Raw genomic sequence first — 362,033 nt, forward strand, 5'->3', positions numbered from 1 at the left:
ATAGGGTGGTCAGTTTACTCCGGAACTGGTGGTCAATTTGCACTGGAATTGGGTGGTCAATTTGACCGGTTTTTCCAATCATACAACAACTCAACTGTGGCACCGTCAGCAACCGATTCTTTGATGGTATACACATCAATATAATCGCCACCATAAAATTCTCCCAGAGTTGATTTATCTTCTTTGGATATTGGTGTTCCTGTAAAGGCTATAAACTTAGCATTAGGCAAAACGGTACGCATAAATGAAGCTAGAAAACCATAATGACTTCTATGTGCTTCGTCTACCAGAATGTAAAGGTTTTCTTTTTTGGATAGTTCCTCTAAATCAATTTCTACACGGTCAATTTCTACCCATTTACCCTTTTGGAGCTCTTTGGTAATCTTGATAAGCGTTTTGTCTTTTATCTGTTTTTCAATCAACAAATTGCCTCGCTCTTCTAGTTCCGTTTGGTCAGCAGATTCCGTTGCTTCTTTATCTGTTTCTTGAAACTTTTGGATGGTAGTTGTAATTATTCCGCCATAATCGTTACGTAATAATTTATCTAAATGTACCACTGAGGAAGCTTGGTTTACATTTTTGAAACCTACGTTTTGAAGCGTAGTTGTGATTTGTCTGTCCAAATCCTTTCTATCGGTCATTATCATCACCGTAGGATTGTTAAAACCAAATTCTGGGGCTTGCCGTTTACGAGTGACATACGCCATCGTTAATGATTTTCCAGAGCCTTGTGTATGCCAAACCACGCCACCTTCTCCCGCTTGTAGGCGTTCTATGGTTTTGTTGGTGGCTCTTATTTGTTGGTATCTCGGCAGTTTTTTAATGGTAATGCCTTCGTCTAATTCAAACAAAACGAAATGACGAATAATATCCAACACTCGCTCTTTCTTGAAAAGGGCAATGAGCAGTTTGTCTTGTTCTGTTTTGGCTTGAGCCAATATGTCTTTGTCCTCTTTATTAGTTTTAAAAAGGGAGTAAAATTGTTGGGGTGCGTTAATCGCGCCGTACTTCCCCTTCTCTTGCCAGATACCCACACATATTTGATTGAAGTGAAATAACTTCTCTGAGTTTTCTTGATAATACTCTAAATCGCTATAAGCCGAATCCCAAGCGTTTGGTGCTTTGGGGGATTTACATTCTATAACCGCTATAGGTAAACCATTGATGTAAACGACCAAATCTGGGATAGAGTGACGAAATCTTCCATGGAATTTCATTTGATTGACCACCAAGAAATCATTGTTGGCAATGGTTTCATAATCTATAAAATGTACTGAATGAAATCCTTCTTCACCATCAATAACTTGTTTTACAGTATACGTTCCACCTCTGATATGTTCCCAAATCTTTTGGTTAATCTCCATTAAAGAAGCACCAGCAACCGATGTAATTAAAGTATATGCTTTGTTAAGATTATTATCATTTATCCAAGGATTGATACGCTTAATAGCTTCCAGCAATCGTTCTTTGAGAATCACCTCGGTTATATCATTGCGTTCTTGATGTTGCTCCCCATTATAATAGTGGTAGCCCATTTCTTGGAACAACGCTATGGCTGGTAACTCGCTATAAATATATTCTGGTGATTGACCCATGTTATCTTTTTAAAATAATTGTTCCATCTACAAATGATTCGTATCGTTCGGTTGACTCATTAGTAAATTCAATGTTAGGAATTATCTGATATTCTTGATTAATTAATTTTTTAATAATTTTATCACTGATTCCAATATTTCCACCAAAACCCATCGAAAAGAAAATGTCTTCCATTATGTAAAAAGGCATGTCAAAATTTAATTGCTTTCTCATATGTTTCGGAAATCTTCTTAAAATCCAATAATTCTCATTATTAACTAAAATTTGACGAAAATTATTTTCATCGAAAATTATTTTTTCTCCATTAACAAGTCTTTTTGCATTTTCAAAATCACCAATCAAATAAAACCATGATGCATAATGAAACCTCATTGGTGCTGAATTTGTATCTTGCTGACGAATCTCTTTTTCTGGGTCAACAAAATGGAATATTGAGTCATTTGGATTGTTTTCAGCAGACCATTCAGCACAAAAACCTAAATATTTAACAACATTGTATTTACCACTGGTATTAATGATGTTTTCTCCACTTACACATTGATTAATCGCTTTAGCAAGTTTTGCTTTTATACTACCTGTTGAAATAGTTTCCTTTCCTTTTGATTCAACTAAGCATATTTGATTAGTTAGGCTTTTATCTTGACAAACAAAATCAGGAGTTGATGCTTTGTATGGAATGGCAATTTGGCTATTATTGCAGAAAAAATGAAAATCATTTATATATGGAAAGCCTGTATTTTGCATATATAGATAAACCAAGCCTTGAGAAACTTCTCCAATTCTGTTTGTTCTTGAAAAATCTCTTAAAGAGGAAATCCTACTCGATTTAATTCGAACATTCGGCTGATGTGAATCTATCAAATTAGACAAACTCAATAAACTAGAAATATGGTCAAACTAATATTCAGGCTGAGTAAGATGTCTACCACACAATGTCATAGCTACTCCCTGAGCTAATCTCCATCCGTTAAATTGAAAATCACCATGAATTCCTGCCGATGCTAATCGAACATGACTTGTAGTAACTGAACCATGAGTATATTCTTCTACATTAATTGTTCTATTGCTTGTAAATAACATACTATCCTTTTTTATATTTGAATTTATCGCTCCGATTTTCTGGTGATTGGCTCATTATTCTAAATTAACAATTTAATGCTTTCCGTAATAATATAATATCAATTCTATATCTCTTAATGTAATCTTATTGTTTTCTATACCAATAGTAGCTTTCCATTCGTGCATTTTTTCGATAAAAAACAATATCTTTTCTATATCTCCTTTTTTAGACTTTAGCGTAAGTTCTGAATCATTTTTAAATAATTTCTCCCACGCTTTTATTACTCTGCTATCATATATTGGAATAATATCTGGAGCGATAAAGTGTAAGGTTTTTGATGTGCCAACTACACTGTTATTTATAACTGGAGTTAATGTTGTAATCAACCAATTTATATTGCCTTTTCCTTGTTGCAATTTTTTAAGTTCTTCCAACAATTGGGGCTCCTTTCCTTCAATTTTTTCATAGTGAATGGTTGGAATAGTTGGCATCCAAGAATACGAGAAAGCAACCGTTTTCCAAAAATCATCAATACTTACTAATTTATGACTTGTGAATAAATTGTATGAGTACTTATACCATTGCTGGCTATTATGAGCGGTTAAATCATTCTTAACCTCTTCTTTTATTTTTTCATACAATTCTAAATTCAGCATAGTTGTGTTTTATATAGTAACCCTAATTCTCCCCGTTAACAATTGTTGCATCAAGCCTTGTTTGAGTTCTTGATAGTGAGTTTTCTTTTCTAACAATACTTCTAATTTATTGTCAACTGTTCTTAAAATTGATGCTATTTTCTCTTGTTCTTCCTTAGGGGGTTTTGGTATTATAAATTCCTTAATTCTTGTTAAAGCTAATTTAGGTTGAGCATTATTAGTTTGTTCCTTTTGAACTAAATCTTGGATAAATGGTGATAAAAGTAATTGTAATAGAAAAGATTTATTTACCTTAATATTAGTTAGTTTATCAGCATTTTCAGTTAAGTTGGCTCCGTCTAGTTCAAAGGGTACTTCACCAACGATTCCAAGTGTACCTGCGACAGATATAAACAAATCATCTTTACTAATTGTATATCTAGAAATCACTGGAAATATGTTGTCTGGTACATATAATATTTTTTCTAATGAAACACCTCCCATAAACATGTCAGTAACTCTAATATAAGGATGTTCAGTTTTATTCTCAATCAATGCTTCCCCTTTAGGCAATCTTTTTCCTCCCTTAACCTCTGCTATTTCATTTATCGTAACAACCTCCCAACTCTTAGGAATCATCCCCAAAGGAGAATCTTTAAACTCAGTATGACCAATTCCTTTGGTAAGCAAGCGTTGCATCAAGCCTTTTTTGAGTGCTTGTGTTTCTATAATTTGTTGGTCTATAACCTCAATTTTATCATCTACGGCACTTAATATTTTTGCGATTTTTTGTTGTTCTGGAAGCGAGTTTGGAACAGCTAAACATATTTGTTTCAACTCATTTAATCCTATTCTTGCTCTTGTCGTACCTGTACTTTTTGACTCAGCTTCGTCTCTGAAATATTTTGAATTCAATGCTTGAAAAACAAAATCGTTATCATATTTATTAGTATCAACCGAGAGACGAATACCGTCAGAACACATTACATATCTTTCATCTGTTGATGGAACTTTACAACATCTAGCAACAGGAGCCATTTTAGCTAATATTATTTCGTCAGGATATATGTTACAAGAAATAAGTTCGTTTGCTTTTTCTTCTGAAGTGTAAACAATACCCTTGTCAATAAATTTTCCTTCGCCAATATTTTGAAGTTGTAAAATCTTAACTCCTGACTGAGTGTAGTGTTCTGACTTTAAATCAGAACCAAAAGGACCGCCTGTAAATCCATATCGGTCATTTTTATTTCTGAATTCATATAAAGGAATTCTACTCCAAGTATCAGGAATGTCATTTTGAGATAAATTATTATTTAAATTACTCATACTCCCAACTCCTTTAAAAATTCAGCCAATTTCGCATCAATTTCGGTTTCTCTTTTTTCTAACTCAGAAAGTTTTTTATGCACCGCTTTAATATCTACTTCCACCTCTGCTTCTGAGGTGTCAATAAAACGAGAAATATTTAGGTTGTAATCGTTTTCGGCTAATTCCCCAATAGAAACAATACGCATGTATTTGTCTACATCGGTAGCGCCATCATAAGCTTTTACAATTTTGGCAAGGTGTTCTGGTAATAGTTCGTTTTGGTTTTTGCCTTCTTTGTAATCATTACTGGCATCAATAATGGTTACTTTGCCTTTTTGGGCTTCGGTTTTGTTTTTATTAATAATCCAAATTGAGGCGGGTATTCCTGTGTTGTAAAACAAGGCACTTGGCAAACCAACAATACCTTCTACTAAATCAGCTTCTAATAATCCTTGTCTAATCGTTCCTTCGCTTCCGCTTCTAAACAAGGTACCATGAGGCAAAACAACTCCCGCTTTTCCGTCTTGTTTCAAGACCGCTACCATGTGTTGCAAAAAAGCCAAATCGGCATAGCCTCTTGGTGGTATTCCGTACTGGAAACGTCCGTAAGGGTCACTTACTACTTTGGCATAATTGGGTGTTACTTTCTTTTCTTTACCGTCCTTATCTAGCTTTACTTCAATCGAGTTTTCGGCTGGTGTCCACCATCCATCCATCGAGAACGGAGGATTGGCAATCACACGGTCAAATAAATCCAGTTCGTTATTTTCGTTTTTGTGTTGGGGCGTAATTAAAGTATCTCCTTTGCGAATATCGGCATCCATAAAGTTATGAAGCAACATATTCAGTTTCCCAATTGCCCATGTTCCAAGGTTCTTTTCTTGACCAAAAAGTGATACGTTGATATTGTTTCCTACTTTTCCGTTGGGTTGTTCGGCAATGTAACGAGCTGATTCAATCAACATACCACCCGAACCACAAGTTGGGTCGTATATTTTTTGTTTGGGTTCTGGTTTTATCAGTTGTACAATCAATTGCACCACGCCACGAGGCGTATAGAATTCGCCTCCTTTTTTACCCGCATCATCGGCAAACATTTTTATCAAATACTCATAGGCATCACCCAATAAGTCATTCGATTCTAAGTGAGAATTGCGTAAGGAATGTTGGTTAAAGTGTCTTAAAAGTCTTTGTAATAATTCGTCAGATAGTTTTTCTTTGTCACCAAACTTGGTAGCGGTCATCACGCCTTCAAGCGAAGTGTTTTCACGCTCAATACCAGCAAAAGCTTTGTCTAGTGCAATACCAATGTTTTCGGTTTCTTTCTTGATGGTTTCCCAGCGAGATTCCATCGGCATTTGGAAATAGGTTTCGTCCTCAGCCACTTCCCGAGAAACGCCATCACGATTCATTATGTTTTCTACTTCTTCTTCAAAGACATCGTTGGAGCGTTTTAAGAACAATAATCCAAAGATATAGTTCTTGAAATCAGAGGAATCAATGCTTCCTCTTAATATGTTTGCTGAATCCCAAAGCCAGCTTTCTAGGGTATCTAATGCTAATTTTTTATCGGACATTATTTTTGTTGTACTATTTTAATGAGTTTTAAACTCAAGTTATAATTGAATATTAAGGGTTAAAAATAGGGTAAATTTTTTCATTAAACTCCACTTCAGATAAAAACCATTGTTTAATTAGTTCAAGTATTAGCTTGCCTTATTGATTGTGTTGCTATTAAGAGTTATACCTTGAGTTTTCCTTCTTTGTACGTTTCTTTATTAACGGTTTTGTTGGTCTCGATATCTATGTATGATGTTTTACCATGACGTAAACCATCCTTTATTTTTCTTTCTTCTTTGATGTTATTCTCGGTGTCAACATATTCAAATTCCCCTGAAAAAGGAGTGTCATCGAGTTTAAGGTACAATTCATCTACAACTGCATTGTCAATAAATTTCTTTTCTATTTTTACATTTTGGTCATAATAGTAATAGGTCCATTTATCAACCCTTGATTCTTTATACAACCTACCAGTAATAATAGGTTCGTTATTTAAGGTCGTAATAAGGAGTTCACCATCAGTATATCCTAATCTCTCGTCGGATTCGTCATTAGCAAAAAAATCGAGTTCAAAATAACCATCACGTTCAGTGTCATTTTTCAGCCAATAAACTTTTGAAAGTATACGGTCCTTAAAGTATTGTGTTCGCTTGACTTTTAAATAAGCTGCTGTTCGTTCAATGATATCGTATTTATAATTTTTACCTATTCCTAAACTATCATTTACTACTAGTTGTTTTAAATTTCCAAATTCGAACTGTTTCACTAGTATAGGAATGCTGGCATTATTATACTCGATATCTTCACCATGAAGTTTGTCATTTTTATAATTAGACTCCGTTTTAATTTGATTTCCTTCTTTATAGCCAGACCATTTTCCTTCTTTTAAATTATCTTCATATTGTCCTTTCGAAACCAATTGATTTATAGAGTCCCTTAGTTCATAAAGGCCAGTTAACTCATCATTTTTATAATACGAGGTTTCAAATATTTTGTAGATTCTAAATTTAGAACAGCTGTCTACTTTAACTCCGGTGTCGTTAACTTCGTCACACGGATATTTGATTTCTTCTCTATAATAAAACCGTTGTGCTTTTCCGTTTAATTTTCCGTTTAAATAAATCCTTTTTAATGCAAGCTTATTAGCAAAGGGTTCAGACTCCCCATTTTCTTTCACATAATTTGGAAAATAAAAGTTCCATTCTCCGTTTTCTAAATCTTCGCTGTAATTTCCATCGGCACTTAGACTACCTGAATTGTTGTAGTTTTTCCAATAGCCCGTTTTTTTTCCGTTATTGTATTGCCCCTCCTCAATTAATTTGAGTTCAGAAATGTTTGTATTGATTGTTCCTCCAAAAAGATTTTTGTGCGCGTCTAAATAGACTTTGTAACTGCCGTTAAGTTCATCATTTTTATAATTACCAACAATAAGACTGTCTCCTTTTACGTCCTGAAACGGACCTTCTTTGATGTCTTTTAAATAATTGGTATAGGTTATAGTTCTTTCCGTTTTACCATCAATAAAGACGTATTTCCAATTGCCATTTTTTTCATCATTTACATAAGGACCAATTTCCTTTAAATAAAGCGCAGCAGTAGTTTCGTCATAATATAGGCCAGTATATAAGCCATTTGCCAAGTCATCTTTATAATTAGTGGTATAAGAGATTTTATTGTCTTCAAAGGATGTTAATAAGCCATTTCTTTTCCCATCTTTCATGATATATTCCAAAGACTTACTTCCGTCTACATCATATTCAATTGTTTTACCGTTTAAAAAACCATTGCTATAAGTGCCACTTTTTTTAATGTTTCCTTTTTCATCATAAAAATTAAATGGTCCGTTTAAATGCCCGTTTAACAAACTGTACTCAAATTTAACGGTATAATCATCGTAATAGTCTGTTTTCTTTCCGTTGTCATTATCGTAGATTCCTGATTTTTTTATCAATGTTATATTATAAGAAGTCATACTTCTATCCGACCAATCATCGTCACTTCTTTTTGCATTTGTAACCATTAAAGTATAGCCCGAACTGCCATATGTAGAGATTACTTTCTCATCTTCAATCGCACTGTCAACTAATTTGAAGCCGTTAGCGGTTAAGGAATTTTGTATCAATAAATAAGAACCTTTGTTAAAAATAGAATAGGATATTTTATTAGGATAGTCATCATAAGTATAAAGATAGAACCATGCTTGGGCTTTATCACTATAATCCTCTTTATTGTAGGACCAAGTAATAGTGCTATAATTGTCAGTATCTCCCTTTTCGGAGTTATAATAGGTCCATCCTTTTATTAACATAAATTGATTTACATCTTGCCAATTCTTCTTGTTGCATAAATTAGTTAAATCTGTTAGGCTAAGTTTTTGCCCAAAGAGAGTTGAACTAATAATTAATGTTAATAGGATAAGGGTAATTCTTTTTTTCATAACGTTTGTTTTTGGTGGCGTATTAACTACAACTCAACCAGAGTGTTGTTATAGGGTATTTGATACCTAAGTTTGTTTTTCTTTTTGGTTTAAATTTTACTTTACAATAGTAAAAAATCTGACACTTAAATCTTTACGGTTTTCCACATTTCAGAGCATTTTTTTAATTTGTGTGTAATTATGGAAATAGGAACAAAACCAAAATTAGGGTTAATTTATCGGGAAGCCTATACCTGTTTTTAGTGATATTCTAAGTCACTATTGAATTGTTATTTTTTATAAGTTTTAAAAATTTGTGTGATTTTAATGTCCGTTTTTATTTTTAATTTATATATTTGAATATCATTACGAACTACTATTTAGTAGTAGCAACCTGCTTAGACAAGCGAAGGTGCTAAAACAATGAGCCTAAACTAAGGAAAAATATGTTTAAAATACCTCAATTTATTTCCAAATTCAAGATTGCTTTAAAAACAAAAAAGGCTAAAAAAAATCTGTTTAAGATTTATTTAGACCTCGATTTCCAGTTTTATAGTGTCGCTTTTGACGAACTTCAAGAAGTCAATTACATATATAAAGAGAAGGAGCTATACGACCAAAGTATTGCTGGTATTACCACTTTTTTAAAGTTTCAAAAACCAAATGGAAGGGATTATGAGTTTTATCCTGATATCTATTACTCACAATTGAAAGCTAACCAAGAATATGCTGTTATCACGTATTCTTTCACAGGAGCTTATTCTACAAGAGCAGTTGCATTGGTTCAGACGTTACAATTAGATACAATAGAGATATTTAAACATTGTAAAGAATAATGAAAACAAAAGCAATAAAAACCTTTACAGCGGTCATCACCCTTGGACTAGAAATAGGATATAGCAAAGAGCTTTACAAGAAGGAATATTTGATTCATACCCTTGAAGAGTATCAAAAGCAAAGAATAGATGAAGCAAGGATTTATTTAAGCGCTTCAATCAGCGATTGTAGTATTGTTTTAGGCGGTCTGGAAGAAAACCATATAAGGTTAGAATTTATAAACTACCCTAAATTTCCGTTGGAAGTTGAGGTGTTTAAAAATGAAATTATAAAACTGTGTTCTCATTTGCTTAATAAGTTACAACAAAATAGAACTGTGATTGTGTTTACAGATGAAACAGTTATGCTAGAGATTGATGAAGCAATAGACCCAAGGATTTAAGAGAAAAGATTAAACTGTAAATTTATAGATATGAGAATATTGTTGTTTTTATTGCCTTATGGCACATTGGTTTTAGTTTTATTTATTCTTATGATTATGTTTTCTTCGGAAGTGTATCACGTGATGGGAACTCAGCTACCTATTGTATTATTGGGAATATTACCAATATTTCCCAGTATCAAGATTTCTTCATTACTTAATAAAAAAGTTCAAAAGTCAAACATTTATAAGTTAACCAACCTTCAAGTGTTAACTGGGACTTTTGAACTAATAATTCCAGTTTGTCTTTCTTTTTTTCTATTTGAGTATGTTGACAAAAAGGAATCTTATGGTTATGGAAGTAACCATGAGATATCAGATAACATTCCATATTTTCTTCCAGCGCTATTTTTTGTGATTTTATGTCTTGAGTGGATAAGGAGGTATAATTCTGAAAAAGATAAGTTTGTAGCTTTTAGATATATTTATATCATAGTAATGGTAATTGCGTTTATACTTAGTCTAAAATATATTGGACTTATGTTTGAACCTAATGCAAAAAGATAATGCAATAACCATTAATCATTGAACAGAAGTGCCAACTTTATTGTTGTGAAATTTCTCTGCTAATTTCTGACTATAAATTTTTGTTTCGTTTTGATTGTCAGTATGCATGATGTCTGACGCGATAGCTTGACCAATTTCGGTCAAAACAGCATCTATCTTACCTTGAAGTCTCTCTTTATTTTTTCAACTGCTTTTTTCCAAACAAAACTGTATTTATGTGCATTGGCTTCTATTTTGGTTCCATCGATAAATTGTTTCTCAAGACTAATAAGTTCCAAATCAACCATCATCTCAACGAGTTGATTGAAAAGCTTTTCGACGTTCCCTTTTAATTTTTGTCCTCTGAAATCATTTATAGTTCTAAAATCAGGCTGTAAACCACCTGAAAGCCACATAAAGTAAATGTTTTCCTTAACTGCTTTAGCTATTTTTCGACAAGAATAAGTATTGTTTAAATACCCGTAAAACAGTACTTTAAGAAGCATTTTAGAATGATAGCTAGAAGAACCACCACCTTTATACTGTGAAATAATATCAGGTATTTCTAATCTTTCAACAACAGAGTCTATTAATCTAGCGGAATGATTTTCTGAAATTAAAGCATTTAAATTCAAGGGAAAAAGTTCTTGCTGATGAACTAAATGATGCTTAAAAATGGGCTCCATAAATGTTGTTTTGAGTACTTAAACATACTTAAATTCAGCATAATAACAAAAAAACTGTCTGAAAATTACTTTTCGGACAGCCTCTTTCACTAAGTTTAAACACTTCATTATTTAGTACCCATCATTCTGGATTAAATTCTTGTTGACATCCATTTCTCTTAAAGGGATCGGTAAAACGAGATTATTAGCATTGTAAGGCAAAGAACCTATGTTTTGTTTTAACCTTTTGGCATCAAATAATGCAAATCCTTCAAAGGACAATTCTCTTTTTCTTTCCATCAATATAGCTGCCAAATTTACCGTAGTGAATAATGTAGCATTTGAACGAAACCTTAACATATTAATATCATCCAAAGGAGATAGTCCCAAAACAGTTCCTTCTCTTAAATTAGCCTCTGCACGTATCAAATACATTTCGCCTAAGCGTAAAAACGGGATGTTTGCATACTGGCTTTTCCATTTTGTGGTACACCAATAATCAGCCTCATAAAAGAAACCAGCACGTTCATCATTTGCATCATCATAAATATCCCAATGCTGATCTTCAATATCAACATCTGGATTTCCAGAACGACCTCCAAAATCAGATCCTGCCCAAAAAAGATTAAAATCGTTTATACTATCATCTTGACTATTAACCTGCCATGCAAACAAATCCTCGGTTGAATTTTCCGAATTATTAAACGCTTTAGCAAAAGTAGCCGTTAATGTTGCACCACTATCATTGATTACAATATTAGCCATATTTCGTGCATTTGTATAATCTCCTTTTTGCAAATAGACACGTGCTAAAAGTGCTGCTGCACTATATTTTGTAGCATATACACCATTTGTTTCTGGCAATAAAGCATACGCATCAGTTAAATCAAGAATTACTTGGGCATACACTTCTTCAAGAGTATTCCTTGATGGAAAAGTAATTTTATCAGGGTCTAAAACTGGATCCAATACTATAGGAACTCCAAGTTGACTGTTGACAGAACCCGTTGTATAAGGTTTAGAAAATAATCTTCCTAAGTCAAAATAAACTAATCCTCTAAGAAATTTTGCTTCCCCCTCCGCAACATCTTTTTCGGATGTGCTTGTGAAAACAGTTAAATTAGCCAATATTATATTGGACTGATTGCTTATTTTATAACCATTAAGCCAGATCTCTCTCACATAGCTATTATCTTTTAGGATAGCTTTCTCATTATATTCACCTGGTTGACTATAGGTTCCATTCCAATAAATATCACCGTCATTCGCTATTAACTCTGATGCCAGTGCAATATCTCCACCATAACTAACACTTGATCTTGCATCTGCATAAGCATTATTTAAAATTTTACGAAGATTTGCTGATGTGCTTATGGCAACATCAGTTGTTATATCCTGCTCTGGTGTAATATCTAGATTATCATCACATGCTACAAAAGAAAGTGCAAGAAATGATATTAAAATTATTTTATATTTATACTTTTTCATATCTAATTTCATTAAAGGTCAATATTAAATCCAATAATTATTGTTTTTGCTGGAGGTGCGGAATAAAATGCAATCCCCTTTCTAATATTTGAATCTCCGTTATTATCGTAAGAAGATTCTGGGTCATATCCTGTATAGTTTGTAAAAGTCAAAAGGTTTACTCCAGTCATGTAAAGTCGAAGTCTATCCACTGAAATCTTTTGACTTATTTTTTTCGGCAAGGTATATCCTAATGATAAATTTCTTAAACGTACAAAATCCGATTTTTCTAGATAACGAGTTGATGCTTGTTGTCCGTTGGTACGATACATCCTCGCTTGAGGAACATTAGTAATATCACCTGGGTTTTGCCATCTGTTCAATTGATCTGTTGTTTGATTATCTTCATATCGAGCGTTACCCGATTGAAATTTACCTGCTTCATTATATAGTGAAGCTCCCCACTCTCCTTGAAAAGTAAAAGAAAAATCTAAATTTTTAAATAAGATCGTATTTGTCATTCCTGTCATAAACGTAGGATATGGACTTCCTGAAATCACTCTATTTGCTTCATTGTAATCATTTGTTTTTGTTTTATCCAAACTACCATCGGAATTCGGTGTGTTTTTATAAAACAAAGCATCTCCGTTGGCAGGATCAACACCTGCATATTGCACTAAATAAAAAGAGGAAATAGTTTCACCTACTCTTACAATATTGCGCTCATCCACAATATCTCCTCCTGGTAAATTAGTTACTTTATTGTTTAAAGTAGCCAAATTCAAAGAGGTTTTCCAACTCAAATTATTTGTTTTAACATTGGTTGTATTTAATACAAATTCAAACCCTTTATTTGTTAAAGACCCCACGTTACGGGTTAATGTGCTCCACCCAGAGGTACCAGGCAAGGGTTCATTTAACAAAAGGTCATTAGTTTTTTTAACATAGTAATCAATTTCACCCGAAACTCTATTATTTAAAAATCCGAAATCAATACCTGCATCAACTTGGTTTGTTTTTTCCCATTTCAAATCCTGATTACTTAATTGCGATGGGTTAATTGCAGATGTTTTATTGTAAGCAGATCCGTTAAAAAGACCTAAACTTGCAAAATTACCAATTCCTGCATTACCAGTAATCCCAAAGCTTCCTCTTAATTTCAACAAGCTAATTGTGTTATTGTCTTTCAAGAAATCTTCTTGTGAGATAATCCAACCTGCCGAAGCTGCTGGAAATACTCCATAACGGTTTGAAGCGCCAAATCTTGAAGATCCATCATAACGCAAACTACCTTTTAAAAGGTATTTGTCTTTGACTGAGAATGTAGCTCTACCAAAATAAGACAGGAAGTTATATTTAGTTCTGCTTGAAAGTCCTGATGTAATTTCGGAAGCACTTTCAACAGTTTGTAAATCATCAGATGGGAAACCTGTACCTGCAACATATTGTCTTTTACGTGCACTCTCTTCAAAACTCATTCCACCGACAAATTCTAAATCATAATCTTCCTTAAATGTTTTATTATAGGTGAAATAATTATTGATACTATATTTATCGGATTGAATAGCATTTGCGTCAGCATATCCGTTGGTTGAGGCTGATTGTGTTAAACTTCCCGAAAAATACTCTTCCGTTTGATTGTTGTTATCATATCCCAATTCAGTTCTAAAGCTTAATTCCGGTATAATTTTATATTCTAAATAAGAATTCATTATAGTTCTAAAAATGTTAACATCCCAGCTTCCATTAAATTCTTGCATCAAAAAATTGTAATACAACGTAGTTTCATTGTTAGGTGTAATGCCATCTGCCAAATAAGCAGGAGATAATGGTGATTGTGCCACTGCTTGCAATGGTGTTGAAAACGAATTATCTGTACCGATCCTTGTAATATGTGACTTACTCAAACTCGTATTAAGTCCTACTCTTAACTTATCCGAAACCTTATGATCTAAATTTCCTCTGTAAGAATAGCGATCCATGCTATTACCGCGAACGATACCTTGGGTATTATTATATCCTCCAGAAAGAAAGAAAACTGTTTTACTATCTCCTCCAGATATAGAAAACGTATGATCTTGAACCGAACCTTTTACCAAGGCTAAATCCTGCCAATCGGTATCAATTTGTCCGTTTCGCCAATCTAGTCCATTAGATAGTTTATCAAATGATCCGCCTGGCTCAGTTAACCACAAATCACTTGCTCCCCAAGTATTTGCCGAAGCTTCAGTAAAAAGCTCTACATATTGCGCAGCATTTAACCAGCTCATTTTATGAGTAGCTTCGCTCCAACCTGCTGAGCTATTTAATGATATTTTTGTTTTCCCAGATTTTCCTTGTTTAGTTGTAATTAAAACAACACCATTTGTCCCTCTAGCACCATAAATTGCGGCAGATGATGCATCTTTTAAAATCTCTATCGATTCTACATCATTGGGATTTAAGGAAATTAAAGGATTTATAGGTGCTGCTGATGTACTTTCGTTATCATTAATTATTGGCATTCCATCTAAAACATATAAAGGCTCTTGAGACGAAGATATACTGGATATACCCCTCACTCTTATTTTTACGCCTCCTTCAACTTTACCGTTAATTTGCGTGATTTGAACTCCTGCAGCTTTAGCAGTAAGCGCACCTTGTAAATTTGAAACAGGAATTTGATTGATTTGTTCCGCAGATATCGAGGCTATATTATCAGTTAATTTACGTTTGGACTGTTTTCCAAAACCGATAATCAAAACTTCATTTAACTCTGCTGAATCCACTTTTAAAAGGGTATTAACAACACTCTTTCCTTTAACGTTAATTTCCTGAGTTTTTAGTCCAATATAACTAAAAATTAATACAGCATTTGAACCTACATTTCTAATGGCATAAGTACCATCCATATTTGTCTGCGTGCTATTTGTTGTTCCTTTCACTAAAATAGTAGCTCCCGGAAGTGGACCATTTGAATCTGACACACTACCCGAAACATCTTGCGAATAGGTTAAACTAGTACAAAGAATCGTTAGAAACGACAAAAAGACTTTAAGTAAGGTATTTTTCATAAATCATAAGTAAATTAGTTAATACTTGTTTTATAATTTGTTTTATTACTAACAAATATAACGAATAATGTTAATAAAAACTTAAATCATTAAACATATTTCAATTGCATTTCTTAACAAAACAATAAAGATTAATCTATAATTGGTTAAAAAATAACACATTAATAAAAAACACACTACCCTACTATTAAATTCTAAAATTTCAAACTCAAAAATGTTGAAATCATAATTTTTTGTTAATAAAAAATTTACGAATTACTTCAAAAAGTGTATTTTTAATCCAATTTTGAAGATTTAAAAATTTTAATCCTCGTTATTGACAAACCAATTTTGGGTAAAAATGTATAAAAAAAGAGGTTGCCTTGTTATAAGACAACCTCTTTACTAAATTAAATTTTAAAATTATACCAACTAAATTTAGTTCACTAAAAATAAGGCATTACTAAATAATAAATTTCCGTTTTCCCAAAAACCTCTAAATAATGGATTGTCCATCATATATATCAATTTTCCATTTTCTTTGCTTTCAACAGCAAAACTTACGGTTTTGTTTAATTTCTTTTTTAAATTATTTCCAATAAAACCATAACTCTTGTAGTCCACTGGAATATAAGCTACATTAATAGCGTTTTTAACTAACGGATACTGTTTGTCATCAGTTTTTAAGCTAAAATATTTATCTCCTAACCCGAAAGACATAGGATAAGTAGTATCCAAAACATTTTCAATAATAGCGCCTGTAACTGTAGCGGAAATAGCTCTTCGCTCGGAACCTTTATAATCCAAGAAACGATCTTTTAATTCTTTATCTTTCACTTCCTTTTCAGAAGCCTTTTTATCTTCATCCGAATCATAAAGGCTAAGACTATATCCTTCCTTATCGGCAAAAACATTCAAAGCATTATTCATAGCAATTACTTTACCACCATTTTTAATCCAATCATCAATTTGTTTTTGCTGCTCTTTCGAAAAATCATAGCTGCCATCGGCCAAGATTAAGGTATTATATCCGTTTAAATTCAATAAGTCAAAATTAGTTGTCTCGATAACACTCACAGGATAACCCATAACTGAATCCAGATAATACCACACAGCACCAAATTCAGTCGAACTGACTCCTTTACCTGATAATAATGCAATTTTAGGCGCTTTCAATAGGAAAAAGTTTTCTCCGCCTAAATCTTTTCCATTTACGGTATATGCTGTATTGATAAAGTTATAGTCATTTTTAATTTTTATAATGTCGATTACTGTTTTTTCAAAATCAATTATTTTGGGATTATCCGCCTTACTCACAATTAATCCACCAGCTTCGACGGTTAGCTCACCAAAAATTGCTTTTTGAAGTGCTGCTCTCACTTTAATATTATTTTGATGCAACGATGATAAAACTTGTGCCGAAATTCGATTATTCCAAGGAACGTAAAAAGCATACACGTTTTGAGGTGTATTATGTACTATAGGCTCAATAGTAGCTTTCGTTTTTATGTTTAAATTATTTTTTAATGCATATCCTTCCACCCCATAAGCAAGCGGAAGATTCCAAGCCGTAATATCATAAGATAAACTATCATTTAATTTATTATATGGTTCAAATAACATTTGAGCCAAAACGGCTTTGGGTTGATCCACTTTTATAATTAAATCGTTTATGTCAATAGCAAAACTTTTATCTTTTTGAGTTTGATAATTAAAGCCTGAAGCGTTTTGATTTGCATCAGCGTAAGCAAATTCAATTTTATTTTTTTTCAATAAAACAGTTAATTGCTCAAGTTTTGCGTTATTTTTTAAAACATAGGTATTGTATTTCCCTTTGATGTTTTTTCTGGAATCGGTCATATACTTTCTAAAACCCTGAATTAAATGATCTGATTCAGAGGATGCTGCACCAACTGTGGTTAAAACAGACTTTGCATGATGATTGATTCGATCTTGTATCGTTAATACAGACCCATTTTCCAATAAAACAGCTCTTCCGGCTCCAATACCTCCTTGTTCAAAAGTCATTCCTACAGCTCCATTATATGTGGGATAAGTGTCTCCATAACTAGGGTAAAACATATCATAGGTTTCTCTGGTATTGTAAAGCCAATTTTCTTGATCAAATTTCTTCGAAATTTTTTCACCAACAACATTTTGAAAATCTTTTTGATATCTATCTATAAATTCATGCCAAGGTTCAGCAGACGGCGGGAAGAAATAAGGGGAGTTATACCCCATTTCATGCACATCAACATGTACTTGAGGCAACCATTCATTGTATAAAGCTAAACGTTGCTCTGATTCTATTTGAGTTTGCCAAGCCCAATCTCTATTTAAATCAAATAAATAATGATTGAATCTACCACCAGGCCATACTTCCATGTGTTCTCTATCGGATAATTCAGGATGTGTTTTTTTTCCAGAAATTTCTCTTAACCAATTGCCATATCGTGAATACCCATCTGGATTAATGCATGGATCTAAAATTACGATGGTATTTTCTAACCATTTTTGGGATTCAGGATTATTTTGATTTAATAATTGATACGCAACTGTCATTGAGCTTTCGGTTCCTGCATATTCATTTCCATGAACACTAAAACTCAACCATACAATAAGTTTATCTCCAATAGTTTTTGAACCTTTCTCAGATAATCCAATAGCAGCCAAATTATTATTTCGTATTAAATCTAAGTTAGCCAAATTCTCCGGAGTCGATATATAATATACATTTAAGTCTCTCCCCTCGGAGGTTTTCCCATAGTTCTGTTTTATGATAGAATTTGATTCTTCAGTTAAAAGTTTAAAATAGGACTCAACTTGATAGTAATAACTAATTTGTTTTCCATAATCAGGAATAAATTCAGACGGTGTTTTTAACTGAGCTTTCACAGTGATTATTGTAACAAGAAAGAGGAACAAGAAAAATAGTGTTTTTTTCATTTGGACAAAATAAATTATTAGTAAAGATATTTAGAATCGAAAAATTATAAAAAAATGCACGGCTGTTGTTAAAACAAATGAAATCAAAATACATTATAAGTTGTTATTTATAAAAAAGCCGTGATTTAAATTTAAAAAAAATCAAATACTAAGATAAATATACATACTTTTAACATAAAATTTGAAAAAACACGTAAATTTAACAATTTAAAATAATAAATCATGTACAAATACGACTTACTTACTAAATTTTGTCTTGGTATTGCCTTTGTGTTCAGCATTGGAATCTTACAAGCGCAATCACCAAAAGGAAAATTATTTATAATTGGTGGCGGGGATCGATCGGATAATTTATTGACACATTTACTTTCAATTTCAGAATTAAACACCAAAGATTACATTGCAATATTACCAATGTCTAGCGAAGAGCCTGACAGTTCCTATATCTATATTAATAATCAATTAAAGAAACTAACTTCAAATCCCGTAGTGATGCTAAATTTTGATAAAACGAAAGCATTAAATCAAAAATGGACTGATTCACTACAGAAAGCGAAACTTATATTTATCACTGGAGGAGATCAAACTCGATTTATGAATATAGTAAACAATACACCTATAAAAACTGCCATACATCATGCTTATCAAAACGGGAGCACTATTGGCGGAACCAGCGCAGGTGCAGCAGTAATGTGCGAACATATGATAACTGGAAATCAGAAATTAAATAAAGAGTACTCGGGAACTTTTGATAATATCAAATACGATAATCTTGAAACATCAGAAGGTTTAGGTTTAGTAAAAAATGTAATAATTGATCAACACTTTTTAAAAAGAAGCCGCTACAACCGATTACTTTCTGCCCTAGTCGAATTCCCTACTCATATTGGTATTGGTATTGACGAAAGTACAGCCATTATTGTCCGAAACAACGAGATCGAAGTCACCGGAGAAAGCGAAGTAATAGTAGTTAAAAATCCGAAGGGAATTAAAAAATATAAAAAAAACAATCTCATATCTATAGAAAATCTGGAAATGAGTATTTATAAAAGTGAACAGAAATTTAAAATTAAATAGTAATGCAAAATTATAAAAAACACCTCCGATTGAGCCTCATTTTTTTATTACTATGCAGTCCGATTTTTTCTCAAAAAGTAACATTAAAAGAGATTAATAGACTACAAAAAGAAGCTACACAAGTTACGATAATTAGAGACAACTGGGGTATTGCTCATGTTTATGGAAAAACAGATGCGAACGCCGTATTTGGTCTATTATATGCACAATGTGAGGATGATTTTAATCGAATAGAAATGAATTATATAGAAAAGTTGGGAAGATTATCCGAAATAAAAGGACCTTCTGTTTTATATAACGATTTAGAAATAAAATTAATTATAGATGAACAAGAAGCAAAAAACGATTATGAACAAGCTAAGCCTTGGTTAAAAAAACTATTAAACGCTTATGCAGATGGAATCAATTATTTTTTATACAAAAATCCGAAGGTAAAACCAGCCTTGTTACAACATTTTGAGCCATGGTATCCTCTACTTTGGACGGATGGTAGCATTGGTGCAATAAGCACCGGAGACCTTACTACTGGGGAGTTAAAAGCATTTTATTCGGGTAATACAGATAAGGTATCATATATCGAAAGGATAAAAGATGTTCAAACTGGATCTAACGGATTTGCATTATCGCCTTCAAAAACCGCCTCAGGAAATGCTATTTTATACATTAATCCCCACACCAGTTTTTATTTTAGACCTGAAGTACAAATCAGTAGTGAAGAAGGTTTAAATGCTTATGGTGCCGTAACATGGGGACAATTCTTTATTTACCAAGGTTTTAACGAAAACTGTGGTTGGATGCACACCTCATCAAATGCAGATGTAGCAGATATGTATGCCGAAAAAATAACAGTGAAAAATGATAAAAAATATTATGAATATGACAACCAATACATTCCGCTGAAAGAAAAAACAATAACCATTAAATATTTGCAAAACGGCAAAATCGAAAGTAAAGATTTCAATACCTATGCAACCAATCATGGTCCCATAATGGCGCAAAGAGATGGGAAATGGATTAGCTTAAAATCGTATAATCGTGCCATGAAAAGTCTTGAGCAAAGTTGGTTAAGAACCAAATCTAAAACATTTGAGGATTATAAATTAGCAATGGATTTAAAAGCAAATACCTCAAACAATACCGTTTATGCCGATTCACAAGGAAATATTGCTTATTGGCATGGGAATTTTGTACCTATTAGGGATAAAACCATAAATTGGTCCAAAGTTGTGGATGGAACAACCTCTACAACCGAATGGAAAGGATTACATGACGTATCTGAAACCGTTCATTCTTACAACCCTATAAATGGTTGGTTACAAAACTGCAATTCTACCCCTTTTTCAGTTGCAGGAGATAATAGCCCTAAAAAAGAGGATTATCCAGCTTATATGGCACCCGATGGAGAAAACTTTAGAGCTTTGAATGCTGTTCGTTTATTAAGTAAGGGAGATAAATACACTTTAGACAAAATTATTGCCGATGGTTATAATACCAAACTCACCGCTTTTGAAATCCTAATCCCAGTATTAATTTCTACTTTTGAAAAACAAATAAACACAGAAAACTCGCAATACAATCAATTAATCGAACCTATAGCCATTCTGAAAAACTGGGATTATTACTCTAGCGAGACATCTATTGCTACAACTCTAGCCATAGAATGGGCCGTAAAATTAGACCCCGCATTACAAAAAGTATATATAGATCAAGGCGAAACAGATCAAATTGAAAATACAATTAAATTTGCCCAAGACGCAACTGATGAACAACTACTCCCACAATTATTACAAGTCATAAATGAATTAAAGACAAAATTTGGTACCTGGCAAATTCCATATGGAGAAATAAATAGATATCAGAGATTATCGTGCGCTATTGATTTAAAATACGACGATAATTTAAAAAGTTTACCTATTGGTTTTGGCCCAGCGCTTTGGGGATCTTTACCTGCTTTTAGAAGTACTTATAAAGAAGGTACACACAAAAAATATGGATTTAACGGAAATAGTTTTGTTTGTGCAGTTGAATTCGGACCTAAAATAAAAGCCAAATCATTGCTTGCAGGAGGAAATAGTGGAGATCCAAAATCAAAACACTTCAATGATCAAGAGGAAATGTACCAAAAAGGAAAATTTAAAGATGTTTTATTTTATAAAGAAGACGTATTAAAAAATGTTGAACGTAATTATCATCCTGGAGAATAATTTTTAAATTTAATTGTCTCGTCCTAAACAACCGATACAGATTATTAGACAAAAATATTTAATTAAACAGGTAGTATCCCATAAAGTGTGTAAGTAAAAAAGTATTAGGGTTTGTGTAAGCACTAATACTTTTTTTGTTTTCATTTTTATATCAAGAAAAAAGTAGTAAAATCTGGCATAAAAATCTGGATTAAAAACAGTATCAAAATAGTAATATTTAATAAAAACAAAAATAACGGCGATAATCGCCGTAAATATAACATTATACAAACAAAGTAGCACACAGCATCTTTTCATCAGGAAGAATGGAATCACCTGACCCGTTCTGGATAATCTGTGATAATCCCATCAACTTTGAGTTTGATCATTTGTTTAATGTTATCTTTTTCGTTTACCGTCCATGGGATTAACCTCATCTTCTTTTGTTTTATTGAATCTACAAACGCTTTATTCTTCACCAATTTAAAATTGGGGCTATAAATCTCCGGTGTAAAATTCAACTTAGCCATGTTTTTGGCGATTCCTTCATCAGAAACTAGATACGCCAGTTCCACTTTTGGATAAATTCGGTTCATTTCATTTAAAATGTTTTCATCAAAGGATTGAATATTCATTTTATTCTCAATTCCCTTTTCCTGAATAACACCCATCACCATTTTAATAAATTTTAAAGGCTTCGGTTGCGATTTGTCATACTCCGATACGATTGATTTTATTTCAATATTATATTTTACCGATGGAATATTCTGTGATTTCACATAATTTTCAACGCTATCAATCACTTCAGAAAGTAAGGGTTTATAACTTTTTATTTTTTCTTGTTCTGGAAAGTTTTTGTTTCCTTTAGACCCAATATCAAACATCTTGATGGTGTCATAAGTCATTTCATAAAGATTAAAGTTTTTCTCTTCTGCTTTAGAAATAGATTTTCCCGCTGGTGTAAGTACATATAAGGAAGACATATAAGGCTCATGTGAAACTACAACTTTTCCATCTTTCGAAATCACTACATCCATTTCGATAACATCTACCCCTTTTTCTATGGCCTTTAAAAAAGCCGAAATACTGTTTTCAGGGGAATGTCCCCGTTGACCGCGATGGCCTTGAACTTCAATTTTTGCACCATCAGCTCTATTTTTTTTGACTACTTTTTTGTCTTCAGTAACTGATTTGCAAGATGTGCTGGCAATAATAACACAGAATAAGAATAATTTATAAAATTTCATTTTTTTGATTTTATGATTAATTTGTCAACCTGAACCTGATATAAAGTTAAACAGGCTCAGATTGACTATTAAAAAGGCTTTATTTTGCGTTTTCCAACCTATAACTACAGTTTCCGTCGAATGTTTTTCCGAACATATTCGTGGCTTTTATTTCGATACGATGTTCACCAGTTTCTAGATTAGTTGGAATTTTTCCTCTCCAAAGATGCTTGCTTGCGATAGGATTAGACGAGCGCCTTCCTGGAATTAATTCTTCAGAAAGATCCCATTCGTAAACATCAATCGCATAGGTTGGATCTATTTCTTCTACATACTCCATCACTTTCCATTCTCCCTTATCTACACGATATTTTACAGAATCATCCTTGCTTCCCATAAAGAAATTAACATAAATACCCGCTCTGGTTCCTCTATCTTTAGCTACCACCTTGGGTGCGAAAATTTCCATCTGGAATTCTTTCGGTTTCCCAGCTACTTTGTAATCAAGACTGTATTTATTTCCGTTAAAACGAATAAAAGCATAGCCTTTTGGGGTACCATCACGCATGGTTGAAACTGGAATCCCGGCTTCATTGAGTTTCCCGGAATACCAATCTCCAGAAGTTGTCCCTACATTATATTCATGATGCTGTTTTTCCCTTTGCCATCCTTCTTTTTTGTTGAAAAAATCCTGACGCTGAATGTGGGTATGTGCCGATAGCGAAAGTGTGTTTGGGAAATCTTTCAAAATTTCAAATAATCGTGCACGGTCTTCATCCCTAAAAGTATCTTCATCAGCAGGCTCTGTTAGCGGAATATGGAAAGCCAAAACAATCAGGTAATCTTTAGGAACCTTGTTAAGATCATTCTCAATAAACTTTAGTTGATCTTCCGTGAATCCACCCCAATACCCTTTTCCGTCCCGAGGATCAGGATACAGAATATCGTCTAGAATTATAAAATGAGTTTTCGCATAATTAAAAGCATAATTGGCAGGTCCAAAATGAGCCTCGAAGGTTTCATCGGCCATTTTATCATTTTTTGCATCAAAATTCAAATCGTGATTTCCAATCACATTGTACCAAGGAATCCCTATTTTTTTTACCGTTTTGATATAGGGATTAAACAAGTTTAGGTCATTTCCTACCAGATCTCCCAAGCTTAATCCGAAAGGAACATTTTTAATTCCTTCTACCTCGGCTACAATTCCTTTTGCGAAAAAAGCAACTTCCTCATCTGTATAAGGCTGAGGATCTCCGAAAACAAGTGCCGTAAACTCCTCCTTTTCTTCCTGTTTTATTAAACCAAAATCTACTGACTTTGGAAGTTTCCCAGTAGGTACAAGGCCCTTAAATTTTAATTCGGGGGAACCCTTAGGTTTATAATTGTAAAAGAATTGAGGTAAATTGTTTTCACTCACATTAATTCTATAATTCGATGGTTTTATTACCGAAATAATTTGATCGTCCGCAAGTGGTAATACATATTTACCTTTTTCATCTGTAAGAACAACCTCGACACCATTGGTAACAGCTACATTGGGAATTCCATTTTCCCTGCGGTCCTTTTTAGCATTTTGATTAGCGTCCTCAAAAACATAACCCTGAACATTTGATTGCGCCATCACCCCTATTGAAAATAGCAAGGAGCAAATTGATACTATTGATTTCTTCATTTACTTATTTTTAAAATATTAATTATCCCACCAAACTTTGGTATTAATATCGTCACTGCCGCCCAAGAGTTCCAGCGCTTTGCGATAATTTTCAGTATTATTTATTTGAACATCCGTATTATAGATAAACCTTGAAGGCATTTCACCGTTGTTTTCCATTGCCGCCGTTTTGGGAAGGACTGGAAATCCAGTTCGTCTGTATTCAAACCATTGCTGATAATCAACAAAATAAAGAGCATAATACTTCTGAAGCATTATTCTTTCTAAGGTTCCATTATACATTGCCATTGGGTTATCAAAATAATTTGCGGGGACTACCGCATCCAGTTGCTCCATCGCCGCTTTTACGCCTTTGATGTAATGCTCTTCTGGGTTTGAAATAAATCCTTTTTGAGCGACTTCTGCTTTAATAAATTCCACTTCAGAATAGGGTAAAATAACTATTGTCATTGGATTTGTGACTTGATCTATATTGAAAGTCGAAGCATCATATTTAAATTGAGATTCGGCTCCTTCATAAGCGCTAGGAATTCCTTTGTAACCAATTGGATTACTAATAAAATCACTGGCAGTAGTGGCAATAATAGGTCTTCGTGGGTCTTCTAAGAGATTGAGGTTATCAATAAAAAACTCCCCTATTTTCACACTCAACCTGAAATCCTGCGGTCTTCCCCAGGGAGATACATTTGGCGTAACACCAGTTACTTGAAGTATTGCCGATTCTTGCGTGTTTCCAAAAACAGGATATTGGGTCGGATTCTGAATCATGCTGGCAAGTTTTTGAAAAGCATTCGTTTCAGTTCTATTCGAGATTCGCAATAATAATCGTAGATGCAATGAGTTCGTGAATTTTCGCCACTTTTCAACATCGTTTTTAAAAAGAATATCATCTGCATAGACCATTGAAATCTTAGAATTATAGAGACTATTTGCTCTTTCTAAATCGGCAAGAATGGTTTGATAAATAAATTCCTGTGAATCAAATTTTGGATAAAAATTTCCTTCTTCACCATTTACCGCCTCTGTCATAGGAACAGGCCCAAATATATCAGTTAAATTGGCGTATGCCAATGCTTGCAAAGTGAGGGCAATTGCTTCATAATTAGGATCCTCAGCTTTAACAGAGGCTAATCGCATTTCCTTTATATTGTTTAACCAACGGTAATACCAGTACCAAGAGGAATTTCCAATACTTTGACTGACATCATATCTGTGTAATCCTCCTGAAACACTTGGAAAAGGCAGGGAAACTTGCATTAAATCGAAAGTAATACTGGCGCTTCTGTCGGCATTGTGAGTGGCTAATCCATAAATAATAGGGTTAAGCAAGGTGCCTGGACTTATTTGAGCAATTCTGTTTGGGTCTTCGTTGATTTCTTCGAAATCCTTAGTACAAGCAAGACTCATAAAAAGGAGCGTCAGACTAAGGAATAAAATTTTAATATTTTTCATCTTTATGTTTTTTAAAAGTTCACTTTTAAGCTCATTCCGTATGATGCAGGAGAAGGCATTTGTCCCATTTCAATACCAGGTAAAATAGTATCTCCATTTAAGGCAGCAGTTTCTGGATCATAAATGGGAAAATCTGAAATTATGGCCAAATTTGATCCGAATATAGAAATGTCCATACCCAATACTCCCGACTTTCCTAAAAACCGCTTTGGCAAACTGTATTTCACACTTACTTCTCTTAATTTAAGAAAAGACGCGGCAAACGAATTCGATTCAATATTTGCCCTTCTATAGTAACGAGTATACCAGTCGGGCGTGATCGCTGCTGTGGTATTAGGAGAATAACTTCCATCCGCATTTAGCACTACACCTTCGCCAATTATTACGCCTTCTTCACGTCCTCTTAAAGTGGAGTTCAACTTTCCTTGTTCGGTCAATTTATGATGCGTTTGAGAATATATTATCCCCCCATATTGTCCATCTATCATTACATTCAAAGTGACATTCCCTAATTTAAAACTATTTAAAAGTCCCGCTTTCCAGTCTGGACTTGCATCGCCAATCAGTTGTATTTCATCAGGATAAGCGGGTAGTCCTTTACTATCATAAACAATTTCACCCTCCGGAGACCGAACAAAACCATAGCCATAAATAGCAGTTGTTGTACCTCCCACTTTTGCAATAAGAGTTGCTGTACCTCCTGAACCAATTTCCTGTTGTCCATTAATCCCATCGGCCAATTCTAAAACTTTATTCCAGTTTTTTGACCATGTTAAAGTAGAGCTCCAGCTAAAATTATTTGCTTTAATTATTTTTCCGGTCATCGTTAATTCCACACCCTGATTTCTAACCACCCCAGAATTTAAAACCCCAGAACTGTAACCCGTCGTAATATCAAGTGGTACGGAAATAATTTGATTTTTGGTAAGAGTGCGGTATACTGTAGCATCAAAATTTACCCTGTTATTAAACAACTTTGCTTCCAAACCAGTTTCATAACTAGTGGTGATTTCTGGTTTAAAATTCGCATTATATAATGTGGTGGGCACTGTCGCAGAACTAGGAAAAGCATTTTGACTGTAGTATTTACTTGTCTTATACGGATCTGTATCATTACCAACTTGAGCATAGGAAAACCTATATTTTAGATAATTTAAGGCAGAAGGTAAATTAAGTATTTCAGAAAGAATAAAACTTGTATTTATTGACGGATAAAAGAAGGAGTTATTCTCTACTGGAAGTGTGCTCGACCAGTCATTCCTTCCTGTTAAATCTAGGAATATTTTTTTGTCAAAAGACAGGGAAAATAAACCATACAAACTGTTTACTTTTTTATTCTTGTCGTGAGTTGTAATAATAGCATTGCTTACCCCATTTGCCAATTTATAAACTCCAGGTACAACTAACCCTTCAACAGAAGCATCTGTTCGGCGATACTTATAAGTCATGGCATTTCCTCCAGCTGAAAATGACAAACCTAATCTCTTGTTTAAATCTTTATTATAAGTAAGTAAGAAATCCGAATTAACCTCAACCTTATTGATGTCTTGAGATTGATAATATCCCTTAGCATAGCGGTTGATACTATACGGTCTTTTTTGTTCTCTGTCCTGACTATACGTATTTAAAGAAGTCCTTAACATTAACTTCAGATTGGTAGAAAGATCTATATTGGCAAAAAGATTTCCAACAATTTGATCACTTAGTAATGGATTTGTTGCTTCATATGCTATCAAGTACGGATTATCGATATAAGAACTAAAAGGTGCTATTTTTTGGATGTCCTTTTGTCCGTCTAACCATATTGGGCGGTACCAATCCAAATCGATATTTGGATTTTGAAAGATCATAAAATAGGCCGCTGAACCGTTATTATATCCAGTACCAGGTAAATTATTGCTATTCCTATTGTTGTAATTAATCACTGATCCAATTTTTATTTTTTTAGAAATTTGATAGTTGGCATTAATAGAAGCAGTGATTCTTTCGAACCCAGTATTAGGCATAATCCATTCGTTTTTTTGATAGCCGATAGAAGCTCTCATAGAACCATTTTTATCACCTCCTTGTAGCGTAATATTATTGTTGGTCGTAATTCCTGTACGCCAGAAATCCTTTCTATTGTTTTTATAAGGCTGCCATAATTGTCTTTCTTTAGATTGACCTTGTAGTTCAGGATCATATTGATAGAAATATTGCCCTTCAAATTTTGGCCCCCACGCACTACTTGTACTGCCTGTATTTCCTCCGTCTGCTGAACTTCCGTAGGAATAATAAGGATCGCCATTACTGTCAAAAGATTTCCCTGTTCCTTGTCCATAATCATATTGATAATCTGGCCATCTTTGAATAACATCTAAGCTAACGCTGGAATTGTAAGTAACCCCCAACCCTTTTGTTTTCTTACCCGATTTTGTAGTGATTATCAATGCTCCATTGGCCGCACGACTTCCATAAAGAGCAGTTGCTCCAGGTCCTTTTAACACAGTAACATTTTCTATGTCATTTGCATTTATATCTGAAATACCATTCCCATAATCTATTGGAGAATCGTCCCCAGTATAAGCACTTGAAGACCCAGAAGTTGTCATTTCATTATTTATTGGAACTCCATCAATTACAATTAAAGCATTGTTTCCGTTTGGATTAAGAGAATTGTTCCCTCTTAATGTTATTTGTTGGGAATTTATTGGACCCGATCCAGAAGATATGATATTAAGTCCAGCAACTTTTCCTTTTAAACCGGAAGACCAGTTATTGGGAACCGCTTGATTCAAAATATCTGAACCAATAGTGGCTTGTGAAAAACCCAGTTTCTTTTCTTCTCTTTTAATTCCCAGAGCCGTTACAATCACTTCATCGAGTTTATTGGTGTCTTCCGTCAATGTGATTTCCTGAAATCCAGAACTATTGGCTACTACCTCTTTGTCTTCAAATCCCATAAAGGAGACAATCAATGTAGTAGATGTCCCAGAAAGCTTTAAACTAAACTTACCATCAAAATCGGTAAGAGTACCATTATTGGTTCCTTTTTCCTTTACCACTGCACCAGGCAAAGGCAATCCTTCTTGATCCAATACGACACCTCTTGAAATTTGCTGTGCTACATCCATTTTAATTACTGAAATGGTGTTGTTTAACTTTTTAAATTGAAAACCAGTTAATGCACTTATTTTGCTTAAAACAGCTGTAAGGTTCTGGTTTTTTACAATTAAAGTTAGATGCTGTTTTGAAGATGAAATTTTATCATCAAAAACAAAGGTAACGTCGGTTTTATCTTCAATCGACACAAATACTTCCGTGATCAAGACATTCTTTAGATCAAAAGAAAGGCTTGCTTCATTTGAAATCGAATAATTTACTGGCGAAGCAAATGCTCCAGAGGCTAAAAAGAAGCAGCATAATCGGAAAATAAACTTTTTTGACTTGAAGCTCAAATATTGTTGTACTTTTATATTCATTGTAATTGGCTATAAATTTTTTATTTGTAGTCTGTTTTTAAATTCGCCCATTTCTGTTCCACCAGAACTGGGCTTTTTGTTCTATAATCGGCAATTCACTTTTTTTGTTTTTCTCTTATAAGGATTTGGTTTTTAGTTAAAAAATCTATTTCAAGTTCCTTTACAATAGCAATGCTTTTAAGAACATTGCTTAATTTTTCGTCTTTAAATTTTCCAGATATTGTCATTTCCTTTAATTTCTTACTAGAAAAATTGATTTTGATATCATACCAATTTTCAAGGATTTTTGCGGCATCACCCAAACTGGTATTGTTGAGCACAATTGTGTTTCTAGTCCAGGCGTTAAAATCTTCGCTATTGTCTTTTGAAAGCACAGCTTGACTTCCTGTCATAAAGCTGAGTTGTTGGTTTTTTGTTAGAAATGTTTTTTCTGAAATTTCTTTTATATCCACTTCCACTTTACCGGTGTTCACACTTACCTTAGTTCTGCTGTTTTTATAAGCTTCAATATTAAATGAAGTTCCCAAAACCCGGGTTGTGATTTTGTCTGTTTTTACTAAAAATGGTTTCTCTGGGTTTTTTACAACCTCAAAATACGCCTCGCCAGTAAGTTGGAGTTCTCTATTGTTTTTGAAGTTTTGTAAATAACTGATACTGCTGTTCGAGTTCAGGAAAACGAGACTTCCATCAGGTAAATGAATGGTCTTCTTTTCTCCTTTGACAGCAACTACCGATATATTTTCATTTTTCAATAGACTGTTTCCTAAAAATGGAACCCCTATTAAGATGAGTACTATAGCTGCTATTTTTAAGGCTGCGGAATATAGAGGTAATAGCCTCTTTTTGGGCTTGCCGATTTTGGAGCTTATTTTTTTTAAGAGCAAATCCCTTTTTTCTTCTGTAAAAACATAAGGAATGTCTTGATCACTGTCCTGAAGTTTTTTGAAGAACTCTTCCACCGCCTCTTGCTCTCCCCAAGAACATTTGTTTTGGGCATATTTTTTTGCTAATTGTATAAACTCTTCTTTTTGCACTAGATGTCTTTTAACAGATAGTCACATTTTTTAAAGCATTTACGTAGCCTGAAACTGAGTCATAACGTTTTGGTAATATCGCAGATCTCTATTTACATTAAAGAAACATTCCCGTAATAAGAATCGCCAGATGATAGGTACCAATGGTTGCTTTTAAATGTTTTAAAGCATTACTAATATGTTTCTCCACCGTTCGGACAGAGATGTCTAATTGTTCGGCGATTTCAGCATTGGAATAATCCTCAAAACGGCTGAGTATAAAAACCTCTTGACATTTGGGAGGAAGTTTTTTTATCTCATTAAAAATATCTTTTTCAAACTCCTTGTATTCCAAGTCTTTTTCGGTCTTAAAAGTATTGGGAATATTATGAAGGATTTCTATATGCACAGGGCTGAATTTCAGATCCCTTATGTAATTTGCAATTTTATATTTCACTGACTTTATTAGGTAAGCCTCCAGATTTAGAATATTGGCCTCATTGGATTTCTCCCATAAACTGATGAAAATTTCCTGAACAATGTCCTCAGCTATTTTTTCGTCATTATATATCTTAAAAGCATAGGCAAAAAGCCTTTTCCAGTAGCGGTCAAAAATCACTTCAAAAGCTTGTTTACTACCTTCTTTTACATGTTGTTGCAGTTCACTGTCGCATAAATTTGAAAGTGTGGTTTTCATTTTTTTGTGGATTTTTACAAATAAAAACAATCATATAGAAAGAAAGGAACCATTAACTTTAAGATTTAGTTACCTAAAGATTATTAATTTAAAATGATTCTTTTTGTGATTTCGGGAATTTGGAATAGTTTCATATATATTTAAACAAAGGTTAAACTAAGTGTCCAAAAACTGTTTTGGGGCCGACTCGGTAGAGTTAGGAAAAAGAGCCAGAAAATTAAATTCTAAGTTAACAGACTGATAAAATGAACAATACGTAGCAAAATCCTAAATTCACTAATATCATTCCTTTTTCCTTTAAGTGAATAACATTCAAAAAACTATGTGCTTTCACTATACTATAAATACGGCAGTACTTTATCCTTACATAACCAACTCTATTAAAAACAATACCTAAATAGAAATATTAAAAAAATTATAGGCGATAATCACCGTTAAAAAAACATTTTACAAACAATATAATTCACATTATCTTTTCAACACACTAGAATCAGAACAAAGAGATTTCTTCTGGCAGGAAAAACAGGATTTCATATTGTCTTAGAAACATTAAACACAGAAGAAGCAAAATATCTTTGGCATTTTGATAATGATGTAAAGTCCCTTCCAAATAAATTAAACAAGTTGACATCTTTCCAAATATATTGATAAATAGACACTGTTGACACAAGGCAATCCTTTCTTTGAGCCCCCCCATTTGTTCCAGACTTAGCTCTTGATGGAGGTATTTCTTTAATCTTCTCTTTAATTTCAACGGTTAAATCATTTATTTTGAATTTCCCTTTTTGTAGTTTTTCATATTTTAGCTGAGCTAAATCAAAATCAAATTTACCACTGCGTAAATCATAATTACGTTTCAGTGAGAAGCAAGAAACAGATAAGATACATAATTTTAAGCTAAAATGGGTTACAAGCTAATGACTCCATTTTGTGAAATATTATAAAAAAACAGGCTTTTAGAGCCTGTTTTTTTATAATATTATGAATCTTCCTTTATTTAATGCTTTCCCTAATGCTTGTTCTAAAATAAAAATTCTAAAAATATTTTACATTATAAATCGATAACATTTAAAATAATGTAATAGTACCTTCCAGAATCATCTTGTAAACAAATGATATCATCTTCGTTGGAAGGGGTTTTCATAATTAGTTTGCTGCCAAATTTCAGCTACGGTCCCCCAAGAATCTAGTCCCATAAGATAATTACGTTCTACTTTATCCATTTGCATAAAAATTCCTTGAGTTAGCGTTTGTAGCTCTCCTTCTTTATCTCTTACAGTAGTTTTAACCCCGACTGAATCTGATAGAATAGTCAATAATTCAGCTCTTCTATAATGGTATTACCAGGACAATCGTTTTTGTGGTGCCACAATCAAAATCTTCGGACTCAACTTATTGCTTATTTGAATTTCTGACATTTTCAGATGCTGCAAAAATTTAGATGACAAAGATTGTGCTTGCTTTTTATCGATTAAAAAAAACTCCTCAGCGACGTGTATAATCTTGCTATACTACGGTTAAGTTTCCACTTTTTAAGAAGGAAGCAATTTATTTAAAAACGCATTCTCTAATTCTTTAGATATATTAAAACTGATAATTTTATTTTGTATATTCAATAATTGTTGCTCATCATATTAGTTTAAACTAGAAGAAAATAATTTTTAAAGTATTTTTTTTTGATCCAACATCCACTTATAAATCTCAGGATTTTCATAAACTCTCGTCCAGCTGTCATGCCACGCATCATCAAATATTTCCAGTTTTATATTTTTATTGCACTTCTGTAATCTCTTATACATCACAATAGAATAGTCAACATTAACTACATCGTCTAATAATCCATGAAACATTCGTATTGGTATGTTAGCAATTTTACATTCTTCAATCATAGGAATTCGATCAACATAACCGGCAATAGGTACCAAAGCAGCAAACAGTTCTGGATGCTTATAAGCTAAATTCCAGCACCCCCATGCTCCCATACTTAATCCTGTGAGATAAATCCGGCTAGGATCTATTTTGTTTTCACTAACAATCTTCTTTATTAATATATATAGTTGATCAGAGTCCCAATATTTATCATCAGGACATTGAGGGGCTAAAACAAAACAATCCAATTTATGTGTTTCTAAATATTTTAAAGGACCATGTGATTTTATTTTTTGTAAATCAGAACCCTTCTCGCCTGAACCATGTAGATATATGATTAAGGGCATGTTAGATTTATAATTATCCGGCTTATTTAAAATATAACTTAATTCAAAATCTGTTTTTATTTGTGATTTTAAAAATCCAGTTGTTTCATTTTGTGCTTTGCAAACAAAGGAAAACAACAACAATACGAGTATCTTTTTCATCTTATTTTAGTTATTACTGTTAATTTTACAAGTATAATTACGTATTATTCTTTTAGTCTTTCTATCAGTATTGTATACGGAATACCATCCTTGGTATTCATGTGGTGGATCGCCAATTAAATCGTCACCCTCTTTCCAAATACTCATAGGGTATCGAGGCCTTCCTTCTCCCCCCCATGCCCAAAAATTAACTCCTGCAACTTGAGGAATACTTTTGCTTGAGGAATAAATTTTCTCAAAAATACTTTTGTAAAATGAATCTCTAATTTTAGTGGATGAATTCGACTCATAACTATTCTCGTCACGGGATATACCAAACTCCTCCAAAACAATAGGCTTGTTGATTTTTTGAGCTATTTTAATATGTGCATCTATATATTCATATGCTTTGGTTATAGCAAAATTGTAAGTTTCTTTTGGTTTCATAGGATCATACCAACCCCAGTTTTGAACCCAAAGATGAAATGTATAATAATCGATATAAGGACTATCGTGATCTCTTTCAAAATTAGTTCCATTTTCAACAGAAGGAGTATTGCCTTCAGAACCGATAGAAACTAAATGATTAGTATCTAATGTCTTAATAAACTGAGCAGTTTGATGTAACCAATTACGATATTCTGTAACATTATTTCCGCCTTCGGGTTCATTGGCTAATTGCCAAGCCATTATGGTTGTATCGTTTTTATAAGCAATATTATTGATACTATTTACACGGTTAATTACCTTTTCAATATGATTTTCAAACCACTTTTTGGCATTAGTATCACTGTAAAAACGAGCAGAATATTGTTGATATGTTTTCCAATCACCATTATCAGCAGGCGGGGGGTAAGGAATAAATTCATTATTATTTGCCCAAGAAACATATTGCGCAAAACCACCTGACCATGGCCAAAAGTTATTTAAACATACAACAGCAAGCATATTTCTTTTCTTCATTTCTACTAACAAAAAGTCTAAACCTGTCCAAAGCTCATCATTGTAAACTCCAGGCTCTTTTTGCAACGTTGGTTGAACAGTCCATGGTGTAGTTACATTTCCCTCTGATCCTGCTATAACTCTAAGATTTTTAACACCTAAAACATTCAGCCTATCTAATTCCCTTATTAATCTTTCTTTATCTGAAACAGCCAAATTCATTCCGTACCAAAAATTAGTTCCTAAATAACTGTAGGTTTTTCCATCTCTTGTAAATTTCCCATTGTCAACTTTAATAAATCCTTGAGAATAAAAAAATTGAGAATACAGCATTAAAAATATAATTAATATAAATTTCTTCATTTATTTTTCATCTTTTATTGTACTTCGAAGCATACTTTTTCACTAGCTAAACTGTTGCTTCCCACCCATAAATCAAATTTTCCAGCTTCTACCTTTTTCTTCATATCAATCCCATAAAATGCAAGATCATCTATTGAAAGTTTGAGTTGGATTAATCTCTTCTCCCCTGGTTTTAAATCTACTCTTTGAAAATTTTTAAGCTCTCGTATAGGTAAAGCAACTGAAGCTGCAATATCTCTAATATAAAGTTGAACAATTTCAGTTCCTTCGTAGTTGCTAACATTCTTAAGTGTAAATGTCACTACCAGAGTTTCGCCTTTTTTTAAAACGGTATTCGATAATGTTGTTTTACCATATTCAAATGTAGAATACGACAAACCATAACCAAAAGGAAATAAAGGGTCACTACCACTATCTAAATAATAGGATTTATTACCTAAAGATGTCTGAGCAGCTTCAACAGGAATATTGTTTAATTGTAATTCACTACCATTTGCTGGGCGACCTGTTTTTAAATGATTATAGTACATGGGTATTTGACCTATGTTTTTCGGAAAAGTAATAGGTAATTTTGCACAAGGATTTGCTTTTCCAAATAATAAATTTACTATTGCAGGACCCCCCATTGTCCCAGGGTGCCAAGCATATAAAATAGCTTTTGATTGTTTTACTTCATTCTCAATAGTCAAAGGTCTTCCTGCCAAAATAATTGTAATTAAGTTCGCATTGCTTTTAGCTAATGTCGTTAAAAGCTGCGATTGAACTCCTTGTAAATTTAAGTTGGATAGACTATGTGCTTCACCCGAAAGTATAGATTCTTCTCCTATAAATAATAAAACAACATCTGCTTCTTTGGCAATCTTTCTGGCTTTATCAAATCCTGTTGAATCAACGTCTCTTGAATATTTTAGAACGGGCACATATATGATATTAATGTCATTTCCATATTTCTCCCTCAACGCTACAATAGGAGTAATGGAGTGACTTTTATCCCCATCAAAAACCCAAGTCCCCATTTGGTCGTGTGGTGCATCAGCCAACGGGCCAAATACTGCAATTGTTTTAGGTTTTTTTAAAGGTAAAATCTGTGTTTCGTTTTTTAATAAAACAACTGATTCTTCAGCTAGTTTTTCCGCTAATTCTAGATACTCTTCTTTATAAAATACGGATGCAGTATTACCTTTTACATAAGGATTTTCAAATAGACCTAATTTAAATTTTATTCTTAAAATGTTACTTACGGCATCATCAATTGTTGCTATTGAAATTTTCTTTTCTTTTAAAAGGGATTCGATATAAGCCACATAACTACCGCTGACCATTTCCATATCCACTCCAGCATTAATTGCTTTTTCAGCCGCTACTTTGTTATCAGAACCAAAACCGTGATCTACCATTTCAGTAATAGATGCCCAGTCTGAAACCACAAAACCTTTAAAACTCCATTCTTTGCGAAGTATCTGTTTTAATAAAAATTCATTACCAGATGATGGTATGCCGTCATTAGCATTGAAGGCTGTCATGATTGTTGCAAGGTTAGCTTTTTTAACCGCCTGTTCGAACGGTACTAAATACACATTTCTAAACTGACGTTCTGTAATGTTTGTTGTATTATAATCACGTCCTCCTTCTGCTGCACCATAGCCTGCAAAATGTTTTGCGCAGGCTGCAATCGAACTTGGATCAGATAAATCTTTTCCCTGAAAACCTTTAATCATGGATATTCCCATAACCGAAGTTAGATAAGGGTCTTCTCCACAGCTTTCGGCAATTCTTCCCCATCGGGGGTCACGGACGATATCAATCATAGGAGCAAATGTCCATCGAATTCCTGTTTCTGAAGCTTCTATGGCTGCAACACGTGCCGCTTTTTCAACCAAATCAGTGTTAAAACTTGCTGCCTGTCCCAACGGAATAGGAAATATCGTTTTGAAGCCGTGAATTACATCCCGTCCAAAAAGTAACGGAATTCCTAATCTAGTTTGCTCAACTGCTATTTTCTGAGCTTTATTAGCAATTTCAGGATTAGTAATACTCAAAACTGAACCTGCCATACCTTTTTGAATTTCCTTATAATTGGATTCCATATCATCTGCAGACAACTGATTCATTTGACCTATTTTTTCTTTTAAAGTCATTTTATTCAAAAGAACCTCTATTTTTTTTTCAAGAGAAACAGTAGGATTTTGAGCACTTGTATTATATCCTAAAAGCAAAAATAAAAGCACTAAATATTGAAAATTTTTCATTATTTAATTAATATTTTAATTAGTAAAACCAAGCATACATTCCAAAACAAGCCAATACCAGTAGGAGTGCTTGTAATCGGAAATTTTCGTACCAAACAACATCTTTTAAGGCGATTGTTTCTTCATCCCAAATTGCTTTAGTCCAAGTATTATCTTTTACTTTTATTTCTAGCGGAGGTGATGTTAATAAACTAACTACAGCATTAACTACTACACTTAAAACCAAAATAATTGGTGCTAACAATAAAAAGTGAAGTCCTAAATTGTAACCTAAAGCATACTTAGCAATCATGATGATGATTCCAATAAACAAACCTGACATTAATCCACTGAATGCTCCAATAGCATTTGAGCGTTTCCAAAATAACCCCATGAAGAAAGTTCCAACAACTGGAGGTGCTAAATAGGAAAGTATCTCTTGATAATAGGCAATCAACGAATCAAATTTACCAATATAAGGTGCCCACAAAATAGCAATTATAAGCGCAACTACAGCAGTTATTTTACCTACTTTTACTTTTTTCTTACTACTTGCCTTTTTATCCATTTTGCTGTAAAAATCCATTGTAAATAAGGTAGAAACTGAATTCAGTGTTGCACTCAAAGCAGAAGTAAGTGCCGAAATCATAGCAGACAAAATGATACCTATAAGTCCAACAGGAAGTACTTTATTAATTAATCTAGGGTAAACTTCATCCGTGTTGATGCCATATTTTGTTTTCAAATCGATACCACTAATCACTTCATGTGGAAGATTTTCAACATCAAAGAGGTTGATTCCTCTTGCTATTAATCCTGGAAAAATAAATATAAATAAGGTAAAAAGATATAGAAAGCCTACTAAAAGAACTCCCTTACGCCCATGATCGATTGATTTTGCAGATAATACTCTTTGAACCATTACTTGATTATTACCCCAAAAATAAAATCCTAAAATTGGAATTCCAACCCACATTCCCAACCAAGGAACGGTTGAATCATCCATTGATCTGGTTAATTTTAACCAAACTCCATCATTAAATTTTTCCATAAACATATCCCATCCACCAATACTGTTCATGGCAAAGAAAGCTAATAAAGTCGATCCAATTATTAATACAAATGCCTGAATAACCTCTGTGTTAATTACTGATGATAACCCACCAATAATAGTATAACTTCCAGCAACTAATGCCATTCCTATAATAATCAACATCATGTCAACACCAGGAAAAATCATATTAATAATTAATGCACCAGCATATAATGTAGCCGATGCATCTAAAAATATATTTCCAATGATCGTTATAAACGAAAAATAGGTTCTTGATCTGGCATCGAATCTTCTTTCTAGAAACTCAGGCATTGTGAAAATTCCTGATTTAATGTAAAAAGGCAAAAAGAAAATAGCAAAGAAAACCATAACCAATATGGATATCCAATTATAATTAAAAACTGCAATTCCGTTGATAAAGCCTTCTCCTGAATTACCCATTAAGGTTGAACTAGAAATACTAGCTGCAAAAAGAGACAAACCTACCATTGGCCATTTTAAATTCCTACCTGCCAAAAAATAATCATCTGAATTACTTGATTTGCCTTTTTTCAATCCCCACCACACTATAAATAAGATGTACAGTATGAGTACTACTAGGTCTATTATATTTAAGTTTAACATGTTTTATTTTTTGTATGAAGTATAAAGAATAACACTTTTTGCCGGAATCAGAACCGAAATGCCGTTGTCTTTTAAATTGATTTTTTCTGAAGGAACAGGATAGCCTTTTGAATTAACAGGGCGATTGTTTTCACTGTATAAATATTTAATCAGTTTCGATTTCAGTTTCATATTTTTGGTCCTAATTATAAACCTAGCTTCTTTATCACTATTGTTTACAACAGCGATTGTAAAATCTCCAGATTTAGTTACTCCAGCTGTTGCACGAACTTTTTCGAAATTTAAATCATTGATTTTTACGATTGCCATGTCACCGGAAAAATAACGTGTCATAATCGACCATGTATAAAACCAAGGGCGCAAATTTTCATCGGCAGAATTATTTGTCAATTCTGTTCCTAAACTGTTGAACATTCCCCAACGTTTTAATTGGTGTTTATCGCCTTTATCATCTTTTGTATGCATAGCATCATCTAAATCCCATGCAATTACGGCATCAAAACCACTGTTCATTGATTGAATCAATGCATCAGCCATATCAACTCCGTAATCATAATCATATACCGAAAGCTGACTATCAACACTTGTAAATTGATCTCCCAAGTGCTCTTTTGATGAAGAATCTCCTTTGATTCCTAATTCGCCTAAAATGAAAGGTTTTCTTTGTGTCGAATCCGTAAACTGAACTAAAGCTTCAAATGTCTTTTGAAATTCGCCAGATCGAATACTCTCTTTTGATGGATAATCGTGAACATCATAAGCAGAAACTAGATGTGGAATTTGAAGTGCAGTTTGTTTCACCCAATCTAATCCTTCATATTTCGATTTAGGATTATTATAAGAGGTTGCGTCTGGTCCAATAATTGAAATAGATTTATCAAGACCTGCCTTGCCAATCGCTTGATGAAGCATTTTAACTCCCTCTTTCCATTGCTGCCAATCACCATCGGTAGTTGCCCAATATCCGTTTGGTTCGTTTACTAAATTGTAATACTTAATGCAGCTGTACTTTTTAATATTAATTAAATGATTCAGATTTTTCACTATTAAATCAATCCATTTTGGATCATTTGCACCAGTAAAACTATTTTGCAAATTTAAATAAGTATCATGCACTTTATAAGGCTGTCCCCATTCTCCTAAAATCACAATAATTTTATTTTTTTCACAATAATCTAAAAGCTTGTACAAAGCTTTCATTTGCTCACTTTCAAAATCTACAATTGGATTCCCAGACACATCAAAACCTTTAAGATACCTCCAGTTAGCCTGATCCATTACCCGAGCAATTTTTGGTTTAATGAAAGAAACCCGATCAAAAACTTGCTGCCACTTTTTATCTGTCATTAATTTACCCCATTCTGAGTCATCAGTGTCAGCGTGTGGGTAAGCCGAAAACTCAATTCCGTTACCAATAAACTCACCTGAAATTATTTCGTTTGGATTAAGTGAAATCACAGGAACTGAAGTTTGGCTTTGCACTGAAAAACTAATTAATATGCAAAACAGTATAATGCTATTTTGAATTTTCATTTTAGGAATCTTTTAAAGTTTTTAGTAATTCATTGATATCGCAGGTTGCTAATCCAACATACTTATCAGCAGCACCGTAATATACATATAAAACATTATCAACAATCATGTTTCCTGTTGGAAAAACACAGCCTTTATAAAATCCTTCGATTTCATAATCATGCTCAGGTTCCATTATCCAGTGCTCTAATCTAGCAATAACTTTCGTTGGGTATTCCAAGTCAAGTAAAGCCACTCCTACTCTATAATATCCATTACCACCATTTTCTACACCGTGATAAATCAGCAACCAACCATCATCCGTGCGGAGTGGTGGTGTACTCCCTCCAATTTTTTCTTCCCAAGTCCCTGTCTTACCTGTCATCAAAAGAGTACTTTCCTCTTCCCACACCATCAAGTCATCCGAATAGCGAATCCATATAGAAGGATATTCACATCCATACGCTTCACCGATCCATTCTTTAGGACGATGCAACATAGCAAATTTACCATTTACTTTCTCTGGAAAAAGAATTACATCTCTGTCGTCCAGATTTGATGTTGTAATTCGACCTAATCTTTTAAATGTTTTAAAATCTTTTGTAACCGCTAATCCTGAGTTTGCAATATTACGTTTTAACACTGCCGGAGATTCAGAACTCGTTTCAGGAAGTTGAATTACATCGTGTCCAAATGTCCAATATCTTCCAGGAGGATGAGGACGGTATGCATAAGTAACATAATATTCTTCTCCAAACTTTACGATTCTGGGGTCTTCAACACCTCCCATATCTGGACCATCAATACTTGGCCCAAAAACAGGCTCATTTGATTGTCTTATAAAATCAACTCCATTGCTACTAGTTGCTAAACCTATACGAATATAATGGTCCACATCATCACCTGCCGCTCTATATAGCATATAAAAAATCCCATCTTCATACCATACACCTGGATTACAAACTACAAGGTTTTCCCAATAGTTATCAGGATTTGGGCTAAGGACTGGGTTCTGTGCATATTTAATTAGTTTCATTTCTATCTTTTATTTTTTTTTATAATTTTATTCAATAATTACATTTTCGGCCATTTTATACATATCTGGTAAATCTTGACTAAACAGCATATTCGAACTGTTATAAAGTAATTGAAAATTAGTAGCTGAACTGTGCCCCTCAAATGGTGCATAGTAGTGGTCCCCCGTATGTGAAGGGTCGTATTTATTGCGCCACATTACTACCATACTCACTTTTTTTCCAGTAAGAGGAACGCTTATTTCATTTGTCCAGTACATATCATAGGCTAAGGCATTTTTCTTAATTCCTTCAATTCCAGTTTCTGTCACACCACAAGGTTTTAATTTTTGTTGTGATAAGGCTGCCAGATTTCGAAGATTGCTGCTGAACGCTGCAGTATTAGTCCCATGATAACTGTCCCATCCTAAAAAATCAACGTAATTATCCCCTGGCCATCTATATAGAAAACTATCTATTGTTCCTTGTTGATCTAATTGAGGAGAAATAGCATAAATAAGACTATGTACATTTTTGTCATTTTTTAAATAATCAATAGTATATTTCCATAAACCGATAAATTCTTGTTGCGTGGTGGCACTTGACCCCCACCACGACCATGCTTGTGTATGTTCATGAAAAGGACGAAAAATTATTGGAATTAGTTTTCCGTTGCTATCCTTCAAATTATTGACCAAATTGGCCAATTTATCTAACCATGAATTAAAAATAATGTTAGTAGAACTCCCCGGTATCAATATTTGCTGAACAACCGTATTATTAGAATTATCCCAACTGTCACCACCAGTAAGTGGATTATTCAAATGGCAACATGCAGTAATTACTTCCCCTCTTTCACGCGCTTCTTTAATAACCCGAATTCTATCACTATTAAGTGTTGAAGAAGTACTTCTATTGTCCATAATTTCGGCAAAATCGACACTAAAAACTCCTGGATAATCACCACAAACCTCTTTAATATCAGATCGACCTTGCTGAGTCATCCAGTTTCTTCCATATAGCAAATCATCATGATGACCAAACATGGTTCCTTTTTCTTGGATTTTCCATAATTGTGAGTATAATGCTTTTGTTTCAGCAGTGGCATTAGCATCCGTCATTTTTAAAGTTACAGGTACGTTGGTAAAAGGTGGATTTACTGGTTCATTGTTCTCTTCTCCGGAGGAGCAAGCAATACAAAATGCCCCCAAGAAAAATAATATCAGATATAATGATTTCATATAGTTTAGTATTAATTAATATTCAAAGTTTGTTAATACAATAAGTCCCTCAGCTGGTATAGTTTCTCTAATGTCTTTTTTGAAATTCAGTTGTATGCCTTTCTTTGCTGGAAGTAGTATATGATCCCCTTCAAGAATCAATTTTCCTTTGGCATAAATAAATTTTTTCATGTTGTTGAGGATTGGTAATTCTGAAGAGGTTAAAGAAATATTTTTCTTTTTTAAAGACACATTAACCATTGCTATCATGTATTTATCTCCCTTTGTTATAGCAATAGCTTTTACTTTAGAATTTCCTGTTACAGTTACTTTATACACTTGACTTCCCGATGGCATATATTTTGTCAATAATGACCACGCATAAAACCATGGACGTACTACTTCCTCTTTTTTTTCGAAATATTCATCACCCAGAATATTCCAAAACCCCCATACTTTTAATTTGTTTTTTTGTTCTTTCGAATGCATAGCATCATCTAACATCCAAGCTATTGATCCTGAATACCCCGTATTTACCGTTTGAATAAGTGCATCAGCCATATCGGTTCCATACACATAATCATAAACAAACATCTGAGAGTCATCTACTGAAGCGTATGGTTTCGCTTTTGCTCTTTCGATATTTTCATGCATTAAAGCTTCATCTTCTTTTTCTACAAATTTGAATCCGATTTCTCCCATAACAATTGGCTTATTGACAGGAACAGCATCTCTGTAAGCTTTTAGAATTGATGAATATTCTCCAGAATTCACCGTGATTTTTGATGGATAGGTATGAATATCATAAACTCCAATTGACGGATCGAAATCTCGAACTGAGTTTGTAATCCAGTCTACTTTATCAGTTTTCCAAATGGCAATATCAGGCCCCATTAAAGAAACCTTTTTATTAAGACTTAGTACTTTTAATTGCGTTGAAAAATATTGCGTTGCATTTTTCCAAAGCTCATAATTTTCATCTGTAGCTGACCAAAAACCATTTGGCTCATTAATCATTATGTAATATTTAATGCAATTAAACCCTTTTTCGGTCACTAAAAAGTCAAGATACTCTGCAGCAAATCTTAAATTATGTTCAGAAATAGTGTTGCTTTTACTATTAACCATCTTATCTCCCCAATCTCCAAGTACAACTTTTACATTACGTGATTGACAATATTCAAGAATAGGAGCAATATCTTCATAATTTTTAGCCTTGTTTACTGAGTCGTTTTCTATTAATGAAACGGTATTGATCATTACTCTCATGAATTGTGGTTTCATAAAATCAAGGCGAGAATATAACTTTGTCCAGTCCTCTGATGAAATTTTTAATTGTTTATCGCCGTAATCCAATTGGTAGGGGTCCCATTGAACGCCGTTTCCTATGTAATTTTCATTAATAATGGTTTTGCTATCAACAGCAACAGTTGCCTCGGTCAATGCGGAGCAACTAATTACCGTGACTATCAACCAAAATAATGCGAATGTTATAAATATTGTTTTTCTCATGAAATTAATTATTACAGTTTTTATACTCACTACTGTTTAGTAACTTCAATCCAATATCTTCTTGGTTTTTTTACGAATTTATCATAATCAGAATAAATTTTATCCCAAGCATCGATTCCGTTTAAATTAAAAGCAAAAGCATTATTAGCTATGTTTTTTGTTTTTCCGTTACCTAAATCTTCCTTACCAGCATTTTCAAAAGTTCCAATAGATTTGGTTCCATCAGCGAAATTAAAAGTAATAGTTCCTGTAGTATAATCTCTAGACCAAGTTCCTTCACCTTTGGGTATTTTTCTATAAAAATTATTTACATCCGTTTGGGGAGTACCTACGTAAAGAAAGTTTGCGTATTTTCCATCAGTTCCTGCATTATTAGTTACAGTTCCATAAGTATTTCCTGTCTCAGTAATACCTGTCATTTCAAATACTAATGTATTGTCTAATTCTTTTTCAGGACCATCGTTTGAAGGCCAAATCCAAGGTTTTGATGTAAGATCTAACACTGCTGCTCCGCCATATTCAGGTCCAGTACCTCCATAAATTACTAGATTGTCAATATCGTAAGTTCCAACTAATGATTCTCTAAAAGAACTAGCAACAACCTTGTATTCTCTAGATTTACCTGTTGGCGATGTAACGGTAATCTCAGCACTGTTTTCAGCATTTTCAAAATTTAATGATTCCCCTGTTTTTACAGTTGCTTTCGCTCCGTATGACAACACCATTTCTTTTAATACAATATTGCTCAGGTTAGGAACAGCATCTACATTTATAGCAAGATTTATTATTCCAGTTTCATCATCAGTTCGAAGCACTTTAGCGTCCCCTACCTGGTTTTCAAATTTAATACTCAATATATTACGTTCATTATTCCAATTTCCATCCACGATATCTTCTAATGGATCTTTTTGGCAACCCGACTGAGTCATAACAATAACTGCTAACAGGGCATATAATATTTTTTTCATAATTAGTTTTTTTTTAAAATTATAGACCTGTATTTAAATCAATTTCAGTCTGAGGAATTGGATAGAATGCTGCTTGTTCTGCAGTAATTCCAGCTGCTTCAGGGACAACTTGTGTAACTTTGTTGAAACGACGCAAATCATACAGGCGATTTCCTTCAAAAGCTAATTCCCAAGCACGTTCATTCCATACTGCTAATCTGAAGTTTTCAATACTTAAACCTGGAGTTAAATTTCCTAAACCAGCTCTGTTTCTAATTTGATTGATTAAAGTATATGATTCAGTTGTTGGACCAGCAGCTTCAGCATACGTAAGTGCTACCTCGCTAAAACGAATCAAAAATGGTTTAGTACTCGTTTTGTCTCCAATAAAATTGGGATCAATATATTTACGTGTAAAAGGGTAAACAATTTTACTAGGATATTGTGCAGAAACCACTCCAGAAGCATCATAGGTGGTTGTAACCATTAACTCTGTTTTCCTTTTGTCTGAATTATCAAAGCTGTTATAAAAGTTTGTTTGCGTTTGGAAAACGCTCCATCCATCATGCGACTTTGTATAAGTATTATCTGGGTTTTTCAAATAGATAGTAGCACCATCTATATAAGGAATGAATAGCTTAGAAATTTTAGAATAATCTCCTTCACTAGCACCTGTTCTATCCATAGAAAGTAAAAATATATTTTCTCTACCCAGTGGTTTGTCAACATCATATATACTTACTAAATTATTCTCAAAACCATAAACACTTTGACCTGTAATAACATCACTTGCATATTTTGCTGCCAATTGATACATAGTATTCACATCTTTGTTCATATCACTATATAATGGAACATTATGTTCTTTGGCTGAGGCGATAAAAAGATATACTTTTGCTAATAAAGCTTGAGCTGCCACTTTATCGGCTCGGCCTAATGCCTGATTCACTTTCAATAATGCTACTGCTTTTTCTGCATCTGCAATTATAAAATCATAAACCTCATCTAAGTCTTTTGCCATTGGAGCTGCAGTTTGACTTACAGTTTCTACAAGAGAAGTATGCATAGGCACTTTTCCAAAAACTTTAACCAAATTAAAATAGTTCCAAGCTCTTAAAAAATAAGCTTCTCCAAGATATTTATCTTTTAAATCTTGTTCAAATTTTCCATCAGGAACATTTTTTATTACAGCATTGGCTCGGTTTATAGCGATGTATCCATATTTAAAGTACTTCGCTAACATTATGTTTGTGCTAAAACTACCTACAACCCATTTATCTAAGTTTTGATTATCAATAGATTCATCTCCTTTTGGTCCAAACTCTTCTGTTGGAAGATCACCAACAAAAAATATAGCACGAGAATATTCTAAAAATGTTAAAGCATCGTATGCATAATCTACAGCTGATTCAGCATCTGAAGCTGTTTTGTAAAAATTTTCTTCAGAGTAAAACCCATAAGGTTCTTCATTTAAGTCACAAGCAAAGACACTCATTATAAGAGCCATTGTTGCTATTTTATATCTTGTTTTCATAGTGGTTTTTTAAAAAGTTAAGTTTAATCCAAATGTCAATTTACTAAGTCTAGGATAACCACCCCAATAAATACCATCGGAGCCTACTTCAGGGTCATAACCATCAAATTTTGTAAATGTGTACACATTATTTGCATTTACATATAAGCGTAAACTTTGAATTGCACTTTTAACAGGTTTTAAAGTATAGCCTAAAGTAATATTCTGAATTCTAACAAATGAACCATCTTTAATCCACCAGTCAGAAAATTTCACGGTCCTACCATCTCTTAAGCTAGGATAATCATTAGTTGGGTTGTCAAGGGTCCAGCGAAGCGGTGCATTACTTGGTTGATTAAATGCCTGTGTATCTAATACGTCCTGTCCGAAAACTCCATTTAAAAACGCGCTGAAATCAAACTGTTTGTATTTTACACTTAGGTTAAAACTCGCCATAAAATCAGGGTTTGGGTTTCCAATTATGGTTTGATCTTTTGTATCTACAACTCCATCTCCATTAATATCAACATATTTAAATTCTCCGGCCTGTGCCAATTGTCCATCTAAACCTGTATTAATTCCTTCTTGCAAATTCTGAACAATTCCATTTACTTTGTATCCGTAGAAAACATTTACTGGTTGCCCAATGGCTAATAAATTGGGGAATTGTCTAAATTGTTCTAGGCTGTTTCCTGAATATTCGTATTGCATTCCGGTATTAGGGTCAACATTTAATCCAGACTGCGTTACAGATCCTAAGCTTACGATTTCATTTTTATTTTTAGAATAAACAACGGACGCATTAAGTGTCCAATCCTTATTTTTGAAAATTTCTCCATCCAGACTAACCTCAAAACCTTTATTGGTAAGTTCACCATCGTTTACCCAAATTCTGTCATATCCTGATGATGGAGTCAAAATTCTTTCACGCAATAAATCATTTGTATGTTTACTATAGTAATCGAAAACAATGTGTAAACGGTCTTTTAAAATTGACATATCTACTCCAAAATCACTTTGAGCTGTAGTTTCCCATTTTAAATCAGGATTCGGAATTCCTCCCCAAAGCACTTCAATACCATCTTGCCCTGTTGTACCAACCTGATATCCTGGACCAATAGCAGAAACCCAGCTACCATTATCGTAATATTGACTTACACCATAACGACTAAGTGTTTGGTAAGGACTAATTCCTTGATTACCAGAAATACCATAACTTAATCGGAATTTTAATTCGTCAAAAACGTTTAAATTTTTTATAAATTCTTCATTATGTGCTTTCCAACTTAATGCTCCAGAAGGAAAAAATGCCCACTGATTGTTCTTACCAAATTTTGAAGATCCATCAGAACGACCTGTTATAGTCATTAGGTATTTATCAGAATAAGTATAATTTATTCGGAATATTCCTGAAACTAATTTTGTTTGTGTCTTACTATTAGAAATAGTATTACGTTCAGGGTTTCCCGCACTCATATTTTCATTTCCTAATGTTTCGTTAACAAAATCAAATGCACCTAGACTTGAACTTCTAGAGACATAACTTTCATAAGTATAACCACCTGTTATTCCAAATTCATGTTTATTTATAGTCTTATTGTAGTTGGCAAAAGTTTCAGAAACAAAGTTTTCTCCTTGCCAATTATTAATATAACCTGCTCCATTATTAAAAGTTCCTGCTTCTGTATAAATATTAGGGAAATATTTATCATTTATAGACGAACCATATTTGTAATTTAATCGAGTAGTTAATTTTAAAGAAGGTATAGCTTGCCATTCTATTGCCGCGGATGTAATTATATCAGTGGTTTTAGTTTCATTTTGACGCAAATTTGTAATTGCGACTGGATGACTATAATCATTATTCCCAATTAAATAATAATCTCCATCAGCACCATAAACAGGAAAAATAGGGTTTCTCCAATACGCTAATCCACTATTATTATTCCTTGTACCTTTACTTAATATATTAGAAAACCTAATGGTTAGATTATCATACACATCGTGTTTTACACGAAGGTTATAGCCTCCTTTTGTATAGTTGTCTTCTTTATTAACCCCATTTTCTGTATAATAATTCCCCGTGAGATTAAAACTCGTTTTATCAGTCCCACTATTGATACTCATCACAGTACTATTTGATATTGGATTATTATTAAAAGCATAATCATCCCATCTAGTAGAATAAGGCCAAGCACCTGATTGCAACTCATTAATCGATGGGTAGTATACCCCATTCGCATTTTGCGCTCCTATATAAATAGGTTGTAAACCAGCATTCACTCTTCCTTCATTACTTAATTGAGCCATTAACACAGGATCTCTCCATAAATTAAGTTCTGAATTAAATTGAGACACTGTTGATTGCTGCTGAACAAAAATTTCTGTTTTCCCTTTTTTTGCAGACTTAGTGGTGACAATAATTACTCCATTTGCCCCTCTAGATCCATAAATAGCTGAAGCTGAAGCGTCTTTTAAAACATCTACCTTTTCAATGTCAGCAACATTAATTTGTTTTAAATCACCCGCATCCCCCAAAGGAAAACCATCTACAACAACTAAAGGTGAATTAGAGCCTCGTAAAGAACTTCCGCCTCTAATTCGTACTGTTGATGAAGAACCAGGATCCTGAGATGTGGTCACTTGCAAACCCGCAACCCTTCCTTGCAAGACTTGTTCGACTGAATTAGCAGGAATATCCTCTAAAGCTTTCGTCTTGATTGTGCTTACTGACCCTGTGAGATCTGCTCTTTTAACTGAGCCATATCCTATTACAACAATTTCTTTTAAATTTTCAGATAATGATTGTAAAACAACATTAATGATTGCTTTTCCTGAAACAGGAATTTTTTGAGTATCAAAACCCAAATAAGAAAAAGATAAGATTGAATTTGAAGGGACATTAATTTCGTATTTTCCATCAAAATTTGTAGAAACAGCATTTGTAGTACCAATAACAGCAATATTTGCTCCTGGTATACTTAGACCATTTTGATCTGTAACGGTACCTTTTATTATATTCTGACTATAAGTAGTTATTGTGGTAACTAACAGAATACAAAAAAGTATACTTTTTGTACATTTTTTTTTCATTTGTTTATTTGGTTAAAAATTAGTTATTAGCTTCAGTACAAATTAACTAATTCCTTTTCCTATCAATTTTGTAAATACGATTAAATACAGATACTTTAATGAATAAATGATGATATTTTAATTTTAAATAAATACCATAAATAAATAAACTGTTTTTTATAGCTCTTAAAAATAGCTATAATAAAAAAATAACTCTTATTTTTGATTAATAATACTTATATACAGCTGAATTATAAATAGTACTATTATGAATAAAAAACGAAATATATTAAGAGAGCTAGTTCCAATATCTGATAATGATTTTTTTATTATTTTAAATCACACAAATGCTAAATTTGATTTTCCATTGCATTTTCATCCAGAGATGGAATTAAATTTAGTTTTAAACTCATCAGGCAAAAGAATTGTAGGCGATTCTGTAGTAGATTATTCTGATTGTGATCTAGTTTTAGTTGGTCCTAACACCCCTCATTTATGGACCGGAATTAAAGATAATAATGAAGCACATGTTATTACAATTCAATTTCATGAAGATTTATTTCCTGAAAAAACATTAAACAGAAAATTAGCTATTCCAATAAGAGAGTTGTTTGAACGATCCAAAAGAGGTGTCGCTTTCTCAAAAGAGACAATTGAAGCATTAAAACATAAAATAGTACAGTTGTCAGATTCACAAGATTTTGATTCTTTATTGAACTTTTTGTCTATTTTACATGATCTATCCATTGCTAAAAACACAAAAATTTTAGCTTCACATTCCTATGTTGATTACTATAGTTTTCCTGAAAGTCAAAGAATAGAAAAAGTAAATGATTATATCAAAGAAAATCTCCAGAATAAAATCCAATTAAAAGATGTCGCTAATCTCGTAAATATGACCGAATCAGCTTTTAGTCATTATTTCAAAAAATGTACAAATACATCTTTTTCAGATTACATTACGGATTTGCGCTTAGGTTTCGCAGCGAGGTTATTATTTGAGTCCGAACAGTCTATAAAAGAAATTTGCTATGATAGTGGATTCAACAATATTTCGAATTTTAATAGAACTTTTAAAAGAAAAATGGGATTTACACCAAGTGAATTTAGAGATCAAAGCAAATTAATCACTAAACATTAGAAAGGATTAAAAGTGAGGAAAAAGAGTGAGGAAAATTAAAAAATACGACATAAACCAATTTATAGTAAAAAAATAATACCTAATAATCAGCACTTTACAAATTAATAAAAGTAACATTTCAATTTTCATAACCCTGAGGTCACGAGTTCAAATCTCGTTCTCGCTACACACAAACCCTTAAACATCAATTGTTTAAGGGTTTTTTATTGAAATTCATTCCTCACTTAGTGAGGAAATAGAGTGAGGAAATTAAATAAAACACTAAGTTATCACCCTAATAATGTGAACAATACGTAACCAGACCTCAGGTTCAATCACACTAGTCCTTTTTTTGTTTTCATTTTTATATCAAGAAAAAAGTAGTGAAGTAATTTAACTGAAATTACCGAGCCGTTAAATAAGAACGGATTCAAAACTTCCCAGGGAAATAGCTATCATTTAATGAGTGCCAGAAGATTATTTGACCTTTACTTATATGCACTAGTATAAAGACTATTAATAGCAAATCAATAATAATATGTATTAAAAATTTCCAAAGGAAAAACATAACACAATACTGCTGTATTGTTTTAATTCATTTATAGAAAAAGTACTATAGTTTTAAAGTAATACACTTAAACTGATGTTATCTAAAAATAAAAACACAGCTATTTTGTTATAATTTATAACAACAAATACAATAAAATTTGTTATCATCTGTACTAATTTTGTAACGTATAAAAAAGAAAAGAAGATGGAAAGAGCATTTGTACAGATGGATTTGGATACTTTTTTTGTATCCTACCATAGACAGGGGAATTCAAAACTGGACGGCATCACTTTGATTACTGGTGGCTGCAATCATTGAAAGATGTAACATAATCCATCGGCACCGCATCAACAGGAACATGAAATTAACCTGCCAAGGCATAAAATGGAGCTGGCCGCAAAAAAAAGAGCTTTTGACTCTTTTAGGGAAAGGCAGCAGCGCTTTTTTAAAATTTTGCACAAGAATAACAATACAGTTCACGTTATATAACAAATGAAAAAACAGGAATACGCAATAGTAGATATAGAAACCACAGGCGGAAATGCCAGCGGCAGTCGCATTACAGAAATTGCCATTATTATCCATAACGGAACTAACATAATCGACCGCTGGGAAACCCTCGTCAACCCAGAAAAGGAAATACCGCTTGCCATTTTTTCGCTTACAGGCATTAACAATGAAATGGTACGTGATGCACCTATTTTTGATGCTATTTCTGAAAAGGTTTTAGAAATGCTTACCGGACGCATTTTCGTTGCACATAATGTCAACTTTGATTATTCATTTGTTCGCCATCAACTCGAAGCAAGCGGATTTAAATGGACTGCGCCAAAATTGTGTACCGTTCGCGCCGCAAGAAAGATTAAATCGGGATTGGGTTCGTACAGCTTGGGAAGACTTTGCCACTCGCTAGATATCCCTTTGATAAACCAACACCGTGCCGGTGGTGATGCGGATGCCACAGCCATATTGTTTTCACGTTTGCTGGAATGGGACGTCGAAGGCGTAATCGCAAAAATGATAAAAAAGACGGCACAAGACAAGCGCTTACCACCTAACCTACCGCCTGCTGATTTTGAGCAGTTACCTGAAAAAGTAGGGGTGTATTATTTTTACGATCAAACAAGGAAAGTCATTTACGTAGGAAAGGCTATCAACGTAAAAAAACGGGTGGCCTCCCATTTCAGTGGACATAATATCACGCCACAAAGGCAAAATTTCCTGAGAGAAATACACAGTATTTCCTTTGAAATATGTGCTACCGAATTAATGGCGCTGTTGCTGGAATGTACTGAAATTAAAAAGCTCTGGCCCACCTACAACAGGGCACTCAAACGCTTTGACCCTAAATATGGACTTTATGAGTATGAAGCCCGTAATGGATATCGGTATTTAGCAATTGGAAAACTGGAAAAATTTCAGGCGGGTATTGAATCTTTCAATAGCTTGTATAAAGGCATCAATGTATTGCGCAGCCTGGCCGAACAATTTGGCATTGATAACAGATTCTGTAACTACGGCATGGACGACCACGGAGAATTCATCCCAAGACCGGATCGGGACAATTTACCCGCAGTGGAACAACACAACGAGCAAGTCGAAAATGCCATTGCTTTTTTAGTAAAAAACAGGCCAAGCTTTGCCATTATAGACAAAGGCAGAACTGCTGAAGAACGCAGTTGCATTTGGGTTGAAAACGGTCACTTTTATGGCATGGGATATATCGCTTCGGATATTGGTTTTACGGATCCCTCAGAGATAAAGGATCATGTCACTCCCTACAAAAGCAACCAATACATTGTGGATTTAATCCTTTCTTATGCTGTGAAATATCCGGGCAAAGTTTTTTTAAAACAAAACGAGAAGGAATGATAATTCATTTCAATTACATCTAAATAAATTAACTTCGTCGAATTTACTTCCTCAGGCGCTACGCTCGTGTCATTTCCCGTTGGAGCCGCGGGACTTGAGTTTTATTTTAAACCCCATCCAGAATAATACCGTCTAGCGTTCACCCGGCATTGTATGCCGTCCCATTCAATCAGGAGATGAATAAAGTTCAAAAATCAGAAATTCACAATTTTCATCAATTTGCCTTTTCGTAAATAACTTTGAATAATATTTCGCGCATCGCGATTGTTCTGCATGGGTATAAGTATGTTTTTTAGGTTTTCGATCCGGGAAATTGGGGAGTTCAAATCATAAAAAGCGTAACCCTTGTAAATCCCGTTTTCAATCAAAACTGCGCTGAGTTCACTAGTATTCCTCCCTCTGTCATGGAGTATCATACTATCCGCTTCGAAACTGCTTTTATCAATAAATTTTTGAACTCTTTCATTGTATTCTTTAGGTAAAACAGAGCCAATGCAGGCGCCATCACATTCTTTTATTTGATATTGAAAACATTCCTTTTTTGTTTGGTATAAGCCTGTAAATTTTTGGCACAAACGGTAGTGCGATGTTATGCTAAACAGCCCATTTTTGGCTTCTTGCAGGGAAGCAAAGGAGGTAATTTCTTTTTTTTGACCATCTGCTTTTTGCAATTTTAAATTCAAATAGCCATTTTCATCTTTCTCAGCGTACAGTACAAACTGAAAAATACTCTTTCTTTGCGCACGATTGTAGATGGGTTTGTTGATTTTTATCTCTTCGCTTTCTTTCAATAAAGCAATGAGTTCACTTCCGGTTTCATAATAAGTTAAGGCAAAAACGTCAGTTTGAATTTTCTTGCATTTGGTGGAATTTCCTGTAAAATGCTGCTTGATTCGTTTATTAATGTTGTTGCTTTTGCCAACATAAATCAACTTCCCTTTTTGGTTGTGCATGTAATAAACGCCCGTAGTGGAAGGCGCACTTTCTAAAATGTTCTTCAATTTGGGAGCAATTCCTTTTTGGCCTTCAAATTTGATGTGCTCTTCTACTATTTCATTATTGAGATCCGTATCCAAAAATAGTTTAAACAACTTCAGGGTGGCCAACGCATCGCCACTCGCACGGTGTCGGTCTACGATAGGAATTCCCAAAGCACGAACTAATTTACCTAAACTGTAGGAAGCTTGTTTGGGCAATAATCTTTTGGATAATTCTACCGTGCAAAGTGTTTTTTGATTAAAATCATATCCCAAACGGAGAAATTCAGTGCGAAGAATTCGATAATCAAAACTGGCATTGTGTGCTACCAAAACACAATCCTTGGTCATTTCAATAATGCGTTTAGCCACTTCAAAAAATTTTGGAGCGCTCTGTAACATCTCATTATTTATCCCGGTTAATTGTACCACAAAAGGCTGAATCGGGATTTCAGGATTGATCAAACTAATAAATTGATCCACAATTTGGTGACCATCATATTTATAAATGGCGATTTCGGTAATCCCTTCTTTATTAAATTCCCCTCCGGTAGTTTCGATGTCAAGTATTGCGTACAAAATTCAGTGTTCAATTTACGGTGTTCAATTTACAGTATTTCTGCAAGCAGTTTTCTTGCAGCAAAGATACTACTTCCTGCCTGAAAAGCCGGACGTCTCCTATTCAATTACGAGCGAATAGTCACTTGACAATAGCCGTTCGCGCGGAATTGCATTCCGTCCCCATTCCAATTAGCAACTACACGGTAGACCACTGCTCCTCAACAAGCTCGTGCACGTAACGAGAAATAATGAAGTTCCCCAAGCTCTGCGCTATGTCCTCACTTCGGAGTTTTTTTTCTAAATAAGGTGGATAGCTTGCTTAGAAAACAATGCTGCTTAATAGTGCCAGCTATCCGTAGTCTCACGACTTAGGCTTTCATATTTATAAACCCCGCTACCCTCGAATCCTTTCGTGTAGTTTATTTCCCCTAGTGACTTAAACTTACGCTCAAACCCATTAAAAACTTTGCTTATTCGTCTTCAGTTGATTAAATAGCCCTGAAACAACAATAGCTGACTTTCTATTCCTGTTTTTATCCTACAATGGAAAATGTTTTTGAACTTATATTAGAAATGGAAATTTAAATTCAGTCAATTAACTCTAGTACTGCCCCAACATATTATATAAAATAAAAAGAGGGATGAAAATTAATTTTTCATCCCTCTGATATTGAAAATTGCAATCACATTAATTACAATCTTTTAAATCCATCTTTTAACCTTATATAGCATAAGGAAAGTTTCTTGATACTTTACGCATCATACTCTCTACTATATCATCTGTCGAAGCCATAATTCCTTGATCCATCGTTTTGAAAAATCTCCATAACAATTCTCCATCTGAACCATTGTTAAGAGTCATTGTTAAAGTACCTGTTCCTGTTTTTCCTCCGAATCCTCCGAATAATATAGCAGATGCAATTGCACCAGCCTCAGACTTCGTCTGTTCTGTTTCAAAAACTCCTCCTATAATAGCATCAACACCAAGCACTTTTGCAATCTCATCATTTGTGAACTCGTCAAGTTTGTCAAGCATTCCCGCTTTCTTTAATAAAATATTAGTTTTATCCACATCCTGAAAGCTTACGTTATAATTCTTAGCCTTTCTCAACAAGAAGGTATACATACTTGACTGGATTGATTTAGACATACTTTTTTCTTGATCACGATTAGCTTCAGCGCTAAAATTTTTTGGCTGTCTCTTATATGTTATACTAGTCCTATAAGGCATAATAGCGACAACTTTATGTGTACTTATTATTGTCTTCAGCTCGGGATTCTCAAAAACTTGTTTAGACTGTGCATTTACTACAACGGATATAAAAAGGATTAGTAAGAACAAAACATTTTTAAATTTCATAATTGATCTAGATGGTGATGGTTTTTTCATTAAATTTAGTTTAGGTTAAATATTAGGTTGATATTACTAAGAATATTCTCCCAAAATAACCCAAATAAAAAAGATCTCACAATACCCACTTTTAGTGATATTTAGCAATTCTAATAAAGACGAAAACAGTAGAGGCTATTTAATAATAAAATCCCCCGTGGTACTCTTCTTCGACGAGTACCTACCTACTCACTTTTAAAAACTAACTATAGCGTTTTTAATGATGATACCTCCTAGCATAGACAATTCCATAATCAACAAACTGCATGATATTTTTTATTCTTAGATTATGCGTTTAATAGCTGTAAATAGTTTCCTATAAGTTTAAATTTGAGTAGCTAAACTACTTATTTAAATCAATTGAAACATGCACCACGAAAAAACCACAATTCTGTTTATAATAAATGCAGCAAGAACCAATCAAAGAGGACTATGTCCAGTAAATTGTAGAATAACATTAAACAAAGAACGAAAACAATTAAATACTGGGCTTCTTGTAAACCCAAAATATTGGGAAAGCAAACTTCAAAAAGTAACAATACTAGAGCCAAACCACAAATATATAAATGCTCAATTAGAGCGTATTCAAGTCAAGATGTACAATATTGTTTTGGTATTTCAACTTCAGGGAATTCCATGTAAACTAGATAATATCTTTAATGAATACAAAGGAATACCAATTAGAAAGGAAGAATATATATTGTCTTGTTACAGAAAATATGTTTCAAGAATACAGAAACTAGTTGGAATAGAAATAAAACAAAATACCTATGAAAAATTCGTTTATGTTGGCAACCATTTAGAAGCTTTTATCAAGTGGAACTTTAAAAAATCAGACTATCCTTTAAAGGAATTAAGCTTGCGGTTTATAGATGATTTTGACTACTATTTAAAGACAGAGAAGAGCATAAAGCAAATCACTATCAACAAAATTATTCAAAGGTTTAGAACACCTATCAAACAAGCTATTTCAGAAGGTTATTTAGATAGAGACCCATTTATACTATATAAATCGAAAAAGGTCCATAAAGAGGTTATTTTCCTTACTACAGAAGAACTCCAAATCATTGAAGGGTCCACATTTACTCCAGAAAGATTGAAGATAATCCGTGACTTATTCATTTTCTGTTGCTACACAGGATTAGCTTACAATGAAATGGCGCATCTTAAAATAAAAAATATCCAAATCGGTTTTGATAACATGAATTGGATCCAAATGAAACGAGAAAAAACACAACGCCAAATATCCATTCCAATACTGCCAAAAGCACAAGAGATTATCGATAAATATTTAATAGATAGTAATTCCGTATTCCCTGCTATAAGTAATCAGAAATTCAATGCTTATTTAAAAGAGATTGCATCTATAACAGAAATCGATAAAAGAATCACACACCACACAGCCAGGAAAACATTTGCTTCAACAGTTTTACTATACAATGATGTTCCCATGGAAATCGTTTCAGAACTACTAGGTCATTCAAACATGACAATCACTCAGGAAAGTTATGGAAAAGTGGTCCAAAAAAAGGTTAGTGAAGCTATCAAAAACCTTGCATTAAAATTAAAATAAGAATTCATAGCAATTGGTTCGTAGTTCTTTTTGCAATAAAACGATTCAATTACGGGAACCCGTAAAAAACGGATTCTTATTAATCGTATGTTTGGACATTAATTTTAAGAATAAAATATAATTACCCCTAGCAGCAAGATACATTTATGAGAAATATACACAAGATTATATTTTTATTCGTTCTAATAAATTTTAATTCAATCCCTTCTTATTCCATAAATAAAGCAGAGGAAAGCATAATAATAAAAACGGTTGCTGATCCTTCTGGACAAATAACAGGAAATGCAACAGTATGCCAGAATGCGGCAGCACCTTTAATAACATTTGAAGTAAAGGACGACAATAAAGAGCCGTATACATTTACTTACACCATAAATGGAGTATTGCAGACACCCATTGCAACACAAGGAAATAATAAAAGTGTGACCGTTCCGGCTCCAACAAATGTTACAGGCACTTTCACCTACGTTTTGACTGGTGTAAAAGATAAAACAGGTAATGATGTTGGTATTTCCAGCAGCAATCCAGTAACAATTACGGTAATTCCTAATTTTACTGTAAGTGCAGGTAGTGATATTTTGCTTTGCAATGGGAATACGATAAATTTAAACGCAAGTGTTTCAGGAAATGGCTCTAATGCTGTGACCTACTCTTGGTCAGGACCAAATAGTTTCACAAGCAATCAACAATCGCCTAGCATTTCAAACTCTTCAATAGTAATGTCAGGTGATTATACTGTAACAGCAAGTATTGGTAGTTGTTCTGTTCAAGATGTTGTTCATGTTGATGTTGCGGAGCCGCAAATAACGAGTGGTCAACTTCAAAATGGAATTTTAGTTAAATGTACTACATCTCCTTCTCAAACAACAGGTGTAATTAATTTTCTGCTTACTATTCCTTCCTATAGTTCAAACATTCAGAATTATACAATTGATTGGGGGTTCGGTTCTCCCTCAACTCAGGTTTTGACTTCTGTAGATTGGTCTAATACAATATTGCATACATACAATGTTGGTATGCATTTGATTAGTATCACTATTAATTTTACTAATGGTTGTTCAATAACAAAACAATTCAATGCATTTGTAGGAAGTTCACCTGCAGCCGCAACTTTGGTTTTAAATCAAAATCAAGCTAATGGATGCGCTCCGTTAACTACACAGTGGACTTTTACAGTTCCAAATAATGTTGACGGTACTACATATTCTGGCACTTGGGGTGAAATGTCAACGCAAGATAACTTTGTTTACAATCAAGGTGGATCTGTTCCACCAGCAACTTCCACTATGTCATGGTCTTCTCCTTCAATAGACCCTGGCACTTTAACAAGTACTTATATTATTACGAAAACTTATCTATCATCTTCTTGTGGGATTAATGTTGTGTTAGGTGCTACAACTTATTATAATACCTATCAGCCTATTGTAATAACTCAAAATCCATGCACTACTACGCCACAGCCATCCGGTACTGGTTTAGTTTCAGTTGGTAAAGCCCCTCTAGCTAGTTTTGCCCCAACACCATTCCCTACTAAAATTTGTATTGGTATACCATTCCAGCTTACAAACACTTCTAGTTTTGGACAAACAATTCCAACATCAAATGGAGCCACATGTTTAACTACAGGTAATTTTTATTGGACAATTACAGCATTAACTCCTGTAACTACAGGTGCTTGGATAGCTTCTGGATTAGGCTCCAATAATGGGCTAACTGAAGCTGATTTTGATTCTTGGACAAATGGTTCAATGACTCCAACAATAACCTTTAATCAACTTGGTAATTATAGAATAACTTTATTTATTGCAAATAGTTGTGGTGTCGATTCTGTTTCTAAGGATATTTGTGTACAATCACAAGTAACACCATTGTTTTCTTTAATTAATCCGCTAATTGGCTGTAAACCTTTAGTTCTGATTGCAGATTCAAGCGCAACGAATACTTCAGTTTCTTGTTCACCGGTTACTTATCAATGGAATGTTGTCTATACAAGCAATTATTGTGGAGTAGCCTCATCAGTAACTTATTTAAACGGAACCAGTGCTACTTCACAAAACCCTACCTTTCAATTTAACAATGCGGGAACATATAATGTTTCACTTACAACTACTAATTCCTGCGGTTCGGTAACATCCACTCCGCAAACCGTGACTGTAAAACAACCACCAACGGTAACCATAAATCCAATTGCATCCCTTTGTCAAACTTTGCCAACAACCACAATTAGTCCATCTGCTACTATTGTGAATTGTGGGACCCAATCTCCCTTGACGTATGAGTGGAGTTTTCCTGGCGGAACAGCGTCTACACCAGCAACATTAGCTACAGCTAATCCTGGAACTATTAGCTACAGTACTTCCGGAACCTTTTCCTATTCTTTGAAAGTAACCAATGAATGTGGAACAACCACTTCAAGCAGTTCATTTACTATTAATCCTTCGCCCACAATATCGGGTACTTTGTTTTCTTGTATTGGTACCAGCTCCCAATTAACAGGTTCACCATCTGCTGCTGCAGCTACGCCTTGGACATCGTCAGCTCAAACTGTCGCCACAGTAAATAATACAGGATTAGTAACCGGAGTTTCGGCAGGAACGACCACTATTACATATACAAATAATGCAGGTTGTAAAACAACGGCACTATTTACCGTAAACCCGTCACCGGTAGTGACTTTTTCACCGGCCAACCAGATTATTTGTTCGGGTGACACTTCGGCTTTGGTAACATTAAACAGTACCACTCCAGGAGCCACTTTTAACTGGACGGCAGTCCAACCAACAGGAATATCAGGAGTCTCAACAAGTGGAACCGATATAATACCTGCCCAAACTTTAATAAACAGCACGAATGCCAACATCGTGCTAACCTATAATGCCAAAGCAACATCGGCAAATGGTGCCAGTTGTGCCGGAGCATTATTTCCTTACACCATAACCGTAAAACCAAAACCTAATGTAGCGGCAAATATGACTGCCGCGATTTGCAGTGGTTCAGCATTCACTGTCACTCCGACTAATGGAGCTGGAAACATAATCCCCGCAGGAACCATCTATTCTTGGGGAGTTCCTACAGTAACGGCGGGAATTACCGGTGGGGTTGGGGGAACAAGCCCGACAACTATTTCTGGCACATTGACCAATCTGACCAATGTTGTCCAAACAGCAACTTATTCTGTTATTCCTTCATTTAATGGATGTTCAGGCACAGCATTTGATGTTGTTGTGTCCGTAAACCCAAAACCCGTTATTCCTGGCCAATCATCAACGATATGCAGTGGAGATGCTTTTACGGTTATCCCATCAAATGGCATTCCGACTGCAGCAACAATAGTTCCTTTAAACACCACTTATACCTGGCTAAGCCCGACAAGCAGTCCTCTTGGAGCAATCACTGGAGGCTCAGCTCAGGCAACTCCCCAAACGAGCATCAGTCAGACAGTAAACAATAGCAGCAATGCACCCGCAACCCTGACATACACCGTCACTCCAAAATCTGGCGATACTGGAAATTGTCCAGGAGCGACCTTCACAGTAACGGTAACCGTAAATCCAAAACCACTTGTAACACCGCAAAGCAAAACTATATGCAGCGGAACGGCATTTACCATCAGTCCGACGAATGGCAGCGGAAATATTGTGGCAGCAGGAACAACTTATACTTGGGCAGATCCGGTTAGTAATCCGGTAGGAGCCATAACCGGAGGAAGTCTGCAAGCTACCGACCAGCCGAATATCAGTCAGACCCTTACAAATACGACCAATTCTTCTGCAACATTAACGTATACCGTAAGCCCGAAGTCTGGTACATCGGGTAATTGTGTCGGAGCTCCATTCACGGTAACTATAACGGTCAATCCAACCCCAGCTGCATTAATGTTGTCCAATCAGGAGTTTTGTAACGGAGTAGCGACAGCGCCGATAACTTTTAGTAACCCAGTTTCAGGAACAACTTATTCCTGGTCGAACTCCCATCCTGCAATTGGTTTAGCAGCTCTCAGAACGGGAAACATACCCTCATTTACACCAACAAATACAAGCTCAAGTCCAATTATAGCAACAATAAATGTGACTCCAACCGCCAATGGATGTTCGGGTATACCCCAAACTTTTAACATTACCGTAAACCCATCACCGGTAGTCACTTTTTCACCATCTAACCAGACTATTTGTTCGGGAGACTCTTCGGCCTTGGTAACATTGAACAGCGCCAGTCCGGGAGTCACTTTTAATTGGACGGCAGCCCAACCAGCGGGAATATCAGCAATTTCAACAAGCGGAACCAATACTATACCTACCCAAACATTAGTAAACAGCACAAATACCAGTATCGTTATAACTTACAATGCAAAAGCAACATTGGCAAGTGGCGGCAGTTGTACCGGAGCATTGTTTCCTTATACTATAACCGTAAAGCCAAAACCTTATATTGCAACCAATATGACTGCCACAATTTGTAGTGGCATCTCATTTTCCGTCACTCCAGCTAATGGTGCTGGCAACATAATCCCTGCAGGAACCACTTATTCTTGGGCTGCTCCTGCAGTAACGGGTGGAGTTACTGGTGGGGTTGCCGGAACAAACTCGGCAACAATTTCTGGTCCTTTGACCAATCCGACCAATGTTGTCCAAACGGCAACTTATACCGTTATCCCGTCTGCCAATGGTTGTGCAGGTTTGCCTTTTGATATCGTTGTATCCGTAAATCCAAAACCTGACGTTAACGCAACTACAAGCGTTGCCCTTTGTGCTGGAATATCGAGTACTCTAATAGATTTTACAGGAAATGTCCCTGGCACGACTTATAATTGGTCATCAAGTACTACAAGCATTGGAATCGCTGCTTCAGGAACCAATACAATCCCTTCATTTACAGCAATAAATACAGGAGCTACGGCTGTGACTGCAACAATAACTGTAACTCCATTTGTTAATGGTTGTACGGGTTTATCGAAAACATTTGACATTACTGTCAATCCAAATCCAACGGTAAATTCAACGCCAAATCTTGTCAAATGTAATACTGCTTCGAGTGGAGTTATTAACTTTTCGGGAAATGCTTCAGGAACTACTTTTGACTGGACGAATGACACAGCATCCATCGGCTTGGCAACAGCAGGAAGCGGCAACATCGCCAGTTTTACCGCAACGAATACCGGGTTAATATCAGTTACAGCAACCATAACGGTTACCCCAAAAGCAAATGGTTGTTTTGGAACTCCAAAAACTTTTACAATCACCGTTAATCCTACGCCAACTGTGGATCTGCCTTTGAGTCAAACGGTTTGCAACGGACAGTCATCCGCCGCTATTTTATTTTCGGGAGCAATTCAAAATACAGTATACAATTGGACAAATAGTAATCCGGCTATCGGAATTGGAGCAACTGGCGTTGGAGATATCCCCTCATTTACTGCTATCAATAATGGCACTAATCCCATTGTTGCCAATTTCACGGTAACTCCAAGTTTGAATGGCTGCAATGGAGTGTCCAGAGCTTTTACAATCACGATAAACCCATCACCTGCAGTTGTATTCTCTCCAACAAATCAAATTTTATGTTCGGCTTCTTCTTCTGTTTCAGTAATTTTAAGCAGCACAATGACTGGCACTAACTTCACTTGGACGGCCTTAGAACCGGCAGGAATATCGGGAGTTATAACTAGTGGGACCAGCACTATACCGGTTCAAACATTAACCAATTCAACCAATCTGCCAATTGTGGTAACTTATTTGGCAAAAGCCGAATCGAATAGTGGTGCAAGTTGTCAGGGAGTTTCATATCCTTATACCATAACAGTCAATCCAGTGCCATCAATCACAACGGCACAAAACAAAACTATCTGTTCCAATACTTCCTTTTCAATAATTCCCTCAAACGGATCGGGAAACATCGTTCCAGCTGGAACTACTTATTCTTGGGGAGTTCCGGTCATCACGGGAGGAATTACGGGAGCTGTAGCATCGACAAATCAGACAACTATTAATGGCACCTTAGTAAATCCGACAAATGATGTTCAAACGGCCACCTACACCATAATCCCAAAATCGGGCAGCTGTATTGGCTCTTCATTTACGGCAGTGATCACGGTAAACCCTTCCCCAAAAGTTGTTTTTTCGGGAGGCAACCAAACTGTATGTTCAGGAAGTGACAGTTCACCAATATCAATAGCAAGTCCAACTACCGGAACGGTAACCTTCAATTGGACCGCAAACATTCCAGCGGGAATTTCTGGAGCAACTCCTTCGGGAACGAATACAATTCCAGCTCAAACGTTGGTGAATTTAACCACTAATCCACTAACCGTAACGTATACGGCGGCAGCCACTTTCGACAATAATGGGGTTTCTTGTTCGGGCCCGACTTTAGATTATAAAATCATTGTAAATCCTGCCATAATAACATCCAGCATCCTGTCTAATTTCAATGGTTTCAATGTGAGTTCTGTTGGAGTATCTGATGGAGCAATTAATGTTACAGTTACGGGAGGTTCGGGTGATTATACCTATTTGTGGTCGGGACCAGGCGTTTTTTCGGCCACAAGCCAGGATATTTCTAATGTTGCCGCGGGAGCGTATACGCTAACCATAAATGACAGCTTATGTAATGCTGTCATATTAAATTTTACTTTGACCTCCCCCCTGCCGTTACTCATCCAGGAAGATACCGCGGCACATATCGATGTTTTGTGTTTTGGTTATTTGACTGGTACTATTAAAGTTGCTATTACACAACAATCTGTTGGCCCTTATGATTATGTATTAACTTTGCAAGGAGGCGGAACAATAATTAGTATTATTGATTCAGCGGCTACGAATTATACTTTTACGGGTTTGGCAGCAGGGATTTATGACATAAAAGTTACGGATGGAAATGGGAGTGTAAAGACAATTCCCGGAATAGTCATTACACAGCCCAGCGGCATCACTGCTTCCATATCAGGATTAACAGATGTTAGCTGTGCAGGCAATGCAACAGGTTCGGCAACGGTAACTGCCAGCGGTGGTATTGGAAACTTAACTTATTCCTGGAATACCAGCCCGATTCAAACTTTGGCAACAGCCACAGCATTGACGGCAGGAACTTATACCGTTACGATAACTGATGCCAATAACTGTTCGATACAAAAACAAGCAGTTATTACGGAACCAAATGGAATTCTTACGTCTATCGCTTCCCAAACCAATGTATTATGTTTTGGAAACAGTACGGGCTCCGCAACGGTTCTCGCTAGCGGAGGCACGGGAGTTCTAACCTATTCCTGGAATACGGTACCGGTACAATCAATTGCAACTGCGACCGGATTAACGGCAGGAAATTATAATGTAACCGTTACAGATGCTAATGGTTGTTCAAAAGTGCAAACGGTGCTCATAACACAGCCATTAGGAGCGTTAAGTTCAATAATCTCCAACTCAAATAACGTAAGTTGTTTTGGCGGCAATGACGGAAGCGCTACCGTTTCAGTTTCTGGAGGAACTTCCCCTTATTCTTACTCGTGGAATACCAGCCCAATTCAAACCTTGTCAACAGCTACCGGATTAAAAGCAGGGATTTATAACGTAACTGTTACAGACGCAAACGGATGCGGAATTTCAAGTCCAATCACAATAACAGAACCAGCGGGAATGAGCGCAATTATAACCGCCCAAACGGATGTTTTCTGTTCAGGAAACAGTACCGGTTCAGCAACTGTAACTGCTAATGGAGGAACATCACCTTTTACCTATTCTTGGAATACAACACCAATACAAACTTCGAATGTTGCCATAAATCTGGCAATTGGAACATATACAGTTACCGTCACAGATTCGAAAGCTTGTTCGACAAGCACGCAGGCCATAATAACGGAACCCAACGGAATTGTAACCGCAATCGCTTCTCAAACCAATGTGGATTGTTTCGGGAATAATACGGGCGCAGTTTCCGTTTTAGCCAGTGGGGGAACAGGAACATTGACGTACTCCTGGGATACGGTCCCGGTACAAACTTCGTTAAATGCAACAGGCTTAATAGCGGGAACTTATCATTTGACCGTTACCGATGCTAACAATTGTGCCAAGGTTCAAACAGTAAATATTACTCAACCCGACGATATTGTTATAACCACTGATTTAGAAAAAGACATTAGTTGTTTTAATGATGCCAATGGCGAAATTAAAATCACGATTTCCGGCGGAACATTAAACTATAAATTCACCTGGACCAAAAATGGAACCCCTTATGCAACCACAAAAGACCTATCAAATTTAAGTCCTGGAGTATACGTTGTTTCGGTTTCAGATGCTAACAATTGCGGTCCAAAAACAAGGCCATTTACTATTACTGAACCGCCAATATTAGCTGTAAGCCTGATAAGCCAGACCAATATATTGTGTTTTGGAGAATCTACAGGAGCTATAAATATTTCGGCAGTTGGAGGAACACCCGCAATTTCCGGTTATAATTTTGCCTGGACAGGACCAAATGGATTTACAAGTTCCAATAAAAATCTAAGTGCTATTATTGCTGGAACTTATGATTTGGTTGTAACCGATAATTCAGGCTGTTCCAAAACATTAAGTGTTACGCTAAGCCAACCAACGAATATTGTTTTGACTGCCACAACCACGCCAATAATCTGTTATGGATCTAATGATGCTTCCATCACCCTTACCATAAATGGAGGTGTTGCTCCCTATGCAATCGTCTGGAGTAATATGGGAGGCGGCACTTTCCAGGACAATCTATCCGCTGGTGATTATCTGATTACCGTTACAGACTCCAATAATTGTACAAAAACCCTGAATGTAAATATTCCCGAAGCACCGATTTTCACAATCAACCCGGTTGTCAAAGACATCAGCTGTTTTGGTGATCATAATGGCAGTATTAATCTAAATCTAGTGGGTGGTATCGCTCCGGTAAAATTGACTTGGGATGATAATGCCACGGCAGGAAATGTCAGGAATAATTTGGGCCCGGGTTCTTACACGGTAACGATTGTTGACAGCAAGCCCTGTACAATCAAAAGAACTTTTATCATATTGGAACCTCAATTATTAGCACTTTCGGCCAATGTTACCAATGCCTTTGATTGTGATAATGCCAATAGCGGCGCGATAAACCTCCTTGTTGCAGGCGGCACGGCGCCATTTACCTATACCTGGTCTAACGGTACGACCACGGAAGATTTGTTCAATATTTCCGCAGGGAATTATTTGGTTACGGTAAAAGATGCAAACGGCTGTTCAAAACAGGCGCAATTTAGTATCAATAGGCCACCGGCTATAGTGATCGGAGTGGTTACCAAAACCGAATTTGACTGTGAAACCAAATACGTTAAACAAAGTTTTGTAGCCCAAGTTTCTGGCGGGGTTCCACCCTACCAATTAGTTTGGTCAAGCGGAACGGTTAGCGGAGCGAATAATGAAACGATGAATACCAGTCAAAACGGGACAGCTATACTATACGTAACCGATGCCATCGGCTGTAAGTCAAATTACTCCTTCAATGTTAAATTGCAGTACCTTGGAACGCCTTCTTATAATGCAAGTTCTTATGCATATTCAAGTTATGGGTCTTATTCGATAAATGACCCCATTCAGTTTACCAATACTGCCACTGGAGATTATATCAGCGTGGCCTGGGATTTTGGAGACGGCAGCGTTTCGACAGAACCTAACCCAGTGCATACCTTCATAAATCCAAAAGATTATGTTGTAACCCAAACAGTAACCTACCCTTTCGGATGCGTATATGTGCAAAAAATCACCTTTATTGTTGAAAAAGGATATTTATTGGTAGTTCCTAACGCTTTTACTCCAAATGACGATAATCTCAATGATACGTTCAGACCTGTCACTAAGGCTTTAAAAAATGTTCGATTGGACATCTACGATACCTGGGGTTCATTGATCTATTCAGAGACAGGAGAAATTTTGCGAGGTTGGGATGGTAAAATAAAAGGACAGAATGCGGAAAACGGTAATTACTACTGCAAAGTCAGCGGAGAAACTTTTTATGGAACTGTTGTCAATGTAAACCATCCTTTTGTATTAATAAAATAAGCCCACAAACCAGAATGAAACTAAAATTTGTTATATACATACTACTGACTACTATATCTATCGCAGAAATTAAGGCGCAGGACCCTGTTTTTACACAGTATTTTTTGGTTCCCGAATCACTTAATCCTGCCTTTACAGGAACATTAATAACGGGATACACTGGCCTCATACACCGCTCACAATGGCCAAATGACAACAGAAGAATCGATACGGAATATGCTTTCATTAATGGACCTGTTGGACCTGAAAGAAACATGGGCTTAGGGTTGACTATTTTAAATCAGCGGGAAGTTTTTACCAATTATAATTATATTCAAGTCAACGGAGTTTACTCCTATAACGTGAATCTAAATTATGATTGGCGACTTCGATTAGGTCTGGAAGCTGGATATGGAAGTAAAAACTTTAATTTAAGTAGTCTTTTATTCGAAGATCAAATTAATACAAATGACGGTTCAATAAATGGAGGAAGTGTCGATCCAAGTTTTTTAAACGCTACCGATAAAATCAATTTCTTAGATGTTTCCTCTGGAATACTATTGTATAGTGACAAAGCCTGGTTTGGTGCGTCATTAAAACATTTGAATAAACCAAATATTGCATTTACTAACAATGCTAAAGTTCCTTTAGAAATGTTTTTAAGCATTCATTCCGGATATTCATTCAGTTTGGATGAAACCCATTTAAATTTCTTTCCCGATCAAACAAATTTATTGCTTACTGCCAATTATATGCGACAAGCTGAATACAACAGATTAGATTTTGGGACAGCTCTCGAATTCAAACCTTTAATTCTGGGAGTCATTGCGGCAACGAATCCGGAAGGAAAAAGCAATAACAGTCACTTTTTAACGTCTGTAAATCTTTTTGGCTCCATTCAGTTAAATCGTTTTGTATTTGCCTATTCCTATGATATCAACACTTCGAAATTGGGAAACACCCAAGGCGTGCATGAGCTTTCATTGACTTGGCAAATTGGTCGCGGTTGCTCTAGTTGTGATAATTATTTAGTAAAACAACCCTGGGGCAGAAACTATTAACTTAGTTTATCTGAGAATAACACATCCCGAAATAACTAATAAATCATCGCAGAAACAAAAAGGAATCATAGTAGTGCTTTTCTATTTGATTATCTTGTAATTGATTACACACTTAATAAAAAACACTTATCGCCGGTCCCTTGAAAGCTCCCCGTAAAATGGGAAGTTCCCTCACTTTGGAGTTGTAAATTAAGGAAATAGAATCACTCTGAGTTGTCAACAACTTTTAGCAAATTCGGAAATAAGTTAAATACATTTTTATAATGAACCAACTAGGTTAAAAATCAGAAAATTCAAATTGCTAAATGAGCTTAAAAAGATTAGCAAAACATTACCTACTTACTTATTAGACTAGATATACGACCCTAGAATTGACCATTAAGACGGCTTGTTAACTTTAGTAATTCCCGCTCCTCCGGTAAAAGTTATTACTGGAATAATAGATCCATTTACACAGACCGAAGAAACACTAGCTGTCATCATTGCTCACGGCAATACCACATCAGCTACTATTTCATTTAAGTTTTCTACATCATTATCTAAATAACTGCTATTCACTTTAGCATGTAATTGACTAGCTAAAATTAACAAAAAAAACAGAATCAGGTAAAGTTATTTCATAATTATATTTTGAAGAGGAACATAATATAACAGCTATTTTCACTGTCATAAAAAAGCTAATCTACACAAATATAAACTTTTAGTGTTTAATTCTTTTATGGATTCCAATAAAGACTGTGCATTAACTCCATGGTCTATTAAATAATAGTATATACTTTTTATAAATAACCGCAATACTATTAGGTAAGCATCTTAAAAAACTAAACTGACGGAAATAACAAAAACCCGCTAAAAGTTACATTCCTAAAAAAACTGGCACTTCTGGCAGTTTACCTTAAATTAGAATTGTAAATCATAGTAGCCGTACTACTTAATTTACGAGTTAAAATCTAGTCCTCACTAAAACAAATCCGTAACCAATAATTTTTAAAAGATGTATTATTAGACTTTTATTTCTTAATTATCTACCTCACTCTTTCATCTTTTGGAAGATATCATATTAGTCGTTATGCACAAATATCAAATCACATGATAGTACTGAAAAAATTTAAATCATATACTTTTTTTCGATTACGTACATTACTTGCCTAATTATAACCAAACTAGATATTTATCAGTAATTATCACAATAAACTTACTTATCTCAAAGCTTTTGTGTTTTTTATCGATTATTTATACTTTTAAACTACTTTAAAGCTAAATTAACATACCTTTATCTTACAAAAAAGCAACCTAAAGGTCTCTATAGATTGCATTATAGAATGAATTTATATTTTAATAGTATGGAGAAAAACTACCTTATATATTTTAAACTGTTTTTAACGTTCGTAATTTTTTTTAATTGTGGTGAACTGTTTTCACAAACATATACTAACACCACCCCTGGAACATACACCATTCAAGTTCCTGCCGGAGTCACGAGTTTACAAGCCGAAGCGTGGGGGGCAGGTGGTGCTGGTGCTGGAAACAACGGTAATGCTTTAAAAAATGGTGGTGGTGGTGGTGGTGGCTACGCTCGTACTCCGAATATACCTGTAAGCGCCACGACTAGCTACACTGTTACTGTGGGAGCGGGAGGTACATCAAAGTTCAACTCTTCTAATAATTCTGTCACTCAAGTTCACGGGGGCGCATCTTCCTTTGGTACTACTGTAATTGCGACAGGAGGTAAAACTCCACAATCATGGGAAGACTTCTCCAACAGCACCTCCAATACTGGACCTACAGGAGCAACAGGCTCCACGGGATCCGTAACGTATAACGGTGGAAATGGTGGTTATGGAGCCTATCCCGGCAACAATTACTCTGCCTCTGGTGGTGGTGGTGCGGGAAGCTCAAACAACGGAAGTGCGGGAAGCAACACAAGCAATACATCAACAATAGGAGGTGCAGGCGGTTCAACCGGTGGTGGCAAAGGTGGAAACGGAAGAAATAGTAATATAGTAGGTTTATCTGGAACTAGCTCTGGTGGTGGTGGTGGTGGAGTTGCCGCAACTGGCTATAGTGGAGGCGCTGGTGCTAGTGGTAAAATACTTCTTACCTATTCTTGTCCTACCTATTCCTTATCTAATACCGCAGCGCAAACAACATCACCAAATAATAGTAGCCTCATTACAGTAACAGGGCCCACATCAACATTGCCGGTAGGAACGTATACAGTTACTTACGATTTAAGTAGTCCTAATAGTGCAACCAACAACACCGCTACGATGACCGTGAGCACGGCGGGCACAGGAACTTTTAGCACAACAACGTTAACTACCGTTAGCACCACAACTATCACTATAAAAACACTTAGTAGTGGTTCCGGAAATGCATGTTCTTCAGCATTAACTGCTAACAATACCACGAATATTCTTATAGCTAATATTCCTACAATTGTAGTCACTGGAAATAACATTACAATAGCAAACAGAGATGTTACTCCATCAACAACAGACAACACTAATTTTTCAACGGTACAAATTTCAAGTTTAGTCGTAACGAAGACATTTATCATCAAAAACACTGGTAGTACTACATTAACACTTACGAGCTCACCAACAATTTCTGGCACCAATAGTAGCAATTTCACGGTAACAACTGCTCCTTCTTTATCCGTTGCATCGGGAGGAAGCACTACTTTTCAAATTTCTTTTAGCCCAATAACCACTGGTACAAAAACAGCAACAGTAAGTATTAGCAGTAATGACACATATAATAGTCCCTATGAATTTGCACTTGAAGGTGAAGCCGTACAATACTTTTATGATAGCGATGGAGATGGTGTATTAGACGATGTAGATGTAGATGATGACAATGATGGAATTCTTGATGTTACCGAAGAGGCCAATTGCAAAGCAGTTAGCGGTTATGCGGTAAACTACAAGTTTTTAAATGAAACTTTTGGCACAGGAACTAGAGTCCAGATCAATACTACTTACGACGCTACAACAACCTATTGCTATCAAGATGCAACGACTCCCACAGTTTGTGAAGGCAGTCCTAATTCAACAGATCTTAATGATGGTAAGTATACCGTAGGTCCCACAGCACAAATTGCCAGTTGGGCAGCAGGCATATGGTGGCTTGGTGGCGATCATACTGGGGATGCTAATGGTAGAATGGCGCTTTTTAATGCTTCTTACAATCCTGGCATATTTTATACCGCAAAAATCACTGGAGCATTACCCAATATACCCGTAACTTATAGTTTTTGGGTTCTTAACTTAGACCGCATTTCGGCTTCGGGGCGACTTAAACCAAATATAAAAGTCGAATTTAAAGATCTAAACGATACTGTTTTGGCAACCATATATACAGGTGATATTACAAATGATGAAATTTGGCACCAATTTAAAGCCGATCTAAATTTGCCTGCAAACGCTTTTAAAGTAATCTTTACCAACAACAATGTAGGAGGACTGGGAAATGACTTAGCGATCGATGACATACAGATCACACAAACTTTATGTGATCGTGATGGTGATGGAATCCCTGACTTGTTCGACTTAGACTCTGATAACGATGGAATTCCAGACGTAGTTGAAGCTGGATTAGGCTATATATCTAATGGCAAAGGAAAAATAGATATCTCTTGGGTAGATACTACTCTTAATAATGGTCCCAACGGCTTACACGATGGAGCCGAATCAGCTGCTGCGCTTCCAGCTTTAGATTCTGATGGTGATGGAATACCTAATTATTTAGATTTAGACAGCGATAACGACAGTGTTTTTGATGTAGATGAATCTGGAGCAGGAAACACTAATGCCGTAGCAGGATATGTAAATGGCGATGGTGACATTAATGACGACGGTGTGGGAGATCGTCCAGAATCAGAAGCTTTTAGACTTAAAGATGTAGATGGTAACGGTGTACCAGAACTTTTTGGAGATGGAATACTTGATCTTTACGACTATGGTACAGCTGCCAACGGCAATCAATATGGGAATTTAGACCAAGGAATTTCAAATTCGAATGCTGCTACTACTTATCTTAAAGACTCTGATGGCGATGGAATACCCGATTATCTAGACCTTAAATCCAATGGAACTACCTTTGACATTGAAAACAATAAATTAATTTACCTACCTAAAATTTTTGACGATGGATATGGCAAAATAATTGGCACCGCCGATATCGACAAAGATGGAATTTTAGACGCTTTCGATACAAACACCGCACAGTTTGGTTCACCTAGAGATATGAATACTAAATTGTACCTCGATTTTGATGGTCGCAATGATTATGGACAAAGTACTGCGATTCTTGGCGGTTTGACCAATGCATCATTGATGGCTTGGATCGATTTAAATGCTGGTTATACTGGAGCTGGTGTTATCGTAGGTCAAAATAATTTTCAGCTTCGAATAACGGCTGCCAAAAACCTAGAAGCAGTTGTTAACGGTACTACATTAACATTTAACACTTTGGTGGCTCCTTTTTCATCTACAACTCTTACTACTTCGCAATGGTACCATGTCGCTGCCGTTTATGACGGAACAAATTCATTGTTAAAATTATTCTTAAACGGAAATATGGTAGCGTCAACAGACGCTCCAGGAGCTATTGCATCAGACACTTCTTTACTAACAATAGGTAGAGATCCATCAACTATGGGGCCAACTGGAAGTAAGTACTTCAAAGGAAAAATTGATGAAGTTCGCGTTTTCAATGTAGCGCTAAGTGATTCTTTTTTACAAAGAATGGTCTATCAAGAAATTCAAAACTTTAGCTCAGAGATTCGCGGAACCATTGTTCCTAAGAATATCGCTACTTCTCCATCAAGTTTGCCTTTCACTAATTTACTTCGATATTACCGAATGGACGCTTATAAAGATGATATTATTGATGACTTGACAACAACGGCAATAGATGTAACAGGCACAAAAATATACAATCATAAAAACATGTATGTGCAACAAGCGCCAATGCCGTTTTTAACAGAAAGGACTGGGACATTTGCGGTAGCGGTAAACAATACAGCCAAAGACATCAGGGGTGTTGATATAATGGAAAATGATTGGTCAATTGTCAAAGTGCAACATGACATCATCGAAACGGCTAACAATATAGATCTAGGTATGTTTGTCGATCCCTCCAAAACGATCAATATGACTAACAATACCAAGATACAAAACGATTGGTATCTAAAATTGGACGGAAAAATTGATTTGGTCGGTATGTCACAACTCTTACAAACTACAGAAAGTGATTTAGATGTGACAAGTGCAGGATCTATAGAACGCGACCAACAAGGACAGCCCAATAAATTCAATTATAATTATTGGAGTTCTCCAGTAAGTACAATAAATAAAACGGTTAACAATAACGATTATACAGTTGCTGAAATTATGAAAGACGGAACGAATAGCACGCCTGTAGACATTAAGTGGATTGGCGGCTATGATGGAAATGCTAGCTCTCCTATTAGTCTAGCTCGTTATTGGCTTTATAAATTTGACAGTTATTATAATGCGTATGCAAATTGGGTTGCAATTGGTGAAAAAGGTACTGTAAGAGTAGGTCAAGGATTTACATTAAAAGGCAGCGGAGCGACGACAGCGCTTCAGAACTATACCTTTGTAGGAAAACCTAACAATGGTTTAATTGCAACAAATAGTGTAGGTCGAAACCAACTGTTATTAGCCGGAAATCCCTATCCATCAGCATTAGATGCAGATGCTTTTATACGAGATAACTTAAATACGTTAGGCTCTAATACGAGCGACGCCACTAATGGATCATTATATTTTTGGGAACATTATAGCAGTAATAACACCCATATTCTAAGGGACTATCAAGGAGGCTATGCAGTGCGCAATTTAGTAGGAGGTATTGCACCTTCCTCCGCAAATGTTAACTTTATTAGTAAAGCCTAGAACACCTTCTAGGGGTATTCCAAATCAATATATTCCTGTTGGGCAAGGTTTTTTTATTAGTGGACGTCCAAACTCTGAAAGTAATACAGTTATTTTTAAAAACAGTCAAAGATTCTTTGTTAAAGAAGATACGATAGCATCTAATGTTTTATATAAGATTAAAGGTTCCAAAAAAGAAGTTTGGGACAATAACTATAATGATAAAATAGTAAAAGACTTTACTAAAAGAATTCGTTTGGGCTTCATCTCCCATAACGATTACCACAAACAACTGTTATTAGGTTTTATGAATGAAAAAGCAACTGATGCAATCGATTATGGCTATGACGCAACTAGTTTTGACAACTTACCTAATGACATTTACTTCTCAACTAACGGTTGGAAATTAATCATTCAGGGTGTGGGGTATTTTGATACAGCTGCGTCTTACCCTATTGGTGTAAAAACAGATGCAGCAGGAAAAGTAAAGTTCTTGATTGACGAACTCGAAAACTTTGACACTAATCAAGCTGTTTACATTTATGATAATGAGACAGACACCTATTATAATATTCGTGATAAAGCTTATGAAGTTATTCTTCCTCTAGGAGAGAACAAAACGCGCTTTTCATTGCGCTTTACCGACAAAAAATTAGCCGTAAAAGAAGATGAATTTATAAATTCAAATAATATAACAGTAAGCCATTCACAGAACAACAATAGCCTCATAATCCATAACTACTTAACCGACAATGTCGTGCAAAAAGTCGTTTTATACAATATTATTGGGCAGACAATAAGCACCTGGAATATGGAAAGTCAATCACAGCAAAATATTGAATTGCCTATCAAAAAAATAAGTTCTGGTGTATATGCAGTCAAACTACAAACTGCTAAAGGAAATATTAGTAAAAAAATAATTATTCCGTAAAGCAACGCTTTTCTTTCAAAAAAAAAAAACTGTCACTTCTGGCAGTTTTTTTTTTGAATAGTAACAGAATGCAAAAAATATTAAAATCCTTAAAATAATCTTACTACCTATGGTATAAAAAAAATATGGTCTTTAAGAGAAACTATACAATCCAAAAATCGCTGTGAAACAATTTTATTTAAAGCTAGATGAATGCTTTAACCATTTATAAAATTAGATAATATCTTCTATCCAATATCGCTTACAATTATTAAATACTCTTATAGATTCTCACTTATAAATAAAACTCATAAGTTATAATAACAATATTTAACTTACTTTTTAAATAATTTAATGTACTTTATCGATGTTTTAAGCTTTTTGTCGATAAAAAAATAAATGTTTTATACTTTTACTTTGTAAAATAGGGTTTTTAGACAATCATGCTTTTCAGATGCGAAAAGCTAAAATATCTGGAATCAAAAAAACAAACTATGGAGAACTTTACTTTTAAACATCACTCATTTTTATTGTTAATTTTAGTTATTCCATTTTTCAAATTCTATGCTCAAACCGTAACATCACCACAAGTTAATTTTACACAGAGAACTTCGACTGCAACTCCTGCTAAAAAAATATATAATGTAAAAGGAGATTTTACCATGTTAGGAAACACTAACCTAACACTTGCAACTTATGGCGATAATATTGACAATCAAAATAATTACATGAAGTTCGTCGATACTGATAACGACCCTACTACTTTCAATTCATCTAAAGCAACCCTTGAGCTTTCAAATACGGGAGAGAATAGTTCTAATCAAAATTGTTCCACCGTTCTTTTTGCAGCACTATATTGGACCGGAAAATCAGATGATGCGGATATCTTCACCACAACAAAACAGAAACAAACAGGAACAAAATCAGTTAACGCAAATTCGTCGGTAAGTCATAATCAAAATATCCAAGACTCTAATTATTCTTTAAGTATATCAAGCGGATCCAACGGCAATAGTAGGTTTCCATTTTATACATTTAGGGCAAATAATATAACATATCAGTTTGCATACTATACTGATTTTAACATCTACGTTTCGGTAAACAACGGTAATTTTACACTCATTCCATCTTCAACAACCTATAGTGGAGGTTACGCATATGGAACTCTTAACACTCCTTACGTTATTCAAGATGGAGCAGCAAATTTATCCATTAAGCAGTTAGTAAGAAAAAGTAATGGATCTCTAAACACTACAGAGATTCAAAACTCATCAACAGCATCAGTAAATATGTCTGGAACTGTTCCAATTTACACGACCGAATCAAAAACTTTTAATAAGAAAGTAATCTCCTTAAAAGGCCCTGGAGCTAGTACTTATACCTCGATCACAGCGAAAACTACGGGCACTAGCTCTAATCTACTTTTTCCTGGGACTTCAAATAGTGGGATTTTTGTAGGCTATCAAGAAGTCACAGATTACGTAAAAACGCATGGTCCAGGAGCATATACAGTCGCAGATATCGCATTATCAGAAATAGGATCAGAGTACGATTCACCCGGTTTTTCTGGTGGATGGACAATGATTGTTATTTATGAAAATCCCGTTATGAAAAGCAGAGCAGTGACCCTTTTTGATGGCTATGCTAATGTTAATAGTAATGAATATGGAAATATTTCTATATCAGGTTTTACAACCGCAGGATCTGGAAATGTAAACATGAAACTTGGAGTCATGGCAGCGGAAGGAGATATTGGCATATCTGGAGATTATTTGGCGGTACAAAAACTTAATTTACCTACAAATTCCTACCCCTCCAGCTATTCTATATTAACTCATGACGGTAATACGACTAATAACTTTTTTAATTCTTCCATTTTCCCAGTACCTGCAGCAGGTAAAAGTGACCCTATTCTAAAGAATAATTCTGGAGTTGACTTTAGTATGTTCACTATTCCTAATTCTAATAATTCAGTTATAGGAAATAATCAAACTTCAACCAATTTTAGATACGGATCATCTGGTGATGTATATACCATTTTTGGTTTTGCAATGTCTGTAGATGCTTACATTCCCGAGCCAAATGGACTTATAAGTGTAAACTCAATAAATAATAATACAAATCCAACTGTTTTAAATGCATTACCTAGACAAAAAATCAATTACTCGCTTAGCATTACAAATGAGGGAACTGAAGCCACAAATAACACCATAATCGAAATTCCAATCCCAGCAACTGCAATTTTCAATACAGCAGCAGCTATTACATACAATACTTACAATGGTTTTTCAACGGCAGAGCCTCCGCGTTTTGATTCAGCAGCAAATAAAATCATTTGGAAATTAGGGACCTTACCCATAGCTGCCGGTCATCCCGAATATGTATATGCCGATATAAGCTTTGAACTCAATGTTACAAATGATTGTAGTATTATAATAAATGCTGGCTGTAATCCAGTAGTTTCTTTAGAAACTGGTACAATATCAGGTAATGGAGCCACATCGGGCTCCCCATTTACACGGTATTTCTTTCAGGGATACGATAGTACCTCTTGTCATTTACCAATTGAAGGATCAATAAAAGTTGCAATAAACGGAACTTCTTGTGTGGCAGTGCTCGCGGGTGTTGATGCATCACCTTCATGTGGTCTGCAATCTGTTAAATTAGCTGCGACCTCAAGCACTTCAGGAAAGTGGTCAATTGTTAATGGCCCATCTGGCGGAACTTTTTCAAATCAAACAAGCACCAATTCAGAATTTTACAGCCCTAATAGTGGTGTCTACACACTACGATGGACAGTTACGACTAACAATAGCTGTCCCCCTATTACGGATGATGTACAAATTAGTATCGGACTCTGTAATAAATTGGATTTTGATGGGATTGATGATAATGTTAATTTCAACAACAACTTCAATTTAAACAGTGGATCATTTACTATAGAAACATGGATTAAACCAGGGGCAGTAAGCACAGATATTCAAACTATTTTTTCCAAAAGAAATACGCTTGTATCAAATGAGGGTTATGATTTAAGACTTGTAAATAATATAATCTCGTTTAATTGGAATAATTCAAACAACAGTAACTCAATAAAGTCGAACTATCCTGTCAGTACAGGAAGATGGCATCATGTAGCTGTTACATTTGACGGAACATCCTATAAATTATACATAGACGGTGTGAGTGTACAAAGTCCTGTTGCTGGTTCTAATCCAATTATAAATAATAATACAAATTGTATTTTGGGTGCGATGATGCAAGCTCCTACTTATCCTTATCTACCGGTTAATTTCTTTAAAGGATGGATGCAGGAACTCCGAATCTGGAAAGTAGCTTTAACCGAAGCGCAAACTCATCAAATGATGAACCAAAAAATTAAAAATAATAGCACCAATGTTTACGGAGAAGTAGTTCCATTAGCGATTCAGGGGCTAAGTTGGGAAAATTTAGATGGTTATTTCCAAATGACTCAAAGTAGTGATATCGTTGATGGTCTTCTAATGGACAAAACGAGTAATCTCCACAATGGAAGATTAATCGGTATAATTACAGCACAACCTGAAACAGCCCCTCTACCGTACACTTCGTCAATAGATGGAGCGTGGGAGGCAAACAGTTCTTGGACTTATGGTGATGTTTGGAATATCCCCAATACTTTAGGCGTTGACAACACAACTTTCATTGATTGGAATATTGTTAAAACGGTTAATAACATTACAACTATTGGTAATAAACAAGTATTAGGACTTCTCGTGGGAAGCAACACACTTGGAGCAAACAACGATAATAAAATTGAAATCTCGCATTATTTAAAATTAGATGGAAAAATAGACCTAGTCAGTAAGTCACAACTTATACAAACGGAAGGAAGTATCTTAGATATCAACAGCTCCGGTAGTATTGAAAGAGACCAGCAAGGGCAATCAAACAAATACAACTATAATTATTGGAGTTCTCCAGTAAGTACAATAAATACAACGGTTAACAATAAGGATTATACAGTTGGTGGAATTATGAAAGATGGGACAAATAGCACGCCTGTAGACATTAATTGGATTGGCGGCTATGATGGTTCCCCTACTACACCAAAGATTAGTTTAGCTCGTTATTGGTTATTTAAATTTGACAATTATAGTAATGCTTATGCGAATTGGCTTGCAATTGGCGAAACAGGTACTGTAAGAGTAGGCCAAGGATTTACATTAAAAGGGAGCGGAGCGACGACAGCGCTTCAAAACTACACTTTTGTAGGAAAACCTAATAACGGACTAATTAATAGCAATACTGTTAGTCAAAATCAATTATTACTAGCAGGAAATCCATATCCCTCCGCATTAGACTCAGAGGCATTTATAAAAGACAACCTAAGTGTCGTAAATTCTAATACAAATGATGCCATTAATGGAACACTATATCTCTGGGAACATTATAGTACTAATAATACTCATGTTCTAAAAGATTACCAAGGAGGATATGCAGTACTTAATTTAACTGGAAGCACCGCACCTTCCTCAGCAAATGTAGACTTTATTAGTAAAGCAGGAGTACCCTCCAGAGGAATTCCTAACAGGTTTATCCCTGTAGGTCAAGCTTTTTTTATAAGTGGGCGTCCAAATTCTACTAATAGTACTGTAATTTTCAAAAACAGTCAAAGAGCCTTTGTAAAAGAAAATGAAGTTAAAGATTCGAACGTTTTATATAAAATACAAGAAACTAAAAAGGTAGCCTGGAAAAATAACAATAGTGACATCATTCCTGAAAATACAATCAAAAGAATTCGTTTGGGCTTCAACTCCCATAACGATTACCACAAACAGTTGTTATTAGGTTTTATGAATGAAAAAGCAACTGATGCAATCGATTATGGCTATGACGCAACTAGTTTTGACAACTTACCCAACGACATCTACTTCTCAACTAACGGTTGGAAATTAATCATTCAGGGGGTGGGGTATTTTGATGCAGCTGCGTCCTACCCTATTGGTGTAAAAACAGATGCAGCAGGAAAAGTACAGTTCTTAATTGATGAAATCGAAAACTTTGACACTAATCAAGACATTTACATTTATGACAATGAAACAGATACCTATCATAACATTCGTGACAAACTCTATGAGGTTGTTCTTCCTCAAGGGGAGAATAAAACCCGCTTTTCATTGCGCTTTACCGACAAAAAATTAGCTGTAAAAGACGTAGACATTTTAAGTGAAACTGATATACTTATCAGTCATCAAAAAAACAATAACACATTAACAATTCACAACCGCTCATTAGACACCTATATAAATGATATAACACTTTTCAATATTCTAGGACAATCAATTACTTCCTGGAACATTGAAAACCTGAACCAAAAAGACCTCCCTCTTTCTCTTAAACGATTAAGTACTGGGGTATATATTGCTAAGATTAATACTTCCAAAGGACAATTTAGTAAAAAAATAATTATCCAATAAACGCAAACAAAGAGTAGCAACAAAAGTTATGATTTCACAATTTATCTAAATTTAAAAAGCACTTTGTTTTTTTTAATATATTTGGTCATCTAATAACAAACCTCAACAAATGAAAAAGATATTTATCCTTGCTGCATTTGCATTATTCACTATTACTACAAGTGCGCAAGAAGCAAAAGCTGCTCCTAAAAAAGAAGTGAAAGAAAAAAAATGTTGTGCTAAAGAAACCGATTCTAAAGCAATGACTGCTGCAGAAGTTGCAAAATGCAAAGCTAAATGTAAAGCCGAAGGAAAAAAATGTGATGCTACTATGGCAGGAACAGAAGAAAAAAAATGTTGTGCTAAAAAAGCATAAAGTACTTTTCACATAGCAAAAATGCCTCCATCAGGAGGCATTTTTTATTTTAAGCCGAGTTTAAAACTCATTTTATAAATCTGATTTATTTTTTTATTCTAACACTCCATTCAAAATCCATTTCAGATACCTGAACTCCTTTTTCGTCAGTTCCAATAGATTTCATCCAGAAGGTTTGTCCCTCGCCTGTTGCTACAGACTCTTGAATGGCACGTTCTATTAAATGACCGTCCTTACAGACAAATGTTATTCTACCTGTGGCTTTCTTAGTAAAATTTCCCTTATTATTTGCCACTAACATTGATATTTTCTTTCCACTTTTTTGAATTTGATACATAACCAAAGCTCCTGTTGAAAGTTCAGCTGCCATGGCTTGGACTGCAAAATACATCGAATTAAATGGATTTTGGTTAATCCAGCGGTGTTTCACTGTCGTTACACATTCCTTCTCATCAAGTTTCTTTACTCTAACCCCACACAGAAATGCAGAAGGCAATTTGAAAAACAAAAATTTATTTAGTTTAGACGCTGTAAGTTTCATTATCAGTGGTTTTTTTGCTAATGTACAAAAAAATACTATGCGTACATACAATATTACTTTGTTAAAACTATGTTAAGTTTTACTACTATGCGATACAAGATACTGTCTTTTAGATATATATTTGCATAAGAAATTACTATGTACAACTATTCAACAATCACTGAAAGTTTCAATCATCAATCAAAAATCAAAAAAAATGGAAGCAACTACCGAAAAAAACATCGCCACTTTTACTCACCTGAGTGCATTGACCCAGTATTTCATTCCTTTTGGGAATTATATTTTTCCAATAATACTTTGGACTTCAAAAAAAGACAAGTCGGAATTTGTAGATTACAGTGGGAAACAAATACTTAATTTCCAATTAAGCGTGTTACTATACACAATTGCTCTTGCACTTATTGCTATTCCTATTTTGATTGTAACCATTTTTAATAATGTCTCTTTGAACGCTATGATTCACGAGGATAGTTTTGTAATTAATAATATAAATTTTGAAAATAACGTAGCTTTAATCACGCTAGGCTTAACCACTGTATTTGTTTTTATCTGTTTAAAAGTAGCCGAGTTCTTTCTAATCATTTATGCTTCTATAAAAACATCTAATGGTGAAAAATATAAATATCCAATAACGATTCCTTTTATAAAATAGAGAGTCACTAGCCCCGAAGCAGCTCAGGACAAAAGCTAATTAGTAAAGTAATTAACTCCCAAAAAAAAAAACATCAATCAAAAAATGAATAGTTTAATCAACGAAAAAATCAAAAAAAACGAATTATGAATATTGAAAACACAAAAGCCCAGATGCGCAAAGGTGTTCTCGAGTTTTGCATCTTATCTGTTTTGAAAGAAAAAGATGCCTACACATCGGAAATATTAGACACTTTGAAAAATGCAAAATTATTAGTGGTGGAGGGAACCATTTATCCGCTGCTTACCAGACTAAAAAATGACGGATTATTAAGCTACCGTTGGGAAGAATCAACTTCGGGACCGCCTAGAAAATACTACGGTCTTACCGAAATAGGACAAACATTTTTAAACGAACTTACCACTACTTGGACTGAATTGTCTGATGCAGTAAACCTAATCACAAACCAAAAATAATAGCCATGAACAAGACTGTAAACATAAACCTAGGCGGAATGTTCTTTCATATTGATGAAGATGCATACCTAAAACTAACACGATATTTTGACGCTATAAAGCGATCATTATCTAAATCATCTGGACAGGAAGAAATCATAAAAGATATTGAAATGCGTGTTTCGGAATTATTAACCGAAAATCAAAAAACAGACAAGCATGTTGTGGGTCTAAAAGATGTAGACCAAGTAATCGCCGTAATGGGACAACCAGAAGATTATATTATAGAAGAAGACAATCACACTTCTCAAAGCTATAGCAATGCAGCAACCAGAAGAACTAAAAAACTATACAGAGACACTGACAAAGGAATGATCAGCGGAGTTTCGGCAGGACTAGGTCATTATTTTGGAATCGATGCCGTATGGGTTAGAATCATTTTTATCCTATTAGTATGGGGAGCTGGAACCGGAGTTCTTGCTTATATTATTCTATGGATCGTTGTTCCTGCTGCAGTAACAACGTCAGAGAAACTGGAAATGACTGGAGAACCAGTTAATATTTCGAACATCGAAAAAAAAGTTAGGGAAGAATTTGAAAATGTTTCTGACAAGTTTAAAAATGTTGATTACGATAAATACGGGAACCAAATAAAAACGGGAGCCGGAAAAATAGGAAGTTCTTTTGGTGATTTCATCATGACAATTTTTAAAATTTTCGCTAAATTCCTTGGAGTTATCTTGATTATGACAGGCTTAGCTACATTAATGGCCTTATTTATAGGAATGTTTACACTAGGAACTTCTTCTTTTATTGACTTTCCGTGGCAAGGATTTATAGAAGCAGGAAACTTCACTGACTATCCTATATGGGCTTTTGGACTATTGATGTTCCTTGCAGTAGGGATTCCATTCTTTTTCTTGACAGTATTAGGATTCAAACTATTGGCTCCCAATATGAAGTCTATTGGAAACATTGCTAAATACACCTTGCTAGCTTTATGGTTGATTTCAGTTGCTTTAGCCATTTCAATAGGAGTTAAACAAGCATCTGCTTTTGCCGCAGACGGGAGAATAGTTAAAAAAGAAAATATTGTGCTGCTACCAACCGATACGCTACAAATTAAATTCAAGCACAATGATTATTATACTAAGAATATTGATGATCGCGACGATTTCAAAATAGCACAAGATCCTAGCGGTGCAGAGGTATTGTATTCTAACGATGTTAGTTTAAAAATAGAAAGTACTGATGAGAAATTACCTTATATCCAAATTGAGAAAGAGGCAAAAGGAAAATCGATAGCTGAAGCAAGAAAAAGAGCGGAACAAATAAAATACAGTTATAAAATTGAAGGAAATCAATTGACATTAGACAACTACTTAATTACTGATTTAAAGAATAAATTCAGAGATCAGGAAATAGAAGTTACTTTATACTTGCCCGAAGGAACTTTGTTTAAAACAGATTCTAGTGTAAAAAACTATGATCGTTCTAATGATGATTTTTTTAATCTGCACCACAGCTCTGATAAGTATTTGTACAAAGTCTTTGATTCGAAAGTAAAATGTCTGGACTGTCCTTCTGATGAAGATGAGTACAATGATGTTTCAATGCATATTGAAGATGATCAGAACAAGACAATCAAGATCACTAAAAATGGTGTTTCTATTACTAATGACACTGTAAATATTTCAAATAGTGATCTTAAAGAGTTGAAAATAAACAAAGATGGTATAATTATAAAAACGAGATAATCATGTTAAAAGTCATCACAATAATAACGAAATTCATTCTTGTAACATTAACTGCATTATTGTTTGCGTCTTGCAACCATTCGATAAACATAAAATCTATAACGGGAAGTGGCCACGTTACTACCGAGAATAGAAATGTAAATGAGGGTTTTAAAAGTATCGAAGTTAGCAATGCTATTGATTTGATAATTGAACAATCAGACAAAACCGAGATTACAGTTGAAGCAGATGATAATTTACAAGAAAGTATCACTACAACAATTGAAAACGGCGTGCTTATTATCGCTTGTGATTATAATTCTTTTATCAACATCGAATCAAAAAAAGTCACCGTTAAAATGCCTATTATTGAGTCTTTGCGCGCTTCTAGTGCTTCCTCGATTACAAGTGTAAATACACTTAAAGCGGAGAATATTAACCTAAGGACATCTTCGGCCTCAAATATGAATCTGAATATTGAATCGGACAATATTGAATGCAAAGCCAGCAGCGGGAGTTCAATAACTGTTGACGGTATGGCACTAAGTCTAGAGGCTACGGCTTCTAGCGGAAGTGATATTGATGCAAATGATTTACTTGCAAACGAAGTAAGTGCTGTAGCATCTAGCGGGGCGACCATTAATGTTCACCCTATTGTAAGTTTAAAAGCAAAAGCTTCTAGTGGAAGCAATATTAACTACAACAAGACCCCAAAATCAATAGAAAAAAAATCAAGTTCAGGAGGAAGTATCGACAAGGTTTAACTTTTTATTTGACAATTAATAACTGAATCATCCATCAAAAGTGGATGGTTTTTTTATATTTGTAATAATCATAATAAAAGATAAAATGAAAAAATATATAGTAATCACACTACTTGTACTATCAACCACTCTTGTTTCTGCACAAAAAAAAGAAAAAATAAAAGGTTCAAAAACAGTTACGACTGAGCTAAGAGAAATTGGCTATTTTGACACCCTTGAACTAGAAGATAATCTTGAAGTTTATTTAGAAAAAGGAGAAAAACCAGGAATAAAGATTGAAGCAGATGATAATCTTCATGATATTATCTCAATGGATTTAAGAGGTAATACCCTTCGCATCTACACTTCTAAAGAAGCTATAAAATATAGAAAACTGATTGTAAAGGTGACGTATACCAATGAATTAACAAGTGTTTCTTCAAAAAATGATGCAGTTGTTAACGCTATACAAGAAATACAACTTGACTCCATCGTTTTTAAAAGTATCGATTACTCTAAATTATTTTTGAATATAAACACGAAGAATTTTGTTCTGCAAGCGGATGATAAATCAAAAATTGAACTGAATGCAAAATCTGAAAAAGTAAAAATTGTTTTGAGTAAAAATGCCGCCTTGAAATCTTTAATTACAACCCCTGAATTAGCTTGTGACATGTACCAAAAATCAGAAGCAAATATTGAAGGTAGTGCTACGAACGCTGTGATTCGTCTAGACAACAATTCTGATTTAAAAGGAGATAAGTTGACCATTAAAAATTTAGAATTACTTACTGAAAGTTACTCTAATGCTAGTGTAAATGCAGAAACATCTATTAGCATAAGTGCTGGAGAGAAATCTCAAATTGAACTTTATGGTAACCCAAAAATCGAAATAAGAAAATTTGCTGACGAAGCTAAATTACTTAAAAAGGTAAAATAAAATACCTCGGGCAAAGCCCAGGGAGCATTAAAATTCTAATTCAAAAATTTCGGAACAAATTCCAATAAAAGAAGCATAACCTCAGACTAAGAAAATCCTAAAGCGAAATAAAAAGCCCCATCTACTACTTATGTAAATGGGGCCTTTTTTATTCAAAATTTAATCTTTCGAATATTAATTTTATTTAGAAATTACTCTTTAGAAGCTAAATATCTTTCAGCATCAAGTGCTGCCATACAACCTGTACCTGCAGCCGTAATTGCTTGACGATACACGTGGTCTGCAGCATCACCAGCAACAAAAACACCTTCGACATTTGTTTTTGATGATCCAGCAGTATTCACAATATAACCAGTTTCATCTAATGTGATAAAGTCCTTAAAAATATCAGTATTTGGTTTGTGACCAATTGCAACAAAGAAACCTGTGGCTTCAATATCAAAAGTTTCACCACTTGTTTTATTCAAAGCTCTTACACCAGTTACTACTTGTTCATCACCAAGAACCTCAACTGTGTCATGATTCATTAAGATATGAATGTTCTCTGTTTTACGAACGCGCTCTTCCATGATTTTTGAAGCTCGGAATTTTTCACTTCGAACTAACATCGTTACTTTTTTACAAAGTTTAGACAAATAATGAGCTTCCTCACAAGCTGAATCTCCCGCTCCTACTATAACTACTTCTTGATTTCTATAGAAAAAACCGTCGCAAACTGCACAAGCAGAAACACCACCACCCATTTGTAAATAGTGTTGCTCTGAAGCTATTCCTAAGTATTTTGCAGTGGCACCAGTAGAAATAATTACAGTTTCACAATGCAACTCAATTGCATCATTAATCCATACTTTATGAATACCGCCAGAAAAGTCAACTTTGGTAGCCCAACCGTCGCGAACATCGGTACCAAACCGTTGTGCTTGAGCCTGTAAACCCACCATCATTTCTGGGCCTGTTATTCCTTCTGGATTACCAGGCCAGTTTTCAACTTCATTTGTAGTAGTCAATTGACCACCTGGTTGCATTCCTTGATATAAAACCGGATTCATATTTGCTCTTGCAGCATATATTGCAGCAGTATATCCTGCAGGACCAGAACCTATAATCAGGCATTTTATTTTTTCGATAGTATCAGACATAGTAAAATTTTATAATTATTTTAAACAGTACAAAAATAAGTCATATTTAGTGGAATACTGAAACGGAATAATAAGTTTTTGTTATTCTCTAATAAAAAAATCCGCAATGCAGAAACAGTACGTTTTTTCATCGTGGACGACGCATAGCACAAAACCATTCTATATCTTATAAATCATATAGTTGAACTCTAAACAACACTACTAAGAACCGGTTAAACAACTTATTTTTAATATACTTTTATTAACTGGATAAATACAAAAAACGAGTTTTAAGGGAGGAAACCGTTTAATAAAAATGGCGCAAAAGACAAAGTATACTATTTCTCTCTAGTATTAACTCTACCTCTGCGCCAATCTGATTTTTGTGCTAAAAAATTTTACTAGTTAGCTTTTAAAAGTTCAAGTTGAAAAGTTTGCAAACTTTTCCCTACTTCTAAAGGATGACCTAATTCTGATAAAGCACGTTCTAAAGCTCCTAATACAGCCAAAAGGTCATTAGGAGAAACAGAACCCATATGACCTATTCTAAAATAAGTGGTTTTTATTTCTGGCAGTAAACCTCCTGCAATTATCACATTACCATCAACCATTTTAGCGCTAAATGCCGCTCCGTCTATCCCTTCAGGATAATACACGGCGGTTAAGGTATTGGCAGTTATTGTATTTGTTTTTGGCAATATAGTTAGATTTAAAGAAGCGATTCCTGCTCTAAAAGCTTTTGCTAAACTTTGATGTCTTTTTACCCTTTTGTCCATACCTTCTTTACATATAATTTTCAAGCTCGTTTCTAACGCCACAATTAGATTAACTGCTGGTGTTCCAAAATAGGAAGGTTTCCTTTCTTCATAAGCCCTCATTATAGGCAACCAATTGTTCCAATCTGCATAATAATTAGGCACAAGCGTTTTTCTATTTTTCCAAACTTGTAATGCTTTTTCTGAGACCATTAAAAGAGCTAATCCCGGAGGTACGCCAATTGCTTTTTGAGATGCCGTCAAAACAACATCAAGCCCCCACTCATCTTGATTTAACTCTTCACCAGCTACCGAGCATACACCGTCTAAAACACTTAACGTATTATACTTTTTAGCTAATTGAGCTATAGGTTTCGGATCTACCAATATTCCCGTAGAAGTGTCTACATGAGTAATGGTTAAAGCTTTATATTGTTTGTTTTTCAGTTCTTTTTCTATAACATCAAGCCGTACATTTTCGCCTAAAGGCGCTTCTAAAAGCATTGTATTGGCACCATAGCGATCTAAAATATCTTTGAATCGTTTACCAAAATAACCCGAAGAAATAACCAATACATTATCTCCTTGTTCGATGAGATTAGCAGCAGCCATATCCATAGCTAGTGTACCTGTACCTGCGACGATAAATGGTTGCCCTTTTGGAGATTTCCACACTTCTCTCATTAGCTCAAGGCTCTTTCCGAAAATTTCAATAAAATCTGGTGCTACATGACTTGTCGTAGGTATTGCCATTGCTTGTAAAACTTCTGGTTCAAATTCGATAGGACCAGGAATCATCAGTAATTTTCTAGCTTTCATTTGGTTTTTGTTTTATTTTAATAAATTATCTTTACTTACCAATATTCCATCAGCGTCTGCATAAATGTAATATTCTGACAAAAAAGTTATCACTCCAAATTTAACTGGAATATCTATCTCTCCTATATTACGCTTCACGCTTTTAACAGGACAAGTATTTAGCGCTTTGATACCAATATTCATTGAATTTATAACTTCACTATCGCGAATACAACCATTTACAATAATACCTTCCCAGTTATTTTGCATAGCTAATTCAGCTAATTGATCACCTACTAATGCACATCGTAAAGAACCACCGCCATCAATCACGAGTACTCTACCTTTTCCGTCAGATTCTAATTGTTTTCTTACTAATGAATTGTCTTCAAATAACTTTATCGTAGTGATTTTTCCCGAAAACACCTTTTTGCTACCAAAATGTTTAAAAATAGGATCAACACAACTAAGCAATTTTTCATACTCATCCCAAAGGTCTGCAGTTGTAAACATAAATATTGTGAAATTTAAAAAAGTTATTTTAATTGATGAAATTTGAAAAGGCAACATGTGTACATGTTGCCTTTATCATTAAATAGAATAAATATTATTTTTCTAATACCAATTCTCTTTTTTGCTCATTTTTTTTACTTTCAAACTGATCACTAGTGTTTTTAGCTCCATCAGCTTTTAAGGCTTTATCACCAGCAAAGAATGTTTTATGATCATCACCAAGATTTGATCCCGCCATTCTTTGATGTTTTACACAAGAAACACCTTTACGAATTTCTTGTCTCTGAACACCTTTTACATAAGCTAACATTCCCTCTTCTCCAAAATAACCTTGAGTTAAATCATTCATATGAAGGGCTGTAGTATGATAAGTTGGTAATGTAATTAAGTGATGGAAAATTCCAGCTTCTTTTGAACTATCCATTTGGAACGTTCTAATTTTCTCATCGGCACGATGACATAATTCTGAAGAGTCATATTGTGCATCCATTAAATTGTTTCTATCATAAGCTGTCATATTATCACCTTCTGCAAGCATTTCATCATAAGCTTGATTACGGAAATTTAATGTCCAGTTAAAGGAAGGTGAGTTATTGTAAACCAGTTTTGCATTTGGCACTACTTCTCTAATTCTATTAACCATACTTGCGATTTGTTTCACATTTGGTGTTGGAGTTTCAATCCATAAAAGATCAGCACCATTTTGTAGACTCGTAATACAATCTAAAACAACTCTATCTATATTAGAACCATCTTTAAACTGATATAAGCCGTTTGACAATCTAACAGGACGCACTAATTTACCATCTCTTTTAAGTAGTACATCATCTTCTCTAGCATCAGCGATAGTTATTTCTTCTGCTTCCACAAAAGCTAAATATTGAGAAGCTAAATCTCCTGGCTCTGTGCTTACCGGTAACTTTTGAGTAAGACTTGCTCCTTCTGAATCGGTTCTTGCAACAATAACTCCGTCATCAACTCCTAATTCTAAAAATGCATAACGAATAGCATTAATTTTAGCAAGAAAATCTTCATGAGGAACCGTTACTTTTCCATCTTGATGACCACATTGCTTAGCATCCGACACTTGATTTTCAATTTGGATTGCACAAGCACCAGCTTCAATCATTTTTTTAGTCAACAAGTAAGTCGCTTCTTCATTTCCAAAACCTGCATCGATATCAGCAATAATAGGAACGATATGTGTCTCAAAATTATCGATTTGATCCTGCACATCTTCTCCTTTTTCAAGTCTTCTGAATAAATCATTTAAATCAATAGCATCTGCTTGACGTAAGAAATCATAAATTTCTTTGATTAATGCAGGAACCGTAGTTTTTTCGTGCATGGATTGATCTGGTAAAGGACCAAATTCTGAGCGTAATGCAGCAACCATCCATCCAGATAGGTATATGTATCTTTTATTCGTTGTTTTATGATGCTTCTTTACAGCAATAATATTTTGTTGGGCAACAAAACCATGCCATGAACCTAATGATTGGGTATAATTAGAACTATCCGCATCATATTCTGCCATATCTTTTCTCATAATGGCAGCTGTATATTTAGCGATGTCTAAACCTGTTTTAAAACGATTTTGAGCAACCATTCTAGCTGCGCTTTCAGGATTTATTGCATTCCAAGTAGCTCCGTACTTTGCTTTTAAATCTTTTACAGTTTGCAAAGCAGAACTATAGTTACTTTGTTCTAAATTTTTCATAATTTTGTTTTTAGTTATTAAGGTTTTCTAGATTTTGATAATTAAGTCTCGTAAACTATTGCAGTAGTTGCGAGACATTTTTTTTAAATATATTGGTATGCTGGTAGTGTTAAAAATTCTTCGAACTCTTCGGTGGTAACAAGTTTATCAAACAATTTAATTGCCAAATCAAACTTGGAATTTTTTGTTTTTTCTTCCCCAAATTCTGCGGTTAGTTTTTCTATTTCACTATCAAAAATATCTTTGTATAGAGCCATATTAAAAGTTCTTCCATCTTCTATAACAACTTCATTATGTAGCCACTGCCAAACTTGAGTTCTTGAAATTTCTGCCGTTGCAGCATCTTCCATTAAATCATAAAGGGCTACGGCACCATGACCTCTTAGCCAAGCTTCAGTATATAAAATACCAACGTTTATGTTCTTTCTAATTCCTGATTCTGTTACAGTACCTTTTGGCATTTCTACTAAATCTTGTTCCGTTATATGTACATCATCACGTGTTACATGTAATTGGTTAAGTGTTGGCATGTGTTTATCAAATTCTGCCATAGCAACCGCAACTAATGCAGGATGCGCAACCCAGGTACCATCATGTCCATTTTTCACTTCACGCTCTTTATCTTTTCTGACTTTTTCTAGAGCAGCGTTATTTGCTTTTTCATCATTTTTAATAGGAATTTGTGCAGCCATTCCGCCTATAGCAAGAATTCCTCTTTTATGACAACGTTGAATAACCAATTTTGAATACGCATCCATAAATGGTGTCGTCATGGTTACTTGATCACGATTTGGCACTACAAAATTGGGATGATTTCTAAATTTTTTGATGTACGAGAAAATATAATCCCAACGTCCACAATTTAAACCAACAATATGATCTTTAAGTTCAAAAATTATTTCGTCTAGTTGAAAACTTGCAGTAATAGTTTCCACTAAAACAGTTGCTTTAAAAGTTCCGATGGGTACTTCTAAATATTCTTCCGCAAATTCAAAAACTTTGTTCCACCAACGCGCTTCTAAATAATGCTCTAATTTGGGTAAGTAGAAATAAGGTGCTGTTCCATTTTGCATCATAGTTTTCGTATTATGGAAAACATACAAGCCAAAGTCAACCAAACTACCAGAGGCTTTTTCGTCGTTAATTATAATGTGTCTTTCATCTAAATGCAAACCTCTTGGCCTAACCAATAAAACAGCCGTTTCTTGGTTTAATGCATAGGTTTTATTACGTTTTGTATCGACTAAGGAAATTGTCTTTTCGTTAGCATCTATCAAATTTTGTTGCCCTTCAATAGTATTTTTCCAAGTAGGAGAATTACTATCTTCTAAATCGGCCATAAATGTTTTAGCCCCAGAATTTAAAGCATTAACAATCATTTTTCTATCCACAGGACCAGTAATTTCTACACGTCTATCTTGTAAATCGTGTGGAATTGTACCTGCAGTCCAATTTGCTTCTCTTATGTCTGCAGTTTCTCTTGGGAATTCAGGAAACTTTCCGCTATCAAAAATTGCTTGTTGTGCAACTCTACTTTCTAGTAGTTGCAATCTTTCTGCATTAAATTTCTCATGCAGTGCGACAATAAATGCTAATGCTTCATCAGTTAGAATTTCCGGATAGTAATTATTAACCTCTTTAGAAAAGTTAATTTTTGATTGTTTTAATAGTGCGCTTTCCATGATACTTTTAATTTAGAGTACAATACTATAAAAAAGTTTTTAATAAAACAAGCGAACGTTCGTTATTTATTTAATTTTATTAAAAAAAACATGTTCGCAAAAAAACTATTTTTACATTTTCTCAATAACTCTATACCCTACTTAACCAACAACATAGAAGACAACAAGCATTTTTACTTTTAAAAAAAATAACAAAAAACACAGAACCAACACGACCTTATTACACTCCTAAACGCAACTTAATTTTCAACTGCAGATCACAATAAACAAGCATTATACCACATCTATCAATCTTTATCTGTCAATAAAAAAGACAATTAAAACACACTTCATTTAACAAGCTTTCTTTTTACAACTACACTATTGACGCATTTCAAAACGCGATAAAAATTTTAGCGCATAAAAAAACCTCCTTGATACACAAGAAGGTTTTTTTTTATAACAGGGACAGATTTTAATCCGAAAAACGAAAATTAGAACTTGCGGTATTTTCTCGCAAATCCAAAACTAGAACTAGAACTTAAATACCGATTCTCTTACTTCATAAAAGCACAACCAAAATCGTACTTACAAATTAATCATTACTTTAAAATAGTAAAGCTCCACCTAATTTAAAGGCATAAAAAAACCTTCTTGGTTCACAAGAAGGTTTTTGTCGGGGTGGCAGGATTCGAACCTGCGGCCTCCTGCTCCCAAAGCAGGCGCGATAACCGAGCTACGCTACACCCCGTAAGCGAGTGCAAATATAAAACTATTTTTTGCTTAAACAACACTATTTGAAAAATAAGAAACAAAAAATGTTTATAAGAAAGAACGCTGACAATTTACCACTCACATCGGCTTCATCTTTTGTGCTTTAGCTACTATCTTAATAAATCTGTCATTATAAATAAAACATCTCCGTTTATAAACTCAATTATAAAATACCTTACAAATAGGCGAAACACATAACAATATGAACTATTAAAACAACCGGAAACTATAATTCACACGCTCTAATCACCGTCACCACCAAGCTGCAGCAGCAACCTAAAATCATAGAAAACCAAATCTAAAAAAGCATACCATAAAACAAAGCAATATGCCCCTAATCAAGCTTTAACAAATGTTAACAAAATAGATTTTTAGAAACCATAATAAATTGTATTTTTACGGTTCAAAATTTATAAAATAAATGGGCAAAATCATTGCGATTGCTAATCAAAAAGGAGGAGTTGGAAAGACTACAACATCTGTAAATCTTGCCGCTTCCTTAGGAGTTTTAGAAAAGAAAGTATTACTCATAGATGCTGATCCACAAGCTAATGCGAGTTCCGGCTTAGGAATAAACGTAGACGAAGTTGAAATTGGAACGTACCAAATTTTGGAACACAGCAATACACCTAGAGAGGCAATTATAAAATGTTCTGCACCAAACGTAGATGTTATTCCATCACATATTGACCTCGTTGCTATCGAAATCGAATTGGTAGACAAGGAAAACAGGGAATATATGCTTAAAAAAGCACTAGAGAGCGTAAAAGACGATTACGATTATATTATCATTGATTGCGCACCTTCTCTTGGCCTACTTACTTTGAATGCATTGACAGCAGCAGATTCAGTAATAATCCCTATTCAATGTGAATATTTTGCATTAGAAGGTTTGGGTAAATTACTAAATACAATAAAAAGCATTCAAAAAATCCATAATCCAGATTTAGATATTGAAGGATTATTATTAACCATGTTTGACTCCCGTCTTCGTTTATCGAATCAAGTTGTTGAAGAAGTGCAAAAACACTTTAACGATATGGTTTTTGACACTATCATTCAAAGAAATGTAAAATTGAGCGAAGCACCTAGTTTTGGCGAAAGCATCATCAATTATGACGCAACCAGTAAAGGGGCAGCAAATTATTTACATTTAGCTCAAGAAGTTATAAAGAAAAACAGCAAATAGTTTTATGGCAAAAGCACTAAAAAAACAAGCCTTAGGCAGAGGATTATCAGCACTATTAAAAGATCCAGAAAACGACATTAAATCAGTAAACGATAAAAATGCCGACAAAGTCGTTGGTAATATTATTGAGCTTGAAATAGATGCTATTGAGATTAATCCTTTTCAACCCCGAAGTAATTTTAATGAGGAATCATTAAGAGAACTTGCTACTTCTATAAAAGAATTAGGAGTAATACAACCTATTACTGTTAGAAAATTAGAATTCAATAAATACCAGTTGATTTCAGGAGAACGTCGTTTGCGTGCTTCTACCCTAGTTGGATTAACAACCGTTCCAGCATACATTCGTATTGCAAATGACAATGAATCCTTAATTATGGCTTTGGTTGAAAACATTCAACGCCATGATTTAGATCCGATAGAAATTGCACTTTCCTACCAAAGGTTAATTGATGAAATTCAATTGACTCAGGAACAAATGAGCGAGCGTGTAGGAAAAAAACGTTCTACTATTGCTAACTATCTACGTCTTTTAAAACTGGATCCGATTATCCAAACAGGAATCCGTGATGGTTTTATTAGCATGGGACATGGTCGTGCCATTATCAACATCGAAGATTTAGACATTCAAACTGATATTTATCAAAAAATAGTAAGTCAAAACCTTTCTGTACGCGATACTGAGGCTTTGGTAAAAAACTATCAGGAAAGTTTAAAACCGAAACCAGCAGCCAAAGCGAAATCAGCATCAGGATTTGAAATTGAAGAAACACAGAAAAAGGTTTTTACTAATTATTTCGGAACCAAAGTGGATGTAAAAGTTGCCGGAAATGGGAAAGGAAAGATTACAATTCCATTTCAATCAGAAGAAGACTTCAATAGAATCATGGAAATAATAAAAGGATAGTGAATAAAATTCTTTACATAGGAATGTTCTTTTTTATTATAGGACACACCACTCTTTTTGCTCAAGTAAAAACAGATGCTGTTCTCGTGGCTAAAGACACACTAAAATCAAATGACATAGACCCACTTACTCCTGCAAAAGCAGCTTTCTATTCTGCTGTTTTACCAGGTTTAGGACAGGCATACAATAAAAAATACTGGAAAATTCCTCTTGTGTATGGCGCTATTGGAACCAGTCTGTACTTCTACTTAGACAGTAATAAAAAATACCATCAATATAGAGATGCCTATAAACGTAGATTAGAAGGATATAGTGATGATGACTACTCCTACCTAGATGACTCCCGATTAATTACCGGACAGAAATTCTACCAACGAAATCGCGACTTATCAGCTTTGTTTGTTGTGGCATTTTATGCTTTAAACATTATTGACGCTAACGTAGATGCTGCCCTTTTGCAGTTTAATGTTGACGAAAACTTATCAGTCCGACCTGTAATTTACCCGGATGATGTAACATTGAAGGCAAATGTAGGTCTAACCTTTAATTACAATTTTTAGATCTTAAAACGAAACAATTCGTTTATCATCTATATTTTAATTTATAAATAAACACCAAATGAAAATTGCGCTTTTAGGATACGGAAAAATGGGTCAGGTAATCGAAAGAATTGCACTTGAGCGAGGACATGAGATTGTTTTAAAAAAGGATGAAAACAATACTTATGACGGACTTTCAACTGCTGATGTCGCCATAGATTTCAGCGTCCCTACAGCCGCTGTGCCTAATATTTCAAATTGTTTTCTCGCTAATGTGCCTGTCGTTTCTGGAACAACGGGTTGGCTGGAACATTACGACGAAATGGTAGCGCTTTGCACATCTAAAGATGGTGCTTTTATATCCAGTTCAAACTTTAGTTTAGGCGTTAATATTTTTTTCGAAATAAACGAATACTTAGCTAAAATGATGGCTAAACTAGATAATTATAGCATTGATATGGAGGAAATTCACCATACACAAAAACTAGACGCTCCTAGTGGGACTGCTATTTCATTAGCTAAAGGAGTAATTGAAAATAGCAATTATACAAATTGGACTCTAGATACACCAGCAGAAAATCAAATTCACATTGAAGCAAAAAGAATTGGAAACGTTCCTGGAACACATACAGTAACTTATAATTCAGCTGTTGATAGTATCGAGATAAAACACACCGCACACAATCGTGAAGGATTTGCTCTTGGTGCCGTAATTGCAGCCGAGTGGATTGTAGGTAAAAATGGCGTTTTCACAATGAAGGACGTTTTAGAATTAAAATAAATCAAATAAAATTCCGGGAAACACCCATTAAACTTCCCATCCTATAAAACTAAAAAAAACTAAGTTATGTCTATATATCAATGGTTTGTATTTTTCCTATTTGTACAAATAATACACTTTTTAGGAACTTGGAAATTATATGAAGCCGCCGGCAGAAAACGTTGGGAAGCAGGAATTCCAGTTTACAACGCTATTGTATTGATGAAAATCATCGGTCGCCCTACTTGGTGGACGCTTTTACTTTTTATTCCAATTATAAATCTTATTATGTTTCCAGTAATCTGGATCGAAACATTGAGAAGTTTTGGAAAAAAATCAAGCTTAGATACTTTTTTAGGAGTAATTACTTGTGGTTTATATATCTACTATATCAATTATACTCAAAAACTAGAATATGTTGCTGACAGAAGCATACACCCTCAAAATAAAACCGCAGATACGGTAAGCTCTTTGTTGTTTGCTATTATTGTAGCCACCTTAGTACACACTTATTTTGTACAACCTTATACTATTCCAACAGCGTCTTTAGAAAAGTCTCTATTGATTGGAGATTTTCTATTTGTCAGCAAAGTTAACTACGGTGCGAGAGTACCCATGACTGCTGTTGCATTACCAATGGTTCACGATTCAATTCCAGTTGTCAAAACAAAATCATACCTGAACTGGCCACAAATTCCGTATTTAAGATTACCCGGAATAGAAGACATAAAACGAACAGATATTGTTGTTTTTAACTGGCCTGTGGACACCGTGCATTACTTCTTTGAAGCAAAAGGAACTCCTGGTGTGATTAAACCAATCGATAAAAAATCGAACTATGTAAAAAGATGCGTAGGGATTCCCGGAGACAGTTTATCAATAAAAGATGGAATCGTTTATATTGATGGTAAAGTACTACAATTACCAGAAAGAGCAAAACCTCAATTTTCTTATACAGTTGCCTTAGACGGTAAAACGCCTATTGATTTTGAATATCTATTAAAAGATATGGACGTAACTGATGGCATTGGATACAAAGGTGCCTCAAAAGACACGTTACTGTTTAGAGCATTAACTGCTGCGGGAGCTGCAAGACTGCGAAATGTACCCGGAATAACAGCTGTAACCCAAGAAATTTCTCAAGGAACAGAAGGCGGAATATTCCCACACATCAATAAATGGAATCGTGATAATTATGGTCCAATTTATATTCCTCAAAAAGGACAAACAGTGACGTTGACTACTGAAACATTACCATTTTACAAAAGGATTATTACTGATTATGAATTAAATGATGCCGGAGACAAAAACGATCTTAAGGTTACAGGAAACGAAATCAGATTAAATGGTGAGATTGTTAAAAATTATACCTTCAAACAAAATTACTATTGGATGATGGGTGACAATCGCCACAACTCGGAAGATAGCCGTTACTGGGGATTTGTACCAGAAAATCATATTGTAGGTAAACCAGTATTCATCTGGTTGAGCTGGGATACTAATGGAAAAGGGCTAAATAAAATAAGATGGGACCGAGTTTTCACAACCGTTAGTGGCGAAGGGCAACCACAATCCTATTTTAAATATTTCTTAATTGCATTAGCAGTGTTTTTTGTTGGAGAGTATTTTTGGAAAAAAAGAAAAGATAAAAAAACCATCTAGTTTAAATGTTCAGGTTTAAAGTCACTCATACTAATTGAGACTTTAAACCTGAACAAAAAAAACAAAACTATGAATACAATCCTCCACCCTACCTACTTCCCATCAATAAGCCATTTTGTTGCCATGTCGCAATCAGACGGTATTATACTTGAAATAGAGGATAATTTCCAAAAACAAACTAATAGAAACCGTACTTACATTTATAGCCCTAATGGAATTCAGTTACTAAACATTCCTGTTAAGCACTCTAAAGCTAACCATCAAAGTACCAAAGATATTGAAGTAGATAGTGATTTTGACTGGCAGAAACAACACTACAAATCGCTAGAAACAGCATATAGAAGCTCACCATTTTTTGAATTTTTCGAAGATGACATTCGACCTTTCTATGAGAAAAAACACAAATTTCTATTAGATTTAAATTTTGAGACTTTAGAAATCATCTCTAAATGTATGCGTGAAAAGTTTGACTATATTACCACTCAAGAATATGTAAAAGAAGTAGATTCTAACCTGATTTTAGATTGCAGATCTCTTGCAGATGGAAAAAAAGACCTTTCCTCATTTGAAAAATACATTCAGGTATTTGATGACAAACATGGCTTCATTAACAACCTAAGCGTTCTTGACTTACTATTCAATGAAGGTAAATTTGCCTTAGACTATATGAAAAACCAACAATTAGTGATTAGATAAAAGTGCTGTTCTTTTATTCCAATGAAAGCTGTGCCATAATAGGATAATGATCAGAGTTCTCAAATTCAGGAAAGCTTTCGAACATTTTGACGGTCATCTTCTCATCAGCAAAAATATAGTCAATTCTAGTAGGGTAATACTTGAACTTATAAGTTGCTCCAAATCCTTTACCAGCTTCTTCAAAACTATCTTTTAGCGTTCCTTTAATACTTCTATACACATAAGAAAATGCGCTGTTATTCATATCTCCACATATGATAATAGGATATTCACATTTTTTTTCATGCTTCTTAAAAATCTCTGCTTGTTGCTGTTGTTGCTTAAAAGCTTTACTGATTCTAATAAGCATCATTTGGGATTTATTCTTATTAATCACATCTATATTCTCTGATATTTCATTAACATCAGGTGAAATTTTAATGGATTGCAAGTGCATATTATAAACCCTAATGATATCCTTTCCTTTCTTTATATCGGCATATATAACATTATTATTAGAGCTAGGAAATATAATACTTCCTTGATTTATTATGGGGAATTTAGAAAAAATGGCTTGTCCCGTTTTAATTTTGTTCCCTTCCATCAAAATATATTTATGGCGGTACACTTTTAAATCAATTACGGCAGAAGAAGAAAACTCCTGAATGCATAAAATATCAGGGTTTTTGTCATTTATAAACTCTAGAATATCCCCCGGAACATCTGCCTTATCTAACCACTTAAATAAATTAAACAAACGGACGTTGTAACTCATCACAGTGAAATTTTTTTCATCTGGCGGATATACTTTTGCTGAAAATTTATAAAATTTATTAATAAAGGTAATTCCGATTAAAAGTACCAAACCTGATAAAATCATTCGCTTTTTAAATTGGAAGCCCCAATACAAGAAAAATAAACCATTCAGAATGAAAAAAAAAGGCATAAAAAGCGTTAACACAGATAAAATTGGAAATATCTTTGGAGCCAAAAATGGTAGAATATAAGCGACAAAAGTGACGATAATAAGAACAATGTTCAAACTATACATTGCTTTATTGAACCAAGAAAGTTTTTTCATATTTTTACTTATTCCACGAATTAGATTGTCAAATTACTTACAGCTAACTATTTAATTTATTTCTAAAATATGTTATAAAGTTCCTATTTTCCAACCTTAAACAAAAATTCTTTTTCGTCTTTAGTCAAACTATCATATCCTGACTGACTAATTTTATCTAAGATTTCATCGATTTGTTGCTGCGCCTTATCTTTTGTAATAATTTTTGAAACCCTTTTTTCTACTGGTTTACTGTAATTTTTATGTACTTTTTTAAATGGCGTCGAGGCTGATTTTTTAAACAAATTAACAAAGAAAGTAATAACTCCAGTTACGATTTCGCTCAAGTCAGTTCCCTTTTGAAGTAATCGAATAAAAAGAAAACCAAAAAAAGCACCCGCAAGGTGAGAGATATGCCCACCTGTATTGTCTAAACGAAACTGCATCAGATCCAATATTAAAATCACCGCTGTGATATGCCATAACTTAATATTTCCTATCAATAACAACCTAACATTCATCAACGGCTGATAAGTCGTAACAGCTACTAAAACAGCCATAATTGCTGCTGATGCACCTACAATAGAAGCACTTAAATTCAAAATATAATACCCTAGAACAAAAGCAACACCAGCAAAAATAGCCCCTAAAATATACAGACCCAGTAATTGTTTTTGCGTAAAAAAGGTTAAAAACAACGAGCTAGCAAAATTAAAAACCATCATATTAAAAAGTAAATGCCAAAATCCGTCATGAAAAAACGAATAAGTTAAGAATGTCCAAGGCATCAGTCCAAAAACAGAAGGCTCTGTTGACAAAGCAACCCAATTAGGAAAGTAAAATGATCCCAACTTAAACTCATAGAAAAAGACCAACGAAACCAGAAAGCAGGCAACATTCCAATAGATTAATCTATGGGCTACACCACCTAACTTATACTGCATTTTTAAGTCATCTATAATATTCATTCTTTGTATTTATTTTTTTTATGAAATAATATTCTTTACAAGAAGAAAAATTAGTTCCACCTGTTGTCATTGAATTGATTCTTCTTCCAGTACCACATAATCAAAAAGCCAAATAAAGCTCCACCTACGTGAGCGAAATGCGCGATTCCACCCCCGCCGAAAATAGATTGTCCGGAAACTCCTAAATACAAATCTACTAAAACTAAACCAGGTACAAAATATTTTGCTTTTATAGGCACAGGAATAAACATCAAAGCCAATTCAGCATTAGGAAACATAAATGCAAATGCGACAATTACCCCGTAGATAGCACCAGAGGCTCCAACTACAGTTCCCATAAAAGCGCTAATAAAGTTTTTATATTGCGAAGCGGTTAATAGCTCCTGCCACTGTGTGTTTATTTTACCTTCGTTTAAAATTTGAAGAACTTCAGCCTTAGGAAAACCATTCGCAGCCAGCGTATTTATAGCATCATTGAAATAATAATAATTAATCCCCGTATGCAATAAGGCAGCACCTAAACCACAAGAAATATAAAAAAATATAAATTTTTTACTTCCCCAAAAACTTTCTAAAGCAGACCCAAAGGAATACAAAGCAAACATATTGAAAAAGATATGCATAAAACCACCATGCATGAACATATGCGTGATAGGCTGCCATATTTGGAAACCATTATTTTCAGGAAAAAACATGGCTAACATTTTATAGGCTTGATCTCCTACGACCAAAGTTCCAACAAAAAAAAGAACATTAATTATAATTAACTGTTTTACCGTTTCGGTTACATTTCTCATAGTGCAAATTTTTTATCTAAATCTTCCACACGCATAGTGATGAAAGTTGGTTTTTGAAAAGGGGAAACATTGGGATCTTTACAGGCAAAAAGACCGTTTATCAAATTCTCCTGTTCTTTTACTGTTAAAGCCGTCCCTGTTTTTACGGCTAAACTTTTGGCCATTGATTTTGCAATCGTATCATTTTGACTAAAACTACTGTCAGGAATTCCATCTTGTAAATCGCTTAATAATTGTTCTAAAACCAAAGAAACTTCGCTTTCAGTTACATTAACCGGAATCCCGGAAATAACAACATGATCTGCACTAGTTTCTTCAAAAACAAAACCGGTATTCACCAATGACAATTTTAAATCCTGGATAAGCTCCGTTTCAATAGCCGAAAAAAATAAATCCAAAGGAAATAACAATTGCTGACTAGATGCCTGGTTAACTGTCATATTAGTCAAAAACTGCTCGTACAACACTCTTTGGTGCGCCCGTTGCTGATCAACAATAACCATTCCTGATTTAATAGGAGAAACGATATATTTTTTATGAATTTGGTAGGCATTATTAACGGTTTGCTCCACTTCTTCCTCATTAAACAAAGATCCAGTCACTTCTTCGCTTTCGAATGAAAAATCAGTATTCCCGGAAATAAACTCCCCTTCTTGCTTTAATCCTACGTACAAACTTTCCCAACTAGCTGTTGGTTCCGGTTTTTTATAACTAGAACCAGAATAATGCTTATTTACTTTATCATCCGAAAAAGGATTAAAACTCCCATCGACTTGTATTGTAGGTGTAGCACCCTCTAAATCTTTATAATGGTAGGGCGTGTCCAAATTAGAATCTCTGTCGAAATCTAAAACTGGCGCCACATTAAACTGACCTAAACTATGTTTAATCGAAGCTCTTAAAATAGCATACATGGCATGCTCATCATCAAACTTAATTTCTGTTTTGGTAGGATGAATGTTAATATCAATCGTATTAGGCGGCACCGTTAAATATAAAAAATAACTGGGTTGCGCCCCATCTCTTAAAATACCATCATAAGCAGCCATAATTGCATGATGCAAATAACCACTTTTAATAAATCTATCATTCACAAAGAAAAACTGTTCTCCTCTATTTTTTTTAGCAAATTCAGGCTTACTGACAAAACCTTGAATCGTTACGATTTCAGTCTCTTCTTGAACTGGAACCAGCTTTTCATTGGTTTTACCAGAAAACACATTTACAATTCGCTGTCTCATACTTGAAGGAGGCAAATTGAACATTTCACTTCCGTTATGAAAGAAAGTAAAATAGATATTTGGGTGTGCCAAAGCAACACGTTGAAACTCATCGATAATATGACGGTATTCAACCGTATCCGACTTTAAAAAGTTACGGCGTGCAGGAATATTGAAAAACAGATTTTTAACCGCAAAAGAAGTCCCTTTAGGCAGTACTGCTACTTCTTGAGATACAAACTTACTACCTTCAACAATAATTTGCGTTCCTAACTCTTCTTGATCTTGTTTTGTTTTCATCTCTACATGAGCAATCGCAGCAATAGAAGCCAACGCTTCCCCACGAAACCCTTTTGTATGCAAAGAAAATAAATCCTCAGCTTGACGTATTTTTGAAGTAGCATGACGCTCAAAACACAATCGCGCATCGGTAACAGTCATTCCAAGTCCATTATCAATAACCTGAACTAATGCTTTCCCTGCGTCTTTTATAATTAGCTTAATATCACTTGCTTTTGCATCGACTGCATTTTCAAGCAATTCTTTGACAACAGAAGCAGGTCTTTGTACGACTTCTCCAGCAGCAATTTGGTTAGCGACATGATCAGGAAGCAATTGAATGATACTCGACATTAAAAAATATTTATTTAAAGTTTACGTTTTATTTTTAAAACCAAAGTGCACAAATTTAATGAATTTATGTTGGGTTTTAGGGTTTACCCAGTCATAAATAAAACAAAAAACCTATACTATTAACTAAAATAGTATAGGCCTTATAATAATAATTTACTGTTTTATTCTTTTAACTCTAAAGTTGTTCCCTCCTCTATTCTCAAAGGACCGGTTGACAATAAATTTTGATTTCCTTTTTGATGCGTTAATGAAGCCTGCTGACGAATAAAAGCCATTTTAATAGCCGCTATTGCAGCTTCTGTTCCTTTATTACCATGAATCCCACCACTTCGATCAATTGATTGTTGCATGGTATTATCTGTAAGAACACAAAAAATAACAGGAATATCCGTTTGAACATTCAAGTCTTTTATTCCTTGAGTGACTCCTTCACACACAAAATCAAAATGCTTAGTTTGCCCCTGAATCACACAACCTATAGCTATTACAGCATCTACGTTCTGAGTTTGCAGCATTTTTTTACATCCATAAATAAGTTCGAAACTTCCAGGAACATTCCAACGAATAATATGTTCCTTCGGAACACTATTTTCTAAAAATGCCTTTTCTGCTCCATTGTATAACCCTTCTGTTATATCTTCGTTCCATTCGGCAACAACGACTCCAAAACGAAAATTTTTCGCTTTTGGAACACTGTTTTTATCATAAACGGATAAGTTTTTATTTAAGGTCGCCATTTGATATAGTTTTTAAAATTGAATTTTTATATTTCATCAGTTAAAGATAGAATTTTGAAATCAAAAAACTGTAATCTTAATCCAGAAACTTAAACCCTTTTTTTACTATTGTGCTAAACCGATTAAAACATCAACTGAAGCAGCCTCTGGAGACGCCTCGTAATTGTCTTTAATATCAGTGAAATATTTTAATGCATCTTCTTTTTTATCTAAAGCCAAAGCTGTTTTTCCAGCTTTCAATAAAAAACGTGGTGTAGTAAAATCATTTTTATTTGTTTCAGCAGCTTTAACGTAATTTTTCAATGCGTCTTCTGGCTTATTGTTTTCTGCATAAGCATCTCCCATTGCACCAATTGCTAAACTACTCAAAATAATATCTTCTGATTTGAATTTACCTAAATAATCAATTGCTTCAGCATATTTACCTGTGTTTAGGTAAGCCATTCCAGCATAATAATTAGCCAAATTTCCAGCATCAGTACCTGAATACTCATCTGCTATTTTAATGAATCCAAATTTACCTTCAGAACCGTTTAAAGACAATTTATATAATGAATCGCTCGCAATACCGTCTGTAGCTTGTTGAAAGTTTTGTTGTGCGACAAACATTTCATCTGCAGCTTCCAGTTGTTTTGGCTCAGCAATAAATTTTTGATACACTAAATAACCAATAGTTACTAAAGCAACAGCTCCTACAACACCAATAATCCAATTCTGATTTTTAGCAACAAAATCTTCCGTTTTTGAAGCCGTTTCATCTAATGTTGAAAAAACACCAGCAGTCGTACTGTCTTTTTCATCGATGATTACATCCTCAACAGAATCATCTACTGCTCTTTCTTTTGGTGCTTTATATCCTCTTTTACTGTAAGTAGCCATTTATTTTTAATTTAGTGAACGGCAAAAATAAAATTTTTATTCAAACCCACACAAAAAAACTAGGATTTTATATTTAAATAAAAAAAATATTTTGTTTTAGGCATCTCTCATTCTGTTATAACTAAAAATAATTAGCACACAAAAGCTTTAAAACTCCTTTATATCAATAATTTTCAATAATTTGCACCCTCTTTAAAAAAGCCCTTTAAAAATAATAAACTCCTCAATACCTGTAAGCCCTAAAGATGTATTTAAAAAAGATTTCATTATTCAATTACAAGAACTTTTCAGAAGCAAATTTCGAATTTGACGGCAAGATAATTTGTTTTGTAGGTAAGAACGGCATCGGAAAAACAAATGTATTGGATGCTATCTATCATTTGTCCTATGGCAAAAGTTATTTCAATCCATTAGCGGTACAGAATATCAAACACGGCGAAGAGTTTTTTGTTATTGATGCCGAGTTTATCAAAAATGAAAGAAACGAACAGGTTGTATGCAGTTTAAAGAAAGGACAAAAAAAAGTATTGAAACGCAATGGCAAAGCCTATGACAAATTTTCAGACCATATTGGTTTTATTCCATTAGTCATCATCTCTCCGGCAGATCGCGATTTAATTGTTGAAGGCAGCGAAACCAGAAGAAAATTCATGGATAGCGTCATTTCACAGTTAGACCCGCAATACTTACAACAGCTAATTCAGTATCAAAAAGTACTAAACCAACGCAATGCTTTACTGAAATACTTCGCACTGAACCGCGTTTTCGAAAATGACACACTTTCTATATATAATGAACAACTTGATAGTTATGGAAAATCCATTTTCGAAAAAAGAAAAGAATTCGTAGCGCAATTCATTCCTATTTTTAATAGCCATCACCATGCGATAACGGGATCTCAAGAGACTGTTCAGCTTGTTTATGAAAGTCATTTATTCGAAAATAACTTACTGACACTTTTACAAGAAAACATAAATAAAGATAGAGCGTTACATTATACCAGCGTGGGCACACACAAGGATGACTTATCATTTGAAATCGACGGCCACCCTATTAAGAAATTTGGCTCCCAGGGACAACAAAAATCTTTCCTGATTGCCTTAAAGTTGGCACAATTTGAATTTCTAAAAAAACAAAGCGGCGTAAAACCCATTTTATTATTTGATGATATATTTGATAAGCTAGACGAAAGTCGGGTAGCAAAAATAATAGCAATGGTCAATAGTGACACCTTTGGACAACTGTTCATCTCCGACACACACCCTGAGCGCACCGAAGCAATTGTAAAATCGACACATCAATCTTATAAAATATTTAACTTATAGCATGCTTATTTTAAGATATAAAATGCTCCTTTGCTGATAATTTACTTATTTTAGCCTATTCAAATTTAAAAACAAATTCCAATGAAATTTCGTTCAATATTATTCTTACTAGTTTCTTTCGTTATACTATCATGTAACGGTCAAGCTTCAAAAAACATAAAAATAATTGAAGCAAAAGATTTTGCTGAAACAATTAACACAACCCAAAATCCACAAATCCTAGATGTACGTACTCCTGAGGAATTTACAGAGGGACACATTAAAAATGCAGAAAATGTAAATTGGCTTGGAGACCGTTTTGTTGCTGACGCAGAAACATTTGATAAGACAAAACCAGTTTTTGTTTATTGTAAAAGTGGTAATCGAAGTAGAAAAGCAACTGAAAAGCTTCAGGAATTAGGCTTCAAAAACATCTATGAACTAGAAGGTGGCTATACAAAATGGAGCGCTGCAGGTCTTAATAAATCAACAGACTAAATCATCGATATAAGAAGCTAATATTGCTAGTAAAAAATCATTGATTTTCTCTATGTAAACCGGTCTGCTCCTTGAAAAAGAACGACGCCCTGCCTTACAAAGATGTAAATAGAATTATTCTAACTCTAGAAGTGACGAAGATTTAAGAACATAATTACAACAGCAACAGCATGCTTTCAAAAGACTCACTACAATTCCTCGAAGATTTACGAGAAAACAATAACCGGGATTGGTTTTTAGACAATAAAAAAAGATACGAGATTTTCAAAAAAGACTACCATCAATTGGTCGCTGACTTTCTTGATATCATGAAGCCTTTGGACCCCACATTAGAACTGTTAGAAGTAAAAAACTGCACTTTTAGAATCAATCGGGACATTCGGTTTTCCAAAGATAAATCACCCTACAAATCACATATAGGAGTCTGGCTTTCGTCAGGAACAAAAGGACAAAGTCGTGCTGGCTATTATGTTCATATCGAAAAAGGAGCCAGCTTTATCGCTGGCGGATTCTATGCGCCGTTAGCAGATGACTTAAAAAAAGTTCGCAAAGAAATTGCCTATTTTCATGATGATTTAGAAGAAATTTTAAATGAAAAAGAATTTAAAAAGGTATTTGGAGATTTTGATCGAAATGAAAAAAGCACACTCAAGAACCCACCAAGAGGATACGATAAAGAACATCCAGCTATTGAACTATTAAAATTAAAAAGTTTTGAAGCCAGTGTTCCATTTGACATATCAGAAATCCTGCAAAAAGATTTTGTTTCAAAAACGAGTGAAAAACTAATCCTTTTAAAGCCTTTAAATGAATTTATCAACCGGGCATTGACCACTGATGAATTTTAATTTATTTCGATGAAAAAAAGAAAAATACTTTTTCTTGGCGAATCTTATAGAGCTGATGCTTTAACGTGGACAAATGGTCTAAAAGAATTTGGCGATTTTGAAATAATTAGTTGGGAATTAAAAACACCAAGCGATACTTTTTCCAACAGAATTCTACGGATTTTAGAATTTACCTTTGCACTGATTAAAATTAAGGAAATAATAAAATTACAACAACCAGATATGGTCATTGCCGAAAGAACAACAAGCTATGGCGTTCTTGCTGCTTTGTCTGGTAAAAAACCTGTAGCAATAGCACAACAAGGCAGAACTGATTTATGGCCTGAAAGTTCTATTTTATTACCATTCAAAAAAATAATTCAAAAACACGCCTTTAAAAAAGCGACACTCATTCATGCCTGGGGACCGGTAATGACTATTTCTATGGCTGCTGCCAATGTAGATATGAACAAAGTTATGGTCCTGCCAAAAGGAATTGACCTGACTAAATTTGTAAACAAAAATACCGCAAATCCTGAAAAAATTAGCGCAATTGTCACTCGTTCTCTATTGCCTGAATACCGTCATGATATTATTTTAAAATCATTTGGTCTTTTAAACAAAAAAGGAGTTGACTTCAGTCTTACTATTGTTGGGGATGGAAAGCAACTTTCTAACTTAAAAGACTTAGCAAAACAACTAAATATTGAAAAGAAGGTTTTCTTCAGGGGAAGAATTCAAAATACAGAATTACCTAAATTATTACAACAATCAAATTTCTACATTAGCATGCCTATTACTGAAGGGGTATCAGCATCATTGTTTGAAGCTATGGCCTCAAATTGCTATCCTATTGTTACTGATATAGCTGGGAATCAAAGTTGGATCTCCCATCGCAAAAACGGACAGTTAATCACGGTTGATGATTCAAACATGCTTGCTAACGAAATACTGTGGGCTTTTAAAAACACGACCTACAGAAAGGAATGCGTTTTAAATAACAGAAAATTTATCGAAGACCATGTTGATTACAAAATCAATATGGAAATAATCGCCAACAAATACCACGAGTTAATCAATAGTGCAGAATCTACTAGCTAGGTTTGTAATTAGATAGGATGTTTTTTTTTACTATTTGAGAGATATCAAAAAGACTACTTAAAATGACTCCTTATATAATGCCCTAATTTATGATGCATATCTAGTTAAAAAGCTATGCAAATAAATTTTAATCCTTACTTTTGACTCCTGAAATCATTTATAAAAAGCACTTTCTTTCATGGAAATACAAACTAATTTTTCTCTAAAAAATTACAATACTTTTGGTATTGAAGCTAAAGCAAAACAATTTGTAGCCGTGCACAGTATAGCCGAATTGACAACCGTTTTAAAGCAAAACAAATCAGAAAAGAAATTCATTCTTGGTGGCGGTAGCAACATGCTCTTAACGAAGGATATCGAAGCTTTAGTAATTCACATTGATTTAAAAGGAAAAAGAGTTATTGACGAAAATGAAGATTATGTTTGGGTCGAAAGTCAAGCTGGCGAAAACTGGCACGAATTCGTACTTTGGACTATCAACCAGAACTTTGGCGGACTGGAAAACATGTCGCTTATCCCAGGTAATGTAGGAACTACTCCCGTCCAAAATATAGGAGCGTACGGAACCGAGATTAAAGATACTTTTGTTTCCTGCGAAGCGCTAACCATTACAAATCAAGAAGTAAAGACATTCACAAAAGAGGAATGCCATTTCGGATATCGCGAAAGTGTCTTTAAAAACGAAGTGAAAGATCAATACATTATTACCTCGGTAGTTTTCAAATTAACAAAACGAAACCACGCTATTAATACATCTTACGGTGATATTACTAATGAATTAGCCAAAAATAATATTACAAACCCTAGTTTAAAGGAGGTAAGTAATGCTGTGATTGCCATTAGACAAAGTAAATTACCAGACCCGAAAGAACTAGGAAACAGCGGTAGTTTTTTTAAGAACCCAATACTTTTAAAAACTGATTTCGAAAAAATACACCAACAATTTCCTGAAATGAAATACTATGATGTATCAGAAACTGAAGTAAAAGTACCTGCAGGTTGGCTTATTGAACAAGCTGGTTTTAAAGGAAAACGTTTTGGCGATGCAGGAATCCATAAAAATCAAGCTTTAGTTTTAGTGAATTACGGAAAAGCTACTGGGCAAGAAATTCTTAATGTTTCAAAGCATATTCAAGAAACAATCTTCGCTATTTTTGGCATTCATATTGAAGCCGAAGTGAATGTAATTTAGATCTTAATTACCATGCAATAATTTTAATTCAGGGATTTAACTTAACTACTCTAAAACCATAAATTAAGCCATGTATATTCCAGACCTTTACAAAAATGAAAAACCGAGAAGAAATCCACGCTTTTTTACAATCAAATAGCTTTGGTATCCTCATCAACCAAACGGAAGGTGAATTAACAGCAACCCACATTCCGCTGGAACTGGACACTGACAAAGAAGGAAAAACTATTTTACATGGACATCTCTCAAAAGAAAACCCTCAATGGAAAGGTTTCTCTGAGAATGATCAAGTTCTAGCCGTTTTTTCTGGACCGCATTCCTATATTTCTTCCTCATGGTACGACCATGAAAATGTCCCTACCTGGAATTACATAGCAGTACACGTTCATGGGAGAATTAAAATTATCGAAGGCGAAGCTGTTATAGCACATCTAAAGAAATTAGTGGATAAGTATGAGAAAGCATCTGAGAATCCAGTTCGCATTGAAGATTTATCAAAAAAAACCATGATGCAAACTCGCGGAATTGTTGCTTTTGAAATTGAAATCACCGAAATTAATGCGACAAAAAAACTGTCTCAAAATCGCGACGATAATAATTATCAAAATATCATATCAGAATTAGAGAAAACCAAAGAAAATCAATCAGTTGCACTTGCAAATGCGATGAAGAAATGTCCTCGATAATTTTTTAAAAATTCAATAATTTATCATTTACAATTCACAATTCTATTCATACCTTTGCGCTTTCCCGAAAATTCGGGTTTAATAACTCATAAAACTCAGATGCTTATAATAATTCTTTACTTTTTTATTGTTGTCGTTGCCATTCAACTCTCCTATTATTTAGGTATTTTCGGGAAGTTTTCTTTTGCTAAAGAGCAAAAAACAACACCGAAAAGACTTTCTGTATCTGTTATTGTCTGCGCCAAAAACGAAGAAGAAAATGTGGTTAATTTTATTCCGCTTCTTGCTGAACAAAACTATCCTGATTTTGAAATCGTCTTAATTGATGACGCTTCAAGTGACGGTACTTTGGATATATTTGAAGACTTTGAAAAACAATATCCAAATATACGATTGGTAAAAGTCCAAAATAACGAGGCCTTTTGGGGAAATAAAAAATATGCCCTTACTTTAGGAATAAAAGCGGCTAAAAACGACTATTTATTATTCACTGATGCTGATTGTTATCCTACTTCTAAAGAATGGATTACAGCAATGAGTTCTCAATTTACTATGCAAAAAACAATTGTGCTAGGATATGGAGGATACGAAAAAATAGCCAAGTCTTTTCTTAACAAATTAATTCGTTTTGAGACTTTAGTTACAGCAATGCAATATTTTTCATGGGCAAAAGCAGGACTCCCTTACATGGGAGTAGGTAGAAACTTAGCCTATAAAAAAGAAGAGTTTTTTAATGTAAACGGATTTATAAATCACATTCAGATCCGATCTGGTGATGATGATTTGTTTATAAATGAAGCCGCTACAGCCAAAAATACAACTATTGCTTATACTCCGGAAAGCTTTACTTATTCGAAACCAAAAACCAAATATAAAGACTGGATTACTCAAAAAAGAAGACATATAGCTACAGCAAACCATTATAATATAGTAGACAAATTGCAATTAGGCCTTTTCTATTGTTCACAGTTACTCTTTATCTTACTCCCTATTATCTTATTATCCTTTCAATTTCGTTGGATTCTAGTATTGAGTTTAATTGCCGTGAGATATATTGCTGTTTGGATTGTTGTTGGTTTTTCTGCAGCTAAATTAAAGGAAGACGACTTAAAATATTGGTTTCCTATTGTTGAGTTAGTGCTTATATTCACACAAATCAATATCTTTATATTGAATACTTTCTCAAAACCGGTACATTGGAAATAAATAATCAAATCGAAAAAGCAAAACAGGGCGATCAAGCCGCCTTTACCTTTCTATTGAATCATTATTGGAATGAGGTCTATGGCTTCATGTTAAAGCGAGTAGAGAACGAGACTAATGCTGAGGATATTACTATAGAAACATTTTCAAAAGCCTTTGATAAATTAGCTACTTACAATCCTGAATTTCAGTTTAATACCTGGCTCATTAGCATCGCAAAAAACGTCCATATTGATATGCTTCGCAAAAAGAAATCTAGTCTTTTTGTCGAAATTACAGACCAAGAAGACAAGAAAGCATATAACATTGCAGACACAACTCCGTCTAAAGAAGACGAACTAATCACAGAGCAAAATCTTTCTCAGTTACTAAGATATATTAAAGAGCTCAAACCACACTATCAGGAAGTAATCCAATTGCGTTATTTTCAAGAAATGAGTTATCAGGAAATTGCTAATGCGATTGACGAGCCTCTAAGCAATGTTAAAATTAAACTCCTTCGCGCTAAAAAATTATTGGCAGAAATCATAAGGGATAGAAGGTGATTTTCAACTATCTATACTCTCAAAAAATAATACAAGCTAAATAGAATTTCGCTTCTTTTTATAAGTGACAACAAGGGTTCTATTATTTACGGAAACTGTGGTTCATCTTTTAAATTATGACCTCAAAAAAATTAGTGCAGACAAAAAGTATCGACAATTTAACAGCCCCCATTTTTGATTTATCAGTTAGCCATCAAATGGCCTGAATAAAATTTAATTGACCTTAAAACTTTCCAGTGATCCCTAAAACAAAATCATCCCAGTCCTTAATTATTTGTACTATAATTATAAATAGTAAGGCAAAAAGATAAAGAATTGCTTTATTAGATTTTTTTTCTTTTTTCATTTTTAAAATATCTTATTTGTCTATTTCAGAATTTGCATCATGTCGTTTATCATAATTCACACAATCCTTTCCTAAATGATATATACCAAAGGTAATAATAGTAATTAATATAATGACAGACATAACTTTCGTTGGTTTTGCAGCTCTTAATTTAGAGGATAAACCAAAAATCAAATAATCCATATTCTAAGTTTTAAAAATTAAACATCTATAGTTATTAAAAACTGCTAATGGGTTCATAATAAAACCAATTCATTTGCTTACTTCAAATCTACAAATAAAAATCGCAAAACAAACTGGCAATATTGGATTTCGGCTCTTTAGAATTATTTAAATCTAACTCTGCTTATTCCATTTACCGCAGCACATGTTATTTTAAAAAAAATTGCTATTTAAGTTTAAATTCGGTAATTATACAATAAATTAACATTTTAAACAATATAATTCTCACCATTTGCGTTAGTATCTAAAACAGCACATGCCTATGATTTAACTGATACTTAACCCATTAAATCCATGAATTATGTCAAAACTAAGTCTTTACGAAGCCAACTGGATTAATCTAGTTTTCGAAAACAAAAACAAAGAATACGGGGCATATCAATTGCGTCAGGAAAGTGCCAAAACTTCCTTGCTTGCACTTTTTATGGGTTTATTATTATGTGCCACCCTCGCTAGTGTTCCAAGAGTCATCAGCCTAATTAATCCTGAGAAAGACATTCCTGCACTAACTCCTGAAAGTATTGACCGCATTATTCAGGTCACAAAAATTTTCCCGAGTCAAGTAAAGAAAATTGAAGAACCAGTAGTCTCGAAGGTAATCCAAAAAAAACCGGCGGTCCTCATTGAAAAACAACAGTTCACAAATCCAACAATAGTAAAGGCTGAATTAGCAACGCCAAATATTGCGAAAAATATTGAAAACACAGCAGCTATAAGTGACAGCTCTGATGGACTTGCTATAATTGGCGTAAATCCCACTTCATCAGAAGGAACAGGAAATGGTACTCCGGCAATCATTGATTTCGGAAACACGGTTGTAACTAGTGCAGTATTAGACAAACTTCCTGAATTCCCCGGAGGAATAGCTAAATTCTACACTTACATCGGTAAGAATTTTGAAAGTCCTGAAATAAATGAAGCAAGAAATATCAGAATATATGTTTCTTTTGTGGTTGAAAAAGACGGTAGTATGACTGATGTACAAGTAAAAAATGATCCAGGTTACGGACTAGGAAAAGAAGCAATTCGAGTACTGAAATCTTTGAGAACAAAATGGACTCCAGGAATGATTGGCTCTAAACCAGTACGAACTGCTTACAACCTCCCCATTACAGTTCAAATGAATTAAGTTTCAATAAAAAAGCAGAATCGAGAGGTTCTGCTTTTTTTTAATACTAATTATCCAAGACAAAATACGAAAAACCACCCATAACGACATCCCAGATTGCAATGAGTAGCTATAAAAAACAGTACAAAAAAGCAATATAAAAACCAAGCTCAAGCTTCATGCCCGAAATACCTAATTTTAAATCAACATTCCTTATATTTGCAGTCTGAAAATTGATTTATGGAAACTGTTTTAGAAAATACTTTACCTGTTCAAAAACCAAAATGGTTAAAGGTAAAACTCCCGATAGGACAAAAATACACTGAGCTTCGAGGCTTAGTCGATAAATATAGTTTGAATACGATTTGCGCGTCAGGAAGTTGTCCAAACATGGGCGAATGCTGGGGCGAAGGAACTGCTACATTTATGATTCTAGGAAACACCTGTACCCGTTCATGTGGTTTTTGTGGTGTAAAAACTGGTAGACCCGAAACGGTAGACTGGGATGAGCCTGAAAAAGTAGCGCGTTCGATAAAAATCATGAATATCAAACATGCTGTAATTACTAGTGTAGATAGAGATGATTTAAAAGATGGAGGTTCTATTATTTGGATAGAAACAGTAAAAGCCATCCGAAGAATGAATCCAACCACTACTTTAGAGACTTTAATTCCTGATTTTCAAGGTATCGAAAGAAATATAGATCGTATTGTAGATGCTAACCCTGAAGTAGTTTCCCATAATGTGGAAACGGTACGCAGACTAACTCGTGAAGTGCGTATTCAAGCAAAATATGACCGAAGCTTAGAAGTTTTAAGATACCTAAAAGAAAAAGGAATCAAGAGAACAAAGTCTGGTATTATGCTTGGTCTTGGCGAGCAAGAAGAAGAGGTTTTCCAAACTATGAGAGATCTCCGTGACGCTAATGTAGATGTAGTTACAATAGGTCAATACCTGCAACCAAGTAAAAAACACTTACCTGTTAAAGAATTCATCACACCGGATCAATTTGCCATCTATGAAAAATACGGATTGGAATTAGGATTCCGTCATGTAGAAAGTGGCCCATTAGTTCGTTCCTCTTATAAAGCACAGAAGCACATTTTATAATTATGTTAACTGTTGAACGTTATTTTTAAATGAATAAAAAAACAAAAATTGCCATAAATGGTTTTGGAAGAATTGGTCGAAATTTATTTCGATTGCTTTTAAACCACCCTACTATTGAAGTTGTTGCCATAAATGACATTGCCGACACAAAAACAATGGCCCATTTATTAAAATACGATAGCATTCATGGCGTTTTACCTTACAAGGTAAGCGCAGATGAAAAAGGAATTCTTGTAGAAGAAGACCATTTTTTATTTTTCCATGAGAAACAAATTGCAAATTTAGATTGGAAAAGTTTAGATATAGATTATGTAATTGAATCTACTGGAAAATACAAAACTTTTGAAGAATTAAACGCCCATATTATCGCAGGAGCTAAGAAAGTAATTCTATCCGCTCCTTCTGAAGTTGATAGTATAAAGACTGTCGTTATAGGTGTAAACGATAACATTCTTGATGGTACAGAAACTATTATTTCTAATGCCAGTTGTACGACGAATAATGCAGCACCTATGATGAAGGTAATTGATGAGCTATGCGGCATAGAACAAGCCTATATCACTACCATTCATTCTTATACTACAGACCAAAGCCTGCACGATCAACCCCATAAAGATTTACGCAGAGCTCGTGGCGCGAGTCAATCCATTGTACCTACAACAACTGGAGCAGCTAAGGCATTGACAAAAATTTTCCCTATATTAGACGGCAAAATAGGTGGTTGCGGTATTCGCGTACCCGTGCCTGATGGATCACTAACAGATATTACATTCAATGTAAAGCGTGCTGTTACCATAGATGAAATCAATGAAGCCTTTAAATATGCTTCCCAAAATAATTTAAAAGGAATTTTAGATTATACCGAAGATCCAATTGTGTCAGTGGATATTATTGGAAACAGAAACTCATGCTTATTTGATGCACAACTTACATCCGTAATCGATAAAATGGTAAAAGTAGTGGGATGGTACGATAATGAAATTGGATATTCATCAAGAATAATAGATTTAATATTATTAACACTAAAATAAAAATTGCTTAGAAAAATAAATAACAGATGAGATACCTTTTGGTTTTTATGTTTTTTATTAATTCACTTCTTTATTCTCAAACAAAAGAGAGTACAGATAGTATTTCCTATTATACTAACCAAGCGAATTCTAGTATCAAAGAAGACAAGTACAAAGAAGCCTTACTTTATACTCAGAAAGCAATAGATTATTGCGAGAAGAATAATGAAATAGAATCTCAAGCCATCCAAACGTATAATCTAGGCAAAATTTATTATGACCTTCATAAATACAATGATGCAAACGACATCTTTAAAGAAAGCATCTCTTTATTCCAATCTTTGCCTACTTCGGCCGAAGCTGCTAAAAGTTACTATTATTTGAGCCTTTCTTATATTGAAAAAAAGAATTACAAAGCTGCTGAAACCGCACTTAATAAGGCTCTATCAATTTATAAACAATTGAATATCGATACTTATGACGATCTACTAAATCTTCAAAAAGGAATTATCTACAGAGCAAACGGCAATCTTAATGCGGCATCATTCTGTTTTAATTCGATAATATCTAAACCAGACTCTCCGGCTATTCTCAATAGTAAAACAGAAGCATTATACCAAATGGGGCTTATCGAAGCCTCTAACAACAGAAACAATCTAGCACTAAGTTACCTTACCAAAGCCTACGACCTTAACTCCAAAGAGAGCAACTTATATCAAAAATCTACAATTTTATTAGCACTAAGTAAATTATATGAAAAAATACTTGATAAGAGTAACGCTTACTTGTATTTAAAACAACACCTAAACTTAAAAGAAAGTTTAGAAATTGCTAATAATGAAAAGTTAGGCATCGATGATTATGAAAATTTTAAAGAAATGCAGCGCCTTGCAAAAATAGAACGAGTCAACGAAAAAAATGCAGAAGAAGAGAAAACAAATAAATTCTCTAAACTGATCAACATCTTGGCAATTGCGTTAATCACCATTCTATCGCTGTTAAGTTTATCATTGTACAAAAACAACATCATCAGAAACAAATCGAATCTACTACTAAAAGATAAAAACAAGGAATTATTAATTGAAAAAGAAAAGACAGAAAAAGCCTCAAAAGCCCGATCTGAATTCTTATCAACAGTAAGTCATGAGCTTAGAACTCCTTTAAATGCTATAAACGGAATTACCCATCTACTGCTTTTAGAAAACCCAAGGAAGTCACAATTACATTACTTATCCTCTTTAAAATTTTCAGGGAATTACTTAGCCACCTTTATCAATGAAATTCTTGAAATCAATAAAATTGACTCTAATAAAACTGAAGTAGAATACACCCATTTTAATATCAAAAAACTTCTAGAAGACATAAAGAACTCCTTACAAGGACTAGCAGTTACAAATAATAATACTTTCACGCTTAATATCGATTCAAAGATTCCCGATAATGTAATTGGAGACCCCACTAAACTATCTCAGATATTCATGAATTTGATTAATAACGCATTAAAATTCACCAAGAACGGTAGCGTTACGGTTACAGCTAAAGTAACCCAATTCGAAACTGAAACCGTTATCCTATCTTTTGAAATCACTGATACCGGAATAGGAATATCCAAAGACAAATTAGAAACTGTATTTGAGAGTTTTTCACAAGGATCAGTAGAGATCAATCGTAAATTTGGAGGAACTGGCCTTGGATTAACCATCGTAAAAAAACTAATTGAAATACTGGGAGGCGATATAAAGTTGCAAAGCATCTTGGGAGAAGGCTCTACTTTCTTTTTTGATCTGCAATTTAAAGTAGACAAAAATCAACTACCTAAAGAAGCTCCAGTACAAACTTATGATGATGACACATTAAAAAATAAAAAGATACTGATTGTTGAAGACAATAAAATCAACCAAATGATTACCAAAAAAATGCTTGAAAACAAGGGTGTTTTTTGTGAAATTATTGATAATGGTGAAGAAGCAATTGAAACGGTTAGAAACAATAATTACGACATGGTTTTAATGGACGTTCATCTACCTGGAATCAATGGTACCATTGCAACAGAGCAGATCAGAGAATTTGACACGCTTATTCCAATTATTGCAATAACAGCCATTTCTCTTGACGAAAACAGAGAAATGCTGCTATCCTTTGGGATGAATGATGTAGTTACTAAACCATTTGCTCCTGAAGTTTTCTATACTGTAATTGCAAATAATCTTTCTTAGCTTAGTATTTTAAAATCAACTCTCTGATTAACTTTCTTACATTAGGTTCCGCGTTTTGCGCTGCCTCTAACACTTCGTCATGAGAGATTGTATCAATATTAGCTTCATCCCCTATATCTGTAATTACTGAAATTCCAAAAGTTTCTAAATCCATGTGACGTGCAACAATAACTTCTGGCACAGTAGACATCCCTACGCAATCAGCACCTAGAATTTTAACCATTTTGTACTCTGCTAACGTTTCAAAGCTAGGCCCTTGTAACCCTAAATAAATCCCGTCTTTAACTTCGATATTTAATTCTAAAGCTAGCTCTTTTGCTTTTGCAATCATTTTTCTAGAATAGGGCTCACTCATATTTACAAATCGAGGACCAAAACGTTCGTCATTTGTACCACGTAACGGATGCTCTGGCGTAAAATTAATATGATCCTTTATGATAATAATTTCTCCAATCTTATAAATAGGGTTTACTCCTCCTGATGCATTTGAAACTATTAGCTTTTTAACTCCTAAAAATTTCAACACGCGCACTGGAAAAGTCACTTCTTTCATCGAGTATCCTTCATAGAAATGAAAACGACCTTGCATCGCTACTACTTTTTTATCCCCAATAGTACCAAAAACCAAAGCCCCTTTATGACCCTGAACTGTAGATACCGGAAAATTAGGTATTTCATTATACGGTAACGTAAATTCTATTTTAATGTCTTCCGTAAAACTTCCTAATCCCGAACCTAAAATAACTCCATATTCTGGATTGAAATTATTTATTTTATTGATATAACTTACCGTCTCTTGTACTTGTTCCCACATAATTCATAATTGTTTTTCTAAACAGTTCATCTCCTTTGAGAAAACGACTTTTTATCGGTAAATAAAAAAGTTGATCAGCAGGAATTCTCCCCAGCAATCGAACATAATCCTTTTCAGTAGTAATAATGATCTTGTTTAATGATTTATTTTTAATGTCTAAAATATCTTTTTCACTAAAATGATGATGGTCTGGAAAGGCTATACTTACATCATTTGCAGCCTGCAAATATGCAAAAAAAGATGCTGGTTTTGCAATACCAGCCAAAAGTAATTTATCTGTACCTAAAATATCCTGTACTGCTCTTACTCCCTTTTCTGAATAAACAAATTCATCATACTCAATAGTCGTAAAATACAGCTCTTGGTTTTTAGCTGTTTTCAATCTGTTTCTAATACTATTTTGCTCTTCTGTTGATAGGTTTGAAGGGCATTTTGTAACGATAATCACATTGGCTCTTTTTGCGCCACTTCTACTCTCTCTTAAATTCCCCGTAGGAAGCATAAAATCATCACAATACAACTCGCCATAAGAAGTAAGCAAAATATAGAAACCCGCTTTTACTTTCCGGTGCTGGTACGCATCATCAAGTAATATCACTTCTGGCTTTTGTGCTTTCGAAAGTAATTGTTCAATCCCGTTCTTACGATCAGCATCAACAGCCACTTGAATGTTCTTAAATTTTTTATAGAATTGGAATGGTTCGTCACCCAGCACTTCAGCATTAGATGAAGCATCAGCTAATAGAAAACCTTCAGACTTTCGTTTATATCCCCGACTCAATGTAGCAACGCTATACTCCTCAGATAGCAATCGTATTAAGTATTCGATTTGAGGCGTTTTTCCAGTACCACCCAAGCTTAGATTTCCCACAGCTATAATAGGCAACTCAAAAGTATAGGATTTTAAAATTCCGAAATCAAACAGAAAATTCCGAATACCCGTTATGAAACCATATAAAACAGCAAACGGAAAAAGTATTTTTCGCAGTAAAATCATTATACGAAAGTATAATAAATTATCTTTGAAATAAATATTTTGTTTCTTTTGTTTAAAGTTTAAAGTTAAGCAATCATCAAACTTTAAACCTTAGACTTTAAACCAAAAAACCATGAAAATAAAAGAAATACTTTCAGTACTCGAAGAAATGGCACCGCTTGCTTACGCAGAAGATTTTGATAATGTTGGATTACTCGTTGGAGACCAAAATACAGAAGCTACAGGTATACTAGTATGTCATGATGCACTAGAAAATGTGATTGACGAAGCAATTGCAAAAAAATGCAATCTAGTGGTATGCTTCCACCCTATTTTATTTTCTGGTTTAAAGAAAATAACAGGCAAAAATTACGTAGAACGCTCTATAATCAAAGCCATAAAAAACGACATTGCCATTTATGCTGTTCATACAGCCTTAGACAATCACCAAAACGGAGTTAATAAAATATTTTGTGATGCTCTAGGACTTAAGAACACAAAAATCTTGATTCCTAAACAAAACTTCATTCGCAAATTAGTTACCTATACTATACCTGAAAATGCCGAAAAACTGCGCAATGCACTATTTGACGCTGGAGCAGGAAACATTGGCAACTATGAAGATTGCAGTTTCAACTCTAAGGGCATCGGAACTTATATGGGTAACGAAAACAGTGATCCGCAATTAGGCGAGCGATTTGAATTTGTAGAAACTACAGAAATTAAAATCGAAGTAACATTCGAAAAACATTTAGAGTCAAAAATACTAAAAGCGCTATTTAGTCATCATGCCTACGAGGAAGTCGCGTATGAAATTTATCAATTGCAAAATAGCCATCAAAATATAGGTTTAGGAATGATCGGTGAGTTTGAAACGCCAATGGACGAAAAAGAGTTTTTAACGGCTGTGAAACAAAAAATGCAGGCAGAAGGAATTCGCCATTCGGCATTCACAGGAAAGCCGATAAAAAAAGTAGCGGTACTGGGTGGATCTGGCAGTTATGCGATAAAAAATGCAATTATGGCTGGAGCCGATGCTTTTTTAACCGCTGATTTGAAGTATCATCAGTTTTATGAGGCCGAAAATCAGCTTCTTTTGGCCGATATTGGACATTTTGAAAGCGAACGCTATACAAAAAATTATATTGTTGATTATCTTCGGAAAAAAATCCTTAATTTTGCAATCATTTTATCAGAAGAAAATACAAATCCAGTTAAGTACTTATAGAATATGGCGAATACGAAAGAATTAAGTGTTGAGGACAAGTTAAGAGCAATTTACGATTTACAACTTATTGACTCTAGGATTGACGAAATCAGAAACGTAAGAGGTGAACTTCCTCTAGAAGTGGAAGATTTAGAAGATGAAGTTGCAGGTTTAAGCACACGTTCTGAAAAATTGAAAAGCGAACTCGAAGTTATCGAAGACCTTATCAAAGGAAAAAAGAATGCAATTGATGAGCACAAAGAGTCTATCAAAAAGTATACAAAACAACAAGAAACTGTTCGTAACAATAGAGAATTCAACTCTTTGACTAAAGAAGTTGAGTTCCAAGAGCTTGAAATTCAATTAGCTGAAAAGCAAATGAAAGAAATGAAAGCTTCTATTGAACACAAGAAAGATGTTATTTCTCAATCTAAAGAAAGATTAGAAATAAAATCAAATCACTTGAAACATAAAAAATCAGAATTAGACGCAATTATGTCTGAAACTGCAAAGGAAGAGGAATTTCTAACAGAGAAATCTAATGAATACCAAAGCCAAATTGAGCCTAGATTAATGGCTGCTTATACTAGAATCAGAACAAGTGTTCGTAATGGTTTAGCTGTTGTTTCTATCGAAAGAGGAGCATCTGCCGGATCTTTCTTTACAATTCCACCTCAAACACAGGTTGAAATTGCTTCTAGAAAGAAAATCATAATCGACGAGCATTCAGGAAGAATATTAGTTGACAGCGTTCTGGCTGATGAAGAAAAAGAAAAAATGGAAAAGTTATTTTCTAAATTTTAATTATATTTAAGTCCCGATAAACATCGGGACTTTTTTTTATGAAAAAAACAATCTATTTTCTCTTTACTAAATCTGTTGGAATATATATCAATGTTCTGAGTTTTTTATTACCTAAAAAAGCGACCCAACTTGCGTACACTTTATTTAGCGAACCCAGAGATGGAAAACTCCTTAAGGACAAACTCCCTACTATTCTACAAGAAACCGAAAAAGAAACGTACCATCACAAGGGATCCCATTTTCAAACCTACACTTGGAAAGGAAATGACACTATTATCCTTTTAGTGCACGGCTGGGAAAGTAATGCATCGCGTTGGGAAAATATTTTACCTTATTTAAGAAAATCAGGAAGTACTGTCATAGCTATTGACGCACCTGCTCACGGTCTTTCGAGTGGTAAGGAATTCAACATTCCACAGTATGCTGCATTTATTGACATTCTAATGCAAAAATTCAAACCACAATATCTTATCGGCCACTCTTTAGGAGCCAAAACCTGTTTGTATTATCAATCTACTTACCAAAACAACAGTATTAAAAAGACTGTTATATTAGGCTCACCAAGTGATTTCAAAATAATTCTCAATAATTATATCGAAATGCTTAGCTTAAATTCGATAATTTCAGGAGGTTTAGAAGCGCACTACCTCAAACATTTCCAACTTAAATTAGAAAATTTTTCAGGAAAAGTATTTGCTGCCGACATACAAACAAAAGGATTTATCGCTCATGATAAAGATGATACAGTCGTTTTATTTCAAGAAGGAAAAAAAATAGCAAGTACCTGGAAAGATTCTGTTTTCATTGAAACCAGAGGCCTTGGTCACAGCATGCACAGTGCTGAATTATACACAAAAATCGCTCAATTTTTATTTGAGTAACTAAAAAAACCTGCTTCCTCAATTTCTACATTCCACCTTCTATAGTAAACATTCAAAATTAAAAAAAGTTGAATATCGTAATGCGAACAATGAATTTTTAAGTTATACCCTTATCTATTTACCAAATTGATTACTTTTGCAGAATGGAAGATAATCTAAAACGCCTTAATAAATTCATAGGAGAAACTGGCTATTGCTCTCGTCGAGAAGCTGATAAACTAATCGATGAAGGACGTGTCACTCTAAACGGAGTTATTCCCGAATTAGGAACTAAAGTTTCGCCGCATGACGAAGTGCGTATTGACGGTAAATTGATCCGTGAAAAACACGAGAAGCCCGTTTACTTGGCCTTCTACAAACCTGTAGGAATTGAATGCACAACCAACTTAGATGTGCGCAATAATATCATCGATTATATCAATTACCCAAAACGTATTTTCCCAATTGGCCGACTAGATAAAGCTAGTGAAGGATTAATATTTATGACTAACGATGGTGATATCGTCAATAAAATATTACGCGCTAGAAACAATCACGAAAAAGAATATACAGTAACTGTAAACAAACCTATTACAGATCGTTTCATTGAAAGAATGGGAAATGGAATTCCTATCTTGGATACGGTGACCAGAAATTGTAAAGTGGAACAAATCAGTAATGACATCTTTAAAATTGTTCTTACGCAAGGTTTAAATCGTCAAATTCGTAGAATGTGTGAATATTTAGGATACGAAGTTATCGGTCTAAAACGAATTCGAATCATAAATATCTCACTTGATATCCCGATGGGAAGATTCCGTGATTTGACTGATGCTGAAATAAAAGAACTGAACGAACTTATCGAACCTTCAAGCAAAACAGAAGAAGCTAGTTTGCCAAAAACAGAAACTCCAAAAAGAAGAACAGAGTTCATCAAAAGAGATGATCCAAGATTCAAGAAAAGAGGCGATTATTAAAACAAAAACGGTGTAAAATTATTTACACCGTTTTTTTATTTTTAAAACCATCTTTTTCTCTTAAACAAGAACACACCAAAAATAGAGAGAATAATGGAGACCAGCACCAACACCCATAAACCCATCGGATTATCCTGCAAGCCATTAGGAACATTCATCCCGTAAAAACTGGCAATTACCGTAGGAATCATCAAAATAATTGAGATAGAGGTCATTTGTTTCATGATATTATTCATGTTATTAGAAATAACTGAAGCATACGCATCCATGGTTCCAGTCAAGATATCACTATAAATATTAGTAGTTTCCTGGGCTTGACGCAATTCAATTTCTACATCTTCCAGTAAATCAAGATCATAATTAACGCGTTGTGATTTGATGTTTTTAATTCGATGCAACAAAATATCATTCCCTTTTAAAGAAGTCATAAAGAACACTAAACATTTTTCTATTTGCAACAAAGCCTGTAGCTCTTCATTTTTTATGGATTTCTCCAAATTGTCTTCGGCTAGTTTAATTTTTTGATTGACTTGTTTCAAATATTTTAAATACCAAATACTGGAGGACAACAATAGTCTTAAAACTAAATCGAAATTATCTTTAATATCGATATTCTTTCTTTGTGTATAAGTAACAAAGTCCGTTAACATCTCTGTTTGATGAAAGCTAACGGTAACACAAACCTCATCTTTAAATACAATCCCTACAGGAATAGTATGAAAAGGAAGTTTCACATCATTACTCTTCACAGGAATGCGCATGATGATTAATGTCCATCCATTTTCTACCTCAATACGAGGTCTTTCGTCAATATCTTCAATGTCGTTGTAAAAGGCTTCCGGAATTTGAAGCTCTTCAAGTAAGTATTTTTTTTCGGCTTCCGTTGGACATTCGATATTTATCCAACAGTTAGGAAACCATTCTTGCACTGCAATTAATCCGTTATTGTTTTTGTAAAAAGCTCTCATTTCAAAATTCTATAGGTTTAGCATAGCCTCTTGAAATATCACAAGCGCTACAATTAGTTCAACATTTCCGAATAATAATCGTCCATTATAAAGTACTATTTTTTAGTGCTGCAAAAGTATTCTTTATTTTATACCGCCTAACCATTTGCATTTTTTTTAAGAAAAATTTAAGTTAGTAATGATAGAAAATATAACCTTACCATATTCCTCTTTCTAGACTGCAAAGAGGATTATTGTATTTTTCTTCTTCTGGCTTTTACAATTTTATCATCAATCACAATAGCATTCTCGATTTGTTGTTTTAAAACTGCTACATCAATATCTTGTATTGCATGATATATGAATTTTGTTTCCACAAAAGTTTCATCCAAAAAATTTTCATTTTTACAAAAACCTATTCCAACACCACTATTAACTTTCTCTGAAGGAATGGAAGCTGGCCATATATAACAAATTCGTGAATGGCGATAATAAAACGGAATGCTGTAAGCTAATTTTTCTTTGAAATCTGGCATACATTCCATCACAATGTTGCGAAGAAAAAGAACAATTTCTAATTCTTTTTCTGGTAAATAGTCTAGAAATTCTTCTGTAGATTTGAACTCTATTTCTTGTGGGTTTTCCATAATTCTAAAAAAAAGCCTATTCAGAAGAATAGGCTTTGTATTTATTTATTTTTCTAATTTCAACATTTTCATTTCTCTTGCCAACAGTGTGTTTTTCAACAACATTGCTATTGTCATAGGTCCTACTCCACCGGGAACTGGAGTAATAAAACTTGCTTTTTTACTTACATTGTCAAAATCTACATCACCAGTAATTACATATCCTTTTTCTGTTGATTCATCTGGAACACGAGTAATTCCCACATCAATAACAACAACTCCGTCTTTAACCATATCTGCTTTAAGATAATTAGGCACTCCTAAGGCTGTGATTATGATATCAGCTTGAATAGTGATCTCTTCAATGTTTTTAGTGTAGCTATGTGTCAACGTAACTGTTGAATTTCCAGGAAACCCCTTTCTACCCATTAAGATACTCATAGGTCTTCCCACAATATGACTACGACCAATTACTACAGTATGTTTTCCTTTAGTCTCTACTCCATAACGTTCTAATAATTCTAATATTCCGTAAGGTGTTGCAGGAATAAAAGTACTCATATCCAAAGCCATTTTTCCGAAATTCTCAGGATGAAATCCATCGACATCTTTACTTGGACTAACTGCCATCAATACTTTTTGCTCATCAATTTGCTCTGGAAGCGGTAATTGAACTATAAATCCATCGATATTATCGTCTTCATTTAACTCCTTAATTTTTTTAAGTAATTCAGTTTCAGAAGTAGTGCTTGGTAATTTCACCAAAGTAGATTCAAAACCAACTCTTTCACATGCTCTTACCTTACTTCCTACATAAGTTAAACTTGCTCCATCGTTCCCCACAATTACTGCGGCTAAATGAGGAACTTTCTCCCCATTATTTTTCATCTTTTGTACTTCGGCTGCGATTTCACTTTTAATATCTTCCGCTGTTTTTTTTCCGTCTAGTAGTTGCATTTTATTTTTAGTTTCAAGTTTTACTTTCTGTTTTTTACAAGAACTGATATTCCTATAAAAGAGTAAGGTTTAAAATTTCAATAAACATGAAACTTTAAACCTTAACCAAATATTTAGCGCATCGCTCCGCCTCCAGGCATTCCTTTCATTCCGCCCATCATCTTCATAAGGTTTTTTCCGCCTGGCCCTTGCATCATTTTCATCATTTTGCTCATTTGCTCAAACTGTTTCATCAATTGATTGACTTGCTCAATTTTAGTCCCTGAACCTTTTGATATTCTTGCTTTTCTTTTCACATCAATCAAAGAGGGTTTACTTCTCTCTGCTGGAGTCATCGAGTGAATAATAGCTTCAATATGTTTGAACGCATCATCTTCAATCTCCACGTCTTTCATGGCTTTTGAAGCACCTGGTATCATCCCAACCAAGTCTTTCATATTACCCATTTTCTTCACTTGCTGAATTTGAGAAAGGAAATCATCAAAACCGAATTCGTTCTTCGCGATTTTCTTTTGAATTTTTCTAGCTTCTTCTTCATCAAATTGTTCTTGTGCTCTTTCCACTAACGACACAACATCTCCCATTCCCAGGATACGTTCCGCCATACGAACAGGGTAAAATACATCAATCGCTTCCATTTTCTCGCCTGTACCTACAAACTTAATCGGTTTGTTAACTACAGTTTTTATTGAAAGAGCGGCTCCACCACGTGTATCACCATCTAATTTAGTTAATATAACACCGTCGAAATTTAATATATCATTAAAGGCTTTTGCTGTATTTACTGCATCTTGACCTGTCATTGCATCAACAACAAACAAAGTTTCTTGTGGTTGAATTGCTTTATGAACACGTGAAATTTCATTCATCATCTCCGTATCAACAGCTAGACGTCCAGCTGTATCCACAATAACAACATCAAATCCTTTTGCTTTAGCATGCTTAATTGCATTTTGTGCAATTTCAACTGGATTTTTATTTTCAGGTTCTGAATACACCTCAACACCAATAGAATCTCCAACAACGTATAATTGTTGAATTGCCGCCGGACGATAGATATCACAGGCAACTAAAAGTGGTTTTTTATTCTTTTTAGTTAAAAGGTAATTAGCCAATTTTCCAGAAAAAGTTGTTTTTCCAGAACCTTGTAAACCAGACATTAAAATAACAGTAGGGTTTCCAGAAAGGTTTATTCCCGCAACATCACCACCCATCAATTCTGTCAGTTCGTCTTTCACTAACTTAACCAACAATTGTCCTGGTTGAAGTGTCGTTAAAACGTCCTGCCCTAAAGCTTTTTCTTTTACTTTATTCGTAAAATCTTTCGCGATTTTAAAATTCACATCGGCATCCAGTAAGGCTCTTCTAACTTCTTTTAAAGTTTCAGCCACGTTTACTTCGGTGATTTTTCCGTGCCCTTTTAATATATGAAAGGCCTTGTCTAGTTTATCGCTTAAATTATCGAACATAGTTTTTTATTTTATTGAAATGCAAAGATAAACTAAGTTAGATTATTAGGCAATTAGATTATTAGATAATTGGCAGGTTCCATATCATATTATTTCAAATAAAAAGCGGCCCCAAATTGGAGCCGCTTTTCTTTGATTATTTTGGTTTAATTACATACGCTCAGGAACATCTATCCCTAGCAAGCTAAAAGAAGCTGCAATGGTATCTGCTACCTTTTTTGATAACTGCACTCTGAATATTTTTTCAATTTCTATTTCTGAACCTAAAATTGGTACCGCCTGATAAAAAGAATTGTATTCACGTACTAAGTCATACACAAAATTAGCCAATAAAGCTGGACTATGATTTTGTGCCGCATTTTGAATCACTTCTGGAAATAATTCAAGTTGTTTCAATAATTCTTTCTCTTTTGGGTGAAGTTCCACCATTCCTGATTTATTCGAAAAATCAAAATTAGCTTTACGAATGATCGACTGGATTCTCGCATAAGTATATTGTATAAACGGCCCTGTATTCCCTGCAAAATCTACTGATTCTTCTGGGTTAAAAAGGATTCGTTTTTTAGGATCTACTTTAAGTATATAGTATTTTAAAGCACCCAGACCAATCGTATTGTATAATTTCGTTTTTTCTTCGGCAGAATAACTGTCTAATTTCCCTAAATCTTCAGAAATTTTTTGAGCAGTATCTGTCATTTCTTGCATCAAGTCATCTGCATCTACTACAGTTCCTTCACGACTTTTCATTTTTCCGGAAGGTAAATCTACCATTCCATACGATAAATGATATAGGTTTTTAGACCAGTCAAAGCCTAATTTTTTCAATATTAGAAACAACACTTTAAAATGGTAATCTTGCTCATTACCTACAGTGTAAACCATCCCTCCTACATCTGGATAATCTTTCACACGCTGGATAGCTGTACCAATATCCTGCGTCATATAAACCGCAGTACCATCAGAACGCAAGACGATTTTACGGTCTAAACCTTCATCAGTTAGATCAATCCAAACAGAACCATCAGGATCTTTTTCGAAAACACCTTTTTCTAAACCAATCTGAACTACATTTTTCCCTAATAAATAGGTGTTGCTTTCATAATAATAACAATCAAAATCAACTCCTAAATTTTTATAGGTAGTCGCAAATCCGTCATAAACCCATTGATTCATTTTTTTCCAAAGTGCAATAACTTCTTCATCACCAGCTTCCCATTTCAAAAGCATTTCCTGTGCTTCTAAAATAATGGGGGCTTGCTTCTTGGCTTCTTCTTCGGTTTTTCCTTCGCTCACTAATTGAGCTATTTCCACTTTGTACGCTTTGTCGAAGGCCACATAGTAGTTTCCCACTAGTTTATCTCCTTTTAAGCCTGTACTTTCAGGGGTTTCTTCGTTTCCAAATTTCTGCCATGCCAGCATCGATTTGCAAATGTGAATTCCTCTATCGTTTATGATTTGGGTTTTGTACACTTTTTTACCCGAAGCCTTAATAATTTCAGCTACAGAATAACCCAATAGATTATTACGAACGTGACCTAAGTGCAACGGTTTATTTGTATTTGGTGAAGAATACTCCACCATTACTGCTGTATCTTCAGGATGTGGTGTTACGAAACCAAATTTTGCATCATCCTTTATTCCGTTAAAGAAATTTAAATAATACTCATCTGAAATAACAATATTCAAAAAACCAGAAACCACATTAAAACGGCTTACTTCGGCTATATTCTCCACTAAATAGTTTCCTATTTTATTTCCCAATTCTACAGGATTACTTTTGATAACTTTCAATAGAGGAAAAATTACCATGGTGATATCTCCTTCAAATTCCTTCCGTGTAGTTTGAAACTCTACTTTGTCAATAGCAATATCAAATAAGGCTTGGACTGCTTTTTCAATTGAAGGGGTAAGAATTTGTGATAATGTCATTTTGTAAAGGTTTTAAGGGTGCAAAGATAATTCTAATTCCTTAATATGGTCGTAAAAAAAATTCTAATCCATTTTAAAATGGAAACCAAAGCAATATAGCATTTTTACTACTATGAAAATTAGATAGTTATAAAATTCGCTGAATGTCAAAATATTCATTTTATAAATGTTATTTTTGTTAAGGACATAAATTTTAAACACATGAAAAAGATCTTTATTTTTGGATTGTTAATGGTTTTTTTTTCTTCTTTTTCACAATCAATAACTGTTAATACAACTAAATATACCGCCGATGAGCTTGTTAATCAAGTATTGATTAACTCCCCATGTGTTAATGCAATTAATATAAATGTAAAATCAGGATCGCAATTTGGCTCAACTAATAGCATTGGCTATTTTGAAAACACCAATTCTAATTTCCCTTTTTCCAGTGGTGTAGTACTATCTACTGGTGATGTGACTAAATCACCTGCTCCTAATGACAACATATTGAGTGATGGAAACAGTTCCTGGACTGGTGATACCGATTTAGAAAACAATCTTCTTTCACAATCAGGAATTAGTATTAATTCCGTTAATGCAACCTATATTGAATTTGACTTTCAACCCAAAACACCCAACTTTGATTTTTCTTTTTTATTCGCTTCAGAGGAATACGGAACTTCACAATGCAATTTCTCAGATGCTTTTGCTTTTTTATTAAAGGATGTAACCGCAGGTGGAATAAATAGAAATATAGCAGTAATTCCTGGTACTAATATTCCCGTTTCTGTCGAAACTATTCGAGACGATACTTATAATTCAGATTGCCCTTCTGCAAATCCAAGTTATTTTGGCGCATACAACCCGAGTGGCTTTGGACCTTCAATCAATTTTAATGGTCAAACAGTTGAGATGGTGGCTTCGGCATCAAGATTAGATATCACGCATACATACAGAATCAAATTAGTAATTGCCGACGGAGGTGATAATGTAGCCTATGATTCTGCCATTTTCTTGGAAGCTAACAGTTTTAATATTGGACAAGATGTTTTAGGCATGGATTATACCACTGCCAACAATAGAGCTATCTGTCCATCAACAGTTTTACCAACTCTAAACGCAACTGGTTTACCTGCGGGAACTACTTTTATATGGAAAAAAGAAGGAGTCCCATTTTCGCCAGCACAAACAGCATCCACGCTAAATCTAAATTCTCTTCTACCACTTATCAGCTCTGGAATTCATAATTATAGTGTGAGTTATATCGAACCTGGATGCACAGAAGTGACCGATGAAATAAAGGTTGAAATATACCCCGAAATTGGAGTAATGACAACTGTACCTCCCATTTACCTTTGTAATACTGGCTTATTAACTTATGATTTTGATCTGACTAAAAATACAATAAAAATATTGGCAGGAAAAAATCAATCTACTTCGGCTAGTGGTGTTTTAGATGACTTAACTTCAGGAACACTAATAACATATCACCTTAGCGATACCGACGCCATAGCTAACAATAATGCGATAACGAGTCCGCATAGTATTTCTAACGCTGAAAACGGAAAAACTATTTATGCTAGAATTCAAAACCCTACTACTAGCTGTTTTGAAATCCGTTCTTTCCAATTACAAATTGTTAATAGTCCCATAATTGCAACCACCCCCAGCAACATCACTTTATGCGCCCTAAGTGCATCCGAAAATCCACCAAAAGCTGATTTCGACCTGAACACCTCAATAGCTTCTATTCTGGGATCGCAAGATACTACATATAATATCTTAACTTTCCATACAACCCTGGCAGGCGCAAATAATAACACTGCTATTTTAGCTATAAAAACTAACAATTTTTTATTATCCTCGAGTCGAACCATATGGGCCCGAATTCAAAACATTTCAAACCCAGATTGTTATATCACCACAAGCTTCGATCTTATTGTGACTCCTTTACCAGAAGTTGACATTCTGCCAGACGTATTTGTATGTACTGCCTATTCACTGCCTATATTGACTAAAACTGGAGCACAATACTGGACTGGCGCCAATGGAACTGGAACAGAATTATTTGCGGGAAATAGCATTAATACAAATACTACCTTGTATGTTTACAATCAATCAGGAGGCTGTACAAATCAAGAATCCTTTAAGATTACTATCACCGATTTAAATACGGTCACCCCAAAGTCAGAATCTTACTGTACACAATATAAGCTTCCCTCTTTGCCCTACGGAAAATATTTCACCCAAAGTGGAGGGACGAAGACTAGTGGAAATACAGAACTTCCAGCTGGCATTACTATAAATACAGCCGGAATAAATACTATTTATGTCTGGTTTGAAGACACAACTGTAACCCCATCTTGCACTGAAGAAAGGATCTTTACAATAACAATTATCCCGTTTACAGCACTACCTGATTATCCAGATCAGTTTGCCTGTAGTTCTTATACTTTACCCAGTGATCCAAATGGAGCTACTTATTATTCAGGGACTACCAAAGGAATGCCTATTCTCGCTCCAGGAACAGTTATTACAAATACTACTTCGGTATTTGCGTATAAAGAATCAGGAACAGCACCATTAAACTGTAGTTCAGAAAAAAGTTTTACAGTTTACGTAGACCTCTCCAACATTACTCCTCCAGCGGATGTTAATTCTTGCTCTGCTTACACGCTACCCAATTTAAATTTTGGTCAATACAGAACTGCAGTTGCCGGCGGAGGAATTGAAGTACCTGCAGCAACAGTAATTAATACCACAACAACTTTATGGTTCTACGTTCCTGGTCAAAACTGTACAGATAACCTCCAATTTACTATTACTGTCAACATACCACCATTACCTACATTTAATGATACGCCACCACATTGTGATGTTTATTACCTTCCTTCTGTTGCTCACAGTGGTGATTATTTTACAGGACCATTAGGAAGTGGAAGTAAAAGAGACGTAGGCTATCCAGTAACGGCAACTCAAACTATATATTTTTATGACAAAGCTGCGGTAGGCGCCTGTTATGTAGAAGATAATTTTCTTATTACAATTAATCGTTCACCTACAATTGATGCAAGACCTATAGAAGTTATAAAATGTGGCGCAAATTTTGTACTCGATGATTTACGGAATGGAGAATACTATGAATTTGCAGGTGGTCCCTCTTCGACAAATCCAATCCTACCCCCAGGGTCTGTAATTACAACATCAAAAAAAATATATGTATATGCTGCTGCTACCGCTCCAAATAATTGTACAAAGGAATACGCAATTGATATATTCATAACCAAAGTAAATCTTATAGACGATCAATATGCTTGCGACTCCTATATCCTCCCTGCAATAGTTGGACAAGGTGATTATTATACTGCTACTGGAGGCCCAAATGGAAGTGGAGTTAAATTATCCCAACCTTATGCACCTATCACAAATACTACAACGCTTTACGTATATGCTGAGGACAACAGTAGAGTTTCTTGTTTTGATGAAGATGAATTTACGGTAACTATTTACAATACTCCTATAGTATCAAGTTACCCTCCCGTAACAAGATGTGAATCGTATGCCCTGCCTCCTTTTGTTGCTCCTGTAAACAAATATTTTACTCAACCCGGTGTTCCTAGCGCTACAAATACAGAGAAGTTTCCAGGAGATTTGATCACTTCTTCTACAACTATTTACGCCTATGCCGAAACAGGAACAGCTACTACAAAAATATGTTTTGATGAACAACCAATGGAAATTACCATTCTTTCAAAACCAAACCCTGTTATTAACACCACCCCTATTTGCCACGATTTTGCTAATGGAAATACAAGCAACTCCTACAGTATAAGCAATTATACAACGCCGCAATATGCTTTTGAATGGAGAGCGGCTGATGGCACACTATTAAGTAGTGCTAAAGATTTCTCGACTAATCAAGCCGGCAATTACACATTAACCGTAACCGATCTATCGATCTTTAGCTGTTCATCAGATTCAGTTGATTTCACCGTTGAAGAAATATTCCCGCCAATATCAATCACTTACACTACTGAAGATTGGTTTTCTGATCGTCAAACCGTTATTATAAATGCAATTCCAATTTCAGGTGATGGAAGTAATTTTCTTTACTCAATAGATGGAAATTCTCCCCAAACGAGTAATACATTTACCAATGTGCAATCTGGAACTCATGAAATAAGTATTAGCGATGCTAATGGGTGCGGAAGCACAATTCCAATTGTAATTCAATTAATAAATAGTCCTAAATATTTTACTCCAAACGGAGATGGTTTTAACGATACTTGGAATGTTACAGCACTACCTAATCAAGAAAACCCTAATATATATATCTTCGACCGATATGGTAAACTCTTAAAACAACTTACCCCTAATGGAACTGGTTGGGATGGTACTTTTAACGGAAAACCTTTACCTGCCACTGATTATTGGTTTTCGATTGAGTATACAGAAGGCGGTGTTCTTAAACAATATCGATCTCACTTTTCATTAAAAAGATAAATCACAAACTATTTCACCTTAAGACTTTCTTCCCAGAAAGTCTTTTTTTTTTTGTAAAACTGTAACAAAACTAATATTCAACAGTCTATTAAGCATCTCCTTATATTTTAAATATTTTTTTATGCATAAAATAGTACTATGTATTGCATATATTTAAAACAAAAACAATACCTTTGAAAAATCAATCAAATTTTTAATCAAAATCATCAATCATGAAAATCAAATTAATCTTAGTATGCCTCTTCGGGACCCTAGTTTCGATGCAAGCGCAAACTTCAGTCAAAACTTCGAACAATGAAAACCCTGGAAGTATCACAGGAAAAGTAATCGATAAAAACAGTAACGAATCTCTTCCTTATGTCAACATCATCATAAAAGATGGAGACAAATTTGTTACTGGTGGAATCACCTCTGATAAAGGAATTTTTTTAATCAAAAGTCTTGATTTAAGAAATTATAATATCGAAATACAATTTATGGGATACAAAACCATTTCAACAACGGTCATATTATCTACTGACAAAAAGAACGTTGACCTAGGTACTTTTGAACTTAAAGAAGACGCGATAGAACTTAAAGGTGTGGATATCGTCAGCGAGAAATCGACCATTGAACAAAAAATCGATAGAAAAATTATCAACGTTGGGAAAGATTTAATTTCGACAGGAACAACAGCCAGCGAAATAATGAATAACATTCCTTCAGTAAGTGTTGATCCGCAAACAAATGCAATTAGTTTAAGAGGAAATTCAAATGTAAAAGTTTTAATAGACGGAAAACCATCTAGTATTGACGCTTCGCAATTATTGCAACAAATTCCATCGGCTTCTATCAAACAAATTGAGCTGATAACTAATCCATCTGCAAAATACAATCCAGAGGGAATGAGTGGAATTATCAATATTGTACTAAACAAAAACAGCAAAATAGGTTTTAATGGAAGTATCAATAATGGTGTCACATTTGGGAAAACGCCAAAAGTCAATTCGGCATTTGATTTAAACTATCGCAACGGAAAGTTTAATTTTTACGGTAACTATGGTCTTAATCACGGTAAACGCCTTAACCGCGGTCTAATTGTAAGTGAAGAAGAAGACAAAGAAAACACACAGCTTTATCAATTTAACAACCTCAGTACTTCACATCTTGCAAAAGTTGGAGTAGATTACTACCTTAATGACAACAATACCATATCGTTTTATACCAATCAGGTGTTTTATAAATTAAAAGGCTCTGGAGCTACGCAAGTAGATTATACTTCTAATACCACAAACGTAGATTTATTGCAACCTTATGAAAACGAACAAGACAACCAAGGTCAAACATATAATTTTGATTATAAGATAAAGTTCAAAAAAGAAGGACATAACCTAGAATTAGAAGCAAATTATGGTGAAGACGATAGTCGTGAAAACGCAATTTACACAAATTTAAATAGAGATAACAACACACTTATCAACTCCTTCACAAACGATGTACGTGTACTTAGCAAGAGTACAATTGTCAACCTAGACTATGTCAATCCTTTGAGCGAAACCATAAAATTAGAATTGGGTTTAGAACTAAGAGAAGAGACAACTGACAACAATTTATTTAGAGACAATGCGTATAGTTCTAATTTTACTTATGATCGAAATATCTACTCAGGATATACCACTCTGGGTAAACAATGGAAAAAATGGAGTTTTCAAGCTGGAGCCCGTGTGGAACAATACAAAGTGGAAGCATTATTTAAACAAGTCTCTGAAGCCAATGGACAATTTAAAGACGACATTTTAAGCATTTACCCTTCTACTTTCCTGAACTACAACCCTAGTGAAAACAACTCGTTCAATTTAAGCTTTTCAAGAAGAGTGGACAGACCAAGTATTGATCAGGTAAACCCAATTAGAGAATGGAGTACGGCGACTTTAGATTCAGAGGGAAACCCAAATCTTGTTCCGCAATTCACAAATTCATTTGAATTGAATTATACTAGAAAGACAAAAATTGGTTCTATTACTTCTGGCGTTTTTTATAGAAAAATTGAAGACGAAATCACCAGAGTTCTTTTTACCAATTTAGAAAACCCAAACAAGCAAGTGTTGTCTTATGCTAATTTTGACAACAACGATGCTTATGGATTAGAAGTATCTGGTAATTTAGATTTTAAAAAATGGTGGAGTGCTAATATTAGCTTAGACACGTATCAGAAAAAAGTAAAAGGAACCATTGAAACCACTCCTGGAAACTACGAATTTGAAGAAATTAATGCGACCACTTTTAATGCTAGAGTCAACAATACTTTTAAACCAACCAAAGATTTACGCATTCAGTTATTTGCCATGTACAGAGGAAGAGATCGTAGTCTTCAATTTGATGTTGCTAACATGTGGAAAATGGATATCGGAACCAGTTACACTATTTTAAAAGGCAATGGAACAGTTAGTGCACGTTTTAGCGATGTTTTTAATACCATGCGTTTTGCTTTTGATAATGATAAACCTTACAAAACAAACGGACAATTCAATTGGGAAAGTCAAACAGTGTATGTAGGATTCAATTACCGTTTTGGAAGTGGTAAAAATAAAGCAATTGAGAGAAAGCAAAGAGACAAGAATGAAACCCAAGGAGGTGGACCCTTATAAGAATTAGTTTTAAATTTTGTTACCAAAGAAAAACCCAGAGTATGCCAACTCTGGGTTTTTTGATATAAACTATTTTTTTTAACTAAATAACATCCTTACCATTTAATAACAGCACTTGCCCAAGTAAATCCACTTCCAAAAGCAGCTAAAACTACAGTGTCTCCAGATTTAATTTTTCCTTTTTCCCAAGCTTCAGTCAAAGCAATAGGAATAGAAGCAGCTGTTGTATTCCCGTATTTTTGAATATTATTGTAAACTTGATCATCTGTCAATCCAAATTTCTTCTGTATGAATTGAGAAATTCTCAAATTTGCTTGATGCGGAATCAACATATCAATATTTGAAACCGATAGATTATTTGCTTCAAGCCCTTCATTAATCACCTCAGCAAAACGAACCACTGCATTTTTAAATACAAATTGTCCATTCATATAAGGGAAATAACTTTCATCATCAGGGTCGTTATCTGCTAAAATATCAGTTACCCAACGCCCCCCCATTCCTGGAGCTTTAACGATTAGTTCTTCAGCATGCTGCCCTTCTGAATGCAAATGCGTAGAAAGGATTCCTTTAGTCAGGTCCTCTTCTCTACTCAAAACGGCTGCTCCTGCTCCATCTCCAAAAATTACTGAAACACCTCGACCACGAGAGGTCATATCTAATCCGGTAGAATGTACTTCTGAACCTATTACCAAAACGTTCTTATACATTCCTGTTTTAATATATTGATCTGCAACAGACAAAGCATAAATAAATCCTGAACATTGATTTCTAACATCTAATGCGCCTACTGTCCTCAAACCTAAATCACGTTGGACTAAAACTCCTGGCCCAGGAAAATAATAATCAGGACTTAATGTTGCAAAAACAACAAAATCAATATCTTCTTTAGCCACTCCTGAACGTTCAATAGCAATTTCGGCAGCTTTAACTCCCATAGAAGTCGTTGTATCTTCTCCTTTTATAATGTGTCTTCTTTCTTGAATCCCTGTTCTTTCTTGAATCCACTCATCATTGGTGTCAATAATTTTTGACAAATCGTCATTGGTGACCACATTGGAAGGAACATAAAATCCTAATCCCGCAATTTTTGAATGATACATATAATTGTTATTTTATTATAATAAGATTGTAAATTTAAAAATACTTTAAAATATAAGACTACAAATTACTCTTTTTTTAGCAATTAACAATTTATAAATTTTCGTTCCTCTTTTTGCCACTTTAAAAAATGAAGCTTCAAAAGGAAAATTTACATATTTTTACTAAAAAAAAAAGATAGAATGTAACAATCTAAATGCAAGTAAGACCAATAATTCTAATTAAATAACCAAAACAAAACCTATTTATGAAATCAAAATTTAGCCTAATTTTATTTCTTGGACTAAGCTTACATGCTTTTGCTCAAGAAAATATTACGTATCAAAAACCTTCTAAGTCAATTCTAGATTTAGTAGACTATGAAAGAGCACCATCTGTAAGCATGGATACAAAAAAGGAATACATGCTGCTAACCTATAGAAACACCTACAAGACTTTAGACGATTTAAATCAAGATGAGATGCGTTTAGGTGGTTTACGAATTAACCCTACTACAAATATTTCTAGTACGGTTACCTATATAAATAATATCAAGCTTCGCAAGATTAAAGATAAAAATGAAATTCAAGTTAGTGGATTGCCTACGAGCCCACGAATCTCTAACATCTCTTGGTCCCCTAGCGAGAAGAAAATTGCTTTCTCACATACTACAAACTCAGGTGTAGAACTATGGGTTATTGATATCGCTTCGGCAAAAGCAACTCAACTTACGGAAGACAATGTGAATGCTAACCTTGGAAATCCATTCAGCTGGTATAGCGACAACGAAAATATTTTAGTGAAAATGCTCCCAAAAAACAGAGCTGCTTTATTAGACGAAAAGAAAAATTTACCATTAGGCCCAATTGTTTCAAATGCAAGCGGAACAATTTCTCAAAATAGAACCTATCAGGATTTATTGAAAAATAAAACTGACGAGGCTAATTTCCAAAATATCTTGACTGCTGAGTTATACAAGGTAAATCTTAACGGAAGTAAAACTTTATTCAAATCAGCGGACATGTATGCAGGAGAAAACTTTTCTCCAGACGGGAATTACCTGATGATCAGCACCATTCAAAAACCATTTTCATATATCGTTCCCCTAAACCGCTTCCCTTCAAAAACTGTTATATATGACAAAGAGGGAAAAGAAGTTAAGGTAGTTAATGAAGTGGCCTTAAACGAAATTATGCCAAAAGGTTTCATGGCAACACGTACTGGGAAGAGAAATATGAATTGGAGAAATGACGAAGCGGCTACATTGTATTATGTGGAAGCGCTTGATGAAGGAAATCCAGAAAACAAAGTCGACTTTAGAGACGAAGTGTTCCAATGGAAAGCTCCTTTTGATAAAAATGCTACTCAAATACTAAAAACAGAACAACGCTTTGGAGGTATTATTTGGGGAAATGAAACTACAGCAATTGCTTTTGACCAGTGGTACGACACCCGAAATACTAAAACATATTTATTCAACCCGTCAGACGCTACTCAAGAACCGAAAATAATTACGGATAGGAACTCTCAAGACATTTACTCTGATCCAGGGAATTTTGAAACCATTAAAAATGCTTATGGTAAACAAGTTCTTGCGATTGAAAACAACAATCTTTATTTGTTAGGAGATGGGTTCACTAAAAATGGACAATTCCCATTCATAGACGAATTCAACCTAAAAAACCAAAAGACAAGCAGACTATATACCTCAACATATAAAGATAAAAAAGAGGATTTACTATCAATTGAGGATTTCAAAAAAGGAGAAGTTTTGGTACAAATTCAATCTAAGAATGAGTATCCTAATTATTACTTTAGAAATATCAAGAAGAAAGACCAACTTACTCCTATTACTAGCTTCAAGAATCCTTTTGAAAGTATCAAAAATGTAAGTAAAGAAGTAATTCAATATAAAAGAAAAGATGGTGTAGCACTTTCAGGGACATTGTACTTGCCAGCAGGATACGATAAAGTAAAAAAAGAAAAATTACCTTTATTGATTTGGGCCTACCCAGCAGAATATAAAGATAAAAACTCGGCAGGTCAAAACAATCAAAATCCAAATGAATTCACTTTCCCTTATTATGGATCGTTTGTTTACTGGGTGACTAAAGGATATGTAGTTCTTGACGATGCTTCTTTCCCTATTATTGGTGAAGGAACAACTGAACCGAACGATAACTTCATCACGCAGTTAGTTGATAATGCCGAAGCTGCAATTAACGCTGTAGATGCATTAGGATATATCAACAGGAAAAAAGTAGCTATTGGAGGACACTCTTACGGTGCTTTTATGACGGCTAATCTATTGACGCACTCTAATTTATTTGCTTGTGGGATTGCTCGTAGTGGCGCCTATAACAGAACGCTTACTCCTTTTGGTTTCCAATCAGAGCAACGCAATTACTGGGAAGTACCAGAGGTTTACAATACTATGTCTCCATTTATGAATGCAGACAAAATGAAGACGCCGTTATTATTAGTCCATGGAGAAGCTGATAATAATCCAGGAACATTCACATTACAAACAGAACGTTATTTCCAAGCCTTAAAAGGTTTAGGAGCACCGGTAAGAATGGTTATCCTACCTAAAGAAGCACACGGTTATGCTGCTAAGGAGAATATCTTACACCTTCTTTGGGAACAAGATCAATTCCTAGAGAAATATTTGAAGAACTAAGAAAAAAAGAAAGCCCCGAAATACTTAATTTCGGGGCTTATTTTTTTACGCTATCATCAAAGTTACTTCCTGATTTAATTCTAAAGGGACATCATGTTCAAAGAAAATTACTTTTCTATCAAAGACCGCTTTAATTAAATAATGACTTCCTTTAAAATAAGACTGTTTCACTACTGCTAATAACATTCCGTTGTCGACTACTGTTAACTGATGTGGATACAACAAAAGTATTTCATCTTCATCTCCTTCTTCCAAGGAAATTAAATGTGATGCTTTTAACTCATTCACTTCTCCAAAAAGAGAAGCCACATATTTATTTATTGGATTATTATACAAACCATAAGAAGCTGCTTTATCAATTAATTTTCCGTCTTGCAATACAATGGTCTCATCAGCAAAAGAAAGTGCATCTGTACTGTCATGAGTAGCTACAATACAGGTAACCCCATTTGATTTTAAATAGGCAAACAGATTTCTGCGAAGTGCATTTTTTCTAAAATTATCGATATGACTAAAAGGCTCATCTAATAATAATATTTCAGGCTCTAAAGCTAGAACTCGAGCTAAAGCCACGCGTTGTTGCTGTCCGCCGCTTAAATATTTTGTTTTCACATCAGCAAATTCAGTCATCTCAACGATTTCTAATAATTCGTTTACGCGTTCTTTTTTCTTTTCGGGAAAAACGTTAGAAAGAAATTTACCCACATTCTCAGCAACTGTAGTGTAAGGCATTAGGTCAAAATCCTGCGATAAATATTTGATAAAAGGCATTCCCGGCACTAAATTGTATTTTGGTCCTAACACTTCTGTTTCATTCCAGAAGATATGGCCTTCCTGCAAATCATGTAAGCCGTAAATCATTTTGAGCAGCGTGCTTTTTCCGCAACCACTTTCGCCAATTACGGCAACGTTCTGCCCTTTTTCTATAGTGAAATTAATGTTCTGGAGAACTATTTTTTCGGTATAACCGAATGTGATGTTTTGAACTTGAAGCATTTTTATGGTACTGAAATTTTGAGAATACAAAGATAGATTTCTTTGACAAAAAGATTTAAATGAAAGTGAAATTTATGTAAAAATTAATGCCGTTTCACTTTTAAAGCGAAACGGCATTACTCTATAAAAACCAAATAACTTTCTAATTTCCTGCTTCTATCTTAGCATCTTCACGCATTTTATCATTTGCTGTAATAGCAAACTCAACACGACGGTTTTGGCTTCTTCCTTCTACAGTCTCATTTGATGCAATCGGATCAGCAATACCTAAACCAGTAACATTAAATCTAGCAGAAGACACTCCTTTACTAACCAAATAATTTTTAACCGATGCTGCTCTTTCTTTAGAAAGTTTTAAATTATAATCAGCAGGACCTGTAATATCTGTATATCCAAAAATAGTAATATCAGTATCTGGATATTCTGTAAAAACAGGAACCAATTTATCTAAGTTCGCTTTTGCAGCTGCTGTAAGTGTAGACTTGTTAGTATCAAAACGTACTGCATTTTCATTTAATACTAATTGAATACCCTCACCTACTCTTTTCACTTCAGCTCCTGGAATAGCTTCATCAATTTGTCTGGCTTGTTTGTCCATTTTATTACCGATAACTCCACCGGCAACACCACCAACAACACCACCTAGTACAGCGCCCATTGCTCCCTTACCACCTTTTCCTAAATTATTTCCTAGAATACCTCCAATTATTGCACCACTTGCTGCGCCAATTCCAGCTCCTCTTTGAGTATTATTTGTGTTTTTTAACGCTTCACAACTTGTAAATAACGTCCCAATTGACATTACTAAACCTAATGTTATTATAGAAATCTTTTTCATAATTATTTTTTTTATATTTATTTAGTTTACTTTTTGAAATTGGTAAACTACACTGATGCTTTTACCTTCAACGTTTCCTTTATCAACTAATTGAAACGAAGTTTCAGTTTGATTTGCAACATTCAACACATAACCTTCTCTTACTTTTTTTGCTTTAATATCAGCATTTAAAACTTTTAAAACAAACTCTCCACTTTTATTTACAAACCAAGTAATTTGTGAACTAAATGGTGCACATTTACTATTTGTGAAAGCCATATTCCCTTTGTTGTTATTAGAAACAAATTTCCATGTGCTTCCAACAAAACATTGTGAATCTGCAATTTCAAATGAGTTCACTTTAATATATTCTGATCCAGGATAAGTAACAGAACTGATTACCCAGTTTCCTTTCATTGCGACTTGCGCCCCTTTGTCTAATTTTGTATCAGTAATTGAAGTCGATTTGCACGAAAATAACACTAAGGCTATTGCTGTTAAAAATAATATTTTTTTCATTTTTTTTGGTTTTAGTATTAAACTATCACAAAGATACAAAGCATTTCAGGAGTTTTAGTTTCAAGATTTATATAATTTGTTTCAAAATTAACAGTTACGACAATTTGTCACCTTGCACTTAATTGGTATTCTATTTGAAAGAATTCGAGGAGATTGTAAAACTCTTTAAAAATTTTAAATATGACAACAGGAAAAATTAATGTTTCGGTCGAAAACATCTTCCCTTTAATAAAGAAGTTCCTATATAGTGATCACGAAATTTTTTTACGTGAATTGATTTCAAATGGAACAGATGCAACGTTAAAATTAAAGCACCTAACAAATATTGGCGAAGCTAACGTAGAGTATGGTAATCCAATAATTGAAGTAAAAGTGGACAAGGAAGGAAAAAAACTTCACTTTATCGATCAAGGAATTGGTATGACTGCAGCAGAGGTTGAGAAATACATTAATCAACTTGCTTTTTCTGGTGCCGAAGAATTTTTAGAAAAATACAAGGATACTGCTAAAGATTCTGGTATTATTGGTCATTTTGGTCTTGGTTTTTACTCCGCCTTTATGGTTGCTTCCAAAGTGGAGATCATCACTAAATCATACAAAGACGAGCCAGCAGCACATTGGACATGCGACGGAAGTCCTGAGTTTACTTTAGAGCCTGCTGACAAAACGAGTCGTGGAACGGAGATCATTCTACATATCGCTGAAGATTCTCTAGAATTCCTTGAAGAATCTAAAATCACGCAACTTTTAAACAAGTACAATAAGTTCATGCCTATTCCGATAAAATTTGGAACAAAGACAGAAAAAATTGAACAAAAGAAAGGCGAATCTGTTGACGCAGAAGATAAAGAAGAAACATTCAAAACTGTTGAAGTAGACAATATCATCAACAATCCTAACCCAGCTTGGACAAAACAACCAACTGAATTAGCAGATGAAGATTATAAAAGCTTCTACCATGAATTGTATCCATCGCAATTTGAAGAGCCTTTATTTCACATTCACTTAAATGTAGACTATCCTTTTAACCTAACCGGTATTTTGTATTTCCCAAAATTAAGTGGTGATTTACAAATCCAAAAAGATAAAATTCAGTTGTACCAAAACCAAGTCTACGTGACAGATAACGTAGAAGGAATTGTACCTGAATTCTTAATGATGCTTCGCGGAGTAGTAGATTCTCCAGACATTCCATTAAACGTTTCTCGTTCTGGATTACAAGCTGATGGTGCTGTGAAGAAAATTTCAAACTACATTACTCGTAAAGTAGCCGATAAATTGAAATCATTATTCACAGAAAACCGTGCTGATTTTGAATCAAAATGGAATGATATCAAGATCGTTTTAGAATACGGAATGCTTTCTGAAGATAAGTTCTATGAAAAAGCAGGGGTTTTCTTTTTATACCCTACAGTTGACGACAAGTATTATACACTTGAGGAATTAAAGGAAAACCTAAAAGACAAACAAACGGATAAAGACGGAAAGCTTGTCGTTCTTTATGCAGGAAATAAAGAAGCGCAACACTCTTATATCGAAATTGCGCAAGAAAAAGGATATGAAGTTTTATTATTGGATTCTCCAATTATCTCTCACTTGATTCAAAAAATTGAAGGAGATAATAAAGACATCACTTTTGTACGTGTCGATTCAGATCACATCGATAATTTAATCAAGAAAGAGGAAAATACGATTTCTAAATTATCTGAAGAAGAGCAAACAAGTTTAAAAACAGTTTTAGAAGCAATTGTTCCAAAACAAAACTACCAAGTTCAACTAGAAGCAATGGACAGTCAAGCAGCTCCTTTCATCATCACGCAACCAGAATTCATGCGTAGAATGAAAGAAATGAGTCAGTCTGGCGGTGGTGGCGGAATGTTCGGGATGGGAAACATGCCTGAAATGTACAACCTAGTAGTGAATACAAATTCGCCATTGGCAACTACAATTTTAAATACTGCAGATAAACCAAGCCAAGAACACTTAGTAAAACAAGCCTTAGACTTAGCTAAACTATCTCAAAACTTATTAAAAGGAGAAGCATTAACTGCTTTTGTGAAAAGAAGTTTCGAAATGATCAAGTAATACTAGCATAACGCTAAATTAAAAGCTGTCCACTGGGCAGCTTTTTTTTTGGAGCAGAACTAATGATTTCCATAAGAACTTCCCTCCCGCTATTCGCTACAATCTTTGCTTTTGGCTGTCGCCACAGCAAAGGATTTTTGCTGCTATCGGGGCTAGTTAGGAGATTTTGTTTTTATAATGACATTTAGAAAATGCACTACCTAATTTGCACTATTTTTTTATACTTTTAACAAGAATAAAAAATGTACAAATGAAAAACAAATGAAATTATGCAAAAATATTTCAAGCTGAACAATGATATCAAAATTCCATCAGTAGGCTTTGGTACTTGGCAAACACCTGATGGCGAAACGGGTATAAATGCCATAAAAGTTGCCATAGAAAATGGATACAAACATATAGATGCTGCTGCAATTTATGCCAACGAAAAAAGTGTTGGAACAGGCATCAAGCTTTCGGGCATCGCACGAGAAGACCTTTTTGTTACGAGCAAACTATGGAACACGGAGCGCGGATATGAGACAACCTTAAAAGCTTTTGAAAAAACATTACAAGATTTACAACTTGATTATCTTGATCTATACTTGATCCACTGGCCCGCTACTGCTCATCAATTTAGCGATTGGAAAGAAATTAATGCAGCGACTTGGAGTGCCATGGAAAAACTTTATAGCGAAGGAAAAATTAGAGCTCTCGGACTTAGTAATTTTTTACCACATCATCTTGAGCCATTAATAGAAAACGCAAAAATCAAGCCTTCAGTAAATCAGATTGAATATCATCCAGGATTTATGCAGAATGACTGTGTGAAATTTTGCAATGACAATAATATTCAGGTTGAAGGTTGGAGCCCCCTTGGAAGAGGTGAGGTATTGAATAATGAAATACTGAAAGAAATTGCTCTTAAATATAACAAATCAGTGGCGCAGCTTTGTATTCGTTGGGCATTGCAAAACAAGGTAATTCCGCTCCCTAAATCGATAACACCAAATCGAATAAAAGAAAACTTTGACGTTTATGATTTTGAAATTTCAGAATCTGACAGGATACTAATTAATCAAATGGATAATTTAGGAGGTTCAGGACTAAATCCTGATTCTATTGATTTTTAAAATTAAACCTCGATCGCAGATTTGCTTCAGAATTTTCATGACCGCGCCCATTTCAATTGGCTTTTAGACTATTGTAAAACGGAACCTGAACCATGATGCCTTGTTACCTCCAAAAACTATTTCAATATCACACCAAATTTAATTGTAGTTTTGACGTTCATTGATTAGGCACAAAAAAGGAGCACTACTTGCTTCATTAACTTGTCAATAAAATTAAAATTCCGAACACATGTGGTGGCAATATCTATTAGTTTTTTTTGGTGCTCTATTATTTGACATAGTCCCTTTTCCTTTTGCACCGGCGTTTACAATAATGGTATTTCTTCAAATTCTTTTTGATTTAAATGTTTGGGCAGTGATTGTCGTTGGAGTTGTGGGTTCGGTTTTAGGTCGGTTTATTCTTCTTCTATATGCTCCGTTAATGGCCAATAAATATTTAAAGGCATCTAAAAATGAAGACATTAAGTTTCTTGGAGATAAAATGAACCAAAATAAATGGAAAGGTATTTTAGTGGTACTTGCTTATTCTTTGTTGCCACTTCCTACCACACCACTTTTCTTAGGCGGGGGTATTTCAAAAATAAAGCCTATTTATATCATTGCTCCTTTTTTGGTCGGGAAATTTACTAGTGATTCTATTGCCTTACATTTAGGGAAATTCGCATCCGAAAATCAACAAAACATCATTGATAATATTTTTTCATGGCAGTCTATTGCTAGTTTTATTTTGGGTTTTGTAATGCTATTTTGTTTGTTTTTTATCAATTGGCGCACCTTAATTCATACTAAAAAATTAGTCTTTGATTTTAAGATCTTAAATTAAATTATTCTTACCTACCAGATCGATATATACAATACGAAATAGCTTACCACAACGATAAGAAGGATTTACATACTGAAGTTTCAGGACAGTATTCACTTGGTGCTTGTCTGCGACGAATACCTACTTAAATGAGATAACAAGTTATTGCGTTTGCAAGGAGGTTCTTGAACGATTTCAAGTCCTCTTTTTTATTGACTCCCTTATTTTATCTATTTTTGTGTTGCAGAACATACGCTGTTTTTAAAATCTGTAAACTCTCGAAAAGCCAAAAAACGTCGTGCCCATTTTAAACCCAACAATTCCTTAAAAAAGAATTACTCCAAACAAACTGTTAATCACCATGAAAGTTATCTTTTCTTTTTTTTATCTATTTTTTTGCTCTTATAGCTGCTTTTCACAAAGTAATTATCCAGAACCCGCAAAAACAGCGACACGTTTATTTTATATTCAACATAGTAACAACCACAATACATACGTGTATGATGCTAATATAAAAGGAGGGACTATTGATTCGTATCAACCAATCAACGAGTATCAAATAGTTTATACTGAAAAAGGCATACAGAAACCTTTATCTAGAATACAAAAAAGATTAGCTTATGGGATGATTCTAGCAGAATCCCAACCTAATTTATTCAAATTACACCTTGCTGCTTCAGAAAAAATATATTTCTATCTTACCTATAATGAAAGTGAAGGAGCTAGAGTATATGTTACCGTAAATAAGCACAAAGTGTATTTAGACAAGATGTTTGTCCAACTTAAAGAGGGACTTTTAGGCCTCAAAGCAAAAGCGAAATACGTACTTTTTTATGGTAAAGATTATAATTCTGGTAAGCCTATAACAGAAAAAATTATAATTGAATAAATTCCTATAGCACTTCATTTATTCCATTAAAGATGCTTGGACTAAAAACACAAACTACTTAAAACACCCTGTAAAAGTAATAGCAAACGGAGGTTTTGTTTATTCATAAAGAAATGCATCCTCCCACTAGCATTCAAATTGCAAACGCTATAGAATTATATTGTAATAACTTTTCCAAATCCCTTCGAAACAAAACTTAAATACGCATATATACTAAACAAACAGAATGTAAGCAAGACAAAAACTGATATAACTTATATGTTAAAAACTCTACGTTTCCTCCGAGAATCTTTGCGAAACAAAACTTAGATGCGCTTCTAAATAACCAAACGTGTCAAACCTCCCCAAGACAAAAACTTACATGACTTATATGTTAAAAAGCTTTGCGTTTCCTTCGAAAATCTTTACGAAACATAACTTATATGCGCTTCTATAAATAACTAAATATATAGAATGTCAGCAAGACAAAAACTTATATGTTTAAAAAACAAAACTACTTTACTTTTACATTGTTAAAAATCCATACTATCTTTGTTCAATTCCATTCTTAAAAACTGATATAATGACCTCGGAACTTCATAACTATTATTTAAATAAAAAGAAGTGAAAAACCCTGAAAACACAGCCACAACCTGGACTATTTGTCAGGAATGTAAGGGACAGGGCAAAAAAAGCCGAAGAATCAGCAAGAAAGTACGACTCCAGTACCAGAAAGCATTTGAACAATTTGAAAAATCAAATGGCGAAGGAATAGCTCCTGTTCGTCCTAAAGCACACTTGGATTCCTGCTTAAATTGTTCCGGATCAGGATTGGTTCCTTCTGCTAGTCCTCCTATTGCGGACACAGAAAACTACCCACATGTTGCTATCATTGGTGGCGGTATTGGTGGCGTGGCCTTGGCCGTGGCTTGTTTGCACCGCGGAATCCCTTTCACTCTTTATGAGCGTGATAGTGGCTTTGAGGCAAGATCTCAGGGCTATGGACTTACTTTGCAACAAGCAAGTAAAGCAATTGAAGGATTGGGTATTTTCTCGTTAGAAGAAGGAGTGATTTCCACTAGACATTTGGTTCATACTACAGATGGAAAAGTGATTGGAGAATGGGGAATGAGAAAATGGATACAGTCAGAGGAGAAAAAGACTCCAAAGCGGACTAATGTGCATATCGCACGTCAGTCTTTACGCTTAGCGCTGCTGGAACAACTTCGCGGACAAGATGCTGTAAAGTGGGGACACCAACTAGTCGATTTTAAGAAATCTGACGACAAAGGTATTGATCTGAGATTTGAAGTCAACGGAGAGATAAAGAGCGCCAAGGCCGATCTTGTAGTTGGAGCCGATGGTATTCGTAGTGCAGTGCGGAAGCTATTGATTGGTGACGATATTACCCCTTTGCGTTACCTAGATTGTATTGTAATATTAGGTATTTGCCCTTTGGCAGCGCTAGAAGGTGTTGATAGTCCTTTGCTGGACTCGGCTACTGTATTTCAAACTGCCAATGGCAACGAACGAATCTACATCATGCCTTATGACTCAGAATCGGTTATGTGGCAATTGAGCTTCCCAATGTCTGAAGAAGAGGCAAAAGCGTTGAGCGCAAAAGGCCCTAAAGCACTTAAGGAAGAAGCCTGTCGTAGAACACAATGGCACGATCCTATCCCTCAGATTTTAGCTGCAACTCTAGAAACTCAGGTTTCTGGCTATCCCGTTTATGATAGAGAATTACTTAGCGCAGAATTGCTGGAGAAAGGCGGGCCAGTTACTCTCATTGGTGATGCGGCTCACCCTATGAGTCCATTCAAAGGACAAGGAGCAAATCAAGCGCTTCTCGATGCGTTGGCGCTGGCTCGGGGAATCACAAGAGAATGCAGACCTTTATCACAATGGAGAGAAGCTGGAGTGCGCAAAAGTGTGTTAACAACGTTTGAATCAAAAATGTTAGAACGTAGTGCTACCAAAGTAAAACATTCAGCAGAAGCTGCACAGTTCCTGCATTCTGAAATTGTACTCCATGAGGGCGATGAGCCTAGAGGACGATGCCTAACTAGAAAAGAGGAATAGCAGCCAGAATACTCGCTCAACTATCTCAAGACCTATTTAAAGAGGAGTCTTCGCTGCTTTTTTTAAGGGAATTTTTGAAATGATTAAGTGTGTGTTTTTTTTATAAATCATTCTATACAAAATAACCTGTACGTAAAAACGCATCCGCTTTTTTTATACAAAAAGGTAGTTATCCAAAAAGTTTATCGAAATTTGGTTATTCAACCTCACCAAATCAATTAAAAAATGACACTAAATATAGAAACTCCAGCCTTATTATTCTCTGCTACTTCATTAATACTTTTAGCCTATACCAATCGTTTTTTGACCATCGCCACTATCATTAGAAGCTTAAAAAAAACCTATGATAAAAATGAAAACAAGAGCATCTTGATTGAAATTAAAAACCTCAACTTGCGATTGACTTTAATTCGCTACATGCAGCTTTTTGGAGTACTTAGTTTGTTTCTTTCGGTTTTCACGATGTTATTGCTGTTCGTTGATTTTCAACTTAGTAGTCTATACCTATTTGGTTTTAGTTTATTAAGCCTACTGGTTTCGTTAGCACTTTCTTTCTGGGAAATTAGCATCTCTGTAAAAGCACTACAAGTACATTTAAGCGATTTGGTCCACTAACTATATCAAAAGCCCTATAAATAAAAAAGAGCTGTGAATATATTTCACAGCTCTTTTTTACTTCATTAAAGACAACTATTGGTTTAAAATACCGCTATCTTCCTTTTTATCTTTATTCAGTAAATTAGGATTTTCTTTAGCCAGCTTGTTTTTTGTTGGAATCTTATAATTCAAACTAAAGCCAAATTTTCTCGTGTCCATTTTATTGCTAATTAATAATGGTGTTTCATACGAATTAAAAGCATTTTCATTAGAATTCAAGATATCATCCGCATAAATTGAAAGTGTTAATTGGTCCTTTAAGAACTTTTTTGAAAAACTTAAGTCCAAAGAATTTCTGAAAGGCTTAACGGCAATGAAATAAAAATAATTCCCTTTTGGAATAATGTAATTATAATTGGCTACAAATTTTATCTTTTTTGGCAATACAATTTGCGACATAAAGTTAAACATCCAGAATCCATTAGTATCTACATTTGGAATTTGATGGTATTGATAACCCGCATACACATATAAAAAATTCATTGTATCTGGATTCACATTCATTTTCATAGTTTCAGCCAGTCCTTTGGTAAATAACATATAAGGAATAGGCATCCCAACGCTAAAATTATGAATCTTTATCTCAGGAATATTTTCATTAGTATTTACCACCAAATCATTATCTAAAGAGACTCTATTAATTACTTGATTTTTAGCCGAACTGATATTATAACTAATAAATGCATAATCATACGCACTTAACTTCACCTCATAATTATCAAAAATGGTAGGTTGCAGGTTTGGATTACCAGAATAATCAATATTTGGATTTTGATAATTGGTGTTGTTCGGGTTTAATGCTGATGTACTTGGCAGCGTTATCTTTTTATTATAATTCACATTAAAATAGATCGAATTATTAAAATTATACTGTGCACTTGCATTTGGAAAAAAGCGAAATTGCTTGAATGCGGTTAATTCAGCTGTCTCCGTTTTACCGGTAATATTATAGTCTTCGGCTCGACCACCAAGAATAAAATTTACTTTATCAAACTTAGATTGCAACTCTATATAAGAGGCCGCTGTTCTACGTTTATAATCTAAATTAGTAACTCCTTTACTTGCTGCATCAAAAAGTAATTCTTCATACAAACTACCAAAACTTAATTTCCCTTCATCAGAAAATTTAATCGGTTGCGAATAATCAAACTTAAAATTATACAAGTTCTGGTTTGAGGAATTATCTAAAGTAGAAACCGAATTACCAACTGGACTTAATGCAAAATCATTTGTATTGTTGTTGTAATTAAATTTAAATTCCAATTTTTTTGCTGTGTTTTCAAATTTTTTCTGGTAAGTTACTACGGCATCTTGGCGTAAGCCAGTACTTACTGAGGCATCATTAGTACTAAAACCGGGTCCGTTTCCTATAGTATAGCTATCATTATTGTTTTGCGTTAAATCGTAGTTTAATAATAAGCGATCTTTACCAATATCAATTGTAACCGCTGATTTTACAAAATTATTTCTACCAATACGATCTGCATCGGTTTTTGACAGTAGTGAAGTCGTACCGTTTTCTTCTTTTTCCAGAGAAGTCCAAATCGCACTTTCTCTATAATTTTGACCTACATTTAACTGCCAACCAAAATATTTGTTTTTAGCACTCAATAAAAGACTATTATTCATCCTCCACCGTACATCATTGTAACTTGTAAAACTCGTACTGTTAGTGTAAGTAGCACTCAAGTAGTTCTTAGCATTTTTGTTAGTAATGATATTCAAAATCGCACCACCAGAAGTAGCTGGGAATTCGGCACCAGGTTGTGTAATAATTTCGATTCTTTCAATCGCATTTGCTGGCATTCCTTCTAAAAAAGCATTCAGCTCAGTAGTCGAAATATTAAGCGGTCGTCCATCCATAAAAACGTCTAATTGCTTTCCTTGATACATCATTCCAGCAATATCAGACGCGATTAAACCAGGTAGTTTTTTAATTCCTTCTAAAACCGAACCAGTATTTAAACTAGGCTGGTCGACAAAGTTAAAAATTGTTCGATCTGCTTTTTGCTCTACCGCTTTTTTAGTCCTTACAATAGCAACTTCATTTAGTTCAGTCGTTTTTTCGACAGATTTTTCAGGATTAGTTTGTGCAGAAAGCGTAGAAAGACTTCCTATAACCATTAGGGCAGTTAAGTATATTTTTTTCATATTTTTTTTGTACTATATATCACATAAGTCAACGTTATCGTTTAGATGTTACAGCTTTAGTAAAAAAATAATCAATTAAGCATTTAAACCTTTTTTGATTTTAAATATCTAAATAAACACCCCAAGTTAATAAAAATCAATTATTATGAATCAAAGCGCACTATGGTCTCTACGATTAGGTTTTTCAAATAAGGAAAACAATAAGATTACGCAAAAAGGGCTACACTCCTTTTTAGAAGATTCCTTTAAAGTTTCTTTTGATAAAAGTATCCCTGATTTTTTAAATGATTCTCCAAAAACGACTGTCGAACTCAAAGAGCTGAGACAAATGTTTAAAAACGCTTCAGCTGAAGACAAAAAAGAAGCAAGGCAAAAAGAAAATCAAACGGCAGAAGCCATGAAACAATGGTGGATTGAACGAATGATTGATGCCGAATATCCACTTCAAGAAAAAATGACATTGCTGCTGCACAATCATTTTGTTTCTACTTATCAAAAAGTAAAAGTAAATTACTGGATGTTTCAGCATAACCAAATTTTACGTAAAAATGCTTTTGGGAACTACAAAACGTTAACTAAAGAAATTTTAAAAACTAATGCCATGGTACGTTATCTTGACAACACCGATAATAAAAAGGGTAAAATAAATGAAAATCTAAGTCGGGAATTACTAGAACTTTTCACACTTGGAATAGGGAATTACAGTGAAGATGATGTTAAAAACGGTGCAAAAGGACTTGCCGGATTAAATCTTGGTGAAGAAGCCGCGACCTATAGGAAAAATTTTGAGGACAACTCACCCATTACCTATTTAGGAAAAACGGGTGTCTTTAAATCAGATGCGCTGGTAGATATTATTTTCGAACAAAAAAATATTCCGTATCGCATGACTCGAAAAATATTGGAATGGTTTATTTATGATAATCCAAAAGAGGAATTAGTGCGTTACTATGGCGATTATTTTAGAGAAGTGAATTTTGAATTCCAACCTTTATTAATGAAAATTTTTACCGAAGAATTTGATAAAAACACTGCGGGTTCTAAGATTAAAAACCCAATAGAATATAGCCTGCAACTGCTCGATGAATTGCAATTGAAAAATGTAAAAAGCAACGTAATTGTCAATTTTTTAAAACAGCAAAGCATGGATTTATTCAATCAACCTAATGTGAAAGGATGGGAAGCTGGAAAATCTTGGTTAACTACACAAATCTATTTACAGCGCGCCATTGTTGCTGATAGTTATTGTCAAGGCCGAATATCCAACCAGCAAAAAAGGGAAGGTAAAATGGACAGAAAGACAAACCTGTCTAAAGACAAACCTACAACCTTAAACTGGCAAAAAGGAACAAATAAAATCATTATAAAAGAACTCACGGACCGTCTGTTATTTGGCGTAAGCCCAGAATCTCAAAAAGATTTTGAAACCGTTTTGAAATATGATTTTGATCCCAATGCTCCTAATGCTAATCAAGCCGTTTTAAGATTATTTAATGCCATAATCAAAGAACCTGAGTTCCAACTAATCTAATAACAGCACCTAATATTTACTATTATGAACAGAAGAAATTTTTTATCGTTAACGGGTACTTTTACAGGAGGATCGTTGTTATTGCCTGATTTTTTATTCTCTTTTAGCAAACACGAAAGTCTAATTATAGGCGAACAATGTGTTGTATTTGTTCAATTAAACGGCGGTAACGACGGCTTGAATACTTTTATCCCTTACTTAGATCCTTTGTATTATGAAATGCGTCCTAAAATTGCGCTGTCAAAGGATGAAGTGATAGCTGGAAACAAGGAAATGGCATTTCATCCTGCTCTTACAGGTTTTGCAAAAATGCAGCAAAATGGCGATTTATCCGTAATTCAAAATGTAGGTTATCCAGAACCTAATCGTTCGCATTTTAGAAGTCAAGAAATCTGGCAGACCGCATCCGATTCTGATCAATATATAAATGAAGGTTGGCTAGGACGTTATTTGGATTTACAATGCGCAACCCACACACCTACTGCCGGCATTAATATTGACAATATTGATAATCTGTCTCTAAAGGGAGAAGTCCCTAATGCTATTACGATCAAAGATCCTGAAAAATTCAAAATAAAAAATGGCAAGGAAGAAAACAATAAACTATCAGATAATCCCGAATTAGATTTTGTTCGAAAAATAGCCAATTCTGCTGTAGAAGGCTCTGAGCAAATACAGAAAGCGCTAATGCAAACTACTCAAGAAAATTCGTATCCTAAAACAGGACTAGGAAAAAATCTAGCGTGGATTGGTCGGTTAATAAAAGGGAATCTGAATTCTAAAGTGTATTATACTTCCCTTAATGGTTTTGACACCCATGACAACCAATTAGCACTTCATAAAAACAAATTATCAGAACTAAACGATGCTTTATTTAGTTTTTACACCAATATGAAAAATGCAAAAATGCTTCAAAACGTTACTATTGTTGTTTTCTCTGAATTTGGACGAAGAGTAAAAGACAATGGAAACGGAACAGATCATGGAACCGCAGCTCCTATGTTTGTCATTGGCGGAAGCAATAAAGGAAAAATAATTGGGAACAACCCTAATCTTTCCGACTTACAGCAAGGCGATTTAAAACATCAGATTGACTTTAGAAGTGTTTACGCTACCCTACTAAAAGACAAATTAAACTTTAACCCAAGCTCTATCGGAATTAAAAATCCTTTAGTAAATGACTTATTTTAAAAAATAATGACTCCTCTAAAGTCGCGTTACACTTGAAAGCGTACCTTTGCCCCTCAAAAAAATAAAGAATGTCAAATAATAACGTTTTAAAAGGAGTTTTTTTAGTGGGTTTTGGAGCTACTAGTTATGGTATGCTTGCTACTTTTGTAAAAATGGCCTATAATGAAGGGTACACCACGGCAGAAGTAACCACTTCTCAGTTTGTACTAGGTATTTTAGGAATATTACTTATTAATTTATTCCAAAAAACTAAAAATAAGAATACTGCTGTAAAAGCATCTAGCCGAAACATTTTTCACCTGATGCTCGCTGGAACGTCACTTGGAATGACAAGTGTTTTCTATTATTTGGCCGTGAAATACATTCCTGTTTCTATAGGTATTGTATTGTTAATGCAAACCGTTTGGATGGGTGTATTACTCGAAATGATTTTAGAAAAGAAGCTTCCTTCGACTCAAAAAATAATATCCGTTGTTATTGTGTTAATAGGAACCGTTTTAGCTACTAATTTAATTCAAAATGAAGTTAAATTAGACTGGCATGGTATCATGTGGGGTATGCTGGCCGCTTCGTCTTTTACCACCACAATGTTTACTGCAAATCGTGTAGCAACCAATATTTCTTCTGCACAACGCAGTTTATATATGCTTCTGGGTGGTGCAATAATCGTGTTTTCATTTTCGATAGCTACTCAAGTTACTCCATTTAATTTTGAAATTTTTCTTAAATGGGGAATTATTCTAGCTCTTTTTGGTACAATAATTCCGCCAATGTTAATGAACGCTGGGTTTCCACTTACTGGAATCGGTTTAGGAAGTATTGTCTCTGCGCTTGAACTTCCAGTCTCAGTAATGATGGCATTTGTATTATTAAACGAGGATGTAAAACCAATTCAGTGGTTTGGAATTGTCCTTATTATTATTGCAATAGTAATTATGAATGTTAATTTTAAGAGGAAACAAGTGTAATAATACAGTTTGATCCTAAAAAAATACTACATTCGTAAACCTCATATTTAATTTTATCATTGTGATCTTTCCTTGGCATTTGTACTTAATGGCTTTTATTTATACACTAGCCGGAGTAAATCATTTTAGAAACCCTAGAATGTATCAAAAAATTATACCTGAATATTTTAGCAATCCTAAATTACTAAATATCCTGAGCGGATGTGCTGAAATAGTTTTAGGTATAACACTAATTGTACCTTTATTATCCACTTATGCTGCTTGGGGAATCATTGCGCTTTTAATTGCCGTTTTTCCGTCTCACCTCTACATGTATCAGAATGAAAAGGCAAGAATAAAACTTCCTAAATGGGTCTTAGTAGTTCGTATGCCATTCCAACTCGTTTTGATTTATTGGGCTTACCTATACACATAACAATAAAGCCTATTACAAACAAGACGGCACCTTTTGTTTTTATCTAAAAAATCAGTATTTTTGGAATAAACAATGGTATTATGAATGAAATAATTAATTATTTTTCTACTATTCCATCGGCACATAGGAGCATGATTTTGGTAAGCAAATTGTTGGAAGTCCGATGTCAATCGTATTCCTCTGCCAAACCTTTTCAGTAATTTCTATAAAATTTTACCCTGCTACTATTGCCTTACCTAAAAAGCGAGACATTATTATGAGCTACTTGATTGTATTTCCAGACCTGCAAAAGTAAACCATCATTATAAATTACCCTATATTGACAATAATTACGGAAATACATTCTCCGCTTGGTACATTCAAAATACTTAAAATAGAAGAAATTGGATACTGAATAGTTACTCATATGAAGAATGAAGAACACAATGAGTTGAAGAATTTATTAAAAATTCCTTTTCAAAAACAACGTTCTTTAGAAAAGAAATACACCCCATAAAAAAAAACCGCTTTTATGGTAATAAGTAACTATATTTTTATTAATATTGTTCTATCTAATTTAGAATCAATTATATTAATCATTAAAAACAAATTGAATTAATTTTCACATGATGAAAAAGAGTAACCGCAAAGAATTAACCTGGGAACAAACAGAAAAACTTGTTACATTGGCCTTAGAGGAAAAAAATCCTTTTGAAATTATTAAAAAGGAATTTGGCTTGGTCGAAAAAGAAGTTTTGGAAATAATGAAAAAGAAGATGCCGGCAGAGAAATTTGAGATGTGGAAAAAGAAAGCTACTGCAAATAAGCCAAAACCAAAACCCATCAAAATCGATGATTTTGATGAAGACTTGGATGGTAAATACTATATCAAAAACAAATTGGACTAACCAATTAGAAAACACCCTCATTTTAGGGTGTTTTTTTTTTACAATAATTTCAACTTTTTTTAACTGTTTTCTCTGCTCATAAAGTGTAACATCTAGGCATTTTATCAGACCAATAACAAAAATCACATAGATAATGAAAAAAATAATTTTTGCATTTGCATTTACATCGATCCTGTGGAGTTGTAAAACTGTCAATTCGGTGGCGAATTCAGCAACAAAAGAGCAGGTTCAAGTCGCAATTAATCTAGACAGCATAACGAATGACCAAGTACTGGTTACGGTAAATGCTCCTTCAATCAAAACAGACGAAATCACGTACCACATTCCCAAGACAGTTCCAGGAACCTATTCAGAAGATAACTACGGTAGATATATCGAAGATTTAAAAGCTTATGATGCAAAAGGGAATCTATTAACCGTCAAAAAACTTGACGTTAATTCATGGTCCATTTCAAAAGCAAAAACCCTTGACAAAATTACTTATTTAGTAAATGATTCCTTTGACACGGAGAAAGGCACAAAATTTGGCGATGAAGATATTTTTTCACCAGCAGGATCAAATATAGATGCCGGTAAAAACATAATGTTAAACACACATTGTTTTGTAGGTTACTTCACAAACTTCATGTCAATTCCCTATAAAGTTACGATTGCACACCCTGCAACACTTTGGGGAAGTACTTCAATGACTGACCAAGACTCCAGCACTACCGCAGATACTTTTATTACGGCTCGCTATGCAGAACTGGTAGAAAATCCAATTATGTATTCAAAACCAGATTTCACGACGTTTACTGTTGACGGAATGGAAATCCTAATAAGCGTTTATTCTCCTTCTGGAAAAGTTACTGCTGAAAGCATTACTCCAGAGATGAAAACCATGATGACGGCACAAAAAACCTTTTTGGGTAAAATAAACGCCACTAAAAAATACAGTGTCTTATTGTATTTATCAACAATGCAGGAAAATGACGCAAAAGGTTTTGGAGCTTTAGAGCACCCTACGGCCACTACAGTTGTTTTACCAGAATTAATGCCCAAAGAGGAATTGGTGAAATCCATGATGGATGTAGTTTCACATGAATTTTTTCATATTGTAACTCCGCTTAGTATTCATTCGAAAGAAATTCAATATTTTGATTATAACAATCCAAAAATGTCAGCTCATTTATGGATGTACGAAGGAGTTACTGAATATTTTGCAAACCTTTTCCAAATCAACCAAGGGTTAATCACCGAAGAAGATTTTTACAGTCGTCTTGCAGACCAAATGGAACGCGCAGCTGCAATGAACGACACCATGTCTTTTACCACAATGAGTGCTAATGTATTGAAACAACCATACAAAGACCAATACATAAACGTATATCAAAAAGGATCATTAATAGGAATGTGCCTGGACATTATTATTAGAGAAAAAAGCAATGGCGAAAGAGGAATTCTTGATTTGATGCAAAAGCTTTCTAGTGAATATGGAGTTTCAAAACCATTTAATGATGACGAACTTTTTGCTAAGATCACCTCTTTAACTTACCCTGAAGTAGGTGAATTTCTAGCAACTTATGTAGCTGGAACTACCCCTATTCCTTATGAAACTTACTTGGCAAAAGTTGGAATTACAAAATCAACAGTAAAATCTCCTGGGAATGTATTCCTAAAAGGACAAGTACCTTACATCACTGTAAATCCAGAAACAAAAGAAATTGTTGTTATTCCGAATATTGAATTAAATGCTTTTTATACTGCCTTAGATCTTAAAGGAGGCGATATAATAATAGCTATTAATGACAAAGCTTACAACTTGGACAACATCTATGATATGATTAGCGAAAGCCAAAACTGGAAAGAAAACGACGCTATTACCGTTAAGATTAAACGCAACGGAGCTGAACAGATTCTTAAAGGAAAGGTAAATCTTCCTTATGAGGAAAAAGAGGCCCTTAAAGCAACTGACGAAACAAAAAAAGCGTTAAAAGAAGCTTGGTTAAAAGGTTAAAAATAGATATCAGACAAAAAATCCCAATTTAGAAATAGATTGGGATTTTTTTATGAAATTCACCCTATCAAGCAAGTAAACTTTCCAACAATTTTCTTTATTTTGCACCAAAATATTTAACCAAATGAAAAAATCAATTCTTGCATTCGTTTCCTTATTACTTTTGGCATCATGTGCTAAAAACGAATCAAAAACAAACCTGCATGTTACCGGGAATATTAAAGGACTAAAAAAAGGTACTTTATATATCCAAAGAGTAGTTGACAGCGCTCTTGTTGCTATAGACACAATTACAATCGACGGTAGCTCTGCTTTTGAAAGTGATATCGATTTAAAATCACCTGAAATGCTGTACTTATTCCTTGACAGAGGAGTAAGCAATTCATTAGACAACAACTTATTGTTTTTTGCGGAGCCTGGAAACATTAACATAGACACAAACTTAGATTCTTTCCTTTATGGAGCTAAAATAACTGGATCTAAAAATCAAGAGCTATATGAAGATTATCAAAAAATCAATTCTCGTTTTAGAGACACCAACCTAACCTTACTGGAACAAAAATTCAATGCTATCAAAAACAACAACAAAAAAGCAATAGATAGCCTGAGTGCAAAACAAGATTCTAATACAAAAAGAAAATACTTGTACGCAACTAACTTTGCGATTAACAATAAGGATTATGAAGTAGCTCCTTATGTTGCATTATCTGATATCTATGACATCAATCTTAAGTACCTGGATACGATTCAAAAATCAATGACTCCAAAGGTAGCACAGTCTCTTTACGGAAAGAAACTAACTAAATACGTAGCTGAGGTTAGAAAGCAAGAACAAAATAACTAGAGAGTCCGTTTTCACGAATTCCTAAAACACTCAAAAAAAAATGCTCCAACCTATTGGAGCATTTTTTTTTTACACATAGAAAAATATTTTTCTTCTATTGTATAAAAACAAAAAACCATCTAACAAAGTTAGATGGTTTTACTAAGAGCCGGCGGAGGGACTCGAACCCACGACCTGCTGATTACAAATCAGCTGCTCTAGCCAACTGAGCTACGCTGGCATTCTTACGAGTGCAAATATAGTTTTGATTTTCTATTCTCCAAATAAAAAAATCATTATTTATTAATAATTATCATTTGACAACATCAAACTAATTACCTACTAGCCTCTATTAAATACAAAAACCATCTAACAAAGTTAGATGGTTTTAAAATGAGCCGGCGGAGGGACTCGAACCCACGACCTGCTGATTACAAATCAGCTGCTCTAGCCAACTGAGCTACGCTGGCGTCTCATTACGGGTGCAAATATACAGATGAATTCGTGTTTTCCAAAATAAATCTGCACTTTTTTATCGTTTTTTTCGACTACAATTCGTTGATTTTAGCAATCAATTGATTTGCAGTTTGTTCCAATTCAACATTGATTTGTTTGAAGTGAGCTTTTTTATCTTCTACCTTCTTAGCGTTCACTTTTGTGATCAAAACATCAAAAGCAGCGATAGCTTCATCAATTAAATCATTAGTTTCTGTTGTTGGTTTTCCTGTAGTAGAAATTTCGAACAAGTAAACTGCTTCAATAATATCTCCTAGTACGTAGTTGATGTCTTTTTTTAAATTCTTAATATTTGCCATTTTATTTTTAATTTTAATTTGCGTCTGCAAAAGTACATATAATCTTTCTATTACCGACTATGAAATGTAAATTTCTAAAATTGAAGCTTTTCCATTAATCACATAATAATCCATTGTCGCAGGAATTAACACCGTATCCCCTTTTTGATACTGATAGATATCCTTATTGTACTCAATTTCAAATGCTCCATCAATACACATATAGACTGTAAAACTATTTCCAGTCTTTGAAATAGTTGTTGCTTCTGTTAATGGAATAAAATTTGTCGTAAAGTAAGGACAATTTACAATTGTATTTGACTGATTTTCTTCTTCTAAATATTCTCTACGAGTATCTACCTTTTCATAATTCATCGCTTCCAGAGCTAAATCTACATGCAACTCTCTAGTATTCCCCTGAGCATCTACTCTATCAAAGTCATAAATTCGATAAGTGATATCTGATGTTTGTTGAATCTCTGCCACTACTAAACCAGCACCTATAGCATGTACCGTACCTGTTTCTAGAAAGAACACATCTCCTTCTTTTACATTTACACTATCGAGAATACTAAGCAATTCATTACTTTTCAACTTTGCCACAAATTCCGTAGCATTCGAATCTTCCTTAAAACCAACAATTATTCTCGCATCCGGGTCAGCTTGCATAATGTACCACATTTCTGTTTTCCCAAACGAATTATGCCTTTTCTTTGCCAAAGCATCGTTAGGATGTACTTGAATAGACAAGTCTTCACGAGCATCTAAGTATTTAAAAAGTAAAGGAAACTGCTTTCCAAAACGTTCATGAACTTCTGTTCCTAATATTTCATTTGGAGCTTCATCAATAACTTCTGTTAATAACTTCCCTTTCAATTCTCCATTAGCAATTACACTAACGTCACCTTCAACAGTGGATAATTCCCAACTCTCTCCAGTTATTTTTGACGTAATCGATTTATTCAGAACCGTTTTTAGTTTTTCGCCACCCCAAATTCTTTCTTTCAGTATGGGATCAAACTGTAATGGATATAATTTTTTACTCATTTTTTATCTATTTAAAGAAACAATGTTCTATATTTTTATATAATGTAATAATCTAAGACAGTAGTTTTTTAACTGCTTCTAGCGCTTTTGGGATATGCTTAGAAGCCATCACACTATCAAAAATCATTATTATTTTTCCTTTTTTATCAATCACATAAGTAACTCTCCCAGGAAGCAAACCAAACATGCCTGAAGGAACTCCAAAAAGCTTCCTAATTTTCTTATCGTGATCTGACAAAAGAATAAATGGTAATTTATACTGTTCTGAGAATTTTTGATGCGACTCGACACTATCACTACTAATTCCAATAACCTCTGCACCTAAGTCTTTAAAATCTTCGTATTGATCCCGAAAGCTACACGCTTGTGCAGTGCATCCTGGGGTATTATCTTTTGGATAGAAATAGATAACCAATGGCTTTTGACCAACTAGTTTCTGGCTGTCAAAATCATTTCCATGGGTATCTTTCGCTTTAAAATTTGGAATTCTGTCCCCTATTTTCAATTCCATTACTCTCCTTTATAAGTTACAAAATTACGAGGAGTTTCATAAAGAACAACCTCTAAGTCAAATTCTGCTTTGATTCTCTTTCTTATTTTATTCCAAATTACCACAACAATATTTTCGGCTGTGGGATTGAGATTTTTAAACTCAGGAACATCTATATTTAGATTTTTATGATCGAACTGATCCTCAACTTCTTCTTTAATAATATCCGATAGAATTTTTATATCCATCACATAACCAGTCTCAGGATCTATTTCACCGGTAACACCTACAATCATGTCGTAATTGTGTCCGTGAAAATTTGGGTTATTGCATTTTCCAAAAACAGCGTCGTTTTTCTCGAAAGTCCAATCCTTACGATACAATCGATGTGCTGCGTTGAAATGTGCTTTTCTACTTATAGTTACCTTCATAATTATTTATAATTTTAACCTTTGCCTTATTTATAAGTTACAAATGGGTTTTAGATATCTAAAACACGCCTTAGAGCATTACTAAATTTTATGATCTTCCAAAAAATGATAGAATTCGTCGAAAATTATTTTAAACCATACGGTATAAATTTCGGGATGTTTCTGCATGTCATTTTTTACTTCATCAATAGCCATCCATTTCCAAGCTTCCACTTCTTCTGGGTTTATTACTGGGCTTTCGTCAGAGTAACCAATCATCACATGATCTAATTCATGTTCCGTCAAACCATTGTCAAATGGGGCTTTGTATATAAAATGAAAAAGTTCTTTGAGATCTGTTTTAAAACCCATCTCTTCAAACAACCGTCTACTACCCGCCTCAATATTTGATTCTCCTTCTCTTTGATGACTACAACAAGTGTTTGTCCAAAGTAGTGGAGAGTGATATTTATGATGTGCACGCTGCTGCAGCATGATTTCGTTTTTGCTATTCAAAACAAAAACTGAAAAAGCACGATGTAAAATCGCTTTTTCATGCGCCTCTAACTTAGGCATCAATCCAATTTGCTCATCGTCCTTATTAACTAATATTACATTTTCTTCTATCATAATTATTTTTAGCCACACAAAAATACAAAAAAGATAAATAATAGCGTGTCCTTTAACGTTCTGTTTCGAAATGTTGAAGTTAAATCAAGACGATCCAATTAGATCAGTGTTCGATAAAAACCATTCGCAGATTCTTTCTTACTTTTGATATCTTAAAACCGTTATGATAATGAATGAAATAAAAATCCGTAAAGCTAGAGTAGAAGATTTGAATATACTTCTCGAATTTGAACAAGGAATCATTACTGCCGAACGTCCTTTTGATCCAACTTTAAAAGAAGAGAAAATTAATTATTACAATATTGAAAAAATGATTACGGCACCTGACATTGAGTTACTAGTCGCTGAAATCGGGTCACAAATCGTAGGTTCCGGCTATGCTCGAATAGAAATAGCAAAACCCTATTTGAACCACAGCAACTACGCTTATCTCGGATTTATGTATACGGATCCCGAACACAGAGGGATGGGAATCAATGCTAAAATCATTCAAGGTTTAAAAGAATGGAGTAAATCTCTAAAAATAACAGAACTCCGATTAGATGTTTATAACGACAATTCTTCGGCTATAAGAGCATATGAAAAAGTGGGCTTCAAAAAACACTTAGTCAATATGAGAGTGGGATTATAAAAACGTAGTCCACTAAAAATGCATTCTATCCATAAATAACAATAGTTAAAACTTACACAAATAGCTGTTAATACCTAAGGTATAACACATCACAAATTAGAATAGCTCCTTATATTTGTGACAACATAGAATAAAACCCTTTACTATTAAAGCACGATGCTAAAGCCTAACAAGAACAGTACCCTAATATTTGATAAGCAAATAACATTTACATGAACAAAACAGCATTTTTCAGCTTTTTATTATTGCTTCCATTAATCCTATCTACTACATACGGACAAAGAGCAAAAACTCATAAAAAAACAAAAAAAACAGAAATTATGGAAAATAGAATCAGTAAGCCAGAAAACCCATATTATTCAAATACAGATACCACAAAACTACATCTCACGGATGCTGAATGGAAAAAAGTATTACCCGAAGACGTGTATGAAGTAACCAGAAATGCCGATACCGAAAGACCTTTTACAGGAAAGTACTGGAATACGGACGAAAAAGGAACGTATTATTGTGCTGCTTGTGGTAACAAATTATTTCGATCGGGAGCTAAATTTTCCAGTAGTTGCGGCTGGCCTAGTTTTTTCGAACAAGACAATAAAGACAGTGTTATTTACAAAAAAGACAACTCCTTCGGTATGGAGAGAATTGAAGCCCTTTGCGGACGATGTGATGGCCATTTAGGTCATCTTTTTGACGATGGACCTGCTCCTACAGGGAAAAGATATTGTATGAATTCGATCGCCCTTGATTTTGTACCCGACGACAAATAGTATGGAAAGCGCCTTAATTTATTCATAAACTGCGCTAAGTATGTTGGGCTAAAACAACAAAAAAACATTAATAAAGCTGATATGCAAATCATCAGCCTCGTGATTGGAATAATAAAAAACAACAGCTCCTAAAACCAAAAATTACTTTTCGGTTTTAGGAGCTGTTGTTTTATAGATACCCGATACAGGAAACATTTCCTTGTCTTACTATTGAAAAAACACCTAATACTTTTGTCTACAACTATTTAAGCTTCTTTTTTTTATATTAAAAAAGCCTTCTCTATGACAAATGCCCCGCCGTTAAAGGGTATTACTGTAAAACAGCCCTGTTTTTTCGAATGGAATTTATTAGTGAGAATCAAATGTTTTTTTGTCTATATTTGGACCGTAATTGCAAAAATCGTACATAATACAACTTTAAAACATAACTGTTTTTAAAACACAAAATACAATCATTAATTTCTTACAGTATCAATGAACAGTAACGATTATATTGACTTTTTTAAGCAATCTCCGGCCGTGTCGCTAGTGATGGATACTAATTTTACAATAGTAACCGTAACTGATAATTATCTGAAAGCCACTATGACCAAGCGAGAAACCATTATAGACAAATATGTTTTTGATGTATTTCCTGATAACCCGCAAGATCTACTACCGGAATCCACTACTAGTTTAAGAGCTTCATTAAACCGAGTATTGAAGAATAAAACGGTCGATGAAATGGACTATATACAATATGACATTCAAAAACCCCAATCAGAAGGAGGCGGTTTTGAAGAACGTTATTGGAGAATTATTAATTCCCCTATTCTTGACTCAAATAATAACGTTACACATATAATTCAGCTTGTTGATGATGTGACCAGAAATAAGGAGCTGATTTCAACCAATAATAAACTAGAAAAGAACATTAAACTATTGGCAGAATCATATGACTTTTCCGAAGAAATTATCGCCACAATGATGGAGCCAATGTTGGTTCTAAATGAAGACCTTCAAATTAAATCTGCCAGTAATTCATTTTGCCAAAAATACGGCATTGATAAAGAAGAAATCGAAGGAAAGTCTTTGTTTGAAATAGACAATAGAAAATGGGACTTAGCTGAATTACGAAACCTTCTGGACAAAATGCTTTCCAAAAGCATAGATTTTGATAAAGTAGAAATAGCGTATGACATTTCAGATTCTGACAGAAAAGCAATTATAGTTAGCGCGAAATATATATTTCAAAAAATACATGATAAAAAATCAATTCTATTAGCCATACAAGATGTTTCCGAAGTAAGGCGATTATCAATAGAGCTTCAAAATAAAGAAAAAAGAGAATTCGAAAAATTACTTGAGATACAGAAAACCGCAACGAAAGAGATAGAGGACAGCAATAAACGATTTAACATGATACTGTTACAATCCCCATTTGCAATAGCTATATTAAAAGGCAAAGACATGGTTGTTTCTCTCGCAAATGACACCATCAAAGAAATGTGGGGTAAAGGTCAAAATGTAGAAGGTCAAAAATTCAATGACGTACTACCTCAACTTATTGACAAAGAATTCCCTACATTACTTAACAACGTTTTCACAACCGGCATTCCTTTTTACGGAAATGAACTTCTTGCCCCTTTAGTATATGATGGAGAATTAATAGATTGTTATTTTAATTTTGTTTACCAGCCTTATTATGAAGCTGATGAAACAATCTCAGGGGTTACCATAATTGCCTATGATGTAACGACTCAGGTATTGGCAAAAAATGAACTTATTGAATCTAAAATCAACGCAGAGTTAAAAACAAAAATTGCCGAAGAAGCTGTAAAATCAAAACAGCAATTTTTGTCAAATATGAGTCATGAGATTAGAACTCCAATGAATGCAATTATTGGATTTACTAATGTGGTGCTTAAAACTAAATTAGATGAATCCCAAACGGAATATATTAACGCTATCAAAGAGTCTGGAGATGCATTGATAGTTTTAATTAATGACATCCTCGATATTGCTAAAGTCGATGCCGGAAAGATGACATTTAATCACATACCCTTTAAATTATCCAAATCCATTTCTACAATTCTTCAACTTTTTGAACAAAAGATGCTAGAAAAAAACATAGCGCTATCCCATAACTATGATCCGGCTATCCCTAAACTTTTGAATGGAGACCCGGTGCGTTTGCGTCAGATCATTTTGAATCTAATGAGCAACGCCATTAAGTTTACTTCAGAAGGAAAAATAAGCGTAAACATGCGCCTCTTGAGCGAGGATAACAAATCTTGCTCCATCGAATTTCTAATAACCGACACGGGAATAGGGATTGCTCAAGACAGAATCGCACACATATTTAAAAATTTTGAACAAGCTACTAAAGCAATCAACAGCTCCTACGGAGGAACAGGTCTTGGCCTAGCAATTGTTAAGCAGTTGGTCGAAATGCAAGGAGGGAAAATAATAGCATTTAGTGAAGAAGGAAAAGGATCCACTTTTGGATTCATCATGAATTTTGAAAAATCCAACCCACAAGAAATCGAAAGCGAGACAGAACCCGAATCACAATACTTTGAAAGTACTAAAGAGTCAACAACGTCAGCGACGAAAGTATTAGTGGTTGAAGACGTACTACTAAACCAACTTTTAATAAAAATAATATTATTGGATTTTGGATTTGATATTGAGATGGCTGACAATGGCAAAATTGCTATTGATCTACTTCAAAATAATGAGTATGACATTATTTTAATGGACTTACAAATGCCAGTAATGAATGGTTTTGAAACTACATTATACATTCGCAATGTTCTAAATTCTAATATCCCCATTATTGCCCTTACCGCCGATGTCACAACTGCCGATGTAGAAAAATGCACCGCAGTAGGAATGAATGATTACATCTCAAAGCCAATTGACGAGAAATTATTATTCGATAAAATCAACAAACATCTTTTTAAAAAAATAAATTAGAAGACGACAATTATATCTTTTTTATGATTGCATTAAAACCTACTGAAATTTAATTTAACTTCCTCTATCGTTCTAAGAAATACAATAATAAATATGAAAGCACTCACTTTTTCGACATTTGGTAATTCAGACGTTCTTGAATATATAGACCTACCTTCACCTGTATTAAAAAAAGATGAAATCTTAGTTGAAATGCGCGCCATAGGACTAAATTTTGCAGATGTATACCGACGAAAAGGGAATTATCATTTAACAGGAACACCCCCATTTATTGCGGGTTACGAAGGTGCTGGTGTAGTAGTTGACTCAAACAATACAGAATTCAAGCTTGGAGATCGTATCGCATTTGCTGATGTCCCTTTCGCTAATTCAGAATTAGTAGCCGTTCCCCTTGCACATATTATTCCGTTACCAGAAAGTATCAGTTTCGAAACTGCCGCTACCATTCTCCTTCAAGGATTAACCGCTCATTATTTAGCGACTGATAGTCACAAAACACAAAAAGGAGACACGGTCCTTATCCATGCTTCTGCAGGAGGAGTAGGTCAATTTCTGACTCAAATCAGTAAGTTATTAGGCGCCAATGTTATTGGTCTAACCTCATCGACATCAAAAGCAGAAATAGCTTTAAAAAACGGAGCCGATAAAGTGTTTTTATATTCTGAAGACTGGAAATCTAGCCTATTAAAACAATTTCCTAAAGGAGTAGACGTCGTTTACGACAGTGTTGGCAGCACATTAAGTGACAGTTTTGAAGTAACCAAAACTTGCGGACAAGTAGTGTTTTTTGGTATGGCGGGCGGAGATCCGGATTTTATAAATCCAAGAATGTTAATGGATACTTCAAAAACCTTAACTGGTGGTGATTTATGGAGCTATTTAACGTCAAAAAAACAACGCATTAAAAGAGCCCATCAGTTATTTGACTGGATCAGCAGCAATAAAATCACGATTACTCCTCCTACAATATTTAAATTATCCGAAGGTAAAAAAGCACATGATTATCTGGAAAGCAGAAAAAGTACGGGAAAAATAATTCTTATCCCCTAAAAACTCAATATTTAAAATTCAAACCTCGATGTGTATAAAATCAAATCGAGGTTTTTTTATGTAAACTTTCGCCAATCATCAATGCACATTTCTCCCCATCAATAGCAGCCGAAATGATTCCGCCAGCATAACCTGCTCCTTCTCCGCAAGGATATAATCCTTTTATCTGCAGATGTTCATAGGAAATTGGGTCTCTTGGAATTCGCACCGGTGAAGACGTTCTTGACTCCGGCGCATGCAATATAGCCTCATTAGTCAAGTAACCACGCATAGATTTCCCAAATTCAGAAAATCCTTCCCTTAATATTTGAGTTAAAAAATCAGGGAAAACTTGCCCCATTTCCACTGAGGTTGTACCTGGAACATAGGACGTTTTAGGAATATCTGAAGAAACTTTACTTTGTGTAAAATCAATCATTCGTTGTGCAGGTACTTTTTGAGTTTCCCCTGCCAAACGCCATGCTTTTTGTTCAATACTCTTTTGGAATTCCATTCCGGCCAGAGCACCAAATTTAGCAAAAGGTTTAAAATCTTCCAGCTTTAATTCTACTACAATACCAGAATTTGCCGTTGCCTGATCTCTTTTTGAAGGAGACCAACCATTTGTCACTACTTCGCCAGGACTAGTAGCACAAGGTGCAATTACACCTCCGGGACACATGCAAAAAGAATACATTCCCCTACCTCCCACTTGCTTTACAATACTATAAGGTGCGGGTGGCAAGAGTTCTCCACGATAATCACAGCTGTACTGAATACTATCAATTAATGATTGTGGATGCTCGGCCCGAACACCCAAAGCAAAAGCTTTCGCTTCTATAAATATTTTTTTTCTATCTAGTAATTCAAAAATATCTCTTGCAGAATGCCCAGTCGCTAAAATCATTTTATTAGCTAAAATCGTATCTCCTTTTTGGGTTACGATTCCCTGAACTTCATTATTTTTTACTAAAATATCCGTCACTCGCGTTTCAAACAAGACCTGCCCGCCACACTCGATAATTTTCTCCCGAATATCCTGAATAATCTGGGGCAATTTATTTGTCCCAATATGCGGATGTGCTTCTACCAAAATATCTGGAGTAGCGCCATAAGCCACTAACAACTCAAGAATTCGAGTTACATCCCCTCTTTTTTTAGATCGTGTGTATAATTTTCCGTCAGAATAAGTTCCTGCTCCGCCTTCACCAAAACAATAATTAGAATCTTCATTTACAAGATGATCGACATTGATTGCCTTCAAGTCACGACGGCGACCACGCACATCTTTCCCTCTCTCAATTACTATGGGCTTTAAGCCTAATTCTATTAACTGCAAGGCAGCAAAAAGTCCGGCAGGTCCAGCCCCAACAACAATTACTTCTTGTGCATTTGCTACATTTCCATAATCAGGAAGATGTATTTTATTTTCTTCAAAAGGTTCTCCTTTCAAATACACGGTCACTTTCAGATTGATTTTAATTGCTTTTTGACGCGCATCAATAGAACGTTTTAAAATGGAAACATGCTGAATTTCTTTTGGAGAAATCTTTAGTAATTTTCCAAGGTGTTCTTTCAGCAACATTTCATTTGCAGCAATCTCTGGAGATACTTGTAATAGGTGTTCTTGAGGCATTTCTTTAGTGATAATTCGGTTATTTGCTCCTTGTCTTTATCGAAAAACAAAGTGCAAAAATAGTATTTTGAAGTGGATTTGATTGTTTGTTTTGGTGGTAATTGTTTTTCGTCTTGGAAACTTTGTAACTTTGCCTCTTGAACCTTACAACAATTTAGCATGTCCAGACAAATAAAACTAATATGGGATTTCCGTGGACCCGCTTCCGCAAAAACAGCTGAACATCACGAAATCCACCTAAAAGAATACATCGCAAGTGAAAAATTACCATTAAAGATTACCGGTTTTACAATTCAAGGCGAAATGCAAGCTATTGCTTTTATGGTCGTTACTGATGAAAATATGATTCAGGTACGTGATGCCCTAAAACCTCATCGAGGGGAGATTTACGAAGAAAGAAATGCTGAATAATCAAAAGAAAGTTGTTGATATTCAATGTTCAGATAACTGTATATCTGAACATTGAATATCCGCAAGCTGAATAGTTTTTAGTTCGCTACTTCGCTGATGAATTTTATTCGCATCAAGCGCAATTCATCAATATCGTAATCCCCTTCAAATTCCTTTAAGGCACCTTCTATCTTATCTGATTCTGATTCCATAAAATAATCATAAATCTCTTCTTGTTGCTCGTCATCAAGCATTTCATCTACCCAATATTTGATATTCAATTTAGTACCTGAATATACAATATGTTCCATCTCCTTAAGCAAGGTTTCCATCGTCAATCCTTTTGCTTTAGCGATATCATCTAAAGATAATTTTCTATCGACATTTTGAATTATATACAATTTCATTGCCGACTTGATTCCTGTCGATTTTACAACCAAATCATCTGGACGTATTATCTCATTATCTACAACATAACGATTTATCAATTCAACAAATTCGGTGCCATATTTCTTCGCTTTTCCTTCTCCTATTCCATGAATATTAATTAATTCATTTAAAGAAATAGGATATTTTAAGGCCATATCTGCCAATGAAGGGTCTTGGAAAACAACAAATGGCGGAACTCCAAGCTTTTTAGATACTTTTTTACGTAAATCACGTAACATACCCATCAATACTTCATCTATAGCACCCGCAGATTTAGACGCAGTCACAATTGCTTCATCTCCTGCCTCATTGTATTCATGATCTTCAGACATCATAAAAGAGATTGGGTTTTTAATAAAATCTAATCCTTTCTCTGTTATTTTTACGATACCATAAGTTTCAATATCTTTCGATAAATAGCCTCCCACGAGCACTTGCCTCAATAAGGCCATCCAGTATTTTTCGTCAAAAGCAACACCACTCCCAAAAAAAGATTGAGAATCAGTTCTATGCGCTTTTATCACTGCATTAACTCTACCAATCAAGGTAAAAACAATTTCTTTAGATTTATATAAGTGCTTAGTATCTCGCACCACTTCTAGCAATTTTACTACCTGCTCTTTTGCTTCTACTTTTACTTTTGGATTTCTTACATTGTCATCCATATCAGCACCCTCACCGGTTTCACTGTCGAATTCCTCACCAAAATAATGGAGTAAAAACTTTCTTCTTGACATTGAAGTTTCCGCATAAGCAACCACTTCCTGCAGTAAAGCAAAACCAATTTCCTGCTCTGCAACTGGCTTACCAGACATAAATTTCTCTAGTTTCTCCACATCTTTATAAGAATAGTAAGCTAGACAATGTCCTTCTCCTCCATCCCTACCGGCACGACCTGTTTCCTGATAATAACTTTCCAATGATTTTGGAATGTCATGATGAATCACAAAACGAACATCTGGTTTGTCAATCCCCATCCCAAAAGCGATAGTTGCCACAACCACATCTACATCTTCCATAAGAAACATGTCCTGATGCCTTGCTCGTGTTTTAGCGTCCAATCCTGCATGGTAAGGCACTGCACTTATTCCGTTCACCTGTAACACATGGGCAATTGCCTCCACTTTTTTACGACTTAGGCAATAAATAATTCCAGATTTCCCTTTGTGCTGCTTTATAAAACGAATGATATCTGATTCTATATTTTTGGTTTTTGTTCGTACCTCATAATATAGATTAGGTCTGTTAAATGATGCTTTAAAAGTAGTCGCATCACACATATCTAAATTTTTCAGAATATCTTCTTGAACTTTAGGAGTCGCCGTAGCGGTAAGACCGATTACAGGTACATCGCCCAATTGTTTAATTATATTTTTTAAATTTCTGTATTCTGGCCTAAAGTCATGACCCCACTCGGAGATACAATGAGCTTCATCTATGGCCACAAAAGAAATAGTCACATTTTTTAGAAAATTGACATTTTCCTCTTTTGTCAAAGATTCTGGAGCAACATATAACAGCTTCGTTAATCCGGAAGTAATATCCTTTTTAACTTGAGCGATCTCTGTTTTTGTTAATGATGAATTTAAAACATGGGCAATACCACTCTCTGAAGATAAACTTCTAATGGCGTCTACTTGGTTTTTCATTAAAGCAATCAAGGGAGAAACAACAATAGCTGTCCCTTCTTGAACTAAAGCGGGGAGTTGATAACAGAGCGATTTACCACCGCCTGTAGGCATAATTACAAATGTATTTTGCTTATTGAGTAAACTTTCAATAACCTTTTCTTGCAACCCTTTAAATTGACTAAAGCCAAAATATTTCTTTAATTCTTTATGTATATCAATTTCGTTTGAATTCATTCTTTATTATATGGTATTTTGTATAAATTTGCACCACATAAAGATACTAAATTCTTTTACACTCACAAATTTTAAACATTCTGTTTTGACATCTAAAGAAAACATATTGGCGACAGCCAAAAAAACCATTCTATCTGAGAGCCAGTCAATTGAAAAACTAACTGATTTTCTGGACGATAATTTCTCAGATGCGACACAGGCAATCTATAATTCCAACGGAAGATTAATCGTTACTGGAATCGGAAAGAGCGCCATTATTGCTCAGAAAATGGTAGCTACATTTAATTCTACTGGAACACCTTCGCTATTTCTTCACGCCTCTGAAGCGATTCATGGAGACTTAGGCATGGTACAAAAGGACGATATTATCATCTGCATTTCAAAAAGCGGAAACAGTCCTGAAATAAAGGTGCTTGTCCCTCTTTTGAAACGTTTTGAAAATACATTGATTGCCATAACTGGAAACATGACTTCATTTCTTGCTAAAGGATCTGACTATATTTTGAACACTACTGTAGACGCCGAAGCTTGCCCTAATAACCTTGCTCCTATTAATAGCACAACTGCTCAATTAGTAATGGGTGATGCTATTGCGGTTTGCCTAATGGAAATGCGTAATTTCTCAGCAGAAGATTTTGCAATATACCATCCCGGAGGTGCTTTAGGTAAAAAATTATTACTTAGAGTTAAGGATATGTTAGAACATACTCTAAAACCTATGGTCTCTCCAGATGCACCTATAAAGCAAGTGATTTTTGAAATCTCAGAAAAACGCCTTGGTGTTACCGCGGTTATTGAAAACAATAAAGTAATCGGAATCATAACAGACGGTGATATTCGAAGAATGCTAAACGAAAGGGATTCATTTGCAGAATTAACTGCAAAAGACATCATGACCAAAAACCCAAAATTAATTCAATCAAACGATATGGTTGTCGACGCACTGAACATTCTCGAAGATTTCTCCATTACTCAATTAGTTGTGGTAGATAATGGTGAATACAAAGGAGTTTTACATCTACACGATATTTTAAAAGAAGGACTAGTATAATGGCAAAGAAAAATCAAAACGAAATGTCGTTTTTAGATCATCTAGAAGATTTAAGATGGTTATTAGTACGCAGCACAATAGCAATAATTATCATGGCTATTGCCACTTATTTTTTTAGTGATTACCTATTTGACACTATTATATTTGGACCTACAAGGCCCACGTTTTTTACGTATCATTTTTTCTGTGATCTATCCCATTCATTAGGTTTTGCAGATAGTATTTGCATTACTGAGATGCCCTTTATCATTCAAAACACGGAGATGGAAGGTCAGGTAAATGTGTTCATCTGGGTATGTATTCTTGCCGGATTTATTTTAAGTTTTCCCTATATATTATGGGAAATATGGAAATTTATAAGTCCTGCACTTTATGTGAATGAAAAGAAAAATGCAAAAGTGTTCATCTTTTTTTCTTCACTACTTTTCTTTATTGGGGTCCTGTTTGGCTACTTTGTAGTCATCCCCATGTCAGTCAACTTCGTGGCCACCTTCACGGTCAGTCCTGTTGTCCTCAATCAGTTTACGTTAGATTCTTATATTGGGATGGTGAAAACATCTGTTCTGGCAAGTGGTTTGTTTTTTGAATTACCAATTATTATCTACTTCTTGACAAAACTAGGGCTTGTAACTCCTGAATTTTTAAGAACCTACAGAAAATATGCAATTGTACTTGTACTTGTTATCGCTGCTATCGTCACACCACCAGATGTAGTAAGTCAAACTATTGTTGCAATTCCAATGTTATTAATCTACGAAGCAAGTATCTTTATTTCGGTATTTGTATCTAAAAATAAAAAAGAATAATTATGGCCGCTATTATTGAAGAATTTAATGAATATCGTTCTAAAATGAACGAAAAGTTGCTAGCTGACAACAACAAAATAGTAAAAAGAATTTTCAACCTAGACACTAATGCTTACGCTGCCGGTGCTCTTGATGTGAAAACAAAAGAACTTTTGGGTTTAGTCGCTTCTGCAGTTTTACGTTGTGATGACTGTGTAAAATATCATTTAGAAACCAGTCATAAAATTGGAGTAACCAAAGAAGAAATGATGGAAGCAATGGGAATTGCAACCTTAGTCGGAGGAACTATTGTGGTACCTCATTTACGCAGAGCTTATGAGTTCTGGGAAGCATTAGAAGAAACCACTACAAAATAACATTCTTCTTCTTTAATTAAAAAAGTAGTTCTTGGCCTATTTGGGCCAAGAAATAAACTTGGAAAGAAACTAAATAATTGTTAATACGGTTATTTGTTAATTTGCTTATTCGTTTATTTGACACGATTAAACAATTAAACGATTAACGTTTAAACCAAAGCATATGATTTTAAGAGCTGAAAATTTAGTAAAAACATACAAAGGAAGAAGCGTTGTAAAAGGCATTTCGGTAGAAGTAAATCAAGGTGAAATCGTTGGTTTGTTAGGGCCTAATGGTGCCGGAAAAACAACTTCTTTTTATATGATTGTAGGATTGGTTAAACCAAATTCAGGTAACATCTACCTAGACGACTTGAACATTACCGATTATCCTATGTACAAAAGAGCACAGCAAGGAATTGGATATTTAGCACAAGAGGCTTCGGTATTTAGAAAACTGAGTATCGAAGATAACATCTTGAGTGTACTCCAATTAACAACTCTTTCTAAAGAAGAACAAGTCGCTAAAATGGAAAGTTTGATTGCCGAATTTAGTTTGGAGCACATCCGTACCAATCGTGGTGATTTACTATCTGGAGGAGAACGTCGTCGTACTGAAATTGCACGATGTTTGGCTACGGACCCTAAATTCATTTTACTTGACGAACCTTTTGCTGGTGTTGATCCCGTAGCCGTAGAAGACATCCAGAGAATTGTAGCGCAATTAAAAAACAAGAACATCGGAATCCTCATCACGGATCACAACGTACAGGAAACCTTAGCAATTACAGATAAAACCTATCTTATGTTTGAAGGTGGAATCCTAAAAGCAGGAGTACCGGAAGAATTAGTGGAAGATGAAATGGTACGTCGCGTATACCTGGGACAGAATTTTGAATTAAGAAAGAAAAAAATCGAGTTTTAGTTCCTCCTCCCGGCCCCCTCCGAAGGAGAGGGTGACTGGATGTAAAAAAACTCCATCAAGAACAATAGAGCAAGGAAGGTTCTCGATACTCTCGCTCCTTCCGAAGCACTAAACTATAGAAGTACTAAAAGCTACTGAGAACATTTCTTCATTCTTATCAAGCTTTTGAACAACTTAATTTGCTTGACATAACTTTAGCCACCGAACAATTCTTAATCTAAAAAAGAACACTATAATGGATCAAAACGAAAAACCAAGTAAAGAAACATTAGAGAAATGGCACCAAGATCCTAATAATTGGGTTTTGGGGATTTTTTATTTCAATAGAGAAGACCCACGTATTTTCCCTCCAAAAAGGATTGCATGGACAGGATGGACTGTCAACTTTGCAAATCCATACTCAGTATCTATTTTTCTGGCGTTAGTGACAATAGCCATACTTGTAGCATTCTTTAAAAAATAAAATTCGCTATTCTATAGTAATGAACTGCAGCTGCTGCAGATCTCCATTATAAATATTCACATCTACATTGCCTTTTACTCCTGAGACACTTGCTTTTTCAGTGAATTGCCAAAACAACCACTCTTCCTGGATATTTTCCCGATAAAAATTATAATTAGCAATCCAAAAAAGATAATCACTGAACTCTTCTTTTAGAAAATCATCGTAGTAACTTTCTCCAGTATAGATTATAGGCTTTACTTTATAATGTTCCTCTACTCTTTTCAACCACCTTCTTAATCCGATTTTTAATCGTTCCACAGATTGATTTTTGGGTAACTTTTCAATATCTAAAACAGGCGGTAAATCCCCTTTTCTTAAAGTTACTGTTTTAATAAAAAGCTCTGCTTGTTCTAAGGAATTTTCATTAGGACGATAGTAATGATAGGCTCCCCGAATGAGTTTATTGCTTTTGGCGCCAAGCCAGTTTCTCCTGAATTGCCTGTCTAAGCGATCATTACCCACGGTAGCCCTAATAAAAACAAAGTGTACGGGATATTTATTTTCTAAGGTATCAACATCTAGCCAGCTGATTTTTCCTTGGTATTCAGAAACGTCTAGTCCGATTGCTTTCCCTTCGTGATTGTCTAAAACCTGGTAATTCCGAACATCAGAAATACGTTTATCTTCCGCCTCCTGCTGTAAAACCTTATTTGATTTAAAACTAAAATAATAGGCTAGGCCATTTCGATAATGATACCCCATTCCAAAAACAAGAAGCATGAAAAAAGCAACTATCGCAAAGCGCAGCACTTTCCCAGAGAAAAAAGAAGCTTTCTTTTTAGTCCCGCGACGCACGGGCGGCTTTCTTTTAACGCTTTTTTTTCTCATCCAATAAAAATTTATTGCTCACTATTGAAAGTAACACATACCCAATGATAACCAATGGAATTCCTGCATATTGAAAAAATATCAACAACAAAAAAGAAAAGAATAAAAAGACAATTTGGAGTGTATTATCCTTGAGGTTGAACTTTTTAATCTTCAAAGAAAACAACGGAATCTCCGCATTCAAAATGTAAGCACTAAAAAGCGTGATTGCTAACAAAACCCATTGATTAGTTAAGATTTCGAGAACAATTAGAGAATCTGAATATTTTAAAACTAAGGGCAAACTTAAAATAAAAAGGGCATTCGCAGGCGTTGGCAATCCAATGAATGAATTCGTCTGACGGGTGTCAATATTAAATACAGCCAATCGGTAACAAGAACCCATGGTTATGATAAATCCAAGATAAGGCATCATAAAGTGTGTTGAAATTTCGTGCTGACTGTTTGAAAGCAAAAAAAACATGACATATCCTGGCACTAATCCGCTTGTCACCATATCAGCTAAGGAATCCAATTGTAAACCCAATGGTCCTGAAACTTTCAATAATCTGGCAAAAAAACCATCAAAAAAATCTAAAAAGATACCAAGACATACAAAATAAAAAGCCATTTCAAATTCTGACTTAGTTACAAAGACCATAGCAATACAGCCACACAGTAGATTAAGTAATGTTATTGAATTAGGAATGTGTTTTTTAATGTTCATCGCAAATTGAAATTTAAAGTCTGAACTGACAAATTTAATATAATAAGTGAATGCAAGCCACGTTTTCTATAGAGATTATCAACAGTGCCTTTGACAATCCTATTTATTTAGTAAAAGAACGAACTAAGCTCAGCAAAATATTATATTTTTGATGAAAATTTAATCCTGCTTTGAGCTGGTAAAAAACAGTACGATTGAAAAAAAATTATTTTTTTTTATTGCTTTTAGTTTACGTCGTAAATTACGGTCAAGCAGTTAGGAAATATTCTAATGAGTTTATGAATATAGGAGTCGATGCGGCAGCCTTAGGGATGGCAAATGCAGTTACAGCTTCTACTGCCGATGTGAATTCAGGATACTGGAATCCAGCGGGACTAACCCACTTAGAAGATCATCAACTAGCTTTGATGCACGCTAATTATTTTGCAAATATAGCTCAATACGATTACATTGGGTATGCAAGTCCTATTGACGACCGCAGTGCTTGGGGAATTTCCTTAATCCGTTTTGGGGTCGATGATATTTTGAACACTACCGAATTAATAGACAGTCAGGGAAATATTGATTACAACCGAATCAGTCTTTTTTCTACGGCAGATTATGGCTTTACTTTTTCTTATGCTCGAAAATTACCCGTTCCTGGATTTCAATATGGAGTAAATGCAAAAGTTATAAGAAGGATTATCGGAAAATTTGCTGATTCCTGGGGATTTGGATTCGATGTCGGACTCCAGTTTGAAAAAAATGACTGGCAATTTGGCTTAATGATTCGCGACATTACCACCACCTATAATGTTTGGAACATAGACGAAAAAGAATATCAAAAAATTGCCGATGCGATACCGGGACAAAATCAAGAACTACCAGAAAGCACTGAAATCACAGCTCCGAAAGCTCAACTAGGAGTTTCTAAAAAATTTATCGTGCGTTATGACTATAGCATTATGGCTGCTGCCAATGTAAACATGCGTTTTGCCAAAACCAATGATTTATTTTCTTCTGATTTCGTAAGCGTTGATCCCGCTTTAGGACTCGAATTTGGTTATACTGACCTTGTTTTTGTGCGTGCTGGAGTGGGTAATTTCCAAAACATCGAGCAATTAGACAGCACTCAGAAAGTAGGCTTCCAACCCAATATTGGATTGGGTTTTAAATACAAAGGAATCCAAGTGGATTATGCCTTAACCGATTTAGGAAATCAAAGCGCTGCTTTGTATTCAAATATATTTTCGTTAAAAGTGGATTTATCCCTTTTCAGGAATTAACTATACCAATAAAAAAACAATGAACATTTCTCTTTTAAAAAAAATAGCATTATCCCTTATACTTCTTGCGACAGTCCATACGACTATTGCACAAACCCCTATATTATCAGAAAATGCTCGTGTGAGTGTGATAACTTGTGGAACTGGAAATGAATCGTATTCCCTTTTTGGACATACAGCGATCCGAATTAGCGATCCGAACCAATTTATAGATCTTGTTTATAACTATGGTGCTTTTGACTTTAACACGCCTAACTTTGTCGCTAAGTTCACAAAAGGAGACTTGCAGTATTTTGCTGTTGTACATCCGTATACCGATTTCATCAACGAATACACCTATGAAAGAAGATCTGTTTACGAGCAGGAACTAAACATCTCTGACACTCTTAAACAAAGATTGTTTGAGAATCTCACTACTTCCTTAGCTTCTGGAGAAAGCCATTATACCTATAAGTTTATTGATAAAAACTGTACCTCAATGGTTGTAGATATTATCAACAAAACATTAGGCACTACTGCTATCGTAAAAAACACCGATACTGACATCACTTACAGAACTATATTATACCCCTATTTTGATGGTCACTTCTATGAAAAACTGGGAACTAGTATCATTTTTGGAAAAAAAGTAGATGAATTAGGTACTAAAATATTTTTGCCCTTAGAATTACAAAAAAGTTTAAGAACAGTACAATTCAACAACCAGCTGCTTGCCAAGGAAAATAAAATACTTCTCGAATATAATGAACCAACTCCTAGCTCTTGGTGGAATAATTTCTACACCTATGGACTTCTTTTAGGATTTGTTCTCTTAATGAATACCAAAATAATAAACCAAATGTACTTTTTAATAATGGGAATACTTGGCGTATTCTTTTTGTTTATTGGATTTTATTCAAGCCATCATGAACTAGCGTATAATTATAACGTCTTATTGTTCAACCCCGCATTGCTTGTACTACTTTACTTTTATTATAAAGACAACAATAAATGGACCTACAACCTCTCTCTGTTTAATCTGCTTTGTTTAGCAGTTTACTTACTTATCCTGATTAACAAAGCGCATTTATTGATTGTGCTACCTCTTATTATTACGAGTGGTTTAATATTAGTAAAATTAGCACTGAAAAACAAAAAGAAGATTTCTATTATAATCTAGATAAAGTAATCCAGTATAGAGCACTTGATATTAATTCAATAACAAGGTAAATAGTAAAGGACTATCAGTTGCTTACAATCCTATAAAAGCTGGCACGCAAATGAAACGGGTTTAGAAGATTACCGCAGGTTAAAAAAAGTTTTTCCATCTGTCAAATCAGTGTAATCTGTGGCCTATTATCTATTTACATCCGCTTACCGTACATAAACAAATAGTATTGAAAAAAAGGGTATTTTAGTTTATCCCACCACGAAAGCTTTCGAGAATAACGGGAAGTGATTCTTGAAATCTATTATCCTTTGCCGTTACCTCGTTACTGCCCTCTGTAAAACAATACAGTTGTAATGGTTTTTAATGCAATATTCAAATCCAGATAAAAGCTTCTGTGTTTAATGTAATAAAGATCATATTGCAGTTTAATTAGGCTATCATCAATCGATTCTCCATACGAATAATTGACCTGTGCCCATCCAGTCAGTCCGGGTTTTATAATATGTCTAGTCTCATAAAATGGCATTATTTCTGAAATTTCTTTTACAAAGAAAGGACGCTCAGGACGAGGTCCCACTATCGCCATATCTCCTTTTAAAACATTAAGAAATTGAGGAAACTCATCGATCCTGGTTTTACGCATAAATTTTCCGAAAGCCGTAACTCTGGAATCGCCGTTTGTAGAAAAAATGGCTCCATTACTTTCGGAGCCCTTCTTCATACTCCTAAATTTTAAAATAAAAAAAACAACTCCGTTCTTACCTACACGTTCTTGTGTGTAGAATAATTTTCCATTATTATTGATGGTATTGCCCAATAAAATAATGGGCATCATAAGTAAACACAAAGCCAAACCAATTATGGCAAGACCGATTTCAAAAACCCTAACAATTGCTAAATATAACTTATTGTGATTATTCCTACTAAATGGAAAAAAACGATAAAAATCCCTTGCGATGTATTGCACAGGTATGCGGTAGGTTTTGCTCTCATAAACCTGTGTGTATTCCCGGATCAACTTTCCGGATTCTAACAACTGAATCAATTGTTGGTACAATTCCGCAGTGATTCCTGCTGTTTTTTGGGAAGCAATTACAATTTCAGAAACGGAATTTTTCTTTACAAAAGAAGCTAAATCCTTTTTGTTTATTGGCTCAACATAATGATAATGTCTTATGTCAATATTTGCATCAACATCAGCGCTCACATACCCAATAATCTTATAGTGCGGATCAATATTTTCTAATCCTAAAATTAATTCTTCTACTTGATCTTTATCACAAACTAATACTGCATTCTGAAAAAATCGATTGCTGGCTAGAAATCGACAATAAAACAACCTCCATAAAATTAATGTTGAAAAAATAATTACGAAAAAAACTAAGATCTGTAAACGGTTAGAGGGAAGCTCCGGTGAAAAAATGGGTGTCAGTAAATAAACAAATACCGTAGTCGATGCTGTTAGCAACGTGCTTTTTAAGATTTGAAGCTCATTACTAGCAACCTGTAAATCATACATTTCAAAAATAATCGCAAAAATACTTAGGTACATTACCAAAAAGACAACATAATAACCGTTGGCCACGGCCGCTTCCAGATAGTTCAGATCGAAAAAACGACCAACTCCATACACGGCGACTAAAACAAAAACAACATCAAAGAGACGAAGAATCATTTTTCGCTCAGATATTTCAAAATGAATTTTCTTTTTTGGCATTATTTTGCAGTGGTATTTCTCGCAATTTAGTGTTTTTGCTCAAATATAGATTTAAGTGACGTTAAATTTTTCTTTAAAACTATCTTACTATAAATTTAACGATTATTGCACTCAATTGTTTTAAAAAACTGACCGCAAATACTAAAAATATCGTTTTATCGACTATTGGTAAAGTGAAGCATGATAACTTTTTTCTATCCTAATTCTATTCTTTTTTTGAGGGCGCCACTAATTGAACATTCAACAAAGACAAGGAATAAACAAGAGCAGGCAAAGCTGTTCGCATCGCAGCGTGATTTATCGTTAAAAACCAGAATGCCACAAAACACAGTAAAAACATGTTAAACTTATTTTCCAGATACAATACTAATGGTGTAAAAAATAAAATCAATAATCCAATAATACCTAATAATCCATGTTCAGCAAGCATCCTCGTAATTTCATCATGGGATGCTGAAAAATTACCAGTTTCCAATTCGCGAACTTCAGCTCCCTTAGCAACGCCAACGCCAAAAATAGGATTATCCAAAAACATATTAATTTCAGTTGTGGCTATATCTTCCCTTCCGGTAAATTGGTTTACTTTTTCCCTTCCCTGTGCATCCTGATTAGCATACCGTTTATTTATTAATCCACCAGTCTGAAAAGAAGTATAAGTCCAAATAGCTACCATTGCCACTACAATGATTACTAAAATATAATTTAATTTCACCCTGCCCCTAAAATTAGATTTAAAATATAAGAACGATAGTAACAGTACAATCATCAAAAACCCAGTGATCATACCTCCACGAGAAAAAGTGACCATTCCTCTATAACTAATGTTTAATGCAATAATCAGATTGAGAATTAACAAGAACTTTGATCTCGATTCTAATACAATCCTTGAAAAGAAAATAAACATCCCCAACCCTAAAAAAGTAGCTACTTGATTTGGACCAAACCCTCCAGAAGTTTCAAAATTAGATTGCGTACCAGTAATGACATCCCGAACGTTGGGAGTATATAAAGTCAAATAGACTGCACAGCTTAAAATAGGAAGTCCAATACATAATAAAAACGAATTCATTTGCTCTAACGTTACTTTTCGCCTATACGTGTAAATAGATACTACGGCTAAACATACGGGGCCAGAAATATTAAATGCAATGGTTGTTCTAATATTGGTATCAAAATTCAAAACAAAACTGGAAATAATTACACTAGGAACTAATAATAACAAAAAAATCCAGTAAGGTATTGCTCCTTTGGAAAACCCTTTAAAATACATCCCAATAAGAACAAAAAACATCACACCATATTTTGAAAACTCGTAGCTAATATTACCTCCTGTCATTCTCAATAGGACTTCAGCCCCCGCTATATAAGCAGCCGCCATTAAGGCCTCATTATTCTTATTCTGGGTTTTTATTACATAATAGACTCCTAAAAGAAACATGGAGTAGCCGTAAATTTTTGCAGTAAAAGGGAACGTATATATTACAATTCCAATGGCTATATGGAGTAGAATTAAATACAGATAGGATTGCTCTTCTTTATTCATTTTTTATTTCTTCGCATTTAGCAATTAATAACTTTAAAATATGTTTTTTAGAATATTTATCCACTACTAATTCCTGCAAATATACCCCAAAACGATCTCTAAGTGACTTATCCGAAATCATTTTATAAAGTTGCTTCTTTAATTCTACTTCATTTTTGGGATCGAAAAGTAAACCTGTTACATTATCCTTAATTAGCTCTGGACAAGAACCAACATTAGTAGATATTGTCGGTAACCCAGCCAGTCCATACTCTAACAAACTAACTGGAAATCCTTCGGCAGTAGAAGCTAATACTCCGATTGTAGCTTGTGATAAGATATTTTTCATATCGCTTTTAGCGCCATAAACAAACACAAAAGATTCTAAATTTTCTTTTTTTATGTAATCCTGAATCTCTTTTGAGTACCCATCACGATACTCTTCACCAATTAAATGTAAGGTCCATTCTATATTATCTACTACCAAAGCATTAAATGCGCGAAGCAGTACCAAATGATTTTTAGGTTTTTTTAGATTTGCTACGCAAACAATCCTTTTACCACTGTTCCCTTGTAAAACAGTTGTTCCTTTTTTTTCCGTATCAAAATCAGTGAAGTTGGGAATATATAATACTTTTTTACAAAATGTTTTTTGCTTTACCCAATCTAATAATTGATTATTGACAACAAAAACAGCGTTAAAAAAAAAAGAGCATAAAATCAAGATTATATTATCACTTGCTGTTTGATGCACTCTGGCACCATAATGCTCGTGCCAAATAATTTTTATCTTAGGATAAACAATTTTTAATAAAACAGCTGTGAAAAATGAGGTTCCGTGAGAATGAATAATTTCAACCTTATTCGTAACTATATATTTTCTTAATTTAAAAATAGCGCGGACATCTATGGTTTGCTTTTTATTTGAGAATAAATAAGAGCAATTAGACGTTATTTCATTCAAAAGAGGACCTTCTTTTCTAGTAGTCACTAATCCTGAGAAGGAAATCTGTCCGGCTAAAGCATTTGCATAATTTACCGCCATGCGCTCTGCACCACCAGCATCAAGAGAATCTATGATTTGAACAATACGCATTATACTAACATTTTTTTTATTTCGGCTTCAAAAACATCAAGCGTATAGTTCTGTGACCAAGAAAAAGCCGCCTGTTGTTTATCCAAATATTCTTTTTTATTATTTAAAAGCGATGCTATTTTGAAAACATCTTCTTTTATTTTTTTATCTAATAAAACACCTCTTTTACCATAATCTAACATAAAAGGAACACAGGAAACCGATGTTACAATGGGTACACAGCCCCAAAACATTCCTTCGGCAATAGCCTTAGGCCAACCTTCACTATCTGATGGAAGGACTACAAAATCACTTTCTTGATATGCCTTTTTCAGGCTCTCTTTATCTTGATTTCCTCTTAAAAAAACAAACTCAGTTAAATTGTTTTTTAAAATATAGTCTTCTAAATTATGTCGTTCTAAACCTTCTCCATATAAATTTAAACAAACATCAAACCCCTTATTTACTAGTCCCTCGATTAACTGTATTGCATAAATTGGATTTTTCCCTTTAACTAAGGTTCCTACGAAAATGAAAGTTACCTTAGAATCCAGACTTTTACTATTCAAAGGCTTCTTTTCTTCTTCATAATAACTGGCGGTAAAAAAGGACTTACAGTTTTTTGTTTGTCCATTCCATTCTCCATAAATGAGTACTTGCATGTTTTTTGTTAAAAAAGTATTGCTAAGTATTTTTTGCTGCAATATGTAAGTCCAAGGTTTTTTAGATTTTGGATCCCAATTTCCAGCATACTTAGCTGTTTTTGGTTTATTAGGGAAAAAAATCTGAACAATACATCCTAACAAGCCAATATTTCCTGGGCATCTTAGATGAATATGATCGGCTTTTTGCATTGCTTTAAATAAAGTGGCAAAGTTTTTAGGGATACAAAAAGCGGCTTCTAAAATGGCTTTGACTGATAACACATCAAATTTTAAAATGCTATTAAACTTTATGTTAGTATGTTCATAAGCACCGTCAATCGCCGATATTGATTCATTTGATACTGGAGCAACAATCACAAGATCATCTGCATATTTCCCCCAAACATTCATTTCATTAACATAAGGAGCGTAAGCAAAATACTGATTTTGCTCCTTTACATGAGGAACGCTTGTTATGATCGTTAAATTCATTTTTTATTAGGCTTACTAATCCATAAGCTCCACCAACCTATTGTCCTACCAATAGATTCGGTTAGTGCTTCTTTTTTACTATCACTTGTAAATGTATTACTAAATCGAATTAAAGTTAATAATATCGTAATCGCATGCCACTTTAATTGGTCTTTCAATTTAGGATTAGGGTTTTTAACACGCCAAACATACCAGCCATTTCTCACCACCATTCTTCCGTAATTATATTGATTGGGTCTTCCTGAAGGCTCGTGATAATGATACAATTGAACTTTCGTATTGACAATATTATTCCCAAAAGCTAATGCACGTATACTAAAATCAGCATCTTCATACAAACCATATCCTTGAAAATAGGAAGAGAATTTTATGTTATCAAAAACTACTTTTCTAAAAGCCATTGCCATTCCAATTAGTAAATCTACTTCGTAAGTCTTGCCATTTAATGGAAAACCGCAAGTTTTACCATGCGAAAAACTTGGCATTTTGCCTGGTCCTACATCAGATTGCAAACCCAAGTAATTGCGAACAACGTTTCTTTGTCCTTCTTTATAAACATACCCTTTAAATTGATATATTTTTTTAGAATTGTATTTTTTATTAGGCTCTTCGATTTCCCACAAATTTTCATTTATCGCTACTCCTCCAACTCCAGTAACGAGAGAGTCATTTTTAAAAGTTATAATTAATTCTTCAAAATAATCTGGTTTTAATTCGGTGTCATCGTCAAGAAAACAAACAACCTCCATTTCTTTTCCTACATGCTCAACTCCATAATTACGCTGCTTAGTTAATCCTCTATCAATATCTAAAACTTTAAAATATTTTAAGTTATGAAAAGAATTCGCTTGTAAAACCACTGCAGTTTCATCATTTTTTGAACCATCAATAATTAAAACTTCATCTGGATATAATGTTTGTTTCTGAACCGATTGCAATAATTTCAGCAATGGCTCTGGGCGCATATAGGTACAAATAATTAAAGAAAACTGCATTGCTTATTGGTGTCTAATTCCTAAATCAATTAATTTCTGGGCATAAAAAATAGACTTTTTAAATTGTAAATTTTTATAAGGCAGGCGGAACAAGCGGTAAAAAAAACTTATTTTTTTGCCGTGAAATAAATAATAAGTAAAATGTTTGTATTTATATTCCATTGCTTGTTCAGCTGTATAGTGTTTTAAAATACCATACATTACAGTTGGACTTGGAACAGGTTGAATATTTCTAACTGGCACATCCAATTCCCAAGGCTGTATTTTTCTTTTTTTACCAATTATTTTTGCTTGCGTTCCCCAAAAACGGTAGCCTCCACTTGGTGGTTTTAAATGTAAATTTACAGCAAAAGGGTTGACCAAAACTAGTACACCTATTTTACTTAACGACATCCCAAAATCACTATCTTCACCATAACCACCGTCATAATTAACATCATTCCCTACTAGCTTACTGACAAACTCCCTTTTGACGCAAGAATTTGCATTAGAAAACATTTGTGAACATCCACCTATAAATTGGGAAGCATTCATTTGCTCAATTTTAATTTTAAGATCATTCAAATCTTGCATGTGATGATCCGCTCGAATATCTAATCCATTACAAGCACCTGCATTGTACGTTTGTAAAAACCGAATGTGATTGGCTATAAAATTTTCTGGAACTCTGACATCATCATCTCCAAAAACAATATATTCGCCAGTACTTATCGCTATAGCTTCATTCCTGGCTCTACAACTTCCTTTTGATTGTTGCCAAATCACTTTTAATTCAAATGGATAACTTTTATTTTGATAAGTAGCATTATCCCTTTCTGATTCTGGGGTAGCATCTACAACAATTACTTGAGAAGGTTTGTACATTTGATTCGATAAATCATCTAGTAACTGCAATGTATAATCTTGCCTGAACATTGTAGGTACAATATAACTAACCGAAGGCGTTCCTGATATATCTTGTAATTTTCTTAACGGTATAAAATTAGTATCACCATTTTTTGTAAAGGCATTTTTGATTTTGAAGAAGCTAATCCATTCACTAATTCTCCAGAAACCCAACCTAAAAATCATATAAATGGCATGACTTGATTTGTAATTTTTTCTAAAAAAAACATGACGGTCTCTTCTAGAAATCAAAACATCTTCAATAGCTACATTTGAAAATAAATTATTAATATATAATGGAACTGCTCCCAGAAAACGATTACATCGAAAACCAAAATCTAAGGCTTGCATTTGAATGTTTTCATAATCCGTATCAAATCCGTTTGTTACTTCCCAAACTGACTTCCGAACTGCAAAAGCATTTGGATTCACTCTCCAGCTTACACATTGATCTACACCTTCAAAATCATTTAAGTACCAAAAAAAAACGGCTGTTTGATATACTAATTCTGGAAATGCATTTTTATAACCTTGTTCAAATGAACTATGCCAGATATCACCTGCTCCTTTTGACAAATTTTCCAATTGGTCAAAATCAGGATTACCTGTATAGAGAATAACTTCTCCGCTGGCGGTTATAAATTCATCTAACTTAATCATTTTAAAAAATCACTTTTTTATAAAAACCCATACTTTGTTTTGCTACAACGGCAATACTGAATTTCTGAATTGCTTTTTCTCTGGCTGCTAAACCAAATTCTTGCTGCAAGGTCGTTTTTTTAAGTAAGGTATTTATTTTGTTAGCATAAACAACATGCTCTTCTGGGTTAACCAAAAAACCATTTACTCCGTCATCAATTACATCCGAAGCCCAACCAATATTTGAAGCCACAATAGCTTTTTCCATTGCCATCGCTTCAATCCATGACACTGGCAAAGCTTCGGCAAAAGAAGGGAAAACACAAACTGCTGCTTGATTAATATGCGCTTGAATTGCTGAATAAGGTACACTTCCTAGATAATTTACATTCAACAAAGCTTCCTTTGTAAATAGCTCTTCCATCATTTTCCAAGTAGAGCCAGAACCCGAAATAATATCAGGCACATCTCTACCCACTAAAATTAATTGTGCCGTGGGATTTTCTTTAATCACTTCATTAAAAATAAAGGGCAGTTCTAATAATCCTTTTTTCCGAATGAGACTTCCAAAGTACAAAATGGTATTGGGTATTGCTTGTATTTCATCATTCTTTTTAAAAGTAGCAACATCAATAGAGTTGGGTATAATTGTAAATTGTTTTTTTATATCAAAAATTTCATTTGTTTTATCGGCAGTAAACTGACTTACGGCAAGCAATCCATCTGCATTTTGCAAAGCTTTTTTTTCATGAAATTTATTTTTCCATTTTACAGGACGATGATCTAAACTGCAGAAATAAGTATCTGAACCGTTCAAGCGAATCACTATCGGGCATTTTTTAGGCCTAATAAAAGAGGTAATTCCTGTCCAATCTGGCGCTTCTACTACATCAAATTGTTGTTTATCATGTAATTCATTGATTATTCGCTCTAGTTTTTTTCGAGTAAAAAACCAAGACAATCCTTTTACTTTGATGTTTTTAATACGTTGAATTACAATATTTTTTTCTTCAAAAACAGCATCTTGATCTTGCCCATAAACTAAAATACGCACTTCACAACCAGCAGCAACAAGACCTATGGCTAAATTCTTTATACTCGTTCCTATTCCTCCTGAATTACCAGTAAGACGATGCGGATACTCTGGTGTAAGAAAGGCTATTTTCATCGTTTCGTTTTAAAAAAATCACGTATGATAATTGAAGTGAATTTACGTGCACCCGCATCATTCATGTGCCCACAAGAAGAAAAATACTTGTTTTCTACAACCGCATTTTCATAATTGTAAATCTCAGGATAAGCTTTATGCACTTTATCAAAATAATTCATTCCAGTTACATCCTCACACATCGGTGTCATTATTGCTATAAAATTAATGTTATTGGTCTTGCATAATGCTTTTATCTCTTCGTAATATTTGTTTTGAGAGAGTGGGTCTAGGTTGGTAATATTGTTTTTCATCTTCCCTTTAGTGGTCCCCAACGAATAATACCCTCCCTCCTCTAACAATTTTGATTTTTTTTGAATGACCGTAAAAAAAGTTTCTCTAAAACCTATTCTCGTTTCAAACTTCAAATACCTATAAAACGGAATATAGTAGAGTTCATTAAAATCCTTTTCGTTTTCAAAATGCTTTCGCACTGTTTCAGAGCGATGCAAATACGGTAAATATTTAGCCGAAATTCCTTCTGCCTGATGGTCATTGGACAAATTCAAGTCGGCTTCAAGAATTACATTTTTGATATCGTATTTACGTTCAATCATCAATTTAAGAAGTAATGATGCTTCATATAAATGCCCACCACTCATGCCGTAATTGAATGTTTTCAATCCTTTTTTTTCGAATAATTCGGTCACAAAATGATTATTAGCTCTTGACGAACCTAGAATAACTACATCATAATCACGTGCGGTTGAATTAAAAACATAATCAATTTTCCCTCTGTTTTTTGACTGCACATAAACCGTTGTATAAGCAAAATCCAAGACCACAGCAGCTATTGCGGTTACCATTGTTATTTTTAAAATTAAAAGTAGAAACTTTTTCATAGTACTATTTAATGTGATTTTTAAAACTGGAAGTAGATAAATTCTTTGTAATCAGAAAAAGTTCCTAAGGCTAAAATAGCCGCAATTGCAAGACTTAATTTTAACCAACTATTCTTTCCTGAAATCGGTTCTTCTTTGAATCTATTGTTCCATTCCACCACAATAAAAAGTACGATCATCAATAGCAATTCATAATTGTATCTTTCATTGGACAAATATTGCGAACTGAAACTTCCGTCAGTAAAAATCCTTTTGATATAAAGGACGGCTTCTGTAATTGATTTTGCTCTGAAGAATATCCAAGCTAAGCACGCCAATAAGAAAGTAATAAAGATATGAAAGACCTCTTTTGCGGAAGCAAAATTCCATTTTAATTGAACCATTTCAATATTAGAACGATTTTTATTCAACAATAAAAGCGGCAAGAAATACAAGGCATTAATAAATCCCCAAGCAAGGTAAGTCCAGTTAGCACCGTGCCAAAAACCGCTCACTACAAAAATGATAAACACGTTGCGCACTTGTTTCATTTTGGAACCTTTACTTCCACCAAGTGGAATATATAAATAGTCCCGAAACCAAGAAGACAAGGATATATGCCAGCGGCGCCAAAACTCGGCAATATCTCTCGAGAAATACGGGTAATTAAAGTTACGTAATAAGTCCATCCCGAATAACTTAGACATTCCCAAAGCCATATCTGAATAGCCTGAAAAATCACCGTAAATCTGAAAGGCAAAATATACCGCTCCTAAGATTAAGGACCAGGAATTCATGTGGGTATAGTTGTCAAAAATCGCATTAGCATAGGTTGCACAAGTGTCGGCAATGACTACTTTTTTTACCAATCCCCATATAAATTGATAAGCACCTTGCTTGGCTTTCTCATAGTCAAACGTCCTTTTTACCTTGACTTGAGGCAGTAAATGCGTAGCTCTCTCAATAGGACCAGCCACTAACAGCGGAAAATAACTCACAAACAAAGAGTAGTCTACAAAGTTGTATTCGGCTTTTATCCGTTTATAATATATGTCAATCACATACGATAGGCCGTGAAAGGTGTAAAACGAAATCCCCACAGGCAAGACCACATCTAACAAAAACGGACTCGTTTTAAGTCCGAAATCACTTAAAAGTGTCGCAAACGAACTCGCAAAAAAGTTATAGTATTTAAAAGCGGCCAAGAACCCTAAGTTAATTCCGACGCTCAACCAGAACCAAAATTTCCTGATTTTTTCGTTCTTGTTTTTTTCTATTTGGATACCGGTATAATAATCTAGAAAAGTAGAGAAAACCAATAAAAATAGAAAACGCCAATCCCAACACGAATAAAAATAATAGCTAGCTAGAATTAAAAGTAGATTTTGACTGCTTTTGGTTTTATTAAAAACAAACCAGTACAATACAAAAACGATGGGTAAAAAAACCGCAAAGGATAGCGAATTAAAAAACATATTTTGAAATAAATGAACAGCGCAAATATACTATTTCGCTATCGTTATCCTTATTTTTAAGAAAGTAATTGCAAGTGATTTTCAACCATTTTATTTAATGAGAAATTCATTTCGATTGCTTTTCGAGTATTCGATTCAATTTTTATATTTCCAAGATAAATTAATTCTATTAAATCTTTAAGTGTATTACTATCTTTCGGTTCAAAAATAAATCCATTTTCACCATTTCTAATTATCTCTTCATTCCCACCAACACTTGTTGTAATCACAGGAACGTTTGCAGATAAGCTTTCTAAAATAGATAAACTAAAACATTCCATATGTGTAGGTTGTAACATATAATCGAACTTACAATACAACTCATTTAGATTAGCTTGACTACCCATAAATTTAAAATTAGAAATTACAGCATGCTCTTGAACTAGAACAATCAACTCTTCTTTGTAAGGGCCATCTCCAAAAACCGTTATCTCTATTTCAGCTAAAATTGCAGTCGGCAGTAGAGAAACTGCGACAATCAAATCTTGAATTCCTTTGGATTCTCGTAAATGTGACGCAACCAAAAAACTTGGTTTATTGTAATTTCGCTCCTTTCTTTCTTCAATAGAGTCAATAAAAACGCCGTTGTAAATTGTTTTACTTTTAGACTTTACATGAAAACCAAAATCTCTAATAACTTCCTTAACAGTATAATCCGACACACCAACAAACTGATCAATATATCTCGAAAAAAGAAATCCTTTAACTTTTTTCTCTATTTTCTTTTTCAAAGAATATCCTTTCAATGGTCTTGGGTTATGATCGACTCCAATTACCTCAGCAGTCGATAACTGTTTTATTTTTTTAAAAAACGGCGTACACAATGCTACAAACTGGGTGATAATATGGGTGTAAGTAGGCTCGTGCTTTTTGCTGAAATCCAGAAAAAAAGCTTCGATACTTTGATTCCCGCTTGCATAAATAGTAAGCTTGTTATAATCACCGTGATTCGATTTATTCGGGAAAAACCAATCTATTTGAATATTGTTCCGTTTACAACTGGCATCAAACTCCCAAAAGAAATAATCCATACCTCCTACACGTTCGGGAAGCAATTCATAATTACAAAGTAGGGCAATTTTCTTTAAATTATCCATTGAGTTGTGCTAGAGATTGAGCAATACGCTTACTTGTTCCTTCGAGAGATGCGCTGATTTGCATGGCGACCAACCCTTTTCGTTGAATACTTCGAGCAGCAGGATTTGCTAAGGCTTCATTTATTTGTTCGACTAATTCCTTTTCATCTTTAGCAATAGTAACTGCTCCGCTGTCAATCACTTTTTTATAATGATCGTAATTTAAAAATCGTTGATCATCATACAAACCGTTTTCAAGATTACCAAAAACAGTATTGATTACCGGTTTATCAAATAACATAAAATCCAAACTCATAGTCGAGCACATATTCACATTGAGATCAGTAAATTGCAATAGTGCGCGTAAATCTTTGATATCTTCTGTAGACGGAATGCGTTGTGACCAGGCTTCCGCATGGTTATCACGAGTTAGAATCCATTTGGGATTGTTCCAACTAATTTCTGGAAACTCCGCTTTGATTGCAGCAAATCGAGTTGCTTCTTCGGCTGGAGAAGTACGAACCAAAAGTTGACAATTTATTATCTTCCCGGCACGAATCGCTTTAACTATCGCTTTGATAACTATTGGATCATTCCCTCCAATACTAGCATCTGCACAGCTGTAGCAAATAATTTTCTTATTTTTATCTAAATCAAAAAGGGTATAAAATTCATCTTTAGAACAACTATATTGCTCCATTGTATAGGGTTCAAACTGGGGCGTACCCACTACTTTCACTTTATCGGCATCCACTTTAGGATAAAAATACAACAACTCCTTTTTCATCAAATTACTCCAAACCAAAAAAGAATCAAAGGTTCCTAACATCCTTCCTTTTGAAGCTAAATTATCCCAACTGAAAATAAAAGTAGTTGTTGGAATCTTATTTTTAATCGCTGCATATAAAAAAGGAGCTAAATAAGGTGGTCTTTGGTGGGTAAAGAACAACTGTGTTGGTCGGTCTGTTGCTAATAGTTTGATATACGATTTTGTTACTTGATGTTTTGAAAAACTAAAAAACTGTAATTTTTCGATTTGCTTAATACTCCAATCAGAGTGGATTACTCTTGTAACCGCATAAATACATTTTACTAAAATAGCTCTCAATGAATTCTCTTTAGGATAACCTGATTTCAATGTGTCGCTCATTCCGTAAAAAGATTTAAATCTTTGCAAATGTGCCACTTCTTTCCATTTTCTAAAAAACCAAGTTGTTCTAGGCTCTTCAAAAACGGCTAATTCTTTTATTTCAATACGAGCTACTAATTCTTCAGGAAAAGCGCTTATTGGTAGCCCCGAATAAAGGGTCACTGTATCAAACTCTTGGGCAGCTTCTTTAATGAAATCACTCATAATAAAATTACGAAAACCAACTCCATCGGTTATTACTATTCCTAGTTTTCTCATTTTTTATTTTAACTAGTCTGTTTCTTTAAATTGTTTTTGGTGGTTGATTGTCCAAAAACTTTCTTTTTCGATTGTTTCTAAAAACAACTCACCACTATTTCCAGAACCAAAATCAGGATTTACAGCAACCGTTTGGTGCGCATCAATAGCTTTCAAAGCATTGCTGATGCTTTCAATCGAATAATCAACATTAATAATATCAGCATGAACGGCACGATTTTGTTGTCTTGTTCCAATATTTATAATGGGTAGTCCGTAATAAGGAGCTTCTCTAATTCCTGCACTACTATTCCCGATAATGAATTGTGCTTTTTTGAGTAAGGTTAAAAAATACTCAAAACGTAAAGAAGGAATAACTCTGAAGCGGTTATTATTTTTCAGTCGTTCGTAGGCCGAAATAATATACTTACTCCCCAAATCATTATTGGGATACACTACAATATAATTATGATCATCGGCTAGTAAACCATTTACAAAATCATCTGTGTATTGTTCCATTTCACTTGCTTCGGTAGTTACTGGATGAAACATAACAATTGCAAATTTTTCAAAATCAACTTGATAATAAGCTTTGGCAATTTCAAGGTTAGGCAACGTATTCGAAAACATAATATCAATATCCGGGGAGCCTATCGTAAAAATAGACGAAGCAACTTCGCCCATTTGCAGCAATCGTTTGGCCGCTTCATCATTAGAAACAAAATGAATATGACTCAGCTTACTCACACTATGCCTGATTAGTTCATCTACCGTTCCTGATAATTCACCACCTTCAATATGAGCCACCAAAGTATTATTTAAGGAACCTACAATAGCACCCGCTAGCGTCTCCACTCGGTCACCATGCACCACTATTAAATCTGGATTTATTTTTTTTAAATAACTAGACAAACCTTCAATAGTCTTGGCCAATGTTAAATCCATTGTGGCTTCATCGGTATGGTTTTCAAATGTATAAATATTTTTAAACTGACACCGTTGAATCTCTAGTAATGTATAGCCATACTCCTCTTGCAAGTGCATTCCTGTAACAAATACAAAAACCTCAAAACTAGGATGAACATCCAGAATTGAAATCAATGATTTTATTTTACTAAAATCAGCACGAGTACCTGTTAAAAATATTATTTTTTTCATTGCTTATTTTTCAATTAACATTGTCAGGCTGAGCGGAGTCGAAGCCCTTTTGTCAAATCACGTTTTCCTTTAACTAGATTCTCGACTCCGCTCGAATTGACATCGTACTTTCAAGAACCACTCAATTGTCAAGCTGAGCAGAGTCGAAGCCTTTGTTTTTAGAATGTGAATCATTTTTACATTCTGATAAAAAAGGTAACAGATCGTACTCTCCATTTATAAGCGCTTCTTTCTTAGCTCTACTCCATTTTTTAATTTTCTTTTCAAATTCTATTGCCTGCTTTGGATCTAGAAAATCTTGATACCATACTAATTCTACTGGTCTAAGTTTATAAGTGTATGCGTCAGGGTATTTACCAGCATTGTGCTCTGTAACGCGCCTGTCAACATTTGATGCAACGCCTACATAATAGGAGCTGTCTTTACACTTTAACAAATAAACATAGTAAAATTTCATTTTTGCTTACAGTTTTTAATTTGCAAGATTCTCGATTTCGCTCGAATTGACATTTGTTGTTTCAAGTACCACTGTCAGGCTGAGCGGAGTCGAAGCCCTTTTTATCTTATCAAGTTTTATATAAACCAGAAATCAAGCTCCTTTAGATTTAGCAGTTTTGCTAGTATACCAGTAACTAGAATAACTTCCGATTAGACTATCAAGTTTTTTTTAATTTCTTTTCGTATTTCAAATTTCGCCTTTAAAATTAAAAAGTCATGAAAAATTATTTTAAAGTAATTAAATGTATTTGTAACGAATATTTTTTTTAGAAAAGAAAGTACAATCCTAAATGAGCTAGGAAATGTATTTTTATGTAAAAGACATCCCGATAATGTCTCATTTTTATACCTTGAAACACTTGAATTCAGATCTCTTTTTACAAAATAAAAGAAAGTTTCATCTAGATCTTCAATTTCAAATCCGTTCTTACAAACCCTCTCAGACCATTCCTTATCCTCGCTAAAAGTCAAGTGCTCATCAAACTTATACTGCAACCACACCTTCTTATTCACGAAAGAACAAGCCGTCATTAATCCATGTTTTAATGGCTCTAACACTTTAAAATCATTTTCAATAGCTCTCTTATAATTATCAATACTATTAACAAACCTAACACCCGCGAGATTCTTGTTATTATTAAATAACGCTACTGCCCTACTAAAAAAACTTTTCCCAATTGGAATTGCGTGTGAACTTAATAGTAATACAAAATTAGAGCTAGCTGTTTCCATTCCGAGATTTGTTGCGCGTCCGTAACTAAAATCATCGATAGTAACGATCTTACAACCATACTTAGAAGCTATAATTCTACTATTATCAGTAGATGCATTGTCTATAATGATAATCTCATTATACTCTCCTAAATATCTATCTGTAAGTATTGCTAAAATTGTATTAAGTGCATCGGCTTCATTCTTATTTCTTATAACAATTGATATCATACTGGTATCTTAAATTTCTATATCCTCCAACCTCAATTGTTCATCATTATCTATATCCCTCAAAGCAATTTTACCTATCAACTCATTAAATCGTTCCGCTAAAATTTCACCTGTTCCAGGGCGTTTTACCCAAATATTATCCATGGTAAACGGTTCTCCCTTTTTTATTTGCTTAATAGTACATACTGTTGCAAATGCAAAATCAATAGTGACTTGTTCTGCTTTGGCTGGTTCTTTAGTGCCACCTCGCATTTGCCAAATTTCATTAGAACTCACAATTAAATGCTTTGTTGCCTTCTCGTCCATACTACACACAATATCTGGACCTGTGCGTTGCATGGTATCTGTAAAATGACGCTCTAGGATACTTGCACCCAAGGCCACTGCCCCCAAACAGGCATTGTTATTCAAAGTATGATCTGACAAACCAAAAACCTTATCCGGAAAAGCTTCGTGCAGTTGTGTCATGGCGCCAAAACGAACCAAATGAATAGGCGTAGGATATAAATTGGTAGTATGCAATAGCGCTACCGGAACCTTGTGTTTATCAAAAATGGCAACTGCCTTTGCAACACTTTCGATAGTATTCATTCCTGTGCTCAAGATAACGGGTTTGCCAAAAGAAGCGATATGCTCTAATAATGGATAATTATTGCACTCACCTGAACCTATTTTATAAGCTGGAACATTTAATTTTTCTAATCTGTTTGCCGCCGCTCTTGAAAAAGGTGTCGAAATAAAAATCATGCCTTTACTTTCAACGTATTTTTTTAAACTTAATTCGTCTGCTTCATTTAAGGAACAGCGTTCCATGATTTCGTAAATCGAAACATCAGCATTCCCTGGAATCACTTTTTTGGCAGCACCACTCATTTCGTCTGCTACAATATGTGTTTGGTGTTTTACTACCTCCACTCCTGCTCGATGAGCGGCATCAACCATTTCTTTGGCCACAGCCAAAGAACCTTCATGATTAATTCCTATTTCTGCGATGACCAATGGTGGGTAATCTGGGCCTATTTTTCTTCCTGAAATTTCTATATAGGGGTTCATAAAATATTTTATAAATTAAGTTTTAGGAATTTTTGATATAAATATTCAGCATAGTCAAAATCATCTTGGGTGTCTATATCAACATTTGCAAAAATATGTTTTACTTCATAAGGGAAGCTATTTGCAGATATAATTATATCATTTAATAGCAATGGCGCTTTTGTTATATAAACTAATCCATTTTCATAATACAAAGGCTCTAAATCCTGACTGCGTTGCCCTATAGTGTAATTAAATGGTTCGAATTTATTCCCAATTATTTTTCCGAATTTTTGATGGTTTCGTGTAACTGTAAAGAGGCTATCATAATTCTCTTTTTGGTAGACTTCAAAAGCTTCTTTTAGCAAATTATCTGGTCGTAAAGGATTTGTAGGTTGCAATAGAATTACATTTTCTACATCCGTATCAATAGTTTCTAAAACATGTTTTAAAGCTGAAATTGTAGACTCAAGATCACCTGAAATACAATCTGGCCTGTCTATTATTTTGGCTCCACAAGCCAGTGCTATTTTTTTTATGTTGTCATCATCTGTAGATACATAAACGTCATCAATAATATGGCTATTGGCTACTGCGTATTTTATTGAATGCACCAGCAAAGGCAAACCACCTAACAACTGAATATTCTTTTCTGGAATGCGTTTTGATCCTCCTCGAGCAGGAATTATGGCTATGTTTCTCATTTTAAAATTTTAAAGCTGCTAATTCTCTCATTTTTACAATCAAAGTTTTATCAACTGGATTCCGGTATCTTAAAATTTTTGGACTATTTACTAATACAACAAATACAGTTTTAAAATATATTTTAAAACATTCTAAATCTTTTAAAGCATACTTCTTAAAATTGTGCCAATACAATTTTAAAATATTGAACAAAGGAAATGGATAATAAACTAAAAAATAATAAGTCGAATTTTTTAATTGTTTTTCGAATCTAAAATAATTTTGTTTATTCAACTTCCTTTGTTCTTTATTTACCCGATGATTTATTTTTACTCGATTCGTGTAAAGAATATCATACTTATTCGCCAAAACTTCTATTGAAACACAAGACTCTTCTCCATAAATATCAATCCAAACCGGAAAACCATTTATTGACATATAAACTGACTTCCTAATTGCAAATCCACAACCAATAAATTCAGAACATAAAAATTCCTTTTTTACTTTTTCAGATCCTTCAAATGCATCAATATCATTAGCAAAAATTCCTTTTACCTCTTCGAATGCTAAAACACCTACATTAGAATTTTCTTGAAATAAAGTTTCAGTTAAATTAATAAAATCCTTATTTAAGGGATGTGCATCATCATCAAGTCCTATTAAAATTTCCCCATTACCAAGAGGATAGATTTTATGCCTCGCTGCCGATGCGCCTATTGATTTATTAGAAACAAACCATCTTATCCATTCAAGCTCTTTCACAAACTCCTCTGAACTATCGGTGCATCCATCTAGAAAAACCAAAACCTCAACTTGTGATTTGTCTATTAAAGAATCAATAATTGTTAATGTTTTAAACAAATCTTCTTTTCTGTTTTTGGATACTATTAGAATTGAAACTTTCATTTTATTGAAACTTTTTTTAATAGGTTTTTTAAAAATTTAATAATATTCCCTTCTATATATGTTGTAAATAAAATACTGATTACTATAAGAAATACAATTATGATGAGTGGTTGAAAAAAAAATAAACTCTTTAAAGCTAAAATATTTTTATTAATTAGAAAAACACCTATATTTTCATGTATTAGATAAAGAAAATAAGAGGAAACCCCAATTGTGTTCAAAAACTTATTATTTAAGAAAATGATACTCTGTTCATTGTAAATCATTATAAAAAATAGCAATATAAAAAAAAAGATCAAGCATATTAGTTTTAGATCCTGACTATTATTAAAACATAAAAAACCAACAAAAAAGACAAAGCAAATTTGTAGCATCAATGAATTTCTTATTTCGTTGATGTTATTTTTATAAAAAATATAAAAAAGAGCCCCTAAACAAAAAAAAGGCAAAGCACTTATTAAATTAAAAATAGATCTTAATGACTTTAATTTAACAATTAACAAAGAACTAGAGTAATAATGTGATAATAAAAAATTTGCCCCAACAAGTGTGACAGTTATTAAAAAAAAACAAGCATAAAATCTTTTTGGAGATATATAGTAAACTATGGCTGCCAAAAAATAAAACTGGATTTCAACCCAAAGACTCCAATAAGAACCACTTATGTAATCTAATTCGAATCGATAGCGGGTTAGCGAGGAAATTAAATCTGGTTGAATAAAAGTAAGGCTTACTAAAACATTATTAAAATAATGACTCGTTGGAAATAAAAATGAGGTATCGAATGCATTAAAAAAAAGGTATGTTAAAATAGAAGCAAAAAACATTGAAGGCAATAATCTAATATACCTATTAATCCAAAATCTCTTAAAAGTACTTGTTCTCTCTAATGTAAAAAAAATAACAAAGCCACTAATCATGAAAAAAAAATGAACACCAAACTTACCATACCTAAAAAAGTCATAACTCTTTTCATAGGGATATAAATTACTCCAACGAGAGAAAAAATGAAAACAAATAACCATCAAAATAGCTATTGCTCTAAAACTATCTAAAATTTCGATTCTTTTATTTGTCATTTTCTTAATTAAGTTGACTTTTGATTAACCTAATTTTAGTATTAAATTTCACTCTTTGGAGTATTAAAAACCAAATAAGAAGATTATATCTGCTTACATTAGAACGTTTCCAAAAGTCTAACATTTTACGTGATAACAGATACCTTATTTTTTTTCTGTCTTCTTTTTCTAAGCTATTAGCATGATTTAAAAACAATTCATTAAAAGAATCTATTATTATTTTTAATTTAATTCGAAAGTTTTTTTGAATGTTTTTATTTGTATCATAATAAAATTCAAATACTTGTTGTGGCGATAACTTAATATTAAAAGTTTTCCAATAGTTCGAAATAAGTACCGATCGCTCTCTAAGATGTGTGTTTTTGTTTTTTTCTAAACGATGGTTACTTGTTAAAACAATTCTGTATTTCATTAAAAAATCAGGTAGATTCGCTATTTGAGAAATACGAGAAACTCTAATCCACAAATCCCAATCTTCACAAGTCTGAATTTCTTGATTATACCTTAACTGACTGTTTAAAAAAAAGTTGGTTCTAAAAATCACTGACGAATGACCAAATGATGCCCCAAACAATAAATAATATTTCAGAAAATCATCTTTAGTAGGATATTCCCACCCAGATACTGGATTAGTTGACATTTTTCTTAGCCAAAATCCTTGTGTTCCAGACATAGTAATTTCCTTATGTTGATCCATAAAGTCAACTTGCTTCTGGAATCGTTCTGGAAAACACCAATCATCGGCATCCATTCTAGCAATGTACTCATAATTAGGCAGTAACTTTTCTAAACCCAAATTAAGCGTTTTTGCTATACCCAGATTCCTTTCATTTTTTATATAAAAAATCCTCTTATCTGTATAATTTGAAATAATTTTAAAACTATCATCTGTAGAAAAATCATCATAAATATAAAAATCAAATTCAGAATAGGTTTGATTTAAAATAGAATCGATACTCTCCTGTAAATAGATAGCACAATTATAAGTAGGCATTAGAACAGCTAATTTTTTCATTTTAAAATTATTTGTTTAACATACGTAACCGCTTCAATGTTTACATTAGAATCAAATTTTCTTCCAAACAATATATTCTCATTATCATTAATTAAATCGTTTATCGTAAGATATTTAGGACTTGATTCTAAACCATTAAAACTAACTAAATGTGTAGCAAAATTATTTATCCGGAATTGCTTATGTACATCATAGTTAATTATTAAAGACGAAAAATACAATTCATCAGGAGCAAATGAATTTTTAAAAACTCTACTAAACTTAGAATTTGACTTATTGTTTTGTAACACAAATGCAACCAAATCTTTATTTAAAATCATCCATTGACTGCTTCCAAATATTTTAAAATCTGGAAATGTTTTTTTAAATTGATGCATTGGTAATAAAAAATGCAATCGTGCTTTTTTTATTAATCGATTTAGCCAATAATTAAATTTTCGACACTTTTTATGTTCAAAAAAATAAACGTTTTCTAAACGGAACCATCCACCTCCCCACCATTTTGCATAAGGTAACTGCCAATGGTGCAAAAAAGATGTTTTACTATTTTTTTCTAAAAAACAATGAATATAACTATTTGTTTTTAATGGTAAATCATCTCCAGACAACATGATGAAATGATAATCAGCATCTATATGTTGGTTATTCATAAAATCTTGAACTTCTCTCATACCGTTCAGAGTAGCTTGTACTAAGCTATATTTACCCCACTTACATACAATTCTATTTTTTAAAAAATAACAATTTGTACTACAAATGCTGTTTTCATATTTTTTTTGATTTTCTTTTTTATCTATATGTATAAAAAACAAAGACTTATCATCTTGCAATAGCGAAATCAACTCTTTGAGTTGTTCCGGATCCTTGTGAGCAAGAATAAAATAGACTTTTAAATACATTATTGTCTGTTTAAAATAGACTGCAGTTTATGAGCAAATAATAAAGGTGGATTTTCTGGTATGTTGCTTATTATTTGGCGCCTTGCATTACGCCCAATTAATTCCCAATTCATTCGCTGCAGCCAAGCTCTTTCCAATGCTTCATCAACATATTCTACTCTTGGTGCTGCGGCAATAAACCCAGTTTCATTATCTACTACTAACTCTGTGTTTCCACTTACATCTGTTACAATTACCATTCGTTTACAAAGCATTGCTTCAACAATTACAATGGGTAATCCTTCAAATCGCGAGGTTAAAATAAGACCATGGTTGTGTTTCCAGATTTCATTTGTTTCTGTATGGGAATGAATACATACCTTTTTTAAATCATACATTTTAACAAGATCTTTTAGATTTTCTAAATCATTTCCATCTCCGTAAAAATTGACATACAAATTTCTATCTTTCCATTTTTCTTGAGACAACACTTCTAACAAAACGTCTTGCCCCTTGGCATAAAAATCATAACGCCCCACAAAAGCCAAATGAAAATTGGTTTGTTTTGGAAAGCCTAAATCAATAGCAAAAGAAACATTAAAAGGATTTCTAATTACATCCGCATTATCAAGAAATAAACCTAGCTGATTTTGAGTTGTCTTAAGGTTATCCTCACTCACGAAGTAATTCATAAGGCTATTTTTAAAACCCAATTTCATTTTTTCTCTCAAAATAAGATTAGGCCACATCCCCTCATTAACAGCATGGGAAAGGGTTACATAATCGAACTTGTTTTGCAATGCAAATACCATTATATGAACACCATTAAAATTAAATCCTTGGTTAATAACCATTAAATGTGGATTATAATCTATAATAAAATCTTGCCTTAAGTTTGAAGCTTTGAATCTTCTGTTATAAGTTAAAAATCGATTTGCAATTCGTTTCCCTAATGGTAATTTACCCTTTGAATCCCTAACAATTTTTATTTTACTTTCTTTTTCAAGCAAAAGCAATTCTTTTGGAAGCACCAGCTTTTCATGAATAGCGATCGCTATTAAAAAGTTATATTGCAACAATTCTATAACAGCTCGTGACCAAAGTAATTCACTACCTCCCCATGAAGTGTTTTCTGTAGTAAAGAGTATTCTTTTAGAATTATCCATTTAAAAATGCAATTTTCGTTTTATTTTTTTTATGATAATTTGAAGTATTTCTTTTAAAGCAGGTTCTTCTTTGAGTTTCTTATTTTCAATCAGGCATTCCCGAAAATAAAACAAATGTCTCAATTCTTTTTTATTAAAGATGTAACCCAGCAATAGTGGTCGTTCTTTCCAGGCTTCGGCTAACATTGAATTATCACGAACTCTGTAATCAAAGAAAGTAGTTTCTACATATTGAAATCGACAGCCTCTTACTGCCATTCGCAACCATAAATCCCAATCTTCAAACCCCATAACCGGCATATTTTCATCATAACCGCGCAACTCTTCCCAGACTGATTTACGGAAACCCGCACAAGCATCGATGTAATTATTCAATACCATCTCGGCTACATCAAAAGGCTTGCCTTTCCACACTGAGTTCTTGTTCCCAAAAAGTTGCGTATCACCATGAACAACATCAATCCCAAGATTTGAATCGAGAACTGCAATGGTTTGCTTGATACATTCAGGACGTAATTTATTATCGGCATCAAGAGGAATAATATACTTGCCTTTGGCTAATTTAATGCCATTATTTCTGGCTTTGGCCAAACCAATATTGGCTTGATGAAGAACAAATATAGATTTGTCCTTCTGCTCTATTTTCTCTAAAATTTGAAGAGTCGCTTTATCTGTAGAACCATCATTTACTAAAATGATTTCATAATCTTCAAAAGAAGAATAATACTTAATGCTCGCAATAGCTTCTTCCAGATAATGTCCTAGATTATAGCAAGTGATGATGATGGAGAGTTTGGGGCGTAACATAAATTAGAAATTATTAAACTCTTTTTTTAATAAATTATATCCAAGTCTGTTAAATTTATTCAAACATAACGAATTGTATACTAAAACAACAAACCCGACAAGAACGTTTTTAACAGTTAATACCTCTTTTCTTAATCCCAATAAACAAAACTGAAAATAACCTTTTATATATTTTTTATCAAGTGCAAGTTTATGAATCATTTTTTTAAAATAAAACACAACTTCACGATCCTCTTTATTCAAATAGATTTTAAAAAATAAAAGATTGTTATTTAATTCTGAATATAATGTATACTTTACACTAGTAACACTTAACCTATAGTAACAATCTGAATTTAAAAAATTTGCATATTTCAACTTAAATCCTTTTTTTAAAGCTCTAAGATGTAATTCTGGATCTTCAATCATTGTCATTTCTTCATTAAAACCATTGAGCTCAAGTAATACACTCTTTTTCCATAATGGTCCAGTTACAACAAAGGGTTGAATACCTTTCATAAATTCTTTTTTGCACCATTCACTTTCATTTTTTTCTTGAATATTCTCATAAACAAATTTTACATTATCAATTGTTTCTTCAAAAGCTGACATCTTAAAAATCCAAAAATCAAATTCCAAATTTTGCAATGCAAATTTAATCCTATTTTCCAAACAAGTTGGAACAAGCAAATCATCCGAATCAAGGAAAATAACATATTTGCCATTAGCATTATCTAATCCAACATTTCTACAGGAAGAAGGCCCTTTTGATTTAATTTCAGGGCGACGACAGTAATTAAAACGAGTGTTTTTTTTTAAATATGCATTAATAATCACTGGAGTATTATCAGTACTACCATCATCCACAATGATACACTCCCAATTAGTATAGGTTTGTGCTAAAACACTATCAAGAGCATCGCAAATAAGATTTGCTCGATTATAAGTGGGAATAATTATGGAGATTAATGGTTTCATTATAAAAATCGATTAATTAACATTCTTCTAAAAACTTTTATTATTTCTACAATCGAACCAATCTCTAAATATTTTTTTATAATAAAAAACCATCTTTCTGTACTCATTTTATTCTGATCTTTTAAAATCACTTCATATCTCACTAATAGCAACAATTTAGTTTTATTCGAGAACTTATCAAATGACTCTGTAATTAACTCTGAAAAAAAAAGCAATCTAGCCAGATCCTTTTGAGTTTTACCATTTTTATTTCCAGATATACTTTGATCAGAAATTCTAATTACAATTTCTGCATCATTAATGGAATAAATTGGCTTATTCTCGGAAAAATCAAGCCATGCTCTATCGTCACTATGCCAAGCAAGAGGATATGCTTTAAATTTATTTTTTTTATATACTTCTCTTGTAAATATATATTCTGATAGAGAACTTCTTGTAAACCCCTTAAACTTTCGATAATAAAAATCGGAAATGGTTTCAAATTTTGGATGAACAGTTTGATATTGTGTATTATTTGAATCATCAAGTTTGACACTTGTCCGAAATCTAACAACACTAATTTCATACGTGATAATTTCATTCACATTCTCGTAAAAACAATCAACTACATTATCTCCCAACACATCATCATCCCCTAATATCATTATCCACTCTTCATTGTTTGATAATGCAATACAACGCTCCCATTGTTGGGTAAGTAAAGTACCCCCAAGATTTTCTTCAAAACGATGATATTCAAAATCGAACTTTCCTTTGTACTTTTCCAATATAACTAAAGGATCTTCTGAGCTTGCGTCATTTCCGATATAGACTTTAAACCGTTTGTCTGTTTGATTGGCTAATGATTCAAGGGTTTCTTCAAAGAAAGTAAGTTTAAAATATGGGATTATTATGGATAGCATTATTCTTTTCCTAGTATTTTTTTAATAGCAGACTTAACAATTTTTTTTATTGGCATAGGACTCAAAACCTGCATGTTTTTATTGGAAAACTTAGCAATAAATTCATCACTAGTAGTACACTCTAAAAAATATAATTCATTCCAAACCTCTGGACTTAATGGATGTATATTTTTATAATTTTTGTAATTAAAAACATTTAAACTCTTCCAGAAATCAAAATATTTCATCGTGTCAAAATCATCCCTATGCCCCCAATTCTTTATTTTGATTAAAATCTCATTCTCAGATCTTGCCCAAGATTGATGTATTACATTTATATTAGTTTGAAAATTTCTAATTCTATAATTTGTTCTAGTTTGTGTATTAGTATTTTGATTAGTGATAAAAGGAAACTGTTCATTGTTTTCTATATATAAATAACCTTCTGGCAACTGCCTATACAAAGTCACTAGTTTACCATTCAAACATATTGGCGTCAATCGTGGATATAGCGATAAAAACCAATATTTCTTTAAATAAGCAGCAACAGTTTTAAATTCATAGACATATTCATCTACATCCAATTGAATTTTCCATCCCCTCCCTAATTTAGATAAAGCCATATTCCTTTCTCTCGATTCATTTTCCATAGGAGTCAATTCTGGCAAATAAAACACATCAAAATAAAAATCTATTTTGTTTTTGATATCAAATTTTCTAATCTCAACAAAAAAAGATTCAGGTATTTCAAAAGTATTCCCACTCCATGTTTTTCTATCAAGATCAATTGCAACTACAATTTTGTCCACATAATCATACAACTGTCTAATTGAAGTAAGCAACATAAAATAATCATATGAAACTAGATAACTAACTTTTATCATTCTTAATTTAACTTTTTAATGACCATTCACTTTTAACAAACACCTTTGAATGATTTGGTAATGGTTTTGTCCTTTTTGTAAAACTACCTTGCTCAACTCCAAAGATTAACATTCTCTCAATTTTATAAAGTGATTCAAGATGACTAGAACCAATCCAAAGATTTAAAATATATTGATCTGGTATATAAGTAATTTGTTTCAAAATAATTGTAAAACTTAAAAAATCCCCTTTTTCTACTCTAAAAAATGTAAAATCATCATCTTCATTGGTCACATGTGACATCAATTCAAGATTTACATTCAATATGTCAATCGCAATTGATAAGTCAACTATATTGTCGTTTGCTTTTATATCTATATTAATTTGTAAATCATGTCCTAAATAAATACTGTTAAAATTGTTAATCTTACTCCCGTTACAGATAAATTCAATATCCTTTATCTCTATTTTATTTAAAAACTTATGTTGTATACTTTTTTCTTCTAATTTTTCAATTGACAATTTTGAGTAATAATCAACACTCTCATTAATTCCCCCATCAAAAACAACTCTACCATTTTCCAAAACAATACCTCTAGTACACAAGCTTTTTACCGCCGCCATATTATGACTCACAAACAACACCGTTCTTCCTCCTTGCCTAGAGATATCTTGCATTTTGCCAATCGCTTTTTTCTGGAACTCGGCATCACCTACAGCTAGAACCTCATCTATAATCAATATTTCTGGCTCTAGGAACGCTGCTACTGCAAAAGCCAAACGCACTGTCATTCCGCTACTATACCTTTTAACAGGAGTATCTATATAACGCTCACAACCCGAGAATTCGATAATTTCATCTATTTTTGAGGCTATTTCTTTTTTAGTCATACCAAGAATAGCACCGTTCAAGTAAATATTTTCTCTACCCGTCATTTCTCCGTTAAATCCTGTTCCTACTTCCAGTAAAGAAGCCACACGACCACCAAACTTGATACTTCCAGTTGTAGGAGCCGTAACCCGTGATAAAATTTTTAATAAAGTAGATTTACCCGCTCCATTTTTCCCTATTATTCCCAATACTTCTCCACGTTCTACTTCAAAGTTAATATCTTGCAAAGCCCAAACATAATCACTCTCCCCTTTGGTCGAACGGTCATTTGTATCTCCAATTTTCAAGTACGGATTTTCCTTGCCTCGAACCTGATGCCACCAACGGTTCAAGTCATGACTCAACGTACCTGTACCTACTTGGCCTAAGCGGTATTGCTTTGAAATATTTTCGGCTTTTAAGATGATATCTTTACTCATTTTATTTATTCATTGTTCTACTTTCGCCAATCAATACCCGTAAATAGGTTGTTCATCTCCCGTTCTACGCTTGTCAAGAATTACCTTCTCACTCCTCACGAAAACAGAATTATCTAAAACTTAGATACTGCTTCGCGTTCTGAGTCACATTTTATTGACAGCAGATGCTACTTTATTTTTTTTATTCGTTAGTACTCTTTGCCATGACAAAGACTCCGCATCGACTCCCCTTCCTTCGGGGGGGGGCCGGGGGGAGGAATTTAAACAGTATCTATAAAACTCTTCTCCGTTTTATTAAAAATCAGAATACCTACTAAAAATACGATCATCGTTACCATAAAAGTATACAGCAATCCAAAAACAGAAAGCTCTCCTACATTCAAAAGCATATAACGGGTACTCTCTATAATATACGCTAGCGGATTGTACTTGACCAACCAAACGTACTCTGGCATTTTTGCTGCAACTAATGCCATAGGATAAACCACCGCTGAAACATACATCAGCAATTGTACACCAAAACCTATCAAATAGCTAAAATCTCTGTATTTAGTTACCAAAGAGGAAATAATCATTCCTAAACCTAGTCCTAGCACACCCATCAAAATAATTAAAGCCGGAAAAAGTAAACTCAAGATATTCAAGCTTATCGCTGCACCTTGAAAGTAATAATAAATGTAAAAGACTATAAAAATAAAAAACTGAATTCCGAATTTTAATAAATTAGACACGACAATAGAAATGGGTACTATGATTCTAGGGAAATAGACTTTACCAAAAATCCCTGCATTAGAGCCAAAAGTATTGGAGGTCCCTGTGAGGCAGGCCGTAAAATAATTCCAAACGGTGATTCCGGCAAGATTAAATAAAAATGGAGGAACAGTTCCTGTAGTAATTCCGGCAAGATTATTAAAAATTATCGTGAAAGTAATCGAAGTGAATAGTGGCTGTATTAAATACCAAAGTGGCCCCAGTACAGTTTGCTTATACGCTGTCACCACATCTCTCTTCACAAAAAGCATTAGCAAATCTCTATATTGCCACACTTCCTTCAGATTAAGTGAAAAAAACTTATTTTTAGGTGTTATTTCAAATAACCAATTGTTATCTGTATTTTCTTGGTGGGTCATGTATATATAATAATCAGATTAAAATTCGCTTTTCACCTTTCTTAGTCTGTATGGTATTTATAGTTCGCAAATATAACTTTTAACCCCAAATATTGTGATTTAATTTAGATTACTAAAAAATTAACTCTATTTTAACACAATGAAATATCGATTTTAGATTATTATCAAAAATATCCACCCAATTTATAAAAACAGCACTACGTTAACAGCTCGCTTTTATTTAAGGTCTTAAAATTCTAATCCTACTACGATAAATGGAAAAAACCACTTTTAACCAACTTTATGATCGCGAAAAAGAAACACAAACGGTATTGTTCAATCTTTTCCTCTACTTAAATTTTTAAATAGGCTAATCTGTGATTTATATACTCACTAACGCCTAAATTTTTTGTTCCTTTGTTTTTCATTTATAAAATAACAAAGCAGTGTTTTTCTTTTCAAAAAATAAAACGGTTTTAAAAGACCTCATTCCAGAAGGTCATATCGACATTCATTCTCATTTACTACCGGGAATCGATGACGGCGCCAAAACTTTTGAGGATACCTTAAGACTTACCCAGGCGCTACAAAGTTTTGGAGTAACTCAGTTCATCACTACTCCTCATATTATCCAACATATTTGGGAGAATACCCATGACGGAATCGTTACCAATAAAATAAAAACAGTTCAAGAATTAGAAAAAAACAGTATTAACGTTCCTTTTAAAGCTGCCGCAGAGTACCTTATGGACGATCAATTTGTACAGCTATTTCAATCTAATGATTTACTGACTCTCAAGGACAATTATGTGTTAGTGGAGATGTCTTACATCAATGCTCCTATTCAGTTGTATTCCATACTCTTTGATTTACAAGTCGCTGGTTATATACCTGTACTAGCGCATCCAGAGCGCTATCTATTTTACCATAATAATTTAAATGAATATGATAAACTTAAAAGAGCGGGCTGTGTATTTCAACTCAATCTATTATCAGTTGTGGGTTATTACGGACCTAAAATAGCTCAAATAGCAGAGCAGCTATTAGCAAAAGGAATGTACACGTATGTAGGTTCTGACGTGCATCATGACAATCATATTGCCGCTTTCGAACAAAAAATAAAACTAAAAGATTTGGTACCACTACAAGAAGCTATATCAAATAATCAGTTTTTCAACCTAGGATAAACTAACCGCTTAATAAAACCTCTTCCTTATTCTCTTGTCAGTGTCAGCTCGGTATATACACTTGCTTCAGGAAGTGATTTTATAAAATTTAGAGCACTATTTTTAAAACCATATTTAGAGCAGTTCTACTACTCTTTTTAGGTTTTGCCCTAAATTAGAAAAGGTTCACAGAGAATATCTTCCTGTGAACCTTTTTTAAGCAGTAACCTAATTAGTTATTATTTTACATCCAACAATTCAAAAGTAGAATTCATACTTTTAAATTCCGGAACTATTTTTTTCATCTTCCTAACGATCTCATCATTCCCAAAATAATTTGCTTGATCGATTAACTCTTCGATATCAGCATGCAAAGTTTCAAACTCATCTTGAATTTCTTCTGCAATCATTATTTTTTCATGATAAGTAGGAATCGTTTTCGAAGTATCATTAAGTAATTCTTCATATAATTTCTCCCCTGGTCTTAAACCTACGATTTGTATTTTGATTTCTTTTTCAGGAATGTATCCGGCCAACTTAATCATCTTCCTTGCCAAATCAATGATCTTAACAGGTTTTCCCATATCAAAAATATAAATTTCGCCTCCTTTACCCATCGCACCAGCTTCCAGAACTAACTGGCAAGCCTCTGGAATAGTCATGAAGTACCTAATAATATCAGGATGTGTTATTGTAACTGGTCCCCCTTGCGCAATTTGCTTTGTAAATAAAGGCACAACAGACCCATTAGATCCTAAAACATTACCAAAACGGGTAGTAATAAATTTGGTAGTGTTTTTTTCGCCTACATTTTGAACTTTTAATTGCAGCGACTGTACATATTTCTCGGAAATACGCTTACTTGCCCCCATAACATTACTAGGGTTAACTGCTTTGTCAGTAGATATCATTACAAATTTGTTTACCTTATACAAACAGGCTAAGTCAGCAAGATTTTTAGTCCCTCCAATATTGGTAAGAATAGCCTGAGAAGGATTTTCTTCCATTAAGGGCACATGCTTATAAGCAGCTGCGTGGAAAACTACCTGGGGCTTATATAGCCTAAAAACCTTATCCATTGCATCTTTATTTCTAATATCTGCAACAATAATTTTAATTTTTGAATTTGTAGGTAGCATTTCAGTCTCTAAATTCAAATGATGTAATGGAGTCTCAGCTTGGTCTAAGATAATAACCGTTTTAGGATTATAAATTAATACCTGCCGTACAATTTCACTACCTATAGAACCTGCGGCGCCCGTAATTAAAACCGTATTGTCTTTTAATTGTTTTGAAATAGATTTATTATCTAAAACAATTGGTTTTCTTTCCAGAAGATCTTCAATTTGAATCGTTTTTACTTTTTGCGATATCTCTTTTTGATTTTCCCAGTCAGCAATAAGCGGAACTATGTATACCTTATAATTAAACTCTAAGCATTGGTCCACAATGATTAATCGTTCTTCTTTTGACAAACTTTTATCAGCAATAATTACTCCCTCTGCTCCCACGGAGCGCATTAAAGTGGGAAGTTTTTTCTTTAACGTTAAAATAGGCAAATCCAACATTCGTTTGGAGGAGTTTTGATTATTTCTATCTACAAACCCTACAATTTTAAAACGAGGAGGGGATTCCAGCTTTAAAGCTTTTGCAACTGACATAGCGTTAGCGTCTGTTCCATAAATAACAGTTCTTGATAGTTTTATATCACTTTTTTCTAAAAGATAATGCTCGAAAGTTTGTTTGACAATAACACGATACAAAAATAATCCACAGAAAGAAAGCACCATATTGATAAAAAGTGCCGTATTCAAAAATGCCTTATGTCCGTATAGAAGATCAAAAGCAAAGTTAAACATTATGAATAAAATTAGAACCGCCAATTGCGAAAACAATAATTTAACAGCATCAATGAAAGAAGAGTGCCTTATAATTCCAGAATAAGTCCTAAACAACCAAAAAAAGAATATATTAACACCAAATAGCAATAAAATAAATAGTGCACTATAAGGAGTTGTTATATAATTTAACCCAGTACCCCTAAAAAGTAGATAGGTAAAAAAAAATGTAATTACTAAAACTAAAAAATCCAACCCAACTATTATCCACCTAGGTAAATAGCTTATATTATGGATATTAAATCTTAACTTTTCTTTAGAAAAAAGATTTCTAAAGAAAGAATTTGAACGCGGATTTATATAATTACTCAAAATAGACCTTTTACTAATTTTAATTAAGATGTCAAAAATACTACTATTTATTTTATTTATTCATTTTATTTAAAATCAAATATTAAAGATATTTATTTACTGAATAAATCTAAAACAATAGATTTTATTCTGTTTCGATCCTGTTCTGTAAGATTAGAGCCGGATGGCAAACAGAGTCCATTTGAAAAAAGCGTTTCAGAAACACCGTTACCATAATAGGGGTAGTCAGAAAAAATCGATTGTAAATGCATCGGTTTCCATAATGGTCTTGATTCAATATTCTCTTCCTCTAATACTAATCGTAATATTTCCCTTGTTATTGCATTTGTTTTCGAAGGATCTATTAGAACAGCACATAACCAATAATTGGAGAAGAAACTTTCGTCAGGTACAGTAAATACAGTAACCCCTTCTATTGCGCTAAACAAATCGACATAAAATTCATGCATTTTTCTTCTTAAAAACACATGAGCATCTAGAACTTCCATTTGTCCTCTGCCTATTGCTGCACAAATATTACTCATTCGATAGTTATATCCAATTTCAGAATGCTGATAGTGTGGTGCATCCTCTTTTGCTTGAGTTGCTAAAAAAACTGCTCGTTCTTTTAGTGCCTTAGAATTGGTTACAATCGCTCCTCCAACCGAGGTCGTTACAACCTTACTTCCGTTAAAAGATAAAACGCTAATATCTCCAAAAGTGCCACATTTTTGACCTTTATAACTACTCCCCAATGCCTCTGCACTATCTTCTAGAATGGGTATCGAATATTTATTTGCAATGCTCCTTATTTCCTCAATTTTATAAGGAGTACCATATAAATCGACAGCGATTATTGCTTTTGGTTTTAGTCCTTTAGAAATTCTGTCTAAAATCGCTGTTTCTAGCAGTATGGGACATAAATTCCAAGTCTCTGGTTCACTATCAATAAATACAGGGGTAGCTCCCAAATATAAAATGGGGTTGGCTGACGCCGAAAAAGTCATGCTTTGACATAACACTTCGTCCCCTGACTTAATTCCTAAAAGAATTAATCCTAAATGAATGGCCGCTGTCCCCGAATTTAGTACGGCAACATATCCTGAAAGTAAATAATTTTCTAAATTTTGCTCAAAAATAGCCAAATTTGGGCCCATTGGAGCAACCCAATTAGAATCAAAAGCCTCTTGAACGTACTTTTGTTCATTTCCACCCATATGAGGAGTCGAAAGCCAAATTCTATTCTCAGCCATTTCTTAAAAATTAATAATCATTCAGTTCATACTTTCCCAGTAAGCAGAATAATAATTATGCCCTATTAATACGCACTTTACTAATAATGATTGCCCTACTCCCTAAATAAATAAGAGTCATCAATAGTAAAAAACCTCCTATAAAAAGCAGTGACAAACTTCCATTTGCAACCATGTATATCACAATGACATTGATTCCCAACTGAAGAACCGCATAAAAAAATGCAACAGCGACATGAGAATATCCCATTTCATTGGCTAAGTATTGATACAAATGAGAACGATGAGGCTCAAATATATTTTCTTTCTTAAGCAGCCTATTTACTATAGTAATGACAGCATCAATTCCGTAAACGCTAAAGAATAAAATGTATCCTAATTGCCCAGAATCTGTAATTGTCTTTATCATAAAATACCCCAAAAAAAGCGCCATACTAATACTTCCCACATCACCAGCAAAGGTTTTTGCTTTTTTTCGAACATTAAATATTCCGAAAACCACACAAGACAACCCCATTGTGATAAGAAGTGGTAAGCTTTCTTCGTTTATTGCTAAATAAGCAAAACTTATAATTGCAGTTAGTGCATACAATACTGTTATTCCGTTGATACCATCCATAAAATTGAAAGCATTAACCCAACCTATCATCAAGACAAATACAATTGGAAGCAACCATATTGCTTCAGAAAATAAATTCAAATCATAAAACACTAAAAGCACAGCAACCACATGTGTTGCAAAACGTGGTAATTGTGACAATGGTTTCATATCGTCAATAAAACTTACTAAAGCGACCATTGTAACAGCCAACGTTAGCTCCCACGAAACATATCCCAAAGAAAAAGCAATTAAAGTGGCTACTGGAAAAATAATTCCACCCCCTCTTAAAGTGATTGTTGTATGAGATGACCTACTGTTAGGCTTATCAATAATATTGTATTTGTCTGCTATTTTAAAATAAATAAGCTCAATAGCGATTAACAAGATGAATAATATGAGGTATTGCATATATGGAATATTGATTTCATATTAGAAAATGATTACATCAATTTCTAGAAAGCACTATTTTTAAATAGTTACTATTTGTGTTTTAATAATCCTAAAAGATACTCACCATAACCAGATTTTTTCAAAGGGTCGGCTAGTTCTCTTAGTTGTTGTTCTGTAATGAATCCTTGGCGCCAAGCAATTTCTTCAATACATCCCACTTTTAATCCTTGTCGTTCTTCAAGAACTTGAACAAATTGGCCAGCTTGCATTAAGCTATTGAAAGTCCCTGTATCTAACCAAGCAGTTCCTCTACTTAAAATACCTACTTTCAAATTTCCTTTTGCTAAATATACTTTATTAACATCCGTGATTTCATATTCACCACGAGGACTTGGCTTGATGTTTTTAGCGATTTCGACTACTGAATTGTCATAAAAATACAATCCTGGAACTGCATAATTTGATTTTGGTTCTAATGGTTTTTCCTCGATAGAAAGCGCTTTGAATTCCTTGTCAAACTCTACCACGCCATAACGCTCCGGATCTGAAACGTGATAAGCAAATACAACTCCGCCTTGCGGCTTGGTATTTGAACGAAGCAACTCTTGCATATTCGAACCAAAGAAAATATTGTCACCTAAAACTAAAGCTACATCATCATTTCCTATAAATTCTTCCCCAATTACAAAAGCTTGTGCCAGACCGTTGGGTAATGCTTGTTCAGCGTAACTGAATTTACATCCTATAGTAGAACCATCTCCCAATAATTTTTTGAAGTTTGGCAAATCGTGCGGTGTCGAAATAATTAAAATCTCATTGATACCTGCCATCATCAATGTAGACAATGGATAATAAATCATGGGTTTATCATAAACCGGCATCATTTGCTTACTCATGGCTAGAGTAAGTGGGTGCAAGCGTGTTCCTGAACCTCCTGCTAATATAATTCCTTTCATAGTAGTACTGATTTTACGAATTAATTCGAATTTTTCAAATTAATCATTCTTTTATAAGTTAAAGATGGCGTACCAAAATTGATTAGTAAACCTAACTCCATTTTGGTACATTTTAAATAATTACTCAACTGAGTATAAAAAATAGTTGGCATTTGAGACACAGCTTTTATTTCGACAATAATTTCACCATAACAAACAAAATCAGCGCGATAGTATTTTTTCATTGGTTCATTATCGTAGTACAACGATAGTTTTAACTGTCGTTTGAATGGAATATTACGGATAGTCAACTCCTTTTCAAGAGCTTCTTCATATACTGCTTCCAAGAAACCAACACCTAAAGAACGATGTACTTTCATGCATGCTCCAACAATTGCAAAGCTCTCCTCCTTGAAAATTATTTTATCGTTTCCATCCATTCGTTTTTAATTCGTAGTTAATTCGAGTTAATTTGCGTACTGCTTCTCATAATACGTTGCATACTCCCCACTAGTGATATTACTCAGCCAGTTCTCATTTTCTAAATACCAATTTACTGTTTTCTCAAGCCCTTCCTCAAAAGTAACCGAAGGCTTCCACCCTAGTTCTTTATTAATCTTATTCGCATCAATTGCGTAACGTAAATCATGTCCTGGACGGTCTTTCACATACGAAATCAATTGTTCTGACGTACCTGCTTCACGGCCTAGTTTTTCATCCATGATTTTACAAAGTAATTTCACCAAATCGATATTTTGCCATTCGTTAAATCCACCAATGTTGTAGGTGTCATGGTTTACTCCTTCATGAAACACTAAGTCGATTGCCACCGCATGATCTTCTACAAACAGCCAGTCGCGAGTGTATTTCCCATCGCCATAAACCGGTAAAGGTTTATTTTGAATTATATTATTAATAAACAATGGAATTAATTTTTCAGGAAAATGAAATGGCCCGTAGTTATTAGAACAATTGGTCAAAACATAAGGCAAACCATAAGTTTCTCCGTATGCACGTACAAAATGATCTGAACTTGCCTTTGAAGCCGAATAAGGTGAATTAGGATCGTAGGCTGTAGTTTCAGTAAATAACCCTTCTGCTCCTAAACTTCCATAAACCTCATCAGTACTGATATGGTAGAAACGTTTTCCTTCCATATTATCTTTCCAAATCGTTTTAGCCGCATTCAATAAATTCATCGTACCTATCACATTTGTTTTTACAAAAGACAACGGATCAGTAATAGAACGGTCCACATGAGATTCTGCAGCCAAGTGCAATACACCATCAAACTGATGTTCTGTAAACAAGGCATCAATAAAAGCAGCATCTACAATATCTCCTTTTACAAAAGTATAATTAGGAGCATTTTCAATATCTGTGATATTTTCCAAATTCCCCGCATACGTCAAAGCATCCAAATTAAATATTTGATACTCTGGATACTTATTTACAAAACGACGTACCACATGAGATCCGATAAATCCAGCACCACCAGTAATTAAAATTTTTTTCATTTTATAATAGTTTCAATTGTATAAATTCTTTTATTTTATTCAAGACCGTATTAATATCTGTCAGCACTTCATCGTTGGTAAAACGGATTACATCTAATCCTTGAAATTCAATAGTAACAGTTCGTTCCTTATCTAATTTCTTTTGCTCCACAGTTTGGTGGTATTCTCCATCAATTTCTACCACTAATTTTAATTGGTGACAATAAAAATCCGCTACATAATTCAATAATGGATGTTGCCTTCTAAATTTACAACCCTCCAATTGTTTATTCCTCAACGACAACCACATTAGTTCTTCAGCCTGAGTAGGGTTTTCTCTTAATTTTTTAGCATTAGAAAAAATAATTCCCGAAGCACCTTTCCACATAGTATCTGAAAGTAATGGATTCTTTTTCATCCTAAAAGGTGTAAATAAATTTTAGTCAGTTTCTTTTTTGTTTCCCCTTGCCCTAAAGGGATCAAAAAAGAAACACAAAATTACAATTTAAATTGGCGCCACATTTTAGTTACAATTATACTCTCTATTTTCAGCTCTATTTAGTGTCGAGATAAATTCACGTTCTTAATTTTCGGCTCCCTTTAGGGACGGGGCAAACCGAAAACATTGAACAACTTTAAACTTTAAACTTTAAACATTTTCTCAAACTCTCTTTATAATCTGGAACAGTAACACCGTAAACCTCTTTAATCTTGGATTTATCCAACAAAGAAAAAGCAGGACGTGCCGCAGGAGTTGGATACGATGAAGAAGGTATACCACTCACTTCACAACTATCTCCTGTAATTTCTTGAATAGCCAATACAAATTCGTACCAACTGATTTCGCCTTCATTTGAATAATTATAAATTCCCGGAATCCATTCCTGTGCTGTTACTATTTCCATCATTGCCTGAGCTAAATCGGCCGCATAAGTAGGTGATCCAATCTGGTCATTGACCACACTGATAGTATCCCGTTCCTGCAACAAACGCTTCATTGTTTTTACAAAGTTATTACCAAAACGACTGTACACCCATGACGTTCTAATAATTAAAACATCCGGATTAACAACCATAGCAGCTAATTCTCCAGCACGTTTTGTAGCTCCATACACATTGATAGGATTGGTAACAGCATCTTCATTCAATGCAGTTGACGAAGTTCCGTCAAAAACATAATCTGTAGAAATGTGTATCAACTTAACCCCATGCTCTTTTGCATAGGTAGCAAGCACTTCAACAGCTAGATGATTCACTACATCAGCTAATTCGGTTTCCGTTTCTGCTTTATCCACAGCAGTATAAGCGCCACAATTTAATATAATAGTAGGCTTAATTAGTTCCAACTGTTCCTTTAGCAGCTTTATATTATTCAAAGAAATAGCTGTTCTATCTGCAAAAAACCATTCATATTGAGAATAGTTTTCAGACAAGACTTTTAACTCAGAACCTAATTGTCCAGTAGCTCCAGTCACTAAAATTTTTTCCATTTTGTTTTTTTAACGTAAAAGTACAAGGGTATTCCTGTCACTTTTATTTTATTTTGCTTATTCTACTTACAAAGAATCAAATTTTCGATCCAACAGACAACTTTAAACCTTAAACTTTAAACATTTAAACAATTTTTAAAACTCCCAGAGGACACAATTTCAGTACAAACAACTTTGAGTCCTTTGCGTCTCCTTTGCAAACTTTGCGGTTAAAACCAACTCTCTATCTAACCGACAACTTTAAACCTTAAACTTTTTTATAAACTTTAAACTTATAAACTCTTTTTTAAAACTCCCAATCAATTTCATCAAAACCAGGCAATATCAAATCCTTTTCAGAAACAATAACTTCCTCTGGACTTAACTGCCAGTCTATCGCAAGCGTGGCATCATCATAACGAATTCCTCTCTCACTTTCTTTATTGTATAACTGATCTACTTTGTACATCACTGAAGCCGTTTCACTCAAAACCGAAAACCCGTGCGCAAAACCATGGGGCACCATCAATTGTTTTTTATTGTCTGCACTTAAAACCACACTAAAATGTTGTCCGTAAGTCGAAGAATTTTTACGCAAATCTACTGCCACATCCAGAATTTCTCCTTCTAACACCCTTACTAATTTAGCTTGGGCAAAAGGGTTAATTTGCAAATGCAATCCACGTATCACTCCTCGTTTTGAGAAAGATTGATTGTCTTGTATAAATTGATAATTGATCCCATTCTCAAGAAATTTAGCCTGATTGTATGCTTCGAAAAAGAACCCCCTAGAATCTTCAAAAACCCTGGGAGTTATAATCACTAAATCTTGTATTGTTGTTTTTTCAATTGTCATATTGTGCCTATTATTTTTTGAATGATTGGAATGTTTTCAACAAACCTTCTTTTGATTCTATTGGCAAAGGTTTACCTAAAGCCATTACAATTTTTTGATTTCTTACCACATAATTTTCAGTAAGTTTTTGTAGGCGCTCTGAATTTAAAGGCAAATGCAAGTAGTCTCCCAATTTTGCTATTGATGTTATCCCCTTTTGTGATACATTCAATATTCTGCTTCTTTTATTTAAACTATTCCCTAACAATTGAATTAATTCATTTGTAGATAATGGTTTGTCATCAGCAATTTGGTAAACTCCTGAAAGAATTGAATCGTTTTCTAGTATCTCTTTAATAACGAAGCAAAGATTTTCAATACTTAAAAAAGAGCGTTGATTCTCAAAAGCACCTAGTGGCCAAGGCAATCCTTTGGAAACTAATTGGTATAATAAATTGAGATTTCCTTTATTTCCAGGACCGTGAATCATACAAGGTCTTAAAATATAAACTCGTTTTCCTTTGGGTATTTCTTGCGATAAAATATATTGCTCTGCTTTAAACTTTGCAATTCCATAATGCGTTTGAGGATCTGGCATCGTATCTTCTGTTAAAATGCCATTTACAGAATCAGCTACAGCTTTAACCGTACTCATAAAGACAAAAACAGTTGCTTCTGACGCCAAGAAAGCATCAAATAATTGCTTAGTCAACTCAAAATTAGCATCGTAATAATCCTGCGGACTAGACACTTTTTTCAAATCGTGCGCTTTCCCCGCTAAATGAATAATCGCATCAGAACCAATTACAAAATGTTGATTGGGTTTAAAACGTACGCTCCATGGTTGCACTTCATAAGATGACTTTAAATAATCTTTAAGATTGATCCCTACAAATCCGGAGGCGCCTGTTATTGCAACTTTTTTTACCATTATGATTTATAAATTTCTATGTATGCTTTCGACATTTTTTCCCTTGAAAATAAATTTACTCTATCTAAGGCATTAGAAGAATATAATTCATACAACTCTCTGTTATTAATCATTTTTTCAATAGCTTCTTTTAATTCGTTAATGTTTTTTGGTTCGACTGTAATTCCTGAATAATCATGTAAAGAAACAAAAGGAACGCCCGACTCTAAATTAGTATTTATCACCGGAAGCCCGTTAGCCATTGCTTCTAATTGAACAACGCCAAAAGCTTCGGCTTCATTAATGGAAGGCAATACAAACAAATCAGCTTCTTTATAAAACGCAGCTAACTGTTCATCATTGGCATTGGAAATAAAAGTCACTTTGTTACCAATTTGTAATATTTCTACTATAGATTTTAAACTTTCCAATTCCTCACCATTACCTACTATATTCAATTTTACGTCTAAATCTACTATGGCATTTAGCAAATATTCAACTCCTTTATACTTTCGCAGTTTCCCCACAAAAAGCAGTTGAAAACTGCGATCTTCTGGATATTTTTTTGAAATTGTCGTGGCATATTTTGGATCGAAACTTAGCGGGATCGTATGTACTTTATCAGCGTATTTTTGAAGTATCTGGGAGGCTTCAAAAAGTTGCGGAGACGTAACAACAATTGCATCTGCTCTATCAAGAACCTTTTCAATCATTGGATTATAAACACGTTCAATCCAACTCCACCTCGAATTTTTAATATTTGCATGCCAGGTAATTATAAACTTTTTACCTGACATTTTTTTAAAATATCGCAACAAGGCAAATTCCATTGTTGGAAAAGGATAATGATGATGAATTACATCATTATCCATTATTAACTTTTTTAAAGATGGGTATCTTAAATTTAGAGGTTGACTTTTTAAATAGAAAGGTGTAATTTCTTTTATGATTGTTTCTCTTTCTTTTTCTTTAATAGCCTTCACAAAATTTTGTTTGTGATTATTAGAATAGACTGTAAATCGTATATCATCAGAACTATCAATAATCCCCTGAACTATATTTTTAACGACTGTTTCCATTCCTCCTTGACATGGATCATAATATTTCACTAACTGAATTACCTTCATCTTTAAACTCTAATATTATTTATTACATCATATACTTTAACTCCAGATACTTCCCATTTGAAAAATCTGGAACGTGAACTCCCTTTTAGTTTTAATTCTTCTTTTAACTTTGAATCTGTAATAATTTTCAAAATTCCATTTTTTATACTCTCGTTATCAAAAGGGTCAACATAAAGAGCAGCATCCGAACAAACCTCTCTCAAACTAGGAATATCCGAAACAACAACAGCACAATCATTTCTCATGGCTTCTAAAGGAGGGATACCAAAGCCCTCATATAATGAAGGGTAAATAAAAAAATCACATTTTTTATACAAAACAGAAAGATCTGAATCAGAAACAAACCCTGTAAAAATAACACTCTCTGGATTTGACCGCAACTTAATGTTAAAATGACTCGAGGTTTTACCAACCAGAACAAGCTTGTAATCTTTTAAATTTAGTTCCAAAAAAGAATCTATCAAACGTTGCAAATTTTTTCTGGGATCTATTGAAGATACTGCTAAAATATATTTACGATCCACAACACAGCTTACAATCGGACTAATTTGGATATTATAAGAAAATTTTTCAAGATCATTAGCAACTGCGTTGTACACAACTTCTATTTTACCTTCATCAATCTTAAGATATTTTGTAATTTCAGTTTTAGAAAAATCACTTACAGTAAGGATTTTTAGAGCATTTTTTGCTGAAATAGGTGTTGCAATACTATAAAAAAGAGTGTACGCCTTCGAAAACCATTTCTTGTTATCATAAAAAGACAAATCATGAATGGTAATGATTTGATTCTTATAAAATAACGGTCCCAATCCTGACAGATTTAAAAGCAATGGATTTCCTTTACTTTTAAGGAATCGCAACAAATCTATTTGTTCCCAAAAATGAGATTTTAAATGACCAAACTGAACAATTTCAAACCCCTCCTTATTTTCATATACAACCCACTTTGGAATTATAATTTTAAAATCTAAACCTAATTTTTTCAATTGTTTGCAAATCTCCAGTGAAAATCTACTTATGCCATCCATTTTGTGACAAAGGAATCTACCGTTTATATAAATCATTCTAATAATTATGTTACAGAATTTTATTAAATAAATATCACTTTTAAATACACCAAAAAAATCAAATCCAATATATCAAAAAATTAAAATTCCAATCTCCTATTTATTTAAGTAAACATCAAGGTCGCTACCAATTTTCTCCCAATTATATTGCGAAACTTTAGATTCTAACTTTTTTGTCATTTCATCTCTGTTTTTAATTGTAGCAATGATACCGCTAACCCATTCATCTTTTTCCCAACCAACAATGCTAGTGCCAAATCCTGAAACGATATCAATCATTGCAGAGTTATGAGGGGCCACAACCGGACATCCACAAGCCATTGCCTCTAATAAGGGCAAACCAAAACCCTCATTTAAAGAAGTAGAAATAATTATATCTGCAACATTATATATTTCAACTAAAGAGTCAGTAGAAACATATCCTAGAAATTGTACATTAGAACCGTATTGCTCTTTTGAATCATTATGAAGTACCTCTTCAACACTACCCCAACCTTTACCCCCTATTACTGCAAGTGAAATTCCTTTTTCAGATAGGACAGACATCAAACTTAGCAAAAACTTTAAATTTTTTCTTGGTTCAAGTGTTCCAACAAAAACCATAGTCGTACCATTAAAATGATATTTCTCTCTTATCTTTTTTTTATCTAAATCGTCAAGATTTATCTTTTTAAATACCGAATTATCAATACCTGAACCTACGAAAATATCTTTGGCTTTTCGATGTGGAAAAAACTGTTTAAGTTCCTTGGAAGTATAATCTGAAACACACCAAATAAAATCAGCATTTTTAATTGTTCTTGAAGTGGATAAGAAATTCTCTATTCTAATATACAAAGACATTGTTTTGACGTAAGATTTAAAAACTAAATCATGTATGGTTACCATACGCTTAATTTTCCCTGTCAAAAAAGAAGGCGGCAAAACTTGACTAGGGCCCCAGAGTATATCAAAGTTCCCAAATCTTATCAAAAAAGGAAATTTTAAAAAAAACCATAGAACACCAATATCTTTTAAGAAAAATAGAGGCTTTACAGTAATAAAAACATTTCCATTTTTAAAAGACAAACGCTTTAGTATGGTATTGTTAATTTCTTTATGAGAAAAAATAAAAATTACATTCTTTTTGTCTTCTGAAAGAGCATTTATTGCATTTAATGTAAAATTTGAAATTCCTGCAGGTTCAGAAGATAAACTTCGACCATCCAATGCTATTCTCATTATCTTTTTAGTCTATTTTGATTAATAATATTAGTCATTTTTTCTCCTATTAAAAGACTAATCAAACTTTTTAACGAGAAATACAAGAAATTAGAATAATAAACCTTGTAATATCTAAATTTACTAATAAATGAATAATTCAACAATATTCCTAATTGCTCTTTCACTGCTATTAAATAATTCTTTCTAAATGAAGAAACTCCATTTCTTGTAAAGCAAGCAACAACTTCCTCAATTAATTCAAATTTAATTTCCGATCTTAAACACCTAATCCAAAAATCATAGTCCATATGAATTTTATAAGGTTTAAAATTTCCTATTTTATTGAAAACTTCTAACTTAACAAAAGTGGCCTGATGTGCAATTATATTTCTATTCAGCAAATCATCAATAGATACTTTTCCATTTGGATGATTATACCCTAATGGTACTTGGTTAACATCAACAATCTTAACTTTTCCTGAAACTATACTACTTTTTGATAAACTTAAAAATGAATTATAAATTTTGGTAAGTGTATTGTTTTCCGCAAAAAAATCTCCTGCATTTAAAAAATAAACCCAATCTCCATTGCAAAATTTTAACCCCTTATTAAAGGCATCTGCGATACCATTGTCTTTTTCTCTTACGTATTTTGTAATATGTTCGATATACTTGTTTGCTAAATCTGAAGAGCCATCAGTAGATAGACCATCGATCACTATAAATTCAAAATCTTTAAAATCCTGATTTAAAACACTATTGATTGTCTTTTCTAATCCAATTTTATCATTATAAACAATTGTGATTATCGAAATTTTGGGATTATACATTTTCAAACTGAGTTGTAGAATTTCTACGTAGATTAATAAGTTCAACAATTACTACTAAAATCAATAAGGCTAAAGGAACATTAACTAATGGTCGTTGAATAAACAATAGTAATTCAATAAATATTAATTTTAAAACAAAAACATCAATTTTTAAATCACCATTAAATTTAAAAATATACGTAAATTGATATAAATAAATCATAAAAATAATACTTGTCCCTATTACACCATAAAAAACCAGATAACCAACAAACGAAGAAGGGTCATATCCAAAAAATTTTCTACCCGTTAATACATTTTCTTGCCCATGACCTAATAGTGGCTTTTCTTTAAAAAATTCAATACCTTGTTCAAAATAAACAGTTCTATTATCACCTTGAATCATTCCATCATCCGAATTTTGAAGCCTACTTAATGTCATTAAATTGATCATTCCTGATATAGAGTTGGTGTCTTTTGTCAATGAAATGGTAAAAAATAATGCGCACAAAATAATACATAATCTTATATATGTTTTTTTCCAATTTGGATAAAACGAAAAATACACAATTAAAGTAAAAAAGAAGGCTAGCGAAAATGTAAAAATACCTGAAAATATTATTAATTTATCATAAAATCTATTCTTAAAAGTCATTTGATTTAATAAAAGCGCAAAAGTTAAATAAAAGGCCATGGTTCCAGGCTCATCAAAATACCCTGCAACTCTAATCAATTTAAAATCTCCATCTCTATTAAAAACAGAATTAGAAAATGTAAAAAGATAGTTCATTGATTCCTTAACAGGATCACCCACATAGCCCAAATTGGGTAATTTATCTACAAGTCCTAGCAAAAAAGCAAAGAACCCCATAAATCCCATTGCAATCATGAGAAACAGGTAAGATTTTACAAATTTTTCAAAACCAATTATATTCTTTATTACAATATACATAATCAAAACATAAACTACTGGAAAAGCTTGAGATATATAACTAAAATCATTTTGATATATAAATGAAAATAAATAAAATGCAACATTCAAAAATAAAATAAAAACAATTGCGTAAATCTGTAATGATATTACATACCTCTTTTTCGATATTAATATCAATGCCAAAACCGTAAAAGAAAATAATTTTATTAATAAGTGCGGAAATCCCGCAACTAGATAAAAACTAAATGGTGGATTACATAATAATAATAGCCACACGAAAAATAGTGATATTGTCTTTATGTTAACTTTATACCTCAATTTAATATTTTTTTTTACTTAATTATTAGTTTCCATTATAATTCATTCAAGATTTCTTTTGAATTATACTTAGAATTAGCTCTTGTTAAAGTTTATATGTTATATCCTTGTTTTGGTTTTTCACTAGGATAGTCATATCCTTCAAAGTAGATATAGAATTTCTTTTATTCATTATTTTTAATAGCTTTTGAATCACAGACCAACCCAACTAATAATCCTTTAAACCAAATTCCGCTTGTTCTTTTTTTTATAGCCTTCTCACCGCAAACATTATTAACCCCAAAATTATAAATAACGTCTTCAAAACTTTGCTTTATGATACAAAAAAAAATCTTCATCGTTGAAATTTAATGCAAACTAAAAAAATGGCCGTTTTTTACCTACCTCTAGTTATCAAATAATAAAATTTTGGTAAGTTTTTTTTAAAGAATAACCAATTAGTAATATAAAAAATATTGTAAAAGCGAGATGAGAAATAAATTCAGTATTACCCAGAAAATGGAATAAGACAACTTTAAAAAAACTCAATATTGGTTCATGTAAAGCATATAAAAAAAATGAATATTGAAAAAATGAGTTACAATTCTTATCAATTCTTAAAACATCACCATTCCTTATAATTCTTATATTATATGAATGTGTACAAACTACGATTACAGTTAAAAAAAATAAAAATCTATTTTAACTTAATACTTAAATATTTATTCATATTTTATAGAATTCAATCAAATTATTAACTACAATATTTTCAGAGAACTTGAATGACACAGTTTTAAAAGCATTTTCAGACAAGTCATTTGACAAAACAAATTGAATTCCTTTAGCTAAATCTTGTACGTCAAAAGTCTGAGCCAAATAACCATTAACCTTGTGTTCTAAAATATCCTTTAAACCTGATGTATTAAATGCTACTACAGGTGAACCGCAAGCCATAGCTTCAATAGCAACTTGTCCAAAACTCTCTTGCTTAGAAGGCACAACAACGACATCTGATGCCGAAAAAAGACTTACAAGTAAATCTTGGCTACCTATATAACCCAAGTATCTCAAGGTAAAACCTTTAAAAATTTCTCTACCCTCTTTTTTAGTCCCAAAAATAAAAATCTCAACATTATTTTTATTATCTAAATATTGGAGAGAATCCAAAAAAAGCATCATACCTTTATTAGCATCGAACTCAAAATTAGATCCTCCTGTAGTTATTATTTTGACATCCGAGCTAATGCCAAAAAAAGATTTTGAATCTACTTTTGATTTTGCAGTATATATTTCAGTATCTATCAAATTTGGAATACATGTCACATTTTTATTCTTAAATATAGAAGAGGATTCCGCGCAAATTTTCATCCAATTGCTTGGAGCAGTCAAGTTTATATTTCCGTAGTCATGTAAATATTTAAACTTTTTTTTCCACAATTTCTTACTAATATCATTCTCTTTCTCTGAATTAAGATAATTACAAGCCCCACATGAGTTTTGATATCCTAAACAATCATATGTTGTATGACAACCCCCTGTAAAAATAAAAGAATCGTGTAAAGTCCAAACTATTTTTTGCTTAATTAAAGATAATCCTTTGATAGAAATAATTCCAGGTCCTAAATAATGAAAATGAACAATATCGGGATTTAATTTATTAATTTTTCGGACAAGACCCTTGTCAGGAAAACACATTATAGAAAAGTCACTACCCTTTCTTTTTTTAAAAAAACTAATCAAAAATCTTTGAAAATAAAAACCCAAATAAGCAAATATTTTTTCAGCAAAACTGGACATTTCAATTATTGAAGGATCATTCAATGTTTTTTTATAAACTAACATCGTCGTGTCAATGCTGTTTTTTTTTAAAGCATAATGAAATCTTAAAGCAGCTTTAGCGGCACCGCCTATATTATCAGTGTAACAAATATGTAGAACTTTCATTTATTTTAATTTATATATAAATACAGCTCTTTTATGCCACTCTTTATCTAAATACTTTAGCCACAAGAATAGGTATCTAAAAATAAAAATTGATTTAGAAAATACTATGAACTTTTTCGAATAATACTTTCTCAAAAAAACATACCTACTTTCTTCAAACCATTTAAATTTCTGAAATGAAACCTGCATCGTTTGTCCCATTAAATGAATGAGTTTTGCTTGTGAAGTAATTCTAATCTGATATCCTGCATTTTTTATCCTCATACACAAATCTACCTCTTCAAAAAAAAGGAAAAAATTTTCATCAAAGCCTCCTATATGATCCAACACGCTTTTTCTGACAAAGAAATCTGCCCCAGATATAAATTCAACATCTAAATCTAAATCCTCGGTAAGGTATCCTTCACTTGAAATCTTATTTTTATAGTTGTCAGAAACCCATTTTACAGGAAAAACTTCTAACAAATATTGAATTACACTAGGAAACCTTCCATAGGAAATCTGATTGTTTAAATTTTCATCATAAACTCTGCAACCTAAAGCGGCGACATTATTGTTAAGCTCTAAATAATCGTACAGGGTTTGACATACATTATTAAGAAGTAAGGTGTCTGGGTTTAAAAAGAAAACATACTTCCCTTTAGCGTGAGCTAATCCAATATTATTGGCATATCCAAAACCTCCGTTGTAATCATTTTTAAAAAACAGGATGTCTGGATACCTAATCACTACATCATCCTCTATGCCATCACTAGAATTATTATCGACAACAATTACTTCATAAGTAATTAACTCTGTCAACTTCTTTATTGAATCAATACATTCAAAAACAAAACTCTTACAATTATAGGATACTATTATTATGCTGACCTCCATCAAAATTTAAAAAAAATTCGCAAAAAAGATTTTATTATACGTTTTATAAGGCTGAACATTTTATCTTTTTCAGCCAATAGCTTTTGTGGGTTACTGGTTAAAAATTTCAACAATTCAGGTATACTATTAGATTTTACATATTCTAATTTATACCAAAATTTATTTTCTAAAGGGTGAAAATCTTTGATATACTTATAATTATTCTTGTCAATTGCCTTCCACAGTTCAAAGTAACTCTTAACATCAAAATCATTTGCATGACTCCAATTACTCAATTTAAGAAGTAGTTGATCTTCAGTTCTTGCCCAAGTATCGTGAATTATATAAAAATCAGTAGTAATAATTTTATTTCTACCAACTCGCGCATTAACATAATCTGGTTTATTTGTTGCTATCGGAAACTTTATTATTGCATCCTCTGATTGTATTACAAAAAAATACCCTTCAGAATTTTTTTTAAATAAAGATATCACCGGACAATAAACGTCGACAGCATCCTTGTGTTTTTTATACGATTTTTTAAGGAAGTCAACAAAACCTTCGTAATCAATAAAATACTCATCACTATCTATTTGTAAATGCCATCCCCCTTCTCCCATAAAATCTGACAACATTCTCCTTTCACGAGTATCATTTTCCATAACAGTTAAACTACTATCATAAAAATCATCTTCATAAATTGATATTTTATTCTCTAAATCAAAGCCCTTGATAAAGTTAAAGAATTCATCGGGTAGATTATACTTATTACCACTCCACGTATTTCTATTTATATCTAATGCAAGAGTTATTTTATCAGAGTGCCCGTAAATAATAGGTAGAGATTGCTTTAAATATTCCCAATCATATGAGACTAATATTCCTACTTTAATTAAATTATTTATTCCCATATATTATTATTCAATTATTATTATACTCTTTTTATCCTAAAAATAACTTCATCTTGAACAAAAACACAGCCCTGATTTCAGTTTAATTAGAACTTCATTTAAAGATTTGAATTCAGCCCTGATTAGAATAAGATTATTAACCTATCGCTGTCCTTGCTCTTTAATTTTGCTGATTTAAATTACTTTTGACACATAATTTAATCAAATGCAGGGAGTTTTGAACTAAAAAACGGTTCTATATATTTATCGTCCTGTTTCATTGCTCTAAAAGAAACCAACTGAAATTATTAACTATTTCATCCACAGACTTATCCTTACTTATATTAAAAAAAACACCAAGTCACTCAAATCATTATCTTATGACTATTGCTTATAAAACATTAGATTTTTCAAAAATCATATTAATTTTCTGTTTCAAAAAATGTTTCAAGAAAGAAAATGAAAAATACTTTTTTGCGTTTTGGTTTGACAAAACAATTCTATCAGTTACATTTAGAGTTCCATATAAATCATTACACCTGTATTTATAATCTTCGATTAAAGACTCAGAAAAATCCATCACTAATGTTGACCTATTTACTTCTTGTTTTTTTGAAGAGATATGTTCTAAAACAAGTTTTTCAAAACTTAAAACAATATTTTTTGCAGCATATTTTTCTAAGACCTTAATCCTGGCCATTTTTGAAAAACTCACTCTTTGTTCACTATTTTCATATAACTTTGATAAAGCTACTCCTATTTTATTTTTTAATCTAGGCACCACAAATCCATTAACACCATTATCAACCAATTCAATTTGTGCATTATCTTTTTCAGGAGTACTAATTGTTACTACAGGAATTCCAGAGAACATAGCTTCAGCTATAACCATTCCAAAACTCTCTCCAATATTACTTGCCGCCAAAAAGACATCCAAGCTTTTATAATATAGAAGCAATACGCTTAGATCACTCGATGTTTCTAAAATCAACATCTTATCTAATATGTTTAATTTTTTAGCATGCTGTAGAATTTTTGGTGTAGAACCAACTAATAAAAATTTTACGTTTTCTTTCGTTTTGGCAAATTCAGCAAATCCATCTAAAGTAATTAGGTCAAATTTATGATCATCTGATCTACCAATTCTTCCAACAACAAAATGTCCAGTTAAATCATTCTCTTTTTTAAATAAAGAAATTTCTTCGTCAGTTGGACTTAAAGATTGTAAATGCTCTATATCAACCGGATATGATAAAACTTTCCTTTTATTCTCAAATTTATTTAAAAGTTTTTTGTCAAGCTGCATCCTTCTGACTAGAATCATTTTTGATACATATAAATCGTAATCAATTAATTTATAGTATTGTGAATTATCAAAATATCCAAAAACATTCGTCTGTACTACTAAGTCAGGTTTAAATTTCTCTAGCAAACTAAAGATTTTCTCGTCTAGAATTCCATTGCCATGCCAATGAAAAACATCCGTAGATTTTAAAATCTCTTCAAATCTTTTTAAATCTCCATCTAATACAATTACCTGAACCCCTAAAGCTTCAATTAATTTTACCCTTTCACCTCCATTATATATTGCTACTACTACTACTTCAAATAATTCCTTATTAAGATACTTACTGTATAACTGCAAAGCATATTCTGTACCTCCTAAACTAAGCTGATTTACAGCTTCAACAACCTTTATTTTTTTACTCATTTGATTTAAAGTATTTTGTAAGAAACTCTCTCTCCTCTATTTTGAAAATAAAAACAAAGACAATCTCTGTAATAACGATAGATAAACTAATCAGAAAAAATAAAATCAAAGTTCCTACCACACCAGTAAAATAGAAGTGTATTAGATGGTAAACCATTAAATTTACAACTATTGTTAATAAAAGAATTAAATAAATTTTGGCTACCTCGCTTACTATTCGACTTCTAAATTCAATTATCCCAAAATACAGTATCAGACTACTAATTATAAATTGAGTCAGCACCCACGAAATTGGGAAAGTAAGTAAACCCAGATTACGGAATAAAGAAATATTAAAGATGATTTTAAAAATGTAAGTTCCTATTACTATATATGAAAACAAATGAACTTTTTTCTGAGCGATTAGAATTTGCGAATAAACAATATATACAGCTGTAACAAAAATTCCGAGCCCATACCACCTCAGAACACTGCTTATTGGCTCTACATTCTCTACTTTAAATGCTCCTCGCACTAAAACCAATGTTACTATCTCATTGGGCACAACTATAAACAATGCAGTTAATGGTATTATCATCAGAGATATCATTCTAAAGTATCTTTGAGTTTCATCAACCATATTGAGTAAAGTACTCTTCATAAAGGCTAATGCCAAAATAGGTGTCAATACAGTTGTAACCACACTAATTAACATATTAACAGGCAAGTCAGAAAATTTTTTTGCATAATCTAAAACTGAAACACTACCCTGAATCATTTTAGAAGTCAATGCCTTCTCTATAACTATATCAGTTTGCGAAAAAACATAATTGACGTAAAAAGGGATCGCAAATAACACAAATGGTTTGATTGATTGCCATTTAGGCTTTACTATTTTAAATCTATAATTATATTTTAAATATAATTCTCTGTAAACTATCACTATTAAAAGTAAAGAACTTACATATGCAGAAATAACTAACGAATATATTCCTATTAATGGTGCTAAAAATAGTAAAAAAAGTATGTTTATAATTATTGAAAAAAAGGAAAATATATCAGGTATGTAAAATGAATTATAAGCGTTCAACATAGAATTCCATATGTCAGTAACTTCTATAATTAGTAGGGATGGTACTAGAACTTTTATCATAAGTACCAAGACAGCCCGTTGTGCTTCAGTAAACCCTGGAGCAAAAATATTTGCCAATATATTTGGAAAGAAGAAAACAAATAACGAAATAAAAACTCCAATAACAATAATTAAAGTTATTAAAGAATCAGTAGAATTAGAAACTTCTTCTTTGGAGTACTCTTCTCTTAAATGAACATATTTTGTTCTAAAGGTCTCATTTATAGGGCCAAATACAACCTGAATCAGCACTGAAATTACTGCTCCCCCTAATATCCACGCATCCCTTTCTTCTGAAGTTCCAAAAAATTTTGCTGACAAAATTACCACAAAAAGAGAAAACATTGCTTTTAAAAACTTGATAACCCCTAATCCTAAAGAAATTCTTCTATTAGATGAAGAAAAAAAATTAAATAATCTCATTATGCTTTAATAATACTGTTACTTATAGAATATAATGTCTTTCCATAATAATTTAATTGATTCTCTATAACTCTAAGTATTCGAATATTGAAGGCAACATTTTTCTTTTTCAAATCACTTTGATTAAAACTCTGATTCACTCACTCAATTATTTAGGGTTGCATAAATTAAAAATGACTATTTGTATATCGTCAATCCTCTCTTGCTATTTATCTTGGGGCACTCGTCACTTTACTACTTTGTCTTATAAGGATTCCTTTTACCTTTATTAACATTAAGTATGCAACGTTAATTAATAGATATATCAATCAAGACTATTAATTTTTTAGCAACTACATTAACAGTTACTGAATTTGTCTCTCTTGTATTTAGAGCACAAACCTTCTATAGCTTTGGTTAATGAAAATTTATTTCCCAATTTTAATAACACCATCTAGCATAAAATCAAAAAGACAAGCAAGTTTAGAGTTAAAAAAATGTTTTATAGCTATTTCTTATAATATTTCTAAACTAAAAAAAAAGGAAACTGCTGTTCTAATTAATTACACTAAATGGCTTATGATAAACTATATTATTTTCTTAAAATATTCTATTGTTTTAAAAAGTCCTTCATCCAACTGAATATTTGGTTCCCAGTTTTCTAATTTTTGTTTAGCTAGAGTTATATCCGGTTGACGTTGTTTTGGATCATCCTGCGGTAAGGGCATAAAAATAATTTTTGATTCAGAACCTGTTAATTGTATTACCCTTTCAGCTAATTCTAACATGGTAAACTCATTAGGGTTACCTAAATTCACTGGTCCCACAAATGAATTTTCAGAATTCATCATTCTAATCATTCCTTCCACCAAGTCGTCTACATATTGAAAAGATCGTGTTTGGGTACCCTCTCCAAAAATAGTGATATCTTCTCCTTTTAAAGCTTGCACTATAAAATTTGAAACAACTCTACCATCATTTGGATTCATATTTGGGCCATAAGTATTAAAAATCCTAATGATTTTAATTGCAACACCGTTTTGCAAGTGATAGTCCATAAATAAAGTTTCTGCGCACCGTTTACCTTCATCATAACAAGATCGTAGACCAATAGGGTTAACATTTCCCCAATAACTTTCAGTTTGTGGGTGTACATGAGGATCTCCGTATACTTCACTAGTACTCGCTTGTAAAACCTTTGCTCCCACTCTTTTTGCTAATCCTAATACATTTATCGCTCCCATTACAGAAGTTTTAATTGTTTTTATTGGATTATATTGATAATGCACTGGTGAGGCGGGACATGCTAGGTTATAAATTTCATCCACTTCTGCAAAGTATGGTTGTGTAATATCATGTCGCACTAATTCGAAAAAAGGATTGTTTAACAATTCTATGATATTATTTTTACTTCCTGTAAAATAATTATCTAAACAAATAACTTCATTTCCTTCCGCCAGCAAACGCCTGCATAAATGCGAACCGACAAATCCTGCTCCTCCTGTTACTAATATTCTTTTTTTCATAATTAATCTAGTATCCACACACAATAATATTTTATCCCAAACCTATTTACTTATGTTTTTTCATAAATATTTTGTTCTCCAAAACAATCTAAATTAATTTATCGATTATTTCCAAAGAACGTAATACTCTCATATTGTCACAATTAAACTTAAATAGCAATACCCAAAGCGAAATAGTTTTTCTATTTAAAAATGTAGAAGTTGAATTTACATCACAAAAACGACTAATTATTATTTTTGAATTTCTTACTTAATCGCTTCTTATAATTTTTAAGCAGTACCAACTTGACTTGGGCTTTTAGTCACGATTACACCATTACTATTAATACTTTGTTCTAATCTCTGGACCATACCGATAGCATAATTTAAATAAGTACTTCTATCTTCCTATACTCAATATCTGTACAAATCACATCAATTCCTTCTCCAGCAAAAAAGCTCCCTATAAATAAAATTAAATAATCTGTCTCCATACCCTTCTAACTATCAACCAAAAAAACATCAAAAAACCTGCTAAAATTCCCCCACTTACAATTCCTTGTGCCTTCCCAAATTTCTCTTTCTTCAAAGGTAAAATAGGTTTATCTATAATCTGGATCAAAGGCGTTTCCTTGCGTAAAGTCACTTTAGCCAATTCTGCTTGTTTCACCAACTCAGTCAGTATCGCCGTATTGGCCTGCACATCTACCTGCCTTCTTGCGGAGGGCGCTCGGCGCACGTTCATCGCTGGGTTCAAACCAAAAGTATTGTCATTGGCTACTGCCACGCCGGTGATAGCACCATTCAACTCTCTCCGAATAGAATCTGTTTGACGTTCCAGAATATCCATGTTCTCCCGGGATTTTTTGCTTTTAGTCTCAATATAGAAATCAGACACTTCTTTTACTAAGGCTTCACAAAAATACTTGGAAAAAAATTCATTATTTGAGACTACGTCAACACTAATAATAGTCACTTTCTTGTCTTTTTGTCCAACTGATAATCCGTTTTTAGACAAGTCTTGATATATCACCCCCAAGATACTGTCATGAACTCTCGTGAAGTTTTTCCCGTTTGCATTAGGCAGAAACTGAATACTTTTATATTTAGGATTCTTATTCCATTGAACTCTCCATTCTTGATTTTGGATATACATTTCAGCGAGAGAAATAGTCTTACCTTCTACAACGACAGGACTCAACAAAGTTTGTTCGACCATCGATCGTGATTTAAACAACTCGGTTAGATTGGATCCAGTAAAAACACTTCCACCACCACCACCAAGGTCCAAACCTAACGAACTTGCTAATCCAAGTGCACTTCCCAATCCTCCTCCAGATTTTTCATCTTCCAATGCAAAAGACAAAGTTGCCGTGTAAACTGGTTTTTTAGAAAAAGAGTAAGCTAACCCTAAAAAAGCTCCTATAACTCCGGCCAATAGGATTATTTTCCACTGCGACAGTAAATAATCAAACCATCCCCTTCCCTTGTCAACCAATTCCTTTAAAGATATTTCGTCGTTGCGGTTTTGTTCATTCATATATATTCGTGTTCATTGTTCTTTGTTCGTTGCTCGTTGTTTGTTGTTTGTTGCTCGTTGTTCAATCGAAAAACGTTCCACGATTTTCGGAAATCGATGGACGGTAAACGAAAGACGACTAAACTATCGCAATATCGCAATAATAACTCCTGCTAAACTTGCTAAAACACCAGCTATACTAACAAATTCTCCCGTGCTCAACTTTTTAACTTCAGGCTTTTCTGGAACAATAATTTGCGACCCAGGAGTAACTTTTGGATAATTCCTAAAAAACAAGAATGAACTCGCTACAGCTGCCTTACCATTAGGGTAAATAATGTAAGCCTTTTTCTTCCAACCTTTAGCATCAATACCTCCAACTGCATCCAGATAATACCCAAACCCTTTACCTTTCTCATAAGGAATTTCAGAAGTAAGCAAGACATTCCCTGTCACTTTAACGCCTTCATTGAAGGTTGCCACTTCAATTTCATCTCCTGGGAAAAGAGTAACATTAGTATTACTATTTTGATTCTTAACAATAGCTTTCCAATCCACAGGTATGATAGCAAATTTCAAATCTTCCTTTAGTTTTTTCTCCAATTTATTCTGGATACTATCTTTTTTACCCAAATTCAAATCTATACTTTCTACCGCTTCAATTTGTTTGGCTTGTATTGGTCGTTTTATCTTAACCCCTTCTACATCTGCCAATGAAGTCAAACCACCTGCTCTTTTGACAATATCATAGACTTTAGCTTTTTTGCTTGCCAAAACATATTTTCCTGCATAATTTACAGCTCCACTAATAGTTACCATCTCTGGTTTTTCATACACCGCCATCTTTCGGATATTTACCACATCAAATGGATACAACGAAAAATTAGCTGCCTGTTCATTGTTATCAGGAGTGATCTCGATATTGAATAGTTCCGCTTTATTAGGATTGGCATCATCAATTTCTTCTGACATAATCATCCTTGCCACCTCTACATTTTTAGATGCTGAACCTGTCAAACCACCTGATTGAACTAACAAGTCATTCAAGGTCAGACCTTCCTGATAATCATAGATTCCAGGTTTTTTAATTTCCCCATCAATCGTAATTTTATAATCCTCAACAAAATCCAATATAGAATAAACAGTCACTACATCCTCTTTAAACAATGGGATATCTGCTTCCATATCTCCTTCTAATACTTTCGCTAAATTCACATTAACAATCTCCTTTGTCAAATCAGATTTAACACGAATAATTCTCGCTCTATTACTATAAGCATCTTCTTTTAAACCATCTGCTTTGGCAATCAAATCAGAAACACGCATCCCTTCATAAAAGGAATAAGTATTTGGTCTAAAAACAGCCCCGTCAATTCTGATTCTATTTTCGAAGCGATTCAATATTTTAGTCACTCTAAACACATCTCCAGAAAGTGGTTTATAACTATTAAATTCAGAAGCTTTGATATCTTGTACTTTAAATTCTTTAGCCGTTTTCTGAAGCACATTTACTGATGCTGTATAGGCAAACTCATTGAATCCTGATGCAAATGATAATAAATCAGAAAATGATTCTCCCGGTTTCATTTCAAAAATCCCAGGACGTTTCACCTGACCCTCTACCGTGACTCTTTGATTGTAAGCCGGAATACGAATGACATCATTGTCTTTTAAACCAACGTTCTCCGATTGATCTCCGTTGACCAAAAACTTATAAATATCAACTTTAGTGTAAACTTTATTATTTCGAATTAACTCGATATTTCTATAACTTTGATTTTTATCAGGCCCACCCCCTAAAAACAAGGCATTATAAACTGTTGCCAAAGACGACACCGAATAGTTTCCTGGCTGTCTACTCCCTATCAATGTTACTCTAATTGTTCTTATTCGACTTAAACTAATTCCCACTTGAGATTGACCCGAAGCCACACTGCTATAGACTCTTGAGATTGCAGCTTTAATCTTTTGCGTAGCTGCTTCGATGGTCATACCAGAAACTGGAATTTCACCCACGTATTGTATATTTACCTTTCCTTCTAAAGAGACAGGCGCAGTAGCACTAAACTCTTGTACACCATAAACACTAATTTGCAATTCATCACCAGGCCCAAGTACATAATTAACCGGAGTAGCCAGTTTTAAATCTGGTTCAAAATTTAAAGTTGGGTTATCAAATAATTGCGACCCAAAAATTAGTGCATTGACGCTGTCCTTTACCTTTGTATTGGTAATTTTCTCTTGCTTTCTAGTGAGCTCTGCGCTTTTTGTATTACCAATTAATTCCTCTGGTTTACCTACAACAGAACCTTTTGAGAGTTCCGATAGCCTAATTTTCAACTTCGCGAATTCGCTAGCGGTCATTCCCTTTGCCAAAGCCATTGGTTCTGCTTGATCAATCGTTAAATTATTCGACTGCAGCTGAGATTCTATTTTTGCGATATCAGCATCTGATAGATAATCCACTTTTAAGGTGCTCAAGTCATTACTTTTTAACAAATCTTGCGCTACAAGCGTTGATGATTGAAAAAGGGCCAATAACATTACAGCCACAATAATTATTTTTTTCATAAGGTATCTAAAAATTAATTTATCAATTTAAGATTTCTATCCTGTCTTAACGGACCTAGACAATCTCTTTAAGAATATTCAGAAAACCCCACGGCTTCGCCACAGTGACTCACAACTAAAGTGCGAACCCTTTTTTCTAATTTCGCACAAATTTATGCTAAAAATATAGCATAAGCTATGATTGTGCCATGAAATGGGAAACAAATTTCACCAATCCCAATCGAATGCATGCTAACATTTTAATTAAACAATAAAAAAAACAGAACCGACTAACAATCACTGAACTGATTGTGGATCTAAAAAGAGTTTAACTACAATTATTTATAAGCAAAAAAAAAAATCGCAAAATAGAAACTATTTTGCGATTTTTTGTTCGTTTGTATACGATGATAAAACTAGTTAGGACTTAAACCTTTTTTTGAACCAAGATTTTTTTTCTGTTTCATTTCCATAACCGTATCCATACCCATACCCTTTAGTAGAATCAGTATCATTAAGAAGCAAACACATATTAGGTAGTTTACCTTCTTTGTACAAACCATTTGCAATATTCAACATTCGTTTTTCTAAAAAGTTAGCACGAGCCACATAGATAAAAGTATCTGCATGTTTAGCTATTAATAAAGTATCCGTTACTAAACTCACAGGAGCGGTATCCACAATAATGTAATCGTATTGGGTTTTTAGAGTCTGAAAAAGTTCATCTACTTTCTTACTCATCAATAACTCTGCAGGATTTGGCGGAATCACACCCGCTGGTAATACATGTAAATCTTCATATCCTTCGTACTTGACGATAAGATCTTCTAGCTTCATATCCTTAGACGACAAATAATTAGTAACACCTCTCTCTGGTATATTTAAATACTCATCTAATCTAGGATTCCTAATATCCATTCCTATCAATAATATTTTTTTACCTGATAATGCAAAAGTGGCCGCCAGATTAGCGGAAACAAAGGTCTTACCCTCTTTTGGAAAAGTAGAGGTTAGAAATATTGTCTTAGCCATCCCCTCTGGAACTTTACTTAACATAAACTCAAGATTGGTCCTAACAATACGCAAAGCCTCAGCTGAACTAGTTCTACTTTCTGCTTTCATAATTACCGAAGGCGTATCAGAGGTAGGTAAATCTCCTATAAATGGAATCATTGTTTTGCCTTCTAAATCTAGGCGACTTTTAATTTTTGTATCTAATAAATCATCAGTGTATATGATTCCAAAAGGAATTAATAGCCCCATTAACAAACTTGCTAAATAAATGATACTTTTCTTTGGCGAAACAGGAATTTTATTTCCTTTGGCATCATCAATTACCCTGGCATTGGGTTCAGTAGCTGCCATAGAGATTGCTGTTTCTTCCCTTTTTTGCAACAAATACAAATACAATTCTTCCTTCACTTTTTGTTGACGTGCAATCACCCTGAATTGGCGTTCCTGTACCGGTATTTTTCCGATTTTGGCATTCAGTATGTTTTCCTCGCTGTTCAGGTTTCTTTTTTGAATGTTCAAATTGGACTGCATCCTCTGTAAACTTCCCTGGACATTACTTTTCAACGAGGCAATTTCCTGATCCATTTTGACCACAGATGGATTAACCTCTGTAGCTGATTTAAGAATCCTATTGCGGTCTAAAACCAACTGATTATAGGAGTTGATCATTCCTGATGCACTACTCTCCCCAGAAATTATGTTTGTAGGTAAGAGATCCGCATTGGTACTTTTCTTCATAAAATCTAACATCGAAGACACCACATTCAGCTGGATTTCCGTCTCTACCCCTTTTTTATCATATTCATTAGAACCTTCGATGTATAGTTTCGCTTCTGATTCTATATCCGTTACGTTATTGGACTTCTTAAAACTTTGCACATCCTGCTCCACACCATCTAGTTCCTGTGTAATCAATTTTAATCTATCGGCAATAAATACGGAGGTATTTTCAGATATAAAATTTTTATCAGCAGCAGCATCTTCATTATAAATCCGGGTCAAATTATTTAAAAAATCTTCCCCTTTTTTAATGACAGGGTCAATCATGGAAAGGGCCACGACACTGCTTGTTTTACTGACTGGATCTACTTTTAGACGGTTTTGAAAACTTGCAACAACATTCTCTAAAGGGCTAACGAGAATCCTTAACGATTGATTTTCATTGTTTTTCGTCCTATTATTTGATCCTAATTTACTTATAATCAAAACACCATATTTGGTCATTATAGGTTTTTCATATTGAAACTCCTTTTTACTGCTCAAAATCACATTAGAAGAATTATTTCCTGAATCATTTTTTAAATTAGTAACTAATTCAAAAGTTGTAGCGCTAAGTTCCGTAAAAATCAAATCAATGCTGCTTTGATAAAATTCATTTGACTTGTCAATAAAGTTAACAGAAATGGGTGTATCCCCATAAATTTCACGTTCCAGTAGATTACCCTTGAGAATCAATTGGGTATTTAGATTTAACTTTTTTACCGTACTTTCCACTAAGGTACGCGACTTAAGAATTTCGATTTCATTATCAAGATTACTTTTTATCCCTCCTCCCATTCCCATATCGGCAAAGGCCGAAAGTTCAGATAGCATTCCCCCTTTTTGCTCGTCTTTGACTAAAATGGTTGTCGTGACCTGGTATTGAGGTACAGTGTAACGTAAATAAATAAAAGCGGTTAACAAAGTAATAAAAATTGCCAGCACAAACCATTGCCAGTGAATCAAATACTGTTGTAGCAAAGCTTTTACATCAAAATCATTTTCGAAATTATCGTCGTTATTATTATTTTCCATCCAAAAATTATTTTGTAGTCGTGATTATTAAGGTGATCAGGGTGATCAATAGTGAGGATATCGAAATGATTACTCCCGTATTAGAACCTACTGCAGCTCCGTTAATTTTACTTTTATTGGGTTCCACATAAACCACATCATTTTGAGCCAAATAGTAAAAGGGGGAATTGATAAACTCTGCGTTGGTAATGTCCACACGATTATAGGATTTTAGCCCATCAATTTCCCTGATAATCAATATGTTATTACGTTTACCATAAATGGTCAAATCTCCGGCTTTACTTAAAGCTTCTATAAGGGTAATCCTTTCCGAGTCTATATTATAAGTACCTGGTACAGTTACCTCTCCTTGTACCGAAACTTTGAAATTCATAATCCGTAGATTAATTATTGGGTTTTTAATATAAACCCCTATTTTTTCTCGCAGCATTCCCAGTACTTCTGAGCGACTTAAACCGCTCACTTTTACTCTACCTAATACAGGAAATTCTATAGTTCCATTAGCATCAACTAAATACATTTGCATGGTTTGCTGACCAATAGCAGCTTCCATATTTCCACGACTTTGAACTGAAATTGAGCTTAAGTTGAATGGTACAGCAATTTCTGGATCTTCGGCAGAAACGATAATCATTAACAAATCATCCGGCTGCATTTTAATTTCATATGTGGCTGACTTTTCCTGAGGAGAAATCCCATCAATACCTTGATAATAAACCACATCTTTCCTAGACGCACAAGAAAATAAAAACAAAGCAAGTAAGAACGGTATTATTTTTTTCATTAAAGGAATTTTTGTTAATGTTTAAAATTTAAAAAGTGCAAATATAACTATTTAATTAAAGTATACTCATGATTGTACCGAATCTAATTAGTGACAAATCGTCTCTATTCTATATTTTCAAAGAGTAGCTTTAACACACAAAAGATAAAATGTCACTAATCTATTGATACAGAAAAATTATTTTTTAAATAGTTACTATTTAAAAACTATAATTTATGTAATTAAAAGGAGGTAAATTAATTTATATTTCACCACAAAATACTTAATGTCAGACGATTCTGCAATCCGTATTATTTCCAACATCTCATTCAATAACATATGTTATTTATGTGGCCCTACTATTTTTGCTATTAAGGACTATAAAAAACCGTACAAAATTATTATGAAATCACATTTATCAAAAAAAATACAAATCGATTTAGTATTAAATTAACGGCTTGAAAAATCGATTTAACGCTATAGTAATACGTTCTTTATCAAGTACTGTAATATTGGACCCAGAGCGCAAGCAGAGACCGTTTTCAAACAATCGCTCCGCCACCTGATTGCCGTAATACGGATAGGATTCAAAAATGGGTTGTAAATGCATGGGTTTCCAAAGCGGACGGCTTTCTATATTTTCTTGCTCTAAGGCCAAACGCAAGTCCTCTCTAGTTTTCCCTCCTAATTTTTCAGGCTGTAATACAATGGCTGTAAGTCAATGGTTAGAGAAATAATCGACATTAGGCTCCGAAAAAACAACCACTCCTTCTATATTGGCAAAATAATCGCAATAGAACTGGTTCATTTGGCGACTTAAGGCCACATGTTTGTCCATGACTTCCATTTGACCGCGACCAATTCCGGCATAATTATTGCTCATGCTATAATTAAAGCCAATTTCGCTATGCTGGTGATGTGGTGCTTCATCTCTAGATTGGGTAGCGAGGAATACCGCTTTATCTCTTATTTCTATCGTTTTACTTGCAATAGCGTCTCCTACTCAGGTGGTGATGATTTTATTTCCGTTGAATGATAAAACTCCAATTGTTCCAAAAGTACCAGCTTTCTGGTTTTTATAACAACTTCCAAATACTTCGGCACTGTCTTCCAAAACTGGAATTTGATATCTATGAGCTACTGCCATAATCGCCTCGACATTGAACGGCATGACGTATAAATGCACCGCTATAATTACTTTTGTTTTTTTTTCAAGGCTATTCGGTCCACAATTGCTTCTTCTAAGGTCGCTGGACAAAGATTCCAAGTCTGGATTTCACTGTCTATAAAAATTGGAGTTGCCCCCAGATATAAGATGGGATTAGACGAAGCTGAAAGAGTCATGCTCTGGCAAAGTACTTCGTCGCCTGCTTTTACTCCTAATAAAATCAAACCTAAATGAACGGCGGCAGTACCTGAATTTAAAGCTCCCACATGAACATCCTTTCCTAAATAATTTTCAAGATTTTTTTCAAATACATCTACGTTAGGACCACCAGAAGTAACCTAATTTTCGGCAAAAGCACTTTGAATATAATTCAGTTCTTCACCTCCTAAATGAGCTAACGATAAGAATATACGCTTACTATTCATCTACTTCTAATGTACTTTTGTCTAACCTAACATCATCATTTTATTCTTAATCTATATTATTGCTAAAAAAGTTTTTAGTATTACGCCAATATCTTTGACTAAATTTCTTTCCTTTAAATAATCCAAATTAATTTGAAGTTTTTTAACCATAATCACCTCGACATAATATCGATCTGGATCTTCTTGATTTGAAAGCATTTCATTTTCATTTCTAAATTCGATAGAAGCCAAATCTGTTATTCCCGGTCTTACAGAAAGCACCTTTAATTGATCTTTACTATATAAATTTACGTACTTCCTCACTTCTGGTCTAGGACCTACAAAACTCATATCTCCAAAAAACACATTTGCCAATTGAGGAAATTCATCCAACTTATATTTACGCAAATAATACCCCAATTTTGTAATTCTAGGATCCCTTCCTCCGACTGTTAATAAGCCCAATTTATCTGCATTAACAAACATGGTTCGAAATTTAAAAATATCAAAATCTATATTATTCTTTCCTACCCTAACTTGTTTATAAAAAACAGACCCTTTGCTACTAACTTTCATTAAGACAATTATTAGGATTAATAAAGGAGATAAAAAAACAAGTCCTAAAAAAGAAAACACAATGTCAAATATTCTTTTCATTATAGGCCTTTTATCTTATTAACCGCATTAACAACAACTTCTATTACCCTTTCTAGTTGTTCTTCGGAAAGATCATGAAAAACTGGTAATGAAATTTCTGTTTCCCATAATTCCTTTGCTATAGGAAAATCATTCATATCATAATTGAGAGACTCATAATAAGAAAGTAAAGGCAATGGTTTATAATGAACATTAACAGAAACATCGTTATCAAATATTTCTTTAATTATGGAGTTTCGCTCTTCTAAGGAGATTCCTTTTATCCTCAATAAGTATAGATGAAAAGAGGACATTCTTATTTCATCCTTATACAGAGGAGTTATAGCCCAAGCTTGTTTTTCTAGTGCAGCAGTATATTGTTCAAATATCCACTTTCTCTTTGGTAAAGTTTCTGATTCGTACCTATCAAATTCTACCAAACCAATAGATGCCAAAATATCAGTCATATTACATTTAAAACCTGCATCAACGACGTCATATTCCCAACTCCCTTTTTGTGATTTTGCTAATGCATCTTTATTTTGCCCATGCAATGTAAGTATGTTTAATTGATTATAAACTTCTGAATTGTTAAACGGTTTTGGTAGATTAATGCATATAGCACCTCCTTCTGCAGTAGTCAAGTTTTTCACAGCATGAAATGAAAAAACTGTAAAATCGGTCTGAGAACCTACTTTTTCGTTATCATAAATCGCTCCAAAAGAATGCGCTGCATCCGTTAAAACCATAATTCTACCTAATTTTGTTTGATTTTCGGATTCAGCGACAAACAAATCTTTTATACTTTGCTTTTGCAACAAACTATTCAATTTAGAAAAATCTGTAGGTAAGCCTCCGACATCAACCGGAATAATCGCTTTAGTGCGAGAAGTAATGTGTTTTTCAATTTTTGATAAATCAATTCCAAAATCTGATGTAACATCGACCATAATAACTTTTGCACCGCGATGCATTACAATATTAGCAGTCGCGCAATAAGTATAAACAGGCACAATTACTTCGTCTCCTTCTTTTATACCGTACCAATACAATAACAATTCGGCTCCGGAAGTCCAGGAGTTAACAGCTAAGACATTAGAAACCTTACAATAGGCAGCTATTTTTTTTTCAAACAACTTTGTTCTCGGTCCGGTAGTAATCCATCCTGATTGCAATGCTTTTGTAATTTCATCAATAACTTTGTTATCAATTCGAGGTGGCGAGAAAGGTATAAGCATAAATTTATAATGTTATTTTAATATTTTAATTATTTTTTAAATTTTAAGATTTGGCTAAGTAATAAAATCATAATACGTTGTATAACCGGTGCTTTTATAAAATTCTCAAAACTTTATTGTTCTTTTCAAAATCTGTAGTTAAGGCTATTTGAATGCAACCATTATTCATTGCATCTTCTTCAAACTTTTTTATTAACTCTTTACCAATTCCTTGTCCCTTATAGCTAGGCAGCACCCCAATTGAAAGTAATATCGCCAATTTTCCAACTGGTAATTACTTATAAGTAGCGCCAATAGAATGTGCAGCATCTGATAAAATTAAAATCCTTCCTAATTGTTTTTGTTTATCCGATTCTGGCTCAAACGATGTAACAATCTGTTCCTTATTAACAATTGCTTTAATTGAATCATAGTCACAAGGCCACCCTGCTATATCCACAGGCATAATTATTTTAGTTTTTGAAGTTATTGCTTTTTCAATATTTTGTGTAATTATGGTAAAATCTTCACCTACATCGACCATCACAGGTTTTGCCCCACAATGTAATACAGCTAGAGCAGTTGCACTATACGTATTAGCCGAAATTATTACTTTATCTCCCGCTTTAACTCCAAACCATTTTAACACTAAAATAGCACCCGTGGTCCATGAATTAACGCAAACTACTTTTTCAACCTGCGTTATTTTTGCAACTTCCTCTTCCAATATTTTTACCTTTGGGCCTGAAGTTATCCATCCTGAGTTTAAAGAATCTAAAACTTCATTAATAACATCTTGATCTACAAATGGGGGGCGGGGAATGGTATCATTACTTAAATATTATAATAATTAATTTTATTTGATTCTTTTCTTAAAAAAAATTTATCTATTTTTTCTGTATTACCTGTTAATATTGCTGGATTACCCGAAATAACACTATAATCTGGAAACGATTTGTTTACAATAGATCCTGCACCTACTATACAACCTTTTCCAAGTTTTACTCCAGGCAAAATTACAGAAGAGGCTCCAATAAACGTATATGCTCCAATTTCAACTGAGTCAATACTATATCCTACTCTATCTTCTACAGAAAGTTCAAAGTATTTGTCACCATTCATTCTTATAGCGTTATGACTACTATGAGTAAAAATACCCACCCAGGCTCCTATTTGGACTCCTTCATGTATTTTTACTGGTGCAGATCCATCAATAATAGAATAATGCCATACCCAAACGTTATCAGCTATATCTACATTTTTTCGCTGCAAGAACTTTGTTGTACTTGAAATTCTTGTTCTAAGGTTATATTCTTTACTAATGCTGTTAAAAAATCCATACACCATGAAAGGCTTATGAATCAAACTAAACAAATTCATTATTGCAGAAATAAGTTTACCAAATACAGAAAAGTAAAGCTTTAAATAAAATGATTTTTTCAAACTATTAATTTATTGTTAGTACAGTAGCTCCATATGATAATCCTACACCAAAGCCAGCAATCATTAGTTTTTGACCACTTTCAAATTCTTCAACATCAAATAAATTCCTAAGTGAAATAGGTATTGTTGAAGAAACCGTATTTCCAATGTTTTCTGAATTAAAAATAAATTTTTCTTGTGGAATTTTCAATTTAGCTCTTATCTTATCCAACATAAACTTATTAGCCTGATGAAAAACAAATTTATCTATTGCATCAATACTTAAAGAATTTTTAATTAATGATGATTTGACTAACTCTGGAACAACCAAATTTGTAAATTGAAAAACAGCTCTTCCATCCATATAAAGATTATCATTATTTTTCTGAAAATTTCCTTCGTCAATTATATCTTCACCACTTTCTAACTTAAATCTTGATCCTCCATTCTTTACTATTAAACTTTCGTAACCTGAACCATCAGTTCCATACACAAAATCTTCGATTTTTGCTTTGAAACCAGAACATTCATTAGACACTAGAGATACTGCTGCAGCATCACCAAAAAGCGTTTTATTAGACTTATCATTTTTATTAATAAACTTAGAATACGTTTCAGAAGTAATGACCAGAACTTTTTTTGCTTGACCAGAAACTATTAATCCTTTGGCCAATCCAATCGAGTAGATAAAACCTGAACAGCCTTGGTTTACATCAATAGAACCAATTGATTTATTAAGACCTAAGCGATCTTGTAAAATGCATGCAGTTGTTGGCAGAAAATAATCAGGACTTTGTGTACATAATATTAAATAATCAATATCCTCCTTATCAACATCTGTTTCATTAAAAAAAATAGTTGCTGCACTAACAGCCATATCGCTAGAAAACTCATCCTGCTTAGCAATATGCCTGTTAGATATTCCTGTTTTAGCAGCAATTTTTTCTATTGACCATTCTGGATGATCTCTTTCTATGTCTGCATTTGAAAGGGTGTTTTCTGGCAGATAAAAAGAGATGTTATTTAAGTAAGCATTCACTTTTTTTCAAGTATATAATTATAAATATCTTCAATTGTTGTAAAAGATGAGAATACATCATCTGGTATAGATACCGAATATGTTTCCTCTAACAGTACTATAAGTGACATACCAGTGAGAGAATCCCAATCATCTAGATCTCTGAATTTTGTATTAGCTTCAACAATATCACCAGACTCCAGAAATTCTACCTTAATGACTTCTAAAAATTCCTCTATTTTCATAACAACGTTATTTAATAATTATTAATAATTTTTGCAAATATATCTAAATAAATTCTAGAAATTAGTTTTATAAAAATAGTTTTTACCAATTGCCAACAACTAAAGATTAATTAAAATCTTTTCTAATGATAAAACTTTAATATATTTAGAGATTACTAAAAAAAACAGTAGCCATATGCCCCCTTCTAATATATTAACAACTTTTTTCCACAAAATCAAAATATTTTCTGTATTGATTAGATATTTCAAATTCTTTTGATAATTCTATATTATTTCTATTCATTAACGATAGTAATTCACTGTCAACCATCAATTTAGAAAACTCACAGAACAAACTATTCACATTTTCAGCCTCATATTGAAGTCCTATTTTACTTTCTTGCACTATTTTCCCATATTCTCTATTAAGAGAGTTTATGACGGGTAATCCAAATGCCATATAATCAAAAGCTTTTACCGGCATAGAAACAGTGGAATCGGCTAAATAAGTAGAAAGCGCAATATCACATTTAGAATAAACATAATTTAATTCCTCAACATTAAGCCTTCCAACAAAAATGGTTTTTTTAAGTTTATTGACTGAAATGGTTTCTTCTACCAGATTTTTCAAAGGGCCATCTCCTGCAATAATAAGTTTAGCATTTTCATTACTTTGTTCAAGTTTATTTGCAAATTCTAAAATTGTTTTAATATCATAATTAATCCCCAAGGTACCCGCATAAACTATCCATTTCTCGTTATTCACTTTCTGAATATCGATACTTTGTATATTTTTTGAAGCAGCTAAATCAAGACCAATATAAACTACTTCTCCAGGTATGTCTTCACAATTTTTTTTAGCTATCTCCAAATAATCTTTAGTAACAGCAATAAAACCATCTGCTTTCTTAAAGAGTTTTTTCCTTAGATAATAAAAAGGACTTAAGACGATTGAAGATGTCCATAACAGTTTTTTGGGAAACAATGTTATAAATACTTCAGGCCATAAATCCAAGATATCAATAAAGAATTTACTTTTTGTTTTTTCTACAATTTTATAAATAGAATGTCCATAAAACAAAGCTGGGTCAGTGATTAATATAACATCAGCTGCGTACTCTTCTCTAAAAAAAATCTCTTTTACTCTTTTAGAAAATCCTATTTCATATTTTATTCTATTAATAGAACCATTACCTGAATAGGGTGGAGAATAAATAATTTTAAAACGAAAATTAGAATTAATTACAACATCCTCGTCTTTTTCAGCCCTGTTTTTTTTTGACCTGTGATCGATATTTGAAATCCAGTAGCTTACATCCCAATTGTGCTCTGAAAAATATTCAGCAATAATATTGGTTCGGTACTTTCTCCAACCTTCGCTAGGCAACGTACCATAAGGGTTTATAATATGAATTTTTTTCATCAGATATAATTAATCAAGCAATATTTATAATTAATACAATTCTTGTAAACGGCTGAATTACTTCAAATTTTTATTAATTGAATCTACATTACAATACGTTAATGAGATTCAAAGCAACCTCTCTTTTTTTATACATTTTTCATTAAACTAACAGTTTATTTACGATTAAATGGAATAAGCTAAATAAAAAAAATAGTACTAAAACTAATAGAAGAATATTTATGAGAACTATTTTATACCCTTCTAAAACAGTAGTTCTTAAAATCAATTTTCCTTAATACTATTATTGAATATTCTATTCCCTTTAAGTAATGCTGTAGATGCAATATTTACTTTTTCACTACAAATAACAAAATTATCAAATATCCTACTGTCCCCCACTCTACCTTGTAATAAAATTCCGTAAATACAGTTCTTAACCAAATTATTAGAAATCTCCGCTTTTGATACTACTCCTTCTCCATAATGTATAACCCTTATACCAACAGCACCTTCTCCATTTGCGCCAACAACAGTATTCCCAATAATTTTACTATTAATAATCGAACTATTACTAGTCTCATTACCTACCCTAATCCCATCTGCACCAGGATGAAATACTTTATTATTTAAAATATGAGTATCATAATTCATACCACCAGTTGATTGCACAAATATTGAATACCCCAATCCACCGTTAACGGTATTATTTGAAATAATATTTTTTCTCGCATCAAATTCAACAAAAATATTCATTCGCCCCCATGTAAAATCAGTTCCTCTCTTATTGTTGTCGAAAAACTCATTAGAATCAATACTATTATTATTTGAATAGTTGTAAATAGACAAGGCTGTAAATACTGAGTTTTTTATAATACAGTTTCTTACAAATGAATGTGAAACAGCATCAAATCTAATCAACATCTGGTAGGCATCGTCTGCTTTTTTATCTTGTACAATCATGGTAGCTCCAGACTCTTCTCCTTGAACTAAATCACCTATGTCAAATACACCTTCTACAGTTCGAGGCTCAATGGAAAAACCTGAATCCCCACCAAAAAAACCAGAAACAACTGCCCTACCTCCTGAACTAGATACAACTGCTTCGCCTCCTAAAAAAGGACTACTTGAGAGGCCTCTTAAATTAACTTTATTCTCTGACCTATTATTTTTATTACCATCAATGGTAAGATTTTCAATTTTAATATTAGTAACAGCATAGCCAGCCATACCACCAGTAATAAAAGCCTCTTCCTCACTGTAGTTAGTTAAAAAGTCAGGTTTCTTAAGTCTATCAATTGTTCCTCCAACTAATCTCGATTTTTTCCAATGCTTATACAATGGATATCCTTGTCCAAAAACATTGTCAAGGCTTTCATTTGAAGCTTTAATTATAGTCGTATATTTTGATTCTCCCCGAAATATTATTTTAGATTTTAGACTAATAGCATTCTTTACGATATACGTCCCATTAGGAAAAAAAAGAATACCTCCTCCCAACTTATCAAGATTTACTACAGCTTTCTCAATAACTGCCCAATCATCTGTAATTCCATCCCCTTTTGCTCCTATTTGTTGAACATTTACAGTGATAGTATCACAAAAATAATCTGTTATTTTTATTTTAGAATAATGAAATTCCAAAAAATCAGATACTGATTCATCATTTCTAATACATTCATTTTTTATAAAAGTATTCCCCCATAATTTAATGGAATTATTGGAAGAAACCTTTAATGTAATAAATACAATAAAGCTTAAAACAAAAATTTTCATTAGTTTTTATTATGCGTTACAGAATAAATACTTTGATACGAAAAATAAGTTATCATTATTAAGTCACAAAAAACCCTATAACGACCTCCTTGAACCAAGTATACTGTCGAAATAAAAACTGACAATAAAATTAAAACATTTATTGTTGGATTGTATTTATACTTTTTCTTGAAAAAATAAAACATAAACAACAACCAAGCAAAACCATCAATAAATTTAAACAATATAAACCAAAATGAAAACATATTATTTTGATCATAAGCTAGGACATTAGAGAGTAAAGGAAATGGAGCGATCAAATAAACAAAAGCACGCAATGGTGTGACAAGTAAATAAAGTAAACCGTTAGTAGGCAGCAAAATATTCATTAAAGTTTCAGACATTGCAAAACCATCTCTTTGTTTTTCAATTAAATTTTCAAAACCTAGCCCTTCCATAATACCTTCAATATACATTGGAATGAAATACATCGATAATACAAAAATAACGTAGAAAAACTTTTTTACTTTTATGCTGAGATTATTAAAATTCACCATCTCTAAAATTAAAAATATAGGCAACGTATTTGGTCTATTATAAAAACCAACTACTAAAGCCAAAGACTTAAGAATGAGTTTTTTTCTCTTTGAATAATTATTTAAAAAAGTGGATAAATAGATCGACATCAAAAAAATCATGATTACATCTTTTCCTGGAACGACAAGATTAACTGCCATAAAAGGAATAAGTAAACAAATCATAATCATATATCGCTTTTTTATCTGAGCAACTTTTAAAATATAAAATGAAAGATACAGCAATATCAGGTTAATAATAATTGGATTTAGCAAAGTAGAGCCAAAGAACTTATAAATTAAGGAATAAAATGTAATAACAAAGACAGATTGCCAAGTAATATTCGATTCAACTATAATCTCATCTAAGGGTAAATGACAAAACTTTAAAGCATAATAATCATAGTAATTGGAATCAGTAAAATCCTGTTCGGCCGTATAATATATTCCTAAATTAAAAACAGGTATATAATAACAAACCAACCATATTATGTACATTGAAAGAATTAATAAAATACTTCTTCGATCATTATATACAAATTGTATTATACTTAATATGGTAAATAAAAAAAAATTATCGACACTATAACTTTCAACTATAAAGAAAGAAAAAAAATTATAAATAAAAAAAGAAATTAATAATATTAAAATATTTGCTTTTTTATCCTGCATAATTATTGATTTGGGATTTAAATAATAGTAGATAAAGGAGTAAACCTATTATATCCATCTATTGATATAAGGTATTTTACTCATTAAAAAAATTAGTTCTTTCATTTTTAGAATTCTAATAGAAATAAATAAATATATTAACAGCGAAATTAGTCCAAAGGCACTTAATTTTAGCAACTTGCCCAATAAACCTAAATCGGCACCATTAAAAAGCAACTCCAAAACAAATACCAACCCAAAGATGAGCACTAACACACTAATTTGCTTAGATAAAAAACGGACAAAGTCTACAAAAAATGCTTTCACTTCTGTTTTGTACAACATCTTTATAGTAATACAAAAAATAAAAATCCAAGTTAGTATGTAAGCTACAGCTATTCCTTTTACATTGAAATAAGTTGAAAAGATACCTGATAATATAAAATAAATCAAAAATGTCAAGATACCAACAATACCAGTTTTGTAATTAATTGGTTGGATAAAAATAGACCTAAAAGATATGACAACACTTAGCATAAACACCATCCCTATTAACATTAAAGGAAGAAGTTCTGCAACATTTTGAGTACTAGCTTCATTAAAATTACCTCGTTGAAACATGATTATCACTATATCTCTAGAAAAAAAAGAACAGATTAATACTGCATAAGAAGTAAGAGCAAAAACCAGTTTTATAATCATAGAGGTATCATAATAGTAAGCTTTTAAATCCCCTGACTTATAGGATTCTGTAAGCCTAGGAATTAGCACTGATGAAGGACCCGCTATCACAAGAGCTCCCAGAGCAATAATAATTCTTTGCGAATACCCTAAATATGATATTGATGATTCCCCTAGTTTACTTCCCCAATACGCATCAACTACTTGAAATACAGAAAAAGTTAACATCGAAAAAACAGAATATTTCATTGATTTCAAAAAATCAAATACTTCACTGGCTGTACTTACATTTGTCAAGTCTCTCTTCTCATTTTTAAGCATATAAATTGAGAAAAAAATTGAGAATAAATACCCTAGTAAAAGCCCGAATATTATTGCATTTACACCAATCTCATCAAAAATAAGTATACAAAGAATACTGAAAATGAAAGGAAAAAAATTTAGTACAACAGGAATAATAAATCTAGCTTTACTAGTGAAATAACAGCTTATAATACTAAATGGTATCGTAAACAGAAATACTAACCAAACAATTACATTTAAAATTTCGATGTTTGGAAAAGATCTTAAATTAAAATAATCTATTACAAAAAAATGATAAACTAGAATAAAAAACACGAATAACACTAAAGTAATCACAATACAAATCTTAATAAATTGTAAAAAGTAATTAAACGATTTCGTTACAAAGTGTGGTATTAATGAAAAACTAAATGCTGAGGAAATCACACCCGATATAAGAAAAGGAAAACTTGTAAGTAGTAAATAAGTATCCATTTCATGTCCAGTTCCAAAACTAGCTGCTATCATCACCTGATTTAGAAAACTTATTGCAATTGACACTAAAGTAAGAATAGATACTAAAAAAGATGATTTTAAAAGTGATGACATAAATCAGTAAGTTTTTCTTAATTTTTTAAAAATACTATGTGGTAGTAAATACCTCATAATCATAAAAAACTTCCTATAAATGTTAAAGCGCATTTCTTCACTAAAATCCATACATAATCTGTTGGTTATATATTCCTTTTGATTATATTTATGTACTTTATTGAGTTCTTGTTGTAGAATTTTACCTTTTACGATAACATTAGCAAATTCAATTAATGGCTTCTTAACAGAATAAAAGCCGTTTTTTTCATGTTTATCTAAAATTTTCGAAATCTCAACCTCATATTGCCATGGGTTCAAGTTGTCTAGTTCCGAAAGATTTATAATTTTGGAAAAAAAAGCTGTATTCCACATGGAAAAAACAAGCGATCCCACGTAAGAATCATTTTTAGAAATTTTAAAATAAGGTCTTTTAGCCTTAAACATTAAACTTATATCAGTAAATAAGTTTCTATGCCCACTATTTAAAACCAAATAATCCATTCCTGTCATATTACTCAAGCATTCCTGAAACTTTACAATATGTACTTCATTCAACAAAACGAGATCATCGAAACTAAAAACAACAGCACTATAATTTATAGAAATATAGTTATTAAACACATACCTCAATGATTCGCTCCAAGATATATCTTCAGGATAATATAAAATCTTAAATCCTAAATTAACAACCCTGTTTTTAACTTCTGGTGAAATATTATCATCTGAAGTAATATATAGATCAATATTCTCACTCTTAAAATGATTTTTATAACTTTTTAAAGTCAGCTCCCACACATCACAATAACTACTATGTGAGAGTATTATAAAACAATTTTCGTTCATTTTATCCTAAATTTTTTCCAAAGGCAAAATATAAATTAGCCCTAAGTGTCCGTAATAAACCTGCATTATGTTGAACTTCGTTCGCGACAACAGTATATTTCTCTAAAGATTTTTCAACTGATACATTAATTAAATCTAACCTTCTAAAAACTTTTAATTCCTCTTCTTCAATACTATGTTTGTACTTTACATAACACGCATATAATTGATACTCACTAAGCCAACAAGAATCGTTTTTTACAATAATTTCCAAAAAATAGTCTACCCAGTCTTTATCTCTCGCTATATTTGTCAACATTTCATTGAGATACATTGGATTGAAACACATCTGATTAGAAATAAAATTTTTATCATCCTTAAGTTTTAGTTCTGTTCTATCTATAAAATTTTGATATTGTTTTTCGATAGTTTTAGGAGTATAATATATTTTTTCTTCTAACAAGATTTCTTTTCTAAGGAAAGAATCTCCGTCAACTATATGAACAAAATCATAATAAAATTCTTTATGAAGATTAATAACCACACAATATTTTAAAAACTGTTGATAATACCAATTAGGACGATCCGTTTTCTCTATGACTTCATATGAATCCCTGTCAAAAAATTCACTATCCTTCCTAAAAATTATAGTTTTATATTTATCTTTTAAAGATGTTGAATAATCCGGAGAAACTAAAAACAAATCATATGAGATTTCTCCACTAGAATAATATTCAAGTATGTTATCACTAATCTCTTTGGCAACAATGACTACTGCGTATTTTTTGCTATACATCTATAATTTTATTTATAATTTTCTACTCAAAGTAATTCAAAATAGAATATCCACCATCTTTTAAATATTGGTCTTCAAGCATCAATTTCAAATTAGTTTGTATCATGTCTTTTACTAAATCTTGCAAATCGTTTAATTGAATTGACTGACAAAACTTTTATTATTAAAAAATATTCAAATATAAATACCCTGTATTTACCTCAGCCTTTTAGTAATCGCCAAATCACTAGCTACCATCTCCTTAACCAATCCTGCTAAATCATACTGCGGTTCCCATCCCAGCTTTTTAGATTTACTAGGGTCTCCTATCAACAAATCTACTTCGGTAGGACGGTAATACTGTGGATCAACTCTTACTACTACTTTACCTATTTCTAGTTGATAATCCGGATTATTACAAACCAGAACTTTAGCATTTTCACTTTCAAATACCAATTCAACACCTACTTCAGCAAAAGAAAGACGCACAAAATCACGGATATAAGTTGTTACTCCTGTTGCAATTACATAGTCTTCAGCTTTATCTTGTTGCAAGATTCTCCACATAGCCTCTACATAATCTTTGGCATGTCCCCAGTCTCTTTGCGAATTCAAGTTCCCCAGAAAAAGACACTCTTGCTTTCCTTTTGCAATAGCAGCAGTTGCCATCGTAATTTTACGGGTAACAAATGTCTCACCGCGTCTAGGAGATTCATGATTAAAAAGGATTCCGTTACAAGAAAACATATCATAAGCCTCACGGTAGTTTTTAGTAATCCAAAAGGCGTAAATCTTAGCAGCTCCATATGGAGAACGTGGGTAGAAAGGAGATTTCTCATCGTAAAATCCTGCTGCATTTTTATTCTCTGCCAATCCTCCATACAATTCAGAAGTAGAAGCCTGATACACTCTGGTTTTTTCTCCTAAACCTAAAATTCTTACCGCTTCTAATATACGTAATGTACCTATTCCATCAACAATAGCAACATATTCTGCAGAATCAAATGACACCTTTACATCAGACATCTCCCCACGGTTATAAATTTCATCAGGCTGTACTTCCTGAAGTATTCTTATAATATTAGTGGAATCGACTATCAATAAATCAACTTCTGTTGGCCCAAAAAATGTAGTTTCAACTAAGTAGTATAAATCAGAAATTCGGAGTTTTTTTTGGACTTTTTTAAAACAATTTCAAATCACTTGCCACCATCTCTTTAACCATAGCCGCTAAGTCATACTGTGGTTTCCATCCCAACTGTGTTTTTGACTTTGTAGGATCTCCAATCAATAAATCAACTTCAGTAGGACGGTAATATTCTGGATCTACTCTAAGTACAACTGTACCTATCGCTATTTGATATAAAGGATTAGCACAAGCAGCAACGGTAGCCGTTTCATTTTCTTGTTCTCCTTCAAAAGTTAAAGTAACACCCACCTCAGCAAAAGCCATGATAACGAAATCTCTAATATAGGTGGTCACACCAGTTGCAATTACATAATCTTCTGGCATTTCTTGTTGTAAAATTCTCCACATAGCCTCAACATAATCCTTAGCATGCCCCCAGTCTCTTTGCGAGTTCAAGTTCCCTAAGTACAAACAATCTTGCTTTCCTTTAGCAATAGCCGCTACTGCCATTGTGATTTTACGGGTTACAAAAGTCTCACCGCGTCGAGGCGATTCGTGATTGAAAAGAATACCATTACAAGCAAACATATTATAAGCCTCACGGTAGTTTTTAGTAATCCAAAAACCATAAATCTTAGCCGCTCCATAAGGAGAACGCGGGTAGAAAGGCGATTTCTCGTCATAAAAACCTGCTGCATTTTTATTCTCAGCTAATCCGCCATACAATTCAGATGTAGAAGCCTGATACACTCTCGTTTTATTTCCTAAACCTAAAATTCGAACAGCCTCAAGAATTCTCAAGGTCCCTAATCCATCAACATTAGCCACATATTCAGGAGAATCAAAAGACACTTTTACATGAGACATCGCACCTAAGTTATAGATTTCATCAGGCTGTACTTCCTGTATAATTCGTATAATATTAGTAGAATCGGTCAAATCGCCATAATGCAATTTAAAATTAACATGCACTTCATGTTGATCTACATAGATATGATCGATACGTTGCGTATTAAAAGAAGAGGCACGACGTTTCACACCATGGACCATATATCCTTTTTCTAATAATAATTCTGCTAAATAAGATCCATCTTGACCTGTTATTCCTGTTACTAATGCTACTTTTTGTGGTGTTGTATCCATGATATTATTGCTTGTTGTTCGTGTGTTTTTTATACGATGGTGAATCGTTTATTTGGTTAATTGTTTAATCGTGTGTTGTAATTGAAATTCAGTTGTTCAATGCTTCAATGGTTAATTGTTTAATCGAACAAAAGTTTAATTGGTGAATTGGTTAATTGTTTAATCGAACAAAGGTTTAATTGGTGAACTGGTTAATTGTTTAATCGAACAAAAGTTTAATTGGTGAATTGGTTAATTGTTTAACCGTATGTTCTTAATGAGATTCAGTTATACGATGGTTAATTGGTTATTTCTTTAATCGTTTAATTGGTGAACTGGTTAATTGTTTAACCGAATGTAACATTTAAACTTTTTCTAACCGACTAAACCTTTCCTAACCGATTAAACTCTCTTTTTCAAAGTCTCTTTATTATTGATTTGATATTTATAAAGTGAATTCAATTTATTTAGAATAGCATCTAGTTTTATTCTAAGTTCCGTATATTTCTCTTCATTAATATATTTCATATCCAAGGCTGTATTCAAATGATCTATCGTTTCCAGCGCCGTTGAATAGGACATATTAGTAAAATGGGCTTGGTCAAAATTAGAAGACCTTCCAGAACCCTCTGCTAAATTAGCGGAGATGCTGGCTGATGCCCTATTAATTTGACTGATTAAATCAAATCTCTCTTCTTTTGGAAATCTTTGACTCATCAACTTTATATCTATTTTGAACTTTCTAGATAGTTGATATACCTCCAATTTTTCGAATGAATAGATATGGTAACTCATGGGAAAAAAGGTTAAATCGTTAATCGTCTATTTGGTTAATTGTTTAACCGTGTGGTGTGATTGAAATTCAGTTGAAATATTATCGGTTATTTGTTTAATTGGTGAAATGGTTAATCGAACAAAAGTTGAATTGTTGAATTGTTGAAATGATTAATCGCGTGTTCTGATTGAAATTTAGTTAATTGGTTCATCATACATTTTTATTAAAAACCAGTTAACCAATTAAACTTTTTTTTTAAACAATTAAACTCTTCCTAAACAATTAAACTTTTTTTTAAACAATTAAACTTTTTCTAATCAGTTAACCGATTAAACTTTTTTTTAAACAATTAAACTCTTCCTAAACAATTAACCTTTTCCTAACCGATTAAACAGTTAAACTTTTCCTAAACAGTTAACCTCCTCTACATTTTCACTTCCTTAAATCGGTCGATATTTTCCAAAAACCAATTGTATGTTTTTTGTATTCCTTCTTCTAATTTTACTTGGTGTTTCCAACCTAATTCATGCATTTTAGAAATATCCATTAGTTTCCTAGGAGTACCATCTGGTTTTGTTGCATCCCAAATGATTTCTCCTTGATGTCCCGTTATTTTTTGAATCGTTTCGGCCAATTCTTTGATGGTCAAGTCTTCCCCTGTCCCCACATTATATAAATAATCGGGTAGTTTGTTTTCTAATGCAAATACCACTGCTTGCGCCATATCATCTACAAAAAGAAACTCTCTCATAGGGGTCCCACTTCCCCAAAGGGTTACCGGAGCATTGCCATTTTCCTTTGCCTCATGAAACTTACGTATCATAGCGGGTAAAACATGAGAAGAATTTAAATCGAAATTATCATGGGTACCATAAAGATTCGTCGGCATCAAGCTTACGTAATCCTTACTAAATTGATTCCTAATAGCTTGACAGGCTTTTACCCCTGTAATTTTTGCAATAGCATACCATTCGTTAGTCGGTTCCAAAGTATCTGTTAACAAATACTCTTCTTTTAATGGTTGTGGCGCCAGTTTTGGATAAATGCAAGAACTTCCCAAAAATATAAACTTCTCCACACCGGATTGTAATGCGGTATCGATTAGATTATTTTGGATTTGCATATTTTCCATTATGAATTGATACGGAAAATCATTGTTAGCTAATATCCCTCCCACTTTTGCGGCAGCATCAATAATCACTTCCGGTTTTTCGGTAGCCATAAAGTCCTTAACTGCTTGTTGATTTCTCAAATCCAGTTCCTTACTGGAAGCTCCAATAAGGTTAGTATAACCTTTAGCCGTCAGTGTTCTCCAGATAGCACTACCCACCATTCCGTTGTGTCCAGCAATATATATTTTAGTATCTTTATTCATGATGATATTAATTTAGTAAATCTGATTTTTCTCGTTCTAGAGCATTATAAACGCTTTTCACATCCTGAGAAAATTCTTTTTTCAAAATTAAATTAGCTGTATCTGTATGAACAAAAATAGTGTCCTGTACCCCTATAAAAGCAGTATAATTAGTAGTCCCGATCACCATATTTCCATTTTCATCCACCGGATGACCAATGGTTATCAAATAATCATAAACCGATTCAAAAGACCCCAAATCAGACCAGCCAAATTTAGAGGAAACCACTTTAATTTTCTTTGAGCGTTCCATCACCGCATAATCAATGCTAATGGATGGAATATCCATAGAAAGCGCTAAATCTAAATTTCCACTACTATTGTTTTCCCAAGCTAGTTTTGATTTCTCATACACTTCTGGAGTGAACGCCTTTAATTCTTCCAACAAGACTCCTGCTTTAAAGCAAAACATTCCGCTGTTCCAAAGAAAATTTCCTTTGGCTATAAAATCACGAGCAGAAACTTGATTAGGCTTTTCTCTAAAAGAAATCACATCATCTCCCTTACGTTCAATATATCCATATCCCGTTTCCGGTTTAGTGGGAACAATCCCAAAAGTAACAATATATCCATTTGAAGCTTTATCAACCGCTTCGTTTATCGCCTGTTCATAATCTTGCATCTCATCAATAATATGATCAGACGGAGTAACTACTAAGATATCATCAGGATCAGAAGCAAAGGCTGCAAAAGCAATCGCTGCCGCAGTATTTCTTGGCGTAGACTCTATGATATCAATATAAGAAGTATTGGATTTTTCTAATACTTTTTTACTTAAATGGCAATTATCGATGTTACCTACCACCATCACTTTATCGGCAATGTTTCTATTGCGATCGACGGTCATCTCAAACAAAGATTTCCCATTAAAAATATCTAAGTATTGCTTGGGTTGACTTTTACGAGACAATGGCCACAAACGACTACCGACTCCTCCAGTTAGTATAACATGAGTAATTGAGTTCTTGTTTTCCATACTTTTCTTTTATAGTTAACTTTAGTGTTGAATTAGCTGAAATTATATCTTAAAATTGTTTATAACCTTCCGTCAACCTTATCCCCTAAAACCCCTTTTACATCGTACACTAAACTTATGGTGTTTTGTAATTGTGTTAAGTCTAGGTTTAAAAATTCATTATGAGCTACTCCTAAAACAAGAGTATCAAATTTTTGATTGGGCACAACATTAGTTGTCTTTAATTTATATTCTTTAAACACAGCAGCAGGATTAGCTAGAGGATCATATATAGTTACAGTAATTCCATAATCAGTTAAAGCGGCAATGACATCTACAATTTTAGTGTTACGAACATCTGGACAGTTTTCCTTAAACGTAATACCAAGCATTAAAAGTGAGGCATTATTAACCGAAATTCCTTTCTTGATCATCAGCTTTACAATTTGAGAAGCCACATATTCTCCCATGCTGTCGTTCAAGCGCCTACCCGCTAAAATAATTTCAGGGTGATAGCCTAATTCTTGAGCCTTCTGAGCTAAATAATAAGGATCAACCCCTATGCAATGCCCTCCAACCAATCCTGGTTTAAAGGGTAAAAAATTCCATTTGGTCCCAGCCGTTTCTAAAACTGCTTGAGTATCTATATTCATTAAGTTGAATATTTTAGACAGTTCGTTCACAAAGGCTATATTAATATCCCGTTGTGAATTTTCGATTACTTTGGCTGCCTCGGCTACCTTGATAGAAGGAGCTAAATAGGTACCTGCAGTAATAACAGTTTGATATAATTCGTTTATCTTGTGTCCAATTTCTGGAGTAGAACCCGAGGTGACTTTTAATATTTTATCTACCGTATGTTCCTTATCTCCTGGATTAATACGCTCTGGAGAATAACCCACGAAAAAATCAATATTAAATCGTAATCCCGAAACTCGTTCTAAAACAGGTACGCATTCTTCCTCTGTTACTCCTGGATATACCGTTGATTCATATACGACAACATCTCCTTTTTTAAGTACTTTGCCTACTGTTTCACTCGACTTGTAAAGTGGAGTTAAATCAGGTCGGTTATTTTTATCTACTGGTGTAGGTACCGTCACAATATAATAATTACAATCTGCGATTTCAGCTAACACCGTCGTGCAATACAGACCGTTACTACTCCCTTGTTTTTCCTGTAATACCTTTTGCAAAGTAACAGAGTCTATTTCTAGAGTAGTATCAACGCCAGATTTTAATTCTGCTACTCGGGTCTCATTAATATCAAAACCTACAACAGCATGTTTTGTGGCAAATAATCGCGCTAGAGGTAAACCTACATACCCAAGGCCAATAATTGCTATTTTTGAATTGATTTCCATCTCTTTAAAACTATTTTCTAAGCTATTTGTTGGTAAAAAAGCACCGCTTTGCAACTCAAACCCACATTAGTGCGCTCAAATCATGTTTTTTCAAGTGCGCAAATATAGGTACAATAAGCCAGTTTATTTTATTAATAAATTAACCCTGAACAATTAAAATTTAATTAATCTCAAGAGAAACAACTAACCTATTGTTAATCAGAGCCTAAAACAAACTATTATTTTAATAAGTTGTCAAAAAAATCACCTAATTTGGTTACCCCTACTATTCATAAGAATAATTCCAAATCAAGCAACCAAAAATCTAATTATGGCGGTTCCCAAAAAACCTGACCCCTTAAATTTTATAGGAACAGCATTTAGCTCTCAAAAATTAAAAATACTCATAACGAACAAATTACAGCGCCTAAACTTTGAGCCGTCAAGCATTGTTAATTCTTTTTTTTATTTGATCTCAATATTTTAAGAATTCAAGTCTGTTTTTTAAATTACTCTAAAACATTACAAATAAGTCATTTTACTTAATTTTCATTTTCAAAACACATCCCAAGGTTTCTAAAACAAGGATATAATGCGTTTTATTCACTTCTTGTACAACGGCTTCCTGAGCAGAAAAAGGACCATCTTCTAAAGTAATTTTATCCCCTACTTGTATCGAGTCTATAGACACATCATAAGTGTCAGGAGTATCCAACCATTTTTTAATGGTACTTATCTCTTCATCACGAACAATTGCAGGTTTTCCCAACCAAAACAAATAGCGAACCGCCCCCGCTGATTGAAACACTAGGTTTCTTTCGGCCTCCGTTACTTGCACAAAGACATAGGAATTAAAAAGAGGCACAATTACCTTCTTCTTTCTATCAGACCATTGGCGCACCTGTGTAATCAGAGGACAATAGCATTCTACCCCAATCTTTGTAAGTTGCTCCGCAACTTTCTTCTCCCATTTAGGTTTTGTATACACCACGTACCAGTTCTTCATTTGCGTTGTGTTGAAATAACATCTTGTTGTTATTCTTGTTTATATATGACTCTCTATTTGTTGTTCCCACATTATTTTTCAGCCTCGAATTATCAAAATTAGCAGTAATCATGAATTATCAAAACTGCTCGATTCCTTTATGACCGTTTTAACTCCAAATTATCTAATTCATATTTAAACTTCTTTAAATACCGATTGTGTTTTTATTATGCTAAGACGATTTTAATTTAAGAGCGGAAACATAGTACTTAACAAGGCTGTTCTTTGCTCTTTGTTCTTTGTTCTTTCTTCTTCGTTCTTCGTTCTTCGTTCTTCGTTCTTCGTTCTTCGTTCTTCGTTCTTCGTTCAGCATTTTCCACTACAAGAAACAAATTCCATTTTTTTTAAGAATAGTCTCGATAGCTCAGACGATATGTTAGGATTTAAGAACCGATAGCTTGATATACAAATCCAATTTTTTCTAAAGCCGCACCATCCAATATATTTCTTCCGTCAAAAACAAAAGCAGGCTTTTGCATGGAGTTATAAATCCGTTGCCAATCATACTGAACAAACTCATCCCATTCCGTAAGTATCGCTATAGCATGTGCCTCCTTGCATGCGTCATAAGGATCCTCAAATGACATCACGCTATTGCTGTTTTTATCTGCAGTTCTAGTTTCTAAATAATCTAAATCCATTAGAATTTTGTTTCTTGTGACTTTAGGATCGTAAACGGCAATTTTTGCATTTTCATTGATTAGGTTATCTGCCACATAAATCGCTGCAGATTCTCTAGTATCGTTAGTGTCTTTTTTGAAAGCCCATCCTAATAAAGCAATTTTCTTATCAGAAACGGTATTGTAAAGTGTTTCCACTATATTATTTGCAAAACGTCTTTTTTGATAGTCGTTCATAATAATAACCTGCTCCCAATAATCAGCCACTTGATTCAATCCGTAGGATTTTGCAATATAAACTAAATTCAAAATGTCTTTTTGAAAACAAGAACCTCCAAATCCCACAGATGCTTTTAAGAATTTAGATCCTATTCTGCTGTCCATTCCTATCGCTTTTGCCACTTCGTTTACATCAGCACCTGTTTTTTCACATAGCTCAGACATCGCATTAATAGAAGAGATTCTTTGTGCCAAAAACGCATTTGCGGTCAATTTAGATAACTCTGATGACCATACATTAGTAGTCAATATTTTATCAACTGGAACCCAATTAGAATATACATCTACCAATGCTTTTATCGCTTTTTGACCGTCTTCAGTCGTATCTCCTCCAACTAATATCCTATCTGGGTTCAATAAATCCTGAACCGCTGTACCTTCGGCCAAAAATTCTGGATTAGATAAAATTTGAAATTTCACGCCGTTACCCGTATTGTCTAAAATACTTTTAATAGCCTCAGCTGTACGAACTGGTAATGTCGATTTCTCGACTACGATCTTATCGTCCTTGGCAATTTTAGCAATTTGTCTGGCACATAATTCAATGTATTTTAAATCGGCTGCCATTCCCTTGCCTTTACCATAGGTTTTAGTAGGTGTATTTACCGATATAAAAATAATTTGGGCTTCGTCAATTGCTTTCTCAACATCCGTAGAAAAGAATAAGTTTCGCCCTCTTGCATCGCTAACAATTTTATCCAATCCCGGTTCGTAAATAGGAATATTATCTAAATCCTCATCATTCCAAGCCGCTATTCGTTCTTTATTTAAATCAACAACCGTAACTTGTATCTGTGGACATTTTTGTGCTATAACCGCCATTGTAGGTCCGCCAACATATCCGGCTCCAATGCAACAAATTTTTGTGATTTTCATTTCTTCTGTTTTTCTTTATTCTTTATTCCTAATTATTTGTTCAACGTTTTCTAGCCTCTTTTTCTAAGGTCCGTTTTAGGTTTACTGAACTTGTATTTTAAGTAGTGTTCAATGAATTATCGATTTGTCTTGATAAAAAAAGCGATACCGTTTGTGCTTTTATTACTATTTTCTTTGTTCTTTGCTCTCTATTAAAAGTTTTCTATTAAGTACCTCTATCTTTAGACAACCGCAATCGAATAGACATTAGCTGTGATAACCGACAACAATCTACTTTAAATTATTCCAATACCAATCAATCGCTTCTCTCAACCCTTGCTGTAAAGAATACTGCGGATTATATGCTAATAATTCTTTTGCTTTATCAATACTGGCCAAAGAATGCGGTATATCTCCAGCTCTATTTGGACCATGAACCACTTCAACATCAGCAATTGCAGAATCATATTTAGCCAAATATTCTTTCAAATAATTCACTAAATCGTTTAATGTATTTCGATCTCCAAATGCCGTATTATACACCGTATTCACCGCAGCTGGATTTTCTGTAGTTATTGCTAATTCGTTCATTTGAATAACATTCTCAATATAAGTGAAATCGCGTGAATAATTCCCATCTCCGTTAATAGTGATCGCTTCATGATTCATTAATTGCATCACAAATTTAGGAATGACCGCTGCATACGCTCCATTAGGATCCTGCTTTCTCCCAAAAACATTAAAATAACGCAATCCTATTGTTTCTAAACCATACGTTTTACTAAAAATATCAGCGTACAGTTCATTTACATATTTAGTTATGGCATAAGGAGAGAGTGGCTTTCCGATCACATCCTCCACTTTAGGCAATCCAACCGAATCTCCATAAGTAGAAGAACTGGCTGCATACACAAATCGCTTCACCTTGGCATCTGTAGCAGCCACAAGCATATTTAAAAAACCAGATACATTGACATCATTAGTCGTAACCGGATCATTAATAGAACGAGGTACTGAACCCAGCGCTGCCTGATGTAAAACATAATCGATGTCTTTTACTGCATTCTGGCAATCAACAGCGTTTCGTACATCGCCTTCAAGCAACCTAAAATTGGGATTAGTAATGAAATCCTTTAAATTATGTCTGTGCCCCGTAGCAAAATTGTCTAAGCATACTACTTCATGTCCTTTAGATAAAAAATACTCACAAAGATTAGAACCAATAAACCCGGCTCCACCTGTAATCAATATGCTGCTTTTTGTTCCCTCTTTCATTTATACTAATTTAAAAATCCTTCTATTATTTTTTTGTTTTTATACCTAATTTTCTAAGAATTGAATCATAGAAATTTTTTGGTTTATCTTCATCTGTGTATCCATTTGAATAAGCACCGTAACCGTAGCCATAGCCCATACCATAGCCAGAACCATATTTAGCCTTATTTTCAAAACCATTTAAAATAATACTGGCATTGTCTAGTTCTCCTCGTTTTACTCTATTATTCAATAAAGTGATCATTTCCTTTTTAGAAAAATTCTGTCTTACAATATATAAAGTAACATCCGAATATTGTGATAATTCCAAAGCATCAGAAACCAGTCCCACCGGTGGCGTATCCAATATGATATAATCGTACTTTTTCTTTAATTCTTCGATTAATTCTCCCATTCCATCACTCAAAATCAATTCTGACGGATTAGGAGGAATAGGACCCGAAAGGATGACATCGAGATATGGAATCTGAGTATGATTTATAATATCATCCACACTTTTCTGCTTTATTAAGTAGTTGACAATTCCCACTTCATTAGACAAATTAAACTCGTCAAATAATTTGGGTTTCCTTAAATCACAACCTATAATAACTGTCTTTTTTTCGCTTAACGCAAAAACAGTAGCGATATTTATAGAACAGAATGTCTTTCCTTCCCCACTGACTGACGATGTTATCATCAATGTTTTAGCTCCACCTACATTTTGTTTTTTATACAAGTACTGTAGCGAAGAGCGAATTGCTCTAAAGGATTCAGACAATGCTGATTTCGGTTTGTCATAAACCGCTAACTCCGAACTTTCCTTACTTAGACCTACAACTCCAATCAAGGGAATTTTTGTGAGTTTTCCAATATCGTCCGTATTTTGAATGGAATCATTGATAAAGAAAATAAAAAACACAAACAACAGCGGAAACAATATCCCTAGAAAAAGTGCCAAAACATAATTAGCGGATGTTCTTGGACCAATTTGCCCACCACCTACATCTTTTGCCGGATCAATAAAGTGAATATCAGATAAATTTGCCGCTTTTACAATATCAGCTTCGCTTCTTTTTTGAAGAAAAGTATTATAAATATTATCACTTAAATCGTATTTTCTCTTTATTTTTATTAACTCCTGCTGCTCATCAGGAAGCGCCTTAATCGTACTTTCTGTTTGACTAATTTTATTATTAATCAATGCCAGATCATATTGAAGAGAAGACTTTGCTGAAGCAATATTCTCTAATAATACATTTTTAATAGCCACCATTTGATTATCAAAATCTTTAAATATCTTATCACTTTTTACTGCGTAAGCCATTTCTGATCGTTGACCTGAAAGAGAAATTAATTTGGAGACATTAGTCACCACATTTGGATCATCAATACCCGCAACTGATGGCGCTGGAAGTTTTGAGTAATCGACACTGTTTTTTAAATAAGACTTTAAGGAGTTGTAGTAGGATATTTTTCGGGTGATTTCATCTCTGCTAACATCAAATTCGAGCATCTTATCAGAAAACTTAGCGCCTCCTTCTTCAATATCATAGATATTCTTGCCTTTCCTAAATGTTTTTAGTTCGTTTCCAGTTTCTTTTAACTGCGACTCCATCGCAATTAATGTGCTGTCAATAAAAGCAATTGTATTTGTGGCAAACTGATTCTTACTATCCAGTTGTCTTTTGATAAGCATTTCTACGGTCGAATTCAGGTATGTAACCATTCTTGCCTTATTTGCTCCTTGCATTCCAAGCGTAATTATAGAACCGCCCTTGTCATCTGAACGAACATTTATCCCTCGATACCCTGCAACAGTTCCATTAAAATCACTAAACGAAACAAAGTATTCATTGCCTTTGTAAAACCCAGGATTGTCATTTATCTGCAATTTCCAATTTAGAAATGGTAAAGAAACCCTTTCGCCCACCTTATATCGCTTAACAAAATCCCCAGTCGCAACAGCTGTAGTACTATATGAATTATCAGAGTAGGTAATTAAGGAAGCATTTTGACTTGCAAATGGAATTCTAATTTCATAAACATTTTCACTAACAAAGCGAATCCCAATGAGGTTTCCTGATAGCTGTCCTTTTGATTTGTCGATATCAACGTAAAAAGGAACTGCGCCATAAGCATCCTCAAGGGCATACTTACCTTGAACTAGATAATTAATATAATATTGCAGTTTATCAACCACAAGTTCGTTATGAGATCTAGACTGTATCGTGGTCGAAATGGTTTGAACTTGGTCAGAAGTACCACCCCAATTAAAGACCAGACTAGTATTTGAAGTAAACAACGGATTACTTTCTTCCTTTACAGAAATAAGCGTCTCCATACTATACACTTTCTCTTTACGAATATTTACCTGGTAGGCAATAGCAAAAGTGATTATTAAGCTTAATAGAAACCATTTCCAGTAACTTCCTATTTTTATTAGAAATCCCTTAAAGTCAAAACTAACCTGATTTTCAAAAATCGAAAAATCTTTTATATCTAACATTTTTTGATCTCTGTTTTAATTTTTAAATAGCAAGAAAAAGGTTGTAGTAGCCAGTGACAACAAGGTAATAATCGTTCCTAACGATTCTATCCCCGTTTTTCCTGTTCCCCAAGTTTTTTGTTTGAGTGGTTTTACATAAATATAATCATTCGGTTGCAGATAAAAATAAGGTGAATTCATTACGTTGATATCAGTAAGATCGAGATCATGCATTTGCACTCCCGTTGGAGAATTTCTGATAATCGTTACTGCTTTTCTATTTCCTGTTATCGTTATATCTCCCGCATTTGCGATAGCTTCCATAATATTCACATTATCCTTAAATAGAGTCTTGGTTCCTGTACTTCCTATTTCGCCATTTATGGTATACTTGAAACCCGCTAATTTTACAATAACAAAAATATTAGCTTCTTTCTTAAAATATTCAGCTAACAATTGGTTTTCAATTTTAACTCTTATTTCCTCTAAAGTAAATCCAATTACATTAATTTCTCCCAAAACAGGCATCCTAATATTCCCATGATCATCAACCGTAAAACCATCAAAATACAATCCCGATTCAGATTTACCAGTGACACCCTCGTTTGTGGTACTAAAAATAGCAACTAATTTTGGATCAATAGCCTTTATACTAATGCTTAAAACATCGTTAGTTTGCAATCTATAGGGCTTAGCTACAATAGCCGAAATTCCTGTTTCTGTTTCAGAATTATTCTTTTTTTGCAAGTAAATCAAATCCTGAGTAGGAATACATGAAGTAAATAACACACTTATACTAAGTAATAAATAGAATATATGCTTGCTCATTTTTATATTTTAGATAACAAATATAGCTTTTCATTTACTATATCAAAAGTTTAGCTATTTATTAAGACAATTAATTATTTTTGAAAGACTTTTCGAATGGTACGCGCTGCAATATGCTCCTTCCCAAAGTAACTTCATCTGCATATTCCAATTCATCACCCACGGCAATTCCGCGAGCAATTGTAGAAATTACAATATCAGCCTCAGCTATTTGTTTATAAATATAAAAATTTGTGGTATCCCCTTCCATTGTTGAGCTTAAAGCAAAAATAACTTCATTCACACTTCCTGCCTTTACCTTTTCTACTAATGTTGTAATTCTCAACTGACTAGGACCTACTCCATCAATAGGAGAAATTTTACCACCTAAAACGTGATAAACCCCTCTAAATTGTCCTGTATTCTCGATTGCCATCACATCACGAATATCTTCTACAACGCAAACAATTTGATGATTCCGATTTTTATTAGCACAGATTTCACAAATATCACTATCTGAAATATTGTGACAATTTGTACAATACTTGATATCTTCTCGCATATTCACCAATGCTTGAGACAAAAAACTGGTTTGTTCTTTGGGCTGTTTCAATAAATGTAACACTAAACGCAAGGCAGTTCTCTTCCCTATCCCCGGTAATTGAGATATTTCGTTAACTGCTTTTTCTATTAATTTTGAAGAAAATTCCATAACTGCAAATGTAGCAATTTGTTTATTTCTTTAAATAGTTATTTACTTAATCCCTTCTATAAATTCGATTTGGTTGAAATAAAGAAACAAACAACCTATAAACATAGTCAACAAGGTATTAACGAAGTAGCATTTACCGATTTTAAAAAATCATTTTTCCACGTGCAGACCTCTGGCAAAAAATGAAGCAGCCGTTACAGGAATTAAACCTAAAGAGATTAACTAAAAAATTGTACTTTGGCTTTTCAAAATCCAAAAAATGACACCTTTCGCCATTCTCTCGCTTATCGTTATCTACCTCGGAATATTATTCACTATCTCTCATTTTACGAGTAAAAAAGACAGTGGGAATGACGCTTTCTTTAATGCGAATAAAAACTCTAAATGGTATTTAGTCGCTTTCGGGATGATAGGAACAGCACTTTCTGGTGTCACTTTCATTTCTGTTCCTGGCGAAGTGGGTGCGCCAAGTGGAGAACAATTTAAATATTTTCAGTTTGTTTTGGGGAATGCTATAGGATTTATATTCATCGCCAAAGTACTATTGCCTTTATATTACCGAATGAACTTGACGTCTATTTATGGCTATATAGAACGTCGTCTAGGAATCTACTCCTATAAAACTGCGGCCACTATTTTCTTGATTAGCCGAACTATCGGATCCGCGTTTAGATTGTATCTCGTCGTGATAGTTTTACAGCGCTTCGTATTTGATTTTTACGGAATTCCCTTTGCTGTTACTGTATTGATTTCACTAGCTTTGATATTTGCTTATACCTATCGCGGAGGTTTAAAAACGATTATCATCACTGACACCTTACAAACATTTTTCTTAGTCACTTCTGTTTTTATGACTATTTATTTTATCTGTCAAAGTCTAGACCTTAATGTAATTGAAGCTTTTGAAGAAGTTAAAAACAGTAACTATTCTAAAATATTTTTCTTCGATGATTTTCTGTCCAGTAAATTTCACTTTGTAAAACAAATTCTAGGTGGAATTTTCGTTACAATTGCTATGGTAGGATTAGATCAAGACTTAATGCAGAAGAATTTAAGTTGCGCAACCATTGGCGAAGCCCAAAAGAACATGTTTACTTTCACCGGAATATTTGTACTGATTAATATATTCTTTTTAAGTGTGGGTGCCTTACTTTATATCTATGCTGCAAAAAACGGAATTGAAGTCCCTACAGATTTGGTTACCGGAAAACCAAGGACTGATTTGCTATTTCCTGAAATTGCCTTTCATCATTTAACCTTGATTCCGTCAGTAATATTCTTGTTAGGTTTGACAGCGGCAACTTTTGCTACAACAGATTCTGCCTTAACAGCGCTAACAACTTCTTTTTGTGTTGATTTTTTGGGCATGGATAAAACTGAAAACCGAAACAAACCCAATGCAGTAAGAGCCAGACATTTTACTCATCTTGGGTTTTCATTTCTTATGTTCTTAGTGATTGTATTTTTCAACTCTGTTAACGACAGTTCTGTTGTAGGAATGATTTTCAGGATTGCTTCTTATACCTATGGACCATTACTGGGATTGTATGGTTTTGGTTTATTCATAAAAACAAAAACAGTTAAGGATCAATTTGTACCGCTTATCTGTATATTATCTCCTGCGCTAACTTATCTCCTTAGCGAAAATTCAAAAGCACTATTTTTTGGATATGTATTTGATAACGAACTGATAATCGTAAATGGACTAATCACTTTCACAGGACTGCTCGTGATTAGCAAACCCACCTCACAAGAAACTCGTTTCTAATTTCACACAGACTATAAGGAAACATTTTGTAATTGCATCTCGTCTCAATACTAAAACGAGACGAGATGAAAACAATATTGTGATTTAGGAAGTATTAAAATACTTCACAATTTATAAACAAATTCAGTTATTTAATACCTATTTGTAGTCAATAAAACCAATGTACAAGCCACTTCTGATTTTATATTATTCAATTCCAAAAGTTGATAAAGCTCTGGGTTTTCAGTCCCTGGATTAAAAAGCACTCGTTTTGGCTTAGTTTCTACTATGTAATTGTAATAATCTTTTTGACGGGCAGGATTTAAATATAGAGTAATCGTATCGATGTTTTTTAAAGGAATCGCTTTAGTTTGAATTTTGATTCCAGCTACTTCTCCAGCATTTTGACCGATAGCAAGAACTGAATGCCCTTTTTCAACAAGCATCGTAATCGCTTTATAAGCATATTTCTCTGGTTTTGCTGATGCACCAAGAACTAAAGTTTTTTTATTTTTCATTATTTATTGTTTTTTTGTAAAAGTACTAAAATACTATAGTCCGTTTTAATAAAAATTAATATCTTTCGATTCTAACTTTATTATATTAGGAACCTATTCTTCATATTTTAACCTTTTCTTAATCCTAAAGAAGCTTTAAAAAGTAATACAACCAACTAATTTCGCGAAAAAACATGGAACTTTTTATTTATTTGTTTGCTGCCCTTTTTTCAGTCATCAACCCCATAGGCACAGTTCCCATTTTTGTTGGACTAACACAGGGTGACAACAAAAAAGAACGCTCTCGTATTTCACTATGGACGGCAATCAATGTTTTTGTGATTATGATTATCTCCTTTTTTTTAGGGGAATATGTTTTGTCCTTTTTTGGAATTAGTATGGAAGCTTTACGCATTGCGGGAGGAATAGTTATCGCCACTTCTGGATTCTCACTGCTATCTGGTCAATTCAATAAAAAAAGAGGCGTGAGTAAGAAAGTAGAAAATGATGCACAAAAACGAAATGACATTGCTTTAACTCCATTGGCCATCCCTATGCTTGCCGGACCTGGATCTATGTCTCTGCTAATTGCATTTTACAGCGAACATCAGGAGACGTCCCAAATAATTATTTCAGTCTTGGCCATGATCGCCGTTTCCATCTCCATTTTTATTATTTTAAGAAGCGCTCATTATCTAGCTAAAATACTTGGAGCTTCAGGAATCGTCGCTATCTCAAGAATCGTAGGTTTTATTGTAATCGCAATAGGAGTTCAATACATTATCAGCTCAATCATAACAATAGTTAAAACAAATTTGATGTAAAAAAAGATCGCTATAATTCAAAAAAAAAAGACCTTCAAAAACATTGAAGGTCTTTTTTTTATGCTTTTGGCAAAAATATCTCAGCCATCATACATCTGGCGCTTCCACCCCCACAAGCCTCGATAGTGTCTAGACTTGAGCTAAGAATCGTAGCATGTTTTTCTAACTGCTCTACTTGCTTCGGTTTTAAGCTCTGATGCGCAGCCGTACTCATAACCAAATATCTTTTATCATTGGCACCACGAACTTCCAGCATGTTTCCAGCAAAATTATTAACCTGCTCTTCTGTGATTAAAACCACCTCTTTATTATCTTTTTTAAGATTATCCAAAACCATTTTACGTTCCTTTTTATCATCTATGCTATCTGCACAAATTACCGCAAAAGTTTCACCTAAACACATCATAACGTTAGTATGATAAATCAATTTTCGTTCTCCATTTACAGTTTGAAAAGCTTCAAACAATACAGGTGCGTAGTCAAAATCTTCACAGAACTCTATGAATAGTTCTTCGTCGGCTCGGGGAGACAAAGCACAATATGCTTTTTCGTTTGCTCTATCAAGTAGTAAACTTCCCGTTCCTTCCAAGAAAAAACCATCTTCTTCAGCAGAAGTATAATCTACAATAGAATCCATTTTGAATCCTTTTTCTTCTAACACATCCAAAATTTCTTCACGACGTTCCTCACGACGATTCACTGCAAACATAGGGTACAATGCCACATCTCCATTTTCATGAAAGGAAACCCAGTTGTTAGGAAAAATACTGTCAGGAGTATCTGGATTTAATGTATCGTCAACTACAGTAACATCAACACCAACAGCTCTTAGCTTTTCAACAAAAGTGTCAAATTCTTGTTGCGCTTTTGCATTTACCGTTGCTGGTAAAAGATCATCTAATACTTTTTGATAATAATTATTAACTGCCGTTTGTTCGTTCATTCTAAACGCCACTGGCCGAATCATTAATATAGAATTTGTTGTTTGTTTCATTTTGTTTTTTATTTGTATTGTAACACATTAAAATGTATCACTAATCGAATTAATCTCTTATTAAAGGTAATGTGGAACAACGTAATAATCCTTCCTGTTTCGAAATCTCAGCATAAGAAACCTCCTCAACTGTAAAACCTTCAGATCGCAACCAATTATTTAATCTCGTAAAGTTCTTTTCAGAAACCACAACATTAGAATCAATAGAAAACACATTAGAATTCATAGTGTACATCTCATCTCTGCTAATGTGAAATAAATTCTCTTTTCCAAAAAGATTAACAAGATACATATAATCTGCCTCTTCACGGAATCCGCTTTTATAGATAATTCCTTTATTAGGTCCTATCGGCTGAAAACAACAATCAAGATGTAAAGCATTGTCTCGGGCTTCAATTTTAGATTTTACTAAATCAAATTCTTTAACGATCTTATCAGGGAACAAATCTTTTATGAATTGTACGCCCTCCTTATTTGTTCTTGCCGTAATATAATCTTTGTAGTCACTTCCTTTATAAGTACCTATAAATATATGATCATCCCATAACATAACGTCGCCGCCTTCTATATGCACCTCCTCAGGAGGACGAACGACTTTTAAAGGGTCTATCTGATCAATTACATATTGAATCGCATCGAGTTCTCTCTCACGTTCTGGTAAAATATTACTCTTAATAAAAACACCATCAATCACAAAACCAATATCTCTTGTAAATATCTGATTATAATCAGCAATTAATTCGGGTCTAAAAATTGTAACATCATACTTCTGAAGCACTTTATTAAAAGCGTCCATCTCAGCCACCATGTCCTTTTCAATCGGATAAGTCCCTGCTAATATATGTTCTAATGATTTTGGATCATACGCTTCAGCTATTGACGGTATTTGACCATTACTAGTCGCAGTTCCTAAAACTACTGCGCGTAATCTTGAAGTCTCATTCTTTACATTTAATTTTAACATATAGTATTTCAATTTGGACAAAGATAAAAAAAGCCTCACTAGAAAGTGAAGCTTTTTAAAATTGAATTTAACGTTTATCTAAAGTTTCAAAATCTCGCAACGGAGACCCTGTATATATTTGCCTTGGCCTTCCGATAGGCTCTTTATTTTCACGCATTTCTTTCCACTGTGCAATCCAACCTGGTAAACGTCCAATAGCGAACATTACGGTGAACATGTCAGTAGGAATTCCTAATGCTCTATAAATGATTCCAGAATAGAAGTCCACATTTGGATATAAGCTTCTTGATTTGAAATATTCATCCTCTAGAGCTAATGCTTCTAATTTTTTTGCAATAGCAAGAATTGGATCATCAACACCTAAAGTTTCTAAAACTTCATCTGCCGCTTTCTTAATGATTTTAGCACGTGGATCAAAGTTTTTATAAACTCTATGACCAAAACCCATTAATCTAAAAGGATCGTTTTTATCTTTGGCTTTAGCCATATACTTATCAGTATCCCCTCCATTATTATGGATTTCTTCTAGCATTTCAAGAACTGCTTGATTTGCACCTCCATGTAGAGGTCCCCAAAGTGCAGAAACACCTGCTGATATTGATGCAAATAATCCTGCATGAGAAGAACCAACCATTCTTACAGTAGATGTAGAACAGTTTTGTTCATGATCTGCATGAAGAATAAACAATTTATTTAATGCATCAATTACAATTGGACTTGCTTTATAAGGCGCCGTTGGAATTTCAAACATTAATCTCATGAAATTTTCTACATATCCTTTTGTATTATCATAATAATTCAAAGGGTAACCCATGCTTTTTCTGTAAGTCCATGTTGCAATTACAAGGAATTTCCCCATAGTTTTACAAACGGCATGATACATTTCTTTTTCATTATCAACGTTTACTGATTTAGGATTAAATGCTGTTAATGCACTAGTCAATGCAGCTAAAACACCCATCGGATGCGCTGTTCTAGGAAAACCATCAATGATGCTTTTCATTTCCTCATTAACTAATGTATGTCTTCTAATATCATTTTCAAATTGCTCTAACTGAACAGCAGTTGGCAACTCTCCAAAGATTAAAAGAAAAGAGACCTCTAAAAAATCAGCTTTAGCAGCTAATTCTTCAATTGAATATCCTCTGTAGCGAAGTATTCCAAGTTCTCCATCTAAGAAAGTGATTTTACTGGTACAAGAACCTGAATTTTTATACCCTGGGTCAAGAGTGATTACCCCAGTTAAATCTCGTAATTTGTTAATATCGATAGCTTCTTCGTTTTCGCTTCCTTCTACAACAGGAAACTCATACCTCTTACCATCAATTTCTACTATAGCTGTTTTTGACATAATATTTTGAAAATAAAACTTTATATTTAATAATCTACCAAATCTAAGGATAATAACATTAAATAAAAAGCGAAATCGATAATGTTATTGTTAAATTAAACAAAAAAGCCATCCGAATAACTCGAATGGCTTTTTATAAATAAAAATATAAAATCTTATTTTATCTTGAATGCTTTTTTCCCAGGAAAATAAGCTGTTTCACCAAGCTCTTCTTCTATTCTTAATAATTGATTGTATTTTGCCATACGATCAGAACGAGACGCAGAACCAGTCTTAATTTGACCACAGTTCAAAGCAACTGCTAAGTCAGCAATTGTATTATCTTCAGTTTCTCCAGAACGATGTGACATTACAGAAGTATATCCCGCATTTTTAGCCATATTAACAGCTGCAATAGTTTCTGTTAATGTACCAATTTGGTTGACTTTCACTAAAATTGAATTAGCGATTCCTCTATCGATACCTGTAGACAAACGCTCTACATTAGTTACGAACAAATCATCTCCTACTAATTGAACTTTATCTCCAATTCTATCAGTAAGCAACTTCCATCCGTCCCAGTCATTTTCATCCATTCCGTCTTCAATTGAGATAATTGGATACTTAGCAGCTAATTCAGCTAAATAATCTACCTGTTCAGCAGAAGATCTAATCTTACCTGTTTCACCTTCAAATTTAGAATAATCGTATTTACCGTTTACATAAAATTCAGCAGCAGCACAATCTAGAGCAATCATAATTTCATCTCCAAAAGTATAACCTGCATTTTCAACCGCTAACTTAATTGTATCCAAAGCATCTTCCGTACCACCAGCTAAGGTTGGAGCAAAACCACCTTCATCACCTACAGCTGTAGAAAGACCTCTGTCATGTAATACTTTTTTAAGACTATGAAAAATTTCAGTTCCCATTTGCATAGCTTGTGTAAAAGAAACTGCTTTTACTGGAATAATCATAAATTCTTGAAACGCTATAGGCGCATCAGAATGTGAACCACCGTTAATGATATTCATCATAGGAACTGGCAATGTATTTGCAGAAACCCCACCTACATATCTGTATAATGGCAATCCTAATTCATTAGCCGCTGCTTTAGCCACAGCAAGGGAAACCCCTAAAATAGCATTTGCACCTAATTTTGATTTATTTGGAGTTCCATCTAAATCGATCATCATTTGGTCAATTACATTTTGTTCGAAAACAGAAGTACCTAAAAGTTCTTCAGCAATAATGGTATTAACATTTTTCACTGCATGTAAAACTCCTTTTCCTAAATAGGCTTTCCCTCCGTCACGTAATTCCACTGCTTCATGTTCTCCAGTTGAAGCTCCAGATGGAACTGCAGCTCTACCCAAAACACCATGTTCAGTAACTACATCTACTTCTATAGTAGGATTCCCTCTTGAATCGAAAATTTGTCTTGCGTGAATTTTGATAATAATACTCATACTACTTTATTTTAATTTTTAATAACACAAATATATTCTATCTTTTCTAATGATAATATGAAAATAATGAATCTTATTAACGAAAACGTTATAATTATGTGTAAATAAAAATTCTATCTGTAATTTTACAGAAATAATACATAAAATTTACATTTTCGTAAAGTAAAAAGAAAAGGTATTGTCACTACAAATCTAAAATAAGCAACTAAAATAAAAAGAAAACCACACCTTTGTTTAGATTTCTTAACCAAATCCCGTTGATTCATAAAGACATCAATTAAAAAAGGATACTAACTTTAATAAAAAAGAAAGTACCCCTATAGTCTAGATAAATACGAAATCTGTGATCTTATCCTTTAATATTTTCAATGAATTGGTCAAATAAATAAGATGAATCATGAGGTCCCGGACTTGCTTCTGGATGATACTGAACTGAGAAACAATTCTTGTGCTTCATTCTCATACCAGCAACAGTTCCGTCATTTAAATGGACATGTGTAATCTCTAAATCAGGATTGTTTTCTAATTCTTCTTTATTAACTGCAAAACCATGATTCTGTGACGTAATCTCACCTTTCCCAGAAATCAAATTCTTTACCGGATGATTTATTCCTCTGTGTCCATTGAACATTTTGTATGTCGAAATTCCATTGGCTAACCCAATTACTTGGTGTCCCAAACAAATTCCAAACAATGGCTTATTATCCGCTAGAATCTCTTTTGCCACTTGAATAGCTCCTGAAAGTGGTTCTGGATCACCAGGGCCATTAGATAAGAAAAAACCATTTGGATTAAACGAGGCTAAATCTGTGTAGGTTGAATCAAAAGGAAAAACCTTAATATAACAATCTCTCTTAGCTAGATTACGAAGGATATTTGTCTTAATCCCTAAATCCAATGCTGCAATTTTATACGTTGCATTTTCATCACCATAGAAATAAGGCTCTTTAGTAGATACTTTTGAAGCTAGTTCTAATCCCTTCATATCAGGAACATTTGCTAACGACTTCTTTAAATCTTCTAGAGAAGTTCCATCAGTACAAATAACAGCATTCATAGCTCCATTATCTCTAATGTAACTTACAAGCGCTCTAGTGTCAACATCTGAAATACAAATAAGGTTTTGCTTAATAAAGTAGTCTTCTAAACTCTCTGAAGCATCTGCTCTAGAATAATTAAAGCTAAAGTTTTTACAAACCAAGCCAGATATTTTTATTCCATCGGATTCAACTTCGTTTTCATTTACACCATAATTCCCAATATGAGCATTAGTGGCGACCATCAATTGTCCAAAATAAGATGGATCAGTAAAAATTTCTTGATAACCGGTCATTCCGGTATTAAAGCATACTTCTCCATAAGTTGTTCCACTGATCCCTATAGATTTTCCGTGAAAAATGGTTCCATCACTTAGTAAAAGTATGGCGCTTTGTCGTGTTGTATATTTCATGAGTAGTTAAATATTGTGCAAATTTAATCCATTAATACAATGGATGCAAACTTTTAAAATTTATTATAAAATAAAAGGCGAAAAATAACCCTTCTGACATCTTTTAATTAATTGAATGTAAAGGCTAACAGTACAGCGGGAAAGACTAAAAAATCTAATACGTTTGTTCAAAAAAAAGCAAAAAAAAAGGATAAACTACTAATAGTTTATCCTTAATTTTTATTGAATGGTTATCTTCATAACTACTCAGCAGCGTCTGTAGTTGTATCAGCTTCAGCAACTGGAGCTTCTTCAGTAGCTTCATCTGCTTTTTTAGCTTTTCCACCACGACGGCTTTTTGCTTTTTTAACTTCTTTTTTACCACCATTGTAAAGCTCATTGAAATCTACAAGTTCGATCATTGCCATATCAGCATTATCTCCCAAACGATTTCCAACTTTAATGATACGTGTGTATCCACCTGGACGGTCTCCTACTTTAGCAGCTACGTCTCTGAACAAGTCAGTTACCGCATATTTGCTACGTAAGTAAGCAAAACAAATACGACGATTGTGAGTCGTATCAGTTTTTGATTTTGTTATTAAGGGCTCAACGAATTGTTTAAGCGCTTTTGCTTTAGCGACAGTAGTGTTAATACGTTTGTGCTCAATAAGAGAACAAGCCATATTAGCTAACATAGATTTTCTATGTGCAGTCTGTCTGCTAAGGTGATTGAATTTTTTTCCGTGTCTCATGACCAATTTATTTTAACTTCATCTTGCTACAATCCATTATGGAGAGCAAAATATGAAGTAAATTATTCTTTATCTAGTTTGTATTTTGCTAAATCCATTCCGAAGTTCAAATTCTTAATAGCAACTAGTTCATCTAGTTCAGTTAAAGATTTTTTACCAAAATTACGGAATTTCATTAGGTCATTTTTATTGAACGATACTAAATCTCCAAGTGTATCAACTTCAGCCGCTTTCAAACAATTTAACGCTCTTACAGATAAATCCATATCAACAAGCTTAGTTTTAAGCAATTGTCTCATATGTAATGATTCCTCATCATACGATTCTGTTTGTGCGATTTCATCAGCCTCGAGTGTAATTCTTTCGTCAGAAAACAACATGAAATGGTGAATTAAAACTTTAGCAGCTTCAGTAAGCGCATCTTTTGGATTGATAGATCCATCAGTTTTTATTTCAAAAACTAACTTCTCATAATCTGTTTTTTGCTCAACACGGAAATTTTCAATTGAATATTTTACGTTTTTTACCGGAGTAAAAATAGAATCCGTAAAAATAGTTCCAATTGCAGCGTTTTGTTTTTTGTTCTCCTCAGCAGGAACATATCCTCTACCTTTTTCGATTGTTAAATCGAAGTTCAGTTTGATTTTTGGATCTAAATTACAGATAACTAGTTCTGGATTCAAAACTTGGAAACCTGAAATGAATTTTTGAAAATCACCAGCTGTTAATTGATCTTTACCTGAAACAGAAATAGTAACTGCCTCATTATCTATATCTTCAATTTGACGTTTAAAACGTACTTGTTTAAGATTAAGAATAATTTCGGTAACGTCTTCAACAACTCCTGAGATAGTAGAAAACTCATGATCTACACCTTCAATACGAACGGATGTAATTGCATAACCTTCTAATGCTGAAAGCAAAACTCTTCTAAGTGCATTACCAACGGTCAATCCGTATCCTGGTTCTAAAGGTCTGAATTCAAACTTACCTTCAAAATCGGTTGAATCGATCATGATAACTTTATCGGGCTTCTGAAAATTAAATATTGCCATAAATTTCGACTAAGTCAATTATTATTTGTTGTACAACTCTACGATTAATTGTTCTTTAATGTTTTCTGGGATTTGAAGTCTAGCTGGTACAGAAACGAAAGTACCTTCTTTAACGTCATTATTCCAAGTAATCCATTCATAAACATGACTTGAATTAGATAAAGAACGTTCGATAGCCTCTAATGATTTAGATTTTTCACGAACTCCTACTTTATCACCAGGTTTAAGGTGGTAAGAAGCAATATTTACTACATCACCGTTAACAGTGACGTGTCTGTGAGATACTAATTGTCTAGCGCCTCTTCTAGAAGGAGCGATACCCATTCTAAATACTACGTTATCTAATCTTGCTTCACACAATTGTAAAAGAACTTCACCAGTAACACCTTTAGTAGCTGATGCTTTTTTAAATAAACCTCTGAATTGTTTTTCTAAAATTCCATAAGAATATTTAGCTTTTTGCTTCTCCATTAACTGGATTGCATATTCAGATTTTTTACCTCTTTTTTTAGCCATTCCGTGTTGCCCAGGTGGGTAACTTCTTCTTTCGAAAGCTTTGTCATCTCCGAATATTGCTTCGCCAAATTTACGAGCAATTCTAGTTTTTGGACCAGTATATCTTGCCATTTCTAAAAATTTTATTAAGGTAGAGATTATGAATTCAGGTCATATCCTTCGATAATCGTGTTTTCTACCTAGTTATACTTAAATATATTATTAAACTCTACGTCTTTTAGGAGGACGACATCCGTTGTGAGGCATTGGAGTAACATCGATAATCTCAGTTACTTCGATTCCACCGTTATGCAAAGAACGGATAGCTGACTCACGTCCGTTTCCTGGTCCTTTTACATAAACTTTAACTTTTTTAAGTCCTGCTTCAATAGCTACTTTACTACAATCTTCTGCTGCCATTTGGGCCGCGTATGGAGTGTTCTTTTTAGAACCTCTAAAACCCATTTTACCAGCTGAAGACCAAGAAATAACTTCACCTTTTTTGTTTGTCAAAGAAATAATGATGTTATTGAAGGTAGCAGAAATATGAGCTTCTCCCGTTGATTCAACGATAACTTTACGTTTTTTTGCAGTTGCTTTAGCCATATTACTTATTATTTAGTTGCTTTTTTCTTGTTGGCAACAGTTTTTCTTTTACCTTTTCTTGTTCTAGAGTTGTTTTTAGTTCTTTGCCCTCTTAAAGGAAGACCAGTTCTATGACGGATACCTCTATAACAACCAATATCCATTAAACGTTTGATGTTCAAAGAAACCTCAGAACGCAATTCTCCTTCAATTTTGAATTCAGATACCGCTTCACGAATTGCTCCGATCTCGTCATCATTCCAATCTTGAACTTTTTTATCTTGGCTAACTTGAGCTTTTTCTAAAATCTCAATAGCTCTACTATTTCCTAATCCGAAGATATAGGTAAGTGCTATAACACCTCTCTTGTTTTTCGGGATATCTACCCCTGCTATTCTTGCCATAATTATCCTTGTCTTTGTTTAAATCTAGGATTCTTTTTGTTTATAACGTACAATATCCCTTTTCTACGCACAATCTTGCACTCGGGACTTCTCTTTTTTACTGATGCTCTAACTTTCATTGTGAATATCCTTTAATATCTATAAGTAATTCTTGCTTTTGACAAGTCATAAGGGCTCATTTCTAGTTTCACTTTATCACCAGGTAATAATTTGATATAATGCATACGCATCTTTCCAGAAATATGAGCAATTACAATATGTCCATTCTCTAACTCTACACGGAACATCGCATTTGATAATGCTTCAATTATGGATCCGTCTTGTTCTATTGCTGATTGTTTTGCCATACGATTAAGCTACTGCTTTTCTATTTTTTCCACTCTTCATTAAACCGTCATAATGCTTGTTTAACAAGTATGAATTAATTTGTTGAATTGTATCTATGGCAACTCCAACCATAATTATTAATGAGGTACCCCCAAAAAACATTGCCCAAGATTGTTGAACATCCATAAGACTTACAATAATCGCTGGGAACACAGCTATTAGAGCTAGAAATAAAGATCCTGGGAAAGTTATCAAAGACATCACTTTGTCCAGAAAATCGGAAGTTTCTACTCCTGGTCTAATACCTGGAATAAATCCTCCACTTCTTTTCAAATCATCCGACATCTTATTAGTAGGAACTGTAATTGCTGTATAAAAGAATGTAAATACAACTATCAAAGTTGCAAAAACAAGATTATACCAAAAACCGAACATATTACTAAAAGCGCCAACAACTGATTGTGATGCATCTGATTTAGACAACCCAGCTACAGCTGCAGGTATGAACATGATAGCCTGAGCAAAGATAATTGGCATAACTCCAGAAGCATTAAGCTTTAATGGAATCCATTGTCTATTACCACCCATCATATCTTGTTCAAAATCACCTGACGTAGTACGACGAGCGTACTGTACTGGTATCTTTCTAATTGCCATAGTTAATAAAACACAGGCAACAATAACTAAAAGCCAAATAATAATTTCGATAACCAATAACATTGGTCCACCGTTGTTATTCGTAACTCTAGTAGTAAATTCCTGTATAAATGCTTGAGGAAATCTAGCAAGTATACCTACCATAATTAAAAGTGAAATACCATTTCCAATTCCTTTATCAGTTATCTTTTCACCTAACCACATGGCAAATATTGTACCTGTAACTAAGATAATCACTGAAGAAAATAAGAATTCAAAAGAATTAAACCCTAATAAAAATGCACTACTAGGTAAAGTTCTATATAGATTATAGATGTAAGTTGGTCCTTGTACTAGTGTAATAACAATAGTCAACCAACGTGTTATCTGATTAATCTTTTTTCTACCACTCTCACCATCATTTTGAAGTTTTTGCAAATAAGGAATCGCAATTCCCATAAGCTGTACAACAATAGAAGCCGAAATGTAAGGCATAATTCCTAAAGCAAAAACTGACGCTTTAGAGAATGCACCACCAGTAAACATGTCTAGGATAGATCCGATACCACTTTTGGTCTGACCTGCTAAACTATTTAATTGTGTTGCATCAATTCCCGGAAGCGTAACATGTGCTCCAAAACGATAAACTAAAAGCAGACCTAATGTAATTAGGATTCTGTTTTTTAGTTCCTCGATTTTCCAAACATTACTTATTGATTCAATAAATTTCTTCATATTAATTGAAAAATTACATTGTTACCGCTTCTCCACCAGCAGCTTCAATAGCAGCTTTTGCAGTAGCAGTAAATTTGTGAGCAGTTACTTTTAATTTTGCTTTCAATTCTCCTCTTCCTAAAATCTTAACGATCTCATTTTTAGTAGCCAAACGATTTGAAACATAAACTGTCATATCGACAGTATCTGTAATCACACCATTGTCAACTAACAATTGAAGTGTATCAAGATTCACACCTTCGTATTCTTTACGATTGATGTTTGTAAAACCAAACTTAGGCACACGTCTTTGAAGTGGCATTTGCCCACCTTCAAAACCAATCTTTTTAGAATAACCAGAACGAGATTTTTGTCCGTTGTGACCTCTTGACGAAGTACCACCTTTTCCAGAACCTTCTCCTCTACCTAGTCTCTTATTTTGACTGTGTGTTGAACCCTCAGCTGGTTGTAAGTTACTTAAATTCATACCAGTATTTGTTATTTAGCTTCTTCTACAGAAACTAAGTGTTTAACTTTGTTTATCATCCCAAGGATTGTAGGGTTTGAATCATGCTCTACAATTTGTCCCATTTTACGTAGACCTAAAGCTTCCAATCCTCTTTTTTGAGTAAGAGGACAGTTGATTTTACTTCTAACTTGTTTTACTAATAATTTAGCCATAATTTCCTTGAATTAACCTTTAAAAACTTTTTCTAAAGAAACTCCTCTTTGCTTTGCAACACTATAGGCGCTTCTCATTTGTAACAACGCATCAAAAGTCGCCTTAACTACGTTGTGAGGGTTTGATGATCCTTGAGATTTCGACAATACATCGTGAATCCCAACTGACTCAAGAACTGAACGAACAGCTCCACCTGCAATAACTCCTGTACCATGAGAGGCAGGAATTAAAAACACACGTGCTCCACCAAATTTACCTTTTTGTTCGTGTGGTACTGATTGTCCATTCAAAGGAATTTTCACTAGATTTTTCTTAGCATCTTCTACTGCTTTCGCAATTGCTTCAGAAACATCTTTAGATTTTCCTAATCCATGACCTACAACACCATTTTCATCACCTACAACTACAATAGCAGAAAAACCGAAAGCTCTACCACCCTTTGTAACTTTAGTAACACGATTAACACTCACCAAACGATCTTTTAATTCAAGACCACTTGGTTTTACCAACTCTACATTCTTGTATTTATTAGACATAATATATTAGAATTTAAGTCCAGCCGCTCTCGCGCCTTCTGCTAATGATTTAATACGGCCGTGATACAAGTAACCTCCTCTATCGAAAGTTACAACTTCTATCCCAGCTTTTAACGCTTTCTCTGCTACAAGTTTTCCAACTGCAATAGCAACATCTACGTTAGTACCTTTTCCTATTTCTTTTTCTCTTGAAGAAGCAGCCAAAATAGTAACTCCGTTTACGTCATCAATAAGTTGAGCATAAATTTCTTTGTTACTTCTAAATACAGATAGTCTTGGATTAGTAGCAGAACCACTAATCGTTTTTCTAATTCTGAATCTAATTCTCTGTCTTCTTTCAGGTTTTGATAATGACATAATCTTATTTTTTAAGCTGATTTACCTGCTTTTCTTCTTAATACTTCACCCACAAATTTAACTCCTTTTCCTTTGTACGGCTCAGGCTTACGAAAAGCTCTAATTTTTGCCGCAACTTGACCTAAAAGTTGTTTGTCAAACGATGTAAGCTTAACAATTGGGTTTTTACCTTTTTCAGATATAGTCTCTAAAGTTACTTCAGCAGCAACTTGCAAAACGATATTGTGAGAATATCCAAGAGCTAAATCTAATTTTTGTCCTTGATTAGAAGCTCTATAACCAACTCCTACCAATTCTAATGATTTTGTAAAACCTTCAGTTACACCAATAATCATGTTATTGATTAAAGATCTGTACAAACCGTGTTTTGCTCTTTGGTCTTTGTGATCAGACGATCTGTCTACTTGAACTTGACCGTCTTCAACTGTAACAGTTACGTCCGAAAACTCCTGTGTAAGTTGACCATTTTTTCCTTTTACTGTAATAATACCATCTTTAACTTCTACAGTTACTCCAGCAGGGATTACAATTGGGCTTTTACCTATTCTTGACATCTTATAGTCTATTTATTAGTATACGTAACAAATTACTTCACCACCAACATTCAATTGTTTTGCTTTTTTTCCTGTCATCAATCCTTTTGATGTAGAAACAATAGCAATACCTAATCCGTTAAGGATTCTTGGAATGGTTGAAGAACTTGAATATTTACGTAAACCTGGTTTACTAATTCTTTGGATATCTTTTATTACTGACTCTTTAGTATCTTTATCATACTTCAAAGCAATTTTGATTGAACCCTGAACAGCGTTGTCTTCAAATTTGTAACTTAAGATATAACCTTGATCAAATAAGATCTTAGTTATTTCTTTTTTTAGATTAGATGCAGGGATTTCAACAACTTTGTGGTTTGCAGCCACAGCGTTTCTAACCCTTGTTAAATAATCTGCAATAGGATCTGTATACATATGTATAAATTTGCGGTTATGGTTTTCTTCAGACCTTCTGAAGAACCTTTAACCAATTAAAATTAATTTTCTACCAACTAGCTTTTTTAACCCCTGGTATCAATCCGTTATTTGCCATTTCACGAAATGTAACACGTGAAACACCAAATTGGCGCATATAACCTCTAGGTCTACCTGTAATTTTACATCTGTTGTGCAAACGAACAGGTGAAGCGTTTTTAGGTAATTTCTGCAAACCTACGAAATCTCCAGCTTCTAACAAAGCTTTTCTTTTCTCAGCATACTTAGCTACCGTTTTTTCTCTCTTCACCTCACGGGCTTTCATTGATTCTTTAGCCATATCTTAATTCTTTTTAAAAGGTAATCCTAATTCAGCCAATAATGACTTTGCTTCCTTATCTGTTTTTGCAGTAGTTACAAAAGAGATATCCATACCTGATATTTTGTTTACTTTATCAATGTCAATTTCTGGGAAAATGATTTGCTCTAAAACCCCTAGGTTATAGTTTCCTCTTCCGTCAAAACCTGTAGCTTTTATACCACTGAAATCTCTAACACGTGGTAAAGCAGAAGTAATAAGTCTATCTAAAAACTCGTACATTCTTTCTCCACGTAAAGTAACTTTAGCACCAATTGGCATTCCTTTTCTCAATTTGAAAGATGCAACATCTTTCTTTGAAATTGTAGATATCGCTTTTTGTCCAGTTATCTTTGTTAATTCATCAACTGCATAGTCAATTAATTTTTTATCAGAAACTGCTGCTCCAACTCCACGGCTCAAAACGATTTTTTCCAATTTTGGAACTTGCATTACGTTTGTGTATCCGTACTCCTCTTTAAGAGCAGATATTACTCTGTTCTTATATTCTTCTTTTAGTCTAGGTGTATACTCCATTACTATAGTACTTGATTAGATTTTTTTGAAAATCTTACTTTCTTATCTCCTTCAACTCTAATTCCAACTCTAGTTGTTTCCTTTGTTTTAGGATCAATTAGAGATATATTAGATATTTGAATAGAAGCTTCTTTTTTCACAATACCACCTTGAGGGCTTTTCGCACTTGGTTTCGTATGTTTTGAAACCATGTTTACACCTTCAACAATCGCTTTGTTTTTCTCACGGTCAACACGCAATACTTTACCTTCTGAACCTTTATGGTCTCCAGCAATTACTCTTACAATGTCGCCAGTTTTTATTTTTAGCTTTATCATCTTAAAACGAATTAAAGCACTTCAGGTGCTAATGATACAATTTTCATGAATTGTTTTTCACGAAGTTCTCTTGCTACCGGTCCAAAAACACGAGTTCCTCTCATTTCTCCTGCAGCGTTCAAAAGAACACATGCATTGTCATCGAAACGGATATAAGAACCATCGGCTCTTCTCACTTCTTTTCTGGTACGTACAACTACTGCAGTTGAAACAGCTCCTTTTTTAACGCTTCCGTTAGGAGTTGTATCTTTGATAGAAACTACAATCTTGTCACCAACAGAAGCATACCTTCTTTTGGTACCTCCTAAAACACGGATAGTTAAAACTTCTTTAGCCCCTGTGTTATCTGCTACTTTTAGTCTTGATTCTTGTTGTACCATAATTATTTAGCTCTTTCTAGGATTTCAACTAACCTCCAACATTTAGTTTTACTTAAAGGACGCGTTTCGCTAATCCTTACAGTATCTCCAACGTTACAGTCGTTCGTTTCGTCGTGTGCATGATACTTTTTAGTTTTCAACACGAACTTACCGTATAATGGGTGTTTTACTTTACGCACTTCTGCAACAACAATAGATTTATCCATTTTGTCCGAAGTTACAACACCAACTCTTTCTTTTCTTAAATTTCTTTTTTCTTCCATCTTTCAGCAGATTACAATTGTTGCAATTCTCTTTTAGTTAGCTCTGTAGCTAATCTCGCAATTGTTCTTCTTACACTTCTAATTTGAAGTGGATTCTCAATTGGTGATAAAGCATGAGCCATTTTTAGGTCAGCATATGTTTTCTTAGTCAAACTAAGCTTCTCTTGCAACTCCGCTGCAGAAAGATCTTTTATTTCTGATTGTTTCATAATATAATATAAATTATGCTTCGAAATCTCTAGCAACTACGAATTTAGTTTTTACTGGAAGCTTTTGAGCCGCAAGGCGTAACGCCTCTTTTGCAACTGATAAAGGAACTCCTCCAACTTCAAACATAATTCTTCCGGGTTTAACAACGGCAGCCCAATACTCAACTGCACCTTTACCTTTACCCATACGTACCTCAAGAGGTTTCTTAGTAATAGGTTTGTCTGGAAATATTTTGATCCATAATTGCCCCTCTCTTTTCATGAAACGAGTTGCAGCGATACGCGCTGCTTCAATTTGACGTGAAGTTAGAAACATTCCATCTTCATGTACAGATTTAATACCAAACATTCCATTAGAAAGTTCATGCCCTCTTCCAGAGTTCCCCTTCATTTTACCTTTTTGTACCTTACGGTATTTTGTTCTTTTAGGCTGTAACATTTTTCTTTAATTTAAAAATTACTTTCTTTTACGAGCGTCTGGTTTTCCACCTTTATTAAAGTTAGATTTCCCACGAGGAGAATCTCCACCTTTTCCGCCAGATTGTTTCTTGTCCATTCCAGCAAGCGGAGAAAGATCTCTCTTTCCGTAAACTTCACCTTTCATGATCCACACCTTGATACCCATTCTACCATAAGTAGTATGCGCTTCAGCTAATGCATAATCAATATCGGCTCTGAAAGTTGATAAAGGAACTCTTCCCTCTTTGAAACCTTCTGAACGTGCCATCTCTGCACCATTCAAACGACCAGAAATCAAAACTTTGATACCTTCAGCGTTCATACGCATAGAAGCAGCAATAGCCATTTTGATTGCACGTCTGTAAGAAATACGGCTTTCGATTTGACGACAGATGCTTGTAGCAACTAGATACGCGTCAAGTTCAGGTCTTTTGATTTCAAAGATGTTGATTTGAACCTCTTTGTCAGTAATTTTCTTAAGTTCTTCTTTCAACTTGTCTACCTCTTGTCCACCTTTTCCGATAATGATACCAGGTCTAGCAGTAGTGATAGTAACGGTTACAAGTTTTAAAGTTCTCTCGATGATTACTTTTGATACACTAGCTTTTGATAAACGAGCATGGATATACTTTCTGATTTTGTGATCTTCGGCAAGTTTATCACCATAATCATTTCCACCATACCAGTTTGAGTCCCATCCTCTGATGATACCAAGTCTATTTCCAATTGGATTTGTCTTTTGTCCCATCTTGTATTAAATTGCTTGTGTGTTATTAATAGATCCTAATACGATTGTAACGTGATTAGAACGTTTTCTTATTCTGTGTGCACGACCCTGTGGAGCTGGACGAAGTCTTTTCAACATCATTCCACCATCTACTGTAATCGTTTTAACAAATAAACCTGCTTCTTCCATATTAGCATCAGGGTTTTTTGCTTGCCAGTTGGCAATAACAGATAAAACCAATTTTTCTAATTTTCTTGAAGCTTCTTTAGAACTGAATCTTAAGATGTTTAGTGCTCTTTCTACCTTCTGACCTCTTACCAAGTCCGCTACTAAGCGCATTTTTCTAGGTGAAGTAGGGCAGTTATTCAATTTCGCGAAAGCAATAGACTTATTAGCCTCTTTTCTCGCATCTGCTGTTTCTCTTTTACGAACTCCCATTGCTTCTTATTTTTTACCTTTATTTTTTGCTCCAGCATGACCTCTAAAAGATCTAGTTGGTGAAAACTCTCCTAATTTGTGACCTACCATGTTTTCTGTTACGTAAACTGGTACAAATTGACGACCGTTATGAACTGCGATAGTTTGCCCAACAAAGTCTGGAGTAATCATTGAAGCTCTAGACCATGTCTTTACAACTCCTTTATTTCCACCTGCGATGTTTTCTTGAACTTTCTTGTCTAACTTATAATGAACGAAAGGTCCTTTTTTTAATGAACGTGCCATATCTTATTATTTCTTTCTACGTTCTACGATATACTTGTTACTCGGGTTTTTCTTAGAACGAGTTCTATAACCTTTTGCTGGTATTCCATTTCTTGAACGTGGATGTCCACCAGAAGAACGTCCTTCACCACCACCCATTGGGTGATCGACAGGGTTCATTGCAACAGGTCTTGTTCTAGGTCTTCTACCTAACCATCTTGTTCTACCTGCTTTACCAGATACAACTAATTGGTGGTCTGAATTAGAAACAGCTCCAATTGTAGCAGCACAGGTTAACAAGATTAATCTCGTTTCACCTGAAGGCATTTTGATTGTTGCGTATTTCCCGTCTCTTGCCATTAATTGAGCAAATGTTCCAGCAGAACGAGCAATTACTGCTCCTTGACCTGGTCTTAACTCAATACAAGAAATAACAGTTCCTAATGGAATTCTGCTTAACGGCAATGCATTACCAATTTCCGGTTGAGAATCTGGACCAGAAACTAATTTCTGACCGACTTTCAATCCGTTTTGAGCAATAACATAAGTTTTCTCACCATCAGCATAAGCTAACAATGCGATAAATGCAGTACGATTTGGATCATATTCAATTGATTTCACTGTCGCAGGAATCCCTTCCTTTGTTCTTTTGAAATCAATAATACGATATCTCTGCTTGTGACCACCACCCGTATAACGCATGGTCATCTTTCCTTGACTATTTCTACCTCCAGAGTTTTTTATCGGCGCTATCAAAGAGCGTTCCGGCTTATCAGTTGTAATGGCGTCATAACCATTCACAACTCTAAATCGCTGACCTGGGGTAATAGGTTTTAATTTTCTTACTGACATTTTTCTATCTTAGATATTGTTGTAAAAATCAATTGTTTCTCCTTCTTGTACTTGAACAATTGCTTTTTTAATTGCATTAGTCTTTCCACTGATTAAACCACTTTTAGTGTATTTTGTAGTTCTATCCGGTCTTACGTTCATCGTGTTAACACTCAAAATAGTCACACCATAAGCAGCTTCAATAGCTTTCTTAATCTCAACTTTATTTGCTTTTTTGTTAACAACGAATCCGAAGCGGTTTAAAACTTCACTTTCTTTGGTTACTTTTTCCGTTACTATAGGTTTAATTATGATGCTCATATCCTATTATTTACTTAAATTTTCTTCAATTATCTCCAAAGAGCTTTCTAAAAGAACTAGGTTATTAGCGTTAAGAATAGCATAAGTACTTAATTCTAAGCTACTTACTACGCTAGACGCCTTTAAATTGCGTGACGACAAATATACATTTTTATTCGCATCGCCCAACACAAATAGAGATTTTTTATTTTCTAACTCTAAAGCTTTCAAAACATTAATGAAATTTTTAGTGTTTGGTGTTTCAAATTTAAAGTCTTCAAGAACAATAATATTTGCCTCTTTTGCTTTAATTGAGAAAGCAGATTTTCTTGCCAAACGTTTCAAGTTTTTATTCAATTTAAATGAATAACTTCTTGGTCTTGGTCCAAAAACCGTTCCACCACCTTTAAACAATGGATTCTTTGCACTACCCGCACGAGCAGTACCAGTTCCTTTTTGTTTTTTAATCTTACGTGTACTTCCCGCTACTTCAGCTCTTTCTTTTGCTTTGTGCGTTCCTTGTCTTTGATTAGCTAAATACTGCTTAACATCAAGGTATACTGCGTGATTATTTGGTTCAATTGCGAATACTGAATCAGAAAGTTCAACCTTTCTTCCAGTATCTTTTCCGTTGAAATCTAATACTTTTACTTCCATTACTTGTGAATGATTACATAAGAGTTGTTACATCCAGGAACGCATCCTTTTATAACAAGTAGATTCTTTTCAGCAACTACTTTTAAAACTCTAAGGTTTTGAACGTTTACATTTTCTCCTCCCATTCTTCCAGCCATACGCATTCCTTTGAATACCCTAGATGGATAAGAAGAAGCTCCTACAGAACCCGGCGCTCTTAAACGGTTATGTTGACCGTGAGTTGCTTGACCAACACCACCAAAACCGTGACGTTTTACAACCCCTTGAAAACCTTTACCTTTAGATACACCTTGTACATCTACAAATTCTCCTTCTACAAACATAGAAACATCTATAAGATCTCCTAGTTTTTGTTCTGTTGCAAAATTCTGAAATTCAACGACTTTTTTCTTAGCTACAGTTCCCGCTTTTTTAAAGTGACCTAAAGCCGCTTTTGTGGAATGTTTCTCGTTTTTGTCATCGAAACCCAGTTGCAACGCTTCGTACCCGTCAACACCAATGGTTCTGACTTGGGTAACAACACAAGGACCAGCTTCAATTACTGTACAAGGAATATTCTTCCCGTTTTCATCGAAAATACTAGTCATGCCGATTTTTCTACCAATTAACCCAGACATAAATATTAATTATTAATTATTAAATATAAAAATAGAACACATCATTTAAGTGGAACTCATTTTTAAAGTGGTGCAAAAGTATAACTTATTTACACACAATCCAAAAAAAATTTCCACTTAAACAAAGTGCCCTTTTTACTCTTAAGTAAATCCTTAAACTTTGATCTCTACTTCAACTCCACTAGGCAATTCTAATTTCATTAAAGCATCAATAGTTTTAGATGAAGATGAATAAATATCAATCAATCTCTTGTATGACATTACTTCAAATTGTTCTCTCGCTTTTTTGTTAACGTGTGGAGAACGTAGCACTGTAAAAAGTTTTTTGTGAGTTGGTAATGGAATTGGTCCTGTTACTACTGCACCGGTACTCTTAACCGTTTTTACAATCTTCTCAGCAGACTTGTCTACCAACATGTGATCGTAAGATTTTAGTTTTATTCTGATTTTTTGACTCATTTTCTTAAAGATTAAGCGTTTCCTTTTGCTTTTTTAATTACTGCTTCTGAAATATTAGAAGGAGTTTCCGCATAATGTGAAAATTCCATAGTAGATGTTGCTCTACCAGATGATAACGTTCTTAATGTCGTAACATAACCAAACATTTCTGACAACGGCACATCAGCCTTAATAGTTTTAGCACCAGCTCTATCACCCATATCATTAACCTGACCTCTACGACGGTTGATATCACCTACGATATCTCCCATGTTTTCTTCTGGTGTAATAACTTCCATTTTCATGATTGGCTCAAGAATAACAGCACCTGCAGCTTTAGCAACTTCTCTATACCCCATTCTTGCCGCTAACTCAAAAGAGAGTGCATCAGAATCGACAGGGTGAAAAGATCCGTCAGTTAAAGTTACTTTTAAACTATCCACTTGATAACCAGCCAAAGGACCCGTTTTCATAGCTTCTCTAAATCCTTTTTCTACAGAAGGAATATATTCCTTAGGTACGTTACCACCTTTTACAGCGTTAACAAACTGTAAACCTACAGGAACTTTACCATCAACTTCATCAGCTGGCTCAAGTTTAAATACGATATCACCGAATTTACCACGACCTCCTGATTGTTTTTTGTATGTTTCTCTGTGAATTGCAGTTTTTGTAAAAGCTTCTTTATATTCAACTTGAGGCTCACCTTGGTTTACTTCAACTTTGAATTCACGACGCATTCTATCTACTAAGATATCTAAGTGAAGTTCACCCATACCCGAGATAATAGTTTGCCCTGAAGCCTCATCCGTTCTAACAGTAAACGTTGGATCTTCTTCAGCTAATTTAGCCAAAGCCATACCCATTTTATCTACATCAGCTTTAGTTTTAGGCTCAATTGCAATACCAATTACCGGCGCAGGGAATTTCATACTTTCTAGGATAATTGGGTGTTTTTCATCACACAATGTATCTCCAGTTTTAATATCTTTAAACCCTACTGCTGCTCCAATATCACCTGCTTCGATATAATCGATTGGGTTTTGCTTGTTAGCATGCATTTGATATATTCTTGAGATTCTTTCTTTGTTTCCAGAACGAGTGTTCAAAACATAAGAACCTGCATCTAAACGTCCTGAATAAGCACGGAAGAAAGCTAAACGTCCTACGAAAGGATCTGTAGCAATCTTAAATGCTAAAGCAGCGAACGGCTCTTTAACATCTGGCTTACGAATGATTTTAGTTTGATCTTCTTCTAATAATTCAGCATCATCAGGATGAATCCCTTCGATACCTTCTTTATCCATTGGAGATGGTAAGTATTTACAAACTGCGTCCAACATAAATTGAACACCTTTGTTTTTAAAAGAAGAACCAGCAATCATTGGAATGATAGCCATGTCCATTACAGCCGCTCTTAACGCAATGTTGATTTCTTCCTCTGTAATAGAGTTTTCATCTTCCATGAATTTTTCAAGCAAATTCTCATCATAATCAGCTACTGCTTCAATAAGAATTGATCTGTATTCTTTAACTTCTTCAAGCATATCTTCAGGAATAGGCACAATATCATAAGTCGCTCCTAAACCTTCTTCATGCCATACAATAGCTTGGTTTTTCACCAAATCCACAACACCTCTGAAATCATTTTCTTCACCAATTGGCAAAGTGATTGCAACTGCGTTTGATTTCAACATATCTCTTACTTGCTGACATACCATCAAAAAGTTAGATCCTTGTCTATCCATTTTATTAACAAAACCAATACGCGGTACACGGTATTGATCTGCTAATCTCCAGTTTGTCTCTGATTGAGGCTCTACACCATCAACAGCACTAAACAAGAAAACTAAACCATCCAACACACGTAATGAACGATTCACCTCTACGGTAAAATCAACGTGTCCTGGAGTATCAATAATATTAAAGTGGTAAGGTAACGTCTCCGGTAACGGCTTTCCTTGTGTAGTTGGAAAATTCCACTCACAAGTTGTAGCAGCAGAAGTAATTGTAATACCTCTTTCTTGCTCTTGAGCCATCCAGTCCATTGTTGCAGCACCATCATGTACTTCACCAATTTTATGTGATTTACCAGTATAAAAAAGAATACGCTCTGTTGTTGTTGTTTTACCAGCATCAATATGAGCAGCAATCCCTATATTTCTTGTATATTTTAAGTCTCTAGCCATTTCTTATGAATTAAAATCTAAAGTGAGAGAATGCTTTGTTAGCCTCTGCCATTTTGTGAGTATCCATTCTTTTCTTAACAGCTGCTCCTTCTTCTTTAGCCGCAGCTAAACATTCTGAAGCCAACCTTTGAGCCATAGACTTTTCATTTCTTCTTCTTGCATAAAGTATTAACCACTTCATTGCCATAGAAATTTTTCTGTCTGGTCTAATCTGCATTGGAATTTGAAATGTAGCTCCACCTACTCTACGACTACGTACTTCTACGTGAGGCATAACGTTTGCTAAAGCATCTTTCCAAATGTCTAATGATGGTTTTTCTGCATCTTGCTTTTTAGCTTCTATAATGTCAATTGCATCATAAAAAACTTTAAAAGCTGTTGATTTCTTACCATCCCACATTAAGTTGTTCACAAAACGTGTTACCAATTGGTCGTTAAACCTTGGATCTGGTAAAAGTGGTCTTTTCTTTGCCGCTCTTTTTCTCATGTCTTTTTTTTAATAAAATACCATACTTATTTAATCGCAATAAATCACGACACTACAAATACATTATTTTAAATTACTTTTTTGCTTCTTTTGGGCGTTTTGCTCCGTACTTAGATCTTCTTTGCGTTCTTCCTGCTACTCCTGACGTATCAAGTGCACCACGAACGATGTGATATCTAACTCCTGGTAAATCTTTTACCCTTCCACCCCTAACTAATACTATCGAGTGCTCTTGTAAATTGTGTCCTTCACCAGGGATGTATGCATTTACTTCATTACCATTTGTCAAACGTACACGCGCTACTTTACGCATTGCAGAGTTTGGTTTTTTTGGTGTTGTAGTGTAAACACGCGTACAAACCCCTCTTCTTTGAGGACAAGAATCTAAAGCAACCGATTTACTCTTCTTAGTCATCTGAGTTCTTCCTGTTCTTACTAATTGTTGAATTGTTGGCATAATTAATACTAAAAATTTATTATGTATATTTAATTCCCGCTTTTTACGGGGTTGCAAATGTATAAAATATTTTTCACTCCACAAACGTTAATTGATTAATTTTTACCACAAGTAAACATTTGTTATTTAACCTAATAAAGAATCTCCGTTATCTCTCCCGAAGCAAAAACAACTTCCCGATTTCAAGGCTATTTTTAATATGCTTGCTCGGCGATTTGATTTTTACATCAAACCTTCGTTATTTGCATTACTTTTATAAAAACTTAAATTCAAATTGAAATATTTTTTAATCCTTTTTATTCTTCTCATGGCAAGCCTGAATTGTCATGCTCAAAACTTTGAATTGCAATTAACCGGCAACAGCGTTCTAGAAAACAAAATAATTGACTCCTTAGGCTACATTTCAAAACATAAAAACATAAAATCTTTAAGCACCGAAATCGAACAAACCTCGCAAAAACTATCGAAACTAGGCTATATCCAAAACAAAGTAACGGAGCAGCTTAAGATAAATGACACAACCTATATCGCACGCTTCAACTTAGGCACGCAAACAAAATACATACATATATATGTAGGCAAAATAAAAACCACAGTAAAACTGCTATTGCCCAACACAAAACAAGACACCATCTTCCTAAATTACACCGTCATCGAAAATTTTTTAAATCAGAACACGATCGCTTTAGAAAACAAAGGCTATTCGTTAGCCAAACTTAAACTGACAAACATCCAACGAAAAAAAAACACACTTTTTGCCGAACTTTCATTTGAATCAGAAAATCAAAGGAAACTTAATTCTATTGTAATAAAATACACAAACAAACTACAGAATACCAATTTCCCAGCTAGCTACTTAGCACAAATAAACCGCAAATACAAAAACAAAATATTCAACCAAGACCTGGTAGCTAAAATTCACAATGAATTTAAAACCTACAATTTCATAACCCAAACAAAATACCCAGAAATATTATTCACAAAAGACTCTACCAAAGTTTACCTGTATCTAGAAAACCGGAAATCAAACACTTTTGATGGCTTCATAGGGTTCAGCAATAACGAAAATAAAAAAATAACATTAAATGGCTACCTCGATCTAACATTAGAGAACACCTTGCAAGTAGGCGAACAATTCTCGCTTTATTGGAAAAGTGACGGAAACCAGCAAAGAACATTCAACACATCCCTAGAACTCCCCTACCTTTTTAAAAGTCCGATTGGACTTAAAGCACAATTAAACATTTTCAAACAAGACAGTACCTTTCAAAATACCAAAACCGAAATCGACATCAGTTATTTTATTAATTATAATACCCGTTCCTATATAGGATATCAATCAACTGTATCCAGCGATATACAAAACAGCGACAACACCATCATCACCGATTACAAAAATAAATTTGTAACCGCAAATTTAAACTATTCAAACCGCGACTATACAAGCACTTTGTTTTTCGAAAAATCATCGGTAGCATTAAAAACCGGTTTAGGCAAAAGAGAAACAGACAACCAAACAGAAAACAGCGAAAAAAACAAACAATTCTACATAGAACTCCAGGCTATGCATAATTTCTACTTTAATGCAAAAAATAATATTAACATAAAAACGCAAAACTACTATCTACACAGTTCCGACTATTTAGACAATGAATTGTATCGTTTTGGCGGAGTAAATTCTATCCGAGGATTTACAGAAAACAGTCTGGCAGCAAATTTCATGACTTCCATTATTACAGAATATCGATATATCGCCTCACCGAACCTTTATTTCCATACTATACTGGACTATTGCAGACTAACCACATCTAGTACAACCGACAACAAAACAAATTTACTAGGAATAGGAATAGGAATGGGCGCCAAAACAACTACTGGCCTACTAAAAATATCATTAGCAAATGGCGGAGTAGAAAGTAAAAAAATATATTTATATAACACAATCATTCACATAAGTTACAATGTTAAATTTTAGATGCGTGCATAAAAAAGCTTTTATTTTATTAGGAATGTTAACAAATTATTAAGATTTTTGTGTTACTAATTCAAAATAATTAAAAATGAAACTAAAGTTCAATGGAATCTTAGTACTACTTGTAGTACTGATGGCGCAACTAACTTTTGCGCAAGAGAGAGTTGTGACAGGAGTCGTTTCTGACAATGCAGGAATGCCTATACCAGGTGTAAGTGTATTAGTTCAAGGAACAAAATCTGGCACACAAACTGATTTTGACGGGAAATACGCTATCAAAGCAGCTCCAAGTCAAATCTTACTTTTTAGCTACATTGGGATGAAAACCCAATCACTAGCAGCTAAATCATCACTTGTTAACGTTACAATGATTGGTACTGCAGTAGAACTTGAAGGAGTAGTAGTAACTGCTTTAGGTATTAAGAGAGAAAAAAAATCATTAGGTTATGCAACTCAGGAAATAAAATCTGATGAGTTAAAATCTGGAACTTCAAGTGGAAACTTCTTAAATGAGCTTTCTGGAAAAGTGGCAGGTGTTAACATCACAAGAAACACAAACTTTGGTGGATCTACTAGTGCGATATCTCGTGGTATCAAATCTATCGGTCAAAGTAATGAGATGCTTATCGTGATTGATGGAATGCCTATCAATAATTCAAACACTTCTATCAACGGTTTAACCGCCCAATCAACTGGTAGAGAAGGATATGATTATGGAAATAATGGTATGGACATCAACCCCGACGATATCGAAAGTGTTAACGTTCTTAAAGGAGCCGCAGCGTCAGCGCTATATGGTTACCTAGCAGGAAATGGAGTATTGATGATTACTACTAAAAAAGGTAGATCTAAAAAAGGATTAGGAATCACTGTTTCATCTGAAGTAGTATCTGGTTCTATTGACAAAAGCACTTTTATTAAATATCAAAAAGAATATGGTGCAGGTTACGGTGAATCTTACGACAGTGATAAAAATGTTTACTTTGATGCTGATGCATCAGCAGGTGATGCTTTCGACCCTACTTTAAACTTATTCCAATGGGATGCATACTCTGCTTACCCTGGAAATGCAAATTATGGTAAAGCAACTCCATGGGTTGGAGCTAAAAATGATCCTACTAGCTTTTTCAAAAACTCGCTTTCGCTTGTAAACAGCGTTTCGTTTGAAGATGCTAACGACAAGAGTAATATGGTTTTTAACTATAGTAATACTAAGCAAACTGGAATTTTACCTAATAGTGATTTGAATAAAAACAACTTTAGTTTAAAATTAAATCATCAATTTACAGATAAATTATCACTTAGCTCTTTTGCTAACTTTTCTAATCAAGCTACAACAGGTAGAAACTTGACTGGATATGGTGATAACTTCGTTACTGGTTTCCGTCAATGGTGGCAAACTAATGCTGACATCAAACAACTTGAGCAAGCATACAACGCCTCAGGAGAACAAAACATCACTTGGAACAGAACTTCAGCTACTGACGGAAGCCCAGCGTTCTGGAATAATCCATATTTTGAACGTTACAAAAACTATCAAAATGATTCTAGAAACCGTTTTGTAGGTTATGCAAATTTAACATACAAAATTAACGATTGGCTTTCTGCAACAGGTAAAATATCTACAGATACTTACTCTGAAATACGTGAAGAAAGAGTTGCTGTTGGTTCAGTAGCAAAAACTTTCGGTATCAATAGATTAGACGAAACTTCAGGTTACCAACGTTATAACGGGAACTTTTCTGAGCAGAATTATGATTTAATTCTTACGTTTAAGAAAGATTTTGGTAAAGATTTCAATTTAACTGCACTTGTAGGAGGAACAGCAAGAAGAAATGTTTTCAATTCTATTACAGCTTCTACTCAAGGTGGGCTAATTGTTCCAGGATTATACGCTCTTGACAACTCACTTTCAACAAGTCCATACGCATATGAAAGGGCTAATAAAAGCGGAGTAAATAGTTACTACGGATCAGCTTCTTTAGGATATAAAGACTTCTTATTCTTAGACGCTACTTCTAGAAGAGACGCATTCTCAAACTTACCAGTAGGAGATAACTATTTATTTAGTAATTCTGTTTCAGGTAGCTGGGTTTTCTCAAGCAACATTGAAACAAATTGGTTATCTTTTGGAAAAGTAAGAGGAGGTTATTCTGAAAGCCCTCTTGGAACACCAGGATTAGCACTAGTTGATACCTATTCAAAATCTGATGCTTTTAACGGACAACAACAGTACTCAGTAAACAGTACCAAAAACAATCCAGACTTACAACCAATTAAGACACAGACTTATGAAATAGGTCTTGAAACACAAATGTTCAAAAGAAGACTTGGATTTGATGTAAGTTTATATAAAAACATTAATGACGGAGAAGCTGTTAGCGTGCCTTACTCAACTTCTACTGGAAACTCTGCTCGTTATTTGAACGCAGCAACTATTGAGAATAAAGGTATCGAACTTCAATTTAATGCGACTCCAGTAAGAACAGCTAATTTTGCTTGGGACATCAATTTAAACTGGTCTAAAAACGAAAACTTAGTAACTAAATTAGCAGACGGAGTAGACAACTTACAAGTTAGCTCATTTCCTGGTACTGTTACATTGAATGCAGAAGTAGGACAACCTTTTGGAGTATTAAAAGGTACAGATTTTACTTACACTGCTGATGGCCAAAAAATTATAAACCCTACTACTGGTAAATATGTTATCAACACTAATACTAATAACATTATTGGTAATGTAAACCCTGACTGGGTTGGAGGTATTCGCAATAAATTAACCTACAAATCATTATCTTTTAGCTTCTTAATAGATATCAAACATGGAGGAGATGTATTCTCTACTGATCAATGGTATGGTGTAGGAGGAGGATTAGGAGTACAAACAGTTGGAAACAACGATCTAGGCAATCCAAAAAGAAATTCTCTTGCTGACGGTGGTGGTGTAATACTACCTGGTGTTTATGCAGACGGAACGCCAAATACAGTAAGATCAGCATATTTTGCTGGAGGAGCTATTACTGAGGCTTACGCTGGAGGAACTGGAGCTAGAAAAGCTTATGTATACGATGCTGGTTTTATTAAATTAAGAGAAGTAAACATTACTTACAACTTCCCAACAGCACTTGTATCAAAACTGAAGTTAAATGATATGAAAGTATCTCTTGTTGGATCAAACTTATGGATCATCCAAAAAAATCTTCCAGATGCTGACCCAGAAAGTGGGGTAGGTTCAAATGCTGGCTCATTAGGACTGTCTATTGGTTCTTTACCAACAACTAGAAACATTGGTTGCAACCTAACAATAAAATTTTAAACTATGAAAAATAAACTGCTTATATTAATACCGGCTATCAGTCTTTTTGTATCGTCATGCAGTGATGACATTACAGGACTGAATACGGACACAAAACGCGCCACAGTAACAGAAGCAAACTTCCTATTTACAAGCGCAGAACATGCAATGATGGATCAAGTAACAAGTACGTCTGTAAATTACAACGTATTTAGATTATTTGCACAACAATGGACAGAAACACTATACCCACAAGAAAGTCAATATGACCTTACCGGTAGAAAAATTCCTGACACGCATTGGACTGTTTATTATCGTGATGTTTTAAGAGATTTTAAAGAAGCAAAAGACTTGTTAATTGCACAGAAAGCAACTTTTACAGGATCAGCTACTGAAGCAAAAGCTTTAAATAATAAAATAGCTATACTTGATATATTAAGCGCTTACTCTTATAGTGTTTTAGTTGACACTTTTGGGGATGTACCCTATACTGAATCTTTGGATATTATTAAATACCCACAACCAAAGTATGATGACGCTCAAACGATATACAAGGATCTTATTGCTAAACTAACAACTGCTTCTAGTTCTTTAGATGTTAGTGCAGGAAGTTTTGGAAGTGCTGATCTAGTATACGGAGGAGATGCTGCAAAATGGAAGAAATTTGCAAATACACTTCGTTTGAGAATGGCGATAAACATGGATGATGTTGACCATGCATATGCGACAACTCAAACTTTGGCAGCTATAGCAGCTGGTGTAATTACTACTACTGCTGATAGCGCTTACCTTAAATACGCATCTGTACAACCTAATACAAACCCACTTTATGTTGATTTAGTAGCAAGTGGACGTAATGACTTTGTACCTGCAGATACATTTGTAAATAAGTTAAATGCACTTAGTGACCCACGAAGAGCTAAATACTTCACTCCATTTCCAGTGGGATCAACGACTTATAAAGGAGGAGTATATGGTGTACTTAATACTTATGCTAACTTTTCTCATCTTACAGAAACTATTAAAACACCTACTTATCCAGGAGTTTTACTTACTAATTCTGAAGTTGAATTCTTATTAGCCGAAGCTGTAGAAAGAGGTATTGCAGTAGGCGGTACAGCTACATCTCATTATAATGCAGCAATTACTGCATCATTACAAGACTGGGGTGTTGCTAGTGCTGATATTGTTACTTACTTAGCAAGAACAGATGTAGCTTATGCAACTGCGACTGGGACATGGAAACAAAAAATAGGTGAGCAATCATGGATTGCTTTGTTTAACAGAGGTTTTGAAGCTTGGACATCTTACAGAAGATTAGACTTCCCAGTATTAAAAGTTCCTACTGTAACCTTCGGTGACATTAAGGAAGTTCCTAAACGCTACTCATATCCTGGAGCAGAGGAAACTATCAATGCTACTAATTTAGAAGCTGCTTCTACTAAACTAGGAGGAAATACTGTAATTAAACACGTATTTTGGGATAAACTTTAATTATCATTTAAATATTATTAAAACCATCAGCGAAAGCTGGTGGTTTTTTTTTATATCTTTGCGACATGGAAAAAGAACATCAAATATTTGGGATTAGAGCAATAATCGAGGCTATTCAAGCAGGTACAACGGTAGATAAAGTCTATATTCAAAAGGAAGCAAGTAGCGAACTAATGAAAGACTTGATGAAAGTGATGAAGCGTGCCAACGTGAACTTCTCCTATGTTCCTGTAGAAAAACTAAACAGACTAACACCTAATAACCACCAAGGTGCTGTAGCAAGCATCTCACCTATTTCCTTTTTTGATCTAGAGACCTTAATTGACACAGTAGTAGAAAATGGAAAAAAGCCTTTATTTCTTATCCTAGATCAAATTTCAGATGCACGTAACTTTGGTGCGATCATCAGAACAGCCGAATGTACAGGAGTAAATGGTATTATAGTACAAAAAGCAGGGTCAGCACCAGTAAATGGTGACACGGTAAAAACATCAGCAGGCGCTGTATTTAATATCCCCATTTGCAAAGTAGAACATATCAAGGACGCAATTTTCCTTCTTCAAGCGAGCGGAATTAAAACTATTGCTGCAACCGAAAAAACCGACACAACCATCTATGATATTTCTTTAAATGAAGGAGTAGCTATAATAATGGGATCAGAAGACCGAGGTGTAAACCCTTCTGTTTTAAAAATTGTAGATGAAAAAGCTAAACTACCTATGTTCGGAACTATTGGTTCCTTAAATGTCTCTGTAGCTTGCGGTGCTTTTTTATATGAGGTAGTACGACAAAGAACCTAAACAAACATATCTTAACTTTCAAAAGAGAATCAGTACTTCGGTATTGATTCTCTTTTTTTTTTTTTACAAATCCCATATTATTGCTGCCCCAACGTATAAAACACCTATATTATTACAACAATTATAGATTAAAATGTTATAATTATATGTTTCCCCCCAATCTCAATACTAATTTTGCCGCCTACTGACTATCAATTTACTCACAACAACAGGAAGAAAAAGAACACAAAAGCCAATTAAATCAAACCTTTGCATGATTTTAACACGAACAACAACATATGTTCAACTAACCTCACAGATATGAAAATATTTAATAACATCCAACTTTAAAAAACATAGTAATGTTAACATTATCTTAAGATATTTGCGGCACTAATTCAAAATCTCTTAAAATGAAACCAAAGTTTAATCACATTTTAATGCTGGTACTAGCATTAATTACGCAAATTACTTTTGCGCAAGACAGGACTGTGACCGGCACCGTCTCAGACAATTCAGGAACACCACTACCTGGAGCAACTGTTATTGTAAAAGGTACACAAACAAGTACCCAAACAGATTTTGATGGAAAATATTCCATTAAGGCCGCAGCAACCCAAACGTTATCTTTTTCTTACATTGGGACTGAAAAGCAAGAAGCAAATGCCGCTTCAACAGTTATCAACATCAAACTTAAGGACATCTCCCAAAACTTAGACGAAGTTGTAGTTGTAGCGTATGGTAGTGCTAAAAAATCTTCTTATACTGGATCTGCCACAACCATCAAAGGAGAAGGACTTGGAAACAGACCAACTACAAACGTACTTGCTGGAATTGAAGGTGCAGTTTCTGGTGTACAAATTCAAAGTGCTACAGGACAACCAGGTTCACAACCTTCAGTTAGAATTAGAGGTTTTAGTTCTATTAGTGGTTCTAATACCCCTCTTTATGTTGTTGACGGAGTACCGTATACAGGTGACATAACCAACATCAATTCAGCCGATGTTGAAAGTATGACAATATTAAAAGACGCTGCATCTACCTCTTTATATGGGTCAAAAGCGGCAAATGGTGTTGTTATTATCACTACTAAAAAAGGAGCATCTGTTAAAGACAAATTTACTTTGAACATGAGCTCAGGTCTTAATACAAGATCAATTCCTGAATATGAAAGAGTTAATGCTTTTGATTATTATGAATTAACTTGGGAAGCTATCAGAAACAGTAGACCTATGAGCACACCTGCTTTGCTAGCCACTGCAAATGCATATGCTTCTACAAGAACTCCAATAGATTTGGTAAACAATCCATTTAATGTATCTAACGCAAATTTATTTGATGCAAACGGGCAATTAAATCCTAGTGCAGCACTTCTATATCCAGATGATTTAGATTGGGCAAAGGCACTAGAAAGAGCAGGAGTTAGAAGAAATATTGACTTCTCTTACCAAGGAAATACAGAAAGAACTAATTACTATGTTTCGATTGGTAATCTAAGTGAAGAAGCTGCAATTAAAAATTCTGATTTTAAAAGAACAACTGCGCGTATAAACGTAAATACCAAATTAAAAGAATGGTTCAAAACGGGCGCTAACATAGCAACTACATACACTGATTCAAATCAGGCTGTTGATGGAGTAGATAACACTTCGTCTTTTAACAATCCATTCCGTACTATTCGTTATATGGGGCCAATTTACCCTGTATTAAGTCACGACGCAACTACTGGAGCGGTAATCTTAGATGCAACTGGTAATCCAGTATATTCACAACTTCGTGGATCAGGAGCTTCAAATGGAAGAAACGTTGTTTATGAAACTTTAAACAATGAAAATAAAGATAAAAACCTATCTTTTAATGGACGTACTTATTTAGAATTGAAATTTTTAAAAGATTTTAAATTAACTACAAATTTCGCTTTTGATAATTCTCACTTCAACAATAATGTTTTCTGGAACAAAGTGATTGGAGACGGTGCTCCTGATGGGTTTGCATCTCGTACTAATACTGTTACAACGGGAATTACTTTTAATCAATTACTTGACTATAGTAAAACTGTAAACAATCATAATTTCACCGCTTTATTAGGACACGAAAGTTTTGACTACGAGTATAATTACCTTTACGGATCAAAAAGAGGACAAGGTGTTCCTAATAACAACGAATTCATAAACTACCTTACGGTATCTACTTTAAATTCGTACACAAGAAACTATGCAACTGAATCCTACTTCTCTCGTTTAGGGTATGATTATGATGGAAAATATATCCTATCTGCTTCTATTCGTAGAGATGGTTCTTCAAAATTTGCAGATGCAAACAAATGGGGTAATTTCTGGTCAGTAGGTGCTGCATGGAACTTAGGTAAAGAATCATTTCTTGAAAACAATACATATATAAATGAATTGAAATTAAGAGGTTCATTTGGTGAAGTAGGTAATGATTCACATACTAGTTATACTGGATTAAATTATTACATAGGCGCACCTACTTTTTCACTAGGTCTTAATAACGCAAGTGAAGTTGGAATCCTTACCAATGACCAAGGATCTCCAGACCTTAAATGGGAAAAGAATACTCAAAAAGATATCGCTTTAGATTTTGCTTTTTTTGGTAACAGATTAAGAGGTTCGGTAGAATACTACAATAGAAAAACCGATGGATTAATTTTTAATGTGCCTGTTCCTGTTTCTTCAGGACTAGATTCTAAGGTTGAAAACATTGGATCTATGTTCAATCAAGGATTTGAAGTTTCAATTGACGGAACGGTTGTAAAAACAAAAGACTTCTCATGGAACATCAATGTTAATGCATCTACTATTAAAAATGAGATCACTGCGTTGCCACAAAAAGAAATTATTAATGGCACTAAGAAATACGCAGTAGGAAGTTCAATTTATGACTATTGGTTAAGAAGTTATGCGGGTGTAGATCCAGCAGATGGATATTCCTTATGGATAGTTGACCCATTATTAACAACTGCAACGGACACTGACTCAAGAACAGTAAACGGAGTTAATGTAACAATTAATCAAAACAAAGCATTATACGAATACCACGGATCTGCTTTACCTGATTTATTTGGTAGTTTTACCAATACTTTTAAAGTAGGAGGATTCGAAATGAATGTTTTATTCACTTACCAAATTGGTGGACAAACGTATGATTCTAACTATTCTGCTTTAATGCATTCAGGTAGTAATTACGGATCTGCGTTAAGTACAGAAATCTTAAACAGATGGCAAAAACCAGGTGACATTACTGATGTGCCTGCATTAAACATAGCTAGAAACACTCAAAATTCTGCAGCTTCAGATCGTTGGTTAGTTGATTCAGATTATCTTTCATTAAGACAAGTTTCATTATCATACAACTTGCCAAAAGAATTAATTTCGAAATTACAAATTGATGCTATGAAGTTCTACGTTAATGGTGAAAATTTAAAATTATTCACTAAAAGAGAAGGAATGGATCCACAAGCTAATTATAATGGAACTACTCAAAATAGATTCTCTCCATCTAGAACTATTTCATTAGGACTTAATTTAAACTTTTAATATAATATCATGAAAACATTTAACTTAAAATTTTTACTGGTGGTATTATCAATACTGTCATTAAGCTCGTGTTCAGAAGACTTCTTAGTAAAAACACCAACTGAATTCGTAGATTACGCTTCAGCTACGTCTACTACTGACAATCTATTTTCCCTATTAAACGGAATCCACCGATCTCTATATATTAGATATGAGGCACAAAACGAAACAGGAATTGCAGGATGTATGCAGCAAATTGATATTGCAGGAGAAGATCTTGTCTACCCAATATCAAATGGATGGTTTTTAGGGGTTTATAACTGGACTAACTTAAGCAATGAAAACTCACAAGACGTTGCTTTTCCATATAGAACTTTCTATAGAATTAACAGAAATGCTAATACAATATTAGAATCTGTTGATGTAGCAACTGGATCAGATTCTGATAGAAAAATAATCAAAGGTCAAGCTTTATTATACCGTGCATTTGCTCATTTCCAATTAGTACAATTATACGGAAAACGTTATGATGCAACAGCTATACCTAATACCCAATTAGGAATACCTTTAGTACTAAAAGTATCTAATGATCAATTACCTCGATCAACAGTTGAAGAGGTTTATACTCAAATAAACAAGGATATTGATGATGCTTTAGTTTTATTAGTAGGATACAAAAAACCAAATAATTCTCATTTAGATCTAAGAGTGGCGCAAGGATTAAAAGCACGTGTAGCTTTAGTTCAACAAAACTGGCCAGTAGCATCTGCTAACGCGATACTTGCAAGAGCTGGTAAATCATTAATGACTAATGCAGCTTATGTCTCAGGTTTCAATTCTTATACTAATTCAGAATGGATGTGGGGAAGTTATGTAAACGAACTTCAATCTGAATCATTTGCTAACTTTGGAGCATATATGTCTCGTAATTACAGTTCTACTGTTATTCGTTCTTGTCCAAAAGCAATTTTTAATAAGCTTTGGGACCAATTTCCTTCTACAGATGTACGTACTACAATCTTTAGTAAAACAGGATTACACCCAAATATTACTTTAGTTTCTACTGCAGTAAAATTCCCTTATACAAGCCAAAAATTCCTTTCGGTAAGTACTGGAGATAGTAGATGTGATATTCCTTACATGCGTATCGCTGAAATGTACCTTATTGAAGCTGAAGCAAAAGCGAAGATGAACGATGCTACGGCTTCTACAGCTTTGTTTACTTTAATTTCAAATAGAAATCCTGCTTATGTGAAGTCTACAGCTACAGGTCAAGCCTTAGTTAATGAAATCTATTTGCATAGAAGAATTGAATTATGGGGTGAAGGATTTAGATTTTACGATTTAAAAAGAACAAACTCACCATTAGACAGAGTTGGACCTACAACAGTTCCTGCAACGACATCTAACCATATTTCATCAGTTGCTCAAGTATTTAGCATTCCTGCTGGTGACAAAAGATGGCAATGGCTGTTCCCAAGAGCAGAAATTAATGCAAACCCTGCAATTGAGCAGAATCCTAATTAGTATTTAAATTGACTTAGTTAAAAAATCCCGAATGCGAAAGCAAACGGGATTTTTTTGTATTTATAAAAATATCAATTCATTCACTCTCCTTATTCTGCACGATTGTATAATTTATTTTAAAATTCGAATCAAAAAAAGGCACTGTTTCTTCTATTAAAACCTCTTCTGGTATGTTTGTAAAATTGCCATTTTCATCAAATCGCTGCATAAACTTATCCTTTGATTCATCATAATTAGGTTGTTCCCAATCGTATTTAATTGGCTTTTCATACTCTGGAGTTTTATAGACAAAAGAAAGCACAAAACCAGTTATCAAACCCGCAAGATGCCCTTCCCAAGAAATAGTATTGTCTACCTCTGGGAAAACATACCAAAGTATTCCTCCATATAGCATTATCACAGCTAGTGACACCGCGACCAATCGATAATACCTCGTCAATATTCCCTTAACAAAAATAAAAGACACTAATACATAAATCAGCCCACTCGCACCAATATGATAACTGGACCTACCAATCAACCAAGTCAAAATTCCTGAAAACAAAATTCCGTACCCTATAACTGCATACGATTGCTTTGCATAAAAAAATTGCAGAGCGGCTAGCAAAACCAGCAAAGGCATCGAATTATTATAAAGATGTTTCAAATCTGAATGGATGAACGGACTAAAAAAAACGCCCTGAAAACCAGAAAATGTTCGAGGAAAAATTCCGTTTTTAACGAAATCCAAACCAAATCGAATTTCGATCCAATAGACAAACCAAAGGAAAAGCACAAAAAAAAGCGGCACTCCTACAACGGCACTGGTAAACTTAAACTGATTATCCATCCTAGTATTTTTATTTCAAAAGATAAATCAAATATATATCCAAAAGCAATTTAATGCTATTTTGTCAGATAATCGGGATTGTAATCTAAAAATGAATTTTCCTCCTCCTTAGAATATACTATTCAAAAAATAGCCCAGATCAAAACGGCATCCTTTTATTTCGTTTTTTAACGAAACAAAAGATATAGTGTAGAGCTGGAATAGCTTCAAATAAAAACAGTAATTTTGCAGAATGGAAGCACCATTAGCAGAACGAATACGTCCACAAATACTAGAAGACTACATAAGCCAATCTCACCTCGTGGGACCAAATGGCTCGTTGACCCAACAAATAGCAAAAGGAATTATTCCTTCTCTAATTTTATGGGGCCCGCCGGGAACGGGGAAAACAACATTAGCACAAATCATTGCTCAAGAATCAAAACGTCCTTTTTATATTTTAAGCGCCATTAATTCAGGAGTAAAGGACATTAGGGATGTAATCGAAAAAGCAAAACAAAGCGGAGGCCTTTTTACCACTAAGAATCCTATTTTATTTATAGATGAAATTCATCGTTTTAGTAAATCACAGCAGGACTCTTTATTAGCCGCAGTTGAAAAAGGTTGGATTACATTAATAGGTGCCACTACCGAGAATCCGAGCTTTGAAGTTATTCCCGCCTTGCTATCGCGTTGTCAAGTTTATATCTTAAATGCTTTTACAAAAGAGGATTTAGAGTCTTTGTTACAACGTGCATTAAAAAAAGACAGTTTTTTAATGTCTAAAAATATAAAATTAAAGGAAACAGAGGCTTTATTGCGTCTTTCTGGAGGTGACGGGCGCAAACTATTGAATATATTTGAACTCGTCGTAAACGCCTCAGCTGAAGACGAAATAATTATTACTAATGACCGCGTTTTTGAACTAGTACAACAAAATACAGTATTGTATGACAAAAGTGGCGAACAACACTATGATATTGTTTCGGCATTTATAAAATCAATTCGTGGTAGTGATCCAAATGGAGCTGTTTATTGGTTAGCTAGAATGATCGAAGGCGGAGAAGATGTAAAATTCATAGCCAGACGCATGCTTATTCTATCTAGTGAAGATATTGGTAATGCAAATCCCACCGCTTTTATAATGGCCAATAATACTTTTCAAGCGGTAACCACAATAGGTTATCCCGAAAGCCGAATTATCTTAAGTCAATGTGCCATCTATCTTGCTACCTCTCCTAAAAGCAACGCTTCTTATTTAGCCATTGGTACAGCGCAGCAACTGGTAAAGCAAACTGGTGACCTCCCCGTCCCTATCCATTTGCGCAATGCGCCTACTAAATTAATGAAAGAGCTTGGATATGGCGACGAATATAAATATTCACATGATTTTGCTAATAATTTTGCCGAACAGGAATTTTTACCCGAAGCAGTGAAAAATACACCACTATACGTTCCTGGTACTAATTCAAGAGAAAATACGACCCGAGATTTTTTAAAAAATCGTTGGAAAGGTAAATACGGTTATTAAAGAAAAAAGGTTCTAAGAACAGCATAAATCTGTTTTTAGAACCTTTTCCTTAAAATTGTTAAAATCTAAAACTTAACCGCAATTTTCTCTGAGATAAGCTTTTGATCTTTATAATACTCAAAATACCATGCTCCATTTTTAGAAACTAATACCCCTTGAACTTCTCCTTTGGAGGCAATATAAGTTGACGGACTAGATGTTTTAATAACTTTCATAACTACTTTAGGACTTGCATCTACTAATTGATATCCGTTTTCTATAGGTTGCGCGTATAATATGTCGGTTGCGTTTGCAACTTCTTGAACTACCGCTGTCACATTATTTTTAACTAGCTCCTCCTTGATAATTGTCTCAGGTATATCTTCTTCCGCAACTACAGTTCCGACAGTAAGTGGTTTAGCTGACCCTGCGTAACTATAATGCAAAGCGTAAATTGATTCAAATGCTTGATTTAAACATTCCACATATGCCGTTTCATAATCTTTCTCTTTACTTCTAGCTGTTTCTGACTGAAAGATTAATTTTCCTTCGCAATCTTTTAAGGTTATAAAAAGTTTTGTAACTAAAAATCCGCCTTCCTTTTCGACGTTCACATATAGTAAATCACATCTTTTAACAAATTCTTTTGGCATTTGTTCATTCGAATAAAAAGCTTCAAATCCTGCTTTTTTCAAATTAAACTTTGACAAAGTATTTAAACGATATGCATTCTCTGATTTCAAAAAATCAAATTTCACAGGTACAACAACTGCCTTGTAATTATTTACTGATTGTGCATTAACAAAATTCCCTGCTACGATTAGCAGTAATAAAAGATATTTTCTCATAATTAAAGGTATTTTTTAAGTTCTAATAAATGGTTTATTTGTTTTATATCATTCCCCACTTGGGTCTTCTTTTCATTAAAAAAAATAGCATCAAGTCCCATATCAAGAGCTCCTTGCACGTCAGCGTCTAGGGAATCTCCTATCATAATACTGCTTTCTTTTTTGGCTTTAGCCAAATCCAATGCATATTCAAAAATAATAGGATTAGGCTTCTTTACTCCTGCCATATCAGAGTTTGTGATGGTATGAAAATAATCATGCAACTTAGAATTTGTAATTTTTCTTTGTTGCACTTCGGCAAAACCATTAGTAATAATATGAAGTTTATAATTTTTATTTAAATAGTCTAAAATCTCAAAAGTCCCATCAAAAAGATGATTGTTATCTGGTAACATCTGTATGTACTCCTGAGCAATACTTTCAATTTGCTCATCAGAAATGGAATAATTGATTGCATCAAAAGAATGTTTCAATCTATTATAACGCAGCTCTTGGTGCGAAATTTTATCATATTGATACAATTTCCAACACGCCTGATTTATTGGTACGTACTTTTCGATAAACGTATTAATTTCTACTGTGGGGTGATTTCTTTGAAAGATACCTGCAAAGGTTATCTCTGAGTTTTTATCAAAGTCCCACAGTGTGTGGTCTAAGTCAAAGAACACATCGCTAATATTTGTAATCTTCATTTGTAATTTTTAAAATATTCCTTCGTCTACAAAGCTAAAATAATTTACCTCAGTAATAATCAAATGGTCTAAAACTTTAACTTCTAAACTATCGCCAGCAAGTTTCAATTTCTTAGTTATATGCTTGTCAGCTTCGCTAGGAACTAATGTTCCTGAAGGATGATTATGACACAGAATTAATGACGTAGCACCTATTTCTAAAGCTAATTTAAAAACAATACGAACGTCTACTAAAGTTCCAGTAATTCCGCCTTTACTTAACTGTGCTTTTGACAAAACTTTATTTGAGTTGTTTAAATACACAATCCAGAATTCCTCGTGTGGTAATTCGCCTATAAGCGGCTGCATTAATTCAAATATAGCTTTACTGGAAGTGATTTTAACCAAATCTACGGCATCTTCTGACCTCCTACGTCTTCCTAATTCTAAGGCTGCAATTATCGAAATAGCCTTTGCCTCGCCTATTCCTTTATACTGCATTAATTGTGCTATAGTAAGCTTCCCTAACGAATTAAGATTATTATTTACACCCGCCAAAATTCTTTTACTTAATTCCACTGCTGATTCGCTTCGACTTCCAGACCCTATCAATATAGCAATTAGTTCAGCGTCACTCAAAGCGCTTTTACCTTTAAGCATAAGCTTCTCTCTTGGCCTATCGTCTTCTGACCAATGTGTAATTGGAAAATTATTTTTTTCCATACTAATTTTTGTATCAATGTTATTTAGCTAAACTACACAAAAAAAGGAACTTAACTAAACCCCTGTCAAAAATATCCATAACTTTAAAATAAAAAAATGAAATTCACTATTGCTACCACAACCTTTCTATCCTTTTATTCTTGCGGTCAATAAGAAGGAAACAAAGCCTCGCTAATTGTCAAAAATGCAACTACAAAACCCTTTGAACAAAAATTATCAGATGCAGCACTATCCATAATTAATCCTTCAATAATCTATAATTCCAGATATTTCGATTGAATAACCTTCTGTTGATATTGCTACAGATAAAGATGTACGTACCAATGCAATTATTTAAACTAAAAAGTCACTTAATATAGGATTTATAACCAACAACAAATCAGTTGGCACAAAGCGAACTTTAATAGCACATAAAATCGGCAGAGGTTGAGTTCTCGCTGATTATTTATTTAATTTTTAAAGTGTAGAATACTATAAATACAAAAAATAAAAGCCAATTATCAAATTGACAATTGGCTCTACTATTTTGTTACAAACTGTATTACTCAATCAATTCTTTTACCTCATCAAAATTCAATCCGCCGTAATTTCCTGAACTCATTAGCAACAACGCTGAGTTTTCAAGGTTTAGATTAAACAAATAATCTTTAAAGTCTTTTGGATTTGTATAGATAATTAAATCTTTTCTATTAAAAGCAGTAGCAATTTGCTCATAAGTCACTTCCTCAAGTTGTTTGATCTTAACCGCATCGGGCGAATAGAAAACCACGGCTACATCTGCGTATTCCAATGCTCCTTCGTATTCTTTTAAAAATTCTGAATTCAAACTGCTGTAAGTATGTAATTCTAAACAAGCTACTAAAGTTCGATCCGGATATTGTTCTTTTACAGCTTTGGTAGTCGCAGCCACTTTACTTGGTGAATGAGCAAAGTCTTTATAGGCTACTGTAGTTTTACTTTCAGCAATTTTTTCCAATCGTTTTGAAGCTCCTTTAAAACTCGCAATCGCTTCATAGAAATCAGCTTCATCAACACCCATGTTTTGACAAATCCATTTGGCACCAGCCAAATTATTTAGGTTATGCCCTCCAAAAACTTCAATAGGCATATCTCCCTCAGGAGTTTCTAATAAAGTTATTCCGTTCTCCACTCTATAATTTGGAGTAGTATAGCCTAATTTTCGTGTTGGACTTATTGCTGCTTCGGCCACACGTTTCACTTCTGCATCCTCCTCATTATAAACTAAAATACCTCCGCGTGTAATTTTTTCTACAAAAATCTCAAACTGCTCTACATAATTCTCATAGGTAGGAAAGACATTGATATGATCCCATGCAATTCCAGATATCAAAGCAATATTAGGTTGGTACAAATGAAATTTAGGTCTTCTATCTATTGGCGATGACAAATACTCATCCCCTTCTAAAACGATAAAATCATTTTCTTCTGTAAGATGAACCATCGTATCAAAGCCTTCTAATTGTGCCCCTACCATATAATCCACCGCTATATCATTATAATGCATGACGTGAAGAATCATCGATGTTATAGTTGTTTTCCCGTGAGACCCACCTATAACAACACGCGTTTTATTTTTAGACTGCTCGTATAAGAACTCTGGATAGGAATAAATTTTCAGCCCTAACTCCTGCGCTTTTAACAATTCTGGATTATCCGCTTTAGCATGCATCCCCAAAATCACCGCCTCAATATCATTTGTGATTTTTTCTGGGAACCAACCCATCTCAGCAGGCAAAATTCCTTTTTTATCCAAACGTGATTTAGAAGGTTCAAAGATCGCATCGTCACTTCCCGTTACCTGATACCCTTTATTATGTAATGCTAATGCAAGGTTGTGCATTGCACTTCCTCCTATGGCGATAAAATGTGTTCTCATTTATTTTTTATTCAATTATCCGTTTGTATATCTATTCAACCAGCTGATTTTCTATTTAATCGCTTGGTTTTTCTTTTTGAACTCTTCTAAGATTACTTTGGCTCTTTCTGGTTCATTCATCTTATTTTTATATAAGTCCGCAAGCATTTGATAGCTCTCTACAGAATTTCCTGCGGCAATTGCTTTTTTGTATTGTAACTCTGCTGACTTATATCTTTTAAAGTATTCTTCGATACGCCCTCTTGACATATAGCCATCTATAGGAGACAATTTCAAGAGTTCATTCGAGTATCGTATTGCCTTACCTTCGCTCCCACCCACAATTCTTGGCAATTGAATATAAAGTTCGACCAAAGCCCATCTGGCATCAATATGTCCTGGGTCAAGTTGTAATGCTTTTTCAAAGGATGATTTGATTTCATCGATCATTCCAAGCGCCCTAAATTTATTAACTTCCAAAGCACGCATTCCAGTCGCTCCACCGTATTTGTAAAAATAATTTGCCTCCGTAGGTTTTAAATCTTTCAGCTTTTCATAATACCCTATGGCCTCTTCCCACGACTTGCGACTTCCCGCAATATCACCTAAACATTCTATTATTCTTAAATTAGACGAATCCGTTTTCAACAGTGCTTCAAAGACAGGCTGTGCCTGTTCATACTTTCCATCTTTGAATAGTTTTTCAGCTTTGTCAAAATTAGATTGCGACCAAATCATCATTGGAAAGAATAAAAAGAGAAATATAATTTGTTTCATTTTTCAAAAATAAGGTATAAAAATATTACTACTTGAGATAAAAACCAAATTTACCCCAATTTAAAAGGAAAACTATAATACAATAGAAAACTTTAAAAAACCTTAACATAACATCTAGAAGCTACTTTCGTAAAGCATTACTACAAGTTAATTCATCTTCTTAATTAATTATAACAAGCTTTACGAAATGAAAATATTTTATGCTATCCAAGCTACCGGAAACGGACACATCAGTAGAGCTACACAATTACATCCCTACCTACTTAAATATGGCACCGTAGATTTCTTCTTAAGCGGCAACAATGCTAGTCTTGACATAAAATTACCAATAAAATTCAAAAGTAAAGGTTGTAGTCTTCATTACAGCAAATGCGGCGGTCTCGATTATTGGAATACACTTACAAATATCAGGCCACGCCAAATGTATAAAGATGCTGATGCATTACCATTAAAAGAGTATGACGTAATAATCAACGATTTTGACTCGATAACAGCGTTAGCCTGTAAATTACAAAATGTACATTCAGTACAATTTGGACATCAAGCCAGTTTCATTTCTAAGGCTACTCCAAGACCCAATAAGAAAAGCTTTATGGGCGAAATGATTCTCAAACACTACGCCCCTTCTCCTAAAAACATTGGATTGCATTTTGAAAATTACGACAGCTTTATTCGTCCTCCTATTATCAAGGATCAAATTATAGAAGCAGAGCCAAAAAACTTAGGGCACATTACAGTCTACCTGCCTTCATTTGACAAAGACTGCTTAGAAAAAGCGTTCAATAAAGTAAACCATGTTCATTTTCATTGGTTTTTAAATGATGTAGAATCACCTTACACGATTAGAAATATTACCTACTATCCAGTCAATCAAAAAAAATTCAATAAAAGCTTAATCAACTGCGAAGGAATAATTACAGGTGGCGGATTTGAAACTCCAGCAGAAGCGCTTTATCTTAAAAAGAAAATCCTTAGTATACCTATTCGCAATCATTACGAACAAGAATGTAATGCCGCAGCTTTAAAAAAACTTGGCGTTCCCGTTGTTTATGATGTTGAAGATGACTTTAACTTAATTATTGAAAGCTGGCTCGACAAAGAGATCCTCTACCCAACCATAAAAGCCAACAACATCCCAGAAACACTTGACTATTTATTTGACACCTACAAAGAATAAAACAATATTAAATCAATTTGTTTTCAGGGGCTGCCCCTCCAAAAAAAGGAGGGTCGGGCTATATGTTACAATCTTTTTGAGGTAAAAAAACCTCAAAAAAGGATTTCCACTACTATCCCTCATCCAAAAAACCAACTCGTATAAGATCATAATTCTCCTAACTAATAATAATTCAGTAAATCAGCCAAAACAACAATTGTTTTCTAATTTTTTTATTAAATTAGCTTGCAATAGTAAAAATAACACATGAAAACATTAAATGAATGGTTTGAAGAATATAGCGTGAGCCATAAAAACTTAACCAATAAAAAAATCCATTACATCTGTGTTCCTTTAATTTTTTTCTCGGTAGTTGGACTGTTTATGACTATTCCAAGTCAAATTCTAAATCCACTAGCTTCAATACATCCCGTTTTAGCTAATTGGGCATTTGTCGTTTTACTGTTTGTCTTGTTTTTTTATTTTAGACTATCTATCGCCATGGGATTAAAAATGCTTGTTTTCACAACGATTTGTCTTATTGGAAATTACATTATTGCTCAATCATTACCATTATTCTGGTTTTCAATTGCGGTCTTTACGGTAGGCTGGATTGGTCAATTTTACGGTCACAAGATTGAAGGAAAGAAACCATCTTTTATCAAAGATTTACAGTTTTTACTTATTGGACCAGCTTGGGTTATTCACTCCGTATTTAAAATGAATTAAAAACTATATACTTTAAGAAAAAAAAGTACAACACCGCTGTGATAATAGCTCAAAAATAAACCTCAAAAAAGCATAGTTAAGATAAATAGTACTAAATTCACTTAAACAAAGTCATTAATCATTATTTAAAACTTGCATGAAAAAATTATTCCTACTCTTCCTTCTAAGCTCAATTACAGTTGTTGGTCAACAATATGACAAAAAATGGGGAAAAGTTATTGAAAACGAAAATGCCGGAAAAATAAAAACCGCCAATGCAATTGTAGAAAACATCTACTATAAAGCGATACGTAAAAATGACGAAGACCAAATAATAAAATGCTTTTTCTACCAATCAAAATACAGTCAAGTACTAGATGAAAATGCCCAAACAAAAATCATCAATCATTTAAGGATCGAAATTAATCGAGCGTCAATTCCTACCAAGGCCATTTTGAATTTGGTTTTCGGAAAATGTTTGAATTCCTATTACCAACAAAATGGTTATACTATTAGAAATCGGACCAATACTACAAATCCAAATGATGATTTTCTAACTTGGACAAAAGTCGATTTTGAGAAGCAAACCGAGAAAGCATACGCCAAATCGATAGAAAACGAAACTATTTTAAAGCAAACACCATTACACAAATATGAAACGCTATTTGATTATTCAAACGACACTAATTTCGAAAAACAAACCCTTTTTGGCTATATATTAGAAGAAAACATAGCTTTTTACACCTCCAGAATTAACAATTGGGAAATTCAATCTAAAGACTTTAAACCTTATCAAGACATTTTATATGGCAGCAGTAACCAATTCAGCAAATTAAGCCTTGATTTCATCAAAAACAAGAAACTAACTTACCCACAAGCGAAAAACAATTACAACGCATCCTATTTGTAAAAAACTACATTTTAAAATCAGAAACTGAATGGATTTCAGTACTAGAGCAGTTACAAAAAGCTGTTTCTACCGCAACGGTAATACAAAAAATACAGCTTGAAAAAGCCAATAGCTATATTCGTCAAGCTTCAAAAGAAACACATCCTGATTACAATGTAAAAGCTATAGTCATATTGGACAGCATTATTTCGAGCAAAGATCGCTCTAATACTTTAATACTTGCACAAAAATTAAAAGCGCAAATTAAAAATAAAAAGCTTTCAATACAACTTCTAAAACAACAATATAATTTAGAAAATACAAGAGCATCTGTTACTTTTAAAAATGTAGAAAACATAACAATTTCATTTTACAAAATCGATCAAAAAATGGCTATTGGTTTTGGCTATAATAAAGTAAACAATGACAGTTTAGTTAATTCGATAATAAAAAAGAATAATCCTTTTAAAACAATTCAAAACCAATTAGCTGACAAGAAGGACTATTTCGAGTACAGTACTGAACTCCTTTTACCTCCAATAGAATTAGGAAATTATTTGGTTTATTTTGAAAGTGAAACTGGTTCTAAAGAACAAAAAGCATATGCTTACGAGACTATTTCGGTTTCTAATTTATCGTTATTGGCTTGGCAAAATGAAAAAGTACAATACTATCAGGTTTTAGACAGAAAAACCGGTATGCCTTTAGAAAAGGCAACTTTAAAATCACCTTCTTTTTCCTTACTAACAAATGAAAGAGGTATCGCTAAGTACCAAAGGAAAGAAATTAACAATTACAACAGAGAACAAATTGATTTAGTCTTTATTAACGATACGCTTCAAATTAATAAAAACTACATTACTAACATCAATAACTACAGTTCCAAAAAAGAAAACAGTAATAAAGCTAGAGTTGAATTTTATCTAGATCGTGCCATTTACAGGCCCGGACAAACAGTATATTACAAAGGAATTGCATTTGAAAAAAAGCAAGAAACATCATCTATTGTATCTCATACAACGTTCAAAATCAAATTCGACGACGCAAATTATAAAAGTTTGAAAGAGTTTGATGTTGTCACAAATGAATTTGGATCTTTCTCGGGAGAATTTGTTTTACCTAAGACTGGTTTAACTGGTAACTTTAGCATCGAAGCACAAGAGCCTGATGACTACGAAAAAGACATTGCTTATGACAAAACGCGAGACGAACATCCTTTCTGGGACCACGTCGATTTTGATAATTCAAGAATAAATTTTAAAGTTGAGGAATACAAACGTCCTAAGTTTGAAGTTACCTTTGAACCAACTAAAGAAAGTTACCAAGTAAACCAAAACATCCAAGTAAAAGGTAGCGCTAAAGCTTTTACCGGCAGCAATATTACTGAGGCAAAAGTAAATTATACTGTTACGCGCTTTACTAACAATTATGCTAGACGCTACCAACAAGAAGAATCTGAAGTAATTAAAGCTGATGAAACTACAACTGATTCATCAGGTAATTTCACAATTGCTTTTGTAGCAAAACCATCTCCGAATTCAACTAAAGAACAGCTACCCGTTTTTAATTACCGAATTTCAGCAAGTGTGACTGATAACAATGGTGAAACTCATGATAATCAAACAGCAATAAAACTAGGCTACCACACGCTTCAACTGAAAGCTAATATTACTCCTCTAATCGAAACGAAAGATAAAAATATAATTACACTTACAACCACAACTTTAAATGGCCAATTTGTCCCTACTAAAGGTCTACTAAAATTATATTTCGTAAAAAACGTTTCGAACAAATTTAAATCTAGGACGTGGCCGATTCCCGAAATTGTTACAATTCAAGATGATCAATTTGAGCAACTTTTCCCATATGAACAAAACGAAAAATCAATACAGAAAGACGAATTAGGCACTTTGGTTTATACTAAAACAATAAACAGCGAAAAAGACAAAACAATTCCTCTTGATTTTATTTCAATCTATCAGTCGGGAGATTATAAAATTGTCTTTACAGCTAAAGACAATTTTAACAACTTGATAGAAGACAGCACAGATTTTCAACTTATTCAAAGCAACGATGTTTTAAAAACAAATGAACTCCTTACTATAAAACAAATTAATACTGATCCTAAAAAAGATGGTTTTGTGTTGATAAAAATTGACAGTAGCATCCCAACCTTATTCATTTCAACAACGGCAAATTACCAAAACACTCTTTTTTATGAAGATTACGTTTCATTACAGAACAAACAGGCACTAATTAAAATTCCCATTCAAAAACAATTTAAAAACAACATTAAAATAGGTTTCCAAATCATTTTTGAAAACCAACCTTTTTCTAAAGAAATACAAATACCCTTAAAGGAGAAAGATGAAACTAAATTTCTTATTGAAACAGCTACCTTTAGAAATAAGCTAGAACCGGGAACTCTTGAAAATTGGTCGTTCAAATTAAAAACAGAAAAACCCAATACTGAAGCAGAAATTTTGGCTTCAATGTACGATCGATCACTTGATTCTTTTGCGCAATCAAACTGGAACTCTCTACATTTTTATGAATCAAATTACAACTACATCAACTATAAATCAACATTAGGTTTTGACAAAACATATACAGATCTAAGGAATTTAAACCCAATTCAAAAACCAATAGCTCTAGCCAATGAACAATCTAAATTAATGTGGTTCGGGTTTGATTTTAATGAATCTATCATTAGAATAAACCACAATTCATTTACAACATCAGAAATAAACGATAAAAAAATTGGTAACGAAAATATTAAAGGAGACCCTGATGCTGTACTTTCTGTTTCTCCAAATGCAGACCAGCTTACATTTATCAAACCGGTATACGCAAAAGCAGAAGAATCACTTCAAGAAGTGGTTTTAGTGGGCTATGGAACTACAAAACAAAAAGGACTAGTGGGAGCTGTAGCAGGAATAACAATCAGGGGAAAAGCTCTAATCAACGAAAATAATGAACCTCTATACATCGTAGACGGCGAGCCTATGCTTGCTAAGGACGCTCAACTTTTAATTCCTAATGACATACTGTCTATCGAAGTTCTAAAAGATACCCAGGCAAAAGCTATATATGGTACAAAAGGCGATAACGGAGTGATTATCATAACCACCAAAAAAGCACTTGAAGCTCTAACTCAAGTCAAAGCCAGAAAAAATCTATCAGAAACAGCTTTCTTTTATCCTCATTTAAAAACAGATCATAAAGGAAATATGAGCTTCAACTTTAATTCACCTGAAGCACTCACAGCATGGAAACTTCGCTTACTGGCGCACAATAAAAATGCAGTTTCAGGATATTTAGAAAAAATCGTTATTACCCAAAAAGACATCATGGTAACCCCGAATTTCCCAAGGTTTTTTAGAGAAAAAGACAGCATCACAATCACAACAAAAATTGCAAATCTGACTAAAGAACCTAAAACAGGAATAGCAGTTCTGCAATTGTTTGATGCAACAACAATGAAGTCTATTGACGTAAAAATGTTGAATGAAAAAAACGTGAAAAATTATACTGTTTCAGCTTACGGCAATACGACTGTGAGTTGGAATATTTACGTCCCTGGGGGATTACAAGGTGTACAATACAAAGTTTTAGCAAAGTCTGGTAACTATTCTGATGGCGAAGAAAACATTTTGCCTGTGCTTACTAATTCAATCCTCGTGACGGAGAGTATGCCTATTTGGTTTAGAGAAAATTCGAAAAAAGAGTACACCTTTGAAAATTTAAAAAACAATAATTCAACAACACTTAGAAACCATCAATTCACTTTAGAATACACCTCAAACCCTACGTGGATTGCCCTCCAATCTTTGCCTTATTTAATGGACTCTGAACACGAATCTTCAGAACAAACGTTTGCTCGTTTCTATGCAAATGCATTAGCAACTACAATTATTACAAGCAATCCTCAAATCGCCGCTGTTTTTGAATCGTGGAAAAAAGACGGAAAACCACATTCAAAACTAGAAGAAAACGAAGAACTTAAATCATTAATCTTAGCAGAAACACCATGGATCAAAGACGCACAAAGCGAGGAAGAAAAAAAGAAAAACTTGGCTTTGTTATTTGATTTAGAAAAAATGAAAAGTTCACAAGATGCCACTTTTGAAAAACTGAAAAAGAAACAAACTGCGTCTGGAGGTTTTACTTGGTTTGGTGGAAACGAGCCAAACGAATATATCAGCCGTCATATTTTAGCTGGGTTAGGACATTTGTTAAAACTAAGTCCAACGGAAGATAATAAAGCAAAAATCACTCAAATTGCAGCGACCGCAATTCCATTTTTAGACGAACAGTTTTTAAGCAATCACAGAATAAGAACTCAAAATCTAAAAAAGACAGACAAATTAATTTGGGTAAATCCGAATTCTGATTTGCACTATTTATACACTCGTAGTTTCTACTTAGAAAGCAATCCTGTTACGGATACTTTGAAAAAAGCAACTTCGCTGTATATTGAGAATATAAAAACAAATTGGCTTACCTATTCACTATACGAAAAAGGATTAGCCGCTTTGACATTAAATCGTTTTGAAGAAAAAGCTGCGGCCAAAAAAATTATTGAAAGTTTAAAAGAAACGGCTTCTAATAATGAAGATTGGGGCATGTATTGGATTGAAAATAAAGCGGGCTGGTATTGGTATCAAGCGCCTATAGAAACTCAAGCGTTGTTGATTGAAGCTTTTGCCGAAGTGACTAATGACAATAAATCAGTTGATGCGATGAAAGTATGGCTACTAAAGAACAAACAAATTAAAAATTGGCCTACTACTAAATCGACCACCGAGGCCGTCTATGCGTTACTAATGCAAGGTTCAGACTGGCTGAGCGTAAAAGACAATACAGTTATCAAAATAGGAGACGAGAAAATACTTACTAAAAAGCTCGCAGAAAATCAAAAAGAAGCAGAAACAGGCTATCTCAAACTCAACTGGAAAGCCGATGAAATTAAAAAAGAAATGGCAACTATTAGCATTAACAATAAATCTAATGTTCCTGGATATGGCGGTGTCTATTGGCAGTATTTTGAAGATTTAGATAAAATTAAAAATGATAACAATAACAGTTTATCAATTACGAAGGAATTGTATTTAAAAAAAAATAATGCTGCAGAAGCTGTTTTAACTAAAATAAATGAAGAATTGACTATTGGAGATTTAGTTACCGTACGATTAATCATTTCGACAAAAGAAGATATGGAATTTGTACATTTAAAAGACATGAGAGCTTCCTGTTTTGAACCCGTTGATGTTTTATCCGGTTACCAATACAAAGATAATTTAGGATTTTATAAAAGCACAAAAGATGCGGCAACACATTTCTTTTTTGACAAAATCAATAAAGGAACTTACGTCTTAGAATACGATGTAAGGGTAAATAACAAAGGAAATTTCTCTAACGGAATTACGACAATTCAAAGTATGTATGCTCCTGAATTTACCAGTCACAGCAATGGAATCCAAGTAAAAGTGGAGAACTAAATCAATAGAAAAGCAAAAATCCGTTTCAATTACTTGAAACGGATTTAGTTTTTTATAGCGATAGACTATTTAATCATTCAACATTTTCCATAATTTGTCTTTCAATTCTGTTAACCCTTGTTGGGCAACAGACGAGATAAACATATAAGGAACTCCTTTTAGGGAAACATCTAATTCTTCTTTTAATTCTGCTCTCAATTCATCATCCAGCATATCACATTTTGATATTACCAAAAGACGTTCTTTATCCAACATTTCTGGATTGTATTTTGTTAGTTCGTTTACCAAAATATCATATTCTCCTTTAATATCTGGTGTGTCAACAGGAACTAAGAATAACAGTGTTGAATTTCTTTCGATATGTCTCAAGAAATAATGTCCTAATCCTTTTCCTTCTGCAGCACCTTCAATAATACCAGGGATATCAGCAATTACAAAAGATTGAAAATCTCTGTAAGCTACAATTCCAAGGTTTGGTTTTAAAGTTGTAAACGGGTAATCAGCAATTTTTGGCTTAGCCGATGTTAGAACAGACAATAGCGTTGATTTCCCAGCATTTGGAAAACCTACTAAACCTACATCTGCTAAAACTTTAAGTTCCAAAATTACATCCATCTCAGATCCCGGTAATCCAGGTTGAGAATATCTTGGTGTTTGGTTTGTAGAACTTCTAAAGTGCCAGTTTCCTAAACCCCCTTTACCACCTCTAGACAACACTTGTCTTTCCCCATCTTCGGTGATTTCAAACAAGGTTTCCCCAGTTTCTTTGTCTTTTACAACAGTTCCTAAGGGCACTTCAATGAATTTATCGTCACCATCAGCTCCTGTACTTCTATCTCCACTACCATCTCCACCATTTCCTGCTTTGATATGACGTGCAAACTTAAGGTGAAACAAAGTCCAAAGTCCTTTATTCCCAACTAGATAAACGTGTCCTCCACGACCTCCATCACCTCCATCAGGACCTCCCTTTTCAATAAATTTTTCTCTATGCAAATGCGTAGATCCTTTTCCTCCTTTACCAGAAGAAACAAATATTTTTACGTAATCTACGAAGTTCCCTTCAGTCATAATCTTTTCTTTTACTTCGACATTGATCTAAAGCACCTAACAGCTGCTGGCTGTCTTCCTTTTAATTTCAAATCTTCTGTCCTCTTTTTATTATTCAATGTTCAGCTACAATATTCAGCGCTTTTTTAGCACTATAAATACCGCACACTATTTTATTTTCGCAATGACTTCACCATTACTTTATCAATCTTTATTCCGTCCATGTCAATCACTTCCAACTCATATTTGTTCCAGATTAACTTTTCACCTTGCTTTGGAATATGGGAAAGTTCGGTCATTATTAAACCACTAACCGTAGTTACATCATAATCCCCTATCAAATCATCCAACTCAAAATACGTTAGAAAATCATGTAAAGAATAATGCCCATCAACTAACCAAGTTCCGTCTTCTCTTTCGATCAACTGATATTCATCTTTATAGAAATCAGAAGCGTTTCCTACTAATGCTTCCAGAATGTCATTTAAAGTAATTACCCCTTGAAAAACGCCATATTCATCTGACACAAAAGCATAATGAATCCCCGTTATCTTAAACTTCTCTAAGGCTTTGTAAGCAGTAGTGTACTCCATCATAAAAGGAGCATCAGTCATAATATCTTTCAAGTTAAAATCTTCATCATCTATATGAGCAAAGATATTTTTCAAGTTTACAACCCCTACAATATCATCATCATCCTTATCATATACAGGATATATAGAGTGTAACTCCTCGAGCATGAATTTCTTAACTTCGCTTTTTCCTGAGTGCAACGGTATAAAAACAACTGATTTCCTGTGGGTCATCAATGAATTTATTTTTCGGTCACCAATATGAAAAACACGTTCTACAATATCTTGTTCTATTTCCTGAACTTCTCCACCTTCAGTACCTTCTTTAATGATGGCTTTAATTTCCTCTTCGGTTACTTTTCCGTCAGCTGTAGGTTTTATATTTAAAACATTTAATAAAAACTCTGTTGAATGCGTCAATAACCAAATAAAAGGCGCCGTTATAATCGAAACAAACTTCATGGGCATCGCTACTTTCTTAGCAATCGCCTCAGGATGGTTTAGTCCAATTCTCTTGGGTAATAATTCTCCTAAAACCAATGAGAAAAAAGTTAACACTACTACAACAACTCCCACTGCTATGGAAGAAGCATAAGGTCGTAATACTGCAAAGCCAGCAACGAATGTTTGTACATCTGTTGTTATTTTATCTCCACTATAAATACCTGTAAGAATCCCTATTAAGGTTATTCCTATTTGTACAGTAGATAAAAATTTATTGGGAGCATTAGCTAAATCCAATGCGGCTTGAGCACTTTTATTCCCTTTTTTTGCTGATGTTTCTAATCTGTTTTTTCTCGCAGATATCAATGCTATCTCCGACATGGAGAAAACTCCATTCAATAGAATTAGAAAAAGTATGATTAGTATCTCCATATTTCTTTAGCCCAGATGGTAGTGAAAAGCACGAAGCTTAAAAAACTTTGATTTTCTTGATAGAAAAAAGCGACCAAAGGAAGCTCTTTTTATAACTTAGAAAATAGTTTTATAAGCAAGTACTTGTAGCGTACAGCTGGAAATTGCTTCTTACAAATTATCTATAACAGTACTTACGCGATCCGTGATTTCTTCAATACTTCCTATTCCGTTTACAGCATAAAACTTTCCTTGATCATTGTAATACTGCATTAAAGGAGCTGTTTTCTCGTTGTATTCTTGATATCTATTACGGATTTTATCCTCGTCTTGGTCATCAATTCTTCCACTTGTTTTACCTCTCTCCAGCAAACGTTTTACCAAAACCTCATCATCAGCTTCTAAGGCAATAGTTGCAGCAACTTTTGAATTGATTGAAGTTAAAAAAGCATCTAGTGCTTCTGCTTGTGAAATCGTTCTAGGATAACCATCAAATAAAATACCGTTAGTATCTGGATGTTTATTTACCTCATCAATAAGCATTTTAGTTGTCAATTCGTCAGGCACTAAATCTCCTGCATCCATATAAACACGGGCTTGTTTACCCAACTCTGTATCGTTTTTTAAATTAAAACGAAAAACATCACCTGTAGAGATGTGAGTTAATTTATATTTTTCTTTCAAAAATTCTGCTTGAGTACCCTTTCCTGCTCCTGGTTTTCCAAATAAAACAATGTTGATCATAATGTGTGTTGAGTAGTTGTAGTTATTCTTTTAGTTTATATACTTCTGGTAAATTTCTTCCTAATCCATCATAATCAAGACCAAAACCTACTATGAATTTATTTGGAATTCTGATTCCAACATAATCAATCTTAATATCTTTCTTGTATGCTTCTGGTTTAAAGAAAAGAGTCGCTATTTTAAAATGTTTTACATTTTGAGCTTTGAACAATTCTTTTAGCTCAACCAAGGTGTTACCTGTATCTACAATATCTTCAATGATAACAACTGATCGCCCAGTCAAATCCTGGTTTAAACCGATTAATTGTTTCACCTCATCTGTTGAAGAAGTCCCTTCATAAGAAGCCATTTTTATAAAGCTTACTTCGCAGGGTTTTGTATATTTTTTCATAAAGTCAGAAACTACCATAAAAGAGCCGTTTAAAACCCCTATAAATACTGGTGTTTCATCTATAAAATCGTCTTCCACTTGTTGTACCATTTTTGTGATGGCAAAATCTATTTCTTTGGCAGAAATAAATGGAACAAATTGTTTATCGTGAAGTTGAATCATTATTATCCTATTTAAAATAATTCACAAAGGTATGAATTTCTGAGTTGCCAATTCATTTTTAAAACTATAAGAATATGGTACAATTAAAAATATTAGCTATTTTTGACCATAGATGAACAACGAACTTTATAAAAATGTAGTAAATAGCTCTGCCTATCGTGCAAGTCGAGACGAAAACGTACACCTTATTTTGACTGATTTACAGTTATTCCCTGATCTATTAGCAATTGCTTTTGACACTGCTGACAAAAACCACTACAAAGCCTGCTGGATTCTTGAATTAGTCCTGGAAAAACAGCTCCATCTTATTACGGACCATCTTCCTATATTTTGCATTAACCTTTCAAAATTTAGAAACGAAAGTGCTACGCGTGCTGTTTCAAAAATTTGTATGTTCCTAAGTAAGCACTTAACCTTAACTGACCTACAAGAACAACAAATTACCGAAAGCTGCTTTGACTGGCTTATTAGCGAAGACCGAAAAGTAGCTACAAAAGCTTATTCCATTCGGGCTTTGTATGAATTAGGTAAAAAACACAATTGGATTTATCCTGAATTACAGCGTATTCTTACTGACGATTACCACAAACATTCTTCCGCTTACAAAGCAGTAGCCAGAGAAATATTGAAGAAAATAAAATAGCATTTTCGCATTTGACCTATATAAAGTATCTTTGCCAGTAACAAACAACTACACAATGAATTATTTTTCTTCTGATTTTAAACTAGGAATATTAGGTGGTGGACAACTGGGCAAAATGCTTTTGTTTGACACTCGAAAATTTGACATACAAACCTATGTTCTGGATCCAAGCGATGAAGCACCTTGTAAAATTGCCTGTGATCAATTCTTCAAAGGAGATTTGATGGATTTTGATACCGTTTATAATTTTGGGAAAAAAGTCGATGTTTTAACATTCGAAATTGAACTCGTTAATCTCGACGCATTAGTAAAATTAGAGAACGAAGGATTAAAAGTATATCCTTCCCCAAAAACACTAAAACTGATTCAGAATAAAGGCATTCAAAAAACTTTTTATTCAGAGCATAATATCCCAACCGCAGATTTCAAACGCTTCGACAATCTTAAAAGCTTAATTGTTGACATCCTTGATTCTAAATTAAGAATGCCTTTTGTGTGGAAATGTACTGAATTTGGATATGACGGAAACGGAGTAAAAGTAATCCGACAAATCTCAGATTTAGACCACCTTCCAAACGTAGAATGCATTGCTGAGGATATGGTTCCCTTTAAAAACGAGTTAGCAGTTATTGTTTGTCGAAATCCTTCAGGGGAAATCAGAACCTATCCTGTGGTCGAAATGGAATTTCACCCAGAAGCCAATCAAGTAGAATATGTTATTTGTCCAGCACGAATTGATGACAAAGTAGCCGAAAAAGCGAGAGCAATCGCTTTGCAAGTTTCTGAAAAATTCAACCATGTAGGCTTGTTAGCTGTAGAAATGTTTCAAACAGAAGACGATGAAATTCTAATCAACGAAGTGGCGCCACGACCTCATAATTCAGGACATTATTCGATAGAAGCCAGTTACACTTCACAGTTTGAAAATCATTTGCGCGCAATTTTAGACTTGCCATTAGGAAACACGGAGAGCAAAGTAGCCGGAATTATGGTTAATTTAGTAGGTGAAGAAGGCTATTCTGGAAATGTAGTATATGAAAATATCGAAAAAATATTAGGATGGAATGGTGTTACACCACATATTTACGGTAAAAAACAAACACGTCCTTTTAGAAAAATGGGACACGTAACCATCGTAAATAGCGACATCAAAGAAGCACGAAAAATTGCAGAGGACGTTAAAAACACAATTAGAGTGATCAGTTTGCAGTAATCAGTTTACAGCAGCGTTTCAACACATAAAACTACAAACAAAAAACACAATGAGCAAAGTAGCAATAATAATGGGAAGTATCTCTGATATGCCCGTAATGCAAGAAGCCATCGAAGTATTAAAAGGTTTCGGAATCGATATTGAAGTAGATATCGTTTCGGCACATAGAACACCTGAAAAACTATTCGATTTTAGTCAAAACGCACACACTCGCGGAATTTCGGTAGTAATTGCTGGTGCTGGAGGAGCAGCTCATTTACCTGGCATGGTAGCCTCAATGTCTCCACTTCCAGTAATAGGAGTTCCTGTTAAATCAAGCAACTCTATTGATGGCTGGGATAGTATCCTGTCAATTCTTCAAATGCCAGGAGGAGTTCCTGTAGCAACTGTTGCTTTAAACGGAGCTAAAAACGCAGGGATTTTAGCCGCTCAAATCATTGGAAGCCACGACAAAAAAATCTTAGATAAAGTAATAGCATACAAATTAGGACTAAAAGAATCTGTAATTATCGCATCAGAAAGTTTACTTAAAAAATAACATTCCCTTATACAAACAAAGGCTTCCTATTATGCACTGCCCCCAAAAAGTTAGACACTATTTGGGGGTATTTTTATGGAAAGAAAAGTCAAGTATGATTACGCATTTAAACTGGAATGTGTAAAATTAGTTACCAATGAGCACTATTCCTGTGCATCGGTATCGAATAAAAAAGACACTAGTGAATCTAATATTCGTAAGTGGGTTAGTTTTTACAGAGAATATGGCAAAGTTGGATTGTTGCCTAGGAGGAATCGGGTTTATTCCATTGATTTCAAACAAAAAGTATTACTCTCAATTGATAGGGATTCATTATCATTAAGAGAAGCTCGTTTGAAATTTAATATTCCTACCGGCTCAACTATTATCAAATGGAAAAGAGATTTTGTTAACTTTGGTTTGAAGGGATTAGAACCTAAACCCAAAGGCAGACAAAAATCTATGAGTAATTTTAAACGCAAAAAACGTAAATCTGATAAACCATTAACTAGAGAGGAAGAACTTCTTTTAGAGAATGAAGCATTACGATGTGAACTTGATTTTCTAAAAAAGTTACAAGCCTTAATTCAAGCCGAAGGGAAAGCCAAAAAGCGCAAGTCATAATGGAATTAAGGCATCAGTATGATTTAAATTTACTTTTAAACCTTACAAACGTGGCACGTAGTAGTTTTTATTATTATCAAAAACAAAGTAAAATACCTGATAAATATAAGGCTATTAAAGAATGGATTAATTCAATCTATCACAAGCACAAAGGCCGTTATGGGTATCGAAGAATAACAGACGAACTAAACAACAAAGGAATAATTATCAATCATAAAACGGTTTTAAAGTTGATGAACTTACTAGGGTTGAAAAGTGTTATAAGGGTTAAGAAATATAAGTCTTATAAAGGAGAGCACGGGAAAATAGCTCCTAATATTTTGGCGCGCAATTTTAAAGCAGTTGCACCAAATCAAAAATGGGCAACCGATATAACCGAGTTTAATGTCTCGGGTCAAAAATTGTATTTATCGCCTATTATTGATTTATTTAATCAAGAAATAATTAGCTATGAACTCACAGAACGGCCAGTGTTTAATCAAGTAGTTATGATGCTCAAAAAAGCATTTAAAAAAATACCAAATAACACTAATCTAACACTGCACTCAGATCAAGGCTGGCAATATCAAATGAAACAATATCAGAATTTGCTGAAAGAAAAAGGGATTGTACAAAGTATGTCAAGAAAAGGAAATTGTTTAGACAATGCAATAATTGAAAACTTCTTTGGAATATTAAAATCTGAACTGTTTTATCTTAAAAAATATAAATCAGTAGACCAATTAAAAAAAGAGATAAACCAATACATAAACTATTACAATAATGATAGAATCAAGTCGAATTTAAACAAAATGAGCCCGATACAATATCGAGCTCATTATTATCAAAATTAATTATAAATTTGTCCAAACTTTTGGGTTCAGTCTAATTATGGAAGCCTTTGTTGTTTTTAAAGCTTTTATATTTTATCCAAAATTAGTCTTCTTCTTCTTCAATTTCTTCAAGAACGCTCTCAAATTCAGATGCAATTACATCTTCATTATTAATCCAATTCTCTGAGGTAACCAAACTGAAATTTACATTATCTTCTGTATTTAATTCCCAAACAATCCCTTCGGCTGTAGGAAAAGGAATGTTTTTAGTCATCTGGTCTTCAAATAACCTTTTGATTAAATTTCTATCAGACAATCCATTATTCAATAATTTCAGCACACTTTCAGCCGTTAATTCTTTCACGTCACCATCAGTTGGCGTCATTGAGAAATGAACAACAGATGCTTTGGTATTAGGGAATTTTCCGTTATAAGCTTTATAAAGCAATTGATTGACATGGTACAATCTTGCTTGCATATGAATTTCAGGATATTCTTCACATACTTTATCAATTAACATATTGTGCGAAATTTGCTCAATTTGCCCTTCATTTAATTCTTCACCCAGCTTGTAAGTAAGCACAATTTCTGCAGCTTCATTTGGTTCATAATCAGATATGGCCATTTCTAGCAATTCCGGTAAATTCTTTTTTTCTGCTGTAGCTGCATCTGGAAAATTAAATTTCTCCAGTAACTGAATATAATCTTCATCTGACCAATACCCTTCCACTTCGTTTACAGTATCGATACGCTTTATTATAATTTGGTAATTCATTTCTTATATACTATTTATATTATTGTTAGTAATTAGCTCATTCATAATCTAATCTAATTGTACAATTTAGGCATTTAAAAGAAGCCATAAAAATAAATAACATATATATAACATAACCCTTATTGCTTAAAGCGTGAAATCACTGCTGCTTTGTAATCTCATTTTTTTAATAAATCGCTACCTTTGTAATTAGAAACATTTAGTTTCAACTAATCATAATTAATGACTACGTAATGAAAATATTAACGACGAAATTTAATACAAAATACGATACAGCACCTTTCTCTAAAATAAAAAACGAGGACTTTCTTCCTGCTTTTATCGAAGGAATAGCATTGGCAAAGGCCGAAATTGATGCAATTGTACAAAACGAGGAGACGCCTACTTTTGTAAACACCATTGAAGCTTTAGACTTTAGTGGTTACACATTAGATCGTCTTTCGAGCATTTTCTTCAATTTGAATTCAGCAGAAACCAATGACGAAATCCAAAAAATCGCTCAGGAAGTTTCTCCATTGTTATCAGATTTTGGTAACGATATCAGACTGAATGCCGAATTATTTGCTAAAGTTAAAGCAGTACACGAGCAAAAAGCCTCTTTGAACCTCAACCCAGAGCAAACTACTTTATTAGATGAAAAATATAAAAGTTTTTCTCGAAATGGAGCTAACCTAACGGAAGACAAAAAAATAAAACTCCGTGAAATTGACAAGGAATTATCAAAGACAAGCTTACAGTTTGGCGAAAATGTATTAGCAGAAACCCAAGCTTTTCAATTGCATCTTACAGATGAAAAAGGCCTATCTGGATTACCGGAAGGTACGATAGAAGCTGCTCGTTCTTTGGCGAAAAGCCAAGAAAAAGAAGGCTGGATTTTCACCTTAGATTACCCTAGTTATGTTCCATTTGTGACTTATGCTGACAACCGTGAATTGCGTAAAAAGATGGCAATTGCTTTTGGAGCCAAAGGTTTTCAAAACAATGAATTAGACAATCAGCAAAATGTTTTTAAAATTGCAAAATTGCGTTTTGACAGAGCACAACTTTTAGGATATGCTACCCATGCCCATTTTGTGCTTGAAGAAAGAATGGCTGAGAGCCCGGAGAAAGTAAAAAAATTCTCTTTGGATTTACTGGAAAAAGCAAAGCCCGCTGCGGTAAAAGAATTTGCAGATCTAACGGCTTTTGCCAAAAAACTAGATGGCTTAGAAGAACTCGAAAAATGGGACGGCGCATATTACTCAGAAAAATTGAAACAAGAATTATTCAGTTTAGATGACGAGAAACTAAAACCTTATTTTCAATTAGAAAAAGTACTAGATGGTGCTTTTGCCATCGCTGGTAAATTATATGGTTTAACTTTTACAGAAGTTTTTGACATCGACAAGTACCATGAAGAAGTAACTACTTATGAAGTAACAGATGAAAAAAAGGAATTAGTTGCTATTTTCTATGCTGATTTTTTCCCTCGAAAAGGGAAACGTAATGGCGCTTGGATGACTTCTTACAAGTCACAATTTGTAAAAAACGGAATCAACGAAAGACCACACATCTCAAACGTATGTAATTTCACTAAACCTACAGAAACAAAGCCTTCGCTATTAACTTTTAATGAGGTCCTGACTTTGTTCCATGAATTTGGACACGGATTGCACGGTATGTTAGCCAACACCACTTACCCAAGTTTATCTGGAACTTCGGTATACTGGGATTTTGTAGAATTACCGAGCCAAGTAATGGAAAACTGGTGCTACGAACCAGAAGCTTTGGCTTTGTTTGCAACACATTACCAGACAGGCGAAATCATACCTATTGAATTAGTTCAAAAAATAAAGGAAAGTTCTAACTTTCAGGAAGGGATGGCAACGATGCGTCAGTTGAGTTTTGGCTTATTAGATATGGGATGGCACGGACAAGACCCTTCGTCTATCACAGATATTAAAGCTTTTGAAACAGAACAATTTGCAGATACTAAATTATACCCTGACGTAAAAGAAAATGCGATGAGCACCTCTTTTTCTCATATTTTTCAAGGAGGATATTCTGCTGGATATTATAGCTACAAATGGGCTGAAGTTCTCGATGCCGATGCTTTTGAGTTTTTTCAAGAAAAAGGAATTTTCAATAAAGAAGTTGCAAATAAGTTCAAAGACAATATTCTTTCTAAAGGAGGAACAGAACATCCTATGATTTTATACAAACGATTCAGAGGGCATGAACCAAGTCCAGATGCTTTATTAAAAAGAGCAGGATTGTTGTAGATTGTTGATTAACTATTTTTAATCTCAGATTTGGACCGAAGTAGCAATGCTTCGGTTTTTTTATTTTAAGGATAGATTGTACAATTATACGCTATTCAACAAAATTCATCTTTTTAAAAGAAAACCACCATCAGCCACCAAAAAATCGGAATACTTTCGACCCAAAAAGAAGTGTAATACCTAGAGCGTTTTTCATTGGCAAAAGCCAAAAATAAAGAAAGAGCTAGGACAAGAATTCCATTAACGATCAACTGCTCTTCAATAAAATTAGTTTTCAAAAATTCTAAAAAATAGAACGGAACCAGTAATAACAGGCCAACTATTTTTGTCTTTCTAATTCCTATTTGCTGCGGTACCGTTTGTAAATGTGGATCATCATTAGCCAAATCAAGAATTTCAAAAATCAAGATTAGCACGAAAACCAGTATAAAACGCTGTATGCATTTGAGATAAAAATCGAGCCCCAAATCAATATGCGCATTTACCAGAGGCAGCACTAGTGTTACCCCAACCCAGCACAAAGCCACGATATAGATCTTTACGCCTGCCCAATTTCTCGCATTCTTTCTATTGGGAAAAAAAGGAAGCGTATAGAGCAGTGTCAAAGCTAAAACACCCATAGAAACTAATTGTGTTATTAACTGCAATTGAAAAAAATAATACCCTACTCCCGCTAACGAAAAGAGACTCAATACGGCAATAATTTTTAACTCATTTCGCATTTGTTTTTTTTGGGCTCTTGCCAAAGCATCGTATTTCACAAAATTATAACCTACAATTGTTCCGAAAAAAGCAAAATTAGCCATGGCTTCATCAGCAGAAATGTGGAACATAAAATGCGTCATTCGCACAAGTGCATATACGGACAAAGCCACATGAATGCTACTTCTTATGTAAAAATCAAATATTCTTTTAAAACTAATCATTAAACAAACTTAATCAATTGTGAGCAAATACATCATTTAGTTGATAAATTGATAAAAAATCAAGACCAAAACACGAATTAGATTGTTTATAATACTTATTTTTGCAGCACTAAAAAAACACAACATTACTACACTTCCATGAAAACAGACTCATTTGCTTTAAGACATTTAGGACCAAGAGATCACGATTTGCCTAAAATGTTAGAAACCATAGGTGTTGAAACTTTAGATCAACTAATTTCCGAAACTATTCCAAGTGATATTCGTTTGAAAAAACCTTTAGAATTGGAGCATATTATGACCGAATACGAATATGCAAATCACATTCGATTATTAGGTCGAACGAATAAAGTTTACAAATCATATATCGGTTTAGGGTACCACCCAACAATTGTTCCACCGGCAATTCAAAGAAACATTTTTGAAAACCCAGGATGGTACACTGCATATACACCATACCAAGCAGAAATTGCACAAGGTCGTTTAGAAGCTATCTTAAATTTCCAAACGATGGTTATTGAGTTAACCGGAATGGAAATTGCCAATGCATCATTATTAGACGAAAGTACTGCTGCTGCTGAAGCAATGGCCTTATTATTTGATGTTCGTTCCAGAGATCAAAAGAAAGCAAATGTTTGTAAATTCTTCGTTTCTGAAGAAATATTACCACAAACGTTATCGGTTTTACAAACTCGCTCTGCACCTATCGGAGTAGAGTTAGTTGTAGGGAATCACCAAGATTTTGATTTTTCAACTGAATTTTTTGGAGCAATACTTCAATATCCTGGAAAATACGGTCAAGTTTACGATTATGCTGATTTTATCAAAAAAGCGGCTGAAAAAGAAATAAAAGTGGCTGTTGCTGCTGATATTTTATCATTAGTAAAATTAACACCACCAGGAGAAATGGGAGCTGCAGTAGTAGTTGGTACGACACAACGTTTTGGTGTCCCAATGGGCTACGGTGGACCACATGCTGCATATTTTGCTACAAAAGATGAGTACAAACGTTCTATGCCAGGAAGAATCATTGGTGTATCACAAGACGCTAATGGAAACCGTGCTTTGCGTATGGCATTACAAACACGTGAACAACACATCAAACGTGAAAAAGCAACGTCTAACATTTGTACTGCTCAGGTTTTACTTTCTGTTATGGCAGGAATGTTTGCCGTTTATCACGGACCAAAAGGATTGCGATACATTGCAAATAAAGTTAACTCAATGGCAGTGACTTTGGCTGATGCTTTAAATAAATTAGGCGTTCAACAAACGAATACCGCTTTCTTTGATACGATTGTGGTAAAAGCAGACGCTAAAAAAGTGAAAGCTATTGCAGAAAAAAACGAAATCAATTTCTTTTATATAGATGATGAAACAATTTCTATTTCGTTAAACGAAACAATTTTGTTTAAAGACATTAACGAAGTAATCGCTGTTTTTGCTGAAGTTTTAGGAAAAGACGCTTTTGAAGTTAGTGACTATACATTAGACAATAGTTACCCATCGAACTTAAACAGAACAACTGAGTTTTTAAAACACGATGTTTTCAATAACCATCATTCTGAAACTAGTTTGATGCGTTATATCAAAAAATTAGAACGTAAAGATTTATCATTGACACACTCAATGATTGCTTTGGGTTCTTGTACTATGAAGTTGAATGCAGCTGCAGAAATGTTGCCTTTAAGTATGCCTTACTGGAACACTATTCATCCATTTGCTCCATTAGACCAAGTCGAAGGATACACTAAAATGCTTAAAAAACTAGAGCATCAATTGAATGTAATTACAGGTTTTGCCGGAACTACATTACAACCAAACTCTGGTGCTCAAGGAGAATATACTGGATTAATGACTATTAGGGCATATCACCTATCAAGAGGGGATGACCAACGAAAAATCTGTTTAATTCCCGCTTCAGCTCACGGAACAAATCCTGCTTCGGCTGCGATGGCCGGAATGAAAATTATCGTTACCAAAACAATGGAAAACGGTAATATCGATGTAGAAGATGTAAGAGAGAAAGCCCTTCAATACAAAGACCAATTATCTTGCTTAATGGTAACTTACCCATCAACACATGGTGTTTTTGAAAGTGCTATTAGAGAAATCACACAAATCATTCATGACAATGGTGGTTTAGTATATATGGATGGTGCAAACATGAATGCACAAGTGGGGTTAACAAATCCAGCTACAATTGGTGCTGATGTTTGTCACTTGAACTTACACAAAACGTTTGCCATTCCTCATGGTGGCGGTGGACCAGGTGTAGGACCAATTTGTGTAAACGAAAAATTAGTTCCGTTTTTACCAAGCAATCCATTAGTTCACGTAGGTGGCGAAAAAGCGATTACCGCAGTTTCTGGCGCTCCTTATGGTTCTGCTTTAGTATGTTTAATTTCATACGGATACATTTGCATGTTGGGTTCTGAAGGAATTACAAATGCTACTAAATATGCTATTCTAAATGCAAATTATATGAAAGCCCGTTTAGAGGAGCATTACCCCATTTTGTATTCTGGAGAAAAAGGAAGAGCAGCTCACGAAATGATATTAGACTGTAGAGGTTTCAAAGAAAACGGAATTGAAGTGTCGGATATAGCGAAACGCTTAATGGATTATGGTTTCCATGCGCCAACAGTTTCTTTTCCAGTTGCAGGAACTTTAATGATTGAACCTACAGAATCTGAAGATGTAGCTGAATTAGATCGTTTTTGCGATGCGATGATTTCAATTCGTAAAGAAATTGAAGAAACATCAACTGAAGAACCAAATAACGTATTAAAAAACGCACCTCATACCTTAGCGATGTTAACTGCTGATTCGTGGACATTACCTTATTCAAGAGAAAAAGCAGCTTATCCTTTAGACTATGTTGCAGATAATAAATTCTGGCCAAGTGTTCGTCGCGTTGATGAAACTTACGGTGACAGAAATTTAATTTGTAGCTGTGCTCCTATTGAAGATTATATGTAGTATTAGCGCTGCAAGTTATTAGAAAATGCCTCGAAACTATCGAGGCATTTTTTTTTGGCTTAGGTCTTCAGCCCAAGAATATTAAAATATTTATTTTGACAAAAAAGGCAGGAATCAACAGACAGGAATCAGTACTAAAAAAAACTGTGGTGTTTTCTAATATTTATTAAAAAATCATCAGTAAATTAGCTAAATAATTATTATTCTATAATTATATGCATGCATAGTAAATAACATGGCTATAATCATTTTTTTATCATTAAATTAGCATAAATTTTTTGGAAAACAAACCGATGAAAATAAAAATAACTGGAATAGGAAGTTACATTCCTGAGAAAAGAGTAAGTAATATAGACTTTAGTAATCACGTTTTTTTAAATGAAGATGGTACATCTTTTGGTTATCCGAATGATGTGGTCATCAAAAAATTTAAAAGCATAACTGGAATTGAGCATAGGCGGTATGCCGACGACAATTTAAACTCGTCCGACTTAGCATTTTTGGCATCCAAAAAAGCGATCGAAAACGCAGCTATCGACCCTGAAACTATCGATTACATTATTTTCGCACATAATTTTGGAGACGTAAAGCATGGTACTTCCCAATCTGACACGCTTCCAAGTTTGGCTACTCGTGTCAAAAATAAATTACAAATAAAAAACCCAAAGTGTGTTGCCTATGACATCCTTTTTGGATGTCCCGGTTGGATTGAAGGTGTGCTTCAAGCAAATGCCTACATCAAATCAGGAATGGCAAAACGTTGTTTAGTGATTGGCTCTGAAACCTTATCAAGAGTGGTGGATGACCATGATAGAGATTCCATGATCTACTCAGATGGCGCTGGTGCTTCCATTATAGAAGCTTCTGATGATGAAACAGGATTGCTTTCCTATGAAAGTGGTACTTATGCTATGGATGAAGCAAACTATTTATTTTTTGGAAAATCATACAACCCAGAAATAGACCCCGATACGCGATATATAAAAATGCACGGTCGTAAAATTTATGAGTTTGCATTAACTACAGTTCCTGCCGCAATGAAAAGCTGTTTGGACAAAAGTGGTATTGCCATTGACGATGTCAAAAAAATTCTTATTCATCAAGCGAATGAGAAAATGGACGAAGCAATCATACAACGTTTTTATAAACTGTATGACAGACCCGTTCCTCAAGACATTATGCCCATGAGTATTCATGAGTTAGGAAACAGTAGCGTGGCGACAGTACCTACTCTCTTTGACCTATTAATTAGAGGTGAAATAAAAGATCAAAAAATCAGCAAAGGCGATGTTCTACTATTTGCTTCAGTTGGAGGCGGAATGAATGTCAATGCATTTGTTTATAGATACTAAGTTTCTATACAAGCGAATCAAGCTATACAGCATAAAACCACAGTTAAAAAATCACCTTTTTAAACTGTGGTTTTTTCGTTTCTATCTACATATAAATCTATGAAATAAGAACCATATGTTTGTATCTTTGTACCTTTATAAACCATAATGAACGAGGGGTTACTTCGTTCCTCGCAATGACTATGTACGAAAAAACGTTTCCCAACAAAAGATTCAAACACACCTTAGAATTTCTAAATAAACACATCTCAACTTCAGAGAGTATTTTAGACTTAGGTGTCGAAAATCCATTTTCAAAGATCATGAAAGAAGATGGATACACAGTTAAAAACACCACTGGCGAAGACTTAGATCTAGACCAATCGGTATTTTCAAAAGAGAAACAAGATGTGGTAACTGCTTTCGAAATTTTCGAACATCTACTAAATCCATATACTATTTTAAGCGAAATAAAATCTGATAAACTTTTCATCTCTATTCCGATGCGTTTGTGGTTCTCCCCTGCTTACCGAAGTAAAACGGATATGTGGGACAGACATTACCATGAATTTGAAGACTGGCAATTAGATTGGCTGTTGGAAAAAGCAGGATGGAAAATTATTGATCGCCAAAAATTTACTAATCCCGTTAAGAAAATTGGTATTCGTCCTTTATTGCGTTACTTTACCAATAGGTATTATATCGTTTATGCGGAAAGAGCCTAAATGCAAATTCCAAAATAAATGAATATCAAAAAATAAATTACAAATTCCAACTTGACATATACTTCAAATTGGAATTTGCAGTTTAAAAAATTGGAATTTTATTCAAAATAAACATGAACTACTACATAGTTATACCCGCACACAATGAAGAGGCATTTATTTCATTAACCTTACAATCATTAATTTCGCAGACCCATTTACCCTCAAAAATAGTTGTGGTCAATGATAATTCTACTGATAAAACTGCCGAAATTATTTTGGCTTTCGCCAAAATCAATCCGTTTATTTCATTAGTAGAAAAAACATCAAGTGCGATCCACTTACCCGGAAGCAAAGTCATACAGGCTTTTCAAAAAGGATATGAAACATTAGATGACAATTACGACATCATTGTAAAACTAGATGCAGATCTAATCTTACCAAACAATTATTTTGAGACCATAGTTAAACATTTCGAAGAAAACCCAACGACAGGGATGGCTGGTGGATTTGCTTATATCGAGAAAAATGGAGATTGGGTTTTAGAGAACTTAACTGATAAAGACCATATTCGTGGTGCTTTTAAAGCATACCGCAAAGCCTGCTTTAAACAAATGGGTGGATTAAAAGCAGCAATGGGTTGGGATACTGTAGACGAATTACTTTCTAAATTCTACGGCTGGAAAGTAATTACTGACCCTTCCCTAATTGTAAAGCACTTAAAACCAACCGGAGCAAATTACAACAAAACAGCACGTTACAAACAAGGTGAAGCTTTTTATACTTTGGGTTATGGATTTATAATTACGGCAATAGCTTCGGCTAAATTGGCTTTCATGAAAAAGAAACCCTTGTTATTTTTTGACTACATCAAAGGTTTTCTAAAAGCTAAATCAGCTAAAACCCCGTTATTAGTAACCCAAGCGCAAGCTAAATTCATAAGAGATTATCGTATTGAAAAAATGAAAGAAAAGCTTTTTAAATAATTTGAATTTTATTTTTATTAAAAAACTCCAAACTCTAAACTGAAAACCGGCTACTAATTCTTAATTTAGCCCATATTTTTAAACATATGATGCTCATTAGATACATAACGCAAATAGGGAGATACTGCCTAATGCTTAGAGAAATTTTTATCAAACAAACCAAGTGGTCTGTTATGAAAAAATTAATCTTCAAAGAAATTGACGACTTAATCATTGATTCCCTTGGGATCGTAGCCTTCATTTCTTTCTTTGTTGGAGGAGTTGTGGCGATTCAAACCGCACTAAACCTTACCAATCCATTGATTCCAAAATACCTTATTGGTTTTGCCACAAGACAATCCGTAATATTGGAGTTCGCTCCTACTTTTATCTCGGTTATTATGGCGGGAAAAATGGGTTCCTTTATCACATCGAGTATTGGTACAATGCGTGTGACGGAGCAAATCGACGCACTGGAAGTTATGGGGGTTAACTCCTTAAATTACTTGGTTTTCCCAAAAATAATCGCTTTGTTGCTGTATCCATTTGTAATTGGTATCAGTATGTTTCTAGGAATTTTAGGAGGCTGGATGGCAGGTGTATATGGAGGATTTACTTCCAGTGCAGAATTTATCAATGGAGCCCAAATGGACTTCATTCCATTTCATATTGTTTACGCTTTCTTAAAAACCTTAATTTTCGCAATGTTACTGGCAACCATACCCTCTTTTCATGGATATTACATGAAAGGTGGCGCTCTAGAAGTAGGTAAAGCCAGTACAGTTTCCTTTGTTTGGACATCGGTTTCTATAATATTATTCAATTATATATTAACGCAATTGTTACTGGGATCATGATAGAGATAAAAGATATAAAAAAATCATTTGGAGGCGTTATGATTCTGAAAGGCATTTCGACTGTTTTTGAAACTGGAAAAACGAATCTAATAATTGGACAAAGTGGCTCCGGTAAAACGGTTTTACTAAAAAGTCTATTAGGAATCCATACTCCAGAATCAGGGCAGATATGCTTTGATGGGAGAATTTACTCAGAATTAGAACCAGATGAAAAAAGAGAACTAAGAACTGAAATAGGAATGGTTTTTCAAGGAAGTGCCTTATTCGATTCTATGACAGTCGAAGAAAATGTAGCTTTTCCATTAAAGATGTTTACCAAAGACAACAAAGCTGCCATCAAAGAGCGTGTTGACTTTGTACTAGAAAGAGTAGCATTAAAGGATGCTCATAACAAACTGCCTTCTCAAATATCTGGAGGAATGCAAAAACGTGTCGCAATTGCCCGCGCCATTGTAAACAAGCCTAAATATTTATTTTGTGACGAACCCAACTCAGGGCTAGACCCAAATACCGCTACATTAATTGATAATTTGATCAAAGAAATCACCGAAGAATACGATATCACTACCGTAATTAATACGCATGATATGAACTCTGTAATGGAAATTGGGGAGCGCATCTTATTCCTTAAAGACGGATTAAAAGCTTGGGAAGGAACAAAAGAAGAAATTTTCAGGACAGACAATCAAGCGGTTGTAGACTTTGTTTATTCTTCTAATTTATTTAAAAAAGTAAGAGAAGCCTATTTAAAGGGGTGAAATTAGGAGCAGAGCCTTCACAATTCACAATAACTTACCTCCCGCTATCCGTTGCAATCTTTTATCCTTATTGATTTTTTCAATCCGGAACTAAATCCAGAATAAAAGGATTTTCACTGCTATCAGGGCTACAAATAAAATTTCATTTCCATAATAACACAATAAAAGCACAATCACTTGATGACTGTGCTTTTTGATTTATAACTAATTAGGCAATAGTTCTACCTCAGCATTTGGATTAAAAAGATACATTTTCCCAGAGCTTACTTCGAGACATTCAAAACGTTTAATTCTTACGGCCATTTTTTTAAAAATCTTTCCGTTTTCGATTCTAAAAACACTGCCGTAGGGAATCTCAAATATATAGTTTTTATCATTTTGCGCGTCAAACTGTTTCAGTGCTAACGATAAAGTCGAGTCAGTATCACTGCTGGCCGTTGGATTTTTAAAATGTCGTGCTAATAAAGGTAATAATTGACTTGGGAAAATTTCTGGGCGTATATAAGGAATCATCAACTGTTGAAAAGAATATTTCCACTCATTACCGTGGGGCTTGATTTTTCGTCCAAATTTTTCAAAAGCAACCAAGTGAGCAATCTCATGAATCAGGGTAATTAAAAACTTATATTTATTGAGACTTGAATTGACTGTTATCTCGTGTTTACCGTTGAGTCCTTTTCGATAATCGCCATGGCGAGTTTGCCTCTCATTGACAATCTTAAGGTGAACTTGATTGACGACGATGAGTTCAAAAACGGGTTTCACCGCGTGCTCTGGGATATATCTTGCTAAGGTTTCGCTCAAAATAAGTTAGGAATTATAAATTATGAGTTATAAGTTTTTCTTCGAGGTGATGATTATACTTCGAATAATTTTTAAAACTTCATTACTCTGTTCATGCATTGATTTAAATTCATTTTCAGAAATATAGCTTGTTACTTTTAGTAGTTCTAACCAATACATCGATTCATCACATTCTTTTTGTGCAATAGCTAGTTTATGAATGAAATCCGGTTTGATTTGGGCATTTACAGCTTCGCGGACATTTTCTCCAACTGAGATTATAGACCGTAAAAACTGCTTACTCATAATATATTCTTTCTTTTCAGCAACTATATATTTATAAAAATTAACTCCTCTAACAGCTAACTCAAAGCTCTTTGTCTTAACGATACTTTCACTCATAATTCATGACTTACAACTATTTTAAGGATTCGTAGAAGACACTTGCAATACTTTTCCGTTGAAATATTTATTCCCCGTTAATGTGAAATCATAGATGTAGTCTGCCATTTCATTTGCTTTTATTGGCGCTTGGTATCCTGGGAAAGCTTCTTCTAACATTTCTGTTTGAACTGCTCCTAAAGCCAATACATTAAAGGAGATACCTCTTTCTTTATATTCTTCGGCTAACAACTCTGACAAGGTTATTACAGCTCCTTTACTTGAACTATAGGCTGCAAGTCCAGGAAACTTCAAACTACCTTGAACACCGCCCATAGAACTTATGGTAACTACATGACTCCCTTTTTTCAAGTATGGCAAACAGATGCGGGTAAGATTAGCAACTGCAAAAACATTCACTTTATAGACATTTTCAAAATCTTCTTGAGTGATCTCTTCAAAAGGTTTCGACAAAAAGCTTCCTGCATTATGCACAATGGCATCTACAGTTTTCCATGATTTAGACAGTACATTTTCGACTTTCGCTAAATCGGATTGACTTGACAAATCAACAGAAATACAGCTGATATTCTCATGTTCTATAAGTATTCTTGGTGTTTTTCTAGAAATAGCCAACACTTGATATCCTGCATTAGCAAATTTCAACGCTAATTCATATCCTATTCCTCTACTTGTTCCCGTAATAATAATCTTTTTCATATAGCAAAAATAAACAAAAGCTTTAAAACATCAGTTTCTATCGCCTAAAAACAATTTAATTCATATGAATTTCTTGGCAGGAAGAATTTGCCATTTGAGTTACGGCAGGCAACAATTCCTGAATAAACTGGGTCATATGCCCTGTATCCATTACTTTAAACTCATCAGACACATGATGATAATATTCGAAATTTTCAAAGTCAAAAGTACTCACAGACTGGCAAGGAACATTAAAAACATCGTAAAACGAATAATTATCTGACCTGTAAAACAACTTATATTCGGCAGCTTTAGGTAAAAAACCAACACTGTTTTTACCGGTATATTCATTAATTTTTGCTCCCATATTGGATTTTTCAAAACCGGTGAGATATGCCAGATAATCTCTTTTCATTGGTACACCTATCATCTCAATATTAAATTGTGAATAGAGATTAAAACCCTGCTGTTTTAGCTTTTTGGCTAAGTGCTTAGATCCCAACAATCCTTTTTCTTCCCCTACAAAAAACACAAAAAGAATACTTCGTTTATTTAATTTAGAACCACTGAAGTATTTTGCCATTTCGGCAACGGCCGTTGTTCCTGAAGCATCATCATTAGCTCCATTATTTATAAAATCTCCATTAACTCCTTCTCTTGCCAAGCCGATATGATCATAATGCGCGCTAATCAGTAAAAACTCTTTTTTAAGAACAGGGTCATTTCCTTCTAAAAAACCTACGATATTGTAAGCCGTTCCTTTAAAATTAGATATCGTATCTCGATAAGAAGAAAAATAGGGCTTGACATTATTAGTCTTAAAAAATTGCTCTAAGTAAGCAGCGGCTTTTTCCATTCCTTTTGTTCCACTCTCTCTTCCTTCTAATTCATCTGAAGAAAGGTATTTTAAAGTTGCAGCAACTTCACTTTCTTTGACTTGGTATAAGATTTCAGTTGGCTTATTTACTGACTCAGCAACTGGGTTTGAAACCACACTAGCATTGGGTTTACATCCTAAAAGAATAAAAGGAAGCAGCATCACTACTTTTTTCATATTTTAAATTTATGGTTTTATATTGTATTTCTTAAAGACTTTATATCCTTGTAGACAAGCCAAAACTATGAAAAACAAGGGAATTATTATAGCAAACAAGTATTTTGAGATATGCGCTCCACTTTGAGCGATAGTATGTAAAAAAAAGACAAATCCCATCATTCCCGCAAAAGTACCCACTAATGTTCCGCCAACGTAATAAAATTTAAGTGCTTTTGTAGTTTTAATGTAGTTTCCATTGATCAAATACAAATTCCATCCTGTCCAAAATGGAAGTTGGAGAAAATTAATACTACTCAACAGTAGTCCAATTAAAAAAGGCGAATAAATCACATACTTTTTTAGATAATTAGGACTAGCTGCCGTTTGATTCGAATAGGAGTAAAAGGAATACGCCAAAAACAATAAAAAGAAAATACCAAAAACATCAATTACCTTCATTAACTTGATATTATTGACCAGTCGATTTGCAAAAATAAGCGTAAAATAAATCACAAATGCTTCAACAAAAACCACCCCTAATAAATACAGAACCAAGTTTTCAATTCCGAATTCAGTGTAAATTTGAAATCCAATAATATTCAAATATCCTAACGGAATCGAGCCTAGAAAGCTCACTAGAAAACCGACTAGAATATTCTTTATTACTTTCATCTTATTAGAAATTTACAATTTTATTGCTTTGCTCTAGATGCATACGATATTCCTTCATACCTACTTTATGCGCTAAATAAGGAGCGCCATTCTTATTGTTCTCGACACTGATTTCATACATATAAGTAATGTGCCGCGCGAGTTCTTTCCATGCAAAAAACAAAGAATGCCTTGGGTCATAGATATGTGTCGGTTCGCTTGCAGCGCCATTCAACTCCACTACAGCAAAGTTTTTTCCGTTTTCTAATTCCACAAAAGTATTGTACATTACATCCAATCTTCCAAAAAAGAATCCAGGAATTTGCAAACACATTTCGTTGATGGTGTCTTCCAGCTTTTCAGTAATCCAATGGCTTCCATCTAAAAACTTGGCCCCTCGGGCATGATTACCATAGGGCACAAGATTTAGTTTTTCCCCGTTTGGCAAAACCTCCAAAAGTTTATTACCATATTCTTTCTTCAATACTTTTAACTGTAATTCGTATCGCGGATTTACTTTTATCAACGCCTCTACTGTAGCAACGCCATCTCCAGTAATAATTAGAAATTCCTTAGAAACGACACCTGTTATTTTACCTTTTTTTTCATTTGGATAACGAACATAAAATATACCCACTTCATTTTCAAACGGAATCAAATCTTGCACCACAAAATCAAAATTTGCCTTCAAAGCATATTGTTCTAAATCTTCCAGCGTACTAATTTTCTTTACGCCTGAGCCTCGCAAACCGATGTCTGGCTTTGCAATAAAAGGATAACGTATATTCGATTGTTCGATTATTGCATTAATTTCATCTACGGCAGTTCCTTCTTTTATAAGTTCCGTTTTTGGATAATACTGTTGCGGAATCAAATCATAAATTGCTTTTTTTGATTCCATAATAAATCCTCCGTTTTTGATTGTCGGATTAGAGGCATTAAAGAAAAAAATGGATTTTGCTTTGACAGCATAAAAAGCCCAAAGAAAATAAATAGGAATATACACAACCTGAAAAGGCCAATATTCCCAATGCGTCACTTTATGTAGTAATAATTTCAATGTCGTAGATTAAATAGTGATAAATGAGGTACTGAAATCTTCTTGAGCAATCAGGTCATGATGCAATATGGTCACTTTATTTTTTTCGATAATAGATTGGGTAATACTCAAAGTTTTTAATTCTTCGTTTCTATTGATTATCAAGCCATTTTCTTGATTTCCTTCTTCTGTATAGCGATGAAAGTTGTACATTTCTACCTCAGACAGCGACTTGCTGACTCCTAAAAATGCCTGAAATAAACTACGGCGTTTTTCTCTGACTTCCTTTGGGTACAAAGTCGAAGAAGACCATATATGCTTTTCGTTCGCATCTAATTGTACCGCTTCTTTTTCAGCACCATTCCAGCGGAGTTGAAAAAGCTCTTCCTCTTGAAATAACACTATGGTAAAAGGCTCAATATTATCCAGATTAATTGTATCCCAATAATCCCGTGGAGATCCATTACCAATAATATCTAAAACAATCAATCCGCGGCTTTTACTATAATTCAAACCTGCAGCATGCTTTTCATGAGCTCCATTTAACAAAACGAGAACGGTACCATTTTCATCAACAACGTACCAAGTCCCACCCGCTTTTGGGTCTTTAGGATAAATAACATTCTTACCATTTACAGTATAATTTTTTGGCGCTATCGCACTCGGTCTGATTAACTGTTCGTCCCGATTTGACGTAATGATAATTTTAGTATCGGTTTTTACAAAGCTTACTGTGCACATTGATTTCTATATTCGATAGTGGAACGTGCAACACCAAAATTTTCATTCACAAAAATAGTTTCACTTTGTAAAACGGCCACTTTTATGAGCGCCTGATGATGAATACAATGCTCCAGATTATAAAGTAACTCTCTAAAGTAGTTGCTGTTAATTGTGACTTCTTCGTTGTCTATAATTTGTTGCAACTCGATTTTTTTATTTTCTTTTTCCAATAAACTCTGAATAGTTACAATTTGCGAAATTGCAAAAGTGGCATCCGTTTGAATTAAAATATTCCTTGGTCTTTTATCGTAGTTAACCATACCTGATTCATAATTATTTTCCAGGCATTGAAACATCTCTACAATATGTCTGGTATGTTCCCCAATGGTGGAATTACTTAATAATTGACAAGGTTTAGAAAACTCGGTATTTGAAATCTGCTTGAGTAAATCAATCAATTCATCCAAACTATTTTTTATGGAAGGAATAAGCATCTTATAATTTTAATTTTAATAAATTGGGTGTTTTATTCCTATTTTGATACACTAAAACAGAACAGCAAAGAAAGGTAATTAATGCCATTATAAAAAGTGTCCCGCAATCACCTTGTAGTTCAATTCCTAAAACAAAAACAGGAGATAGTAAAGCACCATTCATGACTCCAAAACCTAGTAACTCCTCTAACAACGTGGCTCTTGGAATTAAAATCAAAATAGACGCAACTAATTCGAGCACACCAGAACTAATACGTCCACAAGGCTCCATTACTAAGGTGTTAAAGATATAGATACTTTCGGCTGCGCCAGTAAATTTAAAATATAATGTTTGCATTAAAATTACAGCAATAACAATGCGCAATAACCAGCTAATTACTAATGACTTCATAATGCTAGTTTATTGAATTACTTTTTTCCAATTCGAATCGGCCATTGATTGTAAATTAGACTGATCTTTATTCCAACTTTTTAAAGTATTCCTAAAAAAGGCATTATAGAACAAATATAATTTCCCATCAATAATTTTAAAAGTACTGGGATTAATAGCTACTTTATCTCCTGAATCCCCCATTGCAAATGCACACCAACCTCCATATTGAGGTTCATAGCTTGAAGGAGATTTTACGAAAGCACTTTTATTCGACGCAGAAGAAAAATAATAAATCACTCCTTCATATATCGAATTGATTTCTTTTTTTCCTTCTAGAGCTTTCCCTTCTTTAAAGTAAGCAACTGGATCATATCCTTGCATAGCAACTTTCCCCTCTAAATTAAATTGAGATACGCTCTCACCTTCACTCTGTGCAAATCCAGAAAGCGTGAATAACATACAAATGGCCAAAATAAATTTCTTCATTACTCTTTATTTAAAGATTTTGCCGCTGCAATCAATAAATCATTGGAAATTCTATGTTTATAATCAGGTGTAATGTATTCAAAATCTATCACCCCCTCTAAGTTCAAGATAAAAACAGATGGAATCGGTAGAAAATCACTATTTAGTCCATCTGATCCTTTTGCCAAAATGGTCTTATATTTTTCGGGAGCTTGAAAAGCGATACCCATTGCCTTTACTAATTCACCATTACCGTCTGATAGCAAAAGATAGTTTACTTTATCCTTTTCCTCGGTAGCTTTTAAGTTCTTTGGTGAGTCTGGACTGATGGCAACAATCTGATATCCTAAGTCCAATAATTCTTTTTCGGCTTCCGCCAATGCCGCCAAGTGAAGGTTACAATAAGGGCACCAGCCACCACGATAAAAAACCAAAACAGTTTTCTTTTTGCTGAAAAGCGATTGCAAATCAACGGTTTTATTGTCAATTGTTTTTAAGGTGATATTAGGGATTTTTTCTCCAATCAATAATGGCGCTACGTCAGTTGCTACTTTGGGCAAGTCACTTTGTGCATTTACCATATATCCAATCGCTAATAAAAGGAAGCTTAGTATTCTTTTCATGATCTAATAATTTTATATCACAAAGCTACTATTGAATTCTGAATTAAATTGTCGGCTAGATTGCATTTCCTAAAAAAAACTATAATGTAGTGATATCTGCAATAATAATTTCTTTTCTATTGTAAAGCTACGTCCCTTTTGCTTCCATTTCGTTAAGCAATTGTGTCGCTGTTTGTCTTGAGGTACAAATGATTTGAGCAATATCACTTTGGGTTAGATAATTCTTAATGATTACTTTATTTCCCGTTTGCACACCTTCTTTCTCTGCCCAGTCTTTTAGAAACAAAGCCAATCTGGTTTTAGCATCCTTCGAAATTAAATTAGAATAACTGTTCTTGATTCGCTTCATTTTCAGTCCTACAATTTTAGTATAGTGCAACGCTAAACTGGGATTCTGTAATAATACCTCTTCAAAATCAGAAAGCAAAAAACTACAGATAGTAACATCGTCAGAAAGTACTTTAGCATATTCATTGCTCTCGCCATCTGCATCTAAAGTAAGCTCCCCAAACAAATCTCCTTTTTAACAATGTCTTTAATTGTTTCATTACCGGTTTCATCAACAGCCACGATTTTAATATTTCCCTTTTTCAACACAAAAATCCTAGACACATCCGAAGAAGAAAAATAAATAATCTCTCCTTTCTTTGCTTCCTTGAACCCCATGATGATGCACAACTGCTTCATTTGTTTAAAACTTAAACTTCTAAACAATTTATGATCTCGTAAATTCCAGTATTTTAAATCTTCATTCATAAAAGGTAATTTGCTAGTAAATATAACGCTATTTTATAACTAAAAACCATTAAGAAACTAAGTCTCATTAAGTATTCTACTACTTAATTTCTTAATCCCTTAATGGTTTAAATTATTCTTATTACTTAATTCGAATGCTAGGAAACCAAAGTTCTCGAAATCACAATACGTTGTATTTCTGAAGTTCCTTCATATATCTGAGTGATTTTAGCATCACGCATCATACGTTCTACGTGATATTCAGCCACGTACCCATTACCACCGTGAATTTGAACCGCTTCGATTGTGGTATCCATCGCCGTTTGAGAAGCAAACAATTTTGCCATAGCACCAGATTGAGAAATATCCATTCCTTGATCCTTTTCAGATGCAGCCTTCAAACAAAGCATTTTGGCTGCCATGATTTGAGTCGCCATATCAGCTAATTTAAAAGCAATAGCTTGGTGTTTGAAAATTTCTTTACCAAAAGCTTTACGCTCTTGCGAATATTTCAATGCTAATTCATAAGCTCCAGTTGCTATTCCTAATGCCTGAGAAGCAATCCCAATTCTACCACCGTTTAATACAGCCATAGCAAAATTAAAACCAAAACCATCAGCTCCAATTCTATTTTCCTTTGGAACCTTAACATCACTAAACATTAAAGAATGCGTATCTGACCCGCGAATTCCCATTTTCTTTTCTTTTATTCCAATATCAAAACCAGCCCAACCTTTTTCTACGATAAAAGCATTAATTCCTTTGTGCCCTTTTTCGATATCCGTTTGCGCAATTACGATATAAGTAGATGCTGACGAACCATTAGTGATCCAGTTTTTAGTACCATTCAATAAATAATGATCCCCTTTATCAATAGCCGTTGTTTTTTGAGAAGTTGCATCAGATCCCGCTTCTGGCTCAGACAAGCAGAAAGCACCAATTACGTCTCCTTTTGCAAGAGGAACTAAATATTTCATTTTTTGTTCTTCGTTACAGTACTTTTCCAGTCCTGCACAAACTAATGAATTATTTACAGACATTATTACTGCTGCTGAAGCATCAATTTTAGCTATTTCAGTAATTGCTAAAACATAAGAAACACTATCCAGTCCAGAACCACCATATTTAGGATCAACCATCATCCCTAAAAACCCTAGTTCAGCCATCTTCTTAACTTGCTCTGTTGGGAATTTTGAGAATTCATCTCTTTCAATTACTCCAGGCAACAACTCGCTTTGAGCAAAATCTCTAGCGGCTTGTTGAATCATTAAATGCTCTTCTGTTAGATTAAAATCCATAACTGTATTTCTTTTTATTTATTTGATTAATTCTAGCGCCAAAATACGTTGTTCACAACATCGAATTTAAAGTCCAAATCCGGAATTGTTTTATCTTATTTTTTACGTTTAGAATAGACGATTGTTATATGTTGCTTAATTTAGCCTGTTTTTTGTTTAAAAAAACTAGTCAAAGATACTTTTTTCTTGTGAAATTATCAATTTTGATTTGTAATTTTGGCTAATGAAAGAAGAACACTATAACGTTATCGGGGTGATGTCTGGAACTTCTCTTGACGGAGTTGATTTAGCACATATTCAATTTACCATAAAAGACAAGAAATGGGACTTCAATATTATTGAAAGCGAGACTATTTCTTACAGTTCAGGCTGGGTAAATACCTTAAAAACAGCGGTGGATTTTTCTGAAATTAATCTAAAAAAATTAAATCACGATTATACTTCATTGCTCGGTTCCATTATCTCTGATTTCATATCTCGCCATAAGATAGAAAATATCGATGCCGTTTGCTCGCATGGTCACACCGTATTACACCAACCCGATAAAGGCATTACCCTCCAAATTGGGAATTTAAAGGAAATATCCGATTTAATTCAGCAAACTGTCGTTTGTGATTTTAGAATACAGGATGTCAATCTAGGAGGACAAGGTGCTCCTTTAGTACCTATAGGAGACCGCATTTTATTTCCTGAATACGACTATTGCCTGAATCTAGGTGGCTTTTCGAATGTATCATTTGAAGAAAAAGACAACAGAATCGCATTTGACATCTCACCAGTAAATACAGTTTTAAATTATTATTCAAATCAATTGGGATTCGATTATGATGATAAAGGGAAAATTTCGGCAACTGGGCTAATCGACGACACTTTGCTGGACGAGTTGAACAATCTAGAGTTTTACCAACAAAGCTATCCTAAATCTCTGGGATTTGAATTTGTAAAAGAAATCGTTCTACCTATTGTAGAGCATTTCGAAATTGACATTACGGATAAAATGAGAACCTTTACAGAACATGTTGCCGTGCAAATTGCAATAGCCCTACCTAATAAAGAAGGAACTCTTTTAATAACTGGTGGCGGAGCTTACAATGATTTTCTTATCGAGCGCATCCAATTTCACTTGCCTTCCATCAAAATCATAATTCCTGAAAACAAAATTCTGGAATTTAAGGAAGCGCTGATCTTTGCTTTATTGGGTGTCCTTAAATTACGTGGACAAAACAATGTATTGTCTAGTGTAACAGGAGCTAAAACAGATCATAGTAGCGGATATATCTATAAACCAAAATAATACCTCAAATACACAATTCACATTATTCTATTTTTTATATTTGTCAAAATTAAACATATCGCAATAAATGAAAGATTTATTAAAGAAATTCGAAAATAAAGAGCCTGTAATCGTTTTTAATTGGAAAGATGCCGAAACCGAAGCTGAAGGGTGGACGGTTATTAACTCTCTTCGTGGTGGTGCTGCCGGTGGTGGAACTAGAATGAGAAAGGGATTAGACATCAATGAAGTTTTGTCGTTGGCAAAAACAATGGAAGTAAAATTTACGGTTTCTGGTCCGGCTATTGGTGGTGCAAAATCTGGAATTAATTTCGATCCAAACGATCCAAGAAAAAAAGGCGTTTTACAACGGTGGTACAAAGCGGTGTCTCCATTATTAAAAAGTTATTATGGAACTGGTGGTGATTTAAACGTGGATGAAATCCATGAAGTTATCCCTATGACTGAAGAATGTGGTGTTTGGCATCCGCAAGAAGGAGTCTTTAATGGTCATTTCAAACCAACTGAAGCTGATAAGATAAACCGAATTGGTCAATTGCGTCAAGGTGTGGTTAAAGTAATCGAAAATCCAAAATTCTCTCCAGACGTTTCTAGAAAATATACCATTGCAGATATGATTACCGGTTACGGTGTTGCTGAAGCGGTGCGCCATTATTACACTACTTATGGAGGTGACGTTAAAGGGAAAAAAGCTATTGTACAAGGTTTTGGAAATGTAGGTTCAGCTGCTGCTTTCTATTTAGCTGAAATGGGTGCAAAAGTTATTGGTATAATCGACAGAGATGGTGGCTTAATAAATGAGAATGGTTTTACATTCGAAGAAATAAAAGACCTATTCCTTGCTAAAGACGGAAACAAACTAGTTGCCGAAAACATGATTCGTTTTGAAGAAATCAATGAAAAAATATGGACAATAGGTGCTGAAATTTTTACTCCTTGTGCTGCTTCAAGATTAGTTGCTCAATCTCAAATTGATAGCTTAATCGCTAATGGACTTGAAGTAATTTCTTGTGGTGCTAATGTTCCTTTTGCCGACAAAGAAATCTTTTTTGGTCCAATAATGGAAGATGTAGATCACAAAGTAAGTTTAATTCCAGACTTTATTTCAAACTGTGGTATGGCTCGTGTATTTGCTTACTTCATGGAGAAAAAAGTACAAATGACGGATGAGGCGATCTTTCAAGATACTTCAGAAATCATCAAAAAAGCAATTGAAAAAGCACATGCTTTAAACAGCGATAAAACTAATATTAGCGCTACCGCTTTTGAAATCGCTTTGAAACAATTAGTGTAAGCCTCTAATAAATTAGAATCCTTTCATTCTACTTCGTTTGAAAGAATACGATTAAGTCAGTTCGATGAAACGCCCAATACGGGAATTCATCGAACTGATTTTTTTTTATACTATACTCAAGATCGCTTTTTTAACACTCTATTCCTTCCCTACTTTTTTAATATTTGTTTAGGATATTAATCTAAAAAAGTAACAATTTTTATAATATATTAGCGTTTCCATAATAAAGAAAATTTCTATGAGTATATTGTTACAAGCAGATACCCTATCTGTTGCACAAGAAAATTTAGCCGATGCGGTTCCAGTTGAAAAAACATTATCTATTATTGAATTGCTAACAAGTGGAGGATTAGCCGGTAACATTATCATGGCTGCCTTATTTATAATGTTAGCTGTCGCACTTTATCTTTACTTTGAGCGCTTAATGGCGATCAATGCTGCGTCAAAAATAGACCCTAATTTTATGGGACAAATCAGAGATAATATTAGAAACGGACGCATCGATAATGCTAAAATGGCGTGCGCTCATTCAAAATCTCCTGTTGCCAGATTAATCGAGAAAGGAATTTCAAGAATTGGCAAGCCTCTAGATGACATCAATACGGCAATTGAAAATGCTGGAAAACTTGAAATTTACAAACTTGAAAAAAATGTAAGTATGCTAGCGACTATTTCTGGAGCAGGTCCTATGACTGGTTTCTTAGGAACAGTAGTAGGGATGATTCAAGCTTTCCACAAGATGGCAACTGCTGGAGGACAAATTGAAGTTGGAGCCCTATCCGAAGGGATTTATACCGCTATGACAACTACAGTTGTTGGATTAGTCGTAGGTATTATTGCTTACGTAGGTTACAATCACTTAGTTGTAAAAACAGATAAAATTGTACATCAGATGGAAGCCAATGCCGTTGACTTTTTAGACTTATTAAACGACCCAGCATAATTATGAATTTAAGAGGAAGAAATAAAGTTAGTGCAGAATTCAATATGTCGTCTATGACCGATATTGTTTTCCTATTGCTGATATTCTTTATGCTAACATCGACCATGGTAACTACCAATGCTTTAGACTTGGTATTACCAAAAGGAAAAGGAAAAACAGACAGTAATAAAAACATTGCAGTAAGTATCAATAAAAAACTAGAATTTTTCATTGATAAAGAACCCGTTTCAGAAGCTGAATTGGAATCAAAATTATTATCAATGTTTACAGCCGATAAGGATAGGGCAATTATTTTAAGAGCCGAAGAAGGAGTGCCTATTGAAAAAGCAGTGAATGTTTTAGATATTGCAAACCGCAATCAAATCAAAGTTGTTTTAGCGGTAAGACCTAAATAACGACAGCTGTCCTTCAAAAAAAGATTTATTCTACATGAAATATTTAGAAACAGAAGAAGAAAAAAAATCATTTGCAATCACATCAATCATTTTTGTGATTCTATTTGTTTTGTTCTTTTATTTAGGATTAACTTCTTTAGACCCACCTCCTGAAAACGGAATTGCGATAAACTTTGGAACAACTGAGTTTGGATCTGGAGAAATACAACCCACAGAGCCTATTCAATCTGCACCTAAGACGACCGCCGCAAAACAAGCAGCCTCAAGTGAGGACGAGATACTTTCTCAAGACATCGAGGAAGCAGTGGTAATGAAGCAGGTCAAAAAAGCACAGCCTACAAAAGAAACAGCTAAAGAAGAGGTTAAACCAAAACCGAAAGAAAATCCGCAACCCTCAAAAAGCACATCTGATGCATTATCAAGTATCTTAAACGGACCCAAATCTGACGGAAAAGCAAAAGGTGGCGAAGGAAATGACAATGTTGCGGGAGACAAAGGAAGCTTAAATGGCGATCCTTATGCTAACAGTTATTACGGATCTGGAAGCGGTACCGGAAATGGTAGCGGATGGGGCTTAAATGGCCGAAGTATTGCTTCAAGAGGTAAAGAAGTACAGAAATGCAATGAATTTGGCACTGTCGTTGTGCAAATAACGGTAAACAGAAGCGGAAATGTTATTGCTGCCAAATATACTAAAGGAACAACTAATACCAATCCTTGCCTGGTAGAACCTGCATTGGCTACAGCCAGAAAATACAAATGGCAACCCGATGCGAATGCACCTGCAACTCAAATTGGTTTTATTACCGTTAACTTCAAATTAGGGGAATAAATACATTTGGCATTTAAAGATCTTACCATACAATCAGCGCAGACATTTTCAATATTTTTACATTTAAAAAAAGCAATCTAATCAGAACTTAAGGCGTCATAAAGCGTAAATTCTTAATAGTTTTAAAAAGCCTTTTTCTAAGTATTAAAATATTTAGTCTACGAATACAACCAATACTCAAAGAAAATGAACTATCAAGAAACTACGGACTGGATGTTTAACCAACTCCCTATATATCAGCTTCAAGGCGCCTCTGCCTATAAAAAGGATTTGACAAACACGCACTTATTGACCAATCATCTTGGCAATCCCCATAAAGAGTTAAAATGCGTTCATGTTGCCGGTACAAATGGAAAAGGATCTACTTCTCATATGCTGGCAGCTGTACTTCAGGAAGCTGGCTACAAAGTAGGCTTATACACGTCGCCACACCTTAAAGATTTCAGAGAACGTATTAAAATAAATGGTGCTGATATCACCGAAGATTTTGTTTGTACTTTTATAAATGAAAACAAATCTTTTTTTGAATCGAATGACATCAGCTTTTTTGAAATGAGCGTTGGAATGGCCTTTGATTACTTCGCCAAAGAAAAAGTAGATATCTCAATCATCGAAGTTGGAATGGGCGGTCGATTAGACGCCACAAACATTATCACTCCAATAGTATCCGTAATTACAAATATTGACTTAGATCACACACAGTTTCTCGGAAACACCATTAAAGCCATAGCAGCAGAGAAAGCTGGTATTATAAAAGCAAACACCCCTGTAGTCATTGGAGAATATACTCCTGAAACTAAGGCTGTTTTTTTGGCTACAGCCAAAAAAAATAACGCCCCCATCTATTTTGCTTCCGACTTGATTTCAGAAAACTATCCTTCAGATTTAATAGGTGACTACCAAATTCACAATAAAAAATCAGTATTGCAGACTATTAAGCTACTAAACTCACAGCCGGAGTTTAAAATTACTGAAGACGCTATTAAAACTGGGCTTTTAAATGTCGTGAAAAATACTGGGCTGCAAGGAAGATGGCAACAACTGGGTGAATCACCAAAAATAATCTGCGATACCGCACACAATAAACACGGACTAGAGATTGTCTTGAATCAAATTCAAAAAGAAGAATTTAAAGAATTACACATCGTTTTAGGCGTGGTAAATGATAAAGACTTAGATCAAATACTACCTCTATTCCCCAAAAACGCCATTTATTATTTTTCAAAGCCAAACAACCCACGCGGATTAGACGCGACCATTTTATCGGACAAAGCAAGCCAACATGGCTTAACAGGAACAATATACAACTCAATTACAACAGCTTACAAAAAAGCATTAGAAATAGCCGAAGACACTGATTTAATATACATTGGTGGTAGTACATTTGTGGTTGCAGAAATTTTATAATTTTTTTTATTTTTTGCTTGTTTATTCAAAAAACAGCCTTATATTTGCACTCGCAATAAGGAAATGAAAATTAACAAATTGCATTAGGGCGATTAGCTCAGCTGGTTCAGAGCACCTCGTTTACACCGAGGGGGTCGGGGGTTCGAACCCCTCATCGCCCA

General features: G+C 33.9%; 308 protein-coding genes, 4 tRNA genes, 1 pseudogene and 1 riboswitch. Of the genes and pseudogenes, 103 read left to right on the forward strand and 210 right to left on the reverse strand.

What is annotated here, in order from left to right; translation table 11 throughout:
• Nucleotides 1-56: 56 nt before the first annotated feature.
• The 7 genes from QO200_RS00005 to QO200_RS00035 form a co-directional block, all read right to left on the reverse strand.
• The gene (locus QO200_RS00005; protein WP_371535047.1) at nt 57-1,595 is read right to left on the reverse strand and encodes a type I restriction endonuclease subunit R; all 1,539 of its coding nucleotides are present in this window, start codon (nt 1,593-1,595) and stop codon (nt 57-59) included.
• Between the two features lies 1 nt (nt 1,596).
• On the reverse strand, nt 1,597-2,457 hold the full coding sequence (locus QO200_RS00010) for a hypothetical protein (protein WP_371535048.1): 861 nt from the start codon (nt 2,455-2,457) through the stop codon (nt 1,597-1,599).
• A gap of 36 nt (nt 2,458-2,493) precedes the next feature.
• Nucleotides 2,494-2,676 carry a hypothetical protein gene (locus tag QO200_RS00015; protein WP_371535049.1) on the reverse strand — a complete coding sequence of 61 codons (183 nt, stop codon included), beginning with the start codon at nt 2,674-2,676 and terminating at the stop codon, nt 2,494-2,496.
• A gap of 72 nt (nt 2,677-2,748) precedes the next feature.
• Nucleotides 2,749-3,312, reverse strand: a complete 564-nt coding sequence (locus QO200_RS00020; RefSeq protein ID WP_371535050.1) for a hypothetical protein — start codon at nt 3,310-3,312, stop codon at nt 2,749-2,751.
• 9 nt (nt 3,313-3,321) lie between these two features.
• Nucleotides 3,322-4,617, reverse strand: coding sequence for a restriction endonuclease subunit S (locus QO200_RS00025; protein WP_371535051.1), 1,296 nt, complete (start codon nt 4,615-4,617; stop codon nt 3,322-3,324).
• Nucleotides 4,614-6,176: an N-6 DNA methylase gene (locus QO200_RS00030; RefSeq protein ID WP_371535052.1), complete on the reverse strand. Its 1,563-nt coding sequence runs from the start codon at nt 6,174-6,176 to the stop codon at nt 4,614-4,616. Before QO200_RS00030 ends, QO200_RS00025 begins: the two co-directional genes overlap by 4 nt.
• A 164-nt stretch (nt 6,177-6,340) precedes the next feature.
• Nucleotides 6,341-8,596 (reverse strand): hypothetical protein, encoded by a 2,256-nt coding sequence (locus QO200_RS00035; protein WP_371535053.1) that lies wholly within the window; start codon nt 8,594-8,596, stop codon nt 6,341-6,343.
• A gap of 337 nt (nt 8,597-8,933) precedes the next feature.
• Nucleotides 8,934-9,031, forward strand: a riboswitch (SAM-I-IV-variant riboswitch).
• Between QO200_RS00035 and QO200_RS00040 the strand changes: the two genes are divergently transcribed.
• From QO200_RS00040 to QO200_RS00050, 3 genes are all read left to right on the forward strand, one after another.
• Entirely contained in the window at nt 9,022-9,411 is a 390-nt protein-coding gene (locus QO200_RS00040) for a hypothetical protein (RefSeq protein ID WP_371535054.1), read from the forward strand. Its footprint overlaps the riboswitch before it by 10 nt.
• On the forward strand, nt 9,411-9,794 hold the full coding sequence (locus QO200_RS00045; RefSeq protein WP_371535055.1) for a hypothetical protein: 384 nt from the start codon (nt 9,411-9,413) through the stop codon (nt 9,792-9,794). The genes QO200_RS00040 and QO200_RS00045 overlap by 1 nt, the downstream gene beginning before the upstream one ends.
• A 30-nt stretch (nt 9,795-9,824) precedes the next feature.
• A complete protein-coding gene (locus QO200_RS00050; protein ID WP_371535057.1) occupies nt 9,825-10,340 on the forward strand; it encodes a hypothetical protein in 516 nt (171 codons plus the stop codon).
• Between the two features lie 152 nt (nt 10,341-10,492).
• On the opposite strand, the gene QO200_RS00055 is transcribed toward QO200_RS00050, so the two are convergent.
• The 4 genes from QO200_RS00055 to QO200_RS00070 all read right to left on the reverse strand — a co-directional run bounded on the left by QO200_RS00055 (nt 10,493) and on the right by QO200_RS00070 (nt 18,429).
• The gene (locus QO200_RS00055; RefSeq protein ID WP_371535058.1) at nt 10,493-11,005 is read right to left on the reverse strand and encodes a transposase; all 513 of its coding nucleotides are present in this window, start codon (nt 11,003-11,005) and stop codon (nt 10,493-10,495) included.
• A gap of 111 nt (nt 11,006-11,116) precedes the next feature.
• On the reverse strand, nt 11,117-12,472 hold the full coding sequence (locus QO200_RS00060; RefSeq protein ID WP_371535060.1) for a RagB/SusD family nutrient uptake outer membrane protein: 1,356 nt from the start codon (nt 12,470-12,472) through the stop codon (nt 11,117-11,119).
• A gap of 11 nt (nt 12,473-12,483) precedes the next feature.
• Nucleotides 12,484-15,504, reverse strand: a complete 3,021-nt coding sequence (locus QO200_RS00065) for a SusC/RagA family TonB-linked outer membrane protein (protein ID WP_371535062.1) — start codon at nt 15,502-15,504, stop codon at nt 12,484-12,486.
• A gap of 417 nt (nt 15,505-15,921) precedes the next feature.
• Complete coding sequence (locus tag QO200_RS00070) at nt 15,922-18,429, reverse strand: M14 family zinc carboxypeptidase (RefSeq protein WP_371535063.1); 2,508 nt, start codon at nt 18,427-18,429, stop codon at nt 15,922-15,924.
• A 222-nt stretch (nt 18,430-18,651) separates the two neighbouring features.
• On the opposite strand from QO200_RS00070, the gene QO200_RS00075 reads away from it, so the two are divergent.
• Nucleotides 18,652-19,506: a cyanophycinase gene (locus tag QO200_RS00075; RefSeq protein ID WP_371535064.1), complete on the forward strand. Its 855-nt coding sequence runs from the start codon at nt 18,652-18,654 to the stop codon at nt 19,504-19,506.
• A 2-nt stretch (nt 19,507-19,508) separates the two neighbouring features.
• Nucleotides 19,509-21,710 (forward strand): penicillin acylase family protein, encoded by a 2,202-nt coding sequence (locus tag QO200_RS00080; RefSeq protein ID WP_371535066.1) that lies wholly within the window; start codon nt 19,509-19,511, stop codon nt 21,708-21,710.
• 311 nt (nt 21,711-22,021) lie between these two features.
• Here QO200_RS00080 and QO200_RS00085 read toward each other — a convergent pair whose 3' ends face one another.
• From QO200_RS00085 to QO200_RS00170, 18 genes are all read right to left on the reverse strand, one after another.
• A complete protein-coding gene (locus tag QO200_RS00085; RefSeq protein WP_371535068.1) occupies nt 22,022-22,936 on the reverse strand; it encodes a glycerophosphodiester phosphodiesterase family protein in 915 nt (304 codons plus the stop codon).
• Nucleotides 22,937-23,015: 79 nt separating this feature from the next.
• Nucleotides 23,016-24,590 carry a calcineurin-like phosphoesterase C-terminal domain-containing protein gene (locus tag QO200_RS00090; protein ID WP_371535069.1) on the reverse strand — a complete coding sequence of 525 codons (1,575 nt, stop codon included), beginning with the start codon at nt 24,588-24,590 and terminating at the stop codon, nt 23,016-23,018.
• Nucleotides 24,591-24,608: 18 nt separating this feature from the next.
• A complete protein-coding gene (locus QO200_RS00095; protein ID WP_371535070.1) occupies nt 24,609-26,042 on the reverse strand; it encodes a SusD/RagB family nutrient-binding outer membrane lipoprotein in 1,434 nt (477 codons plus the stop codon).
• An 11-nt stretch (nt 26,043-26,053) separates the two neighbouring features.
• Complete coding sequence (locus tag QO200_RS00100; RefSeq protein WP_371535071.1) at nt 26,054-29,503, reverse strand: SusC/RagA family TonB-linked outer membrane protein; 3,450 nt, start codon at nt 29,501-29,503, stop codon at nt 26,054-26,056.
• Between the two features lie 95 nt (nt 29,504-29,598).
• On the reverse strand, nt 29,599-30,537 hold the full coding sequence (locus tag QO200_RS00105; protein WP_371535073.1) for a FecR family protein: 939 nt from the start codon (nt 30,535-30,537) through the stop codon (nt 29,599-29,601).
• Nucleotides 30,538-30,634: 97 nt separating this feature from the next.
• The gene (locus QO200_RS00110; RefSeq protein ID WP_371535075.1) at nt 30,635-31,213 is read right to left on the reverse strand and encodes an RNA polymerase sigma factor; all 579 of its coding nucleotides are present in this window, start codon (nt 31,211-31,213) and stop codon (nt 30,635-30,637) included.
• Nucleotides 31,214-32,331: 1,118 nt separating this feature from the next.
• A complete protein-coding gene (locus QO200_RS00115; RefSeq protein WP_371535077.1) occupies nt 32,332-32,529 on the reverse strand; it encodes a hypothetical protein in 198 nt (65 codons plus the stop codon).
• A 345-nt stretch (nt 32,530-32,874) separates the two neighbouring features.
• Nucleotides 32,875-33,570: a dienelactone hydrolase family protein gene (locus tag QO200_RS00120; RefSeq protein ID WP_371535078.1), complete on the reverse strand. Its 696-nt coding sequence runs from the start codon at nt 33,568-33,570 to the stop codon at nt 32,875-32,877.
• A gap of 6 nt (nt 33,571-33,576) precedes the next feature.
• Nucleotides 33,577-34,854 (reverse strand): beta-mannanase, encoded by a 1,278-nt coding sequence (locus tag QO200_RS00125; protein ID WP_371535079.1) that lies wholly within the window; start codon nt 34,852-34,854, stop codon nt 33,577-33,579.
• A gap of 14 nt (nt 34,855-34,868) precedes the next feature.
• Entirely contained in the window at nt 34,869-37,103 is a 2,235-nt protein-coding gene (gene bglX, locus QO200_RS00130) for a beta-glucosidase BglX (protein WP_371535080.1), read from the reverse strand.
• Between the two features lie 19 nt (nt 37,104-37,122).
• Nucleotides 37,123-38,760, reverse strand: a complete 1,638-nt coding sequence (locus QO200_RS00135; RefSeq protein ID WP_371535081.1) for a sodium:solute symporter — start codon at nt 38,758-38,760, stop codon at nt 37,123-37,125.
• 3 nt (nt 38,761-38,763) lie between these two features.
• Nucleotides 38,764-40,293 (reverse strand): cellulase family glycosylhydrolase, encoded by a 1,530-nt coding sequence (locus QO200_RS00140; protein WP_371535083.1) that lies wholly within the window; start codon nt 40,291-40,293, stop codon nt 38,764-38,766.
• A 1-nt stretch (nt 40,294) separates the two neighbouring features.
• Nucleotides 40,295-41,308 (reverse strand): glycosidase, encoded by a 1,014-nt coding sequence (locus QO200_RS00145; RefSeq protein WP_371535085.1) that lies wholly within the window; start codon nt 41,306-41,308, stop codon nt 40,295-40,297.
• Nucleotides 41,309-41,335: 27 nt separating this feature from the next.
• Nucleotides 41,336-42,526, reverse strand: a complete 1,191-nt coding sequence (locus QO200_RS00150) for a glycoside hydrolase family 26 protein (RefSeq protein ID WP_371535086.1) — start codon at nt 42,524-42,526, stop codon at nt 41,336-41,338.
• A gap of 15 nt (nt 42,527-42,541) precedes the next feature.
• Nucleotides 42,542-44,017: a hypothetical protein gene (locus tag QO200_RS00155; protein ID WP_371535088.1), complete on the reverse strand. Its 1,476-nt coding sequence runs from the start codon at nt 44,015-44,017 to the stop codon at nt 42,542-42,544.
• A 29-nt stretch (nt 44,018-44,046) separates the two neighbouring features.
• Complete coding sequence (locus QO200_RS00160; RefSeq protein ID WP_371535089.1) at nt 44,047-44,985, reverse strand: hypothetical protein; 939 nt, start codon at nt 44,983-44,985, stop codon at nt 44,047-44,049.
• Nucleotides 44,986-45,004: 19 nt separating this feature from the next.
• Nucleotides 45,005-46,498 (reverse strand): RagB/SusD family nutrient uptake outer membrane protein, encoded by a 1,494-nt coding sequence (locus QO200_RS00165; RefSeq protein ID WP_371535090.1) that lies wholly within the window; start codon nt 46,496-46,498, stop codon nt 45,005-45,007.
• Nucleotides 46,499-46,507: 9 nt separating this feature from the next.
• On the reverse strand, nt 46,508-49,570 hold the full coding sequence (locus QO200_RS00170; protein WP_371535091.1) for a SusC/RagA family TonB-linked outer membrane protein: 3,063 nt from the start codon (nt 49,568-49,570) through the stop codon (nt 46,508-46,510).
• 247 nt (nt 49,571-49,817) lie between these two features.
• Here QO200_RS00170 and QO200_RS00175 point away from each other — a divergent pair, with 247 nt between their 5' ends.
• Both QO200_RS00175 and QO200_RS00180 read left to right on the forward strand, forming a co-directional pair.
• The gene (locus QO200_RS00175; RefSeq protein ID WP_371535092.1) at nt 49,818-50,690 is read left to right on the forward strand and encodes an AraC family transcriptional regulator; all 873 of its coding nucleotides are present in this window, start codon (nt 49,818-49,820) and stop codon (nt 50,688-50,690) included.
• A 1,021-nt stretch (nt 50,691-51,711) separates the two neighbouring features.
• Nucleotides 51,712-53,091, forward strand: a complete 1,380-nt coding sequence (locus QO200_RS00180) for an exonuclease domain-containing protein (RefSeq protein WP_371535094.1) — start codon at nt 51,712-51,714, stop codon at nt 53,089-53,091.
• A gap of 194 nt (nt 53,092-53,285) precedes the next feature.
• Here QO200_RS00180 and QO200_RS00185 read toward each other — a convergent pair whose 3' ends face one another.
• Together QO200_RS00185 and QO200_RS00190 are read right to left on the reverse strand one after the other, a co-directional pair.
• On the reverse strand, nt 53,286-54,647 hold the full coding sequence (locus tag QO200_RS00185) for an exonuclease domain-containing protein (RefSeq protein WP_371535095.1): 1,362 nt from the start codon (nt 54,645-54,647) through the stop codon (nt 53,286-53,288).
• Nucleotides 54,648-55,350: 703 nt separating this feature from the next.
• Nucleotides 55,351-56,019 carry a hypothetical protein gene (locus tag QO200_RS00190; protein ID WP_371535096.1) on the reverse strand — a complete coding sequence of 223 codons (669 nt, stop codon included), beginning with the start codon at nt 56,017-56,019 and terminating at the stop codon, nt 55,351-55,353.
• A 367-nt stretch (nt 56,020-56,386) separates the two neighbouring features.
• On the opposite strand from QO200_RS00190, the gene QO200_RS00195 reads away from it, so the two are divergent.
• The 8 genes from QO200_RS00195 to QO200_RS00230 all read left to right on the forward strand — a co-directional run bounded on the left by QO200_RS00195 (nt 56,387) and on the right by QO200_RS00230 (nt 81,308).
• Nucleotides 56,387-57,592, forward strand: a complete 1,206-nt coding sequence (locus QO200_RS00195; protein WP_371535097.1) for a tyrosine-type recombinase/integrase — start codon at nt 56,387-56,389, stop codon at nt 57,590-57,592.
• Nucleotides 57,593-57,738: 146 nt separating this feature from the next.
• Entirely contained in the window at nt 57,739-67,641 is a 9,903-nt protein-coding gene (locus QO200_RS00200; protein ID WP_371535098.1) for a PKD-like domain-containing protein, read from the forward strand.
• Between the two features lie 14 nt (nt 67,642-67,655).
• A complete protein-coding gene (locus QO200_RS00205; protein ID WP_371535100.1) occupies nt 67,656-68,681 on the forward strand; it encodes a PorP/SprF family type IX secretion system membrane protein in 1,026 nt (341 codons plus the stop codon).
• A 388-nt stretch (nt 68,682-69,069) separates the two neighbouring features.
• Nucleotides 69,070-69,228: a hypothetical protein gene (locus QO200_RS00210; protein WP_371535102.1), complete on the forward strand. Its 159-nt coding sequence runs from the start codon at nt 69,070-69,072 to the stop codon at nt 69,226-69,228.
• 775 nt (nt 69,229-70,003) lie between these two features.
• Nucleotides 70,004-74,605 (forward strand): LamG-like jellyroll fold domain-containing protein, encoded by a 4,602-nt coding sequence (locus tag QO200_RS00215; protein ID WP_371535104.1) that lies wholly within the window; start codon nt 70,004-70,006, stop codon nt 74,603-74,605.
• Nucleotides 74,580-75,515: a T9SS type A sorting domain-containing protein gene (locus tag QO200_RS00220; RefSeq protein WP_371535105.1), complete on the forward strand. Its 936-nt coding sequence runs from the start codon at nt 74,580-74,582 to the stop codon at nt 75,513-75,515. Before QO200_RS00215 ends, QO200_RS00220 begins: the two co-directional genes overlap by 26 nt.
• Nucleotides 75,516-75,988: 473 nt before the next feature.
• Nucleotides 75,989-80,953: a LamG-like jellyroll fold domain-containing protein gene (locus QO200_RS00225; protein WP_371535106.1), complete on the forward strand. Its 4,965-nt coding sequence runs from the start codon at nt 75,989-75,991 to the stop codon at nt 80,951-80,953.
• Nucleotides 80,954-81,062: 109 nt separating this feature from the next.
• Nucleotides 81,063-81,308 (forward strand): hypothetical protein, encoded by a 246-nt coding sequence (locus QO200_RS00230; RefSeq protein ID WP_371535108.1) that lies wholly within the window; start codon nt 81,063-81,065, stop codon nt 81,306-81,308.
• Between the two features lie 85 nt (nt 81,309-81,393).
• Here QO200_RS00230 and QO200_RS00235 read toward each other — a convergent pair whose 3' ends face one another.
• Entirely contained in the window at nt 81,394-81,849 is a 456-nt protein-coding gene (locus tag QO200_RS00235; RefSeq protein WP_371535110.1) for a DUF4442 domain-containing protein, read from the reverse strand.
• Nucleotides 81,850-82,045: 196 nt separating this feature from the next.
• Here QO200_RS00235 and QO200_RS00240 point away from each other — a divergent pair, with 196 nt between their 5' ends.
• The 5 genes from QO200_RS00240 (at nt 82,046) to QO200_RS00260 (ending at nt 86,354) form a co-directional block, all read left to right on the forward strand.
• A complete protein-coding gene (locus tag QO200_RS00240) occupies nt 82,046-82,501 on the forward strand; it encodes a DUF4870 domain-containing protein (protein ID WP_371535111.1) in 456 nt (151 codons plus the stop codon).
• A gap of 125 nt (nt 82,502-82,626) precedes the next feature.
• Complete coding sequence (locus QO200_RS00245; protein WP_074723411.1) at nt 82,627-82,956, forward strand: PadR family transcriptional regulator; 330 nt, start codon at nt 82,627-82,629, stop codon at nt 82,954-82,956.
• A 5-nt stretch (nt 82,957-82,961) separates the two neighbouring features.
• Complete coding sequence (locus QO200_RS00250) at nt 82,962-84,692, forward strand: PspC domain-containing protein (protein ID WP_371535113.1); 1,731 nt, start codon at nt 82,962-82,964, stop codon at nt 84,690-84,692.
• A 2-nt stretch (nt 84,693-84,694) separates the two neighbouring features.
• Complete coding sequence (locus tag QO200_RS00255) at nt 84,695-85,435, forward strand: head GIN domain-containing protein (protein WP_371535115.1); 741 nt, start codon at nt 84,695-84,697, stop codon at nt 85,433-85,435.
• Between the two features lie 85 nt (nt 85,436-85,520).
• On the forward strand, nt 85,521-86,354 hold the full coding sequence (locus tag QO200_RS00260) for a GIN domain-containing protein (protein WP_371535116.1): 834 nt from the start codon (nt 85,521-85,523) through the stop codon (nt 86,352-86,354).
• 191 nt (nt 86,355-86,545) lie between these two features.
• Here the strand turns inward: QO200_RS00260 and trxB are convergent, their stop codons facing one another.
• The 6 genes from trxB to QO200_RS00290 all read right to left on the reverse strand — a co-directional run bounded on the left by trxB (nt 86,546) and on the right by QO200_RS00290 (nt 93,670).
• A complete protein-coding gene (gene trxB, locus QO200_RS00265; protein WP_371535117.1) occupies nt 86,546-87,493 on the reverse strand; it encodes a thioredoxin-disulfide reductase in 948 nt (315 codons plus the stop codon).
• A 380-nt stretch (nt 87,494-87,873) separates the two neighbouring features.
• A complete protein-coding gene (locus tag QO200_RS00270; RefSeq protein ID WP_371535119.1) occupies nt 87,874-89,046 on the reverse strand; it encodes an alanine--glyoxylate aminotransferase family protein in 1,173 nt (390 codons plus the stop codon).
• Nucleotides 89,047-89,058: 12 nt separating this feature from the next.
• On the reverse strand, nt 89,059-89,538 hold the full coding sequence (rraA, locus tag QO200_RS00275) for a ribonuclease E activity regulator RraA (RefSeq protein WP_371535120.1): 480 nt from the start codon (nt 89,536-89,538) through the stop codon (nt 89,059-89,061).
• A gap of 94 nt (nt 89,539-89,632) precedes the next feature.
• Nucleotides 89,633-91,258 carry an isocitrate lyase gene (locus QO200_RS00280; protein WP_371535121.1) on the reverse strand — a complete coding sequence of 542 codons (1,626 nt, stop codon included), beginning with the start codon at nt 91,256-91,258 and terminating at the stop codon, nt 89,633-89,635.
• Between the two features lie 83 nt (nt 91,259-91,341).
• On the reverse strand, nt 91,342-92,940 hold the full coding sequence (aceB, locus tag QO200_RS00285; protein WP_371535123.1) for a malate synthase A: 1,599 nt from the start codon (nt 92,938-92,940) through the stop codon (nt 91,342-91,344).
• 655 nt (nt 92,941-93,595) lie between these two features.
• Nucleotides 93,596-93,670 (reverse strand) — tRNA-Pro (locus QO200_RS00290).
• Between the two features lie 444 nt (nt 93,671-94,114).
• Here QO200_RS00290 and QO200_RS00295 point away from each other — a divergent pair.
• The 6 genes from QO200_RS00295 to QO200_RS00320 all read left to right on the forward strand — a co-directional run bounded on the left by QO200_RS00295 (nt 94,115) and on the right by QO200_RS00320 (nt 99,446).
• Nucleotides 94,115-94,882, forward strand: a complete 768-nt coding sequence (locus QO200_RS00295) for a ParA family protein (RefSeq protein WP_091092104.1) — start codon at nt 94,115-94,117, stop codon at nt 94,880-94,882.
• 4 nt (nt 94,883-94,886) lie between these two features.
• A complete protein-coding gene (locus QO200_RS00300) occupies nt 94,887-95,789 on the forward strand; it encodes a ParB/RepB/Spo0J family partition protein (RefSeq protein ID WP_371535124.1) in 903 nt (300 codons plus the stop codon).
• Nucleotides 95,789-96,349: a DUF5683 domain-containing protein gene (locus QO200_RS00305; RefSeq protein WP_371535126.1), complete on the forward strand. Its 561-nt coding sequence runs from the start codon at nt 95,789-95,791 to the stop codon at nt 96,347-96,349. The genes QO200_RS00300 and QO200_RS00305 overlap by 1 nt, the downstream gene beginning before the upstream one ends.
• A gap of 58 nt (nt 96,350-96,407) precedes the next feature.
• Entirely contained in the window at nt 96,408-97,109 is a 702-nt protein-coding gene (dapB, locus tag QO200_RS00310; RefSeq protein WP_371535127.1) for a 4-hydroxy-tetrahydrodipicolinate reductase, read from the forward strand.
• Nucleotides 97,110-97,175: 66 nt separating this feature from the next.
• The gene (gene lepB / locus QO200_RS00315; RefSeq protein ID WP_371535129.1) at nt 97,176-98,750 is read left to right on the forward strand and encodes a signal peptidase I; all 1,575 of its coding nucleotides are present in this window, start codon (nt 97,176-97,178) and stop codon (nt 98,748-98,750) included.
• A gap of 69 nt (nt 98,751-98,819) precedes the next feature.
• Complete coding sequence (locus QO200_RS00320) at nt 98,820-99,446, forward strand: WbqC family protein (RefSeq protein WP_371535130.1); 627 nt, start codon at nt 98,820-98,822, stop codon at nt 99,444-99,446.
• Nucleotides 99,447-99,459: 13 nt separating this feature from the next.
• Here the strand turns inward: QO200_RS00320 and QO200_RS00325 are convergent, their stop codons facing one another.
• From QO200_RS00325 to QO200_RS00350, 6 genes are all read right to left on the reverse strand, one after another.
• On the reverse strand, nt 99,460-100,506 hold the full coding sequence (locus QO200_RS00325; RefSeq protein ID WP_371535131.1) for an endonuclease/exonuclease/phosphatase family protein: 1,047 nt from the start codon (nt 100,504-100,506) through the stop codon (nt 99,460-99,462).
• A gap of 83 nt (nt 100,507-100,589) precedes the next feature.
• Complete coding sequence (locus tag QO200_RS00330; protein ID WP_371535132.1) at nt 100,590-101,453, reverse strand: rhomboid family intramembrane serine protease; 864 nt, start codon at nt 101,451-101,453, stop codon at nt 100,590-100,592.
• Nucleotides 101,454-101,503: 50 nt separating this feature from the next.
• The gene (locus QO200_RS00335; protein ID WP_371535134.1) at nt 101,504-102,250 is read right to left on the reverse strand and encodes a rhomboid family intramembrane serine protease; all 747 of its coding nucleotides are present in this window, start codon (nt 102,248-102,250) and stop codon (nt 101,504-101,506) included.
• On the reverse strand, nt 102,247-104,103 hold the full coding sequence (gene mutL, locus QO200_RS00340; RefSeq protein WP_371535135.1) for a DNA mismatch repair endonuclease MutL: 1,857 nt from the start codon (nt 104,101-104,103) through the stop codon (nt 102,247-102,249). The genes QO200_RS00335 and mutL overlap by 4 nt, the downstream gene beginning before the upstream one ends.
• A gap of 161 nt (nt 104,104-104,264) precedes the next feature.
• Nucleotides 104,265-104,840, reverse strand: coding sequence for a 6,7-dimethyl-8-ribityllumazine synthase (ribH, locus tag QO200_RS00345; protein WP_371535136.1), 576 nt, complete (start codon nt 104,838-104,840; stop codon nt 104,265-104,267).
• 105 nt (nt 104,841-104,945) lie between these two features.
• The gene (locus tag QO200_RS00350; protein ID WP_371535137.1) at nt 104,946-105,719 is read right to left on the reverse strand and encodes a tol-pal system YbgF family protein; all 774 of its coding nucleotides are present in this window, start codon (nt 105,717-105,719) and stop codon (nt 104,946-104,948) included.
• A 245-nt stretch (nt 105,720-105,964) separates the two neighbouring features.
• Here QO200_RS00350 and QO200_RS00355 point away from each other — a divergent pair, with 245 nt between their 5' ends.
• From QO200_RS00355 to QO200_RS00390, 8 genes are all read left to right on the forward strand, one after another.
• Complete coding sequence (locus QO200_RS00355; protein WP_371535138.1) at nt 105,965-107,044, forward strand: DNA replication/repair protein RecF; 1,080 nt, start codon at nt 105,965-105,967, stop codon at nt 107,042-107,044.
• 81 nt (nt 107,045-107,125) lie between these two features.
• Nucleotides 107,126-107,521, forward strand: coding sequence for a rhodanese-like domain-containing protein (locus tag QO200_RS00360; protein ID WP_371535139.1), 396 nt, complete (start codon nt 107,126-107,128; stop codon nt 107,519-107,521).
• A gap of 170 nt (nt 107,522-107,691) precedes the next feature.
• The gene (locus tag QO200_RS00365) at nt 107,692-108,369 is read left to right on the forward strand and encodes a DUF2461 domain-containing protein (RefSeq protein ID WP_371535140.1); all 678 of its coding nucleotides are present in this window, start codon (nt 107,692-107,694) and stop codon (nt 108,367-108,369) included.
• Between the two features lie 9 nt (nt 108,370-108,378).
• The gene (locus QO200_RS00370) at nt 108,379-109,449 is read left to right on the forward strand and encodes a glycosyltransferase (RefSeq protein ID WP_371535141.1); all 1,071 of its coding nucleotides are present in this window, start codon (nt 108,379-108,381) and stop codon (nt 109,447-109,449) included.
• A gap of 178 nt (nt 109,450-109,627) precedes the next feature.
• On the forward strand, nt 109,628-110,641 hold the full coding sequence (gene murB / locus QO200_RS00375) for a UDP-N-acetylmuramate dehydrogenase (protein WP_371535142.1): 1,014 nt from the start codon (nt 109,628-109,630) through the stop codon (nt 110,639-110,641).
• Nucleotides 110,642-110,736: 95 nt separating this feature from the next.
• Nucleotides 110,737-111,327 carry an FMN-binding negative transcriptional regulator gene (locus QO200_RS00380; protein WP_371535144.1) on the forward strand — a complete coding sequence of 197 codons (591 nt, stop codon included), beginning with the start codon at nt 110,737-110,739 and terminating at the stop codon, nt 111,325-111,327.
• 99 nt (nt 111,328-111,426) lie between these two features.
• A complete protein-coding gene (locus QO200_RS00385) occupies nt 111,427-112,533 on the forward strand; it encodes a glycosyltransferase (protein ID WP_371535146.1) in 1,107 nt (368 codons plus the stop codon).
• Nucleotides 112,524-113,075, forward strand: a complete 552-nt coding sequence (locus QO200_RS00390; protein ID WP_371535147.1) for an RNA polymerase sigma factor — start codon at nt 112,524-112,526, stop codon at nt 113,073-113,075. Before QO200_RS00385 ends, QO200_RS00390 begins: the two co-directional genes overlap by 10 nt.
• A 223-nt stretch (nt 113,076-113,298) precedes the next feature.
• On the opposite strand, the gene QO200_RS00395 is transcribed toward QO200_RS00390, so the two are convergent.
• Entirely contained in the window at nt 113,299-113,421 is a 123-nt protein-coding gene (locus QO200_RS00395; RefSeq protein ID WP_371535149.1) for a hypothetical protein, read from the reverse strand.
• Nucleotides 113,422-113,944: 523 nt separating this feature from the next.
• On the opposite strand from QO200_RS00395, the gene QO200_RS00400 reads away from it, so the two are divergent.
• The 4 genes from QO200_RS00400 to QO200_RS00415 all read left to right on the forward strand — a co-directional run bounded on the left by QO200_RS00400 (nt 113,945) and on the right by QO200_RS00415 (nt 119,087).
• Nucleotides 113,945-114,772, forward strand: coding sequence for an energy transducer TonB (locus tag QO200_RS00400; RefSeq protein ID WP_371535150.1), 828 nt, complete (start codon nt 113,945-113,947; stop codon nt 114,770-114,772).
• Nucleotides 114,773-114,991: 219 nt separating this feature from the next.
• Nucleotides 114,992-115,861 carry a lipoyl synthase gene (gene lipA, locus QO200_RS00405; RefSeq protein WP_371535151.1) on the forward strand — a complete coding sequence of 290 codons (870 nt, stop codon included), beginning with the start codon at nt 114,992-114,994 and terminating at the stop codon, nt 115,859-115,861.
• Nucleotides 115,862-115,890: 29 nt separating this feature from the next.
• The gene (gene gap, locus QO200_RS00410) at nt 115,891-116,892 is read left to right on the forward strand and encodes a type I glyceraldehyde-3-phosphate dehydrogenase (RefSeq protein WP_371535152.1); all 1,002 of its coding nucleotides are present in this window, start codon (nt 115,891-115,893) and stop codon (nt 116,890-116,892) included.
• A gap of 26 nt (nt 116,893-116,918) precedes the next feature.
• Complete coding sequence (locus QO200_RS00415) at nt 116,919-119,087, forward strand: ATP-binding protein (RefSeq protein ID WP_371535153.1); 2,169 nt, start codon at nt 116,919-116,921, stop codon at nt 119,085-119,087.
• A gap of 1 nt (nt 119,088) precedes the next feature.
• Here the strand turns inward: QO200_RS00415 and QO200_RS00420 are convergent, their stop codons facing one another.
• On the reverse strand, nt 119,089-119,901 hold the full coding sequence (locus QO200_RS00420; protein WP_371535154.1) for a purine-nucleoside phosphorylase: 813 nt from the start codon (nt 119,899-119,901) through the stop codon (nt 119,089-119,091).
• Nucleotides 119,861-120,898: a tetraacyldisaccharide 4'-kinase gene (gene lpxK / locus QO200_RS00425; RefSeq protein ID WP_371535155.1), complete on the reverse strand. Its 1,038-nt coding sequence runs from the start codon at nt 120,896-120,898 to the stop codon at nt 119,861-119,863. The genes QO200_RS00420 and lpxK overlap by 41 nt, the downstream gene beginning before the upstream one ends.
• A gap of 112 nt (nt 120,899-121,010) precedes the next feature.
• Between lpxK and QO200_RS00430 the strand changes: the two genes are divergently transcribed.
• From QO200_RS00430 to rluF, 4 genes are all read left to right on the forward strand, one after another.
• Nucleotides 121,011-122,105: a Nif3-like dinuclear metal center hexameric protein gene (locus QO200_RS00430; RefSeq protein ID WP_371535156.1), complete on the forward strand. Its 1,095-nt coding sequence runs from the start codon at nt 121,011-121,013 to the stop codon at nt 122,103-122,105.
• A 3-nt stretch (nt 122,106-122,108) separates the two neighbouring features.
• Nucleotides 122,109-122,888, forward strand: coding sequence for a zinc ribbon domain-containing protein (locus QO200_RS00435; protein ID WP_371535157.1), 780 nt, complete (start codon nt 122,109-122,111; stop codon nt 122,886-122,888).
• A gap of 38 nt (nt 122,889-122,926) precedes the next feature.
• Nucleotides 122,927-123,769 (forward strand): alpha/beta fold hydrolase, encoded by an 843-nt coding sequence (locus tag QO200_RS00440; protein WP_371535158.1) that lies wholly within the window; start codon nt 122,927-122,929, stop codon nt 123,767-123,769.
• Nucleotides 123,770-123,912: 143 nt separating this feature from the next.
• Complete coding sequence (gene rluF, locus QO200_RS00445) at nt 123,913-124,725, forward strand: 23S rRNA pseudouridine(2604) synthase RluF (RefSeq protein ID WP_371535159.1); 813 nt, start codon at nt 123,913-123,915, stop codon at nt 124,723-124,725.
• A 41-nt stretch (nt 124,726-124,766) separates the two neighbouring features.
• Here rluF and QO200_RS00450 read toward each other — a convergent pair whose 3' ends face one another.
• The 5 genes from QO200_RS00450 to argS all read right to left on the reverse strand — a co-directional run bounded on the left by QO200_RS00450 (nt 124,767) and on the right by argS (nt 130,653).
• Entirely contained in the window at nt 124,767-125,693 is a 927-nt protein-coding gene (locus QO200_RS00450; RefSeq protein WP_371535160.1) for a magnesium transporter CorA family protein, read from the reverse strand.
• 230 nt (nt 125,694-125,923) lie between these two features.
• Nucleotides 125,924-126,319: a DUF1801 domain-containing protein gene (locus QO200_RS00455; RefSeq protein ID WP_371535162.1), complete on the reverse strand. Its 396-nt coding sequence runs from the start codon at nt 126,317-126,319 to the stop codon at nt 125,924-125,926.
• Between the two features lie 45 nt (nt 126,320-126,364).
• On the reverse strand, nt 126,365-127,255 hold the full coding sequence (locus tag QO200_RS00460; RefSeq protein WP_371535163.1) for a bifunctional 5,10-methylenetetrahydrofolate dehydrogenase/5,10-methenyltetrahydrofolate cyclohydrolase: 891 nt from the start codon (nt 127,253-127,255) through the stop codon (nt 126,365-126,367).
• Between the two features lie 113 nt (nt 127,256-127,368).
• Nucleotides 127,369-128,724 carry a signal recognition particle protein gene (gene ffh / locus QO200_RS00465; protein ID WP_339921147.1) on the reverse strand — a complete coding sequence of 452 codons (1,356 nt, stop codon included), beginning with the start codon at nt 128,722-128,724 and terminating at the stop codon, nt 127,369-127,371.
• A gap of 150 nt (nt 128,725-128,874) precedes the next feature.
• Entirely contained in the window at nt 128,875-130,653 is a 1,779-nt protein-coding gene (argS, locus tag QO200_RS00470; RefSeq protein WP_371535164.1) for an arginine--tRNA ligase, read from the reverse strand.
• 201 nt (nt 130,654-130,854) lie between these two features.
• On the opposite strand from argS, the gene QO200_RS00475 reads away from it, so the two are divergent.
• Together QO200_RS00475 and QO200_RS00480 are read left to right on the forward strand one after the other, a co-directional pair.
• Complete coding sequence (locus QO200_RS00475) at nt 130,855-135,138, forward strand: choice-of-anchor L domain-containing protein (protein ID WP_371535165.1); 4,284 nt, start codon at nt 130,855-130,857, stop codon at nt 135,136-135,138.
• Nucleotides 135,139-135,350: 212 nt separating this feature from the next.
• Nucleotides 135,351-137,765, forward strand: coding sequence for a TonB-dependent receptor domain-containing protein (locus tag QO200_RS00480; RefSeq protein WP_371535166.1), 2,415 nt, complete (start codon nt 135,351-135,353; stop codon nt 137,763-137,765).
• Between the two features lie 95 nt (nt 137,766-137,860).
• On the opposite strand, the gene QO200_RS00485 is transcribed toward QO200_RS00480, so the two are convergent.
• Nucleotides 137,861-138,868, reverse strand: coding sequence for a 3-oxoacyl-ACP synthase III family protein (locus QO200_RS00485; protein WP_371535168.1), 1,008 nt, complete (start codon nt 138,866-138,868; stop codon nt 137,861-137,863).
• Between the two features lie 245 nt (nt 138,869-139,113).
• Between QO200_RS00485 and QO200_RS00490 the strand changes: the two genes are divergently transcribed.
• Nucleotides 139,114-141,525 carry a prolyl oligopeptidase family serine peptidase gene (locus tag QO200_RS00490; RefSeq protein ID WP_371535169.1) on the forward strand — a complete coding sequence of 804 codons (2,412 nt, stop codon included), beginning with the start codon at nt 139,114-139,116 and terminating at the stop codon, nt 141,523-141,525.
• A 45-nt stretch (nt 141,526-141,570) separates the two neighbouring features.
• On the opposite strand, the gene QO200_RS00495 is transcribed toward QO200_RS00490, so the two are convergent.
• The 3 genes from QO200_RS00495 to QO200_RS00505 all read right to left on the reverse strand — a co-directional run bounded on the left by QO200_RS00495 (nt 141,571) and on the right by QO200_RS00505 (nt 143,857).
• Nucleotides 141,571-142,521, reverse strand: a complete 951-nt coding sequence (locus tag QO200_RS00495) for an ABC transporter ATP-binding protein (protein ID WP_371535171.1) — start codon at nt 142,519-142,521, stop codon at nt 141,571-141,573.
• A gap of 142 nt (nt 142,522-142,663) precedes the next feature.
• On the reverse strand, nt 142,664-143,359 hold the full coding sequence (locus tag QO200_RS00500; RefSeq protein ID WP_371535173.1) for an OmpA family protein: 696 nt from the start codon (nt 143,357-143,359) through the stop codon (nt 142,664-142,666).
• A 21-nt stretch (nt 143,360-143,380) separates the two neighbouring features.
• A complete protein-coding gene (locus tag QO200_RS00505) occupies nt 143,381-143,857 on the reverse strand; it encodes a lipocalin family protein (RefSeq protein WP_371535175.1) in 477 nt (158 codons plus the stop codon).
• 180 nt (nt 143,858-144,037) lie between these two features.
• Here QO200_RS00505 and htpG point away from each other — a divergent pair, with 180 nt between their 5' ends.
• From htpG to QO200_RS00535, 6 genes are all read left to right on the forward strand, one after another.
• Nucleotides 144,038-145,942, forward strand: a complete 1,905-nt coding sequence (gene htpG / locus QO200_RS00510; protein ID WP_371535177.1) for a molecular chaperone HtpG — start codon at nt 144,038-144,040, stop codon at nt 145,940-145,942.
• A gap of 269 nt (nt 145,943-146,211) precedes the next feature.
• Nucleotides 146,212-147,054 carry an aldo/keto reductase gene (locus QO200_RS00515; protein ID WP_371535178.1) on the forward strand — a complete coding sequence of 281 codons (843 nt, stop codon included), beginning with the start codon at nt 146,212-146,214 and terminating at the stop codon, nt 147,052-147,054.
• 229 nt (nt 147,055-147,283) lie between these two features.
• Nucleotides 147,284-147,877, forward strand: coding sequence for a hypothetical protein (locus QO200_RS00520; RefSeq protein ID WP_371535180.1), 594 nt, complete (start codon nt 147,284-147,286; stop codon nt 147,875-147,877).
• A gap of 340 nt (nt 147,878-148,217) precedes the next feature.
• Entirely contained in the window at nt 148,218-148,745 is a 528-nt protein-coding gene (locus QO200_RS00525; RefSeq protein ID WP_371535181.1) for a DUF4833 domain-containing protein, read from the forward strand.
• Between the two features lie 603 nt (nt 148,746-149,348).
• A complete protein-coding gene (locus tag QO200_RS00530; protein ID WP_371535183.1) occupies nt 149,349-150,806 on the forward strand; it encodes an FAD-dependent oxidoreductase in 1,458 nt (485 codons plus the stop codon).
• A gap of 225 nt (nt 150,807-151,031) precedes the next feature.
• Nucleotides 151,032-151,421 carry a DUF2721 domain-containing protein gene (locus QO200_RS00535; RefSeq protein WP_371535185.1) on the forward strand — a complete coding sequence of 130 codons (390 nt, stop codon included), beginning with the start codon at nt 151,032-151,034 and terminating at the stop codon, nt 151,419-151,421.
• Nucleotides 151,422-151,496: 75 nt separating this feature from the next.
• Here the strand turns inward: QO200_RS00535 and QO200_RS00540 are convergent, their stop codons facing one another.
• Nucleotides 151,497-153,614, reverse strand: a complete 2,118-nt coding sequence (locus QO200_RS00540; RefSeq protein WP_371535187.1) for a TonB-dependent receptor domain-containing protein — start codon at nt 153,612-153,614, stop codon at nt 151,497-151,499.
• 145 nt (nt 153,615-153,759) lie between these two features.
• Between QO200_RS00540 and QO200_RS00545 the strand changes: the two genes are divergently transcribed.
• From QO200_RS00545 to QO200_RS00575, 7 genes are all read left to right on the forward strand, one after another.
• On the forward strand, nt 153,760-155,145 hold the full coding sequence (locus tag QO200_RS00545) for a DUF1800 domain-containing protein (RefSeq protein WP_371535188.1): 1,386 nt from the start codon (nt 153,760-153,762) through the stop codon (nt 155,143-155,145).
• Between the two features lie 24 nt (nt 155,146-155,169).
• Nucleotides 155,170-156,336 carry a DUF1501 domain-containing protein gene (locus tag QO200_RS00550; protein ID WP_371535189.1) on the forward strand — a complete coding sequence of 389 codons (1,167 nt, stop codon included), beginning with the start codon at nt 155,170-155,172 and terminating at the stop codon, nt 156,334-156,336.
• 68 nt (nt 156,337-156,404) lie between these two features.
• Nucleotides 156,405-157,304 (forward strand): DMT family transporter, encoded by a 900-nt coding sequence (locus QO200_RS00555; protein ID WP_371535190.1) that lies wholly within the window; start codon nt 156,405-156,407, stop codon nt 157,302-157,304.
• Nucleotides 157,305-157,365: 61 nt separating this feature from the next.
• Nucleotides 157,366-157,719 (forward strand): MauE/DoxX family redox-associated membrane protein, encoded by a 354-nt coding sequence (locus QO200_RS00560; protein ID WP_371535191.1) that lies wholly within the window; start codon nt 157,366-157,368, stop codon nt 157,717-157,719.
• Nucleotides 157,720-158,327: 608 nt separating this feature from the next.
• On the forward strand, nt 158,328-158,606 hold the full coding sequence (locus QO200_RS00565; RefSeq protein WP_074724370.1) for a DUF2805 domain-containing protein: 279 nt from the start codon (nt 158,328-158,330) through the stop codon (nt 158,604-158,606).
• A gap of 133 nt (nt 158,607-158,739) precedes the next feature.
• Entirely contained in the window at nt 158,740-160,602 is a 1,863-nt protein-coding gene (locus QO200_RS00570) for a peptidase M61 (RefSeq protein ID WP_371535192.1), read from the forward strand.
• 124 nt (nt 160,603-160,726) lie between these two features.
• The gene (locus QO200_RS00575; RefSeq protein WP_371535194.1) at nt 160,727-161,446 is read left to right on the forward strand and encodes a DUF4369 domain-containing protein; all 720 of its coding nucleotides are present in this window, start codon (nt 160,727-160,729) and stop codon (nt 161,444-161,446) included.
• Between the two features lie 146 nt (nt 161,447-161,592).
• On the opposite strand, the gene QO200_RS00580 is transcribed toward QO200_RS00575, so the two are convergent.
• The 7 genes from QO200_RS00580 to idi form a co-directional block, all read right to left on the reverse strand.
• A tRNA-Thr gene (locus QO200_RS00580) sits at nt 161,593-161,666 on the reverse strand.
• A 155-nt stretch (nt 161,667-161,821) separates the two neighbouring features.
• Nucleotides 161,822-161,895: transfer RNA gene (locus tag QO200_RS00585), tRNA-Thr, on the reverse strand.
• A gap of 78 nt (nt 161,896-161,973) precedes the next feature.
• Complete coding sequence (locus QO200_RS00590; protein ID WP_091091963.1) at nt 161,974-162,240, reverse strand: hypothetical protein; 267 nt, start codon at nt 162,238-162,240, stop codon at nt 161,974-161,976.
• Between the two features lie 57 nt (nt 162,241-162,297).
• Nucleotides 162,298-163,266, reverse strand: a complete 969-nt coding sequence (locus QO200_RS00595) for a type I phosphomannose isomerase catalytic subunit (RefSeq protein ID WP_371535196.1) — start codon at nt 163,264-163,266, stop codon at nt 162,298-162,300.
• 52 nt (nt 163,267-163,318) lie between these two features.
• On the reverse strand, nt 163,319-163,777 hold the full coding sequence (locus QO200_RS00600; protein WP_371535197.1) for a peroxiredoxin: 459 nt from the start codon (nt 163,775-163,777) through the stop codon (nt 163,319-163,321).
• Nucleotides 163,777-164,187, reverse strand: coding sequence for a 6-pyruvoyl tetrahydropterin synthase family protein (locus tag QO200_RS00605; protein WP_371535198.1), 411 nt, complete (start codon nt 164,185-164,187; stop codon nt 163,777-163,779). The genes QO200_RS00600 and QO200_RS00605 overlap by 1 nt, the downstream gene beginning before the upstream one ends.
• A gap of 81 nt (nt 164,188-164,268) precedes the next feature.
• Nucleotides 164,269-164,796, reverse strand: coding sequence for an isopentenyl-diphosphate Delta-isomerase (idi, locus tag QO200_RS00610; protein WP_371535199.1), 528 nt, complete (start codon nt 164,794-164,796; stop codon nt 164,269-164,271).
• Nucleotides 164,797-164,965: 169 nt separating this feature from the next.
• Between idi and QO200_RS00615 the strand changes: the two genes are divergently transcribed.
• The 4 genes from QO200_RS00615 to QO200_RS00630 all read left to right on the forward strand — a co-directional run bounded on the left by QO200_RS00615 (nt 164,966) and on the right by QO200_RS00630 (nt 170,205).
• Nucleotides 164,966-165,427 (forward strand): N-acetyltransferase family protein, encoded by a 462-nt coding sequence (locus tag QO200_RS00615; protein WP_371535200.1) that lies wholly within the window; start codon nt 164,966-164,968, stop codon nt 165,425-165,427.
• Nucleotides 165,428-165,639: 212 nt separating this feature from the next.
• Nucleotides 165,640-166,197, forward strand: a complete 558-nt coding sequence (msrB, locus tag QO200_RS00620) for a peptide-methionine (R)-S-oxide reductase MsrB (protein ID WP_371535201.1) — start codon at nt 165,640-165,642, stop codon at nt 166,195-166,197.
• 474 nt (nt 166,198-166,671) lie between these two features.
• A complete protein-coding gene (locus QO200_RS00625; protein ID WP_371535202.1) occupies nt 166,672-169,155 on the forward strand; it encodes an ATP-binding protein in 2,484 nt (827 codons plus the stop codon).
• A 93-nt stretch (nt 169,156-169,248) separates the two neighbouring features.
• Nucleotides 169,249-170,205: a quinone oxidoreductase gene (locus QO200_RS00630; RefSeq protein ID WP_371535204.1), complete on the forward strand. Its 957-nt coding sequence runs from the start codon at nt 169,249-169,251 to the stop codon at nt 170,203-170,205.
• A gap of 40 nt (nt 170,206-170,245) precedes the next feature.
• On the opposite strand, the gene QO200_RS00635 is transcribed toward QO200_RS00630, so the two are convergent.
• Nucleotides 170,246-171,820, reverse strand: a complete 1,575-nt coding sequence (locus tag QO200_RS00635; protein WP_371535205.1) for an NAD(P)/FAD-dependent oxidoreductase — start codon at nt 171,818-171,820, stop codon at nt 170,246-170,248.
• Between the two features lie 159 nt (nt 171,821-171,979).
• Between QO200_RS00635 and QO200_RS00640 the strand changes: the two genes are divergently transcribed.
• Nucleotides 171,980-172,231, forward strand: a complete 252-nt coding sequence (locus tag QO200_RS00640; RefSeq protein WP_371535206.1) for a hypothetical protein — start codon at nt 171,980-171,982, stop codon at nt 172,229-172,231.
• 77 nt (nt 172,232-172,308) lie between these two features.
• Here QO200_RS00640 and QO200_RS00645 read toward each other — a convergent pair whose 3' ends face one another.
• Nucleotides 172,309-174,504, reverse strand: coding sequence for a RecQ family ATP-dependent DNA helicase (locus tag QO200_RS00645; protein WP_371535208.1), 2,196 nt, complete (start codon nt 174,502-174,504; stop codon nt 172,309-172,311).
• Between the two features lie 85 nt (nt 174,505-174,589).
• Between QO200_RS00645 and QO200_RS00650 the strand changes: the two genes are divergently transcribed.
• From QO200_RS00650 to QO200_RS00670, 5 genes are all read left to right on the forward strand, one after another.
• Nucleotides 174,590-175,555 carry an SIS domain-containing protein gene (locus tag QO200_RS00650; protein ID WP_371535209.1) on the forward strand — a complete coding sequence of 322 codons (966 nt, stop codon included), beginning with the start codon at nt 174,590-174,592 and terminating at the stop codon, nt 175,553-175,555.
• The gene (tatC, locus tag QO200_RS00655; protein ID WP_371535210.1) at nt 175,555-176,361 is read left to right on the forward strand and encodes a twin-arginine translocase subunit TatC; all 807 of its coding nucleotides are present in this window, start codon (nt 175,555-175,557) and stop codon (nt 176,359-176,361) included. Before QO200_RS00650 ends, tatC begins: the two co-directional genes overlap by 1 nt.
• 2 nt (nt 176,362-176,363) lie before the next feature.
• The gene (locus QO200_RS00660) at nt 176,364-176,717 is read left to right on the forward strand and encodes a carboxymuconolactone decarboxylase family protein (RefSeq protein WP_371535211.1); all 354 of its coding nucleotides are present in this window, start codon (nt 176,364-176,366) and stop codon (nt 176,715-176,717) included.
• Nucleotides 176,718-176,880: 163 nt separating this feature from the next.
• On the forward strand, nt 176,881-177,621 hold the full coding sequence (gene lptB / locus QO200_RS00665; protein WP_371535212.1) for an LPS export ABC transporter ATP-binding protein: 741 nt from the start codon (nt 176,881-176,883) through the stop codon (nt 177,619-177,621).
• Nucleotides 177,622-177,856: 235 nt separating this feature from the next.
• Nucleotides 177,857-178,084 (forward strand): DUF5808 domain-containing protein, encoded by a 228-nt coding sequence (locus tag QO200_RS00670; protein ID WP_371535214.1) that lies wholly within the window; start codon nt 177,857-177,859, stop codon nt 178,082-178,084.
• A gap of 6 nt (nt 178,085-178,090) precedes the next feature.
• On the opposite strand, the gene QO200_RS00675 is transcribed toward QO200_RS00670, so the two are convergent.
• Nucleotides 178,091-178,954 (reverse strand): glycoside hydrolase family 25 protein, encoded by an 864-nt coding sequence (locus tag QO200_RS00675; RefSeq protein WP_371535215.1) that lies wholly within the window; start codon nt 178,952-178,954, stop codon nt 178,091-178,093.
• Entirely contained in the window at nt 178,935-179,660 is a 726-nt protein-coding gene (locus QO200_RS00680; protein ID WP_371535216.1) for a phosphatidylcholine/phosphatidylserine synthase, read from the reverse strand. The genes QO200_RS00675 and QO200_RS00680 overlap by 20 nt, the downstream gene beginning before the upstream one ends.
• A 278-nt stretch (nt 179,661-179,938) precedes the next feature.
• On the opposite strand from QO200_RS00680, the gene QO200_RS00685 reads away from it, so the two are divergent.
• Together QO200_RS00685 and QO200_RS00690 are read left to right on the forward strand one after the other, a co-directional pair.
• The gene (locus QO200_RS00685) at nt 179,939-180,925 is read left to right on the forward strand and encodes a PorV/PorQ family protein (RefSeq protein WP_371535500.1); all 987 of its coding nucleotides are present in this window, start codon (nt 179,939-179,941) and stop codon (nt 180,923-180,925) included.
• Between the two features lie 19 nt (nt 180,926-180,944).
• The gene (locus QO200_RS00690) at nt 180,945-182,084 is read left to right on the forward strand and encodes a DUF4105 domain-containing protein (RefSeq protein ID WP_371535217.1); all 1,140 of its coding nucleotides are present in this window, start codon (nt 180,945-180,947) and stop codon (nt 182,082-182,084) included.
• A gap of 313 nt (nt 182,085-182,397) precedes the next feature.
• Here the strand turns inward: QO200_RS00690 and QO200_RS00695 are convergent, their stop codons facing one another.
• The 27 genes from QO200_RS00695 to QO200_RS00825 all read right to left on the reverse strand — a co-directional run bounded on the left by QO200_RS00695 (nt 182,398) and on the right by QO200_RS00825 (nt 211,357).
• Nucleotides 182,398-183,795, reverse strand: coding sequence for an exopolysaccharide biosynthesis polyprenyl glycosylphosphotransferase (locus tag QO200_RS00695; protein WP_371535503.1), 1,398 nt, complete (start codon nt 183,793-183,795; stop codon nt 182,398-182,400).
• Between the two features lie 202 nt (nt 183,796-183,997).
• Nucleotides 183,998-185,335, reverse strand: coding sequence for an O-antigen ligase family protein (locus QO200_RS00700; RefSeq protein ID WP_371535218.1), 1,338 nt, complete (start codon nt 185,333-185,335; stop codon nt 183,998-184,000).
• Nucleotides 185,328-186,410, reverse strand: a complete 1,083-nt coding sequence (locus QO200_RS00705) for a glycosyltransferase (RefSeq protein ID WP_371535219.1) — start codon at nt 186,408-186,410, stop codon at nt 185,328-185,330. The genes QO200_RS00700 and QO200_RS00705 overlap by 8 nt, the downstream gene beginning before the upstream one ends.
• Complete coding sequence (locus tag QO200_RS00710; RefSeq protein ID WP_371535220.1) at nt 186,410-187,525, reverse strand: glycosyltransferase family 4 protein; 1,116 nt, start codon at nt 187,523-187,525, stop codon at nt 186,410-186,412. The genes QO200_RS00705 and QO200_RS00710 overlap by 1 nt, the downstream gene beginning before the upstream one ends.
• A complete protein-coding gene (locus QO200_RS00715) occupies nt 187,522-188,520 on the reverse strand; it encodes a glycosyltransferase family 2 protein (protein WP_371535222.1) in 999 nt (332 codons plus the stop codon). The genes QO200_RS00710 and QO200_RS00715 overlap by 4 nt, the downstream gene beginning before the upstream one ends.
• A gap of 3 nt (nt 188,521-188,523) precedes the next feature.
• The gene (locus tag QO200_RS00720; RefSeq protein ID WP_371535224.1) at nt 188,524-190,065 is read right to left on the reverse strand and encodes a glycosyltransferase family 2 protein; all 1,542 of its coding nucleotides are present in this window, start codon (nt 190,063-190,065) and stop codon (nt 188,524-188,526) included.
• Between the two features lies 1 nt (nt 190,066).
• Nucleotides 190,067-191,212 carry a glycosyltransferase family 4 protein gene (locus QO200_RS00725; protein WP_371535225.1) on the reverse strand — a complete coding sequence of 382 codons (1,146 nt, stop codon included), beginning with the start codon at nt 191,210-191,212 and terminating at the stop codon, nt 190,067-190,069.
• Nucleotides 191,209-192,093, reverse strand: a complete 885-nt coding sequence (locus tag QO200_RS00730) for a hypothetical protein (RefSeq protein ID WP_371535226.1) — start codon at nt 192,091-192,093, stop codon at nt 191,209-191,211. The genes QO200_RS00725 and QO200_RS00730 overlap by 4 nt, the downstream gene beginning before the upstream one ends.
• Before the next feature lie 20 nt (nt 192,094-192,113).
• The gene (locus QO200_RS00735; protein ID WP_371535228.1) at nt 192,114-193,547 is read right to left on the reverse strand and encodes an MBOAT family protein; all 1,434 of its coding nucleotides are present in this window, start codon (nt 193,545-193,547) and stop codon (nt 192,114-192,116) included.
• Nucleotides 193,548-193,603: 56 nt separating this feature from the next.
• Nucleotides 193,604-194,683 carry a glycosyltransferase family 4 protein gene (locus tag QO200_RS00740; protein ID WP_371535230.1) on the reverse strand — a complete coding sequence of 360 codons (1,080 nt, stop codon included), beginning with the start codon at nt 194,681-194,683 and terminating at the stop codon, nt 193,604-193,606.
• Nucleotides 194,676-196,070: a hypothetical protein gene (locus QO200_RS00745; protein ID WP_371535232.1), complete on the reverse strand. Its 1,395-nt coding sequence runs from the start codon at nt 196,068-196,070 to the stop codon at nt 194,676-194,678. Before QO200_RS00745 ends, QO200_RS00740 begins: the two co-directional genes overlap by 8 nt.
• A 12-nt stretch (nt 196,071-196,082) precedes the next feature.
• Nucleotides 196,083-197,207: a UDP-N-acetylglucosamine 2-epimerase gene (gene neuC / locus QO200_RS00750; RefSeq protein WP_371535234.1), complete on the reverse strand. Its 1,125-nt coding sequence runs from the start codon at nt 197,205-197,207 to the stop codon at nt 196,083-196,085.
• Nucleotides 197,208-197,328: 121 nt separating this feature from the next.
• Entirely contained in the window at nt 197,329-197,664 is a 336-nt protein-coding gene (locus QO200_RS00755) for a GIY-YIG nuclease family protein (RefSeq protein WP_371535235.1), read from the reverse strand.
• 191 nt (nt 197,665-197,855) lie between these two features.
• Nucleotides 197,856-198,647, reverse strand: a complete 792-nt coding sequence (locus QO200_RS00760) for a glycosyltransferase family 2 protein (protein WP_371535237.1) — start codon at nt 198,645-198,647, stop codon at nt 197,856-197,858.
• A 9-nt stretch (nt 198,648-198,656) separates the two neighbouring features.
• The gene (locus QO200_RS00765) at nt 198,657-199,700 is read right to left on the reverse strand and encodes an N-acetylneuraminate synthase family protein (protein ID WP_371535238.1); all 1,044 of its coding nucleotides are present in this window, start codon (nt 199,698-199,700) and stop codon (nt 198,657-198,659) included.
• 8 nt (nt 199,701-199,708) lie between these two features.
• Nucleotides 199,709-200,383, reverse strand: coding sequence for a cytidylyltransferase domain-containing protein (locus QO200_RS00770; RefSeq protein WP_371535240.1), 675 nt, complete (start codon nt 200,381-200,383; stop codon nt 199,709-199,711).
• Nucleotide 200,384: 1 nt separating this feature from the next.
• On the reverse strand, nt 200,385-201,269 hold the full coding sequence (locus QO200_RS00775) for a glycosyltransferase family 2 protein (protein ID WP_371535241.1): 885 nt from the start codon (nt 201,267-201,269) through the stop codon (nt 200,385-200,387).
• Nucleotides 201,266-202,348 (reverse strand): acyltransferase family protein, encoded by a 1,083-nt coding sequence (locus QO200_RS00780; RefSeq protein ID WP_371535242.1) that lies wholly within the window; start codon nt 202,346-202,348, stop codon nt 201,266-201,268. Before QO200_RS00780 ends, QO200_RS00775 begins: the two co-directional genes overlap by 4 nt.
• 4 nt (nt 202,349-202,352) lie before the next feature.
• The gene (locus QO200_RS00785) at nt 202,353-203,363 is read right to left on the reverse strand and encodes a glycosyltransferase family 2 protein (protein ID WP_371535243.1); all 1,011 of its coding nucleotides are present in this window, start codon (nt 203,361-203,363) and stop codon (nt 202,353-202,355) included.
• Nucleotides 203,360-204,262: a beta-1,6-N-acetylglucosaminyltransferase gene (locus QO200_RS00790; protein ID WP_371535245.1), complete on the reverse strand. Its 903-nt coding sequence runs from the start codon at nt 204,260-204,262 to the stop codon at nt 203,360-203,362. Before QO200_RS00790 ends, QO200_RS00785 begins: the two co-directional genes overlap by 4 nt.
• A complete protein-coding gene (locus QO200_RS00795; RefSeq protein WP_371535246.1) occupies nt 204,262-205,407 on the reverse strand; it encodes a glycosyltransferase in 1,146 nt (381 codons plus the stop codon). Before QO200_RS00795 ends, QO200_RS00790 begins: the two co-directional genes overlap by 1 nt.
• Nucleotides 205,408-206,214 (reverse strand): glycosyltransferase family 2 protein, encoded by an 807-nt coding sequence (locus QO200_RS00800; RefSeq protein WP_371535247.1) that lies wholly within the window; start codon nt 206,212-206,214, stop codon nt 205,408-205,410.
• A 3-nt stretch (nt 206,215-206,217) separates the two neighbouring features.
• The gene (locus QO200_RS00805) at nt 206,218-207,171 is read right to left on the reverse strand and encodes a glycosyltransferase family 2 protein (protein ID WP_371535248.1); all 954 of its coding nucleotides are present in this window, start codon (nt 207,169-207,171) and stop codon (nt 206,218-206,220) included.
• Entirely contained in the window at nt 207,171-208,073 is a 903-nt protein-coding gene (locus tag QO200_RS00810; protein ID WP_371535250.1) for a glycosyltransferase family 2 protein, read from the reverse strand. The genes QO200_RS00805 and QO200_RS00810 overlap by 1 nt, the downstream gene beginning before the upstream one ends.
• Nucleotides 208,073-208,936, reverse strand: coding sequence for a hypothetical protein (locus QO200_RS00815; protein WP_371535252.1), 864 nt, complete (start codon nt 208,934-208,936; stop codon nt 208,073-208,075). Before QO200_RS00815 ends, QO200_RS00810 begins: the two co-directional genes overlap by 1 nt.
• Nucleotides 208,937-208,943: 7 nt before the next feature.
• Nucleotides 208,944-210,227 (reverse strand): ABC transporter ATP-binding protein, encoded by a 1,284-nt coding sequence (locus QO200_RS00820; protein WP_371535254.1) that lies wholly within the window; start codon nt 210,225-210,227, stop codon nt 208,944-208,946.
• 260 nt (nt 210,228-210,487) lie between these two features.
• Nucleotides 210,488-211,357 carry an ABC transporter permease gene (locus QO200_RS00825; protein ID WP_371535255.1) on the reverse strand — a complete coding sequence of 290 codons (870 nt, stop codon included), beginning with the start codon at nt 211,355-211,357 and terminating at the stop codon, nt 210,488-210,490.
• Nucleotides 211,358-211,782: 425 nt separating this feature from the next.
• On the opposite strand from QO200_RS00825, the gene QO200_RS00830 reads away from it, so the two are divergent.
• Nucleotides 211,783-212,523, forward strand: a complete 741-nt coding sequence (locus tag QO200_RS00830; RefSeq protein ID WP_371535257.1) for a tyrosine-protein phosphatase — start codon at nt 211,783-211,785, stop codon at nt 212,521-212,523.
• A gap of 218 nt (nt 212,524-212,741) precedes the next feature.
• Here QO200_RS00830 and QO200_RS00835 read toward each other — a convergent pair whose 3' ends face one another.
• From QO200_RS00835 to recR, 51 genes and pseudogenes are all read right to left on the reverse strand, one after another.
• Nucleotides 212,742-214,700, reverse strand: a complete 1,959-nt coding sequence (locus QO200_RS00835; protein ID WP_371535505.1) for an SDR family NAD(P)-dependent oxidoreductase — start codon at nt 214,698-214,700, stop codon at nt 212,742-212,744.
• 104 nt (nt 214,701-214,804) lie between these two features.
• On the reverse strand, nt 214,805-215,944 hold the full coding sequence (locus tag QO200_RS00840) for a DegT/DnrJ/EryC1/StrS family aminotransferase (RefSeq protein ID WP_371535259.1): 1,140 nt from the start codon (nt 215,942-215,944) through the stop codon (nt 214,805-214,807).
• 55 nt (nt 215,945-215,999) lie between these two features.
• Nucleotides 216,000-216,953 (reverse strand): glycosyltransferase family 4 protein, encoded by a 954-nt coding sequence (locus QO200_RS00845; RefSeq protein ID WP_371535261.1) that lies wholly within the window; start codon nt 216,951-216,953, stop codon nt 216,000-216,002.
• A gap of 71 nt (nt 216,954-217,024) precedes the next feature.
• Nucleotides 217,025-217,891, reverse strand: a complete 867-nt coding sequence (gene rfbA / locus QO200_RS00850) for a glucose-1-phosphate thymidylyltransferase RfbA (protein ID WP_371535262.1) — start codon at nt 217,889-217,891, stop codon at nt 217,025-217,027.
• A 20-nt stretch (nt 217,892-217,911) separates the two neighbouring features.
• Nucleotides 217,912-218,310 carry a GxxExxY protein gene (locus QO200_RS00855; protein ID WP_371535263.1) on the reverse strand — a complete coding sequence of 133 codons (399 nt, stop codon included), beginning with the start codon at nt 218,308-218,310 and terminating at the stop codon, nt 217,912-217,914.
• 27 nt (nt 218,311-218,337) lie between these two features.
• Complete coding sequence (gene rfbB / locus QO200_RS00860; protein ID WP_371535264.1) at nt 218,338-219,387, reverse strand: dTDP-glucose 4,6-dehydratase; 1,050 nt, start codon at nt 219,385-219,387, stop codon at nt 218,338-218,340.
• Between the two features lies 1 nt (nt 219,388).
• Nucleotides 219,389-219,784: an endonuclease domain-containing protein gene (locus tag QO200_RS00865; RefSeq protein ID WP_371535265.1), complete on the reverse strand. Its 396-nt coding sequence runs from the start codon at nt 219,782-219,784 to the stop codon at nt 219,389-219,391.
• 217 nt (nt 219,785-220,001) lie between these two features.
• Complete coding sequence (gene rfbD / locus QO200_RS00870) at nt 220,002-220,856, reverse strand: dTDP-4-dehydrorhamnose reductase (protein WP_371535266.1); 855 nt, start codon at nt 220,854-220,856, stop codon at nt 220,002-220,004.
• A 286-nt stretch (nt 220,857-221,142) separates the two neighbouring features.
• Nucleotides 221,143-221,691, reverse strand: coding sequence for a dTDP-4-dehydrorhamnose 3,5-epimerase (rfbC, locus tag QO200_RS00875; protein WP_371535267.1), 549 nt, complete (start codon nt 221,689-221,691; stop codon nt 221,143-221,145).
• A 10-nt stretch (nt 221,692-221,701) separates the two neighbouring features.
• Nucleotides 221,702-222,601, reverse strand: coding sequence for an NAD-dependent epimerase/dehydratase family protein (locus tag QO200_RS00880; RefSeq protein WP_371535268.1), 900 nt, complete (start codon nt 222,599-222,601; stop codon nt 221,702-221,704).
• A complete protein-coding gene (locus QO200_RS00885; RefSeq protein ID WP_371535269.1) occupies nt 222,601-223,707 on the reverse strand; it encodes a glycosyltransferase in 1,107 nt (368 codons plus the stop codon). Before QO200_RS00885 ends, QO200_RS00880 begins: the two co-directional genes overlap by 1 nt.
• Before the next feature lie 2 nt (nt 223,708-223,709).
• Entirely contained in the window at nt 223,710-224,738 is a 1,029-nt protein-coding gene (locus QO200_RS00890) for a glycosyltransferase family 4 protein (RefSeq protein WP_371535271.1), read from the reverse strand.
• Nucleotides 224,739-224,873: 135 nt separating this feature from the next.
• Nucleotides 224,874-225,998 (reverse strand): glycosyltransferase family 4 protein, encoded by a 1,125-nt coding sequence (locus QO200_RS00895; RefSeq protein WP_371535273.1) that lies wholly within the window; start codon nt 225,996-225,998, stop codon nt 224,874-224,876.
• On the reverse strand, nt 225,998-226,810 hold the full coding sequence (locus QO200_RS00900; RefSeq protein ID WP_371535275.1) for a glycosyltransferase family 2 protein: 813 nt from the start codon (nt 226,808-226,810) through the stop codon (nt 225,998-226,000). Before QO200_RS00900 ends, QO200_RS00895 begins: the two co-directional genes overlap by 1 nt.
• Nucleotides 226,803-227,678, reverse strand: coding sequence for an O-antigen ligase family protein (locus tag QO200_RS00905; protein ID WP_371535277.1), 876 nt, complete (start codon nt 227,676-227,678; stop codon nt 226,803-226,805). The genes QO200_RS00900 and QO200_RS00905 overlap by 8 nt, the downstream gene beginning before the upstream one ends.
• A gap of 1,068 nt (nt 227,679-228,746) precedes the next feature.
• Nucleotides 228,747-229,964 (reverse strand): glycosyltransferase, encoded by a 1,218-nt coding sequence (locus QO200_RS00910; protein WP_371535278.1) that lies wholly within the window; start codon nt 229,962-229,964, stop codon nt 228,747-228,749.
• Nucleotides 229,965-230,840, reverse strand: coding sequence for a glycosyltransferase family 2 protein (locus QO200_RS00915; RefSeq protein ID WP_371535280.1), 876 nt, complete (start codon nt 230,838-230,840; stop codon nt 229,965-229,967). It abuts the gene before it with no gap.
• Nucleotides 230,840-231,730 carry a hypothetical protein gene (locus QO200_RS00920; protein WP_371535282.1) on the reverse strand — a complete coding sequence of 297 codons (891 nt, stop codon included), beginning with the start codon at nt 231,728-231,730 and terminating at the stop codon, nt 230,840-230,842. The genes QO200_RS00915 and QO200_RS00920 overlap by 1 nt, the downstream gene beginning before the upstream one ends.
• Nucleotides 231,731-232,100: 370 nt before the next feature.
• Nucleotides 232,101-233,420: a glycosyltransferase gene (locus tag QO200_RS00925; protein WP_371535283.1), complete on the reverse strand. Its 1,320-nt coding sequence runs from the start codon at nt 233,418-233,420 to the stop codon at nt 232,101-232,103.
• Nucleotides 233,413-234,954, reverse strand: coding sequence for a murein biosynthesis integral membrane protein MurJ (gene murJ / locus QO200_RS00930; protein WP_371535285.1), 1,542 nt, complete (start codon nt 234,952-234,954; stop codon nt 233,413-233,415). Before murJ ends, QO200_RS00925 begins: the two co-directional genes overlap by 8 nt.
• Nucleotides 234,955-235,520: 566 nt before the next feature.
• The gene (locus tag QO200_RS00935) at nt 235,521-236,459 is read right to left on the reverse strand and encodes a UDP-glucuronic acid decarboxylase family protein (RefSeq protein ID WP_371535286.1); all 939 of its coding nucleotides are present in this window, start codon (nt 236,457-236,459) and stop codon (nt 235,521-235,523) included.
• 454 nt (nt 236,460-236,913) lie between these two features.
• Entirely contained in the window at nt 236,914-237,978 is a 1,065-nt protein-coding gene (locus QO200_RS00940) for a Wzz/FepE/Etk N-terminal domain-containing protein (RefSeq protein WP_371535287.1), read from the reverse strand.
• A 123-nt stretch (nt 237,979-238,101) separates the two neighbouring features.
• Nucleotides 238,102-240,528, reverse strand: a complete 2,427-nt coding sequence (locus tag QO200_RS00945) for an SLBB domain-containing protein (protein WP_371535288.1) — start codon at nt 240,526-240,528, stop codon at nt 238,102-238,104.
• A 399-nt stretch (nt 240,529-240,927) separates the two neighbouring features.
• A complete protein-coding gene (locus tag QO200_RS00950) occupies nt 240,928-243,315 on the reverse strand; it encodes a GumC family protein (RefSeq protein WP_371535289.1) in 2,388 nt (795 codons plus the stop codon).
• A gap of 7 nt (nt 243,316-243,322) precedes the next feature.
• The gene (locus tag QO200_RS00955; protein WP_371535290.1) at nt 243,323-244,099 is read right to left on the reverse strand and encodes a polysaccharide biosynthesis/export family protein; all 777 of its coding nucleotides are present in this window, start codon (nt 244,097-244,099) and stop codon (nt 243,323-243,325) included.
• 424 nt (nt 244,100-244,523) lie between these two features.
• A pseudogene (locus QO200_RS00960) lies at nt 244,524-245,671 on the reverse strand (DegT/DnrJ/EryC1/StrS family aminotransferase).
• Between the two features lie 51 nt (nt 245,672-245,722).
• Nucleotides 245,723-246,307, reverse strand: a complete 585-nt coding sequence (locus QO200_RS00965; protein ID WP_371535291.1) for a sugar transferase — start codon at nt 246,305-246,307, stop codon at nt 245,723-245,725.
• Nucleotides 246,307-247,524, reverse strand: coding sequence for a DegT/DnrJ/EryC1/StrS family aminotransferase (locus QO200_RS00970; RefSeq protein ID WP_371535292.1), 1,218 nt, complete (start codon nt 247,522-247,524; stop codon nt 246,307-246,309). Before QO200_RS00970 ends, QO200_RS00965 begins: the two co-directional genes overlap by 1 nt.
• A 94-nt stretch (nt 247,525-247,618) precedes the next feature.
• On the reverse strand, nt 247,619-247,783 hold the full coding sequence (locus tag QO200_RS00975; RefSeq protein WP_371535294.1) for a GNAT family N-acetyltransferase: 165 nt from the start codon (nt 247,781-247,783) through the stop codon (nt 247,619-247,621).
• 15 nt (nt 247,784-247,798) lie between these two features.
• Nucleotides 247,799-248,326, reverse strand: coding sequence for a DegT/DnrJ/EryC1/StrS family aminotransferase (locus QO200_RS00980; RefSeq protein WP_371535508.1), 528 nt, complete (start codon nt 248,324-248,326; stop codon nt 247,799-247,801).
• 11 nt (nt 248,327-248,337) lie between these two features.
• Nucleotides 248,338-248,946, reverse strand: coding sequence for an acyltransferase (locus tag QO200_RS00985; RefSeq protein ID WP_371535295.1), 609 nt, complete (start codon nt 248,944-248,946; stop codon nt 248,338-248,340).
• A gap of 4 nt (nt 248,947-248,950) precedes the next feature.
• On the reverse strand, nt 248,951-249,964 hold the full coding sequence (locus QO200_RS00990) for a 3-oxoacyl-ACP synthase III family protein (protein WP_371535296.1): 1,014 nt from the start codon (nt 249,962-249,964) through the stop codon (nt 248,951-248,953).
• On the reverse strand, nt 249,961-250,188 hold the full coding sequence (locus tag QO200_RS00995) for an acyl carrier protein (protein WP_371535297.1): 228 nt from the start codon (nt 250,186-250,188) through the stop codon (nt 249,961-249,963). Before QO200_RS00995 ends, QO200_RS00990 begins: the two co-directional genes overlap by 4 nt.
• A 193-nt stretch (nt 250,189-250,381) precedes the next feature.
• Nucleotides 250,382-251,590, reverse strand: a complete 1,209-nt coding sequence (locus QO200_RS01000; RefSeq protein ID WP_371535298.1) for a glycosyltransferase family 4 protein — start codon at nt 251,588-251,590, stop codon at nt 250,382-250,384.
• Between the two features lie 264 nt (nt 251,591-251,854).
• Nucleotides 251,855-253,345 (reverse strand): glycosyl hydrolase family 28-related protein, encoded by a 1,491-nt coding sequence (locus tag QO200_RS01005; RefSeq protein WP_371535300.1) that lies wholly within the window; start codon nt 253,343-253,345, stop codon nt 251,855-251,857.
• Nucleotides 253,345-254,397: a hypothetical protein gene (locus QO200_RS01010; RefSeq protein ID WP_371535301.1), complete on the reverse strand. Its 1,053-nt coding sequence runs from the start codon at nt 254,395-254,397 to the stop codon at nt 253,345-253,347. The genes QO200_RS01005 and QO200_RS01010 overlap by 1 nt, the downstream gene beginning before the upstream one ends.
• Nucleotides 254,398-254,619: 222 nt before the next feature.
• Nucleotides 254,620-256,122, reverse strand: a complete 1,503-nt coding sequence (locus QO200_RS01015) for a lipid II flippase MurJ (protein ID WP_371535303.1) — start codon at nt 256,120-256,122, stop codon at nt 254,620-254,622.
• Nucleotides 256,123-256,125: 3 nt separating this feature from the next.
• Nucleotides 256,126-256,947, reverse strand: coding sequence for a hypothetical protein (locus QO200_RS01020; RefSeq protein WP_371535304.1), 822 nt, complete (start codon nt 256,945-256,947; stop codon nt 256,126-256,128).
• Nucleotide 256,948: 1 nt separating this feature from the next.
• The gene (locus tag QO200_RS01025) at nt 256,949-257,722 is read right to left on the reverse strand and encodes a hypothetical protein (RefSeq protein WP_371535305.1); all 774 of its coding nucleotides are present in this window, start codon (nt 257,720-257,722) and stop codon (nt 256,949-256,951) included.
• 195 nt (nt 257,723-257,917) lie between these two features.
• A complete protein-coding gene (locus tag QO200_RS01030) occupies nt 257,918-258,802 on the reverse strand; it encodes a GDP-mannose 4,6-dehydratase (protein ID WP_371535306.1) in 885 nt (294 codons plus the stop codon).
• An 82-nt stretch (nt 258,803-258,884) separates the two neighbouring features.
• Complete coding sequence (gene gmd / locus QO200_RS01035; RefSeq protein WP_371535308.1) at nt 258,885-259,973, reverse strand: GDP-mannose 4,6-dehydratase; 1,089 nt, start codon at nt 259,971-259,973, stop codon at nt 258,885-258,887.
• Nucleotides 259,974-260,354: 381 nt separating this feature from the next.
• Nucleotides 260,355-260,747 (reverse strand): four helix bundle protein, encoded by a 393-nt coding sequence (locus QO200_RS01040; RefSeq protein WP_371535309.1) that lies wholly within the window; start codon nt 260,745-260,747, stop codon nt 260,355-260,357.
• Nucleotides 260,748-261,151: 404 nt separating this feature from the next.
• Complete coding sequence (locus QO200_RS01045; RefSeq protein ID WP_371535311.1) at nt 261,152-262,102, reverse strand: GDP-L-fucose synthase family protein; 951 nt, start codon at nt 262,100-262,102, stop codon at nt 261,152-261,154.
• Nucleotides 262,103-262,109: 7 nt separating this feature from the next.
• The gene (locus tag QO200_RS01050; RefSeq protein ID WP_371535313.1) at nt 262,110-263,117 is read right to left on the reverse strand and encodes a mannose-1-phosphate guanylyltransferase; all 1,008 of its coding nucleotides are present in this window, start codon (nt 263,115-263,117) and stop codon (nt 262,110-262,112) included.
• Nucleotides 263,118-263,176: 59 nt separating this feature from the next.
• Nucleotides 263,177-264,460 (reverse strand): nucleotide sugar dehydrogenase, encoded by a 1,284-nt coding sequence (locus tag QO200_RS01055; RefSeq protein WP_371535315.1) that lies wholly within the window; start codon nt 264,458-264,460, stop codon nt 263,177-263,179.
• Between the two features lie 517 nt (nt 264,461-264,977).
• Nucleotides 264,978-265,445 carry a UpxY family transcription antiterminator gene (locus QO200_RS01060; protein ID WP_371535317.1) on the reverse strand — a complete coding sequence of 156 codons (468 nt, stop codon included), beginning with the start codon at nt 265,443-265,445 and terminating at the stop codon, nt 264,978-264,980.
• Between the two features lie 422 nt (nt 265,446-265,867).
• A complete protein-coding gene (locus QO200_RS01065; RefSeq protein WP_371535318.1) occupies nt 265,868-267,259 on the reverse strand; it encodes a UDP-glucose 6-dehydrogenase in 1,392 nt (463 codons plus the stop codon).
• A 270-nt stretch (nt 267,260-267,529) separates the two neighbouring features.
• The gene (locus QO200_RS01070) at nt 267,530-268,513 is read right to left on the reverse strand and encodes an SDR family oxidoreductase (RefSeq protein ID WP_371535320.1); all 984 of its coding nucleotides are present in this window, start codon (nt 268,511-268,513) and stop codon (nt 267,530-267,532) included.
• Nucleotides 268,514-268,538: 25 nt separating this feature from the next.
• The gene (locus QO200_RS01075) at nt 268,539-271,001 is read right to left on the reverse strand and encodes a polysaccharide biosynthesis tyrosine autokinase (RefSeq protein WP_371535322.1); all 2,463 of its coding nucleotides are present in this window, start codon (nt 270,999-271,001) and stop codon (nt 268,539-268,541) included.
• A gap of 15 nt (nt 271,002-271,016) precedes the next feature.
• Nucleotides 271,017-271,808 (reverse strand): polysaccharide biosynthesis/export family protein, encoded by a 792-nt coding sequence (locus tag QO200_RS01080; RefSeq protein ID WP_371535323.1) that lies wholly within the window; start codon nt 271,806-271,808, stop codon nt 271,017-271,019.
• 70 nt (nt 271,809-271,878) lie between these two features.
• Nucleotides 271,879-272,499, reverse strand: coding sequence for a recombination mediator RecR (gene recR / locus QO200_RS01085; protein ID WP_371535325.1), 621 nt, complete (start codon nt 272,497-272,499; stop codon nt 271,879-271,881).
• A gap of 259 nt (nt 272,500-272,758) precedes the next feature.
• On the opposite strand from recR, the gene QO200_RS01090 reads away from it, so the two are divergent.
• Entirely contained in the window at nt 272,759-274,267 is a 1,509-nt protein-coding gene (locus tag QO200_RS01090; protein ID WP_371535327.1) for a sodium:solute symporter, read from the forward strand.
• A 131-nt stretch (nt 274,268-274,398) separates the two neighbouring features.
• Here the strand turns inward: QO200_RS01090 and QO200_RS01095 are convergent, their stop codons facing one another.
• Nucleotides 274,399-274,764 carry a CoA-binding protein gene (locus QO200_RS01095; RefSeq protein ID WP_371535329.1) on the reverse strand — a complete coding sequence of 122 codons (366 nt, stop codon included), beginning with the start codon at nt 274,762-274,764 and terminating at the stop codon, nt 274,399-274,401.
• Between the two features lie 173 nt (nt 274,765-274,937).
• Here QO200_RS01095 and QO200_RS01100 point away from each other — a divergent pair, with 173 nt between their 5' ends.
• Nucleotides 274,938-275,567: a MarC family NAAT transporter gene (locus QO200_RS01100; RefSeq protein ID WP_371535331.1), complete on the forward strand. Its 630-nt coding sequence runs from the start codon at nt 274,938-274,940 to the stop codon at nt 275,565-275,567.
• A gap of 58 nt (nt 275,568-275,625) precedes the next feature.
• Here QO200_RS01100 and ctlX read toward each other — a convergent pair whose 3' ends face one another.
• The 37 genes from ctlX to rpsL all read right to left on the reverse strand — a co-directional run bounded on the left by ctlX (nt 275,626) and on the right by rpsL (nt 299,195).
• Nucleotides 275,626-276,561 (reverse strand): citrulline utilization hydrolase CtlX, encoded by a 936-nt coding sequence (ctlX, locus tag QO200_RS01105; protein ID WP_371535333.1) that lies wholly within the window; start codon nt 276,559-276,561, stop codon nt 275,626-275,628.
• A gap of 49 nt (nt 276,562-276,610) precedes the next feature.
• On the reverse strand, nt 276,611-277,525 hold the full coding sequence (locus QO200_RS01110; RefSeq protein ID WP_371535334.1) for a dimethylarginine dimethylaminohydrolase family protein: 915 nt from the start codon (nt 277,523-277,525) through the stop codon (nt 276,611-276,613).
• 67 nt (nt 277,526-277,592) lie between these two features.
• A complete protein-coding gene (locus QO200_RS01115; RefSeq protein WP_371535335.1) occupies nt 277,593-278,876 on the reverse strand; it encodes a citrate synthase in 1,284 nt (427 codons plus the stop codon).
• Between the two features lie 155 nt (nt 278,877-279,031).
• Entirely contained in the window at nt 279,032-280,324 is a 1,293-nt protein-coding gene (gene eno / locus QO200_RS01120; RefSeq protein WP_371535336.1) for a phosphopyruvate hydratase, read from the reverse strand.
• 349 nt (nt 280,325-280,673) lie between these two features.
• Nucleotides 280,674-281,774 (reverse strand): glutamine-hydrolyzing carbamoyl-phosphate synthase small subunit, encoded by a 1,101-nt coding sequence (gene carA / locus QO200_RS01125; protein WP_371535338.1) that lies wholly within the window; start codon nt 281,772-281,774, stop codon nt 280,674-280,676.
• Nucleotides 281,775-282,016: 242 nt separating this feature from the next.
• Nucleotides 282,017-282,508: a 50S ribosomal protein L17 gene (gene rplQ / locus QO200_RS01130; RefSeq protein WP_091091615.1), complete on the reverse strand. Its 492-nt coding sequence runs from the start codon at nt 282,506-282,508 to the stop codon at nt 282,017-282,019.
• Nucleotides 282,509-282,570: 62 nt separating this feature from the next.
• Nucleotides 282,571-283,563 carry a DNA-directed RNA polymerase subunit alpha gene (locus QO200_RS01135; protein ID WP_074724330.1) on the reverse strand — a complete coding sequence of 331 codons (993 nt, stop codon included), beginning with the start codon at nt 283,561-283,563 and terminating at the stop codon, nt 282,571-282,573.
• A 21-nt stretch (nt 283,564-283,584) separates the two neighbouring features.
• The gene (gene rpsD / locus QO200_RS01140) at nt 283,585-284,190 is read right to left on the reverse strand and encodes a 30S ribosomal protein S4 (protein ID WP_074724331.1); all 606 of its coding nucleotides are present in this window, start codon (nt 284,188-284,190) and stop codon (nt 283,585-283,587) included.
• A gap of 90 nt (nt 284,191-284,280) precedes the next feature.
• Nucleotides 284,281-284,664 (reverse strand): 30S ribosomal protein S11, encoded by a 384-nt coding sequence (rpsK, locus tag QO200_RS01145; RefSeq protein WP_007136543.1) that lies wholly within the window; start codon nt 284,662-284,664, stop codon nt 284,281-284,283.
• 8 nt (nt 284,665-284,672) lie between these two features.
• Nucleotides 284,673-285,047 carry a 30S ribosomal protein S13 gene (rpsM, locus tag QO200_RS01150; RefSeq protein ID WP_074724332.1) on the reverse strand — a complete coding sequence of 125 codons (375 nt, stop codon included), beginning with the start codon at nt 285,045-285,047 and terminating at the stop codon, nt 284,673-284,675.
• Between the two features lie 2 nt (nt 285,048-285,049).
• Nucleotides 285,050-285,166: a type B 50S ribosomal protein L36 gene (gene ykgO, locus QO200_RS01155; protein WP_074724333.1), complete on the reverse strand. Its 117-nt coding sequence runs from the start codon at nt 285,164-285,166 to the stop codon at nt 285,050-285,052.
• Between the two features lie 12 nt (nt 285,167-285,178).
• Nucleotides 285,179-285,394 (reverse strand): translation initiation factor IF-1, encoded by a 216-nt coding sequence (gene infA / locus QO200_RS01160; RefSeq protein ID WP_007136545.1) that lies wholly within the window; start codon nt 285,392-285,394, stop codon nt 285,179-285,181.
• A 4-nt stretch (nt 285,395-285,398) separates the two neighbouring features.
• Nucleotides 285,399-286,745 carry a preprotein translocase subunit SecY gene (gene secY, locus QO200_RS01165; protein WP_074724334.1) on the reverse strand — a complete coding sequence of 449 codons (1,347 nt, stop codon included), beginning with the start codon at nt 286,743-286,745 and terminating at the stop codon, nt 285,399-285,401.
• 13 nt (nt 286,746-286,758) lie between these two features.
• Nucleotides 286,759-287,211 carry a 50S ribosomal protein L15 gene (gene rplO / locus QO200_RS01170; RefSeq protein ID WP_101137086.1) on the reverse strand — a complete coding sequence of 151 codons (453 nt, stop codon included), beginning with the start codon at nt 287,209-287,211 and terminating at the stop codon, nt 286,759-286,761.
• Between the two features lie 11 nt (nt 287,212-287,222).
• The gene (rpmD, locus tag QO200_RS01175) at nt 287,223-287,405 is read right to left on the reverse strand and encodes a 50S ribosomal protein L30 (RefSeq protein ID WP_091203662.1); all 183 of its coding nucleotides are present in this window, start codon (nt 287,403-287,405) and stop codon (nt 287,223-287,225) included.
• Between the two features lie 12 nt (nt 287,406-287,417).
• A complete protein-coding gene (gene rpsE, locus QO200_RS01180; protein WP_091091607.1) occupies nt 287,418-287,942 on the reverse strand; it encodes a 30S ribosomal protein S5 in 525 nt (174 codons plus the stop codon).
• 6 nt (nt 287,943-287,948) lie between these two features.
• Nucleotides 287,949-288,299, reverse strand: a complete 351-nt coding sequence (gene rplR, locus QO200_RS01185; RefSeq protein WP_371535346.1) for a 50S ribosomal protein L18 — start codon at nt 288,297-288,299, stop codon at nt 287,949-287,951.
• 11 nt (nt 288,300-288,310) lie between these two features.
• The gene (gene rplF / locus QO200_RS01190) at nt 288,311-288,853 is read right to left on the reverse strand and encodes a 50S ribosomal protein L6 (protein ID WP_371535348.1); all 543 of its coding nucleotides are present in this window, start codon (nt 288,851-288,853) and stop codon (nt 288,311-288,313) included.
• Between the two features lie 15 nt (nt 288,854-288,868).
• Nucleotides 288,869-289,267, reverse strand: coding sequence for a 30S ribosomal protein S8 (gene rpsH, locus QO200_RS01195; RefSeq protein WP_066081018.1), 399 nt, complete (start codon nt 289,265-289,267; stop codon nt 288,869-288,871).
• A 70-nt stretch (nt 289,268-289,337) separates the two neighbouring features.
• Nucleotides 289,338-289,607 carry a 30S ribosomal protein S14 gene (gene rpsN, locus QO200_RS01200; RefSeq protein WP_074724338.1) on the reverse strand — a complete coding sequence of 90 codons (270 nt, stop codon included), beginning with the start codon at nt 289,605-289,607 and terminating at the stop codon, nt 289,338-289,340.
• Between the two features lie 3 nt (nt 289,608-289,610).
• Nucleotides 289,611-290,162 carry a 50S ribosomal protein L5 gene (rplE, locus tag QO200_RS01205; protein WP_074724339.1) on the reverse strand — a complete coding sequence of 184 codons (552 nt, stop codon included), beginning with the start codon at nt 290,160-290,162 and terminating at the stop codon, nt 289,611-289,613.
• 2 nt (nt 290,163-290,164) lie between these two features.
• Nucleotides 290,165-290,479, reverse strand: a complete 315-nt coding sequence (gene rplX / locus QO200_RS01210; protein WP_371535350.1) for a 50S ribosomal protein L24 — start codon at nt 290,477-290,479, stop codon at nt 290,165-290,167.
• A gap of 11 nt (nt 290,480-290,490) precedes the next feature.
• Nucleotides 290,491-290,859: a 50S ribosomal protein L14 gene (rplN, locus tag QO200_RS01215; RefSeq protein WP_007136556.1), complete on the reverse strand. Its 369-nt coding sequence runs from the start codon at nt 290,857-290,859 to the stop codon at nt 290,491-290,493.
• A 2-nt stretch (nt 290,860-290,861) separates the two neighbouring features.
• On the reverse strand, nt 290,862-291,122 hold the full coding sequence (rpsQ, locus tag QO200_RS01220; protein WP_091091594.1) for a 30S ribosomal protein S17: 261 nt from the start codon (nt 291,120-291,122) through the stop codon (nt 290,862-290,864).
• 11 nt (nt 291,123-291,133) lie between these two features.
• Nucleotides 291,134-291,331 (reverse strand): 50S ribosomal protein L29, encoded by a 198-nt coding sequence (gene rpmC, locus QO200_RS01225; RefSeq protein WP_371535353.1) that lies wholly within the window; start codon nt 291,329-291,331, stop codon nt 291,134-291,136.
• A 13-nt stretch (nt 291,332-291,344) separates the two neighbouring features.
• On the reverse strand, nt 291,345-291,770 hold the full coding sequence (rplP, locus tag QO200_RS01230) for a 50S ribosomal protein L16 (RefSeq protein WP_016989325.1): 426 nt from the start codon (nt 291,768-291,770) through the stop codon (nt 291,345-291,347).
• Nucleotides 291,771-291,788: 18 nt separating this feature from the next.
• The gene (gene rpsC, locus QO200_RS01235) at nt 291,789-292,538 is read right to left on the reverse strand and encodes a 30S ribosomal protein S3 (protein ID WP_026707012.1); all 750 of its coding nucleotides are present in this window, start codon (nt 292,536-292,538) and stop codon (nt 291,789-291,791) included.
• 6 nt (nt 292,539-292,544) lie between these two features.
• On the reverse strand, nt 292,545-292,955 hold the full coding sequence (gene rplV / locus QO200_RS01240) for a 50S ribosomal protein L22 (RefSeq protein WP_007136561.1): 411 nt from the start codon (nt 292,953-292,955) through the stop codon (nt 292,545-292,547).
• Nucleotides 292,956-292,961: 6 nt separating this feature from the next.
• On the reverse strand, nt 292,962-293,240 hold the full coding sequence (gene rpsS, locus QO200_RS01245) for a 30S ribosomal protein S19 (protein WP_007136562.1): 279 nt from the start codon (nt 293,238-293,240) through the stop codon (nt 292,962-292,964).
• Nucleotides 293,241-293,246: 6 nt separating this feature from the next.
• A complete protein-coding gene (gene rplB / locus QO200_RS01250; protein ID WP_091091587.1) occupies nt 293,247-294,071 on the reverse strand; it encodes a 50S ribosomal protein L2 in 825 nt (274 codons plus the stop codon).
• A gap of 9 nt (nt 294,072-294,080) precedes the next feature.
• Entirely contained in the window at nt 294,081-294,371 is a 291-nt protein-coding gene (gene rplW, locus QO200_RS01255) for a 50S ribosomal protein L23 (protein ID WP_007136564.1), read from the reverse strand.
• Nucleotides 294,372-294,377: 6 nt separating this feature from the next.
• Nucleotides 294,378-295,007 (reverse strand): 50S ribosomal protein L4, encoded by a 630-nt coding sequence (gene rplD, locus QO200_RS01260; protein ID WP_371535361.1) that lies wholly within the window; start codon nt 295,005-295,007, stop codon nt 294,378-294,380.
• On the reverse strand, nt 295,007-295,624 hold the full coding sequence (gene rplC / locus QO200_RS01265; protein ID WP_371535363.1) for a 50S ribosomal protein L3: 618 nt from the start codon (nt 295,622-295,624) through the stop codon (nt 295,007-295,009). Before rplC ends, rplD begins: the two co-directional genes overlap by 1 nt.
• Nucleotides 295,625-295,777: 153 nt before the next feature.
• Nucleotides 295,778-296,083: a 30S ribosomal protein S10 gene (gene rpsJ, locus QO200_RS01270; protein WP_011963470.1), complete on the reverse strand. Its 306-nt coding sequence runs from the start codon at nt 296,081-296,083 to the stop codon at nt 295,778-295,780.
• Nucleotides 296,084-296,094: 11 nt separating this feature from the next.
• Nucleotides 296,095-298,251: an elongation factor G gene (fusA, locus tag QO200_RS01275; protein ID WP_371535365.1), complete on the reverse strand. Its 2,157-nt coding sequence runs from the start codon at nt 298,249-298,251 to the stop codon at nt 296,095-296,097.
• A 10-nt stretch (nt 298,252-298,261) separates the two neighbouring features.
• Entirely contained in the window at nt 298,262-298,738 is a 477-nt protein-coding gene (gene rpsG / locus QO200_RS01280) for a 30S ribosomal protein S7 (protein WP_091091578.1), read from the reverse strand.
• A gap of 73 nt (nt 298,739-298,811) precedes the next feature.
• Nucleotides 298,812-299,195, reverse strand: coding sequence for a 30S ribosomal protein S12 (rpsL, locus tag QO200_RS01285; RefSeq protein WP_022828353.1), 384 nt, complete (start codon nt 299,193-299,195; stop codon nt 298,812-298,814).
• A gap of 274 nt (nt 299,196-299,469) precedes the next feature.
• On the opposite strand from rpsL, the gene QO200_RS01290 reads away from it, so the two are divergent.
• The 6 genes from QO200_RS01290 (at nt 299,470) to QO200_RS01315 (ending at nt 311,798) form a co-directional block, all read left to right on the forward strand.
• The gene (locus tag QO200_RS01290) at nt 299,470-301,170 is read left to right on the forward strand and encodes a hypothetical protein (RefSeq protein ID WP_371535368.1); all 1,701 of its coding nucleotides are present in this window, start codon (nt 299,470-299,472) and stop codon (nt 301,168-301,170) included.
• An 85-nt stretch (nt 301,171-301,255) separates the two neighbouring features.
• Nucleotides 301,256-304,483, forward strand: a complete 3,228-nt coding sequence (locus QO200_RS01295) for a SusC/RagA family TonB-linked outer membrane protein (protein WP_371535371.1) — start codon at nt 301,256-301,258, stop codon at nt 304,481-304,483.
• Between the two features lie 3 nt (nt 304,484-304,486).
• Entirely contained in the window at nt 304,487-305,956 is a 1,470-nt protein-coding gene (locus tag QO200_RS01300; RefSeq protein WP_371535374.1) for a SusD/RagB family nutrient-binding outer membrane lipoprotein, read from the forward strand.
• Nucleotides 305,957-306,021: 65 nt separating this feature from the next.
• A complete protein-coding gene (rlmB, locus tag QO200_RS01305; protein ID WP_371535376.1) occupies nt 306,022-306,756 on the forward strand; it encodes a 23S rRNA (guanosine(2251)-2'-O)-methyltransferase RlmB in 735 nt (244 codons plus the stop codon).
• Nucleotides 306,757-307,148: 392 nt separating this feature from the next.
• Nucleotides 307,149-310,292: a SusC/RagA family TonB-linked outer membrane protein gene (locus QO200_RS01310; RefSeq protein ID WP_371535378.1), complete on the forward strand. Its 3,144-nt coding sequence runs from the start codon at nt 307,149-307,151 to the stop codon at nt 310,290-310,292.
• A gap of 9 nt (nt 310,293-310,301) precedes the next feature.
• Nucleotides 310,302-311,798 carry a RagB/SusD family nutrient uptake outer membrane protein gene (locus QO200_RS01315; RefSeq protein ID WP_371535381.1) on the forward strand — a complete coding sequence of 499 codons (1,497 nt, stop codon included), beginning with the start codon at nt 310,302-310,304 and terminating at the stop codon, nt 311,796-311,798.
• A gap of 76 nt (nt 311,799-311,874) precedes the next feature.
• On the opposite strand, the gene QO200_RS01320 is transcribed toward QO200_RS01315, so the two are convergent.
• Nucleotides 311,875-312,627, reverse strand: a complete 753-nt coding sequence (locus QO200_RS01320) for a rhomboid family intramembrane serine protease (RefSeq protein WP_371535384.1) — start codon at nt 312,625-312,627, stop codon at nt 311,875-311,877.
• A 232-nt stretch (nt 312,628-312,859) separates the two neighbouring features.
• On the opposite strand from QO200_RS01320, the gene QO200_RS01325 reads away from it, so the two are divergent.
• Nucleotides 312,860-314,137, forward strand: coding sequence for a replication-associated recombination protein A (locus QO200_RS01325; protein WP_371535386.1), 1,278 nt, complete (start codon nt 312,860-312,862; stop codon nt 314,135-314,137).
• Between the two features lie 65 nt (nt 314,138-314,202).
• Here the strand turns inward: QO200_RS01325 and QO200_RS01330 are convergent, their stop codons facing one another.
• From QO200_RS01330 to QO200_RS01350, 5 genes are all read right to left on the reverse strand, one after another.
• The gene (locus QO200_RS01330) at nt 314,203-314,964 is read right to left on the reverse strand and encodes a hypothetical protein (RefSeq protein ID WP_371535388.1); all 762 of its coding nucleotides are present in this window, start codon (nt 314,962-314,964) and stop codon (nt 314,203-314,205) included.
• Between the two features lie 2 nt (nt 314,965-314,966).
• Nucleotides 314,967-315,656, reverse strand: coding sequence for a YjjG family noncanonical pyrimidine nucleotidase (locus QO200_RS01335; protein ID WP_371535390.1), 690 nt, complete (start codon nt 315,654-315,656; stop codon nt 314,967-314,969).
• Nucleotides 315,657-315,665: 9 nt separating this feature from the next.
• Nucleotides 315,666-316,358 carry a DNA repair protein RadC gene (gene radC / locus QO200_RS01340; RefSeq protein WP_371535392.1) on the reverse strand — a complete coding sequence of 231 codons (693 nt, stop codon included), beginning with the start codon at nt 316,356-316,358 and terminating at the stop codon, nt 315,666-315,668.
• A gap of 541 nt (nt 316,359-316,899) precedes the next feature.
• Nucleotides 316,900-318,255, reverse strand: coding sequence for a UDP-N-acetylmuramate--L-alanine ligase (murC, locus tag QO200_RS01345; protein WP_371535393.1), 1,356 nt, complete (start codon nt 318,253-318,255; stop codon nt 316,900-316,902).
• A 51-nt stretch (nt 318,256-318,306) separates the two neighbouring features.
• A complete protein-coding gene (locus QO200_RS01350) occupies nt 318,307-319,011 on the reverse strand; it encodes a tetratricopeptide repeat protein (RefSeq protein WP_371535395.1) in 705 nt (234 codons plus the stop codon).
• Nucleotides 319,012-319,198: 187 nt separating this feature from the next.
• Here QO200_RS01350 and QO200_RS01355 point away from each other — a divergent pair, with 187 nt between their 5' ends.
• The 4 genes from QO200_RS01355 to QO200_RS01370 all read left to right on the forward strand — a co-directional run bounded on the left by QO200_RS01355 (nt 319,199) and on the right by QO200_RS01370 (nt 327,265).
• Entirely contained in the window at nt 319,199-320,188 is a 990-nt protein-coding gene (locus QO200_RS01355) for a glycosyltransferase family protein (protein WP_371535397.1), read from the forward strand.
• 246 nt (nt 320,189-320,434) lie between these two features.
• A complete protein-coding gene (locus tag QO200_RS01360; RefSeq protein ID WP_371535399.1) occupies nt 320,435-320,896 on the forward strand; it encodes a DUF962 domain-containing protein in 462 nt (153 codons plus the stop codon).
• A 136-nt stretch (nt 320,897-321,032) separates the two neighbouring features.
• Nucleotides 321,033-321,785: a hypothetical protein gene (locus tag QO200_RS01365; protein WP_371535401.1), complete on the forward strand. Its 753-nt coding sequence runs from the start codon at nt 321,033-321,035 to the stop codon at nt 321,783-321,785.
• A gap of 173 nt (nt 321,786-321,958) precedes the next feature.
• Nucleotides 321,959-327,265 (forward strand): MG2 domain-containing protein, encoded by a 5,307-nt coding sequence (locus tag QO200_RS01370; RefSeq protein WP_371535404.1) that lies wholly within the window; start codon nt 321,959-321,961, stop codon nt 327,263-327,265.
• Nucleotides 327,266-327,334: 69 nt separating this feature from the next.
• Here the strand turns inward: QO200_RS01370 and obgE are convergent, their stop codons facing one another.
• The 4 genes from obgE to hpt form a co-directional block, all read right to left on the reverse strand.
• Nucleotides 327,335-328,336, reverse strand: coding sequence for a GTPase ObgE (obgE, locus tag QO200_RS01375; protein ID WP_371535406.1), 1,002 nt, complete (start codon nt 328,334-328,336; stop codon nt 327,335-327,337).
• A 152-nt stretch (nt 328,337-328,488) separates the two neighbouring features.
• Entirely contained in the window at nt 328,489-329,712 is a 1,224-nt protein-coding gene (locus tag QO200_RS01380) for a hemolysin family protein (RefSeq protein ID WP_371535511.1), read from the reverse strand.
• A 201-nt stretch (nt 329,713-329,913) separates the two neighbouring features.
• Nucleotides 329,914-330,486: an adenylate kinase gene (locus QO200_RS01385; protein WP_371535408.1), complete on the reverse strand. Its 573-nt coding sequence runs from the start codon at nt 330,484-330,486 to the stop codon at nt 329,914-329,916.
• Between the two features lie 22 nt (nt 330,487-330,508).
• Nucleotides 330,509-331,039, reverse strand: a complete 531-nt coding sequence (gene hpt, locus QO200_RS01390; RefSeq protein ID WP_371535411.1) for a hypoxanthine phosphoribosyltransferase — start codon at nt 331,037-331,039, stop codon at nt 330,509-330,511.
• A 112-nt stretch (nt 331,040-331,151) separates the two neighbouring features.
• Here hpt and QO200_RS01395 point away from each other — a divergent pair, with 112 nt between their 5' ends.
• The 5 genes from QO200_RS01395 (at nt 331,152) to QO200_RS01415 (ending at nt 334,869) form a co-directional block, all read left to right on the forward strand.
• Nucleotides 331,152-331,682, forward strand: a complete 531-nt coding sequence (locus QO200_RS01395; protein WP_371535413.1) for a hypothetical protein — start codon at nt 331,152-331,154, stop codon at nt 331,680-331,682.
• A 55-nt stretch (nt 331,683-331,737) separates the two neighbouring features.
• Complete coding sequence (locus QO200_RS01400) at nt 331,738-332,895, forward strand: 5-(carboxyamino)imidazole ribonucleotide synthase (protein ID WP_371535415.1); 1,158 nt, start codon at nt 331,738-331,740, stop codon at nt 332,893-332,895.
• A 49-nt stretch (nt 332,896-332,944) separates the two neighbouring features.
• Nucleotides 332,945-333,433: a 5-(carboxyamino)imidazole ribonucleotide mutase gene (gene purE, locus QO200_RS01405; RefSeq protein ID WP_371535417.1), complete on the forward strand. Its 489-nt coding sequence runs from the start codon at nt 332,945-332,947 to the stop codon at nt 333,431-333,433.
• 75 nt (nt 333,434-333,508) lie between these two features.
• Nucleotides 333,509-334,036 carry a helix-turn-helix domain-containing protein gene (locus tag QO200_RS01410; protein WP_371535420.1) on the forward strand — a complete coding sequence of 176 codons (528 nt, stop codon included), beginning with the start codon at nt 333,509-333,511 and terminating at the stop codon, nt 334,034-334,036.
• Nucleotides 334,036-334,869 (forward strand): IS3 family transposase, encoded by an 834-nt coding sequence (locus QO200_RS01415; protein ID WP_371535423.1) that lies wholly within the window; start codon nt 334,036-334,038, stop codon nt 334,867-334,869. Before QO200_RS01410 ends, QO200_RS01415 begins: the two co-directional genes overlap by 1 nt.
• Before the next feature lie 82 nt (nt 334,870-334,951).
• Here the strand turns inward: QO200_RS01415 and QO200_RS01420 are convergent, their stop codons facing one another.
• Nucleotides 334,952-335,623 carry a hypothetical protein gene (locus QO200_RS01420; protein WP_371535426.1) on the reverse strand — a complete coding sequence of 224 codons (672 nt, stop codon included), beginning with the start codon at nt 335,621-335,623 and terminating at the stop codon, nt 334,952-334,954.
• Nucleotides 335,624-335,856: 233 nt separating this feature from the next.
• Here QO200_RS01420 and QO200_RS01425 point away from each other — a divergent pair, with 233 nt between their 5' ends.
• Nucleotides 335,857-337,884 (forward strand): M3 family metallopeptidase, encoded by a 2,028-nt coding sequence (locus QO200_RS01425; RefSeq protein ID WP_371535430.1) that lies wholly within the window; start codon nt 335,857-335,859, stop codon nt 337,882-337,884.
• Between the two features lie 113 nt (nt 337,885-337,997).
• Here the strand turns inward: QO200_RS01425 and QO200_RS01430 are convergent, their stop codons facing one another.
• Nucleotides 337,998-338,810: a hypothetical protein gene (locus QO200_RS01430; RefSeq protein ID WP_371535433.1), complete on the reverse strand. Its 813-nt coding sequence runs from the start codon at nt 338,808-338,810 to the stop codon at nt 337,998-338,000.
• A 138-nt stretch (nt 338,811-338,948) separates the two neighbouring features.
• On the opposite strand from QO200_RS01430, the gene gcvP reads away from it, so the two are divergent.
• The 6 genes from gcvP (at nt 338,949) to QO200_RS01460 (ending at nt 346,407) form a co-directional block, all read left to right on the forward strand.
• On the forward strand, nt 338,949-341,792 hold the full coding sequence (gcvP, locus tag QO200_RS01435; protein WP_371535436.1) for an aminomethyl-transferring glycine dehydrogenase: 2,844 nt from the start codon (nt 338,949-338,951) through the stop codon (nt 341,790-341,792).
• A gap of 293 nt (nt 341,793-342,085) precedes the next feature.
• The gene (locus tag QO200_RS01440; protein ID WP_371535439.1) at nt 342,086-343,144 is read left to right on the forward strand and encodes a 3-oxoacyl-ACP synthase III family protein; all 1,059 of its coding nucleotides are present in this window, start codon (nt 342,086-342,088) and stop codon (nt 343,142-343,144) included.
• 182 nt (nt 343,145-343,326) lie between these two features.
• A complete protein-coding gene (locus tag QO200_RS01445; protein WP_371535442.1) occupies nt 343,327-343,848 on the forward strand; it encodes a methyltransferase in 522 nt (173 codons plus the stop codon).
• Between the two features lie 113 nt (nt 343,849-343,961).
• Nucleotides 343,962-344,813, forward strand: coding sequence for a glycosyltransferase family 2 protein (locus tag QO200_RS01450; RefSeq protein WP_371535443.1), 852 nt, complete (start codon nt 343,962-343,964; stop codon nt 344,811-344,813).
• A gap of 86 nt (nt 344,814-344,899) precedes the next feature.
• Complete coding sequence (locus tag QO200_RS01455; RefSeq protein ID WP_091091481.1) at nt 344,900-345,649, forward strand: ABC transporter permease; 750 nt, start codon at nt 344,900-344,902, stop codon at nt 345,647-345,649.
• Nucleotides 345,646-346,407 (forward strand): ABC transporter ATP-binding protein, encoded by a 762-nt coding sequence (locus tag QO200_RS01460; RefSeq protein WP_371535446.1) that lies wholly within the window; start codon nt 345,646-345,648, stop codon nt 346,405-346,407. The genes QO200_RS01455 and QO200_RS01460 overlap by 4 nt, the downstream gene beginning before the upstream one ends.
• Before the next feature lie 204 nt (nt 346,408-346,611).
• Here the strand turns inward: QO200_RS01460 and QO200_RS01465 are convergent, their stop codons facing one another.
• From QO200_RS01465 to QO200_RS01530, 14 genes are all read right to left on the reverse strand, one after another.
• Nucleotides 346,612-347,211, reverse strand: coding sequence for a SprT-like domain-containing protein (locus tag QO200_RS01465; protein ID WP_371535449.1), 600 nt, complete (start codon nt 347,209-347,211; stop codon nt 346,612-346,614).
• Nucleotides 347,212-347,238: 27 nt separating this feature from the next.
• Nucleotides 347,239-347,592 carry a four helix bundle protein gene (locus QO200_RS01470; protein WP_371535451.1) on the reverse strand — a complete coding sequence of 118 codons (354 nt, stop codon included), beginning with the start codon at nt 347,590-347,592 and terminating at the stop codon, nt 347,239-347,241.
• A 21-nt stretch (nt 347,593-347,613) separates the two neighbouring features.
• A complete protein-coding gene (locus tag QO200_RS01475; protein ID WP_371535454.1) occupies nt 347,614-348,291 on the reverse strand; it encodes an SDR family NAD(P)-dependent oxidoreductase in 678 nt (225 codons plus the stop codon).
• 55 nt (nt 348,292-348,346) lie between these two features.
• Nucleotides 348,347-349,324, reverse strand: coding sequence for a M28 family peptidase (locus QO200_RS01480; protein WP_371535456.1), 978 nt, complete (start codon nt 349,322-349,324; stop codon nt 348,347-348,349).
• A gap of 9 nt (nt 349,325-349,333) precedes the next feature.
• Nucleotides 349,334-349,978: a hypothetical protein gene (locus tag QO200_RS01485; RefSeq protein WP_371535459.1), complete on the reverse strand. Its 645-nt coding sequence runs from the start codon at nt 349,976-349,978 to the stop codon at nt 349,334-349,336.
• Nucleotides 349,979-349,982: 4 nt separating this feature from the next.
• Complete coding sequence (locus QO200_RS01490) at nt 349,983-351,017, reverse strand: D-alanine--D-alanine ligase (RefSeq protein WP_371535461.1); 1,035 nt, start codon at nt 351,015-351,017, stop codon at nt 349,983-349,985.
• Nucleotides 351,018-351,026: 9 nt separating this feature from the next.
• Nucleotides 351,027-351,737 carry an NRDE family protein gene (locus QO200_RS01495; protein WP_371535463.1) on the reverse strand — a complete coding sequence of 237 codons (711 nt, stop codon included), beginning with the start codon at nt 351,735-351,737 and terminating at the stop codon, nt 351,027-351,029.
• Nucleotides 351,725-352,213 carry a DinB family protein gene (locus tag QO200_RS01500; protein WP_371535466.1) on the reverse strand — a complete coding sequence of 163 codons (489 nt, stop codon included), beginning with the start codon at nt 352,211-352,213 and terminating at the stop codon, nt 351,725-351,727. The genes QO200_RS01495 and QO200_RS01500 overlap by 13 nt, the downstream gene beginning before the upstream one ends.
• Before the next feature lies 1 nt (nt 352,214).
• Nucleotides 352,215-352,604: a DoxX family protein gene (locus tag QO200_RS01505; protein WP_371535468.1), complete on the reverse strand. Its 390-nt coding sequence runs from the start codon at nt 352,602-352,604 to the stop codon at nt 352,215-352,217.
• Between the two features lie 9 nt (nt 352,605-352,613).
• A complete protein-coding gene (locus QO200_RS01510; protein ID WP_371535471.1) occupies nt 352,614-353,072 on the reverse strand; it encodes a YHS domain-containing (seleno)protein in 459 nt (152 codons plus the stop codon).
• Nucleotides 353,072-353,674: a peroxiredoxin-like family protein gene (locus QO200_RS01515; RefSeq protein ID WP_371535474.1), complete on the reverse strand. Its 603-nt coding sequence runs from the start codon at nt 353,672-353,674 to the stop codon at nt 353,072-353,074. Before QO200_RS01515 ends, QO200_RS01510 begins: the two co-directional genes overlap by 1 nt.
• 127 nt (nt 353,675-353,801) lie before the next feature.
• On the reverse strand, nt 353,802-354,188 hold the full coding sequence (locus tag QO200_RS01520) for a Crp/Fnr family transcriptional regulator (protein ID WP_371535477.1): 387 nt from the start codon (nt 354,186-354,188) through the stop codon (nt 353,802-353,804).
• On the reverse strand, nt 354,167-354,430 hold the full coding sequence (locus QO200_RS01525; RefSeq protein ID WP_371535480.1) for a hypothetical protein: 264 nt from the start codon (nt 354,428-354,430) through the stop codon (nt 354,167-354,169). Before QO200_RS01525 ends, QO200_RS01520 begins: the two co-directional genes overlap by 22 nt.
• Before the next feature lie 137 nt (nt 354,431-354,567).
• On the reverse strand, nt 354,568-355,707 hold the full coding sequence (locus QO200_RS01530) for an acyl-CoA dehydrogenase family protein (RefSeq protein ID WP_371535483.1): 1,140 nt from the start codon (nt 355,705-355,707) through the stop codon (nt 354,568-354,570).
• Between the two features lie 223 nt (nt 355,708-355,930).
• On the opposite strand from QO200_RS01530, the gene QO200_RS01535 reads away from it, so the two are divergent.
• From QO200_RS01535 to QO200_RS01565, 7 genes are all read left to right on the forward strand, one after another.
• On the forward strand, nt 355,931-357,001 hold the full coding sequence (locus tag QO200_RS01535; RefSeq protein ID WP_371535485.1) for an anhydro-N-acetylmuramic acid kinase: 1,071 nt from the start codon (nt 355,931-355,933) through the stop codon (nt 356,999-357,001).
• Between the two features lie 67 nt (nt 357,002-357,068).
• A complete protein-coding gene (locus QO200_RS01540; protein WP_371535488.1) occupies nt 357,069-358,295 on the forward strand; it encodes a Glu/Leu/Phe/Val dehydrogenase dimerization domain-containing protein in 1,227 nt (408 codons plus the stop codon).
• A 238-nt stretch (nt 358,296-358,533) separates the two neighbouring features.
• The gene (locus QO200_RS01545; protein WP_371535490.1) at nt 358,534-359,238 is read left to right on the forward strand and encodes a MotA/TolQ/ExbB proton channel family protein; all 705 of its coding nucleotides are present in this window, start codon (nt 358,534-358,536) and stop codon (nt 359,236-359,238) included.
• A gap of 2 nt (nt 359,239-359,240) precedes the next feature.
• Nucleotides 359,241-359,633 (forward strand): ExbD/TolR family protein, encoded by a 393-nt coding sequence (locus QO200_RS01550; protein WP_371535492.1) that lies wholly within the window; start codon nt 359,241-359,243, stop codon nt 359,631-359,633.
• A gap of 34 nt (nt 359,634-359,667) precedes the next feature.
• Nucleotides 359,668-360,465: an energy transducer TonB gene (locus tag QO200_RS01555; RefSeq protein ID WP_371535495.1), complete on the forward strand. Its 798-nt coding sequence runs from the start codon at nt 359,668-359,670 to the stop codon at nt 360,463-360,465.
• Nucleotides 360,466-360,651: 186 nt separating this feature from the next.
• The gene (locus tag QO200_RS01560) at nt 360,652-361,872 is read left to right on the forward strand and encodes a folylpolyglutamate synthase/dihydrofolate synthase family protein (protein WP_371535497.1); all 1,221 of its coding nucleotides are present in this window, start codon (nt 360,652-360,654) and stop codon (nt 361,870-361,872) included.
• An 86-nt stretch (nt 361,873-361,958) separates the two neighbouring features.
• Nucleotides 361,959-362,033: transfer RNA gene (locus QO200_RS01565), tRNA-Val, on the forward strand.

Source organism: Flavobacterium sp. Arc3 (genome assembly GCF_041431375.1).
GTDB lineage: Bacteria > Bacteroidota > Bacteroidia > Flavobacteriales > Flavobacteriaceae > Flavobacterium.

Excerpts from the sequence above, each read along its gene's own strand:
- QO200_RS00005 (WP_371535047.1), bottom strand. The coding sequence starts at position 1,595 with ATGGGTCAATCACCAGAATATATTTATAGCGAGTTACCAGCCATAGCG.
- QO200_RS00015 (WP_371535049.1), bottom strand. The coding sequence starts at position 2,676 with ATGTTATTTACAAGCAATAGAACAATTAATGTAGAAGAATATACTCAT.
- QO200_RS00020 (WP_371535050.1), bottom strand. The coding sequence starts at position 3,312 with ATGCTGAATTTAGAATTGTATGAAAAAATAAAAGAAGAGGTTAAGAAT.
- QO200_RS00025 (WP_371535051.1), bottom strand. The coding sequence starts at position 4,617 with ATGAGTAATTTAAATAATAATTTATCTCAAAATGACATTCCTGATACT.
- QO200_RS00030 (WP_371535052.1), bottom strand. The coding sequence starts at position 6,176 with ATGTCCGATAAAAAATTAGCATTAGATACCCTAGAAAGCTGGCTTTGG.
- QO200_RS00035 (WP_371535053.1), bottom strand. The coding sequence starts at position 8,596 with ATGAAAAAAAGAATTACCCTTATCCTATTAACATTAATTATTAGTTCA.
- QO200_RS00040 (WP_371535054.1), top strand. The coding sequence starts at position 9,022 with ATGTTTAAAATACCTCAATTTATTTCCAAATTCAAGATTGCTTTAAAA.
- QO200_RS00045 (WP_371535055.1), top strand. The coding sequence starts at position 9,411 with ATGAAAACAAAAGCAATAAAAACCTTTACAGCGGTCATCACCCTTGGA.
- QO200_RS00050 (WP_371535057.1), top strand. The coding sequence starts at position 9,825 with ATGAGAATATTGTTGTTTTTATTGCCTTATGGCACATTGGTTTTAGTT.
- QO200_RS00055 (WP_371535058.1), bottom strand. The coding sequence starts at position 11,005 with ATGGAGCCCATTTTTAAGCATCATTTAGTTCATCAGCAAGAACTTTTT.
- QO200_RS00060 (WP_371535060.1), bottom strand. The coding sequence starts at position 12,472 with ATGAAAAAGTATAAATATAAAATAATTTTAATATCATTTCTTGCACTT.
- QO200_RS00065 (WP_371535062.1), bottom strand. The coding sequence starts at position 15,504 with ATGAAAAATACCTTACTTAAAGTCTTTTTGTCGTTTCTAACGATTCTT.
- QO200_RS00070 (WP_371535063.1), bottom strand. The coding sequence starts at position 18,429 with ATGAAAAAAACACTATTTTTCTTGTTCCTCTTTCTTGTTACAATAATC.
- QO200_RS00075 (WP_371535064.1), top strand. The coding sequence starts at position 18,652 with ATGTACAAATACGACTTACTTACTAAATTTTGTCTTGGTATTGCCTTT.
- QO200_RS00080 (WP_371535066.1), top strand. The coding sequence starts at position 19,509 with ATGCAAAATTATAAAAAACACCTCCGATTGAGCCTCATTTTTTTATTA.
- QO200_RS00085 (WP_371535068.1), bottom strand. The coding sequence starts at position 22,936 with ATGAAATTTTATAAATTATTCTTATTCTGTGTTATTATTGCCAGCACA.
- QO200_RS00090 (WP_371535069.1), bottom strand. The coding sequence starts at position 24,590 with ATGAAGAAATCAATAGTATCAATTTGCTCCTTGCTATTTTCAATAGGG.
- QO200_RS00095 (WP_371535070.1), bottom strand. The coding sequence starts at position 26,042 with ATGAAAAATATTAAAATTTTATTCCTTAGTCTGACGCTCCTTTTTATG.
- QO200_RS00100 (WP_371535071.1), bottom strand. The coding sequence starts at position 29,503 with ATGAATATAAAAGTACAACAATATTTGAGCTTCAAGTCAAAAAAGTTT.
- QO200_RS00110 (WP_371535075.1), bottom strand. The coding sequence starts at position 31,213 with ATGAAAACCACACTTTCAAATTTATGCGACAGTGAACTGCAACAACAT.
- QO200_RS00120 (WP_371535078.1), bottom strand. The coding sequence starts at position 33,570 with ATGAAAAAGATACTCGTATTGTTGTTGTTTTCCTTTGTTTGCAAAGCA.
- QO200_RS00125 (WP_371535079.1), bottom strand. The coding sequence starts at position 34,854 with ATGAAGAAATTTATATTAATTATATTTTTAATGCTGTATTCTCAATTT.
- bglX (WP_371535080.1), bottom strand. The coding sequence starts at position 37,103 with ATGAAAAATTTTCAATATTTAGTGCTTTTATTTTTGCTTTTAGGATAT.
- QO200_RS00135 (WP_371535081.1), bottom strand. The coding sequence starts at position 38,760 with ATGTTAAACTTAAATATAATAGACCTAGTAGTACTCATACTGTACATC.
- QO200_RS00140 (WP_371535083.1), bottom strand. The coding sequence starts at position 40,293 with ATGAAAATTCAAAATAGCATTATACTGTTTTGCATATTAATTAGTTTT.
- QO200_RS00145 (WP_371535085.1), bottom strand. The coding sequence starts at position 41,308 with ATGAAACTAATTAAATATGCACAGAACCCAGTCCTTAGCCCAAATCCT.
- QO200_RS00150 (WP_371535086.1), bottom strand. The coding sequence starts at position 42,526 with ATGAAATCATTATATCTGATATTATTTTTCTTGGGGGCATTTTGTATT.
- QO200_RS00155 (WP_371535088.1), bottom strand. The coding sequence starts at position 44,017 with ATGAGAAAAACAATATTTATAACATTCGCATTATTTTGGTTGATAGTC.
- QO200_RS00160 (WP_371535089.1), bottom strand. The coding sequence starts at position 44,985 with ATGAAAAAAATATTATATGCCCTGTTAGCAGTTATTGTTATGACTCAG.
- QO200_RS00165 (WP_371535090.1), bottom strand. The coding sequence starts at position 46,498 with ATGAAAACAAGATATAAAATAGCAACAATGGCTCTTATAATGAGTGTC.
- QO200_RS00170 (WP_371535091.1), bottom strand. The coding sequence starts at position 49,570 with ATGAAAAAAAAATGTACAAAAAGTATACTTTTTTGTATTCTGTTAGTT.
- QO200_RS00175 (WP_371535092.1), top strand. The coding sequence starts at position 49,818 with ATGAATAAAAAACGAAATATATTAAGAGAGCTAGTTCCAATATCTGAT.
- QO200_RS00180 (WP_371535094.1), top strand. The coding sequence starts at position 51,712 with ATGAAAAAACAGGAATACGCAATAGTAGATATAGAAACCACAGGCGGA.
- QO200_RS00190 (WP_371535096.1), bottom strand. The coding sequence starts at position 56,019 with ATGAAAAAACCATCACCATCTAGATCAATTATGAAATTTAAAAATGTT.
- QO200_RS00195 (WP_371535097.1), top strand. The coding sequence starts at position 56,387 with ATGCACCACGAAAAAACCACAATTCTGTTTATAATAAATGCAGCAAGA.
- QO200_RS00200 (WP_371535098.1), top strand. The coding sequence starts at position 57,739 with ATGAGAAATATACACAAGATTATATTTTTATTCGTTCTAATAAATTTT.
- QO200_RS00205 (WP_371535100.1), top strand. The coding sequence starts at position 67,656 with ATGAAACTAAAATTTGTTATATACATACTACTGACTACTATATCTATC.
- QO200_RS00215 (WP_371535104.1), top strand. The coding sequence starts at position 70,004 with ATGAATTTATATTTTAATAGTATGGAGAAAAACTACCTTATATATTTT.
- QO200_RS00220 (WP_371535105.1), top strand. The coding sequence starts at position 74,580 with ATGTTAACTTTATTAGTAAAGCCTAGAACACCTTCTAGGGGTATTCCA.
- QO200_RS00225 (WP_371535106.1), top strand. The coding sequence starts at position 75,989 with ATGGAGAACTTTACTTTTAAACATCACTCATTTTTATTGTTAATTTTA.
- QO200_RS00230 (WP_371535108.1), top strand. The coding sequence starts at position 81,063 with ATGAAAAAGATATTTATCCTTGCTGCATTTGCATTATTCACTATTACT.
- QO200_RS00235 (WP_371535110.1), bottom strand. The coding sequence starts at position 81,849 with ATGAAACTTACAGCGTCTAAACTAAATAAATTTTTGTTTTTCAAATTG.
- QO200_RS00240 (WP_371535111.1), top strand. The coding sequence starts at position 82,046 with ATGGAAGCAACTACCGAAAAAAACATCGCCACTTTTACTCACCTGAGT.
- QO200_RS00245 (WP_074723411.1), top strand. The coding sequence starts at position 82,627 with ATGAATATTGAAAACACAAAAGCCCAGATGCGCAAAGGTGTTCTCGAG.
- QO200_RS00250 (WP_371535113.1), top strand. The coding sequence starts at position 82,962 with ATGAACAAGACTGTAAACATAAACCTAGGCGGAATGTTCTTTCATATT.
- QO200_RS00255 (WP_371535115.1), top strand. The coding sequence starts at position 84,695 with ATGTTAAAAGTCATCACAATAATAACGAAATTCATTCTTGTAACATTA.
- QO200_RS00260 (WP_371535116.1), top strand. The coding sequence starts at position 85,521 with ATGAAAAAATATATAGTAATCACACTACTTGTACTATCAACCACTCTT.
- trxB (WP_371535117.1), bottom strand. The coding sequence starts at position 87,493 with ATGTCTGATACTATCGAAAAAATAAAATGCCTGATTATAGGTTCTGGT.
- QO200_RS00270 (WP_371535119.1), bottom strand. The coding sequence starts at position 89,046 with ATGAAAGCTAGAAAATTACTGATGATTCCTGGTCCTATCGAATTTGAA.
- rraA (WP_371535120.1), bottom strand. The coding sequence starts at position 89,538 with ATGTTTACAACTGCAGACCTTTGGGATGAGTATGAAAAATTGCTTAGT.
- QO200_RS00280 (WP_371535121.1), bottom strand. The coding sequence starts at position 91,258 with ATGAAAAATTTAGAACAAAGTAACTATAGTTCTGCTTTGCAAACTGTA.
- aceB (WP_371535123.1), bottom strand. The coding sequence starts at position 92,940 with ATGGAAAGCGCACTATTAAAACAATCAAAAATTAACTTTTCTAAAGAG.
- QO200_RS00295 (WP_091092104.1), top strand. The coding sequence starts at position 94,115 with ATGGGCAAAATCATTGCGATTGCTAATCAAAAAGGAGGAGTTGGAAAG.
- QO200_RS00300 (WP_371535124.1), top strand. The coding sequence starts at position 94,887 with ATGGCAAAAGCACTAAAAAAACAAGCCTTAGGCAGAGGATTATCAGCA.
- dapB (WP_371535127.1), top strand. The coding sequence starts at position 96,408 with ATGAAAATTGCGCTTTTAGGATACGGAAAAATGGGTCAGGTAATCGAA.
- lepB (WP_371535129.1), top strand. The coding sequence starts at position 97,176 with ATGTCTATATATCAATGGTTTGTATTTTTCCTATTTGTACAAATAATA.
- QO200_RS00320 (WP_371535130.1), top strand. The coding sequence starts at position 98,820 with ATGAATACAATCCTCCACCCTACCTACTTCCCATCAATAAGCCATTTT.
- QO200_RS00325 (WP_371535131.1), bottom strand. The coding sequence starts at position 100,506 with ATGAAAAAACTTTCTTGGTTCAATAAAGCAATGTATAGTTTGAACATT.
- QO200_RS00330 (WP_371535132.1), bottom strand. The coding sequence starts at position 101,453 with ATGAATATTATAGATGACTTAAAAATGCAGTATAAGTTAGGTGGTGTA.
- QO200_RS00335 (WP_371535134.1), bottom strand. The coding sequence starts at position 102,250 with ATGAGAAATGTAACCGAAACGGTAAAACAGTTAATTATAATTAATGTT.
- mutL (WP_371535135.1), bottom strand. The coding sequence starts at position 104,103 with ATGTCGAGTATCATTCAATTGCTTCCTGATCATGTCGCTAACCAAATT.
- ribH (WP_371535136.1), bottom strand. The coding sequence starts at position 104,840 with ATGGCGACCTTAAATAAAAACTTATCCGTTTATGATAAAAACAGTGTT.
- QO200_RS00350 (WP_371535137.1), bottom strand. The coding sequence starts at position 105,719 with ATGGCTACTTACAGTAAAAGAGGATATAAAGCACCAAAAGAAAGAGCA.
- QO200_RS00355 (WP_371535138.1), top strand. The coding sequence starts at position 105,965 with ATGTATTTAAAAAAGATTTCATTATTCAATTACAAGAACTTTTCAGAA.
- QO200_RS00360 (WP_371535139.1), top strand. The coding sequence starts at position 107,126 with ATGAAATTTCGTTCAATATTATTCTTACTAGTTTCTTTCGTTATACTA.
- QO200_RS00365 (WP_371535140.1), top strand. The coding sequence starts at position 107,692 with ATGCTTTCAAAAGACTCACTACAATTCCTCGAAGATTTACGAGAAAAC.
- QO200_RS00370 (WP_371535141.1), top strand. The coding sequence starts at position 108,379 with ATGAAAAAAAGAAAAATACTTTTTCTTGGCGAATCTTATAGAGCTGAT.
- murB (WP_371535142.1), top strand. The coding sequence starts at position 109,628 with ATGGAAATACAAACTAATTTTTCTCTAAAAAATTACAATACTTTTGGT.
- QO200_RS00380 (WP_371535144.1), top strand. The coding sequence starts at position 110,737 with ATGAAAAACCGAGAAGAAATCCACGCTTTTTTACAATCAAATAGCTTT.
- QO200_RS00385 (WP_371535146.1), top strand. The coding sequence starts at position 111,427 with ATGCTTATAATAATTCTTTACTTTTTTATTGTTGTCGTTGCCATTCAA.
- QO200_RS00395 (WP_371535149.1), bottom strand. The coding sequence starts at position 113,421 with ATGAAAAAAGAAAAAAAATCTAATAAAGCAATTCTTTATCTTTTTGCC.
- QO200_RS00400 (WP_371535150.1), top strand. The coding sequence starts at position 113,945 with ATGTCAAAACTAAGTCTTTACGAAGCCAACTGGATTAATCTAGTTTTC.
- lipA (WP_371535151.1), top strand. The coding sequence starts at position 114,992 with ATGGAAACTGTTTTAGAAAATACTTTACCTGTTCAAAAACCAAAATGG.
- gap (WP_371535152.1), top strand. The coding sequence starts at position 115,891 with ATGAATAAAAAAACAAAAATTGCCATAAATGGTTTTGGAAGAATTGGT.
- QO200_RS00415 (WP_371535153.1), top strand. The coding sequence starts at position 116,919 with ATGAGATACCTTTTGGTTTTTATGTTTTTTATTAATTCACTTCTTTAT.
- QO200_RS00420 (WP_371535154.1), bottom strand. The coding sequence starts at position 119,901 with ATGTGGGAACAAGTACAAGAGACGGTAAGTTATATCAATAAAATAAAT.
- lpxK (WP_371535155.1), bottom strand. The coding sequence starts at position 120,898 with ATGATTTTACTGCGAAAAATACTTTTTCCGTTTGCTGTTTTATATGGT.
- QO200_RS00430 (WP_371535156.1), top strand. The coding sequence starts at position 121,011 with ATGAAAATAAAAGAAATACTTTCAGTACTCGAAGAAATGGCACCGCTT.
- QO200_RS00435 (WP_371535157.1), top strand. The coding sequence starts at position 122,109 with ATGGCGAATACGAAAGAATTAAGTGTTGAGGACAAGTTAAGAGCAATT.
- QO200_RS00440 (WP_371535158.1), top strand. The coding sequence starts at position 122,927 with ATGAAAAAAACAATCTATTTTCTCTTTACTAAATCTGTTGGAATATAT.
- rluF (WP_371535159.1), top strand. The coding sequence starts at position 123,913 with ATGGAAGATAATCTAAAACGCCTTAATAAATTCATAGGAGAAACTGGC.
- QO200_RS00450 (WP_371535160.1), bottom strand. The coding sequence starts at position 125,693 with ATGAGAGCTTTTTACAAAAACAATAACGGATTAATTGCAGTGCAAGAA.
- QO200_RS00455 (WP_371535162.1), bottom strand. The coding sequence starts at position 126,319 with ATGGAAAACCCACAAGAAATAGAGTTCAAATCTACAGAAGAATTTCTA.
- QO200_RS00460 (WP_371535163.1), bottom strand. The coding sequence starts at position 127,255 with ATGCAACTACTAGACGGAAAAAAAACAGCGGAAGATATTAAAAGTGAA.
- ffh (WP_339921147.1), bottom strand. The coding sequence starts at position 128,724 with ATGTTCGATAATTTAAGCGATAAACTAGACAAGGCCTTTCATATATTA.
- argS (WP_371535164.1), bottom strand. The coding sequence starts at position 130,653 with ATGACATTATCACAAATTCTTACCCCTTCAATTGAAAAAGCAGTCCAA.
- QO200_RS00475 (WP_371535165.1), top strand. The coding sequence starts at position 130,855 with ATGAAAAAGATCTTTATTTTTGGATTGTTAATGGTTTTTTTTTCTTCT.
- QO200_RS00480 (WP_371535166.1), top strand. The coding sequence starts at position 135,351 with ATGAAAATCAAATTAATCTTAGTATGCCTCTTCGGGACCCTAGTTTCG.
- QO200_RS00485 (WP_371535168.1), bottom strand. The coding sequence starts at position 138,868 with ATGTATCATTCAAAAATTGCGGGATTAGGATTTTATGTTCCTTCCAAT.
- QO200_RS00490 (WP_371535169.1), top strand. The coding sequence starts at position 139,114 with ATGAAATCAAAATTTAGCCTAATTTTATTTCTTGGACTAAGCTTACAT.
- QO200_RS00495 (WP_371535171.1), bottom strand. The coding sequence starts at position 142,521 with ATGCTTCAAGTTCAAAACATCACATTCGGTTATACCGAAAAAATAGTT.
- QO200_RS00500 (WP_371535173.1), bottom strand. The coding sequence starts at position 143,359 with ATGAAAAAGATTTCTATAATAACATTAGGTTTAGTAATGTCAATTGGG.
- QO200_RS00505 (WP_371535175.1), bottom strand. The coding sequence starts at position 143,857 with ATGAAAAAAATATTATTTTTAACAGCAATAGCCTTAGTGTTATTTTCG.
- htpG (WP_371535177.1), top strand. The coding sequence starts at position 144,038 with ATGACAACAGGAAAAATTAATGTTTCGGTCGAAAACATCTTCCCTTTA.
- QO200_RS00515 (WP_371535178.1), top strand. The coding sequence starts at position 146,212 with ATGCAAAAATATTTCAAGCTGAACAATGATATCAAAATTCCATCAGTA.
- QO200_RS00520 (WP_371535180.1), top strand. The coding sequence starts at position 147,284 with ATGTGGTGGCAATATCTATTAGTTTTTTTTGGTGCTCTATTATTTGAC.
- QO200_RS00525 (WP_371535181.1), top strand. The coding sequence starts at position 148,218 with ATGAAAGTTATCTTTTCTTTTTTTTATCTATTTTTTTGCTCTTATAGC.
- QO200_RS00535 (WP_371535185.1), top strand. The coding sequence starts at position 151,032 with ATGACACTAAATATAGAAACTCCAGCCTTATTATTCTCTGCTACTTCA.
- QO200_RS00540 (WP_371535187.1), bottom strand. The coding sequence starts at position 153,614 with ATGAAAAAAATATACTTAACTGCCCTAATGGTTATAGGAAGTCTTTCT.
- QO200_RS00545 (WP_371535188.1), top strand. The coding sequence starts at position 153,760 with ATGAATCAAAGCGCACTATGGTCTCTACGATTAGGTTTTTCAAATAAG.
- QO200_RS00550 (WP_371535189.1), top strand. The coding sequence starts at position 155,170 with ATGAACAGAAGAAATTTTTTATCGTTAACGGGTACTTTTACAGGAGGA.
- QO200_RS00555 (WP_371535190.1), top strand. The coding sequence starts at position 156,405 with ATGTCAAATAATAACGTTTTAAAAGGAGTTTTTTTAGTGGGTTTTGGA.
- QO200_RS00565 (WP_074724370.1), top strand. The coding sequence starts at position 158,328 with ATGAAAAAGAGTAACCGCAAAGAATTAACCTGGGAACAAACAGAAAAA.
- QO200_RS00570 (WP_371535192.1), top strand. The coding sequence starts at position 158,740 with ATGAAAAAAATAATTTTTGCATTTGCATTTACATCGATCCTGTGGAGT.
- QO200_RS00575 (WP_371535194.1), top strand. The coding sequence starts at position 160,727 with ATGAAAAAATCAATTCTTGCATTCGTTTCCTTATTACTTTTGGCATCA.
- QO200_RS00590 (WP_091091963.1), bottom strand. The coding sequence starts at position 162,240 with ATGGCAAATATTAAGAATTTAAAAAAAGACATCAACTACGTACTAGGA.
- QO200_RS00595 (WP_371535196.1), bottom strand. The coding sequence starts at position 163,266 with ATGAGTAAAAAATTATATCCATTACAGTTTGATCCCATACTGAAAGAA.
- QO200_RS00600 (WP_371535197.1), bottom strand. The coding sequence starts at position 163,777 with ATGGAATTGAAAATAGGGGACAGAATTCCAAATTTTAAAGCGAAAGAT.
- QO200_RS00605 (WP_371535198.1), bottom strand. The coding sequence starts at position 164,187 with ATGAAGGTAACTATAAGTAGAAAAGCACATTTCAACGCAGCACATCGA.
- idi (WP_371535199.1), bottom strand. The coding sequence starts at position 164,796 with ATGATAGAAGAAAATGTAATATTAGTTAATAAGGACGATGAGCAAATT.
- QO200_RS00615 (WP_371535200.1), top strand. The coding sequence starts at position 164,966 with ATGAATGAAATAAAAATCCGTAAAGCTAGAGTAGAAGATTTGAATATA.
- msrB (WP_371535201.1), top strand. The coding sequence starts at position 165,640 with ATGAACAAAACAGCATTTTTCAGCTTTTTATTATTGCTTCCATTAATC.
- QO200_RS00625 (WP_371535202.1), top strand. The coding sequence starts at position 166,672 with ATGAACAGTAACGATTATATTGACTTTTTTAAGCAATCTCCGGCCGTG.
- QO200_RS00630 (WP_371535204.1), top strand. The coding sequence starts at position 169,249 with ATGAAAGCACTCACTTTTTCGACATTTGGTAATTCAGACGTTCTTGAA.
- QO200_RS00635 (WP_371535205.1), bottom strand. The coding sequence starts at position 171,820 with ATGCCTCAAGAACACCTATTACAAGTATCTCCAGAGATTGCTGCAAAT.
- QO200_RS00640 (WP_371535206.1), top strand. The coding sequence starts at position 171,980 with ATGTCCAGACAAATAAAACTAATATGGGATTTCCGTGGACCCGCTTCC.
- QO200_RS00645 (WP_371535208.1), bottom strand. The coding sequence starts at position 174,504 with ATGAATTCAAACGAAATTGATATACATAAAGAATTAAAGAAATATTTT.
- tatC (WP_371535210.1), top strand. The coding sequence starts at position 175,555 with ATGGCAAAGAAAAATCAAAACGAAATGTCGTTTTTAGATCATCTAGAA.
- QO200_RS00660 (WP_371535211.1), top strand. The coding sequence starts at position 176,364 with ATGGCCGCTATTATTGAAGAATTTAATGAATATCGTTCTAAAATGAAC.
- lptB (WP_371535212.1), top strand. The coding sequence starts at position 176,881 with ATGATTTTAAGAGCTGAAAATTTAGTAAAAACATACAAAGGAAGAAGC.
- QO200_RS00670 (WP_371535214.1), top strand. The coding sequence starts at position 177,857 with ATGGATCAAAACGAAAAACCAAGTAAAGAAACATTAGAGAAATGGCAC.
- QO200_RS00675 (WP_371535215.1), bottom strand. The coding sequence starts at position 178,954 with ATGAGAAAAAAAAGCGTTAAAAGAAAGCCGCCCGTGCGTCGCGGGACT.
- QO200_RS00680 (WP_371535216.1), bottom strand. The coding sequence starts at position 179,660 with ATGAACATTAAAAAACACATTCCTAATTCAATAACATTACTTAATCTA.
- QO200_RS00685 (WP_371535500.1), top strand. The coding sequence starts at position 179,939 with ATGAATATAGGAGTCGATGCGGCAGCCTTAGGGATGGCAAATGCAGTT.
- QO200_RS00690 (WP_371535217.1), top strand. The coding sequence starts at position 180,945 with ATGAACATTTCTCTTTTAAAAAAAATAGCATTATCCCTTATACTTCTT.
- QO200_RS00700 (WP_371535218.1), bottom strand. The coding sequence starts at position 185,335 with ATGAATAAAGAAGAGCAATCCTATCTGTATTTAATTCTACTCCATATA.
- QO200_RS00705 (WP_371535219.1), bottom strand. The coding sequence starts at position 186,410 with ATGCGTATTGTTCAAATCATAGATTCTCTTGATGCTGGTGGTGCAGAG.
- QO200_RS00710 (WP_371535220.1), bottom strand. The coding sequence starts at position 187,525 with ATGAATTTAACGATCATAACAAGCGTTCCTCATGTAAAGGAGCAAAAT.
- QO200_RS00715 (WP_371535222.1), bottom strand. The coding sequence starts at position 188,520 with ATGCAGTTTTCTTTAATTATTTGTACCTATATGCGCCCAGAGCCATTG.
- QO200_RS00720 (WP_371535224.1), bottom strand. The coding sequence starts at position 190,065 with ATGATTAAGTTAGATGAATTTATAACCGCCAGCGGAGAAGTTATTCTC.
- QO200_RS00725 (WP_371535225.1), bottom strand. The coding sequence starts at position 191,212 with ATGAAAATAGCCTTTCTTACACCAGAGTATCCGCATCGTCTTACTGGT.
- QO200_RS00730 (WP_371535226.1), bottom strand. The coding sequence starts at position 192,093 with ATGAAAAAGTTTCTACTTTTAATTTTAAAAATAACAATGGTAACCGCA.
- QO200_RS00735 (WP_371535228.1), bottom strand. The coding sequence starts at position 193,547 with ATGTTTTTTAATTCGCTATCCTTTGCGGTTTTTTTACCCATCGTTTTT.
- QO200_RS00740 (WP_371535230.1), bottom strand. The coding sequence starts at position 194,683 with ATGGATAATTTAAAGAAAATTGCCCTACTTTGTAATTATGAATTGCTT.
- QO200_RS00745 (WP_371535232.1), bottom strand. The coding sequence starts at position 196,070 with ATGAGAAAACTAGGAATAGTAATAACCGATGGAGTTGGTTTTCGTAAT.
- neuC (WP_371535234.1), bottom strand. The coding sequence starts at position 197,207 with ATGAAAAAAATAATATTTTTAACAGGTACTCGTGCTGATTTTAGTAAA.
- QO200_RS00755 (WP_371535235.1), bottom strand. The coding sequence starts at position 197,664 with ATGAAATTTTACTATGTTTATTTGTTAAAGTGTAAAGACAGCTCCTAT.
- QO200_RS00760 (WP_371535237.1), bottom strand. The coding sequence starts at position 198,647 with ATGATATCAATTGTTATAAGAAATAAGAATGAAGCCGATGCACTTAAT.
- QO200_RS00765 (WP_371535238.1), bottom strand. The coding sequence starts at position 199,700 with ATGAACCCCTATATAGAAATTTCAGGAAGAAAAATAGGCCCAGATTAC.
- QO200_RS00770 (WP_371535240.1), bottom strand. The coding sequence starts at position 200,383 with ATGAGAAACATAGCCATAATTCCTGCTCGAGGAGGATCAAAACGCATT.
- QO200_RS00775 (WP_371535241.1), bottom strand. The coding sequence starts at position 201,269 with ATGAAAGTTTCAATTCTAATAGTATCCAAAAACAGAAAAGAAGATTTG.
- QO200_RS00780 (WP_371535242.1), bottom strand. The coding sequence starts at position 202,348 with ATGACAAATAAAAGAATCGAAATTTTAGATAGTTTTAGAGCAATAGCT.
- QO200_RS00785 (WP_371535243.1), bottom strand. The coding sequence starts at position 203,363 with ATGAAAAAATTAGCTGTTCTAATGCCTACTTATAATTGTGCTATCTAT.
- QO200_RS00790 (WP_371535245.1), bottom strand. The coding sequence starts at position 204,262 with ATGTATTTAAAAGTCTATTTTATTCTTGCTCACAAGGATCCGGAACAA.
- QO200_RS00795 (WP_371535246.1), bottom strand. The coding sequence starts at position 205,407 with ATGGATAATTCTAAAAGAATACTCTTTACTACAGAAAACACTTCATGG.
- QO200_RS00800 (WP_371535247.1), bottom strand. The coding sequence starts at position 206,214 with ATGTTACGCCCCAAACTCTCCATCATCATCACTTGCTATAATCTAGGA.
- QO200_RS00805 (WP_371535248.1), bottom strand. The coding sequence starts at position 207,171 with ATGAAACCATTAATCTCCATAATTATTCCCACTTATAATCGAGCAAAT.
- QO200_RS00810 (WP_371535250.1), bottom strand. The coding sequence starts at position 208,073 with ATGCTATCCATAATAATCCCATATTTTAAACTTACTTTCTTTGAAGAA.
- QO200_RS00815 (WP_371535252.1), bottom strand. The coding sequence starts at position 208,936 with ATGATAAAAGTTAGTTATCTAGTTTCATATGATTATTTTATGTTGCTT.
- QO200_RS00820 (WP_371535254.1), bottom strand. The coding sequence starts at position 210,227 with ATGAGTAAAGATATCATCTTAAAAGCCGAAAATATTTCAAAGCAATAC.
- QO200_RS00825 (WP_371535255.1), bottom strand. The coding sequence starts at position 211,357 with ATGACCCACCAAGAAAATACAGATAACAATTGGTTATTTGAAATAACA.
- QO200_RS00840 (WP_371535259.1), bottom strand. The coding sequence starts at position 215,944 with ATGGCTGAGAATAGAATTTGGCTTTCGACTCCTCATATGGGTGGAAAT.
- QO200_RS00845 (WP_371535261.1), bottom strand. The coding sequence starts at position 216,953 with ATGCAATACCTCATATTATTCATCTTGTTAATCGCTATTGAGCTTATT.
- rfbA (WP_371535262.1), bottom strand. The coding sequence starts at position 217,891 with ATGAAAGGAATTATATTAGCAGGAGGTTCAGGAACACGCTTGCACCCA.
- QO200_RS00855 (WP_371535263.1), bottom strand. The coding sequence starts at position 218,310 with ATGGATGGAAACGATAAAATAATTTTCAAGGAGGAGAGCTTTGCAATT.
- rfbB (WP_371535264.1), bottom strand. The coding sequence starts at position 219,387 with ATGAAAAAAATTTTAATTACTGGTGGTGCTGGATTTATCGGATCTCAT.
- QO200_RS00865 (WP_371535265.1), bottom strand. The coding sequence starts at position 219,784 with ATGAAAAAGAATCCATTACTTTCAGATACTATGTGGAAAGGTGCTTCG.
- rfbD (WP_371535266.1), bottom strand. The coding sequence starts at position 220,856 with ATGGAAAAAATTTTAGTGACTGGAGCTACTGGACAATTAGGTTCTGAG.
- rfbC (WP_371535267.1), bottom strand. The coding sequence starts at position 221,691 with ATGACAATTGAAAAAACAACAATACAAGATTTAGTGATTATAACTCCC.
- QO200_RS00880 (WP_371535268.1), bottom strand. The coding sequence starts at position 222,601 with ATGGTAAAAAAAGTTGCAATAACAGGCGCCTCCGGATTTGTAGGGATC.
- QO200_RS00885 (WP_371535269.1), bottom strand. The coding sequence starts at position 223,707 with ATGAAGGTAATTCAGTTAGTGAAATATTATGATCCATGTCAAGGAGGA.
- QO200_RS00890 (WP_371535271.1), bottom strand. The coding sequence starts at position 224,738 with ATGGATGGCATAAGTAGATTTTCACTGGAGATTTGCAAACAATTGAAA.
- QO200_RS00895 (WP_371535273.1), bottom strand. The coding sequence starts at position 225,998 with ATGAGAATAGCATTGGATGGTCGAAGTTTATCTTCTGAACCTGCAGGA.
- QO200_RS00900 (WP_371535275.1), bottom strand. The coding sequence starts at position 226,810 with ATGTATAATCCCAAAATTTCGATAATCACAATTGTTTATAATGATAAA.
- QO200_RS00905 (WP_371535277.1), bottom strand. The coding sequence starts at position 227,678 with ATGATTGCAATGGGATTTATGGGGTTCTTTGCTTTTTTGCTAGGACTT.
- QO200_RS00910 (WP_371535278.1), bottom strand. The coding sequence starts at position 229,964 with ATGAAAGTTCTACATATTTGTTACACTGATAATATAGGCGGTGCCGCT.
- QO200_RS00915 (WP_371535280.1), bottom strand. The coding sequence starts at position 230,840 with ATGGAGGTCAGCATAATAATAGTATCCTATAATTGTAAGAGTTTTGTT.
- QO200_RS00920 (WP_371535282.1), bottom strand. The coding sequence starts at position 231,730 with ATGGGAATAAATAATTTAATTAAAGTAGGAATATTAGTCTCATATGAT.
- QO200_RS00925 (WP_371535283.1), bottom strand. The coding sequence starts at position 233,420 with ATGAGTAAAAAAATAAAGGTTGTTGAAGCTGTAAATCAGCTTAGTTTA.
- murJ (WP_371535285.1), bottom strand. The coding sequence starts at position 234,954 with ATGAGATTATTTAATTTTTTTTCTTCATCTAATAGAAGAATTTCTTTA.
- QO200_RS00935 (WP_371535286.1), bottom strand. The coding sequence starts at position 236,459 with ATGAAAAAAAGAATATTAGTAACAGGAGGAGCAGGATTTGTCGGTTCG.
- QO200_RS00940 (WP_371535287.1), bottom strand. The coding sequence starts at position 237,978 with ATGAATGAACAAAACCGCAACGACGAAATATCTTTAAAGGAATTGGTT.
- QO200_RS00945 (WP_371535288.1), bottom strand. The coding sequence starts at position 240,528 with ATGAAAAAAATAATTATTGTGGCTGTAATGTTATTGGCCCTTTTTCAA.
- QO200_RS00950 (WP_371535289.1), bottom strand. The coding sequence starts at position 243,315 with ATGGAAAATAATAATAACGACGATAATTTCGAAAATGATTTTGATGTA.
- QO200_RS00955 (WP_371535290.1), bottom strand. The coding sequence starts at position 244,099 with ATGAAAAAAATAATACCGTTCTTACTTGCTTTGTTTTTATTTTCTTGT.
- QO200_RS00965 (WP_371535291.1), bottom strand. The coding sequence starts at position 246,307 with ATGAAAAGAATATTTGACATTGTGTTTTCTTTTTTAGGACTTGTTTTT.
- QO200_RS00970 (WP_371535292.1), bottom strand. The coding sequence starts at position 247,524 with ATGCTTATACCTTTCTCGCCACCTCGAATTGATAACAAAGTTATTGAT.
- QO200_RS00995 (WP_371535297.1), bottom strand. The coding sequence starts at position 250,188 with ATGAAAATAGAGGAATTTTTAGAAGTCATTAAGGTAGAATTTCTGGAG.
- QO200_RS01000 (WP_371535298.1), bottom strand. The coding sequence starts at position 251,590 with ATGAAAAAAATTCATATTATAAACCCTTATGGTACGTTGCCTAGCGAA.
- QO200_RS01005 (WP_371535300.1), bottom strand. The coding sequence starts at position 253,345 with ATGAAAATTTTTGTTTTAAGCTTTATTGTATTTATTACATTAAAGGTT.
- QO200_RS01010 (WP_371535301.1), bottom strand. The coding sequence starts at position 254,397 with ATGTACATAATATGGTTGGTTTGTTATTATATACCTGTTTTTAATTTA.
- QO200_RS01015 (WP_371535303.1), bottom strand. The coding sequence starts at position 256,122 with ATGTCATCACTTTTAAAATCATCTTTTTTAGTATCTATTCTTACTTTA.
- QO200_RS01020 (WP_371535304.1), bottom strand. The coding sequence starts at position 256,947 with ATGAACGAAAATTGTTTTATAATACTCTCACATAGTAGTTATTGTGAT.
- QO200_RS01025 (WP_371535305.1), bottom strand. The coding sequence starts at position 257,722 with ATGTATAGCAAAAAATACGCAGTAGTCATTGTTGCCAAAGAGATTAGT.
- gmd (WP_371535308.1), bottom strand. The coding sequence starts at position 259,973 with ATGGATACAACACCACAAAAAGTAGCATTAGTAACAGGAATAACAGGT.
- QO200_RS01040 (WP_371535309.1), bottom strand. The coding sequence starts at position 260,747 with ATGAGTTACCATATCTATTCATTCGAAAAATTGGAGGTATATCAACTA.
- QO200_RS01045 (WP_371535311.1), bottom strand. The coding sequence starts at position 262,102 with ATGAATAAAGATACTAAAATATATATTGCTGGACACAACGGAATGGTG.
- QO200_RS01050 (WP_371535313.1), bottom strand. The coding sequence starts at position 263,117 with ATGGAAAACAAGAACTCAATTACTCATGTTATACTAACTGGAGGAGTC.
- QO200_RS01055 (WP_371535315.1), bottom strand. The coding sequence starts at position 264,460 with ATGGAAATCAATTCAAAAATAGCAATTATTGGCCTTGGGTATGTAGGT.
- QO200_RS01060 (WP_371535317.1), bottom strand. The coding sequence starts at position 265,445 with ATGAAGAACTGGTACGTGGTGTATACAAAACCTAAATGGGAGAAGAAA.
- QO200_RS01065 (WP_371535318.1), bottom strand. The coding sequence starts at position 267,259 with ATGAAAATCACAAAAATTTGTTGCATTGGAGCCGGATATGTTGGCGGA.
- QO200_RS01070 (WP_371535320.1), bottom strand. The coding sequence starts at position 268,513 with ATGAAAGAGGGAACAAAAAGCAGCATATTGATTACAGGTGGAGCCGGG.
- QO200_RS01075 (WP_371535322.1), bottom strand. The coding sequence starts at position 271,001 with ATGTTAGATATAAAAGATTTTTCGATTTTTGAAAATCAGGTTAGTTTT.
- QO200_RS01080 (WP_371535323.1), bottom strand. The coding sequence starts at position 271,808 with ATGAGCAAGCATATATTCTATTTATTACTTAGTATAAGTGTGTTATTT.
- recR (WP_371535325.1), bottom strand. The coding sequence starts at position 272,499 with ATGGAATTTTCTTCAAAATTAATAGAAAAAGCAGTTAACGAAATATCT.
- QO200_RS01090 (WP_371535327.1), top strand. The coding sequence starts at position 272,759 with ATGACACCTTTCGCCATTCTCTCGCTTATCGTTATCTACCTCGGAATA.
- QO200_RS01095 (WP_371535329.1), bottom strand. The coding sequence starts at position 274,764 with ATGAAAAATAAAAAAACTTTAGTTCTTGGTGCATCAGCAAAACCAGAG.
- QO200_RS01100 (WP_371535331.1), top strand. The coding sequence starts at position 274,938 with ATGGAACTTTTTATTTATTTGTTTGCTGCCCTTTTTTCAGTCATCAAC.
- ctlX (WP_371535333.1), bottom strand. The coding sequence starts at position 276,561 with ATGAAACAAACAACAAATTCTATATTAATGATTCGGCCAGTGGCGTTT.
- QO200_RS01110 (WP_371535334.1), bottom strand. The coding sequence starts at position 277,525 with ATGTTAAAATTAAATGTAAAGAATGAGACTTCAAGATTACGCGCAGTA.
- QO200_RS01115 (WP_371535335.1), bottom strand. The coding sequence starts at position 278,876 with ATGTCAAAAACAGCTATAGTAGAAATTGATGGTAAGAGGTATGAGTTT.
- eno (WP_371535336.1), bottom strand. The coding sequence starts at position 280,324 with ATGAGTATTATTATCAAAATTCACGCAAGACAAATTTTCGATTCAAGA.
- carA (WP_371535338.1), bottom strand. The coding sequence starts at position 281,774 with ATGAAATATACAACACGACAAAGCGCCATACTTTTACTAAGTGATGGA.
- rplQ (WP_091091615.1), bottom strand. The coding sequence starts at position 282,508 with ATGAGACACGGAAAAAAATTCAATCACCTTAGCAGACAGACTGCACAT.
- QO200_RS01135 (WP_074724330.1), bottom strand. The coding sequence starts at position 283,563 with ATGGCAATATTTAATTTTCAGAAGCCCGATAAAGTTATCATGATCGAT.
- rpsD (WP_074724331.1), bottom strand. The coding sequence starts at position 284,190 with ATGGCAAGATATACTGGTCCAAAAACTAGAATTGCTCGTAAATTTGGC.
- rpsK (WP_007136543.1), bottom strand. The coding sequence starts at position 284,664 with ATGGCTAAAGCAACTGCAAAAAAACGTAAAGTTATCGTTGAATCAACG.
- rpsM (WP_074724332.1), bottom strand. The coding sequence starts at position 285,047 with ATGGCAAGAATAGCAGGGGTAGATATCCCGAAAAACAAGAGAGGTGTT.
- ykgO (WP_074724333.1), bottom strand. The coding sequence starts at position 285,166 with ATGAAAGTTAGAGCATCAGTAAAAAAGAGAAGTCCCGAGTGCAAGATT.
- infA (WP_007136545.1), bottom strand. The coding sequence starts at position 285,394 with ATGGCAAAACAATCAGCAATAGAACAAGACGGATCCATAATTGAAGCA.
- secY (WP_074724334.1), bottom strand. The coding sequence starts at position 286,745 with ATGAAGAAATTTATTGAATCAATAAGTAATGTTTGGAAAATCGAGGAA.
- rplO (WP_101137086.1), bottom strand. The coding sequence starts at position 287,211 with ATGAATTTAAGTAACTTACAACCAGCTGAGGGTTCAACACACAGTCAA.
- rpmD (WP_091203662.1), bottom strand. The coding sequence starts at position 287,405 with ATGGCTAAATTATTAGTAAAACAAGTTAGAAGTAAAATCAACTGTCCT.
- rpsE (WP_091091607.1), bottom strand. The coding sequence starts at position 287,942 with ATGTCTAATAAATACAAGAATGTAGAGTTGGTAAAACCAAGTGGTCTT.
- rplR (WP_371535346.1), bottom strand. The coding sequence starts at position 288,299 with ATGTCATTATCAAAACCTGAAAGAAGACAGAGAATTAGATTCAGAATT.
- rplF (WP_371535348.1), bottom strand. The coding sequence starts at position 288,853 with ATGTCAAGAATAGGTAAAAGCCCAATTGTAATCCCTGCTGGAGTAACT.
- rpsH (WP_066081018.1), bottom strand. The coding sequence starts at position 289,267 with ATGTATACAGATCCTATTGCAGATTATTTAACAAGGGTTAGAAACGCT.
- rpsN (WP_074724338.1), bottom strand. The coding sequence starts at position 289,607 with ATGGCTAAAGAATCAATGAAAGCCCGTGAGGTGAAGAGAGAAAAAACG.
- rplE (WP_074724339.1), bottom strand. The coding sequence starts at position 290,162 with ATGGAGTATACACCTAGACTAAAAGAAGAATATAAGAACAGAGTAATA.
- rplX (WP_371535350.1), bottom strand. The coding sequence starts at position 290,479 with ATGATAAAGCTAAAAATAAAAACTGGCGACATTGTAAGAGTAATTGCT.
- rplN (WP_007136556.1), bottom strand. The coding sequence starts at position 290,859 with ATGGTACAACAAGAATCAAGACTAAAAGTAGCAGATAACACAGGGGCT.
- rpsQ (WP_091091594.1), bottom strand. The coding sequence starts at position 291,122 with ATGGAAGAAAAAAGAAATTTAAGAAAAGAAAGAGTTGGTGTTGTAACT.
- rpmC (WP_371535353.1), bottom strand. The coding sequence starts at position 291,331 with ATGAAACAATCAGAAATAAAAGATCTTTCTGCAGCGGAGTTGCAAGAG.
- rplP (WP_016989325.1), bottom strand. The coding sequence starts at position 291,770 with ATGTTACAGCCTAAAAGAACAAAATACCGTAAGGTACAAAAAGGTAAA.
- rpsC (WP_026707012.1), bottom strand. The coding sequence starts at position 292,538 with ATGGGACAAAAGACAAATCCAATTGGAAATAGACTTGGTATCATCAGA.
- rplV (WP_007136561.1), bottom strand. The coding sequence starts at position 292,955 with ATGGGAGTTCGTAAAAGAGAAACAGCAGATGCGAGAAAAGAGGCTAAT.
- rpsS (WP_007136562.1), bottom strand. The coding sequence starts at position 293,240 with ATGGCACGTTCATTAAAAAAAGGACCTTTCGTTCATTATAAGTTAGAC.
- rplB (WP_091091587.1), bottom strand. The coding sequence starts at position 294,071 with ATGTCAGTAAGAAAATTAAAACCTATTACCCCAGGTCAGCGATTTAGA.
- rplW (WP_007136564.1), bottom strand. The coding sequence starts at position 294,371 with ATGAGCATCATAATTAAACCTATAGTAACGGAAAAAGTAACCAAAGAA.
- rplD (WP_371535361.1), bottom strand. The coding sequence starts at position 295,007 with ATGGAAGTAAAAGTATTAGATTTCAACGGAAAAGATACTGGAAGAAAG.
- rplC (WP_371535363.1), bottom strand. The coding sequence starts at position 295,624 with ATGTCTGGGTTAATTGGTAGAAAAATCGGCATGACTAGTATTTTCGAT.
- rpsJ (WP_011963470.1), bottom strand. The coding sequence starts at position 296,083 with ATGAGTCAAAAAATCAGAATAAAACTAAAATCTTACGATCACATGTTG.
- fusA (WP_371535365.1), bottom strand. The coding sequence starts at position 298,251 with ATGGCTAGAGACTTAAAATATACAAGAAATATAGGGATTGCTGCTCAT.
- rpsG (WP_091091578.1), bottom strand. The coding sequence starts at position 298,738 with ATGAGAAAAAGAGCGGCAAAGAAAAGACCACTTTTACCAGATCCAAGG.
- rpsL (WP_022828353.1), bottom strand. The coding sequence starts at position 299,195 with ATGCCAACAATTCAACAATTAGTAAGAACAGGAAGAACTCAGATGACT.
- QO200_RS01295 (WP_371535371.1), top strand. The coding sequence starts at position 301,256 with ATGAAACTAAAGTTCAATGGAATCTTAGTACTACTTGTAGTACTGATG.
- QO200_RS01300 (WP_371535374.1), top strand. The coding sequence starts at position 304,487 with ATGAAAAATAAACTGCTTATATTAATACCGGCTATCAGTCTTTTTGTA.
- rlmB (WP_371535376.1), top strand. The coding sequence starts at position 306,022 with ATGGAAAAAGAACATCAAATATTTGGGATTAGAGCAATAATCGAGGCT.
- QO200_RS01310 (WP_371535378.1), top strand. The coding sequence starts at position 307,149 with ATGAAACCAAAGTTTAATCACATTTTAATGCTGGTACTAGCATTAATT.
- QO200_RS01315 (WP_371535381.1), top strand. The coding sequence starts at position 310,302 with ATGAAAACATTTAACTTAAAATTTTTACTGGTGGTATTATCAATACTG.
- QO200_RS01320 (WP_371535384.1), bottom strand. The coding sequence starts at position 312,627 with ATGGATAATCAGTTTAAGTTTACCAGTGCCGTTGTAGGAGTGCCGCTT.
- QO200_RS01325 (WP_371535386.1), top strand. The coding sequence starts at position 312,860 with ATGGAAGCACCATTAGCAGAACGAATACGTCCACAAATACTAGAAGAC.
- QO200_RS01330 (WP_371535388.1), bottom strand. The coding sequence starts at position 314,964 with ATGAGAAAATATCTTTTATTACTGCTAATCGTAGCAGGGAATTTTGTT.
- QO200_RS01335 (WP_371535390.1), bottom strand. The coding sequence starts at position 315,656 with ATGAAGATTACAAATATTAGCGATGTGTTCTTTGACTTAGACCACACA.
- radC (WP_371535392.1), bottom strand. The coding sequence starts at position 316,358 with ATGGAAAAAAATAATTTTCCAATTACACATTGGTCAGAAGACGATAGG.
- murC (WP_371535393.1), bottom strand. The coding sequence starts at position 318,255 with ATGAGAACACATTTTATCGCCATAGGAGGAAGTGCAATGCACAACCTT.
- QO200_RS01350 (WP_371535395.1), bottom strand. The coding sequence starts at position 319,011 with ATGAAACAAATTATATTTCTCTTTTTATTCTTTCCAATGATGATTTGG.
- QO200_RS01355 (WP_371535397.1), top strand. The coding sequence starts at position 319,199 with ATGAAAATATTTTATGCTATCCAAGCTACCGGAAACGGACACATCAGT.
- QO200_RS01360 (WP_371535399.1), top strand. The coding sequence starts at position 320,435 with ATGAAAACATTAAATGAATGGTTTGAAGAATATAGCGTGAGCCATAAA.
- QO200_RS01365 (WP_371535401.1), top strand. The coding sequence starts at position 321,033 with ATGAAAAAATTATTCCTACTCTTCCTTCTAAGCTCAATTACAGTTGTT.
- obgE (WP_371535406.1), bottom strand. The coding sequence starts at position 328,336 with ATGACTGAAGGGAACTTCGTAGATTACGTAAAAATATTTGTTTCTTCT.
- QO200_RS01380 (WP_371535511.1), bottom strand. The coding sequence starts at position 329,712 with ATGTCGGAGATAGCATTGATATCTGCGAGAAAAAACAGATTAGAAACA.
- QO200_RS01385 (WP_371535408.1), bottom strand. The coding sequence starts at position 330,486 with ATGATCAACATTGTTTTATTTGGAAAACCAGGAGCAGGAAAGGGTACT.
- hpt (WP_371535411.1), bottom strand. The coding sequence starts at position 331,039 with ATGATTCAACTTCACGATAAACAATTTGTTCCATTTATTTCTGCCAAA.
- QO200_RS01395 (WP_371535413.1), top strand. The coding sequence starts at position 331,152 with ATGAACAACGAACTTTATAAAAATGTAGTAAATAGCTCTGCCTATCGT.
- QO200_RS01400 (WP_371535415.1), top strand. The coding sequence starts at position 331,738 with ATGAATTATTTTTCTTCTGATTTTAAACTAGGAATATTAGGTGGTGGA.
- purE (WP_371535417.1), top strand. The coding sequence starts at position 332,945 with ATGAGCAAAGTAGCAATAATAATGGGAAGTATCTCTGATATGCCCGTA.
- QO200_RS01410 (WP_371535420.1), top strand. The coding sequence starts at position 333,509 with ATGGAAAGAAAAGTCAAGTATGATTACGCATTTAAACTGGAATGTGTA.
- QO200_RS01415 (WP_371535423.1), top strand. The coding sequence starts at position 334,036 with ATGGAATTAAGGCATCAGTATGATTTAAATTTACTTTTAAACCTTACA.
- QO200_RS01420 (WP_371535426.1), bottom strand. The coding sequence starts at position 335,623 with ATGAATTACCAAATTATAATAAAGCGTATCGATACTGTAAACGAAGTG.
- QO200_RS01425 (WP_371535430.1), top strand. The coding sequence starts at position 335,857 with ATGAAAATATTAACGACGAAATTTAATACAAAATACGATACAGCACCT.
- QO200_RS01430 (WP_371535433.1), bottom strand. The coding sequence starts at position 338,810 with ATGATTAGTTTTAAAAGAATATTTGATTTTTACATAAGAAGTAGCATT.
- gcvP (WP_371535436.1), top strand. The coding sequence starts at position 338,949 with ATGAAAACAGACTCATTTGCTTTAAGACATTTAGGACCAAGAGATCAC.
- QO200_RS01440 (WP_371535439.1), top strand. The coding sequence starts at position 342,086 with ATGAAAATAAAAATAACTGGAATAGGAAGTTACATTCCTGAGAAAAGA.
- QO200_RS01445 (WP_371535442.1), top strand. The coding sequence starts at position 343,327 with ATGTACGAAAAAACGTTTCCCAACAAAAGATTCAAACACACCTTAGAA.
- QO200_RS01450 (WP_371535443.1), top strand. The coding sequence starts at position 343,962 with ATGAACTACTACATAGTTATACCCGCACACAATGAAGAGGCATTTATT.
- QO200_RS01455 (WP_091091481.1), top strand. The coding sequence starts at position 344,900 with ATGATGCTCATTAGATACATAACGCAAATAGGGAGATACTGCCTAATG.
- QO200_RS01460 (WP_371535446.1), top strand. The coding sequence starts at position 345,646 with ATGATAGAGATAAAAGATATAAAAAAATCATTTGGAGGCGTTATGATT.
- QO200_RS01470 (WP_371535451.1), bottom strand. The coding sequence starts at position 347,592 with ATGAGTGAAAGTATCGTTAAGACAAAGAGCTTTGAGTTAGCTGTTAGA.
- QO200_RS01475 (WP_371535454.1), bottom strand. The coding sequence starts at position 348,291 with ATGAAAAAGATTATTATTACGGGAACAAGTAGAGGAATAGGATATGAA.
- QO200_RS01480 (WP_371535456.1), bottom strand. The coding sequence starts at position 349,324 with ATGAAAAAAGTAGTGATGCTGCTTCCTTTTATTCTTTTAGGATGTAAA.
- QO200_RS01485 (WP_371535459.1), bottom strand. The coding sequence starts at position 349,978 with ATGAAAGTAATAAAGAATATTCTAGTCGGTTTTCTAGTGAGCTTTCTA.
- QO200_RS01495 (WP_371535463.1), bottom strand. The coding sequence starts at position 351,737 with ATGTGCACAGTAAGCTTTGTAAAAACCGATACTAAAATTATCATTACG.
- QO200_RS01500 (WP_371535466.1), bottom strand. The coding sequence starts at position 352,213 with ATGCTTATTCCTTCCATAAAAAATAGTTTGGATGAATTGATTGATTTA.
- QO200_RS01505 (WP_371535468.1), bottom strand. The coding sequence starts at position 352,604 with ATGAAGTCATTAGTAATTAGCTGGTTATTGCGCATTGTTATTGCTGTA.
- QO200_RS01510 (WP_371535471.1), bottom strand. The coding sequence starts at position 353,072 with ATGAAGAAATTTATTTTGGCCATTTGTATGTTATTCACGCTTTCTGGA.
- QO200_RS01515 (WP_371535474.1), bottom strand. The coding sequence starts at position 353,674 with ATGAAAAGAATACTAAGCTTCCTTTTATTAGCGATTGGATATATGGTA.
- QO200_RS01525 (WP_371535480.1), bottom strand. The coding sequence starts at position 354,430 with ATGAATGAAGATTTAAAATACTGGAATTTACGAGATCATAAATTGTTT.
- QO200_RS01530 (WP_371535483.1), bottom strand. The coding sequence starts at position 355,707 with ATGGATTTTAATCTAACAGAAGAGCATTTAATGATTCAACAAGCCGCT.
- QO200_RS01535 (WP_371535485.1), top strand. The coding sequence starts at position 355,931 with ATGAAAGAAGAACACTATAACGTTATCGGGGTGATGTCTGGAACTTCT.
- QO200_RS01540 (WP_371535488.1), top strand. The coding sequence starts at position 357,069 with ATGAAAGATTTATTAAAGAAATTCGAAAATAAAGAGCCTGTAATCGTT.
- QO200_RS01545 (WP_371535490.1), top strand. The coding sequence starts at position 358,534 with ATGAGTATATTGTTACAAGCAGATACCCTATCTGTTGCACAAGAAAAT.
- QO200_RS01550 (WP_371535492.1), top strand. The coding sequence starts at position 359,241 with ATGAATTTAAGAGGAAGAAATAAAGTTAGTGCAGAATTCAATATGTCG.
- QO200_RS01555 (WP_371535495.1), top strand. The coding sequence starts at position 359,668 with ATGAAATATTTAGAAACAGAAGAAGAAAAAAAATCATTTGCAATCACA.
- QO200_RS01560 (WP_371535497.1), top strand. The coding sequence starts at position 360,652 with ATGAACTATCAAGAAACTACGGACTGGATGTTTAACCAACTCCCTATA.